The organism is Lentzea sp. NPDC036949 (assembly GCF_055608075.1).
In genome coordinates, this window is record NZ_JBVJRA010000007.1 from 112,410 (window position 1) to 492,228 (window position 379,819).

Annotated in this window: 363 protein-coding genes, 6 tRNA genes, 4 pseudogenes and 1 riboswitch (1 of these 374 running past the window's edge); of the genes and pseudogenes, 211 read left to right on the forward strand and 162 right to left on the reverse strand. The window is 70.2% G+C overall.

Annotated elements, in window-relative coordinates; genetic code table 11:
• On the reverse strand, positions 1–284 hold the 5' end (the start) of the coding sequence (locus ACZ7CD_RS20860; protein ID WP_360392371.1) for a GntR family transcriptional regulator. 352 nt of this gene lie to the left of the window's left edge; 284 of the gene's 636 nt are visible here — the first part of the coding sequence; it begins with the start codon at positions 282–284; its stop codon lies off the left edge, out of view.
• 25 nt (positions 285–309) lie between these two features.
• On the opposite strand from ACZ7CD_RS20860, the gene ACZ7CD_RS20865 reads away from it, so the two are divergent.
• A complete protein-coding gene (locus ACZ7CD_RS20865) occupies positions 310–1,086 on the forward strand; it encodes a carbon-nitrogen hydrolase family protein (protein WP_470379519.1) in 777 nt (258 codons plus the stop codon).
• Positions 1,086–1,430, forward strand: a complete 345-nt coding sequence (locus ACZ7CD_RS20870; RefSeq protein WP_470379520.1) for a cupin domain-containing protein — start codon at positions 1,086–1,088, stop codon at positions 1,428–1,430. Before ACZ7CD_RS20865 ends, ACZ7CD_RS20870 begins: the two co-directional genes overlap by 1 nt.
• 476 nt (positions 1,431–1,906) lie before the next feature.
• Here ACZ7CD_RS20870 and ACZ7CD_RS20875 read toward each other — a convergent pair whose 3' ends face one another.
• The 3 genes from ACZ7CD_RS20875 to ACZ7CD_RS20885 all read right to left on the reverse strand — a co-directional run bounded on the left by ACZ7CD_RS20875 (position 1,907) and on the right by ACZ7CD_RS20885 (position 5,367).
• The gene (locus ACZ7CD_RS20875) at positions 1,907–2,932 is read right to left on the reverse strand and encodes a hemolysin family protein (protein ID WP_360392362.1); all 1,026 of its coding nucleotides are present in this window, start codon (positions 2,930–2,932) and stop codon (positions 1,907–1,909) included.
• On the reverse strand, positions 2,929–4,236 hold the full coding sequence (locus ACZ7CD_RS20880) for a hemolysin family protein (RefSeq protein WP_360392359.1): 1,308 nt from the start codon (positions 4,234–4,236) through the stop codon (positions 2,929–2,931). The genes ACZ7CD_RS20875 and ACZ7CD_RS20880 overlap by 4 nt, the downstream gene beginning before the upstream one ends.
• Positions 4,237–4,344: 108 nt before the next feature.
• Positions 4,345–5,367, reverse strand: coding sequence for a LacI family DNA-binding transcriptional regulator (locus tag ACZ7CD_RS20885; protein WP_360392357.1), 1,023 nt, complete (start codon positions 5,365–5,367; stop codon positions 4,345–4,347).
• 122 nt (positions 5,368–5,489) lie between these two features.
• Between ACZ7CD_RS20885 and ACZ7CD_RS20890 the strand changes: the two genes are divergently transcribed.
• Genes ACZ7CD_RS20890 through ACZ7CD_RS20900 form a run of 3 tightly spaced genes read left to right on the forward strand, consistent with a single transcriptional unit; the run spans position 5,490 to position 8,432 of the window.
• Complete coding sequence (locus ACZ7CD_RS20890) at positions 5,490–6,632, forward strand: Gfo/Idh/MocA family protein (protein ID WP_470379521.1); 1,143 nt, start codon at positions 5,490–5,492, stop codon at positions 6,630–6,632.
• The gene (locus tag ACZ7CD_RS20895; RefSeq protein WP_470379522.1) at positions 6,625–7,644 is read left to right on the forward strand and encodes a dihydrodipicolinate synthase family protein; all 1,020 of its coding nucleotides are present in this window, start codon (positions 6,625–6,627) and stop codon (positions 7,642–7,644) included. Before ACZ7CD_RS20890 ends, ACZ7CD_RS20895 begins: the two co-directional genes overlap by 8 nt.
• Positions 7,626–8,432, forward strand: a complete 807-nt coding sequence (locus ACZ7CD_RS20900; RefSeq protein WP_470379523.1) for a sugar phosphate isomerase/epimerase family protein — start codon at positions 7,626–7,628, stop codon at positions 8,430–8,432. Before ACZ7CD_RS20895 ends, ACZ7CD_RS20900 begins: the two co-directional genes overlap by 19 nt.
• Positions 8,433–8,645: 213 nt before the next feature.
• Here the strand turns inward: ACZ7CD_RS20900 and ACZ7CD_RS20905 are convergent, their stop codons facing one another.
• A complete protein-coding gene (locus ACZ7CD_RS20905; protein WP_360392345.1) occupies positions 8,646–9,680 on the reverse strand; it encodes a serine hydrolase in 1,035 nt (344 codons plus the stop codon).
• A gap of 50 nt (positions 9,681–9,730) precedes the next feature.
• On the opposite strand from ACZ7CD_RS20905, the gene ACZ7CD_RS20910 reads away from it, so the two are divergent.
• Positions 9,731–10,414: an SDR family oxidoreductase gene (locus ACZ7CD_RS20910; protein WP_360392690.1), complete on the forward strand. Its 684-nt coding sequence runs from the start codon at positions 9,731–9,733 to the stop codon at positions 10,412–10,414.
• 22 nt (positions 10,415–10,436) lie between these two features.
• Here the strand turns inward: ACZ7CD_RS20910 and ACZ7CD_RS20915 are convergent, their stop codons facing one another.
• From ACZ7CD_RS20915 to ACZ7CD_RS20925, 3 genes are read right to left on the reverse strand one after another with little or no spacing between them, the layout of a single operon-like run.
• Positions 10,437–11,240, reverse strand: coding sequence for an alpha/beta fold hydrolase (locus tag ACZ7CD_RS20915; RefSeq protein WP_470379524.1), 804 nt, complete (start codon positions 11,238–11,240; stop codon positions 10,437–10,439).
• A gap of 10 nt (positions 11,241–11,250) precedes the next feature.
• Positions 11,251–11,682, reverse strand: coding sequence for a cupin domain-containing protein (locus ACZ7CD_RS20920; protein ID WP_360392340.1), 432 nt, complete (start codon positions 11,680–11,682; stop codon positions 11,251–11,253).
• Positions 11,679–13,166 (reverse strand): diguanylate cyclase domain-containing protein, encoded by a 1,488-nt coding sequence (locus ACZ7CD_RS20925; protein ID WP_470379525.1) that lies wholly within the window; start codon positions 13,164–13,166, stop codon positions 11,679–11,681. The genes ACZ7CD_RS20920 and ACZ7CD_RS20925 overlap by 4 nt, the downstream gene beginning before the upstream one ends.
• Positions 13,167–13,341: 175 nt before the next feature.
• Between ACZ7CD_RS20925 and ruvC the strand changes: the two genes are divergently transcribed.
• From ruvC to ACZ7CD_RS20960, 7 genes are all read left to right on the forward strand, one after another.
• On the forward strand, positions 13,342–13,911 hold the full coding sequence (ruvC, locus tag ACZ7CD_RS20930; RefSeq protein ID WP_360392335.1) for a crossover junction endodeoxyribonuclease RuvC: 570 nt from the start codon (positions 13,342–13,344) through the stop codon (positions 13,909–13,911).
• 493 nt (positions 13,912–14,404) lie between these two features.
• Positions 14,405–14,989 (forward strand): Holliday junction branch migration protein RuvA, encoded by a 585-nt coding sequence (ruvA, locus tag ACZ7CD_RS20935; RefSeq protein WP_360392332.1) that lies wholly within the window; start codon positions 14,405–14,407, stop codon positions 14,987–14,989.
• Entirely contained in the window at positions 14,986–15,999 is a 1,014-nt protein-coding gene (ruvB, locus tag ACZ7CD_RS20940; protein ID WP_360392329.1) for a Holliday junction branch migration DNA helicase RuvB, read from the forward strand. The genes ruvA and ruvB overlap by 4 nt, the downstream gene beginning before the upstream one ends.
• A 93-nt stretch (positions 16,000–16,092) precedes the next feature.
• Positions 16,093–16,476: a preprotein translocase subunit YajC gene (gene yajC / locus ACZ7CD_RS20945; protein ID WP_458430976.1), complete on the forward strand. Its 384-nt coding sequence runs from the start codon at positions 16,093–16,095 to the stop codon at positions 16,474–16,476.
• 297 nt (positions 16,477–16,773) lie between these two features.
• Positions 16,774–18,561, forward strand: coding sequence for a protein translocase subunit SecD (gene secD / locus ACZ7CD_RS20950; protein WP_360392326.1), 1,788 nt, complete (start codon positions 16,774–16,776; stop codon positions 18,559–18,561).
• A gap of 1 nt (position 18,562) precedes the next feature.
• Entirely contained in the window at positions 18,563–19,729 is a 1,167-nt protein-coding gene (secF, locus tag ACZ7CD_RS20955) for a protein translocase subunit SecF (protein ID WP_458430977.1), read from the forward strand.
• Positions 19,726–20,244, forward strand: a complete 519-nt coding sequence (locus tag ACZ7CD_RS20960) for an adenine phosphoribosyltransferase (RefSeq protein ID WP_470379526.1) — start codon at positions 19,726–19,728, stop codon at positions 20,242–20,244. Before secF ends, ACZ7CD_RS20960 begins: the two co-directional genes overlap by 4 nt.
• 58 nt (positions 20,245–20,302) lie before the next feature.
• Here the strand turns inward: ACZ7CD_RS20960 and ACZ7CD_RS20965 are convergent, their stop codons facing one another.
• Positions 20,303–20,593, reverse strand: a complete 291-nt coding sequence (locus tag ACZ7CD_RS20965) for a hypothetical protein (RefSeq protein WP_470379527.1) — start codon at positions 20,591–20,593, stop codon at positions 20,303–20,305.
• A gap of 420 nt (positions 20,594–21,013) precedes the next feature.
• Here ACZ7CD_RS20965 and ACZ7CD_RS20970 point away from each other — a divergent pair, with 420 nt between their 5' ends.
• Positions 21,014–21,190: a DUF397 domain-containing protein gene (locus tag ACZ7CD_RS20970; protein ID WP_470379528.1), complete on the forward strand. Its 177-nt coding sequence runs from the start codon at positions 21,014–21,016 to the stop codon at positions 21,188–21,190.
• A 122-nt stretch (positions 21,191–21,312) separates the two neighbouring features.
• Complete coding sequence (locus ACZ7CD_RS20975; protein WP_458430980.1) at positions 21,313–23,598, forward strand: RelA/SpoT family protein; 2,286 nt, start codon at positions 21,313–21,315, stop codon at positions 23,596–23,598.
• A 154-nt stretch (positions 23,599–23,752) separates the two neighbouring features.
• Here the strand turns inward: ACZ7CD_RS20975 and ACZ7CD_RS20980 are convergent, their stop codons facing one another.
• Positions 23,753–24,607 carry a peptidylprolyl isomerase gene (locus ACZ7CD_RS20980; RefSeq protein WP_360392310.1) on the reverse strand — a complete coding sequence of 285 codons (855 nt, stop codon included), beginning with the start codon at positions 24,605–24,607 and terminating at the stop codon, positions 23,753–23,755.
• A gap of 114 nt (positions 24,608–24,721) precedes the next feature.
• On the opposite strand from ACZ7CD_RS20980, the gene ACZ7CD_RS20985 reads away from it, so the two are divergent.
• From ACZ7CD_RS20985 to ACZ7CD_RS20995, 3 genes are read left to right on the forward strand one after another with little or no spacing between them, the layout of a single operon-like run.
• Complete coding sequence (locus ACZ7CD_RS20985) at positions 24,722–25,417, forward strand: MBL fold metallo-hydrolase (protein ID WP_458430981.1); 696 nt, start codon at positions 24,722–24,724, stop codon at positions 25,415–25,417.
• A 5-nt stretch (positions 25,418–25,422) separates the two neighbouring features.
• Positions 25,423–26,670: a histidine--tRNA ligase gene (hisS, locus tag ACZ7CD_RS20990; protein WP_470370900.1), complete on the forward strand. Its 1,248-nt coding sequence runs from the start codon at positions 25,423–25,425 to the stop codon at positions 26,668–26,670.
• A complete protein-coding gene (locus tag ACZ7CD_RS20995) occupies positions 26,667–27,296 on the forward strand; it encodes a hypothetical protein (protein ID WP_458430983.1) in 630 nt (209 codons plus the stop codon). The genes hisS and ACZ7CD_RS20995 overlap by 4 nt, the downstream gene beginning before the upstream one ends.
• A 147-nt stretch (positions 27,297–27,443) precedes the next feature.
• Here the strand turns inward: ACZ7CD_RS20995 and ACZ7CD_RS21000 are convergent, their stop codons facing one another.
• Positions 27,444–28,280 (reverse strand): spermidine synthase, encoded by an 837-nt coding sequence (locus ACZ7CD_RS21000; protein WP_360392303.1) that lies wholly within the window; start codon positions 28,278–28,280, stop codon positions 27,444–27,446.
• A 45-nt stretch (positions 28,281–28,325) separates the two neighbouring features.
• Between ACZ7CD_RS21000 and ACZ7CD_RS21005 the strand changes: the two genes are divergently transcribed.
• On the forward strand, positions 28,326–28,679 hold the full coding sequence (locus ACZ7CD_RS21005; RefSeq protein WP_360392301.1) for a DUF1304 domain-containing protein: 354 nt from the start codon (positions 28,326–28,328) through the stop codon (positions 28,677–28,679).
• On the opposite strand, the gene ACZ7CD_RS21010 is transcribed toward ACZ7CD_RS21005, so the two are convergent.
• From ACZ7CD_RS21010 to pnuC, 3 genes are read right to left on the reverse strand one after another with little or no spacing between them, the layout of a single operon-like run.
• On the reverse strand, positions 28,600–29,958 hold the full coding sequence (locus ACZ7CD_RS21010) for a YibE/F family protein (protein ID WP_470379529.1): 1,359 nt from the start codon (positions 29,956–29,958) through the stop codon (positions 28,600–28,602). The genes ACZ7CD_RS21005 and ACZ7CD_RS21010 overlap by 80 nt on opposite strands.
• A gap of 28 nt (positions 29,959–29,986) precedes the next feature.
• Positions 29,987–31,048: an AAA family ATPase gene (locus tag ACZ7CD_RS21015; RefSeq protein WP_470370902.1), complete on the reverse strand. Its 1,062-nt coding sequence runs from the start codon at positions 31,046–31,048 to the stop codon at positions 29,987–29,989.
• Entirely contained in the window at positions 31,045–31,614 is a 570-nt protein-coding gene (gene pnuC / locus ACZ7CD_RS21020; protein ID WP_360392293.1) for a nicotinamide riboside transporter PnuC, read from the reverse strand. Before pnuC ends, ACZ7CD_RS21015 begins: the two co-directional genes overlap by 4 nt.
• Positions 31,615–31,640: 26 nt before the next feature.
• Between pnuC and ACZ7CD_RS21025 the strand changes: the two genes are divergently transcribed.
• Positions 31,641–33,635 (forward strand): intein-containing Rv2578c family radical SAM protein, encoded by a 1,995-nt coding sequence (locus tag ACZ7CD_RS21025; protein ID WP_470379530.1) that lies wholly within the window; start codon positions 31,641–31,643, stop codon positions 33,633–33,635.
• A 184-nt stretch (positions 33,636–33,819) separates the two neighbouring features.
• Here the strand turns inward: ACZ7CD_RS21025 and ACZ7CD_RS21030 are convergent, their stop codons facing one another.
• Positions 33,820–34,167, reverse strand: coding sequence for a nuclear transport factor 2 family protein (locus ACZ7CD_RS21030; protein WP_360392288.1), 348 nt, complete (start codon positions 34,165–34,167; stop codon positions 33,820–33,822).
• A gap of 315 nt (positions 34,168–34,482) precedes the next feature.
• Between ACZ7CD_RS21030 and ACZ7CD_RS21035 the strand changes: the two genes are divergently transcribed.
• The 8 genes and pseudogenes from ACZ7CD_RS21035 (at position 34,483) to ACZ7CD_RS21070 (ending at position 43,992) form a co-directional block, all read left to right on the forward strand.
• The gene (locus tag ACZ7CD_RS21035) at positions 34,483–35,010 is read left to right on the forward strand and encodes a TetR/AcrR family transcriptional regulator (protein WP_458434350.1); all 528 of its coding nucleotides are present in this window, start codon (positions 34,483–34,485) and stop codon (positions 35,008–35,010) included.
• Positions 35,007–35,741, forward strand: a complete 735-nt coding sequence (locus ACZ7CD_RS21040) for a TIGR03084 family metal-binding protein (protein ID WP_360392282.1) — start codon at positions 35,007–35,009, stop codon at positions 35,739–35,741. The genes ACZ7CD_RS21035 and ACZ7CD_RS21040 overlap by 4 nt, the downstream gene beginning before the upstream one ends.
• Before the next feature lie 235 nt (positions 35,742–35,976).
• Positions 35,977–37,514, forward strand: a pseudogene (locus ACZ7CD_RS21045) (acyclic terpene utilization AtuA family protein).
• Positions 37,511–38,623: an acyl-CoA dehydrogenase family protein gene (locus ACZ7CD_RS21050; RefSeq protein WP_470379531.1), complete on the forward strand. Its 1,113-nt coding sequence runs from the start codon at positions 37,511–37,513 to the stop codon at positions 38,621–38,623. Before ACZ7CD_RS21045 ends, ACZ7CD_RS21050 begins: the two are co-directional and overlap by 4 nt.
• The gene (locus ACZ7CD_RS21055) at positions 38,623–40,173 is read left to right on the forward strand and encodes an acyl-CoA carboxylase subunit beta (RefSeq protein ID WP_360392276.1); all 1,551 of its coding nucleotides are present in this window, start codon (positions 38,623–38,625) and stop codon (positions 40,171–40,173) included. The genes ACZ7CD_RS21050 and ACZ7CD_RS21055 overlap by 1 nt, the downstream gene beginning before the upstream one ends.
• Before the next feature lie 8 nt (positions 40,174–40,181).
• Positions 40,182–42,014: an acetyl/propionyl/methylcrotonyl-CoA carboxylase subunit alpha gene (locus ACZ7CD_RS21060; protein ID WP_470379532.1), complete on the forward strand. Its 1,833-nt coding sequence runs from the start codon at positions 40,182–40,184 to the stop codon at positions 42,012–42,014.
• Positions 42,011–43,150, forward strand: coding sequence for an acyl-CoA dehydrogenase family protein (locus tag ACZ7CD_RS21065; protein WP_470379533.1), 1,140 nt, complete (start codon positions 42,011–42,013; stop codon positions 43,148–43,150). The genes ACZ7CD_RS21060 and ACZ7CD_RS21065 overlap by 4 nt, the downstream gene beginning before the upstream one ends.
• Before the next feature lie 14 nt (positions 43,151–43,164).
• Positions 43,165–43,992 (forward strand): alpha/beta fold hydrolase, encoded by an 828-nt coding sequence (locus ACZ7CD_RS21070; RefSeq protein ID WP_470379534.1) that lies wholly within the window; start codon positions 43,165–43,167, stop codon positions 43,990–43,992.
• Here the strand turns inward: ACZ7CD_RS21070 and ACZ7CD_RS21075 are convergent.
• On the reverse strand, positions 43,920–44,837 hold the full coding sequence (locus tag ACZ7CD_RS21075; RefSeq protein ID WP_470379535.1) for a hypothetical protein: 918 nt from the start codon (positions 44,835–44,837) through the stop codon (positions 43,920–43,922). The two genes, ACZ7CD_RS21070 and ACZ7CD_RS21075, sit on opposite strands and share 73 nt — an antisense overlap.
• A gap of 275 nt (positions 44,838–45,112) precedes the next feature.
• On the opposite strand from ACZ7CD_RS21075, the gene ACZ7CD_RS21080 reads away from it, so the two are divergent.
• From ACZ7CD_RS21080 to ACZ7CD_RS21100, 5 genes and pseudogenes are all read left to right on the forward strand, one after another.
• Positions 45,113–46,186: a S8 family peptidase gene (locus ACZ7CD_RS21080; protein WP_470379536.1), complete on the forward strand. Its 1,074-nt coding sequence runs from the start codon at positions 45,113–45,115 to the stop codon at positions 46,184–46,186.
• A 119-nt stretch (positions 46,187–46,305) separates the two neighbouring features.
• Positions 46,306–47,475: a S8 family peptidase gene (locus ACZ7CD_RS21085; protein ID WP_458430994.1), complete on the forward strand. Its 1,170-nt coding sequence runs from the start codon at positions 46,306–46,308 to the stop codon at positions 47,473–47,475.
• Positions 47,476–47,790: 315 nt separating this feature from the next.
• A complete protein-coding gene (gene aspS / locus ACZ7CD_RS21090) occupies positions 47,791–49,566 on the forward strand; it encodes an aspartate--tRNA ligase (protein ID WP_470374667.1) in 1,776 nt (591 codons plus the stop codon).
• A gap of 301 nt (positions 49,567–49,867) precedes the next feature.
• A complete protein-coding gene (locus tag ACZ7CD_RS21095) occupies positions 49,868–51,040 on the forward strand; it encodes a hypothetical protein (RefSeq protein ID WP_470370913.1) in 1,173 nt (390 codons plus the stop codon).
• 59 nt (positions 51,041–51,099) lie between these two features.
• Positions 51,100–51,624 (forward strand): annotated as a pseudogene (locus tag ACZ7CD_RS21100) (SGNH/GDSL hydrolase family protein); the annotation flags it as partial.
• A gap of 180 nt (positions 51,625–51,804) precedes the next feature.
• On the opposite strand, the gene ACZ7CD_RS21105 reads toward ACZ7CD_RS21100, so the two are convergent.
• Both ACZ7CD_RS21105 and ACZ7CD_RS21110 read right to left on the reverse strand, forming a co-directional pair.
• Complete coding sequence (locus tag ACZ7CD_RS21105) at positions 51,805–53,175, reverse strand: sensor histidine kinase (RefSeq protein WP_470379537.1); 1,371 nt, start codon at positions 53,173–53,175, stop codon at positions 51,805–51,807.
• Positions 53,153–53,878: a response regulator transcription factor gene (locus ACZ7CD_RS21110; protein ID WP_470379538.1), complete on the reverse strand. Its 726-nt coding sequence runs from the start codon at positions 53,876–53,878 to the stop codon at positions 53,153–53,155. The genes ACZ7CD_RS21105 and ACZ7CD_RS21110 overlap by 23 nt, the downstream gene beginning before the upstream one ends.
• Before the next feature lie 156 nt (positions 53,879–54,034).
• Here ACZ7CD_RS21110 and ACZ7CD_RS21115 point away from each other — a divergent pair, with 156 nt between their 5' ends.
• The 3 genes from ACZ7CD_RS21115 (at position 54,035) to ACZ7CD_RS21125 (ending at position 56,540) form a co-directional block, all read left to right on the forward strand.
• Positions 54,035–55,684, forward strand: coding sequence for a bifunctional metallophosphatase/5'-nucleotidase (locus ACZ7CD_RS21115; RefSeq protein ID WP_470370916.1), 1,650 nt, complete (start codon positions 54,035–54,037; stop codon positions 55,682–55,684).
• Between the two features lie 74 nt (positions 55,685–55,758).
• Positions 55,759–56,220 (forward strand): hypothetical protein, encoded by a 462-nt coding sequence (locus tag ACZ7CD_RS21120; RefSeq protein WP_360392244.1) that lies wholly within the window; start codon positions 55,759–55,761, stop codon positions 56,218–56,220.
• An 11-nt stretch (positions 56,221–56,231) separates the two neighbouring features.
• Complete coding sequence (locus tag ACZ7CD_RS21125; RefSeq protein ID WP_360392241.1) at positions 56,232–56,540, forward strand: sunset domain-containing protein; 309 nt, start codon at positions 56,232–56,234, stop codon at positions 56,538–56,540.
• A gap of 26 nt (positions 56,541–56,566) precedes the next feature.
• Here ACZ7CD_RS21125 and ACZ7CD_RS21130 read toward each other — a convergent pair whose 3' ends face one another.
• The gene (locus tag ACZ7CD_RS21130) at positions 56,567–57,046 is read right to left on the reverse strand and encodes an HAD domain-containing protein (RefSeq protein ID WP_360392238.1); all 480 of its coding nucleotides are present in this window, start codon (positions 57,044–57,046) and stop codon (positions 56,567–56,569) included.
• A gap of 33 nt (positions 57,047–57,079) precedes the next feature.
• On the opposite strand from ACZ7CD_RS21130, the gene mug reads away from it, so the two are divergent.
• The 10 genes from mug (at position 57,080) to ACZ7CD_RS21180 (ending at position 66,022) form a co-directional block, all read left to right on the forward strand.
• Complete coding sequence (mug, locus tag ACZ7CD_RS21135; RefSeq protein WP_458431001.1) at positions 57,080–57,574, forward strand: G/U mismatch-specific DNA glycosylase; 495 nt, start codon at positions 57,080–57,082, stop codon at positions 57,572–57,574.
• A 193-nt stretch (positions 57,575–57,767) separates the two neighbouring features.
• On the forward strand, positions 57,768–60,620 hold the full coding sequence (locus ACZ7CD_RS21140) for an AfsR/SARP family transcriptional regulator (protein WP_470374664.1): 2,853 nt from the start codon (positions 57,768–57,770) through the stop codon (positions 60,618–60,620).
• 207 nt (positions 60,621–60,827) lie between these two features.
• Positions 60,828–61,301: a hypothetical protein gene (locus ACZ7CD_RS21145; protein WP_470379539.1), complete on the forward strand. Its 474-nt coding sequence runs from the start codon at positions 60,828–60,830 to the stop codon at positions 61,299–61,301.
• Positions 61,302–61,350: 49 nt separating this feature from the next.
• Positions 61,351–62,115 (forward strand): LLM class flavin-dependent oxidoreductase, encoded by a 765-nt coding sequence (locus ACZ7CD_RS21150; RefSeq protein ID WP_470379540.1) that lies wholly within the window; start codon positions 61,351–61,353, stop codon positions 62,113–62,115.
• A 78-nt stretch (positions 62,116–62,193) separates the two neighbouring features.
• Positions 62,194–62,631: an SRPBCC family protein gene (locus tag ACZ7CD_RS21155; protein WP_458431004.1), complete on the forward strand. Its 438-nt coding sequence runs from the start codon at positions 62,194–62,196 to the stop codon at positions 62,629–62,631.
• Positions 62,632–62,685: 54 nt separating this feature from the next.
• Positions 62,686–63,429: an ABC transporter ATP-binding protein gene (locus tag ACZ7CD_RS21160; protein WP_458431005.1), complete on the forward strand. Its 744-nt coding sequence runs from the start codon at positions 62,686–62,688 to the stop codon at positions 63,427–63,429.
• On the forward strand, positions 63,426–64,403 hold the full coding sequence (locus ACZ7CD_RS21165; RefSeq protein WP_470379541.1) for an ABC transporter permease: 978 nt from the start codon (positions 63,426–63,428) through the stop codon (positions 64,401–64,403). Before ACZ7CD_RS21160 ends, ACZ7CD_RS21165 begins: the two co-directional genes overlap by 4 nt.
• A gap of 43 nt (positions 64,404–64,446) precedes the next feature.
• Positions 64,447–64,824: a GntR family transcriptional regulator gene (locus ACZ7CD_RS21170; protein WP_360392215.1), complete on the forward strand. Its 378-nt coding sequence runs from the start codon at positions 64,447–64,449 to the stop codon at positions 64,822–64,824.
• 34 nt (positions 64,825–64,858) lie between these two features.
• The gene (locus tag ACZ7CD_RS21175) at positions 64,859–65,719 is read left to right on the forward strand and encodes an ABC transporter ATP-binding protein (RefSeq protein ID WP_458431007.1); all 861 of its coding nucleotides are present in this window, start codon (positions 64,859–64,861) and stop codon (positions 65,717–65,719) included.
• Between the two features lie 105 nt (positions 65,720–65,824).
• Positions 65,825–66,022 (forward strand): hypothetical protein, encoded by a 198-nt coding sequence (locus tag ACZ7CD_RS21180; RefSeq protein WP_470379542.1) that lies wholly within the window; start codon positions 65,825–65,827, stop codon positions 66,020–66,022.
• Positions 66,023–66,079: 57 nt separating this feature from the next.
• Here ACZ7CD_RS21180 and ACZ7CD_RS21185 read toward each other — a convergent pair whose 3' ends face one another.
• Genes ACZ7CD_RS21185 through ACZ7CD_RS21195 form a run of 3 tightly spaced genes read right to left on the reverse strand, consistent with a single transcriptional unit; the run spans position 66,080 to position 68,720 of the window.
• Complete coding sequence (locus tag ACZ7CD_RS21185) at positions 66,080–67,618, reverse strand: phytoene desaturase family protein (RefSeq protein WP_470379543.1); 1,539 nt, start codon at positions 67,616–67,618, stop codon at positions 66,080–66,082.
• Complete coding sequence (locus ACZ7CD_RS21190; protein WP_360392203.1) at positions 67,615–68,478, reverse strand: NAD-dependent epimerase/dehydratase family protein; 864 nt, start codon at positions 68,476–68,478, stop codon at positions 67,615–67,617. The genes ACZ7CD_RS21185 and ACZ7CD_RS21190 overlap by 4 nt, the downstream gene beginning before the upstream one ends.
• Positions 68,475–68,720 (reverse strand): hypothetical protein, encoded by a 246-nt coding sequence (locus ACZ7CD_RS21195; protein WP_360392200.1) that lies wholly within the window; start codon positions 68,718–68,720, stop codon positions 68,475–68,477. The genes ACZ7CD_RS21190 and ACZ7CD_RS21195 overlap by 4 nt, the downstream gene beginning before the upstream one ends.
• A gap of 203 nt (positions 68,721–68,923) precedes the next feature.
• Between ACZ7CD_RS21195 and ACZ7CD_RS21200 the strand changes: the two genes are divergently transcribed.
• Positions 68,924–70,159, forward strand: coding sequence for an ABC transporter substrate-binding protein (locus tag ACZ7CD_RS21200; RefSeq protein ID WP_470370926.1), 1,236 nt, complete (start codon positions 68,924–68,926; stop codon positions 70,157–70,159).
• Between the two features lie 96 nt (positions 70,160–70,255).
• On the opposite strand, the gene ACZ7CD_RS21205 is transcribed toward ACZ7CD_RS21200, so the two are convergent.
• Positions 70,256–72,589 carry a Tex family protein gene (locus tag ACZ7CD_RS21205; protein ID WP_470379544.1) on the reverse strand — a complete coding sequence of 778 codons (2,334 nt, stop codon included), beginning with the start codon at positions 72,587–72,589 and terminating at the stop codon, positions 70,256–70,258.
• Positions 72,590–72,637: 48 nt separating this feature from the next.
• On the opposite strand from ACZ7CD_RS21205, the gene ACZ7CD_RS21210 reads away from it, so the two are divergent.
• Together ACZ7CD_RS21210 and ACZ7CD_RS21215 are read left to right on the forward strand one after the other, a co-directional pair.
• Entirely contained in the window at positions 72,638–73,732 is a 1,095-nt protein-coding gene (locus ACZ7CD_RS21210; RefSeq protein WP_470379545.1) for an alkaline phosphatase family protein, read from the forward strand.
• A gap of 45 nt (positions 73,733–73,777) precedes the next feature.
• Entirely contained in the window at positions 73,778–74,638 is an 861-nt protein-coding gene (locus ACZ7CD_RS21215) for a patatin-like phospholipase family protein (protein WP_360392189.1), read from the forward strand.
• On the opposite strand, the gene ACZ7CD_RS21220 is transcribed toward ACZ7CD_RS21215, so the two are convergent.
• Together ACZ7CD_RS21220 and ACZ7CD_RS21225 are read right to left on the reverse strand one after the other, a co-directional pair.
• Entirely contained in the window at positions 74,583–75,779 is a 1,197-nt protein-coding gene (locus ACZ7CD_RS21220) for an RNA polymerase sigma factor (protein ID WP_360392186.1), read from the reverse strand. The two genes, ACZ7CD_RS21215 and ACZ7CD_RS21220, sit on opposite strands and share 56 nt — an antisense overlap.
• Positions 75,780–75,784: 5 nt before the next feature.
• The gene (locus ACZ7CD_RS21225) at positions 75,785–76,192 is read right to left on the reverse strand and encodes a YciI family protein (RefSeq protein ID WP_470379546.1); all 408 of its coding nucleotides are present in this window, start codon (positions 76,190–76,192) and stop codon (positions 75,785–75,787) included.
• Positions 76,193–76,306: 114 nt separating this feature from the next.
• On the opposite strand from ACZ7CD_RS21225, the gene ACZ7CD_RS21230 reads away from it, so the two are divergent.
• From ACZ7CD_RS21230 to ACZ7CD_RS21240, 3 genes are read left to right on the forward strand one after another with little or no spacing between them, the layout of a single operon-like run.
• On the forward strand, positions 76,307–76,879 hold the full coding sequence (locus tag ACZ7CD_RS21230; RefSeq protein ID WP_360392180.1) for an RNA polymerase sigma factor: 573 nt from the start codon (positions 76,307–76,309) through the stop codon (positions 76,877–76,879).
• Positions 76,876–77,754 carry a hypothetical protein gene (locus ACZ7CD_RS21235; RefSeq protein WP_470379547.1) on the forward strand — a complete coding sequence of 293 codons (879 nt, stop codon included), beginning with the start codon at positions 76,876–76,878 and terminating at the stop codon, positions 77,752–77,754. The genes ACZ7CD_RS21230 and ACZ7CD_RS21235 overlap by 4 nt, the downstream gene beginning before the upstream one ends.
• Before the next feature lie 52 nt (positions 77,755–77,806).
• Complete coding sequence (locus ACZ7CD_RS21240) at positions 77,807–78,712, forward strand: alpha/beta fold hydrolase (RefSeq protein ID WP_470374655.1); 906 nt, start codon at positions 77,807–77,809, stop codon at positions 78,710–78,712.
• A gap of 2 nt (positions 78,713–78,714) precedes the next feature.
• Here the strand turns inward: ACZ7CD_RS21240 and ACZ7CD_RS21245 are convergent, their stop codons facing one another.
• Positions 78,715–80,109 (reverse strand): WS/DGAT/MGAT family O-acyltransferase, encoded by a 1,395-nt coding sequence (locus tag ACZ7CD_RS21245; protein ID WP_360392172.1) that lies wholly within the window; start codon positions 80,107–80,109, stop codon positions 78,715–78,717.
• A gap of 221 nt (positions 80,110–80,330) precedes the next feature.
• Here ACZ7CD_RS21245 and ACZ7CD_RS21250 point away from each other — a divergent pair, with 221 nt between their 5' ends.
• Positions 80,331–81,149, forward strand: coding sequence for an esterase/lipase family protein (locus ACZ7CD_RS21250; protein WP_458431016.1), 819 nt, complete (start codon positions 80,331–80,333; stop codon positions 81,147–81,149).
• Positions 81,150–81,152: 3 nt separating this feature from the next.
• On the opposite strand, the gene ACZ7CD_RS21255 is transcribed toward ACZ7CD_RS21250, so the two are convergent.
• A complete protein-coding gene (locus tag ACZ7CD_RS21255) occupies positions 81,153–81,935 on the reverse strand; it encodes a helix-turn-helix transcriptional regulator (protein WP_470379548.1) in 783 nt (260 codons plus the stop codon).
• A gap of 68 nt (positions 81,936–82,003) precedes the next feature.
• Between ACZ7CD_RS21255 and ACZ7CD_RS21260 the strand changes: the two genes are divergently transcribed.
• Positions 82,004–82,738 carry an SDR family oxidoreductase gene (locus ACZ7CD_RS21260; RefSeq protein WP_470379549.1) on the forward strand — a complete coding sequence of 245 codons (735 nt, stop codon included), beginning with the start codon at positions 82,004–82,006 and terminating at the stop codon, positions 82,736–82,738.
• A 115-nt stretch (positions 82,739–82,853) separates the two neighbouring features.
• On the opposite strand, the gene ACZ7CD_RS21265 is transcribed toward ACZ7CD_RS21260, so the two are convergent.
• Both ACZ7CD_RS21265 and ACZ7CD_RS21270 read right to left on the reverse strand, forming a co-directional pair.
• The gene (locus ACZ7CD_RS21265; protein ID WP_360392160.1) at positions 82,854–83,768 is read right to left on the reverse strand and encodes a hypothetical protein; all 915 of its coding nucleotides are present in this window, start codon (positions 83,766–83,768) and stop codon (positions 82,854–82,856) included.
• Positions 83,769–83,834: 66 nt separating this feature from the next.
• Entirely contained in the window at positions 83,835–84,803 is a 969-nt protein-coding gene (locus ACZ7CD_RS21270; RefSeq protein ID WP_360392157.1) for a DUF2332 domain-containing protein, read from the reverse strand.
• 104 nt (positions 84,804–84,907) lie between these two features.
• Here ACZ7CD_RS21270 and ACZ7CD_RS21275 point away from each other — a divergent pair, with 104 nt between their 5' ends.
• A complete protein-coding gene (locus ACZ7CD_RS21275) occupies positions 84,908–85,666 on the forward strand; it encodes an enoyl-CoA hydratase/isomerase family protein (RefSeq protein WP_458431019.1) in 759 nt (252 codons plus the stop codon).
• Positions 85,667–85,681: 15 nt separating this feature from the next.
• On the opposite strand, the gene ACZ7CD_RS21280 is transcribed toward ACZ7CD_RS21275, so the two are convergent.
• The 7 genes from ACZ7CD_RS21280 to trxA form a co-directional block, all read right to left on the reverse strand.
• Complete coding sequence (locus ACZ7CD_RS21280; protein ID WP_360392154.1) at positions 85,682–86,281, reverse strand: MBL fold metallo-hydrolase; 600 nt, start codon at positions 86,279–86,281, stop codon at positions 85,682–85,684.
• Positions 86,281–87,369 carry an S-(hydroxymethyl)mycothiol dehydrogenase gene (locus ACZ7CD_RS21285; RefSeq protein ID WP_360392151.1) on the reverse strand — a complete coding sequence of 363 codons (1,089 nt, stop codon included), beginning with the start codon at positions 87,367–87,369 and terminating at the stop codon, positions 86,281–86,283. The genes ACZ7CD_RS21280 and ACZ7CD_RS21285 overlap by 1 nt, the downstream gene beginning before the upstream one ends.
• 12 nt (positions 87,370–87,381) lie before the next feature.
• Positions 87,382–87,900 (reverse strand): VOC family protein, encoded by a 519-nt coding sequence (locus ACZ7CD_RS21290; protein WP_360392148.1) that lies wholly within the window; start codon positions 87,898–87,900, stop codon positions 87,382–87,384.
• Between the two features lie 102 nt (positions 87,901–88,002).
• Positions 88,003–88,272 (reverse strand): DUF4235 domain-containing protein, encoded by a 270-nt coding sequence (locus tag ACZ7CD_RS21295; protein WP_360392146.1) that lies wholly within the window; start codon positions 88,270–88,272, stop codon positions 88,003–88,005.
• Complete coding sequence (locus tag ACZ7CD_RS21300) at positions 88,269–88,556, reverse strand: DUF3618 domain-containing protein (protein WP_360392143.1); 288 nt, start codon at positions 88,554–88,556, stop codon at positions 88,269–88,271. The genes ACZ7CD_RS21295 and ACZ7CD_RS21300 overlap by 4 nt, the downstream gene beginning before the upstream one ends.
• Positions 88,553–88,942 carry a phage holin family protein gene (locus ACZ7CD_RS21305; RefSeq protein ID WP_360392141.1) on the reverse strand — a complete coding sequence of 130 codons (390 nt, stop codon included), beginning with the start codon at positions 88,940–88,942 and terminating at the stop codon, positions 88,553–88,555. Before ACZ7CD_RS21305 ends, ACZ7CD_RS21300 begins: the two co-directional genes overlap by 4 nt.
• 60 nt (positions 88,943–89,002) lie before the next feature.
• On the reverse strand, positions 89,003–89,371 hold the full coding sequence (gene trxA, locus ACZ7CD_RS21310) for a thioredoxin (RefSeq protein ID WP_360392139.1): 369 nt from the start codon (positions 89,369–89,371) through the stop codon (positions 89,003–89,005).
• A gap of 186 nt (positions 89,372–89,557) precedes the next feature.
• Here trxA and ACZ7CD_RS21315 point away from each other — a divergent pair, with 186 nt between their 5' ends.
• The 4 genes from ACZ7CD_RS21315 to ACZ7CD_RS21330 are packed head-to-tail and all read left to right on the forward strand — an operon-like array spanning position 89,558 to position 93,699.
• Positions 89,558–90,460 (forward strand): ABC transporter substrate-binding protein, encoded by a 903-nt coding sequence (locus tag ACZ7CD_RS21315; protein WP_360392136.1) that lies wholly within the window; start codon positions 89,558–89,560, stop codon positions 90,458–90,460.
• Between the two features lie 10 nt (positions 90,461–90,470).
• Positions 90,471–91,289 carry an amino acid ABC transporter permease gene (locus ACZ7CD_RS21320; RefSeq protein ID WP_470379550.1) on the forward strand — a complete coding sequence of 273 codons (819 nt, stop codon included), beginning with the start codon at positions 90,471–90,473 and terminating at the stop codon, positions 91,287–91,289.
• Complete coding sequence (locus tag ACZ7CD_RS21325) at positions 91,276–92,034, forward strand: amino acid ABC transporter ATP-binding protein (protein WP_470370936.1); 759 nt, start codon at positions 91,276–91,278, stop codon at positions 92,032–92,034. The genes ACZ7CD_RS21320 and ACZ7CD_RS21325 overlap by 14 nt, the downstream gene beginning before the upstream one ends.
• Positions 92,035–93,699, forward strand: coding sequence for an aminotransferase class V-fold PLP-dependent enzyme (locus ACZ7CD_RS21330; protein ID WP_470379551.1), 1,665 nt, complete (start codon positions 92,035–92,037; stop codon positions 93,697–93,699).
• Between the two features lie 18 nt (positions 93,700–93,717).
• Here the strand turns inward: ACZ7CD_RS21330 and ACZ7CD_RS21335 are convergent, their stop codons facing one another.
• From ACZ7CD_RS21335 to ACZ7CD_RS21345, 3 genes are read right to left on the reverse strand one after another with little or no spacing between them, the layout of a single operon-like run.
• A complete protein-coding gene (locus ACZ7CD_RS21335) occupies positions 93,718–94,140 on the reverse strand; it encodes an Imm1 family immunity protein (RefSeq protein ID WP_458431024.1) in 423 nt (140 codons plus the stop codon).
• A gap of 27 nt (positions 94,141–94,167) precedes the next feature.
• Positions 94,168–94,350, reverse strand: coding sequence for a DUF397 domain-containing protein (locus ACZ7CD_RS21340; protein WP_470374650.1), 183 nt, complete (start codon positions 94,348–94,350; stop codon positions 94,168–94,170).
• The gene (locus ACZ7CD_RS21345; RefSeq protein ID WP_470379552.1) at positions 94,325–95,164 is read right to left on the reverse strand and encodes a helix-turn-helix domain-containing protein; all 840 of its coding nucleotides are present in this window, start codon (positions 95,162–95,164) and stop codon (positions 94,325–94,327) included. Before ACZ7CD_RS21345 ends, ACZ7CD_RS21340 begins: the two co-directional genes overlap by 26 nt.
• Positions 95,165–95,318: 154 nt before the next feature.
• Between ACZ7CD_RS21345 and ACZ7CD_RS21350 the strand changes: the two genes are divergently transcribed.
• The 8 genes from ACZ7CD_RS21350 (at position 95,319) to ACZ7CD_RS21385 (ending at position 104,007) form a co-directional block, all read left to right on the forward strand.
• Positions 95,319–97,565, forward strand: coding sequence for a chitobiase/beta-hexosaminidase C-terminal domain-containing protein (locus ACZ7CD_RS21350; protein ID WP_470379553.1), 2,247 nt, complete (start codon positions 95,319–95,321; stop codon positions 97,563–97,565).
• Between the two features lie 150 nt (positions 97,566–97,715).
• Positions 97,716–98,012: a hypothetical protein gene (locus ACZ7CD_RS21355; RefSeq protein ID WP_470374649.1), complete on the forward strand. Its 297-nt coding sequence runs from the start codon at positions 97,716–97,718 to the stop codon at positions 98,010–98,012.
• Positions 98,005–98,619, forward strand: coding sequence for a DUF6879 family protein (locus ACZ7CD_RS21360; RefSeq protein WP_360392113.1), 615 nt, complete (start codon positions 98,005–98,007; stop codon positions 98,617–98,619). Before ACZ7CD_RS21355 ends, ACZ7CD_RS21360 begins: the two co-directional genes overlap by 8 nt.
• Positions 98,619–100,997, forward strand: coding sequence for an ATP-binding protein (locus ACZ7CD_RS21365; protein ID WP_360392110.1), 2,379 nt, complete (start codon positions 98,619–98,621; stop codon positions 100,995–100,997). Before ACZ7CD_RS21360 ends, ACZ7CD_RS21365 begins: the two co-directional genes overlap by 1 nt.
• 59 nt (positions 100,998–101,056) lie before the next feature.
• On the forward strand, positions 101,057–101,446 hold the full coding sequence (locus ACZ7CD_RS21370; RefSeq protein ID WP_360392678.1) for a TIGR03618 family F420-dependent PPOX class oxidoreductase: 390 nt from the start codon (positions 101,057–101,059) through the stop codon (positions 101,444–101,446).
• A complete protein-coding gene (gene cbiE, locus ACZ7CD_RS21375; RefSeq protein WP_360392108.1) occupies positions 101,427–102,572 on the forward strand; it encodes a precorrin-6y C5,15-methyltransferase (decarboxylating) subunit CbiE in 1,146 nt (381 codons plus the stop codon). Before ACZ7CD_RS21370 ends, cbiE begins: the two co-directional genes overlap by 20 nt.
• Complete coding sequence (gene cobM, locus ACZ7CD_RS21380) at positions 102,569–103,309, forward strand: precorrin-4 C(11)-methyltransferase (RefSeq protein WP_360392675.1); 741 nt, start codon at positions 102,569–102,571, stop codon at positions 103,307–103,309. The genes cbiE and cobM overlap by 4 nt, the downstream gene beginning before the upstream one ends.
• Positions 103,306–104,007: a cobalt-precorrin-6A reductase gene (locus ACZ7CD_RS21385; protein ID WP_470379554.1), complete on the forward strand. Its 702-nt coding sequence runs from the start codon at positions 103,306–103,308 to the stop codon at positions 104,005–104,007. The genes cobM and ACZ7CD_RS21385 overlap by 4 nt, the downstream gene beginning before the upstream one ends.
• On the opposite strand, the gene ACZ7CD_RS21390 is transcribed toward ACZ7CD_RS21385, so the two are convergent.
• Positions 103,979–105,430: a precorrin-2 C(20)-methyltransferase gene (locus ACZ7CD_RS21390; RefSeq protein ID WP_360392103.1), complete on the reverse strand. Its 1,452-nt coding sequence runs from the start codon at positions 105,428–105,430 to the stop codon at positions 103,979–103,981. The two genes, ACZ7CD_RS21385 and ACZ7CD_RS21390, sit on opposite strands and share 29 nt — an antisense overlap.
• 113 nt (positions 105,431–105,543) lie before the next feature.
• Between ACZ7CD_RS21390 and ACZ7CD_RS21395 the strand changes: the two genes are divergently transcribed.
• Positions 105,544–106,725, forward strand: coding sequence for an RNA-guided endonuclease InsQ/TnpB family protein (locus tag ACZ7CD_RS21395; RefSeq protein ID WP_458431034.1), 1,182 nt, complete (start codon positions 105,544–105,546; stop codon positions 106,723–106,725).
• Between the two features lie 59 nt (positions 106,726–106,784).
• On the opposite strand, the gene ACZ7CD_RS21400 is transcribed toward ACZ7CD_RS21395, so the two are convergent.
• Together ACZ7CD_RS21400 and ACZ7CD_RS21405 are read right to left on the reverse strand one after the other, a co-directional pair.
• Positions 106,785–107,405, reverse strand: a complete 621-nt coding sequence (locus tag ACZ7CD_RS21400) for a precorrin-8X methylmutase (RefSeq protein ID WP_458431035.1) — start codon at positions 107,403–107,405, stop codon at positions 106,785–106,787.
• A complete protein-coding gene (locus ACZ7CD_RS21405) occupies positions 107,402–108,382 on the reverse strand; it encodes a hypothetical protein (protein ID WP_470379555.1) in 981 nt (326 codons plus the stop codon). Before ACZ7CD_RS21405 ends, ACZ7CD_RS21400 begins: the two co-directional genes overlap by 4 nt.
• 51 nt (positions 108,383–108,433) lie before the next feature.
• A riboswitch (cobalamin riboswitch) is annotated at positions 108,434–108,503 on the forward strand.
• 55 nt (positions 108,504–108,558) lie between these two features.
• Between ACZ7CD_RS21405 and cobN the strand changes: the two genes are divergently transcribed.
• Positions 108,559–112,125, forward strand: a complete 3,567-nt coding sequence (gene cobN / locus ACZ7CD_RS21410) for a cobaltochelatase subunit CobN (RefSeq protein WP_470379556.1) — start codon at positions 108,559–108,561, stop codon at positions 112,123–112,125.
• Here the strand turns inward: cobN and ACZ7CD_RS21415 are convergent.
• On the reverse strand, positions 112,086–112,760 hold the full coding sequence (locus tag ACZ7CD_RS21415) for a helix-turn-helix transcriptional regulator (RefSeq protein ID WP_360392092.1): 675 nt from the start codon (positions 112,758–112,760) through the stop codon (positions 112,086–112,088). The two genes, cobN and ACZ7CD_RS21415, sit on opposite strands and share 40 nt — an antisense overlap.
• 54 nt (positions 112,761–112,814) lie before the next feature.
• On the opposite strand from ACZ7CD_RS21415, the gene folE reads away from it, so the two are divergent.
• Together folE and ACZ7CD_RS21425 are read left to right on the forward strand one after the other, a co-directional pair.
• Positions 112,815–113,360 carry a GTP cyclohydrolase I FolE gene (gene folE / locus ACZ7CD_RS21420; protein WP_458431039.1) on the forward strand — a complete coding sequence of 182 codons (546 nt, stop codon included), beginning with the start codon at positions 112,815–112,817 and terminating at the stop codon, positions 113,358–113,360.
• 10 nt (positions 113,361–113,370) lie between these two features.
• Complete coding sequence (locus ACZ7CD_RS21425) at positions 113,371–113,913, forward strand: maltokinase N-terminal cap-like domain-containing protein (RefSeq protein WP_470370947.1); 543 nt, start codon at positions 113,371–113,373, stop codon at positions 113,911–113,913.
• A 135-nt stretch (positions 113,914–114,048) separates the two neighbouring features.
• Here the strand turns inward: ACZ7CD_RS21425 and ACZ7CD_RS21430 are convergent, their stop codons facing one another.
• Positions 114,049–114,552 carry an EF-hand domain-containing protein gene (locus ACZ7CD_RS21430; protein ID WP_470370948.1) on the reverse strand — a complete coding sequence of 168 codons (504 nt, stop codon included), beginning with the start codon at positions 114,550–114,552 and terminating at the stop codon, positions 114,049–114,051.
• Positions 114,553–114,633: 81 nt separating this feature from the next.
• Positions 114,634–117,183, reverse strand: coding sequence for an AAA family ATPase (locus ACZ7CD_RS21435; RefSeq protein WP_470379634.1), 2,550 nt, complete (start codon positions 117,181–117,183; stop codon positions 114,634–114,636).
• A gap of 276 nt (positions 117,184–117,459) precedes the next feature.
• Between ACZ7CD_RS21435 and ACZ7CD_RS21440 the strand changes: the two genes are divergently transcribed.
• Positions 117,460–120,081: a helix-turn-helix transcriptional regulator gene (locus ACZ7CD_RS21440; RefSeq protein WP_470370949.1), complete on the forward strand. Its 2,622-nt coding sequence runs from the start codon at positions 117,460–117,462 to the stop codon at positions 120,079–120,081.
• On the opposite strand, the gene ACZ7CD_RS21445 is transcribed toward ACZ7CD_RS21440, so the two are convergent.
• The 3 genes from ACZ7CD_RS21445 to ACZ7CD_RS21455 all read right to left on the reverse strand — a co-directional run bounded on the left by ACZ7CD_RS21445 (position 120,035) and on the right by ACZ7CD_RS21455 (position 122,044).
• The gene (locus ACZ7CD_RS21445; protein WP_470379557.1) at positions 120,035–120,502 is read right to left on the reverse strand and encodes a LapA family protein; all 468 of its coding nucleotides are present in this window, start codon (positions 120,500–120,502) and stop codon (positions 120,035–120,037) included. The two genes, ACZ7CD_RS21440 and ACZ7CD_RS21445, sit on opposite strands and share 47 nt — an antisense overlap.
• A gap of 51 nt (positions 120,503–120,553) precedes the next feature.
• On the reverse strand, positions 120,554–120,904 hold the full coding sequence (locus ACZ7CD_RS21450; RefSeq protein WP_360392077.1) for a DUF742 domain-containing protein: 351 nt from the start codon (positions 120,902–120,904) through the stop codon (positions 120,554–120,556).
• A 216-nt stretch (positions 120,905–121,120) separates the two neighbouring features.
• Entirely contained in the window at positions 121,121–122,044 is a 924-nt protein-coding gene (locus ACZ7CD_RS21455) for an anti-sigma factor RsbA family regulatory protein (protein ID WP_360392074.1), read from the reverse strand.
• A gap of 101 nt (positions 122,045–122,145) precedes the next feature.
• Between ACZ7CD_RS21455 and ACZ7CD_RS21460 the strand changes: the two genes are divergently transcribed.
• A complete protein-coding gene (locus ACZ7CD_RS21460) occupies positions 122,146–122,967 on the forward strand; it encodes a MerR family transcriptional regulator (RefSeq protein WP_360392071.1) in 822 nt (273 codons plus the stop codon).
• Here the strand turns inward: ACZ7CD_RS21460 and ACZ7CD_RS21465 are convergent.
• From ACZ7CD_RS21465 to ACZ7CD_RS21480, 4 genes are read right to left on the reverse strand one after another with little or no spacing between them, the layout of a single operon-like run.
• Positions 122,933–124,030, reverse strand: coding sequence for an MFS transporter (locus tag ACZ7CD_RS21465; RefSeq protein ID WP_458431044.1), 1,098 nt, complete (start codon positions 124,028–124,030; stop codon positions 122,933–122,935). The genes ACZ7CD_RS21460 and ACZ7CD_RS21465 overlap by 35 nt on opposite strands.
• 4 nt (positions 124,031–124,034) lie before the next feature.
• Positions 124,035–125,795 carry an AfsR/SARP family transcriptional regulator gene (locus ACZ7CD_RS21470; RefSeq protein ID WP_458431045.1) on the reverse strand — a complete coding sequence of 587 codons (1,761 nt, stop codon included), beginning with the start codon at positions 125,793–125,795 and terminating at the stop codon, positions 124,035–124,037.
• Positions 125,767–127,149, reverse strand: coding sequence for an AMP-binding protein (locus ACZ7CD_RS21475; protein ID WP_470379558.1), 1,383 nt, complete (start codon positions 127,147–127,149; stop codon positions 125,767–125,769). The genes ACZ7CD_RS21470 and ACZ7CD_RS21475 overlap by 29 nt, the downstream gene beginning before the upstream one ends.
• Positions 127,146–128,456 (reverse strand): MFS transporter, encoded by a 1,311-nt coding sequence (locus tag ACZ7CD_RS21480; protein ID WP_360392060.1) that lies wholly within the window; start codon positions 128,454–128,456, stop codon positions 127,146–127,148. The genes ACZ7CD_RS21475 and ACZ7CD_RS21480 overlap by 4 nt, the downstream gene beginning before the upstream one ends.
• A 239-nt stretch (positions 128,457–128,695) precedes the next feature.
• On the opposite strand from ACZ7CD_RS21480, the gene ACZ7CD_RS21485 reads away from it, so the two are divergent.
• The 16 genes from ACZ7CD_RS21485 to ACZ7CD_RS21560 all read left to right on the forward strand — a co-directional run bounded on the left by ACZ7CD_RS21485 (position 128,696) and on the right by ACZ7CD_RS21560 (position 147,337).
• Complete coding sequence (locus ACZ7CD_RS21485; protein ID WP_360392057.1) at positions 128,696–128,917, forward strand: phosphopantetheine-binding protein; 222 nt, start codon at positions 128,696–128,698, stop codon at positions 128,915–128,917.
• A 20-nt stretch (positions 128,918–128,937) separates the two neighbouring features.
• A complete protein-coding gene (locus ACZ7CD_RS21490) occupies positions 128,938–131,991 on the forward strand; it encodes a non-ribosomal peptide synthetase (RefSeq protein ID WP_458431046.1) in 3,054 nt (1,017 codons plus the stop codon).
• The gene (locus tag ACZ7CD_RS21495) at positions 131,991–132,680 is read left to right on the forward strand and encodes an alpha/beta fold hydrolase (protein ID WP_458431047.1); all 690 of its coding nucleotides are present in this window, start codon (positions 131,991–131,993) and stop codon (positions 132,678–132,680) included. The genes ACZ7CD_RS21490 and ACZ7CD_RS21495 overlap by 1 nt, the downstream gene beginning before the upstream one ends.
• On the forward strand, positions 132,677–133,366 hold the full coding sequence (locus ACZ7CD_RS21500; RefSeq protein ID WP_458431048.1) for an SDR family NAD(P)-dependent oxidoreductase: 690 nt from the start codon (positions 132,677–132,679) through the stop codon (positions 133,364–133,366). The genes ACZ7CD_RS21495 and ACZ7CD_RS21500 overlap by 4 nt, the downstream gene beginning before the upstream one ends.
• Entirely contained in the window at positions 133,354–134,508 is a 1,155-nt protein-coding gene (locus tag ACZ7CD_RS21505) for a glutamate-5-semialdehyde dehydrogenase (RefSeq protein WP_470370951.1), read from the forward strand. Before ACZ7CD_RS21500 ends, ACZ7CD_RS21505 begins: the two co-directional genes overlap by 13 nt.
• On the forward strand, positions 134,501–134,770 hold the full coding sequence (locus tag ACZ7CD_RS21510; RefSeq protein ID WP_360392046.1) for an acyl carrier protein: 270 nt from the start codon (positions 134,501–134,503) through the stop codon (positions 134,768–134,770). The genes ACZ7CD_RS21505 and ACZ7CD_RS21510 overlap by 8 nt, the downstream gene beginning before the upstream one ends.
• The gene (locus ACZ7CD_RS21515) at positions 134,767–136,023 is read left to right on the forward strand and encodes a TrpB-like pyridoxal phosphate-dependent enzyme (protein WP_458431049.1); all 1,257 of its coding nucleotides are present in this window, start codon (positions 134,767–134,769) and stop codon (positions 136,021–136,023) included. The genes ACZ7CD_RS21510 and ACZ7CD_RS21515 overlap by 4 nt, the downstream gene beginning before the upstream one ends.
• Before the next feature lies 1 nt (position 136,024).
• Entirely contained in the window at positions 136,025–137,008 is a 984-nt protein-coding gene (locus ACZ7CD_RS21520; RefSeq protein WP_360392041.1) for an acyl carrier protein, read from the forward strand.
• Positions 137,005–138,420 carry a class I adenylate-forming enzyme family protein gene (locus ACZ7CD_RS21525; protein ID WP_360392038.1) on the forward strand — a complete coding sequence of 472 codons (1,416 nt, stop codon included), beginning with the start codon at positions 137,005–137,007 and terminating at the stop codon, positions 138,418–138,420. The genes ACZ7CD_RS21520 and ACZ7CD_RS21525 overlap by 4 nt, the downstream gene beginning before the upstream one ends.
• A gap of 252 nt (positions 138,421–138,672) precedes the next feature.
• Positions 138,673–139,854 (forward strand): type III PLP-dependent enzyme domain-containing protein, encoded by a 1,182-nt coding sequence (locus ACZ7CD_RS21530; protein WP_470374642.1) that lies wholly within the window; start codon positions 138,673–138,675, stop codon positions 139,852–139,854.
• The gene (locus ACZ7CD_RS21535) at positions 139,854–140,093 is read left to right on the forward strand and encodes an acyl carrier protein (protein ID WP_360392033.1); all 240 of its coding nucleotides are present in this window, start codon (positions 139,854–139,856) and stop codon (positions 140,091–140,093) included. Before ACZ7CD_RS21530 ends, ACZ7CD_RS21535 begins: the two co-directional genes overlap by 1 nt.
• Complete coding sequence (locus ACZ7CD_RS21540; protein WP_360392030.1) at positions 140,090–141,172, forward strand: acyl-CoA dehydrogenase family protein; 1,083 nt, start codon at positions 140,090–140,092, stop codon at positions 141,170–141,172. The genes ACZ7CD_RS21535 and ACZ7CD_RS21540 overlap by 4 nt, the downstream gene beginning before the upstream one ends.
• The gene (locus ACZ7CD_RS21545; RefSeq protein WP_470379559.1) at positions 141,165–142,106 is read left to right on the forward strand and encodes an acyl-CoA dehydrogenase family protein; all 942 of its coding nucleotides are present in this window, start codon (positions 141,165–141,167) and stop codon (positions 142,104–142,106) included. The genes ACZ7CD_RS21540 and ACZ7CD_RS21545 overlap by 8 nt, the downstream gene beginning before the upstream one ends.
• Positions 142,103–142,657, forward strand: a complete 555-nt coding sequence (locus tag ACZ7CD_RS21550) for a 4'-phosphopantetheinyl transferase family protein (RefSeq protein ID WP_470370953.1) — start codon at positions 142,103–142,105, stop codon at positions 142,655–142,657. Before ACZ7CD_RS21545 ends, ACZ7CD_RS21550 begins: the two co-directional genes overlap by 4 nt.
• Positions 142,654–145,074, forward strand: coding sequence for an AMP-binding protein (locus ACZ7CD_RS21555; protein ID WP_470379560.1), 2,421 nt, complete (start codon positions 142,654–142,656; stop codon positions 145,072–145,074). Before ACZ7CD_RS21550 ends, ACZ7CD_RS21555 begins: the two co-directional genes overlap by 4 nt.
• Positions 145,064–147,337 (forward strand): condensation domain-containing protein, encoded by a 2,274-nt coding sequence (locus ACZ7CD_RS21560; RefSeq protein ID WP_360392018.1) that lies wholly within the window; start codon positions 145,064–145,066, stop codon positions 147,335–147,337. Before ACZ7CD_RS21555 ends, ACZ7CD_RS21560 begins: the two co-directional genes overlap by 11 nt.
• On the opposite strand, the gene ACZ7CD_RS21565 is transcribed toward ACZ7CD_RS21560, so the two are convergent.
• The 14 genes from ACZ7CD_RS21565 to ACZ7CD_RS21630 all read right to left on the reverse strand — a co-directional run bounded on the left by ACZ7CD_RS21565 (position 147,302) and on the right by ACZ7CD_RS21630 (position 168,700).
• Positions 147,302–147,934 carry a GTP pyrophosphokinase gene (locus ACZ7CD_RS21565; RefSeq protein ID WP_360392015.1) on the reverse strand — a complete coding sequence of 211 codons (633 nt, stop codon included), beginning with the start codon at positions 147,932–147,934 and terminating at the stop codon, positions 147,302–147,304. The two genes, ACZ7CD_RS21560 and ACZ7CD_RS21565, sit on opposite strands and share 36 nt — an antisense overlap.
• A gap of 16 nt (positions 147,935–147,950) precedes the next feature.
• Positions 147,951–151,076 carry a hypothetical protein gene (locus tag ACZ7CD_RS21570; RefSeq protein WP_470379561.1) on the reverse strand — a complete coding sequence of 1,042 codons (3,126 nt, stop codon included), beginning with the start codon at positions 151,074–151,076 and terminating at the stop codon, positions 147,951–147,953.
• Positions 151,073–152,035 (reverse strand): hypothetical protein, encoded by a 963-nt coding sequence (locus ACZ7CD_RS21575; RefSeq protein ID WP_470370957.1) that lies wholly within the window; start codon positions 152,033–152,035, stop codon positions 151,073–151,075. The genes ACZ7CD_RS21570 and ACZ7CD_RS21575 overlap by 4 nt, the downstream gene beginning before the upstream one ends.
• Positions 152,032–152,943: a MoxR family ATPase gene (locus ACZ7CD_RS21580; protein ID WP_360392008.1), complete on the reverse strand. Its 912-nt coding sequence runs from the start codon at positions 152,941–152,943 to the stop codon at positions 152,032–152,034. Before ACZ7CD_RS21580 ends, ACZ7CD_RS21575 begins: the two co-directional genes overlap by 4 nt.
• Positions 152,940–154,166: a toll/interleukin-1 receptor domain-containing protein gene (locus ACZ7CD_RS21585; protein WP_470379562.1), complete on the reverse strand. Its 1,227-nt coding sequence runs from the start codon at positions 154,164–154,166 to the stop codon at positions 152,940–152,942. The genes ACZ7CD_RS21580 and ACZ7CD_RS21585 overlap by 4 nt, the downstream gene beginning before the upstream one ends.
• Positions 154,163–156,271: a DUF4231 domain-containing protein gene (locus ACZ7CD_RS21590; protein ID WP_470379563.1), complete on the reverse strand. Its 2,109-nt coding sequence runs from the start codon at positions 156,269–156,271 to the stop codon at positions 154,163–154,165. The genes ACZ7CD_RS21585 and ACZ7CD_RS21590 overlap by 4 nt, the downstream gene beginning before the upstream one ends.
• The gene (locus ACZ7CD_RS21595; protein WP_470370959.1) at positions 156,268–157,341 is read right to left on the reverse strand and encodes a TRAFAC clade GTPase domain-containing protein; all 1,074 of its coding nucleotides are present in this window, start codon (positions 157,339–157,341) and stop codon (positions 156,268–156,270) included. The genes ACZ7CD_RS21590 and ACZ7CD_RS21595 overlap by 4 nt, the downstream gene beginning before the upstream one ends.
• Entirely contained in the window at positions 157,338–158,342 is a 1,005-nt protein-coding gene (locus ACZ7CD_RS21600) for a phosphotransferase family protein (protein ID WP_470370960.1), read from the reverse strand. The genes ACZ7CD_RS21595 and ACZ7CD_RS21600 overlap by 4 nt, the downstream gene beginning before the upstream one ends.
• Positions 158,339–160,540, reverse strand: coding sequence for a hypothetical protein (locus ACZ7CD_RS21605; protein WP_470379564.1), 2,202 nt, complete (start codon positions 160,538–160,540; stop codon positions 158,339–158,341). Before ACZ7CD_RS21605 ends, ACZ7CD_RS21600 begins: the two co-directional genes overlap by 4 nt.
• Positions 160,537–163,692: a tubulin-like doman-containing protein gene (locus ACZ7CD_RS21610; protein WP_458431067.1), complete on the reverse strand. Its 3,156-nt coding sequence runs from the start codon at positions 163,690–163,692 to the stop codon at positions 160,537–160,539. The genes ACZ7CD_RS21605 and ACZ7CD_RS21610 overlap by 4 nt, the downstream gene beginning before the upstream one ends.
• A 23-nt stretch (positions 163,693–163,715) precedes the next feature.
• On the reverse strand, positions 163,716–165,947 hold the full coding sequence (locus ACZ7CD_RS21615; protein ID WP_470370962.1) for a VWA domain-containing protein: 2,232 nt from the start codon (positions 165,945–165,947) through the stop codon (positions 163,716–163,718).
• 331 nt (positions 165,948–166,278) lie between these two features.
• Entirely contained in the window at positions 166,279–167,250 is a 972-nt protein-coding gene (locus ACZ7CD_RS21620; protein WP_360391986.1) for a D-cysteine desulfhydrase family protein, read from the reverse strand.
• Positions 167,251–167,286: 36 nt separating this feature from the next.
• On the reverse strand, positions 167,287–168,168 hold the full coding sequence (locus ACZ7CD_RS21625; RefSeq protein WP_470379565.1) for an ABC transporter substrate-binding protein: 882 nt from the start codon (positions 168,166–168,168) through the stop codon (positions 167,287–167,289).
• 1 nt (position 168,169) lies between these two features.
• On the reverse strand, positions 168,170–168,700 hold the full coding sequence (locus ACZ7CD_RS21630) for an NUDIX hydrolase (RefSeq protein ID WP_360391980.1): 531 nt from the start codon (positions 168,698–168,700) through the stop codon (positions 168,170–168,172).
• Positions 168,701–168,880: 180 nt separating this feature from the next.
• On the opposite strand from ACZ7CD_RS21630, the gene ACZ7CD_RS21635 reads away from it, so the two are divergent.
• A complete protein-coding gene (locus tag ACZ7CD_RS21635; RefSeq protein WP_360391978.1) occupies positions 168,881–169,231 on the forward strand; it encodes a hypothetical protein in 351 nt (116 codons plus the stop codon).
• Positions 169,232–169,291: 60 nt separating this feature from the next.
• On the opposite strand, the gene ACZ7CD_RS21640 is transcribed toward ACZ7CD_RS21635, so the two are convergent.
• The gene (locus tag ACZ7CD_RS21640; protein WP_360391975.1) at positions 169,292–172,348 is read right to left on the reverse strand and encodes an NACHT domain-containing protein; all 3,057 of its coding nucleotides are present in this window, start codon (positions 172,346–172,348) and stop codon (positions 169,292–169,294) included.
• Between the two features lie 204 nt (positions 172,349–172,552).
• Here ACZ7CD_RS21640 and ACZ7CD_RS21645 point away from each other — a divergent pair, with 204 nt between their 5' ends.
• Positions 172,553–172,999, forward strand: a complete 447-nt coding sequence (locus tag ACZ7CD_RS21645) for a hypothetical protein (protein WP_360391973.1) — start codon at positions 172,553–172,555, stop codon at positions 172,997–172,999.
• Between the two features lie 6 nt (positions 173,000–173,005).
• Here ACZ7CD_RS21645 and ACZ7CD_RS21650 read toward each other — a convergent pair whose 3' ends face one another.
• The gene (locus ACZ7CD_RS21650; RefSeq protein ID WP_470379566.1) at positions 173,006–176,173 is read right to left on the reverse strand and encodes an AfsR/SARP family transcriptional regulator; all 3,168 of its coding nucleotides are present in this window, start codon (positions 176,171–176,173) and stop codon (positions 173,006–173,008) included.
• A 106-nt stretch (positions 176,174–176,279) separates the two neighbouring features.
• A complete protein-coding gene (locus ACZ7CD_RS21655; protein WP_470379567.1) occupies positions 176,280–177,110 on the reverse strand; it encodes an alpha/beta fold hydrolase in 831 nt (276 codons plus the stop codon).
• Between the two features lie 288 nt (positions 177,111–177,398).
• Here ACZ7CD_RS21655 and ACZ7CD_RS21660 point away from each other — a divergent pair, with 288 nt between their 5' ends.
• Positions 177,399–178,277: a cellulose binding domain-containing protein gene (locus ACZ7CD_RS21660; protein ID WP_470379568.1), complete on the forward strand. Its 879-nt coding sequence runs from the start codon at positions 177,399–177,401 to the stop codon at positions 178,275–178,277.
• A gap of 45 nt (positions 178,278–178,322) precedes the next feature.
• Here the strand turns inward: ACZ7CD_RS21660 and ACZ7CD_RS21665 are convergent, their stop codons facing one another.
• Complete coding sequence (locus tag ACZ7CD_RS21665) at positions 178,323–178,910, reverse strand: SMI1/KNR4 family protein (RefSeq protein ID WP_470379569.1); 588 nt, start codon at positions 178,908–178,910, stop codon at positions 178,323–178,325.
• A complete protein-coding gene (locus tag ACZ7CD_RS21670) occupies positions 178,907–179,656 on the reverse strand; it encodes a phosphotransferase (protein WP_470379570.1) in 750 nt (249 codons plus the stop codon). Before ACZ7CD_RS21670 ends, ACZ7CD_RS21665 begins: the two co-directional genes overlap by 4 nt.
• A gap of 32 nt (positions 179,657–179,688) precedes the next feature.
• Between ACZ7CD_RS21670 and ACZ7CD_RS21675 the strand changes: the two genes are divergently transcribed.
• The gene (locus ACZ7CD_RS21675) at positions 179,689–180,705 is read left to right on the forward strand and encodes a hypothetical protein (RefSeq protein ID WP_470379571.1); all 1,017 of its coding nucleotides are present in this window, start codon (positions 179,689–179,691) and stop codon (positions 180,703–180,705) included.
• On the opposite strand, the gene ACZ7CD_RS21680 is transcribed toward ACZ7CD_RS21675, so the two are convergent.
• The gene (locus ACZ7CD_RS21680; RefSeq protein ID WP_470379572.1) at positions 180,695–182,053 is read right to left on the reverse strand and encodes an IucA/IucC family protein; all 1,359 of its coding nucleotides are present in this window, start codon (positions 182,051–182,053) and stop codon (positions 180,695–180,697) included. The two genes, ACZ7CD_RS21675 and ACZ7CD_RS21680, sit on opposite strands and share 11 nt — an antisense overlap.
• Positions 182,054–182,070: 17 nt before the next feature.
• Here ACZ7CD_RS21680 and ACZ7CD_RS21685 point away from each other — a divergent pair, with 17 nt between their 5' ends.
• The 3 genes from ACZ7CD_RS21685 (at position 182,071) to ACZ7CD_RS21695 (ending at position 185,595) form a co-directional block, all read left to right on the forward strand.
• A complete protein-coding gene (locus ACZ7CD_RS21685) occupies positions 182,071–183,534 on the forward strand; it encodes an IucA/IucC family protein (protein WP_470379573.1) in 1,464 nt (487 codons plus the stop codon).
• 68 nt (positions 183,535–183,602) lie between these two features.
• Positions 183,603–184,946: a TrkH family potassium uptake protein gene (locus ACZ7CD_RS21690; RefSeq protein ID WP_360391945.1), complete on the forward strand. Its 1,344-nt coding sequence runs from the start codon at positions 183,603–183,605 to the stop codon at positions 184,944–184,946.
• Positions 184,936–185,595, forward strand: a complete 660-nt coding sequence (locus tag ACZ7CD_RS21695; RefSeq protein WP_360391942.1) for a potassium channel family protein — start codon at positions 184,936–184,938, stop codon at positions 185,593–185,595. Before ACZ7CD_RS21690 ends, ACZ7CD_RS21695 begins: the two co-directional genes overlap by 11 nt.
• On the opposite strand, the gene ACZ7CD_RS21700 is transcribed toward ACZ7CD_RS21695, so the two are convergent.
• The 9 genes from ACZ7CD_RS21700 to ACZ7CD_RS21740 form a co-directional block, all read right to left on the reverse strand.
• Positions 185,596–186,138 (reverse strand): alkaline shock response membrane anchor protein AmaP, encoded by a 543-nt coding sequence (locus tag ACZ7CD_RS21700; RefSeq protein WP_458431088.1) that lies wholly within the window; start codon positions 186,136–186,138, stop codon positions 185,596–185,598.
• Positions 186,135–186,653, reverse strand: coding sequence for a DUF6286 domain-containing protein (locus tag ACZ7CD_RS21705; RefSeq protein WP_360391936.1), 519 nt, complete (start codon positions 186,651–186,653; stop codon positions 186,135–186,137). Before ACZ7CD_RS21705 ends, ACZ7CD_RS21700 begins: the two co-directional genes overlap by 4 nt.
• The gene (locus ACZ7CD_RS21710) at positions 186,650–186,970 is read right to left on the reverse strand and encodes an Asp23/Gls24 family envelope stress response protein (RefSeq protein ID WP_360391933.1); all 321 of its coding nucleotides are present in this window, start codon (positions 186,968–186,970) and stop codon (positions 186,650–186,652) included. The genes ACZ7CD_RS21705 and ACZ7CD_RS21710 overlap by 4 nt, the downstream gene beginning before the upstream one ends.
• Before the next feature lie 4 nt (positions 186,971–186,974).
• On the reverse strand, positions 186,975–187,151 hold the full coding sequence (locus tag ACZ7CD_RS21715; RefSeq protein ID WP_093600157.1) for a hypothetical protein: 177 nt from the start codon (positions 187,149–187,151) through the stop codon (positions 186,975–186,977).
• Between the two features lie 68 nt (positions 187,152–187,219).
• Entirely contained in the window at positions 187,220–187,681 is a 462-nt protein-coding gene (locus ACZ7CD_RS21720; RefSeq protein ID WP_360391931.1) for an Asp23/Gls24 family envelope stress response protein, read from the reverse strand.
• Between the two features lie 54 nt (positions 187,682–187,735).
• Entirely contained in the window at positions 187,736–188,047 is a 312-nt protein-coding gene (locus tag ACZ7CD_RS21725; protein WP_360391928.1) for a hypothetical protein, read from the reverse strand.
• The gene (locus ACZ7CD_RS21730) at positions 188,041–188,397 is read right to left on the reverse strand and encodes an Asp23/Gls24 family envelope stress response protein (protein WP_360391925.1); all 357 of its coding nucleotides are present in this window, start codon (positions 188,395–188,397) and stop codon (positions 188,041–188,043) included. Before ACZ7CD_RS21730 ends, ACZ7CD_RS21725 begins: the two co-directional genes overlap by 7 nt.
• Before the next feature lie 25 nt (positions 188,398–188,422).
• Positions 188,423–188,971 carry an Asp23/Gls24 family envelope stress response protein gene (locus ACZ7CD_RS21735; RefSeq protein WP_360391922.1) on the reverse strand — a complete coding sequence of 183 codons (549 nt, stop codon included), beginning with the start codon at positions 188,969–188,971 and terminating at the stop codon, positions 188,423–188,425.
• Positions 188,962–189,519 carry an RNA polymerase sigma factor gene (locus ACZ7CD_RS21740; RefSeq protein WP_360391920.1) on the reverse strand — a complete coding sequence of 186 codons (558 nt, stop codon included), beginning with the start codon at positions 189,517–189,519 and terminating at the stop codon, positions 188,962–188,964. Before ACZ7CD_RS21740 ends, ACZ7CD_RS21735 begins: the two co-directional genes overlap by 10 nt.
• A 178-nt stretch (positions 189,520–189,697) precedes the next feature.
• Between ACZ7CD_RS21740 and ACZ7CD_RS21745 the strand changes: the two genes are divergently transcribed.
• Entirely contained in the window at positions 189,698–190,954 is a 1,257-nt protein-coding gene (locus ACZ7CD_RS21745; RefSeq protein ID WP_470379574.1) for a mannosyltransferase, read from the forward strand.
• Here the strand turns inward: ACZ7CD_RS21745 and ACZ7CD_RS21750 are convergent.
• From ACZ7CD_RS21750 to ACZ7CD_RS21760, 3 genes are all read right to left on the reverse strand, one after another.
• Positions 190,945–192,168, reverse strand: a complete 1,224-nt coding sequence (locus tag ACZ7CD_RS21750; protein ID WP_470379575.1) for a PQQ-dependent sugar dehydrogenase — start codon at positions 192,166–192,168, stop codon at positions 190,945–190,947. The two genes, ACZ7CD_RS21745 and ACZ7CD_RS21750, sit on opposite strands and share 10 nt — an antisense overlap.
• Positions 192,169–192,310: 142 nt before the next feature.
• The gene (locus ACZ7CD_RS21755; protein ID WP_470379576.1) at positions 192,311–193,237 is read right to left on the reverse strand and encodes an aldo/keto reductase; all 927 of its coding nucleotides are present in this window, start codon (positions 193,235–193,237) and stop codon (positions 192,311–192,313) included.
• Between the two features lie 40 nt (positions 193,238–193,277).
• Positions 193,278–194,522 (reverse strand): cation:proton antiporter, encoded by a 1,245-nt coding sequence (locus tag ACZ7CD_RS21760; RefSeq protein WP_470379577.1) that lies wholly within the window; start codon positions 194,520–194,522, stop codon positions 193,278–193,280.
• A 317-nt stretch (positions 194,523–194,839) separates the two neighbouring features.
• On the opposite strand from ACZ7CD_RS21760, the gene ACZ7CD_RS21765 reads away from it, so the two are divergent.
• Positions 194,840–196,024, forward strand: a complete 1,185-nt coding sequence (locus ACZ7CD_RS21765) for a Cmx/CmrA family chloramphenicol efflux MFS transporter (protein ID WP_360391878.1) — start codon at positions 194,840–194,842, stop codon at positions 196,022–196,024.
• Positions 196,025–196,065: 41 nt separating this feature from the next.
• On the opposite strand, the gene ACZ7CD_RS21770 is transcribed toward ACZ7CD_RS21765, so the two are convergent.
• Genes ACZ7CD_RS21770 through ACZ7CD_RS21805 form a run of 8 tightly spaced genes read right to left on the reverse strand, consistent with a single transcriptional unit; the run spans position 196,066 to position 206,904 of the window.
• A complete protein-coding gene (locus ACZ7CD_RS21770; RefSeq protein ID WP_360391875.1) occupies positions 196,066–197,289 on the reverse strand; it encodes a 3-deoxy-7-phosphoheptulonate synthase in 1,224 nt (407 codons plus the stop codon).
• Positions 197,286–197,588, reverse strand: a complete 303-nt coding sequence (locus ACZ7CD_RS21775) for a chorismate mutase family protein (RefSeq protein WP_360391872.1) — start codon at positions 197,586–197,588, stop codon at positions 197,286–197,288. The genes ACZ7CD_RS21770 and ACZ7CD_RS21775 overlap by 4 nt, the downstream gene beginning before the upstream one ends.
• A complete protein-coding gene (locus ACZ7CD_RS21780) occupies positions 197,585–198,472 on the reverse strand; it encodes a prephenate dehydrogenase/arogenate dehydrogenase family protein (protein WP_360391869.1) in 888 nt (295 codons plus the stop codon). The genes ACZ7CD_RS21775 and ACZ7CD_RS21780 overlap by 4 nt, the downstream gene beginning before the upstream one ends.
• Positions 198,469–200,514, reverse strand: a complete 2,046-nt coding sequence (gene pabB / locus ACZ7CD_RS21785) for an aminodeoxychorismate synthase component I (RefSeq protein WP_360391866.1) — start codon at positions 200,512–200,514, stop codon at positions 198,469–198,471. Before pabB ends, ACZ7CD_RS21780 begins: the two co-directional genes overlap by 4 nt.
• A gap of 30 nt (positions 200,515–200,544) precedes the next feature.
• Positions 200,545–202,134 carry an MBL fold metallo-hydrolase gene (locus tag ACZ7CD_RS21790; RefSeq protein WP_470370978.1) on the reverse strand — a complete coding sequence of 530 codons (1,590 nt, stop codon included), beginning with the start codon at positions 202,132–202,134 and terminating at the stop codon, positions 200,545–200,547.
• A gap of 27 nt (positions 202,135–202,161) precedes the next feature.
• Positions 202,162–204,894, reverse strand: a complete 2,733-nt coding sequence (locus tag ACZ7CD_RS21795; protein ID WP_470379578.1) for an AMP-binding protein — start codon at positions 204,892–204,894, stop codon at positions 202,162–202,164.
• On the reverse strand, positions 204,881–206,059 hold the full coding sequence (locus tag ACZ7CD_RS21800; RefSeq protein ID WP_458431102.1) for a hypothetical protein: 1,179 nt from the start codon (positions 206,057–206,059) through the stop codon (positions 204,881–204,883). Before ACZ7CD_RS21800 ends, ACZ7CD_RS21795 begins: the two co-directional genes overlap by 14 nt.
• Positions 206,029–206,904 (reverse strand): AurF N-oxygenase family protein, encoded by an 876-nt coding sequence (locus ACZ7CD_RS21805; protein ID WP_360391856.1) that lies wholly within the window; start codon positions 206,902–206,904, stop codon positions 206,029–206,031. Before ACZ7CD_RS21805 ends, ACZ7CD_RS21800 begins: the two co-directional genes overlap by 31 nt.
• Between ACZ7CD_RS21805 and ACZ7CD_RS21810 the strand changes: the two genes are divergently transcribed.
• From ACZ7CD_RS21810 to ACZ7CD_RS21835, 6 genes and pseudogenes are all read left to right on the forward strand, one after another.
• On the forward strand, positions 206,878–207,129 hold the full coding sequence (locus tag ACZ7CD_RS21810; RefSeq protein ID WP_360391853.1) for a hypothetical protein: 252 nt from the start codon (positions 206,878–206,880) through the stop codon (positions 207,127–207,129). The two genes, ACZ7CD_RS21805 and ACZ7CD_RS21810, sit on opposite strands and share 27 nt — an antisense overlap.
• Positions 207,130–207,392: 263 nt before the next feature.
• Positions 207,393–207,701, forward strand: a complete 309-nt coding sequence (locus ACZ7CD_RS21815) for a hypothetical protein (RefSeq protein WP_360391850.1) — start codon at positions 207,393–207,395, stop codon at positions 207,699–207,701.
• 22 nt (positions 207,702–207,723) lie between these two features.
• A complete protein-coding gene (locus ACZ7CD_RS21820) occupies positions 207,724–208,413 on the forward strand; it encodes an SDR family NAD(P)-dependent oxidoreductase (protein WP_360391848.1) in 690 nt (229 codons plus the stop codon).
• A 1-nt stretch (position 208,414) separates the two neighbouring features.
• Complete coding sequence (locus ACZ7CD_RS21825) at positions 208,415–209,788, forward strand: ANL family adenylate-forming protein (RefSeq protein WP_458431105.1); 1,374 nt, start codon at positions 208,415–208,417, stop codon at positions 209,786–209,788.
• Between the two features lie 70 nt (positions 209,789–209,858).
• Positions 209,859–211,550: pseudogene (gene cmlS / locus ACZ7CD_RS21830) on the forward strand (chloramphenicol-biosynthetic FADH2-dependent halogenase CmlS); the annotation flags it as partial.
• Positions 211,551–212,203: 653 nt separating this feature from the next.
• Positions 212,204–213,055 carry a hypothetical protein gene (locus ACZ7CD_RS21835; RefSeq protein ID WP_360391840.1) on the forward strand — a complete coding sequence of 284 codons (852 nt, stop codon included), beginning with the start codon at positions 212,204–212,206 and terminating at the stop codon, positions 213,053–213,055.
• Positions 213,056–213,277: 222 nt separating this feature from the next.
• Here ACZ7CD_RS21835 and ACZ7CD_RS21840 read toward each other — a convergent pair whose 3' ends face one another.
• The 10 genes from ACZ7CD_RS21840 to ACZ7CD_RS21885 all read right to left on the reverse strand — a co-directional run bounded on the left by ACZ7CD_RS21840 (position 213,278) and on the right by ACZ7CD_RS21885 (position 224,385).
• A complete protein-coding gene (locus ACZ7CD_RS21840; protein ID WP_470379579.1) occupies positions 213,278–213,760 on the reverse strand; it encodes a hypothetical protein in 483 nt (160 codons plus the stop codon).
• On the reverse strand, positions 213,757–215,037 hold the full coding sequence (locus tag ACZ7CD_RS21845) for a WXG100 family type VII secretion target (RefSeq protein ID WP_470379580.1): 1,281 nt from the start codon (positions 215,035–215,037) through the stop codon (positions 213,757–213,759). Before ACZ7CD_RS21845 ends, ACZ7CD_RS21840 begins: the two co-directional genes overlap by 4 nt.
• A complete protein-coding gene (locus tag ACZ7CD_RS21850; protein WP_360391832.1) occupies positions 215,034–215,339 on the reverse strand; it encodes a type VII secretion target in 306 nt (101 codons plus the stop codon). The genes ACZ7CD_RS21845 and ACZ7CD_RS21850 overlap by 4 nt, the downstream gene beginning before the upstream one ends.
• 114 nt (positions 215,340–215,453) lie before the next feature.
• Positions 215,454–217,703 (reverse strand): zinc metalloprotease, encoded by a 2,250-nt coding sequence (locus ACZ7CD_RS21855; RefSeq protein ID WP_470379581.1) that lies wholly within the window; start codon positions 217,701–217,703, stop codon positions 215,454–215,456.
• A gap of 8 nt (positions 217,704–217,711) precedes the next feature.
• Complete coding sequence (locus ACZ7CD_RS21860) at positions 217,712–218,353, reverse strand: peptidoglycan-binding protein (RefSeq protein WP_470370982.1); 642 nt, start codon at positions 218,351–218,353, stop codon at positions 217,712–217,714.
• 246 nt (positions 218,354–218,599) lie between these two features.
• Entirely contained in the window at positions 218,600–218,758 is a 159-nt protein-coding gene (locus ACZ7CD_RS21865; RefSeq protein WP_470379582.1) for a hypothetical protein, read from the reverse strand.
• Between the two features lie 552 nt (positions 218,759–219,310).
• Entirely contained in the window at positions 219,311–222,511 is a 3,201-nt protein-coding gene (locus tag ACZ7CD_RS21870; RefSeq protein ID WP_470379583.1) for a DEAD/DEAH box helicase, read from the reverse strand.
• Positions 222,512–222,771: 260 nt separating this feature from the next.
• Positions 222,772–223,152, reverse strand: a complete 381-nt coding sequence (locus ACZ7CD_RS21875; RefSeq protein ID WP_470379584.1) for a hypothetical protein — start codon at positions 223,150–223,152, stop codon at positions 222,772–222,774.
• 136 nt (positions 223,153–223,288) lie between these two features.
• Entirely contained in the window at positions 223,289–223,582 is a 294-nt protein-coding gene (locus ACZ7CD_RS21880) for a transposase (protein WP_470379585.1), read from the reverse strand.
• Positions 223,483–224,385 carry an IS630 family transposase gene (locus ACZ7CD_RS21885; RefSeq protein WP_470379586.1) on the reverse strand — a complete coding sequence of 301 codons (903 nt, stop codon included), beginning with the start codon at positions 224,383–224,385 and terminating at the stop codon, positions 223,483–223,485. Before ACZ7CD_RS21885 ends, ACZ7CD_RS21880 begins: the two co-directional genes overlap by 100 nt.
• 416 nt (positions 224,386–224,801) lie before the next feature.
• Between ACZ7CD_RS21885 and ACZ7CD_RS21890 the strand changes: the two genes are divergently transcribed.
• From ACZ7CD_RS21890 to ACZ7CD_RS21900, 3 genes are all read left to right on the forward strand, one after another.
• A complete protein-coding gene (locus ACZ7CD_RS21890) occupies positions 224,802–226,037 on the forward strand; it encodes a GAF domain-containing protein (protein WP_470379587.1) in 1,236 nt (411 codons plus the stop codon).
• Between the two features lie 841 nt (positions 226,038–226,878).
• Positions 226,879–227,472 (forward strand): site-specific integrase, encoded by a 594-nt coding sequence (locus ACZ7CD_RS21895; RefSeq protein WP_470379588.1) that lies wholly within the window; start codon positions 226,879–226,881, stop codon positions 227,470–227,472.
• Positions 227,423–227,701 carry a tyrosine-type recombinase/integrase gene (locus tag ACZ7CD_RS21900; protein WP_470379589.1) on the forward strand — a complete coding sequence of 93 codons (279 nt, stop codon included), beginning with the start codon at positions 227,423–227,425 and terminating at the stop codon, positions 227,699–227,701. Before ACZ7CD_RS21895 ends, ACZ7CD_RS21900 begins: the two co-directional genes overlap by 50 nt.
• A 429-nt stretch (positions 227,702–228,130) precedes the next feature.
• Here the strand turns inward: ACZ7CD_RS21900 and ACZ7CD_RS21905 are convergent, their stop codons facing one another.
• Positions 228,131–229,210, reverse strand: a complete 1,080-nt coding sequence (locus ACZ7CD_RS21905; protein ID WP_470374600.1) for an ImmA/IrrE family metallo-endopeptidase — start codon at positions 229,208–229,210, stop codon at positions 228,131–228,133.
• Complete coding sequence (locus ACZ7CD_RS21910; protein WP_470374599.1) at positions 229,207–229,539, reverse strand: hypothetical protein; 333 nt, start codon at positions 229,537–229,539, stop codon at positions 229,207–229,209. Before ACZ7CD_RS21910 ends, ACZ7CD_RS21905 begins: the two co-directional genes overlap by 4 nt.
• A 101-nt stretch (positions 229,540–229,640) precedes the next feature.
• On the opposite strand from ACZ7CD_RS21910, the gene ACZ7CD_RS21915 reads away from it, so the two are divergent.
• The 4 genes from ACZ7CD_RS21915 (at position 229,641) to ACZ7CD_RS21930 (ending at position 232,463) form a co-directional block, all read left to right on the forward strand.
• A complete protein-coding gene (locus ACZ7CD_RS21915) occupies positions 229,641–230,117 on the forward strand; it encodes a hypothetical protein (RefSeq protein ID WP_470374598.1) in 477 nt (158 codons plus the stop codon).
• Positions 230,114–230,578, forward strand: a complete 465-nt coding sequence (locus tag ACZ7CD_RS21920) for a DUF7665 family protein (RefSeq protein WP_470374597.1) — start codon at positions 230,114–230,116, stop codon at positions 230,576–230,578. Before ACZ7CD_RS21915 ends, ACZ7CD_RS21920 begins: the two co-directional genes overlap by 4 nt.
• Before the next feature lie 161 nt (positions 230,579–230,739).
• A complete protein-coding gene (locus ACZ7CD_RS21925) occupies positions 230,740–231,078 on the forward strand; it encodes a hypothetical protein (RefSeq protein ID WP_470379590.1) in 339 nt (112 codons plus the stop codon).
• Positions 231,075–232,463 carry a hypothetical protein gene (locus ACZ7CD_RS21930; protein WP_470374595.1) on the forward strand — a complete coding sequence of 463 codons (1,389 nt, stop codon included), beginning with the start codon at positions 231,075–231,077 and terminating at the stop codon, positions 232,461–232,463. Before ACZ7CD_RS21925 ends, ACZ7CD_RS21930 begins: the two co-directional genes overlap by 4 nt.
• 344 nt (positions 232,464–232,807) lie before the next feature.
• On the opposite strand, the gene ACZ7CD_RS21935 is transcribed toward ACZ7CD_RS21930, so the two are convergent.
• On the reverse strand, positions 232,808–233,458 hold the full coding sequence (locus ACZ7CD_RS21935; protein WP_470379591.1) for a hypothetical protein: 651 nt from the start codon (positions 233,456–233,458) through the stop codon (positions 232,808–232,810).
• A gap of 434 nt (positions 233,459–233,892) precedes the next feature.
• Here ACZ7CD_RS21935 and ACZ7CD_RS21940 point away from each other — a divergent pair.
• A pseudogene (locus ACZ7CD_RS21940) lies at positions 233,893–234,090 on the forward strand (short-chain dehydrogenase); the annotation flags it as partial.
• Between the two features lie 114 nt (positions 234,091–234,204).
• Positions 234,205–234,606 carry an MmcQ/YjbR family DNA-binding protein gene (locus ACZ7CD_RS21945; RefSeq protein ID WP_470374593.1) on the forward strand — a complete coding sequence of 134 codons (402 nt, stop codon included), beginning with the start codon at positions 234,205–234,207 and terminating at the stop codon, positions 234,604–234,606.
• A gap of 4 nt (positions 234,607–234,610) precedes the next feature.
• Here the strand turns inward: ACZ7CD_RS21945 and ACZ7CD_RS21950 are convergent, their stop codons facing one another.
• Complete coding sequence (locus ACZ7CD_RS21950) at positions 234,611–234,775, reverse strand: hypothetical protein (RefSeq protein ID WP_470374592.1); 165 nt, start codon at positions 234,773–234,775, stop codon at positions 234,611–234,613.
• Positions 234,776–235,167: 392 nt separating this feature from the next.
• Positions 235,168–238,080: a tetratricopeptide repeat protein gene (locus ACZ7CD_RS21955; protein ID WP_470374591.1), complete on the reverse strand. Its 2,913-nt coding sequence runs from the start codon at positions 238,078–238,080 to the stop codon at positions 235,168–235,170.
• 580 nt (positions 238,081–238,660) lie between these two features.
• Here ACZ7CD_RS21955 and ACZ7CD_RS21960 point away from each other — a divergent pair.
• Positions 238,661–239,020, forward strand: coding sequence for a hypothetical protein (locus tag ACZ7CD_RS21960; protein ID WP_470374590.1), 360 nt, complete (start codon positions 238,661–238,663; stop codon positions 239,018–239,020).
• A 76-nt stretch (positions 239,021–239,096) separates the two neighbouring features.
• Positions 239,097–239,225 (forward strand): hypothetical protein, encoded by a 129-nt coding sequence (locus ACZ7CD_RS21965; protein WP_470374589.1) that lies wholly within the window; start codon positions 239,097–239,099, stop codon positions 239,223–239,225.
• Between the two features lie 16 nt (positions 239,226–239,241).
• Here ACZ7CD_RS21965 and ACZ7CD_RS21970 read toward each other — a convergent pair whose 3' ends face one another.
• From ACZ7CD_RS21970 to ACZ7CD_RS22005, 8 genes are all read right to left on the reverse strand, one after another.
• Positions 239,242–241,359, reverse strand: coding sequence for a hypothetical protein (locus ACZ7CD_RS21970; protein ID WP_470374588.1), 2,118 nt, complete (start codon positions 241,357–241,359; stop codon positions 239,242–239,244).
• 36 nt (positions 241,360–241,395) lie between these two features.
• Entirely contained in the window at positions 241,396–243,576 is a 2,181-nt protein-coding gene (locus tag ACZ7CD_RS21975; RefSeq protein WP_470379592.1) for an ATP-binding protein, read from the reverse strand.
• The gene (locus ACZ7CD_RS21980) at positions 243,573–244,202 is read right to left on the reverse strand and encodes a hypothetical protein (RefSeq protein ID WP_470374586.1); all 630 of its coding nucleotides are present in this window, start codon (positions 244,200–244,202) and stop codon (positions 243,573–243,575) included. Before ACZ7CD_RS21980 ends, ACZ7CD_RS21975 begins: the two co-directional genes overlap by 4 nt.
• 302 nt (positions 244,203–244,504) lie before the next feature.
• Positions 244,505–245,038, reverse strand: a complete 534-nt coding sequence (locus ACZ7CD_RS21985; RefSeq protein ID WP_470374585.1) for a vitamin K epoxide reductase family protein — start codon at positions 245,036–245,038, stop codon at positions 244,505–244,507.
• Positions 245,035–245,712 carry a DsbA family protein gene (locus tag ACZ7CD_RS21990; RefSeq protein ID WP_470374584.1) on the reverse strand — a complete coding sequence of 226 codons (678 nt, stop codon included), beginning with the start codon at positions 245,710–245,712 and terminating at the stop codon, positions 245,035–245,037. Before ACZ7CD_RS21990 ends, ACZ7CD_RS21985 begins: the two co-directional genes overlap by 4 nt.
• 63 nt (positions 245,713–245,775) lie before the next feature.
• Complete coding sequence (locus ACZ7CD_RS21995; protein WP_470374583.1) at positions 245,776–246,147, reverse strand: hypothetical protein; 372 nt, start codon at positions 246,145–246,147, stop codon at positions 245,776–245,778.
• Between the two features lie 31 nt (positions 246,148–246,178).
• Complete coding sequence (locus ACZ7CD_RS22000) at positions 246,179–246,316, reverse strand: hypothetical protein (RefSeq protein WP_470374582.1); 138 nt, start codon at positions 246,314–246,316, stop codon at positions 246,179–246,181.
• 238 nt (positions 246,317–246,554) lie between these two features.
• The gene (locus ACZ7CD_RS22005) at positions 246,555–248,558 is read right to left on the reverse strand and encodes a hypothetical protein (RefSeq protein WP_470379593.1); all 2,004 of its coding nucleotides are present in this window, start codon (positions 248,556–248,558) and stop codon (positions 246,555–246,557) included.
• A gap of 522 nt (positions 248,559–249,080) precedes the next feature.
• Here ACZ7CD_RS22005 and ACZ7CD_RS22010 point away from each other — a divergent pair.
• A complete protein-coding gene (locus ACZ7CD_RS22010) occupies positions 249,081–249,593 on the forward strand; it encodes a DinB family protein (RefSeq protein WP_470374580.1) in 513 nt (170 codons plus the stop codon).
• On the opposite strand, the gene ACZ7CD_RS22015 is transcribed toward ACZ7CD_RS22010, so the two are convergent.
• Positions 249,586–250,602, reverse strand: coding sequence for a flavin-containing monooxygenase (locus tag ACZ7CD_RS22015; RefSeq protein ID WP_470374579.1), 1,017 nt, complete (start codon positions 250,600–250,602; stop codon positions 249,586–249,588). The genes ACZ7CD_RS22010 and ACZ7CD_RS22015 overlap by 8 nt on opposite strands.
• Before the next feature lie 56 nt (positions 250,603–250,658).
• Entirely contained in the window at positions 250,659–251,495 is an 837-nt protein-coding gene (locus ACZ7CD_RS22020) for a helix-turn-helix domain-containing GNAT family N-acetyltransferase (RefSeq protein WP_470374578.1), read from the reverse strand.
• Positions 251,496–251,593: 98 nt separating this feature from the next.
• Here ACZ7CD_RS22020 and ACZ7CD_RS22025 point away from each other — a divergent pair, with 98 nt between their 5' ends.
• On the forward strand, positions 251,594–252,925 hold the full coding sequence (locus tag ACZ7CD_RS22025) for an FAD-dependent oxidoreductase (RefSeq protein ID WP_470379594.1): 1,332 nt from the start codon (positions 251,594–251,596) through the stop codon (positions 252,923–252,925).
• Entirely contained in the window at positions 252,888–253,502 is a 615-nt protein-coding gene (locus ACZ7CD_RS22030) for an MFS transporter (RefSeq protein ID WP_470374576.1), read from the forward strand. The genes ACZ7CD_RS22025 and ACZ7CD_RS22030 overlap by 38 nt, the downstream gene beginning before the upstream one ends.
• Here ACZ7CD_RS22030 and ACZ7CD_RS22035 read toward each other — a convergent pair.
• Together ACZ7CD_RS22035 and ACZ7CD_RS22040 are read right to left on the reverse strand one after the other, a co-directional pair.
• Positions 253,499–253,900 carry an arsenate reductase ArsC gene (locus tag ACZ7CD_RS22035; protein WP_470374575.1) on the reverse strand — a complete coding sequence of 134 codons (402 nt, stop codon included), beginning with the start codon at positions 253,898–253,900 and terminating at the stop codon, positions 253,499–253,501. The genes ACZ7CD_RS22030 and ACZ7CD_RS22035 overlap by 4 nt on opposite strands.
• Before the next feature lie 14 nt (positions 253,901–253,914).
• Complete coding sequence (locus ACZ7CD_RS22040) at positions 253,915–254,553, reverse strand: arsenate reductase ArsC (protein ID WP_470374574.1); 639 nt, start codon at positions 254,551–254,553, stop codon at positions 253,915–253,917.
• Between the two features lie 85 nt (positions 254,554–254,638).
• Here ACZ7CD_RS22040 and ACZ7CD_RS22045 point away from each other — a divergent pair, with 85 nt between their 5' ends.
• The 3 genes from ACZ7CD_RS22045 to ACZ7CD_RS22055 all read left to right on the forward strand — a co-directional run bounded on the left by ACZ7CD_RS22045 (position 254,639) and on the right by ACZ7CD_RS22055 (position 256,341).
• On the forward strand, positions 254,639–254,968 hold the full coding sequence (locus ACZ7CD_RS22045; protein ID WP_470374573.1) for an ArsR/SmtB family transcription factor: 330 nt from the start codon (positions 254,639–254,641) through the stop codon (positions 254,966–254,968).
• Positions 254,969–255,038: 70 nt separating this feature from the next.
• Positions 255,039–256,112 carry an ACR3 family arsenite efflux transporter gene (arsB, locus tag ACZ7CD_RS22050; protein ID WP_470374572.1) on the forward strand — a complete coding sequence of 358 codons (1,074 nt, stop codon included), beginning with the start codon at positions 255,039–255,041 and terminating at the stop codon, positions 256,110–256,112.
• A 7-nt stretch (positions 256,113–256,119) separates the two neighbouring features.
• Positions 256,120–256,341, forward strand: a complete 222-nt coding sequence (locus ACZ7CD_RS22055; protein ID WP_470379635.1) for an NAD(P)-binding protein — start codon at positions 256,120–256,122, stop codon at positions 256,339–256,341.
• 256 nt (positions 256,342–256,597) lie between these two features.
• Here ACZ7CD_RS22055 and ACZ7CD_RS22060 read toward each other — a convergent pair whose 3' ends face one another.
• Together ACZ7CD_RS22060 and ACZ7CD_RS22065 are read right to left on the reverse strand one after the other, a co-directional pair.
• Positions 256,598–257,326, reverse strand: a complete 729-nt coding sequence (locus ACZ7CD_RS22060; RefSeq protein ID WP_470374570.1) for a 5-formyltetrahydrofolate cyclo-ligase — start codon at positions 257,324–257,326, stop codon at positions 256,598–256,600.
• Between the two features lie 11 nt (positions 257,327–257,337).
• On the reverse strand, positions 257,338–258,504 hold the full coding sequence (locus ACZ7CD_RS22065; protein ID WP_470374569.1) for a helix-turn-helix domain-containing protein: 1,167 nt from the start codon (positions 258,502–258,504) through the stop codon (positions 257,338–257,340).
• A gap of 261 nt (positions 258,505–258,765) precedes the next feature.
• Between ACZ7CD_RS22065 and ACZ7CD_RS22070 the strand changes: the two genes are divergently transcribed.
• The 24 genes from ACZ7CD_RS22070 (at position 258,766) to ACZ7CD_RS22185 (ending at position 279,187) form a co-directional block, all read left to right on the forward strand.
• Positions 258,766–259,062, forward strand: a complete 297-nt coding sequence (locus ACZ7CD_RS22070; RefSeq protein WP_470374568.1) for an HC3 family zinc finger protein — start codon at positions 258,766–258,768, stop codon at positions 259,060–259,062.
• A gap of 53 nt (positions 259,063–259,115) precedes the next feature.
• Positions 259,116–260,009: a helix-turn-helix domain-containing protein gene (locus ACZ7CD_RS22075; RefSeq protein ID WP_470379595.1), complete on the forward strand. Its 894-nt coding sequence runs from the start codon at positions 259,116–259,118 to the stop codon at positions 260,007–260,009.
• Between the two features lie 43 nt (positions 260,010–260,052).
• Positions 260,053–260,688 (forward strand): hypothetical protein, encoded by a 636-nt coding sequence (locus tag ACZ7CD_RS22080; RefSeq protein ID WP_470379596.1) that lies wholly within the window; start codon positions 260,053–260,055, stop codon positions 260,686–260,688.
• Between the two features lie 7 nt (positions 260,689–260,695).
• A complete protein-coding gene (locus tag ACZ7CD_RS22085; RefSeq protein ID WP_470374565.1) occupies positions 260,696–261,532 on the forward strand; it encodes a Scr1 family TA system antitoxin-like transcriptional regulator in 837 nt (278 codons plus the stop codon).
• Between the two features lie 132 nt (positions 261,533–261,664).
• Positions 261,665–262,696 (forward strand): GAF domain-containing protein, encoded by a 1,032-nt coding sequence (locus ACZ7CD_RS22090; RefSeq protein WP_470374564.1) that lies wholly within the window; start codon positions 261,665–261,667, stop codon positions 262,694–262,696.
• Between the two features lie 27 nt (positions 262,697–262,723).
• Positions 262,724–263,572 (forward strand): SDR family NAD(P)-dependent oxidoreductase, encoded by an 849-nt coding sequence (locus ACZ7CD_RS22095; RefSeq protein WP_470374563.1) that lies wholly within the window; start codon positions 262,724–262,726, stop codon positions 263,570–263,572.
• A 336-nt stretch (positions 263,573–263,908) separates the two neighbouring features.
• Entirely contained in the window at positions 263,909–264,550 is a 642-nt protein-coding gene (locus tag ACZ7CD_RS22100) for a prepilin peptidase (RefSeq protein ID WP_470374562.1), read from the forward strand.
• Between the two features lie 198 nt (positions 264,551–264,748).
• Positions 264,749–265,282 carry a hypothetical protein gene (locus tag ACZ7CD_RS22105; protein WP_470374561.1) on the forward strand — a complete coding sequence of 178 codons (534 nt, stop codon included), beginning with the start codon at positions 264,749–264,751 and terminating at the stop codon, positions 265,280–265,282.
• Between the two features lie 36 nt (positions 265,283–265,318).
• Positions 265,319–266,131, forward strand: a complete 813-nt coding sequence (locus tag ACZ7CD_RS22110; protein WP_470379597.1) for a hypothetical protein — start codon at positions 265,319–265,321, stop codon at positions 266,129–266,131.
• 103 nt (positions 266,132–266,234) lie between these two features.
• A complete protein-coding gene (locus ACZ7CD_RS22115; RefSeq protein WP_470379598.1) occupies positions 266,235–266,897 on the forward strand; it encodes an SAF domain-containing protein in 663 nt (220 codons plus the stop codon).
• Positions 266,897–267,694, forward strand: a complete 798-nt coding sequence (locus tag ACZ7CD_RS22120; RefSeq protein ID WP_470374558.1) for a MinD/ParA family ATP-binding protein — start codon at positions 266,897–266,899, stop codon at positions 267,692–267,694. The genes ACZ7CD_RS22115 and ACZ7CD_RS22120 overlap by 1 nt, the downstream gene beginning before the upstream one ends.
• Before the next feature lie 35 nt (positions 267,695–267,729).
• Entirely contained in the window at positions 267,730–269,049 is a 1,320-nt protein-coding gene (locus ACZ7CD_RS22125; RefSeq protein WP_470374557.1) for a CpaF family protein, read from the forward strand.
• A complete protein-coding gene (locus ACZ7CD_RS22130; RefSeq protein WP_470374556.1) occupies positions 269,046–269,957 on the forward strand; it encodes a type II secretion system F family protein in 912 nt (303 codons plus the stop codon). Before ACZ7CD_RS22125 ends, ACZ7CD_RS22130 begins: the two co-directional genes overlap by 4 nt.
• Complete coding sequence (locus ACZ7CD_RS22135) at positions 269,954–270,847, forward strand: type II secretion system F family protein (protein WP_470379599.1); 894 nt, start codon at positions 269,954–269,956, stop codon at positions 270,845–270,847. The genes ACZ7CD_RS22130 and ACZ7CD_RS22135 overlap by 4 nt, the downstream gene beginning before the upstream one ends.
• A gap of 35 nt (positions 270,848–270,882) precedes the next feature.
• Positions 270,883–271,068 carry a hypothetical protein gene (locus ACZ7CD_RS22140; RefSeq protein ID WP_470379600.1) on the forward strand — a complete coding sequence of 62 codons (186 nt, stop codon included), beginning with the start codon at positions 270,883–270,885 and terminating at the stop codon, positions 271,066–271,068.
• A 3-nt stretch (positions 271,069–271,071) separates the two neighbouring features.
• Positions 271,072–271,482 (forward strand): TadE/TadG family type IV pilus assembly protein, encoded by a 411-nt coding sequence (locus ACZ7CD_RS22145; RefSeq protein ID WP_470374553.1) that lies wholly within the window; start codon positions 271,072–271,074, stop codon positions 271,480–271,482.
• Positions 271,479–271,922 carry a TadE family protein gene (locus ACZ7CD_RS22150; RefSeq protein WP_470374552.1) on the forward strand — a complete coding sequence of 148 codons (444 nt, stop codon included), beginning with the start codon at positions 271,479–271,481 and terminating at the stop codon, positions 271,920–271,922. The genes ACZ7CD_RS22145 and ACZ7CD_RS22150 overlap by 4 nt, the downstream gene beginning before the upstream one ends.
• Positions 271,919–272,359: a hypothetical protein gene (locus ACZ7CD_RS22155; RefSeq protein WP_470374551.1), complete on the forward strand. Its 441-nt coding sequence runs from the start codon at positions 271,919–271,921 to the stop codon at positions 272,357–272,359. Before ACZ7CD_RS22150 ends, ACZ7CD_RS22155 begins: the two co-directional genes overlap by 4 nt.
• Before the next feature lie 17 nt (positions 272,360–272,376).
• Positions 272,377–272,775 carry a hypothetical protein gene (locus ACZ7CD_RS22160; RefSeq protein ID WP_470374550.1) on the forward strand — a complete coding sequence of 133 codons (399 nt, stop codon included), beginning with the start codon at positions 272,377–272,379 and terminating at the stop codon, positions 272,773–272,775.
• The gene (locus tag ACZ7CD_RS22165) at positions 272,772–275,237 is read left to right on the forward strand and encodes a hypothetical protein (RefSeq protein ID WP_470374549.1); all 2,466 of its coding nucleotides are present in this window, start codon (positions 272,772–272,774) and stop codon (positions 275,235–275,237) included. The genes ACZ7CD_RS22160 and ACZ7CD_RS22165 overlap by 4 nt, the downstream gene beginning before the upstream one ends.
• Positions 275,238–276,091: 854 nt before the next feature.
• Positions 276,092–276,694, forward strand: a complete 603-nt coding sequence (locus ACZ7CD_RS22170) for a hypothetical protein (protein ID WP_470374729.1) — start codon at positions 276,092–276,094, stop codon at positions 276,692–276,694.
• Between the two features lie 50 nt (positions 276,695–276,744).
• Positions 276,745–277,212, forward strand: coding sequence for a hypothetical protein (locus ACZ7CD_RS22175; RefSeq protein ID WP_470374548.1), 468 nt, complete (start codon positions 276,745–276,747; stop codon positions 277,210–277,212).
• 340 nt (positions 277,213–277,552) lie between these two features.
• Positions 277,553–278,161: a hypothetical protein gene (locus ACZ7CD_RS22180; RefSeq protein ID WP_470374547.1), complete on the forward strand. Its 609-nt coding sequence runs from the start codon at positions 277,553–277,555 to the stop codon at positions 278,159–278,161.
• Between the two features lie 42 nt (positions 278,162–278,203).
• Positions 278,204–279,187, forward strand: coding sequence for a hypothetical protein (locus ACZ7CD_RS22185; protein WP_470374546.1), 984 nt, complete (start codon positions 278,204–278,206; stop codon positions 279,185–279,187).
• An 18-nt stretch (positions 279,188–279,205) separates the two neighbouring features.
• On the opposite strand, the gene ACZ7CD_RS22190 is transcribed toward ACZ7CD_RS22185, so the two are convergent.
• The 10 genes from ACZ7CD_RS22190 to ACZ7CD_RS22235 form a co-directional block, all read right to left on the reverse strand.
• Positions 279,206–279,889 carry a hypothetical protein gene (locus ACZ7CD_RS22190; RefSeq protein WP_470374545.1) on the reverse strand — a complete coding sequence of 228 codons (684 nt, stop codon included), beginning with the start codon at positions 279,887–279,889 and terminating at the stop codon, positions 279,206–279,208.
• 163 nt (positions 279,890–280,052) lie between these two features.
• A complete protein-coding gene (locus ACZ7CD_RS22195) occupies positions 280,053–281,000 on the reverse strand; it encodes a C40 family peptidase (RefSeq protein WP_470374544.1) in 948 nt (315 codons plus the stop codon).
• A 3-nt stretch (positions 281,001–281,003) separates the two neighbouring features.
• On the reverse strand, positions 281,004–281,894 hold the full coding sequence (locus ACZ7CD_RS22200; protein ID WP_470374543.1) for a replication-relaxation family protein: 891 nt from the start codon (positions 281,892–281,894) through the stop codon (positions 281,004–281,006).
• 142 nt (positions 281,895–282,036) lie between these two features.
• Entirely contained in the window at positions 282,037–284,532 is a 2,496-nt protein-coding gene (locus tag ACZ7CD_RS22205; RefSeq protein ID WP_470374542.1) for a DUF8128 domain-containing protein, read from the reverse strand.
• 9 nt (positions 284,533–284,541) lie between these two features.
• Positions 284,542–285,303 (reverse strand): GP88 family protein, encoded by a 762-nt coding sequence (locus ACZ7CD_RS22210; protein ID WP_470374541.1) that lies wholly within the window; start codon positions 285,301–285,303, stop codon positions 284,542–284,544.
• Positions 285,304–285,318: 15 nt separating this feature from the next.
• Complete coding sequence (locus ACZ7CD_RS22215) at positions 285,319–287,151, reverse strand: VirB4 family type IV secretion system protein (protein ID WP_470374540.1); 1,833 nt, start codon at positions 287,149–287,151, stop codon at positions 285,319–285,321.
• On the reverse strand, positions 287,151–288,173 hold the full coding sequence (locus ACZ7CD_RS22220; protein WP_470374539.1) for a PrgI family protein: 1,023 nt from the start codon (positions 288,171–288,173) through the stop codon (positions 287,151–287,153). Before ACZ7CD_RS22220 ends, ACZ7CD_RS22215 begins: the two co-directional genes overlap by 1 nt.
• Positions 288,170–289,699 carry a hypothetical protein gene (locus tag ACZ7CD_RS22225; protein ID WP_470379601.1) on the reverse strand — a complete coding sequence of 510 codons (1,530 nt, stop codon included), beginning with the start codon at positions 289,697–289,699 and terminating at the stop codon, positions 288,170–288,172. The genes ACZ7CD_RS22220 and ACZ7CD_RS22225 overlap by 4 nt, the downstream gene beginning before the upstream one ends.
• Positions 289,700–289,792: 93 nt before the next feature.
• Complete coding sequence (locus tag ACZ7CD_RS22230; protein WP_470374537.1) at positions 289,793–290,155, reverse strand: pilin; 363 nt, start codon at positions 290,153–290,155, stop codon at positions 289,793–289,795.
• Positions 290,146–291,039, reverse strand: coding sequence for a hypothetical protein (locus tag ACZ7CD_RS22235; protein ID WP_470374536.1), 894 nt, complete (start codon positions 291,037–291,039; stop codon positions 290,146–290,148). Before ACZ7CD_RS22235 ends, ACZ7CD_RS22230 begins: the two co-directional genes overlap by 10 nt.
• Positions 291,040–291,458: 419 nt before the next feature.
• Between ACZ7CD_RS22235 and ACZ7CD_RS22240 the strand changes: the two genes are divergently transcribed.
• The 6 genes from ACZ7CD_RS22240 to ACZ7CD_RS22265 all read left to right on the forward strand — a co-directional run bounded on the left by ACZ7CD_RS22240 (position 291,459) and on the right by ACZ7CD_RS22265 (position 296,303).
• Positions 291,459–292,112, forward strand: coding sequence for a hypothetical protein (locus ACZ7CD_RS22240; protein WP_470374535.1), 654 nt, complete (start codon positions 291,459–291,461; stop codon positions 292,110–292,112).
• Entirely contained in the window at positions 292,109–292,933 is an 825-nt protein-coding gene (locus tag ACZ7CD_RS22245) for a DNA methyltransferase (RefSeq protein WP_470374534.1), read from the forward strand. Before ACZ7CD_RS22240 ends, ACZ7CD_RS22245 begins: the two co-directional genes overlap by 4 nt.
• Entirely contained in the window at positions 292,930–294,267 is a 1,338-nt protein-coding gene (locus tag ACZ7CD_RS22250; protein WP_470374533.1) for a DNA cytosine methyltransferase, read from the forward strand. The genes ACZ7CD_RS22245 and ACZ7CD_RS22250 overlap by 4 nt, the downstream gene beginning before the upstream one ends.
• Before the next feature lie 91 nt (positions 294,268–294,358).
• A complete protein-coding gene (locus tag ACZ7CD_RS22255) occupies positions 294,359–294,943 on the forward strand; it encodes a hypothetical protein (protein WP_470379602.1) in 585 nt (194 codons plus the stop codon).
• A gap of 197 nt (positions 294,944–295,140) precedes the next feature.
• On the forward strand, positions 295,141–295,518 hold the full coding sequence (locus ACZ7CD_RS22260; RefSeq protein ID WP_470374531.1) for a VUT family protein: 378 nt from the start codon (positions 295,141–295,143) through the stop codon (positions 295,516–295,518).
• Positions 295,515–296,303, forward strand: a complete 789-nt coding sequence (locus ACZ7CD_RS22265; RefSeq protein WP_470379603.1) for a deazapurine DNA modification protein DpdA family protein — start codon at positions 295,515–295,517, stop codon at positions 296,301–296,303. Before ACZ7CD_RS22260 ends, ACZ7CD_RS22265 begins: the two co-directional genes overlap by 4 nt.
• 6 nt (positions 296,304–296,309) lie before the next feature.
• Here ACZ7CD_RS22265 and ACZ7CD_RS22270 read toward each other — a convergent pair whose 3' ends face one another.
• Entirely contained in the window at positions 296,310–296,597 is a 288-nt protein-coding gene (locus ACZ7CD_RS22270) for a helix-turn-helix domain-containing protein (protein ID WP_470374529.1), read from the reverse strand.
• A gap of 434 nt (positions 296,598–297,031) precedes the next feature.
• Between ACZ7CD_RS22270 and ACZ7CD_RS22275 the strand changes: the two genes are divergently transcribed.
• Positions 297,032–297,241 carry a helix-turn-helix domain-containing protein gene (locus tag ACZ7CD_RS22275; RefSeq protein WP_470379604.1) on the forward strand — a complete coding sequence of 70 codons (210 nt, stop codon included), beginning with the start codon at positions 297,032–297,034 and terminating at the stop codon, positions 297,239–297,241.
• The gene (locus ACZ7CD_RS22280) at positions 297,238–298,587 is read left to right on the forward strand and encodes a tyrosine-type recombinase/integrase (RefSeq protein WP_470374528.1); all 1,350 of its coding nucleotides are present in this window, start codon (positions 297,238–297,240) and stop codon (positions 298,585–298,587) included. The genes ACZ7CD_RS22275 and ACZ7CD_RS22280 overlap by 4 nt, the downstream gene beginning before the upstream one ends.
• A 120-nt stretch (positions 298,588–298,707) precedes the next feature.
• Here the strand turns inward: ACZ7CD_RS22280 and ACZ7CD_RS22285 are convergent.
• From ACZ7CD_RS22285 to ACZ7CD_RS22300, 4 genes are all read right to left on the reverse strand, one after another.
• Positions 298,708–298,779: transfer RNA gene (locus ACZ7CD_RS22285), tRNA-Val, on the reverse strand.
• A 56-nt stretch (positions 298,780–298,835) separates the two neighbouring features.
• On the reverse strand, positions 298,836–299,258 hold the full coding sequence (locus tag ACZ7CD_RS22290; RefSeq protein ID WP_470370991.1) for a TIGR02611 family protein: 423 nt from the start codon (positions 299,256–299,258) through the stop codon (positions 298,836–298,838).
• Between the two features lie 22 nt (positions 299,259–299,280).
• Positions 299,281–300,063, reverse strand: coding sequence for an anti-sigma factor (locus ACZ7CD_RS22295; RefSeq protein WP_470379605.1), 783 nt, complete (start codon positions 300,061–300,063; stop codon positions 299,281–299,283).
• Complete coding sequence (locus ACZ7CD_RS22300) at positions 300,060–300,680, reverse strand: RNA polymerase sigma factor (RefSeq protein ID WP_360391796.1); 621 nt, start codon at positions 300,678–300,680, stop codon at positions 300,060–300,062. Before ACZ7CD_RS22300 ends, ACZ7CD_RS22295 begins: the two co-directional genes overlap by 4 nt.
• Positions 300,681–300,935: 255 nt before the next feature.
• On the opposite strand from ACZ7CD_RS22300, the gene ACZ7CD_RS22305 reads away from it, so the two are divergent.
• From ACZ7CD_RS22305 to ACZ7CD_RS22360, 12 genes are all read left to right on the forward strand, one after another.
• Positions 300,936–301,361 (forward strand): SsgA family sporulation/cell division regulator, encoded by a 426-nt coding sequence (locus tag ACZ7CD_RS22305; RefSeq protein ID WP_030466274.1) that lies wholly within the window; start codon positions 300,936–300,938, stop codon positions 301,359–301,361.
• Between the two features lie 105 nt (positions 301,362–301,466).
• Positions 301,467–301,539: transfer RNA gene (locus tag ACZ7CD_RS22310), tRNA-Gly, on the forward strand.
• 42 nt (positions 301,540–301,581) lie between these two features.
• Positions 301,582–301,653 (forward strand) — tRNA-Cys (locus ACZ7CD_RS22315).
• A gap of 1 nt (position 301,654) precedes the next feature.
• Positions 301,655–301,726, forward strand: a tRNA-Val gene (locus ACZ7CD_RS22320).
• Positions 301,727–301,918: 192 nt separating this feature from the next.
• A tRNA-Gly gene (locus tag ACZ7CD_RS22325) sits at positions 301,919–301,991 on the forward strand.
• 1 nt (position 301,992) lies between these two features.
• Positions 301,993–302,064 (forward strand) — tRNA-Val (locus ACZ7CD_RS22330).
• 151 nt (positions 302,065–302,215) lie between these two features.
• Positions 302,216–302,809: a TIR domain-containing protein gene (locus ACZ7CD_RS22335; RefSeq protein ID WP_360391793.1), complete on the forward strand. Its 594-nt coding sequence runs from the start codon at positions 302,216–302,218 to the stop codon at positions 302,807–302,809.
• A complete protein-coding gene (locus ACZ7CD_RS22340) occupies positions 302,809–304,449 on the forward strand; it encodes a tyrosine-protein kinase family protein (protein WP_360391790.1) in 1,641 nt (546 codons plus the stop codon). Before ACZ7CD_RS22335 ends, ACZ7CD_RS22340 begins: the two co-directional genes overlap by 1 nt.
• Before the next feature lie 11 nt (positions 304,450–304,460).
• Positions 304,461–305,066: a hypothetical protein gene (locus tag ACZ7CD_RS22345; RefSeq protein WP_360391787.1), complete on the forward strand. Its 606-nt coding sequence runs from the start codon at positions 304,461–304,463 to the stop codon at positions 305,064–305,066.
• On the forward strand, positions 305,063–308,134 hold the full coding sequence (locus tag ACZ7CD_RS22350; protein ID WP_470379606.1) for a helicase HerA domain-containing protein: 3,072 nt from the start codon (positions 305,063–305,065) through the stop codon (positions 308,132–308,134). The genes ACZ7CD_RS22345 and ACZ7CD_RS22350 overlap by 4 nt, the downstream gene beginning before the upstream one ends.
• 222 nt (positions 308,135–308,356) lie before the next feature.
• A complete protein-coding gene (locus tag ACZ7CD_RS22355) occupies positions 308,357–308,527 on the forward strand; it encodes a hypothetical protein (protein ID WP_360391781.1) in 171 nt (56 codons plus the stop codon).
• A 110-nt stretch (positions 308,528–308,637) separates the two neighbouring features.
• Positions 308,638–309,795, forward strand: a complete 1,158-nt coding sequence (locus ACZ7CD_RS22360) for a helix-turn-helix domain-containing protein (RefSeq protein ID WP_458431128.1) — start codon at positions 308,638–308,640, stop codon at positions 309,793–309,795.
• Here the strand turns inward: ACZ7CD_RS22360 and ACZ7CD_RS22365 are convergent.
• Positions 309,786–312,713: an AfsR/SARP family transcriptional regulator gene (locus ACZ7CD_RS22365; RefSeq protein WP_470379607.1), complete on the reverse strand. Its 2,928-nt coding sequence runs from the start codon at positions 312,711–312,713 to the stop codon at positions 309,786–309,788. The two genes, ACZ7CD_RS22360 and ACZ7CD_RS22365, sit on opposite strands and share 10 nt — an antisense overlap.
• A 143-nt stretch (positions 312,714–312,856) precedes the next feature.
• Here ACZ7CD_RS22365 and ACZ7CD_RS22370 point away from each other — a divergent pair, with 143 nt between their 5' ends.
• Together ACZ7CD_RS22370 and ACZ7CD_RS22375 are read left to right on the forward strand one after the other, a co-directional pair.
• Positions 312,857–313,417, forward strand: coding sequence for a vWA domain-containing protein (locus ACZ7CD_RS22370; RefSeq protein ID WP_458431131.1), 561 nt, complete (start codon positions 312,857–312,859; stop codon positions 313,415–313,417).
• A gap of 75 nt (positions 313,418–313,492) precedes the next feature.
• Positions 313,493–314,464, forward strand: a complete 972-nt coding sequence (locus ACZ7CD_RS22375; RefSeq protein WP_470379608.1) for a hypothetical protein — start codon at positions 313,493–313,495, stop codon at positions 314,462–314,464.
• A gap of 58 nt (positions 314,465–314,522) precedes the next feature.
• Here ACZ7CD_RS22375 and ACZ7CD_RS22380 read toward each other — a convergent pair whose 3' ends face one another.
• Positions 314,523–315,026, reverse strand: coding sequence for an RICIN domain-containing protein (locus tag ACZ7CD_RS22380; protein ID WP_360391766.1), 504 nt, complete (start codon positions 315,024–315,026; stop codon positions 314,523–314,525).
• A gap of 140 nt (positions 315,027–315,166) precedes the next feature.
• Between ACZ7CD_RS22380 and ACZ7CD_RS22385 the strand changes: the two genes are divergently transcribed.
• From ACZ7CD_RS22385 to ACZ7CD_RS22425, 9 genes are all read left to right on the forward strand, one after another.
• Complete coding sequence (locus tag ACZ7CD_RS22385; protein WP_360391763.1) at positions 315,167–316,099, forward strand: winged helix-turn-helix transcriptional regulator; 933 nt, start codon at positions 315,167–315,169, stop codon at positions 316,097–316,099.
• A gap of 230 nt (positions 316,100–316,329) precedes the next feature.
• Positions 316,330–317,451: an ABC transporter substrate-binding protein gene (locus ACZ7CD_RS22390; protein ID WP_360391760.1), complete on the forward strand. Its 1,122-nt coding sequence runs from the start codon at positions 316,330–316,332 to the stop codon at positions 317,449–317,451.
• Positions 317,448–318,365: an ABC transporter permease gene (locus ACZ7CD_RS22395; RefSeq protein ID WP_470379609.1), complete on the forward strand. Its 918-nt coding sequence runs from the start codon at positions 317,448–317,450 to the stop codon at positions 318,363–318,365. The genes ACZ7CD_RS22390 and ACZ7CD_RS22395 overlap by 4 nt, the downstream gene beginning before the upstream one ends.
• Positions 318,353–319,135: an ABC transporter permease gene (locus ACZ7CD_RS22400; RefSeq protein WP_470379610.1), complete on the forward strand. Its 783-nt coding sequence runs from the start codon at positions 318,353–318,355 to the stop codon at positions 319,133–319,135. The genes ACZ7CD_RS22395 and ACZ7CD_RS22400 overlap by 13 nt, the downstream gene beginning before the upstream one ends.
• Positions 319,136–319,137: 2 nt before the next feature.
• Complete coding sequence (locus tag ACZ7CD_RS22405) at positions 319,138–320,169, forward strand: ABC transporter ATP-binding protein (RefSeq protein ID WP_360391751.1); 1,032 nt, start codon at positions 319,138–319,140, stop codon at positions 320,167–320,169.
• Positions 320,166–321,287, forward strand: coding sequence for a low temperature requirement protein A (locus ACZ7CD_RS22410; RefSeq protein ID WP_470374518.1), 1,122 nt, complete (start codon positions 320,166–320,168; stop codon positions 321,285–321,287). Before ACZ7CD_RS22405 ends, ACZ7CD_RS22410 begins: the two co-directional genes overlap by 4 nt.
• Positions 321,280–322,080, forward strand: a complete 801-nt coding sequence (locus tag ACZ7CD_RS22415) for a GNAT family N-acetyltransferase (protein ID WP_360391745.1) — start codon at positions 321,280–321,282, stop codon at positions 322,078–322,080. Before ACZ7CD_RS22410 ends, ACZ7CD_RS22415 begins: the two co-directional genes overlap by 8 nt.
• A gap of 48 nt (positions 322,081–322,128) precedes the next feature.
• Entirely contained in the window at positions 322,129–322,254 is a 126-nt protein-coding gene (locus ACZ7CD_RS22420) for a hypothetical protein (protein ID WP_360391742.1), read from the forward strand.
• A complete protein-coding gene (locus ACZ7CD_RS22425; protein WP_360391739.1) occupies positions 322,251–323,411 on the forward strand; it encodes an MFS transporter in 1,161 nt (386 codons plus the stop codon). Before ACZ7CD_RS22420 ends, ACZ7CD_RS22425 begins: the two co-directional genes overlap by 4 nt.
• Positions 323,412–323,426: 15 nt before the next feature.
• Here the strand turns inward: ACZ7CD_RS22425 and ACZ7CD_RS22430 are convergent, their stop codons facing one another.
• Positions 323,427–324,830, reverse strand: coding sequence for an LVIVD repeat-containing protein (locus ACZ7CD_RS22430; RefSeq protein WP_458434352.1), 1,404 nt, complete (start codon positions 324,828–324,830; stop codon positions 323,427–323,429).
• A gap of 227 nt (positions 324,831–325,057) precedes the next feature.
• Here ACZ7CD_RS22430 and ACZ7CD_RS22435 point away from each other — a divergent pair, with 227 nt between their 5' ends.
• Positions 325,058–325,660 (forward strand): DUF305 domain-containing protein, encoded by a 603-nt coding sequence (locus tag ACZ7CD_RS22435; protein ID WP_360391736.1) that lies wholly within the window; start codon positions 325,058–325,060, stop codon positions 325,658–325,660.
• Between the two features lie 24 nt (positions 325,661–325,684).
• Here ACZ7CD_RS22435 and ACZ7CD_RS22440 read toward each other — a convergent pair whose 3' ends face one another.
• Positions 325,685–326,017: an antibiotic biosynthesis monooxygenase family protein gene (locus ACZ7CD_RS22440; protein ID WP_360391734.1), complete on the reverse strand. Its 333-nt coding sequence runs from the start codon at positions 326,015–326,017 to the stop codon at positions 325,685–325,687.
• 80 nt (positions 326,018–326,097) lie between these two features.
• Here ACZ7CD_RS22440 and ACZ7CD_RS22445 point away from each other — a divergent pair, with 80 nt between their 5' ends.
• The gene (locus ACZ7CD_RS22445) at positions 326,098–326,688 is read left to right on the forward strand and encodes a TetR/AcrR family transcriptional regulator (RefSeq protein WP_360391732.1); all 591 of its coding nucleotides are present in this window, start codon (positions 326,098–326,100) and stop codon (positions 326,686–326,688) included.
• On the opposite strand, the gene ACZ7CD_RS22450 is transcribed toward ACZ7CD_RS22445, so the two are convergent.
• Together ACZ7CD_RS22450 and ACZ7CD_RS22455 are read right to left on the reverse strand one after the other, a co-directional pair.
• Entirely contained in the window at positions 326,681–327,490 is an 810-nt protein-coding gene (locus ACZ7CD_RS22450; protein ID WP_470379611.1) for an SDR family NAD(P)-dependent oxidoreductase, read from the reverse strand. The two genes, ACZ7CD_RS22445 and ACZ7CD_RS22450, sit on opposite strands and share 8 nt — an antisense overlap.
• Positions 327,487–328,386, reverse strand: coding sequence for an SDR family NAD(P)-dependent oxidoreductase (locus ACZ7CD_RS22455; RefSeq protein ID WP_470379612.1), 900 nt, complete (start codon positions 328,384–328,386; stop codon positions 327,487–327,489). The genes ACZ7CD_RS22450 and ACZ7CD_RS22455 overlap by 4 nt, the downstream gene beginning before the upstream one ends.
• A 71-nt stretch (positions 328,387–328,457) precedes the next feature.
• Between ACZ7CD_RS22455 and ACZ7CD_RS22460 the strand changes: the two genes are divergently transcribed.
• The 5 genes from ACZ7CD_RS22460 to ACZ7CD_RS22480 all read left to right on the forward strand — a co-directional run bounded on the left by ACZ7CD_RS22460 (position 328,458) and on the right by ACZ7CD_RS22480 (position 332,833).
• Complete coding sequence (locus tag ACZ7CD_RS22460) at positions 328,458–329,369, forward strand: LysR family transcriptional regulator (protein WP_470379613.1); 912 nt, start codon at positions 328,458–328,460, stop codon at positions 329,367–329,369.
• Between the two features lie 77 nt (positions 329,370–329,446).
• On the forward strand, positions 329,447–330,340 hold the full coding sequence (locus ACZ7CD_RS22465) for an ABC transporter ATP-binding protein (protein WP_360391722.1): 894 nt from the start codon (positions 329,447–329,449) through the stop codon (positions 330,338–330,340).
• The gene (locus ACZ7CD_RS22470; protein WP_458431143.1) at positions 330,327–331,049 is read left to right on the forward strand and encodes an ABC transporter permease; all 723 of its coding nucleotides are present in this window, start codon (positions 330,327–330,329) and stop codon (positions 331,047–331,049) included. Before ACZ7CD_RS22465 ends, ACZ7CD_RS22470 begins: the two co-directional genes overlap by 14 nt.
• Positions 331,050–331,052: 3 nt before the next feature.
• Entirely contained in the window at positions 331,053–332,213 is a 1,161-nt protein-coding gene (locus ACZ7CD_RS22475) for a sensor histidine kinase (protein ID WP_360391717.1), read from the forward strand.
• Positions 332,210–332,833, forward strand: coding sequence for a response regulator transcription factor (locus tag ACZ7CD_RS22480; protein ID WP_360391714.1), 624 nt, complete (start codon positions 332,210–332,212; stop codon positions 332,831–332,833). Before ACZ7CD_RS22475 ends, ACZ7CD_RS22480 begins: the two co-directional genes overlap by 4 nt.
• Before the next feature lie 162 nt (positions 332,834–332,995).
• Here ACZ7CD_RS22480 and ACZ7CD_RS22485 read toward each other — a convergent pair whose 3' ends face one another.
• From ACZ7CD_RS22485 to uraH, 9 genes are all read right to left on the reverse strand, one after another.
• Positions 332,996–333,325 (reverse strand): allophanate hydrolase-related protein, encoded by a 330-nt coding sequence (locus tag ACZ7CD_RS22485; RefSeq protein WP_458434353.1) that lies wholly within the window; start codon positions 333,323–333,325, stop codon positions 332,996–332,998.
• Positions 333,210–334,286, reverse strand: a complete 1,077-nt coding sequence (locus ACZ7CD_RS22490; protein WP_470379614.1) for an XdhC family protein — start codon at positions 334,284–334,286, stop codon at positions 333,210–333,212. The genes ACZ7CD_RS22485 and ACZ7CD_RS22490 overlap by 116 nt, the downstream gene beginning before the upstream one ends.
• Before the next feature lie 36 nt (positions 334,287–334,322).
• On the reverse strand, positions 334,323–335,726 hold the full coding sequence (locus ACZ7CD_RS22495) for an NCS2 family permease (RefSeq protein WP_470379615.1): 1,404 nt from the start codon (positions 335,724–335,726) through the stop codon (positions 334,323–334,325).
• A gap of 104 nt (positions 335,727–335,830) precedes the next feature.
• On the reverse strand, positions 335,831–336,292 hold the full coding sequence (locus tag ACZ7CD_RS22500) for a nucleoside deaminase (RefSeq protein WP_360391703.1): 462 nt from the start codon (positions 336,290–336,292) through the stop codon (positions 335,831–335,833).
• Between the two features lie 19 nt (positions 336,293–336,311).
• On the reverse strand, positions 336,312–338,498 hold the full coding sequence (locus ACZ7CD_RS22505) for a xanthine dehydrogenase family protein molybdopterin-binding subunit (protein ID WP_470379616.1): 2,187 nt from the start codon (positions 338,496–338,498) through the stop codon (positions 336,312–336,314).
• On the reverse strand, positions 338,495–339,847 hold the full coding sequence (locus tag ACZ7CD_RS22510; protein WP_470379617.1) for an 8-oxoguanine deaminase: 1,353 nt from the start codon (positions 339,845–339,847) through the stop codon (positions 338,495–338,497). Before ACZ7CD_RS22510 ends, ACZ7CD_RS22505 begins: the two co-directional genes overlap by 4 nt.
• On the reverse strand, positions 339,844–340,305 hold the full coding sequence (locus ACZ7CD_RS22515; protein ID WP_360391693.1) for a (2Fe-2S)-binding protein: 462 nt from the start codon (positions 340,303–340,305) through the stop codon (positions 339,844–339,846). Before ACZ7CD_RS22515 ends, ACZ7CD_RS22510 begins: the two co-directional genes overlap by 4 nt.
• The gene (locus tag ACZ7CD_RS22520; RefSeq protein WP_458431147.1) at positions 340,296–341,153 is read right to left on the reverse strand and encodes an FAD binding domain-containing protein; all 858 of its coding nucleotides are present in this window, start codon (positions 341,151–341,153) and stop codon (positions 340,296–340,298) included. Before ACZ7CD_RS22520 ends, ACZ7CD_RS22515 begins: the two co-directional genes overlap by 10 nt.
• Before the next feature lie 2 nt (positions 341,154–341,155).
• A complete protein-coding gene (uraH, locus tag ACZ7CD_RS22525) occupies positions 341,156–341,458 on the reverse strand; it encodes a hydroxyisourate hydrolase (RefSeq protein WP_360391687.1) in 303 nt (100 codons plus the stop codon).
• 139 nt (positions 341,459–341,597) lie between these two features.
• On the opposite strand from uraH, the gene ACZ7CD_RS22530 reads away from it, so the two are divergent.
• The 9 genes from ACZ7CD_RS22530 to ACZ7CD_RS22570 all read left to right on the forward strand — a co-directional run bounded on the left by ACZ7CD_RS22530 (position 341,598) and on the right by ACZ7CD_RS22570 (position 350,178).
• Positions 341,598–343,037, forward strand: coding sequence for a PucR family transcriptional regulator (locus ACZ7CD_RS22530; RefSeq protein ID WP_470374507.1), 1,440 nt, complete (start codon positions 341,598–341,600; stop codon positions 343,035–343,037).
• Between the two features lie 92 nt (positions 343,038–343,129).
• Positions 343,130–343,444 carry a hypothetical protein gene (locus ACZ7CD_RS22535; protein WP_360391682.1) on the forward strand — a complete coding sequence of 105 codons (315 nt, stop codon included), beginning with the start codon at positions 343,130–343,132 and terminating at the stop codon, positions 343,442–343,444.
• 52 nt (positions 343,445–343,496) lie between these two features.
• Positions 343,497–344,267, forward strand: coding sequence for a hypothetical protein (locus ACZ7CD_RS22540; RefSeq protein WP_470379618.1), 771 nt, complete (start codon positions 343,497–343,499; stop codon positions 344,265–344,267).
• 119 nt (positions 344,268–344,386) lie between these two features.
• Positions 344,387–345,220, forward strand: a complete 834-nt coding sequence (locus ACZ7CD_RS22545; protein WP_360391676.1) for a helix-turn-helix transcriptional regulator — start codon at positions 344,387–344,389, stop codon at positions 345,218–345,220.
• A gap of 105 nt (positions 345,221–345,325) precedes the next feature.
• On the forward strand, positions 345,326–346,234 hold the full coding sequence (locus ACZ7CD_RS22550) for an NHL repeat-containing protein (RefSeq protein WP_470379619.1): 909 nt from the start codon (positions 345,326–345,328) through the stop codon (positions 346,232–346,234).
• Between the two features lie 210 nt (positions 346,235–346,444).
• Entirely contained in the window at positions 346,445–348,820 is a 2,376-nt protein-coding gene (locus tag ACZ7CD_RS22555) for a sensor histidine kinase (protein ID WP_470379620.1), read from the forward strand.
• Positions 348,817–349,251, forward strand: a complete 435-nt coding sequence (locus ACZ7CD_RS22560) for a roadblock/LC7 domain-containing protein (RefSeq protein WP_360391668.1) — start codon at positions 348,817–348,819, stop codon at positions 349,249–349,251. Before ACZ7CD_RS22555 ends, ACZ7CD_RS22560 begins: the two co-directional genes overlap by 4 nt.
• A complete protein-coding gene (locus ACZ7CD_RS22565) occupies positions 349,251–349,616 on the forward strand; it encodes a DUF742 domain-containing protein (protein WP_360391665.1) in 366 nt (121 codons plus the stop codon). Before ACZ7CD_RS22560 ends, ACZ7CD_RS22565 begins: the two co-directional genes overlap by 1 nt.
• Positions 349,597–350,178, forward strand: a complete 582-nt coding sequence (locus ACZ7CD_RS22570) for a GTP-binding protein (RefSeq protein ID WP_458431151.1) — start codon at positions 349,597–349,599, stop codon at positions 350,176–350,178. The genes ACZ7CD_RS22565 and ACZ7CD_RS22570 overlap by 20 nt, the downstream gene beginning before the upstream one ends.
• Positions 350,179–350,306: 128 nt before the next feature.
• Here the strand turns inward: ACZ7CD_RS22570 and ACZ7CD_RS22575 are convergent, their stop codons facing one another.
• Positions 350,307–351,170 carry a 3-hydroxybutyryl-CoA dehydrogenase gene (locus tag ACZ7CD_RS22575; protein WP_360391660.1) on the reverse strand — a complete coding sequence of 288 codons (864 nt, stop codon included), beginning with the start codon at positions 351,168–351,170 and terminating at the stop codon, positions 350,307–350,309.
• A gap of 177 nt (positions 351,171–351,347) precedes the next feature.
• Between ACZ7CD_RS22575 and ACZ7CD_RS22580 the strand changes: the two genes are divergently transcribed.
• The 3 genes from ACZ7CD_RS22580 to ACZ7CD_RS22590 are packed head-to-tail and all read left to right on the forward strand — an operon-like array spanning position 351,348 to position 353,786.
• Positions 351,348–352,001 (forward strand): DedA family protein, encoded by a 654-nt coding sequence (locus ACZ7CD_RS22580; protein WP_470379621.1) that lies wholly within the window; start codon positions 351,348–351,350, stop codon positions 351,999–352,001.
• Between the two features lie 16 nt (positions 352,002–352,017).
• A complete protein-coding gene (locus ACZ7CD_RS22585; protein WP_470379622.1) occupies positions 352,018–353,154 on the forward strand; it encodes a sensor histidine kinase in 1,137 nt (378 codons plus the stop codon).
• Positions 353,142–353,786 carry a response regulator transcription factor gene (locus ACZ7CD_RS22590; RefSeq protein ID WP_360391653.1) on the forward strand — a complete coding sequence of 215 codons (645 nt, stop codon included), beginning with the start codon at positions 353,142–353,144 and terminating at the stop codon, positions 353,784–353,786. The genes ACZ7CD_RS22585 and ACZ7CD_RS22590 overlap by 13 nt, the downstream gene beginning before the upstream one ends.
• Positions 353,787–353,822: 36 nt before the next feature.
• Here the strand turns inward: ACZ7CD_RS22590 and eat are convergent, their stop codons facing one another.
• Positions 353,823–355,247 carry an ethanolamine permease gene (eat, locus tag ACZ7CD_RS22595; RefSeq protein WP_470379623.1) on the reverse strand — a complete coding sequence of 475 codons (1,425 nt, stop codon included), beginning with the start codon at positions 355,245–355,247 and terminating at the stop codon, positions 353,823–353,825.
• 110 nt (positions 355,248–355,357) lie between these two features.
• Here eat and ACZ7CD_RS22600 point away from each other — a divergent pair, with 110 nt between their 5' ends.
• The 6 genes from ACZ7CD_RS22600 (at position 355,358) to ACZ7CD_RS22625 (ending at position 362,069) form a co-directional block, all read left to right on the forward strand.
• Complete coding sequence (locus tag ACZ7CD_RS22600) at positions 355,358–356,698, forward strand: glutamine synthetase family protein (protein ID WP_360391648.1); 1,341 nt, start codon at positions 355,358–355,360, stop codon at positions 356,696–356,698.
• Entirely contained in the window at positions 356,685–357,380 is a 696-nt protein-coding gene (locus ACZ7CD_RS22605) for a gamma-glutamyl-gamma-aminobutyrate hydrolase family protein (RefSeq protein ID WP_360391645.1), read from the forward strand. The genes ACZ7CD_RS22600 and ACZ7CD_RS22605 overlap by 14 nt, the downstream gene beginning before the upstream one ends.
• Positions 357,377–358,729, forward strand: coding sequence for an aldehyde dehydrogenase family protein (locus ACZ7CD_RS22610; RefSeq protein WP_470379624.1), 1,353 nt, complete (start codon positions 357,377–357,379; stop codon positions 358,727–358,729). Before ACZ7CD_RS22605 ends, ACZ7CD_RS22610 begins: the two co-directional genes overlap by 4 nt.
• A 30-nt stretch (positions 358,730–358,759) precedes the next feature.
• Positions 358,760–359,527, forward strand: coding sequence for a 3-oxoacyl-ACP reductase (locus tag ACZ7CD_RS22615; protein ID WP_458431158.1), 768 nt, complete (start codon positions 358,760–358,762; stop codon positions 359,525–359,527).
• 17 nt (positions 359,528–359,544) lie between these two features.
• Positions 359,545–360,240 (forward strand): FadR/GntR family transcriptional regulator, encoded by a 696-nt coding sequence (locus tag ACZ7CD_RS22620; protein WP_470379625.1) that lies wholly within the window; start codon positions 359,545–359,547, stop codon positions 360,238–360,240.
• 185 nt (positions 360,241–360,425) lie between these two features.
• Complete coding sequence (locus ACZ7CD_RS22625) at positions 360,426–362,069, forward strand: AMP-binding protein (RefSeq protein WP_470374502.1); 1,644 nt, start codon at positions 360,426–360,428, stop codon at positions 362,067–362,069.
• An 83-nt stretch (positions 362,070–362,152) separates the two neighbouring features.
• Here the strand turns inward: ACZ7CD_RS22625 and ACZ7CD_RS22630 are convergent, their stop codons facing one another.
• Complete coding sequence (locus ACZ7CD_RS22630) at positions 362,153–362,551, reverse strand: hypothetical protein (RefSeq protein ID WP_470379626.1); 399 nt, start codon at positions 362,549–362,551, stop codon at positions 362,153–362,155.
• Positions 362,548–362,847: a hypothetical protein gene (locus ACZ7CD_RS22635; RefSeq protein WP_360391627.1), complete on the reverse strand. Its 300-nt coding sequence runs from the start codon at positions 362,845–362,847 to the stop codon at positions 362,548–362,550. Before ACZ7CD_RS22635 ends, ACZ7CD_RS22630 begins: the two co-directional genes overlap by 4 nt.
• 130 nt (positions 362,848–362,977) lie before the next feature.
• Between ACZ7CD_RS22635 and ACZ7CD_RS22640 the strand changes: the two genes are divergently transcribed.
• From ACZ7CD_RS22640 to ACZ7CD_RS22680, 9 genes are all read left to right on the forward strand, one after another.
• Entirely contained in the window at positions 362,978–363,472 is a 495-nt protein-coding gene (locus ACZ7CD_RS22640) for a GNAT family N-acetyltransferase (protein WP_470379627.1), read from the forward strand.
• Between the two features lie 48 nt (positions 363,473–363,520).
• Positions 363,521–365,569 (forward strand): threonine--tRNA ligase, encoded by a 2,049-nt coding sequence (thrS, locus tag ACZ7CD_RS22645; RefSeq protein ID WP_470374500.1) that lies wholly within the window; start codon positions 363,521–363,523, stop codon positions 365,567–365,569.
• Positions 365,566–366,129 (forward strand): HIT family protein, encoded by a 564-nt coding sequence (locus tag ACZ7CD_RS22650; RefSeq protein WP_360391619.1) that lies wholly within the window; start codon positions 365,566–365,568, stop codon positions 366,127–366,129. The genes thrS and ACZ7CD_RS22650 overlap by 4 nt, the downstream gene beginning before the upstream one ends.
• A 71-nt stretch (positions 366,130–366,200) precedes the next feature.
• On the forward strand, positions 366,201–366,380 hold the full coding sequence (locus tag ACZ7CD_RS22655) for a hypothetical protein (RefSeq protein ID WP_470371019.1): 180 nt from the start codon (positions 366,201–366,203) through the stop codon (positions 366,378–366,380).
• 280 nt (positions 366,381–366,660) lie between these two features.
• Positions 366,661–367,500: a helix-turn-helix domain-containing protein gene (locus ACZ7CD_RS22660; protein WP_360391613.1), complete on the forward strand. Its 840-nt coding sequence runs from the start codon at positions 366,661–366,663 to the stop codon at positions 367,498–367,500.
• An 89-nt stretch (positions 367,501–367,589) separates the two neighbouring features.
• Positions 367,590–368,192 carry a phosphatidylinositol phosphate synthase gene (pgsA, locus tag ACZ7CD_RS22665; RefSeq protein ID WP_360391610.1) on the forward strand — a complete coding sequence of 201 codons (603 nt, stop codon included), beginning with the start codon at positions 367,590–367,592 and terminating at the stop codon, positions 368,190–368,192.
• Entirely contained in the window at positions 368,189–369,091 is a 903-nt protein-coding gene (locus ACZ7CD_RS22670) for a phosphatidylinositol mannoside acyltransferase (RefSeq protein WP_360391607.1), read from the forward strand. The genes pgsA and ACZ7CD_RS22670 overlap by 4 nt, the downstream gene beginning before the upstream one ends.
• Before the next feature lie 37 nt (positions 369,092–369,128).
• The gene (locus ACZ7CD_RS22675; RefSeq protein ID WP_360391605.1) at positions 369,129–370,241 is read left to right on the forward strand and encodes a glycosyltransferase family 4 protein; all 1,113 of its coding nucleotides are present in this window, start codon (positions 369,129–369,131) and stop codon (positions 370,239–370,241) included.
• Positions 370,242–370,668: 427 nt separating this feature from the next.
• Entirely contained in the window at positions 370,669–371,619 is a 951-nt protein-coding gene (locus tag ACZ7CD_RS22680; protein ID WP_470379628.1) for an NUDIX hydrolase, read from the forward strand.
• Between the two features lie 454 nt (positions 371,620–372,073).
• Here the strand turns inward: ACZ7CD_RS22680 and ACZ7CD_RS22685 are convergent, their stop codons facing one another.
• Genes ACZ7CD_RS22685 through ACZ7CD_RS22705 form a run of 5 tightly spaced genes read right to left on the reverse strand, consistent with a single transcriptional unit; the run spans position 372,074 to position 378,096 of the window.
• Complete coding sequence (locus ACZ7CD_RS22685) at positions 372,074–373,309, reverse strand: DUF4241 domain-containing protein (RefSeq protein WP_470379629.1); 1,236 nt, start codon at positions 373,307–373,309, stop codon at positions 372,074–372,076.
• A 52-nt stretch (positions 373,310–373,361) separates the two neighbouring features.
• Positions 373,362–374,354, reverse strand: coding sequence for a TIGR03842 family LLM class F420-dependent oxidoreductase (locus ACZ7CD_RS22690; RefSeq protein ID WP_458431166.1), 993 nt, complete (start codon positions 374,352–374,354; stop codon positions 373,362–373,364).
• 12 nt (positions 374,355–374,366) lie between these two features.
• Entirely contained in the window at positions 374,367–375,752 is a 1,386-nt protein-coding gene (gene hydA, locus ACZ7CD_RS22695) for a dihydropyrimidinase (RefSeq protein WP_458431167.1), read from the reverse strand.
• Entirely contained in the window at positions 375,749–376,591 is an 843-nt protein-coding gene (locus ACZ7CD_RS22700; protein ID WP_470379630.1) for a nitrilase-related carbon-nitrogen hydrolase, read from the reverse strand. Before ACZ7CD_RS22700 ends, hydA begins: the two co-directional genes overlap by 4 nt.
• Entirely contained in the window at positions 376,588–378,096 is a 1,509-nt protein-coding gene (locus ACZ7CD_RS22705; RefSeq protein ID WP_360391585.1) for an NCS1 family nucleobase:cation symporter-1, read from the reverse strand. Before ACZ7CD_RS22705 ends, ACZ7CD_RS22700 begins: the two co-directional genes overlap by 4 nt.
• A gap of 153 nt (positions 378,097–378,249) precedes the next feature.
• On the opposite strand from ACZ7CD_RS22705, the gene ACZ7CD_RS22710 reads away from it, so the two are divergent.
• Positions 378,250–378,981 carry an alpha/beta hydrolase-fold protein gene (locus ACZ7CD_RS22710; protein WP_470379631.1) on the forward strand — a complete coding sequence of 244 codons (732 nt, stop codon included), beginning with the start codon at positions 378,250–378,252 and terminating at the stop codon, positions 378,979–378,981.
• Here ACZ7CD_RS22710 and ACZ7CD_RS22715 read toward each other — a convergent pair.
• Positions 378,944–379,465, reverse strand: coding sequence for a hypothetical protein (locus tag ACZ7CD_RS22715; RefSeq protein WP_360391579.1), 522 nt, complete (start codon positions 379,463–379,465; stop codon positions 378,944–378,946). The genes ACZ7CD_RS22710 and ACZ7CD_RS22715 overlap by 38 nt on opposite strands.
• Positions 379,466–379,525: 60 nt before the next feature.
• Positions 379,526–379,819: transposase (locus tag ACZ7CD_RS22720; protein ID WP_470379632.1), on the reverse strand; the 294-nt coding region annotated here is incomplete at its 5' end.

Genomic DNA, 379,819 nt, shown 5'->3' on the forward strand with positions numbered 1-379,819 from the left:
TCCGCGGCATACCGCTCGATAACGCCCCTCAGCTCCATGAGCTCCGTGATCTGCCGCGACGACAACGGCGCGACATACGCACCCTTCTTCGGCACGAGCTGCACCAGGTCTTCGGCCGCCAGAAGAAGAAGAGCCTCACGAATCGGCGTGCGCGACACACCGATCTGGTTGGCCACGTCCTGCTCGCTGATGAACCGCCCCTGCATCTCCGGGGCGGCGAGGATCGTGTCCTTGATGAACTCGTAGGCCTTCTCCCGGCCTGACAAGCTGTCCGCGACCTGCATACAACATGTATACCAGAGGAGGATCATGCGCATCGCCCTGTGCCAGATCAGCTCGACCGCCGACCCCGCGACCAACCTCGCGACCGTCCGCACCGAGGTCACCCGCGCCGCCGAGGCGGGCGCGCGCATCGTCCAGTTCCCGGAAGCCACCCACTGCCGCTTCGGCGTCCCCCTCGCCCCGGTCGCCGAACCTCTCGACGGCCCCTGGGCGACCGCGGTCCACGACATCGCCACCGAGGCGGGCGTCGTCGTGGTCGCCGGCATGTTCACCCCCGGCACCGGCGGCCGCGTCGCCAACACGACCCTCGTCACCGGCGCCGGCCTGCACCTCGGCTACGACAAGATCCACCTGTTCGACGCCTTCGGCTTCCGCGAGTCCGACACCGTGACCCCCGGCGACAAGCCGGTGACCTTCACCGTCGACGACCTCACCTTCGGCCTCGCCACCTGCTACGACGTCCGCTTCCCCGAACTCTTCCGCACCCTCGCCGACACCGCGCAGGCCATCCTGCTCGGCGCCTCCTGGGGCGCCGGCCCCGGCAAGGCCGACCAGTGGGACCTCCTGGTCCGCGCCCGCGCCCTGGACTCCACCGCATGGCTCCTCGCCTGCGGCCAGGCCCTGCCCACCACCGACCACGGGCCGGCCCCGACCGGCATCGGCCGCAGCACCGTCGTGACCCCACTCGGCGCAGTCGCCGCCAGCCTGGCCGACGCCCCCGGCACACTCGTGTCCGATGTGGACGCCTCCTCGGTCGACGAGGCCCGCCGCACCCTGCCCGTGCTGGCGAACCGGCGGCTGTGATGCGCACACAACACGAGTTCTTCCCGGTCGCTGACCTCCCGTGGCACCGGGCCGAACCGGGCGTCACCGAACGCGTCCTCAGCCACGATCCGGCCACCCCGACCCTCACCCGCCTGGCCCGCTGGCAACCGGGCCTGGAGACGTCCGGCGTGATCCGCCACGACCACCACGAGGAGGTGTACCTGCTGGAGGGCGACCTCACCGACCTGACCCTCGGCAAAACGTTCACCGCGGGCCACTTCGCGAGCCGTCGGCCGGGGATGCCGCACGGGCCCTACCGGACCGACGGCGGCTGCCTGATGCTGGAGATCCGCACGGCGGCGGGGGTTGAGCCGGGGCGCTGAGCTGGGGCGTTGAACAGTGGCGCGCCTTGCGCTCGTCGAGGCTGCTCACCTGCGCCCGACCCACCGCGCCCGACCCGGCGCCAGCCGCGCCCGACCCGCCGCGCCCGACCCGGCGCCAGCCGCGCCCGGTCCAGACGCGCCCGACCCGCCGCGCCCGACCCGGCGCCAGCCGCGCCCGGTCCAGACGCGCCCGACCCGGCGCCAGCCGCGCCCGGTCCAGACGCGCCCGACCCGCCGCGCCCGGTCCACCCGTTCGCACCCGACCTCGATCTCGCCCGACCTTCACCCCACCCGAGCCAGCCCCGGCCGAACCAAGCCGAACCCCGCCACTCCCTCCCGACTCACCTCCGCCCCCCGCGCTTCCTCCCTACGCAGGGCGGCCGAACCGGCAAATCAGGACATCACGATCGGGTGAATCCACACGGACCGAACCCCAGTGCCGAACCCCAGCGCCGGATCCCCAGCGCCGGAGCCAGCTACACCCACCGCACGTGCGTCCCATCCCGCACAGTCCCGACGTACTCCTCCACCAGGTCCTCCAACGCCACCACCCCGCGCACCCCACCATCGGCCCCAACAGCGCGAGCGAGGTGCGACTGGGCCCGGCGGAGGGCCGTCAGGGCCTCGTCCAGGCGTGCGTCCACCGGCACCTCGGGCAGGCCGCGCACGCGGGCGCGGGGCACCGGGGTCGCCGCGCCCTCCAGGTCGAGGATGTCCTTGACGTGCAGGTAGCCGACCAGGCGCGCGTCGGACTTGACCGGGAAGCGGGAGAAGCCGGTGGCCGCCACCGCCGCCTCGATCTCGCCGACGGTGGGGGCGGCGGACACGGTCGTCACGCGGTCCAGCGGCACGAGGACGTCGGCGACCGTGCGGGAGACCGAGGTCAGCGTCTGGGTCAGACGCCGGTGTTCGGAGACCTCCAGCAGGCCCTCCGAGCGGGACTGGCCGATCAGCAGGGCCAGCTCGTCGGGGGTGTAGGCGGACTCGAGCTCGTCGACGGGTTCCACGTCGAAGCGGCGCAGCACCCAGCGGCCGACCGCGTTGAACAGGGCCAGCACCGGCGCGATCATGCGGCTGAACCCGTAGTGCACGGGCACCAGCCACAGGGCGGCGCGTTCGGGGCCGGCGATGGCGAGGTTCTTCGGCACCATCTCGCCGAGGATCGTGTGCAGGGCGACGACGATGACCAACGCCACCGCGAACGCCACGCCGTGCACCACAGCAGCGGGCAGGCCAACTGCGCCGAGGGGGCCCTCCAGCACTGTGGCCAGCGCCGGCTCGGCGATGGCACCCAGGCCGAGGGAGCACAGTGTGATGCCGAGCTGTGCGCCGGCGATCAGCAACGGCAGTTCCTGCGACGCCTTGATGGCCGTGCGTGCGCGCGAGGAACCCTTGTCGGCCAACGCCTCCAAACGGTCGCGCCGCGCGGTGATGACCGCGAACTCGGCGCCGACGAAGAAGGCGTTGCCCGCCAGCAGAAGGACGACAACCAGGAAGTTCACGCCGACACCACCCGCAGTTCGGCCACGCGGTGGCGGTCCATCCGCATCACCGTCACCCGCCAGCCGTCGACCCTGATCTCGTCACCGACGTCCGGAATCCGGCCCAGGCGCGTCAGCACCAGGCCGGCCAGCGTCTCGTAGTCGCCGTCCGGCATCCGGAAACCCGTCGCCTCGGCCACCTCGTCGTCGCGCAGCAGGCCCGACACCAGCCAGCTGTCCTTGCCCAGCGACCGGACCGGCGGTGCCTCGCCGCGGTCGTGTTCGTCGCGGACGTCGCCGACGATCTCCTCGACCACGTCCTCCAGCGTCACCATGCCGGCCGTGCCGCCGTACTCGTCGACCACCAGTGCCGTCTGCAGGCCCGAAGCGCGCAGGCGGTCCAGCAGCGCGTCACCCTCCAGCGTCTCCGGCACCGATGTCACCGGGCGGGTCAACGCCGACAGAGGAGTCGTCCCGCGCAGAGCGGCGGGCACGGCGAACGCCTGCTTCACGTGCACCATGCCGCGCACCTCGTCCAGAGAACCGTCATGCACCGGAAAACGCGAAAAGCCGGTGTCACGCGCCTTCTGCACGAGGTCGTGCACGGTCGCGTCGGCGCGAAGGGCCTCCACGCGCATGCGAGGGGTCATCAGCTCGCCGGCTGTCCGGTCGCCGAAGCGCAGCGAGCGGTCGAGCAGCACCGCGGTGCCCTCGTCCAGCGTGCCGTGCTCGGCGGACGTGCGGACCAGCGCGCCCAGCTCCTCCGGTGACCGGGCGGACGCCAGCTCCTCGACCGGCTCCACGCCGAAACGGCGCACGAGCCAGTTCGCGGAGCCGTTCATCGCCGTGATCAGCCACCGGAACACGGTCGAGAAGCCGGCCTGCAGGCCCGCCACCGCCCGCGCGGTCTCCAGCGGCTTCGCGATTGCCAGGTTCTTCGGCACGAGCTCGCCGAACACCATCGACAACGCCGTGGCGATGGCCAGCGCGAGGGCCAGCGACAACCCGCCCGCGACCGTCGGCGGCACGCCGAGCGCGTTCAGGCCCGGCTGGATCAGCGAGGCGATCGCGGGCTCCGCGATGTACCCGGTGATCAGCGTGGTCAGCGTGATGGCGAGCTGTGCGCCGGAGAGCTGGAACGACAACGTGCGGTGCGCGCGGTCGATGGTGCGCGCCTTGGCGTCACCGACCTCGGCGAGGTGCCGTTCGACGGTGCTGCGTTCCAGCGCGGTCAGCGAGAACTCCGCCGCCACCGCGATGAAGGTGCCCGCTGTCAGCGCCACGACGGCGAGCAGACCGAGCAGGCTCAACAGGGTTCCGGTCACCTGCGTGCTCCCGAGCGACGGGGGACCGGGTTGGTATGCCAGCCGGGGCCAGTACCCACGGGGACGGCTCAACTCCTCATGACTAAGTACGTGAACAGCCAGACGAGTCTAATTGTGGGCAGTCGAGGCCCGCAGCACCACCTCACCGGCGACGCGGACGGTGCGGGCCTCGTCACCCCCGGCGTCCAGCACGAGACCTGCGGCGATCTCACCCATCCGCTCCAACGGCAGCCGCACGGTCGACAGCGCCGGAACCGTGTCGCGCAGCGTCGGGATGTCGTCGAACCCGGCGATCGACATGTCCTCCGGCACCCGCACGCCCCGCTCGCGCAACGCGGCCATCGCGCCCATCGCCATCACGTCGGTGACGGCGAACACGCAGGTCGCGCGGGCCTGCCTGCGGGTGGCGAGCAGTTCCAGCGCGGCCTCGTAACCGCCGTCACGGGTCAGTGGGCCGTTGACCACGACCGGCGGGGCGACCCCGGCGTCGGCGAGTCCCGCCTTGAACCCGGCGAGCCGGTCGCGGGCCACCACGAGGTCGGAAGGACCACCCAGAACGGCGAACCTGCGGTGCCCGAGCGCGGCCAGCTCACGGGCCAGCGCGCGACCGCCGGCCCGGTTGCCCGGCACGACCGTGTCCGTCCCGAGCTTCGCCTGCGACACGCACGCCACCCGGCCGCCCTGCTCGGTGAACGCGTCGATCTCCGCCGCCAGCCTGGCCTGCGCGGCCCGGTCCGTGGTCCGCGAGCCCGCCAGCACCACCGCGCGGGCCCGGTGCGCGCGCAGCGTCGAGAGCAGCTCCACCTCGCGGTCCGGTGACCGGTTGGTCGTGCCGAGGACCACGACCAGGCCGTTTTCCTCCGCCACCCGCGTCACCCCGGCCGCGATGCAGGAGAAGTACGGGTCGGTGATGTCGTGCACGACCAGCCCGACCAGGGAGCTCGAGTTGCGGGCCAGCGCCTGCGCGGACGCGTTCGGCACGTACCCGAGCTCCTCCGCGGTGCGCAGGACCCGGTCGCTCAGCTCCTCGCTCACCTGCCGCGTGCTGCCGTTGAGCACGCGCGAGGCGGTCGCCAGCGACACACCCGCCTGCTTCGCCACCTCGGCGAGCGTCACCTGTCGGGCGGACACGACCACCTCCGTCTAGTGCGTGTGTGGACGGGAGACTAGCTCCCACGGAGGTTGACGGCCGCGAAGTACCGCTATTAGCGTGGCGGGAAAGCGCTTTCCAGCGCTGCTACCAGGGAGGTGCGATGGCGGTTCGGACCATCGGAGTGGCGGTCAACGGCGTCACCGGGAGGATGGGATATCGCCAGCACCTGGTCAGGTCCCTGCTCCCGCTGCGCGACGAGGGCGTGCGGCTGCCGGACGGCACGGTGCTCAAGGTCGAGCCGGTGCTCGTCGGCCGCAACGCCGACAAGCTCAAGGAGATCGCCGAACGGCACGACCTCGCGCGCTGGACCACGGACCTCGACGGCGCGCTCGCGGACCCGGACGTGCAGGTCTACTTCGACTCGCAGGTCACGTCGAAGCACGTCGAGTCGATCACCAAGGCGATCGAGGCCGGCAAGCACGTCTACACGGAGAAGCCGGTCAGCGAGACCGTCGAGCAGGCGCTGCGGCTGGCCGCGCTCGCCGACGAGAAGGGCGTCAAGCACGGCGTCGTGGCCGACAAGCTCTACCTGCCGGGCATCCGCAAGCTCAAGCGGCTGGTCGACGGCGGGTTCTTCGGCCGCGTCCTCAGCGTGCGCGGCGAGTTCGGCTACTGGGTCTTCGAGGGCGACTGGCAGCCCGCGCAGCGCCCGAGCTGGAACTACCGCGCCGAGGACGGCGGCGGCATCGTCTCGGACATGTTCTGCCACTGGAGCTACCTGCTGCACAACCTGTTCGGCCGGGTGGAGGCCGTGACCGCGCGCGCCGTCACGCACGTGCCGACGCGCTGGGACGAGCAGGGCGCCGAGTACGCCGCGACCGCCGACGACGCCGCGTACGGCATCTTCGAGATCGAGAACGGGATCATCGCCCAGATCAACTCGTCCTGGTGCGTGCGGGTGCGCCGCGACGAGCTCGTCGAGTTCCAAGTGGACGGCACGGAGGGCAGCGCGGTCGCCGGGCTGCGCGAGTGCTTCGTGCAACCCCGCGCGGTCACGCCGAAACCGGTGTGGAACCCGGACCTGCCGGTCACCCACCCGTTCCGCGAGCAGTGGCAGGCGGTGCCGGACAACGAGGAGTTCGACAACGGCTTCAAGGTGCAGTGGGCGGAGTTCCTGCGGCACGTCTGCGTGGGCACGCCGTTCCCGCACGACTTCCGCGCCGGCGCACGCGGTGTCGCGCTGGCGGCCGCGGGGCTGCGGTCCTCTTCGGAGGGTCGCAGGATCGAGCTCGCCGATGTCTAGCCGGGTGGTCTTCGCCGCCGCGCACGTCGTCGCGCGGGACGAGCGCACGGTGGACTGGGACGCGACGCTCGCGTTCCGGCACCACCTGTGGTCGCACGGCCTGGGCGTCGCCGAGGCCATGGACACCGCCCAGCGCGGCATGGGCCTCGACTGGCCGGCCGCCGCCGAGCTGGTCCGCCGCAGCGCCGCCGAGAAGGCCGGGCGGATCTGCGCGGGCGTCGCCACCGACCACCTCACCGGCGCGGCCGGCCTCGACGACGTGCTCCGCGCCTACCTGGAGCAGCTGGAGGTCGTGCAGGACGCGGGCGCGCAGCCGGTGCTCATGTGCTCACGGCAGCTCGCCGCGTGCGCCCGCGGGCCGGAGGACTACGCGAAGGTCTACGGCACGCTGCTCGACAACGTCAGCGAGCCGGTGGTCCTGCACTGGCTCGGCACCGCGTTCGACCCGGCGCTGGCCGGCTACTGGGGTGCCGCCGACGTCGCGCAGGCCACCCGCAACTTCCTGGAGGTCGTCCACTCCCGGCCGGACAAGGTCGACGGGGTGAAGGTCTCGCTGCTCGACGCCGGCCACGAGATCGGGCTGCGACGGGCGCTCCCACCTGGCGTGCGCTGCTACACCGGCGACGACTTCCACTACCCGGACCTGATCGCGGGCGACGAGCACGGCCACAGCGACGCGCTGCTCGGCATCTTCGACCCGATCGCACCGGTGGCAGCCAAGGCGCTGCGCAAGCTCGACGAGGGCGACACCGCGGAGTTCCACCGGATCATGGCGCCCACGGTCCCGTTGTCGCGCCATCTGTTCAGCGCACCGACCTACTACTACAAGACCGGTGTGGTGTTCCTGGCGTGGCTGGCCGGGCACCAGGACCGGTTCCTGCTGCTCGACGGCCTGCAGACCGCCCGCGGCGTCGAGCACCTGACCGAGGCCAAACGGCTCGCCGAGGTCGCCGGCGTGGTCGAGCCCGAGCTCGCGGAACGGCGGTGGCAGCAGTGGCTCGCCTCTCGCTGAACCAGGCCACGATCAAGCGAGCGACCGTCGTGGAGGCCGTCGAGGGCTGTGCGCGGCACGGCATCACCTCGATCGGGCTGTGGCGCGAACCGGTCGCCGACCACGGCCTCGACCGCACCGCGAAGCTCGTCGCGGACGCGGGGCTGCGCGTGTCGTCGTTGTGCCGCGGCGGGTTCCTCACCGCCGTGGACAACCGCGCCGCGCTGGACGACAACCGCCGCGCGATCGACGAGGCGGCGGCGCTGCGCACGGACACCCTGGTGGTGGTCGTCGGGGGAGTCGCCGCCGACAAGGACCTGGCCGGCGCACGTCACCGGGTCGCGGACGCGGTCGCGGAGCTGTCCGGGTACGCGGCCGAGGCGGGCGTGACGCTGGCACTGGAGCCGATGCACCCGGTGTTCTGCGCCGACCGCGGCGTGCTGTCGACGCTGGCGCAGGCCCTCGACCTCGCCGAGCAGCACGTGTCCGCCGGAGTCGTCGTCGACGCGCTGCACGTCTGGTGGGACCCCGACGTCGACGCGCAGATCGCCCGCGCGGGCCCGCTCATCGCCTCGTACCAGGTCTGCGACTGGCTCACGCCGGTGCCCGCCGACGTGCTGCTCGGCCGCGGCTACCCCGGCGACGGCGTGATCGACCTCGACCGGCTGACCAGGCAGGTCGCCGCGACCGGGTACGCGGGGGACGTCGAGGTGGAGATCTTCAACGCCGAGATCTGGGCCGCGGACTTCGACGAGGTGATCGGGGAGGTGTCGCGGCGGTACCACTCCATTGTGGAACCGGCCCTCTGAGCACCTGGCCAGAAGTCTTGCCCGCCCCTCGTTGCCGCCCAGGCGTCTGCAAGTACCACCAACACGTGATCAAATCGCCGCTGACATCTGGCGACCTGCTCAGCGACGCGGGGAAGCCGGTCGTCGACGGCGGCGACGACCGACCCCGGCGCTGGTACGTGTATAGCCGAGAAGCACTACCCGGTGACCCGGTTTTCGAACAAAATTCAGGAATCAGCCGCCGTTGAAGAACCTGTAAACCTTTGCGCGGTGTTTCGGCTTGCTGGTCGTGATCTTGATGACCGCGTCGAACATGGACCGGCCGAGCTCCGCGCGGGCCGCGACGGCCGGGTGCGTGGTGCTGAAGTCCTGGTCGTTCTGCGCCTTGTCGCCGCTGAACGCGCCGGAGGCGAACATCGAGTACACCAGGATCGCCCGGTTGTCCTCGCTGAACATGATCCCGGCCTCGTTGCGGCCGTCCTCGTACCAGCCGGCCTTCGTCGCGACGCGCAACCGCTCGTTGGTGGTGAGGTTCAGCCGCACGCCGTCGGTGAAGCTCGCCGTCGCCCGCAGGATGTTGAGCAGGTACGCCGTCGACGCTGGCGAGAGCAGCTCGCCGTCGACCAGCTTCTGCAGCAGCGCGTGCGTCTCCCGCGCCGTCGTCGTGCCGAGGAAGAACCGGTTCGGGTTGGCGACCGGCACGACCTGGGTGTGCACGAAGCCCTTGGAACGCAGGATCTCGTTGAGCTCCAGCGCCGGGACGACCAGCCCGCACAGCCGGACCGCGGTGTTGTCCGAGACCGTCAGCAGGTTCGCGAGCGCGTGCCCGACGGTGACCTCGCTCGGGTACGCCCCGTCGAGCGCGAAGATGCCGTCGGTGTCCTGGATGACGATCGCGGCCGACACGGTGACCGTCTGGTCGAGCCTGACCAGCCCGCGGTCCACCTTGTCCAGCACCGCCACGGCGACGGCGACCTTGTTGACGCTGTAGGCCTCGACCACGGCGTCCGCGTTCTCGTCGACCGCGGGCCGGGTGTTGCCGTCCAGGTCCGCGACCGTGATGTACGACGACCACGTGCCGCGCGCCTTCTTCACCTGCCTGCGGTAGACCTGCGCGACGCGCTTGCGCGACCGTTCGGCGGTGGTCGGGAAGCGTTCGATCTCGACCTCCGCCTCCTCCTGCGCCTGTGCTGTGCCGGTGGGCCCGAGCACGGCCGTCGCGGCCGCGACGGTGCCCAGCCCGAACACGGACCTGCGGTTCAAAGTCATGCGGCTCATCAAAACAGGCGCCGCTGACATCTCCCTGACTAGGGTTGCCGATCATGGAACAGGTCTTCGTGGTGACCGGCGCGTCCCGCGGCATCGGCGCGGCCACCGCCTCCTTGGCTTCGGAAGCGGGCTATCGCGTCGTGCGCGCCTCCCGTTCTGCCGAAGAATCTGTCGGCGATCGCGGCTGGGACGCCAAATGCGACGTGTCTTCGTGGGAATCCGTGCAGGACCTCATGTCCCGGGTGGAGTCCCGCTGGGGCCGCATCGACGTGGTGTTCGCGAACGCCGGCGCCTCGGTCGACACCTCGTTCACCACTTCGGGTGGTGCGGAACCAGCCGAATGGACGGCCATGGTGGTGACGAACGTCTGCGGTCCGGCCTTCACCGCGCGCGCCGCGATGCCCGCCCTGCTGCGGTCCGGCGGCCACCTGGTGCTGACCGGGTCGGCGGCGGGGCGCGGCGTGCGGCCGGGGAGCCTGTACTCGGCGACGAAGTGGGCGACCACGGGTCTGGCGCAGGCGATCCGCGCGGAGGCGGTCGGGACCGGCGTGCGGGTGACCGTGGTGCAGCCGGGACTCGTCGACACGGAGGCGATCCCGGCGTCGCGTGTGGACGACCCGAAGCTGGAGCCCGCCGACGTGGGGCGCGCGGTGCTCTACGCGGTGTCACAGCCGTCCACTGTGGACGTCAACGAGATCCTGCTCCGGCCGACCGGCCAGGCCGCGCACCGCTGAAGCCGTCCGGACTCCGGTCGCCTCACGCGCCACCGAGGAACTCGACCAGCAGCCGGTTCACCTCGTCGGGCCGCTCCAGGTACCCGATGTGCCCGCAGTCGGCCACCTCGGCGTACCGCGCGCCGGGGATCGCGTCCGCCACCTCGCGCGAGAGCCGGGCCGGCAGGACGCGGTCGTCCGCGAACCCGATCACGAGCGACCGGACGGTGATGCCGCGGTAGGCCTCGACCCGCGGCGTGAACTCGCCCAGCGCCAGCTGCGCCCGTTCACCCGCGGTGGGCATCGTGGCCGCGAACTCGTACATCTGCAGCCAGTCACGCGCGATCACCGGGTCCGCCAGCGTGGCCGGCGCCAGGTTCCGCGTGACCGAAGCCGCCGCGTAGAACGACGCCGGCAGCTCGATGCCCTTGTCGTGCAGCTCCCGCAGGCCGCGCGACCACAGCTGCTGCACCGGGTCGGGCCGCCCGGTGGTCGCCATCAGCACCGCGCTGCGCACCAGCTCGGGACGCGCCAGTGCCAGCTCCTGCACGACGCGCGCACCGAGCGAGGTGCCGACGACGTGCGCGGGACCGCCCAGGTGCGTGATCAGCGCCGCCGTGTCGGCGACCATGTCGGTGATCGTGAAGCCGTCCGCGCACTCCGACGACGGCTTGATCCCGCGGTTGTCGAAGTAGGCGACCCGGTAGCCGGCATTCACCAGCGCGGGCACCTGGTAGGTGCGCCACACCCGGCCGGGGCTGCCGGTGCCCATCACCAGGACGACGAGGTCACCGGTGCCCTCGGTCTGGACGTTCAGCTCGATGCCGTTGAGCGGGACAAGCGCCATTCCGGAGATCTTAGAAGCGGCACAAGCCCCTGATCTCCGAAGCGTGAGACGGGTAACGCGCGCACAGGTCGTCCGCGTGGCCGAACGACACGATGTCGTCGGTGTACGGCGGCACCACCACCGTGCCGACCAGCGACCACTCGCCAGCGGGCGCGCTGCCCTGCCACACGCCCGCGGGCACCACGACCTGCGGGTTCGACTCCGACAGCAACGGCTGCGACACGGTGCCGTCGGGGTGCAGCAGCAGCATCCGCAACGGAGACCCGGCGTGGAAGCTGTAGATCTCCACGTGCTCCAGCACGTGCATGCCCGAGAAGTCCGGCCGCCGCAACAGGTACGCGATGGCCGACACCTCCTCCGAGCGGTGCGTCTGCGCGAAGTGGCCGCCCTCGACCGGCAGCTCCTGCATGCCGAGGTCCTCGATCAACTGCTCTGGGGTCACGTCATCTCCGGAAGAGGGGCGCCGTGCACGACGACCATGCCCTTGCCGAGCCGCTTCGCCGTGTACATCGCGGCGTCCGCGGCTCCGAGCACGTCGTCGGCGGTCACCGAGGGGTCGTGGGAACGCCGTTGTGCCACACCGATGCTGGCACGCACCCGGTGGACGCGGCCGTGCACCTCGTGCGGGTGGGTCAGCGCCGCGAGCAGCCGTTCGCCGAGCTCCTCCGGGTCGCCGCCGTCGACCAGCACGCCGAACTCGTCGCCGCCGAGCCGCGCCACCGTGTCCTCCGGCCGCACGCTGTGCTCCAGCCGCGCCGCGACGTTGCGCAGCACGACATCGCCCTCGGCGTGGCCGTAGTTGTCGTTGACCGACTTGAACCCGTCGACGTCGATGAACAGCAGGATCAACGGCGTCGACCGGTCGCGCACGGCCAACGCGCGTTCCAATCGCTCACGGAACAGCGAACGGTTCGCAACACCGGTCAACGGGTCGTGTGACGCCTCGTGCCGCAGCTGCTCTCTGCTGAGCCGAAGCTGGTCCATCAGCCTGACGTTGTCCATCATCGTCAACAGCTGCCGCACGATCACGAGGCACACGACCGCGAGCCCGACGTAGATCTCGACCGGGTTGAGCCGCCCGCCGGTCGCGGTGTTCCACAGCACGAAGAGCCCGGTGACCGCCAGCGGCAGGTACGGCACCAGCAGGTGCAGCATGTCGGCCATCCGGATGCGGCCGGGCGTCGCCGGGGCGTCGCGCGCCGGTGCCAGCGCGCTCAGGAAGAACAGCGCCGGGCACAACATGAACCCGATGTCCGCCGACGCCGGGATCGCCGTGATGCCCTTCGAGATGTGGAACGCGAAGACCCACCCCGACGACGACTGCGCGACACCGGCCAACGCCACGAACACCATCGACCACTGCCGCACGGACTGATGGGTCCACGACGTCACCACGATCGTCACGAGCAGCACGAGGTACGCGGCCGGATGCGCGACCACCGTGATGAACCCCGGCCCCTGCTGCGCCCACGGCCGGGTCAGCGACTCCAGCGCCGACACCCACGTCAGCACGAACAGCGACCCGATCACGATCAACCCGTCGAGCACCACGACCGTGCGGCTGCGGTAGTTCGGCAGCAGGTCATCGGCCCGTCGCGCGGCATGTGCCCGTGTGATCACCGCGGCCAGGCACAACACCGGCACCATCGTGAACCCCAACGGCGCGATAGTGGACGTCGGCAGCTGCACACCCAGGATCTGCTGCCCCCAGATCCACGCCGACAACCCCACCGTGAGACTGGTCATCGCCGCCGTCATCCAACGGTCTCCCGCACGCGCGTAGGCCAGCAACGCCGCCACGGCGAACATGAGCTGCACGACCTTGTCGATCGCGACACCGATGTCGCGCGGCGCGGTCAGCGCGGCGAGGACGGTGACCGCCATGAAGGTGCCGACGCACCCCGCGACGAGCCAGAACCGCTTCACCGGCAACCCCCGTGATCAGAAACCTGACCACCGTAGTAACGCGGCGTGCGCTTGTCGAACCGTGTCGGTGCACGTCCCCCCGCCGCGCACCGGATATGGTTCGAACGAGTGTTCGTCAAAGTGTTTCGTCCGGGTCGGTCGTTCGTCCGGGTCGGTCGGCGGGAGTGGGGCTGTCGTGCGGGTGTTCGGGGTCGACCCCGGTCTGACCAGGTGCGGCCTCGGCGTCGTGGACGGCGGACCCGGCCGGACCGTGCGTGCCGTGGCCGTCGACGTCCTGCGCACTCCCGTGGACGCCCCTCTGGCCGTGCGCCTCCACGAGCTGTACACCGGCGTGTGCGAATGGATGGACCGCCACGAACCCAACGTCGTCGCCATCGAACGCGTCTTCGCCCAGCACAACGTCAGCACCGCCATGGGCGTCGCGCAGGCGTCGGGCGTCATCGCCCTGGCCGCGGCCCAGCGGAACCTGCCCGTCGAGTTCCACACGCCGTCAGAGGTGAAGGCGGCCGTGACCGGCTCCGGCCGCGCCGACAAGGCCCAGGTCACGCTCATGATCACCAAACTGCTCGGCCTGAAGGTCGCCCCCAAACCCGCCGACGCCGCCGACGCGCTCGCCATCGCCATCTGCCACCACTGGCGCGCGCCGATGCGCTCGCGCATGGAGGAAGCGCAGGCGAAAGCCGCCGAACTGGCCCGCGTGCACAAGGCCCGGCTGGCCGAAGCCGCCCGCCGGGGCGGTTCGTGACCCCGCGCACCGCACGTCGAACCCAGCTCTTCCGCCCGTTCGAGACGCACGCGGGCCCCTTCCGTGCACTCACATCGCACGCGGGGCGCTTTCGTGCACTACGAGTGCACGCGGGGAGCTTTCGTGCACTCCCGTCGTATGCGCGGCGCTTTCGTGCGCTCCGCTGTCACGCGGGAGTCCTACGTTCCCCTCGGGGGCACGCGGGAGTCCCGCGTTCCCTGTCGGAGCACACGGGAGTCCGGCGCTTGTCTCTCGTGCACGCGGGGAGCTTTCGTGTGTTGCGAGTGCACGCGGGGAGCTTTCGTGCGGTTGTGCTGAGCGTGGCGCGGCGGCGCGAGCCAGGCCCGGTTGACCGACCCGGCACGGCGAGGCGGATCATGATGGCTTCAGCGCGCACCGAAACTGTCGGTGCCGGCTGGAAGAATGAAAGCAAGGGGTCCCCCTTGCGAGGGGACGCCTGCGCGAGCGTGCAGGCCGCGATCGGAGGACACAGGTGATCTCGTCACTGCGCGGCCAGGTGCAGCACGTCGGCCTCGACCACGCCGTCGTCGAGGTGGGCGGCGTCGGGTTCGCCGTCCAGGCCACCCCCACGACGCTCGCCACGCTGCGCCGCGGTGAGGAGGCGAGCCTCGCGACGACCCTCGTGGTCCGCGAGGACAGCCTCACCCTGTTCGGGTTCGCCGACGCCGAGGCCCGCGAGCTGTTCACGCTGCTGCAGACGGTCAGCGGCATCGGGCCGCGGCTCGCGCTCGCCACGCTGGCGGTGCTGGAGCCGGACAAGCTGCGCCACGCGATCGCCGAGGGCAACATCATGGTCCTGACCCAGGTGCCCGGCATCGGCAAGAAGGGCGCCGAGCGGCTCATCATCGAGCTGCGCGACAAGGTCGGCCAGCTGCCCAGCGCCGCCGCGCCCGCTCAGCACAACCAGACCCGCGACCACGTCGTCGAGGCGCTGCTCGGGCTCGGCTTCCCGGCCAAGTCGGCGGAGGCGACCGTCGACAAGGTCCTCGCCGACAACCCCGACCAGTCCACCAGCGCAGTCCTGCGCCGCGCGCTCTCCACGCTGGGGCGCAAGTGACCGACGACGAGCTCAGCCCCTACGCCGTCCCCGCCGAGCGCGACCTCGAGACGAGCCTGCGGCCCAGCGACCTCAGCGAGTTCGTCGGCCAGCACCGGGTCCGCGAGCAGCTCGAACTGGTCCTGCACGGCGCCATGCGCCGCGGCACCGCACCCGACCACGTGCTGCTCAGCGGACCCCCCGGGCTCGGCAAGACCAGCCTCGCCATGATCATCGCCAAGGAGCTGGGCAGCCAGATCCGCATCACCAGCGGCCCCGCGCTCGAACGGGCCGGCGACCTCGCCGCCATGCTCAGCAACCTCGTCGAGGGCGACGTCCTGTTCATCGACGAGATCCACCGCATGGCCCGCCCCGCCGAGGAGATGCTCTACCTCGCGATGGAGGACTTCCGCGTCGACGTGGTCGTCGGCAAGGGCCCCGGCGCCACCAGCATCCCGCTCGACATCGCCCCGTTCACGCTGGTCGGGGCCACCACCCGGTCCGGGGCGCTGACCGGGCCGCTGCGCGACCGGTTCGGCTTCACCGCCCACATGGAGTTCTACCACCCCGACGACCTCGACCAGATCGTGAAGCGCAGCGCCAAGATCCTCGGCGTCGACCTGCACGACGACGGCGCCAGGGAGATCGCCGGCCGCTCCAGGGGCACGCCCCGCATCGCCAACCGGCTGCTGCGCCGCGTCCGCGACTTCGCCGAGGTCAGGGCGGACGGCCGGGTCACGGAGGAGATCGCCAAGCAGGCCCTGGAGGTCTACGACGTCGACCACCTCGGCCTCGACCGGCTCGACCGGGCCGTGCTGAACGCGCTGGTCAGGAGCTTCGGCGGGGGACCGGTCGGGGTGTCCACGCTCGCGGTCGCCGTGGGGGAGGAGCCGACCACGGTGGAAGAGGTGTGCGAACCGTATTTGGTGCGGGCTGGCATGCTGGCCCGGACACCGCGCGGACGAGTGGCGACGCCCGCCGCGTGGCAACACCTGGGGCTGGAGCCGCCCGCCGGAGATCAACTGTGGTGACCTGGCACAATCGGTGAGAGCACCTGGACATATCGGACGTGCGAGAAGGCATGTCCACCTGATCGGAGAATGATGGGCAACCTTTCGTCTTTGATGTTCCCGTTGCTGCTGGTGCTGCTGGCCGTGCCGCTGTTCCTCAGCGCGCGCAAGCAGAAGCGCGCGATGGCCGAGCAGCAGAAGCTGCAGAACGAGCTCCAGCCGGGCGACAAGGTCATGACGACGTCGGGTCTCTACGGCACCGTCGCCGACTCGAGCCACGACACCACCATCGACATCGAGATCTCCGAGGGTGTCGTCACCCGGTGGCTGCGCGCCGCGATCCGCGAGAAGGTCGTCGACGTCGAGGAGACCGCAGTCGTCGACACGGCGGACGACGAGCAGGTCATCGAGCCGGCCACCACGGCGACCACCGCGCCGACCACGACCCCGGCCGCCGCTCAGGTCGCCGAGCCGCTCGACCACAACGCCAAGAAGTAGTTCGGGCGTTCAGACGCGCAACGTCCGTGCCCGGTCGCCGAGACCGCGCACGGGCGCGGCGGTCAGTTGTGTCCCCAGGACGAATTCGGGCGCAGGCGCTCAGCGGGAATAACCCCCAGCTTGCCCCCCGGTCCGCAATTGTGTCAGTCTCCGCTCAGCGGCGTCAACGAAGCACTGGTGACGGTGCTGGCAAGTGTGAACGGCGCAAACCGGTGCCGGGGAGTGACGCGCAGCTCACAACCCGCAGGGTAATCTGCGCCTCCGCTGAGACATGTCAACTGAGGAGACGGACGGACCGTGGCACCTCCGGCCGGGCAAATTCGCCCCGCGAAGTATCTGGCGAGTTTCGCCGTCGTCGTCGTCGCGCTTTACGCCCTTGTGTTCTTCACGGGCAACGGCTCCGCCAAACCGAAGCTCGGCATCGACCTGCAGGGCGGCACGATCGTCACGCTGACAGCGCGTCAGGAAGACGGCGCGCAGCCCAGCGAGGAAGCGCTGAACCGCGCGCGTGACCTCATCGAGGTGCGCGTCAACGGTCTGGGCGTCTCCGGCGCCGAGGTCGTCCGCGACGGCAACAACCTGACGATCACCGTGCCCGGCGCGGACAGCGAGGGCGCGAAGGGCCTGGGCCAGACCGCCCGCCTCGCGTTCCGCAAGGTCGTCGGCCAGCCGATCCCGGCGGGCACCGCGATGCCGTCCGAGACGTCCGCTCCGCCGTCGGGCAGCAACGCCCCGGCCACCAGCACGCCCGCGCCCCCGAGCGCGTCAGCGGGCCAGCCGTCGTCGAGCAACGCGCCGCAGGGCCGTCCCGCTCCGAACCTGGCAGCGCAGCCGTCGAGCGCGCCGCCGTCGGCCGGCACCCCGCCGTCCTCGTCGGCTCCCGGCAGCTCGCAGCCGTCCGTGCCGGGCAACGTGGACCCGAAGATCGCCAAGGAGATCCAGGAGGCCAAGGCGCTGCGCCAGAGCAGCGACCAGCAGACCCTCCAGCAGGCCGCGCTCCTGCTCGACTGCTCCAAGGCCGACCCGCTGCGCGGCAACGACGACCTGGACAAGCCGCTCGTCACCTGTGACGAGGCCGGCGAGTTCAAGTACATCCTCGCGCCGGTGCACCCGGCCGCCGGCGACACCACGGTCAAGCCGGACGACTACACCACGTACTCGCGCCTGTCCGGCGAGGACATCAGCAACGCCGCCGCGAACGCGAACCCGAACGGCACCGGCTACGTCGTCAACCTCGACTTCAAGAGCGAGGGCGGCGACAAGTGGTCGAAGTTCACCGCCGCGAACGTGCAGCAGGCCGTCGCCGTCGTCCTCGACGGTGAGGTCATGTCCGCGCCGACCATCCAGGCGGCCATCTCCGGCGGTTCGACCGAGATCAGCGGCAAGTTCACGCTGAAGCAGGCGCAGTCGCTCGCCGACACCCTGAAGTACGGCGCGCTGCCGCTGTCGTTCGACTCCTCCGAGGCGCAGACGATCTCGCCGACGCTCGGCCTGCAGTCGCTCAAGGCCGGTCTCATCGCGGGCGGCATCGGCCTCGCGCTGGTCTTCGTCTACTGCATGTTCTACTACCGCCTCCTGGGCATCCTGACGATCCTGTCGCTGGCGCTGTCCGGTGTGATCGTCTACGGCGTGCTGGTGCTGCTCGGCCGCTGGATCGGGTTCACCCTCGACCTCGCCGGCATCGCCGGTTTCATCGTCGCCATCGGCATCACCGCGGACTCGTTCATCGTCTTCTTCGAACGCCTGAAGGACGAGGTGCGCGAGGGCCGGTCGTTCCGCTCGGCCGTCCCGCGCGCCTGGGTCCGCTCCCGCCGCACGATCCTGTCGGCCGACGCGGTCAGCTTCATCGCCGCCGCCGTGCTGTACGTGATCGCCGTCGGCCAGGTGAAGGGCTTCGCGTTCACCCTGGGCATGTCGACGGTCCTCGACCTCGTGGTCGTGTTCCTCGTGACGCACCCGCTGGTCGCGATCGCCTCGAAGTCCAAGTTCCTGTCCAACCCGAGCCTGTCCGGCCTGGGCGGTGCCGCCCGCGAGGGCGCGTCGCACCGCGCCGGGTCCGGCAAGACCGCCGTGAAGGAGGCCTGACATGAGCAACGTGTTCACGCGCCTCTACGTCGGCAACGGCGCTTTCGACATCGTCGGCAAGCGCGTCCGCTGGTACATCACGTCGGCCATCATCCTGCTGGTCTGCATCGGCTCGATGGTGTTCAACGGCTTCAACCTGGGCATCGACTTCCTCGGTGGCACCAAGATCTCGATGCCGTCGATCTCCCAGTCCGGCCAGACGATCACGACGACCACCGTCGAGGACGTGTTCGCGAAGGCACTGCCGGGCAAGAAGCCGAACGCCGTGCAGGCCGTCGGCACCGGCGACAGCGCGACCATCCAGGTCAAGTCGCCCGCGCTGAACGTGCAGGAGGTCTCGGCGCTCAAGTCGGCGCTGGCCACCGACACCAGCCCGCGCGGCGGCCCGTCGGCGATCTCCGACAGCGCCGTCTCCGCGTCCTGGGGCGGTGAGATCAGCGGCAAGGCGCTGTGGGCGCTGTTCTGGTTCTTCGTGGTGGTGACGCTGTTCCTGGCGTTCTACTTCGAATGGCGGATGGCGGTCGCGGCGCTCGTCGCGGTGTTCCACGACGTCGTCATCACCGCGGGCGTGTACTCGCTGATCGGCTTCGAGGTGACGCCGGCGACGATCGTCGGTCTGCTCACGATCCTCGGCTTCTCCCTGTACGACACGGTCGTCGTGTTCGACAAGGTCAAGGAGAACACCCGCGGCCTGCTGGGCCTGACCCGCCGCACCTACGCCGAGGCCGCGAACCTGGCGCTCAACCAGACGCTAATGCGTTCGATCAACACCTCGCTGATCGCGCTGCTGCCGGTCATCGGCCTGCTGGTCGTCGGCGTCGGCATCCTGGGCGTCGGCACCCTGCAGGACCTCGCGCTGGTGCAGCTCGTCGGCATGTTCATCGGCGCCCTGTCGTCGATCTTCATCGCCACCCCGGTCCTCGTGGACCTGAAGCTGCGCGACCCGAAGTACGTGGCGCAGGCCAAGCGCGTGACCGCTCGTCGCGCCAAGGCCGCGTCGGTCGGTGTGGCGCCCGACGCCGAGGGCATCGAGTCGGCCGACGAGGAGTCCCTCGCCGCCGACCTGCGCAAGGAAGAGGCGATGGCCGCCGCCGCGTCGGTTCCGCACCGCACCGCCAAGGTCGCCGACACCCGTCGCGGCCGCCCGACCGGAAAGCGCCAGCGTTGAAGCTAGATCGTGCACTGGGACTGCTGCGTGAGGTCCCGGACTTCCCCCGGCCGGGGGTCGTCTTCCGGGACTTCACGCCCGTCCTCGCCGACCCGGACGCCCTGCGCGCCGTGGTCGACGCCCTGCAGGACAAGATCGACGACAGCACTCAGGTGATCGCCGCCATCGAGTCGCGCGGCTTCCTCCTGGGTGCCGCGCTCGGGTACGGCTGGCGCTACGGCGTCGTGCCGCTGCGCAAGCCCGGCAAGCTCCCCGCCGTCGCCGACCGCGTGTCGTACGCGCTGGAGTACGGCGAAGCGTCGCTGGAACTGCCCGCGGACGCCATCCAGCCCGGTCAGCGCGTGGTGGTCGTGGACGACGTCCTCGCCACCGGAGGCACCGCGGAGGCCGCCTGCACGCTCGTGGAGCGCGCCGGCGGCATCGTGACGGGTGTGTCGGTGGTCCTGGAGATCCCGGCCCTGGGTGGCCGCTCCAGGCTGGCGGGCCGCGACGTGAACGCCCTGCTCGCCGTCTGAGCTCTCGTGCCGAGGGCCCGGTGACCGTCGGTCACCGGGCCCTTTCACGTTGCGCGGATCAGGCGAGCGGCTTGCCCGGCCCCGGCGGCGACACGAACCACGCCCCGGTCGTGACCAGCACCAGCGCCACCAGCGCGGCCGGTGCCGTCACCACCGCGTACTCCCACACCGCGTGCCTGCGCGTCGACCGCCGCAGCAGCGACCAGCTCGCCACCGTCGCCAGCGCCCACGCCGTGCCCGTGCCGAGCAGGGCGCGCTGGTCGAAGTGGCCGACCTCCTGCAGGGCCCCGTACGCCATGGCGAGCAACCAGACGACGTTCATCGCACCGCACCACAGGAAAGTCCTCACCGGACCATTTTCACCCTTACGAGCAAGTCCGTGGAGGGCCTGCAATCCGTACTTTCCCCAGACATGGCTGCGCTTACCTCCACCGCTTGCAGCAGAGACCTCGGTGACGAGCTGCGCCGGCTGCGCGAGCACTCATGGAGGACCATTACCTGCAGGCGCTCTTCAACACGCATGTACTGCGGATCGTGCCGATCTCGGCGGGCGTGACCCTGGCGATGCGGTCGGCGCACGCTGTTCAGCTTCGCCAAGGCAGACCCCGTGGTCTACACCGAGAACGAGGTTGCGATGGTGTTCTCGCAGGACCCTGCCGTCGTGAGAGAGGGCAAGAGGTTCTTCGCGTGGCTGAGACGCACGCTTTGGATGCGGAACAATCGCGAAGTCTGCTGGCGAAGTACGTCAGTGGACCGCGAGAGGACGCTGATGACTTCCGGACGGAGTTGGCGTAAGAGCACCCACAGCGGTGGCCAGGACGGCGACGAGTGCGTCGAGGTTTCGCTCGTCGACGACGTCCTCGTGCGCGACTCGAAGAACGCGAACGGTGACCGGCTCGTGTTCACGATCCACGCCTGGCGCGCCTTCCTGGCCCGCGTCGCCTGATCGGCCCAGCGGAAGTTTCCCGAGCGTTCACCGTGTGAGCTGTGCCGCTCAGCGCGCCACCGGAAGTTCTGTCAGCGCGAACGCGTTATCCTCGGTACTCGCGAGACCCGAGGAGCGTGGGGTTGAGTCAAGACACCGAACCCGCTGCGACGGTTGTTCAACCGTCGGCTACCCGGCGTGTGCGCGCCCGCCTGGCGCGGCGCATCACCGCCCAACGTGCGGCCCCGGTGAAGCAGGTCCTCGAACCTCTCGCCGCCGTGCACCGTGACCTCCATCCCAAGGCCGACCTGGCGCTTCTGCAGCACGCGTACGACGTCGCCGAGGAGAAGCACCGCCCGCAGCGCCGCAAGTCCGGCGACCCGTACATCACGCACCCGCTCGCCGTGGCGACGATCCTCGCCGAGCTGGGCATGGACACCACGACGCTGGTGGCCGCGCTGCTGCACGACACGGTGGAAGACACCGACTACTCGCTCAACCAGCTGAAAGAGGACTTCGGCGAGGAGGTCGCCCGACTGGTCGACGGCGTCACGAAGCTCGACAAGGTCAAGCTGGGGGCAGCGGCCGAGGCGGAGACGATCCGCAAGATGGTGATCGCGATGGCGAAGGACCCGCGGGTCCTGGTCATCAAGCTCGCCGACCGGCTGCACAACATGCGCACCATGCGGTTCCTGCCGCCGGAGAAGCAGGCCCGCAAGGCCCGCGAGACCCTCGAGGTGCTCGCGCCGCTGGCCCACCGGCTGGGCATGGCGACGGTGAAGTGGGAGCTGGAGGACCTCGCGTTCGCGATCCTGCAGCCGAAGAAGTACGACGAGATCGTGCGGCTGGTCGCCAAGCGCGCGCCGAGTCGCGACACGTACCTGCGGACCGTCGTCGCGGAGCTCAACGGGCAGCTCGACACGGCGCGGATCGTCGCGAAGGTCGAGGGCCGGCCCAAGCACTACTACTCGATCAACCAGAAGATGATCGTCCGCGGCCGCGACTTCGACGACATCCACGACCTGGTGGGCGTGCGCATCCTGGTCGACGAGGTGCGCGACTGCTACGCCGCCATGGGTGTCGTGCACGCCGCGTGGCAGCCGATGCCCGGCCGGTTCAAGGACTACATCGCGCAGCCGCGGTTCGGCGTCTACCAGTCGCTGCACACGACCGTCATCGGTCCCGACGGCAAGCCCCTCGAAGTGCAGATCCGCACGCACGAGATGCACCAGCGCGCCGAGTACGGCATCGCGGCGCACTGGCGGTACAAGGAGACCAAGGGCACGCACAACGGCAAGTCCGTCGAGATCGACGAGATGGCCTGGATGCGCCAGCTCCTCGACTGGCAGCGGGAGGCCGCCGACCCCGGCGAGTTCCTCGAAGGGCTGCGCTGGGACCTCGCCGCCCGCGAGATCTTCGTGTTCACCCCCAAGGGGGACGTGCAGACGCTGCCGGTCGGGTCCTGCCCGGTCGACTTCGCCTACGCCGTCCACACCGAGGTGGGCCACCGCTGCATCGGCGCCCGCGTGAACGGCCGCCTCGTCGCACTGGAGCGCAAGCTCGAGAACGGCGAGGTCGTCGAGATCTTCACGTCCAAGGCCGAGGGAGCGGGCCCGTCGCGCGACTGGCTGAGCTTCGTGGCCTCCCCGCGGGCCAAGGCGAAGATCAAGCAGTGGTTCGCCAAGGAGCGCAAGGAAGAGGCGATCGAACAGGGCAAGGAGGCGATCACCAAGGAGGTGCGCCGCGTCGGCCTGCCGATCCAGCGGCTCGTCTCCGTCGACTCCATGCAGGCCCTGGCCAAGGAGCTGCACTACCCGGACATGAGCGCGCTGTACGCGGCGGTGGGGGAGGGCCACACCTCGGCCCGCCACGTCGTGCAACGGCTCGTCGCGCAGCTCGGCGGTGTCGAGCACGCCGAGGAGGAGCTCGCCGACCGCGCCACCCCGTCCACGGTCACCCGCCGCCGCCCCACCGGCGACGCCGGTGTGATCGTCAAGGACGCGGGCGACGTGTGGGTGAAGCTCGCCCGCTGCTGCACCCCGGTGCCCGGCGACGACATCCTCGGGTTCGTCACGCGCGGCGGTGGCGTGTCCGTGCACCGGACCGACTGCACGAACGCCGACGAGCTGCTGAAGTCGCCGGAACGGCTGCTGGACGTCGAGTGGGCCCCGTCGGCCTCGTCGGTGTTCCTGGTGGCCATCCAGGTCGAGGCGCTCGACCGGCACCGGTTGCTCTCCGACGTCACGAAGGTGCTCGCGGACGAACGGGTGAACATCCTGTCGGCGTCGGTCACCACGTCACGCGACCGGGTGGCGGTCAGCCGGTTCTCGTTCGAGATGGGCGACCCGAAGCACCTCGGGCACGTCCTGAAGGCCGTCCGCAGCGTGGAGGGCGTCTACGACGTCTACCGCGTCACGTCGGCGTCCTGATCCTGACCACCGGGAGCCCGTGAAATCGGGCGTCAGCGAAACGACAGCGACACCTGAGATCGTTGCACCACGGGGAAGACGCAGAAGCCCCCGGCCGAATCGGCCGGGGGCTTCTGCGTGTGAAGAGTTAGCGCGCGAAATGCACCTGAGCGGACTAGTTCGCGACCGTCGCCGACTTGATGTCGACCGGCGTCTTCGGCTTGCCGTCGCCCTGGCCGGGGGTCTGCGAGACCGTACCGGTCTTCGCGACCTCGTCGATCTTCTTCAGCGACTCCTCGTCGACCGTGCCGAAGATCGTGTACTTCGCCTGCAGGTTCGAACCGTCGCCGTAGACGATGAAGAACTGCGAACCGTTGGTGTCCGGGCCCGCGTTCGCCATGGCCAGCACGCCGCGGCCGTAGGTCATCTCCGGGTAGACCTCGTCCTTGAACGTGTACCCAGGGCCGCCCGTGCCGGTACCGGCCGGGTCACCGCACTGCAGCACCTGGATGCCGGTCACCACGAGCCGGTGGCAGGTGGTGTTGTCGAAGTACTTCTGCTTCGCCAGGGTCACGAAGTTGTTCACCGTGCACGGCGCCATCGACCGGTCCAGGTTGAACTTCAGGTCGCCGATCGACGTGCCCAGCGTGACGCCGACGGTGCCGGTGGCGGGCTGCTCGCCGTTCGCCGGGATCGTGTTCTCCTTGGCCGCCGGCTCGGTGCCCTTGGTGTACTCGCAGCTCACCTTCTCCGGCAGCGGGGTGGGGCGCTTCGGGACGGCGTGCAGCGCGGTGGGGATGTTCTCCGCCTTGTCCACCGACTCCTGCTGCGGGGTCTCCGACGCCTCCGCGTCACCGTTGCCGAAGTCGTGCGTGGAGAGGAACCACACGCCGGCTCCGACGAGCGCAACAACGACGACCGTCGAGATGACGGCGATGATGCGACGCTTCTTGGCCCGCTCCTGGCGGTACACCATCTGACGCTCAAGCTTGCGCTTGGCGTTCGCGCGTCGCTGCTCGTTGGTGGGCACGTGCTCCCTCCCCAGGGACTCATGCGAATAGGGCGGTCGGCTCGGGAGTCTAGGGCCTGGGCATATGACCTTTGTGTAGTGGTTACGCTGTCGGGGACTAGGGAGGTCATTCTCGTGCTCGTGATCGGGTTCCCGACCGGTGCGCTCCAGGCGAACTGCTACGTCCTGGCGACCGGTGAGGGTGAGCCCTGCGTGATCATCGATCCCGGTCAGGACGCGGTCGAGCCGATCGAGCAGGCACTGCGCGAGCACCGGCTCGCACCGGTCGCCGTGCTGCTCACGCACGGTCACTTCGACCACACGTTCTCCGTGACGCCGGTCTGCGACGGCAACGACGTCCCGGCCTACATCCACCCGGACGACGTCGCCATGCTCTCCGACCCGCTGAAGGGCATCAGCCGCGAGTCGGCCGCGTTCTTCGGCGGCAACCTGGAGATGCGCGAACCCTCCGAGGTGCGCACCCTCGACGACGGAGCCGAGCTCGACCTGGCCGGGCTGAAGATCACCGTCGACCACACCCCTGGCCATACCGGCGGGTCGGTGATGTTCCGGTCCGGCGCGCAGGAGGGCGGTCGCCTCGTGATCTCGGGTGACACGCTCTTCGCCGGCTCCATCGGACGCACCGACCTGCCTGGCGGCGACCACTCCCGCATGCTGTCGTCCCTGCAGGACAAGGTCCTGACCTTGCCCGACGACACGGTGGTGCTGCCCGGCCACGGACCGACGACGACCATTGGCCGCGAGCGCGCGACGAACCCCTACCTGGTTCAGCTGCGAGACGCTCCGGCCGCCCCGCACCGAGGACTCTGAGACACGTGTTTTCCGCTCCCAAAGGCGTTCCCGACTACATCCCGCCGACGTCCGCCGCGTTCACGCACGTCCGGTCGACGCTCACCCGCGCGGCCGAGCTCGCGGGCTACGGCTACGTCGAGCTGCCCGTCTTCGAGGACACCGCGCTGTTCGCGCGCGGCGTCGGCGAGTCGACCGACGTGGTCACGAAGGAGATGTACACCTTCACCGACCGCGGCGACCGCTCCATCACGCTGCGCCCCGAGGGCACCGCGGGCGTGATGCGGGCCGTGATCGAGCACAGCCTCGACCGCGGCCCGCTGCCGGTGAAGCTCTACTACGCGGGCCAGTTCTTCCGCGCCGAAGCTCCGCAGGCAGGCCGGTACCGGCAGTTCCACCAGGTCGGCATCGAGGCGGTCGGCGTGGACGACCCGGCGCTCGACGCCGAGGTCATCGCCGTCGGCGACGCGGGCTTCCGCGCGCTCGGCCTCACCGGCTACCGGCTGGAGCTGACGTCGCTGGGCGACGCGCACTGCCGCCCGGCGTACCGCGAGCTGCTGCAGCGGTTCCTGGCGACGCTGCCGCTGGACGAACCGACCCGTCAGCGGGCCGAGCTGAACCCGCTGCGCGTGCTCGACGACAAGCGGCCGGAGGTGCGCGCCCTGGTCGCCGAGGCACCGCTGATGGTGGACCACCTGTGCGACGCGTGCCGTGAGCACTACGAGCTCGTGAAGGGCTACCTGACCGAGCTGGGCGTGAAGTTCGTCGAGAACCCGCGCATGGTCCGCGGCCTCGACTACTACACGAAGACGACGTTCGAGTTCGTGCACGACGGGCTGGGCGCGCAGTCGGGCATCGGCGGCGGTGGCCGCTACGACGGCCTGATGGCGCAGCTCGGTGGTCAGGAGCTCTCCGGCGTCGGCTTCGGCCTGGGCGTCGACCGGGCGCTGCTGGCGGCGCAGGCCGAGGGCGTGCTGCCGGAGCTCAGCCGCGTCGACGTGATCGGCGTTCCGCTGGGCGAGCCCGCGCGGGCCCGCCTGGTCGCGGTCGCCGGTGAGCTGCGCGCGGCCGGCATCCGCACGGACCTCGTCTACGGCGGCAAGTCGATGAAGGCGGGGTTCAAGGCCGCCGACAGGTCCGGTGCGCGGCTCGCGCTCGTGCTGGGCGAACGCGACCTGGAGGCGGGCACCATCGGCGTGAAGACGCTGGCGACGGGCGAGCAGGTGTCCGTGGCGCTGACCGACGTGGTCGAGGCGGTGCGGACCGCCCTGTGAGCGCCGACGACAAGCTCTCCCTGGACCTGCTCGACAAGGTGACCGTCCGCAAACGCGCCCGCATGGTCGCGATCGGCGGTTTCATGGTGGCGCTGGCCTTCGGCGCGATCGTCGGTTTCATCGGCGGTCGCTGGGCCGGCGTGATCACGTTCCTGGTCGTGTCGCTGCCGGTCGTGCTGCTGGCCATGTCCGAGGCCCGCCGCACGGTGTGGCTGGAGGGCAGCTCGGTGCACGTCCGTGCGTTCGGCACCCGCACCGTCGACCTGAACACCGCCGACGGGCTCGACCTGCTGGTCACCGACCTGCGCGGCGCCCGCACCGTCGGCCTGTTCGTGCGCGGCGGCAAGAAGGCGATCAACGTCGCCCTGTCGATGTACTCCGGTGTCGGCGGCCGTGAGCTGGGCATCTACCAGCTGCGGCGGCTCGCGGACACGCTGGCGGGCCGCGGCGACACACCGGGGCTGGTGTTCTCGGAGCTGCTGGTCGCCCAGCTGCGCGCTGAAGCCCGTGGGGTGGCGCCGGCCGACCGGCCGCTGTACCGGCTCGGGTCGCTCGCACCGGCGGGACGGATGGCGCAGAAGCTGCACCCGGACGCCGTGTCGAAGTTCGTGACCTCGCTCGACTAGCCCCGTTGCCGCCGCCTTGTTCGTCGCACGCGGGGCCCTTTCGTGCGCTTCTGGTGCACGAAAGCGCCCCGCGTGCGTTGAAGTGAGGCTGGTGGGGCTCCTGTGGGTGAACGGTTGCTTGGCGGATCGCTTCACGGCAGGGGTGGGTCAGGTGCCCCAGAGGCCGGACGGCGGCGCCGGTGACAGCGTCGCCGTCGCGTCTGTCGTCACGGGTGCGCCGCCGATGAACTTCGTCAGCCCCGTCCCGTGCTCCACCCGGCCCTGGAACGGGTCGCTCGCCGTCGCACGGGTCAGCTGCTGCATCGGCAGACCGGTGTGCGACGCGAAGATCACGAAGTTCCCGAACCGCCGGCCCCGGAACACACCCGGTTCGGCGAGCACGCAGACATGTTCGAACACCGCGCGCACGGTCGCGCACTGCGCCCGTGCGAACTGCAGGCCGTTGCCGTCACCGATGTTCGCCGCGTAGACGCCGTCATCGGCCAGCGCCGCCGACGCCTGCCGCACGTACTCGACCGACGTCAGGTGCGCCGGTGTGCGCGCCCCCGCGAAGCAGTCCGACACGATCAGGTCGAACGAACCGGGCCGGGACCGGGCCAGCACCGCCCGCGCGTCCCCAGTGGTGATCTTCACCCGCGGCGGTGGCGGCAGCTCGCGGCGGATGAACGCGATCAGGCCCGCGTCGATCTCCGCGACCTGCTGGGTCGAGCGCGGCACCGTCGCCGCGACGTAGCGGGCGAGCGTGAGGGCGCCACCACCGAGGTGCAGCACGCGGGCGGGTGCGATGAGGTCGACCACGTGGCCCAGCCGGCGGACGTACTCGAACTCCAGGTACGTCGGGTCGTCGAGGTCCACATGGGACTGCGGAGTTCCGTTGACGCGCAACGTCCACGAGCTCCGGCTCCCCACCTCGGGCACCAGTTCGGCCACTCCGGAGTCGATCGACTCGGTGATCGCTTCTGCCTCGGGCCGCTGTCTTCCCACTGCTCTATCCTCTCACCGGGCATGCCGCTCCAGAGGAGGACGTAAGTGCAGGTTATCGCGAACATCTTGATGGCCCTCGTGGCGCTGATCCACATCTACATCGTGGTGCTGGAGATGTTCCTCTGGACAACACCGCGCGGCCGCAAGGCCTTCGGTCTCACGCCGGAGTTCGCCGAGGCGTCGAAGTCGCTCGCGGCGAACCAGGGCCTCTACAACGGCTTCCTGGCCGCCGGTCTCATCTACGCGCTCGTCCGGCAGGACTTCGGCGCGTCCGTGCTGTTCACCGTGTTCGTGATCGTCGCCGGCGTCTACGGCACGTTCACGGCGAGCCGGAAGATCTTCTTCGTGCAGGTGGTACCGGGCGTTCTGACGCTGCTCTTCGTGCTGCTCGCCCACTAGGGCGCACCCACGGCCCCTTGTCGGGGTCGTAGCCGTAGAGGTCGCCCTCGATCCGGGCGCGCGCGGGCCGCACCGCTCGTTCCGGAGCCGGTTCCGCCGCGGGCTTCGCGCGCTTCACGGTCCTGGGCTCCGGCCCCGGCTCCGGCTCGGGTTCGGGGTCCGGGGCCGCGGCGGGGGCGACCTCCTGGCGCACCGCGACGAGCGCGGCCAGCGCCGTCGTCACCGGCACCGCCGCGACCAGGCCGATGCTGCCGACGAGCGTCCGCACGATCTCCTGGGCGATCTGCTGCGCCGTGAGGATCTCGCCCATCGACCGCCCGGCCAGCGAGATCGCGAGCAGCAACGGCAGCGCCGCGCCCGCGTAGGCCATGACGAGCGTGTTCACGACCGACGACATGTGGTCGCGCCCGATCCGCGACCCGGCGGCGAACAGCTCGCGCCAGGTCAGCCGGTCGTTGGCGCGCCGCAGCTCCCACACCGCGCTGGTCTGCGTCACGGTCACGTCGTCGAGCACGCCCAGCGCGCCGATGATCGTGCCCGCGAGCAGCAGCCCGCGCGTGTCGATGTCGGTGCCCAGCACCGTGACGAGGTTGATCGTGTCCTCGTCGAGGCCGGTCAGCTGCGCCGCCCACGAGAACACCGCGCCCAGCACGCCGATCAGCACCAGGCTCACGAGCGTGCCGAGGACCGCCGTGGACGTTCTCGCGGAGACGCCGTGCGACAGGTACAGCACCACGAACATGATCAGCCCGGCGCCGACGACCGCCACCATCAGCGGGTTCTCGCCTGCCAGGATCGCCGGCAGCACGAACAGCACCAGCACCACGAAGCTCAGCAGCAGCGCACCGAGCGCCGCGAGCCCCTTCCACCGGCCCAGCAGCAGCACGGCGGCCGCGAACAGCACCGCCAGCAGCACGAGCGACCAGCCGCGCTGGAAGTCGACGATCTGGTACGACTCCGCCGCCTGCGGCTGACTGCCCGAATAGGACAGCACCACCTCGTCGCCGGTCTGGTAGCGCGGCGCACCCGCCCCGCGCAGGTTCGGGATCGTGACGCTCTGCCCGCTCGCGTCCCCGTCGGACATCCGCACGGTCACCGCGGTGCAGTTCTCCCCGCACACGCCGTCCTGCACGCCCGTGACGACCGCGTCCACCGGCTTCTGGTGCAGGCCGATCTGCGCGCCGGTGCGCTGTTCGTGTCCGAACGGGTAGAGCAGCAGGGCGCCGACCGCGGTCGCCAGCACCAACGGCACCAGCAGCCACGTCAGCAACGTCCGCACGCGCCGCGAGGCCGGTTCCGCCGAGTGACTATGCCCGTGACCGTGACCCACGCGTGACATCCTGCCGCATCAGCCGTTCGACCACCGTGACGGCCGTGGCGAACCGGTCCTCGGTCACCTTCAGCCACTCGACGCCGCGCTGCGCCAGCTCGCGTTCGAACACGCCCGTCATCCACTCCCGCAGGTGCTCGCCGTCGCGCCAGCCGTCCTGTTCGAACGGAACACCGACGTGGTCGGTCAGCAGGTACAGGTGCGGCCGGGTGCCCTGGTGGACCTCCGGCCGGAAACCGAGGTAGCGCTCTCCCCAGACGGTCGCGGCGAACGCGTCGTTGTCCGCGATCACCAGCGGCGCCGTCTCGGCCCGGATGCGGCGTTCCTGCTCGCGCGCCACGTCGTCGAAGTCGCCCAGCGTCCACACCAGATCGTCCACAGTGGCCGCAGGGTTGAACGCCCGTGCGGCGCTGAGCTTGTGCTCGGTGTGCTCGCGGCCGTACTCGGGCACCCAGGGCGCCCCGAAGTGTTCGGCCAGCTGCCTCGACAGGGTGGTCGTGCCGGTGCTCTCCGCGCCCAGGACGACGACGCGGCGGGCCAGGCCGCGCTGGGTGGCGGGGGAGAGGTGGTGCCAGTTGCCGAGCGGGTCCGCGCGCACCGCGGTGCCCGACACGGCGTGCGTGGTGCGGTCGAGGTCCACCAGGACGTGCTCGGCACCGAGCCGGCGCGCCAGCTCCTCGCCGTACTTCTCGCTGGAGAACACGACGTCGACCGGAGCCCCGCCGGGTTCCCCGTCGGCGATGGCGCGTCTGGCCAGCACCGCCTTGGTGAGCTCGACGTGCAGCGACCAGACGTGGTCGTCGTCGAAGTCCATGGGGTGGTCGTCCAGGTCGCCGACAACGCGTACACCGTCGGTATACCGGTGGTGTTCGGTCATCCACTCGACCCGGTGTGCGAGCGGTATGGCCTCTGTGGACGCCGCGAGCACCGTGACCGTGGTGCGCTCGCTGCGGGCCGCCGCCGTCTCGACCAGGTGGTGGTGGCCGTTGTGCGGTGGGTAGAACTTGCCCAGCACGAGGGCGTGGCGGAACTCCTTCACGCGGGCACCTCGCTCTTCAGGTCCTTCGACCAGCTCCGCAACCCCAGCACGCACAGCACCATGAACCCCACGTACAACACCGCCGTCAGGTACAGCTCCTTGTACGCGTACAGCGGCACGTAGACGACGTCGGCCGCGATCCACAGCCACCAGCTCTCGACCTTCTTGCGCGCCTGCCCCCAGGTGGCGAGCAACGACAGGACGGTCGTGACGGCGTCCCAGAACGGCACCGTCGACTGCGTGAAACTGATGAGAACCCAGTGCAGCAGAGCGGTTCCTGCGACTCCTGTGACTGCGAGGGCGATCCACTGGTTCATGGTCGTGCGGCTGACTTCCAACGTGCTGTGCCGCTCCCCGCCGCGCACCCACGCCCACCACCCGTAGACCGCCAGCGCCATGAAGACGACCTGCAGCCCGGAGTCCGCGTAGAGCCCGCTTCCCCAGAACAGCACCAAGAACGCGATGTTGTTGGCGATCCCGATGGGCCAGTTCCACGGGTTCTGGCGGGCGACCAGCCACACGCACAGTGCTCCGGTGACGAAGCCTGCAACCTCAATGGGTGACACGTGCTCTCCTTGACCGCTGTTCGAACATGTGTTCGAATCGAGGTGTGCGATGGGACGGGCAGAAACTCGAGGCAGAGCCGCAACAGGCACTACCGGGGCTACCGGGACTGGTGCGCAGCGTACGAACTCCTGAGTTCGCGGACGTGGTGTTCCACGAGGTCCGCGCCAAATCCGTGCTGAACGGGGTACCGGGTTCGTCGTTGCCCTTCTCGTGGACCGTCAACCCGTACCGGGGGTGTTCGCACGCTTGCACCTACTGCATGGCCGGTGACACGCCGATCCTCATGGCGGACGGGCGCACCAGGCCGTTGTCCGAGCTGCGCGAGGGCGACCAGATCTACGGCACCGAGCTCGTCGGCAACTACCGGCGCTACAAGCTCACGACCGTGCTGGCGCACTGGGAGACCGAGAAGGTCGCGTACCGCCTGACGCTGGAGGACGGCACGTCGGTCGTCGCCTCGGGCGACCACCGGTTCCTGACCGACCGCGGCTGGAAGCACGTGACCGGCGAGACCGCCGGCACCGGGCGCCGCCCGCACCTCACCACCGGCAACAAGCTCATGGGCACGGGGGCCTTCGTCGAGCAGCCCACCGTGACCGACGACTACCGCCGCGGCTACCTGCGCGGCATGGTCGAGGACGAGCACGAGTTCCGCATCCCCCTGGCCGACATCGAGGCCATGGACCGCACCCGCGAGTACCTCGACTACTTCGGTGTGCGAGAAGGGAGGGGATTTCTGCACCAGGTGCGCGAACTAGCGCACTGGCAGATAGCGCCGAACCCCGACTGGCTCAAGGGATTCCTCGCGGGTGCGTTCGACTACCTCGGCACCTGCTCGCGCAGCATCTTGCGCATGTCCACCCGCAACGCCACCGTCGTCGAGGCGATCTGCCTGGCGCTCAAGCACTTCCACTTCGACTTCGCGGTCGAGGAGCTGCGCCGCCGCCGCGGCGTGCGGGTCGTGCGCCTGCGCGGCGGCCTGCGCGAGAACCTGCGGTTCTTCCACCTCGTCGACCCGGCGATCACCCGCAAGCGCGACATCGACGGCGTCGCGATCAAGTCGCAGCAACCGCTCGGCGTCGTGGCCGTCGAGGAGGTCGGCGAGATGCCGCTCTACGACATCACCACCGGCACCGGTGACTTCATCGCCAACGGCGTCGTGTCGCACAACTGCTTCGCCCGCAAGACGCACTCCTACCTCGACCTCGACAGCGGCACCGACTTCGACAGCCAGCTGGTCGTGAAGGTCAACGCCCCCGAGGTGCTGTCCCGGCAGCTGCGGTCCCCGAAGTGGAAGCAGGAGCACGTCGCACTGGGCACCAACACCGACCCGTACCAGCGCGCGGAAGGCCGGTACGCCTTGATGCCAGGGATCATCGAGGCGCTGACCGCGTCCCGCACGCCCTTCTCGATCCTGACGAAGGGCACCCTCCTGGCCCGCGACCTCCCCCTGCTGGTCGCGGCATCGGAGGTGGTGCCGGTCGGCATCGGCGTGTCGCTCGCGTTGCTGGACCGCGACCTGCACCGGTCCCTCGAACCCGGCACGCCGACGCCGGCCGCGCGCCTCGACCTCGTGCGCAAGGTGCGGGAGGCCGGGCTGCCGTGCGGTGTGTTCGTGGCCCCGGTGCTGCCGGAGCTGACGGACTCGGTGGAACAGCTGGACTTCCTGCTGGAGCAGATCGCCGACGCCGGCGCCACCGGCGTGACCGTGCTGCCGCTGCACCTGCGTCCGGGCGCTCGCGAGTGGTTCGCGGCCTGGTTGCGGCGCGAACACCCGGACCTGATCGAGACGTACCGGCACCTGTACGGCAACGGGTCCTATGTGGACCGCGGCTACCGCAGGCGGCTGACCGCGCGCGTGACGCCGTTGATCGAGAAGCACGGCCTGGCGCCCCGCGGTCGTGCCGCGGACGCCGTCACCGGGGTGCCCGGTGACGACGACGGCGTGTGGCCCGACGGCAGCCTGCCGGTGGGTGTGCCGGTGCCGCGCGTGGACCAGGACCAGCTCACCCTGCTCTGATCCAGTTTTGACCTCTGTTTGACAGCTTTGTGGACGCACCCTCTTCCCCAGGGTGGTCCTCTCCTCGCTCCGGCTCAGGCCGGCTCGACCGTTCGGACGCCCCAAGGTTCCCGCAGATGTACTGCGTGGCGGGCGCCGATGTCGCCCGCCACGCCGTTCCCCCGACCGTTGCTCCGGCCGGTGGCTAGGCCCACCCGCCCTGGACCATGGTCTGGAACTTCCACTCGTCGCCGACCTTCACCAGCAGGTCGCCGTACCGCACCACGGCCCCGTTGATCGTGCCGTCGGTGATCACGAACACCAGGTTGTCGTTGATGAAGTGCGGCGTCCTGGTCGACTCCATCTGCACCTCACCGCCCCCGACCTGCGCGCCCATCTCCTGGATGAACCGCTCGCGGTCCCACGTCACCGCGGACCCGTCGGTGACCGTGTTGATGGGGAACAGGGCCATGTCGGCCATCTTCTCGACCTCACCCGCGACGGCGAGCGCGTCCCACCGCGTGAACCAGTCCTGCACCTCTTCGTACGACATACCGTACATTGTACGGACTGTTTCCGCGTTCGTCGAACGCCTCGCATTTCCGCTGCTCATGTGTGGTCTCGTCACTCCGACGGGTGAAGCTTGTCCGGATTCACGCCTGCGCCCGTCTTCTTCATGTCCGGATCTGCTCCCCGCCCTCCCCCGCAAGGAGGAAACGCGGGTGGGGGCGGCAGTTGTGGAAGAACGGAGGTGGGGTGAGGACATTTACAAGCAGGCTTGACTGTTTGTTTGTGGCCCGGAACACTCGGACCCGTGGAGACGAGGCAGCGGCAAGCCGACCGCACCCGCGAGACCAAGCGGAAGCTGATGGAGGCCACCGTCGAGTGCCTGGTCGAGCACGGCTGGTCCGGCACCACGACCACGGTGGTCGCCGAACGCGCCGGCGTGTCCCGCGGCGCCCAGCTGCACCACTTCCGCACCCGCGGCGAGCTGGTGGCGGCGGCGGTCGAGCACGTGGGCGCGGAAAGCGTCGAGGCGCTGAAGAGCCGGGCGGCCGTCGCCGAGAAGAGCACGCACGCGGTGGTGGAGCTGATCGCGGACTTCCACGCGAGCGACCTGTTCACCGCGGCCCTCGAACTGTGGGTGGCCGCGCGAACGGACCCCGAGCTGCGCGAGCAGGTGCTCCAGCTGCAGGCGCGGCTGGGCCGCGAGGTCTACGGCCTGGCACTGGAACTGCTCGACGCCGACGACACCAAGCCGGGCGTGAAGGACGCCGTGCAGGCAACCCTGGACCTGGTCCGCGGCCTGGCACTGGCGAACCAGCTCGGCGACGACACCAAACGGCGTGCCCACGTCGTGCGGTACTGGGCGAGGATGCTGGAGGAGCAGCTGTGATCACGGAACTGCTGGCCGACCTCGACGCCGAGTCGCGTGAGCTCGACGAGCTCGTGACGAGGCACGCGGACTGGACCACGCCGACACCGGCCGAGGGCTGGACCGTCGGCCACCAGATCGGCCATCTCATGTGGACGGACAAGGCCGCGGTCCTCGCGATCACGGACCCGGAGGCGTTCCAGGCGCAACCCCTGACCCCGGACATCGTCGACCGCACCGCGGCCGAGGCGGCGGCCCTGCCGGACCTGCTGGACCTGTGGCGCGACAGCCGCCGCGCACTGCGGGAGCACCTCGCCGCAGCCGGCGGCAAGATCGTGTGGTTCGGCCCGCCGATGAGCCCCGCCTCGATGGCGACCGCGCGGATCATGGAGACCTGGGCGCACGGCCAGGACGTGTTCGACGGCCTGGGCGTCACCCGCGAACCGACCGCGCGCATCCGGCACGTCTGCCACATCGGCGTGCGCACCATGGGCTTCGCCTTCCTGCTCAACGGCAAGGCCACCCCCGAGCAGGAGGTGCGCGTCGAGCTCGAAGGGCCGGGCGGCGAGGTGTGGACGTGGGGCCCGCAGGACGCGGAGAACCGGATCACGGGGCCGGCGCTGGACTTCGCGTTCCTGGTGACGCAGCGGCGCAACCGCGAGCAGCTGAAGATCGAGGCCGTCGGGCCGGTGGCGCAGGAGTGGGTGCCGATCGCGCAGGCGTTCGCCGGGCCGCCCGGAGGCGGGCGGTGAGCGCTGGGACGCGAGCGGGGACGGAGAACGCGGGCAAGTTGGCGGGTTCTGCGAACGCGGACGGGCGCGGGGCTGCGGGGCGTGTGGACGTGTGCGGGTCGGTGAGACCGGCGGGCGCGCACGGGCGCAGGTCGCACGATCTCGGCAACGCGAGCGGGCTCAGCAACGCGAGCGGGTGCGGCAACACAAGGCGGCGCGGCAACGCACAAAGTCAAGCCCCCCAGGCGGCCACCCGGTGATCCGCATCGGCAACGCCTCCGGTTTCTACGGCGACCGCCTGTCCGCGGTCCGCGAACAGCTGGAAGGCGGCCACCTCGACGTCCTGACCGGCGACTACCTCGCCGAGCTCACCATGCTGATCCTCGGCCGCGACCGCATGAAGAACGCGGAGCTGGGGTACACCAAGACGTTCCTGCGGCAGATGGAGGACTGCCTGGCGCTCGCCCTCGACCGGGGTGTCAAGGTCGTCACCAACGCCGGCGGCCTGAACCCCGAAGGCTTGGCGCGCAAGCTCAAGGACCTCGCACCGGACACCAGGGTCGGGTACGTCACCGGCGACGACCTCAAGGACCGGTTCCCGGAGGCGTTGACCGCCAACGCCTACCTGGGTGCCTGGGAGGTCGCCGACTGCTTGACGCAGGGTGCGCAGGTCGTGGTCACCGGCCGGGTCACGGACGCGAGCCTCGTCGTGGGGCCGGCCGCGGCGCACTTCGGGTGGGGGCGCGGCGACTGGGACCGCCTCGCCGGCGCCACCGTCGCCGGGCACGTGCTGGAGTGCGGCACGCAGGCCACCGGCGGCAACTACTCGTTCTTCACCGAGATCGACGCGACGCACCCCGGCTTTCCCATCGCCGAGGTGCGCGAGGACGGCAGCAGCCTGATCACCAAGCACGACGGCACGGGCGGTGCGGTCACCGTGGACACCGTCACGGCCCAGCTGCTCTACGAGATCGGCGCACCGGAGTACCTCGGGCCGGACGTCACCACGCACTTCGACACCGTCCGGCTCCAGGAAACCCCGCGCGGTGTCGAGATCAGCGGCACCAGGGGCAGCCCTCCGCCGGACACGCTCAAGGTGTGCCTCAACACGCTCGGCGGGTTCCGCAACGGCACCACGTTCGTCCTCACCGGACTCGACGTCGAGCAGAAGGCGGAGCTGGTCAGGGAACAGCTGCACCGGCGGATCGGCGAGCAGGACCTCACCTGGACGCTGGCCAGGACCGACCGGCCCGACGCCGCCACCGAGGAGCAGGCCAGCGCGCTCCTGCACGTCGTGGTCAAGACCGCGGACCCGAAGCGGGCCAAGGCGTTCAGCCGGGCGGCGGTCGAGCTCGCGCTGGGCAGCTACCCCGGCTTCCACGTCACGGCGCCGCCGAGCGACGGCACGCCGTTCGGCGTCTACCGGGCCGCGTACGTGCACCGCGGCGAAGTCAGCCCGAAGGCGGTGATCCTGTGAAACGGCCACTGGGCACCATCGCCGGCGCCCGCAGCGGAGACAAGGGCGGCGACGCCAACATCGGTGTGTGGGTGCGCACGGAAGCGCAGTACGCGTGGCTGGCGGAAACGCTCACCGCGGACCGGCTCAAGGAGCTGCTGCCCGAGGCCGGTGCGGTCACGCGGTACGAGCTGGCGAACCTCAAGGCGCTCAACTTCGTGCTGCACGGTCTGCTCGGCGAGGGCGTGGCCAGCGGCACCCGGTTCGACCCGCAGGCCAAGGCCCTGGGCGAGTGGTTGCGCAGCAGGGAAGTCGAGATCCCGGAGGAGCTCCTGTGATCACGAAGGACCTGTACGAGCGGAAGGAGCTCAGGGAGCTCGTCCGCGACTTCACGCGCAAGGAGGTCGTGCCGCACCTCGACCGGTGGGAGCGCGACGGCGAGGTCCCGCGCGAGCTGCACCGCAAGGCGGCGGAGCTCGGCCTGCTCGGCATCGGGTTCGAGCACGGCGACCTGCTCGACTCGGTCGTGCTCACCGAGGAGATCATCCAGAACGGCGGCTCGTCGGGGTTGATGGCGGCGTTGTTCACGCTCGGCATCGCGATCCCGCACATCTGGCAGTCGCGCGACGAAGACCTGATCGAACGGTTCGCGCGGCCCGCCATCCGCGGCGAGAAGATCGGCAGCCTCGCCGTCACCGAACCCGGCGCCGGGTCGGACGTCGCCGCGATCACGACCCGCGCGGTCAGGGACGGTGACCACTACGTCGTCAACGGCGCCAAGACGTTCATCACCTCCGGGTGCCGCGCGGACTTCGTCACGACCGCCGTGCGCACCGGCGGCGAGGGCTACCAGGGCATCTCGCTGCTCGTGGTCGAGGACGGGTTCACCCGCCGCAGGCTCGACAAGATGGGCTGGCACTGCAGCGACACCGCCGAGCTGCACTTCGACGACGTGCGGGTACCGGTGGCGAACCTGGTCGGCGAGGAGAACCAGGGGTTCGCGCTGATCATGCAGCAGTTCCAGGTCGAACGCGTCACCATGGCGGTCGAGGCCTACGCCACGGCCCAGCGCGCCCTCGACCTCACCGTCGAATGGGTGCGCAACCGCACGACGTTCGGCAAACCGCTCATCAAGAACCAGGTGGTGCGGCACAAGCTCGCCCACATGGCGCAGGAGGTCGAGCTGGCGCGGACCTACACGCGCGAGGTCGCGGCCAGGGTCGACCGCGGCGAGGACTGCGTCACCGAGGTCTGCTTCGCGAAGAACGCCGCCGTCGACGCGTGCGCCGAGGTCGTCGACGAGGCCGTGCAGCTGCACGGCGGCATGGGCTACATGCGGGAGTCCGAAGTGGAGCGCCACTACCGGGACGCCCGCATCCTCGGCATCGGGGGAGGTGCGAGCGAGGTGATGACCGAGCTCGCGGCACGACGATTGGGGTTCGCCTGATGGGCAACAGGGAGGCGCTGCTCGCGAAGATCGCGCAGCTGGACGCCGAGCACGCCAAAGCGCTCGCCGGAGGTGGGCCGAAGTACGTCGAACGGCACCACCGGCGCGGCAAGCTCCTCGCACGCGAACGCGTCGAGCTGCTCCTCGACGAGGACAGCCCGTTCCTGGAGCTGTCACCGCTCGCGGCCTGGGGCACCGACTTCCCCGTCGGCGCGTCCGTGGTCACCGGCATCGGCCGGGTCGAGGGCGTCGAGTGCGTGGTCGTCGCCAACGACCCGACCGTGCGCGGCGGGTCCAGCAACCCGTACACGTTGCGCAAGAGCCTGCGGGCCAACGACATCGCACTGCAGAACCGGCTGCCGGTGGTCAGCCTCGTCGAGTCCGGCGGTGCCGACCTGCCGACGCAGAGCGAGATCTTCATCCCCGGCGGCCGGGCGTTCCGCGACCTCACCCGGCTGAGCGCGGCCGGAGTTCCCACGATCACCGCGGTCTTCGGCAACGCCACGGCCGGCGGCGCGTACGTGCCGGGCCTGTCCGACTACGTGATCATGGTCAAGGACCGCTCCAAGGTGTTCCTCGGCGGCCCGCCGCTGGTCAAGATGGCCACCGGGGAGGACGCGGACGACGAGTCGCTCGGCGGCGCCACCATGCACGGCACCACGTCCGGGCTCGCCGACTTCGTGGCCGAGGACGAGGTCGACGCGATCCGCCTCGCCCGCCGCGTCGTCGCCCGCCTCAACTGGCGCAAGCAGGGACCGGAACCGGCCGCCGTCGTCGAACCCCTGTACGACGCCGACAGCATCCTCGACCTCGTCTCCGAGGACCAGCGCGTCCCGTTCGACCCGCGCGAGGTCATCGCCCGGCTCGTCGACGGCTCGCAGTTCGACGAGTTCAAACCGCTGTACGGCACCAGCCTCGTCACCGGCTGGGCGCGCGTGCACGGCTACCCGGTCGGCATCCTCGCCAACGCCCGCGGCGTGCTCTTCAGCGAGGAGTCGCAGAAAGCCACCCAGTTCATCCAGCTCGCCAACCAGAGCGACACGCCGCTGGTCTTCCTGCAGAACACCACGGGCTACATGGTCGGCGCCCAGTACGAGCAGGGCGGCATCGTCAAGCACGGCTCGATGATGATCAACGCGGTGTCCAACAGCCGGGTCCCGCACCTCACCATCACCATGGGCGCCAGCTACGGCGCGGGCAACTACGGCATGTGCGGCCGCGCCTACGACCCGCGGTTCCTGTTCACCTGGCCCAACGCCAAGTCCGCCGTCATGGGCCCCGCCCAGCTCGCCGGCGTGCTGTCGATCGTGGGACGGCAGGCCGCGATCGCGAAGGGCCAGGAGTACGACGAGGAGCACGACGCCGCCATGCGCACCATGGTGGAAGCGCAGATCGAGGAGCAGTCCCTCGCACCGTTCCTGTCCGGCAAGCTCTACGACGACGGCGTGATCGACCCGCGCGACACCAGGACCGTGCTCGGCATCTGCCTCTCCGCTGTCCACAGCGGACCGATCAGGGGCGCCGACGGCTTCGGCGTCTTCCGGATGTGATGACCCCAGTGATCAAGACGCTCCTCATCGCCAACCGCGGCGAGATCGCCCGCCGCATCATCCGGACCTGCCGCGCCCACGGCATCCGCACCGTCGCGGTGTTCTCCGACCCCGACGCCGGCGCACCGCACGTGCGGGAGGCCGACCTCGCGGTCAACCTGCCCGGCGCGGCACCCGCCGACACCTACCTGCGGGCCGGCCTGCTCGTCGAGGCCGCGCTGAAGGCGGGCGCCGACGCCGTCCACCCCGGCTACGGCTTCCTCAGCGAGAACGCCGGCTTCGCACGCGAGGTCCAGCGGGCCGGTCTCATCTGGGTGGGCCCGGCACCGGACGCCATCGAGGCCATGGGCTCGAAGGTCGCCGCGAAGAAGCGCATGGCGGCCGCGGGCGTGCCCACGCTGCCCGAGCTCGACCCGGACACCGTCACCGAGTTCCCGGTGCTCATCAAGGCCTCGGCCGGTGGCGGCGGGCGCGGCATGCGGGTCGTGCGCGCGAGAGCGGAGTTCGCGGACGCGCTCGCCAGTGCGCGCCGCGAGGCCGAGTCGGCGTTCGGTGACCCCACCGTGTTCTGCGAACCGCTGCTCGAACACGCGCGCCACGTCGAGGTGCAGGTCCTCGCCGACACCCACGGCACCGTGTGGGCGCTCGGCGAACGCGAGTGCTCCATCCAGCGCCGCCACCAGAAGATCGTCGAGGAGTCCCCGAGCCCCGCGGTCGGCGACGACGTCCGCGAACGCCTGTTCGCCGCCGCCGTGGCCGCCGCCGAGTCGATCGGCTACGTCGGCGCGGGCACCGTCGAGTTCATGCTGAAGGGCGCCGACTTCCACTTCCTGGAGGTCAACACCCGGTTGCAGGTCGAGCACCCCGTCACCGAGCTGGTGCACGGCGTCGACCTGGTCGAGTGGCAGCTGCGCATCGCCGAGGGCGACCGGCTGCCCGAGCAGGCACCACCGCCGCGGGGGCACGCCATCGAGGTCCGCCTCTACGCCGAGGACCCCGCGCACGACTGGCGCCCCGCCAGCGGCACGCTGCACCGCTTCACCGTGCCCGGCGACGTCCGGCTCGACAGCGGCGTCGAGGACGGGTCGGTCGTCTCCGTGCACTACGACCCCATGCTGGCCAAGGTGATCGCGCACGCACCGACCCGCGCGGCCGCCGCCCGCAAGCTCGCGGCGGCGCTGGAGAACGCGCAGGTCCACGGCCTGGTCACGAACCGCGCGCTGCTCGTGAACGTCCTGCGGCACGACGCGTTCCTCGACGGCGACACGCACACCGGGTTCCTCACCGAGCACGACCTCACCAGAACCGTCGACCCGCACCCGTTCGCGCTCGCGGCGGCACTGGCGGGCGCGGCCACCCGCCGGATCGGCGCGCTGCCGCTGGGCTGGCGCAACGTTCGCTCGCAGCAGCCGAAGGCGAGGTTCCTCTTCGGCGACGAGCAGATCGAGGTCGAGTACGACCCGGCGCAGGCCACCGCGGACACCGTCACCCTCGACCTCGACGGCGTGCGCGTCCCGTTCCACGTCGCCCGGTACGGCGACACCGTCGAGGTCGACTCGCCGCGCGGGTCGGTGTCGCTGCGGGTCGTGCCGCGCTTCCCCGAACCCGAGACCGGGGTGGCCCCCGGTGCGACGGTCGCGCCGATGCCCGGCACGGTCGTCCGGGTGTCGGTGCGCCAGGGCGACCACGTGACCGCGGGGCAGGAGCTCCTGGTGCTGGAAGCCATGAAGATGGAACACCGGGTGCTCGCCGGCACCGCGGGCACCGTCACCGAACTCCTCGTCGAACGGGCGCAGCAGGTCAACGCCGGAGACGTCCTGGCCGTAGTGGAGGAACAGTGAGCTTCGTCGAGTCGCAGGAGCGGACCGCGCTGCGCAGGGCGGTCGCCGAGCTGGGTGGCAAGTACGGCACCGAGTACTTCGTCGCCAAGGCCCGCGCGGGGGAGAAGACCACCGAGCTGTGGCAGGAGGCAGGCAAGCTCGGCTACCTCGGCGTGGCCGTGCCCGAGGAGTACGGCGGCGGTGGCGGTGGCATCGGCGACCTCGCCGCGGTGTGCGAGGAGCTGGCCGCCGCCGGGTGCCCGTTGCTGCTCATGGTGGTCTCGCCGGCGATCTGCGCCACGGTGATCGCCCGGTTCGGCACCGATGAGCAGAAGGCCAAGTGGCTGCCCGGTTTCGCCGACGGCACGCTCAAGATGGCGTTCGCCATCACCGAGCCCGACGCCGGGTCGAACGCGCACAAGCTGAAGACGAACGTCCGCCGCGACGGCGACGAGTGGGTCCTCAACGGCAGCAAGACCTACATCTCCGGCATCGACGAGGTCGACGCCGTCCTCGTGGTCTCCATCCAGGCCACCGGACCGGTGCTCGTGGTGGTGCCGGTGACCGCGGAGGGCTTCACCCACCACGAGATCGAGATGGACCTGCTGTCACCGGAGAAGCAGTTCACCCTCTTCTTCGACGACGTCCGGCTGCCCGCGGACGCCGTCGTCGGCGCACCGGACCAGGGCCTGCTCCAGGTCTTCGCCGGACTCAACCCCGAACGGATCATGGGCGCGAGCATGGCCACCGGCTCGGCCCGGCTCGCCATGCGCAAAGCCGTCACCTACGCCCGCCAGCGCCAGGTGTGGGAGACGCCGATCGGCGCGCACCAGGGCCTCTCCCACCCGCTCGCGAAGATCCACATCGAGATCGAGCTGGCCCGGCTCATGACCCAGAAGGCCGCCGCGCTCTACGACAGCGGCCACGACCGGGAGGCCGGTGAGACCGCGAACATGGCCAAGTACGCGGCGGGCGAAGCCGTGGCGGCAGCGGTGGACCAGGCGATCCAGACCCACGGTGGCAACGGCCTGACCGCCGAGTTCGGCCTCGCGTCGATGCTCGGCATGTCACGGCTCTCGCGGATCGCGCCGGTCTCGCGGGAGATGATCCTCAACTTCGTCGCGCAGAACTCGCTCAAGCTCCCGCGCTCCTACTGACAGACTGCGCCGTCATGGGGACCTTCACGACTTCAGACGGCATCACGCTCGCGTACCACCCGGCAGGCGGCACCGACCCGCTGGTCTGCCTGCCGGGTGGGCCGATGCAGCACTCCTCCTACCTCGGCGACCTCGGCGGGCTGCCGAACACGCTCGTCCTCGACCTGCGCGGCACCGGCGACTCGCAGGCCGCGCCCCCGCAGACCTACCGCGCCGACCGCCAGGTCGACGACGTGGAGGCGCTGCGCCGCCACCTCGGCCTCGACCGGCTCCGCCTGCTCGGCCACTCCGCGGGCGGCACCCTCGCGGTCCTCTACGCGCAGCGCTACCCGAGGCACGTCAAGCAGCTCGTCCTCGTCGCACCCAGCCCGCGGGTCGTCGGCCTCGACGTCACCGACGCCGACCGCCGCGAGGTCGCCGAGCAGCGCAGCGCGGAACCCTGGTTCGCCGAGGCGTTCGCCGCGTTCGAGGACATCTGGGCCGGCCGGCCGACGGCCGAGAACTTCGCGAAGATCGCGCCGTTCCACTACGGCCGCTGGGACGAAGAGGCACGCGCGCTCGACGCCCACCCGAGCAACGACGAGGGGGCCGCGCAGTTCTACGCCGAGGGCGCCCTCGACCCCGAGCAGACCCGCAAGGCGCTCGCAACCCTCGACGTGCCAACACTCCTCATCGCCGGCGAGCACGACGTCGCACTGCCACCGAAGTGTGCGCGCGCGTACGCGGACCTGTTCCCCAACGCCGAGCTGGTCGTGCAGCCCGGCGCCGGTCACTTCCCGTTCGCCGACGACCCCGCGGCGTTCTCCTCGGCCGTCACCGGCGCGGTCCAGCGCATCCCGTAGAGACCGGGCCCGAAGTCGAGCGCGGCGGCGTGCGCGTAGCCCCAGGCGTCCACCGGGGCCCGGCGCACGCCGCCGGACAGTTCCACGCCCGCCGGACCCGACGCGAACTGTTCGCACACGGCAGGTGTCGCGCCGACCGGGAATTTGATCTCCAGCACGTAGTCGTGCACCCGTTCGGCGAACCGCCGGAAATGCGTGTGCTCGGCCGTCGGACGTGGATAGACCAATTCGTACTCGATCGCGATGGACTCGTCGGCGCACAGCGGTTCGGGGAACAACAGCTCCGCGACGAGCACACCGCTCGTGCGTTCCCGCGCGGTCCGCCCGACCCGGCACGACCGGATCGCCGTCAGCGCCGGCTGCGCCGAACCCGTCTCCTGGCACAGCACCCACCGGTCCACGCCGGCCTTCGTCGCCTGCATGACCTGCCGGGACCGCACCCCGCGCACCCCGCCGCACGGCGCGACGTCGACCCGGTCCTGCTGCGCGGTCAGCACCAGCCCCGACCCGTCCCACGCCGCCCGCGGCGACACCTCCCGCCTGCGCGAACGACCCCGCGGCCGGGGCGGGCCCAGCAGCCGTGAGAGCGCTGTCCTGGGCAGCCCCAGCACGTCCTCCAGGTGCGCCAGCGCCCTCAGCGACTCCGGTCGCTCCGGACGGCGGCGGCCCGACTGCCAGTAGCTCAGCGCCGTCACGCTGATCGGCGCGCCGCGCACCCGCAACCGGTGCTGCAGGCGTTCGAGGCTGAGTCCCCGCACCTGGATCGCGACCCTCAGCGCGTCCGCGAACGGACCCGTCACCAACAGGTCGGCGAGCTCCTCGCGCGGTGGGTAGATCGTGAGCATCACCCCTCCGTTCCCGGAGTCAAGCACGAGAGGTTATCGGCAGCAAAGGGCGCGCGGTACAGCCGATCGGCGGTTTTGCGGCCGATGGAAACTCGGCAAGTTCAGATCTCGGGCCTATTTCGCCGCCAATGGTCCCGGGCGGGTTCCGCACACCCCTGCGACGGACACGACGACCAGCTGAGTGCCGGTCCGGCACGTGCTGCCCCGGCCCGTTCCCGAGCCGTTCCCCGTTCTCCGCCCAGAAGAGAATCCCTGCTCCGAAAGGAAAACCGACTGTGAGAGCCCTGCTGGCAGTCGCCGCACTCACCGCCTCGGTCGTGGTCGTCCCGGCGACCGCGGCCACCTCCTCCTACATCGTGGTGCTGAAGGACGGCGCCGTGTCCTCGTTCGCGGGCGAGGTGCAGCACCGGTACACCAGCGTCTTCACCGGGTACAGCGCCCGGCTGACCGCGCGGCAGCTGCGCGCGGTGCAGGCCGACCCGAACGTGTCCCACGTGGAGCGCGACGGACTGGTGCACGCCAACACCACCCAGCTCAACCCGCCGTGGGGCCTGGACCGCATCGACCAGCGGGCCCTGCCGCTCGACCAGCGCTACGAGTACACCAGCACCGGTGCGGGCGTGAACATCTACGTGATCGACACCGGCCTGCGGGTGACGCACACCGACTTCGGCGGGCGGGCGCGCAACGGCTGGGACACCGTCGACAACGACGCGGTCGCCCAGGACGACAACGGTCACGGCACGCACGTCGCCGGCATCGCCGCGGGCACGAAGCACGGCGTGGCCAAGCGCGCCACCGTGTGGGGCGTGCGGGTGCTCAACGGGTCGGGCTCCGGCACGATCTCCGGCGTGATCGCGGGCGTGGACTGGGTGACCCGCAACGCCGTGAAGCCGGCGGTGGCGAACATGTCGTTGGGCGGGAGCGCTTCCACGGCGCTCGACGACGCGGTGCGGCGTGCGATCGCGTCCGGTGTCTCGTTCACGGTCGCGGCCGGCGGCAGCAACACCGACCCGGCCAACTCCTCGCCGCAGCGCGTGTCCCAGGCGATCTGCGTGGGCGCGCTGACGCAGAACGACACCAGGTCCTCCTCGTCGAACTACGGTCCGCTCGTCGACATCTGGGCGGCGGGTGTGAGCGTCCCGTCGGCGTGGAACTCCAGTGACACGGCGACGAACACCCTCTCCGGCTCGTCGATGGCGGCACCGCACGCGGCCGGTGTGGCGGCGCGGTACCTGGAGCTCAACCGCGCGGCGACGCCCGCGCAGGTGGAGAGCGCGCTGGTTACCACGGGCACCCCGGGAACGCCACCCGTCACTCGTATCCTTTACTGGCCGCCGACGCTGTGAAGCGTGAATTGTTGGGCGGCACAAGGCCGTCTTAATCCATAGGACACCCTTGGCAGGGACCGGATCTCTCCCTAGCGTCGAAAGCGCTTCGTTCCCCTGCAAAGAACGGAATGCACATCATGACGCGAAAGATCCGGTTCCTGGCCGGTGCCGGCGCGGCGACGCTCGCCATGTCGGTCCTCATGGTTCCCAACGCCTCCGCCGCCGAGGGCGAGGTCCTCTCCCTCAACGCCCCCGAGAAGATCGCGGGCAGCTTCATCGTGAAGTTCAAGGAGGGCAAGGGCAACTCGCACGCGCTGGCGTCGCGGTTCGGTGCCAAGGTCGAGCGCGACTACACGAGCTTCGGCGGCTTCAACGTGAAGCTGACCGAGAAGCAGGCCAAGCGCCTGGCCGCCGACCCGACGGTCGAGTTCGTCGAGGCCGACCAGGTCATCCACACGCAGGCGACGCAGACGAACCCGCCGTCGTGGGGCTTGGACCGCATCGACCAGCGCAACCTGCCGCTGGACTCGTCCTACAGCTACACCTCGACCGGATCGGGCGTCACCGCGTACGTCATCGACACCGGCGTGCGCATCAGCCACTCCACCTTCGGCGGCCGCGCCTCGAACGGCCGTGACTTCGTCGAGAACGACAACGTCGCGCAGGACGGCAACGGCCACGGCACGCACGTCGCCGGCACCATCGCGGGCTCGCAGTACGGCGTCGCGAAGAACGCGAGGATCGTCGCCGTCCGCGTGCTCGACAACAACGGCTCCGGCACCCTCGCCGGTGTCGCCGCGGGCATCGACTGGGTCGGCGCCAACGCCGTCAAGCCCGCCGTGGCGAACATGTCGCTCGGTGGCGGTGCCAACGCCACCCTCGACGCCGCCACGCGCAACGCCATCGCCAAGGGCGTGACCTTCGCGGTCGCGGCCGGCAACTCCAACGCCAACGCGTCCGGCTTCTCCCCGGCCCGCGTGAGCGAGGCGATCACCGTCGGCGCCACCGAGCGCAACGACGCCCGCGCGTCGTACTCGAACTACGGTTCGCTGCTCGACATCTTCGCGCCGGGCTCGGCCATCACCTCGGCCTGGAACACCTCCGACAGCGCCACCAACACCATCTCGGGCACCTCGATGGCCACCCCGCACGTCGCGGGCGCCGCTGCCAGGTACCTGTCCACCAACCCGTCGGCCACGCCCGCCCAGGTCGCCTCGTACCTGGTCGCGCAGTCGACGCCGTCCAAGGTGACCAACCCGGGTTCGGGCTCGCCGAACCGCCTGCTGTACCTCGCGCCGAGCGCGTGAACCGGGTCCGGCCGGTGAGCCGGGCCGCGTGAACTGAGCTGTGAGGGAAGGGCCGCGACACAGGTCGCGGCCCTTTTCGGCTGCACGGGTGGGTTTTCCCGGCCGCGGCTGAGTTACCCGCTCACCCCCCTGCTGCAGATGCGGGCGGAGCGACGGCGTCAGCGCGTGCAGCAGGGCGGGCGCGGCCGGAACGCGGCCGGCGAAGATCAGCGCCGCGGGCGGACGGGCGCAGGCGCACGACCTGCGTGAAAATCTGTCGGTGCGGCCAGCTAGCCTTGACGGAAAAGCTGACTTCGTCTACAAGGAGCCACCACCGTGTTGCGCACGCACGAGGCCGGATCACTCCGGGCCGAGCACGCCGGGCAGTCCGTCACCCTCACCGGGTGGGTCGCTCGCCGGCGGGACCACGGCGGTGTCATCTTCATCGACCTCCGCGACGCCAGCGGGGTCGCCCAGGTCGTGTTCCGCGAGGGCGAGATGGCCGAGCGCGCGCACCGGCTGCGCAGCGAGTACGTCATCAAGGTCACCGGCGACGTGAGCAAGCGGCCCGACGGCAGCGAGAACCCCGAGCTGCCCACCGGTGCCATCGAGGTCTACGTGAGCGACCTCGAGGTCCTCAACGAGGCCGCGCCGCTGCCGTTCCAGGTCGAGAGCGACGTGGAGCCGGGCGAGGAGGCCCGCCTCAAGCACCGCTACCTCGACCTGCGCCGGTCCACCCCGGCCAAGGCCATCCGGCTGCGCAGCGAGGTCAGCCGCATCGCCCGCGAGGTGCTGCACGGCGAGAAGTTCGTCGAGGTCGAGACGCCGACCCTGACCCGCAGCACGCCCGAGGGCGCGCGCGACTTCCTGGTGCCCGCGCGGCTGCGGCCGGGCAGCTGGTACGCGCTGCCGCAGTCGCCGCAGCTGTTCAAGCAGCTGCTCATGGTCGGCGGCCTGGAGCGCTACTACCAGATCGCCCGCTGCTACCGGGACGAGGACTTCCGCGCCGACCGGCAGCCGGAGTTCACCCAGCTCGACATCGAGATGAGCTTCGTCGAGCAGGACGACGTCATCGCGCTCACCGAGAAGCTGCTGGCCGCGATCTGGAAGGAGACCAAGGACGTCGAGCTGCCGCTGCCGTTCCGCCGGATCTCCTACGCCGAGGCCATGGCGAAGTACGGCTCGGACAAGCCCGACCTGCGCTTCGAGCTGGAGCTGACCGAGCTCACCGAGTACTTCAAGGACACGACGTTCCGCGTGTTCCAGGCGCCGTACGTGGGTGCCGTGGTCATGCCCGGTGGTGCCTCGCAGCCGCGCCGCACGCTCGACGGCTGGCAGGAGTTCGCCAAGCAGCGCGGCCACAAGGGGCTCGCGTACGTGCTGGTCGGCGAGGACGGCACGCTGGGAGGGCCGGTCGCGAAGAACCTGACCGACACCGAGCGCGACGGCCTGGCCAAGGCCGTGGGCGCCAACCCCGGCGACTGCATCTTCTTCGCCGCTGGTGAGGCCCGCGACGCCCGCGCCCTGCTCGGTGCCGCGCGCGTCGAGATCGCCACCCGCGTCGGCCTGATCGACGAGAACGCCTGGGCGTTCGCCTGGGTCGTCGACTTCCCGATGTTCGAGGCCGTCGACAAGCTGGAGGCCGGCGACGTCGCGGTCGGCGGCGGCAAGTGGACCGCCCTGCACCACGCGTTCACCTCGCCGACCCCGGAGTGGATCGACAACTTCGAGACCGACCCGGGCAACGCGCTGGCCTACGCCTACGACGTGATCCTCAACGGCAACGAGCTCGGTGGCGGCTCGATCCGTATCCACCGCGCCGACGTGCAGCAGCGCGCGTTCAACGTGATGGGCATCGGTGCCGAGGAGGCGCAGGAGAAGTTCGGCTTCCTGCTCGACGCGTTCAAGTACGGCGCCCCGCCCCACGGCGGCATCGCGCTCGGCTGGGACCGCCTCTGCATGCTGCTCGCGGGCGTCGACTCGATCCGCGAGGTCATCGCGTTCCCGAAGTCCGGCGGCGGTTTCGACCCGCTGACCGCGGCTCCGGCGCCGATCACCGCGCAGCAGCGCAAGGAAGCCGGCGTGGACGCGAAGCCCGACCAGAAGAGCTGAGCGGGATCGATTCCGCAGGAAGATCGTCCGGGAGGGCAACCTCCCGGACGATCACGCGCGTTTCCCACAACATGGGACCGGATCGCCTGAACGAGCGGCTACTTGATCGGTATTGACGCGACCGGCTCGAACGATCGGGTTGATCTGCCCGTACCGGGCAACGGAAGGTGTTTGCACACGTCCAGGGCTCGGAGGGGTGTTGTGGGAACGTGGGGACCGCGGTGAACCGGTGGTGGTGACCGCAACGGGGCCTGATCGGCGTCAGCCGGGCGCACGGGCATGGGGAGTAGGGTCGGAGGGGATGAGCGTGGAGATCACCGCGGGCCCTCCCGACACGACTTCACCGGAGATCGTCGAAGCCGTCGAGGCCGCCGAGCGGGTACTGACCAGGCGCTTGGGCGCACAGGTGCGCCTTGCGGACCCCGAGGCACTCGGGGGGACCGGCCGTTCCGTCGTCATCCGGGTCAGAGTGGCCTCCTCGCCGTTCTCGATGCCGCGCACGCTGGTGGTGAAGCGCTACCCGCCCGCCGCCGGTGACCGCGACCCGTGGGCGCACGAGGCCGTCAGCCACCAGCTGCTCACCGCGCTGCCCGCGGAGGAGCGCGCCACACCGGAGCTGTTCGCCCACGACGGCACGTCCCGGCTGGTCGTCCTGGAGGACCTGGGCCGGGCGCCGCGGCTGTCCGAGAAGCTGCACGGCAAGGACGCGCGGGTCGCCGAACGCGGCCTGTTGTCCTGGGCGCACGCCATGGGGCGGCTGCACGCCACGACGGCGGGCAGGGACGCGGACTTCGACGCGTTGATGCGCCGGGCCGGCGCGCAGTGCTGCCAGGACCCGATCGCGGTCGACGTGCACGCGGCGATCGCCGGGTTACCGGGGCTGCTGGAGACCGAGCTGGCCGTGGAGACCTCCGCGCACGCCGTCGAGTTCGCGGTCGCGGCGGCGAAGGCGTTCAGCACGTCGCGGCGCAGGGCGTTCAGCCCGTCCACGTCGTGCCCGGACAACCACCTGGTCACCTCGCGCGGCGTGCGGTTCGTCGACTTCGAGGGCGGCTGCGTCCGCGACATCGTCTTCGACGCCGCCAGCCTGCGGGTGCCGTTCCCGTCCTGCTGGTGCGGGTGGGGGCTGCCGCCGGGCATGTCCGAGGCCATGGTCGCCGCCTGGCGGGCCGAGGTGGGCTCGGTGTGGCCGGAGATGGATGACGACGCGGTGCTCTTACCCCGGCTGCTGCAGGCCCAGCTGCTGTGGGTGTGGCTCGCGACGTGGCGTGCGCTGTCCAAGCCCATGCCGAGCGTCGTGAACGCCCCGCCGCGCAGCGTCGTGCTGGCGGGCCGGTGGGTGCGGCTGCGGGCCGACGCGCTGGTCCTCGGCGAGAAGACCGTCGCCTCGCACGCCGACGCCGTCATCGGGGCGCTGGCCGAGCGCTACGGGTCCGAGGTGCTCGAACTCCCGCTTTACCCGGCATTTCGCTGAACGGTTCCCGCACGGTCATCCCGGGCTCACCGGGCCGGTCGATCCTGGGGCACGTGCTGGTGCTTCTCGGTGACTCGACAGCGGTCGGGATCGGCGACCTCGTACCCGGCGGCTGGCGCGGCTTCGGCCCCCTGCTGTCGGCGGCCTACGAGCACAACGGCTACCGCAACCTCGCCGTCTCCGGTGCGCGGATCGCGGACGTGCGGCACCTGCAGCTGCCGCAGGCGCTGCGGCTCGCGCCGAAGGCCGCCGTCGTCATCGCCGGCGTCAACGACACGCTGCGCTCGGACTTCTCCGCCCGGCAGGCGCACTCCGACCTCGACCACGTCTGCCGCGAGCTGACCGCCGCCGGCTGTTCCGTGGTGACCGTGCGGTTCCACGACCAGGGCCGCGTGTTCACGCTGCCCGGCCGGCTGCGGCGGGTGCTGCGCGGCCGCATCGACGAGCTCAACCGGGTCGTCGACGTCGTCGTCGCCCGGCACGGCGTCCGCTGCGTCGACCTGCACGCGCTGCCCGGCGCGTACGAGCCGGCCACCTGGGCGGTCGACCGGCTGCACCCCTCCGAGCTGGGGCACCGCATGCTCGCGAAGGCCTTCGCGCACGAGCTGCGCGCCTGCGGTCACGCGTTCGGTGAGATCAGCCTCGACTGCTCCGGCGGGCGCGAGCTGACCGTCTGGCACCACGTGGCGTGGCTGCTGCTCAAGGGCGTCCCGTGGGTGTTCCGGCGCGGCGCCGACCTGCTGCCGCTGCTGTGGAACGAGACCTCAGCCGCGCAGCGCGACGGTGAACGTGGTCTGCCCTGGGACGCTCTGCACGGACACCTCGCCGTCATGGGCGCCGACGACGGCGGCCACGATGGACAGCCCCAGCCCCGTGCTGCCGGCGGCGCGTGAGCGGGAGCTGTCGCCGCGCGCGAACCGCTCGAACACCTCCAGCCCCTCGGGGATGCCCGGCCCGTCGTCGGTGACGGTCAGCTCCACCTGTCCGTTGTGGACGGACAGGCCGGTCGTGACCGTCGTGCCGGGCGGGGTGTGCGTGCGCGCGTTGGACAACAGGTTGCCGAGCACCTGGTGCAACCGCTGCACGTCGCCGATGACCGTCACCGGTTCGTCGGGCACGGCGATCTTCCAGCTGTGGTCCGCGGAGGAGATGCGGGCGTCACCGACCACGTCCAGCACGAGCCGGGTGAGGTCGACCTCCGTGCGTTCCAGCGGCCGGCCGTCGTCGAGGCGGGCCAGCAGCAGCATGTCCTCCACCAGCGACGTCATCCGCACCGCCTCGGACTCCACCCGGCTCATCGCGTGCGCGACCCGCGGGCTGAGCTCCTCGCCGGAGCGCCGGGTCAGCTCGGCGTACCCGCGGATCGCGGCCAGCGGCGTGCGCAGCTCGTGCGAAGCGTCCGCGACGAACCTGCGCACGCGCGTCTCGCTGTCGTGGCGGGCTTTCAGCGCGGCACCGACGTGGCCGAGCATCCGGTTGAACGCGAGCCCGACCTTGCCGACCTCGGTGTCCGGGTCGGTCTCCGGCACGCGTTCGGCGAGCGCGACCTCACCGGAGTGCAGCGGCAGCTCGGCGACACGGGCCGCGGTGGCGGCGACCCGGTCCAGCGGCACGAGCGCGCGCCGGACGATCCGCTGGCCGGCCAGCGCCGCCGCGGCCACCCCGGCCGCCGTCAACGCCACCAGCAGCCACACCATCCGCCACACGACGTCGTCCACCGGACCCGACGGCAGGCCCTTGATCTGCGCCGGTCCGACGTTGACGCGGAACGTGCCCTTGTCGCCCATGTCCACGGTGTGGTCGCCGGGACCCAGTCCGGTCAGCTGCCGTCGCTCGTGGTCCGTCATGGGCAGCGTGCGCGTGCCGGGCAGCTCGATCGTGCCCTCCACGCCGCCTTCGGTGACGCGCGCGTTGATGCCCCGGGCCCGCTGGCCGACCGCCGGTTGCACCATCTCCCGGACCTGGCGGTCGAGGTCGTGCGTGAGGAACCCGTGCAGTGCCGGCACCGCGACCGCGCCCGTGCCGACCGACAGCGCCAGCAGCACCGCGACCTGGCCGGCGATCAGCTTGCCCCGCAGCGTCTTCGGCCACGGCGCGCGCGGGCGGCCGTCGCTACGCCGCGGGCTTGAGGACATAGCCCGCGCCCCGCACGGTGTGGATCATCGGCGCCCGTCCGGCGTCGATCTTCTTGCGCAGGTAGGAGATGTACAGCTCGACGATGTTCGCCTGGCCGCCGAAGTCGTAGCTCCACACCCGGTCGAGGATCTGCGCCTTGCTGAGCACCCGCCGCGGGTTGCTCATCAGGTACCGCAACAGCTCGAACTCGGTCGCCGTCAACGAGACGTGCTCACCCGCCCGCGTCACCTCGCGCGTGTCCTCGTTCAACACCAGATCGCCGACAACGAGCCGTGCGCCCGCGTCCTCCTCCGTGACACCGGTGCGCCGCATGAGTGCACGCAACCGAAGCACGACCTCTTCGAGGGAGAACGGCTTCGTCACGTAGTCGTCGCCACCGGCCGTGAGCCCCGCGATGCGGTCCTCCACGGCGTCCCGCGCGGTCAGGAACAGCACCGGCAGGGCCGGCTGCTCGGCCCGCATCCGCCGCAGCACCTCGTACCCGTCGAAGTCGGGCAGCATCACGTCCAGCACCACCGCGTCCGGCCGGAACTCCCGTGCCGTGCGGACCGCCGTCGTGCCGTCGAGCGCCGTGCGCACGTCCCACTTCTCCATGCGCAGCGCCATCGTCATCAGCTCGGCCAGTGTGGACTCGTCGTCCACCACGAGCACCCGCACGGGCTGCCCGTCCGGCCGGCGGAGTGCGGCTTCCATCGCGCGCATGGCTCCCATCGTGACCGGTCATCCTGTGTACCGCCTGTGAGACCGTCCACCGTTCGGGCGATCAGCAGTTACGTCAATTGTGAGCAGCTATGTTCGGTCGGGGGACCCGACGACCGCCCGGAGGTGAGCGTCCTGCGCACGTTCACGCTGACGGTGATGGGGACGACCGATCTGCACGGCAACCTCTTCAACTGGGACTACTACCGCGACCGGGAGTACGACGACTTCGCGCACGACGACGTCGGGCTCGCGAAGATCTCGACGCTGGTGGCCGGCGTGCGCGCCGAGGTGGGCCGGCACCGCACGTTGTTGTTGGACGCGGGCGACACGATCCAGGGCACGCCGCTGGCCTACTACTACGCCAAGGTCGAGCCGATCACCCGCACGCACGTGCACCCGATGGCGGCCGCGATGAACGCCATCGGCTACACGGCCGCGGTGCTGGGCAACCACGAGTTCAACTACGGCCTCGACGTGCTGCGGATGTTCGAACGGCAGCTGGACTTCCCGCTGCTCGGGGCGAACGCGGTCGACGTCGCGACCGGGCTGCCCGCCTTCCCGCCGTACGTGGTGAAGACGGTGTGGCGCACCGGTGGCCCGCCGTTGCGGGTGGGCGTCCTCGGGCTCACCAACCCCGGCATCGCGGTGTGGGACAAGGTGCACGTCGAGGGCGTGCTGACGTTCCCGGGGCTGGTGGAGCAGGCGCTGCGCTGGGTGCCGGAGGTGCGGCGCCAGTCCGACCTGGTGGTGCTGGTGGCGCACTCGGGTGCGGACCTGTCGTCGTCGCTGGGCGACCAGGTGCCGTTCCCGGAGAACTGCGCGGAGCTGGTCGCGGAGACCGTGCCGGGCATTGACGCGATCCTGGTGGGACACGCGCACGTCGAGATCCCGCAGCGGTTCGTGAGGAACAGGGTGACCGGGCGGCGGGTGCTGCTGACCGAGCCGCTGTACTGGGGCAAGCGGTTGTCGGTGCTGGAGTTCGACCTGGAGCACGACGGCGGCTGGCACCTGACCGGGTCGCGGTCCTCCGTGCTGGTGTCGGCGTCGGTGCCGGAGGACCCGCGGATCGTGCGGCTGCTGCGGCACGACCACGAGAAGGTCGTGCACCACGTCAACGGGCGGATCGGCACCTGCCGGGCCGCGATGTCGGCGGCGCGGTCGCGGTTCGAGGACACGCCCGCACTGCGGTTCATCAACCACGTGCAGGCGCTGGAGCTCAAGAAGTCCACGTCGCTGCCGGTGCTGTCGCTGTGCGCGCCGTTCAACCGCGGCGCGGCGATCCCGGCCGGCGAGGTGTCCATCCGCGACGTCGCCGGGCTGTACATCTTCGACAACACGCTCGTGGGCGTGCGGCTGACCGGCGCGCAGCTGCGCGACTTCCTGGAGGAGTCGGCGCGCTACTTCCGCCAGGTCACCGCCGCGGGGCCGTTCACGCCCGAGGAGGTGTCGGCCGACGTGCCCGACTACAACTTCGACATCGCCCACGGCCTGGACGCCCCGCTGACCTACGACGTCGACATCGCCCGCCCGGCCGGTTCGCGCATCACGGACCTGTCCTACGGCGGGGTGCCGGTGGCCGGTGACCAGGAGTTCGCGGTCGCGGTGAACAACTACCGGCAGGCGGGCGGCGGCGACTTCCCGCACATCGCGACCGCCCCGGTGCTGCTCGACCGGCGGCAGGAGATCCGGCAGCTGCTGATCGACTGGGTGAAGGCCGCGGGCGTGCTCGACCCCGCCGACTTCACCCGCACCGACTGGCGGCTCGTGGCCGGCGGCCACCCCGTCGTGATTTCCACGACCGGGTGAATTCTCCGGCGCGGTCCTGGGCCTTTCACCGCAGGCGGTGGCAACCGGACGGCCGGATGGGATAGGCCAGACGCGTGCAGTTGCCGCAGCGCGTCGCCATCGGCGCCATCGCCGTGCCGCTGCTGCTCGCCTCCGTGGGCGTCGCGGTGCACGCCGGGCAGGCCCCCGCGGCCGTGCCCGGCCAGCTCGTGCTCGCCGTGCGCTCGGCCGAGGTCGTGCTGGCCGGCGCCGCCACCCCGGCCGAACGCCAGGAGGTGGCCGACGCCGTGCGCTCGGTCGCCGAGAAGCACCGCGTCACCGACCTGATCACCCCGTCCACGACCGTGCGGCTGCCGGTCGCCGCGGACGAGGTCGCCTCGGTGCTGCGCGCGGTGCTCGGCGCGGACGTCACCGACTTCACCGCCGTCGTCCACACCGGACACCTCGTCGCCTCGGCACGCGTACCCGACCACACGCGTGCGGGCGCGCTCAGCGACGCCCTGCGCGCCGCGGCCCCCGGCCTGCGGGTCGACGAGGACTTCACGACTACGGGCTAGGAGCCTTCGCGTTGTTCGGGTTCTTCCTCCAGATGTTCCTGCTGTGCGCGGGCGCCTTCCTCGCGGGCGTGCTGCTCACCTGGCTGACCATGCGCTCCCGTGCGGCCGCGCAGCCGGAGACCCGACTCTCGATCATGGAGGACCCGGTGCCGCCGGCGCCCGCGATCAAGGCGAACTCGCGCACGATGATGTTCCACACGCCCGAGTCGCCCTACTACAAGCGGATGAAGGGCGACGTGGTCTTCCACTCCGCCGAGGACGCGCTGCGGGCCGGGTACACGATGTGGACGCCACGGCCGCGCGTGCCGGCGACGACCTGACCAGGGCTCGCCGCTGGGGGCGGCGGTCAGGCCGCGGCGCGCAACCAGGCGTCGAGGGCCAGGTAGTCGGCATCGGTCAGGCCGTGGCGCGGGTCGACGCGGTGCAGGAGGGCTCGCTCGTGGTGCTCGGCGACCCAGAGGCGGTCCTTCCCGGTGATCTCGTCGTCGACCCAGGCGAACGGCCGGGTGCCTGCCAGCGCGACCAAGCCGCGGGTCTTCCAGTGCAGGCCGTCGCGGAAGTCGCGGTCCTCGGTCTCCTGGTCCTCCTGCCAGGTCGCGACGGGCAGTTCAGGCAGGCCCAGGAGGGGCGCGAGGAGGTCGTTGGCGTCGTCCATCCAGGTCGTGGCCCAGACGAGCTCGCACGGCAGCGCGGCGAGCCAGGGGCCGTGCATCGGGTCGAGGCGGGCGAGCAGCGGGTTCTCGTGGGCCGGGCCGGTGTGCCTGGTGCCGGCGAACGGGAGCAGCGGGCCGTCGACGTCGAGGAAGAGCAACGGGAGCCGGGCCATGCCGGCCACGGTAGTGCTCGTAGGCTGGTCAGCGTGATCGGTGACGTGCTCAAGCCCGGCCTCGACGTCCTCTTCTGCGGCATCAACCCCGGCCTGGTCTCGGAGGCGACCGGGCACCACTTCGCCCGGCCGGGAAACCGGTTCTGGCCCGCGTTGCATTTGTCCGGGTTCACGCCGCGGCTGTTCGCGCCGACCGAGCAGGAGGGGCTGCTCGAACTCGGGCTCGGCATCACGAACGTCGTCGCACGCCCGTCGGCCAAAGCCGATGAATTAACAATTGACGAGATGAAAGCCGGCGCGGTCGTGCTGACCGAAAAGGTTCGCACCTATTCACCGAAGGTTCTCGCGGTGCTCGGTGTGACCGTGTACCGCAGTGCGTTCGGGCGGAAGAAAGCGCAGGTCGGGCCGCAGGACGAGACCGTGGGCGGTGCGCGGGTGTGGTTGCTGCCCAATCCGAGCGGGTTGAACGCGCACTGGCAGCTGCCCGCCCTCGCCGAGGAGTTCGCCCGGCTGAAAGCGAGCGTGTAGCGCCGGAACGGCAGTTCATATTCGGAACCACTCGCAGTGGCGTGGACGGGGACAACCGTGGTCTGGTTGCATCGACTTCTGCGTCCATTCGAGTGGCCTTCGCCAGCAGGTGGAACCGGGTGCTCGAACGTGGCGTCAGAATTTGACCTTGACGCGCAGAACTCGGTGAATCTTCAACACTGGTGGGGGCGCAGTGGAAGTCAGGATTCTCGGGCCGGTCGAGCCGCCGGTACCACCCAAGCCCGCGCAGATCCTGGCCGTGCTGGCGGTCGAGTGCGGGAAGGTCGTGCCCGTCGACCGGCTGATCGACCTCATCTGGGGTGAGGACCCGCCGCCACAGGCCCGCAAGTCGCTGCAGGTGCACATCTCCAGCCTGCGCAGGGCCGGGTTGCCGGTGGAGCACCGGGCCGCCGGGTACGTGCTGGCCGCCGAACCGGGGCACGTCGACCTGCACGCCTTCCGCCGGCTCGTCGCGAGCGCGCAGGAGACCGCGGAGCTCAGGGTCAAGGCCGAGCTGCTCGCCAGGGCGCTGGAGCTGTGGCGCGGCACGCCGGTCGTGTTCGCGCAGACCCTCGACGTGCAGCGGCTCGCGGCGGCCGAGGCGTGGGCGGACGCCGAGCTGGCGCTGGGGCGGCACGCCGGGCTGATCGACGCGCTGGGCGTGTTCGTGGCCGAGTACCCGCTGGCGGAACGGTTGCGCGGGCAGCTCATGACCGCGCTCGCGCGGGGTGGGCGGCGGGCGGACGCGATGCGGGTGTTCCGCGAGACGCGCCGGGTGCTCGTGGACGAGCTGGGCGTCGAGCCGGGGGAGCAGCTGCAGCAGCTGTACCGGGACGTGCTGGAGGGCGCGCGGGACACGCGCCGCAACTACCTGCCGCGCGACGCCGGGGACTTCACCGGGCGGGCCGCGGAGCTGGACCGGCTGCTCGGTGGCGACGGCGGCGTGTGGTGGATCGAGGGACCGGCGGGCGTGGGCAAGACGGCGCTCGCCGTGCACGCGGCGCACCGGCTGGCCGAGCGGTACCCGGACGGGCAGCTGTTCGTGGACCTGCACTCGCCGTCGGGGGCGCTGGACGCGTTGCTGCGGGCGATGGACGTGCCCAGCGAGCGGGTCCCGGAGAGCCCGGAGGAACGCGCGGCGCTGTGGCGGGCCCAGGTCGGCGGGCGGCGGGTCGTGATCGTGCTGGACGGCGTCACGAGCGTGTCGCAGGTCCGGCCGCTGCTGCCGGGCAGCCCCGGTTGCCTCACCCTGATCACCAGCCGCAGCCGGCTCTGCGGGCTGGAGGGCGTGCACCGGGTCCCGCTCGACGTGCTGGGCGACGACGAGGCGGTCACGCTGCTGGCGCGCATCCTCGGCGACGACCGGGTCGCCGCCGAACCGGAGCAGGCCACCGAGGTCGCGCGGCTGTGCGGGTACCTGCCGCTGGCCGTGCGCATCACCGGCGCGCGTCTGGCCGGGCGCGCGCACTGGCCCGTGTCGAAGCTCGTGCGGCGGCTGGCCGATGAACGCAGCAGGCTCGACGAGCTCGTGGCCGACGACCTGGCCGTGCGGTCGAGCCTGGAGCTCACCTACCGGTCGCTGGGCGAGGACGTGCGCCGCGCGTACCGGGTGGTCGGGTTCCTCGGGCTGCCCGAGGTGCCGAGCTACCTGTGGGTGCACCTGCTCGACGAGGACGTGCTCGACCAGCTCGTCGACGCCCGGCTGCTCGACGTCACCGGCAACGCCCGCTACCGCATGCACGAGCTGGTGCGGCTGCACGCCAGGGAGCTCGCCGAGGCAGAGGACCCGCAGCGGGAGCGCGAGGACCTGGTGCGCAGGGCCGTGATCGCCGCACTGTCCACCGTGGACGGTCTGACCGAGCACCTCTTCCTCGCCGTTCCCCGCATGCAGGACTCGCTGGGCGTGGTCACCGCGGCGGCGCGGCCCGCGGACAAGGACGCCTGGTTCGCACGCGAGGAGTCCGTGCTGACCAGGCTGGTGGAACGCGCGGCGGAGCTGGGGCTCGCCACCACCGCCTCGCAGCTGGCCGAGGTGCTGGTGTTCGCGTGGTTCGGGCTGCGCAACCGCTACGAGGCCTGGGAACGAACACACACGGCCGCACTGGAGGCGGTGTGGCGCGCCGGTGACGTGCGGCTGGAAGCGGTCCTGAGGTGCAGCCTCGGGCAGATGCACTACAAGCGGGACAACCTGGTCGAGGCGCGCTCGTGGTTCGGCACGGCGCAGACGTTGTTCGTGGGCCTGAACGACCAGCACGGTGAAGCCGTCGCGATGAACGGCATCGGCATGGTGTGCCGCGACCTCGGCGAGTACCCGTGCGCGCTCGAAGCCCTCGGCCGCGCACGGGAGCTGCTGGCGGGCAACGACACCGAGGGCGTCGCGCACGCGTTGTACGGAATCGGCTCGGTGCACCGGGAACTGGGCGACGACGAGCAGGCGCTCGACACGCTGCACGAGGCGGAAGCCGCCTACCGCAAGGCTAACAGCCGCCGAGGGGAGGCACTCGCGGCCCGCGGCATCGGACTGGTGCACCGGGCGCGCGGCGAGCTGGACCTCGCCGAGGAGCACGTCGTGCGCGCCCACGAGATGGTCGCGGGCACCGGTGACGAGCTGCTCGGCTGCTACACCGCCCAGGCGTGGGCGAAGGTGCTGCTGCGCAAGGGCGACTTCGACCCGGCGCGGGAGCTGCTGGGCACCGCGCTGGACGGCTGCCGCGACGTCGGCGACCGGTTCGGCGAGGCGCTGGTCCGCCGCACGCTGGGGGAGTGGCGGCTCGCCCGCGGCGACCACGCCGGTGCGCGGCTGGTGCTGACCGAGGCGCTCACCGCGTGGACCGACATGGGTCTGCGGCTGTGGCGCGCGAGGACGTTGCGGGACCTCGGCGCGGCCCACGCCCGCCTGGGGGACGCGGTGGGCGCGGACCGCTGCTGGCGCGAGGCCGCGACCCTGTTCGCGCGACTGGGCACCCGTGAGTCGGGGGAGGTGCTCCAGTGGCGTGCGCGGTGGCCGGCGCAGCGGCCGCCGCTGGGGTTCCTCGCGATCAGCTGATCTCCACGGCGACGACACGAAGCCGGAGCAGTCCGTCCGGTACTCCTCGTTCCCATGGCCGGTGCTCCGGTCCTGCTCGGTGGTGACGACCCGATTCGACCCCGCACCGCCAAAAAACGGCCAAAGAACGGCCGAACACCGCGTTAGGCCTTCCTTTACCGCCCCTGCCTAGCTTTCGCGCCACCATAGGGCTGAAGGAGAGACAGCATGTTCGCACGCACGATCGCCGCTGTGGCCGCGATGCTCGCGGCCCTGGTGATGGGCGCGTCCGTCGCATCGGCGGCCCCGGCCAAGTACACGCACTCGCAGGCGACCGCACAGCTGAGCGTGGCCGGCATCACCTGGTCCTCCAGCGGCGGCTGCAGCGACCGGAACAGGTCGAACTGCACGTCGTTCGAGCAGGTGAACCAGACGACCATCGCGGGAGCCAAGACGTTCAAGAGCGCGACGGGCTGCGCGCTGAACATCACCGGCGGCACCGAGACCGGGCACGCGTCGGGCACCTACTCGCACTGGAACGGCTACAAGCTCGACTACTCGCTGTCGAGCTGCGTCACCAACTACATCAAGTCCCGGTTCTCGTCCATCGGCGGCAACAAGTGGCAGTCGAGCTCGGGCAACGTCTACTACCTCGAGTCGAACCACTGGGACGTGACGTACTACAACTGCGGCGGGTGCTGACCCGCGCCGTTGTTGCCGATCGGGCCGCGGGGCCGGTAGTAGTTGTCGGGTGATCACACTCGGCGCCGTCTACCGGCCCCAGCTGCCGCCCGAACGCCTGCGACCCGTCGTCCTCGCCGCGGAGGAGTCCGGGTTGGACTCGCTGTGGCTGTGGGAGGACTGCTTCCTGGAGAGCGGGATCGCCGCCGCCTCCGCCGCGCTGGCGTGGACGGAACGGCTGAAGGTCGGCGTGGGGCTGCTGCCGGTGCCGCTGCGCAACGTCGCGCTGACCGCGATGGAGACCGCGACGCTGGAGCGGATGTTCCCCGGCCGCGTCACGATCGGCGTCGGGCACGGCGTGCAGGACTGGATGGGCCAGGTCGGCGCGCGGGTGTCGTCGCCGCTGACGTTGCTGCGCGAGTACACCGGTGCGCTGCGGGCGTTGCTGGCGGGCGAGCGGGTCACCACGTCCGGCCGGTACGTGTCGCTGACGGACGTGGCGCTGGACTGGCCGCCCGCCGCACCGGTGCCGGTCTACGTCGGCGGCCTCGGGCCGAAGACCCTGGGACTGGCCGCGCAGATCGGCGACGGCACCATCCTCGACTCGTCGGCGGACCTGGAACGGGTGCGGTCGGTCCGGTCCTCCCGCGAGCACCCGGTGGTCGTCTACGTGGAGACCGGCTCGCGCGACCGCGGGCACGTGACCGAGCTGGTGGCGTCGATGGCCGAGGCGGGCGCGTCGAGCGTGGTGCTGCAGCAGCCGGCGGCCTGCGAGGACCCGGAGGGGTTCGTGCGGTTCGTGGCGTCCGTCGCCGCCTCTCGCCCGACGGGGTGAGCCTGAGGTGGCCGCGTGCTCGGTCGCAAGAACCGCCACGCGGCGCATCGCTTCCTGATTACGGGGTACCTCTCCTGCGTGGCTGAGGTATCACTGGACATTGAGGCTCCCATCGACACGGTGTGGGCGTTGCTCGCCGACGGCTGGTCGTACGCGGCCTGGGTGGTCGGCGCGTCGCACATCCGCGACGTCGACAGCGGCTGGCCGTCGCCCGGTACGCGCATCCACCACAGCGTCGGGCCGTGGCCGCTGACCATCGAGGACACCACCGAGGTCGTCACCTGCGAACCGAAGCGCCTGCTGGAGCTGGACGCGCGGCTGTGGCCCGCCGGTGCGGCCCGCATCACGTTCACGCTGGTGGCGCGCTCGGAGACGGTGACGGAGGTGCGGATGGCGGAGAAGGTCGTGCGCGGGCCGTCGGCGCTCATGCCGTCGTTCGCGCAGGACGCGCTGCTGACCCCGCGCAACCGGGAGACCCTGCAACGGCTCGGGGCGCTCGCGAAGGGCAAGAGCTGACCCTTTCAACACCCTTTCACTAGTTACCTAGATAAAGGGTGCTAGCGTGGCGGCATGCGAGAAGGTCAGCACCCGCCGGTCGTGGCGGAGCAACTGGGGAAGAAGTACCCGAGGGGCTGGGCGTTGCGGGACTGCACGCTCACCGTCCCCGCCGGGCGCGTCGTCGCGCTCGTCGGACCGAACGGCGCGGGCAAGAGCACGCTGATGGGCCTGCTCACCGGGCTGCTGCGGCCGACGGAGGGCCGGATCGCCGTCTTCGGCGACGTGCCCACCGGCCGCGGCATGCACCCGGCCGTCGCGTTCCTGACCCAGGCCAAGCCGCTGTACCCGCAGTTCACGGTGACCGAGACGCTGCGCTACGGCCGCACCGCCAACCCCGCGTGGGACCAGGGCTACGCCGAGGAGCTGGTCGAGAACGCGCAGGTGCCGTTCGCGGCGAAGATCGGCACCCTGTCGGGCGGGCAGCGCACGCGGGTGGCGCTGGCGCTCGCGCTGGGCAAGCGGCCGCGACTGCTGGTGCTCGACGAACCGCTCGCCGACCTCGACCCGCTGGCGCGCGAGGCGGTGCTGGCGACGCTCGTGCACGAGTGCCGCCGGCAGGGGATCACCGTCGTGCTGTCGTCGCACGTGCTGGCGGAGCTGGAGGACGTGTGCGACCACCTCGTGCTGCTGACCGGCGGGCGGGTGCGGCTCGCCGGTGACGTCGACGAGCTGCTGCGCGCCCACGCCGGACGGCCGGGGCTGGAACGGCTGAGCCGGTTGGCGCTCGCCTACATGCGCGAGGAGGTGGCGGCATGACCTGGGTCGTGTGGCGCCAGCAGCGGCCCGTGTTCGTCACGTTCGCCGCCGCGCTGGTCGTGGGGGTCCTCGCGGTGCTGCTGCTGCGCTCGGTGATGGTCGCGGACCTCACCGCCCGCTCTCTGCTGGACTGCGTGGGCAGAGGTCCCAGCGGCTGTCCCGGCACGGCGGTCAACGAGTTCCAGAGCACCTGGTATGACCGCATGCACCTCGCGCAGGGGGCGGTGATGGCGCTGCCCGCGCTGGTCGGGATGTTCGCCGGTGCGCCGTTGTTCGCCCGCGAGTTCGAGCAGGGCACGCACGCGCTCGCGTTCACGCAGTCGGTCAGCCGCACCCGCTGGGTGGTGACCAAGTTCCTCGTGGCGGCACCGCCCGCACTCGTCCTCGTGGGGGTGTTCCAGGTCGTGGTGCACAGCTGGCTGGACGCGGCCGGGCAGCTGGGACCGCTGTCGACCGGGGACTTCTTCTTCACCACCTTCGACAGCGACGGCGTCTCGCCCGTCGCGTACACGCTCTTCGCGTTCACGCTCGGCATGGTGGCGGGCGCGCTGTCCCGCCGGACGCTCGTGGCGATGACGCTGACGCTCGGCGTGTTCGTCGTGGCGCGGTTCGTGCTCGGCGGGCTGCGCAAGTCCATGCTCACGCCGACCAGGGTCGTGTCGGACGACCCGACGGCACCGTTCTCCGACCTGCAGGGCGACCGGCACCCGCTGTACGTCGACTCCGGCTTCCTCGACGCCTCCGGCGCGGTCGTGGCGGACCCGGCACCGAAGATGAACTGCGCCTCACCCGACCCGGACGCGCAGGTGGACCTGCTCGCCTGCTACCGCGGCAACGGCCTCGCGCAGCGGTACGCCGACGTCATCCCGGTCGACCGGCTGACGACGCTGCACCTGCTGGAGGCGTCGGTCTTCGCCGGCTTCGCGGCGGTGTTCCTGCTCGGTTCGGTGTGGGCCGTGCGCAGGCAGGTGTGACGGAAGGCGATCAGGGGTCCGGGTGGCACCTATGCTGAGCGGCGTGATCGAGTTTCGCATCGATCGGCACTCCGGGGTGTCCACCTATCTCCAGATCGCCGCACAGGTCAAGCAGGCCATGCGCATGGGGGTGCTGGGCCCCGGTGACAAGCTGCCGACGGCACGGGAGGTGGTGGAGGCCACCAGGGTGAACCCCAACACCGTGCTGAAGGCGTACCGCGAGCTTGAGCACGAGGGCCTCGTCGAGGGCCGCAGGGGGATGGGCACCTTCGTCACGGCCTCGCTCGCCACCGACGCGGCGAAGGCCGGTGCGCCGCTGCGGCAGGACCTGGAGCTGTGGATGGACCGCGCGGTGGGCGAGGGCCTGTCCGGCGACGAGGTCGACGCGCTCTACACGGACGTGCGTTCGACGCGCTTCTAGTGTCCACTCAGGACGTTCTACTTGGGAGAGCGGGATGAACTCAGCTGCGGTGTGCGCCGAGGGCGTGGCGAAGCACTTCGGCCGCACGAAGGCGCTCGACGGCTGCACGTTCACCGTGCCGGAGGGCAGCGTCACCGGGCTGGTGGGACCGAACGGCGCGGGCAAGAGCACGTTGCTGTCGCTGCTCGCCGGGCTCACCAAGCCCACTCACGGCACCGTGCGCGTCCATGGCACCGAGGTGCGCGGCCGGATGCACCCCGACGTGTCGCTGCTGACCCAGCGCCGCCCCCTCTACGACCGGTTCACCGTGCACGAGATGATGCGCGCGGGCGCGGCGATGAACGACCGCTGGTCGGCGGACCGCGCGTTCGAGGTGCTGGACCTGCTGGCGGGCGTGGACAAGGACGCGCGCGTGGGCACGTTGTCCGCCGGCGCGCGCACGCAGGTCGCGATCGCCATGGCACTCGGCAGGCTGCCGAAGGTGCTGCTGCTCGACGAACCGTTGTCCGACCTCGACCCGTTGGCACGCGACGAGACCGTGCGCATCGTCATGACCGAGGTCGCCGAACGCGGCACGACGGTGATCCTGTCGTCGCACCTGCTCGGCGACCTCCGCGACGTGTGCGATCACCTGCTGCTGCTCGACGAGGGCCGGATGCAGCTCGCGGGCGACATCGAGGAGGTGCTGGCCGGGCACCGGGTCCTCGTCGGTCCCGCCGGCCTCGACCTGCCCGCCGCCGGTGTCGTCGACTCGTCGCGGACACCGCGCCTGACCACCGCGCTGGTGCGCGGCGACAGCGCGCCGGACGGGTGGGAGGCGGACGTGCCCGACCTGGAGGAGCTGGTGATGGGGTACCTGCGGGCCTCACGGGCCCGCAGGTCGGCCCGTCAGTAGACCGTCCGTTCGGGTGACTTCGCACAGTCGGTCTAACAAGCCGACGGCGCCTCGCGATGACGTCGGTACCAGTCGTACGCGCAGGTCCGGCAAGAGGTCGACCGCATGCGCGCTGAACTGGCAGGACTGCACCAGGAGTTGACCGATCGCAGGGGCAACCGCGTGAACATGCGCCGGGAGTTCTTCCACGCCACTCCGGAGGAAGTGCGTGAACTGCTCAAGAAGCACTCCGGGCAGGTGCTGGAGTACGTGCTCGAACCGGAGGCGACCGAACACCGGCAAAGCCTGGCGGTCCAGGCGTAGCGCCGAGGCAACCGGAAACGCGGGTCACCCGGAAGCCCGGACCACCAGGTCGGCCCGTCAGTAGATCGCCCTGTGCAGTCCCTGCACCAGCATCCGGTACAGCTCACCCGCCGCACCGTGCCGCGCCAGCGCCGCCCGTGCCGCGTTCGCCCCGGCCGCGCCGTGCACGCCGCCGCCCGGCCACGCCGACGAGCCCGTCAGGTAGAGGCGGTCGAACGGGGTGTCCGCGCGGCCCAGGCCCGGCACCGGCCGGAACACCAGCTGCTGGTGGATGGCCGCTGTGCCGCCGTTGACGGTGCCGATGTCCTGCGGGCCCAGCACCGACCGCGCGATGATGCGGTCGCGGAAGCCGGGTGCGCGTTCCTCGATGACCTGCTCGACGCGGTCGGCGCGGCGCTTCAGCCGGTCCGGTGTCCAGGTGCCGCCCAGCGGGACGTGGGTGTACGCCCACGCCGCCTCGGTGCCCGCGGGGGAGCGGGTCGGGTCGGTCGTCGTCATCTGGCCGATGATCGAGAACGGGGTGCGCGGCACCTTGCCGCACGCGAGCTCGTGCGCGAAGCCGGCCAGGCCGTTGACGTCGCCTCCGATGTGGACGGTCCCGGCCTGGGCGGCCTCCTGGTTGGTCCACGGGATCGGGCCGGACAACGCCCAGTCGATCTTGATCGTGTCGCCGTCCCACTGGAACCTCTTCAGGTCCTCGGCGAGCCGGCCGGGCAACGCGTCCGCGCCGATCAGGTCCAGGTACAGCCGCGGTGCGGGAACGTCGGCGAGAACGGCTTTCCGTGCGCGCACGGCCGTTCCGTCTTCGAGACGCACACCCACGGCCACACCGCGCGCGTGCAGCACCTCGGTCACCCGCGCATTGGTCTCGATGCGCCCGCTGAACCTCCGCACGAGCGCCGCGCTCAGCTCACCCGCGCCGCCGCGGGGCACCGGGTTGCCGACCTCCTGCCCGAGCATGGCGAGCAGCCAGCCGAAGCCCGCGCCACCGGCCTGGTCCGGGCCGAGGTCGGTGTGCATGGCGTTGCCCGCCAGCAACACCCGCGCGCCCTCGCCCTCGAACAGCTCCTCGCCCAGCCGCCGCACCGGCAGCGTGAGCATCCGCACGAGTCGCAGCGCGTCACCGATCCCGGCGGTGCGCAGCAACGACGCACCCCCTCGCACCGGGGGGAACGGGCGCAGCAGCGACTCGATCACGGGGCCGCGCACCTTGCGCCACTGCTCGTAGGCCGCCTGCCACGCGTCGGCGTCGCCGTGGGCGAACGAGCCCACCGACTTCGCCGTCGTCTCGACGTCCCGCGACAGCAGCGCGACCCGGTCGTCGGGCAGCACGTGCGCGAGGACGGCCGGTGCGTGCTCCCACCGCACGTCCAGGTCCAGCGCGGCGATGACCGGCGAGCCCAGCCCGAGCGGGTAGAACGCGCTGTAGACGTCGTTGGTGAAGCCCGGCGCCGTGGTCTCGGCCGACGTGACGGCACCACCGGGGGTGCCGCGCTGTTCCAGCACCAGCACGTCCCAGCCCGCGTCCGCCAGCAGTGCCGCGGCGACCAGCCCGTTCGGTCCGGAGCCGATGACGACCGCGTCGACCTCGTTCACGCACGCCTCCCCATTGCCGTGACCACCTCGCGCAGCACGTCGCGCGCATCGTGTTGTGGCCACCATCCCAGATCCTCCTGCGCGCGGGTGCAGCGCACGAGCGGAGCCCGGTCCGCCATCCGGACCCACTCCGGCGTCAGCGGCTGCAACCCCAGCCGTGCCGTCGCGCCCGCCAGCCGTTCCACCACCGGGTAGGGCAGCGGCACCCGGCCCGGCCCGACCAGGTCGGCGATCATCGGCGCGGTCAGCACCGGTTCGGCGGCGAGGTTGAACGCGCCGTGCGCCTGCTGCTCGATGATCTCGACGATCGCGCGCGCCACGTCGTCGGAGTGCACGAGCTGCAACCGCAGGCCGTCCCACAACGGTAACGGCAGCAACGGCAGCAACTTCGGTGACACCAAAGGGCCCAGCAGCCACCGTCGCAGCTGCTGCGCCGCCGACGCCTGCCCGATTCCACACGGCCTGATGACCGTGCACGGCAACGGATAGCGCCGGACCATCTCTTCGAGCTTGACCTTGTGGGCGCTGTAGGTGCTGCCCGGGATTCCGGTCAGCGTCCACGACTCGTCGACCCGGCCCCAGCGCGGTGCCGGTGCGTACGCGGCGACTGACGACGCGCAGACGAGGTGCTTGACGTTCTCCTTGACGCACGCGGCGAGCACGTGTTCCGTGCCGTCGACGTTGGTCTCCTTGTGCGTGGGCTTCACCGCCCACGCGAGGTGCACGACGACGTCCGCGCCGCTGATGGCGTCGCGCAACGCCGAAAGCGTCCGCACGTCGACGCCCACGTCCTCGAAGTCGAGGTGGCGGCGCAGCGCCGTGCCGACGTTGCCGGAACCGCCGGTGACGACGACCCTCACCTGAACACCGCGACGCGGGGCCGGGACCGGGTCGCCTCGGCCGCGCGCACCGTGCGCGCCAGCTGTTCGAGCTGCTCCATCTCGTACGCCTTGCGCAGGTGCCGTTCCCGCCAGTCGTCCTCGGTCCGCGACTGCACGACCGGTTCGCCGCCCGGCCAGACCATCGCGTTCTCGTCCCCGGCGGGCGCCTGCGCGACCAGCGTTCCGAGGTCCCCGCTCTGCGTGATCACGTCGTCAGCCATGAGGGACGGGTACCCGCAACTCCGCCGGTGAAGCGCTTCTCATTTCGTTCGGGGCCGAAGGTCTAGCACAGCGCGTGGTCGGACGGCAGTCACCTGAACCCTGCGCATCTGTGTTCCGTACCACTTAGAGAAGCGATATGAGACAACGAAACCAATACTGAGCTACCGCTCAGTACGTTCTGGCCCCTGACAAGGACTCCTGCATGCCCTTCCGCCGCGCACTGCCCACCGCCGTCGCGCTCGCCGTCCTCGCGGCCGGCTGTGGCGCTTCGAGCGACGAGAAAGCCCAGGTCAAGACCGGGCCGGGAGTCACGGACGACACGATCTCGCTCGGCATCCTGTCGGACATGACGGGGCCGTTCAAAGCGTCCGCGCTGACCAGGATCAAGGGCTACGAGCTCTACCTGGACCAGGTGAACCAGCGCGGCGGGATCTGCGGGCGCCGCATCGAGCTCAAGCAGCGGGACCACGCCTACGACGTGCAGAAGGCGCTCGACAGCTACTTCGAGCTCGAACCGCAGGTCCTCGGCCTGCTGGAGCTCGCGGGCACCCCGATGACCGCGGCCATCGAGCCGGACATCATGCAGACCCGCACCCTGACCGCGCCGGCCTCGTGGTCGGCGCAGCTGCTCGGCAACCCGCACATGATGATCGTCGGCACCACCTACGACCTCGACGTGATCAACGGCCTCGACCACTACAAGCGCCGCGGTGTCATCAAGGACGGCGACACCATCGGCCACGTGTACGTGCAGGGCAGCTACGGCGACAACGCTGTGGAAGGCAGCGAGTTCGCCGGTAAGCAGTGGAGCATGCCGGTCGCCAAGCAGGCGATCACCGAGACCACCGCCGACCTGAGCACCCAGGTCGCCGCGCTGAAGGCCGCGGGCGCCAAGGCCGTCGTCCTGAGCACCACCCCCGCCCAGACCGCCGCCGCCGTGGGCGTGGCCGCCGCGCTGAAGTGGGACGTGCCGTTCATGGTCAACGTCGTCGGCTTCGACCCGGCGATCCTCAAGTCGCCCGTCGCGGCCGCCGTGCAGAAGCAGGTGTCGGTCGTGACGTCCGTGGCGCCGTTCACCGGCACCGCCCAGGGCCCGCGCGAGGTCGCGGCCGCGTTCACCCGGCGCTTCCCGAACGACGAGCCCGCGATCTACGTCGACCACGGCTACACCGTCGCGATGGTGTTCCTCGCGGTGGTCGAGAAGGCGTGCGCGAACGGTGACCTCACCCGTGACGGGCTGCTCAAGGCGTTCCACGACACCAACGGCCTGGACACCAAGGGGCTGACGAGCCCGTTGCACTACTCGCTGGTGGGACGACCCTCGGCGACCCAGTCGTACATCACGAAGGTGGACGCGTCGGCGCCCGGCGGTCTGACGACCGTGGAGGACCTGTTCGAGTCGGAGCTGGTGAAGGCAAAGGGCACCAGGGCCAAGTAACCCCGGCACCCACCCCTACTTGTTGGGACGTCTGCAAGTACTGCCGACCTGAAGTCGGTGGTACTTGCAGACGCCCCTTCCACATGCCGGGCCGGGCTACTTGCCGAAGCCGGCCTTGCGGAGCGCGTCCGCCATCGAGCCGCTGGCCGGCGGCGGGGAGCTGCGACGGTCGTTGCCGCCGCCGCCGCCACCGCCACCGCGCTGCGGGCGACGGTCACGGCCACCGCCGCCACCGCCTCCGCCGTGCTGCTTCGGCGCCGGCTTGCCCGGCTCGTCGGTCAGCCGCAGCGTCAGCCCGATCCGCTTGCGCGCCTCGTCGACCTCCAGCACCTTCACCCGCACCACGTCACCGGACTTCACGACGTCGCGCGGGTCCTTGACGTAGGTGTTGGACAACGCGGAGATGTGCACGAGACCGTCCTGGTGCACACCGATGTCGACGAACGCGCCGAACGCGGCCACGTTCGTGACGACACCCTCCAGCACCATGCCCGGCTTCAGGTCGGCGATCTTCTCGACGCCGTCGGCGAAGGTCGCGGTCTTGAACGCCGGACGCGGGTCGCGGCCCGGCTTCTCCAGCTCCCGCAGGATGTCCGTGACCGTCGGCAGGCCGAACTTGTCGTCGACGAACGTCTCCGGCCGCAGCTTCGTGAGCACCGCGGTGTTGCCGATCAGCTCGGTGCCCGCCTGCTGCTGCATCTTGCGCACCACCGGGTAGGCCTCGGGGTGCACGGAGGAGGCGTCGAGCGGCTCGTCACCGCCGCGGATCTTGAGGAAGCCCGCGCACTGCTCGAACGCCTTCGGGCCCAGGCGCGTCACGTTCTTCAGCGCCGTGCGGGTCTTGAACGGGCCGTTCTGGTCGCGGTGCAGCACGATGTTCTCCGCGAGACCGGCGGTGATGCCGGAGACGCGGGTCAGCAGCGGCACCGACGCGGTGTTGAGGTCCACGCCGACCGCGTTCACGCAGTCCTCGACCACCGCGTCCAGCGAGCGCGACAGCTTCGACTCCGACAGGTCGTGCTGGTACTGGCCGACGCCGATCGACTTCGGGTCGATCTTCACCAGCTCGGCCAGCGGGTCCTGCAGGCGCCGCGCGATCGACACCGCGCCGCGGATCGACACGTCCAGGCCGGGCAGCTCCGACGACGCGTACGCCGACGCCGAGTACACCGACGCGCCCGCCTCGGACACGACGACCTTGGTGAGCTTCAGCTCGGGGTGGCGCTTGATCAGGTCGGCGGCCAGCTTGTCCGTCTCGCGCGAGGCCGTGCCGTTGCCGATCGCGATCAGGTCGACGTCGTGCGCCTTGGCCATGGCCGCGAGCTTCGCGATCGACTCGTCCCAGCGGTTCGCGGGCACGTGCGGCTGGATCACGCCGTGCGCCACGACCTTGCCGGTGGCGTCGACGACCGCGACCTTCACACCGGTGCGGTAGCCGGGGTCGAGGCCCATGGTGGCGCGGGTGCCGGCGGGAGCGGCGAGCAGCAGGTCGCGCAGGTTCGACGCGAACACCTTCACGGCCTCGTCCTCCGCGAACGCCCGCAGGCGGCCGCGCAGGTCGATGCCCAGGTGCACGAGGATCCGCGTCCGCCAGGCCCAGCGCACCGTGTCGGTGAGCCACTTGTCGCCGGGACGGCCCCGGTCGTCGATGCCGAACCGGGCGGCGATGCGCACCTCGAACGACGACGGACCGCTCTCGACCGGCTCCTCCGGTTCGAGGACGAGGTCGAGGACCTCCTCCTTCTCACCGCGGAACAGCGCGAGGATGCGGTGCGACGGCAGCTTGGTGAACGGCTCGTCGAACGCGAAGTAGTCCGCGAACTTCGCGCCCTCGGTCTCCTTGCCCTCGCGGACCTTCGCCACGACCCGGCCGCGCGTCCACATCTGCTCGCGCAGCTCGCCGATCAGGTCGCCGTCCTCGCCGAACCGTTCGACCAGGATGGCCCGCGCGCCCTGCAGAGCGGCCGCCGCGTCGGCGACCTCCTTCTCCGCGTCGACGTACCCGGCCGCTTCTTCCTGCGGGTTCAGGTTCGGGTCGCCGAGGAGCGCGTCGGCCAGCGGTTCGAGGCCCGCCTCCCGCGCGATCTGGGCCTTGGTGCGCCGCTTCGGCTTGTACGGCAGGTAGAGGTCCTCGAGCCGGGCCTTGGAGTCCGCGGCGAGGATCTGCGCTTCGAGCGCCTCGTCGAGCTTGCCCTGCTCGCGGATCGAGGTGAGAACCGCCGCACGGCGCTCCTCCAGCTCGCGCAGGTAGCCGAGCCGCTCCTCGAGCGTGCGCAGCTGCGCGTCGTCGAGACCGCCGGTCGCCTCCTTGCGGTAGCGGGCGACGAACGGGACGGTCGCGCCACCGTCGAGCAGTTCGACAGCAGAGCTGACCTGGCCCGAGGCCACACCGAGCTCGTCAGCGATCTTCTGGTGGATGAGCGTTGTCACAGCGGGTCATTGTGCCCTTCGCCGGATTCGGCGTGGCACGGTGGCCCGATGAGCATCGCCGAGGTCGTTCCCTCGCTGCTGGCCGGGCTGGACGTGCCCGGCTGCGACAACACGCTCGACCTGCCCGCCTCCCGCAGGGTCTGCCTGCTGCTCGTCGACGGGCTGGGCCACCACCTGCTGCGCGCCCACGCCGAGCACGCGCCGTTCCTGAGCTCGCTGGCCGGTCGCGAGATCGACGCGGGCTTCCCGTCCTCGACCGCCACCAGCCTCGCCTCGATCGGCACCGGCCTGCTGTCCGGCGAGCACGGCATCGTCGGCTACACCTTCGAGACCGGCGGCGAGGTGCTCAACGCGCTGTCGTGGACCCGGCACGACGACCACCACCACGACCTGCGCAAGACCCTCGTGCCCGAGGTCGTGCAGCCGCACCCCACGACGTTCGAACGCGCGGCAGCCGCCGGTGTCGCGGTCAGCACGGTGGCGCCGATGGTCCAGCGCGGCAGCGGCCTGACCCGCGCGGTGCTGCGCGGCTCCTGGTTCGTCGGCGCGGCGGGCTTCGGCGACCTGGCCCTTGGGGCGGCCGCGGCGCTCACCGCGGACCGCGCGTTCTGCTACGCCTATCACGCGGACCTCGACACGATCGGGCACGTTCACGGGCCCGGTTCCGAGCAGTGGCTGCTGCAGCTGGAGTTCGTGGACGCGCTGGCCGCCCGGATCGCCGAGCGCCTGCCGGCCGGGTCGGTGCTCGTGGTGACCGCGGACCACGGCATGATCACGGCGGGGGAGCGGATCGACTTCGACACCGAACCCCTGCTGTGGCAGGGCGTCCGGCTGATCACGGGCGAACCGCGGGCGCGCAGCCTGCACGTGTCCGGCCCCGTCGACGAGGTCGTGTCGGTGTGGCGGTCGTTCCTCGGCTCCCGCGCGGAGGTGCTGACCCGCGCCGAGGCCGTGGCCGCCGGCTGGTTCGGCCCGGTCGCGCCGATCGCCGCGGACCGCATCGGCGACGTCGTGGTGGCCATGACCGGTGACGCGGTGCTGGTGCGCGGCCAGGCCGAACGGCGGTTCTCGGCGTTGAACGGGTTCCACGGCTCGCGGACGCGCGACGAGGTGGCGATCCCGTTGCTGTGGCTCTCTTCGTAGCTTCAGTGTCGGCCGAAACCAGAGTTCCGCCCTAGGATTTTCGTCGTGACGATCGAACTGCCAGGACCAGTGGGCTTCGTGCTCGGCGGTGGCGGGAGCCTGGGCGCGGCCCAGGTCGGCATGCTCCGCGCGCTGCGCGAGCACGGGGTGCGCCCGGACCTGGTCGTCGGCACGTCGGTGGGCTCGGTGAACGGCTCCCTGCTCGCACTGGACCCCGACCGGGCCGCGGAACGCCTCTTCGCGCTCTGGCAGGGCATGACCCGCCAGCGGGTGTTCCCCGGCGGCCCCCTCGCCCAGCTGAGGTCGTTGCGCGCCAACAAGACCTACCTCTTCCCGAACACCGGCCTGGCCGGCGTGCTCGCCGGTGGTCTCGACGGCACCACGACGTTCGAGGGCCTCTCCCTCCCCTTCGGCGCGGTGTCGGTGGACTGCGTGACCGGCGAGGCCGTCAACATCACCTCCGGCGACCTCGTCCCCGCGATCCTCGCGAGCGCCGCGATCCCCGGCGTCTACCCGCCGGTGAGGATCGCCGACCGCGTCCTCTACGACGGCGGCGTGCTGGCCAACGTCCCCATCCGCCAGGCGCTCGCGATGGGCGCGCAGTCCCTGGTGGTGCTGGACTGCGCGTTCCCCGGCCACCTGCCGACCGTGCCGGAGACCCTCGCCGAGACCCTGCTGTTCTGGGCCACGCTGGGCATGCGCAACCAGGCCGTGCTGGAGGTGGAGCTGGCCTCGCAGCAGGTGCCGGTGCTGTACCTGCCCGGTCCGCCCGTGCAGGCCGTGACACCGCTGGACTTCTCGCACACCGCGGAGCTGGTGGAGGCGTCCTACGTGGCCTCGGCCGCGTTCCTCACGTCGTTGGAGTTCGGCGGGATCGGGCTGTACGGGCACCCGTCGCACGCCTGACGTCCCTGCGCAGCGCGTTCACCCGAGCGGCCTCCCTGGTCAGGTGGTGCCGCTCGGCCAGGTTCGACGCCGCCTCCGCCGCCTCCGCGTACAACCGCGCCGCCTCGTCCAGGTCCCCGGCCTTCTCCCGCAGGTACGCGGAAACAGCCGCATACCGCGGCAACGAGGGGTCCACAGAGGACAACGCGGCCAGTCCAGCGGGTGCCCCGTCCGCCTCCCCGACGGCCACCGCGCGGTTCAGCAGCACGACCGGGTTCGGCGTGAGGGCGGCCAGCTCGTCGTACCACTCCACGATCTGCACCCAGTCGGTCTCCGCCGCGGTCCGCGCGTCGGCGTGCAGGGCCGCGATGGCCGCCTGGGCCTGGAACTCGCCGAGGCGGTCGCGGGCCAGTGCCGCCTGCAGGACCTCCACGCCCTCGGCGATCAGGGCCACGTCCCACAGCGAGCGGTCCTGGGCGGCGAGGGGGATGAGACCGTCGGGGCCGGTGCGGGAGGCGCGGCGGGCGTGGTGGAGCAGCATCAGGGCCAGCAGGCCCGCGACCTCGGGGTGGTCGAAGGCGGTGTGCAGCTGCCGGGTCAGGCGGATGGCCTCGGCGGCCAGGTCGACGTCGCCGGAGTAGCCCTCGTTGAACACCAGGTAGAGGACGCGCAGGACCGTTGCCACGTCGCCGGGGCGGTCCAGGCGGGCCGCGGCGATCGTCTTCTTCGCGCGGCTGATGCGCTGCGCCATCGTCGCCTCGGGGACGAGGTAGGCGGTGGCGATCTGGCGGGTGGTCAGGCCGCCGACGGCGCGCAGGGTCAGCGCCACGGCCGAGGACGGGGACAGCGACGGGTGGGCGCACAGGAAGTAGAGCCGCAGCGTGTCGTCCGCGGTGGGCACGTCGCCGGGTGGGGGCTCGTCGAACACCGCGTCCTCGCGGCGGCGGCGGGACGACTCGGCGCGGGCGGTGTCCAGGAAGCGGCGCCACGCCACCGTCACCAGCCAGGCCCTGGGGTCGCGCGGCGGGTCCGCCGGCCACGAGCGCAGAGCCTCGACCAGGGCGTCCTGGACGGCGTCCTCGGCCGCCGCGAAGTCGGCTCCGCGGCGGACGAGGACGCCGAGCACTCCCGGCGTGAGGCTTCGGAGCTGGGAGAAGTCCACGGCCGCTACTCCGTGATCGTCGGCGTCACGCCGTAGAACGGGCGCAGCTCCAGCCACTCGTGGATCGGCCTGCCGCCGGCGCCGGGGGCGGCCGAGAGCTCGCCGGCCAGTTCGACGGCGCGGGCGTGGCTGTCCACGTCGATGACCATCCAGCCGGCGATGAGGTCCTTCGTCTCGGCGAACGGGCCGTCGGTGACCGGCGGGCGGTCCTCGCCGTCGTAGCGGACCCAGGTGCCCTCGGGGGACAGGGCGTTCTCGTCGACGAACTCGCCGGTCTCGCGGAGGCGGTCGGCGAAGTCGCCCATGTACCGGACGTGCGCGGTGACCTCCTCGGGCGTCCACTGCGCCATCGGGACGTCGTTCACCGCCGCCGGCGCGCCGCGGTAGTGCTTGAGCAGCAGGTACTTGGCCATCAGGATCTCCTTCGAGTACGTCGGTCGCAACGGGGACGGAGCCGGCCGGCCGTTCTCGACATCATCCAGAAGTTCTTCTGCCAACACCTCCGGACCCTGCGGACACGAGTGGGCATGACGACCGAAGACCCTGACGACCGGGCGCTGTGGGCGCAGGCCGCCGGGGGCAGTGCGCACGCCTTCGGGGTGCTGTTCGACCGGCACGCCAGAGCGGTCTACAACCACTGCTTCCGGTTGACCGCGTCGTGGGCGGCCGCCGAGGACCAGCTGCAGGCGACGTTCCTGCTGGCCTGGCGCAAACGCGACCAGGTGCGGCTGGAACGCGAGTCCGCGCTGCCGTGGCTGCTCACCGTCGCGACCAACGTGGCCCGCAACGAGCGGCGGTCGCTGGCGCGCCGGCTGCGGCTCGCGCGGCGGGCCCACGACCCCGGCCACGTGCCCGACCACGCCGACCGGGTCGCCGGCCGGGTCGACGACCAGCGGCGGATGGCCGAGCTGCTCAAGGCCGTCGAGAAGCTGCCGCGCAACGAACGGGAGGCGCTCGCGCTGTGCGTGTGGTCCGGCGTGTCCTACGCCGACGCCGCCGCCGTGCTGGGCATCACCGAGGGCAGCGTGCGGGCTCGGGTCAGCAAGGCCAGGTCCCGGCTCAAGCAGAGCGAACTCGTGACCGCAGGGGAGGACCGATGACGAACGTGCTGCCACCCGACCGCGACCTGCCGCCCGGCCGCCAGGCGCGGATCAGGGCCGATCTCGAACAGGCGGTCTTCGGCCGCCCGCGCCGGCGGCTGCTGGTGCCGGTCCTCGCCGGGGCGGCCGCGGTGGCCGCCGTGGTCACGAGCGTCGTGCTGCTGGACCCGAAGACCCAACCGCCGCAGCCGGCCGTGCACGTCACCGACTCGCCGGCACCGGAACCGGCGCCGCGCGACACCTTCGGCCTGCGACCGGATCAGGTCACCCGGATCGAACAGGGTTGCGCGCGGGACGCGAAGGTGACCGAGCCGCTGCGGCTGGACAACTACGGCCAGGACGAGGGAGGCCGGTGGGCGCTGCTCTACACCGCCAAGGCCGCCGTGTGGTGCGAGATCGGCCGCGGTGGCGAGGAGTACGGCGCGAGCGGGCCCAACGCCCTCCACGTCGACTGGCTGGCCGGGGACTACTCCACCCACGTCGGCGGGGTGCAGCCCGGCGGTGACACGCACCCGTTCAGCCCCGCGCTGGCCGGTGCGCCCGGCTACCGCTTCCGCGCGGGCCGCGTCGGTTCGTCCGTCGCGCGCATGACGTGGCGCGACTCCGAGGGCGCGACCGGTGAGGTCAAGATCGCCAACGGCACCTTCGTGCTGCGCCGCCTGCACCCGTCCACCTGGAGCGGCGGCGGTCGCCCTGGCGACTTCCTGGTGGTGCAGGCTTACGACGCGGCGGGGAAGCCGCTCGACCCGGACAGCGACGGCGAGGGCAAGTGCTGGGTCGTGCCGGGCACGAACGAGGCGATCCCCGACTTCCGGCCGGTCGAGGAAGCGGAGCAGGACGGCCGCAAGTGTCAGCCCGCGCGACCGTGGAAGTGATGCCGCCGACGGGCGCTACCGGTCGGTAGCGCCAAGCGACATACTGGTTGGTATGACGACAGTGGCCCAGTTCGGCGGCACCAGCCGGTACGCAGACCTCGACGGACCCGTGCACTGGGTCGACTTCGGCGGACCGGAGGACGGTCCGCGGATCGTCCTCGTGCACGGGCTCGGCGGCTCGCACCTCAACTGGGTGCTGCTCGCGCCGCTGCTCGCCGAGAAGGCCCGCGTCGTGGCCGTCGACCTCGCCGGACACGGCCTGACGCACCCGGAGGGCCGCGGGACCACCGTTCAAGCCAACGCGCGGCTGCTCGGCCGGTTCCTGCGCCACGTCGTCAAGGAACCGGCCGTGCTCGTCGGCAACTCCATGGGCGGCCTGATCTCCCTGCTGCACACCGCGCAGGACCCCGACCTGGTCACCGGGCTCGTGCTGGTCGACCCCGCGCTGCCGATGGTGTTCGGCACCCGCCCGGACCCGACGATGCTCAGCACGTTCTTCCTGTACTCGGTCCCCGGTCTGGGCGAGCGGTTCATGGCCCGCTCCAGGGCTGTGTCACCGCGCCGGCAGGTCGACCGCGTGCTGGAGCTCGTGTGCGCGGACCCCACGACCATCCCGGAGGAGCTGAAGCTCGCCAGCGAGCACCTCATCGGCGAACGCGCGAAGGTCGAGGGCCTCGACGCGGCGTTCCTCGCGGCCGCGCGCAGCGTCGTGGTCACGACGTCGAAGCGCGGCGCGTACTTCGCGGCCATGGACAAGATCCGGGTGCCGGTGTTCCTGATGAGCGGCGACCGGGACCGGCTCGTCAACGTCGCGGCGGCCCGGTACGTGGCGCGCCGCCGCCCGCACTGGCGCTACGACGAGTTCGAGGGCGTCGGTCACGTGCCGCAGATGGAGATCCCCGACGTCGTGGCCGAGCGGGTCCTGGACTGGATGGCGGCCAACCGGCTCGGTAGCTGACCTCAGCGCTGGTCTTCCCGTTCGGCGGCCAGCGCCACCAGCTCGTCGAACCCGGCGCGGATGCCGTCGGCCAGCAGCTGCACGTCCGGCACGCCGTCGAAGTCGGCGTTGATGCCGAACGTGAACCTGTCCAGGTAGGAGAAGATGCCGACGGTGATCCGGATCGTCGAGGCCACCGGCACGTACGGGAACATCTCCACCAGCGGGCGGCCGAGCAGGTAGAGCGGGATCCGCGGGCCCGGCACGTTGGTCGTGACGGTCTGCAGGACCTGCTGCGGGAACCGCATGGCGGTGCGCGAGCCGAGCGCCATCAGCGTGGGCGCGGCGAAGTTGCTCAGGTTCGTGAGCACGTCGGCGCCCGCGGCCTGGCGGGAGCTCTTCAGGTCGTCCATCTGCGCGCGGATCGACGCGAGCCGCCGCACCGGGTCCGCCTCGCCGACGGGGAGGTTCACCAGCACGGCGCTGACGCGGTTGTTGAGCTCGTTGTGCTGGTCGGCCCTGCGCATCGACACCGGCACCATCGTGCGCACGACCATGCCGTCGGTCAGCTCGCCGCGCTTCTCCAGCAGGTCGCGGAAACCGCGCGTGACCGCGGTGAGGATGACGTCGTTGACCGTGCCGCCGGCGGCACGGCGGATCTGCTTGATCTCGGCCAGGTCCGCCCGCGCCCACACCCAGCGGCGGTGCGGGCCGATCGGGCCGTTGAGCGACGTGGCCGCGCTCGTCAGCAGGCGGCGCGCGGTACCGGGAAGAGAACCGAGAACGGACTTGCCGAAGTCGACGATCTCGCTGAACGACCGCAGGTTCCGCGCGAGCGCGGGCAGTGCGGCGAGGTGCTGCACCGGGGTCACCACGGCGTCGCGCACACCGTCGACGACGAGGTCGAGGGTCGAGGGCTGCTGCCGCGGCGTCCACTCCTCCGGCTCCGGCAGCTCGCCCTCCTTCCGGAAGTCCAGGATGAGCTGCAGCATGTCCGAACCGGACACCCCGTCGATCATGCAGTGGTGGACCTTGGAGATGATCGCCCAGCGACCGCCCTCCAGGCCCTCGACGAGCCACGCCTCCCACAACGGCTTCGTGCCGTCGAGCCTCTGCGCGAAGATCCGGCCCGCGAGGTTGCGCAGCTGGTCCTCGCCGCCCGGCGACGGCACCGCGGTGTGCCGCACGTGGTAGAGCACGTTGAAGTGGTCGTCGTCGACCCAGACCGGGCGGCCGACGTGGAACGGCAGCGCCTTCACCTTCTGCCGGTAGCGCGGCACCTGGTCCATGCGCGCCAGGAAGAGGCGGATGACGTCGCCGTAGGACGGCACCGGGCCGTCGAAGACCAGGACGGAACCGACGTGCATCGGCACGTTCTCGTCCTCGATGAAGTAGAAGCCTGCGTCGAGCGAGCTCATCCGGTCCACTCGGGGAACACTAGAGGAGCACTCCGTCTCAATCGACGTCCATGCAGGTGAGAGGCACTGCACAGCGGTGAGGTTGCCGACGCGTCACCTCCGCGTGGCGAATCGAGACTCGAAAGTGCTGGCAAAAAGATCGATCACGAAACATCATGGACACACCGGGCGGAGCCGCTCGGGGCGCCGGCTCGGGGTTGTCGACGTGTGGGGAGGCCCGTATGTCCGCCATACCTTCGGACGACGTCTTCGACGAAGCTGCCGCTTCGCCCCTGCACCTCGTGAGAGGCAGCGCTCCCGGCCTCTTCTGGTACCTCACCGAACCCACCCGCTGCGCCCTGGACGTCGGCGAGTTCGTCGCGACCCGGTCGATGCTGCGCGGTGCGCCCTCCGGTGACGGCCACCCCGTCCTCGTGTTCCCCGGTCTCGGCGCCGCGGACCCGTCCACGGTGATGCTGCGCCGGTTCCTCTCCGGCCTGGGCTACGAGGCGCACCGCTGGGGCCTGGGCACCAACATCGGCCCGACCCGCCACGCGGTCGACGGCATGCACGCGCTGGTCAAGAAGGTCTCCGACGCCCACGGCGGCCCGGTGTCGATCGTGGGCTGGTCGCTCGGCGGGATCTTCGCGCGCGAGATGGCCCGTGACCACCCGCACCGGGTGCGCCAGGTGGTCACCCTCGGCTCGCCGTACAACATGAGCGATCCCGTGCAGTCACGGGCGATGCCCGCGTTCGCGCTGTTCTCCCGCCTGCACATCCCGAAGGACGAGTTCCCGCCGCCGGAGTCGACCCGCCCGCCGATCCCGGTGCCGGCCACGTCGGTCTACTCCAAGACCGACGGGATCGTGTCCTGGGAGTCCTGTGTGGAGGAACCGGGCCCGCGGCGGGAGAACGTCCAGGTGTCCTCGTCGCACCTCGGGTACGGCTTCAACGCGAGCGTGCTGTGGGTGGTGGCCGACCGGCTGGCCCAGGCGGAGGGCACGTGGGCGCCCTTCACCGCGCCGCCGGGCATGGCGCGCATGTACCCGCGGGCGGCCTGACCCTCAGCAGGGCCGGGCGTCGGCGTAGATCACCAGCGTCCGGTCGGGCTGCCCGGCGAGGTGGAACGCGGTGTAGGCGTAGTCGAGGGGCCCGAGATCGGGGTGGCGCAAGCGTTTCCGGCCGCTGCCCTGGTCCTGCACCTCGTGGTGCGGCCACCACGAGCGCACCTCCGGGCTCGCCTCGTGCAGCTCGGCGACCAGCCGCGTGAACCGCTCGTCGGCGGGGTGGCGGCCCGCGAGGGTGCGCAGCCGGGCGAGCAGGCCGCGCGCCTCCTGCTCCCAGTCGAGGACGACCTCGCGGGCCAGCGGGTCGGTGAACGTCCACCGGGCGAAGTTCGGCTTGTCCGCCTTGAGGTTCACGAACAGCTCGGCCGCCGCCGCGTTGTGGCTGAGCACGTCGTAGGTCGCGCCGATCACGTACGCCGGGTGCGGGCCCAGCAGGTGCGGCACGGCCGCCACCTCCGCGGTCACGGCCTCCGCTTCCGGCACCCGCGTGGTCGCGTGCCCGGCGAGCAGGAACAGGTGGTCCTCTTCGGGCCGGTCGAGCCCGAGCGCCGCGGCGAGCGCGGTGAGCACCTGGCCGGACGCCCGCACGTCGCGCCCCTGCTCCAGGTACGTGTACCAGGTGGCGCTGATCCCGGCGAGGACGGCGAGCTCCTCCCGGCGCAACCCCGGTGTCCTGCGGCGGGACGTGTTCGGCAGCCCGGCCTCGGCGGGGGACAGGCGTTCCCTCCGGCTGCGCAGGAACGCGCCGAGCTCACGCCGCTGGTCAGCCGTCCGTCCCATGCTGGTACCTCCGGTTCCAGCATAAACCGGCTCTGGATACCAGGGTGAGGCCGCCGCAGGCTGGTGCCATGTCAATCGAGGACAAGGTCGTGGCGATCACCGGTGCGAGCAGCGGGATCGGAGAGGCGACCGCGCTGCTGCTCGCACGCCGCGGAGCACGGCTCGTGCTCGGCGCCCGCCGCACGGACCGCTTGGCGGACCTGGTGGCGAGGATCGAGCAGGCGGGCGGCACCGCCGTGCACACGGCCACCGACGTGACCCGGCGCGCGGACCTGCACGCGCTGGTGGCGCTGGCCCGCGACCGGTTCGGCCGGCTCGACGTGCTCGTCGGCAACGCCGGTGCGGGCCCGATCTCGCCGCTCGACGACTTGCGCATCGACGAGTGGGACGAGATGGTCGACGTCAACGTCAAGGGCGTGCTGCACGGCATCGCCGCCGCGCTGCCGGTGTTCCGCGAGCAGGGGTCCGGGCACTTCGTCACCACCGCCTCCACCGCGGCGTTCCGCGTCGTGCCGGCGATGGCGGTCTACGCGGGCACCAAGGTGGCCGTGCAGGCGATCTGCGAGGGGCTGCGCCAGGAGGCCGGTCCGCGGGTGCGGGTCACGACCGTGTTCCCCGGTTTCGTGCACACCGCCTTCGCGGAGGCATCGGCCAACCCCGGTGTGCGGGCGGGCATCGCGGCGATGCGCGACGAAATCGCGATCCCGCCGGACGCCATCGCCCGCGCCGTCGCGTTCGCCCTGGAACAGCCGCCCGACGTGGACGTCAACGAGATCGTCGTGCGCCCCACCGCCCAGGACTGACCGCCGCCCTGCCGGCCAGAAGTTCTTGTCCGCCTCCTTCCCCTCCTTGCAGACGCCGGCAAGCGGCAGCTGTCGATCGCGGTCACCCTCCAGCGGTGGACCGGCACCTGCTGGCTCAGCCGCGGTAGGCGTTGCGCACGTAGGTGAGGCTGAACGTGCCCTTGCCGGAGAAGTACGAGTTCACCAGCTCCGCCGGGTGCGTGGCCAGGTAGCCGCGGTAGAACGCGCCGTCGTTCTGGTCGTCCCAGCCCCAGGGCGCGTTCGCCGCGTTGTCCTTGCCGTTGTCGCCGCGGAACGTGCCGAACGACGCGTACGTCTCGGAGTTGTTGCGGCGCGCCCACATCCCGTTCGCGGCGAACGTGTCCACCAGCCGGTACTTCACGTCACGGTCGTTGCCACCGGAGGGCACCTCACCGGTCGCGGCGGGGTGGTAGACGACTCCGTCGCCGCCGGGGAAGTCGTTGCCGTCCCAGCGGTACAGGCCGTGGCCCTTGGCCTCCTGGCGCGTGGCCGGCCGCCCGCCGGAGAGCAGCAGCGTGCCGTCGACCGTCTCCGAACCGCTGCGGTACGGCGACCCGGCCGGCACGTAGGAGTAGAAGTCGCTGTGCGCCACCGTAACGGCGGCTTCGAGCGTGCCGTAGGAGGCGTCCTTGCGGACCACGAACAGCGCGCCCTCCAGGTCGTTCTCGTGCGTCGTGAGGCCGAACGGGTCCGGCTTGTCGTCCCAGTCGCGCGGGTGGAAGAACGAGTAGACGAGGAACCAGTGGGTCTCCGTCTCCACCACCGAGTAGTAGGCGGCACCGGTGAGGCGGCTCAGCTGGGTCTGGTTCTCCCAGTTGTTCAGCCCGTCCCAGTCGCCGTCGAAGTCCACTGTGGACAGGTAGTCCGCGTCGTGGTCCGACGAGTCCGTGTCCTGGTGGTGCACCGGCGCCCAGTGCAGGGCGAGGTCGTAGTCGGAGACGGCCGCCTGCGCCGGCGCGGCGATGAGGGTCGTCGTGAGCAGAACAGCGGTCGCGAAAAAAGTTTTCACCCATCGCAAACTAGAGGTGATGAAGCCACGGGCACCACGGTGCGCGATTGACCGTTCACGGACTGTTCAGCTGTAGATCGTCACCGTCAACCGCGGCGTAGACCGGAAGTCGGCCGCCTCGTACGCCACGCGCGCCAGCGGCATCGACCCCGCCGCCGCGGTCAGCGTCGTCTCGATCTCCAGCCGCTCGTCCTCGGTCAGGTACGGCCAGAACGAGCTGTGCCAGATCACCGTGCAGGTGTCGCTCTCGTCCGGCGCCACGAGGTTCTCCCGCAGCCACCGCCCGGCCGGTGACCGCGCGACCCGCACCCCGACCTGCGCGGCGAGCTCGATGGCGTCGTCGAGGTCCCAGCGCAGCGCGTCGTGCTCCGGCGGGATGAACGAGTGCAGGATCATCGCGTGCCGCGGGTCGGCCGGGTCGCGCGGCTGCAGGTCGCAGCCCGCCCGCGCGACGATCCGGAGCTCCGGTGGCCGCGGTCCCGCGGCGGCCAGCCGGACGGGCGAGTCCCGGTCGCCCCACTCCCAGTCGAGGCCGAACCAGCGGTAGCGGTCCAGGATCAGGTTCAGCCCCGCGCACGCGCCCAGTTCCAGCAACCGGACCTTGGGCGCGCCGATCATCGTGAGGCCCCGCAACAGGAACCCGGCGGTCTTGGGCTGGTGCTGCTGCACGGTCCGGTCGAGCGCCGCGAGGATCTCGCCGGGGTTCTCCACGATCGCCCGCCGCGCCGCCAGCCACGCCAGCAGCGACGCCGAGTCCGACGCGCCCGCCATCGCCGCCGCGTGCGCGCCGGCGAACCGCTCGCTCAGCTCCGGCGCCCGCCCCGACAGCATCAGCAGCCGCACCCCGGCCAGCGCCTGGATGCCGAACAGCGGGCTGTGCACCGCGCTGTGCGAGCAGAGCAGGTCGGCCACCGGGCCGCCCCGGTCGAGCTCGCTCGCCAGCTCGGAGAGGATGCGCGCGGAGACGGGGGCGCTGCCGCGCAACCGCGTCGCGAAGGTGCGCAGGGTGGCAGCGCCGATGCCGGCCGCGGTCACGCGTTCCTCCCTTGTTCGACAACGGACGTCACAACGGCGTGACCGCGTTCCTACCCGAACAAGAGCCGGGATGTGCGCCGAATGCGCGCTGTATCGTGCGGCAAGTGAGTGAATTCCTTCAGCTGTCAACGGCGGGTCCGGTCGCCACGCTGACGATCGACCGGCCGGCCAAGCGCAACGCGATGAGCTACGAGATGTGGTCCGCACTGCCCGGCCTGATGGCCCGCGTGTCCGCCGACGACAGCGTCCGCGTGCTGGTCATCAGGGGTGGCGAGCACTTCTCGGCCGGCGCGGACATCGCGGAGTTCTCCACCCTGCGCCGGGGCGCGGAGGGTGCCGCGCGCTACGGGGAAGCTGTGCACAACGGCGAGCGCGCCATCGTGCAGCTCGACAAGCCCACCATCGCGGCGGTGTCCGGGTTCTGCGTGGGCGGCGGCTGCGAGATCGCCCTCGCCTGCGACCTCCGGGTGGCGGCGGCCGGCGCGCGGTTTGGGATCACCCCGGCGAAACTGGGCATCGTCTACAACTTCACGTCCACCAAGCAGCTCGTCGACGTGGTCGGCCCGGCGTGGGCGAAGCAGATCCTGTTCTCCGCCGACCTGATCGACGCGGCGACCGCGTTGCGGATCGGGCTGGTCAACGAGGTCGTCGCGGACCTCGGCGCGCGCGTCGGGGAACTGGCGGCACAGATCGCCGGGCGTGCGCAGGTGAGCGTGCGCGGGGCGAAGAAGATCGTCAACTCGATCACCGACGGTGGCCACGAGGACGACTTCGTGCGGGCGCTGTACGCGGAGGCCGCCTCCAGCGCCGACTACGCGGAGGGCGTGTCGGCGTTCCTGGAGAAGCGGCCCCCGCGGTTCTGACGTGGCCGGCAGGGGTCAGAAGCGTTCGGCGTCGATCGTGGTGTCCTCGCCGTGGCCGGTGTGCACCACGGTGCCGCCGGGCAGCTCGAAGAGCTTCTCCCGGATCGATCGCTCGATCGTCGGCCGGTCGGAGAACGACCGGCCGGTCGCGCCCGGACCGCCCTGGAACAGCGTGTCACCGGTGAACACCGCGCCCAGCGACGGCACGTAGAAGCACACCGCGCCGGGCGAGTGGCCCGGCGTGTGCAGCACGTGGATCTCCTCGCCGGCCACCGTGAGCACCTGGCCGTCCTGCAACGCCTCGTGCGGGGTGACGCCCGTGTGGGTCAGCTCCCACACGACCCGGTCGGCCTGGTGCAGCGCCAGGGGAGCACCCGTGGCGTGCGCGAGGTCGGGAGCGACCCGCACGTGGTCGTCGTGGGCGTGGGTCAGCAGGATCGCCTTGACCCGGCGGCTGCCGACGACCGCCAGGATCGCGTCCACGTCGTGCGGTGCGTCGATGACGACGCACTCCCTGTCGTCGCCGATCACCCAGACGTTGTTGTCGACGTCGAACGTCTCGCCGTCCAGCGAGAACGTGCCGGACGTGACGGTGTGGTCCACCCGCAGCGCCATCAGAACACCACGACCGATCGCAGCACGTCGCCGTGGTGCATCTTCTCGAACGCGCCCTCGACGCCGTCCAGCGCGATCTCCTCGGTGACGAACGCGTCCAGGTCGAACCGGCCCTGCTGGTAGAGGTCGACCAGCAGCGGGAAGTCCCGCGAGGGCAGGCAGTCGCCGTACCAGGAGGACTTGAGCGACCCGCCGCGCGAGAAGAAGTCGATCAGCGGCATCTCCAGCGTCATGTCCGGCGTCGGGACGCCGACCAGCACGACCGTCCCGGCGAGGTCGCGGGCGTAGAACGCCTGCTTCCACGTCTCCGGGCGGCCGACCGCGTCGATCACCACGTCCGCGCCGAACGAGCCGGTCAGGTCCTGGATCGCCGTCACCACGTCGTCGACCTCGCGGGCGTTGACCGTGTGCGTGGCACCGAAACCCTTGGCCCACTCCAGCTTCCGCGGGTCCGTGTCCACGGCGATGATCTTCGCCGCACCCGCGAGGCGCGCACCGGCGATCGCGCCGTCACCGACACCACCGCAGCCGATCACGGCCACCGAGTCGCCGCGCGTGACACCACCGGTGTTCACCGCCGCGCCCACACCGGCCATGACACCGCAGCCCAGCAGGCCCACGGCCGCGGCCCGCGCGGACGGGTCGACCTTCGTGCACTGTCCCGAGTGGACCAGCGTCTTCTCGGCGAACGCGCCGATGCCCAGCGCGGGCGACAGCTTCGTGCCGTCGGTCAGCGTCATCGGCTGCGTCGCGTTGAACGTCGAGAAGCAGTACCACGGCTTGCCGCGCTTGCACGCACGGCACGTGCCGCAGACCGCGCGCCAGTTGAGCACCACGAAGTCGCCGGGTTCGAGGTCGGCGACGCCCTCGCCCACGGACTCGACGACACCGGCCGCCTCGTGCCCGAGCAGGAACGGGAACTCGTCGTTGATGCCGCCCTCGCGGTAGTGCAGGTCGGTGTGGCAGACGCCGCACGCCTGCACCTTCACCACGGCCTCACCGGGTCCGGGGTCGGGCACCAGCACCGAGGTCAGCTCGACGGGTTGTCCCTTGCCCCTGGCGACGATGCCCTTGACCTCTTGCGCCACTCTGCGACTCCTTCAGTTGACGAGCGTCGAGCCTTCGAACTTGCCCAGCTCTTCCCGGTAGAACTCAATCCCTACACCGTTGGGGTCGCGGATGTACAGGCTGTCCTCGACGCCCCGATCCGGCCCCAGGTACTCGACCCCGTCCTCGTCGAGCTTGGCCTTGATCGCGTCGAACCGCTCCGGCGAGATGGACAGCGCCAGGTGCTGCACGGCGCCGATCGTCTCGGAGAACGGCGGGTGGTCGTGACCGGGGAAGTCGAAGAACCCCAGCAGGTTCTTGCTGCCGAGGTCGAAGAAGAAGTGGCTGGAGCCGCGGTAGTCGCGGTTCTCCACGAGCTCCACGAGCGGGAAGCCGAGGAACTCCTGGTAGAACCGGATCGTCTCCTCGACGTCGCGGCAGATTAGCGCGATGTGGTGGACGCCCTGCGTCGGTGAGCCGCCGCGGTCGGCCAACGGCTTCACGTAGCGTTCGCGCAGCTCGTCGCGCTTGGCCCTGATCGCGTCCAGCTCGGCACCCTCTGGCTGTGGCATGCCGACCAGAGTAGTTGAGGGTTCAAACGCCCGCAGGACCACGACGAGCCGGTCCGCGGGTGGGCGCGGACCGGCTCGTGTCGTGCCGTGGTGGTGCGGTGGTCAGTCTTCCTCGTCACCGGGCCACTTGCCCGTGGCCTTCTGGAAGCCGACGGCGCCACCGCGGTCGATCGCGGCCTTGACCAGGCCGAAGATCGCTCCCTGCAGTGCGGCGGCGAGCAGGACCTCGCGCCAGCGGCGGTCCTTCATGGTCGCGCTGGGCGCTTCCTTGTCGCCGGCGACGACCTTCCAGATCTGCCCGAAGATCGCCGTGGCGGCCATGCCGCCCAGCGCACCGAGCAGCATTCCGAGTGGGCGGTACAGCAGCTTCATCCGTTCCTCCTGGACAGCTTCCAGATGAGGAGCACGAGTGCCATCAGCACCGCTCCGATCGCCAGCGGGTGCTGACGCGCCTTCTGCACCTGCTGCGCCACCGGTTCGGGCAGCGACGCCACGGCCTGGTCGGTCGCCGCGGTCATCCGCACGACCGTCTCGTGCGCCTGCTCCTTCACACGACCCGGCACGTCGACCTTGTGCGCCAACGCCTCCACGGTCTCGCCGAGCTCACGGCGGGTGCGTTCGACGTCCCGCTGCAACTGCTCCCTGGGATCGGTCATCGGTGCGCACTCTCCTTGATCGTCGCGATGTCGCGCTGGACGTTCTCCACCGCCTGCCGCGGCACGGGCGGAGCGGCCTGCTTGACCTGCGAGCGCCCCACCAGCGCCAGGACACCGGCGATCAGGAGGAGCCCGGCGGCGACGATGAGGGCAGCCGCCCACCCGGGCAGCACGAGGGAGAGGGCGAGGACCAGGCCGGCGACGACGCTCAGCCCGCCCCACCACGCGAACACGCCGGCCGCGCCGAACAACCCGGCGCCGACACCGGCGTGCTTGCCCTTGTCCTTGAGCTCGGCGACCGCGAGGCGAATCTCATCGCGTGCGAGCCTGCTCACCTGCTCGGACAGCTGGTTGACCAGCTGTGCGGTCGACGTGTCGGTGTTCATGCGACTCGGCTACCCGGAGTAGCCCCGCGCGAATCACCGACATGGGTGTTTCGCGGGAGGTCAGCCCTGTTCCTGCGCCTGCTTGACCTTCGCGTGGACCTCTTCCATGTCCACGCCGCGGGCCTGCTCGATCAGGTCGTCCAGCGCGTTGCCCGGCAGCGCACCCGGCTGGGCGAACAGCACGACACCCTCGCGCACGATCATCAACGTGGGGATCGACCGGATGCCGAACGTGGCCGCGAGCTCCTGCTGCGCCTCCGTGTCGACCTTGCCGAACACCAGGTCCTCGTGCTTCTCCGACGCCGCCTCGTACGTCGGCGCGAACGCACGGCACGGCCCGCACCACTCGGCCCAGAAGTCGACCAGGACGATGCCGGAACCGCCGACCACCTCGTCGAAGTTCTCCGTGGTCAGCTCGACCGTCGCCATCTGTTCCTCCTCGTAGTTGGCTCGCCCCTCCCAACGCCCCAACCGCCCCCAGAATTCCCGCCCCTCCGGGCACGCGGGGACCCCGCGTGCCCTCTACGAGTACGAAAGCTCCCCGCGTGCACTGGGACAGGCGTGGATTTCAACTTTTTGTGGACGTCTTCAACGGAGCGTTGTAGGTTCCCGGCCATGAAGCCGCGCCTGCTCGTGACCACGCTGCTCGTCGCCACGCTCACCGCGTGTGGCGGCACGTCTGACAACGCGCAGACGACCACCCCGCCGTCCTCGGACCTGTCGAGCGTCCAGAAGGACGACGCGCTCGCCGCGCTCGTGCCCCCGGCCATCGCGCAGACCGGCAAGCTGCGGGTCGGGTCGAACATCCAGAACCCGCCGAACAACTTCTACAAGGAGGACGGCAAGACCCCGCAGGGGTCGGAGGTCGACCTGATCACCGCGATCGCCGCCAAGATCGGGCTCAAGGCCGAGCACAGCGACATGGCATTCAGCTCGCTGATCACGAGCCTGGAGACCGGCCGGGTCGACGTGACGATGGCGGCGATGAACGACACCGCCGAACGTCAGCAGAAGATCGACTTCGTCGACTACTTCACCTCCGGCATCACGATCATGGTGCAGAAGGGCAACCCGCAGGGCGTCAAGGGACCCGACGACCTCTGCGGCAAGGGGGTGGCGGTGAACCTCGGCAGCTCGCAGGAGACGTTCGCCAAGGAGCAGAGCCAGCGCTGCGTCGCCGCGGGCAAGCCCGAGGTGCAGGTCAGCGTCACCGACAGCGACACCGGCAACCAGAACCAGCTGCGCACCGGCCGCGTCGCCGCGATCCTCAACGACCTGCCGACCGCCGTGTACGTCGCCAAGACCGCGGGTGACGGCGCGTTCTTCGAGGTCGTCGAGCTCGCCCCGATCAACGGCGGCCCGTACGGCATCGGCGTGAACAAGCAGAACGCCAAGCTCAGCGAGGCGGTCAAGGGCGCGCTGCAGGCACTGATCGACGACGGCACCTACGCCAAGATCCTCGGCAACTGGGACATCAAGCAGGGTGCGATCGGCAAGGCTGCGATCAATGGCAAGTGACGTCGATCAGATGCACGATCAGAAGCAGGATCATGAGCTCGTCGTCGTCCCGCTGAGCCACCCGTGGCGGTGGGTCAGCGCGGGGATCATCGTCATCATCATCGCCGGCCTGGGCTGGGCGATGGCGGAGGCACAGATCCAGTGGGAGCACGTCCCGGGGTTCTTCACGCACCCCGTCATGCTCGAAGGCCTGGTCAACACCATCGTGCTGGCCATCGCCGCGCAGGGCGGCGCGATCGTGCTCGGCGTGGTGGTCGCGCTGATGCGGCTGAGCACCAACCCGGTCGCACGGTGGTTCGCCATCGGCTACATCTGGCTGTTCCGCGGCCTGCCGGTGCTGCTGCAGATCCTCATCTGGTTCAACCTCGCGCTCGTCTTCCAGAACATCAGCATCCCGATGGTGTTCAGCGTGCCGACGAACGTGGTGATGACCGCGTTCGTGGCGGCGTTGCTGGGGCTGGGGCTGAACGAGAGCGCCTACATGGCCGAGATCGTCCGCGCAGGTCTGTCCAGCGTGGACCCCGGTCAGACCGAGGCGGCCAAGTCGATCGGCATGACGCCGGCGACGACGTTGCGGCGGGTGGTCCTGCCGCAGGCCATGCGCGTGATCATCCCACCGACCGGCAACAACTTCATCAACATGATCAAGGGCACGTCGATGGCGTCGGTGATCGCGTTCCTGGAGCTCATCCACGCCGCGAACAACATCGCCTCGCGCAACCTGGAGATCATGGAGACCCTGTTCGCCGCCGCGGCCTGGTACCTGGTGATGGTGTCGCTGGCGTCGGTCGGGCAGCACTACCTGGAGCGTGCGTATGGCCCTCGTTGAGGCGGTCGATGTCCGCAAGTCGTTCGGTCACACCGAGGTGCTCAAGGGCATCGACCTGGAGGTCGAGCGGGGTGAGGTCGTGTGCCTGCTCGGGCCGTCCGGTGCCGGCAAGTCGACGTTCCTGCGCTGCGTGAACCACCTGGAGACCATCGACGCGGGCCGCATCTGGGTCGACGGCGTGCCGGTCGGGTTCCGCGCGGCCGGCGGCAAGCTGTACGAGCTGAAGGAGCGCGACGTCGCCCGGCAGCGCCGTGACGTGGGCATGGTGTTCCAGCGGTTCAACCTGTTCCCGCACCGCACGGCGCTGGAGAACGTCTTCGAGGGCCCGGTGCACGTGCTCGGCGTCGACCGGGCCACCGCCGTCGCCGAGGCGCGCGACCTGCTGGAACGGGTCGGGCTCGCGGAGAAGGCCGGCGCCTACCCGGCGCAGCTGTCCGGCGGCCAGCAGCAGCGTGTTGCGATCGCCCGCGCGCTGGCGATGAAACCCAAGCTGATGTTGTTCGACGAGCCCACGTCGGCGCTGGACCCCGAGCTCGTCGGGGAGGTGCTCGACGTGATGACCGGTCTCGCCCGCGACGGCATGACGATGATCGTGGTCACCCACGAGATCGGCTTCGCCCGCTCGGTCGCCGACCGCGTGGTGTTCCTCGTCGACGGCGCGGTCGTCGAGTCCGGCACCCCGGCCGACGTGCTCGACAACCCGCAGCAGCCGCGCACGCGGCAGTTCCTCGCAAAGGTGCTCTAGGTGACCAACTCCTCGTACCTCGCCCAGTTCCGCGAACCGGAGGGGTACCTCGACTTCGCCCGCTTCGGCCCCCCGTCGATCCCGGTGGTGGCGGCCACGACCCGGCTGATGGAGCAGGCGTCGCTCGCCGGTCCCGCCACGGTGGACACGCTGATGCGCGAGGAGCAGCGCGTCAAGGCCGCCGCCGCGCGGCTGTGCCGCACCGACACCGACCACGTGGCGCTCGTGCCGAACACGTCGACCGGCCTCTTCCAGGCCGCGTTCGGCCTGACCGGCACCGTCATGTACTCGGCGGCGGAGTTCCCGTCGAACACGTACCCGTGGGTGCGCGCGGGCCTGCCGTCGGTGGTGCTCGACGGCGCGGTGACGGCGTCCTCGGTCGTCGGCGCGCTGACGCCCGAGGTGTCCGCGCTGTCGGTGTCCGCCGTGGACTTCCGCACCGGCTACCGGGCGGACCTGGCGGCGTTGCGCGAGGCCGTCGGCGACCGCCTGCTGATCGTGGACGGCATCCAGGGCTTCGGCGTGGTCGACGAACCGTGGGAGGTGGCCGACGTGCTCGTGGTCGGCGGCCAGAAGTGGCTGCGGGCCGGGTGGAGCACCGGTTTCGTGGTGCTGTCGGACCGCGCGCTGGAACGGCTCCAGCCCGTGCTGTCCGGGTGGACGGGCGCGGTGGACGCGGGCCTGTTCGACAACGCCGTGCACGCCGCGGCCCCCGACGCGGCGGCGTGGAACGTCACCAACCTCTCCCCGGTCGTGTCCGGCGCGTTCGCCGAGGCGCTGGAGCTCGTCGAGCTGGCGGGCGTGAGCGCGCTCGACACCGCCGTCACCGAGGTCGTCGCCGAACTGGAGGAGATCGTGCTGTCGTGCGGCGGCGAGGTCGTCTCCACCCGCGACCGCCGCGCCGGCATCCTGGCGTTCACTACGGCCGAGGCCGCGCCGGTCGTGGGGGAGGCGCTGAAGTCGTTCGGCGTCACCGCCACCGTCCGCCCGGAGCACGTCCGCCTGTCCCCGCACGCCACGACCACCCGCGGCACCCTCGAACGCGTCCGGTCGGCGCTGCGGTCGCTGTCCGGTCCGTCGGTCTCGACCATGCCGGCGGCGCTGTCGGCGCTGGTGCCGACGGTCGACAGCCTTGCCACGGCACTGGGCCCGGACACCGAGGTCGTGGTGCACGACCTGTCCCGGCTGCCGAACTCGATCATCGCGATCGCCGGCTCGCTCACCGGCCGCCAGGTGGGCGGCCCGATGACGGACCTGCTGCTCGGCCTGGTCCGCCGCGGCACGACGACCGACATGCCCGGCTACGAGACCTACGCGCCGGACGGCCGCGCGATCTGGTCGTCGACGACCTTCGTGCGCGACGCGGCCGGGGTGGCGGTGGGCTGCCTGTGCGTCAACAAGCTCGCCGCGCACGAGGCGTCCGGGCCGGTCGAGTCGTTCCCGCAGGACGTGGACACACTCCAACGGGTGCTCGTCGAGAAGGCGATCGCCGACGTCGGGGTGCCGGTCGAGCTGATGAAGAAGGTGCACAAGTCGCAGGTCGTGCGGGTGCTGGACGAGGCGGGGTTCTTCCTGATCCGCGACTCGGTCGACCACCTGGCGAGCGTGCTCGCGGTGACCCGCTACACGATCTACAACTACCTCAACGCGAACCGGGGCACGTGAGGGCTGCCGGCGGGCCGCTCACCACCAGTCCGGAGCGGCCCTCCAGGCGGGCGCGACCGGGCGCTCGCCGCCGGTGGTCATGAACTCGTGGGCGGCCCGGCGCACGACGTCCAGCGGGATCTCGGAGTCGGCCGGGTACTCGGTGTCCGAACTCATCAGGTAGTACAGGACCGGTTCGGCGGAACCCCAGTCGGTTCCGGGCGTTTCCGTGCTGAACCACTTCTGCCCGCCACCGGCGTAGTACAGCGCGCCCCGACCGGCCTGGCCGTGCAGCCCGACGTTGAAGTTCGCGCGGCCGGGGTTCTCGGCCACGTACAGGTCGACGAGCACGCGGCCGTCCCGACCGGCGACGGCGTCCAGCACGGCGTCCAGCTCGGCCGGGGTGCGGACGATCACGGCGTCGTCCTGGTCCTCCTCGTACCAGGCTTCCAGCTCCACCACGGCTCTGTTCTCCGAGGGTGCTCCGTCTCAGCGCGAGCCGACGTGTGCGACCAGCGAGCGCCAAGCGGGGGTCGAGAACGTGAGCACGTCGCCGCTCACGTTCTTCGAGTCCCGCACCAGCGCGTTGTGGTCGAGCGACACGTCGACACAGGCGCTGCTGTCACCGCCGGTGCTGTAGCTGCTCTTACGCCAGATCCGTTCCCGCGCCATCAGATTCCCCTCGAAGTCGGCTGATGTACTCCATCAGCTTGCGCTTCGATTGTTCCTGATCCAAGGCGAGCGCTTCCAGTCGCTGGAACAGGTGGGTGGCGACCTCGACCGCGGGCTCGTCCTGGGCGAACACCTGGGCCATCTCGGTGTCGGTGTAGACCAGCGCAGGGGCCTTCTCGAACTCCATCAGCGCACAACCCGCTGTCAGCACGATGGCGTCATCCGGCACGATCCGCACGATGTAGGTGTTGAACAGCAGCTGCAGGTACTGGTCCTCCATGATCCGGTCGTCGCCGACGTGGGTCCGCAGCGCGCGTTCGAGGACGTAGATGCGAACGTCCGGCCTTCTGGCACGCCGGAGGATCGTCTGCCGCTCCATCCGCACTTTCACCCGCGCGGCGACCTTCTCCGGCGGGATCAGCCCTGCGTTGCGGTACAGCGCATCGGCGTACTCGGCTGTCTGGACGAGACCAGGGGCGGTGCTGGTCTCCACCCAGGTGATCTTCGTGGCCAGCGACTCGGCCATCATGAGCGTGCGCAGGTTCTCCGGCATCTGGGCGAAGTACGGGTCGAAGGCGTGCCGGTACCGGGCCTGAAAAGCCTCGATGTACTCCAGGTCCTTGCCGCACACCGTCAGGTACTGGATGATGTCGCCCGCGCTCGCGTGCGCCTTCCCGTGTTCGATGGTGGAGACCTTGCTCGGGTCCCAGCCGAGCCGGTTCGCCATGGCGCGGCCGTGCAGCGACGTGCTCGTCTCCCGGATGAGGCGCAGCTCGTTGCCGAGGTCACGGCTGTACGCGGTGGAGTAGGTCATGGCCTCCGACGCTATTGCTTGAAGTCGTTTCAAGGTACGGACCCGTTCGGGTGGAAACGGCGCTTGTCCCGCGGACCCGCGCCGTTTACCGTCATCAGGTGTGAGAGCGCTCTCAAAGACGAGATTGCAGGCCGGCTTCGCTGCCGTTGCCGTTGTGCTGGCTTCATTAGCCGCGTCCGACACCGCTTCGGCGGCGGCGGACTACACGCAGAACGTGACGTCCGTCAGCACGTCCGAGGCGAGGATCAACTTCACGCCGACGACGCCCGCTCTGTACGTGGACGTCCACTACCTGATCACCAACACGCCCCAGCAGAACTTCCGGATGACCAACAACGGCGGGACGTGGCAGAAGTCCGTCGGGTCGCTGTCGGCGGGCACGGTGGTCGAGTACTGGTTCACCTACGAGAAGAGCGGCCCCCAGTACGACACGCCGCACTTCACCTACACGCACGGCAGCACGCAGGCACCGGTCGCCACTCCCACGTTCAGCCCACCGGGCGGCGCCTACACGTCCGGGCAGACGGTGACGATCTCCACCGCCACCTCCGGCGCGACCATCCGGTACACAGTGGACGGTTCGACGCCGACGGCGTCCTCCCCGGTCTACAGCGGGCCGATCTCGGTGCCGAACTCCAGGACCATCAACGCGATCGGCATCAAGTCCGGGCTCGCGAACTCGTCCGTGGGCAGCGCCACCTACACCATCGGCACGCAGCAGGGTTGCGTGCAGTCCAACACGCCGAACTTCGGGCCGAACACCCGGATCTTCGACCCGAGCATGTCGGCGGCGAGCATCCAGACGCAGCTGGACGCGGACTTCAACATGCAAAAAGACACGCTGACGGCGCAGATGGCGCCGCGGCGGGTCGCGCACCTGTTCAAGCCGGGCACGTACAACGTCCACGACGACGTCGGCTACTACACGTCCGTCGCGGGTCTGGGCCGCAACCCCGGTGACGTGGTCATCAACGGCGACATCACCGTGGACGCGTTCAACGAGTCCGACCAGGGCGTGGCGCTGCAGAACTTCTGGCGCTCGGCCGAGAACATGGCCGTGAACCCCAGCAACGGCACCAACCGCTGGGCCGTCGCACAAGCCGCGCCGTTCCGCCGCATGGACATCCGCGGCAACCTGGCGCTCTACCCGGCCTCCTACGGCTTCGCGTCCGGTGGCTACACCGCCGACACGCGCGTGTCCGGGCAGACGGCGTCGGTGTCGCAGCAGCAGTGGTACACCCGCGACTCCAACTACGGCAGCTGGAACGGCGGCGTGTGGAACATGGTGTTCTCCGGGACGCCCGGCGCTCCGGCGACCACGTTCCCGAACCCGCCGTCGACGACCCTCGCGACCACGCCGGTCTCGCGCGACGTGCCGTACCTGTACTTCGAGAACGGTGCCTACCGGGTGTTCCTGCCCTCGTTGCGCACCAACGCCTCCGGTGCGTCGTGGATCAACGGCGGCACGCCCGGTTCGTCGTTGCCGATGAGCCAGTTCTACGTCGTCAAGTCCGGTGACACCGCCTCGACGATCAACGCGGCGCTGGCCCAGGGCTGCAACCTGTTCTTCACGCCCGGCATCTACAACGTCAACCAGACGCTGCAGATCACCCGGCCGAACACCGTCGTGCTCGGCATCGGGTACGCGACGATCGTGCCGCAGAACGGCGTCACGGCCATGCAGGTCGCCGACGTCGACGGCGTGCGGATCAAGGGCGTCCTGTTCGACGCCGGCACGACCCTGTCGCAGTCGCTGCTGACCGTCGGCACACCCGGCTCGTCGGCCTCGCACTCGGCGAACCCGATCACGTTGCAGGACGTGTTCTTCCGCGTCGGCGGCGCCATCGCCGGCAAGGCCACGAACAGCCTCGTCGTCAACAGCAACGACACGATCATCGACCACACCTGGGTCTGGCGCGCCGACCACGGCAACGCCGGCACCTACGGGTGGAACGAGGCCATCGGCGACACCGGTGTCGTCGTCAACGGCAACAACGTGCTGGCCACCGGCCTGTTCGTCGAGCACTACCAGAAGTACCAGGTCATCTGGAATGGCAACAACGGGCGGACGATCTTCTTCCAGAACGAGATGCCCTACGACGTGCCGAACCAGGCGGTGTGGAACTCGCCGAACGGCCTGGCCGGCTACGCGGCCTACAAGGTCGCGGACAACGTGACCACGCACGAGGCGTGGGGGCTCGGCAGCTACTGCTTCTTCAACGTCAACCCGTCGGTGCGGGCCCACCACGCGTTCGAGGTGCCCAACCGGTCCGGGGTGCGGCTGCACAACCTGCTGACCGTGTCGCTCAACTACAAGGGGACCATCACACACGTGGTCAACGAGACGGGAGGGGTGACGCCGCCGGGAACCGTGCCGGTGAACGTCGTCAACTACCCGTAGGCGCTCGATCATGCAAACGGCCCGTCACCTTCGTGACGGGCCGTTCGCTATTGAGGTTCATACGATCGGTGGAAGAACGGCTTCGTGGTTCCGATGTTTTCGGTGCTAACCTTGATTCTCTTACGTTTGGGGAGAAAGGACATTCTTGTTATGTCCACAAACATATGGCAACCGAATCCGTCGGCTGACTTTTCCCGGCGCTGGGGAATCGCACCGCAGGAACCGGGCAGCGGCGGTGAGTCCGACGAAGCCGCCAGCGGTGGTGAGTCCAAGTGCCCTGACATCTGGGAGCTCGACAACGGCGACGTCGCGGTCATCGGCCGCGACCTCACCCCGGAGTACGCGGGGCGCCTGCCGGACGGCGTCAGCGTCGGCGCGGACGAGCGGCTCGTCGTGCTGCCGCGGGGAATGGTGATCGCGGCGAAGGCGGACATCCCCGATGCATGACCTGTTCGGTGGTGCGGAAGGCGAGCTGCTGCTCGGAGACGCATACCTCGACGACTTCGACCGGCGCTTCTGGAACAGCGGCCGGTCCGGCTTCTGGAAGCTCGAACGGCTGCAGCACTTCGAGGAGCCGGGGGACGACAGCTGGGAGGCGTTCCACGAGGGCGACTGGCACCGGTCCCTCGCGCTCCTGGACGAACGCAGGCCGGCTCTGCGTGCGCATTACGCGAAGATCGAGAACGCGGGGTTCGTCACCTCCCGAGTGCGAATAGTGGAGCATCCGCTGACGGACTACCTGAGGTGGGAACTGCACCTGCTCCGCGTCAGGGATCAGCTCGGCGGCCCTACTCGGATCCTGCTCCGGCAGGAGGTCGCGCGCTTCGAGGAAAAGAGCCTGCTGCCCGAGCTGATCACCTTGGGCGACGACGTGATGTACGAGATCCTTTATGAGGAGAACGGGCGTCTGCGGGGCGCAGTGCTCTACACGGGTGCCTCTCCGGTGCTCCGTTGTCGCGAGTTCATCACACGGCTGTACGAGAAGGCGGAACCGATCAGCACGTACTTCGCACGTGAGGTCGAGTCGTTGGGGCCACCGCTGCGGAGCCGGTGATGGAGCCGGACGACCGGCTTCAGCCGAGCTCCTCGGTCTCCGGGTCCGCCGCCGACGTGGTGCAGGCGAGGGATGTCGAAGGCGGCATCCACTTCCACGGTCCGCGCGACCACGAACGGCCGTTGCCGCGGCCGAACCAGCTGCCCGGTGGCACGAGCGGGTTCGTGAATCGACTGCACGAGCTCGCCCGGCTCGACGAGGTGCTGGAGCAGGCCGACGAGGAACCGGTCGCCGTCTACCTGATCACCGGCACGGCCGGTGTCGGCAAGACGTCGCTCGCACTGCACTGGGCGCACAGCGTCCGGCACCGGTTCCCGGACGGCCAGCTCTACGTCAACCTCCGCGGCTACGACCCCGGCGCGCCGGTGACGGCCGAGCAGGCGCTGGAACGGTTCCTGCGGGGGCTCGGCGTGCCGGCCACAACGATTCCGGTCGCCCTGGAGGACCGGTCGGCGTTGTTCCGCTCGCTGCTCGCCGACCGGCGCGTGCTGGTCGTCCTGGACAACGCGGCGAGTCCCGGCCAGGTGCGGCCGCTGCTGCCCGGCAGCTCCACGTGCCTGGTCCTGATCACCAGCCGCAACCGCTTCTCCGGGCTGGTGGCCCGCGACGGTGCTCGGCGGCTCGTGCTCGACATGCTCTCCGAGGAGGAGGCGGTTCGGTTGCTGCGCACGGTCACCAGCGGCTACCGGCGCGACGACGACACGACCGACCTGGTCGAGCTGGCGAGGCTGTGCGCGCGGCTGCCCCTGGCGTTGCGCATCGCCGCGGAACGCGCGTCGAGCCGTCCGCTGATGATGCTGAACGAACTGATCGACGATCTGCGCGACGAGTCGGCGCTGTGGGACGCGCTGACCGCCGACCAGGACGACGAGTCGGATGCCGTGCGGACCGTCTTCGCCTGGTCCTACCGGGCTTTGCACGCGGATGCCGCCCGGTTGTTCCGGCTGCTCGGACTCCACCCCGGAGCGGAGTTCGGCGTCACCGCGGCGGCCGCGCTCGGCGGCCTCGGTCTGTCCGAGACCAGGAAGTTGCTCGACGTGCTGATCGGCGCGCACATGCTGGAACAGCACGCGCCGAACCGGTTCCAGTTCCACGACCTGTTGCGCATCTACGCGGCACAACAGGCGTTCCACCATGAAGATGCCGCTGCCAGAAGGGACGCCGTGGACCGGGGACTGAGCTGGTACCTCCACACGTTGTCGAACGCGACAGCGGTCATCGCACCACTCGACCGGCGCGTCGTCCTGACACCCTTGCCCGCGAACACGACTCCTGTGTCCTTTTCGGACCGGGGCGAGGCGTTCGACTGGTACGAACGTGAGCGGGCGAACCTCGTCGCCGCCGTCCGCACCGCCGTCTCGGCCGGCCGGGACGACGTCGCGTGGCGGCTGCCGGTGCTGTTGCGCAGCATCTACGTCAGCCGCAACCCGTTCGAGGACTGGATCGAGACCAGCTCCGCCGGGCTGGCGGCCGCGGAGCGGATCGGCGACCTGGCAGCCCAGGGCGAGGTGCTCGACAGCCTCGGCAAGGCCTACCTCCAGTCGCAGCAGCTGGAGCGCGCCGAGGAATGTCATTCGCGGGCACTGGCCCTCCGCGCGGAGAGCGGCGACCGCTACGGGGAGATGGTGTCGGTCAACGCCCTCGGACTGCTCGAGTGGCGCCGCCGAAGGCTCACTCCTGCCATCGAGCGCTTCCGGCAGTGCCTGGAGATCGCTCAAGAGCTCGGTGACCGCCGCTGGCAGGCACTGGCGATGACCAACCTGGGCGGTGCCAGCTACGACCTCGCGGAGCTCCCGGCCGCGGTCGACGCCCTCGGCCGTTCCGTGCAGACCTACCGGGACCTCGGCGACCGTGCCTACGAGGGGAACGCGTGGTTCCTGCTGGCCGCGGCCCAGCGGGAGAACGGCGAGCTCGACGCGGCGGCGGAGTCGATCGGGCGAGCGCTCGCCATCGCCGAACAGGACCACCACGTCGCCTGGGAGGCGTACTGGCTGACCGAGTTGGGCCGAATCCAGCGTGCCAGGGGAGAGGTGGCCGACTCCCTGGTCTCCTACCAGCGGTCCGCGGTGGCGCAGCGGCAGCTCGGTGACCGCAACCGGGAAGCAGAGGCGCTCGACGGCACCGGTGAGGCCTACCGGGAACTGGGCAGGCCGGACGAGGCGGAGAAGTTCCACCGGACCGCCGTGACCGCCTTCCGGGACACCGGCGACCGGTGGATGCTCGCGTGCGCACTCACCAACCTGACCCTCGCACTCAGGGAGTCCGAACAGCCGGGCCAGGCAGCCGCCACCGAACAGGAAGCGCTCGCGGTCTTGGCGGAGTTCGACGAACCGCGGGCGCGGCAGCTCGTCGCGACGCTCCGGAGCTCGAACCGATGACCTGACTTCGCGTGACGGTGCTCTCCCTCGATTTCGTCAGCGGGCCCCGCGCGGGGATGATGCGTGCCATGTCGATCGAGCGCGGCCCCGAGTTCACCGAGTTCTGGACGGAACGGCACCTGTGCACGCTGTCCACCGTGCGTGCGAACGGCACGCCACACGTGGTGCCCGTGGGAGTGACGCTCGACCGGGTGAACGGTGTCGCGCGGGTGATCACGGACGGCGCGTCGTGGAAGGTCCGGCACGTGCGCGGGGCCGGGTACGCGACGGTGTGCCAGGTGGACGGACGCCGGTGGTCCGCGCTGGAGGGGCCGGCGACCGTCCGCGAGGACGCCGAGTCCGTCGCCCAAGCGGAGGAGCTGTACGCGCAGCGTTATCGTCAGCCGCGGGTCAACCCCACACGGGTCGTGATCGAGATTCAGGTGCAGCGTGTCTCCGGATCAGTCTGACGTCCTCGTCGTCGGCATCGGCGCCGACGGGTGGGACGGGCTCTCACCCGCCGCGCAGGCCGCCGTGTCGCGGTCGAAGGTGCTGATGGGCTCGCAGCGGCAGCTCGATCTGGTGCCGGGCGAGTTCGAGCGGGTCGCGTGGCCCTCGCCGCTGGTGCCGGCGCTGCCCGCGTTGTTCGAGAAGTACCGGGACGTGTGCGTGCTCGCCTCCGGCGACCCCATGTTCCACGGCATCGGCACGACGCTCGTGCGCATGCTGGGGCCGCGCGTCACCGTCATCCCGCACCCGTCGTCGGTGTCGCTCGCGTGCGCGCGGCTCGGGTGGGCGTTGAACGAGGTCGAGGTCGTCTCGCTGGTGGGGCGGTCGGTCGACCTGCTGCGACCCGCGCTCACGGCCGGGCGGCGGGTGCTGGTGCTCGGCGGGGACGCCGAGGCCGTGGCGGCGCTGGCGGGACCGATCACGGTGCTGGAGCAGCTGGGCGGGCCGCACGAGCGGGTCTACCCGTGGTCGGGGCAGCTCGCGGACCCGCTGTCGGTGATCGCCGTCGAGTTCAGCGGACCGGGGTACTCGCGGGTGCCGGGACTGCCCGACGACGCCTACGAGACCGACGGCCAGCTCACCAAGCGCGAGGTGCGGGCGGTGTCGGTGGCGCAGCTGGCGCCGTTGCCGGGGCAGCTGTTGTGGGACGTCGGCGCGGGGTCGGGGTCCATCGCGATCGAGTGGGCGCGCACGCACCCGACGTGCAGGGCCATCGCCGTCGAGCAGGACGCGGTGCGGGCCGAACGGATCGTGCGCAACGCCGCCGCGCTGGGCGTGCCGGGTGTGCAGGTGCTCGTCGGGCGGTCGCCGGAGGCGTTGGAGGGGCTGGAGAAGCCCGACGCGATCTTCATCGGCGGCGGGCTGACGGTGCCCGGCGTGGTGCAGTTCTGCTGGGACGCACTGGGTTCCGGTGGACGACTGGTGGTCAACGCGGTGACGCTGGAGTCGGAAGCCGTTGTGGCGCAGTGGTACGCGCGGCTCGGCGGGGACCTGGTGCGGATCGCGGTCAACCGCGGGTCCGCCGTCGGCGGGTTCACCGGCTGGCGGCCGCACATGCCGGTGACGACGTGGAGCGTGACCAAGTGACCGTGCACTTCATCGGCGCCGGACCCGGTGCCGCCGACCTGATCACCGTGCGGGGCCGCGACCTGATCGCCTCCTCGCCGGTGTGCCTGTACGCCGGTGCGCTCGTTCCGGTGGAGCTGCTGGAGTTCTGCCCGGACGGCGCACGGCTGGTCGACACGGCGAACCTGACGCTCGACGAGATCATCGCTGAGCTGGTGGCGGCCGACGAGGCCGGACTGGACGTGGCGCGGTTGCACTCCGGCGACCCGGCGGTGTTCAGCGCGATGGCCGAGCAGATGCGGCGGCTGGACGCGCTGGGCATCGGCTACGACGTGACGCCGGGGGTGCCGGCGTTCGCGGCCGCGGCGGCGTCGTTGCAGCGCGAGCTGACCGTTCCGGGCGTCGGGCAGACCGTCATCCTCACGCGGACGTCGCAGCGGGCCACGCCGATGCCGGAGGGCGAGGACCTGGACACGCTGGGGCGGTCGAACGCGACGCTCGTGCTGCACCTGGCCGTGCAGCGGATCGCGGACGTGGTCGCGGAGCTGGTGCCCAACTACGGCGCGGACTGCCCGGTCGCGGTCGTCGCGTACGCCTCGCGCGCGGACGAGGTCGTGTTGCGGGGCACCCTCGACGACATCGCCGCCCAGGTCGCCGCGGCGGGCATCAAGCGGACCGCGGTGATCATCGTGGGGAAGGTGCTGGGGGCGACGCAGTTCCCGGACAGCCACCTGTACTCGGCGACCCGCGTTCGATGATTCTCATCCTCGGCGGCACCGGCGAGGCCCGCGCGCTGGCGTCCCGGGTCACCGCGGTGTCCTCCCTGGCCGGACGGGTGCGCGAGCCGCGGCTCCCGGCCGGACAGGTGCGGGTCGGCGGGTTCGGTGGGGTGGACGGGCTCGCGCAGTGGTTGCGGGACAACGACATCCACGCCGTGGTCGACGCCACCCACCCGTTCGCGGCGCGGATCACGGCGAACGCCTTTGAGGCCTGCCAACGGGTCGGGGTGCCACTGCTGGTCCTGCGCCGGCCCGGGTTCACGCCCCGGCCGGGATGGACCCGGGTGAACAGCGTCGCGGACGCGGCGGCAGCCCTGCCCGGCGAGCGGGTGTTCCTCACGACCGGGCGGCAGGACCTCGCCGAGTTCGCCGGGTGCCCGCAGTGGTTCCTCGCGCGCATGGTCGAACCGCCGGAACCGCCGATGCCGCACCGGATCGAGGTGCTGCTGGCGCGCGGGCCGTTCACCGTCGAAGGCGAGCTGGCGCTGATGCGCGAGCACCGGATCGACGTGCTCGTGACGAAGGACAGCGGCGGCGCGATGACGTCGGCGAAGCTGGACGCCGCGGAACGGCTCGGCCTCCCCGTCGTCGTCGTGCGGCGGCCACCGCTCCCACCCGTGGAGGCGGTGGCCACCGTGGACGAGGCCGTCAGCTGGTTGGGTACCGCCGGGGCGTGAACACGACCCCCTGCTCGGTCACGACGGTCTGCGACGAGCCGACGACCAGCAGGCAGCGCATGTCGATCGTGGCCGGGTCGAGCGCGCCGAGGGTGAGGACGCGGATCTCCTCCTCCGGACCGCCGACGTCCCGGCCGACGACCAGCGGCGTGTCCGGCGAACGGTGCTTGAGCAGCAGGTCGCGCATCTCCGCCACCTGGTGCGTGCGGGCCTTCGAGGCCGGGTTGTAGATCGCGATCACCAGGTCCGCCTTGGCGGTGGCCTCCAGGCGTTCGGCGATGACGTCCCACGGCTTGAGGCGGTCGCTCAACGAGATCACCGCGTAGTCGTGCCCCAGCGGCGCACCGGCCTTCGCGGCGACGGCGTTCGCAGCCGTGACACCGGGGAGCACCCGCACCGGGACGTCCGGGTGTTCGGCGGCCACTTCGAGGACCGCGGTGGCCATCGCGAACACACCGGGGTCACCCGACGAGACGACCGCGACGCGCGACCCGCGGCGGGCCAGGTCGAGTGCGAAGGAGGCGCGCTCGGACTCGACCTGGTTGTGCGAGGCGTGCTTCGTCTGGCCGGGGCGGTCGGGCACCCGGTTCAGGTAGGTGGTGTAGCCGACGAGGTCGTCGGCGGACTCCAGTGCCCGCTTGGCCTCCGGGGTGAGCCAGGAGTGGTGGCCTGGGCCGAGACCGACGACCACGACCTCACCACCCGGCCGCGCCGGCCGGGAGTTGCTGGGCAGCAACGCAAGCGAGAAGTACGGCACCGACCCGGGGTCGACGTCGGCGAGCTTCGCCGTGCGCTCCCGCCCGGTGGTCGCCCGCTCCACGTACCAGGCGCCGTCGAGCCGCCCGGCCTCCTCCAGCGCCTGCCGGACGTTGCCGAAGGTGCGGCCCAGCTTGAGGATCGCGGCGCAGTCGGTGTCCGCGATCCGCGCGGCCAGCTCGGCCGGCGGCAGCGTGCCGGGCAGGATCGTGAGCACCTCGTCCCGTTCGACGAGCGGGGTGCCCAGTACCGCGGAGGCACCGCTGACGGACGTGACGCCGGGGACGACCTCCGCCTCGTAGCGGTGGGCGAGCCGCTTGTGCATGTGCATGTAGGAGCCGTAGAAGAACGGGTCTCCCGCCGCGAGGACGACCACCGTGCGGCCGGCGTCGAGGTGCGCGGCCAGCGTGGCGGCGGCCTCCTCGTAGAACGCGTCGATCTCGCCCTGGTAGTCGTCGGTGTCCTCGGTGGTGACCGGGTAGACGAGCTGCTCCATGATCTGACCGTCGCGGAAGTACGGCGCCGCGATGCTCTTCGCGTTGCTGCGACCGTGCCGGGCGCTGTGGTAGGCGATGACGTCGGCTTCTCGGATGAGCCGTGCGGCCTTGACCGTCACGAGTTCGGGGTCACCGGGACCCACACCGACGCCGTAGAGCTTGCCCGTCATTGAACTCCAATCAGCGCAGACGAGAGGGGTCGGGTTCGCCTGCGCGCCCTTCTGAGCGTGGTGTTCCCACCCGCGGATCTGGTTCGAAGAAGTTGTTTGCAACAATATGAGTTGTGGGTCGAGCGCTGGTGCGGCGTGCGTTCCGCTACCGCTTCTATCCGACTGAAGCGCAGGCGGCTGAGCTGTCGCGCACGTTCGGATGTGCACGTCTGGTTTACAACAAGGCCTTGGACGTCCGCTCTGCGGCTTGGCGTGACGAGCAACGGCGCATCAGTTACATCGACACCTCTGCCATGCTCACCGAGTGGAAGCAGACTGAGGAGCTGGCCTTCCTCAACGAAGTTTCTTGCGTCCCACTGCAGCAGGCGTTGCGGCATCTGCAGACCGCGTTCGGCAACTTCTTCGCAAAACGCGCACGACATCCGCGTTTCAAGTCGCGCAAGCGATCGCGCGCCTCGGCCGAGTACACCCGCTCGGCGTTCCGGTGGCGCGATGGTGAGCTGACGCTGGCGAAGATGACCGAACCGCTGGCCGTCGTGTGGTCGCGCCCACTGCCAGAAGGTGCGCGGCCTTCGACCATCACCGTCTCGAGGGACCCCGCTGGTCGGTGGTTCGTGTCGATTCTGGTGCAAGCCGACATCGATCACTTGCCACCCGAAGCAGGTGTCGTGGGAGTCGATGTGGGTTTGACGGCGTTGGTGACGTTGTCGACAGGAGAGAAGGTCAGCAACCCGAGGCTCGAACGGAGGGATCGGTTCAGGCTCGCCAAGGCACAACGGAGCTTGTCCAGGAAGCAGATCGGATCCGCCAACCGGGAGAAGGCACGACAAGTAGTCGCACGAGTGCACGCCCGCACCGCCGACCGGAGGCGGGACCTCCTGCACAAACTCACCACTCGGCTCGTTCGTGAGAACCAAACGATCGTGATCGAGGACTTGGGTGTCGCCCACATGCTCCGCAGTGGGCGGTTGGCCAAAGCGATTTCCGACGCGTCGTGGGCACAGCTGCGGTTCATGCTGGAGTACAAGGCAGCGTGGTATGGCCGTGAAGTGGTTGTGATCGATCGTTGGTTCCCGTCGAGCAAGACCTGCTCGGCGTGTGGTCTTCGACGCGAAGTTCTTCCGCTTGATGTTCGGCAGTGGATCTGCCGGTGTGGTGCTGTTCACGATCGGGACGTGAACGCCGCGAAGAACATACTGGCCGCCGGGCTGGCGGTTGCAGCCTGTGGAGACGGCGTCAGTCTTCCCCGGCACAAGCCGGGGAAGCAGCTGTCGAAACCTCCCCTTCCGGGGTGAAGAAACAGGAACTGTCGGGTGTGAACCCGGCGGAGCCCCCGCCTCGTGGCTGGGGCAGGTCAATCGTCCTCACTAGCGATCGCGTTGATGGCGGCCGCCGTCATGGCACTGCCGCCGCGCCGGCCGCGGACCACGAGGTGTTCGAGATCCGTTGCGGCCAGGGCGTCTTTGGACTCCGCGGCGCCGATGAACCCGACCGGGATGCCGAGCACGGCCGCCGGTCGCGGGGCTCCGGCCGCGATCAGGTCCAGGAGGTGGAAGAGGGCGGTGGGGGCGTTGCCGATGGCGATCACCGCGCCGTCGAAGCGGTCGGCGAGCAGTTCGAGTGCCGCCGCGCTGCGCGTGTTGCCGATCTCGGTCGCCAGTGCGGGGGTACGGGGGTCCTGCAGGTAGCAGAGGACCTCGTTGTCCGCGGGGAGGCGACGGCGGGTCACGCCGGACGCGACCATGTTGGCGTCGCACAGGATCGGGGCGCCGGCGCGCAACGCCGCACGGGCGTCGCGGACGACGTGCGGGGAGAACCCGACGTCCCGCGGCAGGTCCGTCATGCCGCAGGCGTGGATCATGCGGACCACGACCTGGGCGACGTCGGCGGGGAAGGCGGTGAGGTCCGCCTCCGCGCGGATGGTGGCGAAGGACTGCCGGTAGATCTCCGCGCCGTCCCTGATGTACTCCGTCACCTGATCTCCTCGTAGCCGTCGCCGGTCGCGACGAACTCGATCACATCACCGGCCGGACGACCACATCGGCGTGAGCAACCCGACCAGTGCACCGGCCGCGAGTGGGGCGTGCCGAGCCACGCGCGGGCGTCGGCGCGGACGTCCGACAACGACTTCGCGCACCCCGGCTTGCCGGTGCACGCGCTCACCCCGTGCCACGGCGAGGCGGGGTCGGTGATCAGGCCGGACGTGTCGGTGCCCGGCGGCACGACGAGGGAGCGCCACGGGGTCAGGCGCAGGGCCGTGCCCGGCAGTTGACCGGCGTCGAGCCGGCCCAGTGGAACGCCTGGTGTCACAGGTGAAGGTGCGACAGGAGTCACAGCCGGGGTGACGCGCGGTGCGGCGGAAGTGCCGAGGTGGGCGGTGATCTTGCGCACACCGCCGTCCACTTCGGACAGGCGCCAGGCCGTGCCGCGCAGCTCCTGGAACAGCCGGGCGGCGGTGACGACGGCGTCCACGGGGTCGTCGACCCGGACACCTGTATCGGTACCGGCGAGCAGGAGCGCGTCGCCCACCAGGCCGATGTCGCCGCCCAGACCGCTCACCGAAGCACCCACCGTCACCAGGAAACGCCCTGGTAGAGCGGCGAGTGACGGGTCGGAGCACAGGGCGGTGTCCAGCGCGTCGACCAGCGCCTGGTTGTCGTCCAGGGGCGCGGCGATGATGTTGCGGATGCGTTCGTGGGTGTCCGACGGCAGCAGGCCGCACGCACGCAGGCGGGCACCCAGTTCGACCCCCGACGTGAGGCCCCTGATCTGGAGGTTCGCCCGCGAGGTCAGCTCCAGCACGCCCGACCCCAGTTCGGCCGCGGCGGTGCGCACGGCATCCCACTGAGCTGCGGAGAGGGTGCCGCCGGGGACCCGGATGCGGGCCAACCCGCCATCGGCCGCCTGGTGCAGCTCGACGGCGCCGGGGCAGGCATCCGGGTGAGTACGCATAGGTCGGACTGTAACCCGCCGGTTAGGGTGAGCCCGAACGACGAAGCGCAGGAGGAAGCCGGTGCGAATCCGGCGCGGTCCCGCCACTGTGACCAGCGAACTCGCCGGGAGTCAGGAACTCCGCTTCGTCGCGACCCGTGACCTGGGGCGAGGACCCCACGAGGGATGGAGCCCGCGTGATCCTGCTGTTGTCGACCTCCGACACCGACCTGCTGTCGGCGCGTGCGAGTGGCGCCGAGTACCGGCTCGGCAACCCTTCGCGCACGACCACCGACGACCTTCCCGCGCTGGTCGAGGGCGTGGACCTGGTCGTCGTGCGCATCCTCGGCGGCCGCCGGATGTGGGAGGAGGGCCTCGACTGGCTGCTCGCGCAGCCGCTGCCCGTGGTCGTCCTCGGCGGTGAGATGCAGCCCGACGCGGCGCTCATGGAGCTGTCGACGGTGCCGGGCGGCGTGTGCGCGGAGGCGCACCTGTACCTCGCGCAGGGCGGCCCAGGGAACCTCGCCGAGCTGCACAAGTTCCTCGAGGACACGATCCTGCTGACCGGCCACGGGTTCGCCGCGCCCGCCGCCACCCCCACGTGGGGGGTGCTGGAACGCGAGCCGGCCGCGGTGGAGGGCCCGACGGTCGCGGTGCTCTACTACCGCGCACACCACGTGGCGGGGAACACGGCGTTCGTGCACGCGCTGTGCGACGCGATCGAGGCCAAGGGCGGCAGGCCGCTGCCGGTGTTCTGCTCGTCGCTGCGCACCGCCGAACCCGAGCTGCTCGACACGCTCCGGCAGGCCGACGCGCTGGTCGTGACGGTCCTCGCGGCCGGCGGCACGAACCCGGCGAACGCGAGCGCGGGCGGTGACGACGACGCGTGGGACGTGGGTGCGCTGGCGGCGCTGGACGTGCCGATCCTGCAGGGCCTGTGCCTCACCTCCAGCCGTGAGCAGTGGGACTCCAACGACGACGGCCTGTCACCGCTCGACACCGCGACCCAGGTGGCGATCCCCGAGTTCGACGGCCGGATCATCACGGTCCCGTTCTCGTTCAAGGAGATCGACTCCGACGGTCTCACCGTCTACGTCGCCGACCCGGAACGGGCGCTGCGCGTCGCGGGCATCGCGACCAGGCACGCGCGGTTGCGGCACATCCCGGTCGGCGAGCGCAGGGTCGTCGTGATGCTGTCGGCGTACCCGACCAAGCACTCCCGCATCGGCAACGCGGTCGGCCTCGACACGCCCGCCTCCACGGTCCGGTTGCTGAAGGCCATGCGGGAGCACGGTTACGACATCGGCGACGACCTGCCGGGCGTCGACGAGCTCGACGGCGACAAGCTGATCCACGCGCTCATCGCCGCGGGCGGGCAGGACGTGGACTGGCTGACGCAGGAGCAGTTCGAGAGCAACCCGGTGCGCATCGCGGCCGCCGACTACCGGCGGTTCCACGAGACGCTGCCGGAGGAGTTCCGCGAGTCGATGCGGGAGCACTGGGGTGAGGCGCCCGGTGAGCTGTTCGTGGACCGCAGCAAGGACCGCGACGGCGAGATCGTCCTCGCGGCCCTGCAGTCCGGCAACGTCACCGTCATGGTCCAGCCGCCGCGCGGGTTCGGCGAGAACCCGATCGCGATCTACCACGACCCGGACCTGCCGCCCTCGCACCACTACCTCGGTGCCTACCACTGGATCGAGTCGAGCTTCCGCGCCGACGCCGTGGTGCACGTGGGCAAGCACGGCAACCTGGAGTGGCTGCCGGGCAAGACCGTCGGCATGTCGGCGTCCTGCGGCACGGACGCGGCGCTCGGCGACCTGCCGCTGATCTACCCGTTCCTCGTCAACGACCCCGGTGAGGGCACGCAGGCCAAGCGGCGCGCGCACGCCACGCTGGTCGACCACCTCGTGCCGCCGATGGCCCGCGCGGACAGCTACGGCGACATCGCGCGGCTGGAGCAGTTGCTGGACGAGTACGGGAACATCTCCGCGATGGACCCGGCCAAGGTGCCGGCGATCCGCGCGCAGATCTGGACGTTGATCAAGGCCGCGAAGCTCGACCACGACCTGGGGCTCGACGACCGGCCGCACGACGCGGAGTTCGACGAGTTCATCCTGCACGTCGACGGCTGGCTGTGCGAGGTCAAGGACGTCCAGATCCGCGACGGCCTGCACGTCCTCGGCCAGGCGCCGGCGGGGGAGACCCGCGTCAACCTGGTGCTCGCGATGCTCCAGGCGCGGCAGATGTGGGGCGGTCAGGTCGCGGCGCTGCCCGGTCTGCGCGAGGCGCTCGGACTCGTCGGCACGGCGCGTGAAGACGTTGACACCGTTGAGGAACAGGCCCGCGTGCTCGTCCAGGCGATGGAGGACGCGGGCTGGGACGCCACCGTGGCGAAGACGCTGCACGAGAACCCCGATGTGCAGAAGATCCTGGAGTTCGCGGCCGTCGAGGTCGTGCCGCGGCTCGCCCGCACGACAGACGAGATGACGCACGTCCTGCACGCGCTCGACGGCGGCTACGTCCCGGCCGGTCCGTCCGGTTCCCCGTTGCGCGGTCTGGTGAACGTGCTGCCGACCGGCCGCAACTTCTACTCGGTCGACCCGAAGGCCATCCCGTCGCGGCTCGCGTGGGAGACCGGCCAGGCGATGGCGGACTCGCTGGTGGAGCGCTACCGGGCCGACAACGACGGTGAATGGCCGCCGTCCGTGGGTCTGTCGGTGTGGGGCACGTCCGCGATGCGCACCGCCGGTGACGACATCGCCGAGGTGTTCGCGCTGCTGGGCGTGCGACCGGTGTGGGACGACCAGTCCCGCCGCGTGACCGGCCTGGAGGTCGTCCCGCTCGACGAGCTCGGCCGGCCGCGCATCGACGTCACCGTGCGGATCTCCGGGTTCTTCCGCGACGCCTTCCCGCACGTCGTGTCCCTCCTGGACGACGCGGTGCAGCTGGTCGCGGCGCTGGACGAACCGGCGGAGCAGAACTTCGTGCGGGCGCACGCGGTGCAGGACCTGGCGGAGCACGGCGACCACCGCCGGGCGACGCTGCGGATCTTCGGCTCGAAGCCCGGTGCGTACGGCGCCGGCGTGCTGCCGTTGATCGACAGCCGCAACTGGCGCGACTCGCAGGACATCGCCGAGGTGTACGCGGTCTGGGGTGGCTACGCCTACGGTCGCGGTGTCGACGGCATCGCCGCGCGCGCGGACATGGAGTCGGCGTACCGGCGGATCGCGGTGGCGGCCAAGAACATCGACACCCGCGAGCACGACATCGCCGACTCGGACGACTACTTCCAGTACCACGGCGGCATGGTCACGATGGTGAAGGCGCTGACCGGCAAGGCGCCCGCCGCGTACGTCGGGGACAGCACGCGCCCGGAGGCGGTGCGGACCCGCACGCTCACTGAGGAAACGTCGCGGATCTTCCGGGCCCGCGTGGTGAACCCGCGCTGGGTCAACGCGATGCGCCAGCACGGGTACAAGGGCGCGTTCGAGTTGCAGGCCACGGTCGAGTACCTGTTCGGCTACGACGCCACGACCGGCGTGGTCGCCGACTGGATGTACGAGAAGCTGACCGAGACCTACGTGCTCGACCCGGAGACGCGGAAGTTCCTGCAGACCTCGAACCCGTGGGCGTTGCACGGCATCGCGGAACGGTTGCTGGAGGCCGCCGAGCGCAAGATGTGGGAGCACCCGGAGGAGGCCACCCTGGACGCGCTGCGGGCGGCCTACCTGGAGACCGAGGGCGACCTGGAGGACGGCGCCTGATCGAGGCGCACGCAGCAGTGGTCCGGTGACGGGTCGAGGCGGGCGCGGTAGCCCGCCCCGATGCCGTCGGCCAGGCCGGTGAGCAGGCGGAGGTTGAGGCCGCAGACCAGCTCGGTGTGGCGTTGCGCGAGGCTGTGGAACGGGCAGTTGCCCAGCAGGACCGAGCCGTCCCCGGCCCGCGGCTCGAACCCGAAGTCCTCCAGCGCCTGCACGAGGTCGCCCCGCGCGGCGGCCGCGAGGGCCGTGCCCCACTCGTGCGCGCGGCGGCGCAGGACCTCGCGCGGGGGCTCACCGGTGGTCTCGGCTTCGAGGAGGGCATCGGTCAGCAGGTGGCTCGCGGCCTCGTACCGCCGGTCCGGCAGCGACACCGCGATCTGCTCCTCGGCACGGCGGTAGAGCTTCGCCGGACGGCCCGCGCCCGGTCCGCCGCGTCCGGTCCGGCGCTGGTGCACGACTGTGAGGAGGCCCATCTCGACCAGCTTGTCGAGGTGGAACCCGGCGGTCGTGCGGGGCAGTCCGGCGGCTTGCGCGGCCTCGTCCTTGCTGATCGGCGCGGTCCGGCGGGCCACGAGGTCGTACAGCCTGCGCCGGTTCGGTTCGTCCAGGGCCGCGACGGCGGCGACGGGGTCGGCCATCTCTAAAAACTACTCCCATTGACTAAATTCGGCCAGCCGAACTACCGTGGCGGCATGGACGTCGAGGGCGCGCAGAAGGCGGTCACGGACCTGCTCAAGGCGCTGGGCAAGGACCCGTACTCCGAACACCTGGCCGACACGCCGCGCCGGGTCGCCGAGGCGTACGAGGAGCTGCTGACGCCCCGGACGTTCAACCTGACCACGTTCCCCAACGACGAGGGCTACGACGAGCTGGTGCTGGCCCGCGGCATCCCGGTGCAGTCGTTGTGCGAGCACCACATGCTGCCGTTCCACGGCATCGCGCACGTCGGGTACCTGCCGGGGGAGCGCATCCTGGGGCTGTCGAAGCTCGCGCGGGTCGTGGAGATGTTCGCCCGCGACCTCCAGGTGCAGGAGCGGCTGACCAAGCAGGTCGCCGACTGGCTGCAGGAACACCTGCGGCCCAAGGGCGTCGGCGTGGTGATCGAGGCCGAGCACATGTGCATGGCGTTGCGCGGGGTGCGGGTCAGCGGGTCCCGCACGGTGACCTCGGCGTTGCAGGGCGCGTTGCGGCAGGACCCCGCGTCCCGGCAGGAGTTCTTCACGCTGGTGCACGCGTAACCTGCGGGACATGGGGAACATCCACGCCGGGGCCGCGCTGACACCGCCGTTCCGCGACTTCGTGCCCGCCTGGGTGGCGCGGCAGGACTGGTACGCGGGCGAGGGGCCGTTGCGGCCGGTCGGGTACTTCCGGTTCTCCGACCCCGCGGGCGAGGTCGGCGTGGAGACGCACCTGCTGCGGGCGGGTGAGTCGGTCTACCAGGTCCCGCTGACCTACCGGCCGGCACCGCTCGACGGTGGCGCGCTCCTCACGACCGCCGAGCACAGCGTCCTGGGCCCGCGGTGGATCTACGACGCCGTCACCGACCCCGTCTGGCACGCCGCCGTGCTCGACCTCGTCACCGCCGGCGGCACCTCGGAGCCGGGCAGCCGCAGCCTGGCCGCCGAGGCCCGCGGCGAGCTGCGGCGCGCGGTGGGGGGTCCGGTCGTGGTCGAGCTCGACCGCCTGGTGCTGCCGCGCCCCGCCGACGGTGACGTGGTCGGCGTGGTCACGGGCTCGTGGGAGGGCGGGTCCGGTCGCCTCGCCGTCGTGCGCCCGGCGCCCACCGGTTGAGGTCGCCCAGCACCCCCATCGCCGCGGGCACCAGCAGGCAGCGCACGACCGTCGCGTCCACCGCGACCGCCACCGCCGACCATGATCGCCCCGGCCCTCTCTGACTCCCCCTGCCTGCCGGAGCAGCAGGGGGAGTCAGAGAGGGCCGAAGACGCGGGTGCCGGCGGCGGAGGGGTCGTCGCCGGACCAGAACTCCAGCCACAGCTGGGCGAACTCGTCGCGCGACAGCCTGCCGTCGCCGTCGGAGTCGAGGGCCGCGAAGTCGGTGGCACCGTCATGACCGAGCCACGCGGAGATCATCGTCTGGAACTCCTCCGGCGACACGTAGTCGTCCCCGTTGGCGTCCACGGCACCGAACATCGCGTGCGCCGTGCCGGTGACCGCCTCCGGGCTCCGCGGCAGCACGTCCACGATGGACAGCACGTCGTCCATGCTCACCCGGTCGGTGCCCGCCGCCGACGTGAGGGTGGCCCACCAGCCCATCATCACCTCGGACAGCAGCTCCTCGTCGCCGCCGCGCAACGACACCCAGCGCGCGGTGAGCGCGCGGAAGTCGCTCTCGTCGAGGTATCCGTCGCTGTTGGCGTCCAACGCGCCGAACACCACGGACACCTTGCGTCTTTGCAGGTCGCTCGCCATGAGCAAGGACCATGGGCCGAACGGTCCAGCGTGAACCATCGGCCGAACGGGTCCGGACCACTCGCGTACGGGGGATGCCGCTCACCCCGCGTCGAGCGCCTCCGGCAGCTGCAACCGGCCGGGCACGCCGAGCTTGCGGTAGACGGCGGTGAGCACGCCCTCCACCGCGTCGGCGGACAGCAGCAGGGCACCGGCGATCTCCTCGTCGCACCGGCCCCGCGCCGCCAGCACCGCCACCTGGTGCTCCACCGGTGTCAGCGCGGTCGGCCCGGTCTGCCGCAGCCGCCGCGGTCCCGCGCTCGTCGCGACCAGCTCGGAGTGCGCCCGTGCCGCCATTGCCGTGGACCCGCACTTCTGCGCCAGGTCCACCGCCTCGCGCAGGCACACGCGCGCCGCCGCCGTGTCGCCCTGCCGGCGCGCCACCACGCCGAGGTCCACCAGCGCGCGGCCCAGTTCGAGCCGGGCGGGGGAGCCGCGCAGCACCCGCACGGCGTCCTCCAGGTGCGCGCGTCCGGCGGCTCCCGCGGTGACCCGGCCCAGTGCGCGCAACGCCATGCCCAACGCCCTGGGCGCACCCCAGTCCCCGGCCAGCTCGACCTCCTCCAGCGCGAACTGCCGGGCCCGCTCGCCGTCGCCCAGCGCCGCGCACGCCACCGCCGCACCGGAACGCCACGCCAGCGCGGCCGGGTTGCGGTACGGCCACTGGGCGCAGTGCCGTGCGGCGGCCAGGAACGCCTCCAGCGCCTCGTGGTCCTCACCGCGCACGATCAACGCCCGGCCGCGCACGGTCAGCATCCCGCCGTAGGTCCACAGCCGCCGGAGCTCGTCCGTCGTCGTCTGCTCGATCAACGCCAGCGCCTCGTCCGGACGTCCTTCCTCCAGCAGGATGTCCGCGAGCAACGCCGCGTGCCAGGCCGTCACCGCGTGCCAGCGCGGGTCCTGCCGCAGGTGGCCGGCGGCCGCGGTGAGGTCGGCGCGGGCGGACGTGAGATCTCCCTTGCGCCGCTGGACGTTCGCCCTCATCACCGACACCAGCGCGCGCAACGCCGGTGCCTCCGCGCGGTCCACGGCGTCGAGCACGTCCAGCGCCGGGTCGAGCCGGTCGGCCAGGTTCAGCACCATCGCGGACGTCAACGCCGGCATCGCGCCGTCGGTGGACAGCCGCCGCACGGCCTCGGCCGCGCTGATCGACCCGGCCATCACGTGGTGCAGCACCCCCGCCGGGGTGTCGAGCGGCACCGACGGCGGCACCGCCTCCCGCCACACCAGCCCGTGCACCACCAGGTGCGCGAAGGCGTCGGGGGAGCGCAGCACCTCCACCAGCTCCGCGGGTTTCCCGTCGGCGTGCAACGCGTAGGACAGCGCCACGGCGGACTCCACGTCGTCCACATCGGACTCGTGCGCCTCGCGCAGCCGTGCCGTCGCACCCGGCAGGTTCCCGACCAGCTCCGCCATCCCCAGCATCCGCAACGCCCGCGCGGGGTTCGCGACCGGCTCGCGCAACGCCCGCCACAGCAACCGGGCCGCACCGGGCTGGTCGCCACCGCCCACCGCCTCCCGCGCCGCCCGGTCCAGCACCCCGCCCGCCCACGGCGGCAGCCCCGGTGCCGTCTGGAGCAGGTGCGCCGCCACCTCGCGGTCCGCGGCACCGTGGGCCCGCAACGACTCCGCCGCCCGCAGGTGCAACGCCGACAGCGCCGCCGCCGGCACGTCCGCGAGCACCGCCGGACCGGTCGCGCCGAGCAGTTCGGCCGTGCGCACCGCCTCGGCCAGCTCGCCGGGACCCAGCCCGGTCAGCTCCGCCAGCACGCCGGGGTGCGGTGCCGGCCCGAGCACCGCCAGGCAGTGCGCCGCCGTCACGACCGCCGCCGGGCGCCGCCGCACCCGCGCCACCACGACCTCGCGGGCCACCTCCGCGGCCAGGTGATCAACCTGCCTGGCCGCCGCGGCCGAGGGCGGCACCCCGTCCCGCGCCAGCGCCCTCAGCAGCCGCACGGTCAGCAGCGGGTTCCCGCCGGTCGCGGTGCGGCAGGCGGCGGTGAACGCCGGATCGGCCGGGCCCAGTGCCGCGGTGACCAGCCCGGTGACCTCGTCCGGCGTCAGGTCCGCCAGCACCACCCGGCGGCACGTCGCCGCGATCTCCGCGAACGACGGGTCGTCCGCCCGTTCACCGGAACCGACCGCGAGAACCACCGCCACCGGCAGCTGCCGCACCCGCAGGGACAGGTACGCGAGCCACCGCAACGACTCCGCGTCCGCCCACTGCGCGTCGTCCACGAGAACCAGCAAACCGGACGAACCGGCTAACTCAACCGCGAGCCGGTAAAGCGCTCGCAGCACCGCGAAGCCGGCACCGGAGGCCGTCGACCGGAGGGCCGGGACTGCCTCCGAAGGCACCACCGCCGGATCCACCAAATCGAACAACTGGGCCACCAAGCCGAATGGTAAATCGATTTCCAGAGCACTTCCGCGGGCCCGCACGACGCGTCCGCCGGAGCCTTCCCAGCGCGCGGCGACGTCGTCCAGCACCGCCGTCTTGCCCGTACCCGGAGCGCCTTCCACGACCGTCGTCGTGCCCGGCGCCACCCGGTCGCTGATTCCGGCGCACCACGCTTTCGGCGGGTTTTCCACGATCTCTCGCAATCCGGGGGTGAAACGATCAGCAGAAATGATGCTAGGAGAAAGCGCGCCACTTGCCCAGGTAAAGGTAGCCGCGCCGGGAGGCGTCTCAGCACGGTGGTGGCACGTATGATCCGCCAGGCAGCTACTCGAATGGGTAGCGGCGGCCGGAAGAGTGCGTGACCGCTCATCCCCGCAGGCCGGTTCGGAACCATCAGGGCTGGTCGCGGCCGGGGTCGCTGTGGTAGGGCAGCGTTTCTCCGCAGCCGCGGGGTGAAAGGAAATCGGGTGTCGGGGAATCGGGACGGGCTGTTCCGCGGCCGCGAAGGAGAACGGGCGCTGCTCGACGGCGTGCTGGCCGAGGGCACCGGTGTGGTCCTCGTCGACGGCGCGGCGGGCACCGGCAAGACCCGGCTGCTGACCGAGACCGCCCGCACCGCCGAACGCCGCGGCTTCACCGTCGTGACCGCGCGCGACGAGCTGGACCAGCCGTTCCTGCTGGCCCGCCTGGCCGAACGCGAACCCGGCGGTCCTACGCTGGTCGTGCTCGACGACCTGCACCTCGCCGAGCCCGGCACCCTCGCCGCACTGCGCGCGCTGCTGCCGAACTCCGTGCAGCAGCAGGTGGTCTGGCTGCTCGCCCGGCGCTGCGGTGAGGGCGCCGACCGCCTGTTCGCCGCCCTCGCCCGCACCGCCGCGCACGTCGAGCTGCGGCCGTTGCCCGACGACGTCGCCGCCCAGTTCGTCGCCGATCTCGCCGGCGGCGTTCCCGACCACGACCTGTGCGCGCTCGCCGCCACCGCCCAGGGCAACCCCGCCGCCCTGATCCGCCTCGTCACCGCACTGCGCGACGACGACCAGCTCGTGGTCACAGGGGAACGGGCCGCGCTGCGCACCGACGGGTCGCCGCGCCGCACGGAAGCGTTGCTGCGCGAGCGCATCACGGCCCTGAGCGGCGGAGCGCGGCACCTGCTGCAGGTCGCGTCGGTGTTCGGGCCGCGGTTCGAACCCGGTGACGTCGCCGAGCTGCTCGCCTCCAGCACCGCGGTCCTGGTGCCCGCGCTGGACGAGGTGATCGGCGCCGGCCTCGTCACCGCGGCCGAGGACCGGCTCGCGTTCCGCCACGAGCTGGTCTGGCGGCTCGTCGCGGACTCCGTGCCCGCACCCGTCCGGCGCGCGCTGCACCGCGAGGCGGGGGAGATGCTGCTGGGGCGCGGGGACGCCGCGGCCACGGCCGCCCGGCACCTGCTGCACGGCGCCCGGCGCGGTGACGTGCGGTCGATCGACGGTCTGGTCACGGCGGCGAAAGCCGTGCTGTGGCAGGCACCCGACGCCTCGGCCGAGCTCGCCGTGCGGGCACTGGAGCTCACCGACCAGACCTCGCCGTCGCTGCCGAACCGCACGGTGACCGCCGTGCGGGCCCTGGTCGCCGCGGGCCGGCTGACGGCGGCCCGCGCGCTCGCCGAGGACTCGGTCGCGGGCCAGGTGCCCTCGCCCAGTGCGGCGAAGCTGCGGCACTGCGTGGCGGTCACGACGTTGCTCGGCGCGCGGTGCGCCGAGTCCGCGGAGCTCGCCGACGTGCTGCTCACCGAGACCGACCTGCCCGCGGAGCTCGTGCCCTGGGTGGAGATCACCCGGCTGATGGCGTTGCTCGGGCACGACCGGCACCGTGCCCAGGAGGCGGCGGACGCGGTCGTGCGCTCCCGCCGGGGTGCGCCGGACGACGTGCTCGCCACGGCCCTCGCCGTGCTCGCGGCGCTCGCGCGTGACAGCGGACGTCCCGGCACCGCACTGGAACTGGCCCGTGCGGGCGCGCGGGCGGTGTCCTCCCACGACCTGTGCGCCTACCCGCAGCTGCTGCTCGCGACCCTGCACGCCGGGCTGCGCGAGTTCGGCGAGGCCGAAGGCCTGCTCCGCCGGGTCCGCGGCGGGCCGTCCTCCGTCGTCACCGGGGAGCTGCTGACCGCCGTCGTGCACGCGCGCGTCCTGTTGCAGGCAGGGCGGATCGAGGAGGCCGCCGCCGAGGCCCGCACCGCGCTCGCCGCCGCCGAGGACACCGGGCACACCGTCCTGCTGGCGCCCGCGCTGGTGGTGCTCGCGCTGGTCGCCCTGCACACCGGCGACCTGCCCGCGGCGGTCGAGCACGTCGAGCGGTACCGCGGCACCGGCCAGGTCGACGGGATCGTCTTCTCCCACGGCTACTACCAGTGGGCCGACGTGCTCGTCACCTACGTGCACCGCGGCCTCGAACCGGCGCTGGGGCTGCTGCACGGCCGGTACCCGGACCTGGTCGAGTCCGGGCTCTTCGCCGAGGAACCCCGCGCCGCCGGGTGGTTCGTGCGCAGGGCCGCCGAGGCGGGCGACGACGGGCTCGCCAAGGCCGTGGTCGACCGGGTGGAACGGCTCGCGGAGGAGAACCCCGGCTTCCGCGCGGTGGCCGCGACCGCCCTGCACGTCCGAGGCCTGTTCGACGGCGACACCGCGCTGCTGCGGCTTGCCTCCGAACAGCACCGCGACCCGTGGGCGCGCGCCAACGCGGCCGAGGACCTCGGCGCGGTGCTGGCCGCGACACCCGACCGCGCCGCGTCGGTGAAGGCGCTGGAGACCGCGCTCGGCCTCTACCGCGAGATCGGCGCGTCCCGCGACGGCGCCAGGGTGCTGGAACGGCTGCGCAAACTCGGCCGGCGCCGCCGTGCGGCACCGGTGCGGCCCTCGTCCGGATGGTCCAGCTTGGACGACACCGAACGGGCGATCGCGAACCTGGTGGCGAAGGGCAGGACGAACCGGCAGATCTCGACGCAGCTGTTCATGTCACCGCACACGGTGAACTTCCACCTGCGCAAGATCTTCCGGAAGCTGGGGATCAGCTCTCGCGTCGAGCTGGTGCTGAGGTCCCGGGACGAGGACTAGGGACGACCTGGGCGCGCTTGGCCTGGCGGCGCAGCTGCATGATCCGGGCCGCGCCCACGACCGCGACGAGCAGCCCGCCGCCGATCGCGGCGAACAGCAGCGCGACGCCCAGCGGCAGCGTGCTCTGGCCCCCCAGGAAGTAGATGGTCGTGTTGCCGCCGTTCTGCAGGATGAACACCAGCAGGAAGATCAGCACGACGAGCGCGACCAGCACGGCCACCCAGGTGCCGCTGATCCTGGTCGGCCGCGGCTTCCTCTTCTGGGCGACGGTCCCGGTCGTGTCCCCCGGCGTGGTCGCGGGCGGGGTCGTGATCGGGGTCGTGATCGGGGTCGTCGGCGCGGCAGACGGCGCAGTCGACGCGGAGGTCGGCTGCGGGGTCGGCTGCAGGGTCGGGTCGGTCTCGCCGCTGGGGGTCGCCACAGCACCATTATCGGCGCCCCGGCACGATTCCGCGCGCCGGCCGGAGGTGGGTCAGAGGCGCCGCAGACCCGACAGAACCCGTTCGAGCAGCGCCATGTTCGGCTTGTCGCCGGGTTCGTGCACGGCGACGAGGTCCAGCGTGATCAGGTCGCTCAGCAGCACCCGCGTGACACCGAGCGGGATCTTCATGAGCGCGGAGATCTCCGCGACCGACCGCGGTTGCAGGCACAGTCTCATCATCTGGGACTGTTCGGCGCTGGCCCGGTACAGGCGTTCCTCGTCGGTCGAGAGCAGCGTCTCCAACCGGAGGTCGTGGCGGGCCGCGGTGCGGCCACCGGTGCGGGCGTACGGGCGGACCAGCGCGCTGTCCCGCGCCGACACCTGCTGTTCTTCTTCCTGCATCAGCCACTCCGGAGGCGGTTCCGGCGGTCGCCGGCGCGTCGGGTGCTGACGGGGTAGCTGCTGCGTCTCCAGACCGCTCGCGTCATCTCTTCCATCGGCGCGCAGGCGTGCGCGAGTCGCCGGAGACCCGAAACGTGCCCCGGTGTAACCGATTTCCGTCGCTTCCTCGTCGTGCACGTGCCCAAGCTATAACGAGATCGGCCAAATGTATGTCGATCACGTTGCCTTTTTGTGCCCCAGGTCGAATCTGACCTGGATTGCGGTGCCCGACGACGTCGTTTGGGTGCGCACGAGGTCGGCCAAACGGTTCACCAGCAACAGACCGCGACCGCCTGGATCGTTTGCGTGAACGGGTGTGCGTCCGGCCAGAACATCGGTGATGTGACCGTTGTCGTTGACTTGGCAAACAATGCTCTCGCTTTCGGTCCAGACCCGGACGGTGCTCTCGCCGCCGCCGTGCCGGACGCTGTTGGTCGCGAGCTCCGTGACCGCGAGTGCGAAGTCGTGGACGCGGTCGGGCGCGAGACCGAGCTTCGTGGCCTGCTCGCGCGCGAACGCCCGCACCGCCGCCATCGCCCCGGCGCCGACGCTCGTGCCGGCGGCGTCCTCCGGGATGGGCAGCGGCATCGTGTGCGCTGCGACGACGACCCGCGCGGGGTGGAAGTGGTCACTGGGGCGGTGACCGCCGGCGTCGATCACGACCGGGTGGGTCTTCTCGGCGTCGGCGAGGACGTCGTGGCTGAGCCCGGTGGTGTCGTACGGGCACAGGATGCTCAGGTCGCGGTCGCTGAACGCGTAGTTGACCAGCGCCTCGTGCAGCGCGCACGCCGGGTACTCGACGTCGCTGCGGCCCTCCCACACCGGTTCGGCGATGATCCGCAGCGGCCCGCGGTGCCGGTCGGCGAACGCGCGGAGCTCCGGGATGATCCGGCCGGGGTTGCGCCCGGCGTCCGCCATGTCGAGGAAGGTGACGAGGTGCGCGAACCCGCTGAGCGCCTCCCTGAGCAGCGCGAGGTGGCGGTCCGGCACGGCGACGACCACCGGTTCGGCGTTCGCGAGCCCCTCCACGACGAACGGGACGATGCCGTCGATGTAGGACTCCTCGTCGGAGTAGAACAACGCCGGATGTGCGAACGTCATGTGCCACCTCTCGTCAACACCCCGGGGTGCGCACCCGGCGCGCTGTTCAAACCATCATTTCTTGACCCTGACACCGTGTCAGCCCCTACACAGGAGCAGTCGTGTTCACCATCGGAGACTTCGCCCGGCTGGGGAGGGTGTCGGTGCGGATGCTGCGCCATTACGACGCGGTGGGGCTGCTCCCGCCGGCTCATGTCGACCCCGGCTCCGGCTACCGCTTCTACACCGTCGCCCAGCTGCACCGCCTCAACCGCCTGGTCGCGCTGAAGGACCTCGGCCTGACCCTGGAACAGGTCCGCGTCGTGCTCGACGACCAGCTGTCCGTCGAGCAGCTGCACGGGATGCTGTCCCTGCGGCGGGCCGAGCTGCGCCAGCGGATCGTCGCGGACGAGTCGCGGCTGCGGCGGGTCGAGGCACGTCTCCGCGCCATCGAGAGAGAGGGCGCCATGCCCACCGACGACGTCGTCGTGAAACCCGTCCCGTCCGCGCGAGTGGCCAGGCTGAGCGCCACCGCCGCCTCCTACGGGCCCGAGGACATCGGCCCGGTCATCCAGCCGCTGTACCCGGAGCTGCTGTCACGGGTGGAACGCGCCGGGGTGCGGATCACCGGCTACGGGATCGCGACCTACGAGCCTGCCGAGGGGGACTCCGTGCTGGTGCGGGCCGGTGTCACCGTGTCGGTCGAGCCGTCGGACGCCTACGACTTCGAGGTCGTGGACCTGCCGGCGCTGCCGCAGGCGGCGACCGTCGTGCACCGCGGGCCGATGGACGACGTCGACGTCACCTACCAGACCGTGGCGACGTGGATCGAGGCCAACGGCTATCGGCAGCTCGGGTTCGCCCGCGAGGTGTACCTCGACTACGGCGCGGGCGACCCGGCGGGCTGGGTCACCGAGCTGCAGCTGGAGATCTCCAAGCCGTGACGGTGATCACGGCGGCCAGCGCGAGCAGGCCCACCGGCAGCGAGGCGACCGCGGCGAGCCCGCCCACCAGGAGCGGGCCGCCCGCGTCGCCGAGCTCGCGGCCCACCTCGGCGCTGCCCATCGTCTGGCCGAGGCGTTCCTCCGGAGTGGACCTGGCCAGCGCCGCGAACGCCAGCGGTGTCACGACGCCCGTGCCCGCGCCGATCAGGACGGCGGCCGTGAACGCTCCCGGCAAGCCCGGAACCAGTGCGGCCGCGACGAAACCGAGTGCGACGGCCAGCAACGCGGGGCGCGGGCTCGTGATGCGGCCCGCGTCGTACGCCCGGCCGGCGCGGGGCTGCACGACGGCCGCCGTGAGCGCCAGCACCGAGACCGCGGCACCGGTGACGACCGGGCCGTGGGCCGCCGCGGCGACCGGGAGGAAGCCGACGCCGGTGGCCAGCGCGGCGGTGGCGGCGGCGAGTGCCGCGGTGGGGCGCAGGAAGTCGCGGCGGGACAGGCGCCGCACCAGGTCGAGCACGGTCTGCCCGGTGCGCGGCAACGGTTCCAGCCGCGGGACGGTGAGCGACCACAGCGCGACGGCCACCGCCAGCCCGGCCATCGTCAGGAACAGCACGTCGAAGCCGCCGAAGTGGATCAGCACGCCGCCGAGCAGCGGGCCGGCGGTGTAGCCGATGCCCTTCCACGCGCCGTAGCGGCCGAACGCCCGGCCGCGCGCGGTGTCCGGAGTCAGCCTGGCCACCAGCGCACTGGCGGCGGGGGAGAACGCGGCGGCGGCCACGCCCTGGCCGAAGCGGGCCACGGCGATGCTGTCGACGAGCACGAACGACGCGGAGGCGAGGGCGAACGCCAGCAGGCCGCCGAGCAGGACCGGGCGCGGGCCGACGCGGTCGGCCAGCGAGCCGAAGACGGGTTTCAGCACCACCTCGGCGCCGTCGTAGAGCGCGAGCAGCAGACCCAGGGTGAGCAGGTCCGGCTCCAGGAAACCCAGTCCGGACGCGACGCCGTGGGCGCCGAACGCCGTCACGAAACCGGCCGCGCACAACGGCCACACGCTCTTCACGTGCCTAAGTCTGCTGGCCGCCGAGGAGGTGCGCCACGGCCCGGTGCAGCCGGTCGGAGCGGTCGTGCAGGCCGAGTGACCGCAACGTCGCCAGCTCGCCGCGGTACCAGGCCCGCCGGTCCGCGGTGGACCGCCGCTGGTCGACCAGTGCCACGTAGTGCTCGACGACCCGGGAGATCGCCGCCGACGCGTCTCCCTCCTGCCGTTCCCGGGCGAACAGCCGGACCAGGTCCGGCACCCGGTAGCGGTCGATCGTCACGCTCTCCAGGAGCCCGGCGTCGATCAGCCGCTCGGCGATGAGCGACGCCTCGGTCTCCGACCGCCCGATCAGCGCGCCGATCGTGTCGGCCGCGACCACCGGCAGGTCCAGCGCGCCCAGCAGCCGCAGCGCCGAGCGCTCAGCCGTGGCCAGGCCGTCCCACGCGCCCGCCAGCCGGTCGCGCACGCTGGTGTCCTGCCACGACAGCAGGTCCAGCCGCCGCCGGGGGTCGGCGAGCCGCGCGGCGAAGTCGGCCAGCGACCAGTCCGGCCGGGTCGCGAGGCGGTCACCGGCCAGCCGCAGCGCGAGCGGCAGCCGTTCGCACAGCCGGGCGATCTCGGCGGCGGGTCCCTCGCGGTCGCCGACGTGCGCCCGCAGCAGCTCCGCCGACGCCGCGCCGGACAACCGTCCCAAGTGGACATGTGCACGGCCGGGCACGCCACGCACCGGTCCCCGCGACGTCACCAGCACCCCCACGCCGGCCGGGACCACGCCCACGTCCGGCACGTCGTCGAGCACCGCCAGCACGCCCGGCGGCAGCGAGTGCAGCGCCTCCGCGGCCGAGAAGTGCAGCACCCCCACAGGGAAGTGGGCGGCGACGGAGAACGCGGCGTGCGCGGCCAGCGCCGTCTTGCCCACGCCGACCGGGCCGTGCACCGCGCACACCTGTCCCGCGGCCAGCAACCCGGCCACCGCGGCGATCTCGCGCGACCGCCCGATGAGCAGCCCGCGCGGCGGCGGGGTGCGCGGCCGGGCCCGCACGGGTGCGGGGCCCAGCAGCGACGGGTCCTCCTGGAGGATGCGCTGTTGCAGGTCCCGCAACGGTTTTGACGGTTCGATTCCCAGCTCGTTCACGAGCAGCCGGCGCAGGTCGCGGTAGGTGCCGAGCGCGTCGGCCTGGTGCCCGCACTTGTAGAGCACGAGCATCAGGTGGGCGTGCAGCCGTTCCCGCAGCGGGAACTGCGACACGAGCAGCTTCAGCTCGGGCAGCAGCGCCTCGTGCCGGTCGAGCTTGATCTCGGCGCCGATCCGCGCCTCGACGACCGACAGCTGCGACTCCTCCAGCCGGGCCCGCTCGGCCAGCACCGACGGCGTCAGCGGCACGTCCGCGTACGGCACGTCGCGGAACACCGCCAGCGCGCGGGTGAACGCCGACACCGCCTCCTCCAGGTCGGAGGCCGCACGTCCCTGTGCCACCAGGGTTTCGTAGTAGTGCACGTCCATCGCGCCGGACGGCACGGCCAGCTGGTAGCCGGGTGCGCGGGTCAGCAGCACGCCGTCGTCGCGCAGCGCGTGCCGCAGCCGCCACACGTACCCGGCCAGCAGCCCGGAGGCGGACGCGGGCGGGCCGTCCGGCCACAGGTCGGAGATCAGCCGCTCGGCCGGCACCACCTGGTTGGCGTTGAGCAGCAACGACGCGAGCAGTGCGCGTTGCTTCGCCGACCCGATGGCGCGCCACGACGAGCCGTCGAAGACCTCAACCGCGCCGAGGATCCGGAACCGCACCCGTCACCTCCCCGAGGTCGGCGGCGAGCCTGCGGCGGTCGATCTTCCCGTTGCCGTTCAACGGGAAGCCGGAGACCGGGGAGAAGGTGCGCGGCACCATGTAGGCGGGCAGCTCGGTGGCGACCAGGGTCTCCAGCTCGGCGGGGGAGGCGGTGCCGGTGTAGACGGCGTGCAGCTCGCCGACTGCCAGCACCACCACGTCCTGCACCAGCGGGTGGCGCCGCAGCACCGACTCGACCTCCCCGAGCTCGACCCGGTAGCCGTGCACCTTCACCTGGTCGTCGAGCCGGCCGTGGTGCACCAGCACGCCGTTCTCCCACCGCACCCGGTCGCCGGTGCGGTAGCGGCCGCCGAGGAACCGGCCGACGTTCTGCTCGGGGTCGAGGTAGCCGGAGAAGCACTGCGAACCACCGACGCAGAGCTCCTCGTCCTCGGTGACCTCGTAGGACAGGTGCGGGTAGACCTCGCCGATCGGCACGGTCCCGTTGGAGGTCACCGGCCACACCTCGGGCAGCCGGTAGCCGGTGCAGGTGACGGTCAGCTCGGTCGGGCCGTAGAGGTTCTCGATCGTCGAGGCGGGTGCCGCGGTGGCCCACGCCCGTGCCGCGTCGAGCGTCAGCTGCTCGCCCGCGAAGAGGCTCCAGCGCAGCGACGGCATGGCGTTCGGCCGGAGCTGGCGCAGCCGCCGGGCCAGCGAGATCACCGACGGCACCGAGAACCAGTGCGTGATCTCGTTGTCGTTCACGAACCGCACCGGCGCCATCTTGTCGTCCGGCCGCGCGACGACGACGGACGCGCCCGCCGACCACGCGACGAACATGTCGAAGACGGACGGGTCGAAGGTCAGCTCGAAGGTCTGCGACAGCCGCGAGTCCGGCGTGACGCCGTACCGGGCCACGTTGAAGTCCAGGTACTCCAGCACGTTCCGGTGCCGGATCGGCACGCCCTTGGGAGAGCCCGTCGAGCCGGACGTGAACAACGTGTAGGCCACGTCGTCCGCGTCGCCGTAGTACGGCTCCTCCCAGGGCTTCCCGGTGCCCACCTCCGACACGACGTGGGTCACCGAGGCGGCGGAGCAGATGGCCGCCACCCGTGCGGCGGGCCAGTCCGGGCTGATCGGCACGACACCGGCACCGAGCCGCAGTGCCGCGAGGTAGCCGACGTAGGCGTCGACGGTCCGGGTGGCCGTGACCCCGACCGCCGCGGGCACACCGCCCGCGTCCCGCACGACCTGCGCCGCCGTGCGCAGCACCAGGTCGTGCAGGCCGGCGTAGGTCCACGACGAACCGGCGACCAGCGCCACCGCGTCGGGGTGGTGCTGGGCCGTCGTGGCGAAGCGCTGCCAGAGGGTCACGCCTTCGCCTCCTCCGGCTTGTCCTTCTTGTCCACGCCGTCCGCCTCGTCCTCGTCCTCGTCCGGCTGGTCCACCGCGGCCACGGCCTCCGGCGTGACGACCAGGAAGAACGGGACGACGATCGCGAGGCACAGCGCGGCGAAGATGCCGAACGCCCAGCGGTAGCCGGCGAACTGCGCGATCACACCGGACAGGAACGCCGCGATCGGCGAGGCACCCCAGGCGATCATGCGCGCGGCGGCGCTGTAGCGGCCCATCATCTCGGCGGGCACGAACGTCTGCGTGATCACGCGCGAGTTCGCCGTCCACATGACACCACCGGCACCCGCGACGAACGCCGCCGCGCCGATCACGTACGCGCTGCCCGGCTCGGCCGGGAGGAACGCGGGCGCGGCCACGAGCGCGAACGAGCCGATGATGTCGACGAACATCGACCAGCGCCGGCCCAGCAGCTTGTTGATCCACCCGACCAGCAGCGACCCGACCACACCACCGGCGCCGAGCCAGGTGAGCAGCAGACCGTACTGCTCGGCGGACAACCCGAGCGGCCCGCCGACCGCGTACACCGGGATCAGCGCGAGCCAGGCACCCCAGCAGGCCGCCATCACGGTGATCATCATCGACATCGTGCGCAGCAACCTGTTGCCGAACAGGAAACCCAGGCCGTCCTTGATCTCCGCGTTCACCGACTTGCGCTCGGTCGTCGGCTCCACCTTGAACTTGCCGACCAGCGAGATCAGCAGCAGGGCGCCGAGGGCGTAGACGATCCCGGAGACGCCGAACGCCACCGCGAAGCCCGCCGCCGTCAGGAAACCGCCGATCGGCGTGCCCAGGAAGCCGTTCGCGAGGTACTCCAGGCCGGTGATCCGCTCACTGACCTTCTGCCAGCGCTTCTTGGGGATGGCGTTGGGCAGGATCGCCGCGCCGGACACGCCCGCGAGCACGTCGGCGAGACCGAGCACCAGCGCGACCAGGTAGATCAACGGCAGGTTGACCATCTGGAAGAAGTACGCGAGCAGGATCGCCGCGACCGACAGCGTGCGGGCGATCTCCGCGGCCATCATGAGCGTGCGGCGGTCCATGCGGTCGACGAAGACGCCGATGTGCAACGAGGTCAGCAGCCACGGCAACGTCATCAGCGAGGCCACCGCGGTCACCACGATCGGCGAGGTCGTGATGCCGACGGTGAGCAGCGGCAGGGCGACCCTCGTCACCGCGTCGGCGATGTTCGTGGTGCCGGTGAAGGCCACCAGCAACCATTCGTTGCGGCGCGCCGTGGCAGGACGCAGCTCGTCGGGTGAATTCACGGCAGTTCCCCGTCCGTAGGGCCATTTGGTTTGCGAATGGGCAGCTCGGAAAACGTGATGCCGGGGCTTGTGAACCGGTGTTTTCGCAGGTGGTGACCGGTCCAGCGAGCGCGCACGAGCTACCTCTCCATTCCAGGGTGACTCACTATTACCCGACGTCGAAGGCCTGTCCAGCCCGTACAGCGACATTCCATCCGGCGAACATCGAGAAAACATCGGCGACGCTGAAGCTTGCGCTCATGTCCGACCTGGATTCGGTGATTGCCCGGTACGCGTCGACCGACTTCGACGACTCGACCCCGCTGCTGGAGGCGGGCCTCGAGTCGCTCGCGCTGCTGCGGCTCGCGGTCGAGGTCGCGACGGACGACGACGCGGAGATCGACGCCGCACGGCTCGTCGACCTCCGCACGGTGGGGGACCTGAAGGGCTGGTTGCGCGACTTGGAGGGAGCGGCGCAGTGACAACTCCTTATGGGCTGCCCATGACGGAGTCCCAGAAGGGACTGCTGGTCGTCGACGCGGGCGCGCCGGCGGACTCCGTGCTGTACAACCAGCTCGTCCGCCTGGACGTCGACCCGGCGCTGAGCGACGAGGCGGTGTCGCGGGCGCTGCTGACGCTGGTGACGATCCAGCCGGCGATGCGCGAGGTGTTCGCCGCGCTGCCGCAGATGCACGCCTCCCTCACGCCGCCGCCGGTCGTGGTGCCGATGGAGCGGGTGACCGTGCAGCCGTGGGAGTTCGAGCAGGCGGTCGCGGAGGTCGCGGAACGGATCGGGCGCCCGACGTTCGACCTCGCGCGCGGCCCCGCCTACCGGTTCGCGCTCGTCCGCGCGTCCGACGGCAGCGCCGCCGCGATCCTGCTGGCGGACCACCACATCATCCTCGACGGCATCTCGCTCGGGCCGTTCGTGCGCGACCTGGAGGCCGCGCTGGCCCAGCCGCTGTCGCGGGAGGAGCTCGCGGCCAAGCGGGAGGCGCGGGAGACCGCGTTCCGCAAGGAGCTCGAGGCGCAGACCCGCAGCGCGAGCCCGGAACGCGTGGCGGAGCGGGCGCAGGAGTGGGCGGCGCAGCTGCGCGAGGTGCCGCCGCTGGTGCTCTCGCCGCGGCCGGGCCGCCCGTCCTACACCTCGTTCACCGGCGCGCGGATCAGCTGGACCATGTCCGAGGCGGAGGGCAGGGCGCTCACCGACCTGTGCCGCCGGCTCGACGTGACGCCGTTCGTGGTGTTCAGCGGCATGTACGGGCTGGTGCTCGCGCGGCACGGCAACGTCGGCAGCGTCCTGGTCGGCAGCCCGTTCATGGCCCGGCGCACGATCGGCGCGTTCGACCTGTGCGGGTTCTTCGTCAACACCCTGCCGGTCACCGTCGAGGCCGAGTGGTCGCGCACGGTCGACGAGCACCTCGGCAAGGTGGTCAAGGGGGCGGTCGACCACTGCCGGTCCAATGTGGACATCACGTTCAACCAGCTGGTCGCGCACGCCCGCCCGGAGCGTTCCAGCAACCGCAACCCGCTGTTCTCCGCGATGCTCGCCATGCAGGACACGTTCTCCGAGTCGCGGGGCTCGGTGCTGCGGGTGCACGAGCTGGGCAACGGCAACGCGAAGTTCGACCTGTGGCTGGGCGCCACCCCGGTCGACGGGCGCTGGCAGTTCGAGCTGGAGTACGACCGCGAGCTGATCTCGCCGGCCACCGCCGACGGTCTGCTCACGTCGCTGCGCTCGGCGATGCGGCGGGCGCTCGCGGACTCGTCGGTCGCGCTGGCCGACCTGTTCACCGACTGGCCGGTGCCGCGCACCGACGGCTGGCACCGCCCGATCCCGGACGGCTCGTTCGCGTCGATCATCGAGGACGTCGCCGCCGACCGGCCGGACGCCGTCGCGATCGAGACGCCGGACCGCGCGTTCTCCTACCGCGAGCTGGTCGCCGCGGCCCGCCGGGTCGCGAACGGCCTGGCCGCCAGGGGGATCGGCCCCGGTGACGTGGTCGGCCTCGTCAACCAGGACCTCGCCGACACCACGATCGCCATCCTCGCGATCCTGCGCCGCGGCGCCGCCTACCTGCCGCTCGACCCGACGCTGCCCGACGAACGGCTCGCGTACATGATCGAGAAGGCGGGCTGCGCGTTCGTCCTCGGCCGTGACGCCGAGGTGTCCACACTGGACGGACCGGACGCCGAGCTGGTCGCGAGCACCGAGCACCCGGTGTACGTCATGTACACCTCCGGCTCGACCGGCAAGCCCAAGGGCGTCGAGATGGGCCACGGCCCGCTCGCGAACCTGACCTCGTGGCAGCTCGCCGCGCTGCACATGGACGCCGACACCCGGTTCCTGCAGTACGCGCCGCTCGGGTTCGACGTGTCGTTCCAGGAGATCGTCCCGACGCTGGTCGCGGGCGGCACCATCGTCTCCCGCGAGCCCGCCGACCGCCGGATGTTCCCGGCGGTGCTGAGCCGGATCGCCTCGACCGAGGTCACGCACGTGTACCTGCCGGTCGCGGCGCTGCGGCCGCTGGTGCAGCTGGCGAACGCCCGCGGCGTCGTCCTGCCGCACCTGCGCTACCTGTGCGTCTCCGGCGAGCAGCTGATGGTCGACGACGAGGTGCGGACGTTCTTCGAACGCCACCAGCACTGCGTCCTCGTGAACCTGTACGGACCCACGGAGACGCACGCCGTGACCTCGCACCGGCTGTCGTACCGCAGCCACGAGTGGGCCGCGCACGTGCCGATCGGCCTGCCGTACCCCGGTGTCGAGGCCTACGTCGTGGACTCGACCGGGCACCTCGCACCGCCCGGGGTGGTCGGCGAGCTGTACCTGGGCGGGCTGTGCCCGGCCACCGGGTACGTCAACGACCCGGAGATCACGGCCCAGCGGTTCGTGCCGGACCGGTTCGCCGGCGGCGGCACCATGTACAGCACCGGTGACCTGGTCGTGCGCGATGACGACGACGTGCTCACGTTCCTCGGCCGCGCCGACGACCAGGTCAAGATCCGCGGCTACCGGATCGAGCTGGGCGAGATCGAGACCGTCGCGAACCGGTGCCCCTCGGTGCACCAGGCCGTCGCGGTCGTGCGCGGCGACGGCGTGGACCGCGAGCTGGTGCTGTTCGTCGTGCCCTCCGGGCAGCTGGACGCCGACGCGATCAAGGCGGAGATGTCGCGGTCGCTGCCGTCGTACATGGTGCCGGTGTGGGTGTTCGAGCTGGACACCGTGCCGACGACGCCGACCGGCAAGACCGACAGGGACGCGCTGGTGGCCCGCAGCGACGAGCTGCTCGTGGCACCGGAGGAGCCGGAGACCGTCGAGTACGAGGACGAGCTGGAGCGTGAGCTGGCCGGGATCTGGTCGGGGGTGCTGAACGTCGAGCCGATCGTGCGCGACCGGCCGGTGCTGGAGTACGGCGCCCACTCGCTCACGATCTTCACCGTCCTCGCCGAGGTGCAGGAGCGCTACGGCGTCCCCGTGCCGATGATCGACTTCTTCGGCTCGCCGACCGTCGCGACGCTGGCCGGCCTGGTCCGCGCCGGGAAGGCGGGCTGATGCTCGGCCGGCTGATCACCCTCGTGCGCCGCGGCGACCGGCCGTCCGCGGTGCTGCTGCCCGGCGCCGGCGGCGGGCTCAACCCGTACCTGCGCCTGGCCACCCACCTCGGCGAGACCCACAACGTGCACGCCGTCCGCGCGGCCGGCCTCGTCCCCGGCGAGGAACCCGAGCACACGATCGCGGAGATGGCCGAGTCGGCGGACAAGGCGCTCGCCGAGGCCGGGGTGGACCCCGCCCTGGTGTTCGGCTGGTCGCTCGGCGGCACGGTCGGCTGGGAGCTGTGCCAGCGGCTCGCGGGCGCACCGGACCTCGTGGTGGTCGACAGCTCACCGCTGCCCCGCGTGTCCACCGCGGAGGACGACGCGGAGCTGCGCGAGTTCATCGTCGGCATGCTCGGCCCGCGACCGGACCCGGACACGGCCGACCGCGTGCGGGCCACGTTCGACACGCAGGTCGCCGCCCTCGCGGAGTACCACGGCACCGGCACCCACGCGGGTCGCGTGCTGGTGCTGATGTGCCGGGACGACGACTTCCGCGACCGGGAGGCTGCGGCGGCGCGCTGGCGCGAGCTGGCACCCGACCTGGTCGGCGGCACGCTCGCCGCCTCGCACTACTCCGTCTTCGACCCGGCACACCTGCCGGAGCTCACGGAACGACTCGACGCTTTCCTGGGGGTGCGGGCATGAGGCTCGCTGTGGTGAGCGGGGGAACCCGCGGGATCGGGCTGGCGCTGAGCCGGCGCCTGACCAAGCTCGGCTTCGAGGTCGTCGCGCTGTACCGCTCGGACGCCGCGGCCGCCGAGGCGTCGGGACTGCGGACCTACCAGGTGGACGTGGCCGACCCGGACGCGGTCGCCGTCGTCGCCGACAAGATCGGGCCGATCTCGGTGCTGGTGAACAACGCCGGGGTCAACATCGACCGGCCGTTCCTGGAGATGTCCGTGCAGGACTGGAAGACCGTCGTCGACACCAACCTGTCCGGTGCCTTCTACCTGACGCGGGCGTTCGTCCCGATGATGGACGACGGCACCGTGATCAACGTCGGTGCCACGACCGGCATGCGGGCGCGGGCCAACGGCGCGAACTACTGCGCCGCCAAGGCCGGCCTGCTGCACCTGACCAAGTGCCTGGCGCTGGAGCTCGCGCCGAAGATCAGGGTGAACTGCCTGATCCCCGGCATGACCGAGACCGACGAGCTGGTCACCCGGTTCCGGCTGGACGACCCGGTCGCGCGGGCCCAGGTGATCTCCGAGATCCCCGTCGGCCGGATGGGCACTGTCGAGGACGTCGCCGACGGGCTGGAGTTCCTCGTCAACGGCACCTACGTGACCGGGCAGAAGCTGATCGTGGATGGTGGCCAGTGGATGTGGTGACGCGTGCGGCGCAGGCCAGAGCGGCCGCCCCGCCCCCCGGCGACGACCGGTACGCCGAGTACTGCTCGGAGCTCGCCGCCGGCCTGACGAAGGACTGGACGCGGGTGCTCGCCGCGAACGCGCAGGACGTCGAGAGCTCGGGGCTGTCCGGGGAGCTGCTGGACCGGCTCACGCTGGCGCAGCGCCACCTCGACGTGCTGGTGCGGCTCACCGAGGACGTGCGCGCCGAGCTGCCGCGCGTGACCGGCCGGGTCGGCAACCGGATCGCCAAACCGCTCGGCGTGGTCCTGATGATCTACGAGGCGCGGCCGACGGTCACGATCGAGGGCGCGCTGCTGCCCGTCGCGGTCGGCAACGCCGTGATCCTGCGCGGTGGCAAGGAGATGGCGCTCACCAACGCCGAGCTGGGCCGGATCGCGGCCGAGGCGGCGGTACGGGCCGGGCTGCCGGAGGGCGTCGTCCAGGTCGTCACCGACCACGACCGGCGCGTGGTGCGGGAGCTGCTGAAGCGGCACGACGCCATCGACGTGCTGATCCCGCGCGGCAGCCCCTCGCTGATCGACTACTGCCTGTCCGCGTCGACGATCCCGGTGATCGCCTCCGGCGGTGGCGTGAACCACCTCTACGTGGACGCCAGTGCGGACGTCGACCTGGCGGTGGCGATCGCGCTGGACAGCAAGCTGCCGGAGCCGACGGCGTGCAACACCCTCGAAATGGTGCTGGCGCACGAGGACATCGCGCCCGCGTTGATCGAGGCGTTCGAGGCGGCGCGCGACGGCTGGGCGTTGAAGCTGGAGCTGGACCCGCACGACCACGGCCGCGAGTTCCTGGACCGCACGATCGCGCTGCACCGGGTGTCCTCCGTGGACGACGCGGTCGCGCACATCCGCCGGTACGGGTCCGCGCACACGGAGGGCATCGTCGCCTCCGACCGCGAGGTGGTGACGCGGTTCCTGAACACCGTGGACGCGGCGGCACTGGTGGTGAACGGGTCGCTGCGGCTGCACGACGGCCCGACCATGGCGCTCGGACCGGAGCTGTCGATCAGCACCGGCCGGCTGCACGTGCGCGGACCGGTGGGCCTGTCGGCGTTGCTGACCCACAGCTGGGTGATCGAGGGGGAAGGGGCGCTCCGTGGCTGAGATCAGGGCGGCTGAGATCGGGCACGTCGTGAAGAAGCTCGTCATCCGCGAGTCGCGGCTGGCGCTCGACCCCGCGGAGCTGGCCGACGACGAGCCGTTGAACGGGTCGCTGCTGCGGATCAACTCGCTGGGGTTCCTCGGCATGCTGGTCAAGCTGGAGGACGAGCTGGACGTGACGCTGCCGGACGACCTGTTCGCCGGCCGCAAGTTCACGACGGTGGCGGACATCGTGGACGTCGTCAGCGCGGCGGTGGCGGAATGATCACGCACTGGCGGAGCGTTCTGCCGCACCTGGGCCACGACCTGCCGCCGGACCTGACGCCGGAGACCTCGTCCGGCGCCGTCACGGCGGGCCTGCCGCTGGAGCTGGTGCGCCAGTCGGTGTCGGCCAAGGAGTACTGGGAGATCCCGGAACCGGTGCTGGAGCGCTACCGGACCTACCGGCCGTCGCCGCTGTGGCGGGCCCGGCGGTTCGAGGAGGAGGTCGGCGCCCGCGCGCCGATCTACGTGAAGTACGAGGGCGGCAACATCTCGGGCAGCCACAAGCTGAACACCGCGCTGGCGCAGGCCCACTACTACCACCGCGCGGGGTTCCGCGAGCTGGTCACCGGCACGGGTGCCGGGCAGTGGGGGACCGCGCTGGCGGCGGCGTGCGCGGCGTTCGGGATGACCTGCACGGTGTTCATGGTCGGCGGGTCGTTGCGGGACAAGCCCTACCGGGGCAGCCTGATGCGGCTCTTCGGCGCCGAGGTGCACGCCTCGCCGAGCACGCTGACGTCGGTGGGCCAGTCGGGGCAGCAGGCGAACAGCCTGTCGCTCGCGATCGGGGAGGCGGTCGAGTACGCGGCGGCCGACCCCAAGCGGGCGTTCTGCATCGGCTCCGGCGAGACCTACTCGATCCTGCACCAGACCGTGATCGGGCTGGAGGCGGTCGAGCAGCTGGACGACGAGGTCGGCGTGGTGGTCGGCTCGGTGGGAGCGGGCTCGAACTTCGGCGGCATCGCGCTGCCGTTCTTCGCCCGCGGCACCGGTGAACGGCTGCTCGCGGTCGAGTCGTCGGCCACGCCGAAGCTGACCCGCGGGGTCTACGCCTACGACCACACCGACGCCACCGGCACCGGGCCGGTCGAGGCGATGTACACGATCGGCTCCTCCTACTCGATCCCGCCGTCGCACTCGGCGGGGCTGCGGTTCCACGGCGCGGCCAAGGTGATCTCGGCGATGCGGCACCACGGTCAGGTGGACGCGGTCGCGGTGGGGCAGCGGACGGCGCTGGAGGCGGCACGGGCGTTCGCGATGACCGAGCTGGTGCTGCCGGCACCGGAGTCCGGGCACGCGCTCGCCGCGGCGATCACCGCCGCCGCGCAGCCGGGCAAGGGCGTGCTGGTGTGCGTCAGCGGGCACGGCCTGCTCGACCTCTCGGCCTACGACCGGCTGCTCGCCGGCCTGCCGGAGGACGCACCGGCCGACGAAGAGGCGCTGCGCGCAGCCGTGGCCGGACTGAGGAGGATCTGACGTGCCGAGCGACTTCAGCGGCCTGCGCGCCGAGCTCATGGACTGCCTCCAGGTCAACCTGGCGATCCTCGCCGACCTCCGGCACGGTCCCGGCAGCCACGTGGCGCTGGGCGCCGAGCTGACCGGTGAGTCCACACTGGACCGCCGGCTCGACGAGGCCTCCCGCCTGCTCGGGTTGCAGGTGGTGAAGCGCCACGACGACGCGGTGCTGCGCGACCGGGCCACCGACGAGCTGCAGTACGCGGTGGCCGACGCGTTCGACCTGAGCTGGGTGCCGTACGCCGGCCACCAGCACATGGAGCACAGCTTCCTGTTCCGCGACGACGGCGACGCCTGCGAGGTCGTGGACGGGTACCACAACGGCACGCAGTGGGGAAACGCCCGTCCGGGCGTGTGGCGGGTGTCGTGGGACGAGCTGCCCAGGGCCACCGTGGTCGAGCTCGCGTTCGGCGAACTGCCCGCACCGCGGGCGATCTCCCCGTTCGTGAGCACGGTCGACGTCGAGGCCACGTGCGCCGACGTCGAGCAGATGGTGCTCGACATCTGGCTGCTGGCGCGCTCCCGCGGGCTGCACGCCGTGTGGCTCGACTCGGCGGCGTTCGAGGAGCACGTCCGCGAGTGGAACGTCCTGGCGGCGCACAGCTACGTGGCGATGCGGCGGGTGCTGCGCGGCGGTGCGCTGGTGCCGAGCGTGGCGGCCGAGCTCACCCGGTTGCTGGCGCGCGACGAGGAGCTGACGCGCGTGCGGTCCGTCGTGGCGGCCGAGCTGAGCGACGTGCTCGGCAACCGGGTGCACAGCGGCCGGACACCGTTGCGCGAGTTCCCCGGGTTCAGCTCGTTCCGGCTCGTGGACGTGATCGAGCGGGTCGAGGCGCGGCTCGGCGTCGAGGTGGCCGCCGAGGCGCTCACGCCGGAGAGCCTGCGCGACCTGGACTCCCTGTGCGTGCTGTTCACCGGGTCGGCTGCTGCGGGGAGCGCGAGATGACGTTGCTGCACGAGTTCCTCGACCGCGCGGCCCGGTCCCGGCCGGACTCGCTGGCCGTCGGCCACGGCGACGCGACGCTCACCTACCGCGAGCTGAGCCGGGCCAGCCGCCGGATCGCGACCTGGCTGCACCGCCAGGGCGTCCGGCGCGGTGACCGGGTGGTCGTCGTCGTCCCGGTCGACCTGCTGGTGCCCGCCCTGCTCTACGGGTGCGCGCGGGCGGGCGCGGTGTTCAGCGTGCTCAACCCGCAGTCGCCCGAGGTCGCGATCGCCCACGTGGTCGCCGACTGCGAACCGGTGCTCGTGCTGCGCGACCTCGACGAGGTCCGCAGGGCGGTGGAGGGCGGGGACGAGGAGCCCGTGCCCGGCCCGATCGCGGTCGACCCGGTGTGCCTGGTCTACACCTCGGGCAGCACCGGCATGCCGAAGGCCGTCGTGTCCACGCACGCGCAGGTCGTGTTCGCCGCGCAGGCCATCCAGTCGCAGCTGGAGTACCTGCCGAACGACACCGTGTTCTGCGCGTTGCCGCTGGCCTTCGACTACGGGCTCTACCAGGTGTTCCTGAGCACGCTGGCGGGCGCGCGGCTGCAGCTGGGCAGCGCAGCGGACGCCGGCCCGCAGCTGGTGCGGCACCTGCGGGCGTGCGGTGCGACCGTGCTGCCCGCGGTGCCGGCGATGGCGGCCGGGCTCGCGCGGATGCTCGCGCGGCCGGGGACGCAGCCGCCGGCGTTGCGGCTGCTGACGAACACCGGTGCGGCCATGCAGCCCGAGGTGATCGCCGAGCTGCGCCACCTGGTCCTCGGCCTGCAGGTGCAGCTGATGTTCGGGCTCACCGAGTGCAAACGCGCCGCGATCATGCCGAAGGACGAGGACCTGCGCCGGCCGGGAGCGTGCGGGAAGGCGTTGCCGGGCACCGAGATCCTGGTCGTCGACCCGGACGGCACACCGGTGCCGGTCGGGGAGGTCGGCGAGATCGTGGTGCGCGGGCCGAACGTCATGAGCGGCTACTGGCGGCGTCCCGAGCTGACCGCCCAGCGGTTCCCGCGCGACGAGGGCCTGTTCCCCAAGCTGCGCACCGGCGACTACGGGCGCATGGACGCGGACGGCTACCTGTACTTCGTGGGCCGGCGTGACGACATCTACAAGGAGCACGGCTCGCGGGTCAGCGTCACCGAGGTCGAGGCCGCGGCCCACCGCGTCCCCGGCGTCGAGGCGGCGGCGGTGCTGCCCCCGGCCAGCGGGCAGCACGGGGCGACGTTGTTCGCCGTCACCGCACTCACCTCCGAGCAGGTGCTGGCGTTGCTGCGCGAGCAGATCGAGGACGCGAAGGCGCCGCGGGCGTGCGTGGTCGTGACCGAGATCCCGCTGACCCCCAACGGGAAGGTCGACCGGAAGAGGCTCCAACATGCCTGACCAGGTTCTCCCGTCTCCCTTCCACCCCCTGCTTCCGCCGGCATCTGCAAGTACCACCAACTCAACATCAACAAGCACTTTTCCACTGCCGACAGTGCTTCCGGCCGCCCGCGGGCGCAGGCCTGGTCCGAAGGGCGGCGAGCACGTTGGTGGTAGTTGAGGGCGATTCGATCATGTGTTGGTGGTACTTGCAGACGCCCTTGGCAGCAGCGGGGGTGGGCGGGGCTTCCGGCCGAGTGCTCAGGGGGACGCGTGGCTGAGTACGTCTACGACCTGGACGAGGTGCGGCGCTGTCACGCGCTGCTGCGCTCGTCGCTGCCGGAACCGAGCGAGATCTACTACTCGCTCAAGGCCAACCCGCACCCGCTGGTGGTGCGGACGTTGCGGGAGCAGGGCTGCCTGGCCGAGGTGTGCTCGCCGGGCGAGCTGCACGTGGCGCTGGAGGCCGGGTTCACCGGCGAGCAGCTGCTGTACACGGGTCCCGGCAAGCGCGACGAGGACCTGCGGGAGGCGGTGAAGGAGGGCGTCACGCACTTCTCCGTCGACTCGCCGTTCGGTCTCGACCAGCTGAACGCGCTGGGCGTGCCGGTGCGGGCGATCGTCCGGATCAACGACGAGCAGCCGGTGCCCGGCCACGGCTTGACGATGACCGGGGTGCCCTCGCAGTTCGGCGCCGACCTGACCTGGGTGCTGCGCGACCCGGCGGCGTTCGGCTCGCGCGAGCACGTCTCGGTTGCCGGCTTCCACCTGTACATGGGCACGAACATCAGCGACGAGGACGCGTTGCTGAACCAGTTCCGGCAGGCGGCGCGCACGGCCCGCCGGCTCGCCGACGAGACCGGGCTCGCGGTCGAGGTCCTCGACCTCGGCGGCGGGTTCGGGGCACCGTTCGCCAGGTCGGGGGAACTGCCGGTCTTCCCCGGCCTGGCGGACGGCCTCGCCGACCTGCTGGACGAGACGTTCCCCGGCTGGCGGACCGGTGCGCCGGTGGTGGCGTTCGAGTCGGGCCGGTATCTGACGGCGACCTGCGGGACCCTGCGCACGCGGGTCCTCGACGTGAAGTACTCGCAGGACCGGCCGGTGCTCGTGCTGGAGTCCGGGGTGAACCACCTCGGCGGCATGTCGGGGCTGCGCAGGCTGCCGCCGATCGTGCCGGACGTGCAGACGGCCCAGGACGACCCGGCGCGGTCTCCGGTGCCGGACACGATCGTCGCCGGCCCGCTGTGCACACCGGTCGACACGTGGGCGCGCGCCGCCGAGGTCGCGCCGGTGTCACCCGGTGACGTGGTGAGCGTTCCCAACGTCGGTGCGTACGGGCTTTACGCCTCGCTGGTGGCGTTCCTCGGACATCCGCTGGCCGACGAGGTGGTCGTGGACGGTGGTGTGGTCGTCGACGAGTCGCGGCTGGAGATCAGACGAGAGAGGGGTTTGTAATGGACGCTGAGTTCCCGGCCGTGCTGCGGCCGTTCCTGAAGTACGCGGGTGCGGGCACCATCACGCCCGAGTCGTCGTTGCGCGATCTCGGACTGGACTCGATGCGCGCCATCGAGCTGCTGTTCGCGATCGAGGACAACTACCGGGTGTCGCTGCCCGACGAGCTGCTGACCGACGCGACGTTCGCGACCGCGGGCAGCCTGTGGGCGGCGGTCGACTCGTTGCGGGTCGCGTCGTGATCCCGGCGCTGGAGAAGGTCCTCGCGGTCACCGCCGAGCACGCCGGCCGCTGCGACGCCGATGCGGCGTTCCCGGTGGAGGCGCTGGAGGCGTTGCGCGACAGCGGGTTGCTGGCGCTGCCGGTCGTGGGGTCGGTGCGCGACGTCGTGGACGTGACGCTGCGGCTCGGGCGCGAGGACATGTCCGTCGCGATGATCTACGCGATGCACTGCCAGCAGGCGTTCGCACTGGTGCGGCACGCGCCCGCGCTGGTGGACCGGATCCGGTCCGGCCGGGTGTACCTGGCCTCGGTGACCACCGAGAAGGGCAAGGGTGGACACCTGCTGTCGTCGGAGTCCACTGTGGACTGGGTGGACGGCGCGCTGCGGATCGACCGGGACGCGCCGATCGTGACCGGCGGCGTGCACGCGGACGCGTTCCTGGTGACCGTGCTGGCACCGGACGCGACGACGCCGACGCAGGTGTCGCTGGTGTACGCGGACCGCTCGCAGCTCGACGTGGTCGAGGTGCACGGCGGCTGGGACCCGCTGGGCATGCGCGCCACCCACAGCGTGCCGATGCGGCTCGCCGGTGTCGTTCCCGCCTCCCAGGTCGTGGGCGCACCCGGTGGGTTCCGCGACGTGGTGGCGGCGACCTTCGGGCCGCTGGCGCACCTCGGCTGGGCGGCGGCGTGGCTGGGTGCGGCGTCGGGCGCGTTCTCCCGCGTTCTCGGACTGGTGCGCGGGTCGTCGCGGCAGTTCGACCCGTCGTCGGAGCTGCTGCTGACGCGCGTGGCGCGGATTCGCGAGCGGCTGGACGTGGTGCACGCGTTGCTGCAGCACACCCTCGACGCCGACTTCTCGGTCGGCGCCGGGCAGATGCTGGTGAACACGTTGAAGGTGCGGGCAGCGGTCGAGTGCTTCGCCGCGGTCGACGAGATGGTCGAGCTGGTCGGGCTCCGGCACGGGTACATGCGGTCCTCCGACCTGGAACGGGTCTTCCGCGACCTGCGCTCGGCGTCGTTGAACTACTCGAACGACCGCCTGCTGCTGGCGAACGGCGCGCTGGCGTTGCTCGATCGGCAGGTGCGCCTTGCGTGATGCGTGGCTGGAGCTGGACACGAGCACGGCCGACGTGTCCGCATTGGACGGACGCCACCCGGTCGGGGTGGTGCTGGCCTGCTGCGTCCAGCTCGCCACGGTCCTGCCGCTGCTGCGGGACAACGGACATCCGCTGGCCGGCGCGGTGGAGGCCGGTGACGCGGTGGTGGCGCTGGCCGCGACCGACCACGAGGGCGCGGGGTCGGACCTGATGTCGATGGGCACGACGGCGAAGCTGTCGGACTCGTCGGTCGCGGTGTCGGGCGTCAAGCGGTGGATCACGAACGCCTGCCACGCCTCGCACGCGCTGGTGCTGGCCCGGCACAAGCCGGTGCGGCACTTCACGAGCTTCTGCTGGGTGCTGGTGCCCCTGGACGCGCCGGGCGTGCGGGTGACACCGGAGCCGACGTCGCTGTTCGACGGTGCGGGCATCGGCGCGATCACGTTGGACGAGGTGGTCCTGGACCGCTCCGCCCTGGTCGGGCCACCCGGACGCGGCCTGGCGTCGTTCGCGGTGCAGGTCGCCGCCGAACGCCGCGCGGGTGCCCTGTGGGCGGTGGCGCTGTGCCGGCGGGTGCTGCGGGACGTGCGGGCCCGGCTGGGCTCGCGGGCGCTGGGGGAGGGCGTGCTGTGGGACAACGCGGCGGTGCGCGAACGCTTCGCGCGGTGCGTCGTGGAGACGTGGCGGATGGCGGCGGTGTCGGCGGCAGCGCCGGACATGGCCTCGGCGATGGCGTTGAAGGTGGCCGTCGCGGACGGGCTGGACGTCGTGCTGCGGGAGTGCACGCAGCTGCTGGGCGCGGACGCGTTCACCCACGGCGGGATCGCGGAGCTGCGGGCGGCGGTGGCGATGTTCGGGATCGCCGGCGGTGCCGTGGGGGCGATGCTGGCGGGCGTGGCGGACCACGCGGACGACCTGCTGGAGGTCCGGTGAGGGTCGCGGTCGCCGCCGTCGGCGACGTCACGCCGCACGCCGTGGACGTTCAGGCCGCGGCTCACCTCCCCGCCGTGCGCGCCCGTGAGTTCGCCGCCGCCAGGGGTCTGCTGCGCAGCCTGGTCGCCGAGCTGGGCGAGGGGGAGATCGCGGCGCGCGACAGCGGGCAGCCGTACCTGCCGGACCACCCCGACCTGGCCGTCAGCCTGGCGCACGACGGCGGGTACGTCGCCGCCGCGTGCCGGCGGGGCAGGGGACTCGGGGTCGGCGTGGACGTGCAGCTGCCGGTGCCGGCGTCGGACGGGTTGTTGCGGCGGTGCGGGGTGGCGGAGCTGGCGGAGTTGCCGGAGGGGGAGCGGGACTTGGAGTTCGCCTGGGTGTGGACCGTGCAGGAGGCGTGTGTGAAGGCGACCGGCGAGGGCTTGTCGGGTCGGCCGTGGTCGATCCCGGTGGCCCGCGGGCAGGCCAGCGGGACGTGGCGCGGCGTGCGGTGGAACCGGCTGCGCACCAGCGCGGTACCGGTGAGCGTGGCGTTCCTGGAGGCACCGTGATCACCGGGCTGAGCTGTTACACGACGAACCTGGTCGCCTACCTCGCCGGTGAGTTCGCGGGCACCGAGGCGACCTTCGCCGAGTCCGTGCGGCTGGCGGTGCGCACGGACCTGGACGAGCTGGCGTTCTCGCACCACCGGTACCCGCTGAACCGGCTGCCGGACGGCACCCAGCTCGCCTACGCCACCGGCGACCCGGTCAGGGGCATCACCGACGAGCTCGAAGAGCACGGGCGCTGCCTGGTGGTCACCGACAACGCCAAGCTGCCGTGGTCGCCGAGCAAGACCCCGGCGCCGCACTGGGTGCTCGTCGAACGCCGCCGGCAGAACCGCTGGTACGTGCGCGACGGGTTCGCGGGCCTGCTCGCGGACGGCGAGCAGCACCCGTTCGCCGGCTGGCTCACCACCGAGCAGCTGCTCAAGGCCATGCACCCGGACGACTGGACGCCCGAGCAGAGGCTCAGGAACGAGCACGTGTTCGGGTTCCCGCTGCACCAACCCGACGGTCAGCTCTGGCTCAGAAGAGAACGAGGACCCGGTGTCACGCCCCACCTCGACGGCGAGTGGCTGCGCACGGACGAGGAGGTCCTGCCGTTCCTCGCCGACCGCATCACCGAACGCAACCTCGACGACCTGTGGACCGCGGCGCAGCACCGGGCGTTCCGGCACCGGCTGCTCGGCCACACCGACGCGGGCACGGCCTGGGAGGGCCTGCCCAAGGCGCTGCGCTTCGCCGTCGACTCCGCACGCAGGGGCCGCCCGCGCGCGTCGCTCGTGCACAACACCCTGCGTCACCTGCTTGAGCTCGAAACCGATCTCGTCCCGGAGGCAACCGTGCTGACCACCCGCTCGCTCTACGACTGGTTCCACGCGTCCGCCCAGGAGTACCCGGACAACGTCGCGATCGAGATGTCCAGCGCCACCCTGACCTACGCCGAGCTGCAGGAAGCCGTCGAACGGGTCAGCGCCGCCATGCTGGAGAACCTCGGCCACGCGCCGAAGCGGGTCGGGCTGATGACCTCGCGCAGCCTCATCGGCTACATCGCCTACCTGGCCGGGCTGCGGCTCGGTGCCACGGCGGTCGCGCTCAACCCCGCCGCGCCCGCGGTCCGCAACCTCGGCATCACCGAGGACGCCGCCGTCGACTTCACCATGATCGACGACAGCTCCGGCGAGGGCCTGGAGGAGTACCGGGCCAACGCGCGGGTGCCGCTGTTCGACATGACCGGCGACCGCTGGCGCAAGTTCCTGTTGCCGGACAACGAGACCGCCATCCCGGACATCATCCGCCCCGACCTCGACGAGGGCTCCTACGTCGTCTACACCAGTGGCGCCACCGGCAAGCCCAAGGGCGTCCCGGTCACGCACACCAACGTCAGCTGGTTCCTGGCCGAGGTCATGAAGCGCTACAAGCTCAGCCCGGACTGCCGCGTCGCGCAGACGTTCGAGATGTGCTTCGACGGCTCGATCCTGTCGATGTTCGGCGCGTGGGGCTCCGGTGCGACCCTGGTCGTGGCCGAACGCGGTGACGTGCTCACGCCGGTGAAGTTCATCAGCGGCAAGCGGCTCACCCACTGGATGTCCGTGCCGTCGCTGATCTCGTTCGCCAAGCGCCTGCGCGCACTCGCCCCCAACAGCATGCCGACGCTGCGGCTCAGCTCGTTCGGCGGCGAACCCCTGACCGTGGAGCAGATCGAGGCCTGGACCCAGGCCGCGCCGAACACCGCGGTGATCAACTGCTACGGCCCCAGCGAGGCCGCCTGCATCGTCACCGCCTACGAGGTGCCGGCGAACCCGGAGGACCGGATCGTCACCTCCAACGGCTCCGCGCCCATCGGCACCGTGTTCGACCACCTCGACTACGTGCTGTTCAACGACGAGTTCGAGCCGCAGGAGGACGACGGCGAGCTGTGCGTGCGCGGCTCGCAGCGGTTCCCCGGCTACCTCACCGAGAGCGAGAACATCGGCCGGTTCGTGGCGTGGAAGGAGGGCGAGACCCGCGGCACCCTCTACGACGGGACGAGCCCGGTGTCCGACGACCTCTGGTACCGCACCGGTGACCGGGTCCGGCTGGAGAGCGGCGAGCTCGTCCACATGGGACGGATCGACCACCAGGTGAAGGTGCGCGGCAACCGGGTCGAGCTCGGCGAGATCGAGTCCGTGCTGCGCCGCCACCCCGGCGTCGTCGAGGCGGTCGTGCTGGCCGTCACCGCGGCGGACGGCGAGATCGACCTGCACGCGTTCCACACGGGCGCCGAGGTCGGCGAGGACGAGCTCATCAGCCTCACCGACACCCTGCCGGTGTACATGCGGCCCCGCGCGTTCCACCACCGCGCGGACATCCCGCTGACCGACATCGACAAGGTCGACCGCAAGCGCCTCCTCGCCGAGTTCCTGGAGGCACAGGGTGTTCGTTAGTCCCGCGACCGCGATGCAGGAGTCCGTCTGGTGGATCCACCAGCGGGCCCGCAACAAGTCCCTCTACAACCTCACCTGGCGGCTGCTGTGCGATCGCCCGCTCGACGTCGACCGCCTGCGGTCCGCGTGGCAACGCCTCACCGACCGGCACGAGGCGCTGCGCACCGCCGTCCAGCGCACCGGTGACCACATCACGCTGACCGTGCACGACACCCGCACGGCCCGCCTGCACGTCGTCGAGGTCGACCACGGCGACGAGGAGCTGGCCCGCCTCATCGCCGAGGAGGTCCAGGAACAGCCGATCGACCTCGCCGACGCCCCGCTGGCGCGCTTGACGTACGTCCGCATCGGCGACCGGCACGAGCTGCTGCTCACCGTCCACCACGTCGTGCTGGACGGCTGGGCGATCCAGCTGCTCGTGGCCGAGCTGTCGGTCGCCTACGAGGGCGGCGAGTTCGACGACGAGCCCGTGCCGTTCACGGTCTACGCCGCCGAGCAGCACGAGGCCCGCGCGAGCGGCAAGTGGGACAAGTCGCTCGACCACTGGCGGTCTGCACTGGACGGTGCGACCGCCACCACGGTCGCCGCCGACCACGCCGGCCGCTTCGGCGTCGGCGCACCCGGTGTCGTCATCCGGCACACGCTGAGCGCGCAGGCGAGCGCCGGCCTCGCGGCACTCGCCAAGGCGTCGTTCGCCACGCCGTTCGCGATCATGCTGGCCGCGCTGGAGGCCGTGCTCGCCCGCACCGCCGGTGCCGACATCAGCGTCGGTGTCGTCGCCGCGAACCGGATGAGCGTCCGCGACCAGGCACTCGTGGGCTACACGGCGAACCTGTGCGTCGTGCGAGCGTCCATCCAGGACACCGACACCGTCGCGCAGGTCGTCACGCGGGCCCGTGACGGCCTGTGGCAGATGTTCGCGCACCAGCACGTGCCCTACCCGGCCGTGTTCGCCGCGCTGCCGGCGGCCACGCAGGCGTCGCTGACCGACGCGTCCCCGCTGCTCGTCAGCTACCTCGGCCAGATCGGCTTCGACCTGAAGCTCGGCGACGTCGGCCTCACCTGGCTCGCGAGCCCCAACCGCGCGGCCCGCGCCGACATGTCCATGTCGTTCGCCGAGGTCGACGGCGGCCACCGCGCCGAGGTGGAGTACAACACCGGCCGCTACGACCGCGACACCGTGCTGCGGCTGCTCGACGACCTCGACACCGTGCTGTCCGCCGACCCCGCGCTGACCGTCGGTGAGCTGCCGATCCGGACCCGCGCGGTCACCGGCCACGTCGAGACCGAGGTCGTCGAACACCAGGCACTGCCCGCCGGAACCGAGTGGGAGGTGATCGCGGAGGAGTGGGCCGCGCTCGTGGAGGAACCGCCCACCGGTCCCGACGCCGACTTCTTCGCCTCCGGCGGCCACTCCCTGCACGTCGTGCGGCTCCTCGCGGCCGTGCGCGACCGGCTCGACGCCTCCGTCGACATCGCCGACTGGCTCGTCGACCCCACCCCGCGCAGGCTCGTCGCCCAGCTGCAGAGCACCGGCGAACAGGCCGCGCCGAGCACCCTGGTGACCCTCCAGGACGGCCCCGGCACGCACCTGCACCTCGTGCACGGCGCGGGCGGCGGCGTCCAGGACTACCGCGACCTCGTGGCCGCACTGCCCGACGACTGGCGCGTCACCGTCTCGCAGGAGGTCGAACCACTGCCCACCCTGCCGATGATGGCCCGTGCCTACCGCACCGACCTCGACCTCGCCGGCCTGCGCCCGGACGTGCTGGCCGGCTGGTCGATGGGCGGCCAGATCGTGTTCGAGATGACGGCCCGCGACCCGCAGCCGCCGCTGGTGGCCGTGATCGACTCGACCCCGCCGATCAACCAGAACTACCCCGAGGGCATCGAACGCGAGTGGTTCCAGATGTTCGGCCGCAACCTCATGGCGTCGTTCGGCGTCGAGGGCGAGTTCACCGACACCCTGGTGATCTCCGCGCGCCTGGCCCAGGCGGGCCACCACGTGCCGGCGCACGTCCTGGACGAGCGCTGGGAGGTCTTCCTGCGCCACGCCCAGGCCTCGGCCGCCTACCGGGCCCGCGGACCGCAGCAGACCCGAGCCGTGGTCGTCGCCGCGGACCTGCTCGACAGCCAGCTCGACATGTGGGCGAGCCTGACCGACGCCACCACGCACCGCATCGACGCCGACCACTACGGCGTCCTGCGCGGCGAAGCGGCCCGGCAGCTAGCGGTCGTCCTGGTGGATGCGGCGGTGCAGTGACTCCATCCGCTCGTCCAGCTGCGCGGCGATCAACGCCGACGACATGAGCTCGTCGACGAAGTCCGCCGGCGGCCGGTCGTCGTACTTGTAGAACAGCTTGTGCTCCAGCGTGGCCCAGAAGTCCATGGCGATGGTCCGCAGCTGCACCTCGACCTTCACGTGCTCCACCCGGTCCGACAGGAACACCGGGATCCGCACGATGAGGTGCAGGCTGCGGTACCCGTTCGGCTTGGGCACCGCGATGTAGTCCTTGGTGAGCAGCACGTCCACGTCGTGCTGGCGCGCCAGCATCGCCGACACCCGGTACACGTCCGAGACGAACGGGCAGACCACCCGCACCCCGGCGATGTCGTCGAGGTGGTCGCCGATCCGGTCGGGGTCGAACGGCACCCCCTTGCGCCGCAGCTTCTCCAGGATGCCCTCCGGCTTCTTGACCCGGTTCGTGATGTGCTCGATCGGGTCGTGCCGGTGCACGGAGTCGAACTCCTCGCTGAGGATCCTCAGCTTGGTCATGAGCTCTTCGATCGCGAACTTGTAGACGAGCAACCTGCGTTCGAGGTCGCGCAGCAGGCTGAGGTCGTCGGCCAGGTCGGTCACGGCTCCAGGGTAGCGATCACACCGACCCGCCCTCCCACTGGTCACGCAGCGCAACCGCCGCGGCCAGCTCGTCCTCTGCCCGCTTGTGCCGCTGGTAGAGGCCTATCGCCTCCTCCAGCGCGGACAGGTCGCCGGTGGTGCGGGACCGGTCGACGAGCACGCCGGCGAGCGCCAGGTCGAACCGTTCGGGTGATGCCTGCGCCGCCTGCCGGTACAACGACACCGCCTCGTCCAGGTCGCTCGCCGACCCGGTCCACCGCCACCGCCCAGCCAGTGCCGCGGCGTAGCGGTGGAGGTGGGCCCACTTGTTGGCGGCGTGGAGCCGGGCGGCCAGTGCCACCGCCTCCTCCACCGCGGACAGCGCGAGCTCCGGCTCCCCGGCCTCGCCCGCGCGTTCGGCGAGGTTGACCAGCACCTCGCAGAGCTCCGGCTCGTACTCGGCGCGCCGCACCTCGGCCAGGTCGCGCAGGATGGTCACGGCCTCCCGCACGTCGCGCAGGGCGTGCCCGGTGTTGCCGCTGCGCGCGCGTTGCCTGCCCAGGTTCGCGAGCGCGGAGGCGAGGGTGGAGCCTGGCTCGTCCCGGCGCTTGACCTGGAGCGTCCGCAGCCGCGACTCGGCCTCCTCGGCGACCGCCAGCGCCTGCTCGGACTGGTTCAGCTCGCCCAGCAGCCCGCTCTGCAGGACCAGCGACTCGCACAGGCCGGTGGTGTGCACGCGGGGTTCCCGCACCACGAGCCTGCGGTACCCGTCGGCGGCCTTCGCCGCTGTCGTGAGGGCCGCCTCCAGCAGACCGGCACGAGCCTGGCTGCGCGCCAGCCGCAGGTCCAGCGGCGCGTCGCGCTCCGGACTCGGCGCACCCTCCGACCGCAGGTGGTCGACCAGCGCCAGCTCCAGCCGCACCACGGCCGGGTCGAGGTGCACCTCGCGCTCGTCCGGTGGTGGCAGAGCGCCGTGGATGCGCTCCAGCAGCTCGGTGTCGGCGTTCGCCAGCGCCGTCATGATCGCCGCAGCGCCCGCGCGGACCAGCAGCTCCGGCCGGGAGTGGACGATCGGGTTGAGGAAGCCGGTGGCGAGCCGGCGGAACCGCGCCGACGCGTGGGCGAGCGCGGCCATCGAGTGCGGTTCGACGCCGGGGTCTTCCGGGAACGTGGCCGTCGCGATCGCATCGAGCAGCCGCACCGCCCAGTCCGGGTCGACGCCGAGATCGGCGTCCTTGTCCACCAGGACGCCCGCGAGCAGGTCGTCGGCGAGCTGGCACGGGCCGAGCGGGTCGAGCGCCTCCTGGTCGAGCGGGTAGAGCCGCTCGTACGCGGCGAGCAGCGGCCGCCAGTCGTGCTCGGCGTCGATCAGCTCGAAGTGCAGGCACAGGTCGCGGGCCGCGCCCACGTGCAACGGCCGCAGCAGGGTCGCGAGGAACACCAGCGCGGCCAGCTGCCCGTCGTGCTCGGGTGCCCGCCGGGTGCGGAAGACGTGCTCGTGCCGCAGCACCAGCTTCGCCGCGCCCGCGTAGCCCCTCCTGGTCTGCCTGGTCAGCGCGTCCAGCGCCGCCGCCACCGCGACGAGCTCGACGTCGTCCTGCGACGTCCACGGACCGCGCGGGTCGCGGGCCGGGTCGAGGTCCGCCGACATCGCGTCCGCCATCACGTCGATCGCCCGCCGGTACAGCTCAGTGCGTTCCCGCGGCGGGTCGGCGTCGAGCCGCTGTGCCGCCCAGTGCACGTCGGCGGCCGGGAACGCCCGTGCGACCGCGTTCCACCACGACCCGGCGTCGAGCGACAGCAGCAGCACCCTGGTCCGCGCCGACCCGTCCAGCAGCGCCGCGAGCATGCCCCGCAGGTGCTGCGGGTGCCACGAGTCCGCGCGGTCCACCACGAGCAGGACGCCCTTCGGCCCCGGCTGCGGCTTGTCCGACCGCAGCCACTGCGCCGCCGCCGGGTCCTGCCGCCCGCGGAACACGTGCCAGCCCTCTCGTTCGCCCGCCGCCGCGATCTGGGTGGCCAGCCGGATCCGCTGCTCCTCGGTCCAGCCGTGCAGCAACCTGACCGCGCAGACCTCCTCCTGCGCCAACCAGCCGTGCAGCTTCGACAACGCGCCGGGGTCGGCCGGGATGGTGTCGAGCACCCTCGTCAGCAACGCCACCGGCTGGCCCGCCCGCGCCCGTTCGCCGGTCTCGAACCGCACCGGCTGCAGCCAGAACCGCGCCGGCTCGCCCTGGGCGCCCTCGACCTGCACGAGCACGGGCGAGGCCTGCACCCGGTCGCCGACGGCCTCGGGGATGTCGAAGACCCGGCCGTCCAGCGTGCGCAGCCGGACCGGGCCCGGTCTCACCGGCCGGAACGGCGGTGACTGCCCGATGAGGTGCCAGTCGCCCTCGCTGTTGCCGTACTCGACCAGCTCCACGAGGGGCGGCACGTGGTGCGGCAGCCGGATGGTGACCCCGCCGTCCACGCCCTCGCCCAGCACGAGCGCGCCGTCGTCCCAGCGCACCCCGACGCACCGGCGCATGGTCGAGTCGTCCTGCCCGTGCGCCACCGGGATGAGGATCTCCTCGATCACCCGTGCGTCGACGTGCTCCGGCTCCGCGGTGATGTCCTCGGACCGCGTCCTGCGCGCGTTCAGCACGGCGTGCCAGCCGTCGGTGCTGCGCAACACCTCCCGCGGCAGCCGGTGCACCGCGTCAGCCACCCAGCCGGCCACGCCGTCGCGGCCCTGCACCACCATCGCCTTCGACGCGCGTCGCAGCAGCGCGCACGCGACGGTGAACCCCTCCTCGCCGCCGGTGCACGCGTGCCAGGTGACGTCCTCCTCCAGCGCCAGCGCGGGGGAGAGGTTGCGGTGGCTGCGCAACATGATGGCGCGCAACGTCTCCAGCGCCGCCTCGTCGTAGCGGGCGAGGCGGTCGCGCAGGAGGTCGAGCAGGTCCGAGCGCAACGCCACGACCTGCGGCTGGCGTGCCCCGACCCAGTCGCTGAACCAGAAGTCGGACTCGGCACCCACGTCGAGGTGGGGCAGCACGCCGAGGCGGACCGCCCTGACCAGCTCGGCCTCGATCCGGGTGGCGGTGCTCAGCGCGACGGCGAGCTGCACGTCCGGGGCGACGCTCGGGCGGTCCAGCTCCTCGCGGAGGCGCTCGCGGATCACGACGTCCGCCCCAGCGCCGCCCGCACCGCCCCGACGGTGGTGACCCGGTCCCAGCTCACGACCGGCATCAGCGAGGTCAGCCACCCCGGCCACCGGTCGCGCGGGAACGGCACGAGCGCGACCACCCGGCAGCGCCGGCGCCGCAGCCAGCGCACGTAGGGCTCCCAGACCTCCTGCTCGGCCCGCCCGCGGCGGATGCCGAAGCCCGCGAGCACCAGCACCGCGCGGTCGGGAGCGGGGTGGCGGTGGCCGCGCTGCATCCGGCGCGGTGAGCCGGACAGCACGCTGACCTCGGTGAGGGAGGCGCCGATGACGCTGTTGACCACGCCGACCAGCGCCTGCTGGTCGCGCCAGAACAACGACATGCCCTCCGAGCGGTCCATCAGCACGTGGGCGCCGAAGCGCAAGGTCGGGTGGGCGAGGCGGGGCAGCTCGCTCACCGCCCGCGCCGACGCCAGCTGCTCGACCAGGGCGGGCACGTCGACCTCGGTGTCCGGCATCCGGCGGGAGAACAGGGCCTGCACCACCGCGGAGGTCGAGGCGCGGCGCAGCAGCGGTTCGTGCGGTGGCCGGCGCAGCAGCTGCTCCGGGCTCAGCACGGGCAGGTCCGGCACCGGCAGCCACGGGCGGTCCGGCTCGCCCTCGTCGTCCCACGAGACCTTCAGGCCCACCATGGGGTCCTGCTCCGTCCGGTACGACGGCGGCTGCTCGAAGTCGCCGAACCGCCTGCCGGTCTCCTCCGCCTCCGGCATCCGCGTTCGCACGTGCTCCTCCGGCGGCGGCAGGGGCTGCGGTTCCGGTGGCGGCGGGGCAGCGTCCTCGGCGACCGGCGGTGTGCCGTGCTCGATCCCCAGCAGGCGCTCGATCTGCCGCACCAGCGCGGGATCGGGCTCCCGGCCCGGCGGCGTCTCGGCGGCGACCGCCCTGACGAGATCGCCCAGCCAGGCCGCCGCCGTCACGGCGACCACCCCGGCGCGGCACCGGTGCCCGCGTCCTTCTCGAAGATCATCTTCAGGATGGGGTCCAGGTCGAGGTGCGTCGTCGACTCGATGCCCTCGCCCAGGCAGGCCCGGATGGCGTCGATGAACTCGGCGGTGCTCGGCTGCCTGCGCTGGTCGGCGCGCGCCTGCTTGCGGGCGTCCTGGAGCTTCCGGATGAGGTGGTCCAGCGGGTACCTGCGGTCCCTGCCCACGTGGCTCTCGGCGATCTTGCGCAACGTCGGCTCGTCGTGCGGTTCCAGCTCGTGGACGACGCACCGCCGCACGAACGCCGGGGGCAGCTCGCGTTCCTGGTTCGACGTGATGACGATCAGGCACCGCGGGTCCGCCACCTCCCGCACCTCCCTGGCCTCGCTGAGGTCGGTCACCGTGAACAACCGGTCGGCCAACGGCACCAGCAGGCTGTTCGGCACGTCCGGGTCGGCCTTGTCGATCTCGTCGATGAGCACGACCGCGCCCGGCCGCCTGCGCTCGCCGGTGTTCCAGGACGGGTGCGGTTCCTTGGCCCGCTTGAACGTCAGGGCGCTCGCCCGGTCGAACGCCCACCACAGCACGCCCGGCGTGACGTAGTCGTCGTCCCGCCAGTCCCGCACCTTGAGCTGCGCGTCGCCGAGCCGGCGGACGCTGTCGAACGACCACAGCAGGTCCCTGGCCGAGGTGCGCGCGGTGACCACGTGCTCGTAGTAGCGCAGGTCGTCCCGGTAGGCGATGTTCTTGGCCAGGCTGGACTTGCCCGACCCCGGCGCGCCGAAGAGCAGCAGCGGCCTGCTCGTCGCGGTCGCCACCCGCACCGCGAGGTCCAGCCCCGGCGGCCGGACGTACCTCTTGCCGTCCGTCTCGACCTGCGTCGTGTCCGTTCCGGTGCTCATCGGCCCGCCTTCTCGATCCTCAGGACCTCGCGGATCTTGTCCATGGCCTTGTTCGCTTCGAGCTCTTCGCGGTGTTCGATCACGACGGTGCCGTAAGGACCGAGGTGCTGGTCGAACTTCTCACCGACGGGGTCGGTGCCCGGATCGACGACGAGCACCACCACCACGTCGGGCCACAGGTCCCGCACCGCTCGCGCGGTGTCCAACCTGGACCGGAGGTTGCGACCGGTCTCCAGCACGATGTAGTTCTTCACGTCCTCCTCCCACTGGTACTGGTCGCCCAGGTGCAGCGGGATCTCGCTCGGGTCGCCGACCGGAACGTCCCCGCACGGCCGGACCTCGACGTTCTCCTCGTCCCAGCAGGTGGCCCGCCGGACCAGGTGCACGCCGGTGTCGACGCACACGCCGGGCCGCTGCGCCTTCGGGACCGGGTTGCCGGTGCTCAGCACGCACACCTGCGACGGCGTGTGGGGCGGGATGCGGCGGGCGAGCGACGACTCGATCCAGCTCGGTTCGATCAGCTCGGCCAGCATCGCCCTCGACTCCGGGCGCAGCCGCTTCACCAGGTCGTGCTTGAGGAAGACGAACAACGCCTTGACGACCTTGTGCAGCCGCGACTCGAGGATGCGGTAGGCGAGCCTCTCCCGCGGCAGCAGCGGCGGGAGGTCTCGCACGGGGTCGAACCTGCGCAACGCGTTCGCGAGCATCCGTTCGTCCTCGGGCAGGTAGTAGGCGATGCGCTGCACCCAGGACATCTCCTCCGGGGTGAGCGCGGCCATCACCTCCGTGCCCAGCAACGTCCCCAGCTCGTCGAGCACGACCTGGCCGTCGTCGCGGACCACGATGTTGTGCCGGTCCCGCACCAGTTCGGTGAACTCCTCGCACCCGGCCTCCTCGACGTCGGCGCGGGTGAGGCCGATCAGGACCGGGATGACCCGGAAGTCCCGGCCGCGGTCGATCATCTGCCGCGTCTCGCGCCTGACCCACTTGCTGCGCAAGGCGTTCTCGTCGAGCAGCACGACGCCGACGTTGCTCTCGTTGACCACCTCCCGGATCCGCTCCTGCCACCGGTCGCCGAGGTGGAGGAACTCCCGGTCGGCGCGCACCCGCCAGGCCGGCAGCGCGTCCCACTCCAGCAGCTCCTCCAGCAGCCGCGCCGCGACCCCCTCGGGAGCGGGCGAGGTGCTGTGGCTGATGAAGACGTCCCACCGCAGGTCGGTCATCGCTGGTCCTTTCCGGCCGCGGACGGGGTGAGCTGCGCCACCCAGTCGTCGTTCTGCTGGGCCAGCACCCGCTCGCACTCCGCGACGAACAGGTCCTGCGCCGCCTCGTCCGGCTGGTCGGCCAGCGCGGTGAGCAGGCGGTGCAGGTCGGCCGCGGTGCGCCGGTACCGCACGACGAGGTGCTCGTAGCCGGTGAGCGTGATGTGCGCGGTGATGGCACCCGCGATCGTGGTGAACACACCGATCCACAGCACGACGTGCCCGCCGACGACCGCGCCGACCGCCGCCAGCACCGTGGCGGCGACGCCGAAGCCGAACTCGGCGAGCCGGGCCCGCTTCAGGGAGGTCTCGTACCGGTCCGCCTTCGAGACGTGGTGGGCGATCTGGTCCTGCACCCGCAACCGGGTGTAGGTCGTGATGCCGGTGATTCCGGGCGACTTGGCAGCGGTCGCCGCGGTGGCGATCGGCAGGAGCTCGTCGACGTGCCGCCTCAGCCGCTGGTCCGCGTCAGCGCGCCGGTACGGGTCCGCGCCCGCGAGGTAGCGGCACACCTCGGACTTCAGCGACTCGGAACGCCGGCGCGCGTACGTCCACTGCTTGCGCTCCTCGGGTTCCAGCTGCTTGCGCATCCAGGTGCCGATCGCCACGACCGCGGCGGTGGCACCCGCGACGAGCGCCGCTGCCCAGCGCGGCCCGGTGGTGAGCTGGGCGGCACCGACCGCACCGACCGCACCGGACAGCAGGCAGCCCAGCACGATCAGCCGGAGCGCGACCACGTACCTCTTGTGCTGCCCGGCTTTGCGCGACCACGCCTCCTGCTCGGACCACGCCCGCTCGACGAGCCTCGCGTCCACCGGCGGTCTGGCCGGCGGCGGTCCCACCGGTTCCGGCGGCAGGTGGTGGATGCCCTGCTCGGCCCGCCAGCGCCGGGCGAGAGCCCGGTCGAACCCGGTGACACCGCGGGACTCCAGGTAGTCGACGATGAACGCGACGAGCGTGCGCGGCACCGCCACGTCCTCGACCCAGGCGAGCACCTGGTGGTCCACCGCCGAGGCGTCGAGCGCGTCGAGCAGCCTGGTCAGCCGTTCCAGCCGCCGGTGCAACGGGTCGTCGCTGTGCAGGATCCCGGCCAGGGCGTCGCCGTCCACCACCGCGACCGCGGGTCTGCGCGGTCCGGTCCTCGGCAGGCCGGTCACCTCGGCCGGCGCGGTGGGCCCGGCCGGTTGGAGCGGCCGGACCGGTGCGGTGGGCCCGGCCGGCTGGAGCGGCCGGGCCGGTGCGGGCGCCTCGTGCCGGTCGGCCACCTCCACCACCTCCACCACCTCGGTCACCGGCTCGTCCGGCACCGCCGCGACCGCCGTGGTGGCCGCCGGCACCTGCTGGCCGTTGAGCATCGCCCGCGCCTGCTTCGTGGTGTGGTCGCCGGACCGCACGTCGTCGTTGACGTCGATGCGCACCCGTCCCTCCTGCGGTTCGACCAGCGCGGTCGGCCGCTCGGCGAGGAACACGACCCTGGGCAGGTTCGGCTTGTCCTCGTCGCTCTTCTCGTAGGTCGAGAACGTCCACTCCTGCTCGGGCCACAGCGACCGCAGCCGCCAGACCACCGGCAGCCGCAGCTCCTCCGGCACGCCGATCACGCTGAAGGAGCTGTCCGGCCTGGCCAGCACCGCGGTCGCGATCGGCACCAGCACGGGATCGTCCAGCTCGAACGGCCGGGGGCCAGGGAAGTCGGCCGGGTCCGGCTTCGGCAGCTGGAGGCTGACCGGCCTGTGGTCCAGCCAGCGGTCCCACCCGACCAGGCGCGGCAGCAGGTCGTTGATCGCGGCGCGGTCCCCGATCACCGCGTGCGCCACGTTGCGCCCCACGTCACCGGGCTGACCGGAACGGCGGACCAGCGCCGCGGTGCCGTCCGCGAACGCGACGTGCGTGAACGACGCGCGCGGCGGTGGTTTGCCGCCCGGCTCGCTCAGCAACCGCGCGTAGAGCATCAGCTTGCCGTCCCAGTCCTGCCAGCTGTCGTTGTCCCGCACCGGGAACGACGCGGAGTACAGGCTCATGCCCTTGCGCTCGTCCGGTGCGAAGACGAGTTGGTCGAGGTCGCTCACCTGCCCACCTCCGCCGCTTGCGGGTGCGCGACCAGCCCCGCCATCGCGAGCAGCGCGAGCAGCGGCCGCAGCACCCTGGCCGGCCGGACGCCGCGGGGGAACGTGTTGTTGTCGTCGGCTTCGGCGCCGGTCGCCGACACGACGTGCAACGTGCTGCGGTGGAACCGCTCGAACACGTCGAGCATCGGCCTGGCCTCGTGCCGGTCCAGGAACGCGTAGACGTCCCTGCTCTCGGCGCGGAACTGGGCCGCGTCCAGCGGTTCGCGCAGGTCGTCGCGGCGGATCCAGTGATCGATCGGAGCCTCGTAGCGCAGCTCGTCCGCCTTGGTAAGCACCACGGCGACGGGCAGGTCGCGCGCGTCCTCGCGCCGCCCGATCCGTTCCAGCGCACCGGAGAACGCCGGGTTCGTGCTGACCCGGCCCGCGCCGTGCAACGCCGGCACCGCGCCGGCCGGGTGGTCGACGAACATCAACGCCGTGGCGCCCAGCACGAACTGGCCGCCCAGCCCCTGCGGCCCGGACGTGACGAAGTCCTCACCGGCCACGTCGAAGAACACCAGCGGCCTGGTCGGTCCATTGTTGCTGCGCAGCAACAGGTACGTGGTGACGTCCTCGTTGAGGAACTCGGTGGCCTCCAGCTTGTTGCCGAGCATCAGCTGGTCGATCTCGCGCTGGAACGCCGAGTGCCGCAGCTCGTCGGCCGGTTCGAAGACGAGGCCGTGGTGGCGCAGGTCGCCGCGCAACGCCTCGTGGATCATGCTGGCCAGCAGGTGCGTCTTGCCCGACCGGCTGCGCCCGACCAGCCCGATGACCACCGGCGTGCCGTGGTCGCGGTAGGAGACGGGCAGGTAGTGCTCCTTGTTCTCCTTGCTGGTGTTGGGGCACCGCACGTAGCAGCGCGCCCGGCGGTCCTGCTTCTTCACGGGGTTGTTGATGTGCGAGAGGTCCGCGCGCACCCAGCGCGCGCCACTGCTGTCGACGACCCGCCGGTACAGCTCGTCGTCGCACCAGGAGAACAGCTCCAGGCAGATCGGGCACTGCACGCGGGTGGACTCGGGAGGCGTCGTCATCGGGTGACCACCAGCGCCACGACCACCGCGACCGCGAGGAACACCAGCAGCGCCAACGGGAGCAGCGGGACCGGCTTGCGCTCCGGGCGGGGCGCGAACCGCCTGACCGGTGGTGGCGGCGGTGGCTGTTGCTGCCGGGGACCCGTCACCTTGACCGGCCGCAGGGTGTCGAACCGGTCGTAGCCCGCCCGCATCAGCGCCGTCGTGTCCGTGGGCGGGAGGAGCGGGTCGCGGTCGTTGAGCCGCTCCAGCACCTCCAGCGCCGTCGGCCGGTCGGCGGGGCGTGCCGCGAACACCCCGCGCAGCAGGGTGGCCAGCTGCTCCGGCTGCGCGGTGAGGTCGGGCACCGCACCCAGCTCGACCCGTTTGCCGGTGACGAGCTCGTACACCATCCGGCCGGCCGCGCGGACGTCGTCGCCGGTGTGCGCGACGGAACCGTTGCGCGACAGGCCGGAACGGGTCGGCTCGCCGGGGTTCACCGCGTGCTCCAGGTTCACCAGCTGGGCGGTGGCGCCGTCCCAGCACAGCGACGCGAGCCCGACCGAACCGTGCACCAGGTCGACCGCGGCGAGGTGGGCCAACGCCCGGAACACGCCGACCATGAACCGGCGCCGCTCGTCGATCAGCAGCGTGCGCGGGCTGCCGTCGAGGCACTTGCCGACGTGCGGTTCCAGCAGGACGAACGGGGTGCTCGAGTCGAAGTCGTACCCGACGATCCTCGGCAGCTCCGGCACCGGTCTGGGGTAGCGCGCGTGCAACCGGACCAGCGCCCTGATCTCGTTGTCCAGCAGCATTTCCGCGATCGACGCGTCCAGCGGGTTGCCGGTGAGCGGGAGCGAGCGGCGCAGCAACGTGGTGCCGTCGTGGGTCTTCACCCGGTGGGTCACCAGGGCCGAGTCGCCCGCGGGTTCCGGTTCCAGCACCCGCACCAGCCACGAGGCGGGGCGGCCTGCCGGGTCGCGGCCGGTCAGCGTGTCGAAGTTGGTGCCGGCGAAGGTCATCGCGGCTCTCCCTGCTCGTGCGGAGGTTCGGCGTGCTCGGTCACCGCGTGCACCCTGGACTCGACGTACCTGGCGAGGATCGGGGTCAGCCGCAGCGCCCCGACCGCGTCGCCCCTGGTGCGGACCACCTCGCCGGTGTCGGCGGGCGGCAGGTCCATGTCCGCGGAGGCGAAGTGCAGCACCACCGCGCCGTCGGCCTGCAGCAGCCGGATGTCCTCGGCCGCGCAGAGCTGGGTCATCCGGCTGCGTTCGGTGAGCAGGAGAACGCGCCTGCTGGCGTCGGAGCTGCGCCACAGCGTCGCGGCGAGCCGGCGGCGCGGTCCCTCGTCGGTCACGAACGGCGGCAGCTCGCGCAGCCCGGCGTGGTCGAGGTGGTCGTTGTAGCCGGACATCAGGTCCTGCGCCCGCAGGAAGGCGCGGTGCGAGTCGCCGGACAGCGGCATCTGCGAGGCGATCTCCTCGAACGACGGCCGCAGCACCTCCAGCGCGATGGCGACCAGGTCGTGGTGCAGCACGTCGGCCAGCCCCGCCGAGCTGTCCCCACTCAGGACCTGGCCGCCCTCCTCGCGCCGGTCGCGGATCACGTCGGAGAACACCCCGGACACCGCGTCCAGCCCGCCCGCGACCACCAGCAGGGCGTCCGCGAGCCGGCGGTTGCGGTCGGCGGGCAGCCACCGGTCCTCGATCGTCCTCGTCACCTGCTCGGTCAGCTGCCGGGTGAGCGCGGCCGCCCTGCGCACCGGCACCGCGGCCGTCCACGCGTCCACCGCCCGGTTCCAGCCCAGCACCACGGCGACGACCGCCGAGACGGCGAGCCCCGCCGCGACAGCGGCACCGGCGGCGGCGCCGGGGGACGGCACCGCGCGGAGGAACACCCCGGCGGTACCGCTGACCGCGGCGACGAGCGCGGTGACGGCGAGCTGCGGTCCCGCCGCGGGCGAGCCGGGCGCGCGGGCGAACAGCAGCGCCACCAGGAACAGCCACAGCACCGCGAGCCCCGCGGCGGGCCACCAGCTCATCCCCGGCAGCCAGGAGGCCAGCAGGCACGTCACGAACACCACCGGGAGCAGGTGCGCCATCGGCGTGGGCCACGGCCTGAACGGCGGCGGTGCGGTGAGCCCGCGCATCCACGTCGCGGCGTCGGCGTCCACGACCTCGCCGGTGACCGCGAGACTGCGCGTGGCGCCGAGCTGGTTGCCCAGCCCGCGGGCCTGGTCGGCGAGACCGGGCAACGTCCTGCCACCGGCGAGCTCGGTGGTGACCGCCTTGCGCAGCGAGTCCGCGAGCTCGACCGAGTTCACCGGCGCCGGTGACGGCAGGCCCTGCGCCACCAGCTCCGTCGGCGGCGGGTAGCCCTCGGCGAGGCTGGAGTCCACGTCCTCCAGCACCCGGCGCGTCAGCCCGTGGTACCTGGCCACCGCCTCGCCGGCGTCGGCGAGGCGGCTGAGCACCACCCGGTGGGTCCTGCCGGTGCCGAGCAGCCCGCCGAGGCCGCGCAACGCGTCCACCGCCCGCGACGCCGCGGCCACCCGGTCCCGAGCCGCCGTCATCGCCTCGTGCAGCGGTGATCCCGGCAGCACCGGCACGGTCTCGCCATCGGTCGCGCCGCGCACCACGTACGCGAGCTCCGCGGACTCGCGGTCGTGCAGCCGCGCCGCCACCCCGGTCGCGACGAGCTGCCGCAACGCCCGCAGCTTCAACGCCCGCGTCAGTCCGGGCTCGACCGCCGCGTAGTCCACCGCGACACCGGGGTTCGCGCTCTGGTGCGGCATCCTGCGCACCTCCTGCAGCACGCGGTCGAACACCCCGGGGAACCGCAGCGCGGCGAGCAGGTCGTCCACGGTGGACTCACCGCGGCCGGCGCCGGGAGGCTGCGACCCGCCCTCCCACGGCACCCCCGGAGCGTCGTTCACCCACAGCGTCACGCCGACCCCGGTGAGCGCGGACGGCATGCGCAGCACCGGGCCGTCGCCGTGGTCGAGGGGACCGACCGCGACCAGCACGACACCGGTGACCTGCGGCAGCCGGGCCAGGCGCTCGTACCACTCCGGGTGCGTGCCCAGCGCGTCGGTGGTGTCGACGACGAGGACGCGGCTGGACGGGCCGAGCTCACCGGCGTTGCGGCGGCGCAGGTTGGTCGCGTAGGACCGGCCCTCCGGCGTGCGGAGGTCGAGCGTCATCACGGGATCGGGGTTCACGGGCGCAGCCACTCCGGGTCGCGGGCGACCCACTCGCGCAGGTCCTGCAGGTTGTCCTGCAACGGGTTGTTGACGCCGCGGAACGGCAGCCGCAGGGCGCTGGAGAGGGTGTCCTCCCAGAACTCGCGCAGAGCGTGCAGCCGGCGGATGCCGCTCTCCCCGGACCGCTGCCGCAGCTCCTCGTCGACCATGTCGAGCTCGCCGGCCGCCATGCCGACGATGCGGTCGTAGAGGTTCGAGGGTTTCGACGGCCTGCTGTCCACCCCGTTCGGGGTCGAGGCGATCAGCTTGGCGCAGAAGTCGCGGCGGATCTGCTCGTCGTCGGTCAGCACCCACGCCTCGTAGGCCGACAGCACGCTGGCCCAGCTGGACATGCGGCCGAACGGTTCGAGCGGCAGCTTCATCGTGGCCTGCGCGCCCTCGCCGAGCCGCACCAGGATCGCGGTGGGGGAGTCCTCGTCGCCCTCGACGGCGATCTGGTCGTTCCAGGCCGCGCACAGCAGGTGGTGCAGGATGCGTTCGCGGTGCTCGGGGATCGTGGCCAGGTAGCCGAAGTCGAAGCCGAGGCGTTGGCGCCAGCGCAGGAAGTCCTGCTGCTCCTCGTTCTTCAGGGCGTCGGACCAGTGCTTGAGGACCTCGCGGACCTCGGGCACCTCGGTGAGGCCCATGGAGCTGCGGAACAGCACGACGGTGATCGACTCGGCGGCGATCGGGCGGAACTCGACCACGGCGCCGGTGCGCGGGAGCGTGACCTCCTGCTGCAGGTACTTCTCCAGCTCGAAGTCCTTGGTGCCGGCGGGGTAGCTGAACAGGATGCGCATGCGGCCGGTGCCGCTGGGCGCGAACCCGCCGGGCACCAGACCGGCGAGCTTCTCCCTGAACTGCGCCAGCTCGTCGTCGCCGACCGCCACGCCGGGCTTGCCCGCCGCCGCGGCCAGGAGGTCCTGCAGCGCGGGCAGCAGGGCGCGGTGCTGGCCGTCGCGGTAGGAGAACAGGCGCTTCACCGCCTGCTTCACGCGGTCCTTGACGTGCGCCACCGCCAGGGTCGGCCCCCGGCCGTCGAGCACCATGTCGTAGGCGTGCTTCCAGCCCTCCTCCCCGAGGATCTCGGTGACGAGGTCGCCGGGGGTCGCCGTCGGGTGCAGCTTCCCGCCCTGGTGCACGTAGAAGTCGACGAACCGGCGCACGACGGCCTGGTAGAAGGGCTCCAGGTCACCCTGGCGCGGCAGCAGGTACGTGACGCCCACGCGCTGCTGGTAGAGCTCGCGGGCACGGGCGGTGAAGCGGCGCTCGCTCTGCCGTGCGTGGTCCTCGAAGGCGTTGACCAGCGACAGGACCTGCTGCTGCACGGCCTTGAGCTTGAGGTCCCAGCGCACGGCCTGGTCGTTCCACGCGGCGTGCCAGACCCGGCGGGCCCGCCACGCGTACCACTCGTCCTGCCGGGCGAGTGCGGCGCGCACCGGCGGGTCGGAGAACTGCAGCTTGCGCAGGAACCTGCCCTTGATGTCAGCGGAGGCGGGCGGGTTCAGCGTCATTCCCGGCGGTGCCAGCGGTTCGCCGCGCCGCAGCTCCAGGATTCGTGCGAAGCCGAGTGCGCTGGCCTCGTCCGAGAGGCCGTCGTGGCCGTTCAGCACCCGGCGCAACCGGAACAGGTCGATCTCGCCCAGCAACGACTTCACCGCGCGGCCTGCGTCGAAGGTCTGCACCAGGTCCGGGATCTGCCGGGACAGCTGCTGGTCGAGCGTGCGCAGGCCGGACTCCATCGTCCTCGCGCGGGTGGCCAGCGCGCGGGTGATCGCCTCGGCGCCGGACACCGCGGAGACCTCGTTGATCGGCACGGGTGCCCGCAGCCGCAACGGGTCCAGGTTGGACTCGGTGAAGAACCGCTCGATGAAGGACGAGTTGTTCTCCGCCTGGCCGGAGCCCGGCTCGTCGAGCTCGTTCACGGCCGCGGCGAGCAGCCGGGCGCTGATGATGTCCGCGATGTCGTCGACCGGCACGGTCATCGACGCCACCGAGCTCGTCGACACACCCCGGTTGCCGATGCCGGTCGGTGCGGGCACCTCCCGCTCGACGGCGCTGTTGATGAAGCTGTCCGCGAACGACATGTACGTCTGCGCGATGGCCTGGCGGCCGCCGTCGCCGTCGGTGCCGAGGTCGGTGCCGATCAGGGACAGCACCAGCGACACGATGGAGCGGTGCAGGTCGTCGCGCTGCACCCCGGCGCCCTTGCCGAACAGGAACGCGGTCTGCACGGTCGAGGCCCGCAGCCGGATCTCCTCGCGGTCCGGGTACCGCACCGACAGCGTGCCGCTGATGCCGGAGCTGTCCAGCTCGGTGCCGGCGACCTGGGCGTTCTGGTCGTCGACGAGCCGGAAGAGGTCGAGCAGCGAGCGGCCCGCGTTCAACCGCGCGGCCCGTCCGCCGCCGAGGCCCTCGTCGAACGCGGACGGCATGAGCACCAGCGGGAAGATGCGGGCGCGGTAGTCCTGGTGCGCGAAGACGTCGCCGATGAGGTGCAGGAAGTCGAAGAAGATGCCGCTGCCGGTGCCGCCCGCGACCGAGAACGCCACGAAGACGTCGCACGACAACGACCTCTTGCCACCACCGAGCAGGGCGAGCTCACCGAGCGAGTTGTTGATCGCACCGACCGCCTTGCGCAACGGTGCCTGCGCCGCCGACGTGCCACCGCGGAACGTCTCGAACAACGCCGCCCTGCCCACTGTCGGCAGCTGCCCCGCGCCCCGCGCCAGCGGGCCGATCCGCGGCTCGCCCAGCGGGGGCGGCAGCCAGGTGTCGACGAGCTTCGGGGCGGCCAGGCGCAGGCTGCGCGCGACCTCGGGGTAGGTGTCGTGGTGCGGCACGAGCTCCCGGACGAGGTGCATCGTGCGTTCCGCCGCCGGCAGGTACTCGGGATCGGGCACCACCCGGCGTTCCAGTGCCCCGAACTCGTCCTCCGACAGGTCGGCGTAGACGAACTGCAGGCACGACGGCAGCTGGTAGGGCAGGAAGTTCTTGCCCTGCATGCGGTGCTGCAGCTCCGTGCCGTCCGGGCCGCAGAGCTCCTCGCGGAGCCTGCGCTCGAGCTCGGCCCCGACGCGACAGCCGGTGCCACCCAGTCCGACGTACATCATGGGCTGGTAGATCTGCATCGTGGTCCTTCCGCTGCCCGCTGCTAGAGCAGGTGGTGGTTGCCGCCGGCGGACCGGTCGTCGGCGGGCTGGGTGGTCGCGTACGGGTCCTGCTGGTCACCGGGGAAGTCGGCGGACGCGTGCTCGTCGAGCACCTGGAGGGAGAGCGCGGGGCTCACGTCGACGCGGTCGCCGACGGTGAACCGCCTGGTCTCCCCGTACGGCGTGTGCAGCGTCAGCCGCCCTCCGCTGCGGTGCAGCACGTAGCTGTCGTCACCGCCGGCGGAGTGGGCGAGCTGCGGCACCCCCGCGCCAGCCTCCCCGAGGTGGAAGCGGAACCGCGCCGACGGCTGCTCCGGTGCCGCGAGGTCACCGCGCGACCGGTGTCCCTCGAAGAGGTGGACGACGAGTCCGCGGACGTCCCTGCGACGGCGCCACATGATGAACAGCACCAGCGCCGTCGTCGCGACCGCGGCGACCCCGACGGCGATCGCGATCTCCGTCAACGGCGGCGGCGTCGCGACGGTCGCGGTCAGCTGCCACTCGTAGATCACGGACGCGGGCTGCTCGTCGTCGACCACCCGCAGCGTCACCGCGTTGGCGCCCTCGACGGTGTCGGCTGCGAAGGTCAGGTCGAACTCGAACGTGCTGGTGCCCGACGGCGGCAGCTCCACGACGGTCTGCTCGCCGGGGATGGTCGCGAGCGTGCCGGGAGCGGGGTCCGCCACCAGAATTCTGGCCTTGCGCGCACGACCGGAGTTGTTGGTGATGGTGACGGACCCCTTCATCGACCCGCCGGGCGCGACCTTCCGGTCCGAGTTGCCGAACGTGCCGGTGGCGGTGAAGACCGGGGGACCGCTGACGATCGCCGCCTCGACGGTCCTGGTGTCGCTGCTGACGCCGATGCCGGCCACCGTGCCGCTGAACTTCACCGACCCCTTCGCCTGGTCGGGGATCGTGGTCCTGCCGGTGTAGATGCCGTCCTGGCCGCGGCTGTCCCCGTTCTGCGCGTCGTCGTTGAGCACGATCGGCGTCGTGAAGCCGTCGCCCGTCACGTCGGCGGTGAACGAGAGGTCCGCGAGTGCGGCCGGGTCGGTGATCGAGCGGTTCCTGGTCTGCAGGCTCAGCGCGACCGTGACCTCCTCGCCGGGCCGCGGCGACGGCGGGTTCACGGTCATGCTCGACCGCACCGCACCCTGGTACATGACGACGGTGCTGACGTCGAGCGCGGGCACCCCCGGAGCGGAGGTGATCTTCACGGTCCACGGTCCCGGCAGCGGGTTCACGATCCGCAGCGCCTCCACGACGCCGTTCTCGCCGCTCACCTGGAACGTGGACCCGTCCTGCTCACCCGACTTCGGCACGGTCCGGTTCTGCGGGTCCACGTAGGACACCGAGACGCGGGAGTCGTGCTTGGTCACCAGGATCGACCCGTCGGTCGCGATCACCGGGATGGTGACCTTGGCCTCCGCGGTGCCGCCGCTGCTGAGCGGGGTGCGCTGGATCTCGCTCGCACCGACGCACCGCGCTGCCTGGAAGGCCTTGAGCAACGCCTGGGCGACGTCCGCGCTGCTGGTGACGACGGTGGCCGACGGCGTCGGCGACCTGGCCCCGCACCTGCCCTGGAAGGACTCCGCCGCGAACCGGTCGAGCTGCGCGCGGTCGACCTTGCCGAAGCCGAGCGGCCAGACCTGGACCTTCCTGGCGGCCGCCTCCTTGAGCGACTCGCCGATCTGCCGGGAGGCCTCCAGGTTGCGCTGGTTGCCGACGTTGTCCGTGCCGTACCGGGGGCTGTCGCTCACGTTCAGCTCGCCGTCGGTGAGGATGAAGATCAGCTTCGGGCCCTCCTCGTCACCCCGCAGGTAGTTGAGGGCCTGCTGCAGCGCCGCCGCGTGGTCGGTGCCGTCGCCCTGGCCCGCGGCCCGGCTGCGCAGGTTCCGCACGCAGTCGCTGAGCCGCTGGCGGTCCTGGGCGGTGGCGACGGTGCTCGGCGGGCACACCACGTCGACGGGGGACTGGGCACCGTTGTCGCTGCCGAAGCCGACGACGGCGATGGAGCTGGACGGTGCGACCTCGCCGAGCGCGATGAGCGCGGCGGCTTCGCGTTCCCTTTCCACGTCCTGCGCGCTGATGCTGCTCGACTCGTCGACCAGCACCACGATGTGCGCGGGGGTGATCACGGGTTCCGGTTGTTGTTGCTGGTGCCTTGCCGCGCCCGCCGTCAACGGCAACAGCAACGCCGCGGCCGTTGTGCAGGCGAGCACTGAGAGACGCATGAGTCAATTCACCCACTGACGCTGGTGGAATGGTGGACGGACAGGTCGCGGTATTTCGATCGGACCGGCCCACTGCCTCGTTACCGCACTTTCACCGGTGGTGGTCGGCGAAATAACAGCAGGTCAGCCTATTCCAGTGCACGTGGGTTGAATGTGGCTGCGCCGAGCGGGTGAAAAATTGAAGGCAGTGAAACGCGGTCACGCATGGTCGCGATTATGCCTGGTCGTCCAGCCGGGAGTCATGGACAAAAAATGGTCAACATCCGACCGGTCGTGATGTCAAGAACGCACGCGAAACGCACCGATAGGACACGTTTATGCGCAGCGCCGGTCAGAACTGGGCGACGGCTTCCGGGGCGTAGCCGTAGAAACCGGGCAGACCACCCGTGTGGAGGAACACGACGGGCTTCGCGAGCGCCGGGACGAGGCGCTCGAACGCCACCGCGGCCTTGCCCGTGTACACCGGGTCCAGGACCACACCTTCGGTGGACGCGAACAGCTTCAGCGCGGCCCACACCTCGTCGGTCGGCACGCCGTAGCCGGGGCCGATCGTGTCGTCGGTGACGGTGACGTGGCCGAGCCGCGGGGCGGGGTGGCCGAGCAGGGCGGCGGCGCCGGTGGCGAGCTGGTGGAGCTCGGAGGTGGCGTCGGCCGCGCTGTGGGACACGCTGGCGGCGTGGACGGTGCCGGGCCAGCCGAGCAGTTCGGTGCCCAGCGCGATGCCCGCGGCGGTGGCGCCGGAGCCCTGGGGGACGACGACGCAGGCGTCGTCGATGCCGCGGGCGGTCAGCTGGGTGACGAGCTCGGTGGCGGCGGCGACGTAGCCGAGGGTGCCGAGGGCGTTCGAGCCGCCGACGGGGAGGGTGACGGCGCCGGGGTGGTTGACGCGGTCGTAGGTCTCGGCGGTCTCCTCGGCCGTGGCGCAGATGTGGACGTTCGCGCCGAACATGTGGTCGAGGACGACGTTGCCGGACCGCTCGTAGGCGGGGCCGGTCATCGGGACCTTGGCGGTGAGCACGAGCTCGCACCGCAGGCCGAGCTTGGCGCAGGCCGCGGCGGTCTGGCGGCCGTGGTTGGTCTGCAGCGCGCCGAACGTGATGACGGTGTCCGCGCCCTGCTCCAGGGCCGCGCCGAGGAGGAACTCGAGCTTGCGGAGCTTGTTGCCGCCGGCGCCCAGGCCGTTGACGTCGTCGCGCTTGAGCAGGACCTGCGGGCCGCCCAGCGCGGCGGTCAGGCGCGGGGCGTCCTCCAGCGGGGTCGGCCAGCTGCCCAGTGCCACGCGGGGGAATGCGCTCAGGTCCACGGGGCGAGCCTAGGGCCCGTGCCCCCAGGGGCCGCCTCAGGCCCGGCTGTCGCGAACCTGGACCTCGACACAGGCCCTGGTCGCCTCACCGGGCTCCAGGGCCGGGCCGACGCCGTGCAGCACCCGCGCCAGCACCTCGATGCCGCGCACGACCCGCGGGCCGGGGCGGTTGAAGTACGAGGGACCGTCCAGCACCCACGTCTCGGGGAACACCTGGTCGGGCAGCTCGGCCAGCGTTCGCCCGATCGGGAAGCCGCACGGGACGAGCAGCACGACGTCCGGCCGCGCCGCGTGCACGGCCTCCCACGTGGTCGGCCCAGTGTGCTCACCGGGAGCGGCGAGCAGCGGGACACCGCCTGCCTTGGTGATCTGCTCCGGCACCCAGTGCCCGGCGGGCCACACCGGGTCCAGCCACTCGATCGCGGCCACGCGCGGGCGGGACAGGCCCGCGGTCAGCCGTTCGACGTGGTCGATCCGGACGCGCAGGCGGTCGATCCGCTCGGCGCTGTCCACTCCGAGCACGTCGCCGACGGTCTTCAGGCAACCGAGGACCTCGTCCAGGGTGGAGGGTTCGAGGCTCAGCACCACCGGGCCGGCGTCCATCAGCCGCACGGCCGCGGACACGCTCTCGTAGGAGACCGCGCACACGTCGCACAGGTCCTGAGTGAGGACGACGTCGGGCTTGAGGTCGTGCAGCAGCTCCACGTCCAGGCCGAAGACCGACGAACCGCGGTGCACGGTCGCGGAGATCTCCCGGCTGCTCACCGCGTCCTGGTCGACCGCGGTGCCCGTGACCACCGGGACGTCCGCGACCGACGGCGGCCAGTCGCACTCGTGGGTGCGCCCGACGAGGTGTCCGGCGAGGCCCAGCTCGGCGACGATGTCGGTCGCGGCGGGCAGCAGCGAGACGATCCGCACCTCAGACCTCCCTGCCGAACTCGGCGTACCGCGTGGAACCGCTTTCCAGCGCGGCGAGGGCGAGGGTCAGCCGCCGGTGCAAAGAGGGGTAGATCCGCGGCCTGGCCTCGTCGAGTCCCAGGTACACCACGGACTCCAGCTCGGGGTCGTGCGCGACGGCACCGTCGAGCACCCCGCCGTCGAAGACGAACTGGTGGCAGTCGCGCCACACGCCGTTGCGCGGTGTCCAGTCCACGACGAGCAGCCGCCCGAGCGGGAGGTCGACGCCGAGCTCCTCGCGGACCTCCCTGCGCGCGGCGGCCTTCGGCGACTCGTCGTCCTCGGTCATGCCACCCGGGATGTCCAGCACGGACTTGTAGGTGGGCACCACGAACAGCACGCGTCCGGTGGAGTCGCGGACCAGCGCACCGCCGGCACCGGTCTTGGTGGGACGGCGGGAGGCGACACCGGGGTCGTGCTCGGGCTCGGGCGGACCCTCGTCGAGGACGTCCGCGGCGAACGCGGCGGGGTCGCCGCAGTGCTGTGCGGTCATACGCCGATGATCACACCAGCGGGTGATTCACGCGCGCACCGGCCCAGCCGTCCGTGCCTGGTGAGCGGTACCGCGGGTGATGACTGTGCGCAACCAAACGACCCGGGGAGTACGCTGGGCGCTGTAACTCCGTGCGATCAATCGCCGATGTTCGAGTCGACATCGGTGGAGGTGACGCCAATGGGGGCAACCGGTGCCGCCAAGCGCAGACACGAGGGACATTCGGCCCCGTGGTCCGTGGTCGGGCTGACCGTCGTGTTCGTGGTGGTGGCCCAGGTCCAGTTCGCCATCGCCCTCGCGGAGAAGGTCCTGTGGCCGGTCGCGACCGGCGTGCTGCTGCTGGCCGCGGCGGTCGCGTTCGTGAAGACGGCGCGCAGGCTGCGGTGGGAGGACAGCGACCCGTACGAGGTCCCGAGGGAGCCGGCCAGGCCGCTTCCGCAGGCCGGGTACGAGCCCCACGTCGACGCCGACGGCAGTCTCGCCCGCGCGGTCGGCGACGTGGTCCACGCCTCCCGGCGCTGGCGGGCCTGAGCACCCCGCACCCGGACCGGGCCGGACGACGGGGCGGCCCGGTCGTCGTGGCGCGCCCGCTCAGCCGAACAGGCCCAGCTCGTTCGCGACCGTGCCCGCCCGGTACACCAGGTCCGGCCGCACCTGCCCGACCGCCGCGAAGTCCACCGAGCCGAACAGCTCGCGCAGCCGCGGCGCGCAGTCCTCCCGCCCGCCCTCGTGCAGCCGCAGCAGCGCGTCCAGCATCGGCACCTCGTAGCTGCCCGGCGTCACCGCGGACCGCACCTCGTCGAACACCCCCAGCAGCTCGTCGTCGGGCCCGCCGCGGCCGACCCGGTCCCACAGCTGCGCCACGAACCCGCTGCTCGCGCTCAACCCGGTCTTGGCGAGCCTGCCCAGCGTCTCCGCGCTCACGGTGAGGTCGCGGCGCAGGCAGTCGAGCACCAGGTCGGGGAAGCGGTCGGCCCAGCACAGGTAGTGCCACGCCCGCTCGCCCGGCGCCACCGGTGAGGCGGCCAGCTGCACCAGCGCCCGCGCGTAGTCGACGTCGAACCGCACGTCCGGCAGCGCCTCGAAGGCGTGCTTGAACTCGTTGGCCGCCGGGTCGCCGGTGAACCGGGCGTCGAGCGCCGCCTCGCGCAGCGACACCCGCCGCGCCAGGCCGTCCAGCTCGACCGAGGTCGGCAGCGCCGTGCCGATCGCCAGCGTCACGTGCAGCGGGTCGTCCCACCGCACGTAGACCGACTCGATCAGGGTGCGCCACTCCGCGTCGGTCAGCTCCGCCTTCCACAGCCCCGCGAGCTTCGACCAGTTCCGCACGCCGAGCTCGCGCGACCCGCACACCCGCGCGAGCACGACGTGCAGCAGCACCAGGTTCAGGCTGTAGATGGCGTACCGCGCCGGTTCCTGCCGCGGCACCGGCAGGTAGGACTCCAGCGACCGCGGCCTGCGCATCCGCGAGAGCGAGAACAGCCGCTGCACCAGTGCTTTCAGCTCCTCGCGGTAGCGGGCGGCACCGGCCATCTCCACCAGGAACTCGATCACCGGGTTGCTGGAGGTCAGCGGCGCGAACGACAGCAGCGCCCACAGCATGCTGTCGTCGGGCTGGGCACCGGTGATCCGCCGCCCGGCCGACTCGCGCTCGCGCAGGTCGTTCAGCACCGTCCAGGTGAACCGCGCGACCAGGAACTCGCCGAACGTCGCGTGCAGGAACTCGTAGGTGTGCAGGCGGTGCTCGTCGCGGATCGCCATCGCGCACTGCACGAAGAAGAACCGCCCGACCACCCGGTCGCCCTCGCTCAGCGGCCGGCGGATGCCGTGCCTGGGCTGCGGCACACCGGGGTGCAGCAACGCCGTCATGTCCTCGTCGATCGCGTTGCCCGCCACCCACTTGGTGCCGCGCTGGAACATCGCGAACGCCACCACGGACAGCTTCTCCAGCTCCACCTCCACCGGGTCCTCGTCGGGGGCGGCGGTGTCGTGGCCCTTGTCCACCTCGCGGCGGGCGAAGCGGCGCAGCAGCTCCTCGTACAGGTCGACCTTGCCGAGGCTGTCCCGGTGCCGCTGCAGAGCGTTGCCGACGGCGTCGTACAACGCGAGCATCAGCAGCAGGAGCGGCTGCTCGGCGAGGTCGTGGTGGTCGAGCACGGCCTTGGCGGGCAACGGGACCAGCCCGTTCGCGGCGAAGTAGCCGGCGTTGGAGCCGTTCCACACCTCCAGCCACGCCTCGACGTTGGCGTCGCTGAACGGGACCAGCCGCAGCACGTCGGTGTCGAGCGGGATCCGCATGCCGCCCGCGACGCTGATCCGGCTGGTCACGACGAACGCGACCGGCCGTCCCGCGTCGGCGCAGTCCCGCTGGAAGGTCTGCACCCGGTCCAGGAAGTCGGTCTGCGTCACGCCGGTCGCCTGCAGCAGCTCGTCGAACCCGTCGAGCAGCACCACGGGCAGCGCGTCACCGGCCGCGCGCGCCATGGCCGTGAAGCTCACGTCCTCGTGCAGCGCGAGGCCCAGGCCCTGGTCGATCTGCCGGCGCAGGTCCGCCTCCGCCGCCGTGGCCCGCAGCTCCACCCGCACGGTCAGGAAGTCCGCGGCGGGCAGCCGCGCGGCGAGCACCTTCGTCAGCAGCGACTTGCCAGAACCGGGGTCGCCCAGCACCACCAGCGGGTGGGTCACGGCCTTCGGCGAGGTCAGGTGGCCGACCAGGTACCGGTAGAGGTCGGAGCGCGGCGGCTGGTCGCGCCACCAGCCGGACTCGGCCGGGTGGGCGTCCTCGGTCATGGCGACGACCTGGTAGTCGGGGTCGATGTAGGCGGTGCGGGTCAGCGGGATCTCCAGACCGGTCGGCACCTGGCCGGGGTCGATGATCGGCCGGTCCAGCACCGCCCGGTAGCGGGCGGCCAGCGCCGTGCGGCGGTCGTCGGGCGCGGCACCGACCCTGGTGCGGACCAGCGCCTCCTCCAGCCGGGCGAGGCCGGCGGAGACGTGCGCGTCGTGGTCGGCGTGCAACCAGAACGCCAGCTCCGGGTACTCGGCGCCGAGCTTGCGGACCAGCTCCTGGTACCGCTGCAGTGCGGTCAGGTGCAGGTCGGACAGCAGCCGGGTGACCCGGACGCGCTGCTCACCCGTCAGCCGCGCCCAGACCGCCGTGCCCTCCAGCAGCTTCAGCAGGTCGCGGCACGCGCGCCGGTACTGGTCCTCGATCGTCCGCAGGTTTTGGGCGAACGGCCGGCTCGCGCTCGGGAGCACGCCGTCGCCGTCGAAGACGCTGCTGAGCCCGACGAGCGTGTGCTGCTCGTCCTTGTGCAGGCCCAGCTCCGCGAACCGGAACGGCAGCTCGACCTGCTCGAACGCCTCGAACAACGCCACCACGACGATCACGGTGTGGGCGGCGTGCAGCCGTTCCGTCTGGCTGTGCCGGCTCAGGCCCGAGCGCCGCGCACCCGCCTTGACCAGCAGTTCCCTGCTCAACCGGACGAAGTCGGTCTTTGCGTCGAACCAGCCCAGCAGCTCGGTCACCCCGCCCGCGACCCCGCCCAGCAGGGCCAGGCCCACCAGCCGGTCGAGCGCGTCGACGAGCGCGCTCTCCTTCGTGCCGAGGAGCCGGACGGCGTCGGCGTAACTGTAGGTCTTGGCCACCCGTCAAACTCTTGCCGGGTGATCATGAAGTGGGGACGGCGGCTGCGCCGACAGGTCGTTCGGCTCCGATCAACGGTCGCCGCTGATCGGCCGAACGGACCAGTCGGGCTGAACCGGGGTCAAGGTTTTGCGCAAGGTTTTGGGCACGGCCCGCCGAGCAGGCTGTGCGGCGCAAGCAACCTTCGACCCTGAGGGGGGACGAACGTGAAGATCACTTCAGTCGCCGCGGTCGCGCTGTTCGCGGCCACGACGTCGTTCGCGCTGGTGGGGACGGCGAACGCCGCTGACGAGAAGCCGCTGCCGGTCACCACGGGCGCGGCGGACACCGACCAGTCCGGCGTCGGCATCATGGCCTGCTCCGGGCACGCGCACAGCAACAAGGACGCGCGCTCCGGCCAGCTGTTCGACGGCAGCAACGTCAACATCCGCCGCGGCCCGCACACCTCGTGCACGTCCGACGGCCAGGGCCAGCTCTCCCACAACGTCGACTACCACTGCTACGCCGTCGGCGACGCGGTGACCAGGAACGGCATCACCTACACCACGTGGACGTACCTGCGGGACACCACGACCGGGGTGCAGGGCTGGGTCAGCGACTCGCTGCTCGACCTGAACCCCAACGGGTCGCGCGGCAGCCTGGAGGCGTGCTGACCCCGGTCAGCCGCGGGTGAGCCGGGCCAGCAACGCCGCGGTGGCGGCGTGACCGAGGCGGTGGCCGGTGCCGAGGTGGATTCCCAGGGCCTCCTCGCCGCTGGCCACCGCCGCGTCGACGGCGCCGCACGCGGACCAGGCCTGGGCCAGTGCCGTGAGCGCGCGACCGTGCAGGACCCGGAAACCGGCCTCGGCCGCCAGCGCGACCGCCTGCGCGGCGAGACCGGGGTCGGGGCAGCCGAGCGCCACCACCGCGGCGCTCAGCTCGACCAGGGACTCCACCTCGCCGCGCCGGCGACCGTCGGCGCGCGCGAGGTCGAGTGCGTGGCGGTGGCGTTCGGCGGCCTGGGCGAACCGGTTCCACCGGCGGTCGACGAGCCCCAGCGCGTTGTGGGCGTCGGCCTCCGCGGCCAGGCAGCCGGTCTCGCGGGCCAGGTCGAGCGCCTGCTCCGCGTGCACCTCCGCCCGGTCGTGCGCACCCAGAGCGCAGTCGGCGAGCGCGAGCTGCGCGAGTGCCGCCGCCTCCAGGCCGCGTGCGCCGAGGTCCAGGCGCAGCACGGCGGTGCAGAGCCGGAGTGAACGGGGGAGGTCGCCCAGCTCGAAGGCGATCCGGGCGAGCAGGCAGAGCCCGGTGGCCTCGCCGAGCCGCGAGCCGTGTGCGCGGTGCAGGTCCACCGCGCGCTGGCAGTGGCGTTCGGCGAGACGCAGGTGACCCATCTCGTAGTAGACCTCGCCGAGGTCGCAGAGCACCCCGGCCTCGGGCACCTCCGCGCCGAGCGAGCGGACCACGGCCAGTGCGCTCGCGTGGCAGATGGCGGCGGCGCGCAACCGGCCGCGGTGGCGGTGCAGGGTGCCGAGGTGACCGAGCGCGGTGGCCCGCACCTCGTCCCAGCCGGTCCGTTCACCGAGCCGGCGGGCCTGCTCGAAGTGCTCCTCGGCGAGCGCGCGCTCGCCCAGTCCGAGCCGGGCCGTCGCGACCGCGAGGTGCAGCACGGCCTGCGCGCGCAGGTCACCGTCCACAACGGACGCCCGCAGCCCCGCGGTCGCCGTGTCGAGCAGGTCGTCGTGGTGCTCCCGCACGGAGAAGTAGCCGTGCAGCGCGTCCGCGAGCTCCCACACCAGCGGCCCGCTCCCGGTGCGGACCAGCGCGAGGAGGTTGTGCCGCTCGGTGTCCAGCCACGCCAGCGCCTCGGCACGGCCGGTGAACGGCGAGCGCACCGGCGGCCACGGCAGGTGCGGCACCGCCGGGTGCACCAGCTCGGCGGCGGCACGGGCGGTGCCCAGGTACCAGCCGGCCAGCCGCCGCACCGCCGCCGGGTCCGCGCCGAGCTGCCGGGCGTAGAGCCGCAGCAGGTCGTGCATCGCGAACCGGTCCGGCGCGGTCTGCTCGACCAGGTGCGCGGTCCTGAGCACGTCCAGCAACCGGTGCGCGGCGGGCAGGTCCACCCCGGCCAGCGCGGCGGCCGCTGCGGCACCGTGGTCGGGGCCGGGGTGCCACCCGAGCAGCCGGAACAGCCGCGCCGCAGGCTCCGGCAACGCCCGGTAGGACCACGAGAACACGCTGCGCACCGCGGAGGCCGGGTCGCCGGGCACGTCCAGCGCACCGGGGTCCGCCAGCTCCGCCACCAGGTCCGCGAGCCCGGCCGCCCGTTCCGCGGCCACCCGCAACGCCAGCGGCAGCCCCGCACACCGCCGCACCAGCTCGGTCGCCGCCGGCAGCTCCGCGGCCACCCGCTCCGCCCCGAGCACCCGCCGCAACAGCTCCAGCGACTCGGCCGCACCGAGCCGCCCCACCGTGATCCGGCGCGCGCCGTCGCGGGCCACCAGTCCCGCGAGGTCGTCCCTGCTGGTCACGAGCACCGCGCAACCGGGCCGCCCCGGCAGCAGCGGCCGCACCTGCTCGGCCGACCGCGCGTTGTCCAGCAGCACCACCATCCGCCGCCCTGCCAGCGCCGACCGGTACAGCGCGGCCCGCTCGTCCACGCCGGGCGGGATCCGCTCCACCCCGAGCGCCCGCAGAAACCCCTCCAGCGCGGTGGACGGAGCCATCGGCTCCGCGGTGCCGTAGCCGTGCAGGTCCACGTACAGCTGCCCGTCGGGGAAGTCGCCGCCGTGCCGGTGCGCCCAGTGCACGACGAGCGCGGACTTCCCCACACCGCCGGTGCCCACGACGACCGACAGCCCGGGACCGAGCTCCCGCAACGCCTCCGCGCACCCGACGAAGTGCGGGACACCGCAGGGCACCTGCGCCGGTGGCCGCGCCTCGGCGGGTGTCGTTCGGGGCGGTGCCACAGCTTCGGCGGGTGCCGCCGTGTCGGCTGACGCTGCGGTCGTGGCCGGTGCCGTCGCTTGGTCCGGTGCCACAGCCTCGGCTGGTGCCGCCTCTCCGGCCGGTGCCACCGCTCGGGCCCGTGCCGCCACTTCCACCGGTGCCGCCACCTCGGGCGCCTGCCGCAGCAACGCCGTGTGCAGCCGCCGCACCTCGGGCCCCGGGTCGACACCGAGCGCCTCGCCCAGCCGGTCGCGCAGCCCCTGGTAAGCCGCGAGCGCCTCCGCCTGCCGCCCCGACCGGTACAGCGCCAGCATGAACTGCCCGGTCAGCCGCTCGTCCAACGGGTGCTCGCGCACCGCCGCGGCCAGCCCGGTCACCAGCTCGCCGTGCAGTCCCAGCTCCAGCCGCAGGTCGACCCGGTCCAGCTCGGCGCAGAACCGGTGCGCTGCCAGGCCTTCCCGCACGTCGTCGAGCCACGGCGTGCTCAGCCCCGCGAACGCCGCACCCCGCCACAACCCCAGCGCCCGGTCGAACGCCGCCAGCCGGGCGGCCGGGTCCGGCTCGGCCCGCCCCCGCGCCAGCAACCGGTGGAACCGGTGCAGGTCGACGTTCTCCGGGTCCACGGCGAGCACGTACCCGCCGCAGCGCCGGGTGATCTCCACCTCCAGCCCGCGGCACGCCCGCCGCAGCCGGGACAGGTACGCGTACAACGTGTCGCGCCCCTGCCGCGGCACGGCGTCACCCCACGCCCGGTCCAGCAGCTGGTCCGCCGACACCACCTGGTTCGCGTCCACGAGCAACGCGGCCAGCACACACCGCCTTCGGCCGTGCCCGAGCTCGACGACCTGGTCCCCTCTCCCGGCCGTCACGGTCCCGAGCAGCCGGAACTCGACTCCCCCCATCCGATGTGCATAGCACGCCGATGGACCTGTCCGGGGCGGGTTCGGCAATTCGTTCGCCCGACGGGAGCAGCCGTGGCGCACAACGCCCCCGCACGACGGTTCCTGCCTAGGCGTGCGAACGGACGTCCCGTCCCGATTCCACGCGCTGGTGGAACTCGGCGATGTGCCGCCACATCGCGACCGGGTTGGAGTGCACGGGCAGGTGGCCGCTGTGCGGGATCTCGGCGAGCTGCACGCCGTTCGCGTCGAGCTTCGGCAGGTACGGCAGTGCCGCGTGCTCCTCGCCGTACAGGAACATCTTCGGGCACGGCAGCGACAGGAACCGCGTCAGCAGCTCACCCCGGTCGGACAGCTCCACCATGGACGAGAGGAAGCCGTGCGCGGCGGCGCGGCGGACCTTGTGCGGCAGGCTCGCGGCGTACAGGGCGCCGGCGTAGTGCGGCGTGCGGCGGACGTCGTCGGCGAACGCGGCGAGGAAGTCGCCGCGGTGCCCGGTGGTCGCCGGCCGGCTGAGGAAGCAGTCCTGCGGCGTCAGGTTGCCGTGCATGTTGACGAAGCTCAGCACCCGGCCGGGCTGGCGGTGGGCGAACAGCAGACCGGCCACGCCGCCCATCGAGTGGCCGACGAGGTGGAACCGGCCCAGACCCAGCCGGTCCGCGACCGCACGGGTGGTGTCGGCGAGGAACGGCAGGTCGACGGCGGCGAGGTCGGCGCATTCCGAGGCGCCGCAACCGGGTGCGTCGAAGGCGAGGACCGGCCGGTCGTGGAACGCCGGGCGCAGCACCACGTCCGCGTAGTCCTCTTTGGTGCCGCCGAACCCGTGCAGGAACACCACCGGGGCGAGCCGGCCGGTGCGGTGGGTGGTGGCGATCTTCAGGTTCACCCCGTTCACCCGGAGTCCCAGCAGTTCGTGGACGGTGGCGTGCTGTGGTGCCATGAGAGGCCTTTCCCCGACGCGGGCGCGGTCTGCGAACCGGGCGACAGCATGGCATTCCATGTGATCGCTCACAAGTAGTTGAACGATTGATCATCTTGGCGTGACACTGCTCGGCGGGGCTCGCGCGTCCCTGCGGCGAAAGGTGAATGTGAACGCGAACACCGACCGCTCGCGATCGGCGCTCCGTGATCGGTTCGTTGCTGGACGGCGTTGCCCCGCCTCGCGAAGATGAGGCGCGCACCCGCTCCGCACCCCGTTCCCCGACCAGCACCGGACCGCCACCTCCCGATGAGAAGACCCCTGCCGGCCGTCCTGCTCGCGGTGCTGCTGCTGACTGCCTGCAGCGCCGAGCCGACCCCGCCGCCGAACCCCAGCCGCCCCACGCCGACGTCGCCGGTCACCGACGTGCCGCTGCCGGAGGACGTCCCGCAGCTCGTGCGCGCGGTGCCGGACCCGGTCACGGTCGAGCTGGCCGACGGCACCCGGCTCCGCATCGCCCTGCTGGCACCGCCCGCCGGGTGCTGGGCGCCGCGGGCGCTGGCGTTCGCGCGCACCACGCTGCTGGCCCGCCCGGTGCTGGTCAAGAGCATCACGCCGGGCGAGGCCAGCCTGACCCTGGAGGACGGCACCGACTACGCGCTGCTCGCCGTGCGCGAGGGCGTGCTGCGCGCCCAGGACGCGGACGGCGGCCGGTACACCGACGCGGAAATGGCGGCGGCGCAGGCGGATCGCGGCCTGTGGGGTCCGCCGTGCGACGGGATGGACGCACCCTGGTCGACCAAGGCGGTGGCACCCACACCGGTGACGACCACGCCGGCTCCCGTCCGCACCACGACACGACCGCGCCCGCCGTGCTCGGTCGGCTACGTGGTCACAGCGGAGTGGCAGGGCGGGTTCACCGCCGACGTGACGCTGCGCAACACCGGCACGTCCCCGGTCAACGGCTGGACGGTGGGCTGGACGTTCGGCAACGGCCAGGCCGTGACCCGGATGTGGCGGGCGAAGCTGTTGCGCGGCACCGGTTCCGTTCGCGCGATGAACGAGGACTACACCGCCGCGATCGCACCCGGCGGCACGGTGTCGTTCGGTTTCAACGGCAGCGTCCGCGCCGCCAACCCGGAACCGGCCGCGTTCACGCTCAACGGCAGCACCTGCGCGGTCGAGTAGGGCTCGCTCCACAAAGGACCGGTCGGTCCCGGGCCGCCCGAGTGGCTAGTGCCAGAAGATCCCGCCGTTCTCGACCCTCGCGCCGGGCAGCGCGGCCGCGGTGTGCTCCAGCAGCGCCGCGGTCGACGGGTACGTGTTGACGCCGTCGAACGCCGGGATCGACTGCGGGTCCAGCTGCCCGACCGCACCGCACCGGTCACCCGGCCGCAGCTCCACGACGAGGGCGCAGCCGGTGTCGTCGAGCGCGATCGGCAGCCACGCCGGGTTCCACCCCCAGAACAGGTCCTCCTCGCCCTCCTCGACCTCGGACCAGTCCTCGTCGTCCTCATCGGAGAAGTCGTCGATCTCGTCGGCCTGGCGCCGGGCGAGCTCACCGGTCCGCCGCCGCCAGTCCTCGACCGCCCAGTCCAGCGGCAGCGGTATCCACCGCCGCGGCACCAGGAAGCTCGCCGGCCGCATGGACGTGCCGTCGTGCCGCAGCCACGACTCCACCAGGTCCGCGGGGAACCGGTGCCCGACCTCCTCCTCGGCGGCCGCGATGGCGGCGGCGGTCGCGGGCGGCCTCAGCACGTGCGCGACACCGTTGGCGCGGCACCAGTCCTCGATGCGGTCCCAGGACGTCGACACGGTCATCCCGTGATCATGCTCGGCATCGTCGCACGCACGTACTCGGCGTCGCGCAGGTACAACCGGTCGTGCCCGTCGGCGATGTGGCGCGCGAACGCCCGGTCACCCGCGTCCGCCCGCGCGTGCATGAGCTCGACGAGCGCGGTGAGCCGTTCGGCGACCGCGGCCACCAGCCCCGAGCGGTCCGCCAGCCCGTAGGCGTTGCAGAACCTCGCCGCCCTGGCCGCCTGCCGCGCAGCGGTGCCGAACCCGTCGTGGTTGTCCGGGTGGGTGAGCGGCGCCCACCGGTACACCGCGTACGCCACGTCCCACAGCCGCGGCGCCGGGTGCGCGGTGTCGAAGTCGATCAGCGCGACCGCCGTCGTGCCGTCCAGCACGCAGTTGTAGGGCGCGAAGTCGCCGTGGCAGACCACTTCCGCAGGCTCTCGCACGGGCATCATCCAGCCGGTGCGGTGGTCGTAGCCGGCCGTGGCGTCGTGGTAGGACCGCAGCAGCCGTGCGGCGCTGACGAGTGCCTCCTCCGACCGCGCGGCGGGGGAGAGCGGGTAGTTGCAGACCTCGCCCGGGAAGAACGTGAGGACCTCGCGGCCCTCCTCGTCGACGCCGTGGAAGTCCGGCGCGCCCGTGAAACCGCGCTCACGCAGGTGCCGCAGCAGCCCGTGCACGCGCGGCGACCACGGGCCGACCGGGCGGCGCACCGTCTGACCGACGCGATAGACGTCGTTGATCCCTCCGCCTGTCAACCGTTCCACCGAACCACCCCGTCCGTGACACCATCACGCCCATGCCTGCACAGTGGCTCGCGGTCCGCGCCCACCTGCTCGAACACCGGCACGCCCTCGCGGTCAAGGCCGCCGCGGAGTACCCGGACGTGCCGAAGGTGGCCGGGACCCCGCTGCTCACCGCCGCCCACTGGACGCCGGCGCAACCGGTGCCGCTGCACGATCTCACGCTGGAGCTCAAGCAGGCCAACGAGTTCCGGCTCACGGCCGGTGGGCTGCCGGAGGGCTTCCGCAGCTACTCCGAGGCGATGGCGGCACTGGCGGCGCCCGCGGTGTTCGAGAACCGGCCGACCTACCGGCTGCTCGGCTTCACCGGCCGGCACCTCACGTTCGGCATCGGGTCGTACTTCGACGGCATCGACGTGGGCGAGGCGTGCGCGCACGAGTACGCGGCGCGCGAGCTCGGGCACACCGACGCGATGCCGTTGCGCGCCGCGGTCGGCGACCCGTGCGACCCGTCCCGGCGGCCGGTGAACGTCGCGATCAGCACGCTGACCATCCGGCACGACCGGGCCACCGGCGCGGCGACGTTCTTCCTGCACTGGCGGGACCCGCGCAAGGTCGGGCACGCGGGCGGGCTGTACCAGGTGCTGCCGGTCGGGGTGTTCCAGGCCGCCACCGACCCGGTGAACGACTTCTCGTTGTGGCGCTGCATGGTCCGCGAGTTCGCCGAGGAGCTGCTCGGCGCCCCCGAGGAGTACGCGGGCCCGGTCGACTACGACGGCTGGCCGTTCGCGCGGCGGCTGGCCGAGGCCCGCGTCTGGTACCTCGGAACGGGCGTGGACCCGTTGACGTTCGCGACGGACGTGCTCACGGTCGCGGTGTTCGACGCGGCGCTGTTCGACGAGCTGTTCGGGGACCTGGTGGCGCACAACGACGAGGGCCGCGTGCTGGCCGGTCTCGGCTTCACCGCCGAGAACGTCGAGCGGTTCGTCCACGACGAACCGACGCAGGCGGCGGGTGCGGCCCTGCTGGCGCTCGCGTGGCAACACCGGGAGACGCTGCTCGTCAGCGCCTGAACGGGTTGGGCAGGTGCGCCCACTCCTTCGTCGCTGGGTCGAGCCGCATCAGCGTGAGCGGTTTCGCGGGAATCGGGTCGTGCAGCAACGCGTGCCGGTCCGGCGTGTCCGGTACGGCGTCCGCGACGACCCGCCAGAGCTCGTCCGCCGGTGCCTCCAGCGCACCGACGAGCCCGGTCAGCGCGGTGGCGAAGAACGTGGCGAACGTCTTGGCGCGCAGCGCCTCCCGGTCGGCGTGCAGCCGGTGCGGCAGCTCCGGCCTGGGGCTGACCCGGATGTCCGCGAGGTCGCGGTAGACCAGCCGCCGCGGTCGCCCGTCCACGAGCCCGACCAGCAGGTTCTGCTCGTGCGCCTCCAGCGCCACACCCCTGGCCAGCAACGTCATGAGCGGCGGCACCGCCAGCGCGGCGAACTCCGCGAGCCACTCGACCGGGTCGCCGAGCCCGCGGATCGGCGGCTGTCCGCCGTCGACCGGGCGAGCCGTGAGCGCGGCGAGCGGCAGCAACGTCTCACCCCCGTGCACCACCGGCCGGTCCCGCAGGATCACGCCGAGCTCGCGGTCGGGTTGCCCGTCCACCAGCACCGCCGCGGCGGCCCGGTTGCGCTGCAGCTCGATGCCCTCGACCGTGCGCTCCAGGAACTCCGACACCTCGGTCGCGGTGACGATCGAGCCCGCCGAGATGTCCCGCACGGCCGAGGTGAGCTGCGCGCTCAGCGTCGTCTTCACGTGCCAGTCGCCCGCCGACAACGTCCGCAGGGCCATCAACGGGTGCGCGTCGAGCGTTCCGATCGAGTGAACTTCCTTACGTCCGGCCTGCCACGGGTGCACCGGCAGCAGGACCGCCCGGCCGTCCCGCAGCTCGTCCGGCCAGTCCCCGAACACCACGTGGTCCTCGGCCGGGTGCAGCCGCAACGCCACGACGGGCCGGTGCTCCGGCCCGTACGCGAGGTGGTCCGCGGCGGTGAACCCGGTCCGGTTGCGGCAGCACGGGTGCAGCGGGTGCCCGTCCACGACGCTCTGCTCGTGCTCCTCCAGCGACCGCCGCAGGAACGGCGTGGCCAGCGGTTTCGCCGTCCGCGCCAACGCCAGCCCCGCCACGCTGTGCGCGACCTCCCCGGCGAGCCGCTCACTGCCCGGCCACTGCCGCACGACGTCGGCGGGGTGCCCGGTGAGCCGCTCGACCGGCGGCACCGGCTCGACCGCGACCGCCCGCAGGAGCCGGGCGAGCACCGCCTCCCGCGCACCCGGCAGCCCGGTGAGGAACCGCTCGGCCCGCTCACCGTCCAGAGCGGCGGCGAATTCCGCCTCGACCTGCGTCTGCGTGAGAATGACGTGATCCTGACACATCGCCAGAGGGAACACAGGTGGAAGCGAACTCCGACCCCGACGGCATCACCGCGACCGCGTTGCTGAACTGCCTGCGCCGCGAGGTCGCCGAGGTGACCACCACCGCGGACCACCTCGTCCTCCGCCTCCCGCACACCGGCGCCGTGCTCCGCGCGCGGACCGGCCGCTGGCCGTCGTCCCCCGAGCTCCACTCCGGCACCTGGCACCCCATCACCTGGCACGAGCTGGCCGCCCTGGTCGTGAAGGAGCTCGGCAGCGCCCCCGTCGGCTTCCTCGACGAGATCGCCGCCTCCCACTCCGCGATCGCCGCGATCCTCGCCGCCCGCGGCACCCCGCCCTCGGACCTCTACCAGCGCTCCGAACAGGCCCTCGTCGCCGGCCACCGCTACCACCCGGCCCCGAAGAGCCGCGGCACCCTCCCCGCCGCCGCCTGGCTGCCGTACGCACCGGAGACCCACGCGGAGTTCCGGTTGTCCGTGCTGACCGGCGACTTCGTGGACGCCGGCGAGGTGGACCTGCCACCCGGCACCCTCCCGGCCCACCCCCTGCAGCTCTCCCTGCTGGGCCTGCCCGCGGGGGCCGACGGCCCACCGGTCTGGCCGACCTCCTCCGTCCGCACGGTGTACGACCCGGCGGCCGACCTGTTCTACAAGTTCAGCCTCGACATCCAGATCACCAACGACGTCCGCCGCCTCTGGACCTACGACCTGCACTGGATCCCACCCCTGGCCGACGTGCTGAAACCGGTGTTCGCCGACATCGCCGCCACCCACCCCGGCACGGCCTTCCTGCTGGACCACGGCTACCGCACGTCCCCGGCGCACTTCGAGGGCCTGGCCGTGGTCGTCCGCGACGGCATCCGCCGCCACACCCGCCCCGGCGTGACCCCGCTGCTGGCAGCGGGCCTCGCCGAGGGCTTCCCCGGCAACCCGCTCGACGCGCTGACCGACCCCGCCGCCTGGTTCCGCGCGTACGTCGAGGCGGTCGTGCCCCCGGTCCTGCACGCGTTCTTCGCGCACGGCGTGGTGATGGAGAGCCACATGCAGAACGTCCTGGTGGGCGTGGACGCGACCGGTGTGCCCGTCCAGGTGTTCTACCGCGACCACGAGGGCATGCGCCTGCTGCCGTCGCACTCCGCGCTGCTGTCCGCAGTGGACGGTGACGTGCTCGGCGCCCGCGGCGTGTCCGAGGCGAAGGGGTGGGAACGGCTGCAGTACTGCCTGATCGTCAACCACCTGGTGGAGATCGCCGGGGCGGTGCACGCGCGCCACCCCGGGGCCGACCTCTGGTCCGAGGCCCGCGCGGTGTTCGCCGCCTGCGCCGACGCCCACGGGTCACCACCGCAGCTGGTGTCGTTGCTGGAGAGCCCGGTCGTGCCGGCGAAGGCGAACCTGCTGCTGCGGTGGACCCGTGCGGAAGGGGCGGCGAGCCGGTACGTCGACTGCCCGAACCCGCTGCGCAGCACTTCGGTCCCGTCGTGAACGCGCACGGCTGACCCACCCGGGACGCTCGTGATCCGCACCCCCGGGACACCGCCTAGGCTGACCCGGTGATCTCCGGCCCGGTCATGTCCGGCTGGCGGCACCCCGCCCGCCTCGTCGTCCTCGCCTTCCTGGCCGCCACCGCCGTCGGGACGGTCCTGTTCCTGCTCCCCGTCGCCGCCGAGCCCGGCCGCACGACCTCCCCGCTGACCGCCCTGTTCACCGCGGTCTCCGGCATCACCGGCACGGGCCTGGCCGTGGTCGACACGGAGTCGCACTGGTCCACGTTCGGCGAGGTCACGCTGCTGGTGCTGTGCCAGGTCGGCGGCTTCGGCATCATGACCATGGCCTCGGTGCTGGCGTTGCTCGTGTCGCACCGGCTGGGGCTGCACATGCAGCTCACGGTGAAGACCGAGACGAACACGCTCAACCTCGGCCACGTCCGCCGGGTCATCGCGGGTGTGATCACGATCAGCCTGGTGGTCGAGGCGATCGGCGCGGTCGTGCTCGGCCTGCGGTTCTGGCTCGGCTACGGCATGTCGCCGCAGCGGGCCGCGTACGAGGGCGCGTTCCACTCGGTGTCGGCGTTCAACAGCGTCGGGCTCGCGCTCTACCCGGACAACCTCGTGCGGTTCGCGACGGACCCGTGGATCTGCCTCACGATCGTGGCGGTCGCCGTCACCGGCGGGCTCGGGTTCCCGGTGCTCTTCGAGGTCCTGCGCGGCCGGCGGCGGCGCCGGTGGTCGCTGCACACCAAGATCACCGTTCCCGTCTACCTCGGACTGATCGCGGCCGGCACGGCGGTGGTCCTGCTCGTCGAGTGGGGCAGGGCCGGCACGCTCGGGCCCTACGGCGTCGCCGACAAGCTGCTCATCGGCCTGTTCCACGGCGCCATGCCGGGCACCGCGGGGTTCAACACCATCGACATCGCCCAGCTGCAGCCGGCCACGATGCTGGTGCACGACGTGCTGATGTTCATCGGCGGCGGCAGCGCGGGCACGACGGGCGGCATCAAGGTCACCACGTTCGCCCTGCTCGCGTTCGTGCTGCTGGCCGAGGTGCGGGCCGAGCCGAGCGTGCACGTCATGGGCCGCAGGATCAGCGCGGAGGTCCAGCGCCAGGCCGTCACGGTCGCGCTGCTGGGCGTGGGCGTCGTGATCACGGCGACGCTGGTCCTGCTCGCCACCACCTCGTTCCGGCTCGACGACGTGCTGTTCGAGACGTCGTCGGCGTTCGGCGGGGTGGGCATGTCGACCGGGATCACGGCCGAGCTGCCGCCCGTGGCGCAGCTGGTGATCATCGTGCTGATGTTCGCCGGGCGGGTCGGGTCGATCACACTGGTGTCGGCGCTCGCGTTGCGCGAACGCCGGCGGCGCTACGAGCTACCCGAGGAGCGACCCATTGTCGGATAGGACATCCCGCGTCGTCGTGATCGGGCTGGGGCGGTTCGGCAGCTCGCTCGCGCTCGAGCTCGTCTCGCAGGGCGTCGAGGTCATGGCGGTCGACTCGGACGCCGCGCTGATCCAGCGGCACGCCGACAACCTCACCCACGCCGTCGTCGCCGACAGCACCGACGCCGAGGTCATGAGGCAGCTCGGGGTCGACGAGTTCGGGCGCGCGGTCGTGGGCATCGGCACGAACCTCGAAGCCAGCATCCTCACCGCCGCCGTCCTCGTGGACTTCGGCATCCCCACGATCTGGGCGAAGGCGATCAGCCACGAGCACCGCCGCATCCTCGAACGGATCGGCGTCCACCACGTCGTGCTGCCCGAGCACGAGATGGGGGAGCGGGTGGCGCACATGGTCACCGGGCGGATGCTCGACTTCATCGAGTTCGAGGACGACTACGCCATGGTCAAGCTGCGGCCGCCGCAGGACGTGGTCGGCCAGGCGCTGGGCAGGAGCAAGCTGCGGGCCAAGTACGACGTCACCGTCATCGGCGTCAAACGGGCAGGGGAGGGCTTCACCTACGCCACCGCCGAGACCGTGGTCCAGCCCGGCGACGTGCTCATCGTCGCCGGGAAGACCACGGACGTCGAACGGCTGGCCGACCAGGTCTGATCAGGACACCCGCGCCGCCGCGGCGGACGAGCCGGCCAGGCGGAACTCGACGGTCGCGGTGAGACCGGGCGACTCCAGCGCCTCCCGCAGCCGCGGCACGCCCTCGGAGTCGATGCGGCGCCGGATCTCCCGCAGGTCCGCGTCGGCGTGCGCGCGCACCACCAGGGCGAGCCGGGGCGCGGTGTGCGGACCGGTCAACGCGGCCTCCACCTTGCGCACACCGGGGTAGCCGCTGATCTCCTCGGCCAGCGGCGCCACCGCGACCCCGGTCGACATCCGCGTCGACCCGTCGTCACCGGACCAGCGCCACGTCGTCGCCGGCGTGCGGGGCACCTGCGCCACCAGCCACCGCGCGCACAGCAACCCGAGGACGACGGCCACCGCGGCGACCACCACGAGCACCCACGGCGGCGGCAGCTGCGTGCCCGGTACCAGCGGCGCCTGCGCGGACAGACCGGGGAAGCGGCCGAAGTGCGCGGCACCCGCGGCACCGCCCGCGGCCAGCAGCACCAGGCCGCACAGGAAGAGCAGCACACGGTTCACGACGCACCCCTGGAAGCCTTGACCCGCACCACGACCCGCGGTGTGCGGGCGAGCTCGATCTCCGCCAGCCGGCGCCGCACCGACTCGCGCACGACGTCGGCGAGGCCCTCGGTGTTGGTGCGCCGGGTGTGCACGGAGGCCTTCACCCGGCTGCGCCCCACCGTGACGGCCGCCGACTCGACGCCGTCCACCCGCGCGGCGGCCCGCACCGCGTTGCGCAGACCCCGGCGCGACACCGACGTGCGCTCGTCCAGCGGCGCCGTCCGCGACCGTCCCGGCACGACCGCCGCCAGCACCAGCAGCAACCCGGCCACGGCCGCCACGGCAGCCGCGACCAGCACCTCCCGCGCGTCCCACCGCGTCCCGTTCAGGTACTCGGCCACGGCCGGGTAGGACACGAGCGGTGGTTCGCCCAGCGCGAGCTGGACCGCGCACACGGCGACCAGCACGCACGCGGCGAGCAGCACCAGCGCGACCAGGACCGCCGGCAGCGACCGGCGTGACCGGCGGGTCATCGCACCCTCCCGCTCACCTCGGCCGCCGTCCGCAGCACCGCTACCGACACGTCCACGACGGACACCGCCAGACCGGTGAGCAGCTCAACCCGTTCGGCCAGGTGCGCGCGGACGGCAGCGGTCGTCGCCGGCACCGGTGCGGGGTAGTGCAGGTCGAGCCGCACGTCGAGCGCGGCCACCCCGCCGGTCACGTGCGCGCTGGCGGTGGCACCGGCGACACCGGTCACCTCGTGCGCGGCACGGGTCGCGATCCGGCCGACCGCGCGCTCGGCCACCGTCGTGAGGCCGCGCTGCGGCGCGGCGAGCGTGGTCGTCATCGGCTCAGTCCCTGTCCCTGCCGAGCAGCTGCGCCAGGTCGAGCTTGCCCTCGGCCACGCGGCCGGCGACCAGGCCGAGCGCGCCGAACACCAGCACGAGCAGGAAGGCGCTGAAGCCGCCGAACGCCGCCGCGAGGCCCAGAGCCAGCCCCGTCAGCAGTCCCAGTGCGGTCGTGCTCACTGCCATTCTCCTTTGCCACGAAGGGAAACCCGCCGCCCCGCCCCCGACGGAGAGGCGGCGGGCCTGGCTCACTGGACCCGGCCGGTGCCGGTCTCGGGCTCCGTGCCGTCGTCCTCGGCCGGCATGTGCACGTCGTTGACGTTGATGTTGACCTCGACCACGTCGAGGCCGGTGATCTGCTCGATCGCGGCGATCACGTTGCCGCGCACCGACTTCGCGAGGTCCGCGATCGGCACGCCGTAGTCGACGACGAGCTCCAGGTCCACGGCGGCCTGCCGCTCGCCGACCTCGACGGACACGCCCTGGCCGGCGCTGGCCGTGGCACCCGGGATCCGCTCGCGCAGCGCGCTCAACGCCCGCGTGGCACCGCCGCCGAGCGCGTGCACGCCCTTGATCTCCCGCGCCGCGAGGCCCGCGACCTTCTGCACCACCACTTCCGAGATGGTGGTCGAGCCCCGGTCACTGGAAAGCCTGCCGGCCGGGGCGAGCGCCGTGCTGTTCTTCTCCGAGGTCTGCGTGGTCATCGTCATTCCTTCCTCCGAAGCACCGTCGACACCTTGTACGACAACGTCATCCGGACATCGTCACGGCCTGATCGGGTGATCGGGGCCACCCGGTGCGAGCGCGTCTCCGTCCACATCGGTCACAACGAGGCGCAGCCGCGCCGACTCCCACCGCGTGCCGGTGAGAACCGCGCGCAGCACGACCCCCGCCTCGGCCAGCAGCGCGGGCAGCGGCAGCCGCGTCGCCACGACCCGCACGCACACCAGGTCGTCGGCCACGTCCACCGCGAGCCCGTCGACGTCCCACGGCACGCGCACCGACAGCACCGGAGTCGACGGCCGCAGCCCGTCGACCTTGCGCAGCGCCTTGAGCAGTTCCTCCGCGATCAGCACGCGACGTCCACCACCGTCACCAGGACCGAGGCCACCTCGACACCGGTGAGCCGCGGCACCGCCGCGCGCACCGACCGCTGCACCGCCCGCGCCACCGCGGCGGCCTGGTCCTCACCCGAGATCACCACGTCCACCTCCAGCAGCACCGCCGCGTCCGCGTACCGCACCCGGACGCCTTCGACCGGCGCCGGGGTGAGCCCCTTCACCTGCTGGCGGGCACTGCGGACGACGGAGCCGACGAGCCCCGCCACCCCCGGCTGCACCCGCACCCCCGGCACGCGTTCGGCCGCGTGCACCGCCACCGCGGCCACCACCGGTGCCGCCACGACCGTTTCGAGAACTTCGAGCACCCCGCTCACCCTTCGAGCACCCCGCTCACCCTTCGAGCACGTCGGACACGACGAGGTCCAGCCGCGCGAGCCGCACGCCGATGCGCGCCGTGGCCGCCGCGATCACCCGTTCCCGCACCACGTCGAACGTCTGCGCGGAGGTGTGCCCGGCCACGATCGCGATGCCGAGCTCCACCTCGATCACCGGGTCGGACTCGCTCGACTCCACCGCCTCGCGGACGCGGCACCCGCGGGCGCGCACGCCGTCGACGCCGTCCGCCGCGAACCGCAGCACCGCCGCGATGGCCTGGGTGCTGATCCGCGCCGGGTCGGCCCCCGCGCTCGGCAACGGCAGCACCTCACCGCGCCGCGCGTCCGCCCGCACCGCCGACATCACCCTGCTGACCAGGTCGGACGGTGGCTCGACGCGATCGCGCGCCATCTCCTCCGTCGCCGCCCGCAGCACCAGCAGGCTCTCCCGCACCGCCGAGCAGTGCGGGCAGCGGCGCGTGTGCTCGTCGGCGACCTCGATCGCCTCCCAGACCTGCTCCACGTCCCGCCCGCACGGCAGGGCGTAGTCCGCCGTCACCTCCACGGCGCCATCACCTCCGCCAGTTGTGCCCGCGCACGCGCGAGTCTTCCGCGCACCGCCTGCTGCGTGGTGCCGATGGCCTCGGCGATCTCGTCGTACGACCGCCCGTGCACCTCCCGCAGCACCCAGCACGCGCGCTGTTCCGGAGTCAGCCCGCGCAACGCCACGGCCAACGCGTCCATCTGCGCGCTCACCTCCACCGCCCGGTCGGGCCGCTCCCGCGGCGCCGCCGACGGCTGCTCGTCGAGTTCCACGTCGGCCACCGGCCTGCGCTGCCGCAGGACGTTCAAGCACCTGTTGGTGGCCGTGCGGTAGAGCCAGCCGACGAACGCGCCGTCGTCCTTGAGCTGCCCGAGCCTGCGCCACGCGGTGAGGAACACGTCCTGCACCACGTCCTCCGCATCACCCGCGCTGCCCACCACCCGCAACGCCAGCCGGTACATCTGCCCCTGGTAGCGGCGCACCAGCAGCTCGTAGGCGCGCATGTCGCCGTCCCGGGACCGCGCCACCAGCGTGGCATCGTCGAGTGCGGCGGCGGCCTCGACGCTCATGGCTGCTCCCACCTGTTCGTCCGTGTCACTCCCTAGGACACCTTCGGCCGTGAAACGTCACGCGGTTCTCCCACCGCAGGTAAACCACCGGTTCGTGCTACAGGCGGGCCCCACGACACCATGGACCCGCGCCCGGCTGTCACCGCGGCGGCCGGCTGCTGTGTCGTGGGAGGTACGGGTGAGTGAACGGTTCCGCGTCGTCGAGGCCCGGGTGCTGCGGTTCGCGCCGCTGGTGCTCGGGCTGTCGCTGGCGGGCTACGCCTGGCGGCTGACGTTCCCCGCGAGCTGGGGGATGATCGACCTCAGGGTGTACTGGAGCCTCGCGCCGAACGTGCTGACCGACCGGCTGTACGCGCTCACCATGCCGTTCACGGCGGACTTCCCGCTGCCGTTCACCTACCCGCCGTTCGGGGCGGTGGTGTTCCTGCCGCTGTCGGCGCTGCCGTGGCTCGCGGCACGGGTCGTCTGGCAGCTGCTGTCGCTGCTGTGCCTGTGGTGGATCGTGCGCACGACGTTGCGCCTGCTGTCCGCGAAGACCACCCACGACCCGCGGCGCGCGCTGCTGTGGACGGGGCTCGCACTGTGGTGTGAGCCGGTGCGCAAGACCCTCGACTTCGGGCAGATCAACCTCGTGCTGGTCGCCTTCGTGTTCGCCGCGATGGTCGCCGCGCGGAGCTCGGTGGCCGGCCTGAGCGTCGGGATCGGCGCCGGGCTCAAGCTGACACCCGCGATCTCCGGGCTGTACTTCCTGGTCACCCGCCGGTGGGCGGCCGCGGCCTGGTCGTTCGCGGGCTTCGCGCTGACCGTGGCCGCCGGGTTCGCCGTGTCCGCGGCCGACTCGTGGCGCTACTGGTTCGAGCTGCTCGGCGCGGCCGACCGCGTGGGCCCGGTGGGGTCCGCGATCAACCAGTCGCTGCGCGGCGCCCTGTCCCGCTCGCTCGGCCACGACGTCGGGATGTCCTGGCCGTGGCTGCTCGCGGTGGCCGTGTCCGCGGTGCTGACCGGTCTCGCGCTGCGCTCGGCCGTGCGCGCCTCGGACACCTTGGCCGCGGTGCTCGCCGTGCAGCTGTTCGGCCTGCTGGTCTCGCCGATCTCGTGGAGCCACCACTGGCTGTGGGCGATCCCGGTGGTGCTGTGGCTCGTGCACGGCGTCACCGGCCGCGCAGCCTGGTGGCTCGCCGGCGCGTGGGTCGTCGTGACCGGCTCGGACGTCATCACGTTCCTGATCGACCAGCAGCCGTCGATCTGGGAGGTCCCGCGGCCCTGGCCGCTGGCCGCGCTCGGCTGGGCGTACCCCGCGCTCGGCCTGCTGACCCTCGCCGCGACCCCGGCCCTGGTCGCGACGGGGGTCAGCGGGCCGACCGGATCCGAACGGGCAGGGCGTCCGTCAGGACCGTCCCGGCGTGGTCAACGCACGCCGGGACTTCAGCGCTGACCCGGCTGGACCAGTTCGAACCGGACCCGGCTGAGCCCTCCCGGCAGGTCGCTGAGCACGTACAGCTCACCGTGCACGTCGGTGCCGATCGCGCTCGGCTGGGTGGGGAAGTTGCCGATCGTGGCGGTGTCGTAGCCGCCGTCGGACCTGGGGCGCACGGCGAACACGCGGGTCGAGCAGTAGTCGCTCGCCACGTAGGTCCCCCGTGCCTGCGGGGTCCGCGAACCCCGGTACACCACGCCGCCGGTCACCGAGCAGTTGTCGTTGTAGTGGTCGTACTCGAAGACCGGGTCGGTGTACCGGACGCCCGGCTTGCACTGCCCCTGGTCGAACACCGGGGTGCCTTCCCGGCAGGACCAGCCGAGGTTCGCCCCGCCCTGCCACGGGCGGATGTGGTTGACCTCCTCCACCAGGCCCTGGCCGACGTCACCGATCCACAGCGAGCCGTCCACGGGGTCGACGGAGAACCGCCACGGGTTGCGCAGCCCGTAGAGCCAGATCTCCGGCCGCGCGCCTCGCACGCCGACGAACGGGTTGTTGCGGGGCACGCAGTAGGGCTGCGCCCCGCAGGTGCGGTTGACGTCGATCCGCACGATCTTGCCGAGGAGGGTGCCGAGGTCCTGACCGGACTTGAACGGGTCGTCGGCGTGGCCGCCGTCGCCCGTCGACCAGTAGAGGTACCCGTCACGGCCGAAGGCGACCTGTCCGCCGTTGTGGTTGCCGTACTCGGCGTGCGCCTGGGTGAGCAGCACCTGCAACCGGTCCGGGGCGCCGAGGGGCACGCGGGCCAGGGTGAGCGCGCCGGCCGGCAGGCTCGTGTAGGCCACGTAGAGGAGTCCGGTCCGCGCGAAGTCCGGCGCGGGAGTGATGCCCAGGAGGCCGCGCTCGTTGTCCGACGTGTCGATGCGGGCGGTCAGGTCGAGCACCGGCTCGGCCGCCAAGCCGGTGTCCGGGTGGTAGGCGCGGACGGTGCCGTCCTTCTCGGCGATCAGCATCCGCCCGTCCGGCAGCCCGGTGATCGCGATCGGACGCCGCAGACCGGACGCCACCCGTTCGGACACCACGGTCAACTGGGTGAGTGGCACCGCGCGGGTGCGGTACGTCTCGGCTGCGGCGGTGCCGGCCGCCGGCGACGAGGGTGACGGGAACGCGGACGAGGCCAGGATGAGCAGGCCGGCCAGCAGGGCGGACCGGCGACAACGCCGTCGCGACATGGTTCGGCTCCTCGAGCAGGGTGTGGAGGACACGTTCTGGGAGCGCTCCCAATCTACCGCGCCCTCCCGGCCGCATCGAGCCGCCGTCCTGACGCCTCCGGTCGCAGAAGGAGTACAGGACCGGCCGCCTCCACCGCCCTGGTCACGACGACCGGCCGGCCTCCAGGGCCTCGACCGCGCGGTCGGACAACGGCGTGTGCACCGCTCGCCACGCCGATTCCAGCTGAGCGGGCGTGGAACAGCCGACGATCGGCAGGACGGCGGCCGGACGGCGAACCATCCAGGCGAGCACCGCCTGCCCGGCGTCGAGGTCGTGCTCCGCCGCGACGTCGTCCAGCACGGACAACGCGGCCGCGATGCCCGGCCGGAGGTAGGGGGCCGGGAGGGGGCGGTCCTGGCGGGTGTACGCGCCGCCGAGCAGCACGGAGTGCGCCACGGGGAGGACGCGGCCCGCGCTCGCGGCCGCGAGCACCTCGTCGTCCAGCAGCACGTGCGGGGCCGGGTCGTGGCCGGGATCGGGCTGGAGGTAGGTGAAGCGGTTCTGCACCGCCGCGTAGCGCGGTCCCGGTAGTGCCAGTGCCGCCGACAGGCGGGCGGCGGACGTGTTGCTGCAGGCGATGGCCCGGGTGAGACCCCGCGCGACCAGGTCCTGCAGTGCCCCGACCGTCTCCTCCAGTGCGACCGAGCGGTCGTCGACATGGGCGTACACGAGGTCGACGTGGTCGGTGCGCAGCCGCCGCAGGCTCGCCTCGACCTGCGCCGTGACCGCCGGTGCGCTCAGCCCGAGCGCGGTGGACAGGTCGCCGCCGGGGTGGGACGGACGGGCACCGGCCTTCGTGGCCAGCGTGACGCGGTCCCTGCGCCGTCGGCTCACCAGCCAGTCGCCGATGCAGTTCTCCGACTCGTCGCCGGTGGCGCCGGGGTGCCAGAACGCGTAGTTGTTCGCCGTGTCCACAAAGGATGCGCCGAGCTCGATCGCGTGGTCCAGCAGAACATGCGCTTGTGCGGCGGGCACGCGGGTGCCGAAGTACATCGTGCCGACGGCCAGGGGTGGGAGCGGGGAGTCCAAGAGGGAAAAGGAACTGGTCACGGTGAGTTCTCCTGGTGGGTCAGGACTTCGTCGCCGGCAGGAAGCGGTCCGGAGGGCTGACGCGCGTGCGCGGGTGGACCAGGCTCAGCAGCGGGCCGGTCATCGCCGTGGTCACCACCGCCATGACGACCATCAGCGAGTACAGCGAGGCGTCCAGCAGCCCGGTCTCCAGGCCGACGCCCAGGATGATCAGCTCGGTGAGGCCGCGGGTGTTCATCAGGACGGCGAGCGTGCGGGCGTGCCGGACGTCCTGGCCGCACGCGCGGGCGCCGAGATAGGCGCCGAAGAACTTGCCGGCGATCGCGACGAGCAGGATCAGCGCGAGCTCGCCGGCGCCACTCAGGTCCACTGTGGACAGATTGACCCCCAGGCCCGCCACCGCGAAGTACACCGGCAGCAGCACCGAGCCCAGCGGGTCCACCCGGCCGATGACCTCCTCGCGCAGCCTCTCCGTTCCGGCACGCGGGACGACCGCGCCCGCGAAGAACGCCCCGAAGATGAAGTGCAGCCCCAGCCACTCGGTCACCCCGCCGGACACCACCGCGAACACCACGACACCGGCGAGCGCACCCGCGGGCAGGGCCCGGCCGGTGCGCTGGTGCGCGGCCGCCAGCCGTGCCAGCACCGGACGCACGACGAACAGCATGACCAGGACGTACGGCACGACGAGCACGGTCTGCCAGGCGCTCCGGCCCGCGGCGAAGGTCAGCGTCGCGGCCAGCAGGCACCACGCCACCACGTCACCGATCGCCGCGGCCGCGATGGCCAGCCCTCCCACGTTCGTGCGGTGCAGGCCGCGCTCCACCAGGATGCGCGCCAGCACCGGGAACGCGGTGATGGACATCGCCGCGCCGAAGAAGAGGACGAACGCCAGGAGCGGTCCCCGGTGCTCGTGGTCGCCGGCCAGGTGCAGTGCCAGCAGGCACCCCAGGCCGAACGGCAGCGCGATGGCCCCCACGGCCACACCGGTGGCGGCACCACCCTTGCCGCGCAACAGCTTCTGGTCGAGCTCCAGCCCGATGACGAACATGAACACCGCGACGCCGACGCTGGCCAGCGCGGTCAGGCCGGGCCGGACGTCCGCGGGGAAGAGCGCGGCGGGAACGGCGCCGCTGAACAGCGTCGGGCCGAGCAGCACACCCGCGACGATCTCGCCGACCACGGCGGGCTGCCCGAGCCGCTTGGCCAGCGCGCCCAGCAGTTGGGCGGCCACCAGGACCACCGCCAGCGCGAACAGGAACAGGAGCGTGTTCAGTGGGGTCATGGGGGAGTCACTCCGGGATCGGTCGTCGGTCGTTCGGGTGGAAGCGGTTGGACAACGCGGGAACGGCGTTGGTATGTTGACCGGCGTGTCCAGCCCAGAGGCTTCCAGTAGGTAGCCACCGGACCTCTCCGGTGGCGTTCGTCGCTGTCGCGCTCTTCCGGCGCTGACGCACGTGGACCTCGCCCTTGTCCGGGCTTTCCGGTCCCAGCCACCGCATCGAGATCACCCACACCCCGGATTCGTTCCGGGGCGCTGCCGTGCGCGCACCGCGCACCGCCGGCTGACACCTCTTCTCTTGCGGTTCCAGGAGTTCTGAAATGCCTCTTGCCGTGTACGTCCTCGCTTTGGCGGTCTTCGCCATGGGGATGTCCGAGTTCATGCTGTCCGGGCTCGTGCCCGACATCGCCGTCGAGCTGGGCGTGTCGATCCCCGCCTCGGGTTCGCTGATCTCCGCCTTCGCCGTCGGCATGATCGTCGGCGCGCCCGTGGTGGCGATGCTGAGCCTGCGCTGGCCGCGCCGCACCTCGTTGCTGGCGTTCCTCGTCGTCTTCCTGCTGATGCACGTCGTCGGCGCACTCACCGACAGCTTCTCGGTCCTGCTCGTCACCAGGGTCGTCGCCGCCCTCGCCAACGCCGGCTTCCTCGCCGTGGGCATCGCCGCCGCGGCCTCGATGGTCGACGACAAGACCAAGGGCAAGGCGACCGCGGTCCTGGTCAGCGGCGTGACCATCGCGTGCATCGCGGGCGTGCCCGCGGGCGCGTACATGGGTGAGCTGTGGGGCTGGCGTTCCGCGTTCTGGGCGGTCGCGGTGCTGTCCGTGCCGCCGGTGTTCGCCATCCTGCGGTCGGTTCCGGGCACCGCGCCCGATCCCAACGCCCCGAGCGCACTGCACGAGCTGCGTGCGCTGCGCACGCCACGCCTGATCATCGTGCTGGTGCTGGGCGCTCTCGTGAACGGCGCGACCTTCTGCTCGTTCACGTACCTCGCCCCAGTCGTCACCGACGTCGCGGGCATGTCGCCGAGCTGGGTGCCGCTCGCGTTGCTGTTGTTCGGCCTCGGCTCGTTCGCCGGTGTCACGCTCGGCGGCAAGTTCGCCGACAGCAACCCGACGGGCCTGCTGTCGGTCGGTGCCGTCGCGCTGCTCGCCGGCTGGCTCGTGTTCGCGGCCACGGCGGGCAACCCGGTCGTGGCGCTCGTGTTCATGTTCATCCAGGGCACGCTCTCGTTCGCGGTCGGCTCGACGCTGATCTCCCAGGCCCTCTACTCCGCCGCCGGCGCTCCGACCCTCGCGGGTGGTTTCGCCACCGCGGCGCTCAACGTGGGCGCCGCGGTGGGACCCGTGCTGGGAGGTGCGGCCATCAGCGCGGGCGCGGGCTTCCGCTCTCCGCTGCTGGTCAGCGCCGCACTGGTGGTCGCGGCCCTGCTGGTCGGCGGTGCCGGGCTGCTGGCCGCGCGCACCAGGGCCGGCGCCGGACAGCGCGCCGAGGTGCAGGCGGTGTGATCCCGGCTCAGGGGGTCGCCCGCGGGTGACCCCCTGAGCGTTCACCCGGTCCAGGCCAGCCGGTCGAGGAAGTGGGCGATCAGCGCCACCGACTGCTCCGGGTTGAGCCGCGGGTCGCAGGTCGACCGGTAGTCCGGGAAGGACGGTTCGTCGTCCGTTCCGGACACGCACTCGGTCACCGGGTCCGGCGTCAGTTCGAGGTGCAACCCGGCGGGGCGGAGTCCGTACCCGGCGACGACCCGCACGAACGACGTCACCTCTGCCCGCATCGCCGCCATCAGCCGGGTCTTGACCCCGCGCAGCTTGAGCCCGTTGCCGTGCATGGGATCGCACAGCCACACCACCGGCGTGCCCCTCCTGGCGACCGCCGCGACCACGGCGGGCAGCAGCTCGTCGACCTGCTCCGCTCCGTAGCGCAGGATCAGGCTCAACCGGCCGGGAACACCGTCCGGGTTGAGGTGCCGGGTCAGCGCCACGACGTCGTCCGGTGTCGCGGTGGGACCGATCTTGACCCCCAGCGGGTTCCGCACCCCTGCCGCGAGCGCCAGGTGGGCGCCCCCGATCTCCCTCGTGCGCTCGCCGATCCAGCCGAAGTGCGTACCCGCGCTGTACGCACCACGTACGCCGTCACGCACCAATGGCCGCTCGTAGGGCATCAGCAGCATCTCGTGCGCGGTGTAGACGCGTTCCTCCAACGGCTTTCCCCACCAGGCCCGCCGCACCTCGCGCAGCACGACCTGCGAGCAGTCGTAGGCGGTGCGCAGCCGGCGCGGGTCGGGTACCCGCAGCAACGGGTCCGGTTCCGGGTCGTTCACGGCGTCACCGCAGTAGCTGGCCATCAGCCCGGTCTCGAACGGGTCGGGTTCGAACGGTGAGGACCGGGGTTTGCCGTACTGCCCCGCCAGCCTGCCCACCGCCACGCCCGCGAGCCCGCTGCCCGCCCGCATCATCGCGGCGAGCCCCTGCAGGTGGTCGACCTTGCGCCGCACCAGTTCGGGCACGGCCTCGTGGAACCGCTCCGCGCAGTCACCGCCCTGCAGCACGAGCGCGGCGCCCTCGGCGACCAGGGCCATGCCGAGGGCGAGGTCGACCACCTCGTCCTCGGTCGTGAGACCGGGCAGTCCGGCCAGCTCGGCTTCAACCCCGTCCACGGCGTCCTGGTCCGGCCAGACGGGTTGCTGCCGTGCGGTGCGTGCGGCCATCTCCGCCCGCACGAGCGCGGCCGGGGAGTCGAGGACCGGGACCAGCCGGTCGGCGGCGGTCACCTGCCGCTCCCGGCGGCCGCGGCGATCGCGACGTCCTCGACCCGGCACATCTCCTGGATGAGCAGCTCGTAGAGCCGCACCAGGAAACCGGGGTCGATCCCGTGCTCCGCGGCGTACCGGGCCGCGCGCTCCTTCACCAGCCGCACCCGGTGGGGCTGCATCATCGGGACCTCGTTGGCCGACTTGTACGCCGCGATGCGCAGGCCGCAGTCCAGCCGGCCGCGGACGATGTCGAGCAGCTCCGCGTCCAGGCGGTCCAGCTCCTCGCGCAACTGCGCAAGGCCGTCGTGTTCGGTCATCGAAGCTCCTCAGCGTGGCAGTGCATGGTCGTGAACACGTCGTGCGCGCGCCGCTCGTGCTCGGCGCACCTGTCGCCGAGCAGGGCGCGGATCTCACCGAAGGCGGCCGCGACACCGGCCTCGCCCTCCTCCACGGCGGCGGCGAACGCGCGCAGGCCGTCCGCGAGCGCCTGCCGGGCACCCGCCGCGTGCGGGTTGGCCTCCTGGACGTCCAGGTAGACCTCGGGCCGGCCGCTCGTGATGCGGGCGAGCAGGGCCAGCAGGGTCAGGTGCGGTGGCGGTGCCGTGGCGGCCAGCCGATCCGCCGGCACCCCCAGCCTGGCCAGCGCCAGCCCGAAGGACAGCACCGTCGCGTGGGTCAGCGCCTGGGTGGCGGCCGCCGTGGCGTCGTGCTCGCCGGACGTGCAGCGCACCACCCGCCCGCCCCACCGGCGCACGAGGTCGAGCAGTGCGTCGACACCCGGTCCGCCGCGTGCCACCACGGCGGCCACCGGCCGGCCCGCCATGCCCAGGTCGGGGGCGAACATGGGGTTGAGGCCCACCACCTGCACCTCGCCGGGCAGGTCGGTGAGGCGGGCGCTCAGCCGCGACTTCACCGACAGGGTGTCGGCGAGCACCGCGCCCGGTCCGAGCAGCCCGGCCAGCGGTTTCACCGCCCGCAGCGCCACCGGCTCCGGCACCGCGAGCACCACCAGGTCCGCGGCGGCGACGGCGGCGGCGACCACCGCGTCCGGTGCGGTGATGTCGCCCTGGAGGACGTCGCCGTCGCCGGGGCCGAGGTCCACCGCGGTGACGGTCACGCCGCTGTCCCTCAGAAGGGCGGCGAACAGCGCGCCGACCGCACCTCCGCCCCCGGCCACCACCGCGTGCCGCAGCGCCGTCACGCGACCTCACCCGCGACCGTGCCGGCCGAATGCGCGGCACCCGCCGCCCGGTCGAGCGCGGCGAGCAGCGCGCCCGCCTTGACCACGGTCTCGGTGAACTCCTCCTCGTGGTCGGACAGGGCCACGATGGCGCCGCCCACCCCGAACTCCGCCACCCCGGGCGTGAGCACCATGGTGCGGATGACGATGCTGAGGTTGGCCGCTCCGCTGAGCGAGAACCAGCCGAGCGCGCCGGAGTACACGCCGCGCGGACCGTCCTCCAGCCGGTCGATGATCTCCATGGTGCGCTTCTTCGGCGCACCGGTCATCGAGCCGCCGGGGAACGCCGCCCGCACGCACTCCACCGCGGTCGCACCGGGCCGCAGTGTGCCGCGGACGGTCGACACCAGCTGGTGCACCGGGGCGTAGGTCTCCACGTCGAACAGCAGCGGCACGTGCACCGACCCGACAGCGCAGACCGCGTTGAGGTCGTTGCGGACCAGGTCGACGATCATCAGGTTCTCCGCGCGGTCCTTCTCCCGGCTGAGCAGGTCGGCGCGCAGCGCGGCGTCCTCCGCGGGGGAGCCGCCGCGCGGCCGGGTGCCCTTGATCGGCTTCGACTCGACGCCGCCGTCCGCGCCCACGGTCAGGAACCGCTCGGGGGAGGCGCTGAGCACCGCCAGCTCCGGGAACTCCAGCAACGCCCCGTAGGGCACCGGGCTGATCTCCCGCAGCGCCGAGTACAGCCGGTCCGGCCGTGCGCGGGAGGGCACGGTGATCATGTTGGTCAGGCAGATCTCGTACGACTCCCCGGCCCGGATCTCGGCGAGGCAGTCCTCGATGCGGTCGTGGTAGGCGTCCTTGTCGTGGCGCGGCATCGCGACCTTGCCGAAGGAGTCCCAGTCCCGTGCCGCCAGCGCGATCGCACGCCCGCGGGCCGTCGCCGGCTTGATCGCCAGCACCCTCGCCTCGGTGTCGTCGAGCCACGCCGTGGCACCCGGCGCGGCGAGTGCCAGCAGGTAGCAGCACCCCTCCGCGTGGTCGAGCACCACCGCGCGGTCGGCGAACAGCAGTGCCGCGTCCGGATGCGCCGAGACGTGGGCCGGTTCCCCGATCGTCTCGGCCTTCAGCTCGTAGCCCAGGTAGCCGACGTAGCCGAGGTTGAACTCGAACGGCAGTCCCGGTGGAGCGGGCACCCTCCTGCGGTGCAGCTGTTCCTGGAGGTAGTCGAAGAACGGTTGCCGGACGTGGGTCGTGCGGCCGTGCGCGTCCCGCACCGTGACGGTCTGGTCGGCGACCCGGTAGGTGATGTGCTCGGCCAGCGGACCGCTGTCGTCACCGAGGAACGAGAACCGGGACAGCCCGTCGATCACCTCGCTGCTGTCCAGCCAGAACGTCGACCGCGCGCCGGCGAAGCAGGCCTCCCGCACCGACTCGCCGTCCGGCGCCACGTCGACGCGGCGCACCAGGACCTCGTGGGCGGCCCGCTCGTGGGCGAGGGCCAGCCTGCGGAAGTTGGCCAGGACCTCCCTGCCGTACTCGCTCCCGATGGACTCGGGGTGGAACTGCACCCCCCACAGCGGCCGGTGCCGGTGCCGCAGCCCCATGATCACCCCGTCGTCCGTCCACGCCGTCGCGTCGAGCTCGGCGGGCAGGTCGGTGACGGCCAGGGAGTGGTAGCGCACGGCGGTGAACGGCGAGGGCAGGCCGGCGAAGAGGTCCTCGCCGGTGTGCCGCACCTGGGACACGCGGCCGTGCATCGGTTCCGGGGCCAGTGCGACCGTGGCGCCGAACAGCTCCGCGATGCCCTGGTGCCCCAGGCACACCCCGAGCACCGGCAGGTCGCTGTCGAGCACCGCGCGGGCGCTGATGCCGAAGTCCTTCAGCCGTCCGGGACGACCGGGACCGGGGGAGACCACGATGGCGTCGAACTCGGAGAGGTCGATGTCGGACCACTCCGCGTCGTTGCGGACCACCACGGGCGGGCGGCCGGCGACCTCACCGATGTACTGGAAGAGGTTGTAGGTGAACGAGTCGTAGTTGTCGATCAGAAGAGTTCGCATGCGCTGCGCCTTGTCTCGGGCGGGAACGCGCTACCGGGTCAGGGTCCTGCGCATGTGCAGGCGCTCGGCGGCGTTGCCCTGGTTGACCACGTACTTGACCAGCAGATCGCTGTCGACGATGGCGGGGTGCTCCTCGTCGTACTCGATCGCCATGACGGTGCCGAGCCACGGTTCGAGTCCCATGGCGTAGACGTAGACCTCGCTCGGACCGAGTGCGTCCACGATGGACTTCGCCTGCTCGAAGTCCGATCCGTTGAGCCTGCGGCTCTGGTCCTCGCGCCGCGACAGCGGCTTCGGGTACAGCGGGCCGTAGATCCAGCTGGCGGCCGCACCGATGCTCTCCATGCCGATGAACACCGTGTCCACCCGGCCGACGAGCGCGACGACCTCGGCGTAGGTGGCGGGGGAGACGTTGGTCGAGTCGGCGGCGAAGAGCACCTGCCGGTCGCCCAGCCGCAGCAACCAGCCGGTCTTGCTGCGGATGCGCAGGTCCCCGTGCTCGCCCAGGAACGGCAACGCGATCGCGGTCGCGGTGCCGCACGGGCGGGCCTCCAGGTCGTCGACCTCGACCACGTCGGTGAACCCGAGCCTGCGCAGGATTCCGGCGAGCCCGGGGTCCACCAGGCTCGCGTTGGTGGAGCGGGGGACCAGCACCGTGCCGACGCGGTGGCGGATGCGCAGCAGCGTCTCGAACAGCATGTGGTCCTGGTGGTTGTGCGTGATCAGCACGTGGTCGATGCGGTCGGGCAGGTCCGCGTAGGTGAACCTGCCCTCGGTCTCACCCTCGTACCCGGTGTGGCTCAGCACCGGGTCGATGAGGAACGTGCCGCCCTCGTGGCGGATGAACACGCAGGCGTGGCCCGCGTAGTCGAGCACGTCCGGCAGGGACTGCTCGTCCCGTGGTTCCGGCACCTGCGCGAGGGTGAAGTACCCGGCGAAGCGCTGGGCCCGCTCCCCGGTGAGGCCGAGGTTCACGGTGAGCTCGTGCAGGCCCGCGTCGTCGAGGCCGCCGCGGAACACCTGGTCGAGCAGCGGCGAGTCCAGCGGCACGTCGACCAGCAGCTGCTGCGGGGTGTACTCCAGCATCGGCGTGGTGAGCGCGAACTCCCTGGCGTCCTCGGTGACGAAGGAGAACCGCACCTGCTGCAGGCTCTTGTCGTAGTACTCCGAGGCGTACATCAGCGGTTCGATGAACCGGTAGTCCGGGCTGTGGTTGTCCCGGCCGTAGAACACCTCGACCCGGCCGGCCAGTGCCGGGGGCAGCTCCCGGTAGACCGGGTCGAGGCACTGGCCGGTGTAGCGGGGCAGGATCTCGTCCTCCAGCTGCCGGATCGCCTCGAACAGCTCGTCCAGCTTCGCCCGTCGTGGTGCCGTGTCACGCCACCAGCTGACGATGGTGTCGTAGTGCTCGTGGGCGTGGACCCACGGGCCGCCGTGCATGCGGGGCTGGCGCACCGCGGCGGCGTGCACCTCGGGGGAGTCCGAATAGGACTCCATGATCGGGGTGAACCTGTTGCGGAGGAAGCGGGCCAGCGTCTGCGGCGGCAGCAGGTACGACCAGCCGTACCAGCCGGCGACCACCGGTTCGACCGCGACGTCGTCACGCAGGTAGTAGCGCATTTCGGGGCTCCGTTCGTGCGTCGGGGGTCAGGCGCTCACGACGGACGTGCCCGGCAGCAGGGCCAGCAGGTCCGCGAGCACGTCGCGGTCGGTCTCGTGGCGCGCTTCCCGCCAGCCCCGTCCTCCCAGTGCCGACTGCGTCGCGGCGAGCACCCTCGGGTCTGCCGCTCCGCCGGCCCTGGCAAGGTCGAACCAGCCGCCGACGTCGACGACGTCGGACTCGGTCAGCCCGGTGACCGCCAGCAGGTCCGCCAGGCCGTAGGTGCGGTGCACGACGACCTGGGAACGCGCGGGTGCGCCCTGCACGCCGGCCAGCAGCGCGTCGACCAGCAGACCGACGTCGCAGACGGGCACGTACCCGTCGAGCCGGGGCAGGGCGCGCAGGCGGACCGAGAGGTCGAGCAGGGACGAGAACCAGTCGTCCCGCAGGAACGCCCTGTCCGTCTCGCCGTGGCCGTAGACCAGACCTGCCCGATAGCTGGCGCCCGCGCACCCGACGGCGGCCAACGCGTCCACATAGGACTCGCAGATGAGCTTGGAACGCGAGTACGGCTCGCCCACCGCCGTGAGCGCCTGGGCGGACAAGGTGCCGAACCGCTCTCCCGCGGACGCCGCGGAGAGGAACGCGAACGACTGAGCGCCCCACGCGGCGGCGGCGCGCACGACGAGAGCGGTGGTGCGCACGCTGCCGGACATGTGCCGGTCCAGCGGCAGCAGGTGGTTGACGTCGTAACCGCAGTGCACGACCGCCTCGACCGCCGGCCCGGTGCCCTGCGCCAGGTGGCGTTCCAGCTCCGGGTAGCCGATGACCTCCACGGCGCCGAGTCCGGCCTCCGGCCGGCCGAACCTGGCGGCGTGGCCCGCCTTGAGCCGCTGCGCGCTGCTGGTGCTGACCACCAGCACGCGGTGACCGTCGTCGAGCAACCGTTCCAGCACGTGCCCGCCGATGAACCCGGACGCACCGGTCAGCAGCACCGGGCCCGGACCGGTGGGCGCGCCGCGCCGCAGCTCTGGCAGCTCCGCGCGCAGGGCCGCGAGCTCGGTCTCCGCCTGCCGGAAGGCCAGCTCCGCCGGGGAGAGGTCGCGCACGACCTCCTCGCCGCGCACGTGCCGCAGGAAGTCCGCGGCCACGAAGTCGTACTCCATGGCCTCGAACGCCGCCTCCACCGCCTGCTGGCCGAACAGCTCGGCCAGCTTGACCTGGATGCGCATCATCGCGAGCGAGCTGCCGCCCGCGTCGAAGATCGACACGTCCGCACCGACCTCCTGGCCGAGCACCGCGGCAACCACGTCGAGCACCTGGCCCAGTTCCTCACCGCGGGCGCCGCCGGGCGCGGTCGTGGGTTCGGCCAGCAGCTCACCCAGCGCGTTCTTGTCCAGCTTCCCGCTGGTCGCCAACGGGAACTCGGGAACGACGGCGACCCGGTCCGGCACCTCCCAGGCCGGGAGCAGCTGCCGCAGCCGGACCATCAGCGCGTCCTCGCCGTCCGGCGCCTCCGTCGTGGCGAGCACGAGCTCGTCGTCCAGCTGCACCATGGCGACCTGCACTCCGAGGTGCGCGCTCAGCGCGAACTCCACGTGCGCCAGGTTGACCCGGTGCCCCAGCCGTTTGACCTGCTCGTCGACGCGGCCCATGTAGGTCAGGCCACCCCGGTCCAGCGCGACCCGGTCGCCGGTCCGGTAGGCGCGGCTGCCCCGCACCTCGCCGAACCTCTCCCGCTCGCGCGGGTCCCCGCCCACGTAGCCCAGCGCCACCCCGTCACCGACGATCACGAGCTCGCCGATGCCCGACTCGGTCAACCGGCCGGTGTCGAGGTCGCGCACCAGTGCGGAGAACCCGTCGATGGGCGTGCCGATCGTGGTGGCGAACTCGGTCAGCTCGGCGACCGAGAAGCACACGGTTCCCTCGGTCGGGCCGTAGGCGTTGAACACGCGGCTGTGGCGCGCGGCCGTGTCGAACTCCGCCTTGCCCAGCGCCTCACCCGCGAACTGCACCTTGCGGACGTTGCGCTGAGCCCGTTCGCCGAGCCGGGCGTACACCGACGGCGGCACCATGATCAGGTCACCGCCGTGCTCCGCCAGGTGCTGCGACAGCGCGCCGAGCCACGACTGCACGCCGCGGGCGGGCACGACGACGGTCGCACCCGCGTGCAGCGGCACGACGATCTCGGTGATCGAGGCGTCGAAGGACAGCGAGGCGAACTGCACGACCTCCTGCCCGGGACCGATGTCCAGCAGGCGGGTCAGCGACCGGCAGAGGTTCAGCAGGCCGCCGTGCCCCACGTCGACGAGCTTGGGCGTGCCGGTCGAACCGGAGGTGAAGATCGAGTAGGCGACCGCGCTGTCACCGGCGTCCGGCACGCCGGCCGCCGAGGCGGTGAGCGGCACGGTGCGGGTGTCGAGGGCGGGCACACCCGCCGCCGCGGCTTTCGCCAGCGAGTCGTCGTCGAAGCAGACGGCAAGACCGGGGTCGGCGACGCGCGCCGACTCCACGAACCTCGCCGTGGGCAACGCGGGGTTGGCCGGGGTGTGCACGGCGTGGCTGCGCAGTGCCGCGAGCGCCCACAGCACGGACTCGGCGGAGTGCTCGCCCACCACCAGCACCCGGCGGCCGGGCGGGCACTCGTGTCCGATCCGCGCGGCCAGTGCGCCGGTGATCCGGTCCAGCTCCGAGTAGGTCCACTCGCGACCGGCACAGCGCAACGCCACCCGGTCGGCGTGGCGCGCGAACGCACCGCTCAGCAGGTCAGGCAGTCGCACGGAGGGCTCCAATTCGCTGTTCGAGTTCGGAGAGGACGACCGCGACGGTGTCCTCGCCGATGAACCGGCTCTTGTACTGCAGCTTCATCAGCGGCGGTCCGGGGAAGGAGCGGTCGGCGAGGAACTTCAGGTCCTCGAAGACGCGGTCGCTGCGCACCCGCACCCAGTCCCAGTCGCGCGGCTCTGGACGCATGAAGGTGGTGTCCGAGACGACGATCCGCGGCATCCGGCCCCGGCTGAACGCGGTGGCGAACGCGGTGAGGTCGGACATCGTGTAGCGGCCCAGCCCCTCCAGCCGCGCCCTGGTGGCGGCGAAGTGCTCCGGCGTGTACTCGCCTGCGCGTTCCCGGTGCACGACCAGCGGCCGGATCTCCACGAAGTAGCCGCCCCTGCGGGCGAAGTCCCAGCGGGAGAACGGGTACTGCAGCACGAGTCCTCCGCCGACCACCCGCAGCACGGTGGCGGTCACCGCGGCCAGCAGGTCGTCGAACGAGAGGCCGGGGCGCAGGGGCAGCCAGCGCTCGGAGCTGCCGGAGATCGTGGGCACACCGGGTCGGCCGGGTGTCGGCAGCGCTCCGAGCTCCCGCTGCACCACCTCAGGGTCGGCGGCCGGCAGCGCGGCGAAGCGGGCGAGCATTCCCGAGTGGTCCCGGTAGCGCGACCCCGGCCGCTTCACCGGCTCACCGCGCAGGTGTGCGCGCAGCTGTCCGAGCAACACCACGACGTCGGCGAGGTCGACGACCATGTGGTTGAACTTCGCGAACACCAGGTGCCGGCCGTCGTCGTGGGGCCAGAAGGCGACGTGGACGGCTTCGTCCAGGCCCAGCGGCCGGGTGTTGTGGTAGGCGGTGGTCACCTCGGCCAGGTCGTCCGGGCTGCCCGTCACGCGGGTGTCGTGGACGACGCAGGTGGCTTTGACCTCGTGCTCGGGAACGCCGATGAGGTTGCCCAGCGCGGCGGTGACACCCAGCTCCCGCAGGAAGTCCTCCGTGTCGCGCGGGTCGGTGGCGAGCACGCCCAACGCGGCCGCGCACGGGTTGACGTCGCAGTCGAGGCCGAGGTCGCGCAGGAAGCTGAACAGGTCGCGGACGGCGACCGCGTCCTCGCGCAGGACCGGTGTCGTGGCCACCGCGGTCAGCCCTGCTTCGCCGCGGTCGTGCCCCACGCGAACTCCACCTGGTCCAGGACGTCCATCTCGGACAGCAGCGCGTGCACACCGGAGTGGTCCTGCACCAGGTGCGTGCCGCCCTGCTCCTCGCGGATCTCGGCGGCGGCCTTCTCCCAGCCGGGCAGCCCCTCGAAGTCCGCGATGGTCTCCCAGGTGGTGAAGTCGGGAGCGACGAACGCGGCGAGGCCCGCGACCACCTTGTCCAGCACGAACCGCTTCTGGTGCGCGGGCAGGACGTCGTGGACCTGCTTGAGGATCTCCCCGGAGATCGAGGCGTGGCAGTACTCGTCCCGGTTGTGCAGGCGCACGGTGGTGGAGTTGACGACCTGGATGTCCTCGTCGTTCGCGAGCAGGTCCAGGTAGGCGTTGATGGAGATCTCCGCGACGGTCGCGAACGCGAGCGTGGTGAGGCTGCGCTCCCAGCGTTCCGCGCAGCGGTCCACGTGCTCGTCGTGGATGGTGGTGATCAGCGAGTCCGGCAGAACGCGGTCGGAGAACTCGTAGCGGCGCATCCGGCGGGTGGTCGCACTGCCGTTCATGTGCATGAGCGTGTGGTACTGCTCGTCGACCATCGCCTGCGCGATGGCGAGCTCGAGCTCCTGGCCGCCGGCGCCGGGGTACTCACCGGACGCGACGAGCTGGAAGCCCGGGTTCGCGATGCCCTGCTCGATGAGGACCGTGTTGCGGTTGTAGGCGATCCAGCCCCAGCTGGTCATGCGCGACCGTTGCGCGTCGGACCACCGCTCCCACACCGGGTGGGCGCTGAACGGCACCATGTCCACCCGGAAGTCCGGGCGGTCGGGGTCGAACAACGCGTGGACGTCCGGTTCCGCGCGCTTCACCGCCGCGCGCCGGTGCCAATTTCCAACCAACCTGGAAATCACCGCGCTTTCAGCGGAATCAGTCCGGTCGAACGCGGGCAGACCGGCGATTTCGGTCAGCCCTCCGCCTTCGGCATCGGGATCGGCCTGACTGCCCATGGCACACCTCTCTCGCTGTCGAATATCGCAGTGGATTTCCTGCCGCCGAGTTTGTCGAGCGCCCCGAACGGTGACAAGTGGTGTTGAGCGCCGCGCGGACACGTGCGACTGCGGCAGTGCCGCACTCGCACACCGGTGGTGCGTTCAACCTCCGCAAAAGTCGCCGGAGTCGCTTCCGAAGGCTGATATCCGCTGCTAGCGTCCGAAACCGGCAGGCACCCGACGCGGTGCCGCACCCATCCGGCGGCCGGCCCCCCAATCGGACAGCCCGTGCGGCGGAGGGCCTCCAGACGAGATCGTGAATCCGGCGCAATTCGACGCGCCTGGAGAACCGGTAAGAGGAGAGCACGGTGGACGATCGCATCCTGCAGATCATTGTTTCCGCAATCGAGGAGCTGAACGAAACGCGGGAGGAAAAGATACCGACCGACAATGTGCTCGACCTGCGGCTCTACGGCGGTGACTCAGGGGTGTTCGAGTCCATGCACCTGGTCGGTTTTCTCGCGCTCGTCGAGGAGAAGCTCGAGGACGAGTTCGACGTGGAGGTGGCACTCGCCTCCGAGAAGGCGGTGTCGCAACGGGTCAGCCCGTTCAGCAGCGTCCGGCGGCTCGTCGGCTTCGCCGAGGAGGAACTGCGGCTGGTCGCGGCACCGCGGTGAGGCGGGCCGAACCGTGAAGGTCATGATCACCGGTACCCGGACCGGCATCGGCAAGGCGCTGGCCGAGCACCTGCTGGCGGCCGGCCACGAGGTCGTGGGGTGCAGCCGCAAACCGGGCGGCATCGAGCACGAGCGCTACGACCACCACCAGGTCGACCTGACCGACACCACCGCGGTCAAGGCGCTCTTCCGCGAGCTGCGACGCACCCACGGCCACCTCGACGCCCTGATCAACAACGCCGGCACGTCGGTCATGAACCACTTCATGCTGACGCCGGAGCAGACCACGCGCCGGTTGTTCGACCTGAACTTCTTCGCGGTGCTGAGCTGCTGCCGCGAGGCCGTGAAGCTGCTGCGCCGCTCGGAGCAGCCCAGCACCTCGATCGTCGCGTTGTCCACGGTCGCGGTGCCGTGGGCCATCGACGGGCAGCTCGCCTACTCGGCGAGCAAAGCCGCTGTCGAGCAGCTCGTGCGGGTGATGAGCAAGGAACTGGCAGAGCACGGTGTGCGGGTCAACGGACTCGGCGTGCCGCCGGTGAGCACCACGCTCACGCGCACCGTGCCGCGCGAGCGCATCGACGGACTCGTCGGCAGGCAGGCGATCAAGCGGATGTGCACCACCGCCGACCTGTGCGGGCCGGTGGAGTTCCTGATCGGTTCCCAGTCCGCGTTCGTGACCGGCGAAACGATCTTCCTGGGAGGAGTGAACTGACGTGCGGGAAGCATTTCTGGAGCGAATGGCCGGTTTCGGCGAGCGCACCGCGTTGTGGGTGGACGGTGTCCCGCACAGCTACGCCGCCCTGCTGGACCGGATCGGCGAGATCCGCCGCCTGCTCGCCGAGGCGGGCGCCCGCGCGCACGACGCCGTTGTCCTGGAAGGGGATTTCTCCCCCAACGCGGTCGCGGCGCTGTTCGCGCTCTACCTCGACCGCAACACCGTCGTCCCGATGGTCGGCAGCACACCGGTCACCGCGGACACCGTGCGGGAGACGTGCGCGCCCCGCTTCACCCTCCGCACCGCCGACGCGGTCGAGGTCGTGCCGATGTCCGCCGCGGGTGCGCCGTCGCCCGCCTTCAGCGAGCTGGCCGGGAGGGGCGCCGCCGGACTGGTGCTGCTGAGCAGCGGCAGCACCGGCACCCCGAAGGCGATCCTGCACGACCTGGACGCGCTGGTGGAGCAGAAGCTCGCCAAACGCCCCCGCGGTTCCGTCTCGCTCAACATCCTGATGGTGCTGATGTTCGACCACATCGGCGGCATCAACTCGTTGCTGAGCACCATGCTGGTGGGCGGCGCGGCGGTCCTGCCCGCCAAGCGCACGCCCGACGAGATCTGCGGGCTGATCGAGCAGCACCGCATCCGCGTGCTGCCGGCCAGCCCGACGTTCCTCAACCTGATCATGGTCGGCGGCCACCTCGAACGGCACGACGTCAGCAGCCTCCGGCTGATCACCTACGGCACCGAGCCGATGTCGGCCGAGCTGCTCGCCCGCGTCGGCGCGGCGTTCCCCGGCGTGCGGCTGGTGCAGACCTTCGGCACCAGCGAGACCGGCATCGCCGCGACCACGAGCGAGTCGTCCAGCAGCACCTACTTCAAGATCGCGGACGACAGCACCCGCTACCGCGTGGTCGACGGCGAGCTGCAGCTCAAGAGCAGCACGCAGTTCCTCGGCTACCTCAACCACCCGGCCGACGCGGTGACCGAGGACGGCTGGTTCCGCACCGGTGACCTGGTCGAGGAGAACGGCGACGGCTACCTGCGGGTCAAGGGCCGCGCCACCGAGGTCATCAACGTCGGCGGCGAGAAGCTGCTCCCGCTCGAGCTGGAGTCGGTGCTGCTGACCAGCCCGCTCGTCGAGGACTGCGTGGTCTACGGCAGGCCGAACGCCATCACCGGCCAGGCGGTGTGCGTCGACGTCAAACCGGTGGGCAGCCTGACCAGGGCGGAGGCCAGGGCCCACGTGCGGGAGTTCCTGACCGGCCGGGTCGAACCGTTCAAGATCCCGTCCAAGGTGACGGTGATCGACGACATCGGCATGTCCGACCGGCTCAAGAAGGTGCGGCTGCGCCCGCACAGCGACCAGGACTGACCATCAGGCGGACCATCCGCCTGATGACACCACGAAAACCCTTAGGGGGAGCGGAATGGCACGGTCGAAAGTAGCTGTCGTCGGCGGCGGGCCCGCGGGCTGCGTTGCCGCGTTGACGCTGCACAAGCTCGGGCACGACGTGGAGGTCTTCGAACGGGAGACGTTCCCGAGGTACCGCATCGGTGAGTCGTTGCTGCCGGGGACCATGTCGATCCTCAACCGGCTGGGGCTGCAGGACCGGATCGACGCCGCCGGCTTCGTCAAGAAGCCGTCGGCGACCTTCCTGTGGGGACAGGACCAGGCGCCCTGGACCTTCTCCTTCGCCGCGCCGAAGATCAACCCGTGGGTGTTCGACCACGCGGTGCAGGTCAAGCGCGAGGAGTTCGACCAGATGCTGATGGACGAGGCCAGGTCGCGGGGCATCCCCGTGCACGAGGCCACGACCGTCACCGGTGTCGACGTGTCCGCAGCCGACTCCGTGACGTTGTCGCTGCGGCGCGCCGACGAGCGGTGGGACGTGACGGCGGACTACGTGATCGACGCCGGGGGCTCCGGCGGCCCGCTCAGCCGCAAGCTCAGCGTGCGCCGCTACGACGAGTTCTACCGGAACTTCGCGGTCTGGTCGTACTTCAAGCTGCCCGACCCGTTCACCGGCGACCTCGCGGGCACCACGTACTCGATCACGTTCGAGGACGGCTGGGTGTGGATGATCCCGATGAAGGGGGGCCTCTACAGCGTCGGCCTGGTGGTGGACCGCTCGCGTGCGGCCGAGGTGAGGGAGATGGGCGCGGAGGCGTTCTACCGCGCCACCCTGCCGAAGGCCAAGCGCGCCATGGAGATCCTCGGCGACGCCGAGATGGTCGACGAGGTGCGGATCGTGCAGGACTGGTCCTACGACGCTGACCACTTCTCGGCCGGCCGCTACTTCCTCTGCGGTGACGCGGCCTGCTTCACGGACCCGCTGTTCTCCCAGGGCGTCCACCTGGCCTCGCAGTCGGCGGTCAGCGCCGCCGCGGCGATCGACCGGATGACCGCGAACCCGGGCGAGTCCGAGGCCGTGCACGCCTGGTACAACCGCTCGTACCGGGACGCCTACGAGGGCTACCACCAGTTCCTCGCGTCGTTCTACACCTTCGCCTCGCTCACCGAGCCCGAGTCGGAGTTCTGGCGGCAGCGCCGCATCACCGAGTCCGACGACGACCGGCTGGTGCGCCGGCAGTGGTTCGACCGGCTGTCCGACGGTGACGAGAGCGCGGCGGTGGCGGACTTCCACGACCGCGCCGCGACGATGATCCACATCGGCAAGCACCAGCGCCAGGAGCTCTCGGACGAGTTCTCCGAAGCCGAGCTGGACGCCGCCAGGGTCCGCTGGATCAGTGGCCTGACCCAGCGGCTCAACAGCATCAGCAAGCTCGTCTGGACCGGCAGCAAGGTGCTGCTGAAGCCGCACTACAAGGTCGAACCGCTGAGCATGCGGCTGGAGCCGGTGCACGTGCTGGCCAACGACGCCGACGAGGACCTCACCCAGTACGTGATGGGCGAGGCGGAACGGCAGGTGTTCCAGGAGCTCGCCGAGGAGAACTTCGGCTACCGGGCGCTGGTGAAGAAGCTCGGCGCGATCGGCAAGCAGGAGATCAGTGCTCAGCTGGTCACGCGCCTGATGGAGGCGGGCCTGATCACCGGCTTCGACAGCGCGGGGGAGAAGGTCGTCATCCAGGGCCGGCTGCACTTCGGCGGCGTGGGCGTCGAGTACGAGGTCTGACGCGAGGTCCAGGTACCCCCGGTGGAGACCCCACCGGGGGACTGGCGTGTTCCCGGCAATCTTGTTCAACGTCGTGTTGATTTGCTCCGGGACGAGTGTTACGGGAGTCCCACCTGCGGTTCTGATCACGCACGGTCAACGCGCACGAGTCGCGTGGCTGATGCTTAGCGGAAATAAACTTTGACAGAACCGCGGTGTGCTCAGAGTTATTCCATGATCTCGCAGCTTGCGCTGTATGTGAGCGCTCCCACGAGCGTGGGAAAACTGCCGCTTCGCAGGTGGGGGCACTGTTCGACGTGCTGGTCCGATCGGGCGACGAGGTGGATAACCAGCTGGAAACCTGGTTTGTTAAGAAGAAACGAGCTGGACAGCTGGGGGCTGACTGGGGCTGTGCTGCGCGTGACCACAACGAGCCTGAGCGGCTTCCATCACTTTTGTCGCCCAGACCCGCGGCACGGGGTCGGCGATCCACCACACCGGAGTTCTTCATGTCAGGAAAAGCGGCGTCGCACCAACAGGCATCAACGTCCGAAGTAGACATCGACACAGTGCTGCCCGGCGACTCGCCCAGATCCAGGACAGACCCGGAACACGTCCGGATCCTGGTCGAGTGCGACACGGACCTGCCTCCGATCCTGGTGCACCGCCCGACCATGCGCGTCATCGACGGAGCGCACCGCGTGGAGGCGGCCCGTGCCCGCGGCCAGCGCACTATCGCCGTGCAGTGGTTCGACGGCGGCGAGCGCGACGCGTTCCTGCACGCCGTCAAGCTCAACGTCACCCACGGTCTCCCATTGACCAGGGACGACCGCAAACGCGCCGTGATACGCATCCTGAACACGCACCCCGACCTCTCCGACCGCGCCATCGCACTCGCCGCCGGCCTGGGCGCCAAGAGCGTGGCCGCCCTGCGCCGCGAGACCGTCCCCCGGACCATGGACGTGCGCACCGGCCGTGACGGCCGAGCCCGCCCCATGACCACGGCCTCCGGCCGGACCGCCGCGGCCCAGGTGATCCGCGACCACCCGACCGCGTCGTTGCGCGAAATCGCCCGCCAGTCGGGCATCTCCGTGGGAACGGCTCGCGACGTCCGGCAAAGGCTCGCCGAAGGCCGTGATCCGGTACCCGAACGCGAGCGCCTGACAGCGGCCACCTCGGGCCTGACGAACCACCTGTCGGTGCTGGACGTGCTCTGCAACGACCCGTCGTTCCGGCTCAACGAGGTCGGCAGGCAGATCCTGCAACAGCTGCACACCCAGCTGCGCCGCATCGAGGACTGGCGCGACCTGGCACCCGGAATCCCGCCACACGGCCGCAGCGCCGTGGCCCAGATCCTCGCGAGCTGCGCGGAAGACCTCCGCCGCACCGCCGACACCCTGCGCACCTTCGACCACCGCGACAGCCCTCCGCGCACCACCGAGTGCCACGCGATGGTGCCGATGGCACGCAGCAAGCCGCGGCACAACCCGCTGTCGTCCAGGAGCAAGCACTCCGCACTCTTCTGACCGTCGCGGTCCGGCCGGCCGGGTTCCGCAAGACCGCGGCGGGGTCCTGCCGGCCGTCCTCGCGGTCGACAGGATGAAGGCCACCTCCGCCAACGGTCGCCACCACCGCCTTTGCTGCGCTCGCCCACAGTCGTCCTGACCGCAGAACCGTGGTCCTGGTCACCGACGCTTGGCAGCCGGCACCGGCGACCGTTGGAACGTCAACGGTGCGTGCGGTGGGCATCAGGTCCCGGTGGCGACAAGCACGAGCGCACGGTCGTCCGGCACGAGGTAGGCCTTGGCGAACCACTTGTCGGCGGTGAAAGCCTGGTCGAGCCGATCACTGGTGAGGAAGCTGCCACTGGGCAGCTCACCGCGCAGGCCATCGACGACGTCCGGCGCCTTGCCGGCAGGCTCGGGGCTGTACGCGGACCTCAGTTCGTCGATCTTGCTCTCCGGCAGCGTGATCACGGCGTCGATCCAGTAGGTCGACGGGCCGGGTGCGCGGTCGGAGCCGAGGGTGCCCGACATCCAGCGGGCCTGCTCCGGGGAGCCCAGTGCCGCGAACCGCTTGGTGAGCGGCTCGAGGTCGGTTCGCAGTTCGCCGGTGCCGGACTTGCCGGCGGCGTCGGTGGTGCGCACGTTCGTTCCTCCGTTCCACAACGACTGACAGCCCGCGGTCAGCACCGCGCACAGCAGCACGGCGGTCAAGCTGGTGAACCTCACCGGCGCTCCCTGGGGTTGTCCGGGGTCGGTCCCCGGTCGCGGCCCGACCCGCGTGGCTCACGATCCTCGCCAGGCTCTCCGGTCGGTCCACCGGGTGGGTGACCGGCCTCCCAGGTGACGGTCCTGGTGATCGTGCCGTGCGTGTCGAACGGCTTGGCCCAGCCGATCTCGGTGAAGCGGCCGTTCTCGTTGTCGCCGGCACCGGTGGCGATGTCGGCCTGGTCGCGGTTGAAGTTGTACCGGTCCTCGGCTTTGACGGTGATCTCCATGGTGACCTTGTTGCCCTCCACCCGGACGTTGGAGTGGCTCCACACCTGGTAGCCGCCGACCGCCTTCTGCCAGTTCTCCGTCGTCGGATAGGGCTGGGCGACCGAGGCCTGCCCTGTCATCGGGAAGCTGGTGTTGCCACTGCGGATGAGTTCTTCGGCCGCCGCGGCGGCACGGGTGATCTCGGAGTCGACGCCCTGGCGGATGCCCGAGTCGTCGCGGTACGCCTTCTCGTAGTCGAACTCCTTGGGCTCACCGGTGTTCTTCCAGTAGTGCTCGTACATCTCGGTGCCGTCGGGCATCATGCCGAGCGCCTGGGCACCGCGGAGCTTGGCGAGCCACTTCGCCTTGTCCAGGTGGTCACCAACCGTGGACTCCTTCGAGTCGTAGACGAAGTCCTCGTCGAACTTGATGTCCGGACGGTCGGGTGGACCGATCCGGTAGCGGCCGTCCTGCGTCTTGTTGCTGACGTCCGCCTCGGCGAGGCTCGTCGCACCGCCGTCGGAGATCTGCGCCTGCTCCGCCTTGGTGAGCGCGCTGTTGAGCACCTCGTCGACCTCGTGGGCCGCCCGCAGGATCCTGCCGACGGCCTCGGTGAGCTCCGCACGGAGACGGGCCCGTTGCTGCACGCTTTCCGGCGTGTCCCGCGCGTCCGGCGGACGTTCGTCGACGACGTCACCCTGAGCGCTGATGGTGAACTGGTTGGACGCCGCGGCGGAGTCGGTGTTGTCGACCTCGTGGCGGAGTGCTGCGAGGGCGTCAGCCGAGTCGTGCAGGGCTCGCAACACCGTGCCTGCCTCGGCGACGACGTGTTCCGCGCGGTCGACGAGGGTGGCGAGCTTGGTCTGGGCCGCGGTTGCCGCGTCGCCGTGCCAATGAACAGGGCCGAACGCGAGGTTGAGCTCGTCCTGCAAGCCGATGACCTTGTCTTTGCGCGCCTTGACGGTGGCGGCCGCGCTGTCGAGCACACCCGAGTTCCAGGTGCGCACGTCGTGGTAGGTGAGGGTCATTTGAACAACCAGCCCAGGATCGAGAGGTCGTCCTCCGCGGCGTTCTCGTCTTTCTCGTATCGATCTGCGGCGGCACGGACGTCCGCGGCGAAGGCCGTGATCTCGCCCGACCACGCGGCAAGCCTCGTGTCCCAAGCCTTGGCCAGGTTGGGTGCGGTGGCCGCGGACCGCGAGCCCCGCATGCCCGCCGGAATCTCGGCCGGCCCCTCGCCCAGCCTGATCTGCTTCGCCTGCTCGCCGGCGCTGACCGCGGACTCCGCGGCTTTGCGCAGTGTGGCGATGTCCACCTCGTATCCGCCCATGGCTGCCTCCTCCGAACGCACCATAGCGTTTGCTGTCAAACAATGCAGCGGATCGGAGAACCACTCGTGTGGATCTGCTCTGATTCGCCCGCCGCTCGCCGAGCGCGACTGGAATCAGGCCGAGGGGACTGCGCTGGGAGGTGACGTGATCGTGGTCGTCGGCTCCGCGGACGACGGTGGCGTGGTCGTCACCGTGGTGCTCGGTGGCGCGGTCGTCGTGGGCACGTCGGACGAGGTGGCCGGACGGGAACTTTCCGCCGACGTGGTGTTGAGCGGTGGGGTGGTGGTCGGCGCGGTGCTGGGCAGGGGAACGCCTTCCTGCCGGAGCACGTCGAGGATGCGGGACTTGGCGCCCTCCAAGGCCTGCTGGATCTGTTGCGCGGTCAGGCTCGGCACGTCCGCGGCCAGTCGGGACAGCTCGGCCCACACCGCTTCGAGCCGGGCTTTCGCCTGGGGGCTCAGGTCTTCGGGAAGGCTGACGACCAGTTGCGAGGCCAGCGCGTACGTCACGCACTCGACACACGAGTGGTTGACGGCGACGGCGATGTTCTGCGGCACCACCACGTTCGCCTGGCCCACCACGAGGACCACCTGGAAAGCGACCGCCACCGTCGTGCAGCCCCGGCACGAGGCCAGCGCGTACGCCTCGTTCCTGTTGTCCACCACACCATCGGTCGCCCACACCAGGGCGAAGGACACCTTGTAGCGGACCGCGCCGTCGGTCGTGTTGACGACCAGGACCTGGTTGTCGCCCGGCCCTGGAGGTTTCGGCCGGTCGAACGGGAAGACCCACGTCGGGGCACCCGGCGAGACCGGTTCCAGGACCATCGCCAGGACCGGCTTGTCCCTGCTGGGCAATGGTTTGCCAGCAGGCCACACAGTCTGGGTGGACACCGGTCGCGCCGGTTGGACGGGAGCCGGGCCCGACGCGGCGACGGGCACGACGTCGGTCACGGTGCCGCGCTCGTCGGACCGGATCGGCCGGTACCGGTCGGGTTGCGGCCACCACGCCCACGCCAGGCCCGCGACCACAGCGATCCCGCACAGCACCACGAGCGCGCGCCGGCCAGGCCTGCCCTCAGTGGAGCGCCAGTTACGGGTGACCAGACGACCCGCGAGCCGGGCCAGCAGCAGACAGACGCCGAGCACGGGCAGCACGATGGCGACCACCCCGAGCACCCGCACCAGCACCAGCGCGAGGTCTCCCTCGCCCAGCGCCGCGTGCGCCGACCGCCACTGCTCACCGGCGCTGTGCCACGCCGTCCCCACCACTCGCGGGAACGCCAGCACCAGCAGGGCCGTGCTCGTCAGCAGGATCGGCACGACGACGAGCACCCACGTCGTCACGACCGCGCGCGCCCACGGCTTGAGGACCTTCGACTCCGGCCTGCCCCAGCGGTGTGGCAACAGGCCCAGCAGCGTGGGCTTGATGTGGTGGAACAGGTCGGGGACACCGGTCAGGTCGGCGAGCACGTGGTATCCGTCGTAGCGCACCATGGGCGCGAGTTGGCGCACCATCTGGAGGATCTGCGTGGCGATCACCAGCAGCAGCGCATCCCAGCCGGTCAGCCACCAGACGCCGTGGACGGCGACCGCGACGAGCGCGTTGAAGTACAGCCCACCCAGGTCGGTGCGCAGCCGACCGGCCCGGCCGAGCCGGTAGCTGTCGGTGACGTCGGTGTAGAAGGCGGGCCACAGCAGGTAAAGGCCGAAGCCCATCGCGCCGGGTGTCGCGCCGCCGTACCGCGCGGCGGCGGCGTGCCCGAACTCGTGGAAGCCCGCCGAGAGCACTGTCACCCCGAACACGAGCAGCAGCAAGGCGGGTTGGTAGAACGCCTGGTGCGTGGCACCGGCCAGGCCCTTGACGAACAGCACCCAGAACGACACCGCCGCGAACGCCACCAGCACCGCGGCCACCACCAGCGGGTGGAACAGCCGTGCGAACGGCGCGGTGACCCGCCGGGTGACGCGGGGCTCGCTGATCACCCGGCGCAGGCGCAGGCCGAGCAGCGGTTCGGCCTTGCGGTGCACGGGTTGGGAACCGTCGGGAAGCTCGAGCACCCCCAGCGGGCGCAGCCTGGTCTCCAGCAGGGTGCGCACGTCTTCCGCGGTGACCGAGCGGCCGATGGCCGGCCCGACGACGGCGGCGATCCCGGCGTGGTCAGCACGCCCGTCCACGGCTTCGAGGACCCGGTACAGCAGCGGGGTGAGCTGGAGGACCTGGCCGTCGGCGCGGCGGACCAGGGCCGGTGGGCGGCGGTAGCCGGAGCCGCGCATCTCGCCGATCAGTTCGACGTCGCGCGCCCGGCGCGGCGGGGCCGTGGTGAGCACGTCCCCGCCGGCCGGGTGTGGTGAGGCGTTCATCAGGTCGCTCACTGGTCGATGTCGGACCTCTGCGCGGCATTCGCCTCGGCGGTGCCGTCGATGGTCTGCTGGATGATCGCCTGCTGCTGCGCGACGGCGGTCGCCTCCGAGCCCACGGAGCCGAGGTTGGCGGACACGGCGGCGTCGATCGGGGCGGCCACGTTGGCGTTGAGGGCCACCGCGCCGTTGATCGGGGCGGCCAGGTCGAGGTCGGCGGCGAGGTCGACGTCCACGTTGAGCAGACCGCCGTCCAGCGCGCCGGCCAGATCCGTGGGCGTCGGGACCTGCGCCCCGCCGGCCGGCGGCTGCGGGGCGGGGGCCGGGGACGTGCCCTGGCCAATGGCGCTGTCCTGGTCGGAGTTGGCCACCGCCTCGCCGGTGATGCCCTGCTGGATCGCGACGCCCTGGTCGGCCATGGCCTGCGCGGTGGACCCGTCGGACAGCACGTTCGCGCCCACGGCGGCGTCAATCGGTGCCGCGATGTTGGCGTTGCCCGCGACGGCCAAGCCGATCGGCGCCGCGAGGTCGAGGGCGAGGTCCAGGTCGACGTTCAGGTCGAGCAGCGAGTACACCTCCTTGTCCGGCAACGCCGTGCCACACTCGGCGGCCAGCTCGTCCATCGACAGCGGGGGCAGCTTCGCCTCGCTCATCCGTCACTCCAGTCCGTCGGCGCGCCGACCGGATCTCGGTCGGCTGGTGGTCCAGACCTTTGCCGCTCCCTGTGGTCTTGAAACGGCCGGGGCCTGTTATGGGGGCGAAACCGTCCTGGTGGTGGCTGTTCGCTGCGCCGAATGACCGACGGTGAAAATGAAATCCTTTCAGAACAACGAATTCCGGGACCGTGGTGGCTCGAAAGTTCGCTTCGCGACTCAGGGTTCGAGATCGAGGCGATCGGCCTATTGGAGTGGCCCAAGAACTCCTGGCTCAGTGGTCACCGCCACGGCGGCGAACATCGAGGTGACGCCGCGTTGGAATTCGGACATCAACAGAACTGGTTGGGTGATGTCGTAGCGAATGCCGCCTGTGAGCGAGATGGTCAGCGCGTCCGTGTCCATGCAAGATCCTGGTGGTCATCCGGTCGCCCGTGTGCCAAATGATCCGCGCCCGAGGCGATCAGCGGTAGTCCAAGATCATTCTGTTAAGAGTGCTTGGGCTGGAGGAGGACCTCTGCCCACTTTGCCCTCGCACAACGCAAAGGGCCTGCCGATGGTCATCATCGGCAGGCCCTTTGACCAGGTGAAACACGCTGTGGGCGATGCTGGGATCGAGCCAGTGACCTCTTCGGTGTGAACTGTGGCGCCAATACCGCGCTAGCCTGCGGAAACAAGACTCCTGCAGGTCGGCGCGGGTCCGTTAGGTCCATTGAGGACCGCTCCAGTACGTTAAACGGACGGAGTTACTCTCAATCTGCTTCCACCCCTTGCTCCCAGGACTCATCGGCTCTGTCGCGCCTGGGCCTGGCATGCACGCTCGACAGCAGCCACGGACCGTGCGCGAACTGGCGATACAGTTCTACGCCGCCGTACAGCCGCAGTGATCAGCTGAGTCGGCAAGTCGCACAAGACGTTGCCCCAGCTGCGTTTCTCTTGAGAACACTGACGCGCTGATCACTCGCGGCAGGGAAGACCGTACGCGAGCACGTCGAAGTGCCGTTGCTTCGACCACTCCGTCCGATCACCGATGACGTAGAGCCTGCGCTTCGCACGGCTGACCGCGACGTTGACGAGGTTGGGTTTGCTCGCCGCCCACTTCTTCGCGCCCGGCCTGCGCGGATCTCCGCCCAGGACCAGGATGACGATGTCCGCTTCCTTGCCCTGAGCTGTGTGGACGGTTCCAGCGACCAGTCCTGGATACTGCCGCCGGTGTTTGCCGATCTCCCTTGCGACGTCTCGAAACGGTCCGATCACCATCACCTCGGACATGTCGAACCCGGACTTGGCGAGGTAGGCGAGCATGTCACCGAGCTTCTTGCCCTCGGTCGGCTTCCAATGGCCGCTGCTTTCCTCGCTTGAGATGTGCAACCACTTGCTCTCCGGCAGCGGCTGGTCACCCGACGGAAGCATGAGGTCCTTGCTGCGATGGCCGCCCTTGATCATCATTCCGTCGTATGCGATCTGGTTGACGATGCCGAACATCGGCTCGTCGCACCGCCTGTGCACACGCAGCGGAGACCCGACCCAGATCGGCCCGTCGTCGGTGGGCAGATGGGTGCCGAGCGGCGTCAGCTGATCCGCCAACTGCTGCGCGGATGTCCGTGCGGGCAACCACTTCTCGTCAACGCCGTGGTCGCCCCGGATCGCCTGCTGAACGCGGAAGGGCAGTGAGACGATCGGCTCGAGCTGAAGTGGATCGCCGACGACGACCACCCTCTTGCTGCGCCAGATCGCACCGACAGCGTCTTGCGGGGTGGCCTGTCCCGCCTCGTCGATGAAGAGCCACCCCAACGACTCAGGACCCAACCGGGGAAACACCCGGCTGACCGACGCGAACGTCGTGGACACCACCGGAACCAGGAAGAAGAGGGTCTGCCAGGCCGCTCGGATCGTTGCCTCCGGCAGGTCCCTGGGTGCGGCGCCCTGTACGACGTCCATGGCGGCCTGCAGGCTTTGCCGCATCTCGTGCGCGGCATTCTGGAGGAACGCCTTGTGCAGCCGTAAAGCCGCGAAGAACAGGCGGGTTCGCGCGTCGTTCCACGTGCTGTCGGTCCAAGGTGCCTTCAATTCACGTCGTTCATCGTCGGTCCACCATGTGTCACCCGGAAAGAAGTCACCAAGGGACGTTTCGGCGGCGCGCAGCGAAGCCTCCAGTCGCCCCACTTCCTGGTCAGCCTCTCGCACAACCCGACCGTGATGGTCAAGCTCATGCTGTGCCGCAATGGTGTCGCGCTCGAGTTGCTGGAGCCGGTGCCCCCACTGGGCGTTCATCGCAAATGCCTCCGCGAACTGCGCGGCAAGGCCGTCGTCGACTTGTTGCCAGTTACGCATGGGTCGTCCCCAACCGAACAGCGACTGCACCAGGTTCGGTCGATGGCTGAGGTGCTGTTGCCGCGCACTACTTCGCTTGTGCTGTTCCGCTTGCCACGCTGAGATGTTCTGCCGAGCCTCGCTGAGCGCGGCGTTCACCTGCTCCAGTTGCCGGCCGGCCCGCTCGAACGCACCCCTACCAGTTTGACCACGGTCACGCGCTTCTTTCAGGCGCAGGAAGGTTCCGTCGACTGCACCACGATCGGCCTGGATCTGTTGGGCAGCCGCCAACGCACTGCGGAAGTCACGGACCGCATCCGTCCACGACTGGTCGGGACCTTCCGCGATCACGGCTTTGAGCAGGTCGTTCATGCCCGGGATCGGCGGCGGCTCGGCGACATCCTTTTGCTGCTTCTTCTTCGGCTTGGGCTTGATCCCGTACCAGAACGCGGTCGCGAACTTGCCGCGGTTGGTCTTGTTGCCAAGCCGCGCGGCGACCATGCCCCAAGCTTGCTTCCAGGTCTTCCGGTCGGCGTCGAGCTGGTCGACGTTGAGCAGAGCGGTTGCGATCTCCGGGAAGTAGTCGACCTCGTCACGCCACGCGTCGTCGATCGCGCCGACAGCGGGAATCTCGTTGGTCACGTTCTCGACCGCGCCGTTGTTCTTCGAAGCGACCACGATCTCGAACCCGGTGAGGTCCTCTCGCCACAGGTGCACGGTGCGCGTGTAGTCGCCCACCTTCCACTGACGCTTACCTCGGAACGCGGCCGCCGGCCTCGACAGTTCGGCGAGCCGACACGCACGTTCGACCACAATCGCCGCGATCAGATCCCGCAGCATGGTGGTCTTGCCGGTCCCAGGCGGCCCATTCACGCCGAAGATGCCCGCCGACGCGCTGAGCCTGCTCAGCACGTTGTTGACGGCCAGCTGCTGGCTCAGCGCGAGTGGATGTTCGACGTTGCTGGGCCAACGCCCGAGCGGCACGGCGTCCGGCCGGACAACGTCCAACACCTGGCCCAACTCCTCCCGCACGTCGATCCTCGCCGCTGTGTCGATCTCCCTGTCTCCGCTGAGGTACTGTCGAAGAGCCGTGCCACAGCTGCCCGCTCGGACATCGGCCGACACTTGGCGAAGATCCGCGGCGATGAAGCTGTTCAGGAAATCCTGGTCGTCCTCCCGGTATGCGTTCGTGTGACTCACGAGCTCGCACTTGATCCGGATCTCGGAACAGTCGAAGTCGCCCGGCAGGCCGAGCTTCGCGCACAATGTCTTCTGGTAACCCGTCAGATCTGCGGCAGCGAGCGGCCTGCCTACGGAGATTCCCTGTTCGGCGAGCGCGCGCACACGCGGATCATCCTTGGCGGCAGCCACGAGCTTCCGAAACAGCTCGTCGGCCTCGGCCTCGTCCTCGTCGAACCCGTCAAGCCAGTCACGGCGCCGAGGTCCAGGATCGACCGCCCGACCTGTCGCCCAGGCACAGGTCGACAAGATGTTGCTGTCGAACAGCGGCCGCCCTTCGACGTCGAGGACGAACGCCGTCAACGCGCTGTGCCCTGCGGGTCGTTCGTCATAGCTGTCCTGGTCCGGCGGGAACACGCGCTCCAGCACGGTGTTCATGTCCTCGAGTGAGAAGACCCCGCAGTAAACCCGGTACCGCCAGGTGAGGTGCTCCTCGAGCTGGACCTTCTGCAGCCGGTGGGTGGGCTCCCAGGGCAGTGGTTGTCCTGGTGCCACCTGGTAGACCCGGTGTTCCTCTCTCACCGCAGGAACATCGGGAGGGCTGAACATCTCGATCGTGTGCCAGTAGTTGATGATCTCGGCTCGACTGACGTCGGCTCCACTCACGCTTTGCTCCCTATGCGCCTCTGGCTCAGTTCGCGTCGTAGCTCATTCGCAAGTACTGCTCGGCTTCGGTCAGGTCCGCCGGAATCGCGGTACCGAACGCGCTCGATGTTGTGATTGTTCTGGCGCACGGCGTGTTCGTCGTAACGAGTGAAGTCGTCGGCAACACTCGATTGTTCGCCGCAGATGGCGCTCCAGGGCGACCGAGCCACTGGCCAGTTCGTCCGCGCGACCAGCGGTTATCCGGAACAGCCTGAGGTCGCTCATCCACCACCCACCCTAAATGCCTTATTCAGACCCAAACGAAAGTACATTAGCACCGCAGATGATCGCCGGCGGGTGCGTCCGGTCCGGTTCGGGTAGGTCCACTTCTTCGCGACCAGGCGTCGGTGCCATCGCAGGATCGTGCCTGGTGTCGCCAACCGGTGTCCGCGCAACTGCTGAGGCAGGCGCCGCACAAGCGCGGCGAGCACCGCGCGGTCGGTCCAGCGCAGTCGCGATCGGGGGTTGGACCGGAGCAGCACCGCGAGCTCGTGCCGCACCACCTCGTCGATCCGAGCCTTCAGCCCGTTCCTGTCGAGCACACCCGCGTCGATGTACACCGCACCCTCGAGAACGGCAGCACTTCGACGCGCGAACGTCATCTCAGCACTCCTGACGCCAGCAACGCCAGCCTCGCCCCAAAACTCGCCAGGCGCGAGATCGGAACGGGCAGGACGGTCGCCAGCGCGGATCTCCTTTGAGTAGAAGGAGATCCGTCATCATCGAGCTAGTGGTGCGTCACGCAACGTTGACCGGGTAATCGGTCCAGGTGCGGATGGGTAAGTCGGTGGCGAAGCCGGTCTTGGGCTTGGCGCGGGCGTTGCGCCAGCGGATGTAGGCCGCGATGGCGGTGTTCTGCTCGGTGTGGCTGCGGTGATCGGTGCCGCCCAGGGCGAAGTAGCGCAACGCGGCGAACTCGGCCTCGATCCAGTTCAGCCAGGACCCGTAGGTCGGCAGGAACACCAGCTCGACCTGGTTGCCGGCGGCCCAGGTGCGGACGTCGGGGTGGCGGTGCGGGGAGAAGTTGTCCATGACAGGTACAACTTCTCGCCCGGCCAGCGGGCGCGCAGGGCTTTGAGCAGGCCGAGGAATTCGCTGTGGCGTTTGCGGGGCCGGATCCGGTAGAGGATCTTGCCGGTGGTCAGATCGAGCGCGGCGAGCATGTGCATGACGCCGCCGTAGCGGTTGTAGGTCGCCCGTAATCGGAACGGCCTGGTCTGTGGCCGCCAGGCCTTTCCCTTGCGAGGCATCAGGTTCAGTGGGCCGAACTCGTCCACGCAGATCACCCGCCCGTCCTCGGGCGGATGGTCGTAGAGATCCAGGATCCGATGCATTTTGGCCAGGAAGTCCGGGTCGGTCGAGGCCTTCCAGGTGGTCGTGGTCTGCCAGGAGACCCCGCCGGCGCGCAGGATCCGCCGCAGGGTTTCGCGGCTGATCGCCGCGACCGTGCCGCGGTCGAGCAGGTGATCGCGCAGCTTGGCCAGCGACCAAGTGGTGAACGCGGTAATGCCCCAGTCGGCGGGGGACGTCCTGGCGATCAGGCAGATCCGCTCACGGATCTGTTCACCGATCATCTTCGGGCGTCCCCCGCTCCATTTTGGGTCCAGCGCGTCGAACCCCCGCTCGTTGAACGCGTGGATCACGTCCCGCACATAGCTGTCGCTGACCTGCATCAATGACGTGATGTCGCGGACCGTCTGGCCTTGGCCGGACATCAGCACCACGATCGCCCGGCGCAGCTTCACCGGGTTCCGCGCGGTCCTGCTGATCCGCGCAAGCTTCCGGCCGTCCTCCATCGACAACGGCCGGACGAACACTTCCGGACGACGAGCCACAACCACCTCCCGCACTCGACATGCGGGACCAGCCTGCCGGTCCACCCAGACGATCGATTACCGGGTCGACGTTGCGTGACGCGCCACTAGCTCGCCTCGGCTACCGGTCCGATGACGGACCTTCGTACCAGCGGCTCTCCACGAGCTGTGTATCGGTCCAGTTGAGGTGTGATACGACTCCAGCGTGCGGTGCTTGCGTCGTCAGATGGCAACTTGCCCTTGGTGGCAGAGGCCCTGAACAGAGTGGCAAGACCTGGCAGGTAGCACTCCAGGTCATCCCTAGTATCAGGCGGCGAGAACCAAGTCGCCTGTGGCCTTGCTTGTAACGAGGGTGACCTCGATGCGACTGTTCGTACGTGCAGCCATGGGTGTGGGTCAGCGCAGCGGTCGCGGCGGCAACCGCTGTCATAAGTGTGATGTGGTGGGCGGTCAACCGCGTGGCGGAGGCGAAGGTCGCCCAGGCGGAGGCGAAGGCTGCGCAAGCGTCAGCCGAGGCGATGAAAGCTGTAGCCGAAGCCTCAGCTGCCGCTGCGAAGGCTGAGAGCGCCGCGGAGCGCCGCATGCTTATGGACCTGCGTGATCGGTTGCCCGGAACTACTGCCGCCCTCTCGAATGGCCAGACGCTACAACAGGAGGTCGAGTCAAGCCTCGGCCATCTCATGCGCAGGCTTGGTGCCACCGAGAGTTCAGTGCTGGTCCGCGACCCGGATCCTGATTCCGAGTATCTATTCTTCCTGGCATTGCACGGTCCGGCGGCGGGTCAGTTGCGAAAGATCTTGGTCGGCCGGGATTCGATCGCGGGAAAGGTACTTCGCGGCGGCGAGCCTCTGCGCGTGGCAAACCCATACGACAATCCGGATTTTTCGGCGCGGGTGGACAAGCGGGCCAATCACGTTACCAGAGAGATGCTGACAATTCCGCTCGTCGTCGACCAGATTCCTGTTGGAGTCGCCCAGTTCCTCAACCGAGCTGATGGCCGAAACTTTAGTGAGCAGGATGAAGTCATGGCCGTGGCGGAGAGCGGGCGTATCGCGCTCAAGGTAGCGGAGTTTGTTCGGGCTGAAGAGAATTACGTCCAGGTTGGTCTCTACTCGCCACCTAGTCCGTCGCCCGCGGCGATCATGTTCTGTGACCTCAGTGCGTCGTCTTCATTGTTCGACGTGCTGCATGAGTCCGGAGCAATCACGTGCATTAATGATTATCTCAGTCAAGTGGCCGACATCGTCTTGAATGAAGGAGGGGTCATAGATCAGTATCTGGGCGACGGTGCGATGTTCCTATTTACTCAGGATGCTAGTTCTGATCCGACAGTCGTGGCTCGGAGAGCAGCTGAGGCGGCGGTAGCCTCTGTCGAGGCCTTCCAAGTGATTAAGCAGTCATGGCTAGCGTCTCGGTTAGAAGTGGGTCCAGTATTCAGCCGAATAGGACTTGCATACGGCAGCTACAGGGAAACGCTGATCGGTCCCGCTCGTCACCGCAAGCGAGTAGTGCTCGGATCCGGAGTGCATCGCGCCGCAGACCTGTGTGAAACCTCATCCCGCAAGAGCAACGTCATCCTAATCGACGAGCGCATGGCTAGATTGCTCGATCACAACTGGAAAGTTCGCTCGGAACAGAGGAGTGGGGTGTTTGAACTCAGCGGAAGAGTATGACCTATTGTAACCGGTAATAGCTCTACCTAGTCCATAGTGCCCTAGGTGAACTAGAACTGCGGGGGTCAGATCAAATATGCATTTGCAAGCGGCTCCGTCGGCATGTATCCACAGTCGCTATAAGTCAGGTGATCTCAGTTTGATCCATACCGACAAGATCATGCTGCTGGCTCCGGTAAGGTGCACGCTGGCTTGCACACGCTGACCAAAACGATTAAGTCGTGCTTTGAGGTGTCCGGTTTCGCTTTGCGCGCTCTCCGCAGCGGGTCGTCCAGGCCGGCGCCGCAGGCATGAACGTTGCTTCGGGGAATGACTCGCGCTCCGGCAGATAACTGAATAAGGCGGTCAGATGCTTCCAGGGGCACTGGCTGAAGACCCTTCTGGTAGGCGACGACCAGTCTGTTGGTCTCTTGCATCCGCATCAGTCGATCGGAATCTTACTCCGAACGTGCCATGAACGGTGCGTTGTTCAGTTTGGTGGAGTCAGTTATGTTATCGCGCTATCGGCTCGCATCTCTTTGCTGAATTCTCTTAGTGTGGCGCTGGGTAGAAGTCCAATTTTCATTTCCGCTGGAGTTTCGCTACGAAACGATTCTGGTACCTCATTGCGCGGTTGCGCAGAAGCAAAGCGGGTATGTCTAGCATCGTATGCACGAGATTCAGCAACTGAGGTATGTAAAGTTCGCAGCATCCGTCTTCAAGCCGTGTCTCGCACCGCTCACGCACAAGACTTACGAGACGTTCGTACGCGTGCATATCGTGCCTGGGCTGGGGAGGAGCCGCTCAACTTCACCGTGCGCGACGCTCAGCTCTGGATGAACAAGCTCGCCCGGACCTGCCAGTGCTGCGCGCAAGGCAAGGACGCTCGGCGCGCAGAGGCAAGCGGCGCTGCTGCTCACTGGGCAAGTGTTGTCAAGAGCTGCTGTCGCTGCGCTCCCTGAACGACATCAGGGGATGCCTGCGGTCGGCGCTCACCCACGCGATGGCCGAAGATCTGCTGAAGAAGAACGTAATGACGCTCTTCAAGGTCAAGCGAGCTGGCGAGCGCTGGCGCAAGCTCAAGCGCAACCGCTGGTCCACCGAGCAAGTGAAGATGTTCCTGGTCTCGGCCGGCAGGACGATGACCCGTTCTACGCCGCGTACGGTGCTCGTGATTGCGACGGCCATGCGCAAGGGCGAGGTGCTGGGGCTTCCCGAGAACGCTGTTGATGAGGTCGAGCAGGTTCTCGACATCGCCTACCAGCTCCAACGGGTGGGTGGAAAGCTCCTGCACCGCAAGACCAAGACGGCAGCCTCGGACGAGACGTTGCCCATGCCTCTGATCGCCGCTGCGGCGGAAGCAACGCGAGGCGATCGAGTCGAGGCGGACGTCGCCTGGCAGGAATGTGGCCTGCTGTTCACCATCCGGCACGCCGATCGAGCCGCGCAACTTTAACCGGTCATGGGACCGTCGGTGTGAGAAGGCGGGCCTTCCGAACATCACGGTGCACGACGGCCGGCGGAGCTGTGCATCGCTGCTCGCGGAGCTGAACGTGCATCCTCGGGTGATCATGCGCATCCCGCGGCACGCGAACATGAAAGTCACGATGGAGATCTACACCGAGATCTACGACGAGTCGACGCGGAAGGCACTACAGCAGCTGAGTGAAAGACTCGGTATCTGACCCGCAGCTGTACTTTGCTGCTGTACGACAAAGTCAGCGGCCCGGAACCTGAACGGTTCCGGGCCGCTGACCTGCAATGGGCGATACTGGGATCGAACCAGTGACCTCTTCGGTGTGAACGGATCCTGTCGAGTGTCAGGTCGTTGCACTCGTCTCAGTATAGTGGCTGCGAGCTGCATGAATGAGCTCAGCATGTCTCACTGTTGCTCCGCTGCCTCACCGGGAGTTGCCCGTCTCAGCTACCGGATTTACTACCAGCCCTAGGTTTCACGAGATCGCCAGCGGCGGGCGTATTGGTTCAATGCGCGGTCTAGTCTCAGTGTCGTGCTGAGGCTAGACCGCGCAAGTACATCTCGGCCTGGGGTGCTCCCGTGGTCTGCTGACGCCGAGGTGTCCGCAGCTAGTTGGAGATCCGCCTGGATTTCAGGCTCAGCTTTCGCTAATGCACATGGACTTTCTGAGCTTGCTCACTTTTGCCCAGTTCCATCCGCTGATATTGTCGCGTGCCAGCCTTCCGGCGATGATGCCTGCTGAGACACCGATCTCGTCAGCAAGTAGCTGTATTTCGACATGGGTGCGCGTTTCCATGAGACGATCCAGCCACTTGGGTGGAATGAGTAGGTCTCGGGCGAAATCGTTCGCTTCATCTTCGATGAAGCTGTCTTCGCTGCCGTCGTGGATATAGCTGGCCTTCTTCGAGTGCAGAAGTAGGTGGCCTATCTCGTGGAAAAAGGAGAACCAGAAAATGTCTTCCTTCTTCTGGCGGTCTGTGAGCTGGATCAATGCTTTTCTGGGGGTGAGCCAGCGTGATGCTCCGTGAACGCGGCTTCCGGATACCTCGGGTTCGAGGACAACTGCGATCCCGGCCGTCGCGCACAGCTGCACTAGCTGATGAATGAAGTCCTTTGATCGAGTTAGCTTGCGGAGCGTGGGTAGCAACTTCCGCACGGCGGATGCGTCGAAAGCTTGGCAGTCGATTTCCTGCGCCTTGATTTCACCGATACGCAGCCAGGTGGCGGTTGCCTCCGCGTTCACGGCGTGCGCCCCGGATCGGCGGAAGGAGGCGATGGGCTGGCTCCACACCTTGTTCCAGGCCTTGATGTCGGCGACGGCGAAGAAGCGCAGGGTCTCACCGAGGGTGCGTCCGTTCGGGGTCGCGTCGCTGATGTAGCCGCGTTCCTGCAAGGTGGTCAGGGGTAGGAGCGAGAGCCATTCGGCCTCGTTCGGCCCGACCGTGCTCAACTTCTCGCGGAGAAGGTGATCGCGGTAGTGCGACTCGAGGCCGTTCCACGTGCTCGCCGGCACGCCGGTGATGCGTTCGAGCGCCACCGCGGTCTCGTAGGTGAGCGGCGCATGCCCCTTCATCATGTGCGAGACGTGTTTCTCCGACATGCCCAACCGGTCTGCCAGGTCGGTCTGCGCCATGCCCAGTTCGGACAGCTTGCTCCGCAGCGTGTCGCCGGGAGGGAACGCATAGTCGGGTGCGAACGTCACCGGTTGGTCGGTCATCGCTGTACGTCCTCCGTCACGTGCGCGGTCACGGCGGTCAACTCGGCGACCGATGCTCGGCGCGCGGGAACGACGTCCGAGTCGGGCCAGGCGAGATCAACACGAAGGCGAACGATAACGCCTTCGCTGAAAGTGATCTCGTAGTCGCTCTGAGTCATAGCTCGGACGTGGGCTCCCGGCAGGTGTGTCAGCGCCGCGACGTCGGCACTGGCCTGAATCTCGCACAAGCGGCGCGCGACCGCCGTCCAGCCCTGGCCCCACCTGACCTCCATGGCTGCCCGTGAGCAGCACAAACGTGCCAAGTCCGAATCGGGGATGCGCAGCTCCACGAGATCGGCTAACCTCTCAGGTAAAGAGATTATCCTTGACCTGCTGGGTCAAGGATACCGGCAGTCGAGTGAACTCGTCTGCCAGTTGAAAGGAGTCAAGCATGCGGCTCTTCGTACACCGCGAGGAACACGCCAACCCCGAGACGATCGAGCTGGACGGGGCGTCCACTGTCGGAGACCTCATCGGACGGGCGGACCTGGGGAATGGCGATGCGGAAGCCACCGCCTGGCTGGAGGACGTCGACGAGTCGCTGGACCGCAGCGCCACGCTGGACGCAGCAGGCCTGACCGACGGCGCCCGCGTGCACGTGGCCCGGCGCAAGAAGATCGAGGTCAGCGTTCGCTACGCAGGCGAGACGAAGACCAGGGGCTTCGGGCCGAACGTCCACGTGCAGCGGGTGTTCAGGTGGGCGGTGGGCGAGTCCGGGTTCGACCTGCCGGCCACCGAGCGGGCCAAGCACACGCTGGCGGTGTGCGGTGCGGAGACCGAGGCTGACCGGTACGCCCACGTCGGTTCGCTGGCGTCGGACGGGCGATTGTGCTTCGACCTGGCTCCGAAGGCCCGGTACCAGGGATGACTCCTGACGAACGGGCCGTGCTGGCTCACCTGGACTCCGCCCGATTCCAAGCGGCGGTCGCGGCGGGGCGCTGGCGGGTCGTCGACTTCGGCTGGCCCGTCCTCGTCGTCGCGGTCGCGGCGGCTCCTCGGCCGGGTGGGCCGGACGAGATCGCTCTGCGCATGGACCTGACCGGCTACCCCCAGCAGGCGCCGACGGCAGAGCCGTGGGACCTGAGTACGGGAGGCCAGCTCGCGGCAGGTCGACGTCCCAGGGGCGAAGGTGTCGGGATGGTGTTCCGGATGGACTGGGAGGCCGGCCGGGCGCTGTACGCACCCTTCGACAGGGTCGCGCTGGCGGGGCACGCCGACTGGCCGAACCGGTACCCAGGCGACATGTGGACTCCAGACCGCGACCTCACGTTCTTCCTGGGAAAGGTCCACACGATGCTCAACGACGACGACTACCTGGGGGCAGCGTGATCCGCGAGCGGCTCTTCGGGAGGAGTGCACGTCTCCGGATCAGCCGCCGCACGTGGCGGCGGCTGATCCGGGGGCTGGGGGAGCGCGCGGGCGGTCGTCGTGAGGCTGGCGCGTTCCTCCTCGGCGACCGCGACTCAGCGCCGAGGACGGTCCGGCGTGTCGTGTTCTACGACGACCTGGACCCGAACTCCTTGACCGGTGCCATCACCTTCGGGTTCGAGGGCTTCCCGAGGTTGTGGGAACTCTGCGACCGCGAGCGGTTGCGCGTGATCGGTGACGTGCACACCCACTTCAACGGCGACGTCTGGCAGAGCCACACCGACGCCGCCAACCCGATGATCGCCAGGAGGGAACACGTGGCACTGATCGTTCCCGACCTCGCCTCCCACCCCGTCCACGCGAAGGAGGTCGGCGTGCACCGGTACCTGGGCGACGACGGGTGGTCGAGCAGCACGGGCAAGGACGCCAAAGCCGCCCTGTACATCGGATGGTGGGCGTGACCATCCCGACGTCGGACACACTGCACCGGACCCTGAAGCTGGAACTGGACGAGGGACGCGCCCGGAACGTCGAGGAGGCTTGGCGACTCGTGGAGCGCTACCGCCTTCAGATCGCCGTCGGTCCCGCGATCACCGGCTCCCGGACGCTCCAGGCGGCCCTGCTCACCGCCGTGGCGACAGGCGTACGAGCCTTTCCGGGCGGAGTTCACGTCGTCACGGATGCCGACCCTGTGCTGTCGGCGGGCTGGGCCAACGGGCTCGGCCTCACCGACGCGGTACGCCGCTTCGGCGGTCGTGTGGTGACCGCTCTCGACACGTCGGTGCCCGTGTTGCGCATCGGCACACCGCCGGACATGGCTCCGCGTCACGAGATCGACGTGACCCTCACCTGGGAGGGATGGGCGGCCGGACTGGTGCCCACCGGTGGCCCACGGCTGGCCGAGTCGCGGGAGTTCCCGCTCTCCGGCGTGGCCGCCGCATCCCTGGCGGTGTGCGAGCTCTTCCAGCACGCCAGGGGCGACAGCAGGGCGGGGCGCCGCGCGCTGGGCATCTCGTTGTGGGAACCGGGCGTGCCGTGGCAGAACCCGGAGGCCGTCGGCGAGACGTGCGAGATCCTGCCGACGAGGCTGTGGCTGATCGGCCTCGGGCACCTCGGCCAGGCGTACGGGTGGAGCCTCGGCATGCTCCCGTACGCGAACCCGGCGGAGGTCGTGTTGTTCTTGCAGGACACCGACTCCGTGGTCGAAGCGAACATCAGCACCGGGCTGCTCAGCGAGCCCGCCGACATCGGCACCTTGAAAACGAGGGTGGTCGGGGGCCGCTTGGAGGCTGCTGGCTTCACCACCCGGCTGATCGAGCGAGCCTTCGACGAGGACACGCGTCCCCAGGGCGCCGACCCGAGCTGGGCCCTCGGCGGGCTCGACAACCGCGCGGCGCGTCAGTGGGCCGCGTCCGCGGGGTTCGGGCGCTACGTCGACGCGGGCATCGGCGACACCGCGGACACCTACTACGACGTGCTCGTCCAGTCGTTCCCGTCCGGGCAGACGACCGACCAGGCGTTCCCTCCTCCGGCAGCTCCGCGAACTGTGGCGGCGCCTGCGTACGACGAGCTGGTGGCCGACGGCGTCCGTTCCGGCCAGACCGAAGCCGAGGCGCGATGCGGTGTCGTCGCGATCGCAGGCCGAGCGGTCGGCGCCTCGTTCGTCGGTACCGCGACTGCGGCCCTCGTGCTGGCGCAGCTCGTCCGAGAGCTGAACACCGGTGAGGCCTGCGCCGAGGTGATCAGCTTCAACCTCCGCGCACCCGAGTTCACGGAACGGGTCGCGAACACGCGAGCCGGCGGTGTGAACCCAGGCTTCACGAATGACCTGATGCCATCCGGTTGACTTGTGGAACTGAGGCTTGCGGTTCGGAACGGTCAGAGGCGGCTCGCCGGAGTCGTCCGGCGATACAGATTCGGCGAGATGTTCGGGAGGTGACTTCGGTGCCACGTGGCACCGCCCGATCCGGGGCGTGACCAAGTCCGGCGCGCCGGACTTGGTCACGAGGCCTGACGCGCGCAGACGAACCTTCAACGGGGCGTGTGACGCCGCATTGGTCGCTTGCGGCAAGCCGGACAAAGGTGTCCGGTGTGGTGCTCCCGCTGCGTGTGGGCATGGACCTGCGGTCGCCATGCGGGAAGCACCTCAGATCTGGGTGTGATCCGCCACGCCTCAACGCCAGTGGCGGGCTACTGATCCAGAGTTTCCGGGAATCCGGTAGGTCCAGGCAGGGTGGCTCGTGCCCAGCTCTCGCCCAGCAGCCCGTCGAGCTTCAGGGCGTAGAGGAAGAGCAGGTTCGCGTCTTCCTCGAGGTCCTTCAGGGATCCGATGAGCTGAGCGCCATCGTCTCGCCGGTAGAACCTGGATCTGAGCACTCCGCAGCCCGCATAGTTCCACCAGTACGCGTGAATGACGTTGTCACGCCGCTCCTTGATCCGGTTCTCCTCTGCCCAGTCGAGGATGCGCTTGAGTTCGTCACGACGCTTGTCAGCACCCGTGCACTCAGAGACCAGTCCTTTGTGGAGGTCGCTCCAGGTCTTGTCGACCAGAGAGAACTTGCTGTCGTCGCGTCGCAGCAGCAGGAGCAGCCGTTTCATCGAGGTCTCGACGTGCCCGCCTGCGACGGTGACCGCGCCGACCAGGTGGTACAGCTGCCGCCGGAACTCCTGATCCTCGGCGGTGGGGCCTCCGTACCTGGAGATCCGCAGCGTCGCCATGTTGATCTCGCTCATCGAGCCCGGCACCGTCATGTCAAAGGTGATCGGTGCCGAACCGTCGATGTCCATTGTGGTGCGGTAGTGGTGTCCGGGCAGACCCGGAGGCGGCGGAACGCTCGTCATGGTCTCGATGATCGCAGAGCACTCCGTTGAGCTCGGTTGTCGGCCGACCTCGATGAGTTCTTCGAGTCCGGCGTCCTCGACGACTTGGAGCCAACGACCGGCACGATCGGTTCGACCATGCCGCCCCAGCGAGTGGTGGCTTCCCGGATGGCGCATTGAGAGGCGCGCCGGTTACCGGCGCGGATTAGGCATGCGGGCCGTGCGGGTAATAGATCGACTCGCACAACCGTGGGCCGGAGTGTCCACCCGTAGTCATAAGGCGAAAAGCTCACCGCCTCGGGCGGTGAAGGACGCAGCGCCACGCTGACGTCAGCTGCTCGGGCCTTGCACCTGGGGTCGGAATCGTCCGTACAGGCGGCCCCTCAAGCGACGGGGAGGCGGAGACATAACTATGAACACGTCGAGCATCGGCAGCTGCCGCGTCAACCCCGGTCCTGCCCGCCTACGGCGCCACGAAGCGCGACGTCAACAGCCTCACCGAGAGCGCCGCCGCTACGTGGCGAAGGAGGGCATCAGGGGCAACGGCATCACCCCCCGGCGGCACCGCGATGGCGATGATCGGTCAGTGGGGGCCGCGACCCCCCGGCGTCATCGCGCACTACAACGCCTCAAGCCCGCTCGGCAGGATGGCCGAACCGCGCGAGGTGGGCGAGGTGGCGGCCTGGCTGCTCAGCGACAGGGCATCGATGGTGAAACGGGGCGATCATGCCCGTGGATGGGGGAGCGGGCGCGTAGCGTTGTGCGCCGTGAACGATCGTGCGGACGTGCCGGACCGGGTCCTGGACGAGGTGCGGGCCATCTGCGCCGCGCTGCCGGAGGCCACCGAGCAAGCGGCGTGGGTGGGCATCCGGTGGAGCATCCGCAACCGCAGCTTCGTGCACGTCTTCACGGCGCATCCCGGTGAGACCGGGGTATACAGCCGGGCCGCCGAACTCACCGAACCAACAGTGATCATGACGTTCCGCGCCCAGCCCGAGGAGTTCGACGCCCTGGCCGGAGCCGGGGAGCCGTTCTTCCGGGCGGCGTGGGGCAAGGACGTGGTCGGGCTGAAGGTGCTGCCGGACGTGGACTGGGACGAGGTGCGGGAGTTGCTGACTGAGAGCTACCGCGTGCTGGCGCCGGCGAAGCTCGTGAAGCTGCTCGGTTGAGCGGTCAGGGCTCGCGGGTGCTGGGGACGGCGGTCCACGTCCGCTCGTGGCGATTGGCGGTGATCTCGGCGAGTGCCTGGTTCACGGCGGCGGCGGCGGACGGTTGCTTGCGCGGGTGGTTCCTGGTCAGCAGGGCGGACATCGCGGAGGCGAGCGACTTGAACGCCACGTATTCGATGGATCTGTCGGACGTCTAGGGAATGGTCAGGCTGTAGGTCCGTTCGTCGTCGGCGAGCACTCGGCGGCTTGATCAACAAGTACGAACCCGCGGCCGCCTGACGCGCAGGTCAGACCGTCAAGCCTAGCTTTGACACCCCACAGGTTCGTGTTGCAGTAGACGGAAATTCCAATCCGCTGCGCAAAAAGTGTGAGGAGTACGCGAGTTGTGGGCACGCGAGTTGTTCCGCTGAGGCAAGTGTGGCCTATGTGAGCTAGCGGCACTCGCGCCACTCTTGGCCCGCAGTAGCGGCGCGGTCCTCAGCGCCGTCAGGCACCAGGGCGTCGGCGACGAGCACTTCGTACGTCTAGTGTTCTATGTGGAGCAATAGTCGTGGTGACGGGTCACTCCCCGGCGGTCTCGCTCTTCCAGGTCCGCAGCATCGCCCGCGCGAGAGCGGTGATCTCCGTCGACTTGTCGGACCCGTGCTTGCTGAGGCGTAGGACGAGGCGAAGTTCGAACATCGCTGCAGCCGAGTCGCCCAGCAGCTGATGGACGTGCGCGAGGTTCAGCCGGGCCATCAGCGCGTACTCGGAGCCTGGTCCGTGCACGTTCTCCAGGTGCGGTAGCAGATCAGTCAGCTCAGTCAGCGCCCTGGTCACGTCACCCTGCAGCACCAGGCAGGTCGCGGCCTTGGCCTGGGTGACCAGGGCGTCCGGGTGCCTGGCGCCGAACATCCGCTCTTGTGCGGCTGCGGCCGCACGCAGCTCGGCCTCTGCTTCGGGGTAGTGGCCCGCGGCGAACAGGGTGTCCGCGAGCTCGTGCCGGTCGTCCGCCTCGGAGCGTGGGGGTGCGCCTTGTGCCACCGCGATCGCACGTCGCTCGGCCACCGCGGCCGCGAGATCGCCCTCCGCCATGAGCACGTGGACCAGCAGGCTTCGTGCTATGAGCGCGTCGTGGTGGTTCTCGTCGATCTGGTGCCACGCGGACACGACGGCCCTGAGTTCGGCCGCCGCGGCCACGGCGTCGCCGTGCTCCAGCGCCAGACCTGCCAGTTCGGCCCTGGTGACCAGGGTGTTGGGGTGATCGGGTCCCTGGAGTTCGGTCTCGATCGCGAGCAGGTCTTCGAACAGGGCACGCGCCCGCTCGCGATGGCCTCGGCGCAGCGCCAGGCCCGCGAGTTCGTGCCGGGAGGTGAGCGCGATAGGCGACTGTGGTCCGGCGGTTCTGCTCACCGCTTCCAGCACCTCGGTGAACTCGCGTTCCGCGAAGTCGAGATCGCCGAGGTCGAACCGGGTGCGCGCCTGTTCGTGGCGAGCCGCCAGCGTGTGCTCGTGTTCGGATCCGAGCACCGTGGTCATCATCGGCACGATGCTCGCGAACTCTCGTCGTGCGCCTTCGAGATCTCCCCGTGCCCGAAGCAGACGGGCCAGTTCGTGCTTGTGTGCGAGAACACGGGGATGGTCTTCGCCCAGTGTTTCGACGGCTTCGTCGGTGATGCGTCGGAACTGCGACTCAGCCTCGCCGTAGTGCCCGCGGTCCAGCTTGAGCAGTGCGCGGTTGTGGCGCGTGATGAGCACGTCCTCATGTGTGTCCGGCAGCTGCTTCAGCAGGAAGTCGAGTGAGAGGTCGTAAAACTCCTCGGCGGCCGTCCAGAGTCCGGCGGTTCTGGTGTACTCCGCCGCGCAGTAGGCCAGGCGTGCCTGGACGAGGTCGCCGTCACCCGCGGTGTGCGCCGTGTCGTCCGAGGTGAACGTGCAGTGGGGCAGGAGCAGTTGCCAGGTCGCCCGGTTTGCGTGATCTCGTGGGTCGTGTTCGTCCGCAGTCCTGCACAGGAGCGAAAGGCGAAGGCTTCGGTAGATCCGGATGCTGGTTGTGACGTCCGGTTGGATTTTGCTGATCTGCGCCAGGAGCGGGTGCAGGCTGAGCGTGTCCGTTCGTGCGGATGGCATCGCCGAGTGCTGGTGGTCGAGGAGTCCGCACGAGAGCAGGCCGTCGACCGCGTCTTCGAGGCCGTCGGAGTCGAGTTCGCCGAAGAGTGAGGGAGCGATCCTCAGGACGCTCGGCTTGAGGACTGCGGTAGGAACAGGCGCTGACGCGAAGAACGACAGCAGACGGAACACCGGCCGGGCCGCGGTCACGCCCTGGGAGTCCAGCAGGTCCAGAGACTTCTCCCAGGTGCGGGCCAGCACCTCATCGCTCGGCACCCGGCGGCCGAGGGCCGAGATCGTGACGGCGAACTCCGCGTCGAGCGCGGCGGCGTAGCCGGCGAAAGTCCTGGCGTGCCGCGATTCCGGCAACGCCGGCCCGGCGCTCGTGCGCGCCAGGTAGCGGCCAACGAGCATGAGCGCCAGCGGAAGGCCACCGAGCCGGTCGGCCAGGACCTCGGCGTCGGACGCGCTGCCTGCCTCGGGGGCGAGGTCGGTGAGGACGGCGGCGCCGTCAGCCGAGGTGATTGGGAGGAGCTGGTGTAGGACAGCGTTCGGCGACCAGCGCGGCGGCCGGTGGTCGCGAGTGGTCACCAGCAGTGTGTTCCCGCCCGGCGGCTCGCGGATCCATCCTTCGAGCAGGGACGGATCGTCCGCGTTGTCGACCACCAGCAGCCATGGCGTAGGCCGGGAGCCCAGGGTATGCCAGAGGAAGTCCTGCGCGGACTCGCCACGGCTCCACACCTCGCGGGCCTCGGCGCGGTTCGCACCCGCCTGCACGGCAACCTCGAACAAACCCGCCACCAGAGTTGCGCGCGTGGAGCCGTCCACCCACCAGACGGTGCGATGGTCACGCACCTGTTCTGTGGTCGCGCGGGCCAGCGCGCTCTTGCCGCACCCGCCGGTTCCTCGCAGCACCACTGATCCGCCGGTCGTGCCCACCAGGCAGACCAACTCGGCCAGCAGGTCGTCCCGGCCGCGCAGGCGGTGCCCCACCAGGTTGGCTGGCACTGCGGCGGACAGGTCGCTCGCCTCGAACCGGCCTGGTCCGGTCGACGCCTGCCGTTCGAGGGCGCGCTCGACCCGCCGCTCGTGGTCCTGCTTGATGCGCAGGATCAGCTCTCGCGTGTAGTGAAGCGGTTGTTTGTCGATCTTCGTGTGGTCGTCTCCGCACAGGAGGATCAGGTTCTCGTAGTGGTCGACCACGTCCGGATCGCACTCGCCGTGCCGGGCACTGGTCGGTTCCTTCCCCGCGATGTGCGCCTGCTCGCCGAGGATCGCCTCGTGGTCGAGCGGTGTCCGCTCCGCGATCAGCGTTGTGCCGCACATCGCACACCGGCCGCCCGAACGCCCCCAAAGGAGCTTACGGTCAAGGTCGCGGGTGGCCACCCGTCCATCCTGCCGGAAAGCCGGCCACGCTACCGCCACTGTCACGGCTGGTTCACCTGGCAGATTCAGCCGAACCGCCGCTTGAGCCTGTCGTACTCGGCCTGGACACCGGCTGCACCGCGCCGTGCCGCGCGCGGTGCAGCTTGAAGCCTTTCGACGCGGTCCACGCGCCGGAGGCGAGGTCAGTTGCCTCGAAGGGCACGTAGCGGTGGGCGCCGTACTTGTCTATGAACATGTACCTACTTGTTCGCCGCGTTCGACTTGAACAACAGCGGGCCCTCACCGCGGCTGAGCGTGCTCCTGCCGACGCGCTCGGCCGACGCCGTAATTCGTGCTGAAGAGCGAGCCGGACTTCTCACCAAGGATGAACTTGCTGCACGGCGAGGAAGAGTTCTTGTTGCGTTCGTCTTGCTGTGGCGCAGGTCGATCGTCAGGTGCACGCGCAGGGCTTGCCAGCACTGTTGCGTTCAGGGCGTGGTGGCGAGCGTGCCGTGGCACGGAAACTACGGGTGGTGTGTTGGAAGCGATGGCGTGTGGTGTTTCGGTGATCGTCTTGTAGGTCGACGGACAGACCGCGGCCGTGGTCGGGATCGCCGCGCAGCTCGGGTGGACCGTGCCTGTCCTGACCAACGCCGTCAGCTACGACCCGGCGATCATGCGGTCTCCGGTCGCGGCAGCGTTCGCGAAGCAAGTGTTGATCGCAGCGTCTGTCGCACCGTGGAGTGCAGAGGTGGAAGGCGCTCGCGAACTCCGGCAAGCCTTCCAGCAACGCTTTCCTGATGAGGAAGGCACGATGAACACCGTCCACGGCTACACGGTGGCGATGGTCTACGTCGCGGTGATGGAGAGGGCCTGTGCCAAGAAGGACCTCAGTCGTGGGACGTTGCAGGTTAAGGAGAGGCTCTTCGAGTCCGAACTGGTGAGACTCAAGGGCTGGTAGCGGCTCGCGCGGAGGCGGTCGCGGTGCCGGAGACGCTCAGCCACGGCCTGTTTTCATCACCGGTACGTCGAGCGGCATGGGTCATGAGCTGATGTTCCAGTTCGTCCAGCGGGGCTGGAACGTCGCCGCGACCATGCGTGACGTCTCCGTGGCGGACCCGGCGTGGGCCGACTTGTCGCAGGTCGTCGTCTGTTCGAGCCTGTAGGATGGGCGTGGCAAGCCTATCTCATTTCTGAAGGTTTGGTTCGGCTTCCGGGTATTCCAACGGTGACGATGTGCCTGGCGATCGGGTCGCCAGGCACATCGAACACCGTGTGGCCTATGAGCGCGCTCAGGTGCGGCGGTGCCCCGGTGGGGTCGAACGCCTTGTGTCGTAGTGATACCAGGAATCCGATTCGTATGTCAGAGGCTTGATAGGTAACCGCCTGGTTGAGGTATGCCTTCTTGTCACTCAAGGGTTTTCTTAATGAATCCGCCTTCATTTCGATGTGGATGCCGAAGCCGCTGAATTTCAGTCGCAAGTCGATCCGTCCGCCGCCAACGTGTTGAACCTCGTACTCGGTAATCGCACCGTGACTACTTGATCTCAGGTAGTCAAGGAGATCTTGGTGGACGTGCTTCTCGACGGACGCGGGGTCGAACAAATAAGGGTACAGGTCAGACTGGCCGTTGAGTCTCGAGCTTGTGAACTGGATGATGAGCCGAAGAACATCATCCACTGCATCTCTCGGTTCGCCGATGTAGTCAGGGCTGGATTCCAGGCGAGATTGGATATTCGAGTAGACTTCTGCTTCGATCAGGTTCAAGCTATGCCTGCCGATGGTGGCATTACTGATTATTTTTGCCAGTTCAGCAAGCGCCGTGGGTGATAGGTCAACGAGTTCGATAGCCGCTGCGGATCCTGCTGGAACGAGTCGGCTTAGAGGCTGCGGCAGCGACGCGGTCGCCGTGCCGCTATCACCTTTTCCCGGGTCTGCACCGGCCATCGCTTGCGACTTGGCCGCGCGGAGAACGGCTTGGGCTACGGCCAGCTTCTCGGTTAACTCACGTCCGCGGTCGCCTACGGCCGACGCGGCTTCTTCCTGCAGTGCGTACGTGTGATCCTCTAGGTTACTCAAAAGACCCGCGGTCCTCGCGAAACCCGATTCGATGACCGGCTGGACCAGTCGGAGTAAGCCGTCCAGATCTTCCCGGTGGGACACAACCGCTGTAGATCGTGAACCTAAGTAGATCTGGAGCAGGTTGTCGACGACAACCTCCGCCTTGTAGAAGCTGTCTCGCTTGAACTGCTCTCGAAGTCTCCCCAGATCGTCAGCTAGGTGGTTCCACGCGAGCAGCGCTGCGCGCTTCGGATCTCCATACCAGTGGTTCAAGCCCATAGACGCAACGTTGATCCGGCGAACTCGCTCGGCCAGCTCGTCCAGCGCTCGGGGTTCTAGTTGAGGTGTCGACAGACCCTCCACCCTTGGCCGTGGCACGGCTTCATTGAGAAGTGAGCAGAGAACGTCGACCACCGTGAGGAGGACGCCGGCATCTTCGCGCTCGTAGGTGTCCCACGCGCGCTGCAAGTGTGATCCGGATGCTTCGAGTTTGCGGTGCATCGAGGGCAGGTCCGCGGCGCGGAGCGCGCTGACCAGTTCTATCCCCGCGAGCACCCATGAGGCATCAGAGGCTGTGTCTTCTGGATCGGCGCCTGCGCGGGTTCGACCGGTCGGCGCGTCGATGCCAGCGACGAGGCGCACAACAGATACGAGGTTCGCGGCATACGGCCAATGATCGACAGCGACTCCAACCGCTCGAACGACGGCGGTGCCGAGTGGTCTGGGCATCGGCGCGTCGAAGCGCTCAAGAAGCGCGAGCAGTGCGAACGGTGATCCGATCCCGCACAGTGCCAGCCGGGTACGGGCCTCGAGCGCACCCGCCGCTCGTAGTGCGGCGCGACTGTCCGGCTCCGCCAAACCGAGGAAGTCGTGGACAGCTGCTTCCAGTGCAGTAGCGAGGAGTGCTCCGACCTCGTTCAGTGCGGGCCCGCTGGTGATCAGCGCTTCCAGACTGTCGATGAGGATAGCCGGACTCGTTGTGGAGGTGACAGCGGAGGACACGCGGCGCATGGCTTCCGGATAGCTCTCGGTCCTACTGCCAGCATCGGCGGCCACTGCCGTGACCAACTGAACCAGTGGCGGGAGCACCGGACTGTCGGCCAGTTCCGCGGCGTCGCGGGCCAATCGTTCCCAACCACCAAGAGCCGCGAAGGCGTCCTCGACGGATGGCCGACCGCCGCCCGCCGAGAGGATTGCGGTCAGTTCTCCTTCCAAGGCGGTGGCGGTACCGCTGCTCATGACGCTCCTTTCGTCGGTAGCCTCCCACGCAGCCTCTCACCACACGTACGAGTTTCCCTCCGCGACGACCCGATTGGTTTCAGGAAGTAGCTCGACGAGTGGTGCGGCGTTCCGAGTGGCGACGAAGATCTGCATCTCGGCCTCGGCAGCAACCTCCTTCAGCGCCTTGACCATGGTGGCGAGGTCCTCCTCCGGCATCTCTTCCGCGGAAGGCGAGTCAAGTACGAGGAAGCCGGGGTGGCGGCCTACGCCACCCACGTAGCCGTGCTTGATGAGTGCGATGGCAGCCGCGATCTTGACCCGTAGCTTCTCGCCCTCGGTCAGCCCGGAGTAGATCTGTTTTACGCCGTTCTCCCGGAGCGCCAAGGTTGCCGCGCCGCTAAGGGTGAAGTCGCTGAGGTTGTCGGCGCCGAAGCTCCGAGTCAGGCGTTCGATGTCTGCGGAGATCTGACGCAGCATCGGGTCCTGGTCATCCTTCACCCACTTCTTGAGCACCTGCTCGGCTGCTTCCACAACGGCGAGTTGTACAGGGTCGATGGGATCGGCTGCCGTCGGATCGCTTGGTTGTGTGAGTGCTGCTAGAGCGCCTTCAGCGCGCGCCAGATCGAGTTCGAGTGCACGGCGATCACCCGCGGCTGTAAGCAGATCGTCTCCCGCGTCGACCCGAGCAGCAGCTTCATCCCGCTGTCCGGTCAACTCTGCGATCTCAACTTCCAGTGCTGCCAACGCCGCCTCGGCCGAAGCCGCCGCGCGCTCTGCCGCTTCGACGGCGTCCGACTGCGGGTCCTCGGCTTCCTGATGGGAGCCATTCCTTTCAGGTAGACCTGCCACCAAGGTGTTCGCGACGTCGTGAGGTACGGACGCGGCCACGATGACATCTGCCTGTAGTGCTTCGAGGTTCAGTTCACTGGAGCACACCGAACACTCGTGTTTGTCCGGCTCTGCTGCTTGTCGTTCCTGTGTGACCTGCGCCGCGCAACGCGGACAAACAGAGGGGCGCATGTGGTGGAAGAACCTCGCCGCGAGCGCGTCCTCGTACTTGGCATGCACCTGGGCCCTTACCGCTTTCAGCTGCTGACGTGCTGTCTCGGCCAGCGAAGTCTGCGCGATCCGTGCGGCCTCGAGCCGGTGCAACTTCCGCGAAACGTCAGAGGCACGGATTGCGGCGTCTAGCATCGCCTGGACGTCTGGCGCGTCGACAGGCAGCTCTCCGATCTTGGCCTTGATCTCTTCGACTGCCTTCTCTGCGGCTCTCCGACTGGCCTCCACCGCTTCACCCGCCGCTTGGGCCTTCTCCTTCGCGGCAGCCTGCGCGGTGGCCATACCGCGTCGTGCCGTCATTGCGGCGGCTTGTACCGGCGCCCAGTCCGTGCCGATGAACATCTGCATCATCCGCACGCCGATCGTCTGCTCGTTGCCGACGATTGGATCGAGCTGGTTCGCGCGGACGACGAACGAGCTGGAGTACGCGGGCCACGCATGCACTCGAGCCGCGGTGTCGGTCCAGACCGGGATGTTCTCCAAGCGCAGTCTGGCCATCATCAGAGAGCCCATGACACCCTCGAACTCGTCGCCGGCGAACTGCCCGAGGACCGTGAGTCTGGTGGTGGAGTCAGCCTCCTTCACACTCACCACTTGTCCTGTGGCCGATCCGTTTACAGCGTCGAACTCCACCCGGAGCTGTTCAGCCCCCATCTGCCAATCAACTTCGACGTGCTCGATCCAGCTGCGTACGTCGTTCTGGAACTTCGGGCATCGACCGGTCAGCGACCACATGAGAACGTTGAGGAGGGTTGACTTGCCACGGAGATTCCGCCCTGAGCCGATGCCGTTGACCCCAGGTTGAGGCGACCACTCGAAGCGGAAAGGGACGCGTGCCTTCGGGCCCTCCGCCGCAGGAGACTCTGGTATTGCAGCAGCTTCCGCTGAACCAACTGTGTGCAGGCGTTCGTTCACGTCGGGTTTGACCCACTCGGGAAGGTCGGCTGCATCAACCAGCGGGTGCCCTTGCGCCTCAGTGTGGTTCGGGTTGAGCCACTTCGTTCCGCTGAAGTGGATGCGGATCGCACGGAGAGGTACCGGAACTGCCTTCGTGCCGAGAAGCGGGATGCGGAGCTTGGTCAGGATTTCGTCGACTTCATCGACGGTGAGAACGATCGAGCCGCCGGCACGACGCTTGGCCAGGACTGCAACGACCTCCTTGCTCAGGATGCTCATGCCTGCTCGACCTCCTCAGCAGCTGCCGTTGCTGCGGCGCTCATCGTGTCCAGCCGTTCACGCACTCGCGGAGCGATGGGCGCAATGTCCACCCCGAGCTCGGTGTCCGCGTAGGTGGCTTGTAGGTATTGGCGATCCTTCAACGCCTGACCGCCATCGTCTCCAGCTACCAACCCGACCAGCTTCACCTGCCGGGCGTACCACCCCAAGGTCGGATCCTTCGCGAGTTCAGCAGCTGCGGCGGCTCCTGTCGTCGTCAGGAAGAACTGGTTTCGCTTGCTCTTCCTGCCTGCCTGGCCCGTACGACGCAGTGTGGCGAGGCCGTACGTTTCCAACAGGGAGAACGCGTCATCTAGCTGCTCGTATGCGCCGAAGAACCAACGTGGCATCGGATACCAGCGCAGGTCAGGTTCCGGATCGTCCAGGAGTGACCGCGCCGTGATCAAGTGGCTCGAACCTGCCGCCCCTGCCTGCACCATCGTCAACAGCTCATCGGCGAGGTAGTCCGGATTTCGCAGCCAGAAGTCCATCGCTTGGAGGCGCAGCTCGCTACGGATGGATTTCACGGTGTCTGGGGGATCGCCGTCTACCGTCTGAACGCCACACCCGTCCAGCAGAGCCAGCAACCTGACGGCGTGCTGAGTCCGTGTGGCGGCTGGCCGACCTTTGATGCTGAGCTCCCGAACGGTAGTCGTCTCGTCCAATGTCGCATCCCCCAAAGCACCGTCACCCGAACGGGTTAAACCTTGAATACGCCGGCGGCAGTCGGCGTGTTCGCAGTGCTGGTGTAGCGCTCATGCGGCGCGTGACCAGGTTGTCAACCACATCGGACGATCACGACTACCCGTTACGGCCACTCCAGCCACTGGGGACAGCAGCTTCGCGCAGCCGGAGTGGTTCGGTTGCGAATGCTTCGTGCGTTGTGCGACTACCCCAGAGTGAGCCAGTAGTCCCAGAACGCTTGCAGGACCGCGATCATGATCATCAGGTACCAGATCGTGAGTCCTACGCCGTGGTACTTGCGCAGCAACGGAATGCGGAGGTTGTGCAGCGTGGTGTACCAGAAGACCGGGATCGTCACGGCCCAGACGACCATGCAGTACGGGCAGAGTGCGCCGATGACGTACAACGACTGGTAGATCAGCCAATGCACGAACACGACGCCGAACGTCACGCCCGCCTGCAGCCCGAGCCAGAACCACCGCGGCAACGACGCGCCGCCGAGCAGCACGGCGCCGATCGTGGCCACGACGGCGAACCCGGCGATGCCGAGCAGTGGGTTCGGGAAACCGAAGACCTCGGCCTGGTCGGTGCGCATGATCGAGCCGCAGCTCAGGATCGGGTCGATGCTGCAGGACGGGATGTAGTCGGGGTCCTTGAGCAGCGCGATCTTCTCGATGGTGAGGACGAGCGAGGCGGCCAGCCCGATCAGGCCGCCCACGCTCAGGATCCACCTGATCACTGGGTCAGGGCTTGGTCGATGGCCGCTTTGAGGCCGTCGTAGCTGGGCCTGCCGGTGAACTGGGTGCCGTTGATGAAGAACGTCGGGGTGCCGCGGACGCCGAGGGCGGTGCCGTCGGCGCGGTCCTTCACCACGCGGTCGAGCGTGGCGGGGTCGTCGAGGTCCTTCTCGAACTTCGCCATGTCGAGGCCGAGTTCGCGGGCGAAGCCGAGGAAGGTGTTGCGGTGGTCGACGCGCTGGTCGCCCCACGACTCCTGGGTCTCGTACATCTTGCGGTACATGGCTTCGAGCTTGTCCTGCTTGAACGCCGCCTCGACCGAGCGTGCGGCGAGCTCGGCGTTGCGGTGGCTGGGCACGGGGAAGTAGCGCATCACGAACGTGACGCGGTCGCCGTACTCCTCGCGCAGCTTCTCGACGCCGGGGTAGGCGGCGCGGCAGGCCTTGCACTCCAGGTCGAGGAACTCGACGACGGTGACCTTCGAGTCTGCGGGCGCGGACAGCTTGTGGCTGTCCGGCCTGACGAGCTTGTCGGCCGGGGCGCCGGCGGCCGGGCCCTGCACGGGGCCGTTGGCGGTGGGTGGCGAGTTGTCAGGGCGGGAGAGGAAGAAAACAGTGCCCACCACGGCGGCGACGACGGCCACGATGATGAGCGAGATCTTGGTGTTGGAGGTCATTGCACACTTCCACAGCTGAAGCGGATACGGGTAATAGGGGACAGCCGCGTGGGCTGCCCTCGATCACGTCCGCGACACGCAGAGCTGTGTCAGGGCCAGAGGTGAGGGAAACAGGGAACGGGCGTGCACCACACGCACCGGCGGGGCGCGCAGCCCGAGCAGCGTCGGTACGCGCGAGATGCCGAGGGCGAGCAGGAGTACCGCCGTGACGATGAGGCACAGATCGAGCGCGGTCTCCGGCTCGACTGGCAGGTCGTCGGCGACGAACGGAATAGAGGAGAGGTCTGTCTGCTGGACGGTGCTTACGCGGTCACAGCAGTCGCTGATGGCCGTACCGGCTCCGCACAGTGAGACCTGCAAGAACGCGATTCCCACCACGAACGCCAGCAGGAGCAGCCGGGAGGCTGCGGTGCGCTGCGGGCGGGTGGATCTCACGAGCACAGGTTAGCGAAGCCGGTACGGATGGTCAGCACGCGTCGCAGCAGCCGGATCCGCCCTTGTCGTTGCTCGCGATCGACAGGGACAGCGTCGCGGGCGTCACCGTCTTGGTCTCAGGTAGTGAGGTGATCTTGGCGGCGCGGATGGCGTTGACGATGACCAGCACCTCCGCGAGCTCACAGGCTGCGGCTGACTCAGATCTCCGCTACGCACCGTTGTCGGCAGAGATCATGAGAGGAAATGGCGAGGCGATTTTTGCGGATGGGTGGACGGAACTGTCGAAGATCGTAACGGCCTCATAGCTCTTTTGAGGGTCTGCTCAACCGCGTGGATGATCTTCCGCTCGTGGGAGGTGGGCAGGCTGGGCGGGACAGCAATTTCGGGACCGCACGCGGCGCGCCTGCCTATTGTTCAGGGCCAGAACTGTCCCAGGGTTGTTCGACCAGTGCCAGGCGGATTCGCGAAGCGGGCGGTTCGACATCGTCGGCGTTCACGGTGACGCTCAGCCGATCGGACACCATAAGACCTGAGGAGGCTCGCCGCGTGAGTTTGCGCCCGCGTCGCGACACCCGATCCCTGGACAGCTGGGCGAGCACCTTCTCCACAGGACGCCACTGGGAAGGCGGTACAGCCAAGGCGGCCGAAGTGAGGACGTGCCACGAATCGGGGTCCGCGAGCTGGATCTCTTCCAACGCCCCGAGGACTTCGCCAGGGACACCAGCGGTCGGACGGACCGGCCTGCTGCCGGTCGCGTAAGCGTAGTAGTCGTTCATGAGACTGGACGTGGTGTCGAGCATGATCAGCTGGCCGGGGCTCGGCGTCTTGGGTGCGATCCGGTGCTTACACCACGCTCCCAACGCGTCGGCTTCCACGAAGATGCGCGGTCCGCCGGCTTTGTTGATGCGGGCGCGGGTGTCGGCGTAGGCGTAGAACTCGGCGGGGTTCCTGAGGATGTCCGCGACCATGAGCAGGTCGGCGAGGTTGACGAACCACGTGCCGTCTTCGGGAACGCTTCCCCGTTTGCCGCTGTCAGGCAGCACAGAGGCGAAGGGGTCCACGCGTTCGAGGGTGACGATGATCGAGACGATGTGAGCCCTGTTGATCGTGCCATGCCACTTCCTGCGGTCTTGCTGGAAGCCGGCAGCGCCTGAGCGGAGATAGGTGACCGTTCGAGCGTTCTGGTCCAACGCCTTGTCGACGAGCTCGGCCGCCTTCTTGCGGACCCGGTCGGGAGCGCCCCGCCGGGCTGGGTCGGTCAGACGGCCGCCCTTGGCCTCGATGACGAGCGTGGCGCCTGGCTGCGCGACGAGAACGTCGATGTCAGGACGTTGCCCGTCCCATGGGTAAGTCACAGCCGCGTGGACGTCATCCGCCCCGAAGACGCTGGACAGCGCGTCACATGTCAGTTCCTCGCATGCGTCTTGTCGGCGCTTGTCGAACACTTCAAGCAGCTTCGGCTCTTGCTGGCACGCCTCGGCGGCCCAGTCCAAGGCGCAGTGGATGAAGTCGCCGGGAACAGCCCAGAGCTGACGGCCGTCAGGCGTCGCGATGATCGGGCGCCGACGCAAGGTGTTGGTGGCGTGGAGGCTGTCCAGGTCTGGTTGGCTCCCCAGAGCGGTGCTCATGAAGCTCAGCAGGGGTTCCAACTGCTCCTGCGGGATCGATGTGCGCTGTGCCAGCGCAGAAGCGAGGTCGGTTTCGAGGGGAGCTCCGCCGTAGGTCGCCATGCCGGCGGCATGCGCAGCGAGGTACTGGAACTGAGTGGTGCGGTCCGCCCGTCGGGGGATCTGGTCCAGGACGACCTGGAACTCCGCCTGGACCTCACGGAGACGTTCACACTGCACGTCGAAGTAAGCGTCCGCAACGACAAGTGCGTCCCCCAGCGCGAACCCGAGCGACGATTGGGACTTGTCGGCGAGTGGCCGCACAATCGCGTTGAAGATCGGTCGCAGCTGCTCGGGATAGCCGAGCATGCGGTCGAAGCGCTGCTCGAACTCCAGGAGGTTCCGGGCACTCGTGAGCGAGTCGCGAGGCCCGACCCGGAGAGCTTTGGCCTCGTGCACCTGGTTCTCCGCCACCGCGTACTCGCGGAGGAGCCGGTCAAGGTCGTACAGGACTTGCGGGTGGTAGTCGGCTCCGAGTCGAGCGACGACGTCATCGACCGGCATGCCGGTGACGAGGCCACCGTAGAACTCGAGTACGGCGTCGCTGCCGAAGTTGGCTGGTCCGGGTAGAGCACGGCGCATGCTGGTGAGGACCGTCAACCTGCTGTAGGTCAGAAGAGGGTCTGCAGCCATTGCGGTGGCGCGAATCTCCTCCAGCAGGAGCGGGAGCTTCTGTTCGGCGACTTCGGCCCGCCGAAGCGTCTCCCGCTGCAACGCATGGAGCTCGGCGCCGTTCGGTCGCACGAACCGTCGCAGACCGTTGGAGGTCAGTCCTCCGGCTGTGATCGAGGATGAGCCCAGATACGGCGACGTCAGTCGTTCGCGACGTCGCGCCTCCCGGCCTGGTCGTGCGGCCAATGATCACCAACTAATCGCGTCGTTCGTTCGAACGGACCATACGCCGATGACTGCAGTATTCGGCGGACGTGTGACCGAGCGTGTCGTGTTCGGAACCGCGGTCATCCGTCCTCCGGTGCCCGGCTTCTCGTCGGGCGTTCTGGCTGGCTGGCGCTCATCGTGGATGTTCAGTGCAGCGACGGCATGAGCACCGCAACGCCGATGTCGCACGGCACGATGGGGGAGCACGAGTCCGTTCCAGACGTGAGCACGGGCGAGTCGCTTGCCATTCGGAGAGCAGCACCGCCATGGCGTACGCACCTCTGGGGCGCTCAACCAGGGTCAACGCTCACAACGCCAAGTCTGCACCCACGTACCGATTTCAACGAGACCCGCATCATAGCCGTCTGTCAGGTGCACACTGGAGACGTGGACACGCAGGCAGTTCACGACGACTTCGAGAGAGCGCGCGTGACGTTCCGCGCGTTGCTCGACCGCGCGACCGCGGAGGAGCTGAGGTGCCGCTCAGGCGGAACGCGGTGGACCAACCGGCAACTGCTCTTCCACATGCTGCTCGGCTTTCTGATCATGCGCGCGCTGCTGACGTTGGCGCGGATCGTCGCTCGGTTACCCGCCTGGGTCGGACGTGCCTGGGCGAGGCTGCTCAACGCCGGCACGAAGCCGTTCGACGTCGTCAACTTCGCAGGCTCCTGGCTCGGCGGCAATCTCATGCCCCACAGAGCAATGGTGGTCTTGGCTGATCGCACCATCGCCGCGTTGCACCGGCGCCTTGACCGCGAGGACGACAGCAGCCTTGCCCGAGGTATGCCCTACCCCACGCGTTGGGACCCGTTCTTCCGGGACTTCATGACACTTGCTGATCTGTACCGCTTCCCGGTGCAGCACTTCGACTTCCACCGCGCCCAGCTCTCGCTCACCTGAGGAGACGCCGCACCACGTGTGCCGCGTCGCGGCCAACACCGCGCAAGGTGGCGGAGGACAGGCTGCGCTGCCATTCGAGACCGACGAAGCCAAGACCGCGGTACAGGCGGGAGACGCCTCGGTGGTGCTCGGTGCCCAGCTCGTTCAAGTACGGCAGGTCCGGTCGATACCCGGTGGCCAGGATGATCGCGTCGACATGTTCACGCTGCTCGTCCGGCCAGACCACCTTGGAGCCTTCCAGCGCGGTGAACATCGGCCGGCGGTCCGGGCGGTGCTGGTCAAGTGCCGTTCGGTAACGGCCGGTGTCCAGGACCGGAGTCGTGAACCCGTCGGGTAGCCACGGGCCGATCGGGAGGTGGTCCAGCCCGGTGCGGTCGAGCCAGAAGTGCAGGTCGCGGCCGAACGGGCGTTGCGCGGAGAACTTCACCGGCTTGCGGGTCGCGAGAGTGACGTGGGCGTGTTCGGCGAGCTCGGCGGCGATCTGGACCGCGGAGTTGCCGGCACCGACCACGATGACGCGCTGGTCGTGGAACGGCTCGGGGGAGCGGTACTGCGCGGCGTGCAGGACGGTGCCGGGAAAGCCGTCGAGACCGGGCAGCGCCGGGCGGTGGGGTCTGCCGAAGCCACCTGTCGCGGCGATCACGATGGGCGCGGCGAAGTCGATACCGTCGTCCGTTGTGACGCGGAACCCCTTGTCGTGCACTACCTCCGTGACCCGGTGGCCGGCGCGGATGTCGGCGTCGAGGTGTGAGGCGTAGATGCGGAGGTAGTTGACGACCTCGTCGCGGTGGGGGTAGTGCTCGGGGTCGCCGGGGAACGGTAGGCCGGGCAGTGCGCTGTAGCGGGCGGGGGAGAACAGGGTGAGGCTGTTGTAGTAGTGCGGCCAGGAGCCGACCGGTTCGGTGCCGGCTTCGAGCACCAGCGGGCGCAGGCCGCGGGCGAGCAGGGTGTGGGTGGCGGCGAGTCCGGACTGGCCTGCGCCGATGACGATGGCGTCGTGGCTGTTCATGGGCACCTCGAAGTAGCCGTTGCCGTGTCCGGGAACGGTCGGGGTTGGATGTGGGGTTAGCTGGCTGCTCGGCGTTCGAGGAAGACGGTGTCGCGCCACACGCCATGGTGTTGCGCGATGCGTTCGCGGACGCCGAGGGTGCGGAAACCCGCGGAGTGGTGCAGGGCGAGGCTGGCGCGGTTCTCGGGGAAGATCGAGGTCTGCAACGTCCACAGGCCCGCGTCGTCGGCGGCCAGGACCTGCTTGCGCAGCAACGACTTGCCGACGCCTCGGCCGCGGAAGTCCGCGCCGACGTAGACGGAGGTCTCGGCGACGCCGGCGTAGCAGTCGCGTGTGGACACCGGCGTTGCGGCGGCCCAGCCCGCGACGGAGCCGTCGACCTCGGCGACCCAGCGGTGGTCTGGAAGCCACTTGGCCTCCAGGGACTTCCGGCTGGGCACCTCGGTCTCGAACGTGGCGTCGCCGGTGGCGATGCCCTCGCCGTAGATCCGTCGCACCGCGGTCCAGTCGCCGGGTTCGAGCGGCCGCACGACCACGTCGCCGGGGACGTCGGCTGGGCAGCAGGGCCGGGCTTCGAGCACACCCATCACCACGTCGGCGGCGTGCGGGAGACCCGTGCAGCAGTTCGGGTTGACGGTCACGTGGGTGGCCGTGCCCTCCTTGTGCAGCAGCAGGAAACCGATGTCGGCGAGCTTGCGGACGTGGTGCGAGCAGGTCGACTGGCTGATGCCGAGCAGTTCGGTGAGCTCGCCGACGGTCATCGAGCGTCCGGAGGTCGCGACGGCGTGCAGCAGCCGCACGCGGGTGGGTTCGGCGAGGCTCGCGAACCACTCCGAGTAGGTGGCGGCGTCCTGCGTCGCGAGCAGGCGAGGGGCGGGCACGGTGACCGTCATGGCGCAAGTATCGACGCAAATCGATGGTTGCGTCAATCGATCCACGTCGATAGAGTCCCTGGCATTGATTCGAAGTTCTTCGATGCAAGGGGTGTGCGGTGAACGAGTTGCCGGTCGTCGTGGTGGGTGCCGGACCTTTGGGTTTGTCTGCGGCGGCGCATCTGGCCGAGCGAGGCGAGCGCGTGGTCGTGCTGGAAGCCGGCGACCAGGCTGGTACCGCGGTGTCGCAGTGGAACCACGTGCGGCTGTTCTCGCGATGGAGCGAGCTCATCGACCCCGCGGCTCAGCGCCTGCTGGAGCCGACGGGATGGGTTCGTCCGGACGGCGACACGTACCCGACCGGGGCCGAGTGGGCGGAGAAGTACCTGCGGCCGCTCGCTGAGGCATTGGGTGACCGGGTGCGCCTCGGTGCGCGGGTCGTCGGTGTCGCGCGGCGTGGCCGGGACCGCGTGGTCGACGCCGGTCGCGAGGACGAGCCGCTGACGGTGCACGTGCAGAGCGCGAACGGGGAGGAGCGGTTCACGGCGCGAGCGGTGATCGACGCGTCCGGCACGTGGGGCTCGCCCAACCCGCTGGGCGGTGACGGTCTTCCCGCGGTGGGGGAGCGGGCGGAGGCCACGCGGATCAACTACCGCGTGCCGGACCTGGCGGTGGAACGGGAGAGGTACGCCGGCAAGCGGATCGCGGTGGCAGGCAGCGGGCACTCGGCGTTGACCGCGTTGGTGGCGCTGGCTGACCTGGTCGAGCAGGAACCAGGCACGAAGATCGTGTGGTTGTTGCGCCGCGGTGCGGTCGGCAACGTGTTCGGTGGCGGGGAGTCGGACCAGCTGCCTGCGCGCGGCGCGCTCGGGTTGCGTGCGAAGAAGGCCGCGGAAGCCGGACACATCGAGACCGTCACCGGATTCCGCACCGCGGCGGTCGAGCGGGCGGCTGACGGGAGCCTCGTGCTGGAGTCGTTCGACGGCCACCGCGTCGAGGGCATCGACGAGGTCGTGGTGCTGACCGGCTTCCGGCCGGACCTGTCGTGGCTGTCGGAGGTGCGGCTCGACCTGGACCCGGTCCTGCAGGCGCCCACGAAGCTCGCGCCGCTGATCGACCCGAACGTCCACTCCTGCGGCACCGTCTACCCGCACGGCGAGTCCGAGCTGCGCCATCCGGAGCCGGGCGTTTACCTGGTGGGCATGAAGAGCTACGGCCGCGCGCCGACGTTCCTGGCCCTCACCGGCTACGAGCAGGTGCGGTCGGTCGTCGCGGCGATCGCGGGGGACCACGAGGCGGCCGGACGGGTCGAGCTCGTGCTGCCCGAGACCGGCGTCTGCGGCGGCGCCGGCGTGTTCGACGCCCCGGAAGCGGAAAAGGACAGCGGCGGCTGCTGCGGTGCGCCGGAGGCGGTTGAGGTGTCGATCGGCCTCGCGCCCAGCGCGCGCTGACACCGCGGCGCAGCCCGGCCTCGACGCCGGGCTGCGCCTGGTGCTGGTCGAGCTGTGCACCACCGAGATCATCAGCTGGGGCATCCTCTACTACGCGTTCCCCGTGCTGCCGCCAACGATCAGGGCTCGAACGGGGTGGTCGCTGGCCGCGATCACGGCCGGGTTCTCCGCGAGCCAGATCATGGCGGGGCTGGTCGACATCCCGGTGGGCAGGCTGCTCGACCGGCACGGCCCGCGCGCCATCATGACCACCGGCTCGGTTCCTCGCCGTCACTACGATCCCACTGCACCTGGTCGGCCTGCGCCTGCCATGGCCCGCCTGATCGCGGGCTCAGTGCTCGCGGGCGTCACCCTCGGGATCTTCACGCTCGTGCAGGCCACCGCGATCACAGACCGGTGGGGTGCCGTCCACTACGGACAGCTCATCGGCCCGCTCGCCGCACCCGTCATGCTCACGGCTGCGATTGCGCCGTGGGCGGGCAGTGCGCTGGCGGCATGGCTCGGCAGATTCCCGGCTGTGTTCGTGGTGCTCGGCGTGCTGGAGGCCGCGTTGTCGACCGCCAGCACGCCGCGTTAGTCGAGCAGTTCGGCGACCAGGCCGCGGACTCGGCGGTCGATGTCGTCACGGATCGGCCGCACCGCATCGATGCCCTGGCTCGCGGGGTCGTCGAGCTGCCAGTCGAGGTAGCGCTTGCCGGGGAAGACGGGGCAGGTGTCGCCGCAGCCCATCGTGATGACGACGTCGGAGGCTTCGACGTCCTCGGTCGTGAGCTTTGACGGCACCTCGGCGGTGATGTCGAGACCCCACTCGGCGAGTGCCGCAGCAGCGGCGGGGTTGACCTTCTCAGCAGGCTCGGAACCCGCTGAACGCACCGCGATGCGGCCCATGCCGTAGTGCTGCAGCAGTGCGGCGGCCATCTGGGAGCGGCCCGCGTTGTGCACGCAGACGAACAGCACCTCGGGAGTGGCGGACACGGTGTTCTCCTTCTTCACGGCTTGATCTCGGTCAGCAGGTTGCGGACTCGGCGGTCGATGTCGTCGCGGATCTCCCGCACGGTGTTCAGCGGCGCTCCGGCGGGGTCCGGGACGTCCCAGTCGAGGTAGCGCTTGCCGGGGTAGACGGGGCAGGTGTCGCCGCAGCCCATGGTGACCACGACGTCGGCGGCGCGCAGGACCTCGTCGGTCAGCGGCTTGGGGAAGGCCTCGGTCAGTGCGATGCCCACTTCGTCGAGCGCGTCGGTGACGGTCTGCAGGATCGCGCCGGACGGTTTGCTGCCCGCCGAGCGCACGGAGACCTTGCCGAACGCGTGGTGCTCCAGCAGTGCTGCGGCGATCTGCGAGCGGCCGGCGTTGTGCACGCAGATGAACAGCACCTGCGGAACGGTGATCGTGGTCAAGCCTTCGGCGCGGCCCTGGTCGGTCAGCCGCTGGCGGGCGGACCGCCCAGTCAGGACCGGCAGGTAGGTGATGACGGTGGCGTTCTGCGCGAGGAGGTCGTAGGTCTCGTCCACGACCCTTGCGACGGTCTCGCGGCTGAACACGCCGTGGAAGCGGTCGGAGAGTTCGTCGGTGATCCGGAGCAGCCGGGCGGTGAGCTCGTGCTGGGGGAGTCCGCTGGTGCGGGACATCAGATCTCCTTGGACCGAAGTATGTCGATGCAGATCACACCCCGTGTATCGACTTTTGTCAATCCAAGCCGCTATGGTGCTCATCATGACGAGCCGGGACCAGATGCTGCTCGACTCGGCGACCGCCGCACGCCTGTTCAAGGCGCTCGGCGATCCGATCCGGGTCGAGCTGGTCGGGCTGGTGCGGCGGACCGAGGGGCAAGAGGCGTGCTTCTGCGACCTGGCCGACCAGTTCGACATGCCGCAGTCCTCGCTCAGCCACCACCTCAAGATCCTCGTGCAGGCCGGCGTGCTCAGTCGCGAACGCCGCGGCACCTGGAGCTGGTACCGCATCGACAACGCCGCCATCGACACCCTTGCCGCTGTGCTCGCACCGGGCGGACCGTTGCGCGACACCAGCGCTTGCTGCGACTGACTCGACCACGCCCGAAGCCGCCGATGTCCGTCATCGGGCGGTGCCGCCTGCCCAGACCCAGGAGAACCTGTTGAGCACCACGGAAACCGCGGCACCGGACGTGCTGCACCGACTGTCCTTCCTGGACAGGTTGCTGCCGGTGTGGATCGGCGTCGCCATGGTCGTCGGCCTGCTGCTCGGCCGGTTCGTGCCCGGCCTGCAGGGCGTGCTGGACGCGGTGAAGATCGGTGAGGTGTCGCTGCCGATCGCCCTGGGCCTGCTGTTGATGATGTACCCGGTGCTGGCGAAGGTCCGCTACGACAAGCTCGACACCGTCACCCGCGACCGCCGCACGGTGGTGCTGTCGCTGGTGCTGAACTGGGTTCTCGGCCCCGCGCTGATGTTCGCGCTGGCGTGGATCTTCCTCGCGGACCTGCCCGAGTACCGCACCGGCCTGATCATCGTCGGGCTCGCCCGCTGCATCGCCATGGTCATCATCTGGAACGACCTCGCCTGCGGCGACCGCGAAGCCGCCGCGGTGCTCGTGGCGCTGAACTCGGTGTTCCAGGTCGTCATGTTCGGCGTGCTCGGCTGGTTCTACCTCGACCTGCTGCCCGGCTGGCTCGGGCTGGACACCACCGCGGTCGACTTCTCCGCGTGGGAGATCGCGAAGTCCGTGCTCATCTTCCTCGGCATCCCACTGCTGGCCGGATACCTGAGCCGCAAGCTGGGGGAGCGGTCGCGTGGCCGTGACTGGTACGAGTCGAAGTTCCTGCCCCGCGTCGGCCCGATCGCGCTGTACGGCCTGCTGTTCACGATCGTCATCCTGTTCGCGTTGCAGGGCGAGAACATCACCAATCGGCCGCTCGACGTCGCCCGCATCGCCCTGCCGCTGCTGGTCTACTTCGCCATCATGTGGGCGGGTTCGTACGCACTGGGCAAGGCCTTCGGGCTGTCCTATAAGCGCACCACGACACTCGCATTCACCGCGGCAGGCAACAACTTCGAGCTCGCCATCGCCGTCGCGATCGGCGTGTTCGGCGTCACCTCAGGCCAGGCGCTCGCGGGCGTGGTCGGCCCGTTGATCGAGGTGCCGGTGCTCGTCGGGCTCGTATACGTGAGCCTGTGGTTGCGTCGTCGTTGGGCGGCTCGTGCTCAGCTCTGACGTCGTGGTGGTCGGCGGTGGTCAGGCGGGGCTGGCCGCCGCCTTCTACCTGCACCGAGTCGGCGTCGACCACGTCGTGCTCGACGCACAACCGGTGCCCGGTGGTGATGGGAAGCAGGAGGGCCGCCTTCCGGACGATCGGCGTCCTCGGTTTCGTGATCGGTGCGATCTGGATCGCGGGCGTGGACGTCAAGGTCGAGTGGGTTCAGATCGGCCGCCACGTCAGTGACACGTGCCGAACCCACCGAGATGGTTCATGTGCCTGTCCCGATGCCGGGGCAGGCGCAGGGGCAGCCTCCACCCGCGGTGGTGCCCACCACGCCCGAGGTTTCGGACACGCGTACCTGAAGCTCGGCGGCCGCCTCGTAGCACCGGTGGTGAGCTGCGCTCGTGCAGGCTGCCCACCACCGGCAGGCAGGCCTCGCGACCGTCGTTGACCTGTCAGCGCGCGGACAGATGTAACCACATGCCCAGGAAGTTGGCCGTCAACCGGGTTGCCGGTGCGCGGCTCGTCTTGCCAGCGCCGGAATCGCCGCCACCTGCGCGGCGTCGACCTCGGACCACAGGATGCCTTCGGGCCGCCGCGGAGGCCCGCACTCGATGACCTGGGTCGGTGTGACGATGAAGTCGACCGAGAAGTCGTGGCTGGTCTCCGGCAGGTCGTCCTCCACGACCTGGAGGTCGTGCACCGTCGTGACGATGGGCGTCGTGTCGTCGATGAGGCCGGCTTCCTGCAGCAGCGCGACCTCGATGTCGGCATATCCGGCGCCCTTGCCGAGCCGTGCGCCTCGGCGGTCGACCGCGACCGATCCGCACACGACGAGATCCACCTGAGGCATCTCGTCGGTGTCGACGGTTCGTGCGAACGTCGCGGCGATCTTCGGCTGAGCCGCTTCCGCGGGAGGGACGGGCAGCGAGGCCGAGTCGAGCTCGTAGAACGGCTTCACCTCTGCAAGCCGTGGTACCGCGAGGTAGAGCAGCTTGCCCTGCACCAAGCCCAGCACCCGAACAGGAGCCTGAGGCTTGTCCGGTACCGCCTTCACCACAGTCGCGGACCGCCAGATGCCGAGATCCGCGAGCCGGACCGCCGCAGCCTCGGCTCCCTCGAAGTTCGGGATCGACCCGTGCACGTTCGGTGACGCGACTCCGTGCTTCGCCAGCAGGTCCCAGACGCGGTGACGAACCTCGTTCTTGACCTCGCCGGGACTGCCCACGAAGTAGCCTCCTAGGTTGCCGCCATCACGGTCAGCAGGCGGTCGTACACCTGATCTACCACAGGCTCCGCACGCCAGGGGCGGAGTTCCCGCAGTGCGCGGAAGATCACCTTCAAGCCGCCGCCTCCCCATGTCCCCTCGACCGAGTTGATCGCCAGGTGCAGGGTTGCCGTTGCTTGTTCCAGATCGCGCTGCAGGATGTGGGCAAGGCTGAGGTTGGCCAGGACGATGCTTTGCGACTTCGACCGCGATCGCACCGTCGAGGCCACCCTCTCCAGGACCGGCTGCGCTTTGGTCGCTTCTTCCAGGCGCAGGTAACAGGATCCGGCCAGCCGGTCGTGCTGAGTGTCGGAGAACATCTCCGGGGCCGGTTCCTCCGCGGCCTTCTGGCCGAGGTGGACCTGGGCTCTGTCGAGGGCTCGATCGCAGGCACGGCGCTCGCCGAGCATCGCGTGTGCCTCAGCGGCGTGCAGCACAGCAAGTCCTTCCAGCACCTCGCTGTTCCCGCGCGCCGCCAACGCCGCTTGGTCGGTGAGCAGGAGGCCGTCGCGAGCGTCATCTTCGCCGTAGAGCGCGACATACGAGGTCCGGAGCAGCGCAATGCTCTCCAGCACGGGGTCGTTGATCTCGCGCGCCGCGTCGGCTGCACGGGCGAAGTGGGTCCTCGCCTCGGCGTGATCGCGGCGTTGAGACGCGTCCCAGGCGAACTGTCCCATCAGCGTGGCCGCCTCGGCCTCCGCCGCGAGCAGGTCCCGCTTCACCGCGTACTTCGACGCGTGCTGGCGCAGGAAACGTACTTGGCCCAGCGCTTGTCCCGCTTCCGCAAGCAATGCCGTGGACCGTTCGAGATCGTATCGCCGGCCGAGCGCGGCCACGTGCATGCGGAGTCGGGCGACCACCTCGAAGTCGGCCTTTGAGGGATTCGCGAGCACCCACTTGACTCGATCAGCGTCTTCGTCGTCGAGATGGACGCCCTGGTCGAGGAGATCGATCAACTTGGAGGTGGTGAGCTCCAGCGCCCTGGCCAGACGGCGTTGGTTCAAGGGGTCCGGGATCGACTCCCCGCGTTCCCACTTGCCGATGGTCTTCGGAGCGACTCCGATCTTCTCCGCGAGCGATTCCCGCGAGTCTCCCAGTGCCTTCCGGCGGGCGGTCAGACCCTTCCTCGGCGGTGTCATCGAGGTCTCCCTTGCACGGATTCGCCTGTTCGGCAGTCTAGCCCAAGACGCCTCGTGACCGGCCGTTTTTTTGAGATCGCTCCAATATCACCCAATTGGGGCATCTGCTCGTTTGTGCTGGTAGAGGTTCCGGAAGGGACGTTAGAGGGACATTCAAGGCAACTTCGCGGGATGGTATCGAGATCGGCGCGTTGATTGAGTAAGACATCGCCGGCGCCCGGGGGCGCTTGCTGCTCACAGGTTCACGGGAAGTGATCGGTTATGTCCCGCCCATACAAATGGCAGCCCCATGAAGGGGCACGCCACGCGATACCGCAGGAACTCGTCCTCTGCGAGTCGGGCTGCACGTTGTGTGGTCTGGAAGTAACCGTCGCGGCCGACAAGTGGCCGGACTTCGCACGCTGTTGGCCCACCTGTCCGAAGTGCGACAAGGCGTGGCGTGAGCACGAACGGCTTCTACCGTGGCCCAGGGACAAAGCGTCGGCGATGAAGCCCCGAGCATCTGGTGCAGACGATGCGGATTTGACGCTGCAAGCGCTGGCGACCAGGTCGATGTGAGTGCCTGAGCTGAGCTCGGACGCTTTTGTACCCAGCACACGAGGAACGTGGACATGGCAAAGAGGCTTTCCACCGCACGCGGTCGTGAGTTCGGTCTCGGCATGCGAGCGGCCATCGAGGGCGCCGGACTGAGCGCGCGGACGGTCGCCGAACTGTTGGGCTGGGACCCTTCCAAGGTCTCGAACGTGGTGACCGGCAAGGGCGGCATCAACGAGCGCGAGGTAGCTCTGTTGCTCGGTGCCTGTCGGGTGCACTCCGCAGAGAGGGACCGCCTGCTCGCACTCTTCTCGGCAAGGCACGTGCAGGGGTGGTGGCAGCAGCACGGTGCAGGCGCACCGATGTGGCCGCGTACGGCGCTCACCCAGCTCGCTGCGGCGAAAACTCTGATCTGCTGGCAGCCACACGTGGTGCCTACTTTGCTCCGCACGGTCGGTTACGCGCGAGAACTGCTGGCAGCATCCGCCACTGTGCCTGCCGTGGAAGAGGAAGAGCGGGCACGCGTGCTGCTCGACATGCAGAAGCTGCTGTTGAACAACAGGTTGAATTCAACCTTCTACGTTCACGAGTTTGCCCTCGGCCTTCAGGTGGGTGGACCCGAGGTGCATTCGGACCAGTTGCACCACTTGATGCTCATGGCGAACCGGAAGAACATCGAGATCAGAATCGTGCCTGCGGCGACCGGCGCGCATGCGGGCATCGCTGGTCCGTTCACGCAGTTCGAGTTCGAGAAGCATGGACCGCTGGTTTTGCTGGAAGCGGAGAACTGCAGCCTCTTCGTCGAGGCGGAGGACGCGCTCGGAGGCTACAACGCCGTTGTCCGCCAGATCGACAAGGTCAGCTTGAACCAGCGCGAGTCGATCGACTTCCTAGTGCGAATGTTCGTTGCCTTGCAAGACGCCGCTGGTGAAGAAGCGGCAACACACGAGAAAGATCAAAATAATGACTGAGGTTGCATCGCGTCCGCTCGACCAAGGAGCGGTCCGCCCCGAGATGAATCCCGCCGAGGTCAATCGCGTGCTCGCGCCAAACGTCACCGCATGGTCTGATGAGCAGAACCTCCACTGCAGCTTGGTGGTGCGTGGCAACGGTCTCGCCTACGCCAACGAGATGCCTGGTGACCGCGACGAGCACGGCGTTCTCTGGGCCAAGGTCGCGGAACGCTGGCAGCAGGGCAAGCCGGAGTTCGCGCGGGTGCACCCGACCCGGCAGCGGCGCGCGATGAAAATGTTGCTGTGCCAGGTCTGCGCGGGGTCAGCCGACCGAACGACAGATGGTGTTCTGTGGCTGATGAGGGACTTCCGCGAGGAGGAGGGCCCGACCTGGCCCGAGGACATGGCTTCGGTGGAGCCTCCGATCTGTGCCCCGTGCGTTGCGATCTCGATGCAACGGTGCCCTGCGCTTCGGCGAGGAGCGGTCGCGGTGCGGGTTCGGGAGTTCGAAGTCATGGGAGTGTGGGGCGCCCTGTACCAGCCGGGCACGTTCGCGCCGAAGGTGGTCAGGCCGGCACACGTCGTCTATGGCGATCCCGACACGCGTTGGGTGGTCGCGACCGCCTCGTTCCGCTTGCTGCGGGGCTGCAGCTTCGTTCCGTTCGAGGAACTGGCCGCCTCAGTCGGCGCAGGGTGAGTGCGACGTGCCGAAGGACTTCCGAGCGACAACCCTCGAACGCGCAGTCGGGCGGCGGCTGGCTGACTGGCGCGACGAGCGACAGCTCAGTCTGACCGAGGCCGGTCGGCAGGTTGGGTTCAGCAGCGCCAAGCTCTCCATGATGGAGAACGCCGTGCAGCCGTCCGCGGTTCTCGACATCATGGCGCTCGGATACGTCTACGGGGTGTCCACTTCGGAGTGGCAGTTCGTCGTGCGGCAGGCGCAGCACGCCGAGCAGGTGCGCGCCCTCGATGACGGTGGCGTGCTCCTGGATCCCGCTGACGACCTGGTGAACCTGGTGTCCGAGGCGACCCTGTGGCGCACGTTCACGACGGATCTTGTTCCGTCGCTGCTCCAACTCGCCGACTACGCGGACGTGGTGCTGCAGAGCGACCCGGTTCGCGCATCACGGCAGGCCGCAGTCAACGAGACGTGGTTGCGCCGGCTCGGCGGCAAAGACTCGCTCCACGTTCAGGCGGTGTTCCCGGAGTCTGTGTTGCGACTGGTGGTCGGCGGGCCGCGGGTGATGAAAGCGCAGCTGTTGCACCTGATGGAGTCGAGTGAGTTGGAGTCGGTTTCCGTCAGGATCGTGCCGCGCATCGCCGGCGCCTACCCAGCGGCGGGTACGCCATTCATGCTGCTCGGCTTCCCGCATCGCCAGCACAACGACGTGGCCTACTTCGAGACGTTCATCAAGGGTGAGTACGTCGAAGATCCGGTCTTGATCGAGCGATGCGCACAGCTGTTCACGCAGCTGCGTGAGATGGCGTTGACCGAGGCGGAGTCACTGGAACTGATCGCCGAGGCCGCCGCTGAGCTGTGAGAACCGACGAAACACTCGATCGAGTGAAACAGTCGCCTGGGCTTTCGGACTCTTGGAGGAGATCCAAGCGCGGACCCTCCGGCGGAGCTAGCCTGTTTGAGCAGGCCAACCTTCGACCGGGGGGACCGAGCGATGGCGGCCGACTGGTTGTTGGTCGAGACCTTTGGCGGCACTCGCCGTGAGCCAACCGTGCTGGCTGCCGGGAGCAGTCCCAAGCACATGGTCCCGATCCGGTCTGTTCTCGGCCGCGGTCCCTTCCTCCACGATGCGCTGGCCGTGATCGCGCGCGTGGCCGAGCGCGGTGAGCCGGTGGAGACCGGGACGACCACCGGCAAGCGTCGCGTGATCGGGCATCCATTGCCGTCCTACGGCGGTTTGGTCCACGGCGTTCAGCTGTGGATCGGTCCGCTGGACGAAGATCCACCACCGCGGAATCCGGCGGGCGCGTGGCACATCAACCTCACGCGGCACGTCAGCTGCAGGTCCGACGATCTGCTCCGGCTCTACGGGACGAGGACCGACAAGTGGCGCAACGAGCACGATCTCGCGGAGCTCTTCGCCTACCAGCGGCTGCAGACGAACTCGGACGAGGCGAAGGCGCTGGCGCTCATCGTCAACGCGACCTCCGGGGCGGAGCACCTGGCCACGTGGACGGTGAACCGGGACGACGGGGTTCGGCGCGCGGTGCACTTCGCGTGCCGCTGCGTCGAGGCGAGAACACCTCAGGGCCGGGTCGAGCTCGTCGTTCGAGGTATCACCCACGACATCGGACCAGCGGAGTGCGTGCCAGCGGCACCACCGCCGATCCCTGTCCTGCTGGCTCAGCAGGTTCTCGCGGCCGAGGCGACGCCCGGACGCTGGCGGGCGATCGTCGACCTGCGCACGATGAGGCTGCTGAAGTGGCTCGACAGCCCGATGCCGGGAGTCGCGTGGACTCTCGGCGCACCACACCGTCCTGCCGTCCATCGTGAGGACCTGCGGCAGGCGGTCGGCCTGTCCAACGACCTGGCTGCGACCGGGCGCGCCGAGGGTGCGCTGCGGCTTCGAGCAGAGGACGGGACCTGGCTGAAGGTGTCTGTCTCCGCGGCCCTGATGGCGCTGGATCAACACACGACCGCGGCGCTCGTCACCCTGACCGCGCCCGATCGTGGGAAGGTCGGTTGAGCTGCAAGCTGGGGGAGGTGCTCAAGCGTGAGCTGTTTCGAGGGCAAGGTCGCGGTGGTCACCGGCGCTGCTGCGGGGATCGGGCGGGCGCTGGCGATCGAGCTCGCGCGACGTGGTGCGCGGCTCTCGCTGATCGATCAGGATGAGGACGGCCTCGAGGACGTGTCACGCCGTTGCAGAGGGCTCGGGGCGAAAGTGCTCGCCCAGGTTGTTGATGTGACCTCCTGGGAGGAGGTGCAGGCCGCAGCGGCTGCGGCCGACGTCGAGTTGGGAGGTGTCGACTCGGTGTTCGCGGCAGCCGGGATCATCCACCGCGGCAGCCTGCTGGACTCGGACGTCGCGGACATCGAACGCGTCATGGCCGTGAACTGGCGCGGCTTGATGTACACCGTCAAGGCGCATCTCGCATCCCTGGTGGGCTCGGCTGACGGCCGCGTGGTGACGTTTTCGAGTGCGTACGGCCTGATCGCCACTCCGAAGTACAGCGCGTACAACTCGTCGAAGTTCGCTGTCCGCGGCTTCAGCGAGTCTCTGCGTCAGGAGTTGGCAGCCGCGCACGCCGGCGTATCGGTTACCTGTGTGTACCCAGGGGGCGTCAGGACTTCGATCGTGCGCAACGGCCTCTTCGCGAAGGGGGAGAACCGCTATGCAGTCGTTCGCGGCTTCGAGACGAAGGTTGCACGGACCGATCCTGAAGAGGCTGCGAGCGTGGTGCTGGCGGGAGCTGAGCGACGGCGCGCGCGGGTGTTCGTCGGGGCGGATGCACGGTCGGTGGCAGTACTTGCCCGCATCCTCGGTGGCCACTACCAAGATCTTCTTCCGCGTATCGGCAAATTGCTGGGGCGTCGGAAGCGGACTTCGTCTGGCAGACGGTGATCGTGTTGGGTCGCGGGCCGACCGCCTCGGCTGCTGTTGCTTGAGCAGGATGACCGAGATGGACGAATCCGGTTGACGTGACCGGCGTCACTTCTTACTCTGGTCCAATCGGAGCAATCCGATTGGGTCGGCTCTGTCGCTATCGAGCTGATCCCTGAAACGCAGTGGTGAGGCGGCCATCGGGCTGGCCTTGAACGCGATCGGGGATCGACATGTCTCGGCGACTTCCAGCTGGCAGCAACCATCTTCTGGCGTCCGGCGCCGCTCTGCGGCGTTCGAGGCCGCGCTCAGCCGCGTGCGTCCTACCTGTCCGCCGTTCGCCCGCTGGAGCGCGTGATGTCCATGGTGCTGTCCTACTTCTTGCTCGGCGCGGTCCTGGGGCCCATGGTGGTGGTCGTCAGCTTCTCGATCGCGCGACACGAGCCGATCTCGTGGCAGCTCCTCAAGCTCGCAGGCTGGCCGACTTCGCTTGCAGCGAGCGCGTTTCTGGCTTCCGCGCTCACCTACACGACCCAAGTGAGGCCCCTGTCCGCGGCCCTCACCTCTTGGCTTCTGATCGTCGGCCTGGTGCTCGCTCTGGTCGATTGGACATGTCATCGGTTGCCACACCGGGTTGTCGGCATGTTGATGGTCGGGGCCTTGGTCCAGATCACGTTCATGGCGTGCGGTCTTCGCGAAGCCGAATCACTGGTTCGCGCTGTAACCGCTGCGGCCGCGGTGTTCGCGATCAGCCTGCTCATCTACCTCAAGTTGGGCGGTGGGCTGGGCTTCGGCGACGTCACGCTCGCTGCGGTGTCGGCTCTTTTCCTCGGGTGGCGCGGTTGGTCGTATGTCGCTTTAGGACTGACCATCAGCCTGCTGGCTGCCGGAGTCGTGACGTGGAGCTTGCTTGCTCTTCGACGGATCAGTCGCCACGATCCAGTAGCGCTCGGGCCTGCGCTGCTCGGTGGGACCGTCTGCGTGATGTTGCAGGCATGACGGAGGCGGCGTGATGCGCCTTCCACTCCGCGAACCGGATCCCGTCATCCGCCGTGAGGCTCCGCGGGCACTACGTCGAGCTACAGCGCTCTTCGCACTGATTGTTCAGCTTGCACTTGCCGACCAACTTCGGCCGGACACCAGTTTCGATCCAGCCACCTCGGCATCACCCTTCACCTTCCCGGCTTGGAGGCCTCGATGAAGCAGTCGAAGACACTGTTGCTCCTGGGAGGAGCGCTGGCGACGCTGGGCTCATGTGATCAAGGCGCCCCAACGCAAGCACCTCCGCCCGAGGCGCCTCCCGCAACGTCGAAGGCCGACGCTGCACAAGCCAGCGCAATCAGCGCGTACAGAGCGATGTGGGACAGCTTCGCGGCTGCAGGTGCCACGTCCGACTGGAGTTCTCCGCTCCTTGGTCAGCACGCGGGCGGATCGGCGCTGGAGAGGCTGAAGCAAAGCCTTCGAGCTGACCGGGACAAAGGCTTGGTCAGCAAGGGAATGCCCGTCCTGCAGCCGACCGTGACGTCCGCGGATCCGGCCGACGATCCGAGCAAAGTCATGATCTCCGACTGCGGTGACTCCACGAACTGGCTGAAGCACCGCAAAGACACCGGTGAACGGGCTGACACCGTTCCAGGAGGCCGACGGCTCATCAAGGCGGCGGTCGAGAAGCAGGCCGACGGCACGTGGAAGGTGTCCGACTACGGAGTGCACGAGGTTGGGAGTTGTTGAGCGATGAGACGTCCAACTGCCATTGCGGCTCTTGTCATGACCGGCTTTCTCGTCACACCACCAGCGCTCGCCGATGATGCCTGGGGCGGTACGAACTGCAGCCAGTCGCCTTCACCGCTGTGCGACGTCTCCGCCGGTACCCGACCGGACGGCTCGACGAGCCATGGTCAGCGTCCGGGCAACGGCACCGACCAGAACGGCACCAGCGAAGGGCTTCTCGGCTGCCGGTACGTCCCGGCCGGACCTGGCCCGGGACAAGAGACCCCGAAGGAGCCAGGCGGCTGGTTCATGCTGCTGTGCTCGCCTGACGGGAAGGACCCGGACTCGCGAGGCCCGATCTGGGTACCTGCAGCTGCCGATGCTCCGCCACCGCTGACACCCGAACAGGTAGCGCAGATCGCCCGCCGGCAGCTGCGGTTGCCAACGCCGAGGATCATGGCGAACCCGGCCGGAGACCAACTGGTGAACCTGCCCACCTGGATGTGGCTGGACCACGGTGCCTGGGCCGACATCTCGGCAACGGCTTCCGTGCCAGGTGTGTCGGTGACCGCCACCGCGCGACCCATGTCAGCCACATGGTCAATGGGAGACAGCACCTCGATCACCTGCGCCAGCGCAGGAAGTCCGTTCCCCGCGCACGGTGATCCGAGAAGTTCGTCGCCTGACTGCGGGCACACCTACAGGTCCTCGTCAGCAGGACGGCCGGGGCAGACCTTCCCGGTCACCATCACCGTGCAGTGGACCGTCACCTGGGCCGGCGCAGGGCAGAGCGGAACGTTCCCCAACCTGTCGGCCAGTGCCTCGACCGCGTTCCGAGTGGCCGAGAGCCAGGGAATCACCACGGGCTGACCACCTCTTCCAGGCAGCCTGCGCAACAACATCCATCAATCCATGGCACGTCGATCAGCTGAACCGACGTGTCGCGATGAAGCCATGCCCGAAGGGGGCTGTGATGACCGCGACCGATACCAAAGGACAATCCGACATCTCTCCGCGCTGGGCCGCGCGAGAAGGCCGCCCGCCGACGCGGTGGAGCAATCGCCGCCGCCGCGTTCCACATCTCGTACTGGGACTCGCGTTGGTGCCCGCGTGTGCCGTCGGCGGCGCGGTCCTGGCGACCGAACTGGGCGATCGGCTGAGCGTGCTGGCGCTGGCTCGTCCGGTTGCTGCTGGTCAGATCCTGGTGGCTCAGGATCTCCGCCAGATCGATCTGACAGCGGACGTGCCGATCGAGGTGGTCGCCGCGTCCGCCGCGTCAACGGTTGTGGGGCAGCCGCTCGCGTTCAGCATGCCGGAGGGCTCTCTCGTGACGCGTTCGGTGCTGGGAGCCCTCCGGATACCGGAGCAAGGCAAGTCGATCGCCGCCGTGGGTCTCAAGCCAGGGCAGTTCCCTCCAGAGCTGTCACCGGGCACGACCGTTGCTGTCCTGCTCGCTCCGCAGCAGGCAGAGGCGACGCCGAAGTCCTGGACGGCGGTGGTGCTCGGAGTCGCCGAACGCGAGAACGAGCAGACCACCGTTGTGTCCTTGCGCATGTCCGAGCCGGACGGTCGCGCCATGTCGTTGGCGCCGGCGGGCCAGCTGAGCCTGCTCGTGATCGCGGGAGAGAACCGCTGATGCTCATCGCCGTCTGCTCGTTGAAGAGTTCTCCAGGGGTCACCACCCTCGCGGTGGCGCTGGGTGCGCGGTGGCCGGGACCGCAGGTGCCGATCGTCGTGGAGGCCGACCCCGCCGGAGGTGACCTGCTGACCCGCTTTCGGCTGAGTGCCGAACCGACCCTGGTCGGCTTGGCCACCGCGACCCGCGCCCGCGGTGACGCGGGTCCGGACCAGTTGGCGTGCCATGCGCAACTTCTGCCTGGCGGACTGCGTGTGGTGCCGGGCGCGGTGGAAGCGGAACAAGCCCAGGCGGCGCTGAGCCTCCTGGCGAACGGCTCGTCATCGCTCCTTCGCCGGGCCGGTGACCGGCCGGACACCGTCGTCATCGTCGACTGCGGACGCGTGGACCCGGATTCTCCGGCGTTGTCGATCATTCGCAGCGCGGACGCGATGGTGCTCCTGTCGAGGCCACGTGACGACGAGCTGGCTCACGTTGCGCTCAAGCTCCAGGCTGCGCAGCGGTGGTCACGGAGACCGTGCTTCGTCCTGGTCGGCCACGGCCACAGTGCGAACTACGTGTCCCAGGAACTGCGCATCCCGGTGATGGCGCACATACCGCAGGACGCCAAAGGCGCGGATGCCTTGTGCGGCCGAGGACGAGGCCGGTACGGACCGAGCAAGTCGCTGCTGGGGCGGGCGGCGGCCAAGCTGGCGCTCAGTCTGCAGACCTGCATGAACGCCTCCGCCAGCCAGTTGGCGCCAGTCGCCGCGTTGCGCCCTGTTCTACAGCCGAGCCAGAACGGAGCGGTGTCGTGACCATGACGCACCAGGTGACCGGTGAAGGGGCTGCGGTGGACCGTCTCCGTCACCACCTGCGCAGTTCGCTGTCTGAACAGCTCAGCGAGCGCGTCCGGAACGACGAGGCTGCTGGACGACCGCCGCTGGACGCACGTCAGCGACGACGGCTGGCAGAAGCGATCCTCACCGACGCCGCAGAGGCCCATGCCCGCACCGAGCTCCACAACACCGCGGCCGGAGGAATGCTGGTCGCGCCCGATGTCGAGCAGCGCCTGATCAGCCAGGTGCTCGACGAGATCTTCGGCATGGCCGGCCTCGAACCGCTGCTGGCCGATCGCGGGATCGAGAACATCAACATCAACGGCGAGCGCGTCTTCGTCAGGTGCGCCGACGGCACTCGCAAGCAACTGCCGCCCGTGGTCGGATCCGATACCGAGCTGGTCGACCTCATCCGCGACCTTGCCGCCCGGTCCGGGGTCGAGGAACGCAGGTTCGACCGCGGCTCACCGATCGTGAACTTCCAGCTGCCCGGCGGCGAACGGGTGTCCGCCGTCATGGCGGTAACCGTGCGGCCCTCGGTGTCGATCCGCAGGCACCGCTTCAGCCGAGTGGACTTGGCCCACCTCAGAACGCTCGGAACCATCGACCTCGCCCTGGAGAGCTTTCTGGCCGGCCTCGTGCGGGCCAGACGCAACATCCTGGTCACCGGCGGCACGTCGATCGGCAAGACGACGATGCTGCGAGGCCTGGCGTCTGCTATCCCCTCGTGGGAACGACTCGTCACCATCGAGGACGTCTTCGAACTCGGCCTGGACGAGGACATCGACCTTCACCCGGACGTCGTGGCGCTTCAAGCGCGCGAACCGAACATCGAGGGCCAAGGCGGGATCTCGATGTCCGACCTGGTGTGGCAGTCGCTGCGGATGAGCCCTGACCGGGTCATCGTGGGCGAGGTCCGCGGCCCGGAGGTCATCCCGCTCACGAACGCGATGTCCATGGGCAACGACGGCTCGATGGGCACCCTGCACGCGAGCTCCAGCCAGGGCGCGTTCACCAAGCTCGCCGCGTACGCCGTGCAGGGACCTGAGCGGCTGTCGATCGAGGCGACCAACTTGCTCGTCGCTTCCGCGCTGCACTTCGTCGTGCACCTCGACAAGCCACGCGACGAGAACAGCAAACGTGTCGTGTCGTCGGTGAGAGAGGTGGTCGGTGCCGAGGGAGCCCAGATCATCAGCAACGAGTGCTGGCGTCCAGGCCCAGACAGGCGTGCCGTGCCCGCTGCACCCCTGCGCACCGACACCCTCGACCTGCTCGTCGAAGCGGGCTTCGACCCGGACCTGTGCGGGCGGCGCGATGGCTGGTGGAGGCCATGACCTCGACCACTTTGCTCTTCGGTCTGCTCAGCGCGGGCGTGGCGGTGGGCGTTCTGTTGATCGCCGCCGGACTGCACGGGCGACCCGACGAGGTGATTGCCCGGCAGCGACGCAGGACCGCGGTGCGACTCGACCAGAAGACCCTCGGGCGCTTGGTTGTAGCGCTGGTCGCCGGGATCGGTACGGGCCTGGTCACCGGATGGGTCGTCGGTGGTCTCCTGAGCGTGCTCGCTGTGCTCGGGCTACCGCGGATCCTCGGATCGAACGTTGATCACCATCGTCAGCTCGAACGGATCGAGGCGATCGCCAGTTGGACAGAGATGCTGCGCGACACCCTCGTAGCCGCGGCCGGTCTTGAACAGGCGATCCTCGCCACCGCGGCTACCTCTCCCGCGCCGATCCGCGACGAGATCGCTGATCTCGCGGTGAGGCTCGAGCGCGGCGAACGCCTGGCGGCAGGGCTCCGTGACCTCGCCGAGCAACTTCGTGACCCGACCGCGGACCTGGTCGTGTCCGCGCTGGTGCTGGCCTCCGAGCAGCAGGCCCGTCAGCTCGCAGACCTGCTCGGCGAGCTGGCTGTCGAGGCGCGCGAGCAGGCGACGATGCGGATGCGCGTTGACGCGGGCCGCGCTCGCACACGGACGAGCGTGCGGGTCATCGTCATCACCACCCTCCTGTTCGCGGTCGGCCTCGTCGTGCTCAACCGCCCCTACCTCAGCCCGTTCGACTCGGCGCCCGGCCAGCTCGCGCTCCTGCTCGTCGGGGCGCTGTTCGTGACCGCCTTCGCCTGGTTGGCGAGGATTTCGCGGTTTCGTGCACCGGAGCGGTTCCTCACGGAACTGGGTGTCATCCGGACGTCCGAGCCCAGTGCTGACGATCTGGTCGGCGGCCGAGGAGCAACGACATGATCGGCATGGCTTTGTGGGGCGCCGGCCTCGGACTCGGACTGTGGATGCTCGCGACGTACGCATTCCCGCCGCGGCCCTCGCTCCGCGCTCTCGTCGACCAGCTGCAGGCGGAGCCCACGCCACCCCCGATCCTCCTCGCGAACTCGTCCGGCTGGGTGTTGAACGTCGGCAAGCCCTTCGTCACCGTTCTGGCTTCGGTCGGATTGCCGAGCACGTCGAGCCGGACTGATCTCGCCGTCATCGGCAAGAGCGTCAGCCAGCAGCTGGCGGAGAAAGCGACTCTCGCGCTGGTCGGTTTTCTGCTGCCTTCGCTGGTCCAGCTCGTCCTGGTGATGACCGGCATCGGCATTGGCTGGGAGATCCCGCTCGCCGCCGGAGTCTTGTTCGGTGTGAGCGGCTTCCTGCTGCCGGACATCCGGGTCCGTCGCGAGGCCGAACGACGTCGTTCGACTTTCAGACTCGCCTTGTCCGCCTACCTCAACCTGATCCGCGTTCTGCTGGCCGGCGGCGCCGGAGTTGACGGTGCGCTGAACCTCGCGGTGGGCGTGGGCCGAGGCTGGGCGTTCGACCAGCTGCGGCACGCGCTCGTCACGGCGAAGCTCACCAGAACCACCCCTTGGTCGGCACTTCGCAGGCTCGGTGCCGAGCTGAGCGTGCAGCAGCTCGCCGAGCTCGCCGCGTCGGTGAGCCTTGCCGGCACCGAAGGCGCGCGCGTTCGCGCCAGCCTCGCAGCGAAAGCAGCTGCACTTCGCGCGAGAGAGCTCACCCTCATCGAGGGCGAGGCGCAGGCGGCCACTGAACGGATGAGCGTTCCCGTGGTGCTGCTCTGCGCAGGCTTCCTGGTTTTCATCGGCTTTCCAGCGATCGCGAACGTGCTGGAAGGGCTCTGATGAACAACTCTACTCAGGACAGTTGGGAGAAGCTGATGTTCACCGAGATCCAGTTCCTCGTCGTCTACGTCCGAGCCGGTCTGGAACGGCTGCGTCGCGACGATCGCGGCTACTCGACCGAGTTCGTCGTCAGCACCGCCTTGGTGGTGTCTGCGGCGATCGCGGTCGTGGCGATCATCGTCGCCAAGGCCGTCCAGAAGGCCAACAGCATCGAGATGTAGGCGATGACGATGCTCCGGCTCATTCAGCGGGTTTGTGTTGACCAGCGGGGAAGTGGCACAGCCGAACTCGCACTGGCGGCGCCGCTGCTGTTCCTGTTGTTCCTGCTGATCGCGCAGTTCGCGTTGTACATGCACGCGACTCACATCGCTCAGACCGCAGCCGCATACGGCTTGTCTGCAGCCCGTGTCTCGGGCGGCAGCGCGGGTGCCGGGAACGCCGCTGGGCAACAGGTGCTCTCGCAGCTTGGCAGCAAGTCTCTGCAGGCTGCTTCCGTGTCTGCCCAGCGGGGCTCAGCTCAAGTATCCGTGCATGTTCGCGGGAAGGCGGTCAGCGTGGTTCCGCTCGTGTCCCTCGCAGTCCACGCCGAGGCTGTCGGGCCAGTTGAGAAGTTCACCCTGGCGGTGTCGCCATGACCTTGACCGTCGCCGACGCACGAACGCGACTGCGCGATGACCGCGGTTCTGCTGCGGCCGAGCTCGCCTTGGTCGCGCCGTTGATGATCCTCTTGCTGCTCTTCGTCGTGTTCTGCGGACGTCTGGCAGCATCGCAGCTGCGGATCAGCGACGTCGCGCACCAAGCCGCTCGAGCGGCTACTGCGGCTCGAACACCAGCGCAGGCAGACGCTGCAGCTCAAGCGACCGCGGCGGATGCACTGGCCGCAGCCGGGGTCACCTGCAGGACGCTGACGGTGCGCACCGATTCGGCTGGGTTGCGGCCTGGCTCGACGGTGACCGTCACCGTCTGGTGCATCGTCGACCTCCACGACCTGGCAGGGCTGGGCGTGCCAGGAACTCGCACGCTCAGCTGCAGCTTCTCGTCGGTCGTCGACTCCTGGAGAGGAACGGCGCCATGAGGGCGTGCATCGAGCTGAGGCAGCAGGTGGAACGACTCCGCAGCGACCAGCACGGCCGAGTTGCCGCGTACGTGGTCGTCACGACGGTTGCCGCGCTGGCGTTCGGTGGGCTCGTTCTGGACGGTGGGCTCGCGCTGGCAGCCAAGGTTCGCGCGGTGGGACAGGCACAAGAAGCGGCGCGAGCTGGAGCGCAGGAAATCGACCTGGCGGCATATCGCCGGAACGGTGCCCTGCGACTGGATCCAAGCCGCGCCCTCACCGCCGCGCGCAACCACCTGGCCGCCGGTCAGCACGCTGGCTCGGTCTCCGTCGTCGGCAACACCGTGGACGTCACCGTGACGATCCATCAACGCACGCAACTTCTCGGCTTGGTCTCGGTCGACACGATCACCGTCACAGGACGAGGCGAGGCACAACCGCAACGCGGAACCTTTTAACAGGAAGGGAAACGAAGATGGCGACAACCGATGACATCGCCCGCCGGGTCGAAGAAGCTGACTCTGCCCGCAGCGCCCGGCGAACCAAAGCCGCCCAGCTCGTTGGCGAACTGGCACGTGAACGCGCGGAGGTGGTCCGTCGGCTCGTGGACATCGATCAACAGATCGGTGACGTCATCGCCGAGAGCAGCGATGTGATCAGCATCGCCGAGCTGGCGAAGTTCACGGACGTTGCGGCCGCCGAGTTCACCCAGATCCTCGACGGGCGCAAGCAGCCCCGCGCGAGGCGCCGACGTGCCTCTGCGGGAGCAGCCGCCGGGCGACGGGACCGAACACCGCGCCCACCCGCCTCGCTCAAACTCGTGACCTCCTCAGCGCCTGGTTCCGATGCCGTGGAGGAAGCAGGCACATCATGACCGGCGGCCGCCGGTCGGCGTTGCGCAGCTGCGTTGAGATCGTGCGAGGGGTGGTGGCGTTCGTTGCCCTTTCAGCCCTGGTCGTGGGCCTGCCTTGGGCGCTGGTGCACTTCGTGGGCTGGCCGCTCCCAGACAGCATGCCGAGCTGGGACGACGTACGAGCGACGTTGCTGAGCCCGATGAGCGGTCAGTTCTTCATCAACGCATTGACGATCGTCTGTTGGACCACCTGGCTCTTCTTCACCCTGTCCTTGCTGCATTCCGCCGTCGAGATCGGTCGCGGAGTCGCCTGGTCGTCGATCCGTGCACGTGGGCCGCTACAAGCTCTTGCGGCCACGCTCATCGGCGCGGTGGTGCTGACGCTCCTGGGCAACAGGGCCTTGGCGACCACGTCGGTTGCTACGACAGAAGCGCAAGGTTCCGAGCCGACGGTCGCCGCGGTTGCGCCGATGACCCCTGGCCACGTTCGGGTCGTTGATGAAGTCCGACCTCCGCACAACGGGATTCACGACAGCCTGTGGCGCGTTGCTGAACGCGTCTACGGGCCGGGCGACGGCCGGCGGTGGCCGGAGCTCTACCAGCTCAACCGCGGCGTCGAGCAGGCTGACGGCCGTTCTCTCGTCACTCCGGACCTCGTGCATCCGGGCTGGAAGATCACCGCGCACGTTCCCGCACCGTTTGAAGAGCGGCCCCCAGAACAAGTTCCGTCGCCGACCAGCGAGCCGCCTCCCACAACACCTGCCACGGTGGCACCAGCGCGTGAGCCACACGGCGAGCAGGTAGAGCGGGGTCTGGATCTGATGACCGGCGTGTACGTGAGCGCCGGCTTGGCAGGAACGATCTTGGCGGTGCTGACAACGGCGAAGATGCGGCACAGGCGCCGATATCGCATAGGCAGCGGTGAGCGCGCTGACCTTGAGCTGCCGGACGCCCCTGTGGTTCGCGCACTGCGAACCACACATCAGGCCGGCGTGGACCGACAACTCGACGTCGTCGTACTCGAGCCGGACGGGGCCGTACCGGTCGGTGCGCGCCAGGGAGCCGAGGTCGCCGTCAACCTCGCCAGCACATGCGGTCTGGGTCTGGCAGGCCCTGGTGCCGCCGCGGCTGTTCGAGCGATCCTGTTGCACCTGCTTGCCGCGCCGCGGCCTCACGACGACCTCCGCGTTCTCATGCCTGCCGAGGATCTTCATCTGATCTTCGACGGTGCGGATGTCCAAGATCTGCCGCGGGCCGTCGAAGTCGTCACCTCGCTCGACGTCGCGCTGGACGAACTGGAAGCCACGCTGCTGACCCGCACACGTCAAGCACTCAACGATCCGCAGCCCGCCTGGGCTCCGATGGTCCTCGTTGCCCGCTCCGCTGTGCTGAACGAGCGTCGGTTGAGGGCTGTGCTGGACAATGGATCCGCTTTCGGCCTGGCCGGCGTTCTCCTCGGCCAATGGCGTTCCGGCGCGACGGTCAACGTGCGGGTGGACGGCAGCGTGAGCGCGACCAGCCCTGGACTCGGAGACGAACTCGCCGGCACAAGGCTGTTCACCCTGCCCGTTGGGGACGCCAGCGACCTGCTTGCGGTGCTTCGCGGGGTGGAGGTGGTTTCGGAGGCTGAGCAGCACGAGACCTCCGCGTGGCAGGAGAACGCGTGCACCGTGCCGAGCGTCGTCGTGACGCGGCCTCGGCTGTTCATGAAGGTGTTCGGCCGGTTCCAGCTCGCGTTCGCGCAGTCCGACTCGGGGGATCGCATCGATCTCAGCAGCCTGTTCACCCCGAAGCAGCGTGAGGTCCTCGTCCACCTGGCACTGCACGCGCAAGGTGTCCGACGCGAAGCCCTGAACGAGGCCGTGTGGCCGGACAGTCGGCCTCCGCGGCCTTACAACTCGTTCCACAACACGCTGTCGGTGCTGCGTCGCGTCCTTGCTGAGGCCACGGACGGCTCGATGACGAACGTCGTCCTGAACAACGGGGGCCGCTACCAGCTCAACCAAGAGCTCGTGGAGGTGGACCTCTGGGAGTTCCAACAGCTGCTTGAGGGCGCGCAGGCCGCAGACACCGGTCGTGGACCTCGCTTGCAACGTGCCGTCGAGCTGTACGAGGGAGACCTCGCAGAGGACCTGCTGTCCGCGTGGGTGGAGCCACTTCGTGAATCCGTGCGTCGTGACGCGCTGGACGCGCTCAGCGCCCTGATCAACGACCCAGGCGCGGCACCGGGGACGGTGCTGGCGCTGCTTGAGCGGGCGCGCACGCTCGACCGCTACAACGAGGGCATCTACCACGACATCATGCGCACGCAAGCACTTCTTGGACAACACACTGCAGTGCCGCGAACCCTCGCCCTGTTGACGGCGACGCTCGGCGAGATCGACGAAGAGCCCGATCCCGAGACGCGCAATCTCGCCCAGCACCTCCAGCGCCACAGCAGCGAGACGTTGCTCGATCCCGTTGCACGCGCAGCCGCGTTCTGAGCGGAGGAATTCGTCTCCGTCAGGATTATGCCTCCGCCTGGATGTGGATTCATTCAGCCTGCTGAGCCAGTCGGAGAACTCACCGCGAGCTACTTCCGCTGTGGCGACAGCCTCACATTGATCAGAACTCACTGGATTGGGGGAGGCAGTGGAACGCATTGTGCGCCGCTCTGGAAAATCGACTACCGTTATATCGTGCTTAGGGACAAAGTGGTGGCCAACGCGTCTCACTCCGCCGAACGTCGCCGGGCCGCCTGGTAACCAGATGTGCTCGCTATCGCACCCGAAAGCCTGAATCGTAGTCGAACATGTCCTCTGAACAACCTGGGATCCTCGTAACTCGTGGCCGGGGTTCCACGTTCAGCTGGGCTTCCAGGCGGAGGGCCAGCGCAAGGTCCTACCTGGTTTCCTTCTAGATCGGTAGCTGGCGAAGGTGGCTGAGCCCCTGGTCAGATGCGTTTCGGGGTTGCCGATGCTGGGCCCGACTCGGTAGCCGGCAGGCGTTTGAGCAGTCGGTGTGTGGTTGGTGGCGGTTGACGACCCTGCGTTCTGGGGTCTCCGTTTATGCGAACTTTTATTCTTGGGACGACGTCTCCGGTGAATACGTAATTGCTTTGTTTGATTTACATATTTTAGTCTTTCGGTGTTCCCGTCTTGATGTCGTCCGCAGTTTGCGGGCTCGCTGTTCCGATGATCTCTGATCGATGTTCACCGCAGCTAAAGAATCATGGAATCGCACAGGTAATCTATTGAGCATTGGTTGCTTTGGTGCTATCGTAGATGTATAGCGAGACGGGTTCGCACCCCACATGTTTCGCAACCACACAAACTCGATAATCACGGGAGTGGTCATCATGGCTGATGTCATGGTTACCGCGTGGAGCAACGGCGATGGTTGGCTCAGTGTTGATACCGCTGAGTGGATCGCCGAACGCGCGGAACGCTGCGAGGAACTCACTGACGATCTGCGTGAGTGGATGGATGAGAACGGGCACCGGTACCCCACCTCGGACGTGCTGGTCCTGTGGGCGACAGAGCGAGTCGGGGAAGGCCCCGCGGGCCTGTACGGCGACGGGCAGTTCTGGGCGCACAACACGTGCAACGTCGAGAACATCCTGTCTGATGATCTTGGATTCGTGGTGTTCTCGGCCGGCGGAGAGCTGGGCGACCTGATGGTGACGATGAGCGGTGACGGAGGCATGTACGGCCAACCTGAGGTCTACCGCGACACCACCAGCGACACCGCTCACTGGGCGGACTACGCGCACGCGTTCGGTCGCTGCGCGAACGGTCACGAGTGGGAGACCGACGACGGGTACCGGCTGCACCGGTGCGACGGGGGAGCTGCCGACGGCTCTCCGACCATCAGCGGTCAAGCGCGAGTGCCGTTCGGGGATCCCGAGCGCGCCTACATCGCGTGCCCGGAGTGCCGCAGGGCGCTCCGGTTCACGGCCTGAGCTACCGACTTCTCAGCTCTCGATCTTCCCTTCACTCGATGAGGTGTGCCATGTCCGCCACGCTCTACGTTGATCACGAAAACCCGCTGTTCGTCGAGGATGACTCCGTCACCGTCTCCGTTGAGTTCCCGGATGACGTCAACTCCGGTCTTCGCTGTACACGGTGCGGAGAGACCGTTGTTGAAGTCGCGCAGGGCTATGCAACGGAGACGGGAGACGTTGCGTGCGTCCCGGACGATGAGGACGGGGAGGAGGTGGCCCCACACCTTCCGGAACGAACTCCGTTGTCCTGGGCGAACTCGGCGAAGATCGATGCGAACGAGTTCGACGACTCCGTGACGGTGTCGATCAGTGTCGGTGACCCGCGCGGAGCGTTCTGCCTCACCGTACGGCGAGTCCCCGACGACGCGTGCGGTGATCTCGCCGGGCGGTTGGTCCTGCACGTCCCGTACTCCGGTGAGTCGTGTCCACACATGCGGCTGACTGCGCTGCATCCCGGGACGTTCGTGCTCGGCTGACCAGCCCTATACCGGGTTGGCCGGTCCTCAACGGCCTGCCAACGCGCACGGCAAACGGTTGCGCCGGAGATGATGCGCAACCGCTGTGCACGGCGTGAACGCGGAGATCGGAACGGGGCTACGCTGCAGAAGCCCTCCTGTTCGCAGGCGGGTTTGTGTGGTGGCCGGCGGGGGTGCGACACCTCCGCTGCGAGGTGCCCCGTCGGCCCGCACCTACCTTCTTCAAGCGCCACCTCCCGCGCGCAAAGGCGAGTTCCGCTTCGCCTCCGTTCGCGCCCAGGTCGGCGATCTAGATTTCCTGATCTTCGCTCGTGAGAGCAAGTTGAACTAGGGGACCGTCATGGCTGACGTCACCGTTTCACCGCTGGGAACCAACGGGAAGTGGCTTTTGGTCGACACCGCCGAGTGGATTGCCGACCGTGCAGAACTGAGCCAGACCCTCACAGATGATCTCCGCACTTGGATGCGAGAGAACGGCTTGGCAACTGTGAGTGCCGACATCGTGGTCAAGTGGATCAACCACCGCACGGGATCCGACCCGGTAGCACCGGACGGCGAGGGCACTGCATTCTGGTGCGAGGACACGCGTGAGTACTGCACGCTCTTGGCCGAGGACTTCAAGTTCATGGTGTTCAAGGCAGGTGAGGAACTCGGGTCCTTCATGGTCGTTCTCGAAGGTGGACCGCACTTCTTCCCGGATCTGCCGGTGGTCTACGTCAACGCATCGGACGACGTGGATGTCTGGTCCGAGTACTCGCAAGCGATGGCCGGCTGTCGGGCCGGGCACGAGTGGGTGACGGTCGACAGTGTGGTCCTGCAGCCCGGTCGAGCGAACTACGCGCCTGTAACCACAGAGATCAGCGGCCTTGTCCGCACACCCGACGACGATCGAGATCAGGCCTACGCCGCCTGCCCGCTGTGTCGGTGCCCGTTGACCTTCGATGCATGAGCAGCGGATCTATCGCGCCGTGCGCGAACAACCTTCCCTTTGATGCCAGTACATCCGTTAGACGTACCTGAGGGGGCCCTCGTGCTGAGTGCAGCTCCGATCCTTCTGATCACCAGTCAACCGGAGTTCCGCTACGTGATCGATGACTGCGTCAGTGGCGCTCGTGTAGCAGTTCGTCCACCTGGGACAGTGTCCGTGCGAGCCTGGCTTGCGGCCGCGGTGGTCTTGATCGACGGTGCCGACGTCGTGGAGGTGCGCGACGAATACCTACCTCGGCGACCGAAGGTGTACGTCGTGATGGGCGCTGATACCTGCGAATCCGTGCGCCCGAACGCTTTCGAGCTGGGCGCTGGGTTGATGTGTTTGCCTGAAGACACGGCGACCCTGGCGAGCATCCTCAACAACGTCCCCGCGCCAGCCCTGACCATCGCGGTGACAGGCCTTCCGGGTGATGACGGCACGGCCCGGAACACCGTCAGCGCGACACTGGCGGCCGAGTTCCTCAGTCGCCGACGAAGCGTCGCGGTCCTCGCAACGCCCACCACGGCCAAGGAAGCGGCACTCGCCAAGGACGCTCTGCAGGCACCCTTCGACCGCCAGACTCTGAGCGGGTGTCGTCTGGTCGTGCCCACGACCACCGCCGACCACGTCCGCCCACAGGACGTCGTGGCGCTGCTGACCGATCTGCAGGACTCTCAGGACTTCATCGTGGCGAACGTTCCGCCTTCGGCTCGTCCGGCGGACGCACTCGTGATCGGGTGGGCGGACATCGTCGTCACCGCTACGACGGCGGCGGAACTGCTGCGCTGCTACGACGATGGCCTTCGGAGATCTGATCTCGAACCCGACGCGTGCATGCGGTTGCTTGTTCTTGCTGCTGATAATCAGGAAGTGGCCGCCGTTGAGGCCGCGGCCCTTCAGATCGGTTTCGGTGCACTAGACATCGTTATGGTCGACCGTCAGTCCGGCGGTCGGGTCGTCCGCGATGAGACGTTCCGCCGACGCTGCGTACGAGTACTTGATTAGGTCTGAAGGATTGTTCTATCAACCTTGCGGTGAGTTCTGTCGACCAAATTTGGGATCAATCATCACGGCGAGGCCAGTAATCAAGAAGACTATTGTCAGCAGGAGGGTCTCGGGAGGGAATAGCGGGCGTATTGACATGAGCCTAGCTCTGTCCGGAATTGTGGTGGCGTCGATCATTGCCAGCCCAAATCCTGCAATTAACCAGCCGCCGATGCTTGCCGTTCCTGATCTGATTCTCTTAGCGCGCAGCAGAGTTCCACCGATATAGGCCAGGTATAGCGATACGACTCCAACTGCAACCGACATGATCGCGACACCGACAAGCCACGTTCCTTGGGCTACTTTCGCAACTGTGCCGGCTGTGATGGCAACGTTAGCCATAACGCCAACCGTCAAGGCTGCGCCTCTGAATGCGCTTGTGAACCTCATGTTTGCGATGAGGTTTCGATCGTGTTTCATGGTCGCATTTGTATTCGCAGCTGCTGTAAACCTGGTGCTGTCCGCAGGCTGGCCGGCTATCCAGGTCACTGCCGCTGCAATGAACGCTGCAGAAATAGCGCCGGAGAAGGCTGTCGCCAATTCCCATCGGTCGCCATCGTCCTTCGGGAGTCCAGCAAAATCTACTGCTCGGACGAGTGCTGTGCACCCAATGAAGATCACGGCGGTGGCCAGAATAAGGCCCAGCCAGCCAAGGATCGGCACGCTGTTCAAGCGACTCGAGTTGTCGAGTCGCCTAAGATTACTAACCACTGCAGCACCCGCCCTCGCCTACATGGCAACCAGCTGATTATCGCGCAAAGGTGGTATGGCGTTACTCGTCCGCTGTCTCGATAGTACGTGCAGGTAGAAGGGGCTTGTGTGGAAGCTACAAAGGCGCGCCAGCTGCTGGACGCGAGGCGGCGAGGTAGTCATCGCCGCTCCACCGGTACGGGGCGACTTGAACGGGCTGGCCGAACGTCGGTGCGTGCACCATCTTGCCTGCGCCGATGTAGAGGCCAACGTGGTGGACATCGCGTGGTGTGCCGTAAAGGACCAGATCTCCCGGCATGAGAGGCTGTCCGCTGGGGACCAGCGGACCGGCCTGGTACTGAGCCTGAGTATGGCGGGGCAGGCGGATTCCGGCTGCGGCGTACGCGGCCGTGGTGAGACCGGAGCAGTCCCAGCCGGTCTCACCATTGCCACCCCAGACGTAGGGCTCGCCAAGCTGCTCGCACGCGAACCTGATCGCGATCGCCGCGGCGGGGCTCGGCGCCTGGACGTTGTTGCAGTCGCCGGTGCCTGTCATCGCCTCCCCGTACCGTCGTGCTTGTTCGAGCACCTTGTTCACGTACCAGTCCGCGTGGTTGTACGCGAGGATCGCCTTGCGGAGGTCCTTCGACGCACCGGAGTCACAGAGGTAGTGGCCTGCAGCGTAGATCGCGTCGTGCTTGTCCCACGGCGACGGCGGCGTCCTGCCACCCGGTGGGAGGGGGTGTCGCGCGACGACGCCGTCGAACGTGGGCTGGAGGAACTGCATCGGTCCGCGGGCGCCTGCGGAGTTCTCGGTCCCTTCGGCGATGCCGGCCAAGGTGCTGCGGCCGTGGTTGCTCTCGATCTTGCCGATGGCGGCGAGGATCGACCAGTCGAGGCCGGGGCACACGGACGTTGTCGCTCGGTACAGCGCCAGGTAGTCAGCCGGGATGTCTGCCAGCGCTTCGTTGCTGGGCTGGGTGCTGCTGGAGCCGAAGACACCTTTCACGACGGCTTGGCCGATGCCGCCGATGACCATCGGCACGGCGATGACCGCAGCTGCGGCGGCTATGGCGATCTTCATCTGTCATCTCCGGGTGCGACTGGCGGTCGGGACTGGAGGAAGCGGAGACGGCGGGACGAGGGTCTGCTGATGCTGCGCTGCGGTCGACGGCAGAGGCGCGTTGGACGGCACGGTGTACGTCCAGAGTTCAGCGAGCTCGGCGAGACGAAGTCGGCCTGGTTGATGCGCGGCCATGCCTGGCAGCCAGCGAGCAGCGGCGGGAGTGTCATGGCCAGGAACCCCGGTCACGTCCGCAGCGCTGGTCGCCAGCGGCACGAGCGCTGGGTGGTCCAGTTGTGCGGAGACCTCGGCAAGAGTTCTCCGGGCGTTGGCCTCACGACGGTGGGTCGGTAGCCACACGAGGACGGGCGTCGTGATCCCTGTTGCGCGGGCGAGTTTCTCGTAGCCGTGGAGCTTGCTGGCGAGGGTGCTGAGGCTTTCTGTGCCGAAGTCGAACTCCAGAAAGAACTCGATCTGCTTTCCATCCTCCTGCCAACGGCCGTAGGCGTCGGGACGGACCATGTCGCCGAACAGGCGCTTGCACCGCTGCTCCGACCACCACGCCGTCAGCTGGCCGCCAGCACCGTCCTGCTGGCCCAGCGCGACCAAGGCGGTGAAGAAGCCGTTGGTTCCGACGGTGTGGGCGAGGCGCAGCGAGTGCGCGATGCCGATGGCGTCTTCGTGGCGGTAGTTGATCTCCTTGGGGTTGATGCCGTCTTCGTATGCCAGGGCGACGGCGCCGGCGATGTCAAGGACGTAGTGCATCGGCGCGGTACCCGAGCTGACGAACGGCTGGAACCGGTCGATGACCCGCCACTTGAACAGGTCGAGCAGACGATGATTCGCTGCTCGTACGCTTGGGAAGCACATCTCAGCGATCTGGTACGTCGTGAGGACCTTGTGCTCGTGCAGCATGCGGGCCAACCAGCGGTCGCGGAGGGTGAGGCGGCCAGCAAGTTGGGCGTGATGGGTCCCGCTCGTCGCGGACCTGGGAGTGGGCCGCCGCGGCATGTGGCCGCGGAGCGCTCGTTGCGGCGTGGGATTGGTGATCACAGGCTCACCCCTGGGTTGCTCTGCGCGGATCCGCGACCGGCAAGGTGGCCGGGGCCGTTGCGCGAACGGTCTTGGATTGGCGCGCGTTCACCTTGGCGGCTTCGCGGATCGATTTGGAGCGGCCTGGCACTGCGGGCCGCAGCTTCTCCGTCACCGCGGTGAACGGTGGCGCCTCTTCGCCGCCGAGAACGAGGCGTGCGGCGATGTGGAAGGCGCCGAGGTTGGACAGGTCGTGTTCGTTGAGCCGGGGCATCGTGTGCCGGGCCAAGCGACGGGCGTCCTCCGGCGAGGCGTTGAAGAAGATCTTCGACCTGGCGTTGGTGCTGATGCCTTCTTCGAGCTCCTTGGGGAGCTGGCCGAGGTACTGGTGCGCCAGCGTCATCGACAGGCGGTAGCCGCGGGCCTCGGCCAGCATGTCTTCGAGCGGGTAGGCGAGGTTGAGGAAGTTGTGGCACTCGTCCACGTAGAGGCTGCAGTCGCGTCGCTTCCGTTGAGGGACACGGGCTCGACGGGTGGCTGCCTGCCAGGTGCGGGCTACGACGATCGAGCCGACGAGCCGGGCGGTCTCCATGCCGAGTGCGTCGCGGGCGATGCGGACGAGGCAGATGCCGCCGGTGTTGAGCACGTCGTCTATGTCCACCGTGGATTGGCCGCCGGCGATCGCGGCACGGACGAAGGGACGGAGCAGGAAGCCCCGGACCTTGTTCATCAGCGGTGCGATCACTTGTGCGCGGCTGGCTTCGGAGAGGCTGTCGTACCAGGACCAGAAGCCCTTGAGCACGTCGTCGTCGATCTGGCTGCAGGCTCGGTGCCGGAACGCCTGGGTGGTCAACAGCTTGGGCAGGTCTGCAAGGGTCGGCGTGCCCGGCAGCGCGGTGAGGGTGAGCAGGCCGGCGCGCAGGATGTCGTCGGTACGTGGTCCCCACGACGAGGCGTAGATACGGGAGAAGATGCTGACCAGGTTGTCGACCGCGCGGAACTTGTCCTCGCCCTCCAAGGGGTTGAGCACCGGTGGGCGGGAGCGGGAGTCGGCGTCGAACAGCACCACCTTCTCGCCGAGTTCCTCCGGTAGCCGCATCAGGACGTCGGTGATGAGGTCGCCTTTCGGGTCGATCACGACCACGCCGCGGCCGGCTTCGGCGTCGTCGAGGATCATGCGGGCCATCAGCTCGGACTTGCCGGATCCGGTGGCGCCGAGGATGTGCATGTGGTGGCGGGCGTCGGCGACGTGCAGGCCGACTGGACGAGAGTGGCCGGAGTCGGACCGTCCCAGGGGCTTGATGTTGTCGCCGGTCGTGGCGATGCCGGGTGGTGGCGGCACGGCCTTGGCGCCAGCCCGTTGCAGGCCCGGTGTGGCCTCGTCGATCGGTAGGTGGGCGATGGCGGCCAGCTCCGGGATCGAAAGCAGGTCGCCCTTGCCGAGGCGACGTTCGGCGAGCACGGCAAGTGGGTCGCGTAGCCGGATCCGGCGGTAGTAGTTGTGTTCGGAGTAGGCGGCGAAGGCGGAGGCGATCGCGTGCCCACGGCCTCGTAGAACCTCCCGCGCCGCGCGGAGCTCGGCGGGAGGCGCGTTTTCAGGGACGGTGGTGGCGACCGCGTAGCGGATGCGGGTCTCGAACGGGTTCGCGCGCAGTTTGTGCACGACGGCACGGTCCTGGGCCGAGTGCTCCAGGCTGGTCTGGCGATCGAGTGCGCGAGGATGCCTGCTGGCTGACCGTGTCGGGCTCCTGTCCGGCGTGATGACGTCGAGGAGTCGGCCGATCAGGTGGGCTGAGCCTCCTGTGTGCACTCGTCGCGCTGCCCGGCGCGCCTTGGTCACCCGGTGCCCAGCGACCGGGCGAGCCAGAATCTGTACGCAAACCCGCTCGTGCGGGCCGAGTCCCACCGGGGCACCCAGCATCGCGCGGACCGGATCGGCTGGATGGTCGGTGCGGATCGGCAGTGCCTCCGACCTGGCCAGCCGCAGCTCGCCGCCAACCGCCTCCACGCGGCGGCCTGCCGGTGCCGCCGCGGGGATCGGCGCCTCTGCAGGCGTCGTGCTGGTGTGCGCGCCAGGCCACGCGGCCTCGATTGCTCGTTCGACCATGCCGGGCGGCACGGGTCCAGGCACCCAAAGGCTGATCCGCACGCTGTCGTTGCTGAAGATCAGCTCGAAGGTGACGTGCGGTTGTCCGGAAAAGCGGCGGAGCCAGCCAGGCCGCAGCAGGCCCACGAGGTTCGACCAGACGGTGACCGCTCCTGCCGGATCGACAGTCGGAGGCACCAGGACGGTGACCAACCGAGCGTCGGCAACCAGACGTCGGTGATGGCGCCGAAGCCACTGGCGTCGCAGGATCGCCGCGGCGGTCAGCACGGTGGTGAGCACTGGTCCGGCGATCGGCCACCAGGTGAGCGTGAGGCCGCGGAAGTAGGTGACCGCGTTCTGGAACGCCCCCAGCGGGTCGCGAAGGTAGTCACCGATGAGAGGGGAGATCAGCGGAGCGGTGCGGAATATGGACATGGAGCCTCCTCACGCGGCTTGCGGTCGTTCGGTGGTGCCCGCCACGAGTCGGAGCCGCCGAGACGCGCGCGCGGCGTCTACTTCTGCTTGCCACTCGGAGAATCGGCGACCGGCCAAACGCCTGAGGAAGAAGGGAATGCGGTTGGCCGGTACGCCAACGAGCCGTGGACCGAGGACTGCGAGCAGATCGCTGGCCTCCTGCGACGACCACCCGGCCGCTGCGATCGCGGCCTCGCTCGGGAAGATGTCGGCAACGCGGTCGACGGCGGGATCGAGCGCGCCGTCCTGGGTTCCGCCGTAGGAGAAGACCCAGAGGAAGTTGGGCGGCGGGTCGGGCTCCACGAGAGTCCGGAAACGCAATATCTCCTTGGTGTAGGCGTAGAAGTTCGTGTCGGGCCGCGCGCGGCAGATCTCCAGCCACGTACGGACGTAGGCGTCGGACAAGAAGTCGCCGGAGTCGTGGATCCGGACCCACGCACCGAGGAACTTGCGCGCACCGAGTTCAGCGACCATCGCCGACTTCCACCCGGCCAGGTCGTCCAAGACGTACATGAGGTTCGCCTCGTGCTTGGCGCGCACGACGGGCCAGGTGTAGGTGCCATGACGCGCGTAGCAGACCTGCGCGCAGATGCCCGCGCTCGGACAGGTGTTGTAGGTGCGGCCATCGGGCAGTCGTCCCGCCCAAGCAGGGAGGGACCAGTTCCACACGCCGATCCGGCGCATTTCGCGGTTCTGGGTGAGCAGGCGGACGGGGCGAGGTGTTTCAGGCATGGAAGTCCCCGGTGGCTAGGCGGCGTCGAGGTCGACGAAGGCGTTCTCCAGCTCCGGCGAGTTCTCGGCGTACTCGGCGATCTCGGCTGGGTCCGACGTGACGAGGTGGTGCTCGACCGGCGAGGCGATGGACTGGAAGGCGACCCGTTGTCGTCCGGTGCTGAGCAGTCCTTGGCCGCGGTCGGCGGTGAGCAGAAACTGGCGTTCGCCCATCGAGAGGTCGAACGTGCGGGTGATCTCGTCGATCGCCTGTGAGGCCTGGCGCAGCAGGATCTGCGTCGCGGCGTTCGCGACGACCGCTTTGCCGAGATCCGTCCCGAGCACGTCGGCGGTGTCCTGCGTCGCAACGGTCAAGCCGGCCCATTGCTTGCGCGAGGCCTTGGCCATGCGCACCAGGAACTCGGCACCGGCCGGTTGCTTCATCAGCAGCCACGCCTCGTCGACCACGACCAGACGCGGCTTGCGGATGGCGGGGTTCGACACCTGCCGCCACACCGCGTCCAGCGTCAGCAAGGTGCCGATCGGCTTGAGCTCGTCAGCGAGATCCCGCAGCGAGAACACCACCAGGTGCCCCTCGGGCCGGGTCGAGGTCGGACCGGAGAACAGCCCGGAGAACGCGCCCGTGATGTACGGATGCAGCCGCGCGGCCAGGTCGGCACCGGTCGGGTCACCGCCGTGGAGGACGTCCGCGAGGTCGGCGAGCAGCGGTGCTGGTCGGGTCCAAGTCCGCGGATCCGACGTGATGCCGGCGCGTTGATAGGTCGTCGCGACTGCGCGGTCGAGCGCGGCGCGTTCAGCCGCGGTGAGCTCGCTGTCGAGCAGGACCGAGAGGACGGTGTGCAAGAAGAGGCTGCGGCGGATGAGCGCGTCTCGAGGCGCGGTGCGGCGGCCGTCCGGGCGGGTGTGGATGGGCAGGTCCATCGGGTTGAGCCGCACGTGCTCGGCGCCGAGGTGCACGTAGGTGCCGCCGACCGCGGTGGCGAGCCGCGCGTACTCGTCCTCGGGGTCGATCACGTGGATCTCGATGCCGCAGTACAGCGACCGCAGCAGCTCCAGCTTCACCAGGTACGACTTGCCGGCGCCCGACCGGCCGAGGATCACCGAGTTGTGGTTGTCCAGCGCGAACCGGTCGTGGTGCACGAGGCCCTGGCTGCCGATGTTGAAGCCGTAAAGCACTCCGTTCGGCGCGCCGACCGAGGCCGGGTCCGGTGGTGGCAGGTCCGGTGAGGTGAACGGGAACGCCGCGGACAGTGCGCTGGTGTCAAAGGTGCGGCGCATGCCTACGAGGTCCAAGCCCATGGGCAGGCTGGTGATCCAGCCCTGCAGGCTGCGGTAGGTCGTCGGTTTGCAGTCCAGCAGCAGCGACGCCGCGAGGGAGCGGACTGCGGCGACCTCGTCGGCGAGCGCGACCTCGGTCGGCGCGTGCACGGTCAGGTAGAGGCCAAGCCGGTAGAGCTTGCCCTCGCCGCGGGCGACCCGCGCGGACAGATCGTAGGCGTCCTCGGTGGCGGCCTCGACGTGCGGGTCGGCGAGCCGGCCTTTCTCGCTGGTGTGGCGGCGTCCGGACTCCAGTTTGGACAGCTGTTTCTTGAGGCGGTTCGCCGCGGTGACGGGGTCGACCGGCTCGATGTGCAGCGAGACGTCGACCCGGCCGGGGTAGGTGAGCAACGGCTGCAACCAGCCGGGGTGCACCTCACGTGGGTAGCCGACCACTGCGAACGACGCGACCCACTCGCCACCGACCTCAAGTGCTCGCGGGCGCACCGAGAGCGAGTCCGGCATGAACGCACTGGCTCGGCCGGGTCCCGGCTGCGACGGCTTGACGCGGCGCCTGAGCTTGGTTCTCATCACCGGTTCTCCTCGTCGAAGTCGTCCCAGGCGTCGAGTGCGGAAGTGCCGAACGAGGAGTCGTCCCAGCTCTCGTCCGGAACGCTCGTGATGACCTCGTCCGAGCCGGCGAGACCGGCGCTCGGCGGGATCAGGCTGTCGGGGTTGCATGCGGCCGCGAGCACGGCGGTGGCCTGTCCGGGGTCCAGTGGGCTCACGACGATCCCCGACGGGGAGAGCAGCTCCACCGCCTCGCCGAGCCGCCGCACCAGCCGGGCCTCCGCAGCCCGCTTGCCGGGGTCGTCGACCGCTGGCAGCGGTTCGCGAAGCACCAGCAGGACCTGACGGCGCAGCAGTTCGGTGGCGCTGCCCAACTGGTCGAGGTAGTCGGCGTGCTCGCGTGCTGCTCGTTCGAGCGCTGGGTGCGGCAGACCGCCGGCTTGCTCGCGAAGCTCGGCGATTTGGCCGGACAGGTCCAGTCGCTCGGCTCGCACCAGCACTTGAACCGGCGCGGTCAGCGAGTGCAGGTAGCGGCCGAACGAGCCGACGAGCGATTCCTGCTCGGCGGGCGTGCGCAGGCTGAAGTTGACCGTCGAGCAGACCGCGACCGCGGCCATGCCGTCCTTGTCGAGGTCGATGACACCGGTGTCGGTGACCGCCTCGGCGGGGAGCCGCAGCTCGGCCGGTGCGACCGCGGACGATGATGCGCTCGAAGCACGGCCCAACCACTCGGGCGCAGGCCGTACGCCTTCCGGAGCGGACACCTGGTGCCGCGGAATCATCCGCTGCCGCAGCGCGGCGAGCACCAGGCGGTCCAGAGAGATGCCGTCGCGCTCTCCCAGTGCGAGGAACGCGGCGAGCACGCCGATGGGGATGGCGATGACGAGGAATACCGCGAGCGGGACGAACGCGCGGGTCGTCGAGTAAGCCACGTAAAGCGTCATCCCGGTGGCGGTCAGGATGAGCAGTTGACGTGCGGTCAACGGGCCGATCACGCGGTCCTCGCGGTCGACATCAGCGGGAATCCTGACGGGTTGGCTCACTTCTTCTCACCTCCTGCGGCTGGTTTCGGTGCGCGGAACACCGGGGGCGGGACGGAGTGGACTCGTTGACGTGCGTCACCGATTCGGGGCGCCGGTTGTGCTTGCCTGAATGCCGGAGGCGGAGGTGCGGACGTCGGTTTGCGCGGCGGGGACGGGGGTGTTGGCGGGGCTAGCGATTGGAATCGCAGCTGCGCCGGCACCGCGGCCACCCGGATCGGTGGTACGGGAGCCGAGCCTCGTTGGCGCGGGCGTCCGGCTGTTTGGAACGTCGGCTGCGTTCCTGGCTTCGGCCCTTGCAGGGGGACCGGTGTGGCCGGCTTCGGTGCGGAGCTGAACTCCGGTGTTGCCGCCGCCGGCGTGGCGGGCATGACTGCAGGTTCGTGAACCGTGCGTTGAGGCTGCGGTTGCAAGAACCGCGGGGACTGAGACGGCACACGCGGCTTTTGCGCGGTGCGCAAGCGTTCCGCGTCGTACGCCTCCTTGAGGCGCTTGGTGACCATCTCCGGTGTTGGCGCGAGGCGCGGTTGGGCAGGCCACGGTGGATCTGCTGAACCCGCAGATGCACGCGCGGTTCCTGTGGCGGATGCCTTGACCGCATGCGTGCCAGCAACCCGTCCGTTTATCAGCGCCATGGCTTTGCCGAAGACGAACGCGCGTGCCAGCCCACCCAGGAACGAGCGGCCGCCACCGCCGACTCGGACCTGTTGCAGAACCCAGGTGGGAATCTTCACGAGGATCCACACCAGAGCGATGAGCACGATCAGGTTGACGGTGCCATCGGTGGTCGGCGTGCCGAAGAACGTGAAGCCGCCCGGCTGCAAGAAGACCTTCAGCGCGCAAATGAGCGTCAGACTCTGCCCCACCTGGATTCCGAGCACGCCCGCTCCGGCTCGCCAGAACCAGTGCGCCACGCCCTCTGTCTGCGGCAAGCCGTGGCACATCAACGCCAGCGGAGCACCGGCCAGGAGAAGCACTGTGAGCGCGATCCGCACGACGTAACCGATCAGAAGGCCGAGCAACAGGATCGCCAGCGCGAGCGACAGCAGTCCGGCGAACAGGCCACCGTCGAGCAGCGACCTGCTCACGAGCGCCACAAGCAACTCGGACAGCGCCTGGCCGGCTGTCTGCGGATTCAGGCCGTCGCCGAGCACGGCCAGCGAGGCGGCGTTGGCGAACCTGATCGCCTGGTCACTTAGCAGCAGGCTGAGGTTGGCGGCGAGGAAGCCGACCACGAGGCGCGGCGCGATCTCGCGGATGGAGTGCCGCGTCTGGACGCTCTGGTGGCTCATCACCAGGATCCCGGCGACCAGCACCAACAGTGAATAGGCCGCGACTACGAACAGCCGTGACTGCTCCCAGATCTCGCCGACGCGCGGCAACTGGTCGAGCGTTGGCGTCGACAGCAGGGTGCTGCCGACGAACCGGAGCAACCAGTTCAGCGACTCGCCAACGAGCAGGTTGACGAACGAGCTGAAGCCTTCGCTCACACACGCCGTCAGGTCGGTGATACCGCACTTGGTGTCCACGGTTCCTGGCTGAGGCAGGTCGATGATTGGTGGTGGCGGAGGTGGCGACGGTGCTGTCGGCGGCTGTGCGAAGTACGGGGTGCCGGCCATCCGTCAGGCCCCCACGATTCCTTTGAGGATCTCCACGACGAGCGGCGACAGTGCGGCAAGGCCGTAGCCCCAGCCTGCGGACTTGAAGCAGTCCTTCGCCTTCTCGTGCTCGCCGGGATCGCCGCCGGCCATGACCCGCCGGACGCCGCCGATGGTCAGCAACACCGTCGCGAGGCCCGCGAGGATTCCCATGATCCAGTTGCGGATGTTGTTGAGGACCTCGCTCACGGAGGCCGCGAGGGCGACGACCGCGGTGTCGGCGTGGGCAACGGACGCCGACAGCAGCAGCGCGCCGAGCACCAGCTGGACGAGCAGCGCCGCACGAAGCGATGGCTTCGAGGTGGTGGAGTGGTCGATCAGGCGCATCGCGGCACCTCCGGAGACGAAGCGGAACGCGGGTGTGTCCCGCAGCTCTGAACTCCGGAATTCGCCTCCGCTTTGGACACTCGCGGCTTGGACTTCCGCTGTGACAGAGCCTCTGCGGCGGCGACCTGATCGGCCAGATCGGTCTCCGCGATGCCGTCGCGCAGGTACTCGACGAGCCGGTTCTCAGCTCGTTTGCGCGCCTTGTAGACCGCCCACTCGCTCGTCTGACGCTGTGCCGCCCAGTCGCGAACGGTGACCTCTTCCAACCGAGTGGCGCCGATCAGCGCAGCCTCGATCTGGGTCAGGACTCCGTCATCCACGGCACGCGCGAGCACGAGGTCTGGATGTCCCCACGGAGCGTGCGGAGGTACGGAACGGAACCCCGGCGCCACGGGCGTCGGACTGGCTAGCGCTTCGCTCAGCGCCTTGTGCCCCGCCCGGTAGGCAGCCCAGCGCAGACGCAACATGATGCGCGGCGCGCACAGATCGATGGTCGCCAACGCGCTGAGAAAGCCGCGCAGCACCTCGGCGTGAACGTCGGCCGGATCGCCGGCGAAACGAGCTGACAGCGTGGCGGCGACGGAGGTCAGTGCCGGCAATGCGACCCCGACCGCGGCGACAGTCCACGTCGCGCCTTCGGTGCGCGAGCGCAGCACCAGGTGTGACCACACGGAGTCCCTCGTCGTCTGCGAGCACGAGCGGGCGAGCAGGTGGTCGCGGACCTCGTCCAGCGGCAGCTGCCGGTTCGGCAGGCCCTCGAAGTGGTGCCCGTCGAGTGACACCGGGTGGGGGCCGGTAACCAGCCAGGTGAAGGTGTCGCGAGCGATGTCCAGCGAGTTGGGGGCGCAGTCAGCGCTGCGTCGGACAAAGCGTTTCGGTGCCATGACATGACTCCTCAGGCGTAGAAGCGGAAACAACGACGCCATGGAGCCACGGTGGATACCACGCAAATACCAAGCCATTGCTATGTGTTAGCTTGCTATTTGCGTGCATCTGCTAGTTGTCAACTATTTGATCCACTGCTCTAGTTGCGGCTGCGATCTTGCCATTCGCTGCCCTGAGCAGGGGTTTTAGTCGGTCGATAAGTTTGTCCTAGTAGGGGGTAGGCCGTCTGCGGCAGGTTGTGGGATCTCTGCTTTTCCAGTTGTCCAAAACTGGTCTCGGATCCGGAGTTAAGGGATGTCAGGAAGCGACATCCGCTTGACTGAGGAGATCTGCGATGGTCCCGATTCACTGCCGATCACCGCGTCCACGCACCCAGCGTCGCGTGTTGCGGCGACCTCGCCCGGCACCTCCGGGAACCGTGTGGCTGTGCGGTCAAGACGACCTGCGCGAAGGCACTGGTCTGCTCGCCGACTGGCTGCTGAACGCCGTCATCAAGACCGTCACGACCTACACCGAGCCCGGTCAACGCGTACTGCTTGTCGAACCAGCGCAGTACCTCGCGCGACCGTCGGCAGCCGGTCGCGGTTCGGGTCAGCCCGGCCCGTACGCCGGACTACACGAAGCGGGCTGGACTGTTGTTCGGCTTGGCCGCGGCGTTCAGGCGAGCACAGCGGTCAAGTCCGACTTCGGGCTTCGGTCGGACCCCAGTTCGGATGTCGTGACCGGGGGCTACGACCTCGTGCTCGTCGCCGCCGAACCACACGTCCTCGACTGGCTGCGTCCGGCCGACTGGGCAGATCTACTCAACTCGGCTGGCGCCCTCGCGGTCATCACCCGCGGTACTCACACCGGTGGTCGGTTCAGTGAGCCCGTCGGCCAGCTCGTGCGCGCCGCACACGAAACCGGACTGCGCTACCTCGACCGGATCGCACTGCTGCGTGCACCTGCCCACGATGTGCTGCGCGCTGCTGAGACCCGACTTCGGCACATCCAGGTGCACGACGACCTGCTGCTGTTCGGCCAGCGCGCCGGCTCGGTCAGCACTGTCGAGCAGGAAGGCGATAGTCGGTGACCGCGCGCGTCACGTCGGTGTGGCCGACCGGCCAGCTCAGCCCGCACGCACAGTTGCGGGAGGCAGGTTGCGTGTCCGGTACCGAGTCGGACAGTGAGCGAATTCCGCCTGCTGTTGCGGCTCAGGTCATCGCGACCCATACCCACGCGGGCGACCTCGTACTCGACCCCGACTGCGGCGCAGGCACCGTGCTGACCGCGGCACTTCGTGCCGATCGCCACGCACTCGGCCTGACCATCCACAAGCAGTGGTGGGCGATCGCGAGGGCCAACATCTCGACCGCCAAGAACGCGGGCGCCTGGCGGGACGGGTCCGTCCTCGACGCCCGGCCGAACGTATTGGCGACCTCGTGCGCAGCCGGGTTGGTCGGACGAGTCGGACTCGTACTCACTTCCCTGCGAACCACGCCGGACCGCGACGGAGAACTCGTCAAAGCACTCTCCTACTGCGAGCCGCTGCTGCGAGCCGGCGGACATGTCGTGGTTGTCGTGCGGCCACGCCGTCAACCAGATGGTGCTCTGGCGGACATGACCACGTCGGTCCTCGCGGCAGGCGTCGCCGCGGGACTGACTCCGGTTGACCGATGCATCGCTCTCACCGCCGAGCTGCGCGGCAGTCGACTCGTCACGTACGCAGCGCTCGCCGAGCGCCGTGCCGCTGCTGCCGCGCGGGTCGCCGGTCAGCCGATCGCGCTCAACGCTCATCACGAAGTGCTCGTCTTCCGGCTCGCGCACGAGGTCGAGCTCATGGCAGCGAGCGCCAAGGCACCTCGGTCCGCAACACGCGAAGAGCGGTGTCTGGTTCTCGGGGCCGCGGCATGAACACCAACCGGAGGACTGCTGCTTCGCCGTGGAACCTGGTGCTGGGGGACTGCGACGTCGTCGTGGGCTCGGTGTGCACCGGCTACGCCGGACTGGATCTCGGACTGCTCGCGGCTCTGGGACGTGGACGCCTTGCCTGGGTCGCGGATACCGATCCACACGTCAGAACCATCCTCGAAGCGCGAATGCCGAGTGTGCCGAACCTCGGCGACATCCGGCAGATCGACTGGGCCGAGGTCGAGCCAGTTGACGTTCTCACTGCCGGCTTCCCGTGCCAGGACATCTCCGCGGCCGGTCGGCGCGCGGGCATCGAGAAGGGCGAACGCAGTGGCATCTGGACCGACATCATGGCGGGCGTTCGCGTACTACGACCAGGGCTGCTCGTCGTGGAGAACGTCGCCGCGCTTCGCTGGAAAGACGGAGGCCTCCACCGTGTACTCGGCGACCTGGCCGAAGCAGGGTATGACGCGCTCTGGCGTAGCGTCCGCGCCTCCGAAGTCGGTGCAGCGCACCAACGCGAACGAGTCTTCCTGCTCGCTTGGCCCCGAGACGCTGTCCTCCCGCATGCTGCCGACACCACAAGCACGCGACGGCGACAACCGCGGCGCCGCGGACCCGGTGCGTCGTCGGCTGCTCGGCCATCAAGTCAGCCTTCACGACGTGGTGAGTTCGGTGATCAAGCTCTTTCCGACTCCGACGGCTGCCAACCCGAACGACTACGAGGACCCCGCTCACTGGCTGGAACGCTACGAGAAGCACCGCTGCAAGGAGTCCGACAGCACTCGGGCGGGGATGCCGTTGTCCATCGCGGTCCGGTTGCTGCCGACGCCGACAGCGTCCGATGCGAACGCGTCCACGCACCACGGGCAGGATGGTGGTCCGTCGCTGACCGACCAGTGTCGTCTCCTGCCGACTCCTCGGGCCACCGATGGGACGAAGGGCTGTCCTGCCCAACGCGGGTCGAAGGGCGACATGATGCTGCCGTCGGCCGTCATACAGCTGCTGGCCTGCAACGAGCTGGACAAAGCCGCCTAGCGGACTGGGGCGAATACGACCTGGCCGTGCGCCGGTGGGAACGACTCCTCGGTCGTCCCGCGCCGTTCCCGACACAGCCGGGCCGCCATGGCCGGCCGGTACTGGCACCCGCCTTCGTCGAGCACCTCATGGGCTTGCCCGCGGGATGGGTCACCGACTTGCCGTTGCCCAGGACGGCACAGCTGCGCGCGTTGGGCAACGGTGTTGTGCCTCAACAGGCCGCCTGTGCGCTGGCTCTGCTCCTTGCTGATCTTGCGGAACTCATCAATCAGGCTCACGGCAGGAGTGGGCAGAGGTGACTGCGGCATGAACTCCCGACACTCAGTTCCAAAACCTGGCCCAGCCCTGAGATTGTTTTCGCTCAGCGCAGGAGTCCAGAGCACCGCGGTTTTGCTGCTCGCGTGCGAACGCGTGATCCGGCCATTCGATTGTGCCCTGTTCGCCGACACTCGTTGGGAGCCGCGAGCCGTCTACGCGAACCTTGCTCGGCTTGCCGACTTCGCCGAACGTGCGGGCATCCCGTTGCGCACCGTCTCAGCAGGCGACATCCGTACCGATGCGCTCGACCCGCGGCATCGATTCGTGTCGATGCCGCTGCACGTGCTGAACCCGGACGGTTCAAAGGGACTGGCTCGACGCCAGTGCACTGGCGAATACAAGATCCGCCCGTTCAAGCAGGCCGCTCGGCAGCTGCTTGGCCACCCGTATCCACGCCGAGTCCCACGCGGTGTCTATGCCGAGCAGGCGATCGGGATCCACGGTTACCCACACGCCGCCGACCACGGCCAGCCAGCGCGTGGCCAGTACTTCCTGCACCGGTCCTGCATGCCGCTCGACGAAGTCAACCTTGAGCCACGCACCGCATCACGACGGGGGCTGCATCTCGTCGCCGATGTGGAGGACGTGGCCGATCCAGACGGATGCTCGCCGTGGACGGGCCACTCTGGCACGGCCATCACAGAGGACGCGGCATGATGGCTCCGCGCGTTCACCGGTTGCTGCAGGGAGCAGCACGTTTTCGCGGTCGGTCTTCCGGCGTCGTGGTCCTGAGCCGAATCCTGGTCGTGGCTGCCTACGTAGGATCAGTGGTCTTCGCAAACGTTGCGTCCACATGCTCGCCTGCAGTCGCCCTCGGACCGCTGGTCGTTCCAGCCGGGACAGTCTGGGCGGGCGTGACCCTCACGCTCCGCGATCTGCTGCACGAAACGCTCGGCGTGCCAGGTGTAACTGCTGCTGTTGTGACAGGGGCAGGGTTGTCGTGGCTCCTGGCATCGCCGCAGATTGCGGTGGCCAGCGTCGTGGCGTTCGCAGCGTCCGAGTTGGTCGACTCGGCGCTTTACGCCGTGCTGCGCCCAGGCCCGCAGCTACGCGCGGTTCTGGTATCGAACCTGTCTGGGTTGGTCGTCGACAGTCTGCTGTTCGTGCCGCTTGCGTTCGGCTCCTTCACCGCCGTACCAGGGCAAGTCGCGGGCAAGACCGCTGCAACGGTGCTCACGCTCGCTGTTCTGTGGGCTATGCGGCGTACCCGGTTCCGGGCGGTGCCGCGATGAGGTTCTACCTAGGTACCCATCAGCCCGCCTGGTTGAGCCGCGACCTCGGTGTGCCGCTGCTGGTTTCTCATCGACGGTTGGCTGGCCGGCGCAGCTTGCCACGTGCGAGTGGTCCATGGGCTCTGGACTCGGGCGGCTTCACGGAGCTATCACTCCACGGTCGGTGGAGGTTCGACGAGCGAACCTACGTAACCGCGGTTAGGCGCTACGCCACCGAGATCGGGCAGCTTGCCTTTGCCGCGCCTATGGACAGCATGACGGAACGGTCTGTTCTGGCGCGTACCGGCGCGAGTCTGCGTATGCACCAACGCATGACCGTGACGAACTACTTGCGCCTGAGGGATCTGGCTTCCGAGCTGCCGTTCATACCTGTCTTGCAGGGTGACAGCGTGGCGGACTACCACAGGTGCGCTGACTGGTACGAGCATCATGGTGTCGACCTTGCTGCTCTGCCTTTGATTGGTATCGGCAGCATCTGTCGCCGCCAGCACACGGCCGAGGTCGAATGGATCGTGCGATCGCTTGCCGCCCGCGGATACCGGCTGCACGCCTTCGGTGCCAAAGTGCTCGGGCTTGAGCGGTATGGCAACTCGATCGTCAGCAGTGACTCCATGTCATGGAGCATGCGCGGCCGATACGTGCCCGGCTGTGGGCCCAGTCATCGCAGTGAATCCAACTGCCTGCGCTTTGCGCTCAACTGGCACCGCCGGATCCAGGCAGCGGTCGGCATCGAATCTGCAGACGCTGGTAAGAAGGAGGGCCTCCTGCTGGTGAAGGCGGCATGATCACCGTCAGCCCGTAGCGGGCGTGTCAGGTGGGGGCTGCTCGTTCGCCAACGAGATCTCACGTGGAGCGGTCACTCCGTACAACTCGTTCGGCGTGCACTGGAGCGCGGTGCACAGCGCCTGCAGGGTGTCGGTTTTGACTTGCGTTGGCTCGTTGTTGATCAATGCGTACACCGACGGCCCGGACAGAGTGAAGTCGGCGCGGTCGGCAAGAAGCTCGCGCAGCTCTTTGCCTGTCCACACCTCGCGGGAGGCCATAACCTGCCTGAGCCGCCATCGAAGCTGCACCGTCATGCTCCTTCTGCGCTTGCGTATACCGAGTGCTCATCCTGAGCGCCAAGTGCTGCTCAGTGTCCCCGATCTGTACTCAGAACCCACCAAGCATCTCCGCAAGTACGGGCACTCCGACTGGAAGGTAACCCTGACCTCCTTGGGATAGGTAGCACCTATCTATGATAGGTTCTACCTTGTTAGGTGACCGGCATGAGCGGCGCCTTCCGGTCTGCGTGCGGCGCCTGCGTCCGGCATGAGTACATAGCGCCGTCGACCCGCGATGAGGCGTGAGGAGGTTCGTAGTCCAATCAGGACGCCCTTCGGCAGGGCACAGTTTCGGTCATGCCCATGGGCGGGCGTGCAGTTGAGGTTGACCCAATCAGGGCACGCGAACTGACAGTTCAAATTGCTGATTTCGGTCATTTCTCGTACCCTATTTGCGTTTGGAGAAAATGATGTTCGATGAACGCGGTCCTGCTCTTGTGTCCGTTCCAGAAGCTGCCAGGTTGTTGGGCATCAGCCGAGCCTCGGCTTATCGATACGCTCACTCAGGGCTGCTGCCCGGTGTCCGCCGGATGGGACGCAGGGTCTACGTGGTTCGTGCCCGGCTTGTCGAGTTCCTCGAACCCGGACAGGACGGCGCTGCGGGGGCTGAGGCGGCATGACTGGCAAGAAAAAGCGGTCCCGCAAGCGTCCTGATGGATCGGTGTATCGGCGCGGCCGGAAGTGGGCGTATGCCTTCCAAGGGCCTGAGCACCCTCTCACTGGTGTACGAGAGCAGATCAGGAAGAGCGGCTACGAGACTGAGGACGAAGCGTGGGCGGGGATGGAGGCAGCGCGTGCTGCACTCGCCACCGAGACCTATGTGAAGCCGTCTCGCGCCACGATCAACGACTTCTTCGAGCAGTACTTTCCGTACGTCCGCCTCACTACTGAACCGACGACGGCGGCCAACTATGAGACGTTGGCGCGGACCTACGTGATGCCGATCGTGGGAAAGCGCCTGATGCAGGACTTCGTGCCATCGGTGGTAGCTGCGCTCTACGACTACCTGCTTACGGAAGGGCGTCAGAAGCGCAATACCAACGGCGAGATGTACGAGCTGTGGAAGGAAGCTCGTGCCGCAGATCGGGAGATTCGGCCGCGGGAGATCGCTGACAAGGTAGGTGTGACCTACGCCGCTGCACGCCGTGCCGTCCGGCGCTACGAGGTCGGTCGCATCCCAAAGCCCCATGTACCTGGGCTCGCGCCGAAGACCGTGAAGAGCGTCCACATCATGCTCAGCTCTGCGATGAGCGTGGCGGTGATGTGGAAGTACCTCAGCCTCAACCCGGTTCGAAGTGTGAAGGCTCCATCGGTCCCGAGGCGGAACCACAGCACCTGGACTCCGGAGCAGATGATGCTCTTCCTCGAGCACGCGCGACATCACCGCTGGTATGCGTTGTGGGTCCTGGAGGCGTCGACCGGGGTTCGCCGCTCCGAGTTGAGCGGTGTTGAGATTGCCGCCTTCGACCTGTCGAAGAAGGTGGTTCGTATGGCGGCGACCACACGAGTTATTGCTGGCGGAAGAGCGGTGAAGGGCTCGGGCAAGAGTCAGAAGAGCCGCCGGCTGCTCGCGCTGGACAGCTTCACCACCGGGGTGCTGACCGTGCATTTTCAGCAGGTGGAGAAGGAGAAGCGGGAGTGGGGCGAGGCCTATCGGGACCACGGGCTGGCGTTCTGCTGGGAAGATGGTCGACCGATCTACCCGGACACCATCACCGAGGAGTTCAACAGGCTGGTCGATCTCCTGGGGCTGCCGAAGATTCGATTCCATGACATCCGGCACACCTACGCGACCATCTCGCTGCGAGCGGGTGTGCACCCGAAGATTGTCAGCTCTCGCCTCGGACACGCGACGGTGGCGTTCACGCTCGACACCTACTCCGCGGACATCGAGGACCTTGATCGCGACGCCGCGGAGGCAGTGATTGGTCTGTTCCTGCCGCCCTCGCAGAAGGGGCTGGTCTGACGTGGGACGACACCGGTTTAGCACCACTTTCTGCACCGACGCCTCGGAACCAGGGGTCTACGGGTGCCCGAGAAAGCCGAAAGCCCCCGACCTTCGCAGGTCAGAGGCTTTCGGGGTGTGTGGGCGATACTGGGATCGAACCAGTGACCTCTTCGGTGTGAACGAAGCGCTCTCCCGCTGAGCTAAACGCCCGTGTTCTGTTGTCTTGCTGCCCCGCTCTCGCGGTGTGGTCATAGCTTACAACATCATCAACGAGAACCAAAAATCGGGCTCTGCAACCAGGCCCAGTCGAGGCCGAACCAGCCTCCTACCAGCGCAAACACGTTGAGGAAGTAGCAGGTGACCAGGACGATGGCGCAGACGCCGGCCATCACGAGGCCGCGGACCCACGCCGGTTGGCGCTTCAGCCACTCCACCCAGCGGTCGTAGTAGCGCTTGGCGAACTTCAGGACGCGGCCGGCCCACTCGAACTCGGTCGCGAGGATGGCGAGGCCCGCGAAGACCACTAGCCAGCCGGGGCCGGGGTACGGGATCATGATGACGCCCGCGACCAGCACGACGCCGCCGATCACGCCGACGCCGATGCGGTAGGCGAGGTTCAGCGCCGGGTTGCGGTGGAACCAGTTGCGCCAGCCCTTGTGCTCGGTGGGCTTCGCGTCGGGCTTGGTCATGTGTCGATCATCCTGTTGGGACTCAGGCGGACGCAACCTGGCCGAGTGCCAGCACTTCCGAGGGGCTCGGAGGGGCCTGGCGGCCGGGTTCCAGTGATACCGCGAAGGTCGTGTGCTTGTGGGCGTCGGCCGACCACGAGAGGAGCTGCGGGTCGGTCGAGCCGGCGCGTACGTCGAACACGGCCAACGGTACCGGCGCCTTCGTGCTCGCACCCCACACCACGTAAACGTGGCCCGAGTCGTTCGGCTTCAGGTTCATCGGCATGACGGCCGCGGTGGTCGGGCCGGAGAGGACCACGGCCGCGTCGATGCCGGAGCCGGTGCGCAGCAGGGCGCGGTTCGTGGCCGGGTCGGCGGCCAGGACCAGGGCCTTGTTCAGGTCGTCGGTGCGGGCCTTCGAGGCGGCGACCTCGTCGGAGAGCTGGGTCACGCGCACGCCGAGGAAGCCGCCTGCCGCGAGGACCGCGATTGCGGCGGCCGCTGCCAGCAGGAGCCGGCCGGTGCGGCGGCGCGGTTGCGGGCGCAGCGGGGTCGGGGCCGCTGGGCGCGGGTGGGGTGCGGCCGGGGGCTCCTGCGGGGTGTGCTCGATCTGCTCCAGCAGTCGCGCGCGCAGGTGGGCCGGGGGCTGTTCCTGGCGGACCGCGCCGCCGATGCCCGCGAGGACCTCCTCCGTCGAACGGACGGTGGCCTGGCAGGTGGAGCAGGTCGGCAGGTGGTCGCGGGCCACCGCCTCCTCGTCGGGCTCCAGGGAGTGCATCGCCCAGCCGACGGCGAGTTCCTCGTGAGCGCACAGCTCGCCGTTCACCGGTTCACTCCCGTCGTCTCGCCGGTCTCGCCGGCCCACAGGTTCCCCAACGTGCCTCTCAGGCGTCTTATCGCCGCGAACGTGCGCGATTTCACAGTTCCCAGCGGGACGCCGGTCAGTTTCGCCACCTCGCACTGCGTGTAGCCACCGAGGTAGGCGAGCGTGATGACCTGGCGCTGCTCCTCGGGCAACGTGCGCAGCGCCGCCCGGACCTCGGCGCCCACCACGCTCACCAACGCTTCGTGGTCGGAACCGTCCGTCGGAGGTGACACGTCCTCGGTCAAGGGAACAGTTCGACGGCGCTGGGTGTTTTCCTTACGGACGGCATCCACCGCTCGGTGGTGCACCAGGGTCATCAACCAGGTCCCGAAACCGCCCCGCGCGGGGTCGAACCTGGCGGGGTGCCGCCACAGCGCGAGGAAGGCCTCCTGGACGACGTCCTCGGCGAGCTCCGCGTCCACGCAGATGCGCCTGGCCAGCGAGTACGCGGGCGTGCCGTACCTGTCGTACAGCTCGCCGAACGCCGGCCGGTCGCCCTGCGCGAGCCTCTGCACGAGCTCGAAGTCGGTCGGCCGGTCGCTACGTGGCGCAGCGGTCGGGCCGGGCGAGTCAGCCACCAGAGATGTCCTCACGTCCAACATTCGCGCAACAGCCGGTACCGGGTTCAGGTTAGACCCAGCAAGATGGGGGTCGCTGAACGTGGGCTGACGACGAGGAAGGCACGGAACGCGCACGAATGGTCGCCGAGTGCAGCAAAGCTGACCCGAAGGGGTGATCTGCGGTCGGACGGCGAGCGTTCCTCGCCACATGCACGTCACAACTGAGGTGCTCGGTCGTTTCATTGACCGGGAAGGGAGAAGAGGGTAACGACGATGCGCAACGACCACGTGACGCTCCGCTCGACAGCGGTCTTCGACCTGCTGGCGCCCAGGACCCCGGCGGTCCCGGTCCAGGTGGAGCTGCGATATGACACAAAGGACCCGTACGCGGTCGTGGCCGCGTTCCGCACGGGTCGCGCGGGCTGGGTCGAGTGGGTGTTCGCCCGCGACCTGCTCGCGGACGGCCTGATCGCGGACGCCGGTGACGGTGACGTCCGGATCCGCCCCGCCGCCGACGACCCCGAGGTCGTCGTGATCGAGCTCAGCTCGCCGTCCGGGCACGCCATGTTCGAGGCGTCGGCTCAGGAGCTCGCGGACTTCCTCGACCGGACCTACGACGTCGTCGTGCCCGGCAACGAGCACCTGTGGGTCAACGTCGACGAGGCGCTCACGCACCTGATCTCGAACGACCTGAGCTGAAAACCCGAGGTAGGGGGCCCGCGGAGGCGGTGCGGGTACCCCCGGTGAAAGTGGGTTGCACCCCTCGTATAAGGTTTGTTCAACATCACGAAGTCAGTGATGTACGCGGATGTAGCGCAGTTGGTAGCGCATCACCTTGCCAAGGTGAGGGTCGCGAGTTCGAGTCTCGTCATCCGCTCTGTGGGTTCACGATGGGTGTCCATCGAGGACTCATGCTCCTGGCGGAGTGGCCGAGTGGCTTAGGCAAGGGCCTGCAAAGCCCTGTACACGGGTTCGATTCCCGTCTCCGCCTCGGACGATTAGCTCAGCGGGAGAGCACTACCTTGACACGGTAGGGGTCACTGGTTCAATCCCAGTATCGTCCATCGGATCGACAGCGGGGCGAGGTGCACAACGCACCTCGCCCCGTTCTCGTTCCACGGCCTCTGCATCGCGCTCCGGGGGCCTTCCGGAGGCGCCGGCAGGCTCAAGATCAGCCGATTTGGAACTTCCGGGGAGCGTCGGATAAAGTTCCTCCCGCACCGAGGGAAACCCCACAAGGGAATCCTGAGGGGCACGCGGATGTAGCGCAGTTGGTAGCGCATCACCTTGCCAAGGTGAGGGTCGCGAGTTCGAGTCTCGTCATCCGCTCGGACGATTAGCTCAGCGGGAGAGCACTACCTTGACACGGTAGGGGTCACTGGTTCAATCCCAGTATCGTCCACTTCGCATGAGAAGCCCTCGGTCCACCAGGACCGGGGGCTTCTTGCTGGTTGCAGCCTGCCCGGTTTATGTCCACTTTATGGACAGAATGACCGAAATCGGCCTCTTTTTTGTCTTTTTTTGCCGGATATCGGCATCTATCGTTGGCCGCTGTGTCCGGCTACAAATATGACTTCTTCATCAGCTACAGCCGAACGGGCAGCGTGCAGAAATGGTTGCTCAACCACTTCTACAACAAGCTCGTCGAGTACCTCGCTGACGAGTGTGCGCCGGCGCCCAAGGTCTACATGGACCGGGTGATGCCGCGGGCGGTGGACTGGTCGCACCACCTGGTGAACTCGCTGCACCGCAGCAAGATCATGATCCAGCTCATGACGCCGCACTACTTCGAGTCCCACTGGTGCATGGCCGAGCTGGAGAGCATGCGGGCGCGCGAGGCCGTGCTCGGACTGGCCTCCGCTGACTTCCCGCAGGGGCTGGTCTACCCGATTCTCTACTCGGACTCGCACAAATTCGCGGTCAAAGAACGCATGCGCTCCTGGCAGGACTTCAAGGAGTACTCCTACACCGAACCCGTTTATCAGGACACGGTGGAGTACATCTACTTCTGCCGCCGGGTGAGGGAGCTCGCCCGCGATCTCGTGGAACTGGCGCAGCAGGTGCCGGACTGGAGTCCGGACTGGCCGATCGTCGAGCACCCGGAGCCGGTGCTCATCCCTCCTCCGCCGTTGCCGAGGTTCGAGTGATGACCGGGACCGTGATCACGTTCTACTCCTACAAAGGCGGCGTCGGACGCAGCTTCACCCTGGCCAACACGGCGGTGTTGCTCGCTCGGTGGGGTTATCGCGTGCTCGCCGTGGACTGGGACCTGGAAGCCCCCGGACTGCACCTCTACTTCGACCCGCACCTGCCGGAGAAACCGCGCAGCGGTGTGGTCGACATCGCACACGAGTTCCTGGCCGGGGTGAGGACGCCCGGCGCGCACGAGGTGCGGGTCGCGGTGGACGGCGGGGTGCTCGACCTGATCGCCGCGGGGCGGACCGAGGACCGCCGGCTGGACGGCTCGTACTCGCGCCGGATGCAGTCGATCGACTGGGAGGACCTGTACGAGCGCGGGTTCGCGGCGCACCTCGAGGCCTACCGCGAGGAGTGGACCGCCAAGTACGACTTCGTGCTGATCGACAGCCGCACCGGTGTGTCCGACATCGCGAGCATCTGCACGGCCCAGCTGCCCGACCGCCTGGTCGTCGTGTTCACCGCCAACGACCAGAACCTCAACGAGGTGGTGGACATCGTCCGCCTCGCCGACAGGGCGAGGGACCGGCTGCCCTACGACCGGCCCCGGCACCAGGTGCTGCCGGTGCTGTCCAGGCTGGACAACCGGGTCGAGTACGAGCGGGCAGAAGACTGGCAGAAGAAGTGCGCCGGGGTCGTCGCGCCGCTGTTCGGCAACTGGCTGATCAAGGGCGTGACGCCGGAGCAGATGATGCGGCACCTCACCGTGCCCTACATCTCGTACTGGAGCTTCGGCGAGCAGCTGCCCGTCGTGGCGGAGCAGCCGCCGTCCTCGGACCAGATCTCGTTCGCGCTGGAGACGGTCGCCGCGGTGGTCGCGCAGGAGTTCGACCGGACCGACCTGCTGGCGGACAACCGCGACGCCTACGTGGCCGCCGCGCGTTCCCGGCGCCGCCAGTTCGACCTGGACCTGCTGGTGTCCAGCCCGCGGTCGCTGTGGCAGACCTCGACCGAGCTGATCACCGAGCTGCGCCTGCTGGGGGTGCGCGCGGAGCACTCGCTGTCGGGTGACCCCGGCATCCTCGACCAGGCGAACGATCCCGCCGAGCACCTGTGCCTGCTGGTCGACGGTCGGCTGAGCCGGTGGCAGCAGACCGAGGCGGAACGGTTCGCGCGGCGGGCGCTGGGACCCGACGGAACGGAGCGGCGGCTGTTCTGCCTGGTCAGCCCGCACACGTCACGTGACCTGCTGCCGGGTTTCCTGCGAAACCTGCAGCTCGGGGAGTTCGACCCGGACGTGCGGCCCGTGCGGGTGGCCAGGGAGCTGCACGACCTGCTCAAGGCGGTTCCGGCCACGGAGGCCGAGCCGGACCAGGAGGCGTTGCGGGCTGCGGAAGTGGCGTTGCGGGAGGTGCCGGAGCAGCTGCCGTCCTCCGCAAGGCTGGCGTTGGTCAGGGAGACCGTGCAGGGGATCGCTGTCGCGCTCGACGACGGCGACATGGACGCGGTGCGGGTCCTGACGGCGGATCTGGCCCTGCTGACCAAATCGCACCTCAAAGGGACCGCCGTGGTGGTTCCTGGGCAGCTGCGCGCCGAGGTGCGCGCTCTGCTCGCCCGGATCGAGCGACGAGTCAACGCGTTCACCGACTGAAAGGCGGCGTGATGCCGGAGAAGTACGCGTCCAGTGCCAAAGCGGTGTTGATGGTGCTGCTGCTGGAGAACCGCGAGATGGCGAACACCGAGTTCACCGTCCAGCGCAAGATCAAGTTCGGTCGCGCCGACCGGGAGGCGTTGAACCGGGACAAGTTGATCGAGTCGTCGACGGATGTCACGCCCTACACGCACCGGATCACGGATGAGGGCATTGAGTGGTGCATCACCGACCTGACGGAGAGCGAGATGCCGGCACGGATGGGACCGCAGGCGAGGGCGCTTCTGGAGATGGTGCGGCGGTTCGTGCCGTTCCTGCGGCAGAAGGGGCTGCTCGCTGAAGCGATTCGCTCGAGAGACCTCGAGGACCTGATCAAGCAGGTGTACCTGGAGCTCGGTGACGGCTACCAGGACTGGGTGCGGCTCGCGAAGCTGCGGCCGCGGCTCGACGGCGCGGAACGCGAGGAGGTCGACCAGACGTTGTTGAAGATGGTCAAGGACGGCTCCACGCACCTGGTGGCGAGCGCGAACCGCAAGGTGCTGACCGACGAGGACCACGCGGCGGCCATCCGGATCGGCGGCGAGGACAAGCACCTCGTGGCGATCGAGGAATCATGACCGAGCACCTGCGCGAGGCGCTGGCGGTCGTGCGGTTCAACTCCGCCGAGACACCCGACGACGTGTGGCACACCTCGCCGTTCCACGTCGACGGCCTGCACACGCGGGCGGAGCACCGCCTGCGCGCCGGCATCGCGGACGCGCGGGCCAGCGTCGGGCCGAGCATCGGCGGGCTGGTGCTGCAGGGCGAGAAGGGCGTGGGCAAGACGCACCTGCTGGGGTCCGTGCGCCGCATGGTCCAGCAGGAGGGCGGCTACTTCTTCCTCGTCGAGGTGACGTCGGGGAAGGCGTTCTGGGACGACATCGCCGACGCGCTGCGCAGCGAGCTCCGCAGGGCCGACGACGAGGGCGAGCTGCAGCTCACCGTGCTGCTGCGGCAGCTGTGCATGGGCGCGGACGTGTCCGAGGACGTCGCCAGGGCCGTGGTGGGGCAGGCGGAGCTGACACCGGAGCACCTGCGGGCGTTCCTGAGCGGACTGCGCACTGTGGACAGCCGGATCGCGGTGGAGTGCGGTGACACGATCAGGGCGCTGGTGCTGTACGCGTCCGAGCACGCCGAGATCGCGCGGTCCTACCTCAAGGGCGGCGACGACACGGGCGAGGAACGCAGGCGGTGGGGGCTGCCCGCCGAGCCGAAGCCGTCGCGGGAGCTGGTCCGCGACGTGTCCCGCGTCCTCGCGATGACCGGGCCGTGCGTGATCGCGGTCGACCAGCTGGACACGCTGGTGAACAAGGGCCGCGACGCGGTCGGGGACATCGTCACGAACCCCGAGCTCCGCCAGGAGATCAGTGACATCTCCGACGGTCTGATGCAGCTCCGTGAGACCACGAGGCGCACGCTCACGGTGGTGGCCTGCCTGCCCGACACGTGGACGATGCTGAAGTCGATCGCGACCAGCACCGTCGAGGACCGGTTCACCAGAACCCCGATCCTCGCCGCCATCGCGGACCCCGTGCTGGGCAGGCGGTTGCTGGAGAAGTGGCTCGGCGTGATCTACCAGCGCAACGGGATCACGCCGCCGCACCCGACGTGGCCGGTGGCGCTGAGCGCGTTCGACGCCGCGACGTGGGCCAACCGGACGCCGCGGCAGCTGCTCAAGCGGGTGCACGCGCACGCGGAGGCCTGCCTGTACGGCGAGATCAGGGAGCTGACGTCGTTCGACGAGGCACAGCCGGCCGAGGCGCCGGAGCCCGCCGTGCGGGAGCAGGACCACCTGGCCGAGTTCGACGCGCGGTTCGCGCGGCTGCGGGAGCAGTCCGGGGTCGTCGCCGGGGACATCCGGCCGCACAACGAGGACGAGGTCGTCCCGCCGCTGCTGCTGGCCGGGCTGAAGTCGTGGATCACCGAGGTGGGCAACGACGACCTGAAGTGGCACCCGGAGCCGCAGTCCGAGGACGGGCGCCTGCACGCCGGGCTGCGCCTCACGGTCAACGAGGAGCTGGACACCCAGGAGCGCTGGGGGCTGGTGTTCATCGCGAGCAGCCACGGCAACCGGGTGTTGCGCAAGCTGCGCGACGCCCGTGCCGCCGCCGAGGGCACGCACGGCGGGCAGGGCCGGCACCTGGTCATCATCCGCAACGGCGCCAAGGGCTGGACCGGTGCGAAGACCCGGCAGGAGGTCGCCGCGCTGGAGCAGGCGGGTGGCCGGTGCGTCGACATCAGCGACGACGACCTGCGGACGTTCAGCGCCCTCAAGGAGATCTGCGCGATGCAGACCCACCAGCTGCTGTCGTGGCTGGTGGCGCGCAAACCGGCCAGCGGTGCCACGTTCCTGCGTTCGGTCCTGCCCGCGCAGGAGCGGACGGCGGCCTCGCACCAGGAGACCCGGCCACCGCCGGTGCCGGAGGCGGCGCCGGGGGAGATCGTGCTCGGCATGGACGGGGAGATCCGCATCGAGCTGGAGTCGTTGCGCAAGCACGCCATCGTGTTCGCCGGGTCCGGCAGCGGGAAGACGGTGCTGCTGCGGCGGATCGTCGAGGAGTGCGCGTTGCGCGGGGTGTCGGCGATCGTGCTGGACCCCAACAACGACCTGGCGCGGCTGGGGGACGCGTGGCCGGAGCCGCCGGGGGAGTGGCGGCCGGGGGACGCGGAGCGCGCGGCGGAGTACCTGGCGCACACCGAGGTCGTGGTGTGGACGCCGGGGCGTGCGGGCGGGCGGCCGCTGAGCTTCCACCCGTTGCCGGACTTCGCGGAGGTGCGGGGAGATCCCGACGAGTTCGGTGCCGCCGTCGAAGCGGCGGTGGCGCGGTTGGTGCCGCACGCGCGGGTGGCCAGCGAGTCGCGGTTCGCGGTGCGTGGGCGTGCAGTGCTCAGAGAGGCGCTGACGTACTACGCGCGCAGGGACCGGCGTGACCTCAACGGGTTCGTCGAGGTGCTGGCCGAGCTGCCGGACGGGGTGAGCAAGCTCAACTCGGCGCCGGCGACGGCGGTGGAGCTGGCGGAGACGCTCAGGGCCGCGATGGTGAACGACCCGCTGCTCGGCGGGCAGGGCGAGCCGACCGACCCCGGGGTGCTGCTCACGCCGTCGGACGGCAGGCGCGCGCGGGTGTCGGTGATCAGCTTCGTCGGGTTGCCGTCGGAGGAGCAGCGGCAGGGGTTCATCAGCCAGCTGCAGCTGGAGGTGTTCGCCTGGATCAAGCGCAACCCGGCGGCCGACCGGCCGCTGGGCGGGTTGCTGGTGATGGACGAGGCGCAGACCATCGCGCCGTCCGGGGCGTGGACGGCGAGCACGCAGAGCACGATCCTGCTGGCCTCGCAGGCGCGCAAGTACGGGCTGGGGCTGCTGCTCGCCACGCAGGCGCCGAAAGGCGTGCACAACCAGGTGACCGGCAACGCGACCACGCAGTTCTTCGGCCGGCTCAACAGCCCGGCGCAGATCGCGGCGGCGACGGAGATGGCGCGCGCGAAGGGCAGCACGGTCGCGGACATCTCGCGGCTGGAACGCGGGCGGTTCTACGTCACCGGGGACACGTTCGGGTTCCGGCGGATGCGCGCGCCGCTGTGCCTGAGCCACCACCCGCCGAGCCCGTTGCGGCTGGAGGACGTGGTCGAGCGCGCGCGGAGGTAGAGCGCGGACTGTGGTGAACGAGGCGGTGCCCTGAACCGGGGCACCGCCTTTCTGCTGTCCTGGTGGATGAGAAGTGGAACAGGTGTGGAGGCCGTTGCCCGCTGTGCCGGGCAACGGGAAACATCTGGTTGCGCGCTTTTCGGTGATGGATTCTCGAAGTAGCCCGAAATCGAACGGGCGAAATCCAGAAATCAAACTGCGATTTCCTTCGGAGGATTCGTCATGTCCAAAACCCTGTCCACTTTCGGTGTGACCGTCGCCGCCCTGGTGACCGCGCTCAGCTTCGCCGCCGCCGTTTCCGGGCCCGCGGCCACCGCCGACGGCACCCCGCCGCCGCCCACCACGACCACCACGGACGCGCCCAACGGCGGTGGGAACCCGTGGCACGACTGAGCTGAGAGCAATTCGCCCCGGTCGACCGCCGTTATTCGGTGGAAGGCCGGGGCATTGCGCTGAACTCGTCGGGGTGTTGTACTCGGGGAACGTCTGAGCGGGAGGCAGTCGTGGCGGAGAACTTTGGTGAGCTGTTGCGGGAACGACGTCTCGCCGCGGGATTGTCGATGGGGCAGCTGGCAAAGCTGGTGCACTACAGCAAGGGATATCTCAGCAAGATCGAGAATGGGCTGAAACCGCCGAACACCGCGTTCGCCCGGCTGTGCGACAGCGCGCTCGGCACCGGCGGGGAGCTGGTCGCCGCCGCCACCCGGCCGCAGCCGACGCGGCGCCAGCTGCTGGTGGCGGGCACGATGCTCGGCGTCGGGGCGCTCACCGGCACCGGGCAGGGGCCCGACCTCGCGGTGCGGATCCGCGACCGGTTCGAGCACCTGCAGGGCCTCGGGCTGCGGACGAGTCCGACGATGCTCCTGGAACCGTTGAAGGAGCTGCAGTACAAGGTCGACGCCACCGCGCGCAGGGACGGCAGCGTCGCGTTGCAGCGGCTGGCCGCGCGGATCGCCGAGTACACCGGCTGGATGAGCCAGGAGGCGGGCGACGAGCAGAACGCGCTGTGGTGGACGCGGCACGCCTCCGAGCTGTCCCGCGCGGCCGGTGACCCGGAGATCGCCTGCTACGCGTTCGTGCGGGAGGCGGGGCTCGCGCTCTACCGGCAGGAGGCGGCCACCACGATCAACCTCGCCCAGCAGGCGCAGTGGATCGGACGGGCCGGAGCGCGCACACTCGCGCTGGCCGCACGCCGTGAGGCACAAGGCCACGCGTTGGCGGGAGACCGTTATGCGGCCGAAAGCGCGTTCGAACGCGCGGCCGAGCTGATGCAGGACGCACCACGCGACGACCGGCCGTACCCGGTGCTCGGGTCGAGCGTGCCGGACCCGCTGGAGCTGGCGCGCGGCTGGTCGTTGGTGGACCTGGGGCGCAACGCCGAGGCCGCGGAGCTGCTGGACCGGCAGATCGAGCTGATCCCGGCGCAGTCACGGCGGTCCAGGGCGCGGTTCGGGGCCCGGCGGTCGCTCGCCCACGCGTTGGCGGGCGAGGTGGACGAGGGCTGCCGCACGCTGGCCGCGACGCTGACCGACGCCGAGGCCGTGGACTCGGCGACGATCAGGACCGACCTGCGGCAGCTCGCGCGGACGCTGGGGCGCTGGCACAACCACGATGCCGTGCGCGCGGTGTACCCCGATCTCAAGCGGCTGGTTCACCGCTGACCGCAGGCGCACGTCATGTCCGCGCGCTGGGCCCGCACCTCCCGCACCTCCGGCTGGTCGAGCGCCGCGTACACCTCCTCCGCCACGTCCCAGTGCGCCGCGGCCTCCCGGTGCCGGCCCAGCGCGTGCAGGGCGCGGGCGATGCCGGCCTCCGCGTGCGAGCGGTGCGTCGGGTTGCCGGTGGCGTCGGCGACGTCCAGTGAGGACTGGAAGAGCCGCAGCGCCGCCAGGTGGTCGCGGCCGTCCAGTGCCACGAGGCCGCGGTCGCGGAACAGGCGGGCCCGCAGGTCCGCGTCGACGACCTCGGACGCGTGGGACGTGGCGAGCTCGTGGTGGCGCACCGCCTCGGTGAGGCGGCCCGCGAGCCGGTGCGCGTCGGCGATGTTCGTCAACGCGTAGGCGGCCAGCACCGAGTCGCCGAGCTCGGAGGCGATCTCGTAGGCCTCGACGTGCTCGGGGATCGCGTCGTCGAGCCCGCCGAGGTGCTGGCGGCTCGCGCCGAGGTTGTTCAACGCGTGGGCGAGACCGCGCCGGTTGCCGATCGAGCGCTGGATGCGGACGGCGGCCTCGTGCCGGCGCAACGCCGTCTCGAACTCGCCGTGCTGCTCGTCGAGGTAACCGAGGTGGCTCAGCATGTGCGCCTGGCCGCGCAGGTCGTCGCACTGCTCGTACTTGCGCAACGCGGTCTCGAACTGCCCGGTCGCCTTCTCGTGGTCGCCGAGCTGCATGGTGCAGATCGCCATCGTGGCGAGCGTCGCGGCCTCGCCCCGCACGTCGGCCAGCTCGGTCCACAGCGGCAGCGCCTTCGTGGCCAGCTCCAGCGCCTGCGCGTGGTGGCCCAGCCGGTCGTGCGTGGAGGCGAGCCGCAGCAGCACGTGGGCCCGGCCGTACCGGTCGGTGCCCACCGCCTCCCGCGCCAGCTCCGTGGCCTCGATCCAGTCGTGGAACCGGTTGGCCGACGCGAACCGCCGCCACACCAGCACGGCGACCCGCCACGCGTGCCCCGCCAGCCCGGTGCGGCTCGCGTGGTGCACGGCGGCCACCAGGTTGTCGCGCTCGGTGGTCACCCACGCCAGCGCGGTCTCCTCGCTCCCGAACTCCAGCGCGTACGGGCTCGTGCGGTCCACCGACGGCCGGCCGGCCTGGTCGAACGGGTACGCGGTGCCCACCGCCGACGCGAGCGTGACGACGTAGAAGTCGAGCAGCCGCAGCAACGCCTCCGGTCCCGTCGCGGGCGGGTCGGCGGAGGCGTACTCCTTCAGCACGTCGAGCATCTGGTAGCGGTCGGGCGCGACCTCCTCCAGCAGGCACACCTCGTGCAGGTCGTCGAGCAGCTCGCGGGTGACAGCGATGTCGCGGCCCAGCAGCGCGGCCGCACCCCTCAGGTCGACGTCCGGTCCCGGCAGCTGCCCGAAGAGCCGGAACGCCTCCTGCTGGGCGGCGTCGAGCTGGCGGAACGACGCGCGGACCGCCGCGGTGCCGTCCTCCTGCCACGGGCCGCTCTCGTCGATCAGGCCCAGGAGGTGGTCGAGCGACCACCGGTCGTGCCTGCGGAACAGCGCCGCGGCCACGTTGATCGGCATCGGCAGGTAGCCGCAGCGCTTGACCAGCCCCGCCACGTCGGCGGAGCGGCCCTGCACGCGGAACGGGTCGATGAGCGCGGTGAACAGGGAAAAGGCGTCGTCCGGCGGCAACGGGGACAGCCGGACGTGGGCGCTGATGTCCGGCTCGCCCATCTGCCGGCTCGTCACGATCGCGAAGCAGCCCTCGGCCTCGGGCAGCAGCGGCCGCACCTGCTCGGCCGAGACAGCGTTGTCGAGCACCACCAACGTCTTCGTGCCGTAGAGACGCGTCTGGTAGAGGGTGGCCTTGCGGTTCACGGTGTCCGGGATCTGCTCGGGTGGCACGCCCAGCTCGGTCAGCAGCTGGGTCAGCGCGTCGGAGACCGACGTCGGGGCCACACCGGGCGTGAACCCGTTCAGGCGCACCTGCAGCTGACCGTCGGGGAACCGGCGCTTGAGCCGGTGCGCGGCCTCGACCGCCAGTCCCGTCTTGCCGACGCCGGGAGCGCCGCTGACCCACACCGCGCGCCGCTCGCCCGTTCCCGCCGCGGCCCGTTCGACCGCGGCCAGCTCCGCCGCGCGCCCGGTGAACCGGCCGGGACGGGAGGGCAGCGAGCTCACCGGTTCGCCGCGGCGGGCCCGTTCGGCGAGGTTGCGCAGCAGCGGACCCGGTTCGAACCCGGCCTGCGCCAGCGCCTCACCGGCCGCCTCGAACACCTTGACCGCACCGACCTGGTCGCCGCCCGCGATCAGCGCGCGCATCAGCAGCTCGGCGTACTTCTGGTGGTCAGGGCGGGAACGCACGGCGCGGCGCATCCGGTCGCGCGCCGAGCGGTGGTCGCCGATCACCAGCTCCTGCTCGGCCAGGTCACCGATCGCGTCGTGGTGGCCCTCGTCGGAGAAGACGACGTCGGCGCCACCGACCCGGTCGATGTCGATGTCCTCGATGAACCGGCCGCGCCACAGCGCCACGGCCTCCCGCAGCAGGTCGACGGCACGGCGCCCGTCGTTGTCGTGCACCGCCCGCGCGGCCTGGTCGCGCAGCCGGTCGAACCGGACGGTGTCGATCTTCTCCTCGGCGACGCGCAGCACGTACCCGGTGGGCGTCGTCTCGATCACGACGTCGTAGGCACCGGCCTCGGCGAACGCCTTGCGCAGCTTGTTCACGTACCCGCGGACCAGGTTCTTGCGCTCGGGCTGGTCCGGCCAGACGATCTCGGTGATCCGCTCCGGTGTCATCGGCCTGTTCGCGTTGAGGAGCAGGACCACGAGGACGTAGCGCTGCTGGAGGTCCCCCAGTGGTACCGGCGCGCCGTCCTGCCACGCCTCCAGCGGACCCAGCATCCGGAATTCCACTCCGCCTCCTTCGAGCCAGCTTCACTTCTGGCATGGATGTCGCACAAGGGCCCTTTGGTGTGTCGCGAATCAGCATTCTTTCCACTTTTGGTCTACACGGGAGCGGAAAGCTGGGGTCACGTGAAGTGACTTGGGGGAGACGCATGGTGTCCGAAGTGCTGCCGTGTTACGTGGTCTGCGACGTGTCGTTCTCGATGACCGACCACCTCGACGAGGTCAACGCCGGGCTGCGCGAGTTCCGCGGTGCCGTGCACGCGGAGGGCTTGGGCCTCACGCAGGTCCGCGTGTGCGTGGTGGCGTTCGCGCGGAGCCCGTGCGTCGTGCAGCCGCTGAGACCCGCGCTGGAGGGCGTGGAGATCATTCGCCCCCGCCAGGAATCCGGAACGGACTTCGGCGCGACGTTCACCCTCATGCGCACCACCATCGACCGTGACGTGACGGTGCTGAAAGCGCAACAGATCCGAGTCCGGCGTCCCGTGCTGTTCTTCATCTCGGACGGACGGGCCACCGACGCGGTCTGGGAGACACCGCTCTCCGGCCTCACCACCTCGGACAACGGCCCCGAGATGATCGTCTTCGGGGTCGGTGCCGTCGACGTGCCCGCGCTGGACCGCATCGGCGTCTCACGCGTCTTCCTCGCCCGCGACGGCGTCCGGCTGGGCATCGCGCTCGCCGCGTCGGTGCTGCGTCCAGAACACCACTGATCAATCCACGGTGTGTCCACTTCCCGTCCACGCCCCCGTCGCACGCTGCGCCGCACACGAAGGGGAGGGCGAACGGTGACGACGCACAAGAACCTGGTCCGCGAGCTGAAGAGGGTGCGCAAGGGGCGTGGTGTGCACGCGGGAGGGATCGACGAGAAGATCGGGCCGACGCTGCGCGCCGCGTGCGGCATCACCCGCTCGGACGGGCCGCTGGCCGCGCGGCAGAAGCTGATCACGCGGCTGACCGAGCTGGTCGAGCAGCTGCCGGACGACCTGCAGCTCGCCGCGCGCGCGGCGTTCGCGCTGACCCCGGAGACCCGCCTGCCGCTGTACCAGGACCGGGTCGTCTGGGTGGCCGCCGAGGTCGACCGTGACGCGCGCACCGTGCGCCGCCGCGTCGACGAGGCCGTCGAGCAGCTGGCCGAGCTCGCCGCCACGACCACGCGCCGCGAGACCGGGGGCTGGCACCTCGCGGAGCTGAACGTGTCGGTGGTCCTCGACCACGGCAGGCCCGAGGTCGTCGAACGGCACCGGCTCGTGATCGACGCCGAGCACGTCGACGAGGTCGAGTTCACCGCGCTGTTCGCGGTGCCGCGCCGCGACACCCGGCTCCTCTACGGCGGCACGCTGCAGGACCACGGCGTCGTCACCCACGCCCGGCCCGGGTTCACGGTGGTGCCCGCCGAGCCGTTGCCGCGCGGCGAGACCTTCGAGTTCGCGCTGCGCTACCCGCTCGACCGCGAGTCGCTGCTGCCCGAGCTGCTGCACGTGCCGGAACGCCCGTGCGAGCAGTTCGACCTGCGGGTGCGCTTCGGCCCCGACCACAAGCCGCAGGTACAGCGCTTCGACGGCGCCTACCGCCGCGACCCGGCAGGGCAGCCGTTCCCGGTGGACGCCGCGGGCGAGGTGCACCTGCGGTTCCGGCGGCTCCTGCCGGGCCTGATCTACGGCGTGCGGTGGGAACGGCGCGGCTCGTACCAGGAGGCCACGGCCGGCTCACCGGCCGTGTTCCACGCCCGGGACGCGGTCGGCCTGATGCGGCAGTAGCGGCCCGGCCGGGCCGGGGGCCGTCTCCCGTCCGGGAAACGGTCCCCGGCCCGCCGGGTCAGATCGACTGGAGGTTCCAGCGCTGGTTGAGCGCGGGGTTGTCCAGGCAGTCCCACATCTGCACGCGGGCCCCGTTGTTCGTGCCACCGCCGAACGTGTCGACGTCGAGGCACTTCTGGTTGAGCGCCGACACGACCTCGTAGTGGCCGGCCCCGTCGAAGCCGAACCCCCACTCCTGGTGCTTCGCCCCGGCGGTGCAGGTGAACTCGATGACGTCGGCGCCGGTGGCCGGGTTGGCGCCGCGGATGTCGAGGCACCTGTTCGTGGAGACGTTCCTGATCCGGTGGTTGCCGTTGGGCAGCGGGTCCAGCACGAAGATCTGGTTCTGCTGCTGGAAGCCCCCGCACGTCGACTGCACGGCGGTGGTGCCGCCGCTGACCTGCAGGCACTTCAGCGTGTGCTGGACCTTGAGCTGGAAGAAGATCGTGCCGGCCGAGGCCGAGGTCGCGAACCCGGTGCAGAGCGCGACGACGGTGGCGAGCAACAAGGTGATCCTGCGCAATTCGGTTTCTCCCCTTGGGTGTTCTTGCGGACACCACCGAGGTTGGCGTGCTCGCCGCGGCACGGCACGGACCTTCCGGCAGGGCGGAAAGTCGGAAAAGCACAGGACAACGCCCGGTGGTGTGTGCTGCACTCGCGCGCGTGCTGAGGATCCGGTTCACGGCCGAGGACCTGCTGCGCACGCGGTTCCTGCCCGCGCCGGCGCCGCTGGTGGAGCTGTCGCTGGCGGCCGGTGCGCTGTGCGGGAACGGCCGCGGCCTGCTGGGGCCGTGGGTCGCCCGGACCCGGAGGGCGCTGCCGCGGGAGGCGCTGCCGCTGCTGGAGCTCGTGTCCGACGCGGGCGCCGTCGAGTACCTGTGGGCGCTCGACCACGACTTCGACACCGCCGTCGACCGGGTGCTGGCCTCGCCACCGGCGTACGTGCGCGAGTCGCTGGCCGCGGTGGGCCGCCCCGGCTCGGCGTGGACGCGCGGCCTGGCCTCGGGCGACCGCTCGGCGCAGGCCGTGCTGGAACGGGCGTTGCGCAGCGCCCGGCCGGTGCTCGACCACCAGCGGGTGCGGGCGGCGTGGCACACGGACGTGGCGCACCGCAGGGAGGTGCTGATGACCGCCGGACTCGGCGCGGCGCTGGAGAGCGTCTTTCCGGCGGCGCGGTGGCACGGTGACGTGCTGGAGGTCCCGCACGCGCGGGAGCTGGCGATCGACCTGGGCGGGGAGGGGGTGGTGCTCCTGCCGACGGCGTTCCGGCTCGGCTCGACCCTGCTGGGCAGCGCCATGCCCGGACAACCGCGGGTGGTCGTCTACCCGGCGCGCGTGCCGATGCCGTTGATCGAGGCCAGCGAGCGGACGCCGGCACTGACCCCGCTGCTCGGCCGGACGCGGACCGCGGTGCTGCGGACGATCACGCACAACCCGTCGAGCACGACCAGCCAGATCGCGGCGGCGCTGGGGATCTCGCCGGGACGGGCCAGCGAGCACGCCGGGGTGCTGCGCGACGCCGGGCTGATCACGAGCCACCGGCACCGCAACACCGTGCGGCACGTGCCGACGCCGCTGGGGCTGGAGATCGGGTGACGTCCGCCCACCTCGCCGTTCCGCCTGCGGCTCCAGTTGAGACGGCCCTCCCGGGGTCGTCGGCGGCCGGCCGGCCGGGCAGGGCCCGGGTTCGTCTACAAGCGACGGTGCCGGACCGGTTTCCCGGTACGGCACCCGCGCGCCTCCGAGAATTCACCGCAGGAGTCGAGAAGGTCTCAACCGGCGCGGCTGGCTTGACAACGAAAGCATCCCGCGCGAATCCTCCGCTCGTGCTGAAGCGACGGAACGTCACGACGAAGTTGATCGGCGTCGGCGCGGTGGTGCTGGCGGTGGCTGCCTGTGGCGCCCCGCCCGCCAAGGAGACGCCGGCCGGTGCTGCCGGAACCGCGAAGTCGGCGAGTGAGCTCGGCGGCATGGACAAGCTGGTCGAGGCGGCCAAGAAGGAGGGCAAGCTCAACGTCATCGCGCTGCCCCCGGACTGGGCGAACTACGGCAAGGTCATCGAGGCGTTCAAGGCGAAGTACGGCATCGAGGTCAAGTCGGACCAGCCGGACGCCTCCAGCCAGGAGGAGATCAACGCCGCCAAGCAGCTCAAGGGCACCGACCGGGCGCCCGACGTGTTCGACCTCGGGCTGAACGTGGCGCTGGCCAACAAGGACCTGTTCGCGCCCTACAAGGTCAGCACCTGGGACGACATCCCCGCCGAGCTCAAGGACGCGGACGGCGCCTACTACGGCGACTACGGCGGCTTCATGTCGATCGGCTACGACGCCGCGAAGGTGCCGGCGCCGGCGAGCGTGAAGGACCTGCTCAAGCCCGAGTACAAGGGCAAGGTCGCGCTCAACGGCAACCCGACGCAGGCCGGTGCCGCGTTCGCCGGTGTCGTGATGGCCGCGCTGGGCAACGGCGGGTCCGCCGACGACATCGCGCCCGGTGTCGAGTTCTTCAAGCAGCTCAAGGCGGCCGGGAACTTCCAGCCGGTCGACCCGTCGCCCGCCACGATCGAGTCCGGTCAGACGCCCGTCGTCATCGACTGGGACTACACCAACGCCGCCCAGACCGACAAGCTCAAGGGCAAGCTCGACTGGAAGGTCGTCGTGCCGGCCGAGGCGCAGATCGGCGGCTACTACAACCAGGCCATCAGCAAGGACGCGCCGCACCCCGCGGCCGCGCGCCTGTGGCAGGAGTTCCTCTACTCCGACGAGGGGCAGAACCTGTACCTGCAGGGCCTGGCCCGGCCGGTGCGCCTCGACAAGATGGGGGACAAGGCGGACAAGGCGGCGAAGGACAAGCTGCCGAAGACCGACGGCAAGCAGGTGTTCCAGACGCAGGCGCAGGCCGACAAGGCCAAGGCCGTCCTGACCGCGACCTGGGCCCAGGCCATCGGATGACCTCCGTCGCTCCCGTAGCGGCGACGCCCGGCGGTTCCACCCGGCAGAAGGGTGGGGCCGCCGGTCGGCCGTCTGCGGCCGCCTGGCTCGTCGCGGTGCCGTTCCTCGCGTTCGTCGGCACGTTCCTCGTCTACCCCACGGTGCTCGTGCTGGTCGGCGCCTTCCAGGACTCGGACGGCGCGTTCACGCTCGGCAACCTCTCCACCCTGTTCACCGGTGTCGTCTTCGACGCGTTCGTGCTCAGCATCGAGCTGTCCGCGCTCACCGCGGTCATCGGCGCGATCTTCGGCGCCCTGCTCACGTGGGCGGTCGCCGTCGGCAACCCCGACGGGATGCTGCGCAGGACCGTCGTGGCCGGGTCCGGTGTGCTCGCCCAGTTCGGTGGCGTGCCGCTGGCGTTCGCGTTCCTCGCGACGATCGGCTTCGAGGGGCTGGTCACGAAGTTCCTGCGCGACAACGCCGGCGTCGACCTGTTCGCCGGCAGCGCGTGGCTGTTCGAGCTGCCCGGTCTGACGCTCGTCTACACGTTCTTTCAGATCCCGCTGATGGTGATCGTGTTCCTGCCCGCCCTGGAGGGCCTGCGCCCGCAGTGGCGGGAGGCCAACGCGAGCCTCGGCGGCACCACCTGGACGTTCTGGCGGCACGTCGGCGGGCCGATCCTCACCCCGCCGTTCCTCGGCGCGCTGCTGTTGTTGTTCGCCAACGCCTTCAGCGCCTACGCCACGGCCGCCGCGCTCGTGTCGCAGGGCAGCCCGATCGTGCCGCTGCAGATCCGCGGGTTCCTCACCGGCGAGGTCGTGCTCGGCCAGGAGAACCTCGGCAAGGCCCTCGGCCTGGGCATGGTCGTCGTGGTCAGCATCGCCATGGGCGTCAACGTGCTGCTGCAGCGGAGGGTGGCCAAGTGGGTTCGCTAGTCAGGCAGCGCGTCCTGCGCACGGTCGTCCTGCTGGTCCTGGGCGTCTACTTCGTCCTGCCGCTGATCGCGATGGCGGAGTTCTCCACCCGCGGTGCCGGCGGCACCCGCAGCCTCGGCTCCTGGACGTCGATCGTCGAGGACGAGGGCCTGATGGCGGCGCTGGGCAACTCGCTGCTGCTGTCGGTCACGTCCGCGGTGCTGATGCTCGTGCTGCTGGTGCCGACGATGGCGTGGATCCGGCTGCGGCTGCCGCAGCTGCAACGGCTCGTGGAGTTCCTCTGCCTGCTGCCGCTCGCGATCCCCGCGATCGTGCTCGTGGTCGGCATGGCGCCGCTGTACGCGTGGGTGAACTACTTCCTCGGCGACTCGGCGCTGACGCTCACGTTCGCGTACACCGTCCTGGTGCTGCCGTTCGCCTACCGGGCGATCGACGCCGGTCTGAGCGCCATCGACCTCAAGACGCTGTCGGAGGCCGCGCGCAGCCTGGGCGCGTCGTGGCTCACGGTGCTGTGGAAGGTCGTCATGCCGAACATCCGCGTCGCGCTCATCGGCGCGTCGCTGCTGAGCGTCGCGTTGGTGCTCGGCGAGTTCACCATCGCGTCGCTGCTGAACTTCGACACGCTGCAGGTGCAGGTCAACCTGCTCGGCAAGCGCAACGCAGGCGTGTCCATCGCGGTGTCGCTGCTGTGCCTGGTCTTCGCGTTCGTCCTTCTGTTCGCACTTTCCTATGTCGGCCAGCGGCGCCGTCAGACCGTGGTCGAGGAGTGAAGATGGGTCATCTGGAACTGAAGGGGCTGCGGAAGTCCTTCGGCGGCAACACGGCGCTGGCCGGTCTCGACCTCGACCTGGCCGAGGGCGAGCTGGTCTCGCTGCTCGGACCGTCGGGCTGCGGCAAGACGACGGCGCTGCGCATCGTCGCGGGTTTCGAGACCGCCGACTCCGGCACGGTCACCGTGGGCGGCAAGGACGTCACGAAGGTCCCGGCCAACAAGCGGGACATGGGCATGGTGTTCCAGGCCTACAGCCTCTTCCCGAACATGACCGCCGCGCAGAACGTCGCGTTCGGGCTGAAGCTGCGCAAGGGCGACACCAAGCGGACCGGTGAGCTGCTGGAGCTGGTCGGCCTGTCGCACCTCGGCGGCCGCTACCCGCACCAGATGTCGGGCGGTCAGCAGCAGCGGGTCGCACTGGCGCGGGCACTCGCGATCCAGCCGCGCGTGCTGCTGCTGGACGAGCCGTTGTCCGCGCTGGACGCCAAGGTCCGCGTGAACCTGCGTGACGAGATCCGGCGCATCCAGACCGAGCTCGGCATGACGACGCTGTTCGTCACGCACGACCAGGAGGAGGCGCTCGCCGTCTCCGACCGCGTCGGCGTCATGTCGCACGGCCGGCTGGAGCAGCTCGACACGCCGTCGGTCGTGTACCGCGAGCCCGCGTCGGCGTTCGTGGCGCAGTTCGTCGGCGTCACGAACTCGGTGGAGGCCAAGGCGCAGGGCCAGACCGTCGTGATCAACGGCGTCACCGTGCCCGTGCCGCACGACCAGCCGTCCGGCAGCGACGTGCGCGTCATCGTGCGCCCGGAGGACATCGGGGTGTCCGAGCAGACCGGCGACACCGGTGGCAAGATCGTGGGCGACGTGCTGACCCAGTCGTTCCTCGGGCCGGTCACGCGGATCTCGGTGAGGGTCGGTGAGCAGGTGCTGCGCGTCGACCAGCCCTCCAACACCGCCTCCGCGTACCAGCCGGGCACACGGGTCGCACTGGACCTCACCGAGTCGAGGATCATGGTGGTGCCCGGATGATCAGGAAGCTCCTCGCGCGCGACACGGCGGAGGCCCACCGGGTCGCGACGCCGTTGGAGCTGTTGTTCGACCTGAGCTTCGTGGTGGCGGTCGCCCAGGCCGCCGCCTCGTTGCACCACGCCGTCTCCGAGAACCACGTCGGTGCCGGTGTCGTGGCGTTCTGCATGGCGTTCTTCGCGCTGTGGCTGCCATGGCTCAACTTCACCTGGTTCGCGAGCGCGTTCGACAACGACGACACGCTCTACCGGATCATCACGATGGTCCAGATCGCTGGCGTGCTCGTGGTCGCCTCGGGCATCCCGGCCGTCTTCGAGCACCAGGACTACCGGGTCGTCGTCGGCGGCTACGTCGTGATCCGCCTCGCGATGGTCGCGCACTGGCTGCGCGCGTCGCGGGACAACCCGGAGCACCGCGCCTGCACCCTCCGGTACGCGGCCGGGATCACCTTCATGCAGGTGCTCTGGGTGCTGTGGGTGCTCGTCGCGCCGCCCGCCCTGCAGATCCCGCTGTGGGTGCTGTTCATGCTCGGCGAGCTGGTGGTGCCGGCCTGGGCGGAACGCGCGTCGGCCACGACCTGGCACCCGCACCACATCGCCGAGCGGCACGGCCTGTTCACGCTGATCGTGCTCGGCGAGTCGATCCTGGCGGCGACCCTCGCGTTCCAGAAGGGCTTCGACAGCGGCGTCAACCTGATCTCGCTGGCCGCGGCGTCGCTGGTCATCGTGTTCTCGGTGTGGTGGCTGTACTTCGAGGCACCGACCAGCCTGCTCGACCTGCGCAGGGCGTTCCTGTGGGGGTACGCGCACCTGTTCGTCCTCGGCTCGGTCGCCGCGCTCGGTGCCGGTCTCGCCGCGAGCGTCGACTACGATCTGCACGTCTCGCACGCACCGGGCACGACGGTGGCGGCGTTCACCACGGTGCCGCTCGCGATCTTCCTGCTGTGCGTCTGGTACGTGCAGGACTGTCCCGGTCAGGACGGCCTCCGCAAGTACCTGCTGCCGGCCGGTGCGGTGGCGGTGCTGGCGGCGACGTTCGGGCCGGCGCCGATCCACGTGACGGCGGGGATCGCGCTGGTGCTGGTGGTGGCGACGAGGGTGGTGGCAGGTTCCGATGACTGATCTCGCGGACTCGATCGAGTCGGTGCGGCAGCTGACCGCGGGCTGGCGGCCCGTGGTGCTCGACCGCGACCCCGCGGCCGACGTGCGGGACCTGCCCGGTGTCGCCGTTCGCTGGGCCGACAGCCGGTTCCCGTTCTGGAACGCCGTCACGCTCACCGAGCCGGGACTGGCCGCCGGGCTGCTCGACCAGCGGCTGCACACGGCGGCGGAGGTCATGCGCTCCAAGCGGCGGCCGGGTTTCCTGTGGCTCTTCGAGGACCTGCTCGACGACGGCGCACGCGCCGCCCTGCTCCCCGCGGCGCAGCGGGCGGGCCTGGAGCGCGCCTTCCCCGGAACGGGCATGGCCGCGGACCTGCCGTCCATCCCCGAGCCGGTGCACCCCGAGCTGACGTTCGCCCGCGTGCGGACCGACGACCAGCTGCTGACCTACGCGGACATCAACTCCGCGGCCTACGGGTTCGCGCCCGAGGACGGCCGCGACGGGCTCGCGGGCTCCGCGCTGTGGAAGAACGACGTCCACGCCTACCTGGCGCTGAACGACGGCGTCGCGGTGGCGTGCGCGGCGTGCGTGGAGGTCGAGGGACGGCTGTTCGTCGTGCTCGTCGCGACCCTGCCCGGGTGGCAGCGCCGGGGCTACGGCGAGGCCGTGACCAGGAAGGCGTTGTACGAGGGCGCCCGTGCCACGGGGATCACCCGCGCGACCCTGCACGCGACCGAGGCCGGTGCGCCGGTGTACCCGCGGATCGGTTTCCGGCCGGGCTCGCGGATTCACTTCTTCGCCCTGCGGGGCTGAGGCGCCGGACTTTCGGCGGGCACCGCTCCCGCGGTCGCGGGTGGTGAAATGATCGTCACCATGACCGGTGTCCGCGAACCCCGTGCAGTCGTCACCGCCGCCGACTGCGCCGATGCCCCCGACGTGCCGGGCCTGCCGGAGCGGGCGGCGCTCAGCCAGGGCGGCGCGCGGTGACGATCTCCGCCGCGGGCTACCGCGACCTCGCCAACCGCGACGTGCTCACCACGGCCGTCGTCACGGTCGCGGCGAAGCTGCCGATGTCGATGACGCCGCTGATGATGGTGTTCCTGACCAGGAACCTGCCCGGCGGCTACGTCCTCGCGGCGTCGCTGACCGCCGTCTACGTGCTCGGCGAGGTCCTCGGCGCCGGGGTGCTCGGCCTGCTGCTCGACCCGTCGCGGATGCGCGGGCAGCTCAGCGCCGGGCTGCTCGTGGGCGCGGGCGCGTTCACGACGCTCGCCCTGACCGGCAACGTGACCGTCATGGTGGTCGCGGCGTTCATCGCGGGCGCCGGGCCGTCGACGACACCGGGCGGGCTGCGGGCGATGCTGCTCGGGCTGGTGCCGGACGCGCTGGTGCCCAAGGCGATGGGCTTCGACGCCATGATCACGCAGGTGGTGTGGGCGGTGGCGCCCGCACTGGTGACGGCACTGGCGCTGGGCGTCGACCGCCGTGCGCCGGTGGTGGTGTCGGTCAGCCTGATCGTCGTCGCGGCGTGGCTGGTGTTCATCCTGCCGCGCGGGCACGTGACGTCCCGGTCGGGCACGGCGAAGGTGCGCGTGGTGGCGTCGGCGTGGCCGATCTACCTGGTGAGCGCGGCGGCGCTGGCGCAGCTGGCGGTCGCGGAGCTGGTGCTGCCGGCGTTGCTGGAGCACCGGGGGATCGGCATCGGCTGGACCGGCCCGCTGCTGACCGGGTTCGCGGCGTGCAGTGCGCTCGGGGCGGTGCTCTACGGGTTGCGGCCGTGGCCGGGATCGCTGCGCACGCAGGGGCTGGTGCTGCTCGTCGTCACGGCGACCTGCGTGGGCGCGGTGGCGTTGTTCCCGAACCTGCCCGGCATCGCGGGCGCGCTGCTCGCGGCGGGGTTGTTCCAGTCCGGTGTGCTCGTGACGCGGAGCCTCGCGTTGCGCGAACGGCTGCCGGTCGGCGCGCACGCGGCCGGGTTCTCGATGATGTACGCGGTGACCGGCGCGGGCTACGGCCTGACCGCCGTGGTGGCCGCGTGGGCGCTGGACGCCGGCTCACCGGTGTGGGCGGTGCTCGGCGGCGTCACCGTCACCCTGGTCCTGACAGCGATCAGCGCGGCTGCCGAACGCCGGCAGCCGCGCTGATCTGGGTGGGAACCCCTACCCGCGGTAGAAGTTGCCCTGGGTCTGCACGTTCAGCTCGTCCGTGCGGAACAGCTTCGCCACGAACGTGCGCGGGTCGCGCATGTCGATGACGTCGAAGCCGCGGCCCATCTCCGAGGAGTAGATGTAGCCGTTGTACCAGTACGTGGACCACGTACCGCCGCCCGCGCCGTTCGGCATCGGGCCGCGCTCGAAGAAGCCGATCTCACGCGGCTTGGTCGAGTCGGTGAAGTCCCACACCGAGATGCCGCCCTGGTACCAGGACTGCACCATGATGTCCTTGCCGGGCACCGGGATCAGCGATCCGTTGTGCGCGACGCAGTTCTCGGTGTCGCCCTGCATGCGCGGGATCTTGTAGTAGGACTTGAAGACCAGCTTGCGGTTCTTGCCCTTGCCCACGATGTCGTAGATGCCGTTGGCACCGCGGTTCGGGCCGATCTTCTCGTTGCACGTCGCGGCGCCACCGCCACCGAGCTCGTCGGTGAAGACGACCTTGGTGCCGCTGTTGTTGAACGTGGCGGAGTGCCAGAACGCGAAGTGCGCGTCGTCCTGGACCCGGTTGATCTCGACCAGCTTCTCCCGGTCGGAGATGTCCCACAGCACGCCGTCACCCATGCACGCGCCGGCCGCGAGGTCGAGCTGCGGGTAGACGGTGATGTCGTGGCAACCGGTGGTGGCCGAGGTGTAGCCGTCCTCGATGGTGCCGGGGACGCCGGGGTTGGCGCCGTCCGGGAACACGACCTGGGCCTTGAGCAGCGCGGCCGCGGCCGGGTTCTTCACCGGGACCTTGACGATCGAGATGAGGTCGTGCGGCGGCTGGCAGTCGGGGAACGTCGCGTTCGGCGAGTAGGACGAGACGTAGAGGTACACGTCCTTCTTGTTCTTGCCCGGCACCATCGTGTGGGTGTGCGAGCCGCACGCGGTCTCGACGGCGGCGACGTAGCGCGGGGCGCTCTTGTCGCTGATGTCGAAGACCTTGATGCCCTCCCACGACTCCTTGATCGTCGCCGACTGGGCGACGCTGGAGCAGGAGTTGTCGCTGCGCGACGAGTCAGTCGACAGGAACAGCAGGTTCCCGTACACCGAGATGTCGTTCTGCGAGCCGGGGCACAGCACCTGCGACTTGATCGTCGGCTTCTTCGGGTTGCGGATGTCGTAGATGACGAAGCCGTTGTAGTTGCCGACGAACGCGTAGTTGTCCTGGAACGCGATGTCGGTCTGCGTCGAGTCGAGCGGAGCCTGCTTGTCCAGGTGGGCGACCGGGACCATGTTGCGGCTGCGGGAGATCTCGTCGACACCGGGGAGGCCGTCGACCGCTTCCGCCTGCGCTTCGAGTTGAGCCTCGGTCAGACCCCTGCCGTCAGCGGGCAGGTCGGGCTCGGCGTACGCGGGCGCGGTCATCGTCGACAGCGTCAGCGCGAGCGCCCCCAGAACCGCCAACGGCGCTCTGCGCCGCCGGGCCGTTGCGCGTGAAGTCACTGCTTTACCCCCTCATCACAGGTTGGTGAGGGGGAGTATGACCCTTCGCCTTGCTAAAGGCCAGCGTCTTTCGGAGGGTTGTGGGGGTGTTCGTCCCCCTCGCGAAAAGCCGGGCAACGCCCGCCGCCGCGGACTGTATTGTCCGGTGCATGCGTTCTGGGCTCGTGGCGATCGTGGCGGCATTCGCCCTGCTGGCAGGCTGTACGTCGGAGCCGGAGCAGGCACCGGTCATCGCGCCGGACACCCCCGGCGGGTCGGCGCCGACCATCGCGGCGTCGGAGGCGACGGCCGCCGTCGTGCCGCCGCCCAACGACGCGGACCGCGAGTACGTGTCGATGATGATCGTGCACCACGAGCAGGCGCTGGCGATGACCAGGTTCGCGCCCGACCGCGCGGAGAACGCGACGGTCAAGGGCCTGGCCGACCGCATCCGGTACAGCCAGGAACCCGAGATCGGTGCCATGAAGCAGTGGCAGCGCACCAACAACATCGTCGGCTCGCACGGCGACCACGGGTCGATGCCCGGCATGGCCACGCAGGACCAGTTGACCGCGCTGGGGGCCGCACGCGGCAAGGACTTCGACCGGATGTTCCTGGAGTTGATGATCAAGCACCACGAGGGTGCGATCAAGATGGCCACCGACGTGCGCGCGGCCGGCCACAACGTCCAGGTCGAGGAGATGGCGGACGACGTGGTGGCCACGCAGTCCGACGAGATCAACCGGATGAGGGCCCTGCTGTCCACCCTGTGAGACGGTGCAGGGCTCGCTGCCCGGTCAGGACGCCTCGGTGCGCTGCCGCGGCAGCACCAGGTCCTCCGCGTGCGTGAACCGCTCGGGCTCGTTGCCCGTCACGAGACGTGCGATCGTGCGGTGGCCCTTGTGCGCCTCGCGGAACGCGTCGGAGGCGACCCAGGCGTGGAAGGCGTCCTCGGACTCGAACTCGTTGACCGAGACGTACGGCTGGTCGTCGCGCACCGGCTTGAGCAGCGTGCTGCGCAGCAGGCCGGGGACTCCGGGCAGGTGGGTGCGCATGGTGCCGCGGAAGTAGCGCTCGAACTCCTCGGACATGTCCGGGTTGACGAACATCCGGTTGGTCGCGATGAACATGCTGGCCTCCCTGATCCCGACGCTCTGTCGGGAACTATTCCAACACCCCGTCGGGAAAGCAAGCGCGATACGATCCACGGGTGCCGAGGATCAGCGCCGACACCGTTGCCGAGCACCGCGCCAACCGGTTGCGCGCCCTGCTGGACGCGGGGCGCGACATCGTGGCGTCCGAGGGCGCCGAGGCGCTGACGCTCGCGTCGCTGGCCAGGCGGGTGGGCCTGTCCCGGCCGAGCCTCTACGAGTACTTCCGCTCACGCGAGGAGCTGGTCGCCGCGATCGTGTCCGACGCGCTGCCCGAGTGGGCGGACAAGCTGGACGACGCGGTCAACAGCGCGGACAGCGTGCCCGCCAAGATCGAGGCGTACGTGCGGACCGAACTCGCGATCATCACCGACGGCAGCCACGGCGCGGTCGTCGCGTTGTCCGCGCACGCGCTGCCGGACGCCTCGCGCGAGCAGATCAGGGCCGAGCACGAACGGCTCCTGGCGCCGCTCGTGTCGGTGTTCAAGACCGCGGGGGTGCAGCGCGCGCAGCTGCGGGCGATGCTGGTGCACGCCATGGTCGAGGCCTCGTCGCGCATGATCACGCCGGGGCGGACCGAGCACAACGAGGCCGTCATCCAGACGTTGCTCGACCAGGCGGTGCACGGGTTGCACCAGCCGCTCAGCTGAACGGCACGACCTCGCCGTACCGCACCAGCTCCCCGTAGTGCGCCGGCTCGACCGGACCCAGCGCCAGGTCGAGCAGCGGTCCGGCGGCCCGGTCCGGGGTGGGTGCGGTGCTGACGTCCCACCACAGCGCGGACGTCGGCGTGTTGATCATCCCGGGGCAGACCGCGGCGACCAGGACCCCGCGCGCCGCATCGGTGTCCCGGCGCAGGGCGGCCAGCGCCCGGACGGCGGCGACCTGGCCGATCTTCGACGGGATGTTGACGAACGCGGGCCACGCGCCGGGACGGCTCGCCTTCACGTCGTCGCGCCACCGGGCGATCTGCGCGTCGACCTCGTCCACTGTGGACGGGTCGGCGAACCGCCCGTGCAGCACGGGTGCCAGGTGGTGGAGGGTGCCGAGCGAGCTGGCGACCACGAGCAGCCGGCCGCCGTCGTTGAGCATCGGCGCGAAGGCGTTCAGCAACCTCGTGGTGCCGAAGTTGTTGACCTGCGTGTACTCGTCGATGATCGCGCGCGGGTCGTCGTCGGGGCCGATGCGCATGACGGCGTTGCCGAAGATGACGTCGATGCCGCCGTGGCGCTCCTGGACGCGTGCCGCGAACCGGTCGATCGGGCCCGCCACGTCGAGCACCTCGCCGCGGACCTCGGCCCCACCCGCGGGGACGGCCGCGACGGCGTCGGCGACCCGCGTGGCGTCGCGGCCGGTCAGGTAGACGGTGTCCCGCGGGGTCAGCCGCCGCGCCAGGCCTTCGGCGAGCGCGCGGCCGAGGCCCTGGGTGGCACCGGTGACGAGGGCGATCATGCCTTCGCCAGCAGGGTCTCGGAGTACGTCCACAGCCGGGCGGCGGCGTCCGGGTCGAGTGCGAAGCGGGCGACCCCGCGCATCGGTGGCGTCTCGTCGCGGTGGTCGGCGACGCGCGTCTCGGCGCAGTCGTCGAAGTAACGGCCGCCGATGCCCTCCAGCAACGGTGAGGTGGCCACGAAGACCGAGGTTGCCGCGCCCTGCTCGACCGTCTTGACGATGGCCGGGTCGACCTCGCTCTGACCGATGTGGCGTTGCAGGCCGGTGAGGACGGCACCGGGCATGACGGCGTTCGCGGTGATGCCGTCGGCCGCCCACCGGCGCGTCGCCTCGACCGCGAACAGGACGTTGGCGGTCTTGCTCTGGCCGTAGGCGCCCCACGGTTCGTAGGGGCGGAACGCGTAGTGGACGTCGTCGAACACCACGGGCGAGAGCATGTGGCCGCGCGAGGTGAGGGAGACGACGCGGGCGCCCCCGGCGGCCCGCAGCGCGCCGTGCAGACCGGTGGCCAGGGCGAAGTGCCCGAGGTGGTTGGTGGCGAACTGCCACTCCCAGCCCTGCTCGGTGTGCCGCTCGGGGCTCGCCATGACACCGGCGTTGTTGACCAGGACGTGCAGCGGTCCGCTCCAGCTCCGCGCGAACTCCTCGACGGACACCAGGTCGGTCAGGTCGAGGCGGGCGACCCCGGCCGCGCCGACCTCCCTGGCGACCCGCTCCCCGGCGGCGACGTTGCGCACCGCGAGGGTCACCTCGGCGCCCGCTCCGGCCAGTGCGCGGGCGGTCTCGACGCCGATGCCGGACGACGCGCCGGTCACGACGACGCGCTTGCCGGTGAGGTCGATCCCGTCGACGACCTCGGCGGCGGTGGTGCTGAACCCGAACTCCGTTTCGATCACGCCCTCGACGCTAGGCTCGGCCCAGCCATGCCGGTAGCGAAAGTTCAGCAGACGGGGTATGCGTAAAAATCATGTCTTTGGCCAATGCGTCGCTGACCGCGCTGAGGGTGTTCCGCGAGGTGGCCGAACGCGGCACGCTGACGGCGGCGGCCACCGCGCTGGGGTACACGCAGTCCGCGGTGTCCCGGCAGATCGCGACCCTGGAGCGGGCGGCCGGTGCCGTGCTGCTGGAACGGCGGCACGACGGCGTGCGGCTCACCGCGGCCGGCCGGGTCGTGCTGCGCCGGGCCGCTGCCGCCCTGGACCAGGTCGACGCGGGTGCGCGCGAGCTGGAGGGCCTGCCGGCCTCCGGCGAGAGCACGGTGCGGCTCGGCTGGTTCGCGACGGCCGGGGCGTGGCTGCTCCCGCGGGCGCTGACGGCGCTGGCGCGCACCCACCCGTCGATCACGGTGGTGACGCGGGAGGGCAGCACGCCCGCGCTGGTGCGCGCGGTGCGGGCGGGCACCCTCGACGTCGCGCTGATCGCCTCGGCGCCGCCGTTCCGGGCCCCGGACGACGAGATCCCCGCGCTGGCCGTCGACACCCTCGTCGAACGCAGCCTGCGGGTCGCCGTCCCGACCACGCACCCGTTGGCGCGCAACGACTTCATCGACGTGGCCGACCTGCGCGGACAGCGCTGGATCTCCGGGCCCGGTGACCCGTCGGTGATGGGCGTGTGGCCGGGGCTGCCCGAACGGCCCGTCGTCGCGCACACCGCCCGCGACTGGCTGGCGAAGCTGCAGCTGGTCGCGGCGGGCCTCGGCATCACGACGGTGCCCGCGTCGCTGGTCCAGGTCGCGCCCGCCGGGGTGCGGGTCCTGCCCGTGCGCGGTGGGTCCGCCGAACAGCGCCGGGTGCTGCTCGCCCGGCTGCCGGGACCGGTGCCGGACCCCGTCGCGCGCCTGGCGGCCGCGGTGCGCACCGCCTTCGTGGAGACCGAGTAGCGCATCGACCGATCGGTTGATGCCGGTGCCGCCCGTCGTTCGATGATCCCCGGCGCACGCTGCCCCATCGTGGTGGCATGGCGATCATCGAAGTGCGCGACATCGGGAAGAGGTACGGGCCGAAGGTCGCGGTGGACTCGGTGTCGTTCTCGGTGGCCGAGGGGGAGATCTTCGGCGTGCTCGGGCCGAACGGCGCGGGCAAGACGACGACGGTCGAGTGCGTGGCCGGGCTGCGGACACCGGACCGGGGGAGCGTGACCGTGCTGGGGCGGCCACCGGCGCACTCGCGTGCGGCGATCGGGGTGCAGCTGCAGGCCTCCGAGCTGCCCGAGCGGATCAGGGTCGGGGAGGCGCTGCGGCTGTTCTCGTCGTTCTACCCGAAGCCGGTCGACTGGTCGGAGCGGCTGGGGCTGACCGAGCACCTGACCGCGGAGTACGGGCGGCTCTCCGGCGGGCTGAAGCAGCGGCTGTCGATCGCGCTGGCGCTCGTCGGCGGGCCGCGGGTGGCGATCCTCGACGAGCTGACCACCGGGCTCGACCCGCAGGCGCGGCGGGACACGTGGTCGGTGATCGAGGACGTGCGCGCCGCCGGCGTGACGGTCCTGCTCGTCACGCACTTCATGGAGGAAGCCGAGCGGTTGTGCGACCGCGTGGCCGTGATCCGCGACGGACGCGTTGCCGCACTGGACACCCCGGCCGGTCTCGTGTCGCGCGTGGACGGTTCGACGCGGGTGCGGTTCGTGCCCTCGGCGCCGGTGGACGTGCCGGCGCTGCTGGCGTTGCCGGACGTGGCCGGGGTGGACCTGGCGGGGGAGCAGGTGGTGGTCACCGGCGGCGAGAACGTGCTGGCGGCCGTGACGTCGTGGCTGGCGCGCAACCAGCTCGTGGCGCGGCGGCTGCGGGTGGACCAGGTGTCGCTGGACGACGCGTACGTGGAGCTGACCGGGGGTCGTGATGATGCGGATCGTTGAGGTCGAGGCGCGGTTGTTCCTGCGGGACCGGCTGAACTCGTTGTTCGCGGTGGTGTTCCCGTCGCTACTGCTGCTCGTGCTGGGGGCGGTTCCGGCGTTGCGGACGCCCGCGCCCGAGTTCGACGGGATGCGGTTCATCGACGCGTACATGTCGTCGTTGGTCGTGTTCACGTTGGCGTTCATCGGGTTGCAGCGCGTGCCCACGGTCGTGGCGACCTATCGGGAGAAAGGCGTGCTGCGGCGGCTGTCCACGACGCCGATGCACCCGGCGCGGTTGCTGGTGGGGCAGCTGGTCGTGAACTCCTGCGCCGCGATCCTGTCGGTGCTGCTCACCATCGTGGTGGGGTACCTGGTGTTCGGCGTGGACCTGCCGCACCACCCGGTGGGCCTGGCGGCGGCGGTGGTGCTGGGTGGCGCGGGCACGTTCGCGCTGGGACTGGTGATCGCCGCACTGGCCCCGAACGCGCGTGCGGCCGGTGGCTGGGCGACGGCGGTGTTCATGCTGCTGATGTTCTTCGGCGGCGTGTACCTGCCGCGGTTCATGCTGCCCCCGGTCGTGCAGGCGATCGGTTCCTTCACACCGCCCGGTGTGGAGGCGTTGCACCAGGCGTGGCTCGGCACCGCGCCGGGGTGGGGGCATTTGGCGATCATGGGGCTCGTGGGCCTCGTGGCGGGTAGCGTCGCGGCCACGACGTTCCGCTGGGAGTAGCTCGTGGACCAGGCCGCGCTGGACAGGTGGGAGCACAGGCTCGCTTCCGTCGCACACGTGATCCCGTACTTCGTGCTGACCGTGACAACCGCGCTGTACGCGATCTTCACCGAGCAGCCGGTGGCGGAGCGCTGGTTCACGTACGGCGTCGTGGCGTTCGGGTACGCGTGGATGCTGTGGTGGTTCACGCTGCACCCGCAGTGGCGCGGCCGGACCGAGCTGATGGCCGTGTTCGTGGCGGGCATGGTCGTCTTCTACGCGGTCCTCGGCATGCGCGAGCACTGGTTCGGCGCCGTGTCGTACGCGGTGTACGTCTTCGCGAGCGAGCTGCTGCGCCCGCGCTGGATGTTCCTCGCGACGGCGGGCACGGCCGTGCTGGCGACCCTGTCGTTGTTCGGCGGCTACCCGCCACCGGAGGCGCGGCCGGCGTTCTGGTTGCTGCTGCTCGTGTTCGTGGTGGTGGCGTCCGTGTTCACGTTCGTCGGCCACGTGACGACCGAGCAGGCCCGGCTGCGCAAGGTGCTCCTCGACGAGAACTCCGGGCTGCAGGCGCAGCTGCTGGTGCAGGCGCACGAGGCCGGCGTGCAGGACGAACGCCAGCGCATGGCCGGCGAGATCCACGACACCCTGGCCCAGGACCTGGCCGGGATCGTCACGCAGCTGTCCGCGGCCACCCCCGCGGACTGGGAACACCGCGTCACGACGGCGGTGTCGCTGGCGCGCTCCGGCCTCGACGAGGCCCGCCGCTCCGTCCACGCCCTGCGCCCGCCCGCGCTGGAGGAGGCCGCCCTGCCGGAGGCGCTGGGCGAGGTCGCGTCCGGCTGGTCGGTCCTGCACGGCGTCCCGGTGGCGGTGACCTGCACCGGTTCCGCCCGCGCCATGCACCCCGAGGTGGAGGTCGCCCTGCTGCGCACCGCCCAGGAAGCCCTCGCCAACGTCGCGAAGCACGCCTCGGCCTCGCGCGTCGGCCTGACCCTGTCGTACATGGAGGACGTGGTGACCCTGGACGTGCGCGACGACGGCATCGGCTTCGACCTCGCGGAGCCCTCCGCGGGGTTCGGCCTGACGGCGATGCGGCACCGGGTGTCGCGGCTGTCGGGCGACCTCGACGTGGAGTCGGAACCGGGTGCCGGTACCGCGATCTCGGCGCGGGTGCCCGCGTGATCCGCCTCGTCATCGTCGACGACCACCCCGTCGTCCGCGACGGGTTGCGCGGCATGCTGGCCTCGCCGTCGTTCGAGGTGGTCGGCGAGGCCGCGTCGGGGGACGAGGCCGTCGCCGTGGTGCGCGCGCTCTCGCCCGACGTGGTGCTGATGGACCTGCGGATGCCCGGTTCCGACGGGCTGTCCGCCATCGAACGCCTCCGCGGCCACCCCTGCCGCATCCTGGTGCTCACCACCTACGACACCGACCGCGACGTGCTGCCCGCCATCAAGGCGGGCGCCACCGGCTACCTGCTCAAGGACACCCCGCGCGACGAGCTGCACCGGGCGGTCGTGGCGGCGTCGGCGGGGGAGGCGGTGCTGTCGCCGGCGGTGGCGACGCGGTTGCTGGGGCAGGTGCGGGAGCCGGCGTCGGAGGCGTTGTCGGCGCGGGAGCTCGACGTGCTGGGCCTGGTCGCGCGCGGGTCGACGAACCGGGCGGTGGCGGCGGCGCTGTTCATCTCCGAGGCGACGGTGAAGACGCACCTGCTGCACGTCTACGCGAAGCTGGGGGTGTCGGACCGCGCGGCCGCTGTCGCCGTGGCGTACGAACGAGGGCTGCTGAGCAGCCGCGGGCGCTGACGCGGCGGCGAGCCGTCGCGGGTGCGGCCGGAAGGAGGTCGAGCGGTGGTGCCGGGTCTGGGTGGTGGTCAGACCCGGTCGAGCAGCGGCGTCGCCGTCCCCCCGCGGCGGGACCACCGTCGGTGGTCCCGCCGCCTGCGGCAACTCCCCCTTGCCACTCCCTCACCCCTCGACGTGTAAGAAGGCCCGCCAGTCGCCGAGATACGAGATGTCCTCGATGTCACCCGATCGGAGCAACGGGTCGACGACCGCGTCGCGCAGCACGGTGGCCAGGGCGGCGCTGCCGTCCTCCAGCTCGATGACGCCGATCTCCAGCTCCGGCGGTTCCGCGGGGACGAGGTGGTCGCGCAGGACCTTCAGCGGCAGGTCGTAGAGCTCACCGACCACCGCCGCCGTGCCCGACTCGTGCATGGCGGGGAACGTCCCCCGCACCGAGAAGTACCGGTACCTCGGGGCACTGCGGGCTCGGCACACCATCGGCGTGCCCTGCAGCTGGGAGTGCAGCGGGCCGCCCCGCATGCCGCCGCCGTTGAGGAAGATCAGTGCCATCTCGCTCCTCGTGGATCGGGGTGGTCAGGTCGGACAGGGGCGCGCCGGTGCCGCCGTGGCGCAGGGCCACCAGCTCGGCCGCGATGGACACCGCGGTCTCGGCCGGGGTGCGGCCGCCCAGGTCGAGACCGACCGGGGACCGCAGGCGGGCCAGCGCCGCGGCGGGAACACCGGCCTCGCGCAGGCGGTCGAGGCGTTCCAGGTGCGTGCGACGGGAACCCAGCGCGCCGACGAACGCGAGCGGGCGGGACAGGGCCTCGGTCAGCACCGGCACGTCGAACTTCGGGTCGTGGGTCAGCACGACCACGGCGGTGGTCGCGTCGGTGCGGGTCGAGGCGAGGTAGCGGTGCGGCCAGTCGACGACGACCTCGTGCGCCGCGGGGAAGCGCTCGGGGGTCGCGAAGACGGGGCGGGCGTCGCACACGGTGACGTGGAAGCCGAGGAACCGGCCGATCTCGGCCACGGCGGCGGCGTGGTCGATGGCGCCGAACACCAGCAGCCGGGGCGGCGGCAGCCAGGTCTCGGTGAACACGCGGTCCTCGAACGAGAACCGCACCGACACCGGCAGGGCGTCCACCGAGGCCCGGAGCGCTGCCCGCAACGACGGGTTGTCGCGCTGCACCAGGACGTCCAGCGAGCCGCCGCACGTCAGACCGGCCGCGAACGCCGTGTCGTCGGAGTACCCGAACGTGGCGAACGCGGGAACGGACGTCCTCAGCACCTCGCACGCCAGCTCGTAGACCTCGGCCTCCACGCAGCCGCCGGACACGCTGCCGGCGACCTCACCGGACGGGCCGACGGCCAGCGCGGCGCCGACCGGACGGGGCGCGCTGCCCCGCACGGCCACCACCGAGGCGACCGCGAACCGGTCCCACGACAGCAAAGTCGAAGCGAGCTCACGCATCGAACCTCCCCACACGGTCGCCCGGCCGCCCGAGCGTCACTTGCCGGTGATCACGTCCACGCCGAAGTACACGGCGAACATCAGCGCGAGACCGGTCATCAGCCAGCCCGGCCAGCGGCCCTTGCAGATGCGCAGCACCACGTAGGACACGAGGCCGGCGCCGATGCCGTTGGTGATCGAGTAGGTGAACGGGATGACCGCGACGGTCAGGAACACCGGGATGGTGAAGTCCGCCTCCTGCCAGGGGATGCGGCGGATCTGGGTCATCATCAGCCCGCCGATCACCACCAGCGCCGGTGCCGCGGCCTGGGCGGGCACCACGGTCGCCAGCGGCGTGAACAGCAGTGCCACCAGGAACAGCCCGCCGGTGACCACCGAGGCCAGGCCGGTCCTGGCGCCTTCGCCGACGCCCGCCGCCGACTCCAGGAACACCGTGTTCGGTGCCGATCCCGTGACACCACCGGCGATCGCGCCGGCGCCGTCGACCACGAGGATCCTGCCCATCCCCTCCACGCGGCCGTCACGGGTGAGGCCCGCCTCGTCCGCCACCGACGTGATGGTGCCCATGGCGTCGAAGAAACCGGACAGCACCAGCGTGAACAGGAAGATCGTCGCCGCGATCACGCCCGCCGACACGAACCCGCCGAACAGGTCGATCCGGCCGAACAGCCCGAAGTCCGGGTGCCCGACGACCGACGAGGGCAGCCTCGGTGTCACGAGTCCCCAGTTCGGCACGGTGAACGCGGAGTTCACGACGACCGCCACGACCGTCGCCACCACGATGCTGATCAGCACCGCGCCGGGCACCCCGCGGGCCATCAGCACGATCATCAGCAGCAGCCCGAGGCAGAAGATCGCGATCGGCCAGCCGCTGAGGTGGCCGTCGACGCCCATCCGCACGGGCACGGTCGAGCCGGCGGCGTCCGGCGTGCGGGTCACGAACCCCGCGGACACCAGTCCCACCAGCGCGATGTAGAGCCCGATGCCCACGGTGATCGCGATCTTCAACGGTTCCGGGATCGCGTTGATGATCCGCTCGCGGACACCGGAGGCCGCCATGACCACGATGCACACGCCCTCCAGCACCACCAGCCCGAAGGCCTGCGCCCACGTCATGGCCGGTGCCATCTGGAACGCCACCACGCCGTTCACGCCGAGGCCGGCCGCGATCGCCAGCGGTGCGTTGCCGACCAGTCCCATGAGGACGGTCATCACACCGGCGGCGAGCGCGGTGGCCGTGGTGATCTCGGCGGTGGTGAGCTTGACGCCGGTGATGTCGGCGGAGGCACCGAGGATCAGCGGGTTGAGCAGGACGATGTACGACATCGCGACGAACGTCGTGATGCCACCGCGGACCTCGCGACTGACCGTGCTGCCGCGTTCGGTGATGCGGAAGAACTGGTCGAAGGCGGACGACTGCCGCGTCCGTAACTGGGTCATGACGGCCTTTCCCATGCCGGTGGGCGCGTTCCAGCGCCGGAACGCAATTGAGCGATGCAAGCTCCGGTCAGCGAATAGCAGGCTTGTGGCCCTGGTGGTCGAGCTCAGTAGTCGATTCGGGTCGCGAGTGACGTCCAGGCGGTGAACGGGGCGGTGTCCTCGCCCGTGGAGATCTGGTGCACCGGCAGGTCCCACTCGTCGCGGGACCTGCTGAACAGCTCGTAGAACTCGCGGTCGTCGAACCCGGCCGCGGCGGCGTCGTCCCGGTCAGCGGCGTACACGACGCGGTCCACGCGGGCCCACAAAGCGGCCGAGAGGCACAGCGGGCACGGCTCGCACGACGAGATCAGCGTGCAGCCGGTGAGCTTGAAGTCGCCGAGCACCCGGCAGGCAGCGCGGATCGCGACGACCTCGGCGTGGGCGGTGGGGTCGAGCGTGGGCGTGACCTGGTTGACGCCGGTGGCGACGACCTGGCCGGCGCGGACGATCATCGCGCCGAACGGGCCACCGCCGGCGGCCACGTTGCGGGTGGCCAGGTCGATGGTGGCGAGCAGATGTGCGTTCACAGCAACGAACTCCAGGAACTCAGGTACCGGTGAGGTGTTCCGGGCGGACCGGGACGCGGGTGAGCGCCAGGCCGGTCGCCGCGCGGATCGCCGCCACGATCGCCGGGGTCGACGAGATGGTGGGCGGTTCGCCGACTCCACGGATGCCGTACGGGGCGTGGGGGTCGGCCAGTTCGAGCACGTCGATGCTCATCGGGGGCATGTCGAGCACGGTCGGGATGAGGTAGTCGGTGAACGACGGGTTGCGCACCTTGCCGCCGGAGGTCTGGATCTCCTCCATCACGGCGAGGCCGAGGCCCTGCGCGGACCCGCCCTGGATCTGCCCGACGACGGCCTGCGGGTTGAGCGCCTTGCCGACGTCCTGGGCGCAGTCCAGTGCCACCACGCGCACGAGTCCGAGCTCGACGTCCACGTCCACGACGGCGCGGTGGGCGGCGAACCCGTACTGCACGTGCGCGTTGCCCTGGCCGGTCTCGGGGTCGAGCGGTTCGGTGGCGCGGTGCCGCCACTCGACCGTCTCGTCGATGACCTCGTCGCCGATGTCCGCGCGGTCGCCGAGCCTGTCGCGCACGGCCAGGCACGCGGCACGGACCGCGCCCCCGGTCACGTACGTCTGGCGGGACGCGGACGTGGAACCGCCGTTGCCGATCGTGGTGTCCATCGGCAGCACGGTCACGGTCTCGATGCCGAGCTCGGTCCGCACGATCTGCTGCATGATCGTCACCAGGCCCTGGCCGACCTCGCACGCCGCGGTGTGCACGGCGGCGACCAGCGAACCGTTCACCATCGAGACGCGCACCCGCGCGGTCGAGTAGTCGTCGTAGCCCTCGGAGAAGCAGATGTTCTTGATGCCGACGGCGTAACCGACGCCGCGCACGACGCCCTCGCCGTGCGTGGTGTTCGAGACACCGCCGGGCAGCTCGCGGATGTCGGCCGACCTCCCGGCCGGCAACGGCTTGTCCTGCACCAGCTTCAGCAGCTGCGCGACCGGTGCCGCCGAGTCGACGACCTGCCCGGTCGGCATCACCGAACCCTCGGTCATCGCGTTGCGCACGCGGATGTCGACCGGCGACATCCCCAGCGCCTCTGCCACTTTGTCCATCTGGGACTCGTAGGCGAAACCCGCCTGCACGGCACCGAACCCGCGCATCGCACCGCAGGGCGGGTTGTTCGTGTAGACGCCGTACGCGTCGACCGTCACGTTGTCGACCTCGTACGGCCCGACGCCCAGCGTCGCCGCGTTGGCCACGACAGCGGGGGTCGAGGAGGCGTACGCGCCGCCGTCGAGGTACATCTTCGTGCGGACGTAGACCAGCTTGCCGGTGCGGTCGGCGCCGTGCTCGTAGTACAGCACGGCCGGGTGCCGGTGCACGTGCCCGTAGAACGACTCCTCGCGGTTGTAGACCATCTTGACCGGCTTGCCGGTGTGCAACGCGAGCAGGCACGCGTGCACCTGCATCGACAGGTCCTCGCGGCCACCGAACGCGCCACCGACGCCGGACAGCGTCAGCCGCACCTGTTCCTCGGGCAGTCCCAGCGCGGACGCGATCTGCGCGCGGTCGACGTGCAGCCACTGCGTCGCGATGTACAGGTCGACCGAGCCGTCGGTCGCCGGCACCGCGAGCCCGGACTCCGGCCCGAGGAACGCCTGGTCCTGCATGCCGACCTCGTACCGGCCGGTGACCACGACGTCCGCGGTGACGTCCTGCGCGCCGCGCCGGATCGGCACGTGCCGCACGAGGTTCCCGCCGGGGTGCAGCGGGGTGTCGTCGACCGCGGTCTCCATGTCCACCACGGGTGCCAGCACGTCGTAGGTGACGACGATCTTCTTCATCGCCCGCAGCGCGGTCTCCGGGTGGTCCGCGCCGACCAGCGCGACCGGTTCACCCTGGTAGCGCACGACGTCCACGGCCAGCACCGGCTGGTCCTTGTGCTCCAGCCCGTACAGGTTGCGGCCCGGCACGTCCGAGTGCGTGAGCACCGCGTACACGCCCGGTACCTTCAAGGCCTCGGTGAGGTCCACCGACGTGATGCGGGCGTACGGGTGCGGTGAGCGCAGGGTCGCGCCCCAGATCATGTCCTCGTGCCACAGGTCCGACGCGTACGCGAACTCGCCGCGCACCTTGAGGTTGCCGTCCGGGCGTTGCGGTGACGTGCCGATGCCACCCGAGACCGCGGAGGTGAGCTCGGTGGGGGTGAGGGTCATCGCGCTGCCTCCTGGAGCTTGGTGCCGGCCGCGGCGAGGTCCCGCGCCAGCTCGTCGGTCGGCGCCGTGAGCAGGACCCCGTCCCGCACCACGACCTCTCCGCCCACGACCAGCAGTTTCACCGGCGGCGGCGGGCCCAGCACCAGTGCCGCCACCGGGTCCGCGATGCCCGCGTGGTCCAGTCCGGACAGGTCCCACACCGCGAGGTCCGCCACCTTGCCCGGTTCGATCGAACCCAGCTCGCCGGCCCTGCCGAGCACCTGCGCGCCGCCCATCGTGCCCATCCACAACGCCTTGCGGGCGTCGAGCGCACCCGGCCCGCCGCGCTGCCGTGCCTGGTAGAGCGCCGACCGCAGCTCGACGACCAGGCCACCGTCCTCGTTGGACGCCGCGCCGTCGACCCCGAGACCGACCGGCGCACCCGCGTCGAGCAGGTCCCGCACCGGCGCGATCCCGGTGCCCAGCCGGCCGTTGGACGTCGGGCAGTGCGCCGACCCCGTCGAGGTCGCGCCCAGCCGCTTCACCGCGTCGGCGTTGAGGTGCACGGTGTGCGCGAGCCACACGTCCGGTCCCAGCCAGCCGAGCTGCTCGGCGTACTCGGTCGGCGTGCAGCCGTTCTCCGCCAGGCACTGCTCTTCCTCGTCCAGCGTCTCGGCGAGGTGCGTGTGCAGCCGGACGCCGTGCCGCCGAGCCAGCGCGGCCGCCCCGGTCATCAGCTCCTTCGACACCGAGAACGGCGAGCACGGCCCCACGGCCACGCGGACCAGCGCGTCGTCCGCGGTCGAGTGGTAGGCGCCGATCGCGCGTTCCGTGGCGGCCAACGCGGCCTCGGTCTCCTCGACCAGGTTGTCCGGCGGCAGGCCACCGGAGGACTCGCCCCGGTCCATCGACCCGCGGACCGCCTCCAGCCGGATGCCGATCCGCCGCCCCGCCGACACCAGCGCGTCGAACACGTCCCCGCCACCGGAGGGGAAGACGTAGTGGTGGTCGGCGGCGAGCGTGCAGCCGGTCAGCGCCAGCTTCGCGAGCCCGGCCGACGCCGCCGCGTGCGTCACGGTGTCGTCCAGCCCGCGCCACACCGGGTAGAGCGCGGTCAGCCACTCGAACAGCGTCGCGTCGGTCGCGAGGCCCCGCGTCGCCCACTGGTACAGGTGGTGGTGGGTGTTGATCAGACCCGGTGTGACCAGGCACGACGACGCGTCCACGTACGTGTGCGGCTCAGCCGGCCGCGGTGCGGGACCGGAGCCGACGGCCTTGATCCGCCCGTTCTCGACGACGACGTGCCCGGACGCGTGCTCGGTCCCGGCCTCGTCCACAGTGGACACCGCGCAGCGGTCCAGGACGATCATCGGCGGGCCGCCGCGAGCCGCACGGCGTCCAGGATCTTCTCGTACCCCGTGCAGCGGCACAGGTTCCCGGCCAGCGCCTCCCGGATCTCCGGGTCGGACGGGTTCGGCACCCGGTCGAGCAGGTCGTGCGCCTGGACCACGAGACCGGGCGTGCAGAACCCGCACTGCACCGCGCCCGCCTCGACGAACGCCTCCTGCACCGGGTCGAGCCGGTCACCGTCGGCGAGGCCCTCGACCGTGCGCACCTCCCGGTCCTGCGCCTGTCCGGCCGCGACCAGGCACGCGCACACCGGCGCGCCGTCCAGGTACACCGTGCACGAACCGCACTCACCCTGCTCGCAGGCGTTCTTCGAGCCGGGCAGCCCGAGGCGCTCGCGCAGCAGGAACAGCAGCGACTCGCCCTCCCACACGTCGTCGGCCTGGCGCTGCTCGCCGTTGACCGTCAGGTTCACGCGCATGCCTGTTCCCCGTCCAAGAGTTCCTGCCACACCCAGCCCAGCGTCCTGCGTGCCAGCACGGCCAGCGCGTGCCTGCGGTACTCCGCCGACCCGCGCACGTCGTCGATCGGCGCGGCCGCCGTCGCCACCAGCTCCCCGAACCGCCGCTTCACCGAGTCCAGCAGCGGCGCCGGAGAGGAGAAGTCCAGCTCGGCGGCCAGGAACTCCTCCGCCTCGTGCGCCCGCCGCGGTGTCGGCGCCGCCGACCCGACCGCGGCGCCGGCCCGGTTCTCCGCCGGGAACAGCGAGATCGCGAACGAGCACACCGCGATCACCATGGCGTTGCGCGTGCCGACCTTGGAGAACTGCTGCGGCCCCTGCGCAGGGGCCAGGTGCACGGCCACGATCAGCTCGTCCGGCTCCAGCGCGTTCCGCTTGACCCCCAGGTAGAACTCGGCGGCCGGGATCATCCGCGTGCCGCGTGCGGAGGCCACCTCGACCACCGCGTCCGACGCCAGCAGCACCGGGTGCGTGTCCCCGGCGGGCGAGGCGGCGCCCAGGTTGCCGCCGACCGTGCCGCGGTTGCGGATCTGCGGCGAACCGACGGTCCGCGACGCCATCGCGAGCCCGGGGTGCGTGGTCCCGAGCTCGTCGATGATCCGCGCGTACGGCACCCCGGAGCCGATCCGCGCCTCGGTGACCGTGCGCAGCTCCTCGACGCGCGTCAGGTCGAGCAGCGCGGCCGGTCTGCGGTGGTCGAAGTTCAGTTCCACCATCACGTCCGTGCCACCGGCGATCGGCACGGCGTCGGGGCGCGCGGCCTTCAGTTCCAGCGCTTCGGCGAGCGTGGCCGGTCGGAGGAAGTCCATCGTCAGCTACCTCGGTAGGTGGAGTAGGCGAACGGCGAGAGGAGCAGCGGCACGTGGTAGTGCTGCGCCGGGTCGGAGTAGTCGAACGTGAGCACGACCTCGGGGAAGAACGGCGCGGCCTGCGCCGTGTCGAACACCAGCCGGTACACCCCGGCCTCCAGGCCGTCACCCCACCCGGTGACCCGGCCGTCCGCGTTCGTCTCGGCGGCGGCCACCTCGGTCCCGTCTCGGCGCTGCAGCGACACGGCGATGCCGGCGAACGGCCTTCCGCGGGCCGCGTCCAGCACGTGCGTGGAGATCGTCACTCGCCCTCCCCTCCGGTTGTGAGCCAGTACACAGACTCAGTGGTACAGGCAGCTACGGCGTGGCACATGAATCCGAGGACTCCTGGAGGTAACGAATTTGTGCTTTCCTACAAACCCGGATGGACGAGAGTGACACCCCATGTTGCTGCTGCGGACGTTGCTCGGCATGACGGAACTGCGGCTGAGCCTGCGGACCGGTGCGGACCAGCTCGACCGCGCGGTCACCCGCGTGTACGGAACGGAGCTGCCCGACCCCAGCCGGTACCTCTCCGGCGGTGAGCTGGTGCTGTCCGGGCTGCTGTGGCACCACGGCCCGCGCGACTCCGAGACGTTCGTCCGCTCACTGGCCGCCGCGGACGTCGCCGGCCTCGCCGCCAGCGAGACCGAGGACAGGCAGCTGCCCGCCGACCTCGTGACCGCCTGCGAACGCCACCGCGTGCCGTTGCTGGAGGTCCCCGTCGACCTGTCGTTCGCGACGATCACCGAACGCGTGTCGACGGAGCTCGTCGGCCTGAGCCGCCACCGGCGCCTGCTGAACGTCGTCGCGGAGGGCGCCGGACTGCCCGCGCTGCTGACCGCGGGCAGCCACGAGCTCCGCGCCCGCTGCTGGGTGCTGTCCACGACCGGCCGGGTCGTCGCGGGCGGCGAGCTGCCGGACCGGGTGGCACTGGTGAAGGAGTTCCTGCAGGCCGACCGGTTGCCGAAGGCGGTCAGGGGCACCACGCTCGTGCCCGTCTCCGAACGCGGCGGCACCCGGCTCACCAGCTGGATCCTCGTCGTCGCCGGCGAACCGCAGCCGGAGGCCGCCGCCGAGCTCGCCTCGCTCGTCGCACTCGAACGCCTGCGCCAGGCCCAGGGCCGCCGGATCGAGAACCGCACCGCGGCACCGCTGCTGACCGCCGTGCTCACCGGCGCACCCGACCTCGACTCCCGCCTCGCCGCCGCCGGTCTGGAGAACACCCCGCTGCGCGTCCTGTGCGCGGTCACCGGGGACCAGCGCGCCGACCTCGCCGCCGCCGTGCTGGAGGAGGCGCTGCCGCAGGCGCTCGTCACCCCGGTCGGCGACACCGTCTACGCCGTCGCGAAAGCCGATGACTCGGTGCCCGCCGAGGTGCGCGAGGCGCTGAGGGTCGTGGAACCCGGCCTCGGCTCGTCCCGCGTGCTCGTCGGCATCAGCTCCCCGGTCACCGCACGAGGCCTGCGCGGCGCGGCCGAGGAGGCGACCCACGCCCGCCGGCTCGGCGAACGGCGCGGCGGCCGCACGTGCGTGGTGGCGGGCGAGGAGATCGCCCTGCACCAGCTGCTGCTCGCCGGGGTGCCCGAGGAGCTGCGGTCCTCGTTGCGGCGCAGGCTCCTCGGCCCGGTGCTCGACTACGACGCCGAGCACGGGTCCGACCTGGCCGGGACGCTGCGGGTGTTCCTCGGCTGCGGCGGTTCGTGGACGACGGCGGCGCAGAAGCTGCACGTGCACGTCAACACGCTGCGGTACCGGGTGGGCCGGGTGGAGGAGCTGCTCGGCGTCGACCTGACCGAGTTCGAGTCCCGCGTAGACCTGTTCCTGGCACTGCAAACGCACTAGAACCCGTGTCGCGTTGTCAGTCTGACGGCTGATCCCGGTCGAGCCTTCAGGCTGATGCCGCCGGACACCCGCGTTTCCTACCGTTCCCGGACATGAGGATCGTCGTGGTCGCCGTGCTGGTGCTGATGAGCGGCTGCTCGGCCACCACCGACGCCCGGCTGGTCGTGGAGGGGACGGGAACCGCCGACCAGCTCACGTACATGTTCCCCGGCGAGGACGAGCGGACCCTCAAGAACCCGGACGTGCCGTGGCAGCGCAGGGGAGCGCGCAAGGGCCGGTTCGTGGTGCGGCTGGAGGGCGTGCGGGGCGAGCTGACCTGCAAGATCATCATCAACGGCCGCCAGGTCAAGACCGCGACCTCCGCCTCCGGTGCCGCGCTCGCGTGCGATCACTCGATGGCCGTCTGATGTAAGCGGTGCGAAAGACCGTAGCTTCACCTACTCGGGGAGGTTACCGGTGATGAGTGACGTTGTGGCTGGTAGGAACGCTGCCGGCGAGGTTCGTTCCCGCGGTTCGCACGGCATTCCGGCGCAGTTGCGGCCACCGGCGCCGCCGAAGCACTTCGTCGGGCGCGCGGGAGAACTCGAACAGTTGCGGCCCAACGGGGTGACGGTCATCAGCGGCCCTGCCGGCGTGGGCAAGACCGCGCTGGCCCTGAAGTGGCTGCGCGACCGCGGCAGCGGCGACCAGCTGCACGTCGACCTGACCGTGCGCGAACCGGTCGAGGTCCGGCTCGGCCGCCTGCTGCGCGCACTGCGGCTCACCCACGTCGACCGCGCCGACCGCTCGGCGGCGTTCCGGTCGATCGTGCTGCGGCAGAGGATCACCCTGCTGCTCGACAACGCGAGCAGCGCCGAGCAGGTGCGGCCGTTCCTGCCTGCCCGCGGCACGGTCCTCGTGACGAGCCGCGCACCGCTGGACCTCGACGCGCCCGTGGTCGAGCTCGACCCGCTGACCGACGAGGACGGCAGCCTCCCGCCCCTGCTCGACCTGTCCTACGTGGAGCTCCCGGAACGGCAGGCCCGCCTGTACCGGCTGTGCGCGTGGCACCCCGGCGCCCACTTCGACGTGCCCGAGGCGGCGGCGATCGCCGGCGAGTCCGAGTGCGACGTCGAGGACGCGCTGGACGACCTCGTCGAGAAGGCATTGCTGACCGAAGTGGGCGACGACGCGTTCCGCTTCCATGACCTCGTGCGTGCCCATGCGCGCGCAAAACGCCATGCGAGTTAAATGTCTTTCGACGCGATCTAACGGCATTGCTCATCAGTGAAGGAACAGGTCGGCCATTTAACGGTTGTCCACAGCGGGTGGCCCATTCGGGAATCCGATTCGGTCTTATCCTTCGCGGCATGCCGAAGGATTTCCGGGCCACGACCCTCGAACGCGCCATCGGCCGGCGCCTGGCAGGGTGGCGGGACGAGCGGCAGCTCAGCCTGACCGAGGCCGGGCAGCGGGTGGGCTTCAGCAGCGCCAAGCTGTCGATGATGGAGAACGCCGTGCAGCCCTCCGCGGTGCTCGACATCATGGCGCTCGGATACGTGTACCAACTGCCGTCCGAGGAATGGCAGGCCGTGGTGCGACAGGCGCAGTATGCGGAACAGGTGCGCGCGCTCGACAATGCGCCGTTGTTCGACCCGGCCGCCGACTTCGCGAATCTTGTGTTCGAGGCAACGGTGTTGCGGACGTTCACGACGGACCTCGTCCCACCCCTGTTCCAGCTCGCCGACTACGCGAGGGCCGTGCTGCACCACGACCCGCCGCGCGCCGAGCACCAGGCGGCGGCGCGGGAGGCGTGGACGAGCCGCGTCGGTGGCCGCGACCCGTTGCGGGTGCAGGCGGTCCTCGCCGAACCGGTGCTGCGGCCCGTGGTCGGCGGCCCGCGGGTGATGAAGGCGCAGCTGCTGCACCTGATGGAGCTGAGCGAGCTGGACGGGGTGTCGCTGCGGATCGTGCCGCACAGCGCGGGCGCACACCCGGCGATGGGCACGCCGTTCACGTTGCTCAGCTTCGCGCACCGCCAGCACAACGACGTGGCGTACTTCGAGACGTTCGTCCAGGGGACGTACGTCGAGGACCCCGTGCAGACCGAGGGGTGTGCGCGGAGGTTCGGGGCGGTGAGCGACCTCGCGCTGGGGGAGGGCGAGTCGCTGGAGCTGATCGCGGAGGCGGCGGCGGAGCTGTGAAGCACGCCCCACCAGCGGTGATGTCGGGTTGCTGAGAAAAGTCCGGATCAGCTGCTGACCTGCGACAGGATCGGGACGCACCCCACCCCGACTCCAGGAGGCGGCATGTACCGCAGATTCGGTGTCCTGTTCGCGGCGATTCTGGGCGTCACGCTCACCGCTGCCGCGCCGGCCACCGCAGACGCGTCCGGGCAGCACGGGCGGTTCCCGGCGGAGTTCTCCCTGCCCGCCGGGTGGCAGCCCGAGGGCATCGCGATCGCCGGGACCACCGCCTACTTCGGTTCGCGGGCCGACGGCTCCATCTACGCGGCCGACCTGCGGACCGGCAAGGGCGCGGTGCTGGCCAAGGGACCCGGCACGCCCTCGCTCGGCATGAAGGTCGACGAGCGCAAACGGCTGTGGGTCGCGGGCGGTGCCGGTGGCGACGCACGGGTCTATGACACGCGCACGGGTGCGCTGCTGGCGAAGTTCCAGTTCGCCACCGCGGACACGTTCGTCAACGACGTCATACTCACGGACAAGTCGGCGTGGTTCACCGACTCGCGCAAGGCGGTGCTGTACCAGGTGCCGCTGAGCCTCACGCCGCACTCGACGCTCGACCTCACCGGTGACCTCGTCGTCACCCCCGGCGCGACGAACCTGAACGGCATCGTGACCGGACTCGACGGCGGCCTGATCGTCGTCCAGAGCAACACCGGAATGCTGTTCCGCGTCGACCCGCGCACCGGTAAGACCACCGGCATCGATTTGAACGGTCAAACACTCACCAATGGTGACGGTCTGTTGCGTGAGGGACGTCAGTTGTACGTGGTGCAAAACCGCTTGAACAAAGTCGCGCGCTACACGCTCAGCCGTGATGGCGCGACGCTGGCCGCGGAACGAACTGACGCGCGGTTCGACGTGCCGACCACGGTGGCCGCGTTCGGAAAGCGCCTGTACCTGCCGAACGCCCGGTTCACGACCCCGCCCACGCCGGAGACCACCTACGACGTGGTCTCCGTGACCCGCCCGTAGAACTAGGCCGTCCGGGGGTTCTCGCAGGGCAAGAACCCCCGGACTGGGTGTTGCGGCAGTCACCTGACTGGGTAGCCTGCTGACCGCGTACAGCAGGTGATCGCTGCCATTCGGTGACGAAGATCTTTTCTTGTTACCATTTTGCAGCCGAAGGAGTGACGTGGATAACCCGCAGCGCTAGCCGTGGGACACATGGAGACGAAGAGCGCTGTGAACGAGAAGAGCGGCTACGCACCGACCGACTACCGGACCATTAGGTCGCGGTTGGCCGGAGTGGTCGTCGTTCCCAGCGTCGTCCTGCTGGTCATGTGGGCGGTCTTCTCCTCGTACACCGTTTTCGACGGTTTCCACATGCGCTCCGCCGCGGCCGAGGTGAAGGACGTGACGATCCCGTCCGTGCAGGCGTTCGTCGGCCTCCAGCAGGAACGCCGGCTGAGCCTCGTGCTGCTCAGCAAGGCCGGCGGCACCGACGCGAGCGCGCTGCGGCAGCAGCAGGCCGAGACCGACGAGTCCGTCACCAGGATGAAAGCGGCGTTCGCGGACCTGACCGACGGCGCGCCGCAGGACGTCATCGACCGGGTCACCGCGCTCACCACCGCGCTGGACGAGCTCGGGCAGCACCGCTCGCGGGTCGAGTCGGGCACCGGCAACCCGCAGGAGGTCTACGACTACTACAACGGTCTCGTCGACGCGGGCGTCGCGCTGTTCTCCCGGCAGGCGCGGCAGGTGCCCGACGCCGAGGCCGGCCAGTCCACCGTGCAGGCCGTCACGATCTTCCAGTCCGCCGACTGGATGTCCCGCGCCGCCACCGTCGGCTCCCGCGGCCTGCTCAACCGGTCGTTCACGCCCGCGGAGCGCGTGGAGTTCGCCCGCCTGGTCGGCGCCTACCACTCCGGTGTCGACGCCACGATCCCGTTTGCGCTGGAGCAGCCCCGCCTGCAGTACGACGCGCTGCGCACCAGCTCCGAGTACCGCGCGCTGACCGACCTCGAGGGCCGCATCATCAACGGCGACACCGCCGTCAGCGACCAGCAGTGGCGGGCCGCTGCCGGTCCGGTGCACGAGCGGCTCGTCGCCATCGCCGTCCGGCAGGCGGAGGACGCGACGAACCTGGGGCTGGAGAAGGCCGGCAACCGGTTGACCGCCGTGCTCGTCGGCAGCCTGATCGCGTTGCTCGCGGTCGTCGTCGGCATCGTGCTCGCGCTGCGCATCTCCCACCGGCTGGTGAGCCGGGCGCTGGTCACGCGGCTCGCCTCGCTGCGGGAGGACACGCTGCGACTGGCGCAGGAACGGCTGCCGCACATCGTGGCCCGCCTGCGCGGGGGCGAGCAGGTCGACGTCCACCGCGACATGCCGCCGCTGGACTACGGCAACGACGAGATCGGCCAGGTCGCCGACGCGTTCAACACCGCCCAGTACACGGCGGTCGCGGCCGCGGTGAAGGAGACGCAGGCCCGCGAGGGCGTGAACCGGGTGTTCCTCGACATCGCGCACCGCAACCAGGGGCTCGTGCACCGCCAGCTCAAGATCCTCGACAAGCTGGAGCGCGAGGAGGAGAACCCGGACCAGCTCGACTCGCTGTTCCAGCTCGACCACCTCGCCACCCGCGCCCGCCGCAACGCCGAGAACCTGATCATCCTCGCCGGTGAGCAGCCCGGCAGGCAGTGGCGCAAGCCGGTGCGGCTGAGCGACGTTCTGCGCGCCGCCGTCGCCGAGACCGAGCAGTACGTCCGGGTCAAGGTCAACCCGGTGCCCGACCGCGCGCTCGTGGGCGTGGCCGTCGCCGACACCATCCACCTGCTCGCCGAGCTCGTCGACAACGCCACGGCGTTCTCCTCGCCGCGCTCCGAGGTCGTCGTCCACTCGAACGCCGCGCCGCACGGCATCGTGATCGAGATCGAGGACCACGGGCTCGGCATGACGCGGGAAGAACGCCTGCAGGCCAACGCGAAGCTCTCCAACCCGCCGGACTTCGAGACCATGGCGTTCCGCGGCGAGTCGCGGCTGGGCCTCTTCGTCGTCGCCCGGCTCGCCGCCCGCCGCGGCATCAAGGTGGAGCTGCGCGACTCGCCCTACGGCGGCACGGTCGCGCTGTGCGTGCTGCCGCCGCAGCTGGTGGCGCCGCACAACACCGCGGGCGACATCAGCGAGACCACGCAGATGCCGGTGCGGTCGTTCCACGACCAGCACCACGGCCACGCCGAGGAACACCCGAGCTTCCCGGTCAGGCTGCCGCAGAGGACGGTGAGCGCGGCGGCGCCGGACGAGGTGGCGGAGGCGCTCGTGAACCCGCGGCCCGTCCCGTCCGTTCCCGAAGCGGGTGGTCCGGTGGCGCCGGAACAGACGGCGCCGCAACCGGGTACCCCGGAACCGGCCCCGGACGGGAAGCCTGCGCTTCCCCGCAGGAAGAAGCGGCAGAACCTGGCGCCGCAGCTCGTGCAACCGGGCGAGGTGCCGCATGCTGAGCCGGTGACCGGCGAAAGGTCGGCCGAGCGGACCCGTGACGGGCTCGCCGCGTTCCAGCGCGGCACCCGTGACGCCCGGCTGACCGACGACTGGAGATCAGAAGGAGCCCCCTCGTCATGAAGGACAAGACCAGCCAGCACGGTGAGCTCAACTGGCTGCTGGAGGACCTGATCCAGCGGGTGGTCGGCGCGCGGCACGCGGTGGTGCTGTCCGCCGACGGACTCCTGCTCGGCCGTTCGGCCGGGCTCTCCCGCGACGACTCGGAGCACCTGTCGGCGATGGCGTCGGCGTTCCAGTCGCTCGCCCGCGGCACTGGGCGCCACTTCGGCGGTGGCGCGGTGCGGCAGACCATCGTCGAGATGGAGCACGCCTACCTGTTCGTCACGGCGGCGGGGCACGGTGCGTGCCTCGCGCTGCTCGGCGAGGAGGACGCGGACATGGGCATGATCGCCTACGAGATGAACATGCTGGTGAAACGGGTGGGCACGTACCTCTCGTCGGCCCCCCGCGCAGAAACGGCGCCCGTGCCCTCGGCACGAGAGTCCCGCTGATGTCCTCCCGCGAGGACTGGTGGTACGACGAGGCCGCGGGGCCGCTGGTGCGGCCCTACGCCATGGTGCGCGGCCGCACCCGGCCGAACGCGCCGGACCTGCACCTCGTGACGCAGGTCCGCACGTCCTCGTTTGCGTCCGACCAGACGTCGCTGACGGTCGAGCATCGCGAGATCATGTCGTTGTGCGTGCGCCCGCTGTCGGTCGCCGAGGTGGCCGCCTACCTCGACGTCCCGCTCGTCGTGGTCAAGGTGCTGCTCTCGGACCTCATCGAGCGCGGCGACGTGATCGTGCAGAACTCCGCACCGCGAGTTCCCGACCGGGATCTCCTGCAGGCCGTACTGGATGGTGTTCGTGGGATCTGACGACCAGCTGACCGTGCCGACCTCGGTCAAGATCGTCATCGCGGGCGGTTTCGGCACCGGCAAGACCACCATGGTCTCGTCGGTCTCCGAGATCCCGCCGCTGAAGACCGAGGAGCTGCTCACCGAGGCCGGTGTGCACGTCGACGACCTGGCCGGCATCGAGGGCAAGAACACCACGACGGTGGCGCTCGACTTCGGCCGCATCACGATCAACGCGAGCGTGGTGCTCTACCTGTTCGGGACGCCCGGCCAGAACAGGTTCTGGTTCATGTGGGACGAGCTGGCCCACGGGGCGATCGGCGCCGTCGTGCTGGTCGACACCCGCCGGCTCGACTCGTCGTTCCCGTCCATCGACTTCTTCGAGCACCGCGGCATCCCGTTCATCGTGGCGGTCAACTGCTTCGACGGCGGGCAGCTCTACACCGTGGACGAGGTGCGCCACGCCCTCGACCTCGACGACGCGATCCCGGTGCTGCTGTGCGACGCCCGCGACCGCGAGTCGTCGAAGGCGGTGCTGGTCGGCCTGATCCAGCACTCGATGAACCGCCTGGCGCCGGCCTGAGGGTCAGCTCGTCAGTGCGGAGGACAGCAAGCCCGGCCTCCGCAACACCGGCACCCCGCCCCCTGCCTGCGAACGCACGCGGGGACCTTTCGTACCCTCTGAGAGTACGAAAGGTCCCCGCGTGCGTTCTACCGGGCGTAGTTGTGGAACCCGCGGCCGGACTTCTTGCCCAGCAGCCCCGCGTCCACCATGCGCAGCAGCAGCGGCGGCGGCGAGTACAGCGGCTCCTTGAACTCCTCGTACATCGACTCGGCGATGGCCTTCGTGGTGTCGAGGCCGATCAGGTCGGTCAGCCGCAGCGGCCCCATCGGGTGGGCGCAGCCGAGCACCATGCCGTTGTCGATGTCGTCGGCCGAGGCGAACCCGGACTCCAGCATGCGGATCGAGGAGAGCAGGTAGGGGATCAGCAGCGCGTTGACCACGAAGCCGGCGCGGTCCTGCGAGCGGATGACCTCCTTGTGCAGGGTGCCGCGCACGAACGCCTCGGCGCGCTCCTGCGTAGCGGCGCCGGTCAGCAGCGACGGCACGATCTCGACGAGCTTCAGCACCGGCACCGGGTTGAAGAAGTGCACGCCGATGACGTGCTCCGGCCGGTTGGTGGCCATGCCGAGCTTCATGATCGGGATCGATGACGTGTTGGAGGCGAAGATCGCGTCCTCGTCCGTCACGACCTTGTCGAGCGCGGCGAAGACCTCGGTCTTGACCTGCTCGTTCTCCGCGACCGCCTCGACCACGAACTGCCGGTCGGCGAAGTCGCCGATGTCCGTGGTGAACCGGATCCGCCCCAGCGCGGCCGCCCGGTCGTCCTCGGTCAGCTTGCCCGACTTCACGCCCCTGGCCAGCGACGAGGCGATCCGCCCCTGCGCTGCCTCGGCCGCACCCGCGTTGACCTCGACGACGATGACGTCGAGCCCCGCACGAGCGCTCACCTCGGCGATCCCGGAGCCCATGAGGCCGGAACCGACGACTCCCACACGTTGAATGTCACTCACGGGCCCGATCCTGCCACGACCGGCTCGAAACGAGGTGGTGCTGGTCCGGACGGGGGTGTGGTCCTCCGCAGTTCCGCAGCTGCGGACGAGCACCACAAAACGAACGGTCTTCCTCATGGTGACCGGAAAAAGGAGTTGAAAAGATCGAGCTCACCGAAAAGGAATTGGGGGAGTTCGATGTTCTCAGTTGTCGCGCCCACCGCCCACGAACCGGTCGGCGGACTCGCCGGGTGGGCCGTGGGCCTGATGGAGTCGCTCGGCGGCGTGGGCGCTGCCGTGGTGGTCGGCCTGGACAACCTCTTCCCGCCCATCCCGAGCGAGATCGTCCTGCCACTGGCGGGTTTCTCCGCGGCCAGGGGCGTGTTCAGCCTGGGGGAGGCGTTCTTCTGGACCACGGTCGGCTCCGTCGTGGGCGCGGTCGTCGTGTACCTCGCCGGAATGCTGCTCGGCCGCGAACGCACCCGCACCCTCGTCGCGAAGATCCCGCTCGTGCAGGTCTCCGATTTCGACCGGACCGAGAAGTGGTTCGCCGAACACGGCGCGAAAGCGGTTTTCTTCGGGCGCATGGTGCCGTTGTTCCGCAGTTTCATCTCGCTGCCCGCGGGAGTGGAGCGGATGGGCTTCGCGAAGTTCCTGCTGCTGACCACGCTGGGCAGCCTGATCTGGAACACGGTGTTCGTGGGCGCGGGGTACCTGCTCGGCGCGAACTGGTACCTGGTCGACGAGTACGCCGGGGTGTTCCAGAAGGCCGTGCTCGCGGCGGTCGTGCTGGCCGCCGGGTGGTTCGTGGTCATCCGCCTGCGGGAACGGCGGTCGGCGCGTGCCCGGTGACGGCTACGCTGCCGGGGTGCTGTTCGACCGCGGTGGGCTGCTGCGCCGTGCCGCGCGCCGGACGGCCGGGCTGGCGGTCGGGGGAGCGTCCGCGTTCGCCGAGCTCGCCTTCGTGGTCTGCGCCGCGGCCCTGCTGGGGGTGAGGTCCGCGCGACCAGCGGTGTTCACGACGGCCAGGGTGCTCGCCGAGTTCGAGGGCCGGCGGATCGAGCGCTTCCACGGGCAGGGCAGCGCGGGGGACTTCACCGGCCGGCGGGCGTTGCGGTACCTGGGTGTGCGCTGGCTCGTCGGCGGGCTCGGCGCGGGCGTGCTGCTGCTGGTCGTCCTCGGTGCCGGCACGGCCGCGGTCATGGTGTGGCAGATGGTCTTCGGCACGGGCAGCCCGAGCCGGATGAGCTGGTACGACCCGATCACGTTCGTGCTGTTCGGCACGCTGCTGGTGTTCATGACGGTGCAGGCGCTGCTCGGTGTGGAGCGCCTCGACCTCGGGCTGGCGCGCCACTTCCTCGGCCCGACCGCGCAGGAGGTGTTGCGGCGCAGGGTCTCCGAGCTGACCGTGAGCCGCGCGGAGGTGGTCGAAGCGATCACCGAGGAGCGCCGGCGCATCGAACGCGACCTGCACGACGGCGTGCAGCAGCGGGTGGTCGCGCTGGGCGTGCTGCTGGGCCGCGCGAGCCGCCGTGCCGACCAGGCGCCGGAACTGCTGGAGCAGGCCCGCGAGGAGGCCGGACGGGTGCTGCTGGAGCTGCGCGAGGTGAGCTGGCGGGTGTACCCGGCCGGGTTGGACAGCGGCGGGCTGCACGCGGCACTGGAGTCGCTGGCCGAACGCGCCGGCGTTCCGGTGCGCCTGCGCTACGCGCTCACCGAACGCCCTCCCGGCACCGTCGAGGTGCCCGCGTACTTCGTCGCCTCCGAGGCCGTCACCAACGTCGGCAAGCACGCCGGCGCCACCCGGATCGACCTGTCGGTGAGCAGGCGGGGCAGCATGGTCGTCGTGCGGATCGAGGACGACGGCGCGGGTGGCGCCGACCCGGCGGGCAGCGGGCTGTCCGGACTGGCGCGGCGGGTGGCCGCGGTGGACGGGGTGTTCACAGTGGACAGTCCGCCCGGTGGCCCGACCGTGATCACCGCGGAGCTGCCGTGCGCGTCGTGATCGCCGAGGACTCGACGCTGCTGCGCGAGGGCCTGGTCCGCCTGCTGGCCGAGGAGGGGCACGAGGTGGTGGCCGCCGTCGGTGACGCCACCGCGTTGCTGGAGCGGACCGAGGAGCACCGGCCCGACCTGGTGCTCACCGACGTGCGGATGCCGCCCGGCCACACCGACGAGGGGCTGCGGGCGGCGCTGGAGATCCGCCGGCGCTGGCCGGAGGTCGCCGTCCTGGTGCTGTCGCAGTACGTCGAGAAGCGCTACGCGACCGAGCTGATCACCACCGGGGGTGGCCGCGTCGGGTACCTGCTCAAGGACCGGGTGATGGACGTCGGCGAGTTCCTCGGCGCGCTGGAACGGGTGGCCGCCGGCGGCGAGGCGTTCGACCCGGACGTGGTCCGCGCGCTGATCACCCGCAGCGCGCACGCCGACCCGCTGGCCGGACTGACCGCGCGAGAACGCGACGTGCTGGAGAAGATGGCGCAGGGGCACAGCAACCCCGGCATCGGCCAGGCGCTCAGCATCTCGCGCAGCGCCGTGGAGAAGCACATCAACGCGATCTTCGAGAAGCTCGGCCTCACCGACAGCGCCGCCTACAGCAGGCGGGTGCTCGCGATCGTGCGCTACCTGCAGGGCTGACCGCCGCACGAAACCGCGCGGCGGCCGGCCCAGGCCCTAATCCAGCTCCGCCTCCGCCTTGGCGATGGCGGCGAACTCCTCCTCCGGCGCGTTCGCCACGAGGTGGTGCCGGCTGTAGAACCAGAAGTACGCCACCGCGATGAGCACGATGCCCGCGGTGACACCCGCCGCGACCTCGTCCACGAAGAACGTCGCGATGACCGCCGCGACCGCCAGCACCAGCGCCACACCGGTGGTCGCGGTGCCACCGGGGGTCCGGTAGGGCCGCGGCAGGTCCGGTGCTGTCTTCCGCAGGACGATGTGCGACACCATCATCAGCACGTACGACAGCGCCGCGCCGAACACCGCGATGTTGATGATCCGCGCGCCGCCGTTCACCGGGTCGACCGTCTTCATCGTGGTGGCCAGGACGAAACCGATGGTGCCCGGCACGATCAACGCGAGGTACGGCGTCTTGCGCTTGCCGGTCTTCGACAGCCAGCGCGGCAGGTACCCGGCGCGCGACAACGCGAACAGCTGCCGCGAGTAGGCGTAGATGATCGAGAAGAACGACGCCACCAGACCGGCGAGGCCGACGTAGTTCACGAGCTGTGCCAGGAAGGTGTCCCCGCCGTAGGCCGCGCGCACCGCCTCCGGCAACGGGTTGCCCGACTCCTTCAGCGCGTTCGCGCCCGCGCCGCCCGGTGCGACGAGCAGGATCGCCGCCGCGAACACCAGCAGCGCGATCATCGCGGCGATGATGCCGCGCGGCATGTCGCGCTTGGGGTCGCGGGCCTCCTCCGCGGCGAGCGGAACCCCTTCCACCGCCAGGAAGAACCAGATCGCGAACACGATCGCGCCCCACGCCCCCGTGACGCCCATCGGCAGGAACGAGCCGTCGCCGATGTCGAACAGCTTCGCGGAGTCGAACTTCGGGATCATGCCCGCCACGAACGCCACCAGCGCGACCACGGCGACACCGGTGATGACGAACATCAGCCGCAGCGCCTCGCCCACGCCGTACAGGTGGATGCCCACGAAGACCACGTAGCACGCCAGGTACACCGGCCACGTCGCGTCGAGCAGGCCGAGCGCCTTGACGTAGTCGCCGATGAACACCGAGATCGCCGCGGGCGCCATGGCGTACTCGATGAGGATCGCGATACCCGTTGCGTAGCCGCCCAACGGGCCGAGCGCGCGCCGTGCGAAGCCGTAGCCCGCACCGGCGACGGGGAGTGCGGAGGCGAGCTCGGCCAGGCCGAACACCATGCACGTGTACATCGTGGCCATCAGGACGGTGGCGACGAGCAACCCGCCCCAGCCGCCCTGCGCGAGGCCGAAGTTCCACCCGGCGAAGTCACCGGAGATCACGTACGAGACACCCAGCCCGGCGAGCAGGACCCAGCCCGCCGCCCCTCGCTTCAGCTGCCGGTGCTCCAGGTAGTCGCTGCTCACCTTCTCGTACTCGACATGCTTGGCCATATGGACTCCCATTAGTCCTTTAAGCAGTGGTTGAGGGTGGCGCTCATCACCCGGCGGTGTCAAGATGATGCCGCCAATGGCTCGCATGCATACCTTTGGAGGAACGCGGAATGCTGACCGTCGAGGAGTTGCGCGCGGCCGTGGACACCGGGGAGATCGACACCGTCCTCGTCGCGATCGTGGACATGCAGGGGCGCCTGCAGGGCAAGCGGTGCGCGGCGCGGTACTTCCTCGACGAGGTCCTCGGGCACTCCGCGGAGGGCTGCAACTACCTCATGGCGGTCGACGTCGAGATGAACCCGGCCAGCGGCTTCGCGATGTCGAGCTGGGAGCACGGGTACGGCGACTTCGTGATGAAGCCGGACGTGGACACCCTGCGCCGGGTGCCGTGGCAGGAGGGCACCGCGCTGATCATGTGCGACGTGGTGTGGGAGAACGGCGACCCGGTCGTCGCCTCGCCGCGGCAGGTCCTGCGCAGGCAGCTCGACCGGCTCTCGGAACTCGGCCTGGAGGCCCACGTCGGCACCGAGCTGGAGTTCATCGTCTTCGACGACACCTACGAGCAGGCCTGGAACTCCGGCTACCGCAACCTCACGCCCTCCAACCAGTACAACGTCGACTACTCGTTGCTGGGCACCGCGCGCGTGGAACCGTTGCTGCGCGCCATCCGCAACGGCATGACGGGCGCGGGCATGGTCGTCGAGTCCGCCAAGGGCGAGTGCAACCCCGGCCAGCACGAGATCGCCTTCCGCTACACCACGGCGCTGCGCACGTGCGACCAGCACGCCATCTACAAGAACGGCGCCAAGGAGATCGCCGCGCAGCAGGGCAAGTCGCTCACGTTCATGGCGAAGTACAACGAGCGCGAGGGCAACTCGTGCCACATCCACCTGTCGTTGCGCTCCCGGGACGGCGACCCGGTCTTCGCGCAGGGCCACGGCATGTCGGAGCTGATGCGGCACTTCCTCGCGGGCCAGCTGGCCGCGCTGCGCGAGCTCACCTACTTCCTCGCCCCGAACGTCAACTCCTACAAGCGGTACGTCGAGGGCTCGTTCGCGCCGACCGCGGTGGCGTGGGGCCGGGACAACCGCACGTGCGCGTTGCGGGTCGTCGGCCACGGCCAGTCGCTGCGGTTCGAGAACCGCGTGCCCGGCGGTGACGTGAACCCCTACCTCGCGGTGGCGGCGCTGATCGCGGCGGGCCTGCGCGGTGTGGAGCGGAAGCTCCCGCTGGAGGACGAGTTCGTCGGCAACGCCTACGTCTCCGACCGGCCGACCGTGCCGACGACCCTGCGCGAGGCGGCGGACCTGCTGGCGGCCAGCGAGCTCGCCCGCGACGCGTTCGGCGCCGAGGTGGTCGACCACTACCTCAACGCCGCGAAGGTGGAGCTGAAGGCGTTCGACGCGGCGGTCACCGACTGGGAGAAGGTGCGCGGTTTTGAGCGCCTCTGAGCCCCTCGTCGGCATCAGCACCTACCTGGAGCGCACCCGGTTCGGCCACTGGGACGTGGAGGCCGCCGTGCTCCACCGCGGCTACCTCGACTGCGTGGTCGCGGCCGGTGCCAACCCGGTGATGCTGCCGCCGGTCGGCACGTGGACCGCCCAGAGCGTCGCGTTCCTCGACGCGCTGGTGATCGCCGGCGGCGCCGACGTCGACCCCGCCACCTACGGCGCCGAACCGGACCCGCGCACCGGGCCACCGCGCCGCGACCGCGACGAGGCCGAGTTCGCGCTGGTCGAGGCGGCGCTGAAGCTCGACCTGCCGGTGCTGGGCGTGTGCCGCGGCATGCAGGTGCTCAACGTGGCGCTCGGCGGCACGCTGCACCAGCACGTCGAGGGCCACAACCCGGCGCCCGGCGTGTTCGAGCACACCGACGTCGCGGTCGAACCGGGCACCGCGCTGCATCGGGTCCTCGGCGACCGGACCACCGTGCAGTGCCACCACCACCAGGCGCTGGACCGGGTCGCCGACGGCCTGCGGGTCACGGCGCTGGCCCCGGACGGGACGGTCGAGGCCGTGGAGCTGGAGGGCGCGCGGTTCGTCGTCGGCGTGCAGTCGCACCCGGAGCAGGACATCGAGGACCTGAGGCTGTTCGAAGCACTCGTGGACGTGGCAAGGAGCGCAACGCTGTGACCTTTGACGTCATCAACCCGGCCACCGAGGAGGTCGTGCGGTCCGTGCCGCACACCACCCTCGGCGACACGGACGCGGCGATCGGCCGGGCGCACAAGGCGTTCCAGGGCTGGCGCGCCGTCGCCCCCGGTGACCGCGCGCGGTTGCTGCGCCGGTTCGCCGAGGTCGTCGACGCGCACGTCGAGGAGCTGGCGCGGCTGGAGGTCGAGAACTCCGGGCACACCATCGGCAACGCCCGCTGGGAGGCCGGCAACGTCCGCGACGTGCTGCAGTACTACTCCGCGGCACCGGAGCGGTTGTTCGGCAAGCAGATCCCGGTCGCCGGCGGGCTGGACGTGACGTTCCACGAACCGCTCGGTGTCATCGGCGTGATCGTGCCGTGGAACTTCCCCATGCCCATCGCCGGCTGGGGCTTCGCACCCGCGCTCGCCGCGGGGAACACGGTGGTGCTCAAGCCCGCGGAGGTCACGCCGCTCACCGCGATCCGGCTCGGCGAGCTCGCGCTGGAGGCGGGCCTGCCCGAGGGCGTCTTCCAGGTGCTGCCGGGCAAGGGCAGCGTCGTCGGCACCCGGTTCGTCACGCACCCGTTGGTGCGCAAGGTCGTGTTCACCGGCTCCACGCAGGTGGGCAAGCAGATCATGGCCGGCTGCGCGGACCAGGTGAAGCGGGTGACGCTGGAGCTCGGCGGCAAGTCGGCCAACATCGTCTTCGCGGACTCCGACCTGGAGAAGGCGGCCGCGACCGCGCCGTACGGGGTGTTCGACAACGCCGGGCAGGACTGCTGCGCCCGGTCCCGGATTCTGGTGCAGGCGAGCGTCTACGACCGGTTCATGGAACTGCTGGAGCCCGCGGTCAAGGGCGTGAAGGTCGGCGCACCGGGCGACGAGGCGACCGAGATGGGGCCGCTGATCTCCGCTGCGCACCTCGGCAAGGTGGCGTCCTACGTGCCAGACGACACGCACGTCGCGTTCCGCGGCGAAGCCCCGGCCGGTCCCGGTTTCTGGTTCCCGCCGACGGTCCTCACGCCGGGCTACGGCCACCGCACGGTCACCGAGGAGATCTTCGGGCCGGTCGTCGTCGTCCTGCCGTTCACCGACGAGGAGGACGCGGTCCGGATCGCGAACGACTCCGAGTACGGCCTGTCCGGTTCGATCTGGACGAACGACGTCGGCCGCGCGATCCGGGTGTCGCGGGCCGTGGAGGCCGGCACCCTGTCGGTGAACTCGCACTCGTCCGTCCGCTACTGGACGCCGTTCGGCGGGGTGAAGCAGTCCGGGCTCGGCCGTGAGCTCGGACCCGACGCGCTCGACGCCTTCACCGAGGTCAAGAACGTCTTCATCGCCACCTGACTTCCGGCACGTCTGACAGGAGAACAACACATGGTGCAGCGACTCGAGGGCCGCGTGGCCGTCGTGACGGGTGGCGGCAGCGGCATCGGTCTCGCGACCGCGCGCAGGTTCGCGAGCGAGGGCGCGGAGGTCGTCGTCGCCGACCTCGACCCGGCGACCGGCAAGGCAGCGGCCGACGAGGTGGGCGGGCTGTTCGTCCAGGTCGACGTGACCGACGAGGAGCAGGTCAAGGCGCTCTTCCAGACCACAGTGGACACGTACGGCAAGCTGGACATCGCGTTCAACAACGCCGGGATCTCGCCGCCCGACGACGACTCGATCCTCACGACGGGACTTGAGGCGTGGGAACGCGTGCAGAAGGTGAACCTCACGTCGGTCTACCTGTGCTGCAAGTACGCCATCCCGCACATGCAGGCCAACGGCAAGGGCTCCATCATCAACACGGCGTCGTTCGTGGCGACGATGGGCGCGGCGACGTCGCAGATCTCCTACACGGCGTCGAAGGGCGGCGTGCTCGCGATGTCGCGTGAGCTGGGCGTGCAGTTCGCACGCGAGGGCATCCGCGTGAACGCGCTCTCTCCCGGCCCGGTCAACACGCCCCTGCTGCGGGAGCTGTTCGCGAAGGACCCGGAACGGGCCGCGCGCCGGCTCGTCCACGTGCCGCTCGGCCGGTTCGCCGAACCCGAGGAGATCGCCGCGGCGGTCGCGTTCCTGGCCTCCGACGACTCCTCGTTCATGACCGCGTCGAACTTCCTCGTGGACGGCGGCATCGCCGGCGCCTACGTGACCCCCCTCTAAGGGAGACGTCACAGCAGATGGAGCAGGCGCAGGAGGCGTTGTTCCGCCCGGTGCGGGCGGGCAACGCCTTCGAGGAGACCGTCGAACGGCTCATGCAGGCCATCCGGCTCGGCGTCGTCGCGCCGGGCGAGCGGCTGCCGTCCGAACGGGAGCTCGCCACCCGGCTCGGCGTGAGCCGGGTGACCGTGCGCGAGGCCATCAGGTCGCTGCAGGAGAACAACTACGTCGAGTCGCGCCGCGGCCGCTACGGCGGCACGTTCGTGACCGAGGAGGTCCCGGAGTCCGCGCCCGGCAAGGAGCTCGGCGACCTGCACGACGCGCTGACGCTGCGCAAGGTCCTGGAGACCGGTGCGGCGGAGGCGGCGGCCGGCCGGTCGCTGGGCCCCGCCGAACGCCGCGGTCTGCGGAGCAGGCTGGCGGAGGCGTCCACGGCGGCGCTGGCCGAGTACCGGCGCAAGGACTCGCGGCTGCACCTGGCCATCGCGGAGGCCACCGGGTCGGCCTCGCTCACCGCGGCGGTCGCGGACTCGCGGATGCGGGTCAACGAGCTGCTCGACACCATCCCGCTGCTCGAACCGAACCTCGCCCACTCCAACGCCCAGCACGAGCGCATCATCGCTTCCATTTTGGACGGTGACCCGGCCGCGGCGCGCAGGGAGATGGCCGAGCACCTCGACGGGACGGCGTCACTGCTGCGGGGCTTCCTGGTCTGACCGCCCAGACCGCCTCTTGGGGCGCTCACAGCGCGCCGGTCCGGCCACTCCGCTAACATGAAAACGTTTGCAGGTTCGGTTGTCGTGTTGTCATGCTCATTCCGCGCGGAACAACACTTGGCGTCCGGCTTGCCGACAGTTACCGTCCGAACACCTCGGGGGACTTGCAGCGCGAGGAGCTGTTGATGCCAGGGTTGCGCAAGGTGTTCCGCGACGCCGTGGGCCGGGTGCACTCACTCCGCGTCTTGTCCGACGCGGGCATGGTCAACCTCACGAACGTCAAGATGTCCGTGCAGGCGTTGCGCGAGGTGGCGGTCTGGGGCCCGAACGTCACGGCGCTGCGCCGTGCGGTGCGGCTGAACCCGGACGGCATCGCGCTGGTCGACGACCGCGGGTCCGTCACGTACCGGCAGCTCGACCGGCGGTCCACCGCGATCGCGCAGGGCCTGCGGTCGCTCGGCGTGCAGCACACCCACGTCGTCGCGCTGATGTGCCGCAACCACCGCGGCATGGTCGAGTCCCTGCTGGCGTGCGCGAAGCTCGGCGTCCGGGTGCTGCTCGTCAACACCGGCTTCGGCGCGCCGGTCGTGCTGGACCTCCTGCAGCGCGAACGCGCGTCCGTCGTCATCCACGACGAGGAGTTCACCCCGCTGTTCCACCAGCTGCCGCCGTCGGTCCCGCGCTGGCTCGCCTGGTCGCGCGACGGGCTCGACCGGCGCACGCCGACGCTCGACCAGCTGGTCGCCAAGGCACCGCGCGGTGAGCTCGACCCGCCGCGCGAGCCCGGTGTGGTGATCCAGCTGACCTCCGGTACCACCGGCGTCCCCAAGGGCACCGCGCGGGAGATCAAGTCGGTGCTCACGGCGTCGGACTTCCTCGACCGCATCCCGATGAGGGCGAACGAGTCGACGTTCATCGCCGCCCCCATCTTCCACTCCGTCGGCTACTCGCACCTGACGCTCGCGATGTCGCTCGGCTCGCGCGCGGTGCTGCACCGCCGGTTCGACCCGCGCAAGACGCTGTGGTCGGTGCAGGGCCAGCGCTGCACCACGCTGGTGCTGGTCCCGACGATGCTGCAGCGGATCATGGAGCTGGACCGCTCGGTGATCGACTCGTTCGACCTGGGCCACCTGAGGGTGGTGTTCTCCTCGGGCTCGCCCATCGCGCCCGAGCTCGTCCAGCGCACCATGGCCGTGCTCGGCCCGGTGCTCTACAACCTCTACGGCTCAACGGAAGTCGCCGTCGCCACCGTCGCCACCCCCGAGGACCTGGCCGCCGCGCCGTCCAGCGTCGGCATGCCGCCGCACAACTGCCTCGTGCGGATCTACGACGAGTCCGGGCAGCGGATCACCCGCTCGTTCGTGACCGGCCGCATCTACGTGCGCGGCTCGCTGACCGTCGACCTGTACACCGACGGCACGCAGAAGGAGTCCATCGACGGGCTCGTCGCGACCGGCGACCTCGGGCACTTCGACCCCAACGGCCGGCTCCACTTCGACGGCCGCGAGGACGACATGATCGTCTCCGGCGGCGAGAACGTGTACCCGGTCGAGGTGGAGAACCTGCTCATGACGCACTACCGGGTGCGCGACGCCGCGGTGCTCGGCGTGCCGGACCCCGAGTACGGGCAACGGTTGCGCGCGTTCGTGGTGCCGGTGGCCGGCACGCGGATCGACGTGCGGGAGCTGCGCGAGTTCGTGCGCACCCGGCTCGCGCGGCACAAGGTCCCGCGCGAGGTCGTGGTCGTGCCGAAGCTGCCGCGCAACGCGACCGGCAAGGTGGTGCGGCGCCAGCTGCTGGCGATCCGGCTGGGACCGCAGGCCCAGTAGCCGGCGGCGTGCGTTCCCGGCCCCGGGTGAGCGCGCGACCCGCGGTCGGGGACTCGGTGCGCGAGTCGCGCGCTCGGCCGGTGTCACCGCTCGAAGCGGTCGCCCCGCTGGTCGAGCGGGCCGCGCTGGTCGAAGCGGTCCGGCCCGCGTTCGCCGCGGTCGTGCACGCGGTGGTGACCCGGTCCGCCGCGGTCGTCGAAGCGGTTGGCGGTCACCGCGCCGACGATGCCGCCGCCCAGCACCAGGCCCAGCAGGCCCACGGCGACCAGCTGGGTGGCCCGGTGGCGCGCGAACCTCCTCAACCGGGACCGCGTGACCGGCGGCGCCGGGGGAGGCGGGGCAGCGGCCGGTGTGGCCGCGGCCGGGTCCGGCTGAGGCGGTGCCCGGTGGGGCGTCGTCGGCTGGTCCGCGGCGGGCTGGTCCTCCGGTGGTTCGTTGCGCGGCGGCTCCGGTGGGGGAGGCGCCTGTCCCTGCTCGCTCATGGCACCAACGATGCGCCGCTCGACTGAGCACAGCCTGACAGCTGCCTGTTCGTTTCCTGAAGCCGCGAGTTCATGATCGGCCGGGAGGCCGCGAAGACGTGGCGCTGGTCGGCGTAGGTGGCGCCGAACAGCTCGGCGTCCAGCACACCCGACCACAGGAAGTGCAGCGTGGTGCGGGTGCCGTCCCGGGCGTCGCGGCGGGCGTAGTGGTCGCGCAGGTCGGCGTAGAGCAGGCGCAGCTCGTCCCGGTTGGACGCCGTGCGGCGGACTGGGCATTCGACCACGGGATCGTGCATGTCAGCGCTCCTCACATCGGCGGACGGGCCCACAGCGTGCCCGCCCCGGCCGCTGGAACGCATCCGGAAAACCACTCAGACGAGCGTGCGTATGACAAACCGGTTGCGTCGACCGGCTTCAATCGAAGGCATGGAACTCGTACCCCTCCGCAAGGAGTTCGCCCAGGCCATGGCCGACGGCGGGCCGTACGCCGACGAGGTCAACCGGTTCACCGGCACGCACGGCACGTTCACCCTGGAGGACTACGAGGCCTACATCGACCGCACGCTGGCCGACCCGCACCGCTACACCCGCGCCATCACCGTGGACGGCAGGTACCTGGGCGAGGTCGTGCTCAGCCCGATCGACGACGTCAACCGCAAGTCCGGGCTGCGGATCGCGCTGCAGGACGGGTTCGGCAAGGGCTACGGCACGGCGGCGGTCAAGCACGTCCTGCACCACGCGTTCACCGAGCGCAACCTCCACCGGGTGGACCTGGAGGTGTACGAGTTCAACGAGCGGGCGCTGCACGTCTACCGCAAGTGCGGCTTCCGCGAGGAGGGCCGGCTGCGCGACGTGCTGCTCTGGGACGGCGTCTTCCACGACGCGATCGTCATGTCGGTTTTGAGCACCGATAACATCTGACCTGCTGAACACAAAGTTCCAGCCCGAGAGTCACACCGAGGAGTCATCGTGTCCGAGTCGCGCCCAGCAGTCGCCCAGAACCCGCCGCGCGTGGTGGTTCCGGCTGGGACGACGGCGGGCACGGCCGTGCGCGAGGCCGGTCTGCCCGGCAAGGGCGCCGACGCGATCGTCGTCGTGAAGGACGCGGAGGGCCACCTGCGCGACCTGTCGTGGACCCCGCAGGTCGACGTCGAGGTCGAGGCGGTCGCCGCGGACACCGAGGACGGCCGCAGCGTCCTCCGCCACTCCGCCGCGCACGTGCTGGCGCAGGCGGTGCAGCAGCAGTTCCCCGAGGCCAAGCTCGGCATCGGCCCGCCGGTGAAGGACGGCTTCTACTACGACTTCCAGGTCGAGAAGCCCTTCACCCCCGAGGACCTGCAGGCGCTCGAGAAGCGCATGAAGCAGATCATCAAGTCCTCGCAGCGGTTCTCCCGGCGCGTCGTCGAGTCGGTCGACGCCGCGAAGGCCGAGCTGGCGTCCGAGCCGTTCAAGCTGGAGCTGGTCGACCTCAAGAGCGACGTCGACACCAGCGAGGTCATGGAGGTCGGCGGCGGCGAGCTGACGATCTACGACAACCTCGACCCGCGCTCCGGCGAGCAGGTCTGGGGCGACCTGTGCCGCGGCCCGCACGTGCCGACCACCAAGCACATCCCGGCGTTCAAGCTCACCCGCGTGGCCGCCGCGTACTGGCGCGGCAACGAGAACAACCCGCAGCTGCAGCGCATCTACGGCACCGCGTGGGAGTCGCAGGAGGCGCAGGACGCCCACCTGGAGCGCCTGGCCGAGGCCGAGCGCCGCGACCACCGCAAGCTCGGCGTGGAGCTGGACCTGTTCTCGTTCCCCGACGAGATCGGCTCCGGCCTGGCGGTGTTCCACCCCAAGGGCGGCATCATCCGCAAGGCCATGGAGGACTACTCCCGCCAGCGGCACACCGAAGAGGGCTACGAGTTCGTCTACTCGCCCCACATCACCAAGGGCAACCTGTTCGAGGTCTCCGGCCACCTCGACTGGTACAAGGACGGCATGTACCCGGCGATGCACCTCGACGCCGAGCTGAACGAGGACGGCACCGTCCGCAAGCCGGGCCAGGACTACTACCTCAAGCCGATGAACTGCCCGTTCCACGACCTGATCTTCAAGTCGCGCGGGCGGTCGTACCGCGAGCTGCCGCTGCGCATGTTCGAGTTCGGTGGCGTGTACCGGTACGAGAAGTCCGGCGTGGTGCACGGCCTGACCCGCGTGCGCGGCATGACGCAGGACGACGCGCACATCTTCTGCACCCGCGACCAGGTCCGCGACGAGCTGGCCTCGCTGCTGGAGTTCGTGCTCGGCCTGCTGCGCGACTACGGCCTCGACGACTTCTACCTGGAGCTCTCGACCAAGAACCCGGAGAAGTACGTGGGCGAGGACGAGATCTGGGACGAGGCGACCGAGACGCTCGCGTCGGTGGCGCGGGAGTCCGGCCTGGAGCTGGTGCCCGACCCCGGTGGCGCCGCGTTCTACGGCCCGAAGATCTCCGTGCAGTGCCGCGACGCCCTCGGCCGCACCTGGCAGATGTCGACCATCCAGCTCGACTTCAACCTGCCGGAGCGGTTCGAGCTGGAGTACACCGGGCCCGACGGCTCGCGCGTGCGCCCGGTCATGATCCACCGCGCGCTGTTCGGGTCGGTGGAGCGGTTCTTCGGCGTGATGACCGAGCACTACGCGGGCGCGTTCCCGGCGTGGCTCGCGCCGGTGCAGGTCGTGGGCATTCCGGTCACGTCCGAGAACGCCGACCACCTGTTCGCGGTGCGCGACGTCCTCAAGCGCCAGGGCATCCGGGTCGAGGTCGACGCCTCGGACGACCGGATGCAGAAGAAGATCCGCAACCACACCCTGCAGAAGGTGCCGTTCATGCTCCTGGCCGGCGCCAAGGACGTGGAGGCGAACGCGGTGTCGTTCCGGTTCCGCGACGGCACGCAGATCAACGGCGTCCCGGTGGAGCGCGCCGTCGAGCAGATCGTCGAGTGGGTCGGTCGCCGCGAGAACGCCTCGCCGACGGCGGAACTGCTCTCGTGACGTCCGAGTTCGAGCAGCCGGAACTTTCCGGTCAGGAGGGTGTCGGTGTCCACGACGCATTGCAGCGGTTGTGGACACCGCACCGCCTGTCCTATGTGAAGGGCGAGGGCAAAGCGGTCGGCGATGAACCGGCCGGTTGTCCGTTTTGCCGAGTGGTCGAACTGGACGACGAATCGGGCCTGATCATCGCCCGCGGGTCGGAAGTGTTCGCGGTGCTGAACCTCTACCCGTACAACCCGGGGCACCTGATGGTGCTGCCGTATCGGCACGTGCCTGACTACGCGGACCTGACGGTTTCCGAAACCGCCGAGTTCGCCGCGTTCACGCAGAAGGCGATGCGCGTGGTGCGCCGGGTGGCCGCGCCGCACGGGTTCAACATCGGCATGAACCAGGGCGTCGTCGCCGGTGCCGGGATCGCCGCGCACTTGCACCAGCACGTGGTGCCGCGGTGGGGCGGGGACGCGAACTTCATGCCGGTCATCGGGCACACGAAGGTGCTGCCGCAGCTGCTGGGGGAGACCAGGCAGCTGCTGGCCGACGGCTGGCGGGCGCTCGACTGACGCTGCGGGCATAGATCGACTACCACTCGCTATCTATTGACTTTCGATAGCTGCTGAGTGATAGTCGATCTATGCCTCGACTGCTGCTGCCCCTGCTGGGCTGTGTCCTGCTCATCGCGCTCGGCGTGAGCGCGCTCCTGTACGCCCAGGCCGACGACGCGCCGGGGCTCGGGCTCATCGCGTTCGCCCTCGTGTTCGGCGGCATCGGACTGGGTGTGCGCGCGGTATTGCGCTGGCGAAAGCCGGTATGAGCGCGCGGCCGCGCGTGCTTGAAACCCGTACCATTTCTTGGACAAAAAAGTGACAAAAAGCACCCCCGTTGTCCTGGTAGGACAATCGGCGGAGTTTCCATGCGGTGCGGAATAGGTTGCGTTGCAACTTTCGGGTGCATTTAGTCGGGTGATCGAGACATTCGGCCAGCGCATAGCGATTCCAGGTAGGTGAGATCACCCACCTGGAGGTGTCAACTGGAAGTCAAGTCCCCGCCTATGGCCGATCGTCTCAGCGTGTCCGAATGGTTACGGTGCGAACATGACCGCACCTGAGCGTTCGCGATTAGCGAGAGAACGGCTTTCGCGTGAACTACGCCGGTTGCGCACCGAGGCGAAGATGACCGGCACGGCCACCGCCCGTGCCACCGGGATGAGCCAGTCCAAGCTGTCGAAGATAGAGAACGGCATGCTGCTCCCGTCCGTCACCGACGTGGAGCGCCTCGTCGCGGAGCTCGCCGCGACGAGGGAGACGCGGGTCGAACTGGTCGAACTCGCCCGGTCGCTGCACGCGGAGGCGGAGACCCGCCGCGTCGTGCTGCACCGGGGTGCGCACCGCCACCAGCAGACGATCAGCCGGGTCGAGGCCCGCGCGGCGACGTCGAGGTTCTTCCAGCTGAACCTCGTGCCGTCGCTGCTGCAGTCCGAGGCCTACCTGCGCACCGTGCTGGCGACGATGCCGCCGTCCGAACAGGAGGCGGCCGTCGCGGCGCTGCGGGTGCGGCGGTCCCGGATGGACGATCTGGCGAAGCAGTTCGTGTTCGTGCTCACCGAGAGCGCGCTGCGCTGGCGGATGGGGTCGTCGGAGCTGATGGCGGAGCAGGTCGAGCACCTGGCCGCGATCCAGCGCCGGCCCAACGTCCGGCTCGGCGTCGTGCCCTGGTCGGCGGACACGAACGTGGTGGCGCTGCACGGTTTCCACATCTACGACGAGCGCGTCGTCACGGTCAGCGTGCTGACCGGCAACGCCACCATCACCGACCCGCTGGACGTGCGCGAGTACCTCGCGCTGTTCGGCCGGCTGGAGCGGACGGCGGTGCGGGGAGAGGAGCTGCAGGGGTTGCTGAAGAAGATCGCGGAGGACCACCGCAGGTTCACGTAGCGGCCGAGGGGCCGCGGCAGCCGCTGCGGCCGGCGCCCGCTCACCCGCGGGAGGCACGTTTCAGCAGTCCAGCTAGGCTGCGAACCGCCATGCTGAACATCTTCGCTCGCGCGTCCGTCTCGCGCGTCACCGATCCGATCGGGGCGTGGCTGCTGGCGCGTGGCCTCACGCCCAACGTCGTCACCGTCGTCGGCACCGTGGGCGCCGTCGCGAGCGCGCTGTGGTTCATCCCCCGCGGGCAGCTGTTCCTCGGCAGCGCGCTGGTCGCGTTCTTCGTGCTGCTCGACCTGATCGACGGCGCGATGGCCCGCGCGGCCGGCCCGACGAAGTTCGGCGCGGTCCTCGACGCCACCTGCGACCGCATCGCCGACGGCGCCCTGTTCGCGGCGCTCACCTGGTACGCGCTCGACTCCGGCGCCCGCTGGACGGCGGCCGCCGGGTTCGTCTGCCTGGTCGCCGCGCAGGTCATCTCGTACGTGAAGGCGCGGGCGGAGGCCACCGGGCTCTCCGCCGACGGCGGCATCGCCGAGCGGGCGGAGCGGTTCATCGTGGCCCTCGTCGGCGCCGGTGTGCAGGGCCTGGGCGTGCCACACCTGCTGGACGTGGCGTTGTGGCTGCTCGCGGTCATGACGGTCGCGACGGTGGTGCAGCGCGTCCTCGCCGTGTCGAGGTCGGCGCGGGAGGCAGCGTGAACCTCGCGACGCTCGGGTACACCGCCGGCTGGCAGCTGATCCGGCTGCTGCCGGAGCCGTGGGCGCGCGGCCTGTTCCAGGCGGGCGCCGACCACGCGGCCCGCAGGGGCGGTGCGAGCGTCCAGCAGCTGCGCAAGAACCTGAGCCGGGTCGTCCCGCGGGCGGGCGACGAGGAGCTCGACGAGCTCGTGCGGGAGTCGCTGCGGTCGTACGCGCGCTACTGGCGCGAGGCGTTCCGCCTGCCGACGATGGACCACCGCGCGGTGGTCCAGAAGTGCGACCAGCTGATCTCCGGCACGGAAAACCTGGACGCGGCACTGCGTGAAGGCACCGGCGCCGTGGTGGCGTTGCCGCACAGCGGGAACTGGGACATGGCCGGTGTCTGGCTCGTCGCCCACTCCGGCACGTTCACCACCGTCGCCGAGCGGCTGAAGCCCGAGTCGCTGTACCGCCGGTTCGTGGAGTACCGCGAGACCCTGGGCTTCGAGGTGCTGCCGTTGACCGGCGGCGACCGTCCGCCCACGGCCGTGCTGACCGAACGCCTGCGCGCCAACAAGGTCGTGTGCCTGCTCGGCGACCGCGACCTGACCTCTTCCGGCGTGCCCGTGACGTTCTTCGGCGAGCAGACCCTGATGCCCGCGGGCCCCGCGCACCTGGCCGCCACCACCGGCGCCGCCCTGCTGCCGGTCGGCTGCTGGAACACCGAGGACGGCTGGCAGTTCCGCATCCACCCGCCGATCAAGGTGAGCACCGTCCCCGCCGCCACCCAGGCCCTCGCGGACGTCTTCGCCGCCGACATCGCCGCGCACCCCACCGACTGGCACATGCTCCAGAAGCTCTGGCTCGCGGACCTGCCGGAGAGCCGCCGCGCCGCGCTGGCCCGCCGGCACGTCCGGTGAGACCACGGGATCCCGCCCAGGTGGAGGTCGTGCCCCGGTGAAGATCGGAATCGTCTGCCCGTACTCGTTGGACGTGCCCGGCGGAGTGCAGGCCCACGTCGTCGACCTGGCCCGCGCCCTGATCGGCCTGGGCCACGAGGTGAACGTCCTCGCCCCCGCCGACGACGACCAGTCGCTGCCCCCGTTCGTCACCTCCGCGGGCCGCGCCGTCGGCATCCCCTACAACGGCTCCGTCGCACGCCTGTCGTTCGGCCCGGTGTCCTACGCGCGCGTGCGCCGCTGGATCGACGAGCACTCCTTCGACGTCCTGCACCTGCACGAGCCGACGGCCCCGTCCCTGTCGTTCCTGGCACTGGTGGTCGCCGACGGCCCGATCGTCGCCACCTTCCACACCTCCACCCCGCGCTCGAAGATGCTGGCCGCCTTCCAGGGCGTGCTGCAGCCGTTCCTGGAGAAGGTCACCGCCCGCATCGCCGTCTCCGCACTGGCCCGCCGCGTCCAGGTCGAACACCTCGGCGGCGACGCCGTGGAGATCCCGAACGGCGTCGACGTCGACTTCTTCGCCTCCGCCTCCACTTTGGACGGCTACCCGCGCCCCGGCGGCACCATCGGCTTCGTCGGCCGCTACGACGAACCCCGCAAGGGCATGCCGATCCTCTGGGAGGCCTTCGGCCTGATCGCCGACGAGTTCCCCGACCTCCGCCTGCTCGTCGTCGGCCGCGGCGAACACGAGCTCACCGGCCCCCTCGCCGCCCGCGTCGACCTGCTCGGCCAGGTCAGCGACGAGGACAAGGCCCGCATGCTGCGCAGCATCGACGTCTACGTCGCCCCGAACACCGGCGGCGAGTCCTTCGGCATCATCCTCACCGAAGCCATGTCGGCGGGCACCGCGGTCGTCGCCTCCGACCTCGACGCCTTCCGCCGAGTCCTCGACGACGGCAAGGCCGGCGCGCTGTTCCCGGTCGGCGACGCCGCGGCCCTGGCCGACGCCCTCCGCTCCGTCCTGCGCGACACCGCGCTGCGCGCCGAGTACGTGGCCGCCGCCTCCGACCGCGTGCAGACCTTCGACTGGTCCGTGGTCGCCAGCCAGGTCCTGCGCGTGTACGAGACCGCCATCGCCGCCGACCCGCGCCGGGTGGCCGAGGCATGACCCGCGCCAACCGCTGCCCGCTCGCGGTGCCGGGTGCCCGCGTGGTCGCGGTTCCGGCCGCCGCGGTTCCGGCCGCCGCTGTTCCGGGTGTCACTGCTCGGGCTGCCACTGCTCGGGCTGCCACTGCTCGGGCTGCCGCTGTTCGGGCTGCCGCGGTTCCGGCTGCTACGGCTCGGGTGGCGTCCGTGGTCCCGGCCATGGCGGGTGCCGCGTCCGCCGGTGCACACGGCCGCCGTCCCGCTCTCGGCCACCGCCTCTGCCGTCGTACCGCGGCTGCGTTGGCCGCGCTTTCGACCGCTGCGCCGAGCCCCCGCCTCTGCCGTCGCACCGCGGGTGCGCTGGCCGCGCTCCCGACCGCTGCGCCGAGCCCCCGCCGCGACGGCACCGGCCGCGCGGTCGCGGACCCCACCACCCAGGTGAGCGCCCCATGACCACCGTCGTCGTCGCCATCGTCATCGCACTGGTGCTGGCCGCCTGGATCCTGGCGATCGCCAACCGCCTCGACCGCCTCCACGTCCGCACCGATGCCGCCTGGGCCGCCCTCGACGCCGCCTTGGCCCGCCGCGCCGTCGTGACGCGTGCCCTGCTCGACCCCTCGCTGTCCGCCGCGGCCTCCCGTGCCGAGGCCGCCTCACGCGCCGACCGTGAGATGGCCGAGAACGAGCTGTCCGGACTCCTGGGTGCGCTCGACCGTTCGTCCCTCCCTCCTGCCGCGCTCGCTGAACTGGCTGACGCTGAGGAACGCGTCGTGCTCGCCCGCCGGGTCCACAACGACGCCGTCCGCGACACGCTGCTGCAGCGCCGCCGGCGCATCGTCCGCTGGCTGCGTCTGGCCGGCACCGCACCGCAGCCGTCCTACTTCGAGATCGCCGAACCCACCGCGCCCTCCGACGCGGTGATGCTGACGCCGCGCCCGTCCGCCCGCATCGTGCTCACCGACCCCGCCGGCCGCGTGCTGCTCTTCCAGGGCTTCGACCCCGCCCGGCCCCAGGAGCTCTTCTGGTTCACGGTCGGCGGTGGCGTCGAGAAGGACGAGGAGCTGCGCGACACGGCACTGCGCGAGGCGTTCGAGGAGACCGGCCTCCGGCTCGCCGCCGACGACCTGGTCGGGCCGGTGTGGCGGCGGCGCGCGGTGTTCAGCTTCGCCGGGCAGACGTTCGACGCCGAGGAGTGGTTCTTCTACGCCTCCGTTCCTGAGTTCACCGTGGACCTGTCCGGGTTCAACGACGTCGAGGAGACCAGCATCTCCGCGTACCGCTGGTGGACCGCGGAGGAGCTGGCCGCCACCGAGGACACCGTCTACCCGGTGCAGCTGGCGGAGCTGCTGCCCGCGCTCGCGGCGGGCGAGTGGGACGGCCAGACCCGCACGATCCGCTGACCGCTTGGCCGTGCCAGGCGCTGGGCGGCGGCGTCGGCCAAGGCCTCCGCAGCCGGACGTAGGGCGAGCGTCGCTGCTGCGGAGGGCGTCTGCCCGGTCCGTCGGGCGGAGCTGTTCCGCGCGCCGCGGCGGGCGAGCGGAACACCAAACCCACACGATCCGCTGACGGCTCGGCTGTGCCTGGGGCTCGGCGGCAACGGCACCTGGCGATCCGCGGCGGTGGCGTCGAACAAGGCCTTCGTGGCCCAGCGCGGGACGAGCGTGGCCGCCACGGACGGCCGTTTGCCCGGCACAGCTGGCGGGTGCTGCCCGCGCTCGCGGCGGGCGAGCGGAACACCAGGTCCGCACGATCCGCCAAGAGTCTGGCGCTCCGCGGCAACGGTGTCGGGCAAGAACCCCGTCGCGTCGCCGCAAGCGAGCGGGACCGCCAGACCCGCGCGGGCCCGCTGGCGGCCTAGCGCTCCGCGCCGACAGCGTCGGGTAAGGCCTCCGTGGCCTGCCGCAGGACGAGCATGTCAGCCACGAAGCACGCCACCTCGCCGTCCGCCGACCGGCCGATCCACACCGGGTACGTGCCGTCGCCCCAGCCCGAGTGGTAGGCGACCAGGGTGGCGCCCGATGCTGGCTCGGTCAGCACCGCCGTAGTCGGGCCCATCGGGGTCATCAGCAGGTCCTCGGCCTCCTGCGACTCCTCGATCAGCTCGGCCAGCGCGGGGCACGCCGCGGCGTCCGTGAAACAGCCCACGCCGCCGTCGACGCCGAACCCGTAGAACTCGCCCTCGCCGAGCACCACCACGTCCTGGCCCTCCTTGAGCGCCGACTCCCACGACACGACCGGCGCCGGGGACACCACCAGCCTGGCCGCCGCGACACGGGTGTGGTCCGGCTGGTCCGCGAACCGCACCACCGACAGCTCGACCGGGTAGTCGCCCGGCGCGACCGCGGTCGAGAACGGCTGGCTCGTGCCGAGGTACGAGGGGTCAGCCGCGACCACCTGACCGCTCGGCATCCGGACCGTGCCACCGGCCACCAGCTCGACCACCACGGTCTCGTCCCTGCGCGGCAGCGTCCAGCGCGTCCCCGCCCGGAACGCGCCGTCGATCCCCAGCGGACGCAGCGGTGCCGAGGGCTGCCACGGCGGATCGGCCGGCTCCTGCTCCGCGACGTCCACCGGCACCAGCTCCAGCTCCACGTCATCGGCCGAGGACAGCCCGGCCCAGTCGGAGAACGCGGGCACCTCCCCGTAGCACCCGCTGACGTCCTCCTGCTGCCAGTCGCTCCGCGAACCGCCGCGCTTGCCGTTCGGGCGCTCCACCCGCTTCACGTCGCCGTCGGGGGAGTAGGTGACCTGGGCGAACCCGCAGCCGTCGTCGAACTCGGGCTGCTCGTCGTCCCAGTAGGTCCACTCGCGACCGCGCAGCAGGAACAGCCGCCCGTCGAGCACCCGGTACTCGTGCATCCGCCGGCGTCTGCCCCGCGGGTCGAGGAACCACCACCGTGCGAAGTGGACGCCCCACGCGATCTCGGCCACGACGGTGACACGGCCCGTTTCCGGCTCCACCAAGCAGAACGCGTACTGCTCACCGGCGCGGTCGCGCTCCCGTGCGACCGCCACCGGCAACCGGCCCGAGACCTCCCTCCGGTCGGGGTCCCAGCCCTCGCAGTACACGACTTCCAGCGTTGTGGTCATGGGGGCAACGGTAGCGGCGGGGTCTGACAGTTCTGGATCGCCGCAGGTCAGCTCACACCGCTGGGATCACCGACGACCCGTAGGCGTCGCGCGTCTTGTCCTTCTCGTCGTGCATCAGGTACAGCGCGAAGTTGTCGACCCCGATCTCCTTCAGCTCCTGCAACCGTTCCACGTGCGCCGACTCCGGTCCCACGAGGCAGAACCGGTCCACGATCGCGTCCGGCACGAAGTCCGTGGACCGGTTGCCCGCCTTGCCGTGGTGGGAGTAGTCGTAGCCCTCGCGGTCCTTGATGTAGTCGGTCAGCGCCTTCGGCACCGCGCCCGAGTCCCCGTACCGCGCGACGAGGTCCGCGACGTGGTTGCCGACCATCCCGCCGAACCACCGCAGCTGGTCCCGCTGGTGCGCCAGGTCCGTCCCGACGTACGCGGGGGCCGCCACGCACATCGTGATGGCGGACGAGTCCCTGCCCGCCGCGACGGCCGCCTCGCGCACCGAGCCGATCGTCCAGCGGGCGATGTCCGGGTCCGCGGTCTGCAGGATGAACCCGTCGGCCTGCTCACCGACCATCTTCAGCGCGCGCGGACCGTAGGCGGCCATCCACACTTCGAGCTTTCCGTTGCGCACCCACGGGATCTGCACCGCCGTGCCGTGGTGTTCCACGGAACGGCCCTCGGCCAGTTCCTTGATCACGTGCATCGCGGAGCCCAGGGTGGCCAGCGAGGAGGGCTTCTGGCCGATCACGCGGCGGGCCGAGTCGCCGCGGCCGATGCCGCAGACCGTGCGGTTGCCGAACATGTCGTTCAAGGTCGCGAACAACGACGCCGTCACCGACCAGTCGCGGGTGGACGGGTTGGTGACCATCGGGCCGACGACGAGGTCGCGGGTGGCGGCCAGGACCTGCGAGTAGATGACGAACGGCTCCTGCCACAGCACGCAGGAGTCGAACGTCCAGCCGTAGCGGAAACCGCAGTCCTCGGCCGCGCGGAGGCCCTCCACCACGTCCCGTGCCGGCGGGTCGGTCTGCAGCACTACACCGAAGTCCACGACGGACTCCTCTCAGACGAGGTACTGGTTGAGGTCACGCGACACGAAGCGGCCGTGGCCCGTCGAACCGCGGTAGGCGCCGTCCGAAACCACCTTGCGGCCGCGGGAGAACACCGTGTCCACGCGGCCGGTGACCTCGAAGCCCTCGTAGGCCGAGTAGTCCACGGCCATGTGGTGGGTCTCCGCGGAGATCGTCTGCGTGGCCGACGGGTCGTAGACCACGACGTCCGCGTCGGCTCCCGGTGCGATCACGCCCTTGCGCGGGTACATGCCGAACATGCGCGCCGGCGTCGTCGACACGATCTCCACCCAGCGCTCGCGGGTGATCTCGCCCTTCACCACGCCCTGGTGCAGCAGGTCGACGCGGTGCTCGACGCCGGGCATGCCGTTGGGGATCTTGGAGAAGTCGCCGACGCCCAGCTGCTTCTGGTCCTTGAAGCAGAACGGGCAGTGGTCGGTGCTCACGACGGACAGGTCGTTCGTCCGCAGGCCCCGCCACAGCGACGACTGGTGCTCCTTGGGGCGCAACGGCGGCGACGCCACGTACTTCGCACCTTCGAAACCGGGCCGGGCCATGTCCTCCAGCGACAGGTACAGGTACTGCGGGCACGTCTCGGCGAACACGTTCTGGCCGGTGTCCCGCGCGGCCGTGACGGCGTCCAGCGCCTGCGCTGCCGACAGGTGCACGACGTACAACGGAGCACCGGTGACGCGGGCCAGCTGGATGGCGCGGGACGTCGCTTCGCCCTCCAGCTCCGGCGGGCGGGTCAGGCCGTGCTGCACCGGGTCGCCCAGGCCGTTCGCCAGCGCCTGCGCGACGAGCTGGTCGATCGCGATGCCGTTCTCCGCGTGCATCATGATCGTGGCACCGGTCTCGCGGGCCTTCTGCATGGCGCGCAGGATCTCGCCGTCGGTAGCGTAGAAGACACCGGGGTAGGCCATGAACATCTTGAAGCTGTTCACGCCCTGAGCGATGCAGGACTCCACCTCCTTGAGCGACTGGTCGTTCACGTCGGAGATGATCATGTGGAAGCCGTAGTCGACCGCGCAGTTGCCGTCGGCCTTGGCATGCCACCTGTCCAGTGTGGACAGCAACGAGGAACCCTTGGGCTGCACGGCGAAGTCGACGATCGTGGTGGTGCCGCCCCACGCCGCCGCGGTCGTGCCGGTCTCGAACGTGTCGGCGGACTGCGTGCCGCCGAACGGCATCTCCATGTGAGTGTGCACGTCGATGCCGCCGGGGATCACGTACTTCCCGGCCGCGTCGACCACCTCGTCCGCCTGGACGGGGAAACCGGGCGTCACGAGGGCGGCGATGTGCTCGCCGTCGATCAGCACGTCCGCGGCGTGCGAACCGGTCGCGTTGATCACCAGGCCGTTCTTGACCAGGACGCTCACGGCGTCACCAGGCCCTCGTAGGTGTCCGGGCGGCGGTCGCGGTAGAACGCCCACGTGTCGCGGACCTCGGTGAGCAGGCCGAGGTCGAGGTCGCGCACCACGAGCTCCTCCTCGGTGTCCGAAGCGGCCTCGCCGACGAGCTGCCCGCGCGGCGAGACGAAGTACGTCTGGCCGTAGAACTCGTTGTCGCCCAGCGGTTCCACGCCGACCCGGTTGATGGCGCCGACGAAGTACTCGTTCGCCACGGCCGCGGCGGGCTGCTCCAGCCTCCACAGGTACTCCGACAGCGACCGCGACGTCGCCGACGGGTTGAACACGATCTTCGCGCCCGCGAGGCCGAGCGCGCGCCAGCCCTCGGGGAAGTGGCGTTCGTAGCAGATGTAGACGCCGATGCGGCCCACGGCGGTGTCGAACACCGGGTACCCGAGGTTGCCCGGCTTGAAGTAGAACTTCTCCCAGAAGCCCTTGACCTGCGGGATGTGGTTCTTGCGGTACTTTCCGAGGTAGGTGCCGTCGGCGTCGATCACCGCGGCGGTGTTGTAGTACACGCCCGGCTGCTCCACCTCGTACATCGGCACGATCAGCACGATGTTGTTCTGCGCGGCGACCTCCTTCATCAGCTCCGTCGTGGGGCCGTCCGGGATCGCCTCGGTGTAGGAGTAGAAGTCCGCGTCCTGCACCTGGCAGAAGTACGGGCCGTAGAAGAGCTCCTGGAGACACAGGACCTGTGCGCCCTGCGATGCGGCGGTGCGGATGTGCTCGACCGCGTTCGCGATCATCGACTCCTTGTCGCCCGTCCACTTCTGCTGGACGAGCGCCGCCCGGATGACGTTGCTCACCTGGTCGTCTCCTTCGCCTTGGTGTCCTTGAGTGCGAGGAAAACCAGGAAGCCGGCGGCGAAGCCGACGACCCAGTTGTAGTCGTAGAGCGGCTTGAGGAACGGGATGAGCCCGTCCGCGGGGAACGGCCCGCCGTGGGCGCCGCCGACCGCGAGCACGCCGCCTGCCAGCGTCGCCACCACGGCCCGCCAGTTCCAGCCGCCGTTGAACCAGTACGCGCCGCGCCCGTCGAGGTAGAGGTCCTCCAGGTGCAACCGGGTCTTCTTGATCACCCAGTACCCGGCCACGAACACGCCTGCCACGCTCGCCAGCAGGCCGCCGTAGAACCCGAGCCACGCGAAGATGTAGATGCTCGGGTCGGAGATCAGCCGCCACGGCTGGATCAGGATGCCGACCACACCGGTGATCAGGCCGCCGACCGCGAACGTGATGCGCCGCGGGAACGCGTTCGAGAAGTCGTAGGAGGGGCTGACCACGTTCGCCGCGAGGTTCGCCGAGATCGTCGCGAGCACCAGCGAGATCAGTGCGACCAGCACGAGCGGCGTGCTGTCGAACCGGGACGCGAGGTCCGCCGGGTCCCAGATCGCCTCGCCGTAGAGCGCCTGCGCGCCCGACGTCGTGAGGATGGCGACGATCGCGATGAACGACATCGTGGTCGGCAGCCCGAGGACCTGCCCGGTCACCTGCTTGCGCTGGCTGCCGCCGAACCGGGTGAAGTCCGGCATGTTGAGGCTGAGCGTCGACCAGAACGCGATCATGCCCATCAGCGCGGGGAAGAACACCTTCCAGAAGTCCGGTCCCCAGCCGAGCTTGCTGCCGGTCTGCAGGATCGGCCCGAACCCGCCCGCCTTGACCAGCACGTACCCCAGCAGGACCAGGAAGCCGACGCTCACCAGCGGCGCCGTCCAGTTCTCGAACCGCCGGATCGCCTCCATGCCGCGCCAGATCACCAGCATCTGCACGACCCAGAAACCGAGGAAGCACAACCACAGCGTCCACGGCTGACCGCCCACTTCGGACGCTCCCGTCCACCCCTCGCCGGCCAGCCGGCCGATGATGACGTGCAGCGCCTTGCCGCCCACCCACGTCTGGATGCCGAACCACGCGCACGCGATGAACGCCCGCAGCAACGCCACCAGGTTCGCGCCGCGGATGCCGTAGAAGGCCCGCGCGAACACCGGGAACGGGATGCCGTACTTCGTACCCGCGTGGCTGTTCAGCAGCATCGGGACCAGCACGACCAGGTTGCCGAGCGTGATCGTGAGGAACGCCTGCACCCAGTCCATCCCCAGCGCGATCAGGCTCGCGGCGAGCGTGTAGCTCGGGATGTTGTGCGCCATGCCCATCCACAGCGCGAAGAAGTTGTACGTCGACCACGTCCGCTGCTCGACCGGCACGGGCGCGAGCTCGGGGTTGTAGAACCTGCTGTCCTGGATGGGACGCACATCGCTGAGCTCGACGCGGCCATCGGGTGTGACCTGGGGCGATGAGGCCTCAACTGCCATCGTTCAACCCCCTGTTACGCTGCTGAAACAACGCGAACGCGGTCGGTTCCATCCCGGAATCCTGGGTCCACCGCTGTATGCGTGGCAGTGTCAGAGTGTCCACGCTTCGCATGATCGGCGCACATTGTGTGCGTTGCGTGGAAGACTCGTCCCATGGGGATCTCGCGCCGCGCGCTGCTGCTCGGGGGAGCCGGCGCGCTCGGGGCCGCCGGAGTGGCCGGTGCCCTGACCCCGCGCGGCCGCCGCCTGCTGGGCTGGACCGGCCCCGACGGCGTGGTGCCCGAGGTGGCGCCGGTCTCCGTGACGCCGGCGCCGTGGGGTGCGTGGATGGGCAGCGGTGACGGTCCGGTGGTGCTCGTGCTGCACGGCCGTGGCGGCAGCGTGCGGTGGTGGGAGCAGGTGGGCCTGCCCGAGTTCCTCGCCGCCTCCGGTCTCCGCCTGCGCCTCGCCGTCCTCAACGGCGCCGACGACTACTGGGTCGGCCTGACGCCACCGGTGCCGTTCGACGCCGCGCTGGGCATCTCGATGGGCGGCTTCGGCGTGCTCGGCATCGCGACCAGGCAGCCGTTGCGCGCGGTGGCGGCGATCAGCCCGGCCGTCTTCCCCACCTGGCAGGACGCCGAACGCATCCACGGCTTCGCCTCACGCGAGGCGTGGGAGGCGAACGAGCCGCTGCTGCGCGCCACGTCGATCGACTCGCCCGTCGGCATCTGGTGCGGGCAGGAGGACCCGTTCCACGACGCGGCCGCGGACCTGGCGCGCAAGGCGCGGGCGCAGGTGGGGTCGTTCGAGCACGGCGCGCACGACGTGCACTACTGGCGGCGGGTGCTGCCGGAGGCGCTGCGGTTCATCGGCGACCGCCTCGGTGGGAGTGCACTGCCCTGACCCGCACGACGGCCGTGCCCGCCTTCCGGTCGTGCCACGTCCGCGTGCCCCGCAGGTCCAGGCTCTCCACCGCAGACAACGCGAGCAGCGTCACCCCGCTGACCAGCACCAGCGGCCCCAGCCACCCCGCCTGCCCGGTGCCGAGGTGCTCACCGGCCACGACCCACGGCTGCTGCCACCCCAGCCCCGCCATGAACGCCGGCTCGCGCCACCCGAGGCCGGTCAGGACGAGCGCGACCCCCGCACCCGGCAACGCCGTCGTGATCAGCGCGCGGGCCAGCACCCTCTTGTTCCGGAAGCCCGTGGCGGGACCGACGACGCGCAGACCGGTCAGGACCTTGCCGAGGGTGTTGAGGCGCAGCAGGGCGGCGTCGTAGACAGCGGCGACGGCCACCACGGCCACCGGTTCGTGCACCAGCGGCCAGGTCACGACCAGCACGAGGAGCCAGTCGAGAAGGCGGGCCGTGAACCGACGAGCGAGCATGACTCACGCTAAGCGCCTGCAACGGGCCATAAGGTGCCAGTTCAAGGCCACTTAGAGGTCCTAACAGAATCGTTGGACGTGGCGGTAGCAGATGATGCAGGTAGCGAGGCCGAGGAAGGCTTCGTGGATGTCGTCGCGGCGTTCCCGGCGGATGCGCAGGCGTTTCATGCCGTGGTACCAGGCGATCGTGCGCTCCACGACCCAGCGGACTGTCCCCAGGCCGGAGCCGTGGGACTCGCCGCGTCGAGCGATCCGCGGTGTGATTCCCCTGGCGCGCAGGCGTCTGCGGTACTTGTCGTGGTCGTAGCCGCGGTCGGCGTAGACCGTCCTCGGGCGTCGGCGCGGCCGGCCCCG

Coding starts and splice junctions, on each gene's coding strand:
- ACZ7CD_RS20865 (WP_470379519.1), top strand. CDS start 310: ATGCGCATCGCCCTGTGCCAGATCAGCTCGACCGCCGACCCCGCGACC.
- ACZ7CD_RS20870 (WP_470379520.1), top strand. CDS start 1,086: ATGCGCACACAACACGAGTTCTTCCCGGTCGCTGACCTCCCGTGGCAC.
- ACZ7CD_RS20890 (WP_470379521.1), top strand. CDS start 5,490: ATGGCGGTTCGGACCATCGGAGTGGCGGTCAACGGCGTCACCGGGAGG.
- ACZ7CD_RS20895 (WP_470379522.1), top strand. CDS start 6,625: ATGTCTAGCCGGGTGGTCTTCGCCGCCGCGCACGTCGTCGCGCGGGAC.
- ACZ7CD_RS20905 (WP_360392345.1), bottom strand. CDS start 9,680: ATGACTTTGAACCGCAGGTCCGTGTTCGGGCTGGGCACCGTCGCGGCC.
- ACZ7CD_RS20915 (WP_470379524.1), bottom strand. CDS start 11,240: ATGGCGCTTGTCCCGCTCAACGGCATCGAGCTGAACGTCCAGACCGAG.
- yajC (WP_458430976.1), top strand. CDS start 16,093: ATGTTCCCGTTGCTGCTGGTGCTGCTGGCCGTGCCGCTGTTCCTCAGC.
- secF (WP_458430977.1), top strand. CDS start 18,563: ATGAGCAACGTGTTCACGCGCCTCTACGTCGGCAACGGCGCTTTCGAC.
- ACZ7CD_RS20970 (WP_470379528.1), top strand. CDS start 21,014: ATGACTTCCGGACGGAGTTGGCGTAAGAGCACCCACAGCGGTGGCCAG.
- ACZ7CD_RS21025 (WP_470379530.1), top strand. CDS start 31,641: ATGTGTTCGAATCGAGGTGTGCGATGGGACGGGCAGAAACTCGAGGCA.
- ACZ7CD_RS21030 (WP_360392288.1), bottom strand. CDS start 34,167: ATGTCGTACGAAGAGGTGCAGGACTGGTTCACGCGGTGGGACGCGCTC.
- ACZ7CD_RS21035 (WP_458434350.1), top strand. CDS start 34,483: ATGGAGGCCACCGTCGAGTGCCTGGTCGAGCACGGCTGGTCCGGCACC.
- ACZ7CD_RS21055 (WP_360392276.1), top strand. CDS start 38,623: ATGGGCAACAGGGAGGCGCTGCTCGCGAAGATCGCGCAGCTGGACGCC.
- ACZ7CD_RS21070 (WP_470379534.1), top strand. CDS start 43,165: ATGGGGACCTTCACGACTTCAGACGGCATCACGCTCGCGTACCACCCG.
- ACZ7CD_RS21075 (WP_470379535.1), bottom strand. CDS start 44,837: ATGCTCACGATCTACCCACCGCGCGAGGAGCTCGCCGACCTGTTGGTG.
- ACZ7CD_RS21085 (WP_458430994.1), top strand. CDS start 46,306: ATGACGCGAAAGATCCGGTTCCTGGCCGGTGCCGGCGCGGCGACGCTC.
- ACZ7CD_RS21095 (WP_470370913.1), top strand. CDS start 49,868: ATGAGCGTGGAGATCACCGCGGGCCCTCCCGACACGACTTCACCGGAG.
- ACZ7CD_RS21105 (WP_470379537.1), bottom strand. CDS start 53,175: ATGTCCTCAAGCCCGCGGCGTAGCGACGGCCGCCCGCGCGCGCCGTGG.
- ACZ7CD_RS21110 (WP_470379538.1), bottom strand. CDS start 53,878: ATGCGCGCGATGGAAGCCGCACTCCGCCGGCCGGACGGGCAGCCCGTG.
- ACZ7CD_RS21115 (WP_470370916.1), top strand. CDS start 54,035: ATGGGGACGACCGATCTGCACGGCAACCTCTTCAACTGGGACTACTAC.
- ACZ7CD_RS21130 (WP_360392238.1), bottom strand. CDS start 57,046: ATGGCCCGGCTCCCGTTGCTCTTCCTCGACGTCGACGGCCCGCTGCTC.
- ACZ7CD_RS21145 (WP_470379539.1), top strand. CDS start 60,828: ATGTTCGCACGCACGATCGCCGCTGTGGCCGCGATGCTCGCGGCCCTG.
- ACZ7CD_RS21160 (WP_458431005.1), top strand. CDS start 62,686: ATGCGAGAAGGTCAGCACCCGCCGGTCGTGGCGGAGCAACTGGGGAAG.
- ACZ7CD_RS21165 (WP_470379541.1), top strand. CDS start 63,426: ATGACCTGGGTCGTGTGGCGCCAGCAGCGGCCCGTGTTCGTCACGTTC.
- ACZ7CD_RS21175 (WP_458431007.1), top strand. CDS start 64,859: ATGAACTCAGCTGCGGTGTGCGCCGAGGGCGTGGCGAAGCACTTCGGC.
- ACZ7CD_RS21180 (WP_470379542.1), top strand. CDS start 65,825: ATGCGCGCTGAACTGGCAGGACTGCACCAGGAGTTGACCGATCGCAGG.
- ACZ7CD_RS21195 (WP_360392200.1), bottom strand. CDS start 68,720: ATGGCTGACGACGTGATCACGCAGAGCGGGGACCTCGGAACGCTGGTC.
- ACZ7CD_RS21200 (WP_470370926.1), top strand. CDS start 68,924: ATGCCCTTCCGCCGCGCACTGCCCACCGCCGTCGCGCTCGCCGTCCTC.
- ACZ7CD_RS21210 (WP_470379545.1), top strand. CDS start 72,638: ATGAGCATCGCCGAGGTCGTTCCCTCGCTGCTGGCCGGGCTGGACGTG.
- ACZ7CD_RS21225 (WP_470379546.1), bottom strand. CDS start 76,192: ATGGCCAAGTACCTGCTGCTCAAGCACTACCGCGGCGCGCCGGCGGCG.
- ACZ7CD_RS21230 (WP_360392180.1), top strand. CDS start 76,307: ATGACGACCGAAGACCCTGACGACCGGGCGCTGTGGGCGCAGGCCGCC.
- ACZ7CD_RS21235 (WP_470379547.1), top strand. CDS start 76,876: ATGACGAACGTGCTGCCACCCGACCGCGACCTGCCGCCCGGCCGCCAG.
- ACZ7CD_RS21240 (WP_470374655.1), top strand. CDS start 77,807: ATGACGACAGTGGCCCAGTTCGGCGGCACCAGCCGGTACGCAGACCTC.
- ACZ7CD_RS21245 (WP_360392172.1), bottom strand. CDS start 80,109: ATGAGCTCGCTCGACGCAGGCTTCTACTTCATCGAGGACGAGAACGTG.
- ACZ7CD_RS21250 (WP_458431016.1), top strand. CDS start 80,331: ATGTCCGCCATACCTTCGGACGACGTCTTCGACGAAGCTGCCGCTTCG.
- ACZ7CD_RS21255 (WP_470379548.1), bottom strand. CDS start 81,935: ATGGGACGGACGGCTGACCAGCGGCGTGAGCTCGGCGCGTTCCTGCGC.
- ACZ7CD_RS21260 (WP_470379549.1), top strand. CDS start 82,004: ATGTCAATCGAGGACAAGGTCGTGGCGATCACCGGTGCGAGCAGCGGG.
- ACZ7CD_RS21280 (WP_360392154.1), bottom strand. CDS start 86,281: ATGGCGCTGCGGGTGGACCACACCGTCACGTCCGGCACGTTCTCGCTG.
- ACZ7CD_RS21290 (WP_360392148.1), bottom strand. CDS start 87,900: ATGCCACAGCCAGAGGGTGCCGAGCTGGACGCGATCAGGGCCAAGCGC.
- ACZ7CD_RS21295 (WP_360392146.1), bottom strand. CDS start 88,272: ATGAAGCTGCTGTACCGCCCACTCGGAATGCTGCTCGGTGCGCTGGGC.
- ACZ7CD_RS21300 (WP_360392143.1), bottom strand. CDS start 88,556: ATGACCGATCCCAGGGAGCAGTTGCAGCGGGACGTCGAACGCACCCGC.
- ACZ7CD_RS21305 (WP_360392141.1), bottom strand. CDS start 88,942: ATGAACACCGACACGTCGACCGCACAGCTGGTCAACCAGCTGTCCGAG.
- trxA (WP_360392139.1), bottom strand. CDS start 89,371: ATGGCGACGGTCGAGCTGACCACGGAGAACTTCGACGAGGTGGTCGGC.
- ACZ7CD_RS21315 (WP_360392136.1), top strand. CDS start 89,558: ATGAAGCCGCGCCTGCTCGTGACCACGCTGCTCGTCGCCACGCTCACC.
- ACZ7CD_RS21320 (WP_470379550.1), top strand. CDS start 90,471: ATGCACGATCAGAAGCAGGATCATGAGCTCGTCGTCGTCCCGCTGAGC.
- ACZ7CD_RS21325 (WP_470370936.1), top strand. CDS start 91,276: ATGGCCCTCGTTGAGGCGGTCGATGTCCGCAAGTCGTTCGGTCACACC.
- ACZ7CD_RS21340 (WP_470374650.1), bottom strand. CDS start 94,350: ATGGCGCGGGAACGGATCTGGCGTAAGAGCAGCTACAGCACCGGCGGT.
- ACZ7CD_RS21345 (WP_470379552.1), bottom strand. CDS start 95,164: ATGACCTACTCCACCGCGTACAGCCGTGACCTCGGCAACGAGCTGCGC.
- ACZ7CD_RS21355 (WP_470374649.1), top strand. CDS start 97,716: ATGTCCACAAACATATGGCAACCGAATCCGTCGGCTGACTTTTCCCGG.
- ACZ7CD_RS21360 (WP_360392113.1), top strand. CDS start 98,005: ATGCATGACCTGTTCGGTGGTGCGGAAGGCGAGCTGCTGCTCGGAGAC.
- ACZ7CD_RS21365 (WP_360392110.1), top strand. CDS start 98,619: ATGGAGCCGGACGACCGGCTTCAGCCGAGCTCCTCGGTCTCCGGGTCC.
- ACZ7CD_RS21370 (WP_360392678.1), top strand. CDS start 101,057: ATGCGTGCCATGTCGATCGAGCGCGGCCCCGAGTTCACCGAGTTCTGG.
- ACZ7CD_RS21385 (WP_470379554.1), top strand. CDS start 103,306: ATGATTCTCATCCTCGGCGGCACCGGCGAGGCCCGCGCGCTGGCGTCC.
- ACZ7CD_RS21390 (WP_360392103.1), bottom strand. CDS start 105,430: ATGACGGGCAAGCTCTACGGCGTCGGTGTGGGTCCCGGTGACCCCGAA.
- ACZ7CD_RS21405 (WP_470379555.1), bottom strand. CDS start 108,382: ATGCGTACTCACCCGGATGCCTGCCCCGGCGCCGTCGAGCTGCACCAG.
- ACZ7CD_RS21415 (WP_360392092.1), bottom strand. CDS start 112,760: ATGGCCGACCCCGTCGCCGCCGTCGCGGCCCTGGACGAACCGAACCGG.
- folE (WP_458431039.1), top strand. CDS start 112,815: ATGGACGTCGAGGGCGCGCAGAAGGCGGTCACGGACCTGCTCAAGGCG.
- ACZ7CD_RS21425 (WP_470370947.1), top strand. CDS start 113,371: ATGGGGAACATCCACGCCGGGGCCGCGCTGACACCGCCGTTCCGCGAC.
- ACZ7CD_RS21430 (WP_470370948.1), bottom strand. CDS start 114,552: ATGGCGAGCGACCTGCAAAGACGCAAGGTGTCCGTGGTGTTCGGCGCG.
- ACZ7CD_RS21450 (WP_360392077.1), bottom strand. CDS start 120,904: ATGCAGGAAGAAGAACAGCAGGTGTCGGCGCGGGACAGCGCGCTGGTC.
- ACZ7CD_RS21455 (WP_360392074.1), bottom strand. CDS start 122,044: ATGACGTTCGCACATCCGGCGTTGTTCTACTCCGACGAGGAGTCCTAC.
- ACZ7CD_RS21485 (WP_360392057.1), top strand. CDS start 128,696: ATGTCCGACCTGGATTCGGTGATTGCCCGGTACGCGTCGACCGACTTC.
- ACZ7CD_RS21490 (WP_458431046.1), top strand. CDS start 128,938: ATGACGGAGTCCCAGAAGGGACTGCTGGTCGTCGACGCGGGCGCGCCG.
- ACZ7CD_RS21495 (WP_458431047.1), top strand. CDS start 131,991: ATGCTCGGCCGGCTGATCACCCTCGTGCGCCGCGGCGACCGGCCGTCC.
- ACZ7CD_RS21500 (WP_458431048.1), top strand. CDS start 132,677: ATGAGGCTCGCTGTGGTGAGCGGGGGAACCCGCGGGATCGGGCTGGCG.
- ACZ7CD_RS21515 (WP_458431049.1), top strand. CDS start 134,767: ATGATCACGCACTGGCGGAGCGTTCTGCCGCACCTGGGCCACGACCTG.
- ACZ7CD_RS21525 (WP_360392038.1), top strand. CDS start 137,005: ATGACGTTGCTGCACGAGTTCCTCGACCGCGCGGCCCGGTCCCGGCCG.
- ACZ7CD_RS21535 (WP_360392033.1), top strand. CDS start 139,854: ATGGACGCTGAGTTCCCGGCCGTGCTGCGGCCGTTCCTGAAGTACGCG.
- ACZ7CD_RS21580 (WP_360392008.1), bottom strand. CDS start 152,943: ATGAGCACCGGAACGGACACGACGCAGGTCGAGACGGACGGCAAGAGG.
- ACZ7CD_RS21585 (WP_470379562.1), bottom strand. CDS start 154,166: ATGACCGACCTGCGGTGGGACGTCTTCATCAGCCACAGCACCTCGCCC.
- ACZ7CD_RS21595 (WP_470370959.1), bottom strand. CDS start 157,341: ATGACGACGCCTCCCGAGTCCACCCGCGTGCAGTGCCCGATCTGCCTG.
- ACZ7CD_RS21600 (WP_470370960.1), bottom strand. CDS start 158,342: ATGACCTTCGCCGGCACCAACTTCGACACGCTGACCGGCCGCGACCCG.
- ACZ7CD_RS21610 (WP_458431067.1), bottom strand. CDS start 163,692: ATGCAGATCTACCAGCCCATGATGTACGTCGGACTGGGTGGCACCGGC.
- ACZ7CD_RS21615 (WP_470370962.1), bottom strand. CDS start 165,947: ATGCGTCTCTCAGTGCTCGCCTGCACAACGGCCGCGGCGTTGCTGTTG.
- ACZ7CD_RS21630 (WP_360391980.1), bottom strand. CDS start 168,700: ATGACCGCACAGCACTGCGGCGACCCCGCCGCGTTCGCCGCGGACGTC.
- ACZ7CD_RS21635 (WP_360391978.1), top strand. CDS start 168,881: ATGGGGGCAACCGGTGCCGCCAAGCGCAGACACGAGGGACATTCGGCC.
- ACZ7CD_RS21650 (WP_470379566.1), bottom strand. CDS start 176,173: ATGGGGGGAGTCGAGTTCCGGCTGCTCGGGACCGTGACGGCCGGGAGA.
- ACZ7CD_RS21655 (WP_470379567.1), bottom strand. CDS start 177,110: ATGGCACCACAGCACGCCACCGTCCACGAACTGCTGGGACTCCGGGTG.
- ACZ7CD_RS21660 (WP_470379568.1), top strand. CDS start 177,399: ATGAGAAGACCCCTGCCGGCCGTCCTGCTCGCGGTGCTGCTGCTGACT.
- ACZ7CD_RS21665 (WP_470379569.1), bottom strand. CDS start 178,910: ATGACCGTGTCGACGTCCTGGGACCGCATCGAGGACTGGTGCCGCGCC.
- ACZ7CD_RS21675 (WP_470379571.1), top strand. CDS start 179,689: ATGCCTGCACAGTGGCTCGCGGTCCGCGCCCACCTGCTCGAACACCGG.
- ACZ7CD_RS21680 (WP_470379572.1), bottom strand. CDS start 182,053: ATGTGTCAGGATCACGTCATTCTCACGCAGACGCAGGTCGAGGCGGAA.
- ACZ7CD_RS21705 (WP_360391936.1), bottom strand. CDS start 186,653: ATGACCCGCCGGTCACGCCGGTCGCTGCCGGCGGTCCTGGTCGCGCTG.
- ACZ7CD_RS21710 (WP_360391933.1), bottom strand. CDS start 186,970: ATGACGACCACGCTCGCCGCGCCGCAGCGCGGCCTCACGACGGTGGCC.
- ACZ7CD_RS21720 (WP_360391931.1), bottom strand. CDS start 187,681: ATGACGATGACCACGCAGACCTCGGAGAAGAACAGCACGGCGCTCGCC.
- ACZ7CD_RS21740 (WP_360391920.1), bottom strand. CDS start 189,519: ATGAGCGTCGAGGCCGCCGCCGCACTCGACGATGCCACGCTGGTGGCG.
- ACZ7CD_RS21750 (WP_470379575.1), bottom strand. CDS start 192,168: ATGTCGCGACGGCGTTGTCGCCGGTCCGCCCTGCTGGCCGGCCTGCTC.
- ACZ7CD_RS21760 (WP_470379577.1), bottom strand. CDS start 194,522: ATGACCCCACTGAACACGCTCCTGTTCCTGTTCGCGCTGGCGGTGGTC.
- ACZ7CD_RS21765 (WP_360391878.1), top strand. CDS start 194,840: ATGCCTCTTGCCGTGTACGTCCTCGCTTTGGCGGTCTTCGCCATGGGG.
- ACZ7CD_RS21775 (WP_360391872.1), bottom strand. CDS start 197,588: ATGACCGAACACGACGGCCTTGCGCAGTTGCGCGAGGAGCTGGACCGC.
- pabB (WP_360391866.1), bottom strand. CDS start 200,514: ATGCGAACTCTTCTGATCGACAACTACGACTCGTTCACCTACAACCTC.
- ACZ7CD_RS21790 (WP_470370978.1), bottom strand. CDS start 202,134: ATGCGCTACTACCTGCGTGACGACGTCGCGGTCGAACCGGTGGTCGCC.
- ACZ7CD_RS21820 (WP_360391848.1), top strand. CDS start 207,724: ATGATCACCGGTACCCGGACCGGCATCGGCAAGGCGCTGGCCGAGCAC.
- ACZ7CD_RS21835 (WP_360391840.1), top strand. CDS start 212,204: ATGCGCGTCATCGACGGAGCGCACCGCGTGGAGGCGGCCCGTGCCCGC.
- ACZ7CD_RS21845 (WP_470379580.1), bottom strand. CDS start 215,037: ATGACCCTCACCTACCACGACGTGCGCACCTGGAACTCGGGTGTGCTC.
- ACZ7CD_RS21850 (WP_360391832.1), bottom strand. CDS start 215,339: ATGGGCGGATACGAGGTGGACATCGCCACACTGCGCAAAGCCGCGGAG.
- ACZ7CD_RS21855 (WP_470379581.1), bottom strand. CDS start 217,703: ATGAACGCCTCACCACACCCGGCCGGCGGGGACGTGCTCACCACGGCC.
- ACZ7CD_RS21860 (WP_470370982.1), bottom strand. CDS start 218,353: ATGAGCGAGGCGAAGCTGCCCCCGCTGTCGATGGACGAGCTGGCCGCC.
- ACZ7CD_RS21865 (WP_470379582.1), bottom strand. CDS start 218,758: ATGGACACGGACGCGCTGACCATCTCGCTCACAGGCGGCATTCGCTAC.
- ACZ7CD_RS21875 (WP_470379584.1), bottom strand. CDS start 223,152: ATGACGTTCGCGCGTCGAAGTGCTGCCGTTCTCGAGGGTGCGGTGTAC.
- ACZ7CD_RS21880 (WP_470379585.1), bottom strand. CDS start 223,582: ATGGACAACTTCTCCCCGCACCGCCACCCCGACGTCCGCACCTGGGCC.
- ACZ7CD_RS21890 (WP_470379587.1), top strand. CDS start 224,802: ATGTGGTGGGCGGTCAACCGCGTGGCGGAGGCGAAGGTCGCCCAGGCG.
- ACZ7CD_RS21905 (WP_470374600.1), bottom strand. CDS start 229,210: ATGACCGACCAACCGGTGACGTTCGCACCCGACTATGCGTTCCCTCCC.
- ACZ7CD_RS21915 (WP_470374598.1), top strand. CDS start 229,641: ATGCGGCTCTTCGTACACCGCGAGGAACACGCCAACCCCGAGACGATC.
- ACZ7CD_RS21920 (WP_470374597.1), top strand. CDS start 230,114: ATGACTCCTGACGAACGGGCCGTGCTGGCTCACCTGGACTCCGCCCGA.
- ACZ7CD_RS21935 (WP_470379591.1), bottom strand. CDS start 233,458: ATGACGAGCGTTCCGCCGCCTCCGGGTCTGCCCGGACACCACTACCGC.
- ACZ7CD_RS21965 (WP_470374589.1), top strand. CDS start 239,097: ATGGGTCATGAGCTGATGTTCCAGTTCGTCCAGCGGGGCTGGAACGTC.
- ACZ7CD_RS21970 (WP_470374588.1), bottom strand. CDS start 241,359: ATGAGCAGCGGTACCGCCACCGCCTTGGAAGGAGAACTGACCGCAATC.
- ACZ7CD_RS21975 (WP_470379592.1), bottom strand. CDS start 243,576: ATGAGCATCCTGAGCAAGGAGGTCGTTGCAGTCCTGGCCAAGCGTCGT.
- ACZ7CD_RS21990 (WP_470374584.1), bottom strand. CDS start 245,712: ATGACCTCCAACACCAAGATCTCGCTCATCATCGTGGCCGTCGTCGCC.
- ACZ7CD_RS22015 (WP_470374579.1), bottom strand. CDS start 250,602: ATGAACAGCCACGACGCCATCGTCATCGGCGCAGGCCAGTCCGGACTC.
- ACZ7CD_RS22020 (WP_470374578.1), bottom strand. CDS start 251,495: ATGACGGTCACCGTGCCCGCCCCTCGCCTGCTCGCGACGCAGGACGCC.
- ACZ7CD_RS22040 (WP_470374574.1), bottom strand. CDS start 254,553: ATGTCCCGCACCAGCGGACTCCCCCAGCACGAGCTCACCGCCCGGCTG.
- ACZ7CD_RS22045 (WP_470374573.1), top strand. CDS start 254,639: ATGACGAGCCGGGACCAGATGCTGCTCGACTCGGCGACCGCCGCACGC.
- ACZ7CD_RS22065 (WP_470374569.1), bottom strand. CDS start 258,504: ATGACACCGCCGAGGAAGGGTCTGACCGCCCGCCGGAAGGCACTGGGA.
- ACZ7CD_RS22070 (WP_470374568.1), top strand. CDS start 258,766: ATGTCCCGCCCATACAAATGGCAGCCCCATGAAGGGGCACGCCACGCG.
- ACZ7CD_RS22075 (WP_470379595.1), top strand. CDS start 259,116: ATGGCAAAGAGGCTTTCCACCGCACGCGGTCGTGAGTTCGGTCTCGGC.
- ACZ7CD_RS22080 (WP_470379596.1), top strand. CDS start 260,053: ATGAATCCCGCCGAGGTCAATCGCGTGCTCGCGCCAAACGTCACCGCA.
- ACZ7CD_RS22090 (WP_470374564.1), top strand. CDS start 261,665: ATGGCGGCCGACTGGTTGTTGGTCGAGACCTTTGGCGGCACTCGCCGT.
- ACZ7CD_RS22100 (WP_470374562.1), top strand. CDS start 263,909: ATGTCCATGGTGCTGTCCTACTTCTTGCTCGGCGCGGTCCTGGGGCCC.
- ACZ7CD_RS22105 (WP_470374561.1), top strand. CDS start 264,749: ATGAAGCAGTCGAAGACACTGTTGCTCCTGGGAGGAGCGCTGGCGACG.
- ACZ7CD_RS22110 (WP_470379597.1), top strand. CDS start 265,319: ATGACCGGCTTTCTCGTCACACCACCAGCGCTCGCCGATGATGCCTGG.
- ACZ7CD_RS22115 (WP_470379598.1), top strand. CDS start 266,235: ATGACCGCGACCGATACCAAAGGACAATCCGACATCTCTCCGCGCTGG.
- ACZ7CD_RS22120 (WP_470374558.1), top strand. CDS start 266,897: ATGCTCATCGCCGTCTGCTCGTTGAAGAGTTCTCCAGGGGTCACCACC.
- ACZ7CD_RS22130 (WP_470374556.1), top strand. CDS start 269,046: ATGACCTCGACCACTTTGCTCTTCGGTCTGCTCAGCGCGGGCGTGGCG.
- ACZ7CD_RS22135 (WP_470379599.1), top strand. CDS start 269,954: ATGATCGGCATGGCTTTGTGGGGCGCCGGCCTCGGACTCGGACTGTGG.
- ACZ7CD_RS22140 (WP_470379600.1), top strand. CDS start 270,883: ATGTTCACCGAGATCCAGTTCCTCGTCGTCTACGTCCGAGCCGGTCTG.
- ACZ7CD_RS22145 (WP_470374553.1), top strand. CDS start 271,072: ATGACGATGCTCCGGCTCATTCAGCGGGTTTGTGTTGACCAGCGGGGA.
- ACZ7CD_RS22150 (WP_470374552.1), top strand. CDS start 271,479: ATGACCTTGACCGTCGCCGACGCACGAACGCGACTGCGCGATGACCGC.
- ACZ7CD_RS22155 (WP_470374551.1), top strand. CDS start 271,919: ATGAGGGCGTGCATCGAGCTGAGGCAGCAGGTGGAACGACTCCGCAGC.
- ACZ7CD_RS22160 (WP_470374550.1), top strand. CDS start 272,377: ATGGCGACAACCGATGACATCGCCCGCCGGGTCGAAGAAGCTGACTCT.
- ACZ7CD_RS22165 (WP_470374549.1), top strand. CDS start 272,772: ATGACCGGCGGCCGCCGGTCGGCGTTGCGCAGCTGCGTTGAGATCGTG.
- ACZ7CD_RS22170 (WP_470374729.1), top strand. CDS start 276,092: ATGGCTGATGTCATGGTTACCGCGTGGAGCAACGGCGATGGTTGGCTC.
- ACZ7CD_RS22175 (WP_470374548.1), top strand. CDS start 276,745: ATGTCCGCCACGCTCTACGTTGATCACGAAAACCCGCTGTTCGTCGAG.
- ACZ7CD_RS22180 (WP_470374547.1), top strand. CDS start 277,553: ATGGCTGACGTCACCGTTTCACCGCTGGGAACCAACGGGAAGTGGCTT.
- ACZ7CD_RS22185 (WP_470374546.1), top strand. CDS start 278,204: ATGCCAGTACATCCGTTAGACGTACCTGAGGGGGCCCTCGTGCTGAGT.
- ACZ7CD_RS22195 (WP_470374544.1), bottom strand. CDS start 281,000: ATGAAGATCGCCATAGCCGCCGCAGCTGCGGTCATCGCCGTGCCGATG.
- ACZ7CD_RS22200 (WP_470374543.1), bottom strand. CDS start 281,894: ATGCTGCACGAGCACAAGGTCCTCACGACGTACCAGATCGCTGAGATG.
- ACZ7CD_RS22205 (WP_470374542.1), bottom strand. CDS start 284,532: ATGTCCATATTCCGCACCGCTCCGCTGATCTCCCCTCTCATCGGTGAC.
- ACZ7CD_RS22210 (WP_470374541.1), bottom strand. CDS start 285,303: ATGCCTGAAACACCTCGCCCCGTCCGCCTGCTCACCCAGAACCGCGAA.
- ACZ7CD_RS22215 (WP_470374540.1), bottom strand. CDS start 287,151: ATGAGAACCAAGCTCAGGCGCCGCGTCAAGCCGTCGCAGCCGGGACCC.
- ACZ7CD_RS22230 (WP_470374537.1), bottom strand. CDS start 290,155: ATGCGCCTGATCGACCACTCCACCACCTCGAAGCCATCGCTTCGTGCG.
- ACZ7CD_RS22235 (WP_470374536.1), bottom strand. CDS start 291,039: ATGGCACCGAAACGCTTTGTCCGACGCAGCGCTGACTGCGCCCCCAAC.
- ACZ7CD_RS22250 (WP_470374533.1), top strand. CDS start 292,930: ATGAACACCAACCGGAGGACTGCTGCTTCGCCGTGGAACCTGGTGCTG.
- ACZ7CD_RS22265 (WP_470379603.1), top strand. CDS start 295,515: ATGAGGTTCTACCTAGGTACCCATCAGCCCGCCTGGTTGAGCCGCGAC.
- ACZ7CD_RS22270 (WP_470374529.1), bottom strand. CDS start 296,597: ATGACGGTGCAGCTTCGATGGCGGCTCAGGCAGGTTATGGCCTCCCGC.
- ACZ7CD_RS22275 (WP_470379604.1), top strand. CDS start 297,032: ATGTTCGATGAACGCGGTCCTGCTCTTGTGTCCGTTCCAGAAGCTGCC.
- ACZ7CD_RS22280 (WP_470374528.1), top strand. CDS start 297,238: ATGACTGGCAAGAAAAAGCGGTCCCGCAAGCGTCCTGATGGATCGGTG.
- ACZ7CD_RS22290 (WP_470370991.1), bottom strand. CDS start 299,258: ATGACCAAGCCCGACGCGAAGCCCACCGAGCACAAGGGCTGGCGCAAC.
- ACZ7CD_RS22305 (WP_030466274.1), top strand. CDS start 300,936: ATGCGCAACGACCACGTGACGCTCCGCTCGACAGCGGTCTTCGACCTG.
- ACZ7CD_RS22340 (WP_360391790.1), top strand. CDS start 302,809: ATGACCGGGACCGTGATCACGTTCTACTCCTACAAAGGCGGCGTCGGA.
- ACZ7CD_RS22345 (WP_360391787.1), top strand. CDS start 304,461: ATGCCGGAGAAGTACGCGTCCAGTGCCAAAGCGGTGTTGATGGTGCTG.
- ACZ7CD_RS22350 (WP_470379606.1), top strand. CDS start 305,063: ATGACCGAGCACCTGCGCGAGGCGCTGGCGGTCGTGCGGTTCAACTCC.
- ACZ7CD_RS22355 (WP_360391781.1), top strand. CDS start 308,357: ATGTCCAAAACCCTGTCCACTTTCGGTGTGACCGTCGCCGCCCTGGTG.
- ACZ7CD_RS22370 (WP_458431131.1), top strand. CDS start 312,857: ATGGTGTCCGAAGTGCTGCCGTGTTACGTGGTCTGCGACGTGTCGTTC.
- ACZ7CD_RS22395 (WP_470379609.1), top strand. CDS start 317,448: ATGACCTCCGTCGCTCCCGTAGCGGCGACGCCCGGCGGTTCCACCCGG.
- ACZ7CD_RS22405 (WP_360391751.1), top strand. CDS start 319,138: ATGGGTCATCTGGAACTGAAGGGGCTGCGGAAGTCCTTCGGCGGCAAC.
- ACZ7CD_RS22410 (WP_470374518.1), top strand. CDS start 320,166: ATGATCAGGAAGCTCCTCGCGCGCGACACGGCGGAGGCCCACCGGGTC.
- ACZ7CD_RS22415 (WP_360391745.1), top strand. CDS start 321,280: ATGACTGATCTCGCGGACTCGATCGAGTCGGTGCGGCAGCTGACCGCG.
- ACZ7CD_RS22420 (WP_360391742.1), top strand. CDS start 322,129: ATGATCGTCACCATGACCGGTGTCCGCGAACCCCGTGCAGTCGTCACC.
- ACZ7CD_RS22430 (WP_458434352.1), bottom strand. CDS start 324,830: ATGACCGCGCCCGCGTACGCCGAGCCCGACCTGCCCGCTGACGGCAGG.
- ACZ7CD_RS22435 (WP_360391736.1), top strand. CDS start 325,058: ATGCGTTCTGGGCTCGTGGCGATCGTGGCGGCATTCGCCCTGCTGGCA.
- ACZ7CD_RS22440 (WP_360391734.1), bottom strand. CDS start 326,017: ATGTTCATCGCGACCAACCGGATGTTCGTCAACCCGGACATGTCCGAG.
- ACZ7CD_RS22450 (WP_470379611.1), bottom strand. CDS start 327,490: ATGATCGCCCTCGTCACCGGTGCCACCCAGGGCCTCGGCCGCGCGCTC.
- ACZ7CD_RS22460 (WP_470379613.1), top strand. CDS start 328,458: ATGTCTTTGGCCAATGCGTCGCTGACCGCGCTGAGGGTGTTCCGCGAG.
- ACZ7CD_RS22465 (WP_360391722.1), top strand. CDS start 329,447: ATGGCGATCATCGAAGTGCGCGACATCGGGAAGAGGTACGGGCCGAAG.
- ACZ7CD_RS22470 (WP_458431143.1), top strand. CDS start 330,327: ATGCGGATCGTTGAGGTCGAGGCGCGGTTGTTCCTGCGGGACCGGCTG.
- ACZ7CD_RS22490 (WP_470379614.1), bottom strand. CDS start 334,286: ATGCGTGAGCTCGCTTCGACTTTGCTGTCGTGGGACCGGTTCGCGGTC.
- ACZ7CD_RS22495 (WP_470379615.1), bottom strand. CDS start 335,726: ATGACCCAGTTACGGACGCGGCAGTCGTCCGCCTTCGACCAGTTCTTC.
- ACZ7CD_RS22505 (WP_470379616.1), bottom strand. CDS start 338,498: ATGACCCTCACCCCCACCGAGCTCACCTCCGCGGTCTCGGGTGGCATC.
- ACZ7CD_RS22510 (WP_470379617.1), bottom strand. CDS start 339,847: ATGATCGTCCTGGACCGCTGCGCGGTGTCCACTGTGGACGAGGCCGGG.
- ACZ7CD_RS22515 (WP_360391693.1), bottom strand. CDS start 340,305: ATGCGCGTGAACCTGACGGTCAACGGCGAGCAGCGCCAGGCCGACGAC.
- ACZ7CD_RS22520 (WP_458431147.1), bottom strand. CDS start 341,153: ATGGACTTCCTCCGACCGGCCACGCTCGCCGAAGCGCTGGAACTGAAG.
- ACZ7CD_RS22530 (WP_470374507.1), top strand. CDS start 341,598: ATGTTGCTGCTGCGGACGTTGCTCGGCATGACGGAACTGCGGCTGAGC.
- ACZ7CD_RS22535 (WP_360391682.1), top strand. CDS start 343,130: ATGAGGATCGTCGTGGTCGCCGTGCTGGTGCTGATGAGCGGCTGCTCG.
- ACZ7CD_RS22540 (WP_470379618.1), top strand. CDS start 343,497: ATGAGTGACGTTGTGGCTGGTAGGAACGCTGCCGGCGAGGTTCGTTCC.
- ACZ7CD_RS22545 (WP_360391676.1), top strand. CDS start 344,387: ATGCCGAAGGATTTCCGGGCCACGACCCTCGAACGCGCCATCGGCCGG.
- ACZ7CD_RS22550 (WP_470379619.1), top strand. CDS start 345,326: ATGTACCGCAGATTCGGTGTCCTGTTCGCGGCGATTCTGGGCGTCACG.
- ACZ7CD_RS22560 (WP_360391668.1), top strand. CDS start 348,817: ATGAAGGACAAGACCAGCCAGCACGGTGAGCTCAACTGGCTGCTGGAG.
- ACZ7CD_RS22565 (WP_360391665.1), top strand. CDS start 349,251: ATGTCCTCCCGCGAGGACTGGTGGTACGACGAGGCCGCGGGGCCGCTG.
- ACZ7CD_RS22570 (WP_458431151.1), top strand. CDS start 349,597: ATGGTGTTCGTGGGATCTGACGACCAGCTGACCGTGCCGACCTCGGTC.
- ACZ7CD_RS22580 (WP_470379621.1), top strand. CDS start 351,348: ATGTTCTCAGTTGTCGCGCCCACCGCCCACGAACCGGTCGGCGGACTC.
- eat (WP_470379623.1), bottom strand. CDS start 355,247: ATGGCCAAGCATGTCGAGTACGAGAAGGTGAGCAGCGACTACCTGGAG.
- ACZ7CD_RS22600 (WP_360391648.1), top strand. CDS start 355,358: ATGCTGACCGTCGAGGAGTTGCGCGCGGCCGTGGACACCGGGGAGATC.
- ACZ7CD_RS22615 (WP_458431158.1), top strand. CDS start 358,760: ATGGTGCAGCGACTCGAGGGCCGCGTGGCCGTCGTGACGGGTGGCGGC.
- ACZ7CD_RS22620 (WP_470379625.1), top strand. CDS start 359,545: ATGGAGCAGGCGCAGGAGGCGTTGTTCCGCCCGGTGCGGGCGGGCAAC.
- ACZ7CD_RS22625 (WP_470374502.1), top strand. CDS start 360,426: ATGCCAGGGTTGCGCAAGGTGTTCCGCGACGCCGTGGGCCGGGTGCAC.
- ACZ7CD_RS22630 (WP_470379626.1), bottom strand. CDS start 362,551: ATGAGCGAGCAGGGACAGGCGCCTCCCCCACCGGAGCCGCCGCGCAAC.
- ACZ7CD_RS22635 (WP_360391627.1), bottom strand. CDS start 362,847: ATGCACGATCCCGTGGTCGAATGCCCAGTCCGCCGCACGGCGTCCAAC.
- ACZ7CD_RS22640 (WP_470379627.1), top strand. CDS start 362,978: ATGGAACTCGTACCCCTCCGCAAGGAGTTCGCCCAGGCCATGGCCGAC.
- ACZ7CD_RS22655 (WP_470371019.1), top strand. CDS start 366,201: ATGCCTCGACTGCTGCTGCCCCTGCTGGGCTGTGTCCTGCTCATCGCG.
- ACZ7CD_RS22660 (WP_360391613.1), top strand. CDS start 366,661: ATGACCGCACCTGAGCGTTCGCGATTAGCGAGAGAACGGCTTTCGCGT.
- pgsA (WP_360391610.1), top strand. CDS start 367,590: ATGCTGAACATCTTCGCTCGCGCGTCCGTCTCGCGCGTCACCGATCCG.
- ACZ7CD_RS22680 (WP_470379628.1), top strand. CDS start 370,669: ATGACCACCGTCGTCGTCGCCATCGTCATCGCACTGGTGCTGGCCGCC.
- ACZ7CD_RS22685 (WP_470379629.1), bottom strand. CDS start 373,309: ATGACCACAACGCTGGAAGTCGTGTACTGCGAGGGCTGGGACCCCGAC.
- ACZ7CD_RS22705 (WP_360391585.1), bottom strand. CDS start 378,096: ATGGCAGTTGAGGCCTCATCGCCCCAGGTCACACCCGATGGCCGCGTC.
- ACZ7CD_RS22710 (WP_470379631.1), top strand. CDS start 378,250: ATGGGGATCTCGCGCCGCGCGCTGCTGCTCGGGGGAGCCGGCGCGCTC.
- ACZ7CD_RS22715 (WP_360391579.1), bottom strand. CDS start 379,465: ATGCTCGCTCGTCGGTTCACGGCCCGCCTTCTCGACTGGCTCCTCGTG.